The sequence below is a fragment of the Halorussus salilacus genome (assembly GCF_024138125.1).
Classification (GTDB): Archaea; Halobacteriota; Halobacteria; order Halobacteriales; family Haladaptataceae; genus Halorussus; species Halorussus salilacus.
Map to the genome: position 1 here is coordinate 723,655 of NZ_CP099993.1, position 445,414 is coordinate 1,169,068.

The following is a 445,414-nucleotide window of genomic DNA, read 5'->3' on the forward strand; positions in this document are numbered from 1 at the left end:
ACGCCGCCGAGCGCGTCGAACGAGTAGACGTGGCCGCCCTCGTCGTCGACGCCGCCGAGGATGGGGACCACGATGAGGAACGCGCCCGACCGCAGGAGGTTGGCCGTCAGCGTCGAGAGCGCGTCCATGCTCATGTCCTCGCCCCGGCGGGTCTCGTAGAGGTTGCCCTCGACCTTCAGGGTGCGGATGAGCGACTGGGCCGCCGAGACCGACCCGGCGATGGTGAGCGCGCCGTTGGGGTGGACCTGCTCGACCTTCTGGGCGGTCTTGCTGGAGACCATGTTGCCGAGGCTGGCGCGCTTGTCGGTCACCATCACCACGCCGTCGGCGGTCGTCAGGCCGATGGTCGTGGTGCCGGTCTTGAGCTGCTCGACCTCGGACATGTCGACCGACCGCTCGGGAAGCGAGCCGAGTTCGGGCTCGTAGGGGTTCGGGCCGGAAGATTCGAGGTTCGCTGCGTTCTGTGAGAACTGGGAGCCGTCCATTGGGTTACGCATTACCCGTCCCTAGCCCGCCAGCACTGATAAAACCAACCCTTCCGGAGAGTCGACGTACCGGCGGCTCGCCGGTCGGATTCGCCGGAGAACTCCCGGGACTCGCCGTCAGGCCGCGGCGTCGTAGGCCCGGCCGAGTCGGTTCACCACCCGGTGGACGGGGAGCGGAATGCCAGCCTGCTTGGCGGCGACCGCCAGCGGCAACAGGCAGATGCTGATTGCGACGCTCAGCTGGTACAGGGCGAACAGGGTCGCGCGTCGGAGCCGTGTGGGCATTGGACTGCGTACCTCGTTCGGGGGTCAGCCCACCCGGTATAAAAGTGTTTCTGGATTCTAAAATTCATAATTATCTATATTATCGATAGGAGTCGCCGCCCTCTTGCGATTCAAGTCAGGTTGCGTTACGTCCAACGAGCGAGGAGTCGGCGTCCGCGCGGCCGTATGTCCGGACTTGGCGACGCCCGGCGTACGCATAACTTATGAGAATTATCGGACTCACGTCCGGGGCTCGCGCGCGCCGACCGCGCCCGCCGGTCGAAACCATAAAGCACGACATGGCCCGCGACGACTGCTACGTATGAGCAATTACCTCGTTGCGATGGAAGCGGCATGGTTGGTACGCGACGTCGAGGACATCGACGACGCAATCGGCGTCGCGGTCAGCGAAGCCGGAAAGCGGCTGAACGACCAGAGCATGGACTACGTCGAGGTCGAGGTCGGCGCGACGGGCTGTCCCGCCTGCGGCGAACCGTTCGACTCGGCGTTCATCGCGGCCGGGACCGCGCTGGTCGGACTCGTACTGGAGATGAAGGTGTTCAACGCCGAGGGCGAAGAGCACGCCCAGCGCATCGCCAAGAGCGAGATCGGCGGAGCGCTCCGGGACGTTCCCCTCGAAGTCGTCGAGACCATCGAGTACGAGGAGGACGAGGACATCGAGTTCGGCGGCGAGGAGTGACTCCGGCGGGAGTGACGTGACCACCGGGTTCGGAGACGAATCGCCCGTCGAGACCGACCTCGGGAATCGTCCGATGAACCATCCGCCGAGAACCGCCCGGTGACACAGTCCACCGTGAAACGGCCGGTGACACAGTCCACAGGAAAACGGCCGATTGCGCAGTCCACGGGAAAACGACCGGTGACACAGTCCACCATCGGGTGGGACTGAAAGGGGCCGCCCGCTCGCGCTTGCGTGGTCGTCTGGCCGACCCCTATCCGCGCGCGGTTTGCGCGGATATGTCGGCCAGCGACCGCGAGCGGGCGGGGGCTTTCTGGGTGTTAGTCGTGGAGTGTTCGCAGAGGGTTCGTAGCGAGCGGGTGGGGGCTTTCTGGGCGTTCTCGGTTTTGGAAGTGGTAGCTCGTAGCGAGCGGGCGGGGGCTTTCTGACGCTTCACGACTCCGTCCTGCAGATTCCCTCTCGCATCGTACCCGAGTCTCTATCTTGACTTCCAACACCCGAGAAAGGATTAAGTAATTGCGGTGTGTTATCATTAATCATGGAGTTCTCCGAGTCGCTGGAGTTCGACCACGAGGACCGCAAGCGAATCTACGAGTTCGTCGAGCGCCACGGCGAGGTCGAGGCCGACGACGCGCGCGACCGCCTCCGCGTGGACCCCGGTGGGTTCCGCCACCACGTCGCCATCCTCAAGCGCGACGGCTACCTCGAAGAGCTCGACGGCCGCCTCCGGGCGGCGTTCGAGGAGGGCGCGGCCGAGGAGTACGAGACCGACGGCGTCGAGTTCACCATCCGGCCTGCCCGACAGGAGGACCTCTCGGGCATCGTGGGCGCGATTCGCCGGGTCGCCGAGCGGGGCCGATACATCGTCGCCGAGAGCGTCGCCGACGAGGTCGACCACCAGGAGGCCCTGCTCCGGCACAACGAACTCGAATCGCGGATGTTCTTCGTCGCCACCGTCGGGAGCGAGACCCGCCGTAGCTCCGAGGGGCCCGGGACCACGGACCCCGGCGACGAGGTGGTCGGGTGGGTCCACCTCCACGCGCCCGAACTCGACAAACTCGCGCACACCGCCGAGCTGACCGTGGGCGTCCTCGACGAGTACCGGGGCCACGGCATCGGGAGCCACCTCCTCGAACGCGGGCTGGCGTGGGCGGCCGCCAACGGACTGGAGAAGGTCTACCAGAGCGTCCCCTCCACCAACGAGGACGCCATCGCGTTCCTCGACGCCCACGGCTGGGAGACCGAGGCGGTCCGGGAGGACCACTACAAGATCGACGACGAGTACGTCGACGAGGTGATGATGGCGGTGGAGTTGTAGCGCGAAAGAGCGGTCCGTCGCCGACCGACCTCCCGGCCCTCACTCGTCGTGAACCGGGAACGCGATCTCGGCGGTCGCGTGGTACTCCTGTATCTCGCCGTCCTCGACCTTCGCGGTCCAGTCCTCGACTTCGATGCCGCTGATGTCGTCGACGGTCTTACTGGCCTCGCGGAACGCCTCCTCGGCGGCGTCCTGCCACGATTCCTCGGAGGTGCCGAGCACCTTGATGACTTTGACTGCCGTCATGGCACCGGTGGTACGACGAGGTGGGTGTAGCGCTTTGTGGCCGCGAGGAACGACGCTGCGTGGTTCCGGTTACGGGTGAGTCAGGGCGAGAGCGAAGGCCCAGAAAGCCCCTGCGTGCTCGCGGTCGCACAGGCCCTTTCAGTCCGACCGACAGCAGCGCGACCGCGACCGCGACCGCAGGCCTCGAACCTCCCCAGCCTCTTGCGTTTCTCGGTCGCTCACTACGTTCGCTTCCTGCGATACTCATCCCTCGCGCGTGTCGGCGCGGCCGTCGGTCGCTTCGCTCCCGACGACCGCGCCAGCACGCGCCGGGCGGAGTAGTTCACGTTCGAGACGGTCGCTGGACCACTCGGACTTCACATCTCCCCCGAAGTCCACGGAACCGAAAGGCAGTTCCCCCGGACGCCGGTACACTCTCGCATGATCTCCATCGCGCTGGCGGGCAAGCCCAACGCGGGCAAGTCCACCTTCTACAAGGCCGCGACCATGGCCGACGTGGACGTGGCGAACTACCCGTTCACCACCATCGACGCCAACCGCGGGGTCAGCCACGTCCGGACCGAGTGTCCCTGCCTCGAACGCGACGAGCGATGCGGCGACGAGAACTGCCGGGCGGGCAAGCGCTACGTCCCCATCGAACTCCTCGACGTGGCCGGACTCGTCCCCGGTGCCCACGAGGGCAGGGGACTGGGCAATCAGTTCCTCGACGAACTCACCAACGCCGACGCCATCGTCAACGTGGTCGACGCCTCGGGCGGGACGAACGAGGAGGGCGAACCCGTCGAAATCGGCACCTACGACCCGGTCGAGGAGGTCGACTTCATCGAGGAGCAACTGGACCAGTGGCTCGCGAGCATCGTCGACCGCAACTGGGAGACGGTCGAGCGCCAGTCTCGCTCGCCCGATTTCGACATCGACGACGCGCTCGCGGAGATGCTGACCGGGTTCGGCGCGAGCGAGGCCGACGTGGCCGCCAGCCTCCGCGAACTCGACTACCCCGAGGACCCGATCCAGTGGACCGACGACCACCGGGTCGCGCTCGCCCGCGACGTGCGCGCCCGGACCAAACCCATCATCCTCGTGGCGAACAAGGCCGACGTGGCCCCGCCGGAGAACATCGAGCGACTCCAGGAGACCGGCAAGCCCGTCATCCCCGCGACCGCCGAGGGCGAACTCGCGCTCCGACAGGCCGCCGATGCGGGCGTCGTCGGGTACGACCCCGGCGACGAGGACTTCGAGATAGTCGGGGACCTCTCAGACGAGCAGGAGGCGGGCCTCGAAAAGATTCGGGGAGTCATGCGCGAATCCGGCGGCACCGGCGTCCAGACCGCCCTGAACGAGGCGGTCTACGGCCTGCTCGACCGAATCACGGCCTACCCGGTCCAGAACGAGACCCGGTGGACCGACGCGAAGGGCAACGTCCTCCCCGACGCCTTCCTCCTTCCCCGCGGGTCGACCCCGAAGGACCTCGCGTACGCGGTCCACAGCGACATCGGCGACGGGTATCTGCACGCCGTGAACGGAAAGACGAACCGAGAGGTCAGCGAGAGCTACGAGCTGGAGGAGGGCGACGTGATAAAGATCGTGAGCACCGCGAAGTAGGCGCGGCGCTCGGATTCGGCGTCGGTATCGCCGCGAACACGTCCGAATTCTTACGGAGCGCTTTCACGGGTCGGCGTCGCACCCTGTTCGCATGACAAGCGTCGATTCCGACCTCGTCGAGAACCTCGCCCACCACGACGACTACCTCACTGCACGGGAACTCGTCCAGTATCTCGAACGCCACCACCCGGTCGAGGGGCCCGGCGTCCCCCGGGACTTGGTCGAAGCCTACGCCGAGGAGCTCGACTACGACCCCCACCGACTCGCGACTTCGCTCGACGACCGCACGACCGACTCGCCGACGTGGCAACCCGGAGACCGCGTCTACCGAATCGAGGGCAACCTCAGCATCTACCCGGCGTCGTGGCACGAACGGCTCGCCGACACCACCGACCTCTCTCGGTTCGTCGAGGTCATGCTCGAAAGCGTGGCGGCCCCCGATGGGGTCGAAGTCGAGCGCGGGGACCTGGGCGTCAGGCAGGACGACCTGATAACCGCGGTCGAGATAATCGCCGAGATCGGTCGGGGCGAGGCCCACGGACTCCTCCGAGACCAGCGCGTCGCGGGCGACATCGTCCTCTACGCGTTCCAGAACCCCGAGGAGGTCGTCCGACTCCCGGAGGAGGACTCCGAGTAGCTCCCTCCCCGTCACTCCCCGAGTAGCTCCCTCCTCGTCACTCCCCGAAGAACGCCAGCAGTCGCTCGGTCACGTCGTCGGGGCGGTCGTTCTGGACCCAATGGGTCGCCTCGGGCAGGCGCTCGACCCGGAGGTCCGGAACCCACCCGTCGAGTCCTTCGGTCAGCTCCACGACGAGCGCGGGGTCGCGTTCGCCCCAAATCAGGAGGGTCGGCGCGTCGACGACCGCCGACCGCCCGCCGAAGCCCAGCCACTCGCGAATCTCTCGGCGGAGGTTCCCCCGTAACGCCGCCCGGTAGTAGTTCAGCGCCGCGGTCAGCGCGCCCGGCCGAGACGCCGCCTCCCGGTAGCGCCGGAGGTCGTCCTCGTCGAAGGTGCCTGGATTCGCGGTCTCGCGGAGTAGCCGACCCACTCCGGCACAGTCGCGCGCCCCGAGCAGGGCCTCGGGGACCAACGGAAGCTGGAAGGAGACGGCGTACCACGACCGCCGCCACTGGTCGGAGTTCCGGCGGAGTTCCCGCCGGTAGGCGGCCGGGTGGGGCGCGTTCAGCACCGCCAACTGGTCGACCACCTCCGGATACCGGATGGCGGTCTCCCACGCGACGAGGCCGCCCCAGTCGTGGCCCACGATTCGGGCCGACGACGAGTCCCCGAAGCGGTCTATCAGCCCGACCACGTCGCCGACCAGTTCCGCGGTCCGGTAGCTTCCCACTCCAGGAGGCTTCTCCGAGCGGTTGTACCCCCGCATGTCGGGCGCGACCACCCGGTAGCCCGCGTCGGCGAGCGCGGGAAGCTGTTCGCGCCACGAGTACCAGAACTCCGGGAAGCCGTGGAGGAGGACGACCAGCGGGTCGTCCTCCTCGCCCGCGGCGACGTAGTGGAGGCGAACGTCGTTCACGACGGTCTGGCCGTGGGTCCACGCGCCGTCGAGTGCCATACCGAAGATGTGACGGGCTAGCGATTAAGTCTTGAGGGACGCAATCGTCCGGTATGCCCGACCGGTCGCGCTTCGAACTCCCACTCTCGGCGGTCCGACCGAGCCAACTCTACCTCGATGGCCGAAAGCTCGCGCTCGCGACCCGGTGGTTCGACTTCGACGACCCGAACTACGACCCCTTGCCGGTCCGCGAAATCGAGGGTCGCTGGACCCTGACCGACGGCCACACCCGCGCTTTCGTCGCGCATCTGGCGGGCGCGGACTCCCTTCGAGTGGTCGAGGACGCCGACGACCTCCCGATGGACGTCTATCGGCAGTGCGTCGAGTGGTGCGAAGCGGAGGAGGTCACCGAAATCGCCGACCTCGCGGGGCGCGTCGTGAGCGCCGAGGCCTTCGAGGAGCGGTGGGTCGCGCGGTGTCGGGCCGCGGCCGACGAGTAGGGCCCTCCCGCTCGCCGGTCGTCACGAACACCCCGGTCCCGACCGGCGCGGAAGACGACGGACCCGAATCGCGGATTCAGTCGGTCACGGTTCCCGCGGTCGCTCGCCGCCGATTGACCGCTCAGGCCAACGGCCGGAACCACACCGCCACCAGCAACAGCGCGAGGAAGACGTACGACCCCCGGACGAGGAGCATGGTCGCCAGCGTGGGGTCTGCCCGGCGCGCGGCGAGCGCGACCGCCCCGAACCCCGCGACGGCGGCGACACTGCTCGGCGGGAAGACGGCGAGCGCCGCGAACCCGACCACGAGGACGAGCGCGGCCGTCATCAGGGCGTAGGCGGCGGTCCGGGCGCGGCGGGGGCCGAGCGCCACCGCGACGGTTCGTTTGTCGATGGAGCGGTCGTACTCGAAGTCCTGGGCGTCGTCGATCACCTTCACGCCCGAGAGCAGGACGAGGAAGACGGCGGCGAACGCCAGCGGGACCGCCCCGAGCGCGTCGGCCTGCGCGTAGTAGCCGCCCAGAATCGAGAGCGCGATGCCGAGGGGGTAGCCCGTGGTCGCGGTGACGGGGTTGGTGTCGAGCTGGGGCGCGTGGTGGTAGGCGACGAGCCACGTCGGAAGCGTGAGCAGGGCCGCGCCGGGGCTCGCGGCGAGCCACAGGCCCCCGAGACAGGCGAAGAAGAGCGCGGTCGAGGCCGCGAGCGCGCCCTTGCAGCCCCGCTCGGTCAGCGGGTGGTCGTCGTCCTCGCCGCGGACGTGGAAGTCGACGTAGCCGTCCTTGACGTGGGCGGTGTACACCGCCGCGAAGATGGCGGTCGCGTGGAGCGCTCCCGACAGGGGGGCGAACGCGCCCGCCAGCACCCCGCCGAACAGCGAGCAGGCGACCGGCGGGAGCATGAAGACGGGGTGGACCTGCGAGGCGAGCGCGCGGGTCGCGGGCGCGACGCCGGAGCCTCGACGCGAAAGTGGCATAGACTCTCGCACAACGGGCGCACCCATAAATCTCGGGCGGAGTGAGTGTTCGTGATAGGAACGAATCTGCTCTGGAAGGAAGGATGACAGCGAGAAGCTAGCTACTGCCGTCACCGATGAGGACCGCAACCGCACCGCGACCGCAGGCCACGACCCTCCCCAACCGACTGCGCTTCTCGGCTCCTCGTTTCACTCGTTGCCTGCGATGCTCATCCCTCGCGCGGTTGGCGCGGCCACTGACGGGCCGCGCCAGCACGCGCCGGGGTGGAAAAAGTCGCTATCCCGAAATTGCCTACCGAACCGCCTCGGTCGCCTCGCGCATGATTTCGACCGCTTCCTTCAGTTCCTCCGTCCCCGTCGCGTAGGAGATGCGGGCGTAGCCCTCGCCGTGCTCGCCGAACGCCTCGCCGGGGACGACGACGACGCCGCGGTCGATGACCTCCTCGACCCAGCCCTCGGGCACCTTCGGCATCGCGTAGAACGCCCCGCGGGGCGTCGGGGTCTCGAGGCCCATGTCCGAGAGGCCGTCGAGCAGGAGGTCCCGGCGCTCCTCGAAGGCGGCCACCATCTCCTCGACCTGGTCCTGCGGTCCGGAGAGGGCGGCCTCGGCGGCGTACTGGGCGGGGGCCGACGCGCAGGCCTGGGCGTACTGGTGGACCCGGAGCATGCGCTCGATTCGCTCGTCGCTCGCGGCGACCCAGCCGAGTCGCCACCCGGTCATCGAGTAGGTCTTCGAACAGGCGTTGACGACCACGACGTTGTCCGAGTCGGCGAACTCCATCGGCGAGCGGTGCTCGCCGTCGAAGACGATGTGTTCGTACACCTCGTCGGAGATACAGAGCACGTCGTGTTCGTCGGCGATGCGGGCGAACTCCCGCATGTCGTCCTCGCTCTGGACCGCGCCCGTGGGATTGGCGGGGCTGTTGACCACGAACGCGGCGGTGTCGTCGGTGATGGCGTTCTCGACCGCCCCGGGGTCGAGGGTGAGGTCCTCGCGGAGTGCGACCGGCTTGGGCGTCCCGCCCGCGAGGTGGGTCAGCGCCTCGTAGGAGACGAACCCGGGGTCGGGGTAGACGACCTCCTCGCCCGGGTCGACGTGGGCCTCCAGCGCGATGTGGAGCGCCTCGCTCCCGCCCGAGGTGGCGATGAGGTTCTCGGGCGGGACCGAGAAGCCGTTGTCGCGCTCGTGTTTCGCGCTGATGGCCTCCCGGAGTTCGAGCGTCCCCTTGTTGGAGGTGTAGGCGTCGGCCTTCCCGGCCTCGATGGCCTCTATCGCGGCCCGACGGGCGTGCTCGGGCGTCGGGAAGTCGGGTTGGCCGAGTCCGAGGTTGATGGCGTCCTCGCCCGCCGCCTCGAACACTTCGCGGATGCCGCTGATGGAGACCTGCTCTACTCGCTCGGAGAAGTCGGTCATGTGTTCGTCTGTGTCACCACGAACGATAATTGTTGGTGGTTCGAAACCGCCGCTCGTCCCGTCAGGACAACCGCGCCGCGATGTCGGCCTCGGTGATGATTCCGACCGTGTTGCCCCGCTCGGTCACGATGACTGCCTTGTTGTGACCGAGGTCGGTGCTTATCTCGTCGAGGGTGGCGCTGCGGGACTTGGTGGGGAAGCTCTCGCCCATGAACTCGCTGACTGGACGGTCGCGGGCGTCCTCGTCGACGCTCATCAGGTCCTCGAAGCTGATGGACCCGACCGGGACGCCGTCCTTGATGACGGGGAGTTGGGAGTAGCCAGCGTCCTGCATGGCGGAGACCGCCTCGCTGACCGACGCGTCGGGGCCGACGCTGACGACTTCCTCGTGCATCAGGTCGTCTGCACGGACGATGTCGCCCTCCGAGCGTTCGAGCGCGTCGACGATCCGCCGGAGCGTCGAGAGCCGGGGGTCGACGTCGCCGCCCTCGATGCGCGCGATGAGCGGCTGAGAGACGTCGGCCTGCCCAGCCAGTTCGCTCTGGGTCAGCCCGAGTTCGGTCCGTCGCTCCCGGATATCCTGGGGCGTCGGGAGTTCCATGCGACCGGATTACCACGGGTTATAGATAAAGCTTCGGACTATCGGTCGTTGGATAGCGTTTCGAGAACGGATTCCAGACAGAGATGTCCTCGAAAGCCCCCGCCCGCTCGCTACGAGCTACCACTTCCAAAACCGAGAACGCCCAGAAAGCCCCCGCCCGCTCGCTACGAACCCTCTGCGAACACTCCACGACTAACACCCAGAAAGCCCCCGCCCGCTCGCGGTCGCTCCGGCGGATATTCGGCGCTCTCCGCAACGCCCGCGCCGAATGGAGCCGCCGGAGACGACCACGCAAGCGCGAGCGGGCGGCCCCTTTCAGTCCCACCCGATGGTGGACTGTGTCACCGGCCGTTTTTCGGTGGACTGTGTCACCGGCCGTTTTCCCGTGGATTGCGTCACCGGCCGATTCTCGGTGGACCGTGTCACCGAGCGCGACGACCTACGCACGCCGCGCCGGAACGCCGGTCAACAGTTGGGCGGTGTCGGTCAGGTCCCGAGTGTCAACCACCAGTTCGGCGATCTCTCGGAGCGTGAACGCGGCGTCGATGTCGCGGCCGTGACACCGGGCGTAGAGTTCGAGCCAGTCGTTGAGCGCGCGCTCCAGCAGGGCCATCTCCGCGGCGTCGAGCGGGACGAACTCGCCGGTCCGAGCCTCGACGTAGACCGCGACCGCGTCGCCGACGCCCTCCCGGAGGTATCGCAGAGCGCGCTCGTCGTCGGGCGGGTCGTCGGGCGGGTCGAACGCCTCGCGGTCCTCGCGAGCGCGGTCGGCGAGGTCGGCGATTCGCTCGCGAAGCTCGCTCATCCCTGCTTGAACTCGACGCCCTTGCCGCCCCGCGGGTGTTCCCAGTCGGTGTCGGCGACGACCGCGCAGGTGCCACACTCCACGCAGGGCTGGGTGTCGAGGCTGACCAGTTTCTCCTCGTCGCCGTTGGTCTTCACGGTCTCCTCGCGGTAGCACCCGCCGCCGAAGTCCTGGGCGCTGACCGGACACGCCGAGACGGCCGCGCCGCTGGCCTCGACCGAGTCGTCCCGGAGTTCGATGTGGGCGTTGCCCACGTCGGTGTCGTAGGTCAGGTCGCCGATGCGGTCGAGCAGGCTCTTTGGCTCGTAGTCGGCCTCGCCCTCGACCGGGTCGCCCAGTTCCTCGGCGATGACCGTCGGCAACGTGACGTACGGCGTCCGAGTGTCGGGCACGATTTGGGAGAGTCTGGGCGAGGAGTACAGCCCCTCCAGTCGGTCGCCGAGAAGCGAGACCGCCCGCCTGCCCACGCCGGAGGTCAGCACCGCGTCGGCGAGGTCCGTCACGGTCTCGCGCTCGCCGAGGACGCGCGCGGCCCGGTACCCCCGCGGTCTGAGCTTCGCCATCAGCCCCTCGTCGTAGAGCTTCTTCTCGTAGAGGTCGCCCGCCGACTCGGGGTCGTTGCGCAGGGTCGCCTCGACGAACGCCTCGCCCGCGAGCGCCCCGGCGCTCACGGCGTGGTTCATCCCCTTGATGATGGGGCCCTGAGCCTGCATCTGCCCGGCCGCGTCGCCCACGACGAGCAGGCGGCCCTCGTGGGGCGAGGGGTGGGCGGCCTTCTTCGAGTCCGGGACGAGCTTCGCGCTGTACTCGACCTCGTCGTAGTGGCCCTCCAGCCACTGGGCCATCAGGGGATGTGTGAGCAGGCCATCGAGGAGTTCGTGGGGTTCGGCCTCCTCGGCGACGAGGCTGTCGAGGTGGAAGACGGTCCCTATCGACAGCGAGTCCTCGTTGGTGTAGCAGAACCCGCCGCCGCGCACGTCGCCGAACAGGTCGCCCGAGAACAGATGGGCCTCGCCCTCGTCGTCGCCGACGCCGAAGCGGTCGGCGATCACGTCCTCGGGCACGTCCACCACCGCCTTCACGCCCTGGAACCACTCCTCGGGCTCGTCCCAGTCCATCAGGCCCGCGTCGCGGGCGAGTTCGGAGTTGACGCCGTCGGCCGCGATTATCACGTCGGCCCTGATGGGGTCGAGTTCGTCGCAGGTGACCCCGACTATCTCGCCGTTCTCCCGCAGGAGGCCGTCGACCCGGACCTCCGTGAGGAGGCCGCCGCCGGTCTCGCTCGCCAGTTCGTGGACCCTGTCGGCGACCCACGAGTCCATCCTCCGCCGGAGGACCGCGTCCGACCACTCGGTGTCGTGGTCGTGGAGGTCGGTGATGTCGAAGGTCTCGACCTGCTGGCCCGCGACGTTGTGGAGGTAGTAGTCGGTGACCGGCCGCTCGGTCGCCTCCGCGCGGAACTCGGGGAACAGGTCGTCCATGGTGTACGGCGCCGACTCCTCGGCGTAGATGAGTCCGCCCGTCACGTTCTTCGACCCGGCCTCGACGCCGCGTTCGAGGACCAGCGTTTCCACGTCGTTTCGCGCCAGCGTCGCCGCGGCCGCCGCCCCGCCGGGCCCGGCCCCGACGACGACCGCCTCGTAGTGTTCGTATTCGTCAGTCATCGCTCGCCTCCGCTCGCAGGGTCAGTTCGCCCGCCTCGACGGATTCGGTCAGGCGGGGGAGCACCTCGAAGAGGTCGCCCTCGATGAAGTAGTCGCTGAAGTCCCGGATTCGGGCCTCGGGGTCGGTGTTGATGGCGACGATGGTGTCGGATTCGTCCATCCCGACCTTGTGCTGGACCGCGCCCGAGATTCCGGCCGCGATGTAGAGTCGGGGTTCGACCTCTTGGCCGGTCTCGCCGATCTGCCGTTCCTCGGCGACGTAGTCGGCGACGTGGCCGTCGACGCTGTAGGAGGCCGTGACCACGCCCCGCGAGAGGCCGAGCGCGGCGTCCTCGAAGGCCTCGACGAGGTCGATACCGAGTTCGATTCCCTCGGTCGGGTCGTCGCCGATGCCGCGCCCGAGCGCGACCACCACGTCGTGGCCGGTGAGGTCGACGCCGTCGTCGAGGCGGTCCCACTCGGACACCTCCACCCGGAACCAGTCGTCGGGGAGGTCGAGGTCGTGCTCGACGAGTTCGCCCTCTCGGTCGTGGTCGGGGTCGATGGCGTCGAAACTGCCGGGAATCACCGAACACCCCTGCGGGTGGAACTCCCGGCCGGGGTTGTCGAGACACAGAATCGTGGAGTACTCGAACCCCGAGAAGTCGGGGCGCTTCATGTGGAGGACGCGCTCGAACTCCACCTTCTCGCCGGGTTCGCCCGTCTTGACCGGGTTGGAGATGAGTTCCTCCTCGATGGAGAGTCCCGAGCAGTCGCTCGCCAGCCCGGAGTCGAGTTCGCCCTGCACCTGCGCCGAGAGGTCCCGGCCGTTGTTGGTCGCCGGGAACAGGAAGTAGCGGGGCTTGTCGTAGTCGCGCCAGTCGACGGTGGGTTCGGTGCCGGGGTCGCCGGTCGCCCAGTTCGGAGGGTCTGCGCCGCCGCGGGCCATGTCCGAGACGATCTCGGTGTAGGGCTTGTGGCGGAAGCGTTCGAGTCGGTCGTCCTCGTGGTATATCGCCACGTCGGCGCCGTAGGCGACCGCCTCCTCGGCGAGCGGCTCCATCTCGTCGCCGACGAGGACGCCGACGACTCGCTCGTCCCCACCGTCGGACTCATCCGACGAGCCTCCGTTCGCTTCGCTCACGGAGACGCCGTAGTCGTCGTTGTAGCCGTCCATCAGGTCGCGGGCCTTCCCGAGCATCTCCTTCGAGACGTCGAGGAGTTCGCCGCCCTGGGTCTCGCAGTAGACCCACATGTCCCGATACGTGCCGCCCTTCAGCGCGCGGACGTGGTGCTTGTCCCACGTCCGGTTCTCGACCTCGTAGCTCACGTCGGTCTCGTCTGGCGATTCGTCTCCCTGTTCTGCATCGCCTGCCGCCTCGGGAGTGTCGGTGCCTTCTTCGCCCGCGTACTCCTCCTCGTGGTCGGTGTCTGTCGGTTCGCCTTCGGTTTCCACCTCCAACGCGTCGATGCGCTTCCGGATGGCCTCCTTGGCGGTCTTGCGGTCCTTCCCCGACTCCTCGGCCGCCAGCACCGCGTCGAGGTCCGAGGGGTTCGACACCGCGTTCAGCTCCGCTTCGAGTTCGTCGACCGTGTACTCGCTCGGGTCGAGGCCCGCGTCTGTCTCGTCGGCCACGCTCAGTCACCCCCCGCGAGCGGCCGCATCGTTTCGAGCACGTCGGCCATCGCGTCCTCGTCGCCCGGGTCGACCATCGTCGCCTCGCGCTCGGAGGGGGCCTTCGGGATGGGGTCGACACCGGAGACGATGGTCGGCGACCCGTCGAGGCCGATGAAGTCGGGGTCGAGGTCGAGGTCCTCGTGGTCCCACGTCGTGAGGTGGTCCTCGTAGCTCTCGACGCGCTCGTCGGTCTCGGCCTTCAGTTGCTTGTGTCGAAGCCGGTGTTCGGCCCGCCGGTAGGAGGGCTCGAACTCGGGGTCGGTCACCACGAACGCGGGCAGGGGAGCCTCGACGGTCTCTATCTCGTCGGCGTCGCCCTCGACGAGTCGCTTCGCGCGGATGCGGCCCGCGTCCTCGTCGACCTCCAGCGCGATGACGTGGGTCACGATGGGTCGGTCGAGACACCACGCGGTCTGGGGGCCGGTCTGGCCGGTCTCGCCGTCTGCGGTCTTGAACCCCGCGAAGATGAGGTCCGGTTCGCCGATCTTTTCGATGCCCGCCGACAGCGTGATGGCGGTCGCCCATGTGTCGGCCGCGGCCATCTCACGGTCCGACAGCAGGTAGAGGTCGTCGGCGTACACGCCCATCGCCTCTTCGAGGACGCTCTCGTAGCCCGGCGGACCCATGCTCATCACGGAGACCTCCCCGCCGCGTTTCACCTTGGTCTGGAGCGCCGCCCTGAGCGCGAACTCGTCGTTCGGGTTCATCACGGTCGGGGTCTTCCCGCGTTCGAGGTGGCCGTCCTCGTCGAACGACACCTGCCCCTCCCGGAAGTCCGGGACCCCCTTCGTCAGCACTACCGAGTGCATTGGCACCACCTGACACGAATGTCCATCTCTCCCATGCGTGCCCCCGTATTGTACGCCAATGTTTATTACATTAACCCCGTGACTAATCTGTTCGCGGCCGACGGACCTCAATCGTCGGAGGGCGAAAAGGACTGGCGAGACGCGCCGTAACGCCGGTTCTCCCGAACGCCACCGACGGGCGACAGCTACAACGCTTATGGAGGGGAACGTGGTTGGACGGGGTATGTCAGTAGCCGAGCGGCCCCTCTCCGAGTTGGCGTCGGCGGACACGGTCGACAACGTCCTCGTCTTCGTCTCCGACAGCACCCGGTTCGACGCGCTCCCGGACCGGGTGGCCGAGCGAGGGGTGACCGCGGAGGCAATCGCGCCGAGTACGTGGACGGCCTCGAGCCTGCCCTCGCTGACCACCGGTCGGTACCCGACCACACACGGGGTGTGGGGGTTCGACACCCGGCTCGCCCGGACGCCCCGCCTGCTCTCCGAGCCCGAGAACGTCGGGTTCGACGCGGGCACCATCTGGACCCACGTCGAGTCGGCCGAGAAGCCGCCGCTGTGGATGAACCGGCTGACCGACGAGACGACGCTCGACGAACTCGAACCGCCGTTCGTCCACGTCGTCCACGACAAGGGCGGTCACGCGCCCTACGGCCAGTCGTTCGACGACTGGGAGGTCTCCTCGGAGTTCTTCGACGCGTACGCCGACCGCCCGGACGACATCGCCGAGTGGTACGAGCGGGGCGTCTCGGAGTCGGTCGACCGGTTCCTCGCGCTGGTGGACCGACTGGACGAGCGCGGAATCCTGGAGGACACGCTCGCGGTCTTCACCAGTGACCACGGCGAACTCCTCGGCGAACCCTCGCGGGGCGGAATCTACGGACACAGCGCGCCCCTCGTGCCCGAACTCGCCCGGGTGCCCGTCGCGTTCGTGGGCGCGGGCCTCCCGGCTGGCGAGCGGTACGACCACCTCCTGTCGGGCGTCGACCTCGCGCCGACCGCGCTCAGCGCGTACGGAATCGAGCCCGGGCGGGGCTTCGACGGCGTCGACGCGTGGCGGTCGAGTCCGCCGACAGACCGGTGGCCCCGCAGCGAAATCTGGAGCCAGTACACGTTCGAGCCGCTGGACCGCACGATGCCGCTGTACGCCGCGACCTCGGTCTGGAGCGACGAGGGCGGCGTGGTGTTCCACCACGGCTCGACCGCGATTCGGACGGCCTACGGACTCGGGGGCTACCTCCTCTTCGAGGGCACCGCGGCGGCGATTCGCGCCAACATGACGCCTCGAAAGCTTCTCGCGCTCGCGCGGACCTTCGGCCCGAGAACCGTGACCTACGGGAGCGTCTCCCGGCCGATGCTCGACGCGCGGTCGGGCCTCCCGACCGAGTTCGCCCGCTCGCCCGACCGGGAACCGACCGACGACGCGGAGGGACACCTCGACAAGGAACAGTTGCGAAAGCTCGGCTACATCGAGTAGCCTACGTCTCGGGCGGGGCTTCGCCGGACGACTCAGCGACCGAAGCGTCCTCGGACGACTCAGCGACCGAAGCGTCTCCGGACGACCCGGAATCGGGAGCGGCCGCTCCCGATTCCGGGTCGCTCGCGTCGTCGTCGGCCTCCTCGCCGACATCGGCACCGTCGCCGTCGGCCGCGATGCGCTTGGTCCGCCCGGCCTGCATCATCGTCATCTCGCCGCCTGCGCGCATGGTCCCGTCGACGACCGCGCCCTCGTGGAACCGGAGGTCCTCGCAGGAGACGTCGCCGCGAATCTCGACGCCGTCGGCGAGTTCGACCGTCCCGTTCCGGGTGGTCACGTCGCCGTGGATGACGGTGTCCTCGCCGACCGTGATGTCCCCACGGGCGCGGAGACTGCCGAACACCTCGTTGCGCTCGCCGACCGCGATGGACTCCGCACGGAAGTTGCCGTGGAGTCGACAGTCGTCACCGATTCTCGCGGGGGTCGAGACCCGCCACGAGTCGTCGCTGACGTGGCCGTTCCGGGGGACGACCAGCGGGTCGGCCTCGACCTCCTCGTTTTCGAGCAGGTCCGAAACGAGGTCCTCGGCGGCCTCCTCCTCGCCGATTCGGAGGAGTTGAGAGAGGTAGACGAACACGAACACGATGGTCGGCATGGGGTTGCGGATGACGATCCAGCCGTTGGCCTCGAACCCCTCCTCGATGTTCACGTCGTCGCCGATGTCGAGGTCGCCGGAGACCATCAGCCTGCCCGCGACGTGGACGCGCTCGCCGAGGTAGGCGTCCCGACCGACGAGGACGTTGGCTTCGACGTCCGACCACATGTCGAGGCGGCAGTCGGCCTCGGCCTCGATGTGGCCGCCGAACCGGACGCGTTCGCCCGCGATGACGTTGTGGCCGCGCACGCCGAACTCCACGGTACTCTGACCGCCGATTATCACGTCGCCGTCGGTCACGAGGTCGTGCTCCTCGACGGTCGTCCCGTCGGGGATGGCGAGTTCGTCGAGCGGGTCCGAGCGCAGCGACACACCAACACCTGTTCGGTTCCCCCCTAATAAACTTCCGTCAGACGACCCCCTGTCGGCGGCCCGGTTCTGTGGGTTTTTAAACGATGGGGGCGAACGCCGCTACATGACGACACTCGCGTTCGACGAGGACGGGGTCGACGTGGTCTACGAGGGGACGGAGTTCCGCCTCTCGAAGGACCTCATCGAGGGTGCGACTGGCAAGTCGTACTTCGACGTGACCGACCACGAGGTCCTCCGGATAGTCGAGGAGGACCCCGAGCTGACGGGCCAAGCGCGGAGAATCGGCGACATCGTGAGGTAGGCGCACGCGGGGTCGTCGGGGAGGGATTTAAGGTCCGGCGTCGCCTCGCTTCGAGCATGAACGCGCTCGCCGACTTCGACCACCCCTCGTGGTGGACCGCGCTCGGGACGTTCGCCGGATACGGCCTGATTCTGCTCGTGATGACCGTCGTCCTGTTCCTCGTCCCCTACGCCATCTACGCGGGTCTCTGACCACGACGGCCGTGGCTGTTCCGTGAGTCGCGAGAGAGAGTCGAAGAACGACGAGGAGTTGCCCGCAGAACCGCGTTCTACGCGAAGGTCTTCGAGATTTCCTCGTCCTCGTCCTCGGCGTCGATCTTGGACTTGGCGTTCTCGAAGTCGGCCATCGTGATCTCGGTCCGGTCGTCGCGGATGGCGAACATCCCCGCCTCGGTGCAGACCGCCTTGATGTCGGCACCCGAGGCGTCCTCGGAGTCCTTCGCGAGCTTCTCGAAGTCCACGTCGTCGGCGACGTTCATGTCGCGGGTGTGGATGCGGTAGATCTTCTCGCGGCCTTCGAGGTTCGGCTTGGGGACCTCGATGAGGCGGTCGAAGCGGCCGGGCCGGAGGATGGCGCGGTCGAGCATGTCGAAGCGATTCGTGGCGGCGATGATGCGAATCTCCCCGCGGTCCTCGAAGCCGTCCATCTCCGAGAGCAGTTGCATCATCGTCCGCTGGACCTCGGCATCCCCCGAGGTCTTCGAGTCGGTCCGCTTGGCCGCGATGGCGTCTATCTCGTCGATGAACAGCACGGCGGGCTCGTGCTGGCGGGCGACCTCGAAGAGGTCCCGGACCAGCTTCGCGCCCTCACCGATGAACTTGTGGACCAGTTCGGAGCCAGCCATCTTGATGAAGGTGGCGTCGGTCTGGTTCGCGACCGCCTTCGCCAGCATCGTCTTGCCGGTGCCGGGCGGGCCGTAGAGGAGGACGCCGCTGGGCGGGTCGATGCCGACCTCGCCGAACATGTCGGGATTTTCGAGGGGCATCTCGACCGTCTCCCGTACCTCCTGCATCTGCTCTTCGAGACCGCCGATGTCCTCGTAGGTGACCTCGGGGCTCTCCTCGACCTGCATGACTCTAGCGCGCACGTCGGTCTCGTTGTCGAGGGTCTTGACGATAGACAGAGAGTTGTTGACAGCGACCCGGCTGTCGGGTTCGAGCTCCTCACGCATCTCGTCGGTCACTTCCGTGACCGCCTCCTGGTTGTTGCCGTGCTGTTTGATGATGACGCCCTCGTCGGTCATCTCTTGGACGGTGGCGACGAACAGCGGGGACTGCTTGAGCTTCTTGTTCTCGTGAGTGAGCCGTTCGAGCTTCTGCTGGTACTTGTTGTTCTCCGCGTTGGCATCCAGGAGCTTGTCGCGCATCTCCTCGTTCTGGGATTCGAGGACTTCGAGCCGTTCCTGTAACGCCTCGATCTTCTCCTGTTGGGACGCGCTCTCCTCGTCGTACGGGAGATCGACGTCTTCCACGGTGTCGGTCATCACGCCCGTCTAGGTGCCACCCTCATAAGAGGCTTCGGGTGGGGGTGAGGCCCGTCGGTTCGGGCCGAGAGACCGCCGCGAGAGGCGTTCCGGTACGACGGGTAGGATACCCTACAGTAATATATTGAAAGGAGAAATATTATTACCCTGTATCCGGAACGTGGGAGTAGCATGAGCACCTCAGAAACCACGCGAGCCGACGAAAGCCGCCTCACGGGGGAGAACGTGACCGAATCAATCCGGGACCTCCCGCCGAGCGCGAAGCTGGTCGCCAAGGTACTGGAGTACAACGACACCCTGACCCAGAGCCAGATCGCCGAGGAGTCGCTGCTCCCCGACCGGACGGTCCGATACGCGCTGAATCGACTCGACGACGAGGGACTGGTGGACTCGCGGTTCTCGTTCTCGGACGCCCGCAAGCGCCTCTACTCGCTAGATCTGGAGTAGCTGGCTCTGCGAAAGTTCGGTTCTTCTCTACTTCGCTTCGCGTTTTTCGCCGTTCTCGCTTCGCGTTTTTCGCCTTTCCACCTCGGCGCGTGCTGGCGCGACCCGAATGTGGTCGCGCCAACCGCGCGAGGGATGACTGAGCGACTGAACGGAGCGAAGGAATCGGCTGGGGAGGCGTGTGGCCTGCGGTTTTCCTAGGTGACGTGCGAGCAGGACGCTTCGGCCTCGGTTACTTTCTGTAATCGCGCTCGCGTCACTTTCTGGGTCGTATCGTGTCTGCTCGCACGTCACCGATGAGACCGCACAGCACCGCAACCGCAGGCCACGTCCTCCCCAGCCGACTGCGCTTCTCGGGCGTTCGCTTCGCTCGCGCCCTGTGATGCTCGTCCCTCGCGCGCCTTGGCGCGACCCAAACCACGGGTCGCGCCAGCACGCGCCGAGAGGAAGGTGAACATTTACTCGCTTCACACCCGTTCGACCACACACTTATACCCGATAACGGGACCATACCGGGGTATGTCGAACGCGGGGACGAGAATCACGACCGACCCGTTCGCGAGACCGTCGCCATCCACAACGTCGCGGAACGCCTTTAGGCTCCGGATGCGAACGTCGCCCCAATGACACGGGTGATACACACGGGGGACACCCATCTCGGGTACCGCCAGTACCACTCCCCCGAGCGACGGGCCGACTTCCTCCAAGCGTTCGAGCAGGTGATAGACGACGCCATCGCCGAGGATGTGGACGCGGTGGTCCACGCGGGCGACCTGTTCCACGACCGGCGGCCCGACCTGTCGGCCCTCCACGGCACCATCTCGGTCCTCCGAACGCTCCGTGATGCGGACATCCCGTTCCTCGCCATCGTCGGCAACCACGAGGGGACGCGGGGCCGCCAGTGGCTCGACCTCTTCGAGATGCTGGGGCTCGCCACGCGCCTCGGCGACGAACCCGAAGTAATCGGCGAGACCGCCTTCTACGGCCTCGACCACGTCCCCAAGTCGAAGCGCGAGGACCTCGACTACGACTTTTCGGACCACGACCGGGACCACGCCGCGCTGGTGAGCCACGGCCTGTTCGAACCCTTCGACCTCGGCGACTGGGACGCCGAGGAGGTGCTGACCGAGGCCAACCTCGACTTCGACGCGATGCTGTTGGGCGACAACCACAAGCCCGGCCGGAAGGAGGTCGCGGGCGCGTGGGTCACCTACTGCGGGTCGACCGAGCGCTGTAGCACCGACGAGCGCGAGGACCGGGGGTACAACATCGTGGAGTTCGACGGCGAGGTCTCAATCACCCGACGAGGGCTCGACGCTACCCGAGACTTCGCGTTCGTCTCGGTCGACCTCGGCGAGGACGAGGGCATCGACCGCGTCCGCGAGGCGGTCCGTGAGTACGACCTCGACGACGCGGTCGCCGTCATCGAAATCGAGGGCGAGGGCGAGCAGGTCACGCCCGCACGCGTCGAGGAGTTCGCGCTGGAGGAGGGCGCGCTCGTCGCTCGCGTCAAGGACCGCCGGGAGGTCGAGGAGAGCGACGAGGACGTCGAGGTGTCCTTTGCCGACCCCGACGACGCGGTCCGAGAGCGCGTCCGGGACCTCGGACTCAGCGAGGCCGCCCGGGATATCGACGAGACGGTGCGGGCGAGCAAGGTCGCCGACTCGAACGTCCGCGAGTCGGTCCGGAATCGCGTGAGCGCCGTGATGGAGGAAGGCGACCTCACGGCGTTCGAGTCCGCGCCCGACGACGGTGGCCCCGAGGACGAATCGACCGACGCCGAACCGACCGACGCCGAACCGACCGACCCCAGAGGCGAACCCGAACCGGCCGACGCTGAATCCGGACCGGCCGAGTCGAAGCCCGAATCCGACGAACCGGCGGCCGACGCCGAACCGACCGACGCTACCGACGACCAGCGTTCGATGGAGGAGTACCTATGAAGTTCGAGCGCGTCCGCCTGCACAACTTCAAGTGCTACGCCGAGGCCGACCTCCGACTCGACGCCGGAGTGACGGTCATCCACGGGCTCAACGGGAGCGGGAAGTCCTCCCTGCTGGAAGCCTGCTTCTTCGCGCTCTACGGCGCGACGGCGCTCGACAGGACCCTCGACGACGTGGTCACCATCGGGGCCGAGGAGGCCGAAATCGAGCTGTGGTTCACCCACGAGGGCGGCGACTACCACGTTCGCAGGCGGATTCGGGCGACGGGCGAGCGCGCCCAGACCGCCGAGTGCGTGCTCGAAACGCCCGACGACACCGTCGACGGCGCGCGCGACGTGCGCGAGGAGATAACCCGGCTGTTCCGGATGGACTCGGAGGCGTTCGTCAACTGCGCGTACGTCCGGCAGGGCGAGGTCAACAAGCTCATCAACGCCACGCCGGGCCAGCGCCAGGACATGATCGACGACCTCCTCCAGCTCGGGAAGCTGGAGGAGTACCGCGAGCGCGCCAGCGACGCCCGCCTCGGGGTCAAGAGCGTGCTGGACGACAAGCGCGGGAGCCTCTCGGAACTCGACGCTCAAGTCGAGGCCAAAGAGGAAAAGGACCTCCACGCCCGTCTCAACGACCTCGAATCCGACCTCGAGGAGGTCGAGGCCGACATCGAGGACTTCGAGGACAACCGCGAGACCGCCCGGAAGACCCGCGATCAGGCCATAGAGGTGCTCGACTCCTACGAGGAGAAGCGCGAGGAGCTCGAATCGCTCGAAGACGACATCGAGGAACTGGAGTCCGAGATCGGCGAGACCGAACAGGAGCGAGTCGAACACGCCGAGCGCGTGCGAGAGCTCCGCGAGTGCATCGAGGACCGCGAAGCCGAAGTCGAGGACCTGCTCTCGGAGACCGCCCTCGACTCGGCCGACGAGGACGCCATCGAGGCCCGAATCGACGAACTCGACGCCGAGGACGAGGACCTCGCGGCCGACCTCAACGACGCGAAGACGCAGGCCCAGATGTTCGGCAATCAGGCCGACAACCTCGCCGACCGGGCCGAGGAGTTCGAGTCGCGGGCCGAACGGAAGCGCGAGGACGCCGCCGACCTCGACGCCGAGGCCGAGGAGGCCGAGGCCGACCTCGAACGGCGCCGCGAGAAGCGCGGCCAGTTGGACGACGACATCGAGACCGAGATGGCGAAGTTCGAGGACGCACCGGTCGAGTTCGGCGACGCGGAGGCGTACCTCGAAGGCCGACGCGAGGCTCGCGCCGACCTCCGAAGCCGGATTCAGGACGTGAAAGCCGACCTCCAGAGCGCCCGCGACGGCGTGGCGGAGGCCGAGTCGCTCCTCGAAGAAGGCAGGTGTCCCGAGTGCGGCCAGCCCGTCGAGGACTCGCCGCACGTCGATTCGCTCGCCGAGGACCGCGAGCGCGTCGACGACCTCGAATCCGAACTCGCCGACCTCCGCGAGCGAGCCGACGACCTCGCCGACGCGGTCGAACGCGCCGAAGCACTCGCGGAAGCCGAGCGGGAAGTCGACCGGCTCCGCGAGAACCGCGAGCTGGCCGCCCAATCGGTCACGGACCGAGAGGAGACCGTCGCCGAGAAGCGCGAGGAGGCCGAGTCGCTCCGGGAGGAGGCCGACGAACTCGACGCCGAGGCCGAGGAGAAGCGCGAGGACGCCGAAGGCCTCCGCGAGAAGGCCGCGGAGCACCGCGAGACTGTCGAGGACCTCGAAGCCGAGCGCGAGAAACTGGCCGACGAGCGCGAGCGAATCGCCGAGATTCGGGAGCTACGCGCCGACATCGCCGACGCGGAGGACGACATCGAGCGCCACCGCGAGAAGCGTGCGAGTCTCGCAGACCAGAACGACCTCCGCCGCGAGCGGCTCGCCGACAAGCGCGACCGTCGGGCCGACCTCCGGGAGGCCTACGACGAGGAGAAGGTCGAATCGGCCCGCGACGACAGAGAGCGCGCCGAGAACTATCTGGAGCAGGTCGAGGCGAAGTTGGAGGAGCTACGCGACCGGCGCGACGACCTTCAGAGCCGCATCGGCGGCGTGAAGAGCGAGATAGAGGAACTCGAAGGTCTGCGCGAGCGCCGCGAGGAACTGGCCGAGCAGGTCGAGTCACTGGAGTCGCTACGCGACGAGACCGCCGACCTCCAAGAGATGTACGGCGACCTCCGGGCGGAACTCCGCCAGCGCAACGTCGACCACCTCGAAGGGATGCTCAACGAGGTGTTCGACCTGATATACCAGAACGACTCGTACGCGCGCATCGAGCTCGACGGCGAGTACGAACTCACCGTCTACCAGAAGGACGGCGAACCACTCGACCCCGAACAGCTGTCGGGCGGCGAGCGCGCGCTGTTCAATCTCAGCCTCCGGTGTGCCATCTATCGCCTGCTCGCGGAGGGCATCGAGGGCGGCGCGCCGATGCCGCCGCTCATCCTCGACGAGCCGACCGTTTTCCTCGACTCGGGCCACGTCTCACAGCTCGTGGAACTGGTCGAGTCGATGCGCGAGCTGGGCGTCGAGCAGATCGTCGTCGTGAGCCACGACGACGAACTGGTCGCCGCGGCCGACGACGTGGTGTGGGTCGAGAAGGACTCGGTCTCGAACCGCTCGACCGTCGAGCGCCGGGACGCGGTGCTGGAGGCCGCCGACTGACGGATTTCGGTCTCCCTCCCGATTCGTCGGACTGCCGTGGGCTGAACGGACTCCGCTCGGCGACCTCGCCAGGTCCGATACCCAAATTCTTATGGTCTCGGGACGGTCGAGAAGGCGTATGCGACCTATATCGAAGGCGATAACTCTCCTTCTCGTCAGTTCGCTCGCCGTGACGGCGGCGAGCGTCGGCGTCGTCGCAACCGGTGAAGCCGCCGGGGTCGGCACGGCGTCCGAGCACGTCGACGCCGTTACCCCCGCGGAGACCGAACGCAATTCGACGGTCGCCCGGTCGCAGGCCGAATCCGGCGAGTTGGTGGTGGAGACGACCTTCTCACTCGAAGACGTCGATTCCGACGAGATTCGGGTGGTGAGGGAGTACCACTTGGGGAGCGGCGTCGATAGCGTCGAGGAGACGGTCGACCATCCCATCCGGGACGTCTCGACGTCGCACATGTCCGAGAGCGGGGGCGGGTCCGAGACCACGTTCCGCTGGGACGGCACGGGCGACGTCGCCAGAGTCGAGTACGTCGCCGACGCCAATGACCTCGGACGACTGCGAAGCGACCACTCGGGCCCCAAGCACGCCGCGCGCGGCGATGGCTACGCGGTCGTCGGCGCGACCTACGACGGCCTCCGCACGGACGCCGACACCACCGTCGGCGAGGTCGCGGTCGACGGGGAAGGAACCGCGGGTGAGACCTTCGCGGTGCTCGGACCGTACGAGGAGCACGTCGAGGAGGTCGAGGACGGTCAGGTCCGACTCGTCGTTCCCGACCACGCCGCCTTCGAGGCGGAGCCGAACGATGTGCTGGACGGGATTCGGGCGACCGACGAGCAGATAGACGCTGGCGTCTCGCCCGGGGCCAACGCCACCTTCATCGCGGTGAACCACTCACTCGGGGCACCGTCGGGAATCGAGTACGACAGCGGGTTCGGGTCCGAGGACCGGGCCAGCGACGTCGTCGTGGTGGACAACAGTTCCGACACGTTTTCGCCCATCTGGGAGCACGAGACGGTCCACCAGCGAAAGCAGTCCTACCGGACCGCCGACTCGGCGAAGTGGACCACCGAAGGAAACCCCCAGTACTACGGTCGCCTGCTCAGGTGGACCCAGGGTCACACCGAATTCGACCGGTTCAGGACGCATTTCAGTCTAGTCGACGGCCACGCGAACGCCCGGCTATCCGACCCGGACACATGGGCGGGCGAACCCATTCCCGCCTCGAACTACGAGAAGGGTGCGCGGATGACCGCGTGGCTCGACGCCGAAATCCGGAACGAGACCGACGGCGAGCGGAGCTACGAAGACGTGCTCCGGCGGATGAACGACCACTCGGGCCGACTCACCCACGGGGAGTTCCTCGACATCGTCGGCGATGTGGGTGGGTCCGACCTCGAATCAGCGGTCGACCGGTACGTGACGACCGACGCCGTCCCGCCGGAACCGCCGCAAAATCCGTATCTGTACTCCGACGACGACATCGACTCGAACCTCTCGGTCGAACGCACCGACCCGAACGCCACCCCGGAGATGCATCCCGGCGGGCGGGTCATGGTTCCGGTCGAGGTGACCAACCACGGGTCCGAAGCGAGCGTGGCTCTCGGGTTCGAGTTCGCTCGACTCGACAACTGGACGTTCTTCGCTGGCGGGTCGGACACCGACTTCGAACCGGTCCCCGGGGCCGACACGGGGTACTTCCAAGTCCCCGCCGGGGAGACCGAGACGGTCGACCTCTACTTCGTCGTGCCGGACAACGAGTCGGTCGAGTCCCACGACTTCGAGGTCACCGCGCGCGACCTCGCGGGCGAACAGGCCGCCCTCGACGGGAGCATCGAGGTGGTCGAGAAGGGGGCCGACAGTTCCGATGACTCGGAAGAGAGCGACGAGTCGGACGAGTCCGAGTCGGTCCCGCCGCCGTCGGCGGTCGGGATGGAGCTCGATTCCCCCGAACAGGTCGGGACGACGGGCGAGAACGGGAGCGTCCCGGTCTATTCCGAAGGGCAGTCGCTGGACGTGACGCCGACGTTCGAGGCCACGAACTACACCGTGGAGTCCGTCGAGGTCCTCGTCAACGAGTCGAGAATCGTGAACCGAGCGAAAACGAACGTCCGGACCCGAGCGGAAAACGACACCGTAGCTACCGAGCCCAACCGGACGTTCCGGCTGTCGGATTCCGACGCTGGGTCCAAGAACGTGACCGTCAGGATGACCCTCGAGAACGGCGGGGTCGTCGAACGCAACCGGACCGTGTTGTTCAACGACGAGCCCGAGGTGAGTATACACGGGTACAAGCGCGACCAGACGGGAGTTAAGAAGTTCCTCAAGGCGGGAGTGACCGACGACTACGGTGACCTCGAGTATCGATGGATTGTCGACGGCGAGCAAGTCGGGACCGAGGACCACTACGAGTACGAGTACCCGGACGGTCGGGAGAACGTCACGCTGGTTGTCACCGACGAGTACGGGGCGACCGCGAGGGAGTCGCGGACGTTCGAGGGGAGTCCGGGTCCGATGACGGTCTGGCTCGTCGCGATGGAATTCGCTCGGTCGACGCCGACACCCGTGTTGCTCGGAGGCGGTCTGGCGGTGGTCGCGGTCGGCCTGCTCGGGTGGCGGCTACGGTAGCGCTTGGGACACTCGCCCTCCCGCGACGGCGTGCTCACCGGTGTTGGACACCGGTCGTCAGTCGAGCAGATTCGTCAGTCCCTCGTCGGCCAGTTCGGTCGTGGCGTAGCCGCGCTCGCCAGCCACCTCGGCCTCCTCGACGAGGCCCGCGACGCGGAACTCCGTCAGGGCCCCGAGCAGGTCGCTCTCACAGAGGTCTGTGGCGTCGAGCAGGTACCTGACCGAGTGGGGGCCCCGCTCGTGGAGTTCCACGAGGAGGCCGAGCGCGCGCTCGTCGTGAACAGCCGTCAGAATCGTTCGGACGGACTCGGGGACGGCTCGCGCCGCGGTCGAAAGCGGCGACTCTCCCTCGACGGGATCGAGTTCGTCGGCGTCGCGGTAGGTCTCCGCGCCGGTCTCGGGGTCCCGGACCTTCCAGGAGTCGCCCGACGCCGTGACGAGCAGATAGCGGTCCCCCTCGGGGTCTCGGACCGTTCGCATGCCCGGACGTAGGCGGCCTCCGGGGTTAGTCCTTCCGAACTCCGGGGTCAGTCCTTCCGAACTCCGGGGTCAGTCCTTCCGAACTCCGGGGTTAGTCCTCCCGGACGGACCTGTAGCGGAACCACCCGCGGGCGAAGGCGACGACGCCGACCGCGAACAGCGCCCCGCCGACCCGCCACCTCCCCTCGAACCCAACGAGCATCAGCCCGAGGCTCGCGGCGAACAGCGCGACGTTGAACAGCAGGACCAGCGTCCAGAACTGGCGCTTGAGGTCGGGGTCGGCGTCCTGCTCGGAGAGGCCCCCCACCCTCGGAGGGTCTGGCCGGAGGCCCTCTGCGGGGTCGTCGGGGCGAAGGTCTATTTCGGCCTGGTCGGCGTCGTCGAACGGGTCCTCGAACGGGTCGTCGGTCGGCACTCTCGGAGCTTCGAAAAGCAACGGGGAAAGTAGTTCGGTTAGGTCTGCTCGTCGAGCGTCAGCGTGCTCCCCGCTTTCAACCACGCCAGCGGATTCTGGGAGTCGTAGAATACGACGCCGTCGTCCGTATCGTAGGCTTCGACGGTCGCCTCCGTCTGCCCGTCGGCTTCGGGAAGCGCGGCTTCCGCACGGTCCAGCTCGTCGCCGGGGTTGGCGTGGTCGGACATTGGCGTCACCACACCCCATGGTAAGTGTTAGCACATTATATGTCTTTCCATTCGACAAACGATTGCGAGGGTGCAGAAAGGGAGAGTTTTTACCCGGAAGCGCCAAAGCCGGGACACATGAGCAATCCGGGGTCAGACGAGCGACAATCCGACCTCCATCGATTCACCGACGGAGGCGACGGCGGGCGCGATGTCGAGGCGGAAGCGCGGGCCGTCGCCGGGAGTGACACTCAGCGCGCCGATACCGTGGTCGACGCCGACGACTGGCTCCCCGAGCCAACCGGCGAAGTCGAGATGGCGGTGACGCAGGTCGACTACACCATCGAGGGTTCGGGCGACGACGAAGCGCCGGTGATGCATGTGTTCGGGCGCACGTCCGACAACGAACTCGAACACGTCCGCGCGTTCGGCTTCCGACCGTACTTCTACGCGCCGACCGACTCGCTCGACGCCCCGCCCGAGGAGGAGTTCGACCGCCTCACGGGAAGCGAGACCACCGACGAAAACGGCGACCCCTACGAGAGCATCCGCGGCGAGCGGCTGACCAAGATATTCGGTCAGACGCCCCGAGACGTGGGAAACGTCCGCGACCACTTCGACCACTACGAGGCCGACATCCTGTTCCCGAATAGGTTCCTCATCGACAAGGACATAAACAGCGGTATCCGGGTGCCCGAGCGCCGCGGCGAGGACGGCGACCTCTACGTCCCCCACGAGGAGGTCGTCGCCGCCGAGGTGGACGCCGACCCGCGCGTGAACTACTTCGACATCGAGGTCGACGACCGCTCGGGCTTCCCCGAGGATGGCGAGGAGCGAATCGTCTGTCTCACCAGCTTCGACTCCTACGACGACACGTACGTCGCGTGGCTCTACGACGCCCCGGACGGGGACGCGGCGGTTCCCGAGAACCTCTCGGACTACGACCCCATCGAGGACGCCGACATCGACGTGGAGGTGCGGACGTTCGACGACGAGCGCGCGATGCTGGAGGCGTTTCTGGACTACATCGACGAGACCGACCCGGATATCCTGACCGGCTGGAACTGCCTTCCGGCGGACAGCGAAATCCAGATGGCCGATGGGACGGAAAAAGAGATTCAAAACGTCGAAATCGGCGACGAGATCGTCGGTTCCGAGGACCAGAAAACGACGACTGCGAGAGTCACAAATAAATGGCGGAGCGAGAAGGAAGTTCTCGAATTCGGCTTGGCTGACGGGACGACGCTCAGATCATCCGAAGAGCACCGTATCATGGTCGGCGACGACGAGACCGTCGATTGGAAGGAGGGAGGTGAAATCGAACCGGGTGATTACGTACTTAAACCCCGAAAATTCCGGGTCGAAAGTACGACGGTTCCGACCATGGAGGAACTCGTCCCGGCAGAGAAACAGCGGTTCGACGACAAAGAGGCGATTAGCGAGCTCAAAGACGAACTCCCGTACGGGGCAGTTACCGAGCTTTCAAGTGAGTTCGATGTCTCGAAGGAAGTTCTCTATCACCCCGAGACATCCGTTTGGGACGTAGAGCGATATGTCCACGCTTCGAACCAGTACGATGTGCCGGTTCCCGACGGTGGCACCGTCTACAAGCGAACAGGAGCCGATTTAAATCGTGAACTGACCGAACGGGAATTGTATCTCGCGGGATTGGTACTGACTGACGGGACGATGTCGACGGAGTACGGAATCCGGTTCTACAACACGCGAACGGAACTGCACGAGCAATTCCCCGGTGAGAACGCACTTCAACCGGATGGAAAGGGATGCTACAAGCAGAACGTGCTCGACTATGCGACGATGTACGCGTTCCACGGACTCGGGATTCCATTCGGCAACAAGAACGACGGCGAGGTCGACTTCTCGACAGTTTATCAGCTTCCCGAGAAGTATATCGCGCAGTTCCTCGCGGGTGTGATCGACGGTGACGGTTGCATCTCTCACAACATTACAGTAGCGGCTGAAAACCGGAGTATCGGTCGTTGGTACGCGAAGCTGTTCCGACGACTCGGAATCTATGCGAGACAACGCGGACACAAGATCGAAATCCCCGGGTCGAAGCGAGAGGTAGGGCGTCTTCGCGAGACGGTTCTCCCCCATATGTGCCACTCGGAGAAAGTCGAACGGCTCGAAACGTTCGAAGCCGGAAAGAGCCAGCAGTCGGAGAACATTCCGTACGCCCTCTTCGAAGCGGAGACTGGAACCGACGCCAAGCGTATCGGTCGGGACAAGCACCGACGGAATATCAACCTGAAGCGCCACGAGACAGACTGCGAAGAATGGGAGGAGTACGTCTTCGTTCCGGTCGAGCAGGTCGAGCAAACTGAGACCGAGACGACGTACGACATCGAAACGACGACGCACAATTTCGTCGCCGAAGACTGCCTCGTCCACAACTGCGACGACTTCGACGTTCCGTACTTGCTCGACCGTATCGATACCCTCCAAAACGCACACGAGTACGACCTCGACTCCCAGCGCCTCTCGCGCGTCAACGAGGTGTGGCGCTCGGACTGGGGCGGCCCGTCGGTCAAGGGCCGGGTCGTGTTCGACCTGCTGTACGCCTACAAGCGCACCCAGTTCAGCGAACTCGAATCCTACCGGCTCGACGCGGTCGGCGAGACCGAACTCGGGGTCGGCAAGGAGCGCTACCCCGGCGACATCGGCGATCTCTGGGAGGACGACCCCGAGCGCCTGCTGGAGTACAACCTCCGGGACGTCGAGATATGCGTCGAACTCGACCGCAAGCAGGACATCGTCTCCTTCTGGGAGGAGGTCGCCTCCTTCGTCGGCTGTAAGCTGGAGGACGCGACCACGCCCGGCGACGCGGTCGACGTCTACGTCCTCCACAAGGCCCACGGCCGGTTCGCGCTCCCCTCGAAGGGCCAGCAGGAGAGCGAGGACTACGAGGGCGGCGCGGTGTTCGAGCCCATCACGGGCGTCAAGGAGAACGTCACCGTGCTCGACCTGAAGAGCCTCTACCCCATGTCGATGGCGACCATCAACGCCTCGCCCGAGACGAAGGTCGACCCAGACGAGTACGAGAGCCGGGAGGCATTCGAGCGCGCGACGTACCGCGCGCCGAACGGCACCCACTTCCGCAAGGACAAGGACGGCATCATCCGGGAGATCATCGACGAGACGCTCACCGAGCGCGAGGAGAAGAAGTCCCTCCGGAACGAGCGCGACCCCGGCACCGCGGAGTACGAGCGCTTCGACCGCCAGCAGGCCGCGGTGAAGGTCATCATGAACTCGCTGTACGGCGTGCTGGGCTGGGAACGGTTCCGCCTCTACGACAAGGCGATGGGTGCCGCCATCACCGCGACCGGCAGAGAGGTCATCGAGTACACCGACGAGGTGGCGACCGAGTTGGGCTACGAGGTGGCCTACGGGGACACCGACAGCGTAATGTTGGAACTCGGACATGATGTCTCCAAGGACGAGGCCATCGAGCAGTCGTTCGACATCGAGGAGCGCATCAACGCGGCCTACGACGACTTCGCACGCGACGAACTCAACGTCGATATCGACGGCGGCGAGGACCACCGCTTCCAGATCGAGTTCGAGAAGCTCTACCGACGCTTCTTCCAGGCTGGCACCAAGAAGCGCTACGCGGGCCACATCGTCTGGAAGGAGGGCAAAGACGTAGACGACATCGACATCACCGGCTTCGAGTACAAGCGCTCGGACATCGCGCCCATCACCAAGGAGGTCCAGAAGCGCGTCATCGAGATGATCGTCCACGGCGAGGACTTAGACGACGTGAAAGACTACGTCCACGAGGTCATCGAGGACTTCGAAAAAGAAGAAGCCGATTTAGAAAAGATGGGGATCCCAGGTGGCATCGGTCAGCGCCTTAGCGACTACGACACTGCGACAGCCCACATCCGCGGTGCTAAGTACGCAAATGCCATCCTTGGTACGAACTTTACACGAGGGAGCAAGCCGAAGCGGTTGTATCTTGAAAAAGTGGAACCCGAGTTCTTTGAGAGGAAGGAGCGAGAGAATCCTGATCTGCTTAGTGATCCGATGTATCGGGAGTTCAAACGTAATCCTGGCGTGATCTGCTTCGAATTCACTGACCAGATACCCGATGAGTTTAAAATTGATTACGAGAAAATGCTCGAAAAGACCCTCCAAGGGCCAATCGAGCGCATCTTAAAAGCACTCAATATCTCATGGGAGGAGGCAAAGGGTGAAGACCAACAGGCTGGTCTTGACCAGTATATGTGATTAACAACTACTCTTAGGTATCTACAGGAACACCATCCTCGCGTGCGGCTTCAATGACTTCGTAGGCCCATTCTTGAGGAAGTTTATCCTGATGGCGGACAACGAATTGGACCCACTTCTCTCGTTCTTGCTCATTTAGCGTTTCGTGATATCTTGGTTCGACCTTCTCATAATCTGGCGGTTCCTCGTCGGGGAGAAGCGTTTCCGTGATTTCCAGCCCGTAGAGAGCCATAGCTCGTTGCATATAGTCCTTGATTGTGGACTCAGAGGTATCCATGTGTTTGGCCACACCATCGAACGAGTAGCCACGTTCTGTGTATGCGACAGCGGTAGCTTCAGGTTTCCGTAACTCCGTGATCTGAGCCAAGTAGCGTCCCCGCTGTGTTGCGTATCGGTCGTCGTCCATCTTTAGCCTTCTTTGTCTCCTAGATTCCTTAGAACTTGCTTTCTCAGATAATTGGTAATTTAGTCAATCAATGTTTTGATTCTCCCGTGTATCACTACTGATGCATGAGTTCAAACAATTGGATAGTCGGTGCTATCTTAGAAGATGGTTCGTATGATACCTTAACTCAGGCAGGGGGTATCAATCCAGCAATTATAGATGAAATTGTTTTCCCCCTCAGTCTTCCTTGGAACGACGATCCTGTCTTATACGGGAGTTCTCTTAAAAAAGTAGCGACAGATGAGCGAAAGATGGGTACGGAAATCACCCATAGTGCTCGAGTAGAGGATACGGTTCCTAACTCCGATCAAATCTGGCAGATAGAGATTGACATTTGGGAGTATCCTTCAGATGCTTTTAACACGTCAGAACTTCGTCGTAGTAATCAAATTCGAAATGCGCAGTGGGATCCTGATGATTTAATTGACGCAATGAAGAAGAAGTTCTAAGTGATTAAATAAGAGATTATAATTTCTCCAAGGCCCCATCGCGCGCGTCCTCGAAGCCCTCGACATCTCGTGGGACGAGGTCAAATCCGGGCAGGAGCAGACCGGACTCGGTAGTTTCGTCTGAACCCGGCGCGATTCGCTCGCCTCCGACCGCGCCACGGAGTTCGCGATTCCGGAAATATATTTCTCGTTCTGGGAAACCATTTACGTGGGAATGCGAAAGTATTATGGGTCGGACAACCCATTCTCCGAACGACTTAGGTGAACCAATATGGCAACGCTACAACTCAAAAATCTACACGCTGAGGTCGTCGAAGCCGACGAGAAGATCCTCAACGGCGTCGACCTCGAGGTCGAGTCCGGTGAGATTCACGCCCTGATGGGCCCCAACGGGAGCGGGAAGTCCACCACGGCGAAGGTCATCGCGGGCCACCCCGCTTACGAGGTAACCGAGGGCGAGGTCCTCATCCACCTCGACGACGACGAGTTCGGCGACGAAGTCGAGATTCCCGACGACAAGCGCACCTGGAACCTCCTCGAACTGGAGCCGAACGAGCGCGCGGCGCTCGGCGTCTTCCTCGGCTTCCAGTACCCCGCCGAGATCGAGGGCGTCACGATGGTGAACTTCCTGCGACAGGCCCTCAACGCCAAGCTCGGCGAGCGCGAGGAGCTCTTCGAGGACGACGACGAGGAGGAAGAAGAGGAGGAAGAAGCGGGCTACGACACCAGCCCGATGGAAGGCCCCGCCGACGAGGGCGAGGTCGGCGTCGCCGAGTTCCAGCAGATCCTCTCCGAGAAGATGGAACAGCTCGACATGGACGAGAAGTTCGCCCAGCGCTACCTCAACGCTGGCTTCTCCGGCGGCGAGAAGAAGCAGAACGAGGTGCTGCAGGCCGCCATCCTCGAACCCTCCATCGCGGTGCTCGACGAGATCGACTCCGGGCTGGACATCGACCGCCTGCAGGACGTGTCGAACGGCATCAACGCCCTGCGCGACGAGCAGGGCACCGGCATCCTCCAGATCACCCACTACCAGCGCATCCTCGACTACGTGGAGCCCGACCACGTCCACGTCATGCTCGACGGCGAGATCGCCAAGAGCGGCGGCGCGGAGCTCGCCGAGAAGCTCGAGGACAAGGGGTACGACTGGGTCCGCGAGGAAGTCTACGAGGCCGCATAAGGTGATATCATGAGCTCAGAACAAGACCAACTACAAGAGACAAACACGGAGGAGCGCTTCGCGTTCAAGAAAGAAGAGCGCTCGGCGGTCAGGTCCGAGAAGGGGCTGACCGAGGAGGTCGTCCGACTCATCAGCGAGGACAAGGGCGAGCCCGAGTGGATGCTCGACCGGCGTCTGCGCGCGCTCGAACACTACCAGAACATGCCGATGCCGACCGACTGGCCGGGCCAACCCGACCTCTCGGAACTCGACGTCGGGGAGATCGTCCCGTACATCCGGCCCGACGTCGACAAGCGCGCGGGCGCAGACAGCTGGGACGACCTGCCCGAGGACATCCAGGACACCTTCGAGAAACTGGGGATTCCGGAGGCCGAGCGCAAGGCGCTGTCGGGCGTCGGCGCGCAGTACGAGTCGGAGGTCGTCTACCAGAACATGCAGGAGCAGTGGGAACAGAAGGGCGTCGTGTTCATGAACATGGACGAGGCCGTCCAAGAGCATCCCGACCTCGTCAAAGAGCACTTCATGACCTCCTGCGTGCCCCCGTCGGACAACAAGTTCGCCGCACTTCACGGCGCAGTGTGGAGTGGCGGCTCGTTCGTCTACGTCCCCGAGGACGTGACGGTCGAGATGCCCGTGCAGGCGTACTTCCGGATGAACTCCGAGGGGATGGGCCAGTTCGAGCACACCCTCATCATCGCCGAACCCGGGAGCGAAGTCCACTACATCGAGGGGTGTAGCGCGCCCAAATACGGCACGCACAACCTCCACAGCGGTGGCGTCGAGGTGTTCGTCAAGGAGGACGCCCACGTCCAGTACTCGACGGTGCAGAACTGGTCGAAGAACACGTTCAACCTCAACACCAAGCGCGCGCTGGTCGAGGCTGGCGGGCGCATGGAGTGGGTCTCGGGCTCGATGGGCTCGAAAGCCACCATGCTGTACCCCTGCAGTATTCTGAAGGGCCGGGGCGCGAGCGCCAACCACATCTCCATCGCGTTCGCGGGCGAGGGTCAGGACATCGACACCGGCGCCAAGGTCTACCACAACGCCCCCCGCACGAAGTCCACCATCGAGTCGAAGTCGATTTCGAAGGACGGCGGGCGCACGAACTACCGCGGGCTCGTCCACATCAGCGATGGCGCAGAGCATTCGAGTACGAGCGTCGAGTGTGACGCGCTGATGTTCGACAACGAGAGCACGTCGGACACGATGCCGTACATGGAGATCGACGAGAACAAGGTCGACGTCGCCCACGAGGCGACGGTCGGCAAGATTGGCGACGAGGACGTCTTCTACCTCCAGTCGCGGGGACTGGACGACGACGACGCCAAGCAGATGATCGTTTCCGGGTTCATCGAACCGCTGACCGAGGAACTGCCAATCGAGTACGCCGTCGAGATGAACCGACTCATCGAACTCGAAATGGAGGGGAGCCTCGGATGACCGCGACGCAGGTCCACGAGACCATCTCCGAGGAGACGGTCCGCGAGATTTCGGAGGACCTCGGGGAACCCGAGTGGCTCCTCGAAACGCGACTCGACGCGCTCGCGGCGCTCGAAGAACTGGAGATGCCCGACGTGATTCGGACGCCGGGACGCGACTGGACCAACCTCGACGCGCTCGACTACGAGGGCTTCGTCGACCCGCTGAACGCCGCCGAGGAGAAGGACCAGGTCGGCCCCGACGAGGTCGAGGTCCTGCCGTTCGCCGAGGCCGTCGCCGAGCGCGAGGACCTCCTGGCCGAGCACTTCGGGTCGGTAATCGACCCCGAGGAGAACTACCTCACCGCGCTCTCGACCGCGCTGTTCAGCACCGGCACGGTGGTCTACGTCCCGAAGAACGTCGACGCCGAGGACGTGACCATCCGGACGACGCAGAACTCCCGGTCGCTGTTCAACTACACGCTGGTCGTCACCGAGCAGTCCTCGTCGGTCACCATCCTCGAACGGCAGGACACCGGTGACCCGGTCGATGGCGAGCGCTACTACAGCGGCCTCGTCGAAGTCGCCGCGGGCGAGAACAGCCACGTCCAGTACGGCTCCCTGCAGGACCTCGACGACGAGACCTACAACTACACCCTCAAGCGGGGCGTCACCGACGACTACGCGACGGTCAACTGGGTCGAGGGGAACGTCGGTTCGCGCCTGACGAAGTCCTCGGTCGAGACCGAACTCGACGGCGAGGGCTCGGAGACCAAGACGGTCGGGGCGTTCTTCGGCCACGAGGACCAGCACTTCGACATCGCGGCGCGGGTGTGGCACAACGCCGCCCATACGACCGCCGACCTCGTGACCCGCGGCGTCCTCGACGACTCGGCGCGCTCGGTGTACGAGGGCGTCCAAGACGTCGGCACCGAGGCGTGGGACACCAACTCCTACCAGCGCGAGAACACGCTGATGCTCTCCGACGAGAGCGAGGCCGACGCCTCCCCGAAGCTCATCATCAACAACCACGACACCGAGGCGAGCCACTCGGCCACCGTCGGGCAGGTCGACGAGGAGGACCTCTTCTACATGACCTCCCGCGGGGTCGACGACGAGTCGGCGCGGAACATGCTGGTCGAGGGCTTCTTCGTCCCGGTCCTCGAGGAGATCGAGGTCGAGGAGCTCCGCGAGGACCTCGAAGCCAAGGTCCGCGAGCGGCTTCGGTAATCGGTCCCCGACCTCGACTCGCACCGTTCTGCGCGACTCGCACCGTTCTGCGCGACTCGCGCCTTTCTGCGTCGTCCGCTCGGGAGCCCCATTTCAATCACATCTGTTAAGTCCCCTAGCGCCTCAATTGCGCACGATGACCTTCGTATCGCCGTTCGAGCGCGGGTGGTCGGCGTGAGCGTCGGCCACCGCGTCTCGACCGACAACCAGCTCGTTCGCCTGCTCCAGATCGCCGTCGTGCTGGAGGAGGTCGTCGAGGTGCGGGCGGCGCGCCACTACGAGACGCTGTCGCCCGAGGAGCGAGAGGCCGACATCGAGGACCTCCTCTCGGAGGCCCGCGAGGAGTCGGCCGACCACCGCGAGCGCCTCGAAGCCCTCATCGACCGACTCGACGCCGAGGCGGTCCCGCTCGAAGAGGTCGAGCAACTGGTCGAGGCCCAGTACGCCCAGACCGCCCCGGAGGACTTCGACGGCGTCCTCTACGACCAGTTACACGGCGAGGAGACGGCGTACAAATTCTACGACGACCTCATCGAAGCCATCGAAGCCAGCGACGCGACCTTCGGTCTCGACCGCGAGGAACTGCTCGCGACGTTGCGGGAGATACGCGAGGAGGAGGCCGAGGGCGTCGAGGAAGTGACCGCGGTCATGGAGGACAGAGAATGAACACCGCAGATCAGTACCTGAAGGCGATATATCTCGTCCAGAAGATGGAGAACGGTCCGGCCTCGACCGGAGCGCTGGCCGAGCGCCTCGACGTGAGCCCCGCCAGCGTCAACGAGATGATCGGCAAGCTCCAAGAGCGCGGTCTCGCCGACCACGAGAAGTACAAGGGCGTCAGCCTCACCGACGAGGGCATCGAACAGGCCCGCGAGGCGCTCCAGACCTACTGCATCATCGAGCGCTTCCTGAAGAACGTCCTCGAAGTCGAGGAGTTCCCGGCCGAGGCGAAGGCCCTCGAAAGCGTCATCGACGAGACGGTCGCCGAGCGACTCGACACCATCATCGACCGCGAACCCCACTGTCCCGACTGCTTCGACGCCGAGGCCGACATGTGCGCGGAGCTGATGCGAGAAGGCGAGGCCGACTGAGGGTTCGGCGTCTTTCAATTGCGATACGTTCAAGTGGATTGTGCCATTAGAATCGGGTGCAGTCCCGTGGTGTAGTGGCCAATCATAATGGCCTTTGGACGAGGCTGGTATCTTCCAGTTGCGGAAGACAGCCATTGACGGCGGTTCGAATCCGCCCGGGACTACTCATAAACCAAATTACATTTTGGAGTGGTGACACCAACCCTTATCCAACCCCGCGACCTATGGCACGCTAACCCATGGGTCTCTTCCGGAAGCTCGGAAAGCAGGTCGAGCAGTTCAAGCAGGACGCCAAGACCGCCGCCGACGAGGCCGCTGGCTACGAGTGCGCGGCGTGTGGCGCGCGGTTTCACACCTCACAGGACGACTGTCCGGAGTGCGGGTCCGACGAAGTGGCTGCGATAGACCCGGAGACCGCCGAGACCGCGAGTTCGGACGCCGCCGATTCCGGAGAGTAACGTCCGACGCGTTCGGCCAGCGAGTGGCGTTCGGGGTGGGTACCCGCTCGAACGCCGCGCTCTCGTCTCCGCCGTCGTTCTCGCCCTCGGTTCCGTCCTCTCGTCACCGCCATCCGTCACCACGACCTGCTCGCGGTTGGGGTGCCCGTCGCCGTTGGAACCTCCCAGCATGCGAACGCGGCGTCGACGGAACTCTCGGTCAACGCGTCGGCCGCGAGCGCCGCGAACGCGGCGCTCGCGGCCGACCGAAACCGGTCTCGGTGGACCGGGTCTGAGGGGTAGACACCGGTTACCGCCGTCGGTGTGTAGCTTCAGACCTTCTTTGCCCCCGCCGAGACGTTCGGCAAGCGACGCATAACAAAGCCGTTGCCTACGGTCGTTACGCGTGCATGGTCCCCACTCGGAGGGAACGAGACGAACACCGCCGCCGCGAACAGCGATGGACCTGACGCTGGTCGCGGCCTCCTCGGTCCTGTTCGTCGGCGTCGGGTACGCCTTCGTCCGGCGAGCGCGGCGGTCCCGGGTCGTCGTGTGGGCGCTCGTCTGCGCGTCGCTGTTCGCGCTCTCGACCCGCGACCTGTTCCGGTCCCGCGAGCGGAGCCGTCCCGGTCGGACGCCGAGCGACGGCCGGTCCGACCGCTCGGCGGGGCGCGCCGACGCGACCGACGACGGGTCCCGTCCCCCGCTGGTCGCGCGGCTCCGCCGACGCGTCGGCGGCTGGTTCGGATGAGCCGACGGTTGCGGGGGTCTCGGAGTTCCGACGCGCGAACGAGTTACCGCCAGCCCATGGGTTAAGACGCTCGGGGACCACCCACCACCCATGAGCGAACAGCGCTACCTCCCCGACGCCGACGGCGTGACGGAGTTCGAGGCCACGGTCGAAGACGCGACCGACGAGTACGTCGTCCTCGATGGCACCTACTTCTACCCAGAGGGCGGCGGCCAGCCCGCCGACCGGGGCGCGCTGGAGTGGGACGGCGGCCGCGCCGAGGTCCGAGACGTCAGGAAGAACCACGGCGACGTTCGCCACTACGTCGAGGGAATCGAGGGCGAGCGCCCCGAGGCGGGCGACCGCGTCGAGGGGCGGATCGACGCCGAGCGCCGCGAGGCCCACCGCCGGATGCACACCGCCCAGCACGTCGTCTCGCGGGTCGTCCTCGACGAGTACGGCGGCGAGACCGCCGGGAACCAGATTCGGGCCGACCGGTCGCGCATCGACTTCGAGCCGGTGGACTTCTCGGCGGAGGACGTAGAACGCATCGAGCACCTGTCGAACGAGGCGATAGCGCGGGACCCCTCGGTCACGAAGGCCGAGCGCCCGCGCGCGGAGGTCGAGGAAGAGGTCGACGAGGGGCGTTCGCTCCTCGACCTCATCCCCGACCACGTCGACCCGCTCCGGGTGGTCGAGATCGAGGACTTCGACTACTGCCCGTGCGGGGGCACCCACGTCGACAGCCTCGCCGAGATCGGTCGGATTCGAATCACGAACCGCGAGTCGAAGGGAGCCGACACCGAGCGCATGGAGTTCGTACTGGAGGACTCGTGAGCCGTCTGCCTTCGGGGCGGGAACTCGGTGCCGAAATGTCGGGGTCCGAAGGCGAGTCGAGGTCGAATCACGCGAGGGCACTTCGGACGGACGCCGGAGGACTCGCGCGCGCCCTCGAATCTCCTCGTCGTAACTCTAAAGAGTCAATCATTCGTTTATACGAGTAACAATGAGTACGCAGGCCTGTCAATCGGGGTGGTTCCGTGGGCGTTGAAATCAAGGAGTCGCCCGTCGCGGAGTCCGAGTTCGAGGAGATGAAGGAGTTCGTCTACGAGTACCTCTCGGCCAGCGTCGAGAACGAGGACGGCGGCGGCCGGATGCGGTGGTACCCGTGGCACTCCGCGGAGTACCGGTTCAACCACATCCTCAACGTGGTCGACCTCGCCGAGACCATCGCGGAGTCAGAGGGCGCGGACGTGGACGTGGCCCGCGTGGCCGCGCTGTTCCACGACATCGCCAAGCTCGACGCCGACCAGGACGTTCACGCCGAGGAGGGCGCGCGCATCGCGCGCAAGTACCTCGAGACCCACGGCGACTTCCCCGACTCGTTCGTCGAGGAGGTGTGCAAGGCGGTCGAGAACCACTCGTATCAGGGCGAGGTGACCGACCTCCCGCTCGAAACCCAGTGTCTCATCGAGGCCGACCTGCTCGACAAGGTCGGCGCGAACGGGACCGCGCTGATGCTCCTGCGGATGGGCTACGAGGCCCGCACCCACATGGACGCCGCCGAGATGGTCGACCGCGTGATGGAGCGGGGCAAGGACGCCGCCGACCGCGTCCGCAGCGACACCGCCGAGGGCATCGCCCACGAGCGACTCAAGCGCGTCAAGTGGTTCCGCGAGTGGCTCGAAGCCGAGGTGCCCGAGATGGACCGCGAGCACTCCGGGTCGCCGCGGGGTCACGAGCGGCGGCCCTAGCCGAGCACCACAACCGCCTCGCGGAGAAAGGAGAGTCCGGCGAGCGCCAGCACCGCGGCGCTGAGGTAGGCCACGGCGGGCGCGAACGCGTCCACGCGCCGCCCGGCCGCGACCAGCGCGGCCGGAAAGCCGGTTATCCAGACCCCGATGCCCGCGAAGAAGCCGACGACGATGACCGGGCTTCCGGTGGCGACGCTGACGCCGCCGAGCGCATCAAGGGTGAACTGTCCGGGGTCGAGCAGACCGACGCCCGCGGTGAGCCACCAGAGTATCTGGTAGGGGTTGGTGAGCGCGAGCGCGAACGCCTTCCGGAAGCCCCTGCTGTCGGCCGACGAGGCCGCCGGGGCGGCCTCGTCGGCACCGAACGCGGCGCTGGCGTCGCTCGCCGCGCCGTACGCGAAGTACAGCATCAGCAGGCCGCCAGCGCCGAACAGCGCGGCCCGGACGGCCGGAAGTTCGTCCACGACCGCGACCACCCCGAGCAACGCCAGCGCGAAGAAGCAGGCGTCGGCGGTCATCGCGCCGAGTCCCGCGCGGAATCCCGACCCCCAGCCGCGGAGGACGCTCTCCTCGGCGATGATGGCGTTCATCGGCCCCGGCGGCGCGGCGAGCGACAGTCCGAGGGCCACGCCAGCGAGCGCGGAGACGGCTCCGTCGAGCATCGGTTCGGGGTTCGAATCCGGGCGTGAAAAGGCCTGCTACACCGGCGAGGGCTTCGGGGCGGCCCGCGCCCGGGCGCGGGCCGCCCCGGTGGAAAACGGAACGAGGGGGCCAGCGCGCCTCAGAACGCGCCGAGGAGTGCCGACGACACCGCGCCGACGAGGCTCTCCCAGACCGAGAAACCGGTCGCGACCGCCAGAAGGGTGTCGGCCGCGAAGAACGCGAACAGCGCCGCCGCCCCGAAGTGGGCCTTCCGGGGGTCGAACCGGTCGGAGAACCGGTGGAAGAAGTAGGCGTTCGCGAGGCTCACGGGGATGATGGCGGCCATCTCGCCGACCCAGATGGCCGAGGTCGCGCCGTACTGGGCGGCGAGTCCGATGGTGACCAGCTGGGTCTTGTCGCCGAACTCGCCCGCGGCCATCATCACGAAGATGGGGGCGAATCCGCCCCACGACTCCGAGAGGTCCCGGCCCGCGATGGTGGGGAGGTCGACGTTCGGGGTGACCGTCGCGAACCCGCCGTCGGACTCGACCGACGTCCCCGACTCGTCGGCCGGAGGTGCCGACCGCCACAGCAGGACCGCGAACGCCAGGAACAGCGTCGCGGTCAGGAGGTCGAGCGCGAGCGGCGAGAGCGCGGTCTGGAGCGCCCGCCCGAACAGGATTTCGAGCGCGGTCCACCCCGCGAACGCCGCGCCCGCGGCGCTCACGACGACCTTGGGGTCGTACCGGGTCGAGAGGCCAGCGATGATGAACTGGACCTTCTCGCCCGGCAGGACCGCGAGCTGGGCGACGAACGCCACGACCGCGATCTCGGCCCAGCCGGTCACGCACCACCCACCCCGGTTTCGGGGGTCTCGTTGGCGGGGTCGACCGTTCGGACCCGGATGGACCGGGCGACGTTCTCGGGCAGGCTCTGGTCGCGTCGCTCGCTATCGGCGGCGGCCTCGCGGTCGAACGCCACCGTCACCATGCCGAACGGAGCCACGTCGACGACCTCGAGTTCGGTGCCGGGCGTGATGCCCGCGTCGGCGAGGTAGCCCAGTTCCTCCTCGTCGCGGTCGCTCACGCGCGCGACCACGACCGCGTCGCCCGAGTCGTACTCGGTGAGGGGCGTCGTGTCGTCCTCCTCGGGCGGCGTGAGGTCGGCGCTCGGGATGGGGTCGCCGTGCGGGTCGACCTCGGGGTCGCCCAGCGCCTCGGCGACCCGGCGCTCGAACTCCTCGCTGATGTGGTGTTCGAGCCGGTCGGCCTCGTCGTGGACCTCGTTCCACGAGTAGTCGAGGTGCTCGGTCAGGTACGCCTCCAGCAGGCGGTGGTGGCGCAGGACTTCGAGCGCGACCGTCTCTCCCTCCGGGGTGAGTTCGACTCCCTTGTACTTCTCGCGCTCGACCAGCCCCCGGTCTTCGAGCTTCTCGACCATGCTCGTCACCGTCGGCGGCGTCACGTCGAGGTACTCCGCGATTGCCGAGGTGGCGACGGGAGCGCCGTCCTCCGTCTGGAGGGCGTAGATGGCTTTCAGATAGTCCTCCATCACGTCGCTCAACATGGTGTCGTTTAGATTCGTCTAAAGTTTATATTTGTCCCTGTCCGGGAGGGCGGGAGACCGCCTGCGGTCTCCCGCCCTCCGGGAGAGTGTGCGACAGACCGCGCGAAACCGACGTTACCGGGCGTTTACTCGGCGATAGACCGGTCGTGTGCGACCGCCATCGAGCGCGTAGACGGCGTATAACTATGCCCGGGAGCGCCGTGGGTCCGAATCATGTCGAGAGCCGCGACCAGAATCGGGTGCCCGAACTGCGACGACCCCACCGTGGAGGTCGCCCGCGTCGTCGGCGAGCGCGACCCGGAGTTCCACGACGCGGGGCGACTCAAGGGGACGAGCGTCGACTGTAGCAACTGCGGCGACGAGTTCGAAGTATACTTCTACTGACCCCCTGACGCGATTCCGACCGCCGAACGCGAGCCCTTCCCCCCGCTTCGGTGGGCCTGACCCGGATGTAGACGGTCAATAACGATGTGACCGCTGGACGTGGGTGAGAGACATGACCGACTCAGAATCGAGCCGGGGCGTGACCGCCCACCACCACGACGGCAGTCTCGAACTCCGGTCGTCGGCGTCGCCCGACGCGTGGATCATCGCCGACAACCCCGCGACGGTCGAGCGCTAGATTCCCTTGCTCATCAGGTGACTCCGGAGCACGTCGTCGTCCTTGTTGCCCGCGCCGGTGTTGAGCAGGACGACGGTGTCGTCTTCGTCGAACTCCCCGCGTCGGGCGAGTTCCCACGCGCCGCTGGCGGCCGCCGCGCAGGTCGCGCCCATCTCCAGTCCCTCGCGCTGGGCGACCGCGACCGCGCTGTCGAGGATGTCCTCGTCGCTGGTGGCGACCGCGCCCCCGTCGCTCTCGCGCAGGGCGTCGAGGATGAGGGGACTCGCGCCGGGGTCCGGAATCTCGATGCCGCCACAGATGGTGTCGGGGACCTCCCAGACCTCGTGAACGTCCTTGCCCTCCTCGAACGCCTCGACGACGGGCGCGCATCCCGACGACTGGGCCGCGTACATCGACGGGAGTTCGTCGGTGAGGCCCAGCTCGCGGAGTTCCTTGGCCGCCTTGTGCATCCCGACGAGGCCGACGCCGCCGCCGGTCGGGTAGACGACCGCGTCGGGGACCTCCCAGTCGTTCTGCTCGACCACCTCGTAGAGCATGGTCTTCTTGCCCTCGTGGCGGTAGGGCGTCACGAACGTCTTGACCGAGTACCAGTCGTCGTGCTCGGCCATCGCGTCGGCGTAGGCCTCGCCCGCGTCGCCGATGCGCCCCTCGACGACCGTGAGGTCGCCGCCGTGGACGTTGACCATCGCCTTGTTCGTGAACCCCGACCGGGAGGGCAGGAAGACGTGCGAGTCGAGTCCGGCGCGGGCGGCGTAGGCCGCGGCGGCCTGCCCGGCGTTGCCCGCGGAGTTGAGCGCCACGTCGGTCGCGCCGTGCTGGACCGCCGCCGTCACGGCGGCGGTCTGCCCGCGGTCCTTGAACGTGCCCGTGGGGTTGCGGCCCTCGTCCTTGAGCAGGACGCGCCCGACCCCCAACTCCTCGGCGAGGTCGGGACACTCGACGAGCTGGGTCGCGCCCTCGTCCATCGTGACCGCCGATTCCCGCGGGAAGGGGAGAAGTTCCTCGTAGCGCCACATCGAGTCGAACCGCCGCGATTCGAGGGTCTCGCGCATGAGGTCGATGGCGTCATCGGAGTTCGAAGAACTCCGATTGCTCGTCAGGCTCCGCCTGACGGCGTCGTAGTCGTAGTCGGGGTCCAGAATCCCGTCGCAGTCGGGACAGCGGTGGGTCGCGGTCTCGGCGTCGAACGTCTCGCCGCAGTCGACGCAGGTCAGGCCGACGAACGCCTCGGTGGTCTCCATGCGCGGGCGTTGGAAGTCGAGGGACATATCGCTGGCCCTTCGCGGCAAGGGGTCGGGGTTCCGGGCAGAGGGCGGGCCGTCGCCGCGGTCACTCCCACTCGGGCTCGCGGTCGTCGAGGAACGCCCCCATCCCCTCGCGCTGGTCGTGGGTGCCGAACAGGCCGCTCCAGAGGCGGCGCTCGTACCGGAGTCCAGCCTCCTGACTCGTCTCGTGGGCCTGATTCAGCGCCTCCTTGGCGGCCCGCAGGGCGTAGGCGGGCTTTTCGGCGAGGTCGGCGGCGAGTTCCGCGACGTGGTCGTCGAGCTGGTCGCCCGCGACGACCTCGCCGACGAGGCCGTGTTCGTGGGCGTCTTGGGCGTCGATGCGCTCGCCGAAGAAGATCAGGCGGCGCGCTATCTCGTCGCCGACGAGGCGCGGGAGCCGCTGGCTCCCGCCCCAGCCGGGGATGATGCCCAGATCGATCTCGGTCTGACCGATGACCGCGTCCTCGGTCGCGACCCGGAGGTCGCAGGCCAGCGCGAGTTCACAGCCCCCGCCGAAGGCGTAGCCGTTGATGGCGGCGATGACGGGCGCGGGGAAGCGTTCGAGCTTGTCGGCGACCCGGTGGCCCAGTTCGGCGTAGGCCTGGGCCTCGGGCGTCGAGAGGTCCCGCATGTAACTGATGTCGGCGCCCGCGACGAAGGCGTCCTCGCCCGCGCCGGTGAGGACGAGCGCGCGAGCGCCCTCCTCGTCGGCCTCCGCGAGCGCCTCCTCGATGGCCTCCAGCGTCTCGACGTTCAGGGCGTTGAGTCGGTCGGGTCGGTCGACGGTCAGGGTTGCGACCCCGCCGTCGAACGTGAGCCGGATTGTGTCCCACTCGGACATATTCGGACCGACGACCGCGCACGGAATAATCCTTCCGAGAGACGGTCACGTTCCCGAGGGGTCGACTCTCTCGTGTTCGGGCGACCCCTGCATCCGGGTGCGAGACGTTGACCTCTCCGCACCGGCGCGCGCTGGCGCGACCCGCAAGTGGTCGCGCCATCGTTCGCGCGAGGGATGAGTATCGCAGGGTGTGAGCGGAGCGAACACCCGAGAAACGCAGTCGGTTGGGGAGGACGTGGCCCGCGGTCGCGGTGCGGTCTCACAGGTACCGGGAGTAGCTAGCCGCATGCTGACTGCCCCACCGAACCCGAATCGACCTTCTCGACGAGTTAGCACCGCGAAAATCCCCGAATTCTGCCACGATTCTGTCTCGTTCTCCCTTCCGGAAAGCGGAAATATCGCCCGGCCGTACCGTCCGGGCGATGACTCTCTCGGACGAGGCCCGCGACCGACTCGCCGACCTGGTGGAGCTACAGCCGACCAAGAACGCCGAACTGCAGGAGCGGTGGGGGCTCGACAGCGGGAGCGAGGTCCATCAGTACCTCGAAAACGAACTCAAGGACTACTACTACCGGGACGACAACAGCCTCATCCGCGCGACCGCCGAGGCCGCCGACCTCGTGGACGTGGAACCCGGCGTCGAGTCGGGCGAGGGCGGGGGCGTCCCCGAGGTCATCCGGGTGCCCGAACTCCAGCGACAGGTGTTCGCCGTGGTCGCCGGTCCCGACGACGACTCCGAGAGCGTGGTGTCGGTGCTGAACAAACTCCGCGAGGAGTTCGGTATCGACCCCGAGGCCGAGGCGGTCCGGAGCGCGCTCCAGAGCCTCCGGCGCAAGGGCGTCGTCGAGGTCGTCTATCGCGCCGTGCCGACCTTCCGGCTGACCGTGGCGCGCGACGAAGTGGACGTTCGGGTGTCGGACTAATCGGGACGCTCGCGCTCCCGACGCACCTCCAGCAGTCGCCGAATCCCCTTTCCCGGTCCGCCCTCGATGGGCCAGCCCCGCGTGCGCCACTGGGGCGGTTCGGGCGAGAACTCCGGACACGACCCCGAACACTCCGCACCGGTCTGGTGACAGGCCTTCGCGCCGCAGTACGGCAGGAGCGTCCGGCCCTCGCGTCGAAGCCGGAAGTGCCGACAGTCCGGGCGCATCGTCCCGGCGTAGTCGCGCCACCCCGTCTCGTAGGCGCGCTCGGCGATTTCGAGTCGCTTGTGGACCTTCCACTCGGGGTCGGCGTACTCGAAGCGCCCGGCGGTCCCGCCGTACTTGTTGCTCTCGCCGCGTTCAAGGATTCTGGTGCCGGGGGCGTCGGCGTCGAGGGTTCTGGGGTACCACTCCACGCTGGCGTCGCCCGCACCGCCCGCGTGGTCCCCGCCGCCCGCGTCGGCCGAATCGGTGTCGAGCGTCAGGATACCCGCTTCGACGGGCACGCTTTCGAGGAGCGCGGGTTCGACGCGCTCGCCCGTCGCGCGGGTCGCGACCCACACCTCGTCGGCGAGCGCGAGCGCCACGTCGTACTCCAGTTGGGGCCGGAGGGCGCGGGCCGCGCTCGCGTCGAGGTCGGGCTTGTTCTCGACCGCGACGACCCGCCGGACCCAGTCGGGATACGCCCACTTGCGGCGAATCTGGAGCCTGTTCCCTCGCTTGCGGACCTCCAGAATCCCGCGGTCGTCGGCCCGATGAATCGACTCGCGGACGTACCGCCACGGGTACCCCGGGTCCGGGAGGGCCTCGCGGTACCACTCCCAGTCGGCGGGCGCGTGGGGGACCACGTCGAGCAAATCCGAGTCGAGTCGCTCGGGACCGAAGTTCGTCCGCTTGCGGAGACCGTCGGGGTCGACCTCGACCACGATGGTGTCCCATCGCCTGCGCCGGGTGCCGAGCTGTCGGGCGACGATGGCGGGCCGGGTCTCGGACGCCTCGCCCGGCGGCCACTCGCGCTCGGCCCACCGACAGGTCCGCAACTCGAAGACGAACTCGGGGTCGGCCTCGGCGTCGCTCACGGCCGGACGTTGGAGCGAACGGGCGTAAGTCGTTCGGAAGTCGGTGCGGTTCGCGGCGGAGGCATAGCGATACGTCTGTCCGACGGGCGAAACGCGCCGCCAACGAGGGACGCGCTCAGATGTCGCCGTTGCCCTCCTTCTCGTTGAGGAACTCGTGGGCGTCTTCGAGTATCTCTCGCGGGCCGTCCTGCGTGATGGTGTTGATGGCCTGGTCGTAGTCGCGCCACTGGTGGTCGCGGTGTTCGTGGGAGAGCTCGGCGCTCGCCTCATAGGACTTCGCGACGAACAGGTGGACCGTCTTGTGGATGGTGTTGCCGTTCGCCTCGAAGACGTAGTCGTAGTCGTCCCGGAAGCCGTCGAGCAGGCGGAAGTCCTCGATTCCGGCCTCCTCTTTGACCTCGCGGATCGCGGTTTGCTGTAGCTCTTCGTCCCCCTCCACGCCGCCCTTGGGGAACTCCCAGTCGCCCGGGCGCGACTTGAGGAGGAGGTATTCGCGTCGACCGCGGGTGTCCCTGAACAGGATCGCACCCGCGCTCGTGGCTTGAACCGTCATTTGATGGTGTCTATACGGCGGTGCGTTAAGAGAATGTCGGAGGACTGCGCGCGGAGTCGGGCGGGTCCCCGCCAGCCACACCGTCGGAAGAACAGGCGATTTACGTACCTCGACGCTGAAGTGGTCGGACACCCAGCACCCAGCCATGACCTTCGTAACCAGAATCAGCCTCCAGAGCGGGAATCGCCCCGCGCTGGACCGCGTGGTGGACCGGATTCGAACGACCGCAGAGCGAAAGGGCGCGGAGCTCCGCGGGCCCCACTCGGCCCCGCCGACCGACCTCTCGGTGCCCCAGTACAAGACGACCGGCGGCGACGAGTCCCGCCAGTTCCGGTCGTGGGACTACACCGTCTACGCCCGCCAGCTGGAGATCGTGGGCCACAACGACGTGGCGCGGCAGGTCGCGGAGTTCGAGTTCCCCGACGGCGTCCACGTCGAGGTCGAGCTAGAGCAGATCGAACAGATGGCGTAGTCGCGGCTTGGATTCCGTTTCGTTTCTGTCTTCGTGATTCAGGGACTCTCGAATAGCGACGTTCCGTCCTCGAAAGCCCTCGACTCAGTGATACGGACCTCAAATGACCACGTTCCGTCCTCGAAAGCCCTCGACTCAGTGACACGGACCTCAAATGACCACGCTCCGTCCTCGAAAGCCCCCGGCCGCTCGCGGTCGCTGTGCAGGATATTCGGCGCTCTCAGCAACGCCCGCGCCGAATAGGGCCTGCACAGGCGACTGAAGTAAACGCGAGCGGCCGGGCCCTTTCAGTCCGACCCGGCCGCACAGCACCGCGACCGCAGGCCACAGTCCTCCCCAACCGACTGCGGTCCTCGACTGCTCGTTTCACTCGCAGTCTGCGGTCCTCATCCCTCGCACGCCTTGGCGCGACCCAAACCGCGGGTCGCGCCAGCGCGCGCCGGGTGGAAAAGCCAATTCCGGAATAGTCGAAGAAAAGACCGATTCGAAACGCGAACCCGCGACTCAGAACGCCGATTCGCCGACGCGCTCTAGGTAGGTCGCGGTCCCGGTGTGTGCGTCGTCGTCGAACGACTCGACCCGGAGGCGGACCCGCGCGTCCACCGCGTCGGCGGGAGCGTTCTCGACCCGGAGGATCGTGTTACCGACGCGCGCGACCGGCGTGTCGCCGTCGTGGCCCGTCACGAACACGGTGATCTCCTCGCCGGGGTCGAAGCTCGGCGTGTGCGACCGGAAGCCCCAGCCAGCGAGGTACTTGTCGAGGAAGCTCATACGCGGGCCACCTCCTCGGACTCGCGGTCCGAGACGTATTCGAGTCCGAACCCGGTCAGCGCCGAGAGGACGAAGATTCCGAACAGGAACCACCCGTGGAACACGAACGGCCACACTTCCGCGGGATTGACCAGCATCTCGCGGGTGAACCACTCGAAGCCCTCCGCGCCGACCAGCGACTGCATCTCGGCGTAGCCCACGAGGACGCCGCCCGCCCACGGGAAGATGTAGCCCAGCGCCGAGGTGTTGGCGTCGAGGATGTTCGCGCGCCGGTAGCCGTTGATGTTGAACCGCTCGCCGATGCGCGCGATGTAGGGCGCGATGGCGATTTCGGCCGCCGTGTTGATGGTTATCATCGCGTTGACCGACGCGGTCCCGAGCACCATGGTGGTCTCGGCGCGCCGGACGTTGGTGGCGACCCGGTTCAGCAGGAAGTCCTGGATGGCCTCGAAGCCGCCGCCCTTGATCATGATGCGCGCCCCCGCCACGATGAGCAGGGTCAGCACGATGAGCGGGAAGAAGCCCGACGCACCGCTGTAGATGCTGCCGCCGACGCCGACCTGATCGGACCCGGCCGGGACCGTCGTGAGGAACGGCAGGAACGAGAGCGACTCGGCGAACCCCGAACTGTCGGGCGCGCGGAACACGACCATGTCGGCGACCGACGCGAGCCCGAACGCGAGGTTCGCGACGGCCGCGACGATGATGCCCCACGAAATCGCCTCGACGATGTGACGGCCCCGGACCGCGGTGAAGATGACGGCCGCGATGGACGCGAGGTGGACCAGACCGAGCGGCCGAGCGCTCTCGGCGAGCACGTTCGCGCTCTCGGCGACCTCGACGCCGGACATCGACGCGCCCGCCACGAGGTAGCCCGCGAACGCCAGCACCGCCGCGACGATGGCGTACTTGAACCGGGAGGCGACGACGCCCCCGATGTCCGAGTCCTGCGTGACCGCGCTCACGATGGTGGTGTCGCTGACCGGTGCGAGGTTGTCGCCGAACACCGCGCCCGAGAGGATGGCCCCGAACAGCAGGACCGGGTTCGCGCCGACCAGCACGCCCGCCGGGAAGAACAGGCCGGTGAACGCGATGGTGGTCCCGTAGCCCGTGCCGATGCCGGTCGCGAGCAGGCCCGCGAGGATGAACGTGACCGCGGGGAACAGCGCCGCGCCGACCGAGAGGAAGTCGGCGGCCCACACGAGGCCGCCGACGAACCCGCCCGCCTGGATGGTGTCGGCGAACATGCCCGCCCAGAGCCACGCCACGATGGCTGTCGCGGCGACGCGCTGGGTCATCCCCTCGAAGATGGTGTTGGCGTAGGTCTTCCAGTCGCCCTTGGCGAAGAACATCCCCACGATGAGCGCGAGCAGCATTCCTGCCACCAGCCCCGTGGTGTCGCCGATGCGGAACAGTCCGCTCTGGACGATGGCCCACGCGATGAACAGCGCGATGGGGATGGTGCTCGCGATGGGCCCGCCGTAGAACTCGATGCGGCTCTCGCGACGCGCCGCTCGCTCCTCGGCCAGTTCCTGCGCTACTTCGTCGTCCGTCGAATCGTCAGAGTTTTCCATGCACTCGCCTCCGTATCACCACCGATTTGCGCGGAGGGTTATAAATCATCCCGAGAAACTGTCAACTCGAACATCATTGTGCGGTCGAGCCGGTCGTGCGGATTGCCGGGCCTGGAGGACTTATGTCGCCTCCGCACCACCGCACGGGTATGAGCCAACAGGCCGCACCCGACCGACTGGTCGAACTCCGACGCGACCTCCACCGCCACCCCGAACCCGCGTGGCGGGAGTTCTACACCACCGCGCGCATCGTCGAGGAACTCGAACGGGTCGGCGTCGACGACCTGTACGTCGGTCCGGACGCAATCGCCGAGGACGAGCGGATGGCGGTCCCCGACGACGAGGAACTCGACGAGTGGTACGAGCAGGCCCGCGAAGAGGGCGCAGACGAGGGGATACTCGAACAGCTACGGGGCGGGTACACCGGCGCGGTCGCCGTCGTCGAGAAGGGCGAGGGCCCCACGGTCGGACTCCGGGTGGACATCGACGGCCTCCTGCGTGGGGAGTCCGAGGACGACGACCACGTCCCCGCCGCCGAGGGGTTCCGGTCCGAGCACGAGGGGGCGATGCACGCCTGCGGCCACGACGCCCACGCGACCATCGGCATCGGGGTCATCGAGGCGGTCAAGGAGACCGACTTCGAGGGCACCTTCAAGGTGTTCTTCCAGCCCGGCGAGGAGATGATCGCGGGCGGGAAGGCGATGGCCGAGAGCGACCACATCGCCGACGTCGACGACCTGCTGGCGGTCCACATCGGACTCGACCACCCGACCGGCGAGGTCGTCGCGGGACTCGACGGCTTCCTCGCGGTCAGCCACTTCCTCGCGGAGTTCGAAGGCGAGCCCGCCCACGCCGGGGGCCAGCCCAACGAGGGAGAGAACGCCATCCAGGCGGTCGCGACCGCCATCCAGAACCTCTACGCCATCCCGCGCCACGAGGACGGCGCGACCCGGGTCAACGCCGGGAAGATAGGCGGCGGCACCGCGACCAACATCATCGCCGAGCGGGCCCACGTCGAGGGCGAGGTCCGGGGCGAGACCACCGAACTCAAGGACTACATGAAAGAGCGGGCCGAGCGCGCGCTCGAATCCGCCGCCGAGATGCACGGCTGTACGGTCGAGCGCTCGACCAACGGCGAGGCCCCCAGCGCCGAGAGCGACCAGGAACTCGTGGACGCGGTCGGCGCGGTCGCGGGCGAGACCGACGGCGTGGAGAACGTAATCGAGCGCGACGAACTCGGCGGGAGCGAGGACGCGACCTACCTGATGCGCGCCGTCCAGGAGAACGGCGGCCGCGCGGCGTACGTCGGAGTCGGTACCGACCACCCCGGCGGTCACCACACCGCGACGTTCGACGTAGACGAGGACTCCATCCCCATCGCCATCGACGTGCTCGCGGGGGCCGTCGCCGCGCTCGGCGAGCGCCGACCCTGAGCGCACGTCGGTCCGGCCTCCGCGCCGGTCGCCGCATCGGTCGCCGTCCCGTAGTCGCCGTCCCGCGGTCACGTCGGCCGTCTTCGAGAACCGCCGCGCTCGCTATCGTGTCAGATTGAAAATTGACTCGACACAAGGTATTCAAATTGGATTCAAGGAATTTTTATAGATAGACGCGCGACTGTCGAGTAGCACCTCTTCCCGGAGGAGAATGACAGATGAGTGAGAACCTGAGCGAGAACCCGAACGACGCCGGTCTTACCGGTGCGAGTCGACCACAGAACGAGGACGAACCGCTCAGCACGGCGGTCATCGACGCGGTGGCCGCCGCCGCCGACGTGGAACCGGCGGAGCTCGGAACGTCCCTGTACGACCAGATAGACCCCGACGCGCTCGACAACCTCTTCAGTAACCGACACAACGGAATGCCGCGCGGTAGCGGCCACGTCGTCTTTCGCGTGCTCGACTACGAGGTCACGGTTTACAGCGACGGCCACGTCGTCGTCGACGAGTAAGCGACCGCCCCCTCGACGCTTCCCGACACCCGCTTTGCGCGAGGAGCCGTGGGCTCGTTTCGGCGGCAAACGGTCCGAGTCGAAAGCTCTAATCGGGAGGGCTTCGAATCCCGGCGTATGGCCGACGAAAACGAAGACGACGAGGAACCCGCCGTCGAACTCGGCGAGGGCGAACCCGTCGACGGTGCGCCCCTCGCGAGAATCGCGTCGCGACTCCACTGGCCGATCCAGAAGAGCGAGATCGTCCGGAAGGTCGGCGACGAGACCGTCCGGACCCCCGACGGCCCGCGCGACCTGACCGACGTGCTGGCCGACGTCGAGGAGACGTACTTCGACAGCCGACAGGAGTTCACCCGCAACGTCCGCGAGGTGGTCGGGACCGGTCCCGTGCCGACCGCCGACGAGTAACGTGTCGGTCGCGCGGTCGGTCCGCCGGGAACTCGCCCGGCTGAGCTGGGTCCAGCGGTCCCTGCTCGCGGGCGCGGTCCTGACGGCGGCGTGGATGTCGTGGGACGTATCCGGGCTGAACGAGCGGCTCGTCCGGGACGTCGTCGTGTACATCCTCGCGCCGCTGGCGCTGGCGCTCACTCACGGGCGTCACATCGGATTCAGAGTGAATCGACGCGCGCTCCGAAACACAGCGTTGCTCTCGCTTTTCGTCCTCCCGTTCTACGTCGTCGGGTCGTCGCTCCCGACGATTCGGGCCTACTACCCCATGTGGGAGACCGGCGCGGCGCTCGGGGAGTTTCTCCCCCACGCGCTCAAGCAGTTCGTCATCGCCTTCGCGGCCGAGACGTACTACCGGGGACTGCTCTGCGTCGGCGTCCGCGAGGTCGGCTTCAAGAGCGTGTTCATCAGTCCCATCGTCTACGCGTTCCACCACCTCTACAAGCCGCCCATCGAGTTGGCGCTGTCGGGACCGACAGACGTGCTGTTCGGTGCGGTCGACTATCACAGCGAGTCCATCCTGCCGTCCGTGGTCGCACACGGCGTCGGACTGGCTGCGCTCGACTGGCTGGTGCTCCACCCGCCGGTGGTGCCGCCCGAGCTGGTCCTGCGGTGGCTCTCGTGGCTCCCGATTCCGCTGTAGCGCGGTCCGGAGACCGCTCGGGCGCTCGACCCGGAAAAGAGTTTTCAGACGCGCTCTCCGCCGCAACAGCTGGAAGAACGGACTACATCTGTACGAACGAAACAGACTTTCAATCGAGATTACGAGTTAAGTATGTTTAGGTCTTACGGTGCATCTGACCTGTTCCCTCAGTGATTACACCCCGCGGACCAACGGAGAGACACAGATGAGTAGAAGCGACGACGTGCGGGAAACAGTCGAACTCACACGAAACCACGGCGCGGAGACGCCCTGCGGCCGACGGGACGGGCAGGAGTGACCGGGATGGATTCGTCGGTTCATCGGCTACGCCCCGTCGGAGGCGACGCCGCGCGACGAGAGGCTTCCGCTTCGCCCCTCAACGACGCGAGCGGGTTCGAAGCCGACGCCGAAGGAGATGGCGTCCGGTTCGAGTCGCCGACCGGGACGCCGTCCGAGGACGGGTACGCGGCGCTCGACCTCCTGGTCGAGGGCGAGGAGTCGGTCAAGTTCCACCTGCGATTCTCCTCGGCAGACGGGGAGACGCGCGTCCTCGGCTTCCGACTGCTCCCGGCGTGTCAGGCGCGCGTTCGAGTGCCCCTCGCGGCCATCGCGGACGACTCGTTCGTGCTGGAACGGGACGGGGCGGTCCTTCAACGCCGCGTCCAAGGCGACCGATTCGACCCCTCGAAACTCGACCAAATCGAGTTGCGACTCGATCGGGCGGCCTCGACGCCGGTTCGGTGGTGGCAGACGCCGCTCGGGATTCGAGGCGATGAACCGCCGCGTCTCACCGACCCCGACCTCCCCGACGGACCGCTACTCGACGAGTTCGGACAGTCCGCCCGGCGCTCGTGGTCGGGGAAGACGGAATCGCGTTCGGAACTCGAAGGGCGACTCCGACGCCAGCGCGACCGACCGGCCGACCGGTCGCGGAGAGCGGAACGCTCGGAGTGGGGCGGGTGGACGGACGGCCCGAGGTTCGAGGCGACCGGCTACTTCCGAATCGAACGCGACGGCGACCGCTGGTGGCTGGTAGACCCGGACGGCCGCCCGTTCTGGTCGACCGGCATCTGCTGTATCCGGCCCTACCCCGAGACGGCCTACGGCGGACTCGACGACGCGCTGGCGTGGCTTCCCGACTCCAACAGGGAGTTCGCGGCCGCGTTCGACTCGACCGACGCACCGGACGAAGTGTCGACCGTGAACTACCTCGTGGCGAACCTGATTCGGGCGTTCGGACCGAACGAGTGGCGCGACGCGTGGGAGCGAATCGTCGACGGCGAGTTACGGCGGTTAGGAGTCACAACCGTGGGCGCGTGGTCGGACCGAGAGTGGGCGCGCGACGCCGCGTGGCCCTACGTCCGGACGCTCCCGTGGGAGTTCGACGGCGTCGAGTCGGTGGCGTGGGACTTCCCCGACGTGTTCTCGCCCGCGTTCGAGGCGGCCGCCGAGGAAGTGGCCGCGCCGCTCGCCGAGACCGCTGGAGATGCCGCGCTGGTCGGCTACTTCCTCGGGAACGAACCCGACTGGGCGTGGATGGACGAGTTGCCCGCGTGGGAGATGCTCCGCTCGACGGAGGCGTGTGAGACCCGGACCGCGTTCGCCGAGTGGCTCCGAGAGCGCTACGACTCTGCGTCGGCACTCTCGGACTCGTGGGACGCGGACTGTTCGTTCGCGGACGTGGAGTCGGGGCGCTGGACCCAGTCGCGCCCGGACGGAGCGACCGCCGATCTCCGCGCGTTCAGCGAGCGCATGTCCGAGCGGTTCTACGAGACTCTCGTCACCGCGTGTCGCCGCGTCGACTCCGAACACCTGTGTCTCGGCACGCGGTTCCCATGGTCGCCGCCCGAGTGGGCGGTCCCCGGACTGAAGTCGTTCGACGTGCTCTGTCTCAACTGCTTCCGGCCGCGCGTCCCCGAGGAATACGGCGAACTGTGCGAGCGACTGTCGGCTCCCCTCCTCGTCGGGGAGTTCCTGTTCGGCGCGCTCGATGTCGGTCTACCCGCACCGGGCGTCCAGTGGGTTCCCGACCAGCGGGCGCGCGGCGACGCGTATCGGGTGTTCGTCGAAGACGCCGCGAGTCGGCCGTGGTGCGTGGGTGCCCACTGGTACGGCCTGTACGACCAGTCCGCGATGGGGAAGCGCAACGGCGCGAACTTCAACATCGGGATTTACGACGTTTGCAACCGATCGTACGAAGAATTACTCGATTCGATACGGGCGAGCAATCGGCACATCTACGAGGTAGCCGCGGGATGCCGTGTGCCGTACGCCGACGAACCGGAGTACCTCGGCGTCTATTTCTAGCTTTTGAGCGCGGCTTTTTCACCGCTCGGCTCCAATGGAGTCTCGCATGACGCTCCCAATCGACCCCACGGCACTCGACGCCGGGGACATCGGCGAGAAGGAAGCGACGCTGGAGATGGACCACGAGGAGGCCGTCGAGCACGTCCGCGAGGCGTTCACGGACGCCGGGTTCGGCGTCGCGGTCGAGTTCTCGGCTTCCGAGATGCTCAACGAGAAGGTGGACGCGGGCCGCGACCCCTACTACGTGCTCGGAGCGTGCAATCCGAACATGGCCGACCGGGCGCTCGACGAAAGCGACAACCGAATCGGCGCGCTGTTCCCCTGCAATGTGGTCGTCTGGCAGGAGGAACCCGGTCGACAGACGGTCTACCACGTCAGCATCATGCGGGCCGCTCGTCTGCTGGGGATGGCTCCCGACGACGACGAGTGGGCCGACATCGTCTCCGGGACCGGCGAACTGGTCGAGGAGGCGTGGGGCAACCTCGATACCGCGTAGCTACTCCTCGTCGTTCAACCGACGGATCTCCTCGCGGAGCAGTTCGACCTCCCGGCGGAGCTCCGCGATCTCGTCGTCCGGCATCCCCTCCGACTTCGAGCGCGTGTAGAGGAGAAATCCACCGCCGACGAGCGCCAGCGGCAGGCCAAACAGGACTACGACGACCAGGAGGATGACTACCAGCTCGAGGCCACCGGGGACGGGGCCGAAGAGCGGAACCATATCGGGAACTGGTTCGAGGGCGAGAATAAATCTTCTCGTCGTCCTCACGAGAAGTCCGAGAGGTTCGCCTGAAGTCCCGAGAGCATGTCGGACTTGCGCCGGAGGTCGCCGAGCGACACCGGGAGCTGGGGGACGAGCTGGCCGACCGCGCCGTGGAACGTCTCGGCCTCGCCGTATTCGCCGTCGAAGGCGTTCCGGACGCTCTCGCGGATCTGCCAGACGCCGACCGGGGCCCAGTAGTCGTCCGAGACCTCCCGGAGGACGAGACACTTCGCCTGCCGACCGACCGATTCGAGGTGTTCGAGGACCGCCAGCCGCGAGGCGTAGTACGCACCCGCGGTCTCGTCGACGTATCCGGTGCGGCCCTCGAACCCCTCCGAGGCGCTCGCCATCCACGTCTCGCCGTTGGGGTCCTGATTCCAGATACTGCCGGGCGCTTTCATCTCGACCAGTTCGAACTCCCACTGGCCGGGCGTCAGGACGACCCAGTAGCGGTTGCCGACGTACTCGTTGACCCAGACCTGGGTCTCGTCGACGCTCGGATTGGTTCGGATCTGGCCCCGGAGGAACTGCCCAATGGTGTCGTCGACCGCGGTTATCGACCACCGGGTGGGGACGAGCCGCCGGTTCTCGCCCTTGCCGAGCGCGCCCGCCGAGAGGATGTCGTTTATCTCGTAGACGTCGAATCCGCGCCGGTAAAGGTAGGTCATCGCGCCCTGTGCCTGCCAGTCGTCGTCTTCGAGGGTCTTCTTCACCGGGCGCGGGACGTGGGGGTTCTCCGCGAGGTCGGCGGAGGTCGCGCGGGCCGACGGCCCAGTCGGGGTCGCGACGTCGTCGACCTCGAGGTCGAGGTCCAGCGAGTCCGAGAGTCCGATCTCGACGTCGACCGGTCGGTCGGCGATGGCGACCTCGCGCTGGGTGCCGACGAAGCCGTCCCACGCGTCGTCGACGCGGGTCACGTCGGCGGAGTGGTTCGAGTTCAGCAGGCCGGTCCGGTACTGGAGGACGTTGTCGATGTCGAGGCCGCGCTCGTACCATTCGCTACTCGTGGCGAACTCCGAGGCGCGCTCTTCTTCCCCGACGGGCGAGAGGATGCCGGTCGAGACGTTGGGGTAGTCCGACCGGCCGACGAAGACGGAGGGAGAGGTGCTCCCGAACAGCGAATCGCCCTGCGCCACGTCGGCGAACCGGTCTTTCACCTCGTCGACGTAGTCGAGGATCTCGTAGGACTTCTCCTCGGCGAGGCGGCGCTTACGCTGGTCCTCGTCGGGTTCGAGACCCTCGATGTACTCGTCGAGACGCATTCGACCGGAGTTGGCACTCGAAGGGTTTGAACCTTTCTCGCAGTCGGAGAAGGTCCGAGGCTCGGTTGGGCTTGCAGGTGGTCCTCGGGTCTCCCGGAGCGGTCGGGCCACCGTTTCGCGGGCCGTTCCGGGGAGGCGGTCAGGTCACGCCACGGATTGGACGCGTCTCCGTACTTGAACCTACGGACCCGACGGAATCGTAATGCGGGAAATCGTGAACCGGAGAACCGCGATACGAATGCGGGAGGCTCCCCGAGGGGCGCGAGGGACCGCGAGAAGTCAGTAGAAGACGCTTAGCTGTGGATGCCCATCGCTTCGATCTGCTCTTGATACCGGTTCCGGATTGTGACCTCGGTGACCTGCGCGACGTCGGCGACCTCGCGCTGGGTCTTCTTCTCGTTACAGAGCAGTGACGCCGCGTAGATGGCGGCGGCGGCGTAGCCGGTCGGGGACTTGCCCGAGAGCAGACCCTCCTCGGCGGTGGTCTCGATTATCTCGTTGGCCTTCGTCTGGACTTCTTCGCTGAGTTCGAGTTCGGAACAGAACCGCGGGACGTACTTCTTCGGGTCGACCGGCTTCATCTCCAGACCGAGTTCCTGGGAGATGTAGCGATACGTTCGTCCGATCTCCTTGCGTTCGACGCGTGATACCTCCGAGATCTCTTCGAGGCTTCGCGGGATGCCCTCCTTTCGACAGGCGGCGTAGAGCGCGGAGGTGGCGACGCCCTCGATGGAGCGGCCCCGGATGAGGTCCTCCTTGAGCGCGCGCCGGTAGATGACCGACGCGACCTCCCGAACCGACCGCGGGACGCCGAGCGCCGAGGCCATGCGGTCGATCTCGCTGAGCGCGAACTGGAGGTTGCGCTCGCCCGCGTCCTTGGTGCGGATGCGTTCCTGCCACTTGCGCAGGCGGTGCATCTGACTCCGCTTTTTCGACGAGATGGACCGCCCGTAGGCGTCCTTGTCCTTCCAGTCGATGGTAGTCGTCAGCCCCTTGTCGTGCATCGTCTGGGTCGTCGGCGCGCCGACGCGACTCTTCTCCTGACGTTCCTGGTGGTTGAACGCGCGCCACTCAGGACCGGGGTCGATCTGTTCTTCTTCGACGACCAGACCGCAGTCGTCGCAGACGAGTTCCGCCCTGTCGGAACTCTTGACGAGGTTGTCGGAACCACACTCCGGGCACTCCCGTACACCCTCTTCGGCCTCGTCCTGTTGCTCCGCCTCGGCTTGGCGCTCCCGCTGGCGAGTGGACCGTGTCATCGCACTTTTATAGTAGTAGTGCCGACGGACTTAAACCCTTGGTCGCGAATGTGGTGTTTCGAATCCGACAGAACGAGCGTCGAATCGCCTGTGCGCGAAATTCGGGCGGTTCGGTCGAATCGCCCGACGAGACCGCCATCGGAAAGCGTTTATGTCGGTGTCGAGGAGGTGACCCCATGCCCGTCATCGAGTGCGACGTCGGCCTCGCCCGTGAGAGACTCGTCGAGGCCGGGGCGGAAATCTCTTCGGGTAGCTCCGAACACGAGCGCTGGCGCACGGAGTACGGCGACGCGGTCGCGGTCGCCTACGACGGCAAGGTCGTCGTGCAGGGGTCGAACCCGCAGGACATCGAGACGCTACTCCGCGAGGAGGGCGGTCACGCCTACGTCTACTTCGACGGCGCGAGCAGGGGGAACCCCGGCCCCGCGGCGGTCGGCTGGGTCATCGTCACCAGCGACGGCATCGCGGCCGAGGGGAGCGAACGCATCGGGCGCGCGACGAACAACCAGGCCGAGTACGAGGCCCTGATTCGCGCGCTCCGGGCCGCGCGCGACTACGGCTTCGACACGGTCGAAGTGAAGGGCGACTCCCAGCTCGTGGTCAAGCAGGTCACGGGCGCGTGGAACGCCAACGACCCCGAACTCCGCGAGCGCCGGGTCACGGTTCGGGAACTGCTCGCGGCGTTCGACGACTGGGAGCTCAGCCACGTTCCGCGGGAGATAAACGACCGCGCCGACGACCTAGCTAACGAGGCGCTCGACGATGGCTGATGACGACCTTCCCGAGGAGACGGTAGACCGGGCCGAACGGCTCACCCGACTCGCGCGCGAGGCAGTCGACGACGCGGAGGCGGCCGCCTACCGCGAGGAGCGCGCGGAGTTACTGGGCGACCACGGCTACACCGCTCGGGTCCGCGAGGACGACCCTGGCGAGACGCTCGTCCTCCACCCCGACGAATGGGTGGACGACGGCATGATCCACCCCGAGCGAGTCGAGGACACCTCGCGCGCGGTCGAGCGGTCGCTGTCGGGACCGGGCGACCCCGAGGAGTGGGACGCGGTCGACGAACACAACCGCGAGGTCACCGACCGCGTCCGCGAGGCTCACGGCGACGTTCACGGCGACAACGCCGCTGCGTTCGCCGACTTCATGAGCAACCACTACGCGCGACAGGTCGAGTCGGCGACGGCCGAAGAAATCGCGGAGTTCCTGACGGAGTACTACCCCCGGAACGCGTGGCCCTCCGAGGACCAGCGAGCGGTCGTCGAGGAGTCGGTCGAACTGGTGTTCGACGCGGTCGAATAGTGAGTACCCGTCGTCGGGATTACTCGTTGTCGGCGACGAGGTCGCGGACCTGCTCGGCGCGCTCGTCGTCGGTGACGAACTTCGAGAGCTTCCACTGGAGGGCGTCGACGACCACCGCGAGGCCCTCGTCGGTCAGTTCGTACTGGTTCGTCCGCTTGTCGAGTTCGCTCTTCTCGACGTACCCCTTCTCGACGAGGGTATCGAGGTTGGGGTAGAGGCGGCCGTGGTTGACTTCCTCACCGTAGAACTCCTCCAACTCGCGCTTGATGGCGAGACCGTACATCGGTTCCTCGGAGAGGATGGTCAGGATGTTCTGCTGGAAGGCGGTGAGGTTGCGAGCGGTACTCGTCTCTGTGAGTGTCTGTGCCTCTGACATAGACTCTGACACCCTCGGATTTGTCACGATGGTATTTAATCCTTCCCAACTCGGTCGGGGTTTTCAGAATTTATCCGCCGGTTGTACCACTACTCTGTACGGCATTTAAATACTCTTTCGAAAATCGGCTTTAGGTGTCACGCGGATTTCTGGTTCGGCGCGCCGGGTTTCGCGCCGGAAGCCGAAAGGACTTTCCTGACTTCGGACGGAACCTCTCCTGCACATGACGAACCTCTGGGAAGATCTGGAGACCGGACCGAACCCGCCCGAGGAGATCTACGCGGTCGTCGAGTGTCTCAAAGGCGAGCGCAACAAGTACGAGTACGACAAGGACATCCCCGGCGTGATGCTCGACCGCGTCCTCCACAGCAACGTCCACTACCCGAGCGACTACGGATTCATCCCCCAGTCGTACTACGACGACGAGGACCCCTTCGACGTGCTGGTCCTCGTCGAGGACCAGACGTTCCCCGGGTGTGTCATCGAGGCCCGTCCGGTCGCGTTGATGAAGATGGACGACGACGGCGAGCAGGACGACAAGGTCATCGCGGTTCCCTCCGAGGACCCCCGTTACGACCACATTCAGGACCTCGAAGACGTCCCCCAGCAGACCCTCGACGAGATAGACGAGTTCTTCGCGACCTACAAGAACCTCGAAGCTGGCAAGGAGGTCGAGACCCAGGGCTGGGAGGACAAGCAGGCCGCGAAGGACGCCATCGAGCACGCCATGGACCTCTACGAGCAGACGTTCGCGTAGCCGAACGCGTCCCATACCCTTCTCGTCAGTCTCAGCCAGCGGATACCTGCCCGAAACTATTTGAGGTTGGCCCGGACACCCCGAATCGATGGCGTTCGGGTCTCCGCTCGACGGTGCCGAGATGGTCGTCATGGCAGCCACGCTTCTGCTCTCGGGCGGGCTGGTCTTCTACGCCGCCCAGACGTTCAACGACTGGCGGCGCGACGGCGAGCGGGCACCGGTCGACGCGCTCAAGAACACGGTCGCCGGACAGAACCGGGTCGCGCTCGTCGTCCCCGACGGCCCGAGCATCGACGCCCTCGCCGCGGCGGTCGGCCTGCAGGCGCTCTGTCGGGAGTGGGGCGTCACCGCCCGACTGTTCGCCGAGGGCGCGGTGACCGGCGAGGACAGCAAGACGTTCTGCAACATCTTCGACCTCGAACTCACCGAGGTCGGCGAGACCGGCGACGACCTCACCGACTGCGACGCCGCAATCGCGGTCGGCGGCGGGGGCGGCGTCCCCCGGCTCTCGAACAACCCCCCGGTCGTCGCGGTCGTCCGCCACCGGCCCACCGCCGAGGAGAACATCCTCACCGTGACGCCGACCGACGACGGCGCGACCTCGACCACGGTCGCGCGCCTGCTCGACCAGGAGATGGTGATTCCCGACCAGCGAGTCGCCACCGCGCTGCTCTACGGGGTCCGGGCCGGGACTCGGGAGTTCCGCCGGGCGAACGGCCAGCACGACTACGAGGCCGCGGGGTTCCTCCACACCTACGCCGACCTCGGTCGCATCGAGGACCTCCGGTCGCCGGGCATGAGCGGCGACACCTTCGACGTGATCAGCGACGCGATAGCCAACCGCGAGCGGCGCGCGAGCTTCGCGGCGACCAACGTCGGGTCTGTTCCCGCGGTGTCGGCGCTGGAGGAGGCCGCCGACACGATGCTCCGGCTGGAGGGCGTCTCGACCGCCGCCGTCTTCGGCATCCACGAGGAGACCATCGTGGTCTCTTGCCGCGCCGAGGACGTCCGCACCAACGCCCTCGACATCCTCGACACCGCCTTCGAGAACAGCGAGACCACCGGCGGGAACACCGACTCGGCGACCGCGCGCGTCCCGCTCGGCCTGTTCGCGCAGGTGGACGGCGAACACGAGGAGACTCTCGACATGCTCATCGACACGAGCACCCGGAAGTCGCTGTTCGAGGCGTTCGAGAGTTCGTGAGGGCGTGGAAACGTCGGGAAGGTCCCGGTCGAGTTAGGAGGTTTCCGGTCGATGGTTCTGCTCGGTTTTTCGGGATGGGTGAGGGAGTCGTGAATTTCGAAACGGGTGAAGAAATCGTGACGCTAGCTATCGCCGGTACCTATGAAGACCGCACCGCCACCGCACCGCCACCGCACCGCCACCGCACCGCCACCGCACCGCGCCCCGTGCCTCCCCGCGTGCGAACTCGCTCGCGGTGCGAGCGAGTTCGCGGCGCATCCCGTGGTCGGTGGAGGTGCGCGAAACCGGGTTCGGGTTCGCCCCCGGTTCGCTGGCAATCCCTCATAATCGTTCGGGTCGAAGGCCGACCCTGCGAAAAGAAATTTCTTGTATCCGGTCCTCGTAGGGGGGTGCATGGGTCTCTTCGATAGGCTCCGTGGAGACGATAAGCCACGCGTTGCCTTCTTCGGTATCGACGGCGTGCCGTACAGCTTTCTCGAGGACCACTTCGACGAGTTCGAGAACCTCGCTACCCTCGCCGACGAGGGGTCGGCCGGGCCGATAGACAGCATCGTCCCGCCCGAGTCCTCGGCGTGCTGGCCCTCCCTCACCACCGGAGTCAACCCCGGTGAGACCGGCGTCTACGGCTTCCAGGACCGCGAAATCGGGAGCTACGACACCTACGTCCCGATGGGTCGAGACGTGCAGGCGACCCGGGTCTGGGACCGGGTGCAGGAGTCGGGGCGAGACGCCACGGTGATGAACGTCCCCGTCACCTTCCCGCCCCAGCGCAACGTCCAGCGGATGGTCTCGGGGTTCCTCTCGCCGGGCGTGGACAAGGCGGCGTACCCCGACGAGATGCGCGAGCAACTCGAATCGGTCGGATACAGAATCGACGCCAACGCGAAACTCGGCCACGACGAGGACAAATCGGAGTTCATCGAGAACGCCCACGAGACGCTCGACGCCCGCTACGAGGCGTTCAAGCACTACCTGCAGGAGGACGACTGGGACCTCTTTTTCGGCGTGTTCATGACGACCGACCGGGTCAACCACTTCCTGTTCAAGCACTACGAGGACGACGGCGAGTACCGCGAGGAGTTCCTCGACTTCTACCGGAAGCTCGACCGCTACCTCGGCGAGATTCGACAGAACCTTCCCGACGACGTGACGATGCTGGTCGCGTCCGACCACGGATTCACCTCGCTTGACTACGAGTTCTACGCCAACACCTGGCTCGAACGGGAGGGCTGGCTCTCCTTCGAGGACGACGACCACGAGGAACTGGGCGACATCACCGACGACACCGAGGCCTACTCGCTCATCCCCGGCCGGTTCTACATCAACCTCGAAGGCCGCGAACCCCGAGGAAGCGTCCCCGAGAGCGAGTACGAGGACAAACGCGCCCAGCTCAAGGAGGCACTCGAAAACCTCGAAGGCCCCGACGGCCGGAAGGTGGTCGAGCGCGTGGTCGAGAAGGAGGAGGCATTCCACGGCGACCACGACGACATCGCGCCCGACCTCGTCGCCATCCCCAACTACGGCTTCGACCTCAAGGCCGGGTTCAAGGGCCACGACGACGCGTTCGGGCAGGGTCCGCGAAACGGGATGCACAGCTTCGACAACGCCTCGCTGTTCGTCGACGACCCCGAGGCGAACGTCGAGGACGTCGACCTCTTCGACATCGCGCCCACCATCCTCGACCTGCTGGAGGCCGACTACGACGCCGCGGAGTTCGACGGCCGGAGCCTGGTGTAGCGTCGCGTCTTCGACCGCGAGCGCGTTGCACCGCGTCCTCGACCGCGAGCGCGTCGAACGCGAGACCACCGTCCGGATTCGGCCGCGAGACGCGGCCGAATCCGGCGAGAATGCCAAACGCTTAGTTTTTTTAGGAACTACGGTCGGCCGATGGTAGACCCCGACCAGTCTGACCCCGACGCCGAACCGGACGAGCGAGTCCGGGAAGCGGTCGAACGCTCCCGGAGCGGCGCGCCAGCGGCCGGGTCGGTCGTTCGCGACCGGTTCACGACCGACGAGGTGTTCCAGCGCATCCTCGCGGCCGCCGACGAGGAGATCACCTCGGGGAGCCGCGAACTGTTCTTCAGCGCGCTCGCGGGTGGTTTCGCCATCACCATCACGTTCATGCTGTACGTCTCGATGTCGGCCTCGACCGACAGCCACCCGGTGTTGAGCGCGTTGCTGTACCCGTTGGGGTTCATCTACATCATCATCGGCGGCTACCAACTCTACACCGAGAACACGCTCCCGCCGGTCGCGCTCACGCTCGAACGGGTGGCGAGCATCCCCGCGATGTTGCGCAACTGGACGGTCGTGCTCGCGGGGAACTTCGCTGGCGGCGCGGCCGGGGCGGCCGCGCTCGCGTTCGGCGGCGTCCTCTCGCCGGAGGCCGCGACCAAGGCGGCCGAGATCGCCCAGCACGGCGTCGAGACCGGCTGGTGGTCGCTGTTCGCGAAGGCCGCCTTCGCGGGGCTCATCGTCGCGGGCGTCGTCTGGGTGGAGTACGCCGCCCGCGACACCATCTCGCGGGTGGTCGTGGTGTATCTCGCCTTCCTTGCGATTCCGCTCGGCGACCTGTTCCACTCGGTGGTCTCGTTCACCGAGATGCTCTATCTCGTTCTCTTGGGTGACTTCGCCTTCCTGCCCGGGATGACCGAGTTCGTCCTTCCGGTCCTGCTGGGCAACACCGTCGGCGGGGTGGTCCTCGTCACCGTGGTCAACTACTTCCAGACCACCGAACGCCGCCTCGAATCCGCGCGGTTCGAGGGGGCAGACAGACAGCTCTCGCTTCGCGAGTGGGTGTTCGGCGGGCTGGTCGGCCGGGCGTACGTCCCCCTCATCGACACCGGCGAGGCCCACCCGGCTGCGAATCCCGACCGATACAGGGTGGTCGTGCCCATCTCGAACCCCCGGACCGAATCGCGGCTGGTCGATCTCGCCTGTACGGTCGCCAGCCAGCACGAGGACGCGGTCGTCCACGCGGTCCACATCGTCCAGCTTCCGACCCGTGGCACACAGGGGTACGGTGCCGACCAGCGCGAGCGCATCGTCGCCGAGTCCGAGAGGCATCTGGCCGACATCGGCGCGACGGCCGAGAGCTACGGCGTCGACTATGAGACCTCGACGGTGGTCTCGCACCGCTCGTTCGAGGAGCTGTTCGACATCGCCGAGCGCGAGCGCGCCGACCTCGTGGTGATGGGCTGGGACGACAAGCGGCCGTGGACGGGGCGAGCCGAGCGCTCGCTCGGCGAACTCACCAACAGCCTCCCCTGTGACTTCCTCGTGTTCAAGGACCGCGGCCTCGACCCCTCGAAGTTGCTCATCCCGACCGCGGGCGGTCCCCACTGCGACCTGAACGCCGCGGTGGCGCGGGCGTTCCGCGCCACCGCCGACGCGGAGGTGACGGTCCTCCACATCGTCGACGGGCCGGACGAGCGCGAGGCTGGCGAGGCGTTCCTCGAAGAGTGGGCGGCCGACAACGACCTCGGCGACGCGAGGCTCGTCGTCGACGACTCGGGCGACGTGGAAGCCGCCATCGAGCGCGAGGCCGCCGACCACTCGCTGTTGTTCATGGGCGCGACCGAACGAGGGTTGCTCGCGCGGCTCGCGACCGACTCGCTACACTTCGACGTGGTCGACGACACGAGAACGTCGGTCGTACTCGCCGAGCGCGCGACCCGTCGGAGCCTCGTCGAACGGCTGTTCGGCCGGTGACCTCAGATCAGGTCGTCTAGCTCGTCGTTGTGGAACTGCTCGGCCGGGTCGCGCTCGGGTTCGTCGGCCTGCTTGCTGGCCTGTTTCGCGCGCTCCATGAACTCCTCGACTCGGTCGGAGCGTTCGACCCCGCCGAGCAGGATGAGCGACGCGAGCCGACCGCTGTCGAGCGGGAAGTCCCCGCCCCGGACCTGCAGGCTCCCGGTCTCGTCTTCCATCCACTTTCGGGCGCGCTCGACGCCCTTCCGCGGGATGGCCTCGGGCTGGCCCGCCACGACCAGCAGGCCCGAGTCGGCCTCGACCGCGTTCGGCAGGCTGAGGTTGCTGAGGAGCGCCCGCCGGGTCGTCGAAGTCACGGTGTTGATGTTCTCCTCGGCCTCGTCGCTGGCTTCCGCGCTCGCGAATCCGAGCGTGGCGATGCCGCCCGACCGGAGGGTGTTGATGACCTCGCTGGAGTCGACCACGCTCTCGCCGACCCCCTCGACCGCCTCGCCCGAGGCGAACAGCAGACCGACACGCTGGGCGATGTTCTGGTTGATGGACTCGAACGCCTCGCCGACGCTCTCGCCCGAGGAGTGCCACGCGTCGTTGTCGATGAGCAGGGTCGCGTCGGCCTCCCGGACGAGGGTCATCAGCGACCGCCCGGCGTTGGCCTGATACATCGCGCCCTCGCCCCTGCCCGGCAGGATGCCGAGGCCGTAGACCGGAATCTCGTAGACGCGATTGAGTTCGCGCGCGAGGACGGGCGCGCCGCCCGACCCGGTGCCGCCGCCGAGTCCGGCGACGACGAAGATGGCCTCGGCCTCGGCGGTGATGCGGCCGTCGAGAGCGTCCATCACCTCGGTCGCGTCGCTCTGCATGACCTCCGCGCCGAGTTCGTTGTCGCCGCCGACGCCGTGGCCCTTCACGCGGTCCTGACCGATCAGCACCGTGTCGAGGTCGAGCGACTGGAGGTCGGTCCTCGCGGAGTTGACCGCGAGCGCGCCTTTGACCGCGCCGAATCCCATCCGCTGGTCGTACTCGGCTAGCTTCTGAGTCAACTTCCCCCCGGCTTGTCCGACACCAATCAGGACGACTTTCATGGGAGGGAGACTCGAATTCGCGCATAATCAACCTTGCGGCACTCGGTCTGGCGTCCCGGCGAGGCGGTCCCCAGTCCGGGTACGGTTCGGTCGCGACACGGCCGCGAACGTACCCTTAAATACCAGAACGGGACCACACCGGGCCATGTCCGAACCGGACGCACTGGACGAGCGACTCCGCGCCGTCGAGCGCGCGCTCACCGACGGCGACCGCGACCTGACCGACCTCAGAACCGGCGCGGAACTGACCCGCGAGGTCGAGGCGCTCTGCGAGCGCCTCGACGACGCGGAGGACCGACTCGACGAACTCGACGCCGCGACGCAGGCGCTCAGGGGCTACGTCGGGAGCGTCCGGGCGGTCAACGAGTCTGTCGAGCGCCGGGCCGACGCCGCACTCGCGAAGGCCGAGTCGCTCGAAACCGACCGCCAGTCCCGTTCCGGCCGGGATTCGGGGGCCGACTCCGACTTCGCATCCGACTCCGACCCCGGACTCGCCCGCCACCCCGGTCCCACCTGCGACTGCGAGCGTCGCCGGGCCGACCCCTCGGAGTGGCCGGGGACCGAGGCCGAGACTGCGCCAGACGAGTCTCCCGGCCTGCTCGCCAGACTCGCGGAGGCGCTGTCGTGATACGCACCGTCCTCGCCGTGGTGCTCGCCGCGGCGCTCGTGGGTGTCGCGACCCCCGCGCTCGACGCGGCGCGCACGACCCGGTCCGAGCGACTGACCGCGGCCGAACTCGGCCGGGTCGAGACCGCCGCGGAGGGTCTCGTCGCCGAGGAGACCCCCGCAGGACCGGGCGGGCCGGGACCGCGGCGCACCCTCGAAATCGAGCTGCCGGGCGACTCGCCGACGACAGCACCGGTCGCGTACGTCGCGTTCGGCGGTCGGCCCGGGGAGTCGGTGGCCGACACCGGCCGCACCGACGCCGTCGCGTTCAGAGTCGCGGGCGGTCGCCACCACGTCCACCGGGTCGGGGTCGACCTCCGAGTGGCGGGCCGGGACGAAGTGGCGGGCCGGGACCGAGTGACGGTCCGAAACGGCGGCGAGTCGCCCCCGCGGGGGCGACTCGCCGCCGACGCCCGTCCCCTCGTCCTCCGAGGCGGGGCCGCCTATCGGCTGGTCCTCCGGCTCCGCGAGGACGACGGTCGGCCGACCGTCGTCCTCGCCGCCCGAGAACTTAAATCCGAGAACGGGACCACCCCGGCACATGCGAGACCTGCTGGCGCGACTGCGTGAGACCGACGACCCGGCGTGCGCGTGCGAACCGACGTTCGAGTCCGACCGGCTCGTGCTCGACGCGACCGACTGCCCCGGGAGCGGCGACCTCGCGGCGTCCCCGGACTGCCGAGCCACCGCGGTCGCGGCGCTCGCCGACAGGAGCGCCGACGCGGTCCTGACCCGGACGGAGGGCGTCGAGCGCGCCTACGAGGGCGAGGCCGCGACCGTGCTCGTCGCGGCCGGGCGGTTCGCCGAGCGGGTCGCCTTCTACGACGAGCGACTCGCCGACCGCGCCGAGCGCGACCCGCTGGACGCGGCCCGCGCCGCGGTCGGGCGCGCAGGGCCGGTCGGCGACATCGTCGCGGAGACCGGACTGGCCGAGGTCGCTCGCGACGCCGGGAGCGACGACGACGCGCTCCGGGCGTTCGTCGGGCCGCCGATGGCCCGGTCCCGGGTCGCCGCGCGACCCCCTCCCGACGCGGCGCTCGCCGAGTCGCGGTCGCTGTCGAGCGGCGCGACCGTCCGAATCTACGACGGCCCGGACCGCGCGCTGCGGACCTACCACCTCGAACCGGTCGAAGCCACCTTCGACGCCGCCGCGCTGGAGACGCTGGCGCGCGCCCACGACCTGCTCGCGGAGGGGGTCGTCTCGGGCGAGTCCGACCGCGCGCCGGGGCGGGCGGTCCGCCGGGTGGCCGATTCCGACCAGCGGGTCGAGGACCTCGCGGCGGTCCTCGGCAAGCACACCCGCGGGTACGGCGTCCTCGCCGACCTGTTCGCCGACCCCGCGGTGTCGGACGTGTTCGCGACCGCCCCGGTCGGGTCGAACCCGCTCCGGGTCACCGTCGACGGCGAGCGCATGCGGACCAACGTCCGACTCACCGAGGCGGGCGCGGAGACGCTGGCCTCGCGGGTCCGGCGCGCGAGCGGCCGAGCGTTCTCGCGGGCCGCGCCCACCCTCGCCGCGACCGCCGAGACCGGCGCGGGAGCCGTGCGTGTCGCGGGCGTCACCGACCCGGTCTGCGACGGGCCGGGGTTCGCGTTCCGCGCCCGCGAGGCGACGCCGTGGACCCTGCCCGCGCTGGTCGAGAACGGGACCGTCCCCGCCGACGCCGCGGCCCTGCTCTCGCTCGCCGTCGAGCGCGCGGCCGCGGGACTCGTCGCCGGGGCCCGCGGTGCGGGCAAGACCACCGCCCTCGGCGCGCTCCTGTGGGAACTGCCCGCCGCGGTCCGGACCGTGGTCATCGAGGACACCCCCGAACTCCCGGTCGGCCCGCTCCAGTCCCGGGGCCGGGACGTCCAACCGCTGCGGACCGCGACCGACGACGGCACCGGTCTCTCGCCCTCGGACGCGCTCCGGACCGCGCTCCGACTCGGGGAGGGCGCGCTGGTCGTCGGGGAGGTCCGGGGCGAGGAGGCCGCGGTCCTCTACGAGGCGATGCGGGTCGGCGCGAGCGGCGACGCCGTCCTCGGCACCATCCACGGCGACGGCGGCGCGGCGGTCCGCGAGCGCGTGGTCTCGGACCTCGGCGTCCCGGCCTCGTCGTTCGCGGTGACCGACCTCGTCGCGAGCCTCGAAACGACGGCGACCCCGGAGGGCGAGCGCCGCCGGGTCCGGGCGGTCGAGGAGGTCGTCGACGGCGACCGCTTCGAGCCCCTCTTCGAGGTCCGGGACGACGCCCTCCGACCCACCGGCCGGATCGAGCGCGGGGAGAGCCGCCTCGTCGCGTCGCTCGCCGACCCCGACGAGCGCTACGCCGACGTTCGCGAGACGCTCGCCGACCGCGAGACCCTGCTCGACCGACTCGCCCGCGAAGGCCGGACGGACCCGGCCGACGTGACGAGGGCCTACGCCGAACGCGACCGGAGGAGCGCGTGAGTCCCCTCGAACGACTCACTCGGCTCTATCCGTGGGCGGTCTCCCCGGACGACGACCTCGTCCGGGCGCTGGCGTACCTCGACGCCGAGGCCGACGCCGAGACCGCGGTCCGGGCGGGCTACGGGCTCGCACTCCTCGTCGCGCTCCTCGGTGTTCCCGCGCTGGCGGTCGCGCCCACGCGGGCGCGACCGCCAGCGCTCGCGGGACTGCTCGCGGTCGCGCTCGGGGCCGTCCACGCGGCCGAACGCGGGCCCGTCGCGCTGGCGACCGCCCGACGGACCGCGGCGCTTGGTGCCGCCCCCGCGCTGGTCGCCCGGCTGGTCCTCCGGATGCGGATCGAACCCGCCAGCGAGCGCGCCGCGGCGTTCGCCGCCGACGCCGACGGGGAACTCGCCGACAGCCTCCGGGATCACGTCCGGCGAGCGGCCGGGACCCCGCGGTCGGGGCTCGCGGCGTTCGGCGCGACGTGGGCCGACTGGAACCCGCCGTTGCGTCGGTCGGTCCTGCTCGTCGTGGCCGCGGCCGACGCGCCCGCCGGAGAGCGCAATCGGACCCTCGACCGGGCGATGGACGCCGTCCTCGACGGCAACCGCGACCGGATGGCGGCGTTCGCCGACAGCGTTCGGGGACCGACGACGGGGGTGTACGCGTTCGGCGTCCTGCTCCCGCTCGCGCTGGTCGCGGTCCTCCCGGCCGCCCGAATCGCGGGCGTTCCCGTCTCGATACCCGTGCTGGTCGCGGTCTACGACCTGCTCCTGCCCGCCGCGCTGGTCGCGGCGGGCGCGTGGTTGCTCGTGCGCCGCCCCGCCGCGTTCCCGCCGCCGCGGGTGTCCCGGGACCACCCCGACGTGCCCGACCGGAACTGGCCCGCGATTGCGGTGGGCGGCCTCGCGGGACTCCTCGCTCTCGGAGCCACCGTCCCGCTTCCGGCGTGGACGCGCTGGCTCGCGGTTCCGGGAGCCGCGCTCGGCGCGGCGCTGGTCGCGCGCTACCGCCCGGTCAAACTCGTCCGGGACGACGCCCGCCGCGTCGAGGCCAACCTGACCGACGCGCTCTACCTCGTGGGGCGGCGGGTGAGCGACGGCGCCGCGGTCGAGTCGGCGGTCGCCGATTCGGCGCCGGAGGTCGCGGGCCGGACCGGCGAGACGCTCGCGGAGGCCGCGGGCGTCCAGCGGCGGCTTCGAGTGGGCGTGCGCGAGGCGTTCCTCGGCGAGCACGGCGCGCTCGCCGACGTTCCCAGCCCGCAGGCCCGGACCGTGGCCGCCCTGCTCGCGCTGGCCGCCCGCGAGGGGCGGCCAGCGGGTCGGGCCGTGGTGTCGATGGCCGACCACGTCGACGACCTCCGGCGGGTCGAGCGCGAGGCCCGCCGGGAACTCGCCAGCGTGACCGGGACGCTCCGGAACACCGCCGCAATCTTCGGCCCGCTGGTCGGAGGCGCGACGGTCGCGCTCGCCGACGGGATGGCCTCCGGGGCGCTGGGCGAACCCTTCCCGACCGCGCCGCTCGGTCTCGCAGTCGGCGGGTACGTGCTGGTGCTGGCCGCGATTCTGACCGCGCTCGCGACCGGACTGGAGCGCGGGTTCGACCGCTCGCTCGTGGGGTATCGCGTGGGACTGGCGCTGGTCTGTGCGGTCGGGTCGTTCCTCGCGGGGTTCGCGGGGGCCGGACTCGCGGCCTGAGCGCGACCGTCGGCTCCCCCGCTTTCTTCGAAACTGCCGACCGTTCCAAGCGGCGCGCGGTGGTTCGGCGCGCGGTTTGCGCCGAACCATCACTCGCGCGAGGGAGGCGGCCGCCTCGCGCGGTCGCCGAGGCTGGGGAGGCGCGAGGCCCGCGGTCGCGGTGCTGTGCGGTGCGGTCGCGGTCCTTCTAGGTGACGACGATAGCTAGCTTCGTCGTAGCGTTCTCCTCTGGAAGCGAGACCCGAGAGTCAACCGCCAGCACCCCGGAGACCCGGAACCTCGACCGCGACCCACCCCGGCTGAAGGTTTAAATCCGAGGACGGGACCAACCCGTGCCATGTTCGACGCACCAGTCGAGACGTGGTACCTCTGGGTCGGCCTCGCGCTCGCGAGCAGCGCCGCCCTCGGCCTCGCGGTCTCGCTCCCCCGCGCACCCCCGCCGGACGCCGCGGGCGTCGCCGACACCGTGGACTCGGTCGCCGCGAGCGACCGCGCCGCGACCGCGGTCCACCCGGTGTCGGCCGAGGTCAGAATCGGCCCCTACCGCGTGTGGCTCCGCGACGACGGCGCGACCGGCCACGCGACGCTCGCCTACGGTCCCGTCACGCCCGTCCGTCGCGGGACCGCGCTGTGGGACGTGCTCCGCGGGACGCCGCCCGAGTCGGCGTTCGGGTCGCCCGGGGCGTTCCGGGACGCCGCGGCCGACGCGCGCGACCGACCCCCGGCGTGGCGGACCACCGGAGAACTGACCGTCCGGGCGGTCTCGTGGGAGGGCGTGGATGTCACCCTCGTCGGGTAGGGCGCAGGTCGAGCCGCTCGCGGCGCTGGTGGCCGTCTTCGCCGTCGGACTCGCGGTGTCGGCGTACGCTGGGGTCCTCGATTCGGCCCTCCCGACGCCCGACCGGAACCTCGCCGACCCGACCGTCGAGCGCGCCGAGCGCGCGGTGACCGACGCCGGGGTGGTCGCCCCCGACGAACTCGCCGGGGGACTCGACGCCGGTCCCGACGGCTACCGGCTGAACCTCACCCTCGTCGCAGGCGACCGGACGTGGCACGCGGGACCGCGAGCGCCGCCGACCGTCGATTCCGCCGCCGCCAGCGACGCCGCCGAGGTAACCGTCAGCGTCCGAGTCGCACCCGGCCGGGTGCGACCCGGACGCCTCCGCGCGGAGGTGTGGCCGTGACGCGACGCCGAGTCGGTTCGGCGTCGGAGGCCCGGAGATGACGGCGACGCCCCGCGCCATCAGCACGGTCCTCGACGCGTCGGTCTGTCTCCTGCTGGTCAGCGCGAGCGCGCTCACGCTGGTCACGGTTCCGACCGAAGACGGGAGCGACCCGACCGAGGCCGACGAGACGGCCGACCTGCTCGCTTCGAGCACCGCGGCGGTGACCTACGAGGTCGGTGACGAGGACCGGACCGCCCACGACACGCTGGCTGGCCTGCTCGCGACCGCGGCGGTCGCGAGCAGGCCGGACGGCGATTCCGGGGTCGCCCCGACAGGGAGTTTCGAGCGCGCGGTCACCGAACGCGTAAACCGCACCCTCCGGCGGTCGGGCGGCCGCGCGCAGGTGGTCGCTCGCGCGGAACCGGGCGCGAGCGCGTCGGCGGGGTCCCGCGCGGGGACGCCGCCGACGCGCCGACCGCTTCCGTCCCGGGGGATTCCGGCGGCGCGCGAGTCGTCGCCGGAGCGGTCCCGCCGCCGGACGCCGACGTTCACGCCGCCGCGCTCTCGGTTCCGGGAGGCCCCGAAGACCGGGTTCGCGTCCGGCTCACCGTCAGAACGTGGTCGTCGTGAGGCTGGCCGACGACCGCCGCGGGCGGGTGCCGTTCGCGCTCGTCGGGGTGGTGTTGCTCGTCGGGAGCGCCGCCATCGGCGCGACGCTCGCTGGCGATTCGACCCCGCGGACCGACCGGTCGGTCGGGACCGCGATGGACCGCACGACCGCCGCGACCAACACCGCCCTGCGCGGGGCGGTCGCCGACGCCGGACGGGCGGCCGCCCGCGAACCGGTCACGGCCTCGGCCAATACCACCGCGGGAGTCGTGCTGAACGACTCGACGCCGTACCGCGACTACCTCCGGATTCGAATCTACCTCGAAGCGCGGTCGGCCCTCGACGGGGTCGGCGTGCGCGAGGGCGACGTTCGCGGGTCGGTCTCGCTCCCGGCGGTCTCGAACGCCAGTGAGCTCCGAGACGCCAAGCGTCGGGTCCGAATCGCCCCGGCGGGCGAGTCTGAGAACCGGGGGCTGCGGGTCCGAATCGAGAACGTCACCGTCACGGCGACTCGCGGCGGGGAAGCCGTCGAGCGCGAGACCGTCTCCCCGTCGCTCGTCGTGGCGACGCCCGCGCTGGCGCTCCACGAGCGGACCGAGCGGTTCGAGTCGCGGCTGAATCGCGGGCCGCTCGACCCGGGTCTCGGGCGACGCCTGACCGCTCGGCTGTACGCCGTCGCGTGGGCGCGCGGCTACGCCCAGCGCGGCGGCGCACCCATCCAGAACGTGGTGGCGAACCGCCACGTCGAACTCGCGGCGAACGGCGCGCTCCTGGGCGAACAGCGGACCGCGTTCGGCCGCAACGACCCCGCGGGGCGTCGGGCGGCCGCGTGGGCGACCGCGAGGGTCGGTGCGACCGACCTCCTGACGGGAATCGACGACCAGCGCGGGACCCGCCGGACCGAGTCACTACTGGCCGCCGCCGACCGATACCGCGAGGAGAACCCGATGCCCGGAAGCGTCGCCGACCCCGAGGCGTCCCACCGGGACGCCCGGACGGTCGGCGTCAACCGAACCGCAGATCGGGCGTTCGAGGCGTTCGTCGCGGGCGAGAACGAGGCCCGAGCGAACCCGGAGTTCGACGAGACACTGCGCTCGGCCTACGAGGTCGAGACCCGACTCGTCGCGTCGGTCCGGGAGGTCGACGCCGAACCGCGGCCGTCGCTCGACCCGCCGGGCGAGAACTGGACGCTCGCCGACCGCCGGGTCGAGACGACGACCAAGGTCGAGCGCGATGCGAGCGCGCCACCGCCCGAGACGCCGCCGGGATGGCACCTGCTGGATTCCGAGACCCGGCGGGTCGTCCGGACCAAGACGCTGGTGGCCGACTGGACCCGCGGAAACGAGACCAGAACCACGACCCAGCGCTGGACCGAGGCGTCGGTCGCTCGCGTCGGCATCGCCGGGGACCACCGCGTCGGCGACGGCGACCCCGCGCCGACCCGTCCCGTGGCTGGCGTCCACGAGCGCGGCGGGCCGCTCGGCGGGCCGAACCTCCGGGACGTCTCGGCGCGGGCGACCGAGAGGCTGGTCGCCGACAGCGGCGGGTTCGACGCGGCGGCCCGCCGCGCGGTCGAGGGGAACCTCGACACCCGGACCCGGCGCGTGTCGGGGCGACGACCCGCCGACCTCCGCCGGTGGGCGTATCTCGACCTCGTCGACCTCCGCGAGCGAGTCCGGAACGTCTCGGTCGAGGCCTCACCCACTGCGGCGGTCGCCGACGAGGAGCCACCGGCCGCCGCGCTCGCTCGCGAACTCCGCACCCGGCGGGCGGAACTACTCGGCGTCCCCGAACGCTACGACGGCGCGGCCGACCGGGTGCGGGTCGCGGCGCGCGCCGCCTACCTCGACCGCGTCCTCGCGCGACTCGACGCCCGCGCCGACCGTACAACCGAGACCCGCCGGGGACTGGACGGCGCGCTGGGCGACGCCGGGGTGTCGCTCGACCGCGCGCGGAGGATTCTCCGCGAGCGGACGACCCCCGCGACGCCCCCGCCCCGCCCCGTGCCCGCCGACGGCCCGGGCGCGGCCGCGAACCTGAGCGTCTCGGGCGCGCCGCCGTACCTCACGCTCGCGGAACTCGACCGCGAGCAGGTGTCGGCGATTCCGGAGAACGAGACGCGCTATCCCCTCGAAGCCCGGAATCTGAACGTCTTCACGGTGCCGTACGGCGACGCCGCCGACGCGGTGGCGTCGGCGTTCGACCGCGAGACCGACACCGACGGGGGCGGGACCGACCTCCGGACCAGCGGGCTCGCGCTACGGGCGGCCAACCGGACGCTCGACGCCCGCGAGAGCGACGCGCTCACCGAGCGCCGGAACGCCCTCCGGTCGGAGCTGTCGGCGTCGCTGGAGACGGTCGCAGAGGACCTCGTCGCGCAGCTGGCGATGCCCCGCCACGACCTCACGGTCCGAGAGCGCGAGCGGGCGGTCCGGGACGGTCTCAGTCGATGGAACACGACCGCGGGCCGGGCGCTCGCGGTGTCGAACGGCTCGGCGGCCGACGCGATACGCGACGAACTGCTCGACCGGCGACCGGAGCTCCGGCGGGCCGACCGCCGGGACTGGGTCGAGACAAGGACCGAGACCGCACTCGAAGACGCGCGTCGAGACGCCGCGGGACCCGACCGGTCGGCCGTGAACCGGACCGCGAGCAAGGCCCGGGAACTGGCGCGCGACGCCGCGAAGGACGCCGTGAAGTCCGGCATCGAGAACGCGACAGAGCGAGCCAAGGAACGGTGGTTCGGCGAGGTGCTCGCGTCGGTTCCGGCCGGACTGCCGGTCGCGCCCGTTCCGGGCCACTGGTACGCGACCGTCAACGTCTGGGACGTGTCAGTTGCCGGTCAGTACGAGCGGTTCGCGGTCGGCGCACCGGCCGGGACGCCCGACGCGTCCGGGGTCGGCGAGTCGACCGGACCCGAGGGGTCGGCCAGCGTCGGCGGGTCGGCGCGCCGACCCGCCGACGCGGTGACGTACGTCCGCGAGGAGGGGTCGGTCGACCTCGACGTGGACGGCGACGGAGACCCCGAGGAACTCGGCCGGACCGACCGGGTCTCGTTCGAGAGCGAGACGGTCGTCGTGGTGGTCGTCCCGCCGGGGCCCCCGGGCGTCGGTGACACCGACGGGAACGGAGACGAGCGCTCGCCGGGGTGGGACAAGTGAAACCCCTTTCAACTGCCGACCCCTGGGTCCGGGTATGCTCTACGACGACATCGAGGACCCCGAGTCGGTGACGCCCGCGCAACTCCGCGCGGAGTACCTCGCGGAGCTTGCGGCGGTCATCGACGAACTGGGCGTCGACGCGGTGGCCGAGGAGAGCGGCGTGGACCGGGAACTGGTCGCGGCCGTGGCGGCGGGCGAGGAGCCGACAGTCGAGCTGGCCGACGCGGCGGCCGTGCTGGCGGTCGACGACGGGACGCCCCCCGAGGACGCCATCCTGCTGGAGACCCGCGACCACCTCCTGCTGGGGATGACGACCGCGGTCCTCGACGTGGACACCATCGCGGCCGAGATGGACGACATGGACGGCAAGCAGGTCCAGCAGAAGATAGAGGGTCGCGCGCCGATGACGCTGGCGGAGTACGCCCGACTCCACCGGTTCATCGCGGGGCGACAGGACTGACAATGGACGTCGCGATTCTGGGATGCGGCTACGTCGGCCTCGAACTCGGCCGCCGATTGGTCGCGGCGGGCCACCGCGCGGTCGGCGTCCGGCGCTCGGACGCCGGACTCGACGCCGTCGAGGCGGCGGGTCTGGAGGCGGTCCGGGCCGACGTGACCGACCCCGAGGACCTCGCGGCGGTCCCCGACGCCGACGCGGTGGTGTTCGCCGCGAGTTCCGGCGGTCGGGACGCCGCCGCGGCCCGCGAGGTGTACGTCGAGGGGCTACGGACCGCAATCGAGGCGTTCGGCGAGCGAGCGAACCCGCCCGACCGGTTCGTCTACACCTCCAGCACGGGTGTCTACGGCGACCACGGCGGCGACTGGGTCGACGAAGAAACCGCGCTGGACCCCGCGACCGAGAAGGCAGAAGTGCTGGTCGAGGCCGAGCGCGTGGCCCGCGAGGTCCCGCGCGAGTACGGCGTCGACGGCACCGTCGCGCGGCTGGCGGGCATCTACGGGCCGGGCCGGACTCGGCTGGAGCGGTATCTGGAGGGGCCGGTCACGGAGGGGTACCTCAACATGGTCCACCGCGACGACATCGCGGGCGCGATTCGGTTCCTGCTGGAGGAGGGGTTGGCCCGCGACGAAGTGGTGCTGGTCGTCGACGACGAACCCGTCTCGAAGTGGGCGTTCGCCGACTGGCTGGCCGACGGGTGTGGGGTGGCGCGCCCCGAAAAGCGCACCGTCGAGGAGCGACTCGCCGACGCCGACGACGCCTCCGAGCGAGTGCGTCGGCGACTCCTCACGAGCAAGCGGTGTTCGAACGCGAAGCTACGGGGCCTCGGGTATCAGTTCGAATATCCGACGTATCGGGAGGGATACCGGCCGGAAATCGAGGCACTGCAGTCCGACGGCGGGTGAAATCATCCGATATTCGTATCGGGCAAATTTCTTGTCGCTCGGGATAGTCAGGGACTGACATGCAACTGTCGGTCGCTCGGGACCTGCGGATTCGGGAGGTCCTCCGGACCGCCGAGTCCTACTGGCAGACCTCCCCCGAACTCGTGGGGGCGGCCGCGCTCGGCGCTATCGCGCTGGTGGCGACGCTCTGGCTGGTCGTCCGCTGGATTCGGCGACCGATGGGCGCGCGCCTCAAGCGCGCGCTCTCGAAGCGCGAGGCGGTCGCCGTCCTGATGCACCCCAACCCCGACCCGGACGCGATGGCCTGCGCCATCGGCGTCGCCCACGTCGCGTCGGCGGTCGGCACCGACGCGACCCTCCAGTTCGCCGGACAGATACGACACCAGCAGAACCGGGCGTTCCGGACCGTGCTGGACCTCGACCTCGAAAAGATCGACCACGTAGACGACATCGCGGCCGACGACGTGGTGCTGGTCGACCACAACACCCCGCGGGGCTTCGAGGGAGCCGAGCGTGTCGAACCCTACGCCGTGGTCGACCACCACCCCGGCAACGGCACCGGCGAGGTGTTCACAGACCAGCGCACCGACTACGGGGCCTGCGCGACCATCATCGCCGAGTACCTCGAAGAAGTGGGGGGAACCCCGGTCGGCCCCGAGGAGTCCGAGGCCGACGTGGACGGATTCGTGGTCCCTCCGGAGGTCTCGACGGGACTGCTCTACGGGGTGCAGGCCGACACCAAGCACCTGACCAACGGATGCACCGACGCGGAGTTCCACGCCGCGTCGTACCTCTACCGGGGCGTCGACGAGGACCTGCTCGACCGCATCGCCAATCCGCAGGTCAGCGCCGAGGTGCTGGAGGTAAAGTCCCGGGCCATCTCCGAGCGGGACGTCCGCGGGTCGTTCGCGGTCAGCGACGTGGGGCGCATCGACAACGCCGACGCCATCCCGCAGGCGGCCGACGAACTCCTCAAACTGGAGGGCGTGACCGCGGTGGTCGTCTACGGCCGCCGGAACGACACGGTCCACCTCTCGGGGCGCTCGCGCGACGACCGGGTCCACATGGGCAAGGCGCTCGAAACCGTGGTCGAGGACATCCCCGCCGCGAGCGCCGGGGGCCACGCCCGGATGGGCGGCGGGCAGGTACCCGTCGACGGCGCGGCGATAGCCCACGACTCGGAGGTCCAGATGTGGTCCCAGAACGAACTCACGGGCGACATCTTCGCCTCGCTGAACGGCGACGTGTGAGAACGTCCTCGGCTACTTCTCGGCTTGCTCTCGGTGAATCCACCCACCCCACCTATCCCACCTACCCAACCCGGCGCGCGCTGGCGCGACCCGGCTGTGTTGGGTCGCGCCATCAGCGCGCGAGGGATGAGCATCGCAGATTGCGAACGGAGTGAGCAATCGAGAAGCGCAGTCGGTTGGGGAGGACAGTGGCCTGCGGTCGCGGTGCTGTCGGTCGGACTGAAAGGGCCCGGCCGCTCGCGTTTACGTGGTCGTCTGCGCGGGCCACTATTTCGAGGCGCGAGCGAAGCGAGCGCCGATGAAATATCCCGCACAGCGACCGCGAGCGGCCGGGGGCTTTCTGAGCCTGCTTGGCTCAAGAATCCCCAATCCGTAGCGAGCGTCCGGTGGCTTTCTGTGTCTACTTCGCCTCGATTACTCGTCTCGATGTGCACCCTCGACCCCGAATCCCGCGGCCTTATCCCGACTCGACGGATACATCCGAGTATGGCGACCGACGACGGCACGTACGAGTACAAACTCCAGCACGGCGACGAGTTCGGCCGGACCTACTTCCGGCGGTTCGACGGCCTCGCGGTCTCGTCCATCGGCGTCGGTACCTATCTTGGCGACCCGACCGACGAGGTGGATTCGCGGTACCGCGACGCCGTCGCTACGGCGCTCGAATCCGGCGTCAACGTGGTCGACACCGCCGTCAACTACCGGTGCCAGCGCAGCGAGCGCGCGGTCGGCCGAGCCATCGAGGACGCCGACGTATCTCGGGACGCCGTCTTCGTCTCCACGAAGGGGGGATTTCTCCCCTTCGACGGCGAGCGCCCGGAGGACCCAGGCGAGTACGTCAAACGCGAGTTCGTGGACTCGGGGCTCGTCGACCGCGAGGACCTCGCGCGGGGGAGCCACTGCATCGCCCCGGACTTCATCGACGCCCAGTTGGACCGGTCGCTCGACAACCTCGGGGTCGACGAAATCGACTGCTACTACGTCCACAACCCCGAGACACAGCTCCACGCCCGGTCGCGCGAGGAGGTGTACGACCGGCTCGAAGCCACCTTCGCGCGACTCGAAGAGCGCGCCGCCGCGGGCGACATCTCGACCTACGGCGTGGCGACGTGGAACGCCTTCCGAGTCCCCGAGGACGACGACCAGTACCTCTCGCTGTCCGAAATCGTCTCGCGCGCCCGGACGGCCGCGAAGTCGGCGGAGAACACCGCGACCCACTTCCGCGCGATTCAGCTCCCGTTCAACGTCTTCATGGCCGACGCGTTCACCGTCGAGTCCCAGCGAGGCCCCGAGGGACCCCAGAGCGCGCTCTGGTTCGCCCACGAGGCGGGCCTGAACGTCTTCACCAGCGCCAGCATCGCGCAGGGCGACCTCGCAGACCGGATTCCCGAGGACGTGGGCGAGCGACTGGCGGGCGACACCACGGTCCAGCGCGCCATCAACTTCGCCCGGAGCGCGCCGGGCGTGACGAGCTCGCTGGTGGGGATGAGCGACCCCGAGCACGTCGAGGAGAACGTCGAAGCCGGGCGATTCGACCCGCTCGGGGCCGACGCGTTCGACGCGGTGTTCGAGTAGTCGAGCGCTCACGGGGGCCTACGAGTAGTCGGAGGTCTCGGGGTCGCCGGAGGTCTCGGGGCCGTCGGCGGTAGGAGCGTCGGGCAATCGCGAGACGACGCGCTCGGCGTCGTCGTTCCACGGCGTCGTCTCCTCGCAGAGGCGCGCGAGGTACTCCTCGGTGACGTACTCCAGTTCGAACGCGAGCTGGCGCATCGCGTCGATTTGCTCGGGCGAGAGGTCGTCGCTCCAGTAGAGTGTGTTCGCCACTGGCTCGACGGTCGCCGCCGCGTCGTCGAGCAGGCAGTCGAGCGAGTGGGCCGCTGTCTGGCGAGCGACCCGCTCCCAGTCGTCGGCGTCGGTCACGGGTCGGACCCCCTCGTGTCGGCGGATTGGCGGGCGATGCTCTCGGATTTTCGGGTGGAGATGGCGTTCATGGGTGGCGCGGAAGCGGGTGGTCCTGAGCATCGCCACCGGCTTTCATCATCGGACCGAGGTGCTTCCGTATGAGCCGTGTCGAGACTGATACTTAATTGTATCTGTTGAAGTCAACATATCTGGTAGCCGATTTTGCCATATTATGCTGAGAATCGGCGGCGTTATCCGGGTGTTCTGCCGTTTCTTTCCCACGATGTATCGCCGCGTCAGTTGGATGAAAGCCGTCGACCACGCGATACTTACCTTCTTCAGCCAACATCATCTAGAACTGACTCCGAGTAACGTCGCACGGAATATCAACTACAGTCAGGGGTACGTACGAAACAGGTGTAAACTGCTTTCGGACCACGGCCTGCTGAACCGCGACGTGAGTAATTCCGACCCCTTCTACAGTCTCTCGGAGTTGGGCGAGCGATATCTCGCGGGCGACCTTCGCGCGGCGGAACTCGAAGACGAAGAAAATGAATGACGATTCTAACCGTAGTGGTACTTGCGAACTATCGCTGACGAACTCCGTGAACTAATCGACTAAAACAAAAGACTGCTCAGGAAACCGTTACCTTTTCCACTGTGTTGCCCAGTTTCGGACGAGTCGGAGTACTGGTACTCCGACTCGTCCGCGTTCGTGGGCCGTTTTCCCTCTGAGTTCATGGTACGATTTACTTCGAACTCGAAGCATAAAAAGACCGGTGTTAGTCGTTCTGAACCCGAGATTGGATTACTGCGAGCACGACGGTTACGACGAATAGCAATCCGACGATGAGAGTGAGAATCTCTAGAGACTTCAGGGCAAGTAGCGATGCCGCTCCAAGGGAGACGCCGAGAACGAAGAACAACTGGCAGGCTATCAATAGATACCCATTGAATTCGACGATGGTTTGATTGGCGCTTATCCATCCTTCGAATTGGACTAGTAGATCGGCCTCCCACGGGGCACTCATCTCGTTCCGCCTCAATCGACCGAGGTAACTGGCTTTCGGGCCAATCACCTCGTTCGACTCGTTGTACACGATGACGCCGAACGTCAACGAGAGGAGGAACGAAAAGAGACTCAACGCGGCTACGGATTTGTTTATGCCCGAAGTGCCGATAACGCGAACCCCCGTCGCGCCGACACCCAGTAAGAGCGCCGTAATGCGGACCGTTCGGAGTGCCTTATCGTCTATGTCGTCGATGTCGGATTTCTGTGCCTCTAGTACGTGACGACCCTCCTCGTACGTAATCCGCTCTCGATTGTTTCGCCACTCGGGGTCCTCGCTGGCTGTCATCGGTCTTATACCGCCCGTCTCGGGATAGACCCTTGACTTTGTTGAATTTATCACAACAGAGACAATCACTTCGAGCGTTGACTCCGGGATTTTCGAAGACCCCGGTAGGTAGAGCCCGGCGACCGAACCGCGGGCGATTCCACCGACTTTTCAACCCGGCCTCCTAACTCCCCCACGATGGAGTACGGACAGGAGGCCGTCGCGACGCTCCACGACCTGACCGGCCGGGTGCCCGACGCGCCGACCGACCGCGCCGCGGTGGTCGTCCCGATGACCGAGCGCGAGTACGCGGGGCTGGCGGCCGAGCGCGTCCTCTCGGAACTGGAATCGGTCGCGCCCGGCCGGGTGGTCGTCCCCCTGCGCGCGCCCGCCGGGAAGGTCGGGGCGTTCTGCGACTGGCTCGCGGGCTTCGACCTGCCCCTCGACGCGGTCTGGTGCAACGGCCCCGGCGTGACCGACCTGCTGACCGACCGCGGCCTCAACGGCGAGGCGGGCAAGGGCCGGGACGTGTGGCTCGCGCTCGGGGTCGCGGCCGCCAGCCACGACTACGTGGTGGTCCACGACGCCGACGCGAAGACCTACGAGGGTACGGACGTTGCTCGCCTGCTCTTTCCGCTCGCTCGGGGCTACGACTTCTCGAAGGGCTACTACGCCCGCGTCGAGAACAACCGCCTCTACGGGCGGCTGTGTCGGCTGTTCTACGCCCCGCTGGTCCGGGCGCTGGCCGACGCCCACCCCGAGGCCGACGTGCTGGCGTACCTTGGGGCGTTCCGGTACGCGCTCGCCGGGGAGTTCGGCGCGACCGCCGAGTTCGCGCGGTCGGTCCGGGTCGAGCGCGACTGGGGACTGGAGGTCGGCCAGTTGGGTGAGGCGTTCGCCCGCGCCGGATTCGACGGCACCGCGCAGGTCGATTTAGGTCGGTACGAGCACGACCACCGCGCGGTGTCGGGGCCGACCGGCCTCTCGGAGATGAGCGACGGGGTCGGCGCGGCGCTCTTCCGTGCGGTCGAGTCCCACGGCGTCGAGCCGGACTACGACGCGCTCCCCGAGCGCTACCGGGCGGTCGCGGAGGCGTTCGTCGACCAGTACGCCGCCGACGCCGCGTTCAACGGGCTGGACTACGACCCCGCCGACGAGCGCGATCAGGTAGCCCTCTACGCCGAGGCCATCGGGCCCCCCGGCGAGGACAACCGGATGCCGCCGTGGAACGACGCCGACCTCTCGCCCGACGAGGTGGTGGCCGCCTCGCGGGCCGACGTGTCGGGGGTCCGGCGCTGACAGAGACGCCCGCCGTCCGAGCGGCTGCTCGGACGGCGGGGGCCGGTCCGTCGGACCCGACGGGGGTCGGTGGCCGAGTCGCGTTCCCCGTTCCGGTCTCGAATCCCGACTCGTCGACTCCAACCGACGCCGACGACGGGGCCGGGAACCGGGCTCGATTTGAAACCGCTACGTGCCAGTACAGTCCAGTACAGACTAGTATAGCCAGTACAGTCCAGTACAGACTAGTATAGCCAGTACAGTCCAGTACAGACTAGTATAGCCAGTACAGTCCAGTACAGAATAGTACAATCGGTACAGTCCAGTATCTCGGGCCGGAGCTCGATTCGAGAGACCGACGAGTACACAAGTCCCGACTCACTACCCCCCGCTGATGAACGAACTCGACGTGGAGGCTGTCGAACACATCGGCGACGAGGACGTGCCCGCGGGGGTCGACGCCCCGGAGTACGTCCTCTACGGGGGGAAAGGCGGCGTCGGCAAGACCACGATGGCGGCCGCGACGGGCCTCGCGAGCGCCCGCGACGGCACCCCGACGCTGGTGGTCTCGACCGACCCGGCTCACTCGCTGTCGGACACCTTCGAGACCGAGATTCCGGCTGACCCCCACCGCATCCGCGAGGACGTGCCGCTGTACGCCGCCGAGATCGACCCCGACGAGGCGGTAGAGCAGGGCAACGGTCTGTTCGGCGCTGCGGGCGCACAAACCGGTGCGGGCGCGCGGCCGGGCGACTCCGGCCCCGACGCTCCGACCGGGGACGCCGACGGCGAACCGTTCGGCGGGCCGACCGGCGACGGGCAGGCCGGACCGATGGGCGGCCTCGGCGGCCTGCTCGGGGGCGACGACCCGATGGACGCCATGCTCGGCGGGCCGATGCCGGGTGCCGACGAGGCCGCCGCGATGCAGAAACTCCTGGAGTTCATGGACGACGACCGGTTCGACCGCGTGGTCGTCGACACCGCGCCGACCGGCCACACCCTCCGACTGCTCGAACTCCCGGAACTCATGGACACCATGGTCGGCCGGATAATGAAGCTCAAACAGCGGTTCCAGGGGATGATGGAGGGCATGAAGGGGATGTTCGGCGGCGAGGGGGCCGACCCCGAGCGGGGACTGGACGACCTCGAAGAACTCAGCGACCGCATCGCCACCCTGCGAGAGACCCTCCGGGACCCCGCCAAGACCGACTTCCGGGTCGTGCTGGTGCCCGAGGAGATGAGCGTCTTCGAGTCCGAGCGCCTGCTCCGCCGGTTGGCGGAGTTCGGGGTGCCGGTCGGCACCGTGGTCGTCAACAAGGTGATGGAGGACCTCGCGGAGGTGGCCGAGGGCGTCGATTCGGAGGCCTTCGTCGCGCCGAACCTCGACTCCTGCGAGTTCTGTCAGCGCCGATGGCAGGTCCAGCAGGACGCGCTCTCGTCGGCCCAGGAGGTCTTCCGCGGCCACGAGGTCAAGCGCGTCCCCCTGCTCGCCGACGAGGTCAGGGGCGAGCGGATGCTCCGACTCGTCGCGGCGTGTCTGGACTAATCCCTGATTCGCCCTCGGTGGTCGTCTCCGCCCTCGTCGCTGTCGTCCCCGAACGGGTTCCGCGACGCCAGCGACCCGACGACGCCGTAGAATTTGTCTCGGGCAGACGCGGGGATGAACCGCGCGAGCATCGAGACCTTCGCGACCCTCCCGACTGGATACCGGGCCGCGGGGTCGGTGACGTTCGCGGCGTCCAGAATCGTGTCGGCCACCTCGCGGGGCGGTAACGCGCCGGGGCCGCCGCCCCCGATGGCCTGCGTGTCGTCCAGAATCCCGTAGAGTTTCTCGTAGGCGTCCGAGCGCTCGATTCCCTCGATTTCGTCGGACGCGCGCTCGGTGAACGCTGTGTCGACGGGACCGGGTTCGACCAGCACCGCGTCGACGCCGTACTCGGCGACCTCGGCGCGCAGGGCGTCGGTGAGTCCCTCCATCGCGAACTTCGACCCCGAGTAGACGCCCATCCCGGGCACCGAGAGCCGCCCGGCGACGCTGGAGACGTTGATTATCCTGCCGGTCTTGCGCTCGCGCATGTGGGGCAGGACCGCGCGAACGAGCCTGTGGGGCCCGAAGACGTTCACCTCGAACTGGTCGCGAACGCTGTCGACCGGCACGTCCTCGACGGGGCCGAGCTGGGCGTAGCCCGCGTTGTTGACCAGACAGTCGATGCGACCCTGCTCGTCGACCATGCGGTCGACGACGCGCTCGACGTCGTCTCCGTCGGTCACGTCGAGGGTCGCGATGTTGCACCCGCGCTCGCCCAGCACCTCGATGTCGGCGGGGTTGCGGGCGGTCGCGTACACCTCCCAGCCGTCTTCGAGGAACGCCAGCGCGGTCTCGCGTCCGATTCCCGACGAGCAACCGGTGATGAGGACTGTTTCTGTCACACCTACACTGTCGGGGTGCGGACAGTTAACTGTCGTCGCTTCGAGGCCGCTACGCTGACCCGTAACTCGGCACTACTCGCCGACCTCCGCCTTCACCTCGTCGGCGTACGAGTCGGCGAGTCGCGTGGGTTCGGGGAGCTTGTAGTCCGCACAGAGGCGCTCGACGAGGTCGGTCGCGGTCTCGGCGCTCACGCGGTGGCCGGGGCTGACGTACAGCGGATTGACGTGGCGCGTCTCGGGATTCGGGTACTGGCGCGACTGGAACGCGTAGCCGATGACGGTCCCCTCGGGCGCGGTCACCGACTCGTCGGCCTCGACGGCGACCCGCGCGCCCTCGCCGAGCGGGTCGGCGAGCGACTCGCGGGGCCGCCCGCACAGCAGGCTCTTGGCGACCCCTATCGCGGGCACGTCGAGCGTGACGCCGACGTGGGTAGCGATGCCCGCCTGTCGGAAGTGGATGCGGCCGCTCCCGTCGAACACCGCGAGGTCGGGCGCGACCGAGAGCTCCTCGAACGCCGCGAGGATGGCCCCGCCCTCCCGGAACGAGAGCAGGCCCGGGATGTAGGGGATGTCGGTGGGCGCGACCGCGTGGACGCGTTCGACCACCTCGCCGCCGCGCGAGGCGACGACGGCGCTCACCGCGCGCTCGCCGTCGGCGGTGAACGCCTGATCGACCCCGGCGACTATCGGGGGGTCCGACGCCGCTTCTGCGGCGTCGGACCCCTCCGTGGCGGCACCGGAATCCCTTCCGGCGTCGCCGAGTCGGGTCTGGTCGGGGTTCGAACCCCCGCCGCCGACGCTGGCGGGGTCGAAGCCGAGGTCGTCGGCGAAGACGGCCTCGTCGGCTATCGCGCGCTGTAGCCGTTCCATCTCCTCGCGCGACAGCGAGGCGTCCGGGACGAACTCGGGGTGGACGGGAGTCATGGGAGGTACGAGTGGACGGTCAGAACCGACCGCCGGGGCCGCCGGGGCCGCGACCCGGACCGCCCGGGCCGCCGCCGAACTGCAACTGCTGGGGGGCGCGCTCGCCCTCGCGCTTGAGTTTCGCGCCGTAGGCGAGGCCGATGGCGAGGCCCGCGAGGTGGGCGAGGTGGGCGACCCCGCCAGCGCCGAACCCGCCGCCCGCCGAGACGAACACCGAGTAGCCGACGAACAGCATCGTCGCGAGCCACAGCGGCATGGGCAGGATGAAGTAGAGGTAGATGGTGAGGTTGGGGTTCAGCACGGTCAGCACGCCCATGATGGCGGCGATGGCACCGCTCGCGCCGAGGACCGCCGAGAACTCGCCCATCGTCATCGCCGCGAGGACCTGCGCGAGGCCCGCCACCGCGCCAGCGCCGAGGAACAGCGCGGTGAACTTCGTGCTCCCGATGCGGCGCTCTACGACCGGGCCGAAGAAGTACAGCACCAGTCCGTTCACGAACAGGTGGCCGACCCCGCCGTGGGAGAACACCGAGGTCACCCACGGCCAGACGTAGAACACGTTGTCGTTGTTGAGCGTGAATATCTCGTACCACGTCGCCGACCCCACGGGAATCCCCACGACCGGGGGGAGGACGTACTGGACGGGGAACCAGAGGACGATCACCGCGAGGAACACGTAGGTCATGTTCCCACGGAAGTACCCCAGCGGCCCGCCGGGGCCCGTGTTCACGCCGAGTCGGTCCGTGACCCCGCCCGGGGAGCCACCGCGGTCGTTCACGCTGTCGTCGAATCCGCTGTCGAAGACGCCGTCCGGGTCGTTCCACTCGTTCAGCCCCGGACAGTCGTGGCTCTCCGGAAGCCGATGTTCGCCGCAGTAGGTGCCGCCACATCGTCGGCACTTGTACGGCATGTTTTCGTGCTCGCCGCACGCGTCACACTGCGCCATTGGAGTGGTCTTTGGGTCGGGTCTTGAAAGGGATTTGGGTCCTCCGCGTTCGGAGTGCGGAACCGAGTGATGGCGGGGTTCTGCATGGTTCATGATGGTTCTGCGGTCGGTCGAGAGACCCCTGTCGGATTCGAGAGAAGCTAGCTATTCCCGGTACCGAGGAGAACCGCACCGCGACAGCGGGCCACGCCCCTCCCCAACCGACTGCGGTCCTCGACTGCTCGCTCCGCTCGCAGTCTGCGGTCCTCATCCACCGGGAGAGACAAGCTCTCCCGAGCCGTCGGTCGCTCCGCTCCCGACGACCTCGCGCGCTTGGCGCGGCGCACAACAGCCGCGCCGCGCCAGCACGCGCCGAGTAGAACGTCCAGATCGAGACACCGGGTTCTGGTCACGGCACGCGCTGGCGCGACCTCGTGTCGCGCGAGGGATGAGAGAGAGCGGAGCGACCGAGCGAATCGGTTGGGCAGGCGTGTGGCCTGCGGTCGCGGTCCTCCCGGGTGACGAGAGTAGCTACCGAGGCTGACCCAGTACGAGTTCGGGTAGCCGAGGGGACGAATCGACGGAATTCGGTACAGAACCATGTCAAACCCCTTAATTTGGGACCGAGACAACAGGGAGTGTGATGGTGGCGAAGGCGTCTATTCAGAAATACAATAGTAGGGGGACGAGAATCTGCATCGCTGTCTACGTTTCGCTCGTCGTCGGTTCCGTCGTCTTTGCCGTCCTGTTCTCCGGCACGGCTTCGGGCTTCAGAACGCTACTCGCGAAATCGGCACTTCGGGTCGGCTTTTACGTCGCGATTCTGATCGGACTCCACCGAGTCTGGACGCGGTTCGTTGCGGGCGCATTCTAGAGCGCAGACGAGTAACTCGACCACGACCTATTCCGGCTTCCGCCCGCCGTAGACCGCGAAGTTGTAGTACTGCCAGATCGAGGTCACCGCCTCGAATCCGGACTCCCGGAGCCACACCAGTTGGTCGGTCAGCGTCGCGGGGTCGTCGTAGTCGTCGCTGGCCTTCCACACGTCCATGAACTCCGCCTCCTCCCAGCCCTTCGAGCGCACCCAGTTGCGTATCATCCGGTCGGAGAGTTCTTCGAGGTGGTCGGCCTCGAACCGGACAACGTCGCCGTTGAGGAACCACCCGCCGGGCGCGAGCGCCTCCAGAACCGCGTCGAAGAGGTCGCGCTTGGTCGCGTCGTCGAGGTGGTGGACCGCGAGCGACGAGACCACCAGATCGTACTCGCCGGTCGCGTCGGGGTAGTCGTCGGGGAACGCCCCCTGCCGGATGGTCGCGCGGTCGCCGAACGTCGCCAGTTTCCGGTCGGCTTCGGCGAGCATCCCCTCGCTGTGGTCGATGGCGAGGACGGTGCTCTCGGGGAACCGCGTGAGGAGCTTCGCGGTGAGTTCGCCGGTCCCCGCGCCGAGTTCGAGCGCGCGGAGGGGTTCGCCCCGGTCGTGAGGCGGGGCGTTCAGAATGGCGTCGTGGAGTTCGTCGTACCGCGGTACGATGGCCTCGATGCCGGGGTCGTAGACGCTGGCGTCCTCGAAGACTTCGCCGGGCTTCTTCATGTCGCCCGGTAGCCGCCCCACGCACCTATGCTTTTCACGGAGTCATACCGCCGCCGGGCGAGTATTTCCCGAACGCATGCTCCGGCGGAACTCGCCCCGACCTGTGACGAACCGGCCTGTGACGCGACGGGAGCCAACCGGCCCACCCGCTCGACGCGTCCGCAAGGGAACCCCTCCGGCGAACTTTTAGCCCTCCCGACCCGAGGAGGAGGCGTGAAGGGGTACGAGCGAAAGCAACTGCTCGAACGGGTCGAGCGCGAGGGCGCGACCGTGGGTGCCGACATCCCCGAGACCATCGACGTGCAGGGCGAGACCCTCGACCTCCGGGAGTTCGTCTTCGAGATCAAGCGCCGCGAGACGGTTCCGGCGGGCGAGCGCGAGCGCGTCGACCGCGCGAAGCGGAACCTCCGGCGCGAGCGCCTCCAGCGAAAACAGCGCATCGAGGAGGCCGACATCTCCCGCGAGGAGGGCGAGGAGCTGGTCCGGTCAATCGTGGGCATCGACCGGGCGCTCAACGCGCTCGAAAGTCTGGGGCCGACCGACATCGAACGCGAGGCGGCCGCCCAGGAGGCCGCCGACCAGAAGCGCTGGATGTCGTTCCTGAAGCAGGCGCTGGGCCACGAGGACGCGAGCGGCCGCGGTCGGTTCTAAGTCACCACTATAAGCCCGGACCCCGAACTGTCGCGCATGAGACGGAACGCCGAGGTGGCGGCCCTGCTGGAGGAGTACGCCGACCTCCTCGACGCCCGGGACGTCGAGTACAAGCCCACGGCCTACCGGCGCGCGGCCGAGAGCATCCGCGACCACGCCGGGGCGGTGGAGTCGCTGGCCGAGGAGGGGACCGACGCCGTACAGGAGATTCCCGACGTGGGAAGCTCCATCGCCGAGAAGGTCGTCGAGGCGGTCGAGACGGGCACCTTCGAGCAGTTGGACGAGGAACGCGAGACACTCCCGGTCGAGATGGCCGAACTCACCGGCGTCGAGGGGGTCGGCCCGAAGACGGTCGGTGACCTCTACCGCGAACTCGGCGTCCGGAATCTGGACGACCTCGAACGCGTCGCCAGCGAGGGCGAGATACGGGAGGTCTCGGGCTACGGCGAGAAGACCGAGCAGAACATCCTGAACGGCATCGAGTTCGCCCGACAGGCACAGGAGCGCGACCTGCTCGGGGACGCCCGGCCGGTCGGGGAGGCCGCGCTCGACTTCTTCGAGGCCATCCCCGAGGCGGGCCGCTGCGAACTCGCGGGGTCGCTCCGGCGCTGGAGGGAGACCATCGGCGACGTCGACGTGCTGGTCGCGACCGACGACCGCGAGGCGGTCGTCGACGCGTTCGCCGACTGGGACCGGGCCGACGAGGTCATCGAGTCCGGCAGCGACAAGGCCAGCGTCCGGTCGAACGGCCAGCGCGTCGACCTCCGGGTCGTGGTGCCCGAGGAGTTCGGGAGCGCGCTCCAGTACTTCACCGGGAGCAAGGAGCACAACATCCGCCTGCGCAACTACGCCATCGAGCGCGGCTACAAGGTCAACGAGTACGGCCTGTTCGACGTGAGCGACGTGGAGGACCCCGACCAAGACCAGCGCGTCGGCGAACGCGTCGCTGGCGAGACCGAGGAGGGAATGTACGAGGGCCTCGGCCTCCCGTGGATGGCCCCCGAGTTGCGCGAGGACCGCGGGGAAATCGCCGCCGCCGAGTCGGGCGATCTGCCGGACCTCCTCGAAGAAGCGGATATCAGGGGCGACCTCCACCTCCACACCGAGTGGTCCGACGGCGGCTACACCATCCGGGAGATGGCCGAGGCGGCCGCCGAGTTCGGCCACGAGTACGTCTGCGTCTCCGACCACGCGACCGGTCCGGGGATGGTCGGCGGCGTGGGACTCGACGACGCGACGCTCCGCGAGCAGATGGCCGAGGTCCGGGAACTGGCCGACGACCTCCCGGTCGAGGTGTTCGCGGGCGTCGAGGCCAACGTCGGCGCTGGGGGAGAGATCAGCGTCGGCGACGACCTGCTCGCCGACCTCGACTGCGTGGTCGCCTCACCCCACAGCGGGCTGGAGGGCGACGCGACCGACCGCCTCGTCGCGGCGGTCGAACACCCGAGCGTGGACGTGCTGGGCCACCCGAGCGGCCGACTCATCAACAGTCGACCGGGCCTGGAGTTCGACGTGGAAGCCGTGGCCCGGGCCGCGGCCGACCACGACACCGCGCTCGAAGTCAACAGCAACCCCCATCGACTCGACCTGTGGGACACCGCGGTCAAGCAGGCCGTCGAGGCCGGAGCCACCATCGCCATCGACACCGACGCCCACAGCCCGAGCGAGTACGAGTACGTCCGGTACGGCGTCCACACCGCCCGGCGCGGGTGGGCCGAGACCGACGACGTGCTGAACGCCCGCGACGCCGACGGCGTCCGCGAGTTCCTGCACTGAGATGGCCAGCGAATCCGGGGACGAAGGCGGGCGTGCGCCGCGGCGCACGCCCGCCGACACCGCGCTCGTGCTCGACGCGATGCTCGGGAAGCTCTCGACGTACCTCCGGATGTGCGGGTACGACGCGGCGTACGCGCTCGACCCCTCGGCGCGGCGCGCCGAGGGGTCGAGCGCGGAGGCGAGCGACGCGCAGACCGAGTCCGACGACCCGCGAGGACGCGACGCCGACGACCGACTCCTCGAACTCGCTCGCGCCGAGAATCGACTGCTGGTCACGCGGGACGCGGGACTGGCCCGGTGCGCAGGCGACGCCGGACTCCTGCTCGAATCGAAGGACGTGACCGACCAGCTACGGGAACTCTCGGACGAGGGGTTCGAACTCGCGCTGTCGGAGCCGACGCGGTGTTCGAACTGCAACGCCGGGCTAGTCGGGGTCGAACGCGGGGACTCGACGCCCGAGTACGCGCCTCCGAGCGACGAGACGAGAGTGTGGAAGTGCCCCGAGTGCGGACAGCACTTCTGGAAGGGGAGTCACTGGGATTCGGTCGCGGAGACCCTCCCGAATTAGCGGTTCGGCTCCCACTCGTCGCACGCGTCCATGTCGTCCATGACGCGTCCGTAGTAGCCGCAACGAGGCTTCATGCCCTCGTTGGTCCGGACGTAGTCGAAGTGCTGGCAGTTGCCGCAGTAGGCGTCGGTGGTCCCCTGCCGGGGGCGGGCGGGCGCGTCGGCGTCGTCCAGCGGCGAGCGGATGTCGTTCGCGGCGGTGCCTCCGTCGCTGGTGGGACGCGGGCCGCGGGTCGCGGATGCCCCGCCGGGCTGGTTCGTCTGGGTCGGCGTCTCGCCGTCCGGGGTGTCGCCGACGAAGGCGACGCCGCCGAGGCCGGTCTGGGGCGTCTCGGCGCTCCCGTCGGCCGCGTCGGCCAGTTCGGTCCGGAGCGCCTGCACGTCGTCGAGTCCGTCAAAATCCGCCAGCTCCTCCTTCTCGACCTCGACGGTCCGGACCTCGCCCTCGCGGGTGAGTTCGAGGGTGACCGTCCCGCCGGGGTCGTTTCGCGTCTTGAAGTTGGCGACCGCGACGAACAGACACCAGACGGTGACGAGGACTCCGAGGAAGTACACCACGGCGACGTGGGGCGTGAGGTTCGTCCCGTTGCCCGCGCCCGTCCACTTGTAGGGGTAGGCGTGGGTGAACAGCGCGACCCCCAGCACCGCGATTCCAGCGCCGATGGCTGCCGCGGCCCGGACGCGCTGGCTGGCGGGCAGGACGGTGAAGATGCCGACGAACACCGCGGGAACGCCGAGACCGGCGAGCACGCCCGCGATCTCGCGGCCCTGCCAGTATTCGAGGCCGAAGACCGAGTGGACGCTCGTCGTCGAGACGAGGATTCCGGCCACGACGAGAAGCGCCCCGGCGACGAACAGGCCGACGCCGAGGTAGAGCCGCCGGAGGCTCCCGACCTCGCCGACGTTCTCCTCGTAGGCCTCCGCGAGGCTTGTCATGTGCGTGCCATTGCACCGTAGCAAGTAAACGTTGCGTCAGACGCTCGTCGGCTATCCGCGAGTCCGGGGAAGCGTCAGCGCGAGCCCAAGACACTCTCAGACCTCGTCGCGGTCGGTGTAGGTCCACCGCTCGGCGATGTCCCCGTCGTCGTCGAACCGGTGGAAGTCGGCGAAGCCGAACGACACCGCGGTTCCGTTTTGCACCCCCTCGAACCGACCGCGGACGGCCACGGTGTCGCCGTCGACCACGAGGTCGACGACCTCGTGGTCGCCGTCTTCGAGCGGTCGGTCTTCGAGGTAGAACTCGCGGAACTCCGCCATCCCCGAGAGGTCCGACTGGCCGGGACGCTCGTAGGTCACGTCCTCGGCGAACAGCGCGAACAGCGACTCGTAGTCCTCGTCGTCGACGTAGTCGTAGTAGTCCCGAACCACCTGCGGGTCTGCGTTCGTCATGGGTCCCGTTCGACGCCCCGACTGGAATGGGTTTCGGACGTGTCAGAACCTGCATTGCGAAAGAAAGACTTGCACGGCGTGCGAGGATAGTCCCATGGAATACGACACGCCGCTGTTCTTCCATGTGATGCAGTACGCGGCCGAGGCCGACCGGGACGTCGTCGACATGGTGAGCGGCAACCCCGACTGGGGCGCGCCGCCCGCCATCGCCGAGGGCCTCCACGAGTACGCCGACCTCGGCGGCGGTGACTTCCAGTACCCGCCGAGCGAGGGACTGGCCGACCTCCGCGAGGAGATCGCCGACCGCCGGAACGTCGACCCCTCCCAGATCGTCGTGACGAACGGCGGCGGCGAAGCTAACTACCTCGCGATGGCCCGGGCGCTGGAGCGCGACCGCGGGACGGAGTTCGTCCTCACCGATCCCGTCTATCCGTACTACCCCGGCAAGACGACGATGCTCGGTGCGACCGCGCGGTACGTCTCGGCGGCCGAGGACGGCGCACTCGACCCCGCCGACGTGCGCGAGGCCGCGAGCGAGGAGACCGCCGCCATCGTGGTCAACACGCCGAACAACCCCACCGGCGCGGTCTACGACGAGGAGACCATGCGCGAGCTGGTCGCCATCGCCGAGGACAACGACGCCCTGCTCGTCAGCGACGAGGTGTACGACCACTTCGACTTCTCGGGCGAGTTCACGTCGGCGCTGGCGTTCGACTCGGACCATCGCGTCGTCACCAACTCCTACTCGAAGACGTTCGCCATCACGGGCTTCCGGGTGGGGTACGCCGTCTTCCCCGAGGACCTCGTGGGCGTGGCGAAGACCCGCCACATGCTGACCAACGTCGCCACTACCCGACCCGGCCAGTACGCGGTCCTCCACGCCCTCCGGAACACCGACCCGGCGTACTACGAGGCGAACCGCGAGCTACTCGAAGAGCGCGTCGAGACGTTCACCTCCGCGCTGGCCGACGCGGGCGCGGAGTTCTCCAGCCCCGACGGCGCGTTCTACGTGATGGCCCGGTTCCCCGACTTCCCGGGCACGCTGGCGAACGTCGAGCGACTCGTCGACGAGGCGGGCGTGGCGGGCATGCCCGGCGAAGCGTTCGGCGAGTCCCGGACTGACCGGATTCGGTTCGCGCTGGTGAGCCCCAGGGTCGAGGAGGCCGCCGAGCGGCTGGCCGACTACTTCGCGTAGGCGTCGCTATCGAATTGGCTCAGCCCTTTCGGGTTAGTCGGACTGGCGGTCCACGGGGTCATCGACCGTGCTGGCCGAGGTGCCAGCTATCTGCCCGTGACCGCGCGAAGCGTCCGAGCAAGGTTGGCCGCGCTTTCGTACTTAAACTCTCGTTGCGGCAGGTTCGAATCCCACCGATTTTCGGAGACCCGACGTACCACGGGATGCGCCGCGTCTGCGCTCGCAGTGCGAGCGCAGACGCACGCGGGGAGGCACGGGGCGCGGTGGCGGTGGCGGTGGCGGTGCTGTGCGGTCTTCTAGGTGACGGCAGTAGCTACCTCCCATCCGAACCCGATTCCGTTGCCGAGACCGACCCGGACACCAACGTATCGTCGCGCTTCCCGAACAACTAAGCCCCCGCGAGAACCCCACACCGACAACGGATGGCCGACACGACCGACGAACTCGCCGGGGTGGTGGACCTGTTCGGCGCGCTGACCCGCGACGAACTCGAACGCGCGCTGGTGGAACTCGCGTTCAAGCAGGGCCGCGAGGTCGAACGCGAGGCCGTCGCGAGCGAGATCGACCGCGCGGTCGAGGGCTACCACCTCGTCGAGACCGAGTACGCCGACTCGTCGGACGCGGCGACCGCGTCCGACGAGTCGGGCGACGACGGGGGCGGGGCCGAGACCGTGCTGGTCGCGGGTCCCGCCGCCTTCCCGACCGTCCCCGAGAACGGCCCCGACCTGCCCCACATCCTGGACGTGCCCGACCGCGACCTCGACCGCGAGGACCTCGGCGAGGCGGTCGCCGAGCGACTCCGTGAGGAGGCCCGAACGGCCGCCGCGGCGGGCGACGCCGACCGCGCCGAGGAACTGCTGGACGTGAGCTACGACCTCGAAGCGTGGGCCCCGGTGGACGCGAGTGGGGTGCGCGAGACCCTCGATAGCGCGTTCGAGTGACCGACGCGACCGACCGCCGAGCGCGGGGTCGCGCGAACGGATTCGGGCGACCCCGGCCGCGAGTAACGGTCGAATTAAGACGCCGTGGGACGACGTTGGAGTATGGAGTTGGGTCGCGTGGCCGAGTACGCGCCGCGGGAGGTGACCGACGAGGACCGCGACGCGGCGGTGCTGGCTCCGGTGGTGGTTCGGGACGGCGAGTACCACCTCCTGTTCACCAAGCGCGCAGACCACCTCGGCGAGCACGCCGGACAGATGAGCTTCCCCGGCGGGGGTCGCGAGCCGAGCGACGCCGACCTGCGGGACACCGCGCTCCGAGAGGCCGACGAGGAGATCGGGCTGAGGCCCGAGGAGGCCGACGTGGTCGGTCGATTGGACGACATCCGGACCACCAGCAGGTACGCGGTGACGCCGTACGTCGCGACCGTCCCGGACCGCGAGTACGTCCCCGACGAGCGCGAGGTGGCCGAAATCGCGATTCTACCGGTCTCGGGCCTGCTCGACCCCGAGAACTACGAGAGCGAGCGCCGCGAGCACCCCCAGTACGGCGAGGCCGTCGTCCACTTCTTCCGCGTGAACGGCTACACGGTGTGGGGCGCGACGGGCCGGATTCTGGTCCAGTTGCTGGAGTTGACGACCGACTGGCGCGCGCCCGAGAAGATAGACCGGGTCGTCGACCCCGACGCCGACGTGCGCCGGGGGTGAGCGCGACAGAGAGGGAGGTGAGCGCGAGGCGACGAAGGCGCGGTAAGAATCCCCCTCGCCGACACCCTTTTGACCCTCCCGCGGGTACGCTCGCTCACATGGTCGCACAGACGATGGATCGAGTTCCGCACGAATCGTAGACGAGTAGCTGTTACTGACGTTGCTGGAGGTGTACGCGCATGCTGACCACTGGCGAGACTCTCGCCGAGACCGGACTGGACGCCGCGGCGCTCAAGCCCGCGGAGTGCGACGTGAGCCGCGCGACCGACCTGCCCTTCGAGACGGTCGCCATCGACTACGAGGGGCGCGAGCACCTCCCCGACGCCGACCTGCTCGCCGACCTCGCTCGCCACGCGGAGGTCCGCCTGACCACGCCCGTCCGCGCCGAGGGGTTCGACCCCCTCGGCGACGACGCGCTGTACGACGAGATTCCCGAGGGCGTCCGGCGCGTCGCGGTCGCGGGCCACGCCGCCTACCTCACCGACGAGGAGCGCAAGAAGGCGGTCGCTCCCCGCCTCGGCGCGGCGGTCGAGCGCGACCCCGACGCGTGGGTCGGCACCGAGAGCGTCGAGCGCGTGGCGCTCGCGACCGGAGCCACCCAGTTCGAACTCCTCTCGCGGACGACCGAGCGCGACCTCCGGGCGCTCCGGGCCGCGGGGTTCGACGGCGAGGTCGCGGTCTACGCGCCCACCGTCCTCTCGGACGACGAGGACGCGGTGCTGGACGCGGTGGGCGGGTACGTCGCTCGCAGAGGGCCCGTCGCCCGCGCGCTCCCCGAGGGCGCGGCGACCGACGCCGCCGCGACCGGTCGCGCCCGCGAGGTCCTCTCGGCCGCGAGCGGGGACTACGCGCTAGTCGGCACGCCCGCGGAGGTCGGCGAGCGGGTCGCCGACCTCAAGGGGGCTGGCGCAGACACCGTGGTCGGCTACCCCGCCCGCGGTATCGGAGAGTTCCTCGGCTGAGGTCGCGCTCGTTCGCGTCCCGGGCGTTCGACGCGGCCGGACGGCGACGCCCCGCGTCGCCGTCCGGTCGGCGCGCGACGGCGGTCCGAGGTTCGCCCGAGGTCGGTATCCCTTTCCGGAACCGCTTCGAACCGGCGGTATGCGACTCGCACGACTGCTGACCCCCGACGGACCCGTTCGCGGCGAGTACGACGACGGCGTCGTTCACGCCGCCGACGGGCGCTACGAGGTGGGCCGCGACGGCCGACTGCTTCCCCCTTGCGAGCCCTCGGCGCTGTACTGCGTCGGCCGGAACTACGCCGAGACGCTCGAACAGATGGAGTACGAGCGCCCCGAGGAACCCGACTTCTTCGTCAAACCACCGGCGTCGCTTCTGGCCCACGAGCAACCGATTCCGTACCCCGAGTTCACCGACGAACTCACCTACGCGGGCGAACTCGCGGCCGTGGTGGGCGAGCGCTGTCGGAACGTCGCGCCCGAGGACGTTCCGGAGGTGGTCCGGGGCTACACCGTGCTGAACGACATGGACGCGCTCGACCAGCAGGGCAGGACCGCGCGCAAGGCCTTCGACACCTCGGGACCGCTCGGGCCGTGGATAGAGACCGACGTGGACCCGACGAACCTCGACATGCACACCGACGTGGGCGGCGAGCGCCGCCAGGAGGCCAACACCGAACTGATGCTGTTCGACCCCCACGAGGTGGTCTCGTTCCTCTCTGCGCGGTTTACCCTCCGGCCCGGCGACGTGGTGGCGTTCGGGAGTCCGGCCAACCCCGGACTCGTGGAACCGGGCGAGACGGTCGAGATCACCTACGAGGGCGTCGGGACCCTGCGCAACGAGGTGGTCGCGCCGGGGACCCGCTCGGGCGCGTAGCGAGCGGTCCTCGTGCCTGTCAGTAATACTTATTTAATCGAATAATAGGATTCCAATTCGTACTATAGGAAGGCTTAAGCTCGGTAACTCGCTAGGCGAGACCACCTATGAAATGCCCACAGTGCCGCGGTGATCTGGTACGTCACTCGGAGTACGAGTCGTGCACCCGGTGCGGTCACATCCCGCCGCGCGGCGCCGACTGACCGCGACCGAAGCAACGCTCGAATCGAACGATTCGGAGACGCTCACGCTTTTCCGCCGGGCACAACGCTAAGTGCCCGACCGCCCTCCACCCGGGCATGAGTCGAACGTCTCACTCCCGACGCGCGACGACCGCGAACCGCCGGTCCGGACCCGACCGTCCCGGAGGACGCGAATGAAGGTCGCAATCGTCGGCGGCGGCGCGGTCGGCGTCACCGCGGCCTACGACCTCGCCGAGCGGGGCGCGGAGGTCGTCCTCTACGAGAAGGGCGAGATAGCGGGCGGAAGCACGGGCCGCGCCGCGGGCGTCCTCTACGACGCGTTCGCCGCGCCCGAGGACGCCAGGGTCGGCGACCGGGCCATCGAGCGCTTCCGGGAGTTCTCGGGCGAAGGCGACTTCGAGTTCCGCGAGACGCCCTACGTCTGGTTCGCCCGCGAGGGCGACGAGAAGCGCGGCCGGGCCATCCGCGAGCAGGTGCCCCGGATGCAGGACGCGGGTCGTGACGTGTCGTTGACCGACCCCGCGGAACTCCGCGAGCGGTTCCCCGCCGTGAACTGGGACGACGTCGGCGTCGCGGCGGTCGCGGAGAACACCGGCTGTACGATTCCCGCGACCTACGCCGACCTCCTCGCGGCGAAGGCCAGCGACGCGGGCGCGGAGCTTCGGACCGGCGTCGAGGCTCGGGTCGACGCGGAGGACACTCGCGTCGAGACCGACGCCGCGACCGAGTCGTTCGACGCGATACTGGTCGCCGCGGGTGCCCACACCAAGCGCCTGCTCGCCGAGGCCGGGATTCCGGTCCCGCTGAAACCCTACCGGGTGCAGGCCCTGACCGCCGGATTCGACGCCGACAGGCGCGAAGCTCTCCCGATGGCCTACGACGCGACCGCGGGCTACTACCTCCGGCCCCACCCCGACGGCCTGCTCGCGGGCGACGGCACCGAGGAGGTCGAGAGCGACCCCGACGACTGGGAACGCGACGCCGACCGCGACTTCTGCGAGGTCACGCGCGAGCGACTCGGCCACAGGCTCGGGGAGTTCGGCGCGACCCGCGAGGCGTGGGCGGGCCTCTGCGTGGCGACGCCCGACCGCGATCCCCTGCTCGGGCGACTCCGCGAGGGCCTGTTCGTCGCGGCCGGGTGGCAGGGCCACGGCTTCATGCGCGCCCCGGCGCTCGCGGAGGCCGCCGCCGAGTGCGTGGTCGGCGAGAACCCCCTGCCGGAGTTCGACCCGACCCGGTTCGAGGGCGACGAGGAGTTCGACATCGTGGAGGGGATGGCGGTCGAGTAGCGAGAATTAGGCCTCGACCGATTCGGCGTCCTGCGCCTCGACCGATTCGCCCCGCTTCGGAACGCGGACTTCGAGCGACCCGCGCTCGGTCAGGGTCGCGGTCGCGGCCTCGGCGTCCACGACCGCGTCGGCGGGCAGGTCGGCTCGGCCGTCGAGCGAGAGCCCCCGGCCCGGGAACAGCATGTCGAAGCCCTCGTGGTAGTCGCGAAAGCGGTCGATGCGGACGAGCACGGCCCCCTCGGCGTACCGGACCTGCACGTCGCTGCCGGTCGCTCCCGGCGCGTCGAAGACGACGAGGTAGGCGTCGTCGCTCTCCAGCAGGTCCACCGGGATGGGTTTGGACTCTTGGACCTTGCTCGCGGCGCGGCCGACGCGCTGGAGGACGGCGCTCCCGACCGACCGGCCGAGCTTTCGGACGTTCATAGTTCGATGGCTTCGAGCGCGTCGGTTCGTGCGCAGTACGGGCACTGGAAGTCCGAGACGCCGACGTCGTCGGGCATGTCGTAGGTGTAGTGCATCTCGAACATGTCCAGCTCGCAGTCGTCGTTCGTACACTCCACTTCGAGCGTCGCGGGCATATCCGAAACTAACGCCCGAGTGACCATAAACACGCGGGCTTCGGCGAGTTTCCGGTCTCGCCGGTTCGACACTCGAACGCCTCCGAGGCGGCCGAAGCGCCGGGCACTCGAACGCGGTCGGGGGCGTCGCTGACGCCCCCGACCGAGTGTAGTCACCGTTTTACCCGTCGAGCGGGTAGGGGGCCACATGACCGACCTCGCGGCCCTCGACGTGACCCTCGTGGACGGGTACGTCGACGAACCGGCCCACTTCGGCGTGCCGCCGTACATCTCGACGTATCCGCGGTACACCGCCGGGGCCATCGTGGACGCGGGCGTCCCCGAGGCCAACCTCACCTACCACACCATCGACGAACTCCGCGACGACTCCGGCAAGTGGCGCGACGTGGAGGCGGCCGACCTGCTCGTCTACCTCGGCGGGATGACCGTCCCCGGCAAGTACGTCGGCGGGACGCCCGCCGAACCCGACGAGGTGCGCAAACTGGCGTGGACGGCGGGGGGCACCAGCCTGATGGGCGGCCCCGTCAAGTTCGGCGTCGGCGACGAGAACGCCGGGGCCACCGAGACCGAGCGCGACGACCTGGACTTCGACTTCGTGGCGAAAGGCGACGTGGAGGCCGCCGCGTACGACCTCGTGAACAGCGGGCTGGAGGGGTTCAACAATCGAATGCGCGACAACGCCGAGATCGACCGCTGGGCCGAGAAGGGCGCGTTCGTGGTCGAACACCACCCCAACCATCCCGACTACCTCATCGCCGAACTGGAGACCTCCCGGGGGTGTCCCTACCGGTGTTCGTTCTGCACCGAACCCCTCTACGGCAATCCCTCGTTCCGCGAGCCCCGGTCGGTGGTCGAGGAGGTCGACGTGCTCTCGAATCGAGGCGTGGCCCACTTCCGACTGGGTCGACAGGCCGACATCCTCGCGTACGGCGGCGACGGCGAGAAGCCCAACCCCGACGCTCTCCGAGACCTGTACGGGGGAATCCGGGAGGTGGCTCCCGACCTCGGGACGCTCCACCTCGACAACATGAACCCCATCACGGTCGTCGAGTGGCCCGACCTCGCCCGGGAGGGCATCCGGGTCATCGCCGAGCACAACACCCCCGGCGACACCGCCGCGTTCGGCCTCGAATCGGCAGACCCCGTGGTCCAAGAGGAGAACAACCTCAACGTCACCGCCGACGAGTGCTTCGAGGCCGTCAGAATCGTCAACGAGGAAGCGGGATGGCGACCGGGCGAGGACCGCGAGGAGGCCCCGACCCACGGGACGGAGGCCGCGAATCGCCTCCCCAAACTCCTGCCGGGAATCAACCTCCTCCACGGACTGAAGGGCGAGCGCCGCGAGACCTTCGAACACAACAAGGCGTTCCTGAACCGGGTGTACGACGCGGGACTGATGCTTCGGCGGGTCAACATCCGGCAGGTGATGGCGTTCGACGGCACCGAGATGAGCGACGTGGGTGCCGACATCGCCAACGACCACAAGAAGCTGTTCAAGCAGTACAAGACCGAGGTTCGCGAGGAGATAGACAATCGGATGCTCCAGCGCCTCGCCCCGGCGGGGACCGTCCTCCCGGACGTTCACCTCGAATACCATCAGGACGGGAGGACGTTCGGCCGACAGCTCGGGACCTACCCCCTGCTGGTCGGGATTCCGGGCGAGCGCGAACTCGGCCGGACGGTGGACGTCGCGGTCGTGGACCACGGCTATCGCTCGGTCACGGGCGTGCCCTACCCGCTCGACGTGAACAGCGCGACGATGGACGAACTCACCGCGATTCCGGGCCTCGGGAAACAGCGCGCGGGCAACGTCATCGTCAACCGACCCTACGACTCGCCCGCCGAACTGGAGGGCGACGTGGGCGTGGACCTCGCGAGCTTCGCCACTGCGGAGACGCCCGAGGGCGCCGACTGACCTCTCGCCCCGCCCCGAAGGAGCAGGGCAGGGTGCTCGCACACCGACCTGCGACTGAGGGGGTCACGAAGCGTTTTCCGCCGGACCTTCACCGGCGAAGGAATTCGCCGCAGGCGAATTCCTGAGCGCAGTAACGGGTCCTCAGAAGTCCTCGTCGATGATCTCGCCGACCGCGAAGTTCGACTTGACCTCCGTGATCTCGACCTTCACGCGCTCGCCGATCTCGGCGTCGGGGACGATGATGACGTAGCCGCGCTCGACGCGGGCGATGCCGTCGCCCTGCTTGCCGATGTCCTCGACCTCGACGTAGCGAATCTCGCCCTCCTCGACGGGGGGTTGCGGTTCCGACGGTGTGCCACCGCTGCTCGAACTCTTCGACTCCGAGCCCGAATCGGCGGTGCCGGACTCGGCCTCGTTCGAGATGAGCGCGACGCGGTACGTCTCGCCGGGGTCGACCGAGCCGGTCTCGATCTCGCGGCGCGGCACCTCGACGACGTACTTGTCGTCTTCGATAGTCACATCAGCACTGAACAGACACAGCAGCTTATCAGAGATCTCCAAGGTTATATGCCTCCGTTCGGACCAAAGTGGTCAACCCGTAAAGAACTTTACCAAGGGCGACTGGCCGCGTTCGCGGAGCGGCCGCCCCGACCACCCGGATGTTTAAGTGCGAAACCGCGGCCAACTCTCGGCGTGTCGGGACGACCACCCAAGACCCGCCTGCTCGTAGCGGTGCTGTCGCTCGCCGCCGCTCTCGCTATCCCTCGTACTCGGAGCCGTCCGGGCGCTTTGCGCCCTCCGAGTCGTGGACGACGACGCCATCGTCGGGGTAGGCGGGGTCGTACTCGTCGCGGACCGCGATGGCCTCCGCCAGTTCCCGGACCGCGCGCCGCTTGAGCGCGTCGGCGAGGTCCTCCGCGCGGTCGCGAGAGATATCTCGACCCAGCCCCTCGCACTCGTGGGCGCGGACCATTCCCGCCTCGCCGCCGGTTCCACCGGCTCCTCGTTGCCCTTCCAGGGCAACGCTGTCTACCGCCTCGCCCATCGGCTGGCTCGTCCCGCCGAGCGCGACCGAGAAGGGGTAGGTCTCGCAGACGAGCGGCCGGTCGGCGTGGACCGAGCAGGCTCCGGTTCCGTCGTCGTCCTCCTCGTAGAACGCGCAATCCCCGCACGCGTCGGTCTGGAGCGCCCACTCGAAGGTCTCGCCCTCGGCGTCCTCGCCCTCGCCGTCGAGGCCGTAGGGCATCGGTCGGGCCACATCGCGCCAATCGTAGTCGGTCGCGTCCTGCAGTTCCCGCACCTCGTCCGGAAAGACGGTCGCGGTGTGCGGGTCGTCGGCCTCAGCTTTGCAACACGCGCCGCATCTAGTACACTCGAACCCGATTGTCTCGATGGCGTCGGCCAGTTCGTCGGTGTCGAGGTCGCGGGCGCGCTCCAGTTCGGCTTCGAGGCTCTGCACACTACGGGGTTGGTCCTCGCGGGCAAAAGGATGTTTATCGGGGTTCGAGAGCGTACTTCGGGTCCGAAGACGGTACGGAGGAGTTCGGAGCCCAGAACGGGGAGAAAGCCCCCGCCCGCTCGCTTCGAAACGACTGAGACGCAAACGAGAACTCCCAGAAAGCCCCCGCCCGCGGTGGGTTGGTCGGACGGGCGCTAATCTGTATTCACGGGACGCGCACGCTCGCCGTCCCACGCCACCTTCCCCTCGACGGCCAACTTTTCGAGGTGGGCGGCGACCGTGCTCCGGGCGAGGTCCCGGACCCCCGAGAGGTCCTTCTCGTAGGCGGCGTCGAGTATCTCGTCGAGGTCGGTCGCGCCGTCCCGGACCGCCGCCGCGACCGTCTCCTCGCGGTCGAGTCGGTGCCGAAGCAGTCGCTCGGCGGTCGCCCGCGGGTCGTCGATGACGGGGCCGTGGCCCGGATAGAGTCGGTCGGGGTCCCGGGCGTGAAGTCGCCGGAGCGAGGTGAGATAGGCACGCAGGTCGCCCTCGTCCGCGCCGACGACCACGCTTCCCTCCGAGACCACGAGGTCGCCGGTCAGCATCGCTCCGTCGGCGGCGAGCGCGACGTGGTCGGGGGCGTGGCCCGGAGTCTCGACTATCGTCGCGGGGCCGACGGTCGTCCCCTCCCGGAAGGTCCGGTCGGGCGCGGTTCCGGTCGCGCGCTCGAAGCGGTCCTCCCTGCCCGCTCGCGCCCAGACGGTCGCGTCGAGGGCGTCGGCGTAGTGCGCGACCGCGCCGACGTGGTCCGGGTGGGCGTGGGTGGCGAGAACGTGGGCGACGGCCCGGGCGTCGATGGCGGCGTCGAGGTCGTCGGTCCGCGCCGCGGGGTCCACGAGGACGGCGTCCTCGTGGCCGAGAACGTAGGCGTTGGTGGTCCCGCCGGGCGCGAGCGTCTCGGTCGGGACCGGAATCCGTCGAACGTCCATGGAACGGGGTTGACGGCCGGGGGAAAAACGTGTGCGGATGCGTTCGGAAGGACTCGAAAGGCGGTCGGGTCCGGTCAGCGGTCGAGGAAGTAGACCTGCTTTCGCGCGTCCTGGAAGCTGTACCGCGAGTCCACGAGGTCGCACTCTTCGAGGCGGTTCAGCGCGTACCGAACCGTGCGGTCGGGAAGCAGCGACTCCTCCGCGAGCTGGCCTTGCGAGAGCGGAGCCTCGGTCTCCAGCACCTTGGCGACGAGCTTCGCGCTCGGCGGGAGTTCGCGGAGGCGTTCGCGGTACTCGTCTGCGGCCTGCTCGGCGACGGCGGCCTCGTCCGGGGTCGTGCTCATGTCCAATTCACTTCGAGGGGGACTGGTAAATGTTGGCTATATGGATGTCTGTACAGTTTAAATTCCTTAATTGGATATAATCGCCCGTTTTATTCGTTACAGTCGGTTCGGACGCCAATAATTAGGTGTCGGGGTTCGTAGCCGTGACGCATGGAAGCGATTCCGGAGGAGTTCGACGACCTGTTCGAGCGCGAGACGTTCGCGAGCTTCGCCACGCTGATGCCCGACGGGACGCCGCAGGTGACGCCCGTCTGGATAGACGCCGACGAGGAGGGCCACCTGCTGGTCAACACCGCTCGGGGCCGTCAAAAGGAGCGCAACGTCGAGCGCGACCCGAAGGTCGGCGTCTGCGTGATGGACCCCGACGACCCCTATCGGTACGTCTCGGTGCGGGGCGAGGTCGCGGAGGTGACCGAGGACGGCGCGGTCGAGCACATCGACGAACTCGCGCGCCGCTACATGGACGTCGACGAGTATCCCCATCACGGCGAGGAGTCCGGCCCGCGCGTCATCGTTCGGATTCGCCCCGACCGCGTCGTAACGAGCGGCGAGTGAGGTCACTCGCGGCGTCGGTCGGTCTTCGGGTCGTCTCCGTGGCGATTGTACCGGCCGAGCGTGCACTTGCACGTCGGGCAGTGGACGACCACGAAACGCCCCCGCTCGTGGCGGACGAGGTCCTCGGCGGCGAGTTCCCGTCCACACCCCTTGCACGTCGTCATGGCTGTCGTCGGGTGAGCTACGATACCGATACCCAAAGGGCTTGGCCCCGAGGCGCTTCCAGTACCGTTTTAATCCCCTGGTGGATTACGAACAGTTGAGAAGCGTGAAAGGAGAGGAGTGGTATCAGGCCGACGAGGTCGCCAAGGAGTACGAGGACAAGCGGTTCTCCCGGGGCGGACGGCTCATCGACCGCCGGGAAAAGCGGGCGGTCCTCGGCGCCGTGGGGCCGCTGGAGGACAAGAACATCCTCGAGATAGCCTGCGGTACCGGTCGATTCACGGTCATGCTCGCCGAGCGCGGGGCCGACATCGTCGGACTCGACATCTCGGCACCGATGCTCCAGCAGGGTCGCAAGAAGGCCCGCGACGCCGGTGTCGCCGACCACCTGGAGTTCATGCGCGGGGACGCCGCCCGCCTGCCGTTCCCCGACGACCACTTCGACACCGTGTTCGCGATGCGTTTTTTCCACCTCGCCGACACCCCCGCGGCGTTCCTCTCGGAGATGCGCCGGGTCGCCAAGGAACAGGTCGTGTTCGACACGTTCAACGCCGCGAGCACGCGCAGCATCTACAACTGGCTGTTGCCGATGGGGTCGCGGCTGTACTCGCGAAGCGAGGTCGACCGACTCCTCGACGGTGCCGACCTCGAACTGGTCGACGCCGAACACGACTGGATACTGCCCTACGGTTTCTACCGCAAGATTCCGGGCACGGTCGCCGGACCCATCCGAACGCTCGACACGGCGTTCGGCGACTCCCCGCTCGGCGACCCGCTCGCGTCGGTCTCCTACTGGAACACCCGCGTGAAGTGAGGCCGAACTGCTTTTAAGGCTCGGGCGGCAGATTCCGGGGTATGAAGCTATCCGTGGTGGTTCCGACGCTCAACGGGCGCGAGCGGCTGTCGGCGTGTCTCGACGCGCTGTCGGCCCGCGCCCCGGAGGCGGAGGTGGTCATCGTCAACGGCCCCTCCGCCGACGGAACCACCGGGATGGTACGGGAACGCGACGACGTGGACGTGCTGGTCGAGGTCGCCGACAGGAAACTCAACGTCGCCCGGAACGCGGGCATCGCGGAGGCGACCGGCGAGGTCGTCGCGCTGGTCGGTCAGGACACGGTCGTCGAGGAGTCGTGGGCCGACGCGGTCAGGAGCAACCTCGACGACGCCGCGGTGGTCACCGGCCCGGTCCACCGGTCGGTCCGGGCGGGGATGACCACCGAGTCCGAGGAGTCGCTGACCATCGGCGGGCGCGACGTGACCTACTTCGACGGGGGCAACGTCGCGTTCGACCGCGAGGTCCTCACGGTGATGGACGGCTTCGACGAGTACCTGCTGACCGGCGGTGCGCGCGACTGCGCGCACCGCCTCGCCAACGCTGGCCACGAGGTGTCGTGGTCCTCGGACGTGGGCGTGACCCGCAACGACGGCGACGATGACGACGACCGCGACTGGGGATGGAAGTACCGCGCGCTCGCCTACCGACTCGTGAAGAACTACGGGCCCCGTCCGGGCGTGTTCGGCCGGACGGTCCGGGACGCGGTCTGCGACGCAGCCGGGACCGCCGCCGACGTTGCCCGGGGCGAGGGCGTCCCGTCGGAGTGGTTCGGGAACGGCAAGCGCGTCGTGACCAACATGAGCGTCGGGTACAAGGACGGCCTACTCGCCAGAGCGAAGGACAGGACCGAGTCGCGAAACCCCTACGGCCTGTCGGCGCGGGCCGACCGCGCGGTCGAGCGCTACGACTGGCGCGAGTAGTCACCCTTCCCCGTCGTCCGCGGACTCCCCCGGTTCGTCCAGAGAGATGGTCGCGCGGACCAGCGCCTCGGTCGCCCGGCGGAGGCGCTCGGAGACGGCCTGCCGAGAGACCCCCAGGACCGCCGCGAGGTCCTCGAGTTCGGCCTTCCGGGGCACCTCGAAGTAGCCCATCTCGGTCGCGGTGCGGAGGGTCTCGAACTGGCGGTCGGTCAGCCCGAGCGAGTCTCCGGCCTCTCCCCCGGCGGCGTACAACTGCCGGAGGTCGAAGGTCAGCCCCTTCTCCTCGCAGTAGGAGGCGTACCGCCGGAGGCTCTCGCGGTCGGGGAACCGGATTCGGGTGCGCCACCCGTCGCCGACCCGCTCGGCGGAGAGGAACACCGCGCCGAGGTCGGCCCAGCAGTGGTAGGTCATGAGCTCTTCGCCGTCCTCGTCCAGTTCGACCTGGTACAGGCGCTCGTCGTCGAGTTCCGCGAGGAGCCGCGACCCCGAGACGGTGGGGTCGTCGGCCAGCTCCGACTCGAACGTCTCGAAGTCGCCGCCCGACGCCCAGAAGGTCAGCGCGAACGGCTTGGACCCCCGCGAGGTCTGCTGTTCGAGGACCACGTCCATCTCCGGGACCGCGGCGAGCGCCGCCCGGAGGACGGGCGTCTCAAGGCGGAAGTCGGCGATGACGGTCATGACTCTCGATACGGCCCCGGGCGGGTTAATGGACCCGACTGTCGGGCGGCCGACGAGTCGCGGAACGGTCGAAACGAACGGTGATTTTAAGTCCCGGAACGGCCGGGAGCGAAACCCGGGCTTAAGAGAGCGCTCGACCTACGACGACGCGATGGTAGCTGGCAACGACCGACCGGTGGTTCACGAGCGGATCGGCGACTCGTGCGACCTGCTCGCGAGCGCGCATCGACGATGCGCGCTCTACGCCCTCCGAGAGGACGGCCCCGCGACGGTCGACGAACTCGCAGAGGTCATCGTCGCCGCGGGAATCGCCGACGACCGCGACCGCGCGGTCGCGTCGCTCGCCCACACCCACCTCCCCAAGCTCGACGAATACGACGTAGTGAACTACGACCGCGAGGGCGGCGTGGTCGCGCTCGACGACGGCGTCGAACGGTTGCGACCGTTGCTCGAAGCGACCGCGCGTCTAGAGACCGAGTCGAGTCAGTGGTCGCCCGAAGAAGTCGGTAACTGGAGCGTCACGTAATCGCCTACTCTCCGTCGCGCGCGAGGCCGTCGATGACGCGGGACGGGTTCTTGTCGAAGACCTTCCGCATCGCGTCCTCGGGCACGTCGAGGGTGAGTATCTCCATCACCGCGACGTTGGGGTGGGAACTGGGCGCGCCGCTCCCGAACAGCACCCGGTCGGGGTGTTCCATCACCGCCCGTTCCAGCAGGTCTCGGTAGCGGACGTAACTGGTGTCGAGGTAGCACTCGTCGTGGCGCTCCAGCAGGTCGATGGCGTCGGTCATCAACTCGCGGTTCAGCGGGTGGCCCCCGAAGTGGGCGAGGACGACGGGAAACGACCGCGACAGGAGGGTGTCGGCGACCGCCGCGGGCGGGTAGCCCTCGCCGCCGTGGACGAGCACCGGCAGGTCCACGTCCTCCAGTTGGTCGAGGGTCTCCTCGTCGGGAAGCCCGTCCTCGACCGGGTCGAGCTTGAATCCGTGGAAGCGGTCGTCGTAGGCGTACTGTTCGACGTCCTCGGGGGACGTGTGGTGTTCTTGCCTGCGGGCGGTCAGATTCCGGAGCCGTGAGGAGGCTGTCTCGCCCGGGTCGCGCGGCCCGTCGATGCGGGCGAACGCGAGGAACGGGCGGTCGACGCTGCGGCGCGCGACGGCGTTGTTCGCGCTCACGTAGCTCCCCTCGGGACGCGGCCCGGGGAACACGACCGACCGCACGACCCCCGCCTGGTGCATCTCCCGCTCCAGTCGGTCGGGGCTGATGGCCCGACCGCGTGTCTGGACCCCGCCCGCGTCGGCGTTCAGGCGGGCGTGAACGTCCACCACCCGAAACCGGTGCTCCAACTCCAGCATTACCCCCGATTTCGGAACTACCCTATTTTTTAGTGTCGGTTGGGGGTCCGGACTCGGTTCGGGCCGGTCGGATTGAGGAGTGTTACCGACTAGCGATAAAAGCTTATATAGAAGTTCAAACATCTTCTACGTGGGGATAGATATGGCAGACGCAAGTTCCGGACAGCGACGCATGGGAGGACGACCGGTATTCATCCTGAGCGACGACGCCGAGCGAACCACAGGCAGGGACGCCCAGACATCGAACATCGCCGCCGGGAAGGCGGTCAGCGAGGCGGTACGCACCACGCTCGGGCCGCGCGGGATGGACAAGATGCTCGTCTCGGACACGGGCGACGTCACCATCACGAACGACGGCGCGACCATTCTAGAGACGATGGACATCGAGCATCCCGCCGCCCAGATGATCGTCGAGGTCGCCGCCGCACAGGAGGAGGAGGTCGGCGACGGCACCACGACCGCGGCGGTGCTGGCGGGCGAACTCCTCTCGAAGGCCGAGGATCTCCTCGACGACGACGTGCATCCGACGACCATCGTGGAGGGGTACGCCCGGGCCCGCGACATCGCGCTGGAGGCCGTCGACGACGGCGTCCTCGACGAGGAGCTCGACGACGACCTCCTCCGGACGGTCGCCGAGTCCAGCATGACCGGCAAGGGGACCGGCGACGTGACCACCGAGCGACTCGCCGAGGTCGTCGTGGACGCCATCCGCCACGTCGAGGACGACGAGGGCGTGGCCCGCGACGACGTGCGGGTCCACACCCAGACCGGCTCCTCGTCGTCGGCGACCGAGCTCGTGGCGGGCGTCATCAGCGACGCCGAGCCCGCCCACGCCAACATGCCCCGCGAGGTCGCCGAGGCGACCGTCGCGGTCGTCGACGAGAAGCTCGGCGTGCGCGAGACCGAGATCGACGCCGAGTACAGCGTCGAGAGCGTCGACCAGCTCACGGCCGCGATGGACGCCGAGGAGCGCGAGCTCCGCGGGTACGCCGACGCGCTCGCCGACGCGGGCGTCGACGTCGCCTTCGTCACCGAGTCGGTCGAGGACCGCGTGGCCGCCCACCTCGCCGACGCGGGCATCCTCGCGTTCGAGGACGTGGACGACGACGAGGCCCGCGCCATCGCGTCGGCGACCGGCGCGAGCCGGACCGGCGACGTCGACGACCTCGAAGACGCCGACCTCGGCCGGGTCGACGCCGTCCGGGTCCGGAGCTTCGGCGACGAGGACCTCGCGTTCGTGGAGGGCGGCGCGGCCGCCGAGGCGGTCACGGTGCTCGTCCGGGGCGGCACCGAACACGTCGTCGACGAACTCGAACGCGCGCTCGCCGACGCCCTCGACGTCGTGACCGCGGCGCTCGACGAAGGCGGCGTGGTGCCCGGCGCGGGCGCGACCGAGATCACGGTCGCCGACCGGGTCCGCGAGGCGGCCGCGGGCATCGAGGGACGCGAACAGCTCGCGGTCGAGGCGTTCGCCGACGCGGTCGACGTGCTCCCCCGTACCCTCGCGGCGAACACGGGCATGGACCCCATCGACGGCCTCGTCGACCTCCGGTCGGCCAACGAGGAGGACCCGGGCCGCGCGGGCATCATCGCCACCGGCCAGCACGGCGAGGTCGGCGACCCCGTCGAAGCGGGCGTCCTCGACCCCGCGGCGGTCAAGCGCGAGGCGATAGAGAGCGCGACCGAGGCCGCGACGATGATCGCCCGCATCGACGACGTGATCGCCGCGGAGTGAGCCGCGCCGTCGGCGCAGGCTCGGCCGTCAGCAGAGCCCCGCGCCGTCGGCGCAGACCCGCGTTCGGTCGGGCAGTTCGCCCTCCACGCCGACCGCGAAGACGGTCTCGCCGACCATCGCCATGCTGGCGACCCCGCCAGCGTCCTCGGCCCGGGCGACCGTCTCGCGGACCTCGGGGGTCGGCAGGCCGGTCTCGTCGGCGAACCGCCACCCCTCGCGGGTCACGTCGGCCATCTCGGGGTCCTCTGGGAGGGCGTCGAGCGCGGCGACCCCCGCACGCTCGATGCGGGCCATGAGGTCGTCGTCGGCCAGCATCCCCTCGGTCGCGATACCGCCGAATCTGGCGTACTCGACCGGGGTATCGCGCTCGAATCGCCAGCGGTTCTCGCCGTCGCCGACCACGAGGCCGCCCATCTCCTGGACGAACACGTCGCCGAGGCCGGTCCCGGCCTCGACCTCCGCGCAGTGGGCGACCCCGACCAACTCCTCGCGCGAGCGTTCGAGGTCGAATTCCTCGTTCGCGGCGAGCGCGGTGGCGAGCGTGGCCGCGCCGCTCGCGCCGAACCCGCACCCGATGGGCACCTCGGGAGCGAGGTCGACGCGGGCCGAGACGCCGAGGTCGGCCAGCGCGAGTTCGACCGGTTCGAAGTCGGTCGGGTCGCCCTCGACGAGGACGACCGAGTCGTCTGCGGGTCGCTCGTCTGCGGGTCGCTCCTCCGCGGGTCGCTCCTCTGCGGGTGTCACGTCGGCGACCACGCCGTCCTCGACCGCGAAGCTCGCGCCCATCGACTCGCCCGCTCCGGCGGGCGCGAACAGCGCGGTGACGCTTCCGGGGGCGAACGCCTGCATGGCCGTTTCTGGGTCGGGATACGGTTTGAATCCTCGGGACTAGGACGGAGAGGCCGTGAATCGATGGATGGTCCGACACGACCCGGTGAGAGCATCGCTCACCGATTGCACAGTACGCGCCGTGAACAGCCAGAAAGCCCCCGCCCGCTCGCGGTCGCTGACCGACATATCTGCGCCTCACCGCATCGCCCCGCATCGGCGCAGATAGGGGTCGGTCAGGCGACCACGCAAACGCGAGCGGGCGGCCCCTTTCATTCCCGCCCCGTGGATTGTCCCACCGGCCGGTAGGCGGTGGATTCGCGAGGAGCGCGAGAACGTCGGGCAATCGGTCCGTCGGCCACCTCCAAGCGGGGATGGCGGAATTCGACGCTTTTGTATCGCCACCCCCGAAATACCCGCCAATGACCGCGTTCTTCGACCGCCTCGCCGACCGCATCGCCGACATCGACAGCGTCGTCTCGGTCGGCCTCGACCCCGACCCGGACCGACTCCCCGAGGCGGTCCGGGACGCCGACCTGCCGCGCTGGGCGTTCAACCGCCGCATCGTCGACGCGACCCACGAGCACGCCGCGGTCTTCAAGCCCAACGCCGCGTTCTACGAGGACCCGGCGGGGTGGCGAGCGCTGGAGAAGACGGTCGAACACGCCCGCGAGAAGGGCGTCCCGGTCCTGCTCGACGCCAAGCGCGCCGACATCGGCAACACGTCCCGCCAGTACGCGAAGGTGTTGGACTCGGTGGACGCCATCACGCTCAACCCCTTCCTCGGCCGGGACTCGCTCGCGCCCTTCCTCGACCGCGAGGAGGCGGGCTGTTTCCTGCTCTGTCGGACCTCGAACCCCGGCGGGGCGGACGTTCAGGAGCTCGAATTGGCCTCCGGCGACCTCGTCTACGAGCGCGTCGCCGACCTCGCGAGCGAGTGGAACGAGCAGGGCCACGGCAACGTCGGTCTGGTGGTCGGCGCGACCACGCCCGACGAACTCCGCGCGGTTCGCGAGCGCGTCCCCGACCTGCCGTTCCTCGTGCCCGGCGTCGGCGCGCAGGGCGGGGACGTGGCGGCGGCCGCGCGCTGCGCGGCCGCCGCGAACGGCGCGGGACTGGTCAACTCCACCCGAGGCATCATCTTCGCGGGCGAGGACTCGGACCGACCGTTCGACGAGGCCGCCGGAGAGGCGGCCGCCGACCTCAAAGAGCGGCTGAACGAGTACCGATAGCCCTAATCCCCGCGAGCGCCAACCGACGCGCGTGACCGAAGTCTCCGAGATATCGGGCCGCCCCGTCTTCGCAATCGTCGCGATAGCGGTGGTCGCGCTGGCCGGGCTCCTCGGCGCGGTCGTCGGCGCGAGCGGTCAGGAGCGGGGCGTTGCGATGGACCTCGCGGGCGTGGTCTCGTTCGGGATGACGCCGGTCTCGATGGCGGCGTTCGGCGTGCTTGCGACCGGTTCGGTGCTGGCGGTCCTGTTCGGACTCGTGAGCATCGCCTCGAAGTACGACGAAGGGAGTGCCCGATAGCGGTTTTCGGGAACTCAGACGGTCGGGAGCTCCCAGTCGTACCGGATGGCGAGCAGGCGGAGACCGAGCACGAGGCCCGCGCAGACCGCCGCGTTCGTCCCGTCACCGACGCCGACGCTCGCCAGCGCCCAGAAGGCGACCCCGCCGACCAGCGCGCAGGTGGCGTAGAAGTCCTCGACGAGGACCGCGGGGACGTTCCGGAGGAGCACGTCGCTCAGGAGACCGCCGCCGACCCCCGTCACGGTAGCGAGCACGACGACGCCGAACGCCGACAGCCCCGCGTCGGCGGCGACCAGCGCCCCGGTCGCTGCGAACGCCGCGAGGCCGACCGCGTCGGCTAGCAGGACGACCGAGTGGTCGGTCACGTCGCCGACGACGCGACCGACCGCGAGTCCGACACCGACCCCCGCCAGCGCGACGCTCACGTCGGTCGTCGACCGGAGCGCGACCGGCACGCTGTCGACCAGCAGGTCGCGGGTGACCCCGCCGCCGAGCGCGGTCATCACGCCCAGCACGCCAACGCCGAGCAGGTCGAGGTCGGCGTCGATGGCCCGCAGCGACCCCACGACCGCGAACGCCAGCAGGCCGACCACGTTCATCACCGCGAAGGGGTCGGGTGCCGCGATCACCACGTCACGCGCACCCCGTCGCCGACCGAGACGCCGAACGCCTCGTCGCCGCGTCCCCGGTTCACCGCGAGTTCGACGTTGCCGTGGCTCCCGACCGTGACCAGCCGCTCGCTGGGGGCGAGCGCGGCGTAGGCCCGCGCGACCGGCGCGTGCTCGCCGTTCACCCGCACCGCATCGCGACCGGCGAGCAGGTCACCGGGGAGGTTGGTGACCGCGTTTCCGAAGCCGTCGACCACCAGCACCTCGCCGACCGCCGCGCCCGAATCGCGGTCGAGGTCCGGGGCGGGAAACCGGAGGTCGGCGTAGTCGTCGACGGGGGCGATTCGGTCCAGCGACTCGAACGACCCGGTACCAGCCTCGTGAACGTCGGCCGCGGCGGGCGCGAACACGTCCCGGCCGTGGAAGGTACTGCTCTCGGTCTCCGCGTCGTCGTACTCGACCTCGAAGACCTCGATTCCGGCGTCGGGCGCGCTGGCGTCGCCCGCGACCGCGGGCGACGCCAGCGCGCGGGCCGCCGGGAGCAGGACCCCGTTGTCCGGCCCCACGAGCGCGTGGTCGCCCGCCCGGACCGCGAGCGCGGCGCGGTCGGTACCGACCCCGGGGTCGACCACGACGAGGTGGACCGCGGGCGGGAAGTAGGGGAGGACCTCCCGCAGCCAGAACGCCGCCGAACGCACGTCCTGTCGCGGGAAGTCGTGGGCCACGTCGACCAGTCGCGCGTCGGTCCGCCCGAGTATCACGCCCTTCATCGCCGCCGGGTAGGGCGTGCCGAAGTCCGAGGCGAGCGTTATCATGTGTGGGGGTTGGCGCTTGCTCCGTGTAAAAGCTTGAGTTCGAACTCGAACGCGGTCAACGACCTCGCCAAGATAATCCACTCGTTACACTCGATGGAACAGCCCACCCGGCCACTCGATGGAACAACCCACCCGGCGCGTGCTGGCGTCATCGCGCCGACGGCGCGATTGCTCGGAAGACGCGGTTTGTCTTCCGGCGTGACGCCGCTGTTTGGCGTCGCGCGACACGCGCGAGGGGCGAGGACCGCAGGGAGGAGCGTAGCGACGACCGAGGACCGCAGTCGGTTGGGGAGGTGTGAGGCTTCTGCGGTGCGGTTGCGGTCTCTCCTTGGTACCGGAGGTAGCTAGCTTCGACAGTCCGAATTCCGTCTCGAATGTTTCTGAGCTAGCTATTCTCGGTACCGAGGAGAAACCGCACCTCGTCCTCCCCAGCCTCCTCCGTCGCGCCCTCCGGGCGCTCGGTCGTCCCTCGCGCGTTGCTCGCGCGCCGGATGTCGATAGCGTCTCAGTAGAAATGGAGGACGAACCCCGGTCCTCCGAACACCCGACTACACCCCGTTGCTGTCGGAGTCGCTCACCCGCTGGATGCGCTCGATGCCGTCGATCTCCCGGATCACCTCGACCACGGGGTCGGGGACCAGCCTTTCCCAGTCCTCGTCTGCGATCATCCGCTCGCGGACCTCGGTGCCCTCCAGCACGTCGCGGTTGAACATCGGCGACTGGCGGACCTCGACGCCCGCCTCCGTGAACAGCTGGATGACGAGGGGGTTGTTCGAGTAGGCGACGTCGAAGTCGGGGCTCATGCTCTGGACGTGGCTGACCCACACCGAGTTGCGGTCCAAGTCCTCGATGGGGACCGCGTAGGTCACCAAGTCCGAGTCGACCAGCGACTTGGTGATCATCATGATGCGCTCGCCCGCCGTGAAGGGGTCGTGTCGGCTGTGGGAGTCGCCCGCGCTCCCGATGCCGAGGACGAGTTCGTCGACCTCCTCGGCGATGGTCTCGACCACGTTGTGGTGGCCGTTGTGGTAGGGCTGGAACCGCCCGATGTAGAACCCGCGAGCCATACAGTAGCGTTGCGCCGGGGAGTTTTATAAGGGTGGCGAGTCGCCCCGCGCGGGTCGAACGGGGTTTCGGGCGGCTCTACCCGCGAAATCACCGGCGCTATACCGCAACACGGGAGGGAGAAAGTATATCAGTTCGCCGCCCCTCCTTTCGGATACGTACAGGGCAGTTCTATGAGTAAGGATACCGATAACGACGCTCCGCCGCCGGAGCAAACACGCGAGCAGGAAGGCTCGACGACGCGCGAGCGGGAGGGCTCGACGACGCGCGAGCAGGACGGCTCGAAGTTCGAGGACCTCGGGAGCGACGTCGAACCCGACGTCGAAGACGAATCGGTCCTCGAAGACGACCTGCTCGGCGGTCTGGAGATCGACACGACCGAGGAGATCGAGGTCCCCGACCGCCTGGTAGACCAGGTCATCGGTCAGGACCACGCCCGCGATGTGGTCCAGAAAGCGGCCAAACAGCGCCGCCACGTCATGATGATCGGGTCGCCGGGGACGGGGAAGTCGATGCTGGCGAAGGCGATGAGCGAACTCCTCCCGAAGGAGGACCTCCAGGACGTGCTCGTCTACCACAACCCCGACGACGGCAACGAACCCAAGGTTCGGACCGTCCCGGCGGGCAAGGGCGAGCAGATCATCGACGCCCACAAGGAGGAGGCCCGCAAGCGCAACCAGATGCGGTCGTTCCTGATGTGGGTCATCATCGCCATCGTGGTGGGGTACGCGCTTCTCATCGCACAGCGACCGCTTCTCGGAATCCTCGCGGCGGGGGTCATCTATCTCGCGTTCCGGTACGGGTCGCGGGGGAGCGACGCGATGATTCCGAACCTGCTGGTCAACACCGCCGACCAGACCACCGCGCCCTTCGAGGACGCCACCGGCGCTCACGCGGGTGCCCTGCTGGGCGACGTACGCCACGACCCCTTCCAGTCGGGTGGGATGGAGACGCCGAGTCACGACCGCGTCGAACCCGGCGCGATCCACAAGGCCAACAAGGGCGTGCTGTTCGTCGACGAGATCAACACCCTCGACATCCGGTCCCAGCAGAAGCTGATGACCGCGATTCAGGAGGGCGAGTTCTCCATCACGGGCCAGTCCGAGCGCTCCTCGGGCGCGATGGTCCAGACCGAGCCCGTCCCCTGTGATTTCATCATGATCGCCGCAGGGAACATGGACGCGATGGAGAACATGCACCCCGCGCTGCGGTCGCGCATCAAGGGGTACGGCTACGAGGTGTACATGGACGACACCATCGAGGACACCCCCGAGATGCGCCGCAAGTACACCCGGTTCATCGCCCAGGAAGTCGAGAACGACGGGCGGTTGCCCCACTTCACCGAGGAGGCCGTCGAGGAGGTCATCCTCGAAGCCCAGCGCCGGTCGGGTCGCAAGGAGCACCTCACGCTCAAGCTCCGGGACCTCGGCGGGCTGGTCCGGGTGGCGGGCGACATCGCCCGCGCCGAGAACAAGGACCAGACCGACCGCGAGGACGTGCTACAGGCCAAGCGCCGGAGTCGCTCCATCGAGCAACAGGTCGCCGACGACTACATCGAGCGCCGCAAGGACTACGAGCTCACGGTCAACGACGGCGACGTGGTCGGCCGGGTCAACGGCCTCGCCGTGATGGGCGAGGACTCGGGCATCGTCCTGCCCGTGATGGCCGAGGTCACGCCCTCGCAGGGGCCGGGAGACGTCATCGCCACCGGCCAGCTCAAGGAGATGGCCGAGGAGGCGGTCCAGAACGTCTCGGCCATCATCAAGAAGTTCTCCGACGAGGACATCTCCCAGAAGGACGTTCACATCCAGTTCGTTCAAGCCGGACAGCAGGGCGTCGACGGCGACTCGGCCTCGATCACGGTCGCGACCGCCGTCATCTCCGCGCTGGAGGACATCCCCATCCACCAGAACCTCGCGATGACCGGGTCGCTGTCGGTCCGGGGCGACGTGCTCCCGGTCGGCGGCGTCACCCACAAGATCGAGGCCGCCGCCAAGTCGGGTCTCGACACGGTCATCATCCCCGCGGCGAACGAGGACGACGTGATGATCGAAGAGGAGTACGAGGAGCAGATCGAGATCATCCCCGTCTCCCACATCAGCGAGGTGCTCGAAGTCGCGCTCGCTGGCGAGGCCGAGAAGGACAGCCTCGTCGACCGCCTCAAGAACATCACCGGGTCGGCGCTCGACCGGCAGGTCGGCCGGTCGGGCACCGGCAGTCCGAGCCCGCAGTAGCGAATCCGCGTTTTCCGTTCTCGGTTTTCCCGACATCCGCGCGACGGCCCTCGCTCTCGTCGGCCGAAACGCGAACCTATTTGACCTGACCTGTCGTAGTGTGAAACATGGGACTCAAGAAGACCCTCCTGAGCGGTATCGTCGCGTTCGTCGTGGCGACGGTCGTCGTCCGCGCGGTCGCGAGCGAACGAACCGGAACGAAGGTCGGCCTGCTGGCGGGCCTCGCGGTCGCGGTCCGGTCGGCGATGTCCCGCGACGACGGCGAGCCCGTCGAAATCGCGACCGACGAGGTCGCCGCCGAGTAGCGACCGGACCGCCCGCGCCGACTTTTCGACGCCGTCGCTCGCCCGGAGAGCCCCGGCTCTCCGGGCGAGCGACGAGGTCAGAATGGGTCGGTAGTTGGGACCGGGATACCAGCCCGTCGGCGCGGCCCGCGGGGCCGCGCCGTCGAGTCGAGCGTTCTCGTCCGGTCCGAATAAGCCCGGCCATCGAACAGGTCGGACTGTCACCCGAACGGAGCCGAACCGTCGGCCCTTTTCTCCCCGGCGGCCGAACCGCCGAGCATGGACACCATCGGCGACCTCGTCGCCCGCGAGCGGCGCTCGGACGACCCCGCGCTCGTCGCCCCGCGCGAGAACCGGAGCTACGACTATCGGCGGTTCTGCACGACCGCGTGGAAGACCGGCAACTTCTGGCGGCGGCGAGGGGTCCACGACGACTCGACCGTCGCGGTCGCAGACGACCCCGAACCCGAGGCCGTCTTCTCGTTTCTCGGTGCGGCCCTCCTCGGTGCGAGGACGCGGTTCGGCCCCTCGCGGGACCGCGACGCGGGCGACCCCGCCATCGACGCCCGCGTCGTGGTCGCACCGTGCGACGAAATCGAACGCTACGAGGTGTCGCCGGGCACCCAGCGCGTCGCCTACGGCGGCCCGCCCGACGACCCCGCGGTCGCCCACTTCGAGCGCGACGTGTGGAGCGAGAACCCGGCGTTTCCCGAGACGCCCGTCGACCCAGAGGCGGTCGCGCTCGTCGCTCGCGACGAGCGCGACCGCGGGGCTGACGGCGAACTCGCCGACCGCGAGTTCTCCCACGCCGACCTGCTCGCCGGTGCGCGCGAAGCGGCCGACGGGTGGGGCCTCGAACCCGACGACGAGGTGGCGGTTCGCGCGCCGCTCGCCGACCCCGGAACCGTCGTCGCGGGCGTCCTCGCGCCCCTGCTCGCGGGCGCGACGATACTCTTCCCCGACGGCGACGCGGTGGGCGACTTCGCGGTGGCCGAGGGCGACGCCCCCGAGAGCGCGGTCGTCCGGCCCGTCGACGCCCTCGCGTGACCCGGGTTCGGGATTCCCCGGAGTTAAGCGCCCGGCGACGGGAGAGTGCGTATGGACGAGCGTCGGACCGAAGGGGGGACGCCCGGAGCGGCGACGATGGGGCCGGTGGGCCTCGGAACGATGGGCATCGAGGACCCCGACCGGGTCGCGTCGGCGGTCGAGACGGGGTATCGCCACCTCGACACCGCCCAGATATACGACAACGAGGCGGTCGTCGGGGCGGGCATCGAGCGGGCGGCGGCGGCCCGCGAGGACCTGTTCGTGGCGACCAAGGTGTGGGTCGACGAGCTGGCCCCGGCGGACGTGGTCGCGAGCACCGAGGCCAGCCTCGACCGCCTGGGCCTCGACTACGTGGACCTGCTGTACGTCCACCGGCCCATCGGGGAGTACGACCCCGAGGAGACGCTCCCGGCGTTCGACCGGCTCCGCGAGGAGGGGCTGGTCCGGAACGTCGGTGTGAGCAACTTCTCGCCCGAGCAGGTCGCGGAGGCCCGAGAGGTGCTGGACGCCCCCCTGCTCGCGAATCAGGTCGAGATGCACCCGCTGTACCGCCAGCCCGAGCTCCGCGAGGACGCCCAACGGCGCGGCTACCGGCTCGTGGCCTACTCGCCGCTCGCGCAGGGCGAGGTGTTCGAGGTGCCCGAACTCCGGGCGGTCGCCGAGAAGCACGACGCCACGCCCGCGCAGGTCAGCCTCGCGTGGCTCGCGAGCCTGCCGAACGTCGTCCCTATTCCGCGGTCGGCCAGCGACGCCCACCTCCGGGAGAACCTCGCGGCGCTGGCACTGGCGCTCGACGACGGGGACGTGGCGAAGATCGAGTCGATAGAACGGACGGAGAAACTGTTCGAGTAGCTACTCGGCGGCTTCCAACTTCTCCAGCGCCTCGGGGTTCTCGATGCTGGACATGTCTCCGAGGTCCTCGCCGGTGTAGGTCGCCTCGATGGCCCGCCGGATGATCTTCCCGGACTGGGTCTTGGGGAACTCCGAGACGAAAAGCACCTCGCGGGGGCGGAACGGTTTCCCCAGCTCCTCGCCGACCTGCGCGCGGAGTTCCTCGCGGAGGTCGTCGCCCGCGTCGTAGCCGTCTTCGAGGATGACGTAGGCGACCACGGCCTGCCCGGTGGTGTCGTCCGGAACGCCCACGGCGGCGGCCTGATTCACGGCGTCGTGGTCGATGAGCGCGCCCTCCACTTCGGCGGGGCCCACTTTGCGCCCGGCGACGTTGATGGCGTCGTCGGCCCGGCCGTGGAGGAACCAGAATCCGTCCTCGTCCTTCTGGGCCCAGTCGCCGTGGTCCCACAGCGGCGGGTCCTCGAAGGTCGACCAGTACTCTTCGAGGTAGCGCTCGTCGCCCGCCCAGAGGCTCTTGGTCATCGATGGACACGAGTCGCGGGCCACGAGGAAGCCCCGCTCGTGGGTGTCAGCGATGGACTCGCCCGCCGAGTTCACGATGTCGATGTCCATGCCGAGTCCCGGCCCGCCGAGGCTGCAGGGCTTGAGCGACTGGATGGGCATCGGCATCAGGAAACAGCCCATTATCTCGGTGCCGCCCGAGATGTTGATGATGGGCGCTTCACCGCCACCCACGTTCTCGTAGAACCACTGCCAGCTCTCGGGGTCCCACGGTTCGCCGGTCGACCCGAGCAGGCGGAGCGTAGAGAGGTCGTGGTCAGCCAGCCACTCGTCGCCGTACTTGCGCAGGGCGCGGATCGCCGTGGGGGAGATGCCGAACGTGGTGATGGCGTGGCGGTCTATCATCTCCCAGAAGCGGTCGGGTTCGGGGTGGTCGGGCGCGCCCTCGTACATGAAGACGGTGCCGCCGAACGCGTGGTTGCCGATGAGGGTCCACGGCCCCATCATCCACCCGATGTCCGACACCCAGAAGAACCGGTCGCTCGGCTTGTGGTCGAAGCCGAAGTAAATCTCCTTGGCGGCCTGCATCAGGGCACCGGCGTGGGTGTGGACGATGCCCTTGGGCTTGCCGGTGGTGCCCGAGGAGTACAGCAACATCGACTCGTCCGACGAATCGAGCGACGCGGTGTCGTACTCGTCGGACTGGGTCTCGACCGCGTCGTCCCACGACTCGTCGCGGCTCCGCCACGACAGCGACACCTCGTCGCTGGAGATGTGACCGAGGCGCTCGTAGACGATGGTGTGCTCGACGTGCCCGGCCTCGTCGATGGCCTCGTCGGCGGCGTCCTTCAGCGTCACCTCGCTCCCCCGGCGGTAGAAGCCGTCGGCGGTGAACAGCACCGAACACTCGGGGTCGGCGATGCGTGTCGCGGTCGCCTCGACGCCGAACCCCGAGAAGATGGGGACCGCGATGGCTCCGACCTTGAACGCGCCGTAGAGGATGGAGACGACCTCCGGCACCATCGGCATGTACAGCCCCACGGCGTCGCCCTTCCCGACGCCCCGCTCTTCGAGGGCGTTGGCGACCTTGTTCGACTGGCGGGCGAGTTCGTGGAACGTGACCTCGCGGACCTCGCCGTCCTCGCCCTCCCAGATAGTGGCGACCTTGTTGCGGGTCTCGCTGTCGGGGCGAGCGTGTCGGTCGACGACGTTGTGGGCGATGTTGAGTTCGCCGCCCGGGTACCACTCCGAGAACTGCGGGCCCTCGCTGTCGTCTCGGACCGCGTCGTAGTCCTCGTAGAAGTCTATGTCGAGGTAGTCGACCATCTCGTCCCAGAACCACTCGATGCCCGACTCCTCGACGCCCTCGACCTCGTTGCAGGTCCGCTCGATGAGCTCGTCGTAGTCGTCGATGTCGTGGTCCCGCATGAACTGGTAGACGTTCGTCGACTCCACGAACTCCTCGCTGGGTTCGTGAACGACCTCGTCTACGTCCTGTAGCGTATCCATGGTACGTACCCTCCTTGTGGCAAAAATTGTGGGGACACGTCAAGTAATTTGCTCACCTGCCTCGACGGCGGTAGCCGGTTTCGATTCCTGTACCCGCCGCCGGTTTCGGTCCCCGTATCGGCCGCCGATTTCGGTCCGTGCCGGACGCGGTGCCGCGCACCGCGTCCGGCACGGGTCACGCCGGTTCGCCGCGATACGAGGTCACGCCTCCCGACGCGGCAGGAGCTCATCGAGCGCGGCCGCGACCGCCTCCGGGTCCTCGATGTCGGCGGGGTCCCGACGCAGGTCGCGCAGGCCCCACAGTGACCACCCCGCGCGGCGCAGGACGAGCGCGTCGTCGGTCACGTCGTAGCTCTCGTAGGCGGTCCACGGTCGGAACTGCTTGCTAACCGGATTGCCGACCACCAGTCCGGCGTCCGAGACCGTGACCCGCCGGGAGGTGGTCGAGCCGTAGAGAGCTGGCCCGGCCGGAACGAGCACCTGGAACAGCCACCGGAGCGGCGGGAAGTCGAGGACCGCCGACCCGACGACGGCCAGTATCCCGACGGCGAACAGTCCGGCCACCGCCCGGGTCACCATCCGGCGGTCGCGCTCGGGGGCCGGGGCGGTGAAGGTCGCCAATTTCTCCGAGCCCGCCAGTGCCGCCTTGGCCCGTCGGTTCCTGGCGGCCACGACCAGACCGATACCGACGAAGAGTCCAGCGATGGCTCCGACAAGTGCGATTCCGACGACGCCGGGCGGGTCGCCGGAGCGACCATCGGCCACCGCGGGGAGGACGCCGAAGTAGCCGAACGGGACGACCATCACGGCCCAGACCCACCGACTCGCGCCGAGACGAATCGCGAACGACTCCCGACGCGCGACCCAGCCAACCCCGGACGTCACGACCACGGCGGTTCCGAGAATCACGAAGTACAGCACGCCGGGGTCCCCGCTCACCCGGAGCGCGACCCAGATAGCGACAGCCGGGGCGAGGAGCGCCGCCGCGTACAAGCCCGCGAGAAAGCCGAAGAAGCCGTCGGTGTCGCCAGCCGTCGAGTCGTCTTGGTCTCCACCGGTCGAGTCGTCCGTGTCGCTGGCGATGGTCGCGTTCCCGGTCATGTCTGTTCCGTATTCGGAGTTACCTATCTCGTATCAAAAACGTTCGGTCGGCGTTCGTCCGGACGTCTCCGGGGTCAGGCCCACTCGATACCGAGCCCCTCGTGGACCGCGAACTCCAGCGCGTTGACTAGGTAGTGGGCGACCACCACGACCACCAGGCTCCCCGTGAGGACGAACGCGGCCGCGAGCGCGAACCCGAGGACGCCGGTCACGACCACCCCGCCCGGTCCCTGCGCGCCGTGACCGACCGCGAACGCGACCGTCGAGAGTCCGGCGAGCACCCACGGCGAGACGCCGAACCCCGCGGCGAACGCGCCGACCAGCGCGGCCCGAAAGAGGAGTTCCTCGAAGCCCGCGATGACCGGGAGGACGACCCCGAGTAATATCGCCCACCCCCGGGGCGTGTCGGGCGCGAGTTCCTCGCGGAGGCCCTCGGAGTACTCGATACCGGTCGCATCCAGCACTTCGGTGCTGAGTTCGTTTGCGACGTAGAGCGCGACGCCGAGCGCCGCCCCGAGGCCGACCGCGGGGACGCCGGTCCGCCACGGGTCGCCGACCGCCAGCCCGAGGTCGGCGAGCGGAATCGAGCCGAGCCACGCCGCGCCCACCAGAATCGCGCCGAAGAAGCCCTGACTGACCGCGACGTTCGCCAGCAGGGCCCCGGTGGTCAACGACTCGGGGTCCGGACCGCGGCGTTCGCGGCCCCGCCGGGCGTCGGCCTCGGCCTCGTTCTCGCCCCACGGCGTCTCGTCGCCGTCGCGCCACGGCCCCTCGTTCTCCGAGTCGTCGGCCTCGTCCCCGGCCTCGCCGACCGCGACCCCGGGCGGGTCGTTCCACTCCCCGCCCGCGTCGCGGTGGCGCTCGATGCGGGCGGCCCCGGTCGCGGGGACCTCGGAGGTGTGGCCGTCCTCGGGACGCTGGTCGCCGCCGCCCGCCGGAGTCCCGGCCGAGTCGTCGCCGGAGTCGGCGAACATGGCCTGAGAGGCCCGGGCGAGCACGATGAGCAACCCGAGGACCAGCAGGGTGACCGCGGCGAACGATTCGTACATCGGGGCTGGGGCCATCGAATCGGAGTAGGGACCCCGACGGCAAAAATCGGTGGCTTCATTGGTGCCGAAGTAACGCCACATACCATGATTGAATCAAAAATAACATGTACAGTAAAGCACTATATTTGTAATAATGGCGGGAACAAAATTCTACTTTGCCAAGTTCAACATTTCAGGAACTTTACCTCTTGGGGCAGAATATGATTTAAGTCAATCAGAAGATGAGCGAAAACGCACAGCATTGGAACAGTATTTGAATCATAACGATGCTGTAGTACATACTGAAAGTGGTGGGTGGTATTTTGGCAGGGTTGAAGAACACAATGGATTAATATACGGTAAATTTGGGAAGACTTTCTCTGACGAGCCTACTCTTTATGATCAAGAGATAGGTGATTTTGTTGAACTTGATGAGGAGACACCTGACGCAGATTACTCTATGTTTATAATTGACTTCGAGACTAGAGTCATTGCGTTCAGTTCAACCTACCGGGTTAGGAATAATAATTTCGTGGAGAATTTCCAGAAAGGGTTTAAGAATGTGATTAGCGATGCAGTTAATCTTAAATTAGAACTACTACACAATGAGGAGCAACTAGAAAACGTTCTTGAAGAGTATCCTGTATTTAAAATTGAAGCGGAGCTTAGACCAACAAATCCAGGACCTGATCCTGCCTTTGAAGATTTGGATGAGTCCATGCAAGAGATGTTGGTCGAGAAATTAGGTATAAGCGCAGAGCGTTTTGAGGGGGAAGGAATTAACGTGCATGAGGACTTTATCGAACAAGTAACGAGCATGTCTATGTCGGAATATGGTGAATCATGGAGGGTAGAATATGGTGATGATGACGTTCTAAAGGTTGTTTCATCTGAATCAGAGCCAGCTACCACTAGAACTGATGAAGAAATTGAGAATCTTGGAGCACTCCATAATTATTCTAACCAACTCATAAGCACAGCAAAATCGTATTTGGATCAATGGTGACAAGAGGGTCATGGAAACGGTTTAGAAAATATGGGTTAAAAGAATTATTTTTATCACTATATCTTTGGATTCCCGCATTAATTGTAGGGGTAGTATTCTTCGGTACCCCAGGAATTTTCTCACAAAGAGGAATGAGGAATTTTGTGAATGCTGCTACAGGAATTTCACAGTCCCTCATTGCTGTTACACTTACCGGTCTTGCTATTCTTGTATCCTTTTCCGATAAAGATTTTCTAGCTTTCTTTCGAGATGAAGGTGGCTTTGACGAACTTTTAGCTATATTTGAATATACTGTAACGCTATCACTTATAACAACTCTTGCTGGTGCCCTTCTCCAATCTCTTTCATATGACCGATGGGTGTTCTACATCTTTTTTGCTCTATTTTTGCATCTATTGGCCTCTGTAAGCGCTCTAGTCTCGACTATTCTTAGGTTTGGTAAAAGTAAGGCCGACTATGACGCAATTGACAATATTGATGAAGAGGATGTACCAGAAGAGTTGAAAGAAGATTTAGAGAGTGTTTTTGACGAGAATAAGGATTCATAAAACAACATACAGTAGTCTTTGAGTCGCTGTTGCTTCAGAAAAACCAATATTAACCAAAATTAGTTCAGAGACTGTTCCTGATCTTCTCGAAGAAGCCCTGCTCGACATCGACTTCCTCGCCGCCAGCCTCCGCGAACTGTTCGAGGGCCTCGCGCTGTTCGTCGTTGAGGCTCTCGGGGGTGACGACCTGCACCTGCACGTAGAGGTCGCCGTGGCCCCGCCGCCGGAGCCGTGGCATCCCCTTGCCCTGCAGGCGGAATCGCTCGCCGCTCTGGGTTCCGGCGGGCACGTCCATCTCGACCGACCCGTCGAGCGTGGGCACCTCCACGGTGTCGCCGAACGTCGCCTGCGGGAACGAGATGGCGTGCTGGTGGAAGAGGTCGTCGCCCTCGCGCTCGAAGTCGGGGTGCTCGTCGACCTCGACCTCGATGAGGAGGTCGCCGTTGGGCCCGCCGTTCGGGCCGGGCGCGGCCTCCCGCTCCATCTGGAGGGTCTGGCCCGACTGGATGCCCGCCGGGACCTCGACCGAGAGGGTGGCCTCGCGCTGGACCACGCCGTCGCCGCCGCAGTCGCCACAGGTCTCGGCGTATATCTCGCCCTCGCCACCACAGCGTCGGCAGGTCTGGGTCTGCTGGACCCGACCGAGCGGCGTCTCCTGCACCTGTGTGACCTGCCCCCGGCCGTTGCACTCCCGGCAGGTCTGGGAGTCGGTGCCCGGCGGGTGGCCCTCGCCGTCGCAGGTGTCACAGCGCTCCGGTCTGCGGACGGTGACCTGCTTCTGGACGCCCTCGTAGGCCTCTTCGAGGTCGATGGTGAGCTGGGTCCGGAGGTCGTTGCCCTTCTGCGGGCGGTCGGACCGGCGGCCGCGGCCGCCGCCGAAGAACTGCTCGAAGATGTCGCCCATGCCGCCCTGACCGCCCATCCCGCCGAACGGACCCTGACCGCCCATCCCGCCGCCAGCGCCGCCAGCGCCGCCGTCGAAGCCGCCGCGCTTCTCGGCCTGCTCGAACCGCTCGTGGCCCATCCGGTCGTAGGCCTGGCGCTTCTGGTCGTCGGTCAGGACCTCCTTGGCCTTTTTCACCTTCTTGAACTTCTCCTCGGCGTTCGGGTCGTCGCTCACGTCGGGGTGGTACTCGGTCGCCTTCTCGCGGTAGGCGGATTTGATCTCGTCCTCGTCGGCGTCCCTGCTCACGCCGAGTACGTCGTAGAAGTCCTCGCTCATTCGTTGTCAGTCGATAAACTTCGGAGTCACTTCAAGGGTGCGTTGGCGCGCTGTGCTCGAACGCGAGTCGGACCGCGGTCCGACTCGCGCGTCGTCTCCTCGTCACTCCTCGTCGTCGTCCACGTCCTCGAAGTCGGCGTCGACGTACTCGTCGTCGCCAGCGCCGCCTGCGGCCTGCCCGCCCATGCCGCCGGGTCCGGCACCGGCCGCACCCGCGCCGCCGGGACCCGCACCAGCGCCAGCGCCGCCAGCACCCGCCTGCGCCTGTTGCTGGTACATCTGCTTGCCGATCTCCTGGAGCTCGGAGCTCAGAGCCTCGGTGGCGTCCTCTAACTCCTCCTTGTCGGCGTCCTCGTCGGCGAGGACCTCCCGGACGTTGTCGATCTCGTCCTCGATGGACTCGCGGAGGTCGTCGTCGACGTTCTCCTCGTTCTCCTCCAGCAGGGTCTCGGCGCGCTGGACCGCGCTCTCGGCGGCGTTGCGCGCCTCGATGCGCTCGCGGCGTTGCTCGTCCTCCTCGGCGTGCTGTTCGGCCTCCTCCTGCATCTGCTCGATCTGTTCGTCCGAGAGGCCAGCGCCGCCCTCGATGGTGATGGACTCGGCGTTGCCCGAGCCCTGGTCCTCGGCGGTGACGTTGACGATACCGTTCTCGTCGATGTTGAAGCCGACCTCGATCTGGGGCGTTCCGGCGGGCGCGGGCGGGATGCCCGTCAGCTGGAACTCCCCGAGGAGTTCGTTCTCCTCGGCGATTTCGCGCTCGCCCTGGAAGACCCGGACCTGCACCGAGGTCTGGTTGTCGGCCGCGGTGGTGAACACCTTCGACTCCTCGGTTGGGATGGTGGTGTTCTTCTCGATGAGGCGCTCGAACAACCCACCCTTGACCTCGATACCGAGCGAGAGGGGGGTCACGTCGAGCAGGACGATGTCGTCCACGTCGCCCGAGAGGACCCCGCCCTGAATCGCGGCACCGAGCGCGACCGCCTCGTCGGGGTTGACGTTCTTCTTGGGCTCCTGACCGGTCAGCTCCTCGACCTTCTCGGCGACCTGGGGCATCCGGGTCGACCCGCCCACGAGGATGACCTCGTCGATGTCGCTCTCGTCGTAGCCCGCGTCCTCTAAGGCCTGCTCGGTCGGGCCGACCGTCCGGTCGATGAGGTCCGACGTGAGGCTCTCGAACTTCGCGCGGGTGAGGCTCTCTTCGAGGTGGACCGGGCCGTCGTCGGTCGCGGTGATGAACGGGAGGTTGACGTCGGTCTCCTTCCGGGATGAGAGTTCGATCTTGGCCTCCTCGGCCGCGTCCTTCAGGCGCTGGAGGGCTTGGCGGTCCTCGCGGAGGTCGATACCGTGGTCGTTCTCGAACTCCTCGGCGAGGTAGTCGATGATGGCCTCGTCCCAGTCGTCGCCCCCGAGGTCGTTGTCGCCGTTGGTGGCGACGACCTCGTAGACGCCGCCGCCGAGGTCGAGGATGGAGACGTCGAAGGTGCCCCCGCCGAGGTCGTAGACGAGCACGGTCTGGTCGGACTCGTCGTCGAGGCCGTAGGCCATCGACGCCGCGGTCGGTTCGTTGACGATGCGCTCGACCTCGAACCCGGCGATTTCACCGGCGTCCTTGGTCGCTTGGCGCTGTTTGTCGTTGAAGTAGGCGGGGACCGTGATGACCGCCTTCTCGACCTCGTCGCCGAGGTACTCCTCGGCGTCGCGCTTTATTTTCTGGAGGGTCATCGCCGAGATCTGCTCGGGAGTGTACTCCTCGCCGTCGACCTCGACGGTGTAGTCGTCCTCGCCCATGTGGCGCTTGATCGACTGGATCGTGCGCTCGGGGTTCTGGACGGCCTGGTTCTTCGCCGGTTTCCCGACGAGGCGCTCGCCGTCGTCGAACGCGACGACCGAGGGGGTGGTGCGGTCGCCCTCGCTGTTGACGATGATCTCCGGGTCGCCGCCCTCCATCACCGCGAACGCGCTGTTCGTGGTACCGAGGTCGATTCCCAGAATCTTGTTACTCGCCATCTTGTTCGATACGTTGCGCGTTCTGCCGTTTAAGCCTTGCTAGTCTCGGCGTACGTCCCTCCAGAGTCAGGTCGGCCCCCGCTTGCGGTTTTCGAGAATCGATTCGACAGAGGATACCATACTTATATATCCGACCACAATTCTACGTTTCGCTCGGCATGCGGGAGCTTTTGATATCTCAATAATTAGTATCAAAATACATCAATTTCTGTGGGAAACCGAGGCATATTTACTGTACGTCCCAAAGAGTGGTGGTATGACGCTACTCGTTCCATTCGACGGGTCGGACCTGTCGGAAGCAGCACTCGTTCGCGCCGCGGAGTTCCGGTCGGTGTTGGACGACGACTTGCTCGCGGTGACCGTACTCCCGGGTGAGAACGACGAATACGCCAGAGAGAAGGGATGGGTAGGTCCGAACGAGCGCCTCGACATGAAGTCGGTCGTGACGAACCTTCGCAAGAAGGTCGCGAGCGTGTGTCCGGAAGCCGAGTTCCGCTACGAGGTCGTAGACCGGTACGCGCCGTCGGGGACCATCGCAAAGCGCGTCCGGAAAATCGCGAAGGACGAAGACGCCCGGCTGGTGTTCGTCGGGAGCGACAACGCGGGCCACTTCGTCACGTCGATGGCGACCGTCGGCCAGAGTATCGCGACCGACGAGGCCTACGACGTGGTCATCGTTCGAAATCGGAGTCCCGACGAGATTACCCCGCGAGACGACGTAACCTCGCGCAAGCAGGTCGCCGACCCCTGTCAGTCGGAGTAGCGCTACTCGTCGCCCTCGCTGACCGTGACCTGTGCCGCCCGCAGAACTCTGTCGCCCATCTCGTACCCGGGCTGGTAGACGTCGGCGACGGTTCCCTCGGGCTGGTCGCTCTCGACCTGCATCATCACCTCGTGGCGCTGGGGGTCGGTCTCCGCGCCGGGTTCGGGGTCGATGGGCGAGACGTCCTCCTCGTCGAACACGCGGTCGAGTTCCTTGCGGGTCATCTCGACGCCCTCGCGGATGCTCTCGACGTCGTCGTGGTCGGCGTCGAGTGCGCGCACGAGGTTGTCCCGAACGTCGAGCAGGCGCTCGACGAGGTCCTCGGTCGCGCGGGCCTCCATCTGCTCTTGGCGCTTCTTCGCGCGCTTCTTGTAGTTCTGGAAGTCGGCCCTGTTGCGCTTGAGCTTCGATTCGAGGTCCTCGGCGCGCTGTTCGGCCTCCTCGCGCGCGGTTTCGAGGTCGGCGAGGTGGGCTTCGAGGTCGGCGGCGAGCGACTCGTCTTCGAGCGCGACCTTCGCGACGAGCGAGGTGCTCTTGGGGCCGAGAGCGTCGGCGACCTCGTCCCCGGCGTCGGAGTCGGTCGCGTCCGATTCCGCGCTCTCGGCCGCGTCCTCGGCGTCTGCTCGTTCGGCGTCGGCCACCTCGTCCTCGGCGTCCTCCCGAACCTGCTCGGTGACTTCCTCCTCGGTCATGTTCGGTAGAAGTCGTTGGACGCGTTTAAGGATTCAGAAAGCGCGCCGCGACGGGCGATTTCGGAGCGCTACGGGGACCACCGGGCGCGCTGGCGGCGCTCGCGAACTCACGACTCCTCGCGTCCCCGCCGCTCGAACGCCGCCCGCACCTCGTCGCTCACGCCCAGTTCGTCCAACTCCTCCTCGACGTCCACGTCCTCGAACATCTCGGCCCCGGCGGGCGTCCGCTTGAGCGTCTTGACGTGGTAGAGGTACGACAGGCGCAACAGCCAGATGGCCTCCGCCACGTCGTCCTCGTCCTCGACGTAGTGGGTGGTCCACCCCGACTCGGGGACTACGTGGTGCTCGCCGGTCCGGTCCTCCTCGATGAGCCGGTCGCGCAGGCCATCGGTGAACGGCACGTCCACGATTCCCCACCGGTGGACGTGGCCCACCTCGCGCGGGCCGAGCGTGAACTCCCGACCCTCGAAGCGGTGTTCGTTGGTGTTGACGTGGGGCCACGCCGCTACCACCTCGATGACTCGGTCGACGAGTCGCGCCGCCTGCCGCTTGTCCAGTTCCCCCATGGTCTCGTCGGAGACACGCCGCGCGGGAACTTAACGAACGTGCCCGTCTAGGAGTCGAGAAAGTGACCGAGGCGAAGAACGCCCAGAAAGCCCCCGCCCGCTCGCTCTGAATCGCAATTGGTGAGACACTACGTTTTCCTCGAAATCCCCGCCCGCTCGCCACCTGCAGAGCGGAGCTCTGCCGAGCCCTCGTTCGCTCCGCTCACGAGGAGGCCGCTCAGCGACATATCCGCGCCTCACAGCACCGCACCGCATCGGCGCGGATAGAGGTCGCTGAGACGACCAAGCGGTGCGCGAGCGGGCGGCCCCTTTCAGTCCCACCCTTGCGGTTCGCGTCACCGGCCGCTATTCCGTGGTGCGGTTGGCCTGCTGATTCCGGTGGTTCGGTTGGCCTGCTGATTCCGGTGGTTCGGTTGGCCTGCTGATTCCCGTGGTCCGGTTCGTCTGCCGTCACACGGTTTAAGGCGGCGGAGTGCGGAGGGACGACCAACCGTGCCCGACGCGACCCTCGCCTTCGAGGACGGGACCCTGCGGGTCGAGGCCGACCCCGCCCTCGACCTCCCCCACACCGAGGCCGACGCGCGCTCGAAGACCCGGCGAGCGCCCGCCTTCCGGTACGCCGCCCTGCGCGAGCATCTGGACGAGCGGGGGCTCTCGTACGAGGACCGAGTCCTCGACGCCCCCGACCTGCCGGACGTGGCGTCGAGCTACGAACTCCGGGCCTATCAGCGCGACGCCCTCTCGGCGTGGGAAGAGGCGGGTCGCCGAGGGGTGTTAGAACTCCCGACCGGGAGCGGCAAGACCGTCATCGGACTGAAGGCCATCGAGGACCTGCAGGTCGCGACCCTCGTCGTGGTCCCGACCATCGACCTGCTGGAGCAGTGGCGACGCGAACTGGAGGCGGAGTTCGGGATTCCCGTGGGTCAACTGGGCGGCGGCGAGCAGACCGTCGAACCCCTCACCGTTTCGACCTACGACTCGGCGTACCTCCGGGCCGACGAACTCGGCGACCGGTTCGGGCTCGCGGTCTTCGACGAGGTCCACCACCTCGGCGGCGAGGGGTACCGGGACATCGCGCGCCTGCTGGCCGCGCCCGCCAGAATGGGCCTCACGGCGACCTTCGAGCGCCCCGACGGCGCGCACGAGGTGGTCGCCGACCTCGTGGGCGAGAAGGCGTACGCCATCGACCCCGACGACCTCGCGGGCGAGCACCTCGCGCCCTACGACATCAAGCGCCTCGAAGTCGAGCTGACGGCCGAAGAGCGCGAGCGCTACGAGGCGGCCAACGAGGTGTTCACGAACTACCTCGCCAGTTCGAACATCCGGATGCAGAGCGGCAGCGACTACCAGGAACTGGTCAAGCGCTCGGGGTCGGACCCGCGGGCCCGCGAGGCCCTGCTGGCGAAACAGCGCGCACGCGAGGTGATGATGAACAGCGACGCCAAGGTCGACGCGCTCGAAGGAATCCTCGCGGACCACCGCGGCGACCGGGTCATCGTCTTCACCGCGCACAACGACCTCGTCTACCGGCTCTCGGAGCGGTTCCTGCTCCCCGCGATCACCCACCAGACCGGGACCGCCGAGCGCCGCGAGATTCTGGAGCGGTTCCGCGAGGGGACCTACTCACGAGTCGTCACCTCGAACGTCCTCGACGAGGGCGTCGACGTTCCCGACGCCAACGTCGCGGTCGTCCTCTCGGGGAGCGGGAGCGAGCGAGAGTTCACCCAGCGGCTCGGACGCATCCTCCGGCCGACCGACGACGACCGGCCCGCCCTGCTCTACGAGGTCGTCACCGCCGAGACGGCCGAGGAGCGGGTGGCCGAGCGTCGGCGCTGACAGCACCCCGAGGCCTCGCTCGGCGGGTGCTACTCGTCCCGGAGGTCGGTCTCGATGCTTCCGCCCCGGTCGAACGTCTCGTAGTCGAAGGTGAACTCGAGGTCGGCCGTCGCCGTCTCTCCGGGTTCGACCGTCAGCTCCGCGGACTCGCGCGAGATGTCCTCGCCAGCCTCGACGGTGACGTAGAGGTAGCCCGTCCCCTCGGCGTCGCCGTCGTTCCGGACGGTCACCGCGACGACGAGCTTCCCGTCGTCGTTCTCCCGCGGGTCGAACGACTCGACCCCGAGGTCGGCCGACGCCTCGTCTTCGGCCCCGCCGCCGGTACACCCGGCGAGGAATCCGAGGCCGCCGAGCGCCGCGGCCCCGCCACATTTCCGCAGGATGTCACGTCTGCGCATGGTCGTGGCTCCCGTTCCAGCGAAATGAGTCTTGTGTCTTCGGCCTTCCGACGGTTTTTGTACGTACCGTCCCGAGAGTCGGGTATGCTCACCAAGGACCTGTTGCGGGTCGCGCGCGCAGGGGGCGGCTACCGCCCCCAGTTCGGCGGGCGAGAACATCGCCCGCTGGCCGCGCGGGTCCTCGGCACGTATCAGGGCCACGTCGGCGAACCCCGCCGCGAGCTCGACGCCGCCCTGAAGGACCTCGAAACCGAGGCCGACCACTTCAAGCTCGTCCGGGGGTTCGCCAAGCTCCTCGAACGCGAGGCGGTCTTCGAGACGCGCGCCGCGGTCCCGCCCGAGCGCGCCCGCCGGGTCGCCTTCGAGGAGGCCGAGGCGGTCGGGGACGAAACGGACGGTGACGGGGACGCTGGCGGAGTGGTCGCGGCGGGCGAGCGCGCCAGCGCGCTCGCCCGTGCGAGCGACCGCCTCGGAGTCGGTCCCGAGGCGGTCGCCGATTCGCTCTACGCCGACCTCGACGAGCGACAGGTCCTCGCCGAGTTCGACGCGCGGTGGGACCCCGACGACCTCCTCGCCCAATACAATCTCTCGCTGGCTCAGACCGCCTTATTCGGCGCGACCGAGGTCCGCGTCCGAACCGCAGACCCCAAGGCGCTGGTCTCGGCGGTCAAGCGCCTCCGGCTGATGTACGAAATTCGCAAGACGGACGACCGAAGCGGGCGGTCCGAGACGCGCTCGCGCGTCTCGGACCGCGAGGTCGTCGTGACCGGCCCCGACGCCCTCTTCCGGTCGACCCGGCGGTACGGCACCCGGTTCGCCCGCCTCCTCCGAACCGTCGCCACGGCCGACGCGTGGACCCTCGACGCGACCGTCGACGACTACGGCACCGAGCGCACCCTCTCGCTGTCGCACGAGGACCCCGTGGGCGTGCCCGGCACCGAACCGGTCGCCGACGTGACCTTCGACAGCGGGGTCGAGGCCGACTTCGCCGCCCGGTTCGGGTCGCTCGACCTCGACTGGGACCTCGTGCGCGAGCCCGAACCCCTCGAAACCGGCGCGCGGGTGATGATTCCGGACTTCGCGTTCGACTACCGACACGCCGACTTCCGGGTCTTCTTCGAGGTGATGGGGTTCTGGACGCCCGAGTACGTCGAGAAGAAGCTCTCGCAGCTCGAAGGCGTCGAGGACGTGGAGATGGTGGTCGCGGTCGACGAGAGCCTCGGCGTCGGCGAGGAGATAGCCGCCCGCGACCACCGCGCGATTCCCTACTCGGGGACCATCCGACTCAAGGACGTTCGCGACGCCCTCCGGCGCTACGAGGACGAACTGGTCGCCGAGAGCGCGGCCGACCTCCCGGACGAACTGGTCCCCGACGCGGACGTGATCTCGCTCGAAGGGCTCGCCGACGACCGCGGGGTGAGCGAGGACGCAATCGAGGGCAAGGCGTTTCCCGACCACGAGCGCGTGGGGCGGACGCTGATTCGACCCGCGGTGCTGGGGAACGTGGCCGAGGAGATAGAGGACGGGATGTCGTTCGCGGAGGCTGAGGAAGTGTTCGCCGAATACGGAATCGAGGACGCGAGCGCCGTGCTCTCGGAGTTGGGGTTCGCGGTCGAGTGGGAGGGGTTGGGTGGTGGGACGGTTCGTCGGAAAGACAGCCCACGAGACAACTAGATAAAGTTGTCTTTCCGAAGACAACCTTATGCAGTTGTATATCGGTGAGCAACCGATGTATGCCGGAACCCTCGTGAGCTTCACCTACTCCATCGTCGTCGGCGTTCTCGTCCGCGTTTTCGCCGACACGTCAGCGTTAGGGCTATAGCTCCCGCTGACGCCCCTTCGGCACCGGACTCTGCAACTCACCGTGGATGTACAGCCCCACGCCGAGGGGTTCCGGCTCCCCGGCGAATTCGTGGGCCGCGACCAGATACCCCCAGTCGCCGTCCCACTCCAACTCTTGGGTCTCGCCCCGGGCGAACCGGCGAGCCTGCTCGCGGGTGAGTTCGATGACGTTCCGGGTCGCCCCCCGGCCGAACCGCTGGACCGCGTTCATCGTCGGCTTCCAGTGTTCCTGACGGGTGCGCAGGAACTTCATCCCGAGCGCCTCGACGCCGACCGGCGATTCGAGGTCCCCGCGGAGAATCCAGATTTTGCCCTTGCCCTTCTCCCAGAAGCTGTACCCCTCGAAGGTCTCGGGCGGGATTCCGAACCGCTGGTCCCACCAGTCGAGGACCTCCTCGCGGGTCGCCCGGCCCTCGACCTCGCGGTCGGCGGCCGTCTCGGGCAGGCGGTCGAACCGCTGGCCGTCGTTGGTGGCTTCGGGGTCGCTCACGGTCCCACCTCCAGTTTCGCGCAGAAGAACCCGCCGGTGTCGTTGAGGTGGGGGTAGAACCGCTGGGCCTTCCGAACGCTCTCGTCGTAGGTCTCGCCGTCCCACTCGGTGATTCCCGGCCGGGAGTCGAGGCCCACGTCGAACTCGACGAGGCGGCAGTCCTCCTCGCGGAGGACGTGGTCGAGGACCGCCTCGTTCTCCTCGGGCGCGAAGGTGCAGGTCGAGTAGACCACGGTTCCCCTCTCGCGCGTGGCTTGGACCGCGCGCCGGAGGATGCCCTTCTGGACGCCCGCGACGCTCCGGACGTGGTCCATCGACCAGTCGTCGAGCGCGGTGGGGTTCTTCCGAATCGTGCCCTCACACGAGCAGGGCACGTCCACGAGCGCCTTGTCGAAGGCCTCGAAATCGAAGGGCTTGAGCGAGAAGTTCCGGGCGTCCCGATTCGTGACCGCGGCGTTCGTCACGCCGAGTCGCTCGGTGTTGAACCGCAGGGCCGAGAGGCGACCGAGGTTGTTGTCGTTGGCGACGACCAGTCCTTCGTCGTCCATCAGGGCGGCGAGCTGGGTGGTCTTGCTCCCCGGCGCGGCGCAGGCGTCCCAGACGCGCTCGCCGGGTTCGGGGTCGAGCACCTCGGCGGGAATCGCCGAGACCTCCTCCTGGCCGTGAATCCAGCCGTGGAACGAGGCCCACGTACTCCCGGGGTTTGTCGTGTCGAGTTCCAGCACCGTGTCCGACCACTCGCGGTCGTCCCAGCCGACGCCCTCCTCGTCCAGCGCGGCCTTCGCGCGCTCGGGGGTCGCCTCGATGGTGTTGACCCGGACGACCGACGGGAGCGCGCGCTCGCAGGCCTCGCGGAAGGCTTCGAACTCCCCGACGAGGGGTTCGTACCGCTCCAGTTGCTCCATCACCGGGAGGTTCGGGCGAACCGCGTTTGTGGGTTTCGGAAATATACGGAAGGGTATATAGTGAGTGATGTAGTAAAATTAATAATATGGGAGACAGAGAGGAATATAATAGTCCATCAACTGATTTTGACCTCGCTCAGTTTATTTCTGATTGGTCGGATCTTTTTGTTGTTATGGGTGTATTCGCTGCACTTGCTGTTTACATTTCAGATATAAGTTCTGAGGGTATAACAAATGCTCCAGAAGTAATCCAAGGTGGGTTTGTTGGGTCATTAGTTCTGACTTCACTCATAGGCCTCTTAATATTTAAGAAGATATATGGGAAATTCGATAGCTTTGATGAATTTGTGCGAGGAATTTTTCATCTGAAAAACATCGAGTTGATAATATTTTTCCTTGCATTTAGTTTAATACTACAATCTCTTTTTAGTCGAGCAAGCGCAAATCACAATATTGTTTTGCAATTAATATCTGTAATCTCGTTTATAACTGGTCTCGGAGTCTTTCTCCACGTCTTCCATTATATATCTACCAAACTCCTCTCTCAATTGTCAGACCACATGTACCTCGTTGTAGTTCTATCTATCGGCTATATCTCCTTTGAGGTTATTGACAAATTAATTGATATTTATCGATCTCTATTTAGTCAGCCATATGTTAACACATTCACTTCTATAAATCTGATATCCATTAGCCACCTATCTACATGGCATTTCATTCTTTCTTTAGAGTTAGCTACTCTTCTTATTCTCTCAATCCACGCACTTCTACTGATCCTAGAAATATCGGGCATATTGTTTAGAACGGTGTCTAGCTGAATGAGTTGGCCGTAGCTGTTACCCGTCTCTCTCCCGTCGGGTGGGCCATGGCAGACGACGCCGAACCCGCCGACATCGACTGGGACGAGGCCGTGCGCATGGAACTCGACCCGGACACGATGCACGAGACCAAGAGCGGCTACTACTTCGACTGCCCGGAGTGCGGTTCCCCGGCCACGATAGAGAACATCGTCCAGCACGGCCGGTGCAACGGCTACCTCGACGAGCAGGTCGAAGGCATCGACTTCGAGGTCGAGAATATCTCCTGCTCGGCGGTATTGCGGCTCGAACTGGCCTACACCGCCGAATCCGAGAGCGAGCGCTGACTCCGCGACCGGACAGCGGGTCGGGCGGTCGCCGAGCGTCGCTCGGCGACCGCGGCCCCGGACTTTATGCGCTCGCTGATACAAGTGTCCCACATGGCAAGCGTCACCGTACACGCCGAGGGGTTGGAGCTGGACGACCCGACGCTGGTCGAGGGACTGCCGGGCGTCGGACTGGTCGGCAAGCTGGCGACCGACCACCTAATCGAGGCGTTCGACATGACCTACTACGCCAGCCTCGCCTGCGAGGGTCTGCCCCGGATATCGGTCTACGAGGAGGGGAGCCCGGAGCTCCGGCCGCCGGTCCGGATTTACGCCGACCCCGGGCGCGACCTGCTGGCGCTCCAGAGCGACGTGCCGGTCTCGGCCGCCGCGGCGTCGGAGTTCGCCAGTTGCGTCACCGAGTGGCTCGCCGACAACGACGCGACGCCGATCTACATGAGCGGGCTTCCCCACCAGAAGGAGGCGAGCGAGATTCCGTCGCTGTACGGCGTCGCCACCGGCTCGGGAGGCGAGCGACTCGACGACCACGGCATCGACAGCCCGGTCGAGCGCGGCGCGGTCAGCGGTCCCACCGGGGCGCTCCTCCACGAGGCGAGCGCCACCGGTCTCGACGCGGTGGGCCTCATCGTCGAGAGCGACCCGCAGTTCCCCGACCCCGAGGCCGCGCGCATCCTCGTCGAGCACGGCATCGCGCCGCTGGCGGGCGTCGAGGTCGCCACCGGCGATCTCGTCGAGCGTGCCGAGGAGATCAGCGAGCAGAAAGAGCAGCTCGCCCAGCGCATGGGTGAGGCCGACCCCGAGGAGAGTTCGCAGGCTCAACCGCTTCGCATGTTCCAGTGAAACGTTTGCCAGGGAGAGCGCGCCGTCGGCGCGCTCTCCCTGGTCCTCGGTGGAAGGCGAAAGATGCGAGTGACGCAGTAGAACGCCGGACGAGCACAACTTCATTAGACCTTTCTCCCCGACGCGCGTACGGCGAACCATGACCGACGCTGAAGACGCAGTCGAGCAGTTCCTGCAGGAGGCCGAGAAGGTGTACAGCGAGTACGACAAGGGGTACATGAACGCCGACGTGGCGCTGGACCGACTGGAGAATCAGGTCGAGACCCTGCGCGAGCGAGTCGAGTAAGCCGCCCGAGAACCACGTACGGATTTTTCCGAGGAGGGTGGGCAAGCAGAGCGGACCGCTCCGCGGTCCGCTCTGCCCGCACTCGACGGAGAAACGGTGGACGCGTGGTTTTCAGTACTTCGGGTCGGCCCCGGTGGTCGCGTAGATGTCGTCCATGATGGCGTCCCGGCGGGCCTGCCACGCCGGGAGGCGGTCGGGGGAGTCGGGGTACGCCCCGTAGTGGTCGATGAGGTCGTCGGCGTGCGACTTCGTCTTGTAGAGGTCGTAGATGAGGTCCCAGTGACCGATGGACTTGATGGCGGTCTGGACCTTGAGCCACCACCCGACGTTGGCGCTGCCCGAGTAGAGCGCCTCCGCGAGCTTGTTCGCGGGGAGCGCGCCGAGCAGGCCCATCAGGTCGTCCACGTCGACCGCGGTCGAGAAGATGTTGTACACGTCGAGTCCGGCGTAGCGCGCGCCGAAGTGGTCCATCACGCGCTCGTTGTACTCCCAGAGGTTCGCCTCGGTGACCTCGCCGTCCTCGATGGCGTCGACGGCGGCCTCGGCGGCGTACTTGCCCGCGTAGGCCGCTCCGGCGATGCCCCCGCCCGTGGTGGGGTTGACGTGGCCCGCGGCGTCGCCGACCGCGACGAAGCCGGGCGCGACCGCCGAGTCGTAGGGGCGTCGGGTGGGGAGGGCCGCGCCGAGCTTGTCCTCGACGGTGGCTCCCCGGAATTCGGGGCGGTTGCGGAGGTCGCGCCTGAGGTCGTCGACGAGCTGCATCGGCTCCTCGTTCATCTGGAATCCGAGTCCGGCGTTGATCTCCGTCTCGGTCCGCGGGAAGTACCAGAGGTAGCCCGCCGCGCGCTCGGTCGGCTTGAACACGAGCGCGTCGTCCCACGGCACCGGTTCCTCGACCTCGACGATCTCGCGGTAGGCCGAGCAGAACTGCGAGTAGGTCACGTTGGTGTCGAAGGTCGCGTCGCCGAGGTCGGCCTTGTCCTGCAGGATGGAGAGCGACCCCGCGGCGTCGACGACCACGTCGGCGTTGTACCGCTGGACGCTCCCGTTGCGCTTGCCCCGGACGCCCGTGACCCGTCCGTCCTCGCGCTGGGTCACGTCCTTGACCACGGTGTCGTAGTGGAACTCCACGCCCGCGCTCTCCGCGCCCTCGATGATGCGGCGACCGTACTCCCAGCGGTCGATGACCGCGAGTTCGCCCGGCACCGGGATTTCGAGGACGGTGTCCTCTTGGGGAATCTCGAACCGGCCGTGGTCGACGCCCGTGTTGGTGAACGACGGCTCCAGCTGGGACTTCGGGATGGCCTCGGGGAAAGCGTCCGCGCCCTTCAGAGCGTCGCCGCAGGCGATGTGGCCCGCTTCCTCCTCGTCCTTTCGCTCGACCACGACCACGTCGTAGCCCGCGCGGCTGGCGGTGGCGGCGGCGTAACAGCCCGCCGTCCCCGCGCCGACGACGACGATGTCGCACTCGTGTGTAGCCATGCGTTCGGCTACGAGACGGAGAGGGCAAAACTCTTTATACGCGATTCGAGGATTCGTCGCCCTCGAAGCGACGGATAGCGGGCGAGGGAACGACGCGCTCGGTGACACAGGCCACGAGAATCGGCCGACCGACCAATCCACGGGAATCGGCAGACCGACCAATCCACCGCGGGCGGGACTGAAAGGGGCCGCCCGGTCGCGTACAGTTTAGTCGTCTCCGCGGGCAACTATTCTCGCGCGGGCTGTGTCCTCGCGAGCGAAGCGAGTGAGGGCTCGTCGAACCGCAGGTCCGACGGTGCGGAGAGCGCGAGAATATCCCGCGGAGCGACCGCGAGCGGGCGGGGGCTTTCGAGGAAGAAGCGGTGTCGTTCGAGACGACTCATAGCGACCGGGCGGGAGCGTTCGAGCGAGACACCGCGGGGACTCCCGTGATAAAGAGTAAAGTGACGGACTTTCGTACCTCGGGGTATGACCGAGTACACCGTCGAGTTCGCCGGGACGGGCGAGACCATCGAGGTCTCGGACACCGAGACCATCCTGAGCAAGTGCATCGAGGAGGGAATCGCACAGGAGTACTCCTGTCGCGTCGGGATGTGTCTGGCCTGTTCGGCCGAGATACTCGACGGCGAGGTCACCCAGCCAGCCGCCCGCGGCCTCACCGACGAGGAGGCCGAGGAGTACGCCCTGACCTGCATGGCCCGGCCCCAGAGCGACCTCGTGCTCGACCGCGGGAAGTACCCGCCGAGCATCGAGGAGGAGGCCGCCGAGATGAACGAACCCGCGGCCGCCGACGACGACTGAGCTACGCCCGATTCTCGCCGAACCACCCGACCGCGTAGTCGACCAGCGCGCGCTGGGACAGCACGACCGCCTCGGCGTTCCCGACGCGACCGCGCGCGGTCGCGTCGGGCCGGTCGCGCTCGAACGCCGCGCCCGCCCGCTCGAAGTCGCCGTCGTCGTAGTCGAGTTCCTCGAACGATATCCACTCGCGCTCGTCGGGCGCGACCGGCGCGCCGGTGGCGCGCCGGTCGCGGTCCGTTCTGGCGTCCCCCTCTCCCCGCTCCTCGTCGCGTCCCTCTCTCCGCTCTTCCTCGCGACCCTCTTCCCGCCCCTCCTCGCGCCTGTCGCTCGCGAGAACGGGCGCGCCCTGCGTCACGACCGTCTTCTCGAAGTCGGCCCGGTGTTCCGCGAGGTGCAACGAGGTGTTGGTATCGTGACCGACCCCCAGCAGGAGGACCGACCCGTCGAGGTCGTACACCCGCGCGAGCGGCGACCTCTCGCCGAGGCCGTCGTCGTAGGCGTGGTCGCCGACCACGAACCCGGCGTCCGCGCCCCACGCCGCGAAGGAGGTGGTGGGGTGGCGACTCCGCACCACGCCGGGGTAGGTCCGGAAGCACTCGGGAATCGCGCCCATCCCGCGGGTGGGGGTGACCTCGGGACGGAACGGCGGAATCGTCGCGCGAACGTCGGCGGTCCAGTCGTCGGGTACCGGCGGGTCCTCCCACCGGTCGGGATCGGAGTAGTGGCCCGTGTGGGTCGGCATCACCAGCGTCCCGGCGTCGGTGACGGTCTCCATCAGGGCGTCGACGACCGCGGCCGCGCCGCCCGCGACCCACCCGAGCGCCGACAGCGACGAGTGGACCAGCAGGGTGTCGCCGGGTTCGACGCCGAGTTGCGAGCAGTCGTCGGCGATTCGCCCCGCGCTGATCGGACCGTCGCCGCGCTCGATGACGTTGCGCTCGGACATGGTCACGGGGGGCGCTCCATGGCGAATCGCTCGGCGGTGGTCGCGTAGCTGCTCCCCGAGAGCCGACCGACGGCGTCGAGCTTCCGGGTGTCGAGCTTTCCGGCGGTCGTGACCGCGTCGTCGACGTGGACCCACTCGACCTCGCCCAGCACCATCGTCGACCCGCCGACCGGTAGCATCTCGTACAGCGAGCACTCGAAGGCGACCGGCGTCCCGGCGACGCGGGGCGGCGCGACGGTCCGGGACTCGGCGCGTTCGAGGTCGGCGCGGTCGAACTCGCTCTCGCCCGCGGGCAGGGTCGCGCTCGTCTCGTTCATCGGCTCCGCGAGCGATTCGGTCACGACGTTGACCACGAACTCCCCGGTCTCGGCGACGTTCCGGGGCGTGTCCTTGAGGCCCTCGGGCGATTGGTCGTCGTTCACCGGCGCGAACATCACGACCGGCGGGTCGACCGCCACGACGTTGAAGAAGCTGTAGGGCGCGAGGTTGTCCACGCCGTCGGGGCCGGTCGTGCTGACCCACGCGATGGGTCGGGGGACGACCGCGCCCGCGAGGGTCCGGTACAGCGAGGGCACCTCGTCGGGGTCGAGTTCCATGGGAGCGGTACGGGCCGCGGCGACGAAGGGGTTGTGGTCGCGGAGGGCCCGGGAGCCAGCAGGCCGAAGGCCGCTACCGATCAGCAGTTCGTACTCGTCACGAACGACAACCACGCCAGTACAGTCCAGTATAATTCAGTACTATCAGTATATTCTAGTACAATTCAGTACTGCCAGTACAGTCCAGTACAATTCAGTACACCACCGAGAAGTGACGGTGCGGTCGGCTCAGTCGTCGGCCGCCACCGCGCAGTTGTTCGGCCCGAGTTCGAGTTCGAACGCCTCGTCGTCGTCGACCTCTTCCGTCCCGAGGTTCGCCGGAATTATCTCCTCGTAGTTGGCGGGCCGGGGCGGGAGCGAGTCGAGCACCCGCGAGACGAACGCCCCGCGGTCGTCGGGCAGGGAGATGCGCTCGCGGACGGTCCCGAGGGGCGCGACGAAGGTCCCGTCCTCGCGCGGCGTCGCGGCGGGTTCGCGGTGTCCGGGCGCGACCAGCGTCACGTCGGGGAGCGCGAGCAGGCGGTCGCCGAGGGTGTCGTAGAGGGTCTCGGCGAGGGCGGCCGCGCCGCCCTCGCCGCGTTCGAGGTCCGGTCTGCCGTAGCCGTCGAGGAACAGCGCGTCACCAGAGAACAGCACCTCTCCAAGGACGAGCGCGGTGAGTTCAGTGGTGTGGCCCGGCGCGTGGAGCGCGGTCAGGGTCACCGACCCGACTTCGAGGTCGTCGCCGTCTCCGAGCAGGCGGGCGTCGAAGTCGAGCCCTCGGTCGCGCGCGCCCTCGGGCACGACCGCCTGCGCGTCGGTCTCCGCAGCGAGTCGCCGGACGCCCGAGAAGTGGTCGGCGTGGACGTGGGTGTCGACGGCGTACGCGAGGTCGGCACCCCGGGACTCGGCGTCGGCGACGTACCGGTCGGCGAACGCCCGCAGGGGGTCGACGACGGCGGCCTGCCCCTCCGAGACCACGAGGTACGACAGACACCCGCTCGCGGGTCGGTCGTACTGGACGACGGTCGCGGTCGCGCCCGAGGGCGCGACCGCGAGTTCGCTGGCGACGTAGACCCGCGCCCAGCCGCCCATTCCGCCAGCGAGATTTCGCGCGTCGACGCCCTCCTCGCGCAACGACTCGGCCACGGTGGCGCTGACCTCGCCGCGGGGGCAGACCGCGACGACCGGTCCCGAGAGGTCGAGGTCGGCCGCCAGTTCGCCGAGGTCTCCGCGCGCCTTCGCGGCCGCGAACTCGGCGTACGGGACCTGCGTCGCCTCTGCGCCCTCGATGCGCCACGCCTCGAACTCCTCGCGGTTTCGCACGTCGAGCAGGCGCACGCGCTCGCCGCGTGCGAGTCGCTCGTGGAGGTCCTCGGGCGACACCGAAGGGGCATCGGCGTTCTCGTCGGTCATGGCCGGGAGTACGTTCCGCGAGGGGAAAACGGTGTGGCAGAAGCGTCGCGCATTCCCGACAGACCGCTAGGGGCGGGGATTTCGAGGACGAAATGACTCCGGTGGACGTTCTCCCCTTCGAACGTCCTCCCTCCGCGAACTTTCAAGCGCCTCAACGACCTACCTGAAGCCATGGACGCCGACAGTTTCGTAACCGAGGTAGAGGAGGCGAAGGCGACCGAACTCGACAGACTCGGCTCCCAGCAGTCGCTCGTGGCGCTCACCGATGCCGACCTCGACGCCGAGTCGGTCCTCCGGGCGGCCGCCCGGAGCGAGCGCGTCGCTCGCGAGACGTTCGCCGAGTGGGCCGAGACCGAGGCGAACGCCGACGCCAGCGAGGCGTTCGCCGGGCTCGCCCGCCAAGAGACCGACCACTACGAGCGCGTGGTCGCCGAACTGGGCGACGAAGCCGAGGACTTCGGCCCCGAGGGCCCCGACCCGATGCACGAGTACCTCCGCGGGCTCGATTCGACCGTCGAGCGCGCGGCGGGCCTCGTCGGCCGGTCGCTCGCGAGCGAACGCACCCAGTTACAGGTCGTCAATTTCTTCGTCAACGACGCCGACGAGCGCCGGGCCGACTGCTTCCGGGAGTTGCGAGCCGAGACACAGGACGGAATCTCGGCGGGCGCGGAGTTGCTGGAGGAGACTTGCGACGGGGAAGACGACTGGGAGCGCGCAAGGAAAACCGCCGAGGAGACGGTACGGGTGGCCTACGACGACTACGCCGAGACGCTGGAGGGGATGGGGTTGGACCCGCGGCCGATCTGTTGACCGGGCGGTCCCGGCGACCTCGTCTTGGCACCCGCCGAGATCGGTGACGGCGAACGCCGAGCGAACGCTAGGCAGTCTTTCGAGAATTGCACCAGACTACCTTTCATGGGCGGGTCCCAAGCGAGCGTATGGACCGCCGTGAGTATCTACGGACCGCGACTGCTGTCGGGTTCGCGGGGAGCGTCGCTGGCTGTGCGGGCCTCCTCGACTCGAACCCGAACGTCACGCTCGACGAACCCGACCGGGAGTTCGACAGCGAAGACCTGCCGTACCCCGCGTGGGGCGAACAGGTCCCCGACGTCTCACTGGCCGACCCGCTGACGGGGGAGACGTTTCACGTTCGGGACGCCGACGACCCGAGCGTGTTGACCTTCTTCTACAGCCACTGCAATTCGGTGTGCCCGGTTCTCATCTCGACGGTACGGGACGTGCACACCCACGCGCTGAACGAGGGATACGCCGACGAGGTGGTCTTCCTCCCGGTGACGTTCGACCCCGAGCGCGACGACGAGGAGAGACTCCGGGCGTACGCCGACGAGATGAACGTCGACGCCGACGCCGACAACTGGCACTTCCTCCGACCCGACTCCGAAGCTGAGGCCGAGCAAGTCGTCGAGGAACAGTTCGGCGTGATGTTCGAACGGACCGAACCCGAAGACATGGACATGTACATGTTCAATCACGCGTCCCTGACGTTCCTCGTGAATGCCGACGGATACGTCGAGCGGGCATACCGGACCGAATCGCCAGACGAGACCGAGATAATCTCGGACCTCGAAACTGTACGCGAATGAACCGCCGCCGCTTACTGCTCGCGGCCGGTGGGATCGGCCTGACCGGCGCGAGCGCGTGGACGCTCCGGAACGACTTCGACGACGACGGGCTCCCGATGCAGGTCGAGGCGCTCGACGCGCCCGGTTCGGCGGCGGGGGAGGTCCGGGTCCCCGCGGCGGACACGGTGACCGTCGTGGACCTCTTCGCGACGTGGTGTGCCCCCTGCAAGAGACAGATGGACGAACTCGCCACCGTTCACCAGCGATACGGCGAGGACGTGGCGATGATCTCGGTCACCAACGAGCGCATCGGCGGGTCGCTCTCGCGGGACGACGTCCGCGAGTGGTGGCGACGACACGACGGCGCGTGGACCGTCGGCCTCGACCAAGACAGCGACCTGATGGCCGCGCTCGGCGCGTCCGAACTGCCGTTCCTCGCGGTCGTCGAGGCCGACGGCGAGGTCCGCTGGAAGGACGGCAACGTCACCGATGCGGCGAGGCTCGAACGGGAGATCGACCGGGCTCTCGGAGGGACATGACCGCCTCGGGGTTCGTCGGCGCGCTCGCGTTCGCGGCCAGTACGGGCGTGGCGACGTTCTTCGCGCCGTGTGCGTTTCCGCTCCTCCCCGGGTACGTGGGGTACTACGTCACGGGAGCCGACCGGACCACCGGCGTCACGGCCGCGGCCGCGGCCGCCACCGGTGCACTGGTCGCGCTCGGGGCAGTCGCGGGTCTCGTGTTCGCGCTGGGCCGAACCGTCACGTCGATACTGCCGCTGTTCGAACCGCTCGTCGGCGTCGGACTGGTCGCCTTCGGCGTCCTCGTTCTGACCGGACGGGCCCCCGACGTGCGGGTGGCGCTCCCCGAGCGTCCGGAGTCGCTACTCGGCTTCGGCGCGTTCGGCGCGGTGTACGCCGTCGCGGCCGCCGGATGCGTCGCACCGCTGTTTCTCGGCGTCGTGACCCAGGCGCTCGCGTTCCCGCCCGGTCGCGGGGCCGCCGTGCTCGGGGTGTACGCAGGTGCGGTCTCCGCACCGCTGGTCGGGGTCACGCTACTGGCGAATGCGGGCGTCTACGTCTGGCGCGGCCTCGGGCGACACGCCGGACGACTGGAGCAGGCGGCCGCCGTCGTGATGATACTCGCCGGGCTGGGGCAACTGTATCTCTCGGTCGTAGTCCTCGACGTGGTATGACCGCTCGCGTCGACGGCGGGGGTGTCGGTCCGGCCGCTTCCCGCAAACATAACCGTCCTCGGTTCCTACACCCAATCATGACCGAAACCGAACGCGCCACCCTCGCTGGCGGGTGCTTCTGGTGTACCGAAGCGGCGTTCAAGGAACTCGACGGCGTGGTCGAGGTCACCTCGGGCTACGCGGGCGGCCACGTCGAGGACCCGACCTACGAGGCGGTCTGCACCGGCGAGACGGGCCACGCGGAGGTCGTGCAGGTCGAGTACGACCCCGCGAAGCTGAGCTACGAGGACCTCCTGCAGGTGTTCTTCACGGTCCACGACCCGACCCAACTCAATCGTCAGGGACCCGACGTGGGCACTCAGTACCGGTCGGCGGTGTTCTACCACGACGACGACCAGAAAGAGACGGTCGAGCGGTTCGTCGCGGAACTGGAGGCCGAGGGCGCGTACGACGAGGGCGACATCGTCACCGAGATCGAGCCCCTCGAAGCGTTCTACGAGGCCGAGGAATATCATCAGGACTACTACGAGAAGAACCCCAACGACCAGTACTGCTCGATACAGGCCGAACCCAAGGTCAAGAAGGTCCGAGAGAAGTTCGGCGAGAAGGTCGCACAGTAGTCAATTTCTTTCCCCTCGCGGTCCGCACCTTCAAGTACGAGAACGCGACCAATCCGTTCTATGACCTGACGGGCTACCGCGGGGCGGCGAGCGAAACGGTGGTGTGACCGCCTCGCGAGGGACAGCGCTACCCGTTAGCCACGACGGAAGGAACGCCGGGACCGGAGGAGGCGTCGCCCGTTGAAGCTACGCCTCGTCGAACAGTTCCTCGCCCGCCACCATCTTGTCTTCGACCACGTCCATATCGAGCGTCACGCCCAGCCCCGGCTCCTCGGGAATCTCGATGTAGCCGTCCTCGATGACGTCCTCCTCGACGAGGTCTTCCCACCAGCCGAGCTGGTAGCTGTGGTACTCGACCGCCAGCGAGTTCGGGATGGCGGTGCCGACGTGGGCGGAGGCCATCGTCGCCACGGGCGAGGAGACGTTGTGCATGGCGACCGGAACGTAGTACTGGTTCGCCACGTCGGCTATCTTCCGGGTCTCGCGCATCCCGCCGACCTTGGGCATGTCGGGCGCGACGATGTCGACCGCCTGGTTCTCGATGAGCCGACGGAGTTCGGTGACTCGATAGCGGTTCTCGCCGACCGTGATGGGGGTGAGCGTGGACTTCGTGACCTCCTCCTGCACGTCGAGGTTCTCCGGCGGGACGGGGTCTTCGAGCCACCAGACGTCGTAGTCCTCCAGCGCGCTGGCGAGTCGCTTCGCGCTCCCGCCCGAGAAGGTCCAGTGGCAGTCGAAGGCGACGTCGGCGCGGTCCTTGACGCGCTCGGTGACGGCCTCGACGATGTCGGTCTTGTGACGGACCTCGCCCGGCCGGAGGTGGCGGTTCGCGCGGTCCTTCTCGTGACCGGAGGGCACGTCGAGGTCGAACTTGAGCGCGTCGTAGCCCAGTTCCTCGACCACGCGCTCGGCCTCGTCTGCGCAGGCCTCGGGGTCGGCCTCGTCGGCGGTGTGACAGTCGCAGTACACCCGGACCTCGTCGCGGTACTTCCCGCCGAGGAGTTGGTAGGCGGGCACGTCCAGCACCTTGCCCGCGAGGTCGTGGAGCGCGATTTCGATGCCCGAGATGGCGGTGACGGTGACGCCCTCGACGGAGCCTTCGCCCGACATCTTCTGGACGAGGTGCTCGTAGAGCCTGTCGATGTCGAGGGGGTTCTCGCCCACGAGGAAGGGTTTCATCCGCTGGACGAGTTCGGGGACGCCCGCGCCCCAGTAGGCCTCGCCGGTGCCGACGACTCCGGCGTCGGTGTACACCCGGACGAGCGTCCACGGGAAGTTGCCGTCGACCATCGTGGTCTGGACGTCGGTGATTTCGAGGTCCCGCGGTCCCGGACCGCGCTCGCGGTCGAGCCCCATCGACTCCGAGGAGAGGTCTCGCATCGTGTACTCGGCGTTCGGGTCGTGGAGCTCGGCGTAGTTCCGTACCATGTTCAGGAATTACTCCGGCGGGAGTAAAAGTTTAGAGGGTGTCGGAGCGCCGGAACGCACCCGTCGGTCGCCGCGAGGAGGTACACACCCACCGAAGCCATCAGGAGAGCGAACGCGGCGCTTTCGGACGATAGCGCGCTCAGTACGCCGATGGTCAGAAACTGACTCCCCAGAATCGTGCGCTTGGTGACGCGGTATGTGAGTGGGGTCATGGCTCTTTGTGTGGCCGACCAGCGCGGGGTCGACACCGTCGTCCACCCCTTCATTGCTAGTTAATGTCTCCCATGGCAATAAATGTTCCGACAGTTTCGAATCGTTTGAACCGGTTATGCGTCGGGAATTACCTCACAGCAGGTCGAGTTCCGACAGGTCGGCCCGAAGAGCCGCCCGGTCGTCGTCGTCCATCTTCCGGAGCGGGCTCCGGAGCGGTCCGGGGTCGAATCCGACCTCCCGGAGGTCGAGAGCGGTCTTGACCCCGGCCATGTAGGGCCCGCGCTTGAGGGCGTCCCGGACCTCGTAGACGTCGCTCTGGAGTCGCCGGGCGCGCTCCTCGTCGCCGTCGTCGTAGGCCTCGTAGAGGTCGACGACCAGTTCGGGGAAGGCGTTGGCGACCGCGCTGACCATCCCCGCACAGCCGAGGTCGAGGCCGGGGACCAGCAGGGAGTCCGACCCCGCGAGGAAGGTCAGTTCGGGGTGGGCGTCGATGGCCTGCCCGAGCCACGGCACGTCCTTGCTCGAATCCTTGAGACCGACGAGGTTGTCGATGTCGGCGAGCGAATCCAGCGTGTCGAGCGACAGCGAGTTGCCGGTCTTGCTCGGGATGTGGTAGACGTACACCGGGAGGTCGACCGCCGCCGCGACCCGGCGGTAGTGGTCGAGCGCGCCCTCGTGGTCCAGCGGGTAGTAGTACGGCGTCACGACGACCACGCCGTCGGCACCGACCATCTCGGCGCGCTCGGCGTGGGCGACGGTCTGGCGGGTGCTGGGCGCGCCGACGCCCGCGATGACCGGCGCGTCGTCGCCGACCGTCTCGACGACCGCCTCGACCACGTCGTCGCGCTCCTCGGGCGCGAGCAACGGGAACTCGCCGTTGGTGCCCAGCGGGAAGACCCCGTGTGCCCCGCGGTCCACGACGAACCGCGCGTGGGCCGCGGTCGCCTCGTAGTCGACCGATTCGTCCTCGTCGAACGCCGTTATGGTCGGCGGGACGACCCCGTGGATGTCGAGGGGGTCGCCCGAGCCGGGTGCTGGTGCGTTTCCCATACCCGTCGGGTCGGTGGCCGCCTCCTAAGTGGTTGCGTCTTCCGAGTACTTTTTCGATATTGAGTAAACCTTTTGTTGCAGGACGCTAGAGAGGGCAGTATGAACGTGACAGTCAAGCTGACGGGAACGCTGGTCGCCCGCACCGGCACCCGCGAGGCCCGCGTGGCGGTCGAGGAGGACGCGACGCTCGGCGACGTGGTCGAGGAACTCGCCGACTCGTACGGCCCGCAGGTCCGCGCGGGCGTGCTCGACGGCGAGCGCCTGCGCTCGGACACCGTCGTCGTTCGCGAGTCGGTCGACTCGACCGAGACGCTCTCGACCGCGAGCCCGCTGGAGAACGGCGACACGGTGCGATTCCGGCTGAACGTCTGAGACCGCGTTTCCGGACCTCTTTCTCGGTGTTTCTCGTTTCTGCCCGCGTTCGGACTCGCGCTTCTCCCGCGTTCGGACTCGCGCTCGCGGCGCTCGCGCTCGGGCTCCCCAGGCCTCGGACGACGGCCGTTCCGTTCGTTTCCGGCGCGCGCTGGCGTCATCGCGCCGACGGCGCGATTGCTCGGAAGACGCGGTTTGTCTTCCGGCGCGGCCTCGCGGAGGCCGCGCCGACCGCGCGAGGGAGTCGGCCGGGCTTCGCGGTCGGTGCGGTCGACGAAGCGCGGTCGACGAGGCTGGGGAGGCGTGAGGCCCGCGGTGGGTCGCCGTGCGGAACTCCTCGGCCCGGCCGGTAGCTACGGACCGGACCGATTACTCGCCGAGATGGGAGACCGGGAGCGAGACGCTCAATCGAGCGTCGCCAGCCGATTCAGCGCGTAGATGGTCCGCAACACGTCCCCGGCCTTTCCGCGGTCGAAGACGAGTTCGTCGGTCCGGATGACGTGGTCCAGCACGTCCCGGGAGGCGTGTTCGGGCGCGGCCGCGATTCCGGCGTCCTCGTCTGCGACCCACTCCATCACCCGGAGGTCGCTCTTGCTGTCGCCCAGCACCGCCGCGAACGGGTCGTCGATGCCCAGCACCTCGAAGGCGGCCTCGACGCCGACGACCTTGTTGAGTTCGAGGCTCCCGATTTCGGCGGCGTCGGCCTCGTAGTAGGCGACGTCGATGCGCTCGAACGCCTCCCGAATCCCCTCGGGCACGTCGTCGGGCGCGAGGTCGACGGTCTCGCCCTCGCGTTCGAGGACGCCGCGGATTTCGGGGTCCTGATCGGCGTAGTAGGCGCTGGCCCAGTCGCCGGGGTCGGCGCTCGCGTCCTCGGCGTCGGCTCCCTCCGCGTCTCCCGCCCCGACGCGCTCGGCCACCGCGTCGCCGAGCAGGCCGAGTTCGTAGACCAGCGCGCGGTCGATGACCTCGCGGGCCCGGTCGCTCCCGGTCTCGAAGTTGGGCTTGAGCGTGACGTTGAACTCGTTTCCCTGAAGGTGACACCCCCGCCGGAGTTCGTCGGGCGCGTCCGAGAGAATCCGCGAGCGGACCGCGTCGAAGACCGCCCGGATGTCCTCGCCGAGGTCCTCGTAGAGCAGTCGCTTGGTGTCTGCGCCGTGGCCGGGCGTGAACACGCCGGTCCCGGCCTCGTAGACCACGCTCACGTCGCCCGAGTGGACGAGTTCGTTGCCGAGCCCCTGGATGAGAAAGCCCTTGACGTTCTCCAGCGTCTGGCCGGTGCAGACCACGATGGGCGTCCCCTCCTCGTGGAACTCGGTCAGCAGGTGGAGCGTCTCGCGGGGAATCTCGTTGTCGGTCCCGCCCGCCGAGCGCAGGGTCTCGTCCACGTCGAGGACGAGGACGTTCACCCCCCGGCCGTACTTGGCGTGGAGGTCGAGCGCGGCGAACGCCTGGTCCCGGGTCGCGCGCGCGGCGAGCTCGCAGAACGTCTCGCCGGTCTCGGAGAACGCCGACCGGACCTCGTCCTTGCGCGCGGCGAGTTCGTCGCTGGCGTCCTGCCAGTGTTCGAGCGCGACCCGCGAGTCCACCGGCGGGAACACGTCCACGAAGTCCTGGTAGGCGCGGAGGGTCGCGGCGTCGAACTCCTCGTAGAGGCGATAGAGTTGGTCGTAGCGCTCCATGCCGGGAGTGGGTCGCTTTCGGGGATAAAGGTCGGGGTGGTTCTAGGTGATTCTGGTCCGGTTCGAGGTGGCGGAGCTGGCGGTTCTAGTTCGTTGATTTTCGTTGCGTGACAATTCGGGCAGAAGCTAGCTACTCCCGGTACCTATGAGACCGCACCGCCACCGCAGGCCACATTCCTCCCCAACCGACTGCGTTTCTCGGGCGCTCACTTCGTTCGCGCCCTGCGATACTCATCCCTCGCGCGCTTGGCGCGGCCCAAACCACGGGCCGCGCCAGCACGCGCCGGGTGGATTAGTCTACCGAACGAGAGCAGGAGGAACGACTATATCCGAGTCACCGAACGCGGTCGAACACGGTGCAGTCGCAGTTCCCGCACGTCCGGCGGTTGAACCGATACGTCTTCCCGCAGTCGTGACATTGCCACGTCGGCCGAATCACGTCCAGTTTCGACTTGAGCGACTCGTAGAGTTTCATACCGGCCCTACGGACCGGACCCAAAAGACCGTGACGCCCGCTCCGCGGAAACTTAGGTGCTGGACCGTCCACGGGCTACCATGGTCGGCAAACTCGACTCCGACGATCTGGCGAACTTCGTCCTCTCGCGGACCGGCGCGCCCGACGAGGACGTGCTGATGGGACCGAAGTACGGGGAGGACGCCGCGGCGATCCGGTTCGGCGACCGCATCCTGATCGCCAGTTCCGACCCCCTCTCGCTGGCGCGTGAGCGACTCGGCACCCTCGCGGTCCACGTCGCGTGCAACGACGTCGCGGCCTGCGGCGGCGACCCCCGGTGGCTGACGAACGTCGTCTTCCTGCCGAACGACGACCCCGAGACGCTCGACGTGCTGACGGGCCAGATAGACGCCGAGGCCGACTCGCTGGGGGTCGCCATCGTCGGCGGCCACTCCGAGTACGCCCCCGCACTGGAGCGCCCGATGGTGTCGATGACCGCGCTCGGGGTCGCCGACGAGTACGTCCCCACCGCCGGTGCCGACCCCGGCGACCGCGTCCTGCTGACCAAGGGCGCGGGCGTCGAGGGGACCGCGATTCTGGCGACCGACTTCCGCGAGGACCTCGACCTCCCGGCCGCCGCGCTCGAACGCGCCGAGGGCTTCTTCGGCGATATCAGCGTCGTCCCCGAGTCGGCCGTCCTCCGCGAGCGCGCCACCGCGATGCACGACCCCACGGAGGGCGGCGTCCTCAACGGCCTCGTGGAGCTGGCGGTCGCCTCCGGGGTCCGAATCGACGTGGAGCGGTCGTCGGTCCCCGTCCGCGAGGAGACCGCCGCGGCCTGCGAGGCGATGGGCGTCGACCCGCTGCGCATCTTCGGGTCCGGGGCGCTCCTCGCCGCGGTCCCGGGGGGAGAAATCGACGACGCGCTCGGCGACCTCCGCGACGCGGGAATCGAAGCGAGCGAGATAGGCGTCGTGACCGAGACCGACGACCCTGGAGTCGACCTCGACGGCGAGGTCGTTCGAGAGGGCGTCCGGGACGACCTCTACGCGCTGTGGGAGTGAGTCGGTCGACCGGTGAAGCAGGCTCTGACGACTGCTCGTACCGAGGGTGGAGACCGCGAGACCGCCGCGACGCGGCGGTCTCGCGGTCTTCCATTCGACGAACCGGCGTTTACTCGATATAGAATAAATCTTTTGTGTCCCGGGCCGAAAGGTCGACCATGGAAGCAGTCGTCATCCGTCGCGGCGCGTCCTCGCCCGCGGTCGAAGAGCTACCCCGCCCGGACCCGGACGCGGGGGAGGTACTGGTCCGGACCCTCCGGGTCGGCGTCGACGGCACCGACCACGAGGTCATCGAGGGGTCCCACGGCGGGTACCCCGAGGGCGACGACTACCTCGTCCTCGGTCACGAGGCCGTCGGCGTCGTCGCCGACGCGAACGGGACCGCCTTCGAGGCGGGCGACGTGGTCGCACCGACCGTGCGCCGACCGCCCGCCGACGGCCCGAACGAGTACTTCGAGCGCGGCGAACCCGACATGGCCCCGCCGGAGGCCTGCGTCGAGCGCGGCATCGACGGCGCGCACGGCTTCATGGCCGAGTACTTCACGAGTCCCGCCGAGTACCTCGTCCATGTGCCCGAGGAACTCGCCGAGTGGGGCTTTCTGGTCGAACCCGCCAGCATCACCGAGAAGGCCCTCGAACACGCCGCGGCCTCGCGGTCGGCGTTCGACTGGACGCCCGAGTCGGCCCTCGTCCTCGGCAACGGGAGCCTCGGCCTGCTCACGCTCGCGATGCTCGTCGCGCGAGGGTACGACCGCACCTACTGTCTGGGTCGGCGCGACCGACCGGACCCGACCATCGACGTTATCGAGAAGTTAGGCGCGACCTATATCGATTCGCGCGTGACGCCCGTGCCCGAGGTCCCCGCGGCCCACGAACCGATGGACCTCGTCTACGAGGCGACCGGATACGCCAGACACGCCTTCGAGTCCATCGAGGCGCTCGCGCCCGGCGGGGTCGCCGCCCTCCTCGGCGTGCCCGACCCGTGGCGGTTCGAGGTCGACGGCGGCCGCCTCCACGAGGAGCTGGTGATGACGAACAAGGCGCTCGTCGGGAGCGTCAACTCCAACACCTCGCACTTCGCGGCCGCGGTCGAGACGCTGGCCGACCTCCCGGCGTGGTTCCTCGACGACCTCGTGACGGGCGTCCACGGACTCGACGACTGCGAGGCGGCGTTTGCTGACGGCGACGAAACGACAATAAAGACCGCAGTCCAATTTGCCCAGATATGAAGAACGTAGACGACCTCATCGAAAGCGCAGCCGAGTTGGCGAACCAGGGCCTCTCGAAGGGCGAGATAGCCGACGAACTCAACGTCTCCCGGGAGACCGCGAGCTGGCTGGTCGAGCGAAGCGGGAGCGGCACCGACGCCGCCGCGACCCCCGACCCCGAGCCGTCGGGCGACGGCGGCCCTCACGACATCCACGTCGACTGGTCGGCGCTGGGCCGCGACAGCGCCCGCCTCTACCACGCCGGGGCCGCGATGGCCGACCTCCTCGAAAAGCAGGGCGAGGAGGTCGACCTGACCATCGGCATCGAGAAGGCGGGCGTGCCCCTCGCGACCTCGGTCGCGCGCGAACTCGACACCGACCTCGGTGCCTACGCGCCAGCCAAACACCAGTGGGAGGAGGGTGACATCGAGGAACTCGGCGGCACCTTCTCGCGCAACTTCGCTCAGATTCGAGGTCGGGAGTGCTACGTGGTCGACGACACCATCACCAGCGGGACCACCATGACCGAGACCGTCAAGGCCATCCGCAACGAGGGCGGCAAGCCGGTCGCCTGCTGTGTCCTCGTGGACAAGCAGGGCGTCGAGGCGGTCGAGGGCGTGCCGGTCCACTCGCTCATCAACGTCGTGCGGGTGGGCGACGAGGAGTAGCTCGCGAGTCCGATGCGATTCCTGCGCGGAACGTCGGAACTTCTTTGCGCGCGGGGTGTGTATCGTGCGGTATGACGTTCCAACCCGAGAGCGACCTGACCGAGGCGGAGGTCCGCGAGCGCGTGGACGCCGCCATCGAGGACAACGACGTGGTCCTGTTCATGAAGGGCAACGAGCTGATGCCCCAGTGCGGGTACTCCCAGAAGGCGCTCGAACTCATCGGTCGACACCGCGAGGACTACGAGACGGTGGACGTGCTGGAGGCCCTCCCCGAGTACCGGGCGGCGCTCGAATCCCACAGCGGGTGGGAGACCATCCCCCAGACGTTCGTCGACGGCGAGTTCGTGGGCGGGAGCGACGTGCTGGCCGAACTCGACGAGCGAGGCGAACTCGGTGAGACGCTATCGGCCTGAAGTGTTTTTTCGGTATCCGTAACCGGGACCAAAAGAGTAGCTCATATATGTTCGGACCGCCTACATCACCGTGTACCGCGTTGCCAGCCGGGAACCTTCAGTAGATTACAAATGACGGGGCAAGTATATCGACTTCACTCGACGCTCGAACTGCCGCTGGAAACCGTATACGACTACTTCGAAGACGACCCCGACCTGCCGCCCGAGATCGCCAGCGTCGACATCACCCGGCGCAAGAACACGCTCATCATCAGTGCCGTCGCCGACGACGAGACCATCAGCAAGTACACGCCGACCGCGCAACTGAAAGCGAGCATCTCGGAGACCCGCGTCTACACCGAAGAGGAACAGGAACGACGCAACGGGCCGCGATGGGGGGAGGAACCCGAAGAGGAGGAAGACGAGGAACCGCTGGGCGAACTCATCGAGGTCGCGGCGTTCAAGGGCGACCGCGAGACCGTCCTCCAGAACACCGCGGTCCAGTACCCGATGTTCCTCGTCCTGTGTGACCTCGCGCGAGAGGCCGAGAAGGGGACGCTGACCGCCATCACCGAGAAGGACGGCGAACTCCAGGCCACGCGCATCGTGGACGGCGAGGACCGACCCGCGTCCATCGAGGTCGTCGAGGGTCCCAACGCGAACTCGTCGGGCGACAGCGGGGTCAACTGGCGGGACAACGAGTTCATATAGGCGACCGTTCTGTTGCGAGCGAGGAGGTCGCCGTCGGCGACCTCCTCGCTCGATAAAACGCTCGACCGAAAAGCCAGCGTCACCCCCTCCATCGCAGGGCGGTGCGCTCTGCGCACCGCCCGCGCGGTCGGGAGTTACTCGGCCCGCCCGCGCGGTCGGGGGTTCCTCGGCCCGCTCGCTTCGCTTGCGGTGGGTACGCGAGTTCGCCACCGCACCGCACGGCCACAACGTTGCACAGCGACCGCACTGGGACTGCACCGCCATCGCAGAGCGCGCTTCGGCGAGTCGCGTGGGATGGTCTCCCGTGATACCTACCCTCAACACCGACTGCCTGAATCCCCAGTAAACGCCACCTGCGCGCAGGATTGGGCCGCCTGAAATCGTGAAGAGCCGAAAGGCACTTTACGGAGGTAATGAGATATAATTACGAACGATGCCCGAAGACTTCCCTGACTACGTCGACGTCGACTACACCGACGGCGAAGGCGAGAGCCCCGACGACTACGCCTCGATGGAGCACAAGATCGAGAAGGCAATCGAGGTGACCCGGCAGGGTCTCGAAGAGTACGAGAACCCCGCGGTGATGTGGACCGGCGGGAAGGACTCGACCCTGACGCTGTACTTCATCAAGGAGGTCGCCGAGAAGTACGGCTACGAGAACCCGACCGCGGTCTTCATCGACCACTTCCAGCACTTCGACGAGATCCACGACTTCGTCGAGAAGTGGGCCGACGAGTGGGACCTCGACGTGGTCTACGCCCGCAACGAGGACGTGGGCGAGTACGTCGAGGAGAACGACCTCACGCCCGGCGACGACATCGACATCTCGGAGCTCAGCGACCACAACCAACACCACGTCCGCGAGATTCTGGAGTACGAGGACGAGACCTTCCCGTTCCTGCTCGACACCTACGTGGGCAACCACCTGCTCAAGACCGTCGCGCTCAACGACGCCATCGAGGACCTCGACATCGACGGCATCATCTCGGGCGTCCGGTGGGACGAACAGGAGGCCCGCGCCGACGAGACGTTCTTCAGCCCGCGCCACGACCCCGACATCTACCCGCCCCACGACCGCGTCCAGCCCATCCTCCACTTCGACGAGCGCGCGGTCTGGGACACCTTCTGGCACTACGTCGTCCCGGACACCGTCGAGGAGTTCCCGGACGACGGCCACGTCCCCCAGAGCGACGACGACCTGCCCAACGGCCTCACGCAGGACGACATCCCGGTCAGCCCGAAGTACTTCGCCGGGTTCCGGTCGCTCGGGAGCGAGGTCAGCACCGAGAAGTCCGACGAGGAGCCCGCGTGGTTGCAGGACCTCGAAGACACGACCGAGCGCGCTGGCCGCGCCCAGGACAAGGAGGACCTGATGGAGCGCCTGCGCGATCTGGGCTACATGTGAAACTTTTGCCGCGGTCGAGCGCGCCGTAGGCGCGCTCTCCCTGGCAAAACTTTCATGAAAAACACGGCGTCACCCCCTCCGTCGCAGGGCGGTGCGCTCTGCGCACCGCCCGCTCCGTCGAGGGTTGCTTGGTCCGCTCGCTTCGCTCGCGGTAGAATAACTGGTGCGCGACCGCAACCGCGACAGCACCGCGGCCGCGCGTGGAAGGCGGCGGACCGCGATTTTCGGTTATACCAGTCGGTTCGAGAAGCGACGCCTATCGAGTCCGCGTCGCCCGGTACTCGCCGTGCTTGACGCCGAGGAACAGCGCGATGGCACCGAACACCAGCATCGAGGGGGTCACCATCATCAGCACGGTGCTGGTCGCCATCGCGCCCATGCCGATGAGCGCGGCGGTACCGAGCGCGACGAGCGCGAGCAGTGCACCGACCGTCACCGTCGTGTCGAACTCCATACGAGAGTCTGAGGACGAGAGGACGAAAATAGTTGCGCTACGAGCGGGCCGCGCTCGCGCGACTCACTCGCGCTTGGGCCGGACCACGTCGGCCAGCGTGACCAGCAGGCCCAGCAACCACCCCGCGGGGACCGAGAGCGCGAACCACATCGCGACGTAGTTGAACCCTTCGAGGGTCCACCGGTCGCGGATGATGGTGTTGACGTCCCCCACGTAGAGGAGGTTGTCGAGAATCCAGACCGCGAGCGCGTAGCTGTTCGGGAACACGACCTCCGAGAGGGTGGGCGAGTAGAACGCCGCGACAACGGGCGGCAGGAATACCGCAGTCATCGCGAACGGGTAGGCGAACAGGACGGTGCTGGCGCGCCCGCCCCGCGTCCCGAAGAGGTACGCCAGCGCGGCCGAGACGGTGGCGACCCCGCCCGCGGCCCCGACCGCGAGGAAGCCCGTGGTCGAGAACCGAAGCCGGGCGAGCGCGGTCAGCCCGCCCCACGCCAGAAGCGAGAGGAGAACGACCCCGACCACCCCGAGCCGGGTCGCGGTCCCGTCTATCTTCCGGGTGTAGTACCGGGCCGCGAACCCGAACAGTGCGAGCGGATAGAGGACCCCGACCACGGGCGCGCCGACCGCGCTCCACGCCCGGTAGGCCACCTTGCCCGTCGTGGACGAGGGCGTCCACTTGCCGAGGACCGTGTTCTCGGCCCCGCGCTGGCGCGGGAAGAACAGTTCCATCCAACTCTCGTGCAGTCGCTTGAGGTCGTACTGTATCGCCCCCACGAAGCCGGTGCTGGTTCCGCCGTGCATCTTCACTTTTTCATACGTTACGGCGGATATGAAGTTTCGGGGTCGACGGCGCGAGCGCGCGAGAGAAGATGTATGCGGGCTTTCAGCTCCACGGCGCGAAGTCGGGGTCGACCTCCCGATTGCGCTCGTCGATACCGTCTATCTTCGCCACGTCCTCGTCGTCGAGTTCCACGTCGAGCGCGCCGTAGTTGTCTCGGATGTGATCGCCACCGGTCGCCTTCGGAATCGCGGCGACGCCGTCGCGCTGGAACAGCCACGCCAGACTCACTTGCGCGGGGCTGGCGTCGTGCTTCTCGGCGACCTCCCGAATCTCGGGCACGTCGAACACCGCGCCGCGGGCCAGCGGCGAGTACGCGACGAGGTCGACGTCGTGGTCGCGGCCGTACGCGACCAGTTCGTCCTGCGGGAGCAGGGGGTGGCACTCGACCTGATTGGCGACGATGGGCGAATCGAGTATCTCGCGGGCCTCGTCGAGGTGTTCGGGTTCGAAGTTCGAGACGCCCACGTTCCGGACCAGCCCCCGCTCGCGGAGTTCGTCGAACGCGGGGAGGGTGTCCTCGGGGTCGTACTCCCGGGCGGGCCAGTGGACGTACAGCAGGTCGACGTAGTCGACGCCCAGCCGGTCGAGGCTCTCCTCGGCGGTCGAGAGCACGTCGTCGCCCGAGAGGTTCGAGAGCCAGATTTTGGTGGCGAGGAACACGTCCTCGCGGTCCACGTCGCTGCGGGCGATGCCCTCGCCGACGTGCTCCTCGTTGTCGTACGCCTGCGCGGTGTCGATGTGCCGATAGCCGGTTTCGAGGGCGGTCCGGACGCTCTCGGCGCACTCGTCGGGGTCGGTGTTCTGCCACGTACCGAGACCGAGCCGGGGGATACCGTTCGGTGTCGCCTCGTCGTCGTGTTCCGTCGTAGTCATAGCGTCCGAACGTTGGGCGAGACGCCGGAAAGCCGTTACGCTGACGGAAAGCCGGACCGCGACCCCGACCCGCAGTATTCGCGGGAACCGAAGGAAATCCTTTTATCCTGCCTCCCGTATGGGGTCCAATAGCAAGGTCAGAGCGATGATAGACATCACGATGGACATGGAGCAGTACGACTGTCCCTTCATCGCCACCACCGACGACCACGGGGTCGAGTTCTCGGCCATCCAGTGGGACTTCGACCGGGTCAACGACCAGCTGGAGACCCGGATGGTCGTGGAGGCCGACGACCGCGAGACGCTCACCTCGGGGCTCTCGATGCTGCGCGGGCACGAGAACATGCACGACTACGGCCTGCTCACGCGCCGGGACAACGTCGCCCACATCCGGACCGTCATCGCCGAGACCGAGGCGATGGCGACCATCCGCGACAACGGCGGGTACATCACCGGACCGTTCCACATCGAGGGCGGCAGCGAGGTCTGGCACGTCGGCTTCGACGGCATCGAGGAGGCAGACACCACCCTGTCGGAGTTAGAGCGGGGCAACGAGTACGACGTGCTCGACCGCGAGAACACCGAACTCCCCGAGATGCAGGACTTCGTCCAGAACGCGGGCGCGGCGATGACCCTCATCGAGGGGTGTCGGGACCTCTCGGAGGTCGAACGGCAGACCCTCGAAACCGCGGTGTCGGACGGCTACTTCGAGAGCCCCCGCGGGGCCACGCTGGGCCACCTCGCCGACGAGTTCGACGTCTCGAAGCCCGCGGTGTCGAAGAACCTCCGGCGGGGCCAGCAGAAGATGATCCAGCGCGTCATCGAGGCGCTGGACGAACTGGAGTAGCCGCGCCGATGCGGAGCGCATCGGCGCGGCCGGTCGCGGCGGGTCACGTCGGCGCGGCCGGACGTGGCGGCTACTCGTAGGTCAGGGTCATCCCGTCGTCGAACCGCAGGTCTCCGCCGTTGAGGTGGTCGGCGTGCTTCGAGAAGCCGAACGCGAAGAGGTTCGCGACCTCGGTTGGCGTCATCATCTCGGTAGTCCGGGACTGACCGAGCATCACGTCCTCGACGACCTCCCGCACGGAGATGCCCCGCTGTTCGGCGGTGTCCGGAATCTGGTCGGTCACGAGCGGCGTCTTCACGTAGCCCGTGCTGACCGAGAAGGCCCGCACCTCCCCCTCACCCTCGGCGGCGATGGACTGGGTGAGCCCGCGCAGGCCGAACTTCGCGACGTTGTACGCCACCTTGTCGCTGGTGACGTAGTGGCCGTGGACCGACGCCATGTTGGCGACGCATCCGAATCCCGTCTCGCGCATGTGCGGGAGGCAGTGCTTCGAGAGTTCGACCGGCGCGCGCACCATCACCTCCTGCATCCGGTCGTAGGCCGCCATCGGGAAGTCCTCGATGGAGTCGATGTGCTGCATCCCCGCGATGTTCGCGAGGTACGCGATGTCGCCGTACTCGGCGGCCTCCTCGACGATGTCGGGCACGTCCTCGCGGAGGTCGCCGACGACCGTCTCGACGCTCCCCTCGACGCCGAGTTCCGCGGCGGTCTCGGCGGTCTCGTCGAGGCCCTCCTCGTCCACGTCGGTGCCGACGACTGTCAGGCCGTTGTCGGCCATGACGAGCGCGGTCGCTCGTCCGATGCCCGACGCCGCGCCCGTGACCAGACAGACGCGTTCGGGCGCGAATCGGTCGTCGTCGACGACGAGGAAGTCGTCAGTGGTCGGTTCCGGCGGGGAAATCTGGTCGGACATACCTCCCGATGGCGCCGGGACCCGTGAAAAACCGGGGGTTAACGTGTGAAGGTGGGCCGTAGCGTCTGAAGGGAAACCGTGACGTGGGTCCGGGCGAGAGGACTGTTCACATGTTAACCCTGCAGTATTTGCCGGATAGGAGACATCACTTCGACCTGTTATGGTGGACGAGAACGTTTCGCGACGTCGATGGCTCAGCGCGCTCGGCGCGACCGGCGCGGTGGGACTCGCCGGGTGCATGGGCGGCGACGGCGGCGACCAAGAGACGACCGCGACGGAAACGACCGAAGGCGACACGACCGAAGAGACCGAAATGACGGACACGACGACCGAGCAGTCGAACACGTCGGGAACGGTGAAGATAGGCGTGATGCAACCGACCTCGGGCGACCTCGCGTACTACGGCGAGCAGGCGCTCTGGGGGTTCTACTCCGGGCTGGCGTACAAGGGCGACACCGACCCGCTCACCGACGCCACGTCGGGGACCCACACCGTGACGGTCGGCGACGTCGACTACGAGCTCGTGGTCCGGGACACCCAGTTCTCGGCCGACACGGCCCAGTCGATAGCGACCGACCTCGTCCAGAGCGAGGACGTGGACATGCTGTTCGGCTGTGCGTCGTCGGGCGCGGCCGACCGCGTGGTCCAGACGGTCGCCAATCAGGCCGACGTCCCGTACATGGTCGGCCCCGCGGCCTCGGCCAACACCACCGCCAGCAGTGAGACCTGCTCTCCGAACGTGTTCCGCGCGAGCGAGAACACCGCGATGGACGCCCGGTCTGGCGGCAAGTACGTCGCCGACGAGACCGACGTGAACTCCGTGTTCCTGTTCGGTGCGGACTACTCGTTCGGCGAGGCGGTCGTGAACAACTATCGGCGGGTCCTCGAAGACGAGGGCGTCGAGATCGTCGGCGAGCGGTTCGTCCCGCAGGGCCACGACGAGTGGGAGGGCCTGCTCGACAACGCCGCCGAGGAGGGCGCGGAGGGCATCGTCGGCGGATTCACGGTCGCGACGCTCCCGAACCTGTTCACGACCTTCCTCAACGGCGACTACGACTTCCGGGTGTTCGGCGGACTCGCGACCCAGATCACCAACGACGTCGTGGGTCAGACCCTCCAGAACGCGCTCGGCGAGGACATGACCGCCGAGGACATCCGGGACACCAAGCTCGGACCGTTCACGACCCGGTACCACTGGAACCAGTACGACAACGACATCAACAGCGAGTTCGTCGAGATGTACACCGACGCCTACGGCGTCGTGCCCGACCTGTTCACGTCGGGGTCGTTCACCAGCGCCTCCGCCATCGTGCAGGCGGTCGAGTCGAGCGGGTCGACCGAGGGCGCAGACATCGCCGAGGCGCTGCGCGGGATGACCGTCGCCGACACGCCGAAGGGCGAGGACGGCTACACCTTCCAGGAGTACAACAATCAGGCCCGGTCGGCGATGACGGTCGCCGACGTCGTTCCGACCAGCGACGAGTGGGCCGACAACTGGGACGCCGCCATCATGCCCGGCGAACCGCTGTCGACCATCTCCGGCGACCAGACCACGATTCCGGAGGACAGCGACCAGATGGGTTGCTCGCTGTAGGCATGCTCCGGACCGCTGGATTGACGAAGGAGTTCGGCGGCCTCACCGCCGTCGACAGCGTCGACTTCGCGCTCGAAGAGAACGAACTCTGCTCGCTCATCGGACCGAACGGCGCGGGCAAGACCACGTTCTTCGACCTGCTGACCGGAGTACTGGAACCGACCCGGGGGACCGTGGAGGTCCGCGACGGGGACGGGTGGCGCGACGTGACCGGTGCCACCCCCTACGAGACCGCCGACATCGGTCTCCACCGGTCGTACCAGATCACGAATATCTTCCCGACGAACACGGTGCTGGAGAACGTCCGCATCGCCGCGCAGGCCGCGAGTAGCGACGGCACCACGTTCTGGCGCAACGTCGGCGCGTTCGACGAGCACTTCGAGGAGGCCCGCGCCATCCTCGACCGCGTCGGACTCGCCGAGCAGGCCGACGTGGTCGCCGAGAACCTCAGCCACGGCGCGAAGCGCCAGCTGGAGGTCGCCATCGCGCTCGCTGGCGACCCGGACGTCCTCCTGCTGGACGAACCCAACGCCGGGGTCTCCTCAGAGAGCGTCGGCCGCATTATCGACCTCATCGAGGACGTGGCGACCGACCACGCCGTCCTGCTGGTCGAGCACAACATGGACATCGTGATGAACGTCTCGGACCGCATCGTGGTCCTGAATCAGGGGTCGGTCATCGCCGACGGCACGCCCGAGGACGTTCGGGGCGACCCCGCAGTGCAGGAGGCGTACCTCGGCGGGTACGAACCCGGAAGTCTCGGGGGCGATACAGACGCCGAATCCGACGCCTCGAACGCCGAGGCGTCGGATTCGGAGGAGGGCGCGGCGTGACCGCCGCGACCCGCCACCGACCGCGCTCGACGACGCAAACCGCCGAGTCTCGGCCGGTGATACAATCCACCGGGAAGCGCCCCGTAGAACCGTCCACCGTGGGTGGGACTGGAAGGGGCCGCCCGGTCGCGGGCCGCAGGCCCGTGGTCGTCTCTGCGGGCCACTATTTCCGCGCCGGTGCTGTGCGTTGCGGGGAGGCGCGGAAATATCCCGCAGAGCGACCGCGAGCGGGCGGGGGCTTCCGAGGCCTTCACCGCTCCGACCGCGCTCGCGGTTCCGATGCAGAGCGAGTTGGTGAGAGCTTCCGAGACCCGAGTCACCCCCGCGATTCCGCTCGTCCTCCCTCCACGGTTCACAAATTCTCTCCAAAGGTGATGAAATGACACTCTTAGAAGTCGAAGACGCCCACACGTACTACGGCGAGAGCCACATCCTCGAAGGCGTCTCGCTCGACGTCGAGGAGGGCGAGGTGGTCGCGCTCGTCGGCCGCAACGGCGTCGGCAAGACCACCACCCTCCGGACCATCCTCCAGTTGACCCCGCCCCGGAGCGGGACCGTCCGGTACCGCGGCGACGAGGTGACCGGGCTGGAGACCCACGAGGTCGCCGACCTCGGGGTCGGCTGGATTCCCGAGGAACGGCGCATCTTCTCGCAGCTCTCGGTCGAGGAGAACGTCCGGGTCGCGGTGCCCGACGGCGAAGACGTAGCGGCGGCGGTCGCGACCGCCTTCGAGACGTTCCCCGACCTCGAACGGTTCGCCGACAAGGACGCCGGAGACCTCTCGGGCGGCCAGCAACAGATGCTCGCGCTGGCCCGGGGACTGGTCGGCGACAACGACCTCCTGCTGGTCGACGAACCCAGCGAGGGACTCGCGCCCCAGATCGTCGCGCGGGTCGCCGAGGCGCTCGCCGAGGCCGCCGAGGACACGACGTTGCTGGTGGTCGAGCAGAACCTGCCGCTGGCGCTCGACCTCGCCGACCGCTTCTACGTCCTCGACAACGGGCGGGTGGTCGAGGAGGGCGACGCCGACGAGACCTCCGCCGACGACGAGCGACTCAGGAGGTATCTCAGCGCATGACGGGACTCGAAGCGCTCGCCGGGGACCTCGTCGTCCTCGCGTTCGTCGACGCGCTCGGGGAGTTCCTCCGGCCCGAGACCCTCGTCGGCGTCCTCGTCGACGGCCTCTCGAAGGCCGCGCTGTACGTGATGATAGCGGGCGGGCTCACGCTCATCTTCGGACTGATGGGCGTGCTCAACTTCGCCCACGGCTCGATGACGATGATCGGCGCGTATCTGGGCGGCCTGCTGATGGTGCTCGCGGTCGGCGAGGCCACCGGCGCGGGGATGCGGCTGGTCGCGTTCTTCGTCGCGATGGCGGCGGCGTTCGCGGTGCTGGCCGGACTGGGCGGCGCGATAGAGGTCGGGCTCATCAGGCGACTCTACGACCGGCCGCCCATCTACCAGATACTGCTGACGTTCGGGGTGACGCTCGTCCTCGACGAACTGGCGCGCATCGTGGTGCTGTTCTACGGGATACAGCCCAGCAGCGAGTGGCAGGCCGCGTTCGGGACGAAGCCGTACTTCCTCGACCAGCAGGTCGACCTCGGCATCATCTCGGTGCCGGGTCTCGACCTGTTCGAGATCGGATTCGGCGTCCTCACGGTCGCCGGACTCTGGGCGTTCCTCACCCGGACCCGGTACGGACTGATCGTCCGGGCCGGGAGCGAGGACTCCGAGATGACCGAGGCGCTGGGCATCGACGTTCGCCGGGTGTTCACCGTCGTGTTCGCGCTCGGCGCGGGGGTCGCGGGCGCGGCCGGGACCCTGCTGATGTGGGACGCCTCGTGGGGCGCGAGCGTCCCGCTCGCGGCCGACACCCTGCTCCCGGCGTTCGTGGTCGTCATCATCGGCGGCCTCGGCACCTTCCGGGGCACCGTGGTCGCGGCGGTCATCGTCGGGATGGCCGACGCCGTCACGACGTGGTGGTTCGTCAACGAGATCGAGTTCGCTAGCCTGCCCGAGATGACCGTCTTCCTCATCCTCGTGGTGATGCTGATACTCAAGCCACAGGGACTGTTCGGCGTCGAGGAGGTGGGCGGCCATTAGCACCGAAACCGCCGACGCCGCGGCCCCCGACGCAGAGGGACCCGACGAGGGGACCGACGCCGAGGCCGCGGCCGACGAGACGGCGGCGTCGTGGCCGGTCCGGTACGCCCGCGAACACGTCGCCCACCTCGCGGTGATACTCCTGCTCGCGGCCTACCCCGGCGTCTACTCGGTCCTGCTGAACTCGCCGCTCGGGACGGAGTTCCAGACCGTCCTCCCGCGGGTCGAGACCATGGTGGTCGTGCTCTACTTCGGGCTGTTCGCCATGTCGTTCGACTTCATCAGCGGCTACACGGGCTATCTCTCGTTCGGTCACGCCGCCTTCTACGGCACGGGGGCGTACTTCGTCATCATGGCGGCCAACGGGAAGATTCCCCTGCTCGGGCCCGACACGCCGTTCGTCTACCTGCTGGCGCTCGCGGGCCTGTTCGCGGCCGTGCTCGCGGTCCTCATCGGCGCGGTGTCGTTCCGGCTGACCGGCGTCTACTTCGCGATGATAACGCTGGGCTTCGCGCAGGTGATGTACGTCTTCATCCGCGGGTGGGACTACGCAGCCAACAACCCCCGCGACGGTCCGGCGGTGCTCGAACGCACCGAACCGTTCAACGTCGGGGTCCCGGGCGTCGACTCGCTCACCCTCGCCATCGGAGAGTTGGGCGGCGACACCGTCGAGGGCCTGCTCGGCGTTATCGACCTCGGCACCGCGGAGGTGTCCTACTACATGGTCGGGCTGGTCGTGCTGGTCTCGTATTTCGCGATGCAACGCATCATCCACTCGCCGTTCGGCCGGGTGATGATCGCCATCCGCGAGAACGAGGAGCGCGCGAAGGCCATCGGGTACAACACCTTCTGGTACAAGCTCGGAGCGTTCGCCATCAGCGGCTTCTTCGCCGCGGTGGCTGGCGGCCTGCTCGCGGGCTTCAAGCGGTCTGTGTCGCCCGACAACACCTTCTACTTCCTCGTGACCGGCGACGCCCTGCTGGCGTCCATCATCGGCGGATTCGGCACGCTGGCCGGACCGCTGTACGGCTGGCTGTTCGACGAGGGGGTCACCGAGTTCCTCTCGAAGCGCGGGGAGGGCGGCGGTCTGCTCCCGTACCTCCGGGAGAACCTCGGCGAGGGCCTGCTCTCGACCGAGGTGTTCAACGGCCTCACGGTTCAGGAGGGCATCGACACGTTCCTGAACGGTCACGCCGAACTCTACATCGGCGTGCTGTTCGTCCTCTTCGTCCTCTTCGTACCGAACGGCCTGCTCGGGACGGTCCGGGACCGAATCGGCGGCCCGGTCGCGGAGGTCGTCGCCGAGCGACTCCGGGGTGACGAGCGGTGAGCGACCGCGTGCGAACCGACCGAGGCGACGCTCGGCCGGGTTCGGAGACGCGACGCCCGGGGATACGGACCACCGCGAAGCGACGGGGCGAGCGGTCCACATCGGGCGGGGGCTTTCGAGGCCTTCGCGGAACTGCTCACCAACCCACATTCTCGAAGACGCCGAACCGCCGAAACCCGCAACTGCGTTCCGAACGGAGGGCTCGGCGATGACCGACACCGACGAAATCTCGGTCGGCCTCACCGGCTACGGGGTCTACACTCCCGACCAAATCGTCACCGGCGAGGAGATCGCCGAAGAGAGCGGGATTCCCGAGGAGGTCGTGGTCGAGAAGATGGGCGTCCGCGAGAAGCGGGTCTGTCCTCCCGACGCCGACCACGTCACCGACATGTGCGTGAAGGCCGCCGACGAGGCGCTCGCCGACGCCGACCGCGACCCCGAGGACGTGGATGCGGTGCTCTACCACGGCTCGGAGTACAAGGACTTCGTGGTCTGGAGCGCCGCGGCGAACGTCGCCGAGCGCATCGGCGCGAGCGAGGCCTTCGCGGTCGAAAGCTACGCGCTCTGTGCGGGCGCGCCGCTGGCGCTGCGGCAGGCCCGCTCGCAGTTGCTCGCCGACGCGCCCGAGACGGTCCTGCTCGTGGCCGCGAGCCGCGAGGAGGACCTCGTCGACTACTCGAATCAGGACTCGTCGTTCATGTTCAACTTCGGGAGCGGGGCCTGTGCGGCGGTGTTGGAGGCCGACCCCGCCGACGGTCGCGCTCGCGCGACCGTCGGCGAGAGCGCCGCGATGACCGACGGCAGTTTCTCGGAGGACGTGGTGATGCCCGCGGGCGGGTCGCGCAACCCCCCGAGTCGCGCCACGGTCGAGGCGGGTCTGCACACCCTCGGCGTTCCCGACCCCGACGGGATGAAAGAGCGACTCGCCGACGTGAGCCTCCCGAACTTCCTCGACGTGGCCGACGACGCGCTGGAGCGGTCGGGCTACGACCGCGACGACCTGGACTTCGTGGCGCTGACCCACATGAAGCGGTCGTTCCACGACATCCTGACCGACGAACTCGGTGCGGCGAACTACTACCTCGACGAGTACGGCCACGTCCAGAGCGTCGACCAACTGCTCGCGCTCGACGAGGGTCTCGACCGCGGGCTGGTCGAGTCGGGCGACGTGGTGCTGTTCCTCGCGGCGGGGACCGGCTATACGTGGGCCGCGACGGTGCTGGAGTGGCACGGATAGGCCGCCCGCGACCGCGCCGGAGTGACACGGGGTAGGTCGCCCGCGCGGTCGTCCGGTTCCGAAACGGCTTTTTTGTCGCCGGAACCCCTTTCGGTGTGAACGAAGAGAGATTTCAGTTCTACGCGCTGTATCTCACGCGGTTCGCCAGCGGCTTCGGGTTCATCACGCTCGTGACCCTGTTGCCGACCTACGTCAATCTCTTCGAGGCGTCGGACTTCATGGTCGGACTGTTCACCACCGCGTTCACGCTCGCCCAGACCGCGGCGGTCGTCCCGCTGGCCTGGGCTGGCGACCGCGGAGACAAACGGCTCGTGCTGGCGGTCTGTCTCGCCCTCGGCGTCGGAGTCTACGTCGCGTTCACGCTGGTCGGGTCGAGTCTCCAGTTCGTGTTGGTCCGCGGGATTCAGGGGGTTGTGGTCGCCGGGACCAGCCTGCTGTCGCTCGCGCTGGTCGGCGAACTCGCGCCCGACGACGCCCGGGCGAACTACATCGGGAAGGCAAACGCCGCCCGGTTCGCGGCGGGCGTCCTCGGGAGCCTGGGCGCGGGGAGCCTCTACGAACTCTACGGGTTCGAGGCGGTGTACACCGTCCTGATCGGTCTCCTCCTGCCCGCGCTGGTGGGGGTGTGGTGGTTCGTGGACGCCGACGAGGTCCGCGTCCGGGGCAACCCCTTCTCGGGACTCGCGTTCAACCGTCGGCTCCTCACGCTCACCAGCTTTCGCGCCCAGTACGCGGTTGCGGTCACGCTGGTCCGGACGTGGGTCCCGATATACGCGGGCATCACCGCCGCCAGAGGGGGACTGGCGTACGCGCCGTTCGTCGTGAGCCTCCTCATCACCGCCGAGAAGCTCACGAACATGCTGTGTCAACCGTACACCGGCACCCTCTCGGACCGCGCCGGGCGCTCGCTGTTCGTGTTCGTCGGCGGCGGGTGTTACGGTCTCGTGGCGCTCGCAGTGCCGTTCACGCCCGATATCGGCCGCCTCGTCGGCGCGCCCGCGACGTTCCCCGTGGTGGGCACGCTCTCGGCCGCCTTCCTGCCGCTTCTGGCGTGCAACGCCTTGCTCGGGGTCGCCGACAGCCTCCGCGAACCCGCGAGCATGGCGCTGTTCGCCGACGAGGGGACCGACGACGGGAGCGTCGCCTCCAGTTTCGGCATCCGCGAACTCGTCTGGAAGCCCGGGGCCGTCCTCGCGCCGATGCTCGGGGGCGCGCTCATGGGAATCGGCATGGAGTGGGTGTTCTTCGTCGGCGCGGCCGCCGCGTTCGGCGGCGTCCTCACGTTCCTCGGCATCCTCGCGAACGACCACGGGGCTCGCGCGCTCACACAGTGGTGAGCATCGTGGCGTCGATATTAGCGTACCCGAGAATCTAAGGTTCATTATTCGTGGTTAGTTCATCCTTAATGATTCAGGGGTAGGCTCTTAACCCGGAGCGACGACGCCCCGGACATGAGCCAGCAACGACGCGGAACCGACACCGGAGACCGGCGACTCCTCGCCGACCCCGACGACCACCGCGCGAACTGCGGCGTGGGGGTCGTCGCCGACCTCGGCGGCGACGGGAGCCACGACGTACTCGCCGACGGACTCGAACTGCTCGAAAACCTCGAACACCGCGGCACGACCGGCGCGGAGGAGAACACGGGCGACGGCGCGGGCGTCCTCCTCGCCAAACCCCACGACTTCTTCGCCACCGAGGTTCCCGACCTCCCCGCCCGCGAGGAGTACGCCGTCGGGAGCGTCTTCCTGCCGACCGACGCCGACGCCCGAACAGACCTCCAGGAGTTCGCCGACGAGGTACTCGCCGACGCCGACCTCGACCTGTTTCACGCCCGGGAGGTGCCGACCGGCGACGCCGACCTCGGGACGACCGCGCTCGACTCCGAACCCGCGGTCGAGCAGTGGTTCGTCCGGCCCGCCGACAGCGGGGACGAAGGCGAGCGCGAAGGCGAAGGCGAGCGCGAGCTATCGGCGGAGGCCTTCGACCGCAGGCTCTACGTCGCCCGGCGCGAACTGGAGCGGGCCGTGGCCGAGCGGTTCCCGGACGCCGACCGGTTCTACGTCTGCTCGCTCGACCGCCGAACCCTCGTCTACAAGGGCCTGCTGACGGGCGACCAGCTCGGCGACTACTACCCCGACCTGACCGACGACCGAGTCGAAACGACGTTCGCGATGGTCCACGCCCGCTTCTCGACCAACACGCTCGGGGCGTGGCACCTCGCTCACCCCTACCGGCGGGTGGTCCACAACGGCGAGTTCAACACCATCCGGGGGAACGTCAACTGGATGCGCGCCCGCGAGACCGACCTCAGTACGGAGAGATTCGACGCCGACCGGGTGACGCCGGTCGTCGCCGACCCCGAGGGGAGCGACACCGCCGCGGTCGACGACACGCTCGACCTCCTCTTGCAGGCCGGTCGGGACCTTCCCCACGCGCTCCGGATGCTCGTCCCCGAGGCGTGGCGCAAGGACGACCTGCCCGACGACCGCCGGGCCTTCTACGACTTCCACGCCTCCCTGCTCGAACCGTGGGACGGCCCGGCGCTCGTCGCCGCGACCGACGGCGAGCGCGTCGGGGCGGTGCTCGACCGCAACGGTTTGCGACCCTGCCGGTACGACGTGACCGCCGACGACCGCCTCGTGATGGCGAGCGAGGCCGGAGCGCTCGACACGCCCGAGTCCGACATCGTCGAGCGCGGCCGCCTCGAACCCGGCCAGCTCTTCCTCGCCGACGTCGAGGAGGGCCGAATCGTCCCCGACGCCGAGGTGTTCGACGACCTCGCCGACGAGAAGTACGGCGAGTGGGTCGAGCGCGAGCAGGTCGAACTCGACGCGCCCGAGGACCCGACGCCCCGCCGGACCGGCGGGGCGTCGGGTCCGGAGGGGGAGGCAGAGAAAAACGGTGAGGCGGAGGGGAACGAGGAGACCTCGCTCCGGGCGCGCCAGACCGCGTTCGGCTACACCCACGACGAACTCGACCAGTTGCTCGCACCGATGGCCGAGGCGGGCAAGGACCCGGTGGGGTCGATGGGCGACGACACGCCCCTGTCGGTCCTCTCGGGGTTCAACCGCCCGCTGTTCTCGTACTTCAAGCAACTGTTCGCGCAGGTGTCGAACCCGCCAATCGACTACCTCCGGGAGGACTGCGTGACCAGTCTGGAGTGTCGTCTCGGCCGCCAGCGCAACCTCCTCGGCGAGTCGCCCGACCACGCCCGCCAGCTGGTGCTCGACTCGCCCGTGGTGACCGACGCCGAGCTGGCCGCGGTCCGCGAGCAGGACGAGCTCCCGAGCGCCACCGTCGACGCCACCTATCCCGCCGACAGCGAGCTCGAAGCCGCGGTCGAGCGGCTTCGGCGCGACGCCCGCGAGGCGGTCGAGGCCGGTGCCGAGATCGTGATCCTCTCGGACCGCGAGGTGGGTCCGAGTCGGCTCGCGATTCCGAGCCTGCTCGCGACCGGGGCGGTCCACCACCACCTCGTCCGGGCGGGCCTGCGTACCCACGCCGGACTCGTCGTGGAGTCGGGCGACCCCCGGACGGTCCACCACCTCGCGTGTCTCGTGGGGTACGGTGCGGGCGCGGTCGACCCCACCCTCGCGTTCGAGTCGGTCGCCGACCTCGTGGCCGGACCCGACGGCGCGGACGCCGAGGAGGCGATAGCGTCCTACGTGGGTGCGCTCGAAGACGGCCTGCGCAAGACGATGTCGAAGATGGGCATCTCGACGGTCGAAAGCTACCGCGGTGCCCAGATATTCGAGGCCGTGGGGCTCGACTCGGACTTCGTGGCCGAGTACTTCGAGGGCACCGAGAACCGGACCGAGGGAATCGGCATCGCGGAAATCGAGGCCGACTGCCGCGAACGCCACGAGTCGGCGTTCGGGGCCGACGCCGACCCCGAACTCGACCGACAGGGCGAGTTCGAGAACCGTTCGGGCGGCCGCCACCACCAGTGGAACCCCGAGACGGTCGGGGCGCTCCAGCGGGCGGTCCGGGCCGACGACCCCGAGGAGTACCGGGCGTTCGCGGCCCGGATAAACGACCAGAACGAGCGACTCCAGACCCTCCGGGGCCTGCTCGACTTCGACGCGGCGGGCCGCGAGTCGATTCCCGTCGAGGAAGTCGAACCCGTCTCGGACATCGTGACGCGGTTCTCGACCGCGGCGATGAGCCTCGGGTCGCTGAGCCCCGAGGCCCACGAGAACAACGCCGTCGCGATGAACCGCATCGGCGCGAAGGCCAACACCGGCGAGGGCGGCGAACCGCCCGAGCGGTTCGACACCGAACGGGAGTGTTCGGTCAAGCAGGTCGCCTCCGGCCGGTTCGGCGTCACGAGCGCCTACCTCGCCAGCGCCGACGAGATACAGATCAAGATGGCTCAGGGCTCCAAGCCCGGCGAGGGCGGCCACCTCCCGGGGCGGAAGGTCAACGAGATGATAGCCCGCGTGCGGTACGCCACGCCGGGCGTGGGCCTCATCTCGCCGCCGCCCCAGCACGACATCTACTCCATCGAGGACCTCAAACAGCTCGTCTACGACCTCAAGGCGGCCAACGAGGACGCCGACATCAACGTCAAGCTGGTCTCGGAGGCCGGAATCGGCACCATCGCCGCCGGGGTCGCGAAGGCCAACGCCGACGTTGTCCACGTCTCGGGCCACTCGGGCGGGACCGGCGCGAGCCCCCGGACCTCCATCAAGCACGCGGGCCTGCCGTGGGAGCTCGGACTCGCGGAGGCGAATCAGATGCTCCGGGAGACCGGCCTGCGCTCGCGCATCCGCGTGAGCGTCGACGGCGGGCTCAAGACCGGCCGCGACGTGGCCATCGCGGCACTGCTCGGCGCGGAGGAGTTCTCGTTCGGCACCGCGAGCCTCGTCACCTCGGGCTGTGTGATGGCCCGCCAGTGCCACGAGAACACCTGTCCCGTCGGCGTCGCCACCCAGCGCGAGGACCTCCGAGCGCGGTTCCCCGGCGAACCCGACCACGTCGTCAACTACATGAGCTTCATCGCCGCGGAACTCCGCGAGCTCATGGCCGAGTTGGGATTCCGGACCGTCGAGGAGATGGTCGGCCGCGTCGAGTGTCTCGAACAGCGCGACACCGACCATCCGAAGGCCCGCGGGCTCGACCTCGCTTCGGTCCTCGCGGAGCCGACCGACCACGACCCCGCGGCCCCCCAGGCGACCAAGACCCGCGAGCAGACCCACGAGCTCGACGACCACCTCGACCGCGACCTGCTCGCGGCGGCCGAACCCGCGATTCGAGAGGGCGCGCGCGTCGAACTCGACGCCCCCATCACCAACCGCGACCGCGCGGTCGGCGCGATGCTGTCGGGGCGGGTCTCGGAGGAACACGGCGAGGCCGGGCTTCCGGAAGGCACCCTCGCCTGCTCGTTTCGGGGGACCGCGGGCCAGAGCTTCGGTGCCTTCCTCCAGTCGGGCGTGGACTTCCGCCTCACTGGGGCCGCCAACGACTACCTCGGCAAGGGGCTGTCGGGCGGCCGCATCGCGGTCGCTACCCCGAACTCGGCGGGGTACGACCCCGCCGAGAACGTCGTGGTCGGCAACGTCGCGCTCTACGGCGCGACCGGCGGCGAGGCCTACGTCAACGGCGTCGCTGGCGAGCGGTTCGCGGTCCGCAACTCCGGCGCGACCGCGGTCGTGGAGGGACTGGGCGACCACGGCTGTGAGTACATGACCGGCGGCATCGTCGCGGTGCTGGGCGGGACCGGCAAGAACTTCGCCGCGGGGATGTCGGGCGGCGTGGCCTACGTCCTCGACGAGAGCGGGGAGTTCGACGAGCAGGTCAACACCGGGATGGTGCGTCTCGAATCGTCGCTCTCGGAGCGCGACGAGGTGGTCCTCCGGCGGCTGGTCGAGAACCACGCGGTCTACACCGACAGCGAGCGCGCCGCGGAACTGCTGGCGAACTGGGAGAAGTCGCTGGCCGGGTTCGTGAAGGTGATGCCCGAAGCCTACGAGCGCGCCGTGACCGAGGAGGGTCGCGAGGACGTGCGCAACTCCCCGCCGCCGAAGGCGAGCGCCCCCGGGGAGACCCCGCCGGTTCGGGGGAGCGCCGACTGACTCACAGGTACGCCGCGTCCCACCTGACCGGCTTCTTCTGGTTGCCACACGCGTTGCACTCCAGTCGCTCCATCGAGTCCATCGCGTTGTCGAAGCTACCGCAGTTCGCGCAGAACCAGCCGAACAGGTCCTCGCCCGCCTCGTCGCTGTAGGCGGCGTAGAAGGGGGCCTCCGACCCGCGCTCGCTCTCGGCCCAGTTGACGTGGAGGGTCCGACCCTCGAACTCGCGGTTCTCGAACTGCATTCCGCCCTGCTGGACGTAGAGGTTCTCGACGAAGGTCTCGCCGCCGATGTCGCGCTCGCGGTCGCTGGCCTTCTCGAAGCCGTTTTCCTCGTAGAAGCTGCATCCGCGCTCGTTGTCGGCGAGGACCTCCGCGGCCATGCGCTCGACGCCGCGCTCCGAGAGGGTCGCCTGCGTGTGGTTCAAGAGGGTCGTCCCCACGCCCTGGTCGCGGCTGTCGGGATGGACGTGGAGCCAGAGGATGGTGCCGGTCTCGTCGTCGGCGAGGAGGCTCTGTGAGAAGCCGACCACCTCGTCGCCCGCGACCGCGAGGAGGTAGACCATTCCGTCCTCTTCGAGTTCGGCCGCCAGCGCGTCGTCGCCGTACCACTCGTCGGCGGCGCGGTCGATGACCCCCTCGTCGAGGATGTCGTCGTAGGAGGCGTGCAACGACTGGCGCGCGACGCTCCGGATGCCCTCCGCGTCGCTCGATTCGGCTTCGCGGATTTCGATACCGGTATCCTCGCCGTCGGAGTCGGCCTCTCTCTGTCCCATGAGTTTCCTTCGACGTTGTGAGTGATAAGCGTTGTACCCGGGGGACCCGACGGCGCGGAGATGGCGACGCGGAGGCGACGACGCCGACGTGGCGACGCGCGAGCGTCCTCGAACGAAGTCGTCCCGCGGGCTACTCGGTGGTCGGGTGCGCCTCGCTGGCGTCGCCGTGGTTCGCCAGATGGTCGGCGACCGCCCTCCCGATTTGCTCGGCGAGTTTCACCGGAACGGCGTCGCCGACCATCTGCTGGCGGTCGCTGATTCGGCTCGCCACGAACCGGTAGTCGTCGGGGAACGACTGCAACCGGGCGGCTTCCCGAATCGAGAGCAGGCGGTCCTGTGTCGGATGGACCATCATCGACTTCCGGAAGTTCGCCACGGTGAGCGCGGGTTCGTCCTCTTCGAGTCGGTAGTAGATGTGGCCGTGGGTCCGCGACCGGTCGGTGTAGTCGTCCATCAGTTCGGCCGGGATGTCCTCCCAGTTGCCGCCCTGTGGGATGTGCTCGAACCGCTTTCGCGTCTTCTCGCGGTTGACCGTGGTCTTGTGGTTGTAGAGGGTGTCGTCGCGCACGTCGGCCCGCATCTCGGCCGCGTAGTCGCTGTGGGGGTCGGCGTCGTACTCCATCACCGGGTCTCCGCCGCCGCCCGCGGGGAGTTCGGGCAGGTCGAGCAACGCCTCTCCCACGGTCACGACGGGGTCGAGGTCGTCGGCCGAGTTCGTCAGCGTCTTCTGTCGGCCCCCTTCCGCGTGGGTCGGGGCCGGGAACGGCGGCGTCCCCTCTTTCACCCCGACGAAGAAGACTCGACTCCGGGCCTGCGGGACGCCGTACCGTTCGGCGTGCAGAATCCTGTGCTGGACCGTGTAGCCGAACTCGCGGAGTTCGGATTGAACGATGTCCTTGACATCTCCGTCCTCGCGGCCCATCGAGAGCAGTCCGGGGACGTTCTCCATGACCACGACCGCCGGGTCGAGGTCACGGACCACCCGGAGGAAGTGCATGAAGAGGTCGTTCTTGGGGTTGTCGGGCGACCGCGTCTGCATGTTCGCCATCGAGAACCCCTTGCACGGCGGCCCGCCAGCGACGACGTCCACCGCGTCGGGGTCCCCGCCCCCGTCTGCGACGTGGTCGCGTATCGCCGCGGCGTCGAGCTCCCGGATGTCGGCGTGAAGCGGGTCGTGGTCGTGGTTGTGGTCGTACGTCTCCACGGCTGGCTCGCTGTAATCGACCGCCCCGACGATGGTGTGGCCAGCGTTGGCGAACCCGGTGCTCAGTCCGCCCGGTCCGCTGAACAGGTCGACCACGGTCGGTGAACGCTCCTGACTCATCGTCGCTCAGTCGAATCGGTGTTGCGAAGCCATCCTATTTAGTAGCTCGTGATTCGCCCGGCAAAGTTCGTCTTCCGGTACTGATTTCAACGCGTGAGGGGACGTTCTGGTATGGACACCGCGCTCGTCATCGGCGGCACCCGGTTCATCGGCCGCCACCTCGTCTCGGAACTGCTCGACCACGGCTACGACGTGACAACCTTCAATCGAGGGAACCACGACGACCCCTTCGCCGAGGACGATTCGGTCGCCCGCGTCGAGGGCGACCGGACCAACGACTCGGCGCTGGAGGCCGCGAGGGCGGAGGTCGACCCCGACGCGGTCTTCGACTGCGTGGCGTACGAGCCCCGCGAGGTCCGGGCCGCGACCGAGATATTCTCGGACGCCGACGCCTACGTCTACATCTCCAGCGGCGACGCCTACGGCTCCGAGGAGATTCCCAAGCGCGAGGGCGAGACCGACCTCCGACCCTGCACCCGCGAGCAGGCCACCGACGACTCGGGCGAGACCTACGGCAACCGGAAGGCCGAGGGCGACCGCGCGATATTCGAGGCCGCCGAGCGCGGCGTGAGCGCCTACAGCGTCCGGCCCTGCATCGTCTACGGTCCCCACGACTACACCGAGCGACTCGACTACTGGATAGACAGGGTGAACGAGTACGACCGAATCGTCGTGCCGGGCGACGGCGACAACCTCTGGCACCGCGCGTACGTCGAGGATGTGGCGGCCGCGCTCCGGGTCGTCGCCGAGGAGGGGACGCCCGGCGAGTCGTACAACGTCGGCGACCGTCGGCTCGTCACCATCGACGAGATGCTCGAACTGATTGCGGGCGCGCTCGACACCGATATCGAACTCGTCCACGCGGGCGAGCGCGAACTCGCCGCGGCAGACCTCGACTACGACGATTTCGTCCTCTACCGCGAGTACCCCCACGTCCTCGACACCGACAAGCTCGCAGACCTCGGGTGGGAGTCGACCCCGCTGGAGGAGGCGATGACGAGGACCGTCGAGGAACACCTCGACAGCGACCGCGACGGGAGCGAGTACGACCCCGGTAGAGACGCCGAGGAGCGCGTGCTTGGCGTTCTCGACACGCTCTGAGGGTCGTTGATTTCTCGCCGATTAGTAACACACCGATTACCGCTCTCTCGTTCTGAGGCCACGAGAGCACTCGAAACGTCGTTAATCACCACTTTCGACCGTTCGAAGGACCGCGCTATCCGCTTCAGGAGGCTGATAACAAACACCCTCCGCGTCCATCCCGGAGGTATGCCACCGCAGCGCAGTCGTCGGACGACCCCGAACCGGAGCCGACGATGATACGCTACGCGCTCCGGGCGGCCGTGAGGGGCGTCGGCGTCGTCGGCCTGACCGCGGTCGAGGCCACCGCGCTGTCGGTCTGGCTGGGGTTGGCCCTCGACGCGCCGTCGGTCTCGGTCGCGGCCGGAATCGGCGTCGCCGCGCTGGTCGCGGGTCTCCTCGTGGAGGGGCTACTCCGCCACCTCACGGTCAACGGCTGGCGACACGAGATTCCCGCCCCGTCGGTCGCGGGGGTCGCGCTGGTCGAGACCGGACTGTGGCTCGGGTGGTTCTCGACCGTGCGGGGGACCGACGACCCCGCCAGCGCCGCGGTCGTCGGACTCGCGCTCGCGGTCGGTCTGGTGCCCGTCCACGCCGCGACCGACGACCTCCTCCAAGGTCGCAACCCCGTGGCGTCGCTGGTCGGGCGCACCCCCGTCGGCCTCGCGGTCCTCGAAGCCGCGGGTGCGACCGCGTGGTTCCTGCTGGTCACCGGGTCGGTGGCGGTCCCCGAGTGGGTCGGGGCGCTCCCGTTCGAAGGGTTCACGCCGGGCGCGGCGGTCGGCGGCGCGGTGCTGGTCGCGGCGCTGTTCGTCCAGCACGTCCTCGCGATTCGGTACGCCCTGCGGGCGACTCGGGCGACCGCGACTCCCGCGTGGCGGTCGTCGCGGGGCGTCGGGCCCGAGTGAGGCGGCGCGCCGCCTCACTCGGGCCGCGCGAGAGGGCAAACGGTTTCCCCGCCCGCGAGAGAGTAGCCACCATGTTCGAGAAGTCGACGTGGATTCGGCTCCCCCGGAACGTGGTGGTCGGCCACGGCGTCCTCGACCGGACGGTCGAGGCCGTCTCGGAGCTCCACCTCCACGGGCGTCCGCTCGTCGTGACGAGCCCGACCCCCCGGGAGGTCGCGGCCGAGCGCATCGTGGCCGACTTCGCCGACGCGGGCGACGACCCCGCGGTGGTCGAGGTCGAGGAGGCCAGCTTCGACGCGGTCCAGCGGGTCATCTCGGTCGCCCGCGACGCCGAGGCGGGCTACCTCGTCGGCGTCGGCGGCGGCAAGGCCATCGACATCGCGAAGATGGCCAGCGACGACATCGGCACCGGCTTCGTCTCGGTGCCGACCGCCGCGAGCCACGACGGCATCGTCTCCGGACGCGGGTCGGTCCCCGAGGGCGACACCCGCCACAGCGTCGCCGCCGCGCCGCCGCTGGCGGTGGTCGCCGACACCGAGATACTCGCCGACGCGCCGTGGGAGCTCACCACCGCGGGGTGTGCCGACATCATCAGCAACTACACCGCGGTCAAGGACTGGCGGCTGGCCAACCGGCTCCAGAACGTCGAATACTCCCACTACTCGGCGGCGCTCGCCGAGATGACCGCCGAGATGCTGGTCGGCAACGCCGACACCATCAAGGAGGGACTGGAGGAGTCGGCGTGGGCGGTCGTGAAGGCGCTGGTCTCGTCGGGCGTGGCGATGTCCATCGCCGACTCCTCGCGGCCCGCCAGCGGGTCCGAACACCTGTTCAGCCACCAGCTCGACCGGATGGTGCCCGACGCCGCGCTCCACGGCCATCAGGTCGGGGTCGGGACCGTCGTCGCCGAGTACCTCCACGGCGGCGACTGGCGGGGCGTCCGGGACGCGCTGGCGACCATCGGCGCGCCCACGACCGCCGCGGAACTCGGCATCGACGACGAGACGGTGGTCGAGGCGCTCACCTCGGCCCACGAGATACGCGACCGCTACACCATCCTCGGCAACGGCATGAGCGAGGCGGCCGCCTACGAGGCGGTCGAGACGACTGGCGTCATCTGAGATTCCGAACCTCAGTTCGTCTTCCGGTCGTCGTGGGCCACCCGGAGGAACGCCAGCGTCCCGCCGAGCAGGGCGGCGTTCTTCAGGAAGTGGACCAGCTGCTGTTCCTTCTCGTCTTCGTCCTCGACGTTCCAGAAGTCGTGCATGAGCGGCGTGACGCTCACGAGGAAGCCCGCGGCCGCCACCGCCGCGAGTCGGGGGAGCTTCCACGTCGCGATTCCCAGACCGCCGAACAGCAGGCCGCCGCTGACGAGCGGCACCGTGGTCCCGGCCGCGGGAGCGCCCTTGCTCTCTGCGTACTCGACGTTCCCCTCGATGTCCCGGAGGTTGTCGAACGCCGTGAACGCCAGCACGCCACCGAACAGCGCGCGGGCGAACCGGAACGTGGTCGAGTGGGTCTTCGGCGGGACCGCCCCGGAGTCGGTGTCTCCGCCCGATTCGGTCTCCGGCCGCGGGTCGGTCGCCGCGGGCCGCTCTATCGAAACGCCGCCGAGTATCGACATGGACGCAGGTACGCCGGTGAGCGACGTACGTCCGTTCGCCGTCGGGACGCCGACCGTTCAATCCCACACGATGGGAACGTCGCTGTCGGCGATCACGCCGTCTTTGGTCAAGATAGCGTCCGTCCCGCGGCGCTCGTGACTGGCGACGATCATCGCGTCGTGAATCGAGAACTCGTCCATCCTCCCGGCGAGACGCCGGAGTTCCCCGTAGTCGGTCCGGACGAGTTCGATTGGCGATTCGCGTTCGATGGCGTCGAGGACCGAGCGAACGTCCTCCGGTTCGGCGACTTCCTCGACGCTTATTCCCCGTATCTCCTCGCGCTTGCGGAGGATGTAGCTCGTTTCGGCGAGGACGATGGACGGGAGTTCGAGGTTCGCATCCCCGGACTCGGCGTCTTCGACCGCCGCCCGTGCCCGTTCGGGGAGGATGTCGAGCAGGTAGTGGATGAGTGCGACCGAATCGACCGTGTAGGACTTCATTCGACGCTCCAGTCGTCCTCGCGTTTCGCTCGAATTTCGTCCCCGAGTTCCGCCGCGAGTCCCTCGCGTTCGTCCTCACTCATGTCGCCAGCGAGAAGGCCGCGAGCGCCGGTCCGTTCCTCCTTGCGGACGACGATGCCGTCGTCCGTCTCCTCCCAGACGACGGTGTCTCCCGGTTCGAGGCCGTGCTTCTCGCGAAGCTCCTGTGGAATCGTCGTCTGGCCCTTCCTCGTGATTCGGGTCGTCTCGCTCATATCGGGTAGTACTTCTCGTAGTACCAAAAAGCCTCGCCACTACTCCGCGGCCGGAATCGGGAACGCCGCCAGTTCCTCGTACAGCAGGTCGTCGGGGCGTTCGTCCCACCACCGGGCCTCGGCGATCTCGCCCTCCCGCGGGCGGACCTCGCCCGAAACGTACTCGCCGTCGAAGACGACGATGAGGCGGGCGAGCGCCGGGCGCTCGCCCGCCTCCGCGCGCATCTCGACTCGGTGGACCTGCCGAATGTCGCGGAGTTCGACCTCGACGCCGGTCTCCTCGCGGGTCTCGCGCCGGGCGGTGGCTTCGAGCGACTCGTCGGGTTCCTGCTTGCCGCCGGGGTCCGACCACGCGGTCTCGCCCTCGTGGCGGACCAGCAGGACCCGGCCGTCGGCGTCGGTGGTCCAGACGCCCGCACCGCCGAGCGTGCCGGACTCGAACCGCTCGACCACGTCCTCGTGGTCCTCGGGCGGGAGCGTCCAGGTCTTCTCGACCGTCTCGAACGCGCCCCAGTCGGCTTCGAGGCGGTCGAGGGCGGCGTCGGCGCGTCTGCGCGAGCGCTCGGTGAGGGTCATGTCGTGAATTCGCACACGAGCCGACAAAAGCAACCCGAATCCCGCACGCTCGACTCCGTCGCCGAGAGGGGACGACAGGCCGAACTTAATCCGGGAGCCCGAACCGAAAGGAGTCGTTACGGTAAATCGAGGAGAAAGCCCCGTGCTTTAGCGCGGGGATGAATCCGACAAACCCTCAACAACCGACATTATCAAGTAGCCCGGCGTCGTACCGTGCGGTAAGACAACTCGCGTAAACTCTCAATCGGAAGAACCGGGGCCACTTCCCGCTGATACGGACGGTTCCACGCCCACCACCGGCAAACCCGGTGGGGAGTACGTGGTTGGGACTCGTTCGCCGTCCTCACAGTATCCCTACCCGTCACTGGAGACGGTCGGTAACGACCGCGCACACGAGGGGGTGACAGCATATCAAAACACGCCCCGTTCGCGGTTGCACTCCGCCTTCGTCGGCGGAGTACGGTCGATGGCACGACCCGTGTCCACCCACGTTCCAACCGTGGGTGGTTGCCCGGTATTCGGACGCTTCGGTCAAGCGGTATCAGGTACGGCACAAGCGGATACCGCGTCCATCTTGGACGTTGAATACGCCATACCCTCGTTTCGAGGGCCGACGTGTAGCGCGCACGAACCCGGTACTCACCACGCGGGGTGAGGAAGTTGCCTTCGGGGGCTGACGGAACGGCCCGACGCCCCACGAAGGAATCCTCGCGCTTTAGCGCGGGGAGGATGTCAACGGCGATAGGCCGCACCCGACTCGGCTCAGACGTGCTCGTCGAGGAAGTCGGCGACGGTGGTGTAGGCCTCGATGCGATTTTCCAGCTTGCTGAAGCCGTGGCCCTCGTCGTCGAAGATGAGCTTCTCGACCGGGACGCCCTGTTCGGCCGCCTCGTCGGCGATCTGCTCGGCCTCGCCGACCGGCACGCGGGGGTCGTTCGCGCCGTGGAGGACGAGCAGGGGCGCTCGGATGTTCTCGACGTTGTTGATGGGGCTGATGGATTCGAGGAACTCGCGGTCGTCGTCGAGCGACCCGTACTCGGCCTCGCGGTGTTCGCGCCGCCAGTCGCCGGTGTTTTCGAGGAACGTCACGAAGTTGGCGATGCCCACGACGTCGACGCCCGCGGCCCAGAGGTCCGGATACTCGGTGAGCGCGGCCAGCACCATGAAGCCGCCGTACGACCCGCCCATGGCGACGATGCGGTCGGGGTCGACCGCCGGGTGGTCGCCGAGCCACTCCACCCCGGCCTCGATGTCGGCCACCGAGTCCATCCGCTTTCTCACGTCGTCGAGGTGGGTGTAGGCCTTTCCGTAGCCCGACGACCCCCGGACGTTCGGCTCGAAGTAGGCGTATCCGCGATTCAGGAAGTACTGCTTGACCGGGTTGAACGACGGCCTGCGCTGGCTCTCGGGGCCGCCGTGGATGCTCACGATGACGGGGGTCTCGCCCTCCGTCGCGTCCTCGGGAACCGAGAAGAACGCGGGAATCTCCCGTTCGTCGAAGGACTCGTACCGGACGAGGTCCGGGCTGACGAACGACTCCTTCGGGAGGCCCGCGGTCGCGGCGTCGGTCCAGCGCTCGGCCTCGCCGGTCTCGGCGTCGACGACGTGGACGTTGGTGTTCTCGTCGCTCCCGGCGACCGGGACCGCGAACCGCCCGGCGTCGTCGTCGAACGCCGCGCCCCCGGTGACCCCGCGCGGGAGGTCCGGCGTCGAGAGCTCCCGGTAGGCGGTCTCGCCGGTGAGTTCGGCGACGGTGAGTTCGGTGTAGCCGTCGACGTTCCGGCCGAAGACGAACCGGCCGGTGTCCTCGTCGAGCGAGACGTTCTCGACGTTCCAGTCGCCCCCCTCCTCGACGACCGCGAGGTCGCGGTCGTCGAGGTCGAGGCGCGCGAGGTACCGGGTGTCGGCGTCCCGGTCGGTGCTGAGGTAGAGGGCCTCGCCGTCCGGGCTCCAGTTGACGTCGTGGTACCGCGCCTCCCCCTCGTGGGGCGTGACGTGGTCGAAGTCCCGGGTTTCGAGGTCGAGGACGTACACGTCCTGATCGAAGCTGGAGCGGGACTCGACCACCGCGAGCCGGGAGTCGTCGGGGCTCCACCCCGCGACCGAGAGCCAGCCGTCGCCCTCGTGGACCAGCTCGGCGTCGTCGCCACGCTCGTCGCGGCCCTGGACGTACACGTCGAACACCGACTCGTCGCGGCGGTTCGCGGCGAACGCGAACGCCGACCCGTCGGAGTTCCACCCGCCCCAGTAGTGGATGGCCTCGGGGGTGTCGGTCAGGGGCGTGACGGTTTCGCCGTCCCCATCGAGCAGGAACAGCTGGGTCCGCTCGTTCCCGCCGTGGTCCATCCCGAAGGCGAGTTCGTCGCGCTCGGGCGACCACGACGCGAAGGTGATTCGCTCGTCCTCGAAGGTGAGCTGCCGGGGCCACGCGCCGGGTTCGTCGAGTCGCCACACCTGCGGGACGCCGGTCGTGTCCATCAGGAACGAGAGCCGGTCTCCCGCCGGTCCGAACGACGGTGCGGTCGCGTTCCGAACGTTGAGATACCGCTGGAAGTCGTACGTAGTCACGGGACGTGTTTCCGAGTCGACCGATAAAGCGCTTTGGACTGCGGAAGTCGGGACCTTCGGCCGCGGAAGTCGGGACCTTCGGCCGCGGAAGTCGGGACCTTCGGCCGCGGAAGTCGGGACCGCGCGGTCCCGACTTCCGCGGAGACGACCCGGGAACGGCGGGTAATCCGACGCGAGACGCTGGCTCGCCCGAGAAACCGACGATGGAACTCGGGTAACAGTCGGTTCCGCTTGCCGCCGGACTCGGCGGCCGAGCAGACCGGTCAGCCGGTCGCGCCGCGGGGGCGACGGCGAATCGGCGGGGCGACGAGACGTGTTTCTTCGCGCGGTTCCGGCCGCGAATCGATGCCGAAGCGGGCGAGCCGGAAGCGGCTGTTTCCACCCACCCGACACGACGCAATTGGCTGTTGAGAAATTGAACGGTCGGCACGGTCCGTAAACGTTCGAACCGGTTTATCACCGCCTCTATTGTCCGTTTCCTTCGAGTACGAATTATGGCCTCCGAAACCGGACACCCGTCTCAGAACCCGAGAGCGTCACAGAACGTCACCCGTCCCTCACGCGCCGAGGTCTTCGACGCGGTGAAGAACCTCCGTCGTCGCTACGTGCTCTACTACCTCCAGCGACACGACGGGCCGGTCGAACTCGGCGAGCTCGCCGAGCAGGTCGCGGCGTGGGAGAACGACGCCACGGTCGCGGAGGTGTCGCCCAGCGAGCGCAAGTCGGTCTACAGCGCGCTCCACCAGACCCACCTCCCGAAGCTGCAGGCCGCCGGGGTAGTCGAGTACGACGCCGACCGGAGTCTGGTCGCGACCTCCGATCAGGCCACGAGACTCGACCTCCGGTTGGCGAGCGACCCACACACGTCGGTCCCGTGGCACCGGCTCTACCTCTCGCTCGCGGGGGTGAGCCTCGTCGTCCTAGTGTCGCTCTGGCAGGGAGTCCACCCGTTCGCGCTCATCTCGGGCGTCGAGTTCGCCCTGCTGGTCATCGCCTCGTTCGGTCTGGCAGCGCTCGGACACACCTACGACCTGCGGCGGTGGCGGCGACGCGCCGAACACGCCGCCCCCGACTTCATCCTCGAACTCGACGACTGACTCCCCGAACTCGACGGCTGACGCCGACGCCGCCGGAGTTCGGAGGCCCGGCGAGCCGGAAAGGCTGGGTTTTTAGTGGGCCGCTCCGTGGCGGTTCGTATGCGCGTCGCGTTCGTCTCGGAGACGGTGGCCCAACACCGGGAGACGGGGGCCACGGAACGCACTCGACGCACCGCCGAGGCGCTCGCCGGGCGCGGTCACGACGCGGTCGTCTGTTGCGCCCAGTGGTGGGACGGCGACCACGAGACCTTCGAGCAGGGGGGCGTGACCTACCGCGCGGTCACCGACGAGTCGCCCGGCGACGCCCGCGGATTCGCGCTGGGACTCGCGGGCGCGCTCCGGGCCGCCGACCCGGACGTGATTCAGGTCTCGCCCGCGACGCCCTCCCACGTCGTCGCCGCGAAACTCGCCAGCATCGCGCTTCGCGCGCCCCTCGTCGTCGACTGGTACGACGCGCCCGAACCGGGCGACGCCGACGACCCGCGGTGGCGGCTCGCCGCCGCCGCACCCGAACTCGTCCTGACGCCCTCCGAGACGGTCAGGACCCGGGTCCGGGAACTCGGACCCGACGCCGACGCGGTTCGGGTGGTCCCGAACGCAATCGATATCGACGCGATTCGGGCGGCCCAGCCCCGCGAGGTCGCCGACGTCGTCTACTCGCGGCGGCTCGACGAGGACGCCAACCTCGAAAGCCTCCTGCTCGCGCTCGCGGAGCTCCGGGACCGCGACTGGTCGGCGCTCGTCATCGGCGACGGCCCCGAACGCGACGTCTACGAGCGACAGGTCCGCGACCTCCGCATCGAGGACCGGGTGTCGTTCGCGGGCCACCAGCCCCTCGAAAACCGGCTCGCGGCGTTCAAGGGCGCGCACGTCTACGCCCAGACCGCCCGCCGAGAGTCGTTCCCGACCGACCTCCTCCGGGCGCTGGCGTGTGGCTGTGCGGGCGTGGTCGAGTACCACGTCGATTCGAGCGCCCACGAACTGGTCGAGCAGGAGGACCGGGCGTTCCGCACGACCAGCGAGCAGGAACTGACCGACGCGCTCGTCGCGGCCTCGGAGATGGAGCGGCTGGACTTCGACGAGAACTTCGCGGAGTACGACGACGAGGCGGTGCTGGACCGATATCTCACCGCGTACGACGAGGCCGAAGAACGGCTGAGCTGGGTGGAACCGGCGGCTGTGGCGGGCGGGGTGCTGGCGGTCGTGGCGCTCGCGGTGCTGTTGGTCGCGTTCCTCTGAACTCGGTTTCGTCGGCGTGAGAATCGGTTTCGTCGGCGTCGAGGGCTCTACTCCTCGAACCACTCCGGGTCGTCGGCCGCCTCGACCGCCCGGACCGCCGCGGCGTTCTCGGCCACGTCGTGGACCCTCACGATGTCGGCCCCGCGCTCGGCGGCGATGGTCGTCCCCGCGACCGTCGCCGCGGTCCGGTCGCCGTCCTCGCCGATGAGTCCGAACATCGACTTGTGGGAGTGGCCCACGAGGACCGGACACTCCAGCGCGTGGAACTCGTCGGTCCGGCCGAGGAGTTCGAAGCTCTCGGCGCTCGACTTGCCGAAGCCGAGTCCGGGGTCGACGATGATTTGCTCGCGGTCGAGGCCCGCCTTCTCGGCGAGCAGGACCGTCTCCTCCAGCTGGTCGATGGCGTCCTCGACCACGTCGTCGTAGCGGACCTCCCTGCCGGGCACCACCGGCGCGTCGATGCTGTGCATCACCACGATGGGGGCGTCGTACTCGGCGGCGACGAACCGCATCTCGGGGTCCTCCAGCCCCGACACGTCGTTGAGGAGGTCGGCCCCGGCGTCGAGGGCGGCCCGCGCGACCTCGGCCTTCCGGGTGTCGACGGATATCATGGCGTCGAGGTCGGCGACGCGCTCGATTACGGGCACCACCCGGTCGATCTCCTCCTCGACCGGAGTCTCGTCGGCTCCGGGCCGGGTGGACTCGCCGCCCACGTCGACGATGTCAGCGCCCGCCTCGACCATCTCCTCGGCGCGCGCGACCGCGTCCTCGATTCGCTCGTACTCCCCGCCGTCGTGGAAGCTGTCGGGCGTGACGTTCAGGACGCCCATCACGGCGGTCCGGTCCTCCCACGGGTAGCCCCGCCGGTCGGGGCTGGTGCGGATGCCCAGCGCCTCCCGGAGTTCGTCGGCGAACACCGACAGGCCGTAGGGCTGGCCGTCGAGCTTCCCGGCGAGGCGCTTGAACTGCGCCAGCGTCCCCATCAACACCACGTCGACGTTCTCGTCGTCCTGCTCGTTGACTCCCGAGAGCGCACACTCCCCGCCGAGGCTCAGCATCTCCTCCTTGAGGTAGCGCGCCTGCCGGGTCCGAACTCGGCTCTTGAGGACGCGGTGGACAGCCTTGCCGCGCATCCGCCACACGCCGGGGTCGGTGACGTGGCTATCTTCGAGCGCCTCGCGGGCGTCGTCGAGGTTCCGGATGCGCTTGGGTATCTCGGCGCGGGTCCACCGCGAGCGGGCCTCCGCGACGCCGTACAGCGACCCGGTCACGAGCACGAAGTCGTCGGCGTTCGCGGCGTTCAGGGCGTTCTCCAGCGCGCCCTCGACCGAGTTCCGGGTGAGGACCTCGCCCGCGCCCGACTCCTCGAACACCCGGGCCAGCACCGCCTCGTCCTCCGCGCGGTCGATGTCGGGCTGGCACGCCACCACCCTGTCGGGGGTCGGGAGGGCCTCGGCCATCCCGCGGAGGTCCTTGTCGTGCATCGCGCCGACCACGAGGTGGAGGTCGTCGTAGTCGCCGTCGAACTCCCCGACGGTCGCCGCGAGCGCCGCGCACGCGCCGGGGTTGTGTGCGCCGTCGAGGACCACGAAGGGCGACTCGCCCATCACCTCGAACCGGCCGGGCCAGTCGGCCTTCCGGAGGCCGCGGGCGAGTTCGTCCTCGCTCACGTCGGCGACCTGCCGGGCGAGCGCCGCGGCGACCCCGGCGTTGCGGGCCTGATACTCACCCAGCAGGGGAATCCGGGTCTCGACCGACCAGTCGGGACCGGTCAGCGAAATCGCGGCCTCGGTGTGGTTGGTCCGGCCGCCGTACTCGACCCGAACGTCGGCCTCGACGTCTTCGCCCACCCGAACGACCTCCCCCGCCTGCTCCCCGACCGCGGCGAGCGCGTCGCCGGTCGTCGCGGTCACCAGCGGCGCGTCGGCGGGCGCGACGTGGGCCTTGTCGCGGGCGATCTCCTCGACGGTCTCGCCGATGATGCCGGTGTGTTCGAGCGTGACGCTCGTGACCGCGCTCGCGACCGGGTCCACCACGCTGGTGGCGTCGTACTTGCCGCCGATGCCGACCTCCAGAATTGCCACGTCCACTCCCTCGCGCCCGAAGTGCCAGATCGCGAGACCGGTCATCACCTCGAAGAAGGTCGGGGCGTCGCCGTCGGCGGCGCGGTCGTTGACGTACTCCCGGACCGACTCGACGTACTCGACGACCGCGGCCTCGGGAATCTTGCGGCCGTCCACCCGGACGCGCTCGCGCACGTCGTCGAAGTGCGGGGAGGTGTACAGTCCGACTTCGAGGCCCGCCTCCCGGAGAGCGCGCTCGGTCATCCGGGCGGTCGAGCCCTTCCCGTTCGACCCCGCGACCTGCACGAAATCGACCGCCTCGTGGGGGTCGCCGAGGTGGGCCAGCAGGTCGGCCGTCGACTCCGTCCCCGGCTTGGGCCGGAAGCGACGCAGGTCGAACAGGAAGTTCGCCGCCTCGTGGTAGTCCATGTCTGGCTGAACAGACGCGGCCCGCTTTAGCGTGTCGGAACCGACCGTTTCCCCTACCCGGGACCGACCGTTTCCCCTACCCGGAACCGACAGTTTCCCGCGCCCGGGACCGCGCCGTCGGCGCGGTCCCGGGCGGTCGCGCTCGAATCGACGTGGCGAACGCCCGACCCGGCCCGAGCGAGCGCCCGGTCATCGCTCGAACTCGCGGTCGAAGTTCCGCGACTCGCGGCCGCGTTTCCGCGACTCGCGGCCGCGTTTCGGCGACGAGCGCCTCCGGCGCTCGTCGCCGACGCCTCGCTCGTCGGGGTCGCCCTCCTCGACCAACAGCGTCTCCAGTCGGCGCTCGTACTCCCACTCGGTCATCTCGCCCTCGACGTACGCCCGCTTGAGGTCGGCGAGTCGCTCCTTGTGGGTGGGTTCGAACCGCTCGGCGAGGCCGAACTCCCGGGCGTCCTCGGAAACGCGCTCGACCAGTCGGGCGACTCGGGCGAGTCGCTGGCTCCGGGGCATCGACGCCCGGCGAACCGCCGCGACGGTCGTCGCGACGAACAGCGCGACCGAGAGGACGCCGACGAGCATCAGGCCCGCGACGAACGGCGCGGCGGCCTCGACGGCGACGAACAGCGGGGACGCCCCGCTGGCCGCGCTCGCGAGCGCGGCCGCCACCGCGAGGAGGCCGAACGCCGTGAGTCCGACGATGACGACGAGCGAGGTCAGGAATCCCGCGAGGAGGAGCGTGACCGTCCGGTCGCGTAGCGGTCCCATCGACCGATAGTAGGGCCCGACCGTACTTGATTCGTTCTCCCCTCGGCGCGCTGTCGTGTCCGGTCGTCGGGGCCCGTGGCGTCTTCCGAGCTTCAGCCACTCCTTCGCTTCGCTCAGTCGTGCCGGAAGCACCGCGTTCCGGTGAACACCATCGCCATGTCGCGTTCGTTCGCGGCCTCGATGACGTCGTCGTCGTTGACCGACCCGCCGGGCTGGACGACGGCCTCGATGCCCGCCTCGGCGGCGGCCTCGATGGCGTCGGGGAAGGGGAAGAACGCGTCGCTGGCCATCACCGCTCCCTCGGCGGTCTTGCCCTCGGCGTCCTTCTCGGCCTTCATCTTCGCGATTTCGACGGCGTCGACCCTGGAGACCTGCCCCGCGCCCACGCCGACCGTCTCGGTCCCCGTCGCGAAGAGGATGGCGTTGGACTTGACGTGCTTGATGGTTTGCCACGCGAACAGCAGGCTCTCGTACTGGTCGTCGGTCGGCTCGCGGTCGGTGACGACTTCGAGGTCCTCGCGGGTCGGAGCCTGCAGGTCGCGCTCCTGCACGAGAGTCCCGCCCACGAGGTCCTTCTCGGTGGTCGCCTCGGTCCGGTCGTCCAGCGCGCCGGTTTCGAGGACTCGAAGATTGTCCTTCTCGAACAGCGCGTCGAGCGCCTCGTCGGTGTAGCCGGGCGCGACCACGACCTCCTTGAACGAGTCGATTATCTGCTCGGCGGTCGCGCGGTCGCACTCCCGATTCAGGGCGACGATGCCGCCGAACGCGCTCTTGGCATCGGTCGCGAGCGCGCGGTCGTAGGCATCCGCGAGCGTCTCGGCGGTCGCGCACCCCGCGGGGTTGGTGTGCTTGATGACCGCCGCGGCGGGCCGGTCGAACTCCTTGACCAGATTCAGCGCGGCGTCGGCGTCGTTGTAGTTGTTGTACCCCATCCCCTTCGCGCCGTCGTTGCGTTGGGGCGCGTCGACCACGCTGGCCTCCTCGCACGTCGCGTCGGCGTACAGCGCGGCGTCCTGATGGGGATTCTCGCCGTACCGCAGGTCGGCCGCGCGGTCTCCGGTCTCGACCCGCCGGACGGGGAAGGTCCCGTCCTCGTCGCCCTCGATTCGGACCGCTCCGGCGTCGAGGTCGACCTCGGCGCGACCCTCGGCGAACCACTTGACAGCGCGGGGGTAGGCTTTGAACTCGCCCTCGTAGAGCACCCGCTGTTTGAGCGAGTCGCGGTCGTCGCCCTCGTAGACCGGCACGGGCTCTTGGGTGACGACGGGGCCCGCGTCGACCTCCGACTCGACCACCTCGCCCGCGTCGTCGGTGGCGTCGGTGACGACGTGGACCGTGCAGCCGGTGACCGAGACCCCGGCGTCCAGCGCGTCGCCCCACGCGTCGGTCCCGGGGAACGACGGGAGGAGCGAGGGGTGGACGTTGAGCGTCGTCGGAGCCGAATCGAGGAAGGCGTCCGAGAGGATGCGCATGTAGCCGTCGAGGCAGACGAGGTCGAAGTCGTAGTCGTCGAGCGCGTCGAGGACCCGGCGCTCGTGGTCGGCGCGGTTCTCGTCGCCGCCCAGTTCCACGACCTCGGTCGGAATCCCGCGCTCTTCGGCCGCGTCGAGCGCGGGCGCGTCGGCGTCGGTGGTCAACACCACAGCGAGTTCGGCACCGCCGGGCGCGAGGTCGGCGATGTGCAGGAGGTTCCGGCCGCGGTTGCCAGCCAGTCCGGCGATTCGAGTCATACTTCGACGAGCGCCCGCGCCGACAAAAGTCCTTGCGATTGCGAACCGAGATATATCCACGTACTTGCATAGCATCGGGGAAGTACGGCGGTCAGAGGGCGGGCTATATGCACGGGTGTGCGTCTTCCGACCGACACGCTTTTGCCCCGCGGCCGGGCACTCACACGCATGAACCCCCTCTACGCTGTCTCGCCGCTCGACGGCCGGTACGCCGGACGGACCGAACCCCTCCGCGAGTTCGCCAGCGAGGCCGCGCTCGTGCGCGCTCGCGTGCGAGTCGAAGTCGAGTACCTGATCGCGCTGGCCGACCTCGACGCCACGCCGCTCGAAATCGGCGAGCGAAACCGCGAGTACCTCCGGACGCTCTACGAGGAGTTCGACGAGGACGACGCCGAACTCGTCAAGCAGATCGAGACCGAGGGCTACGGCGACTACTCGGCGACCAACCACGACGTGAAGGCGGTCGAGTACTTCGTCCGCGAGCGCATCGCCGACCCGAAACTGTCACACGCCGTCCCGTGGATTCACTTCGCGCTCACCAGCGAGGACGTGAACAACCTCGCCTACCGCCTGCTCGTTCGGGGCGCGGTCGAGGAGGTCCTCCTACCCGAACTCCGCGAGGTCGGCGAGTTCCTCGCCGACCTCGCGCGCGAGCACCGCGACGTCCCGATGCTCGCGCGCACCCACGGCCAGCCCGCGACCCCCACCACCTTCGGCAAGGAGATGGCCGTCTTCGCCTCCCGGCTCGGTCGGGCCATCGGCCGCGTGAAGTCGGCCCGCGACGGCCTTCAGGGCAAGCTCGCCGGGGCGTCGGGCACCTACGCCGCCCACGTCGCGGCCTACCCCGACGTGGACTGGCCGGAGTTCGCCCGCGAGTTCGTCGAGGGGCTGGGCTTCGAGCAGGCCCCGGTCACCACGCAGGTCAACCCCTGCGACGACCTCGCGGAGCTGTTCGACGCCCTGCGGGGCGCGAACAACGTCCTGCTCGATTTGGACCGCGACGCGTGGCGCTACGTCAGCGACCGCTACCTCGGTCAGGAGGCCGCCGCGGGCGAGACCGGCTCCTCGACGATGCCCCACAAGGTCAACCCCATCGACTTCGAGAACTCCGAGGGGAACCTCTCGAAGGCCAACGCCGACCTCGTGTTCCTGGGCGACTACGTCACCTCCTCGCGGCTCCAGCGCGACCTCTCGGACTCGACCGTGAAGCGCAACATCGGGGCCGCCTTCGCCTACTGCCTGCTCGGCTACGCGAAACTGCAGGACGGCCTCGGCAAAGTCGCCCCCAACGAGCAGGTCATGCGCGAGGACCTCGATTCGACCCCCGAGGTCATCGGCGAGGCGGTCCAGACCATCCTCCGACGCGAGGGCCACGACGACGCCTACGAGCGCGTCAAGGACCTGACTCGGGGCCAGCGCGTGACCTTGGCCGACTTCCGGGACCTGTTCGCGGAGTTGGACGTGGACGAGGACACCCGCGAGGAACTGATGGCGCTGACGCCCGCGGGGTACACGGGCGTGGCGGCCGGGATGATAGATTCGGTCGCCGAAAGAGATATGTGAACTCGAAATCACGTCGAACGTATGGACGAGTTGGGCCACCTGGCGCTGTTTCTCGTCGGATTCCTCCTGATCGTCGGCGGCTTCGTGGTCGGCATCGGCGCGTTCGAGTACGAGGTGGTCGCGCTCGAAGAGGTCGAGGGGTCGCCCGACGGCATCCGGTTCGTCGAGAACGAGTCTCACACCTTCTCGGCGACCGACACCACCATCGTCCGCGTGGAGTACGAATCGCTCTCCGAGCGCGACCGGGAGATGCTCGACCGAGTCCTCGCGGGCGAGCGCGTCGTCCTGCGGACGCGCGGGCAACTCCCCGGCAAGTACGGAACGAAGGGGCGGTTCGCGGTCGAGCGCGACGGGACGACCCACCTCGTCGACCGGCGGCTGTTCTTCAACTGGCGGACCCCGTTCGGGGCGGCGTCACTCGCGATGGGTGCGGTCGGCCTCGCGGCGATGTCCGAGGCCATCCGGCGCAGACACTTCCCCCATCGGTCGGTGTTCTGGACCCGCCGGTGACCCCCGCCGACCCGGAGAAAGACTTACCTAAACGAGACGATAACTCCGGAGCGTGACCGAGACTGCGAACTACCTGCTGTTCTTCGCGGGCGTCTTCCTGCTGACCGCCGCCACCGTGGTCGGCGTCGGCGCGTTCGAGTACGAGGTGACCTCGCTGGGCGTCGTCGAGGAGATTCCCGACGACACCGAGACCCTCGTGGCGTACGACCGCCTCCCCGAGCGCGACAGGGCCGTCGTCTCGCGGGCCATCGACGGCGAGCGATTGGTCTTCCGGGACCCGAGCGCCCTGCCGGGCGAACCCGAGCGCAGGGGAAAGCTCGCGGTCACCCGCGACGGCGAGACCCACCTCCTGACGCGGCGGGTCTTCTTCAATCCCAGAACCTCGTTCGGAACCGCGTCGCTCGCGATGGCGGCCGCCGGACTCGCGGCGCTGTCGGAGTCGGTCCGCCGCCAGCACTTCCCCCACCGCACGGCGTACTGGGCGCGTCGCTGAGCCGGTCGGTTCGGCGTCCCGCGCTCGGCGTCAGTGCCCCCAGAAGCCGACCAGAAAGAGCGCCGCGACGAGTCCGGAGATGCCGAGGAGGTACGGCCCGACGGTCGACAGCGTCCCGACCGTCGCGGCCCCGACGAACGCCGCCGCGACGAGGAGCGCGGCGGCGGCGAAACCGGCCGTCGGAGCGCGCGTCCCCGGGGCCGCGTCCGGCGTCATGTCCGGAGAGTGAAGCCCACGGGTGATAAATCCGCCCGTTCGCGTTCGGCCCCCGGGCGAGAGCGCCCGGGGCCGAACGCGCTCACCCCAGCAGGGCGTCCAGCGCGGCCTCGACCGCCTCGGCCGCCCGCTCGACCGCCGAAATCCGGACGTACTCGCGGGGCGCGTGGGCGACCGCGCCCTCGTCGTCGGCCAGCCCGCCCGGCCCGAACACGACCGTCGGCGCGACCGCCGCGAAGTAGGCGGCCTCGGTCGCCGCGGTGAACGGCCGGACCGCGCCCCCGCTGGCGTCGGCGAGCGCCCGGACGACCTCGGCGTCGGCGGGCGTCTCCCACGCCTCCAGGAACGGCGTGTCGCGCTCGGCGAGCGAGACCGAGACGCCCGCGTCCTCGGGCGCGCGACCCCGGAGGTGGGCTTCGAGCGACGACCGGAACCCCTTGGCGGTCTCTGGCGGGACGCTCCGGCGGTCGACGACGACCGAGCACGTCGCTGGCACCTGGTTCGTCGCGTCGCCGCCCGCGACGGTCGTCGGGGTCAGCGTCGGTGCCCCCAGCGCGTCGTGGACGCCCGGGGAATCGTCGCGGTCGTCAAATGTGTCGAACGCCGCGAGCAGGTCGCCCGCCGCGCGAATCGCGTTGACGCCCTCGTGGGGTTCGGCGGCGTGGGCGTTCTCGCCCTCGACCGTGACGGTCGCCTGGAACCGACCCTTCGCGGCGTTGCAGACGTCGAGTTCGGTGGGTTCGCCCACGACGACGGCGTCGGGCACCGGGTCGAACGAGAGCGCGTGGGCCCCGGTCGACCCGGTCTCCTCGTCGGGCGTTACCGCCAGCGAGACACGCCCGCGCTCGACGGCGGCCCCGAAGAAGGCCGCGAGGAGGGCCGCGAGCGGGCCCTTGGCGTCGCAGGCCCCGCGACCGCGAATCACGTCCCCGTCGCGCGAGAAGGGGACGTGGGGCGGCACGGTGTCGATGTGGGTGTTGAGGACGACGTGGGGGCCCTCGCGGCCCGAGTCCCGGACCGCGAGGGTGTTCCCGGCCTCGTCGACGCGGGCCTCAATGCCCCGGGATTCGAGGGTCTCGACCAGCAACTCGCGCATCTCGGCGGGGTCCTCGTGGGAGGGTGTCGCCACCGCGGCTTCGAGGAAGGTGACGGGGTCGAAGCGCTCGCTCGCGGTCACGCTCACGCCTCCCCGACCCGGCGCGGCTCCGGGGTCGAGGCCACCTCGCCCTCGAACTCCCGGACGGTCGGGCCGGTCAGGGTCGCTCGGCCGTTCCGAAACGCCACGTCGAGACGGCCGCCCGGCGGGTGGACCGCGACCGAGCTCCCCCGGAGTCTGCCGAGTCGGCGTGCGACCGCCGCGATGGCGACCGCGCCGGTGCCACACGAGCGCGTCTCGCCCTCCACCCCGCGCTCGTAGGTCCGCTGGTCGAACCCGCCGTCGGGCCGGGGCGCGGCGAGATTGACGTTCGCGCCCTCGGGGAAGACCTCGGCGTGGCGAATCGCGGGCGCGACCGATTCGAGGTCGACCGCGTCCACGTCCTCGACGAAGGCGACGGCGTGGGGGACGCCGGTGTTCACCGCCGTCACTTCGAGGCCCCCGACCGCCTCGGAGACGAGGGGGGCGTCGCCGACGCCCCCCTCGTCGGCGGCGACCGGAATTGCTCGGGGCGCGAAGGTCGGTTCGCCCATCTCGATGGTGACTCGCTCGCCGTCGACCTCGGCCCGGCGGGTGCCCGCCTGCGTGTCGAGCATTATCTCGTTCGCGCCGGTCCGCTCGGCGGCCCACCGCGCCGCGCACCGCGCGCCGTTGCCGCACATCGCGGCCGTCGAGCCGTCGGGCTGGACCAGCGTCATCACCGCCCGCGGGGGCGAGAACTGGGGTTCGAGCGCGAGGAAGAGGACGCCGTCTGCGCCCACCCCCTCGCTCGCGCGGGGGTCGCAGACCGCCCGCGCGAACGCGCTCCTGTCGGGGACGTACTCGTCTGCGTCTACGATTACGAAGTCGTTGCTGGTGCCGTGGTACTTCTGGTACGCGATGCTCATTCTGAATCCTCCACTGCCGTCACGTCAGCCATCGTCTCGCGCCGCCGCGCCACGCGCGCCGAGTCGCCGTCGAGGACGACCGACGCCGGGCGGGGACGGGAGTTGTACTGGCTCGCCATCTCGTAGCCGTAGGCCCCGGCGTTGCCGACCGCGAGTAAGTCGGCGCGCTCGGGAGCCGAGAGCCGGTGTTCGCCGAAGGTGTCGGAGGACTCGCAGACGGGTCCCGCGACCGTCACCTCCCGACTCGGGCGGCCCTCGCGTTCGCCGGTGAGGTTGCGAATCTCGTGGTGGGCGTCGTAGATGGCGGGTCGCGCGAGGTCGGTCATCCCCGCGCCGACCCCGACGACCGTCGCGCCGGGGGCCTCCTTGACCGTGTTGACCCGGGTCAGCAGGACCCCCGCGTCGGCCACGAGGTACCGGCCGGGTTCGACGAAGAGGGTCGCGTCGACCTCCCCCAGCGCCTCGCGGGTCGCCGCCGCGACCGCGTCGAGGTCGAGGGGGTCCTCGTCGGGGCGGTAGGGGACGCCGAAGCCGCCGCCGATGTCCACGAATTCGAGGTCTACGGCGCGGGAACCGAGGTCGCGCGCGAGGTCGCCCATCCGCGAGACCAGCTCGCGGTGGGCCGAGAGGTCCTCGCCCGAGATGCCGCTTCCGGCGTGGGCGTGGATTCCGACGACCTCGAAGTCCTCGCGGGCGGATTCGACGAGGGAGGCCGCGTCGTCGTACGGGACCCCGAACTTCGCGTCGGCACCGGTCGCGACCTTCTCGTGGTGGCCCGCGCCGACGCCCGGATTGACTCGGACGCACAGGCGGCCGTCGTAGCCGCGCTCGCGGAGGCGCTCGACGGTGTCGGCCGCGCCCGCCGTAACCGTGACGCGAGGGTGGTCGCCCGCGACCTCGACCGCGCGGTCGAGGTCGCGGGCGGGCGGATTCACCGCGGTGTACTGGACGCGCTCGCCCGGCACTCCGGCGTCGATAGCTCGCCGGAGTTCGCCCGCCGAGGCGCACTCGACGCCCGCGCCCTCGTCGGCGAGGGCGCGGAGGACGGGCCGGGCGGTGTTGGCCTTCGCGGCGTAGTGGACCTCGGCGTCGGGGAACGCCCGGGCCATCCGGCGGTAGTTCTCGCGGGCGCGGTCGAGGTCGAGGACGTACAGCGGCGTGTCGTGGTCGTCGGCGAGGTCTGCGAGTCGGTCGGCCGACCAGTCTCCGAGCCGCCGAATCGATGGATTGTCCCCGGTCATGCTCACTCCCGGAGGGCGTCTTCGCGCTCGACGCCCTCCATCGTGGTCGCTTCGAGGTCCAGTGCGACGACCGCGGGCTTGAACGCACCGCCGTCGAAGAGGTCGTGGTCGCCGACCGACGACTCGACGAACCGGGCGAACGCCCGGCGCTCGGGCGGCAGGCGGCCGTAGACGACCTCGTCCTCCACGAGGTCGTAGACCGGAATCCGGGGCGTGAGCAGGGTGTTCTCCGCGACCACGGAGTTCTCGCCCACGACGAACCCGGAGGTCACGCGACACCCCGCGCCGAGCGAGACGCCGTCCTCGACCACGACCGGGGCGCTCTCGACGGGTTCGAGCACGCCGCCGATGAGGGTGTTGCCGCCGAGCTTCACGTCGGCACCGATCTGGGCGCACGAGCCGACCGTGTCGCAGGAGTCCACGAGCGTCCCGTCGCCGACGTGCGCGCCGATATTCACGAAGCTCGGGCTCATCACGATGCAGTCCTCGCCGAGGTACGACCCCCGGCGGAGGACGGTGCCGTCGGGGGTGTTGCGAGTGGCCCGTTCCGCGAGGTCGTCGGTCCGGCGGAGCGGGAGGACGTCGTTGTAGGTCACGCCGCCGTACTCGCGGCCCGCGGTCTCGCGCAGGCCGAAGTTGAGCAGGATTCCCCGCTTGACCCACTCGTTTGCCTCCCACTCGCCGTCGCGCTTCTCGGCGGCCCGGACCGCGCCGGATTCGAGCGCGTCGAGGAAGGCGTCGAGAGCGTCGTACTCCTCGCTACTCGCGGTGGTCGCGGTCAGGTCGCCGTCGTCGTATCGTCGCCAGAGGTCCTCGATGTCGGTTTGCAGACTCATGCTTCGTCCTCCACTACGTCGGCGAACTCGTATCGGCCCGGTCCCCGCCCGGCCACCCAGACCGCGGCGTCGAGCGCGCCCTCGGCGAACACTCGCCGGTCCCCCGCCCGGTGGGTGAGCCGAACTTCCTCGCCGTTGCCGGCGAGCAGGACCTCGTGTTCGCCCGTGACGGTCCCCGCGCGCCGGGCGTGGACGCCGATTTCGCCGGGGTCGCGTGGCGCGTCGCCCTCGCGGCCGTGGACGCGCCGGGCGTTCGCGTCGCCCGGGTCCGGCCCGTCCTCGGCGCGAGCGGCGTCGCGCGGCGACGCCGCTCGCGCGCCCTCTATTCGCTCCAGAATCGTGTTCGCGGTCCCGCTCGGCGCGTCGCGCTTGCGGTTGTGGTGGGTCTCGGTCACCTCCACGTCGTAGCCCGGCACCGCCGAGACCGCGGCTTCGACCGCCGCGAGCAGGGCCTGCACCCCCGGCCGAAGTTGGCGGCCCGCAGGACGGGCGCGCGCTCGGCGGCCTCGCCGAGCGCGCGCTCGCCCGCCTCGTCGAATCCCGTGGTACCGACCACGCTGGCGACGCCCGCCTCGGCGGCCGCCGAGACGTATTCCGGACTGCTCTCCGGGGCGGTGAAGTCCACGAGCGCGTCGGGTTCGCGCTCGTCGAGCAGTCGGTCGAGGTCGTCGGCGGGCGCGACCGGCGCGCCCGCGCCGGTCGCGCCCGCGGCCTCGTCGGGAGTTCGAGAGACCGCGAAGGCGACCGCCACGTCCTCGCGGGCGCTCGCGGCGTCGAGGACCGCCCGGCCCATCCGGCCGGTCGCGCCCGTGACGGCGACTGCGACAGTCATTGTCGTCCCTCACTCGTCCCATCCGATAACTCTCCGAGGATACCCGCAAGTTCTGCCCGATGTTCGGGCGAGAGTCGGGTCAGCGGCGACCGCAGGTTCGCGGGGCCGTAACCCCGTATCTCCATCGCCTCCTTGACCGGGATGGGGTTGGTCTCGGCGAACAGCGCGCGGAAGAGGGGCGCGAGTCGCTCGTGGAGCTCGCGGGCGCGCTCGAAGTCGCCCGACACCGCCGACTCGACCATCGCCGAGGTCCGCTCGGGTTCGACGTTGGCCGCGACGCTGATGGCCCCGGTCGCGCCCAGCGCGAGCATCGGGAGCGTGAGGAAGTCGTCGCCCGAGAGGACCGCGAAGTCCTCCTCGCGGGTGCGCTCTACGACCTCGCCGATGCGCGCGAGGTCGCCGCTCGCGGCCTTGTAGCCCGCGATATTCTCGTGGTCGGCCAGCGAGACCGCGGTCTCGACCTCGACGTTCCGGCCCGTTCGCGAGGGGACGTTGTAGAGAATCTGGGGCAGGTCGACCGCGTCGGCGACCGCCCGGTAGTGGTCCTCCATCCCCTCGGGTTCGGGCTTGTTGTAGTACGGCGAGATGAGGAGCAGGGCGTCGGCCCCCGCCTCGGCGGAGCGGCGGGCCAGCTCGACGGCCTCGCGAGTGGAGTTGCTCCCCGCCCCCGCGACCACGGGCACGTCGGCGGTCTCGGCGACCGCCTCGACCACCGCGACGTGCTCGTCGTGGGTCAGGGTCGCGCTCTCGCCGGTCGAACCCACCGGGACGAGGCCGTCCACTCCGGCGTCTTCGAGACGCCGGGCGTCGGCTCTGAGCTGGTCGAAGTCGATGCTGTCGTCGGAGTCGAAGGGGGTCGTCATGGCGGGGTACACCCCGCCGAACGGGTCGTTGGGTCGTGTCATGTGTCGTCGTCGGGAGCCGGTTTGCACGCGGTGCAGAACGAGGGATGGCCCGCGACGGGTCGCCACGCCGCCGTGGACCGGTCAGTAACCGCGTTTTGTGGCTTTCAGCCCCGCGACGACGACGGCCCCACCGCTGGCTGGCGTACCGCGGCCAACTGCAGTGGAGCCGAGCTTCATACGACATCGACCCTCGCGCGAGGACTTAGGTCTTGCGTCCTCCCCGGGACGGACGAGGGGGTTTTATCTTCCGGCCCGCCCAACCCGGTATCGATGCTCGTTCTGGGAGACGCCCACGCCGACGACCCCGACAATCGGCGCGCGCTCTTTGCGGCCTACCGGGACGCCGACGCCGACGTCGCGCTACAGCTCGGCGACCTCATCTACTACGACCTCCCGATTCCGACCTACTTCATCGCGGGCAACAACGAGGACTTCGACACCATCGAGGCCCTCCGGAACGGCCGCGTCGAGAGTTCGGGAGTGACAAACGCCTTCCTGCTCGCGGGCACCGCGGTCGAACTCGACGGGCTCCGAATCGCGGGGCTGTCGGGGAACTACGCCCCGACCCAGTACGACCGACCGCGGCCGAACCTCCAGGGCGACCGGCGCAGGCACTTCGTGCGCGACGACATCGCGCAGATCAAGCGACTGGAGGGCGTGGACGTGTTGCTCGTCCACGAGGCACCCCACGGCCTGCCCGTCGCCGAGGACTACGAGGTGGGGTGCGACCACATCGACGGAATCGTCGACGCGCTCGACCCCGACCTGTGTCTCGTCGGCCACCACCACCAGCACGCCGAGACGACGGTCGGCGACACCCGCGTCGTGGGGCTCGCGCCGGTCTGGGAGCGGTACTACACCCTCGACCCCGACACCCTCGAACTCACCGGCCACGACACGCCCTCGTCGTGAGTGGGGGACGACCGGTCCGTCATCGGCGCGGATTCGGGCCTCGAATCGAGCGACTGGTCGGTATCGGAATTCAGTCTCGAAAATCGCACGTCTCGGGGTGACGCCGGGACTGCGTTCGCCGAGCCAGCGTCTCACGGACCGTCCTGTGCCACCCCGAGCAGCGCCGAAATCCGCACGTACCAGAGTTACCGAGCGACTCCGTGCCAACCTCGAATCGGAGTCTCGTCGACGTCGGACCGCGACGACGGTAGCGGTGGACGAGGCGACCGTGACGTCGTCATCGCGGTCGATGAGTTCGGTTCGCGTGTGTCAGGCGTGTGGACGTCACCTCCGTAGGTACCACTCCGGACTGCCCACTACAAATCTTTTTCTTAGAATAACGTTGTATTCCGGTGATGTCCTAGTACTATATCCAGACCTCAATCGGATTCCAGCATGGTTGTCCAGAATATTCGGAGATAGGTGAGCATGCGACACTTCCGTAGTGCATCGATACGTCCCGAGAGACTCGGAGAGAGCCGTTCGCGGGACGAAATCGTCGGCCGACTCGTCGAGGTGGTATCGGAACGTAGCAAGTGAGCGTCACGCGACGTCGGCGAGGGGTGCCAACTTCTTTAATCTCGGAGGTTCGAACCAAACTCATGACGGAAATCCACCCGCACCAGCGGGTCGCAGTCCTCGCCGACGCCCAAAACCTCTATCACACGGCCCAGAGCGTCTACAGCCGCAACATCGACTACTCTGCGCTTCTCGAAAAGTCGGTGCAGGACCGGGAACTCACTCGCGCCATCGCCTACGTGATTCAGGCCGACAGCCCCGACGAAGAGCGGTTCTTCGAGGCGCTGGCCGACATCGGATTCGAGACCAAGATAAAGGAACTCAAGACGTTCGGCGACGGGTCGAAGAAGGCCGACTGGGACGTCGGGATGAGCCTCGACGCGGTGACGCTCGCCACCCACGTCGACACGGTCATCCTCTGTACGGGCGACGGCGACTTCTCGCGACTCTGCTCGCACCTCCGCCACGAGGGCGTCCGGACCGAGGTGACGAGCTTCGAGGAGTCGACCTCCGACGAACTCATCGAGGCCGCCGACGCGTTCGTCGACATGTCCGAGCGACCCGAGACGTTCCTGCTGTAGACCGAGCGACGGTCCCCGCTACACCGGGCGGCCTTCCTCGCCCGCGGTGCCGAGCAGGAGGGCACCCGCCGCGAGGGCGAGGACGCCGACCGCCGAGACGAGGTACGTGGTGAACGTCTGCTGGGCCGCGACCGCGAAGATGGCAAGTCCCGCCACGACCAGCAGGACGGCTCCGAGTTTCGATTTCATTGTATCCGCTCGTAGTCGCTCCAAGGATATAAATCGCACCGTAAGCCCCGGCTAAATTAATGATTAAACATTAAATTGTCCCGGGGTACCGTGTCTAGTGACAGCGAATACCAAGCCCGAGAACGAAGCCTTTTCGCCGGGCGACCCGAATCGGGAGCCGATGACCGCGAGCGAGACCGACGAGGGCGAGAGTCCGCCGGAGGGCGCGAGAGGGACGGGACCGCGGGCCGACGACGACCTCCCCGCGCTCCGGACGACCGCCGACTACCAGTTCGGGGCGGGCGCGGGGGGCGCGCTGTTCCCCGAGGGCGACGACCTGCGGGTCGAACGCTCCTCGTCGGGGCGACCACAGCAGGTCATCGCCGAGGACGGCCGCCTCGTCACCTACGGCACCGACGGCCGATTCACCCTCGGTCTGGCGGGCGGGCGGCGACTCCTCGACGCCCTCGACGCGCCCGCTGGCCGGGTCGTGGTCGGCGACGAGAGCGAACCGTTCGTCCGCGAGGGCAAGAACGTCTTCGCCAAGTTCGTCGCCGCGGTCGGACCCGAGGTCCGACCCGGCGACGAACTCGCGGTGGTCCACGAGGACGGCCGCCTGCTGGCGGTCGGCCGGGCGGAGCTGTCGGCCGACGCCATGCGCGACTTCGACACCGGGATGGCCGTGATGGTCCGCGAGGGCGCGGGCGACGCCGAGTAGGGTTTGCGCCGACTGAACAATCCACGGGAAACGGCAGACTGACTTTTCGTCACGGGCGGGGGCTTTCAAGAATTGATTCGCGGTATCGCGGTCGGTCGTTCACCCCGAGCAGACACACCGACTCCCCACGCTCGTCCAACACGCTTATCCGCTCTGGTTCCGACGCTTCGAGTATGTTCGGAGGAGGCGGCGGGGGTCTCGACCCTCGTAAGATGAAGCAGATGATGAAGCAGATGGGCATCGACGTGGACGAACTCGACGCCGAGGAGGTCATCATCCGCAAGAGCGACGGCGAGGAACTGGTGTTCGACGACCCCGACATCACCGTGATGGACGCCCGGGGCCAGGAGACCTATCAGGTCGTCGGCGAACCCGAGACCCGCGACTCGACCGCTGGCGCGGTCGAGTCGGGCGACGCCGAGGGCGGCGACGCCGGGGCCGACATCCCCGACTCGGACGTCGAGATCGTGGCGGGCCGGACCGGCGCGAGTGAGGACGAAGCCCGCGAGGCGCTCGAAGCGACCGACGGCGACCTCGCAGCCGCGGTCGAGCGTCTAGAGTGACGGTCCTGCTGGTCCACGGCGACCGGGAGTACCTGCGCGAACCCGGCGAGGAGCTCCAGACCGACCTCGGGGTGCTGGAGGTCCCCGAGGACGTGGAACCCGGGACCACGCTGGAGACCCATCTGGGCGAGCCGTTCGAGGTGCGCGCGCTCCGCGGGCCCGACCTGTTCAACCACTTCGAGCGCACCGGCGCGCCGATGATGCCCCGCGACGTGGGCCTCATCGCGGGCCACACCGGGGTCGCGGGCGGCGACCGAGTGCTCGACGCCGGGACCGGAACCGGCGTGCTGTCGGCGTACCTCGGTCGGATGGGCGCGGCGGTGACGACGTTCGAGCGCGACCCCGAGTTCGCCGAGGTGGCCCGCTCGAACATGGAACTGGCCGAGGTGGCCGACCGAGTCGACGTGCGAGTCGGCGACGTGACCGGGCAAGTGGACGACCTCGGCCGGTTCGACGTGGTGACCCTCGACACCGAGGACGCGCCCGAGGTCGTCGCGCGCGCCCCCGACCTGCTGGTCCGGGGCGGCTTCGTCGCGGTGTACTCGCCGTTCGTCGAGGCCACCCGCGAGGTGGTCGAGTCGGCCCGCGAGGCGGGGCTCGCCGGAATCGAGACGCTCGAAACCATCCAGCGCGAGATGGACTTCGACGAGCGGGGGTCGCGGCCCTCGACCGCGGGCGTGGGTCACACCGGCTACCTGACCTTCGCGCGGCGGCCGTAGGACCGCCGCGCGAATCCCGGCCCGGTCCCGCGCTCAATCGTGGCCCGGTCCCGCGCTCAATCGCGGCTTGTTCTCGCGTAGGCATCGACCCACCCTCGCCGACCCGCCTCGCCCCCTGAATAAGCCGGACCATAACAAAGGGTCGCTCGCGCGTCCGAGCGACCACGATGACGACGACACGAATGCGGGTCGCGCTACTGGTACGTGGGTCCGACGTTCCGGCGTGGCAGGCCCGGGCGGTCGAGCGGATGCTGGCCCGGACCGACGCGGAGGTGAGCCACGTCGTGATGAACGACGACGGGCGCGGTATCGGCCACCGTGGCGCGGACGACTTCCTCGACCGGATTCGCGAGAACCCTCTCTGGACGCCCGTCGGCGCGGCCCTCCGGCTGGCGGGGCTCCCGGAGTACTTCCAGCCCCGACCGGTCGGGTCCATCGAGGGACTGGGCGACCCCGAGGTGGTCCGGTGTAGGCCCGAACCCGCCCCCGACTTCGGCAACGTCCTGCCCGAGGAGGGCGTGGCGGCGCTCGAAGCGGCCGACGTCGCGGTCCGGTTCGCGTTCGGCGTCCTCAAGGGCGAGGCCCTCGACGCGCCCGACCACGGCGTCCTCAGCTTCCACCACGGCGACCTCCGGGAGTACCGCGGCCAGCCCTGCGGGTTCTGGGAGTTCCTCGACGGCGAGGACACCGCGGGCGTGACCCTCCAGCGCCTCTCGGAGACCCTCGACGGCGGCGAGATCGTGGCCTACGAACCGGTGGACATCGCCGACGCCCGGACGTGGCCGACCGTCAGGCGGCGGCTGTTCGCCGCTTCGGAGGACCTGCTCGCGCGCGGAGTCGAGAACGTCGCCCGCGGGGTCGACCCCTGCTCGCCCGACGAACTCGGCGACCTCTACTCGATTCCGGAGGGCGAGGACGTGCTGAAGTACGTCCTGAAGGAGGGGAAGGGGCGGGTGCGGAAGGTGGTGGGGTGAGCAGACGGTGTCGTTGGGTTGGGGTCGCGGTGCTGTGCTGATGCGGTCGCGCACCAGCAATCGCTACGTGGCCGCGCCGCGAACTCGCGACTGCGAGTTCGCGGCGCGAGCATCCCCTTTCTAGTCGGGGATTCTTTCGAACCGCACGTAGAGAGACTGCGCCAGCAGAGCAGACCGCTCCGCGGTCTGCTCTGCGCGCACCCGAAGAAGAAAAAAGGTGGACCCTAGTTGTCGTCTTCGCGCCACTTGTGCTCGCACTCGGTACAGATGAAGAATCGCGTCTCGCTCTCGTCGGCCGCCCGAATCTGTTGCATGTACCACCGGGCGCGGTCGTTGCCACACTCCGGACAGCGAGCGTCGGTCGTCGGGAGCGCGCTGTTCTCCTCGTCGCCGGTCTCGATGACCTCGCTGACCTCCTGGTCTTCGGTCACGACGTAGTCGGCGTCGGGGTCCTTCGGGGTCTTGTGGCCGCAACTGCCACAGACCCAGAGTTCGTCCTCGGCTTTCATCATCGAACCGCACTCGTCACAGAACTCCATCGTTGGCACGTCGTAGCCGACCCGGCAATTTAAGTCGCGTGCTTCATCCCTCGCCCTCCGACTGGTACGGTTCGCCCACCGCTTCCCGGGGCAAGACGTTGTTTATCTCGTCCTGAAGGTCCTGGTCGGAGTCGAACTCGTCGGCCGACGTCTCGGAGATGAGTTCGCCCAGATTCAGCTCGCCGTCGGCGAGCAGGAGGGTCGTGTCCTCGAACTCGGTCGCGGCGTCGTCCCGGGTGACCGGGTAGGACAGTTCCTCAAGCGTCGATTCGAGTCTGCTGAGTTTCACCTCTCGGGCCATGGTAGCACTCCTACGACGAGCGCCACCTTAGGCGTTGTCGCAGACGGGGAAAGCGGGGCGCGTCTCGGAGACGGTCTCGTCGGCTCCGGGGACCGCTGTCGCAGCGATTTCGAGCGGACGGCCGACGGACCCCGATTCCCCTCGGAACGGAGAGACTTTGTGGCGCGCCGCCCAAACCCCGGCCATGACCGAAGTCGTCGTCGCGGGCGGCGGACTCGCGGGACTGGTCGCGGCCCGCCGACTCGCGGAGGCGGGCGCGGAGGTTCGGCTGTTCGAACGCCACGGCGAGGTCGGCGGCCGGGTCCGGTCGCTCCACCGTGACGGGTTCGTCTTCGACCGGGGGTTTCAGGTGCTCTTCACGGCGTATCCCGCGGCGCGTCGCGAACTCGACTACGGCGCGCTCGACCTCCGGCGGTTCGCCCCCGGCGCGGTGGTGGCCCGGCCCGGCCACCGCGCGGTGCTCTCGGACCCGCTCGGTGACCCCTCCGGCGCGGTCGAGACGCTGTTCAACCGCGACGTGACGACCCTCGACAAGCTCCGGGTCCTGAGACTCAGGCGCGAACTCGCCGGGAAGTCCCCGGCCGAAATCTTCGGCGGCCCGGACGCCACCATCCGGGAGTACCTCGACGAGAGGGGCTTTTCCTCCCGGTTCCTGTCGAACTTCGCGGAACCGTTCTACGGCGGCATCACCCTCGACCGGAGCCTCTCGACCTCGCGCAAGGCGTTCGAGTTCACGTTCAAGATGCTCGCGACCGGCGACATCGCGGTCCCAGCCGAGGGGATGGGCGCGATAAGCCAGCAGTTGGCCCTCCGCGCCCGCGAGGCCGGGGTCGAGATACACACCGACGAGACGGTGACCGGCGTCGAGGCCGGGGGCGGGGATGCGGGGGACGGCGAGGTCACCGTCGAACTCGGCAGGGAGACGACGACCGCCGACGCCGCGGTGGTCGCGACCGACCCCAAGCAGGCCCGCGACCTCACCGGGGTCGGGTCGATTCCGACCGAGGCCAACGGCTGTGTCACCCAGTACTACGCCTTCGACGGCCCGGAACTCGACGCCGGGAGGCGCATCCTGCTCAACGCCGGGGAGGCCGGACCGAATCAGGTCGTCCAGCTATCCTCGGTCGCGCCCGAGTACGCGCCCGACGACCGCACCCTCCTGAGCGCGACCTTCCTCGGGGTCGCCGACGACCCCGACGAGGAGTTCGCGGCCCGGACCGCCCGGACCCTCGACTCGTGGTATCCCGAGCGCCGACTCGACCTCGAACCCCTCCACACCGCCAGAATCGAGTTCGCGCAGTTCGCCCAGCCGCCGGGGGTCTGGAGCGACCTGCCGGACGTCGGGGACCCCGAGGGCCCGGTCTACCTCGCGGGCGAGTACACGGAGGCGTCGTCGCTGAACGCCGCCATGGAGAGCGGCCGGAAGGCGGCTCGCGCGGTCGCCGCCGACCACCTAAATTAGAGCAGTCGCCGCAGCTCCCCGAGCGGCGGGAACGAGAGCGATTCCTCGGCCTCGTCGTCCCAGACGACCGGCCGGAGCGCGTCGGCGTCGGTCACGACCGGCGACATGAAATCCCGGGTCCGCATGCCGTTGACGACCGTCCCCGGCGCGAGGCGATTGAACGCCGGGAGCATCAGCACGTCGGCCCCGCGGAAGGCCCCGGGGCCGTAGAGCAGACACGGGCGTCGAGTCCCCTCGATTTCGATGGCCGGGTGGTCGTGGCCGACCACGTAGCGCCCTGCGGCGGGCGAGGACTCGCCCGCCGCAGGGCGCTCGTGGCCGTGGTGGACCACGGTGTCACCCACGCGGTAGGAGTCGCGGGCCGACACGCCCACCGCGTCGAGCATCCCGTCGTGGTTGCCCCGCACCGCGACCAGTTCGGCTCCCGCGTCGGCGACCGTCGAGCGGAGGCGCTCGACGGTCGCCTCGACGCCCTCGGGCACCCGGCCGAAGGCGTGGAGCAGGTCGCCAGCGAAGACGACCTCGGCGGGCGAGAAGCGCGCGAGCAGGTCGGCGAGTCGGTCGGTCAGGTCGGCGCGCTCGCCAAGCGGGAGTTCGACCGCGCTCGCGGCGTCCCGGCCTACGTGGAGGTCGGCGACCACGAGCGCGTCGTCGCCGGGGAGGTAGACCGCCCGGTCGCGGAACTGCGCGTCCATCGAACGGGGAGAGGGGTGGGCCACCCTTCGGGGTTGCGATGCGTTCGCCCGCCGCGCCACCCGGCGCGGCGGGCGAGAAACGTCTCGCGCGTCACGACCTCGATCCCCGCGAAGCCACTCGGGTCGCGCAGGTGGTAATCGTCAGAGACGACGGTGGTGGGCGTCCCCGGTCCAACCCCTTCTACATCGGGTCGAGACGGCCGAGAGTTCTCGTTTTCGCCCGTTCGACGACGTTGGACGCCAAGATTTATATTCTGGAAGGTTCTAGCTCGGAACAGATACTCCGATGGCCGTCTACGATACTTCGACAACGTCGGACGAGCGAGAGGCGTATCGGAAGTACGAAGACGGCGAGATTACCGAGGAGGAAGCCCGCCAAGTCATCGGCGACGACTGGGAGGCGACGGTGACGGGGGTACTGATGGAGGAGAGCCTCGAAGGGACGGATTGGGACGAAGCGTACGAAGACGACCCGATATTCTAACCTCGCAGTTCGATTGGTCGCCGGGTTCCCCTTCGGTAGATGTTTATATCCCGAGAGGAATCGTTTCGAACGATGGGTCCGTCGCGGGTCTTTCGACGATCAGGGGTGGGAAGCGTCGAAAAACGTCGACGTCTTCTGGAGATTCCCGGTCGATTGCCATCGTTTCGAATGACTGGTCGAACGGAGTGACGACGCGTTCGTCGCGAACCGACTCCGAATCCCGACGGAGCGACCGCCGGGGATTTATTGCCTCCGTGGTGAAATCGATACATATGGCCGACGTTCTGGAGAACAAACGCGCCGCCACCCGGTTTCGCATCCTCGCGGAGATCGCCGAGCGCCAGCCAGCGGTGAGTCAGGGCGAGATCGCCGACGCGGTCGGCGTGACGAGCCAGGCCGTCAGCGAGTACATCCGCGCACTGGTCGAGGACGGACTGGTCGAGAAGGAGGGTCGCTCCCGATACAGCGTCACGAAGGAGGGCGTCGACTGGCTCTTACAGGAGGCGGGCGACGTGCGCCGGTACGCCGACCACGTCACCGAGGACGTGCTGGGCAGCGTCCAGGAGGACGCCGCGGTCGCCACCGACGACATCTCGGAGGGCGAGGCCGTGACCCTCTCGCTGTCGGACGGCCTCCTCCACGCCACCCCCGGCGAGGAGGGCCCCGCGACCGGGGTGGCGACGACCGACGCCGCGGCTGGCGGGGACGTTGGCGTCACCGGGTTCGAGGGAATCATCGACTTCGACCCCGGAACCGTCACGGTCTATCAGGTGCCGCCGGTCCGGTCGGGTGGCGCAGAGGCCGTCGACGCCGACGCGCTCGCGTCGGCGTGCGCGGCCGCCGACCTCGTGACCGCGACGGGGGTCGAGGCGGTGGTGGCGCTCGACCGAATCGACCGCGAACCCGCGACGAAATTCGCGGCGGGCGAGGTGGCGGCCGCGGCAGCGGGTCGCGGTCTCGACGTGGTCGTGGTCGCCACCGCCGACATCGTCGGGCGGGTCACCGACGCGCTGCGAGAGGGCGACGTTTCCTACGAGGTCAGCGGCCTCAGTTAGCCCGCTTGCGGACGGTGGTGTAGGCCTCCCGGACCTGCTGGAACCGCTCGCGGTCGCCGCCTTGGTCGGGGTGGACCTCCTTTATCCTCTCGCGGTAGGCCCGCTTGACCTCCGACAGCGTCGCGTTCTCGGGCACGCCGAGGACGGCGAACGCCGCCTCGACGGGGTCGACGCGGTCCTCGCCGTCGTCGAGTTCGGGCGTCTCGAACGGGAGTCGGTCGCCCAGATGGACGCCGGGCATCTCGTGTTCGACCAGGACCGCGTAGGTGGGCGAGCGCTCGATGCGGAAGTACGCCCGGGCGTCGAAGGTGATGGCGACGTCGCGCTCGGGGAGGTAGAACGCGACGTGCTGGCCCTCCACGAAGTGGTCCTCTGCGAACTCCTCGCCGATGGTCGAGAGGTACTGGCGTATCTCCATCCGCCGCCGACCCTCCCCCGACGCGCGCGTGGTCTCGACCGTTCGGGTCGGGTACAGCCGCGAGCCGACGGCGAAGATGGCACCGATGAGAACCCCGACCGCGGCCGACAGCCAGAGCCCGACGACCAACCATTCGGGCAGCACGGCTCGGGCTACGGGCCGTACGCTAAAGAAACTCTCGCCGATTGATTCCCGACTATCATAAATTGAAATTATAGTAACATTAATGGTCATCGGCCGAAATAAACTGAACGGTACATGTCAGGTCTGTATCGTCGCTCCGAACAATGACAGTGCAGGACCAAGACGCCGACCGCGAGCGGGAACTCGAACCCAGCGAAATCCACAACGTCCTGCGCAACGACCGCCGACGGCGGGCCATAGAGCACCTCAGGGACGTCGACGGCACCCTCTCAGTGGATACGCTGGCCGAGCACATCGCCGCGGTCGAGACCGGCGAGTCGCCGCCCCGAGACGTGCGCAAGAGCGTGTACGTGTCACTTCATCAGACGCATCTGCCGAAGCTTAACGAGCTCGACATAATCGACTACGACCAGCGCGAGCAGGAACTCGAACTCCGCGACCGGGCCGAGGAGGTCGAGGTGTACATGGAGATCGTCCCGGAGGGCGACATCTCGTGGGCGACCTACTACCTCGGAGTGAGCGTCCTCGCCATCCTCACCCTGTTCGCGGTCAACCTCGAGTTCGCGTTCGTGTCGGCGTTCGGGGTGGAGTTCTGGACGTGGTACTTCCTCTTCTTGTTCGCGCTGTCGGCTGCGTATCACGCCTACAGCGAGCGCAAACAGCGCGTCTTCGAGTCGTAGACCGCGAGAAGAGGGAGGGGAGACGAACCGCGCTATCCGATGTACCGCAGGTCCTCGTCGGTCGCCATTCCGGCCTGCTGGCTCTCCATCTCTTGGATCTTGTTCGCGACGTCCTCCATCTCCTCGGCGCGCTCCTCCAGCGACTCGAAGTCGACCTCGAACCCGAGGGCGTCTTCGAGCACTTCGAGGACGGCCTGAGCGCTCTTGGGGTCGACGAGGTAGCCGCTGGTCTCGCCCATCAGGCACGCCGCCCGAACCCCGCGGCGCTCGCCCAGTCCGAGCAGGAGGCCGCTGGTGCCGACGATGCCGCCCGCGGGTTCGTCCTCGCGGAACTCGACGCCCACGTCTTCGAGTTCCGCGACGAACTCGGCGTCGGTGGCCGCGCCCAGCACGGAGTACTCGTCGATGAGTTCGCCGGTCGGGACGCCGCCGAGCGCGTAGACCGACTCGACACCGAACTCCTCGGCCACGTCGAGGAAGGCGTCGGTCAGTCGGTAGTGGCCCGCGTTGTCGCCCGCCTGATGGTCGCCGGTCAGCACCAGCAGGTCGCGGTCGTCGAGTTCGACCGCGTGGATCTCGGCGCAGACCAGTTCGGTGGTGCCGTCCTCGCCCACGCCGACCTGCGGGGGGAAGTGCTCGGAGTAGACCCGACGCACCACTTCGCTGTCCTTCTCTTCGAGGAGGTGTTCGGCCGCGAGTTTGCCGACGTGGCCGACGCCCGGCAGTCCTTCGACCAAGACGGGGTCGTCGAGGTCGGGGTCGGCGACGGCCTCGATGTCGAGTTCGTCCATGTGGCTTACTCGCGGGCGCGCCGCTTAAGTGCCCGTCGGTACTCGCCGTACGGGTCCTCGGGGTTGAACGGCGCGGGCGCGCTGTTTACGGCGTCGGCGCCGCACTCGGGACACGTCTCCGAGAGGGTGTAGACGGGGCGGTCGTGTTCGGTCTTCCACGCCGAACACACCAGAATGTCGGATTTCATCCGGCTACTCGTCGTCGGTCTGGCGCTCGCGGTGGAACGACGCGCTACCGCCGACCGACTCGATGGCCGACTCCGCGCGGGCCGCGCTCTCCTGAAGCTGGGCCTCGGCGGTCTTGTAGTTGGGCGCTCGGACCCGGATGCGGTACTCGGGCGCGCCCACGTAGGTCACTTCGAGTTCGATCTCGTCGGGGATGTCGCCGTTGCCCTCGGCGGCCTGCAGGGCCTCCTTCACGTCGTCGACGCCGTCGGCGGCCGGGCTCTCGATGTCGACGTAGCCCGTCACCGTGACGTACGGCACCGAGACGTTCTCGCGGGCCGTCTCGACGATGCGCTCTACCTCGTCGTCGGTGAGGTCGGTGTCCGAGAGCGTCTCGGGGCCGTGGATGGCGGCCTGCTCGAAGCCGTCGTAGAGGCTACCGAACGCCGCGATGAGCTCGTTGGCGACCGAGGCGTACTTCTCGTCGGTCACGTCCTCGCCGAACGCCAGCGTCATCCAGTTGTCGGCCTTCTGCTCGTTCTTCCACTCCTGAATCTTGTCAGAGCGCTGGTGGTCGTTGACGTCCTTGTACGAGAGGTCGATCTGCTGGGCGCTCTCGTCCACGTCGAGGACCTTGCAGACGACGGTCTGGCCCTCGTTGACGTGGTCGCGGACGTTCTTGATCCAGCCGCTGGCGACCTCGCTGACGTGGATGAGACCGCGCTTGTCCTCGTACTCCTCGAGGTCGACGAAGACCCCGAAGTCCTCGATCTCGTCCACCTTGCCGACGACCAGTTCGCCGGATTCGGGCCAGCCGCTGTACTTCATCGGGCTTGAACCGTTTCGGTGACCTCGCCTTCGATGTCGGCCTTGCCGCCGGTGGGGCGGGCGAGCGTCGCGCCACAGACCGCACACGCGACCTCGGTCGCGGCCTTGTCGAAGACGGTCTGTTCGTTGTCGCAGTCGGGACACTGAACGGTGTAGAAGTTACCTGCCATGGTCTCAGTCCTCGAGTTCGAGTCGGCCAGCGCGCCATCCCTCGCGGAGGTGGGCCTTGCCGCACTCACTGCACAGGTACTTGAGGTCGGTCTTCTTGGTCGGCTTGTCACCGCCGGGCACCTTCGAGAACCGACCGCGGTTACCGATACCCTTGCTCCCCTCGCGCTGCTTGCGCTGGTCCCACTTCATGCCGGTCGAGCGACCGGTCCGGACCTTCTGGACCTCGTGTTCCTCGTGAGCCTTGCAGTGAGGGCAGTACGTGTTGAAGCGTCGTGGCATCTGCATAGATATCTACCTTGCCGTGAGATTACGGCGCGGGGCTTAAAACCCGTTTGGTTCGCGGTCGGCGTTCGTCTCCGTCGGCGGGCGAGTCGACCGGACGAAGTCGGGAGTTCGGCCTCGTCGTCACGCGAGTTCATCCTCACGACGCCGGGGAACCCCGTTCTCTCCCGCGTCCCGACGCGTTTCGGCCTCGCAGTTTTACTTTCGCTTCGCGTGGAGTGATTTTAAGTCGCTACCCGCGGAACCGTCCGGTACCGACTGTCGGACGGCGAGCGCGTGTGGTGGTGTCCGGGCGTTTCGCCCGCCGTCGGCGGTCCCGGAGGAGACCATGCAAACGGAACGTACGACCGAACCGACGGACCACGAGACGACCGAGGCCGCGTGCGGACCTCAGGCGACGACCGAGGCCGCGTGCGGACCTCAGGCGACGACCGAGGCCGCGTGCGACCTCCAGGCGACGACCGACCGGGCGAGTCGGGCCACGACCCCGCGGGTCGTGGCCCGACTCGCTGGTGAGCGACCCGCCCGGAGTGTGGCGGTCGGGGGGCGTTGCGAGTCGGCATAGATGCCGGTCCAGCATCGCTTCGAGTGCGTCACCTGCGGCCACCGCATCCGCACGACCGGCGAGGACAGCGAGACCGCCCGCCAGCACGCTCGGGAACGGGGGGCCGCCCACGTCAACGACGCCCACGCCGACCGCCTCGCCGACTCGACCCGGTGGCCCGACGAACTCGCGTCCGACGACCTGCTCGTCGGCGAGGCGGCCTACGGGGGACTCCACGGGTGGCTCGCTCCCGTCGACGACCTGCTGGTGTGTGCCGACTGCGGCTACTACTTCGGCCGCCCCGAGTCGCCCGACGACCGGCGGCCGGTCGGCGAGGCCGGACTGGTCTGTCTGGCCTGTCACGACCGCCGCGTCGACGACCGTTCGGACTCGATTGAGCGCGCCACCGACGCGTTCTTCAGATAATTAATTTCTAATCTTAGTCAAAAATATTTAAACTATCTCGATAGTAATAGTATCCCATGTCGTTCGACCGACGGCAGTTCCTGAAGCACAGCGCAACGACCATCGCGGGTTCGGTCGCGTTCGCCGGAGCGACCGGAACCGCGGCGGCGTCCGACGTTCCGACCATCTCGACCCGCGACCACTTCGACGACGACGCCGACTTGGTCACGGGCGAGACAGCCACCAGCTACGACACGAGCGGTGACGTGCCCGGCGTCGACACCGGCTGCACCGACGACGTGACCGTGTTCGTCCACGGGTGGGACAAGAAGAGCGACAGCGACGACGCCGAGCAGGCGGCCCACGACAAGATATCCCACGCCGACAGCCAGCTCCGGGCCAACGGCTACGACGGCACCGTGGTCGGCTACACATGGGACTCCGACAAGGGCGGCGGCGTGGACTACGGCTGGTACGAGGCCGAGGACATCGCCCAGCAGAACGGGGCGAAGCTCGCGCAGTTCGCGGTGGACTTCGCGTACGCCTGCCCGAACGCCCGACTCCGGTTCGCGAGCCACTCGCTGGGCGCGCAGGTCGTGTTGAGCGCCCTCCGGTCGCTGAACGGGTCGTGGTTCACCGACAACGGCCACGAGGTGTACTCGATCCACCTGCTCGGGGCCGCACAGGACAACGAAGCGCCGACGACCGAGTGGATGGACACCTACGACGCCATCACCGAGGTCGTCACGGGCGCGTTCAACTACCACAGCCACGAGGACGACACGCTCCAGTGGATATACAACGTCGTCGAGTTCGACCAGGCGCTCGGCGAGACGGGCTACGAGTCGGGCAACACGCCCGCCCCGAACTACACCGAGTACGACGGCACCTCGCAGGTCGGCGACGACCACTCGGGCTACCTCGACCACCTCTCGGACGAGGTCGTCTACCACATGGAACACGTCGGCGACTACGTCTGACCGCCGCGCCGACGCTCCACGACCGAGACCGTTCCCGAAGCGCTTTTACCCGGTCCTTCCGAATCCCCGCGCATGAAGCGGCTCATCATCCACGGCCACCCGGGTATCCGGAAGAACGCCGTCATCGAGTACGACGGCGGCGAGCGGACCGTCTTCTCCATCAGCAAGCAGGGCGAGTGGCACGGCCCCGACGAGCCCCAGCTCTGGTGTGTCATCGGCACCGAGGACGAGCGCGAGGACTTCGAGAAGCGCAACTACGTCCCCCACTGGCTCGACACCGAGTCGGTCGACGCCGAGGCCGTCGAAATCATCAAGCGCGCCGACGAGATCGCGGTGTCGTAATCGGCGTCCCCGCGTTCGACTTCTACCGTCTCACGCGATTCGAGCGCTCGCCGAGCATCCGCGAACAGAGCATCCGCGAACAGAGCATCCGCGAACAGAGCATCCGCGAACAGAGCATCCGCGAACAGAGCATCCGCGAACAGAGCATCCGCGAACAGAGCATCCGCGAACAGAGCATCCGCGAACAGAGCATCCGCGAACAGAGCATCCGCGAACAGAGCATCCGCGAACAGAGCATCCGCGAACAGAGCGTCGAGCGCGACCTCCGGTCGCGCTCGACGCTCACGCTCAGTCCCCCGCGACCGCGTCTGCGCCCTCGGGCGCGGCCTCGACCGAGAATATCCACGCGAACACCGCGGTCGAGACCACGATGAAGCCCGCGGCGGTCCAGAACGCCACCAGCACCGAGGTGGCGTCCCAGATGGCTCCGACGAACACCGGCCCGCCGACCTGCCCGACCTTCCACGCGATGGAGCGAAGCGAGAGACTGCTTCCCACCGCGTCGAAGTACTCGCCCTCCTCGACGAACAGCGACATGCTCGCCGGAAGCCGGAGGCTGTCGCCAATGCCGAGGACGCCGTAGGCCGCGAACAGCACGAAGAAGGCCCCGGGAAGGGCCATCTCGCGGCCCGCCGCCGCGAGCGTGACGCTCGGGACGACCCCCTCGGCGAACCCCGCCAGCGGGATGAGCGCGGTCCCGAGCGCGTAGACCAGCGCGCCCGCAAGGATGAACCGCGACTTGTTGCCGACCCGGTCGGTCAGGTCGCCAACCCACCCCTGCGTGAGCGCCTTGGTGAGCTTTCCCCCGGCCATGATGCCGCCGATGAGGAAGGCGTTGATTCCGAATCCGGTCCGGGCGTAGATGGGCAGGAAGGTGATGACCGCCATCTTGCCCACGCTGAACGACCCGCGGAAGAACACGAGCGCCTGAATCGCGCGCCGCCCGAGCAGTTCCCTGAGCGTCTCCCGGCCCGTCGCCTCCTCGGGGTCGGCGGTCCCGCCGGGGTTGTCCCGGAGGAAGACGGACACCGAGACGAACGCACAGACGGTGAAGAAGCTGAGGACGGCGTACGTCTCGTGGAAGCCGTAGAGGAACAGCAGCGCGCCGCCGAACACGTCGCCGAACAGGCTGGAGAACGCACCGACCTGATTGTACGACCCGATCCACAGCCCCCGCGACTCCTCGGGGCTTATCTCGCCGACGACCGTGGTGCCGGTCAGCCAGAGCATGCTCGCGCCCAGCCCCTGGACCGCGCGGAGCAGGATGACGTGTTCGACCGCGCTGACGAACGCGAACCCGACGAACACCCCGACGTTGAGCGCGAGTCCCGCGAGCAGGAACGTCTTGGCGTCCTTGAGGTCGATGTACCGACCGAGCGGCAGGACGATGACCAGCTGGACCGCCGCGAACGCGGTGCCGAACAGCCCCTCCACGGTGCTGGAGGTCCCGAACATGTCGGCGTACAGCGCCAGCGCGATGAGGATGGTCGAGTAGGCCTGGCTCCGGGCGAACGCGGTGCTGGCGAGCGCCACGAACTCGCGGTTCCCGAAGAGTCGGAGCGTGCCACCCGAGTCGGACACTATTACGATTCGAAATGGAGAGACTGACGATAATAAATCCACTCGTCGCGGAAGTCGCGTCGCTCTCCGCTCGGGACCGGGCGTCGCCGCGAAAAACGAGACCGGCTACAGACCGCGCGAGGCGCTCAGTCTTCGAGCGCGTCGGCGATGCGCTGGAGCTGTCGGGTCGCGTCCCGGACCTCGTCCCGAAGCTGTCGGACCTCCCGGACCAGTTCCTCGTTGCCGCCGGACTCGCTCTCGCCGGGTCGGCCGCCCGGGCCCGCGCTGGGTCCGGCACCCGCGCCGGGGCCGCCGCCCATCATGCCGCTCATCATCTGCGCGAAGGGGTTGCCCCCGCCCATGCCGCCGGGGCCGCCTCCGCCCATCATCTCCTCCATCTTCTCGCGGCGCTCGTCGTCGCCCTCGCCCTCCTCGGCGCGCTTCTCGCGGATCTCCTCGACGCGCTCGCGGAAGGACTTCTCCTCGTCGCTTCCCTCGGATTCGGCGTTCTCGGACTCGTCGGTGGATTCGTCGTCTGCCATGCCTTCGGGTTGGGGGTCGGGGTGGAAAAGCGTGGTGTCTCGGCCGCGATTCTGAACCGTGGTTCCAGTAGCCGCCACGATTTCGTCCTCGAAAGCCCCCGCCCGCTCGCGGTCGCTCCGCGGGATATTCTCGCGCTCTCCGCACAGCCCGCGCGAGAATAGTTGCCCGCGGAGACGACTAAAGTGTACGCGAGCGGGCGGCCCCTTTCAGTCCCGCCCTGTCGGATGGTTCACCGGCGCGATTCCGGTGGATGGTTCACCGGCGCGCTACGGTTCCGAACCCGGTCCCGCGACCCACCCCCAGATTCATCCGGTCGGGGTGCGTCGGGTCGGACATGCGCGAGTACGCCGACGACCCGCCAGTCGAGGAGCGACTCGGAGACGCCCTGCGAGAGTCCGACGCGACTCTCGCGGTCGCCGAATCCTGCACCGGGGGACTGGTGGGGTCGCTTCTGACCGACGTCCCCGGGTCGAGCGACTACTTCGACCGGGGGCTGGTGACCTACTCCTACGACGCCAAGCTCCGGGAGCTTGGGGTCTCGCGCGAGGCCCTCGACGAACACGGCGCGGTCAGCGAACCCGTGGCCCGCGAGATGGCCCGCGGGGTCCGCGACGCCGCCGGGACGACGTGGGGCGTGTCCACCACCGGCATCGCGGGGCCGACCGGCGGGAGCGACGACAAGCCCGTCGGGACCGTGTTCGTCGGGGTCGCCTACGCCGGAGCGTGGGGCACGGGCGAGTCGTACGCGACCGTCTCCCGCCACGAGTTCGACGGCGACCGCCGGGAGATAAAAGAGCAGATTGCCCGGAAGGCGCTCGAAGACCTCCTGTCAGAGGTGTAGAAAATCCTTTGTCGGAGGCGGAGGGAAACCCTTGAGTCCCCTCCGGGTAAGGACCCTGATATGACGGAGGTCCAGCGATGAACAAGGAGGGACACGTCCTGAACGCGGTCCTGCTGAGCATCGGTCTCGGGTACATCATCCACCCGTCGGGGGACGTCCCGACGTTCCGGATGATAGCCGAAGTGTCGGTTCCGGTCGTCCTCGGCGCGCTCTTTCCGGACGTGGACACCGCCTTCGGCAAGCACCGCAAGACCCTCCACAACCTCCCCGTGCTGGCGGTCGTCTACGCCTACCCGGTGGTCTTCGGCAACCTCAACTACGTCTGGATCGGCGTGGCGACCCACTACGTGCTCGACGTGGTCGGGAGCAAGCGCGGCATCGCGCTGTTCTACCCCTACAGCAAGGAGTACGGCCTCCCGGTCGGCGTGGCGGTCTCCAGCAAGTGGGCGACCGGCGTGACGGTCGCGGTGACCGGCCTCGAACTCGCGGTCATCGCCGCCGTGGTCCACCTCGACCTCCCGTTCCGGGTCCAGGACCTCACGACGGTCGTGGGGTCGCTCGCCTAGTACACGCACTCGAACCGGCCGTCGTAGGCGACGTGGTCCGGGTGGGTCGGTTCCGTCCCCGAGAGCAGGATGCGGTCTACCTTCTCGTAGGAGTTCTCCCACCCGAGGTGGGCGAACTCCGCGCCACAGCGGAGTCGGTGGCTCCACCCCGACCGGCGGACCACCCGGCGCTCGACCCCCGACCTGAGCGCCGCGGCGAGGTCGGCCGCCGAGTCGAACGACCCCTCGAACTCGGTCCAGGCCTCGCCGACCGTCCCGCGGAGGTGGGCGTACGACGAGGTGAACGCCGGGAGGTCGAGGTCGCTGGCGAGTTCGCGCGCCCGGCGGTCGTGGTGGGGCCAGTGCTTGGGGTTGTACGTCTCGACAGCGTCGATTTCGTCGCGATAGCGCCGGAGGTCCTCGCCCCCGAGACCGACGTTGAGGAACTCGGGATGGGGGACCAGCACCGCGGCGTCCTGTCGGGCGAACTCCGCCAGCGCGTCGTCGAGCGAGACGAAGTCGGGAACCGGGTCGTCGAGGCCGACCGCGAGGACGTGCTTGCGATTGCGCCACGTTCCGGTGAACACCTCGCGACCGGGCACCACGAGCAGGTCGTCGTCGGAGAACCGGGCCGCGCGCTCGCGAATCTCCGGCAGGCGGGTGAAGTGGGGTGCATAGACCAGCGCGTCGAGTCCGCGGGCCTTCGCCCGCGCGACCACGCTCTCGTCGAGCACCTTCACATGGAGGTCCGCGCGAAACGACTCGCCGTCCATTCGGTTCGACGTTCCCGCAGGTCGGTGTTAACGATTCTGATTCGAAAAGTCGTCGCCGGACGCGGTCGCGCGACCGCGTCCGGCGACGCCGACCCATCACCGAACCCGACATTTTTCACGGCCCCCCGCGAATCGGTCACACATGCGAGCAGTGTTCTTCGACCTCGACGGCACGCTGGTCGAGCTCCCCGACGACTTCGAGGCCGTCTTCGAGGCGGCGCTGTCGGACGCGGGCGTGAGTCCCGACCCCGAGTACCACGACCACTTCGTCGAGATTCTCTTCGAGCACCTCGACGACTGTCACCCCGAGCCGTACCGCGCCGCGATGGCCGACCTCTGCGCCGAGTTCGACATCGTTCCCGACTTCGAGGAACTGGCGGCGGCCTACGTCGACCGCGAGGTCGGCGCGACCGAACTCGCGGCCGGAGCACGCGAGGCGCTCGACGCGCTCGACTGCCAACTCGGCGTGGTGACCAACGGCGCGACCGGTGTCCAACGCCCGAAGCTGGCCCACCACGACCTCGAGGAGTACTTCGACGCGGTGGTCGTCTCGGGCGACGTGGGCGCGAGCAAGCCCGACCCCGAGATATTCGCGGCCGCGAGGGAGTCGATTCCGGCCGACGAGTACGCCTTCGTCGCCGACGACTTGGAGCGCGACGTGGTGCCCGCGCAGGGGGCCGGGTTCACGGGCGTCCACCTCGTCGACGGTGACGCCTCGGCCGACCGCGACGGTCGCGCCGACGCGACCGTCGCGTCGCTGGGCGAGGTCCCCGACGTTCTGGAGTGAGGTCTGAGACGCCCTCGGGAGGGCTCCGATTCACCCGAACGAGAGCCCCGAGCGCGAGGGCGTCTCACCGGCTGAAACCGTTATGTACTGGAATGTACTGATTTGTACTGGGTGTACTGGAGTACACTGATCCGTACTGAACTGTACTGGGCGCGGTTCGCCGCGGGGGCCGCCCGAAAGGTCCTTATCGCGGGACTTCGACCACCCGTCCATGACCGACTGGGAGTGCGCCATCGACGGTTGCGGCGAGCAGTTCGACGACGTGGAGGAGGCCATCGTCCACCAGACGACCGACCACAAGCGCCGCGAGTGCAAGGTCTGCGGGTCGGTGGTCCCCGACGGCTACTTCGCCATCCGCCACGCGTTCGACGAGCACTCGCGCGCGGAGTACGTCCGGGCCTACGGCGCGAGCGCCGCGGAGGTCCGCCACCGCGAGCGCGTCCGGGACTCGATAGAGGACAGCGCCGACCTCCAGAAGGTGGTGAACCGACTGGACGAGGTGACCGGCGGGCTGTGAGGCTCGTCGGGCGCGTCGGCGAACCGGGGGTCGCCGACCCCCGGTTCGCCGAAACCGCCCTGTTCCGCGTTCCCGAGCGCCACAGCTTTTTACCCTCTGACAGCTAACGCACACCCATGTACGTCCGGGACGCGAAGAACAGAGAGGAGGTGTGGCTGTTGGACCACATCGAGGCGATGGAACTCGACGACACCGCGTTCCGCTCGCGCGACTACGTGGTCGCCATCGACGAGCAGTCGGGCGAGAAGGCCGGGTTCGGCCGCATCCGCATCCACAAGACCGACGACGGCGAGTACTGCGAGCTCACCAGCATCGGCGTGCTGGAGGAGTGGCGACGCCAGGGCGTCGGCGCGCACGTAGTCGAGCGACTCGTCGAACACGCCCGCGACCAGGGGTTCGAGTCGGTGTACTCGCTGACGAGCGCGACCGACTACCTCGCGCAGTTCGGCTTCGAGGGCGTCGAGACCGCCGACCTGCCCGAGCGACTCCGCGACCGACTCGAAACCAAGCGCGAGCGACTCGACCCCGACGCGGTCGGGATGGCCATCGACGTCGAGTCGTTCGAGATGCCCGACCGCCTCCGCGAGCGGTTCAAGGGCGCTCGCCCCTCCGAGGAGGAGACCGAACCCGAGGAGTCGGCCGAGGACTTCGGCATCGACCCCGACAGCGCGACCTACAAGTACGATACTGGTGGGTGAGAACCGGTTTACTAACAGAGGGAGTTCGACCGCGGATTCGAGGAGTAGAAACCAACGTGATGAACGCCCAGAAAGCCCCCGCCCGCTCGCGGTCGCTCAGCGACATATCCGCGGCTCTCCGCACAGCCCGCCGCGGATAGGGGTCGCTGAGGCGACTGAACTGCACGCGAGCGGGCGGCCCCTTTCAGTCCCACCCGACCAAAGTGTCATCGGCGCGATTCGCGGTGGAACGCGTCGCCGGGCGACACTCCGAATCCCTCCGACCCAATCCGCCAATCGTTAAGAGCGCCCCGCCCGACGACCTAGATAATGTTCGACGCCGACGACCTCGAAGAGATACGCGAGGCGCGCGAGGAGTGGGACGAGGAGACGGTCGGGCCCACGGTCGAGCGGTTCGGCGAGCGCAAGGAGCAGTTCACCACCGACACCGGCGGTCAGGAGGTCGAGCGCCTCTACACGCCCGAGGACGTGGCCGACCTCGACTACGAGGAGGACCTCGGGTTCCCCGGCGAGGAGCCCTACACCCGCGGGCCCTACTCGACGATGCACCGCGGGCGGCTCTGGACCATGCGCCAGTACGCCGGGTTCGGCACGCCCGAGGAGACCAACGAGCGCTTCGAGTACCTCATCGAGAACGGGTCGTCGGGGCTCTCGATGGCGTTCGACCTGCCGACCCAGATGGGCTACGACTCCGACGCCGGGATGGCCGCGGGCGAGGTGGGGAAATCGGGGGTCGCCATCGACTCGCTACACGACATGGAGACCGTCTTCGACGGCATTCCGTTGGACGAGGTCAGCACCTCGATGACCATCAACGCGCCCGCCTCGGTCCTGCTGGCGATGTACATCGCGGTCGGCGACAAGCAGGGCGTCGACCGCGAGCAGCTCCGAGGCACCATCCAGAACGACCTCCTCAAGGAGTACATCGCGCGCAACACCTACATCTACCCGCCCGAGCCCTCGATGCGGGTCATCACCGACATCTTCGAGTTCTGCGCTGCCGAGACCCCGAAGTTCAACACCATCTCCATCTCGGGCTACCACGTCCGCGAGGCGGGCGCGACCGCCGCCCAGGAGCTCGCGTTCACGCTCGGCAACGGCATCGAGTACGTCGAGGCCGCGACCGACGCGGGCCTCGACGTGGACGAGTTCGCCCCCCAGCTCTCGTTCTTCTTCAACGCGCACAACAACATCCTCGAAGAGGTCGCGAAGTTCCGCGCGGCCCGCCGGATGTGGGCGAAGATCATGGACGAGCGCTTCGGCGCGGAGAATCCCAAGAGCAAACAGCTCAAGTTCCACACCCAGACCGCTGGCTCCACGCTCACGGCCCAGCAGGTCGACAACAACATCGTCCGGGTGGCCTACCAGGCGCTCGCGGCGGTGCTGGGCGGCACCCAGAGCCTCCACACCAACGGCAAGGACGAGGCGCTGGCGCTCCCCACCGAGGAGAGCGTCCGGACCGCCCTCCGGACCCAGCAGATACTCGCCCACGAGTCGGGCGCGGCAGACACCATCGACCCCCTCGCCGGGAGCTACTACGTCGAGAGCCTCACCGACGACCTCGAAGCCGAGGCGTTCGACATCCTCGACACCGTCGACGAGAAGGGCGGGATGCGCCGGGCCATCGAGGACCAGTGGGTCCAGCGCCAGATTCAGGACGTCGCCTACGAGCGCCAGCGCGAGGTCGAGGAGGGCGAGCGCGTCATCGTCGGCGTCAACGAGTTCGAGGTCGACGAGGAACCGGAGGTCGACATCCAGGAGGTCACCGCGGAGGAAGAGCAGAAGCAGATCGACCGCCTGAACGCCGTGAAGGACGACCGCGACGACGAGGAAGTCGAGGCCAGACTCGCGGCGCTCCGGGAGGCCGCCGAGGGCGAGGAGAACGTGATGCCCTACATCGTGTCGGCGGTGAAAGCGTACGCGACTGTCGGTGAGATTTGTAACGTGCTTCGGGAAACGTTCGGGGAATATCAGCCCGGAACGGCGGTGTAGCGAATCGGAGTGGCGCGAATAAAAAAACCGACGCGCGGTAAAAATACTAATATAGTCAAATAGTAATTTATATTCTTGGAGAATACAGAAAAGGCGGAGGTGAGAGAATGTTCGTATTCAATCCGCTCATTGTCTGCGACAAGTGGAACGACGGCTGCTAGACGCCCGTCCGATTACTGAGTACTGGAGACGTATCGCCCGCGAACCGATTTTCCCGCGTGAATGCTCCGCCTGACGCGTCAAAGTCGATCAACGAGTTCGTCCACGTCACCCTCCGTATTAAACACATGAATAGAAGCCCGAACCACACCATCAGGATACGGAAGGTCCCGAATCCGAACGCCCTCCTCGGCCAGTCGCTCGACGGTCGCCTCGGGGTCGTCAACCACGAAACTCACCAGTCCGGATTCGTACTCGCGGGGGCTCAGCAGGTGGGCCTCGTCCGATTCCACGATACCCTGCTTGAGTCGGTCGGTCAATCGCTCGATTCGCCCCTCGATGGTATCGTAGCCGATTTCCTCGATGAGGTGAATCGCCTCCCGGAGTCCGGCGTAGGGAACGGGCGAGACCGTCCCCACCTCCAGTCGGTGCGCGCCGGGCTCGTAGGCGTACTCCTCGGCGTTGGGGTCCTCGACGCTCCGGTAGCCGATGTGGGCGGGTTCGAGGCGGGCCTCCGCGCCCGGGCTCACATGCAGAAAGCCCGCGCCGAAGGGGCCCAGCAACCACTTGTGGCCCGCGCCAGCGAAGAAGTCCGCGCCCCACTCGTGAACGTCCACCGGCATCTGTCCGGGGCACTGGACCGCGTCCACGAGAACTAACGCGCCCGCGTCGTGGGCGATCTCGGTCAGTTCCCGGACCGGGAGGAGGGTGCCATGGGTCCACGTCAGCGCGCTGAGACAGACCAGCTTCGCGCCCTCGACCGCCTCGGCGAAGGCGTCGGCGTCGATGCGCCCGGCCTCGCTCTCGACGACTTCGGTCTCGACGCCGTGGCGCGCGAGGCGCTTCCACGGCAGGATGCCCGAGGAGTGTTCGAGGTCTGTCCTGACGACCCTGTCGCCGGGCTCCCAGTCGAGCCCGGCCGCGATTCGGTTGATGCCGTCGGTCGTGCTCTGGGTGAGCGCGACCTCCTCGGGGGTCGCGCCGAGGTGGTCGGCCACCGCCTCGCGCGTCCGGTCGAAGGTCTCGAACGCGGCGGGGTACATCCCCTCCTCGACGGGCGCGTCGTACTCGTGGCGTTCGAGACAGTCCTCGCCCGCCTCGACGACGCGGGTCGGGCTCGGTCCCGCGGCTCCGGTGTTCATGTAGGCGGTCCGGTCGAGAACAGGGATGTCGGCGCGGAGGTCCTCCGGGTTCATGCTCCGTGCCACGGCGACGAGCGTCATAAACGCTGGCGAAGCGGTAGTGTCCGTAGCGGGCGAGCGTCGGCGGGCGACGAGTCGCCCGCCGACGGCGCTCGCCACATCCGGAGCGCTACCGCGGGAACTATACGCCATCGAGGGGACCCCTCGAACATGCACATCGACCACGTCGGAATCGCCACCGACGACGCCGAGACGCTCGCCGACCTGTACGCAGACCTGTTCGAGGCGCCGGTCGCCCACAGCGAGGAGTTCGACGGCCTGCGAGTCGTCTTCCTCGAACTCGGCGAGAGCTACTTCGAACTGCTCGAACCCATCGAAGACGGCACCATCTCGCGATATCTCGACGCGAACGGTCCGGGTATCCACCACGTCGCGCTCGCGACCGAGGACATCGAGGCGGCGCTCGACGCCGCGCGCGAGCGCGGCGTCGAGCTCGTCGACGAGGAACCCCGGCCCGGCGCGTGGGGCCACGAGGTCGCGTTCCTCCACCCGAAATCGACGGGCGGCGCGCTGGTGGAGTTCGTCGAGCACTGAGAACGAGTGACGTGAAGTCGGTTCCTACGGCGCGGGCCCGAAGTTCTCGGTCTTGGCGTCGCCCGCCGAGAGGTTCGCGGCGTCGAGCGCGGCGGTCGCCTCGTCGAGGAAGTCGGCGAAACCGTAGACGAACACCTGTCCCACGCTGTTCGCGAGGAGGTCGACGACCTCCTCGCTCGACACGTCGGTCGTGATGGCGACCGTCGCGCCCTCCGCGGCGAGGTCGGCGAGGCGGTCCTCGTGGGCCGGGTCGTCGTCGCGGTACACGACGGTCACGTCGCCGCCCTCGGCGACCGCGCGCTCGCCGATGCCCACCGCGGGACCGATGCCCGGCCCGCCCGCGAGGACGACCACGCTGTCCTCGCCCTCGTAGTAGGCGTCGCCGAACGGTCCCGCGACCTCGACGGTCGCGCCGGGTTCGAGGTCTGCGAGGTGGGGACTGAGCGACCCCTCGGGGTCGACCTCGACGGTCACCTCGAACGTCTCGGTGCTGTCGGGCGACGAGAGGGTGTAGTGGCGGGTGACCTCCTCGCCCCCCACGGTCGCGGCGAGCTGTACGAACTGCCCGGGGTGGGCGTCGAACCCCTCGGGCGTCTCCAGTTCGAGCGCGACCGTGTCGGAACCGACCGTCCTGACAGAGCGAACCGCGACTTCCGTGCCGTCCATGGGCCGTCTTGCGCCGGGACGACCAAAGAGTCTGCGACTCCGACCGGCGACCCCGAATCCGCATGCCGGAAGTCCTTGCCGGGAAGGGCGCTTCAGAAGGCTTTTGATTTGGGGTGGGTTACGCCTTAGCTAGGAATGCCAGACGACCTGAACTGGGCCATCGGCGGCGAAGCCGGCGATGGGATCGACTCGACGGGGAAGATCTTCGCGCAAGCGCTCTCGCGCGCGGGACGACACGTATTCACTTCCAAGGACTTCGCGTCCCGCATCCGCGGGGGGTACACCGCGTACAAAATCCGTAGCTCGACCGACCGCGTCCAGAGCGTCGTGGACCGACTCGACATTCTCGTCGCGCTGACCGAGCGCACCATCGACGAGAACATGGACGAACTCCACGAGGGGAGCGTCATCATCTACGACGGCGAGCGCACCGAGATGCAGGACGTCGAGGTGCCCGAGGGGATGATCGGCCTCGACGTTCCGCTCCAAGGCCTCGCCGAGGAGGCTGGGGGAGCCATCATGCAGAACGTCGTCGCGCTCGGCGCGGCGTGCGAGGTGACGAACTTCCCCATCGAGAACCTCGACTCCGCGCTGGAGAAGAAGTTCGGTAGCAAGGGTGAGTCGCTCGTCGAGAACAACAAGCAGGCCGCCCGGAAGGGCCAGGAGTACGTGGCCGAGGAGTACGACCACGAGTTCGACTACGACCTCGACACGACCGACAACGACTACGTCCTGCTCAACGGCGACGAGGCAATCGGGATGGGGGCCATCGCGGCTGGCTGTCGGTTCTACGCCGGATACCCGATCACCCCCGCGACCGACGTGATGGAGTACCTCACCGGCCGCATCGAGCGGTTCGGCGGCGAGGTCGTTCAGGCCGAAGACGAGCTCTCGGCCATCAACATGGCGCTGGGCGCGGCCCGCGCCGGAGCGCGCTCGATGACCGCGACCTCCGGGCCGGGCATCGACCTGATGACCGAGACGTTCGGGCTGGTCGCCCAGAGCGAGACGCCGCTGGTCATCTGCGACGTGATGCGCTCGGGTCCCTCGACCGGGATGCCGACCAAGCAGGAGCAGGGCGACCTCAACATGACCCTCTACGGCGGTCACGGCGAGATTCCGCGGTTCGTGGTCGCGCCGACCAACATCGCCGAGTGCTTCCACAAGACCGTCGAGGCGTTCAACTTCGCCGAGAAGTACCAGACGCCGGTCTTCCTGGTCTCGGACCTCGCGATGGCGGTCACCGAGCAGACGTTCGAACCCGAGGAGTTCGACATGGACGAGGTCGAGATCGACCGCGGGAAGGTCGTCGACGAGGACGAGGTCGAGGCCTGGACCGACGAGAAGGGCCGGTTCCAGCCCCACTTCCCGACCGCCGACGGCATCAGCCCCCGGGCGTTCCCCGGCACCGACGGCGCGGCCCACATGTCGACCGGCCTCGAACACAACTCGCTCGGTCGCCGGACCGAGGACACCGAGGTTCGCGTCGAGCAGGTCGACAAGCGCAACCGGAAGGTCGAGACCGCCCGCGAGGAGGAGGACTGGGAGGTCCGGGAGTTCGGAAATCCCGACGCCGACAACCTCGTCATCTCGTGGGGGTCGAACGAGGGCGCGATGCGCGAGGCCCTCGGGTTCCTCGAAGACGACGGCATCGACGTTCGGTTCCTCTCGGTACCGTACATCTTCCCGCGGCCCGACCTCAGCGACGACATCGAGGCCGCCGACGAGGTCATCGTGGTCGAGTGCAACGAGACCGGGCAGTTCGCCAACCTGCTCGAACGTGACGCGCTCACCCGTCTGAAGCGCGTCAACAAGTACAACGGCGTGCGGTTCAAGGCCGACGAGCTGGCAGACGACATCAAAGAGCGACTCGAAGCCGAGGAGGTTAGAGCATGAGTTCCGAGGTACGATTCACCGACTTCAAATCCGACAAGCAGCCGACGTGGTGCCCCGGATGCGGGGACTTCGGTACGATGAACGGCATGATGAAGGCGCTGGCCGAGACCGGCAACAGCCCCGACGACACGTTCGTGGTCGCGGGTATCGGCTGTTCCGGCAAGATCGGCACCTTCATGCACAGCTACGCGCTCCACGGCGTCCACGGCCGGGCGCTCCCGGTGGGCACGGGTGTCAAACTCGCCAACCCCGACCTCGAAGTGATGGTCGCGGGCGGCGACGGCGACGGCTACTCCATCGGCGCGGGCCACTTCGTCCACGCGGTCCGCCGGAACGTCGACATGACCTACGTGGTGATGGACAACCGCATCTACGGCCTGACCAAGGGGCAGGCCTCCCCGACCTCGCGGGAGGACTTCGAGACCAGCACGACCCCCGAGGGACCGAAACAGCCGCCGGTCAACCCCCTCGCGCTCGCCCTCTCGGCGGGCGGGAGCTTCATCGCCCAGTCGTTCTCCACGGACGCCCAGCGACACACCGAAATCGTCAAGCAGGCCATCGAGCACGACGGCTTCGGCTTCGTCAACGTCTTCAGCCCCTGCGTGACGTTCAACGACGTGGACACCTACGACTACTTCCGGGACTCCATCGTGGACCTCGAAGACGAGGACCACGACCCGACCGACCGCGACGCCGCGAAGGACAAAATCCTCGACGCCGACAAGGAGTATCAGGGCATCCTCTACCAGAACGAGGAGAGCGTCCCCTACTCGGAACTCCACGGCCTCGATAGCAACATGGCCGACATCCCGGACGGCGCGCCCGAGGGCGCGATGGACCTCGTTCGGGAGTTCTACTGATACCGTAGTTCTTTTAGTGAATTTTCAGTCGTTCTCGGCTTCGAAACAAAGTACAGTCTTCGTTCATTTAGAGCAATAGTCTGCGTAGTATTGAGTAAACAGTTGGTTTCAATCAGTAGCCGAATTACAAGACGTAAACCACCGAAAATATTTATAGACTGAACAACACTATGTAATATGAACGTGCGAGACAATCGTACCTTCTTCATCGGAGTCGATACGGAGATGACGAAAATGTGGGGTCTCGGTGCAGTTGCGCTTCTCGTCGCTTCTATCAGCTATTTCGCGGCGATAAAAACGCTCGACTTTCCGGAGTTCCATTCGGTACTCTGGTGGGAAGGGTTCGCCGCACTGTTGGTGTCCGTAATTGCTGTCCAAGCGTACTCAAACGAAGGCCTGTTGGTGAGTTGGACGATTGCGGCGGCAGCGTTGATAGGAGTAACCGCGAACTACGGTGGAATCGGAATCACTGAGTCGCCACCAGAGTTAGTAGAACTAGCTGGATTGATTGCTGTTGGAAGTCTTGTAGGTGGTCTTATATTTGGGACGCTTGGCTTCGCTATTGGGTGGATGTTTCGAGTGACCCTGTCGGAAGCTACCAACCGTTAATAAACCATACCTTTCAGTGGCTGTTTTATAAATAGACCCCACAATAACTATATGACAGACCACCAACTTATGTCCTCGGCGAAATAGCGTACGTTCGTTACATAGTACAAAAATAGATGTGAAGCGTTTAAACGTAGGTATATCCGTGGTTATCCTCAATCCACCATGCCGATGCGCCGAACACACGTCCGTTTGCAGCAGGGTCACGGCCGTTGCACGTTCCGGCTACCCCGACCTGATCATGTCCTACTTGTTGGTACGCAATTGAACCGCTGTCACCGTCGTCGAAGTCTCCGCTTTTACCCCACTTCAATCGGTGATTTCGATCACTACACCCATCTTGAATGTATCCGATGTATCCATTTGCAGACCGGATCTTCCCCGACGTTTCGCATGTTGTGATTCCTCGCTTGGTCAGATTCTCGTCGTTGGCGATCTTGTCTTGCAACGCGTCTTTCGTAAACTGCTTCACGATGGTCAGGTCAGTCGTGGTGCCATTGGAGTCGGCGAGCGAATACGTCGGTTCGTGACCGTTTATTGGTTCGGCAGCGACAAAGTCGTCTCTGCAATGTTGGTCCACCACGTCACCGATAGCTTCGTCCTCATCTTGATTGTACAACTTTCTCGTCAGCGGATCGTCTTTATAAAATATGTGTTGGCAAGTAGAGAAATACATTTTGCCGTCCTTGTGCAACGGTGCGCCCATGGTACAATGCGTGTCATTGTAGCCAGCTTCCATTTCGGCACCTGTAGGAACATACTCGCCGTAGTCAGTCTCGTAACAACCAAGTTCGAAACTACCGGTTTCGTGAACATCTACCGGTACCCCGTCTATCTCAGCAGGGATTTCCTCGCGCGCTTTTTGACTGGATGGAAGTTCAGGACCGGCCGTCTTTTCGGTATTCTGGAGTATTCCGACTTCGATTTTTGGGCCGGACCCACCGTGTTTTGGCGGTATCAGATCAACTTCGGTGACGTAACTTCTTGATTCGAAGTTGGTCTGTTCCCGAATCTGTTCTGCTTTCCTAAGTGATTGATACCAGTCTTTTGATACCTCTTTGGTCTCCATAGTAAGTGGCGAAGACGTATCGCCGAGTTTCTCACGTCGAAGTGCGTAATCAATCTCAGCGAACTTTCCGCTGAGGGGATCGCTCTGTGCGGTACCGATGGTGGACAAACCAATTGTACCGACGCCAGCCGCCCCGACGGCACTCAGTATCTCACGCCGATCCATGTTTTCGCAACCAAAACCACTTCCTTCGGTCTTTCTTGACATCGCAATTATAATCCAAATGTATATAAATATATAATTTTCTACAGTGAACTGAAATAATAGCTCGTTGTTGGGGCGGCGGAAGCCGCTCGCTTCCCCTTCCACTCCTTCGAACGCGGCCTTCGGTACCAACCCGGGCCGCACAACCGAGGGCGCGATGGACCTCGTTCGGGAGTTCTACTGAGCGATTCGGTCTCCGACCGACCGCGTTTCTCCGCACCCGCGAAAGATCGACGGAACGGCGGGACCCATCTTCTGGCGTGCAACCGTCGGGCTCTCCGGACCCCGTCTGGATGGCGGTCGTGGCCGCCGCCGTCGTCGCGCTCGTGGGCCTCGCTCGACTCCTCGTGACGAGAGCGAAGTGACCGCCGCCGAAAGTGACCGCCACCGAGACGGGACTCGCGCGCCGCGCGGCGCGCGAGTCCCGTCGCCGGGTCCGCGCCGGACCGTCTTACTCGCCCGTCCCCGACGTGTTATGTCACGGTCCTTTTGCCCGCGTTGTGCCAACAGAATGCCGATTTGAGCGCGTTTGCGTCCGTTTTTTATGGGAGTGGCGTCAACCCGCAGTAGAGATGACTGCGGACGAATATGACACTCTCGTCGGGGCCGGGACGGGGACCGCGTTCGGCCGGGACGCTCCCGCGCGGAGCGCCCGACTCCGACGGACTCTGCGGAACTATCGGCGGGGTCGGCGACTGACGGGACCGACCGGCCGGGAGCGCCGACGAACGAACCGGAACCGAGGGAGTCGGCCATGACCGACCGCTTCGACGTTATCGTCGCGGGTGCGGGTCCCGCGGGCGCGCAGTGCGCTCGGGACCTCGCCACGCGGGGCTACGACGTGGTCGTCCTCGAGACCGAACCCGAAGACGAGTTCCCGCGCCAGAGCAACAAGTCGACCGCGGGGACCTTCCCCTCCATGATGTCGGCGTTCGGCGTGCCCGACGACGTGGTGATGCAGTACACCGACAGCGTGGTGCTCGAATCGCCCACCGACCACTTCGTCCAGCACCAACCCGGCGCGGTGCTGGAGTTCGCCGACTTCAAGCGCTGGCTGGTGGCCGACGGCCGCGAGGAGGGCGCGGAGTACTGGTTCGACGCTAGGGTCTCCAAGCCCGTGACCGAGGACGGCGAGATAATCGGCGTCGAGTACGGCGGCGGCCAGGAGGTGTACGCCGACATCGTCGTTGACGCGACCGGTCCCGCCGCGCCGCTGGCGAAGAAACTCGACGTGGTCGACCTCGAACGCAAGCATCAGGCCATCGGCATCGAGTACGAACTGGAGGGCATCGACATCGACGCCGAGGGGTACGCCGACCTCCACGACGCGATGATGTTGCGGCTCGACCACGACATCGCGCCGGGGGGCTACTCGTGGATATTCCACACCGGCGAGGACACCGCGAAGGTCGGCCTCTGCTACATCCAGAACGACGCCCACCGCGACTACGCCAAAGACGGGATGGGTATCGACGACTACCTCCAGTACTGGCTCGACACCGACCCGCGGTTCGCCGACGCCGAACGCATCGCGGGGAAGGTCCACCGCGGGTCGGCCCACATCCAGATGCCCGACGGCCTCAGCACGGACAACTTCATGGCGGTCGGCGACACCGTCCCGACCATCGACCCGCTCTGGGGCGAGGGCATCCACAAGGGGATGAAGTCGGGGCGGGCCGCCGCCATGACCGCAGACCGGTGTTTCATGCCCGACGACCCCGACACCTCCGCGGAGGCGATGTCCATCTACGACGAACTCTGGCACTCGGAGGTCGCGCCCAAGATGCGGACCCGCCTGCTGATGACCCAACTCCTGTATCTGGCGCGCAACGAGCGCTACGACACCCTGATGGCCGACCTCAAGCGGATGGACTACGACTCGCTGAGCGACGCCAACAGCGGGAGCCTCCGCGACATCGCGAAGTTGCTCCACGCCGGGGACCTCCCGCTTCTCGCGCGGTTCGCGAGGGAACGGCTGGCGGAGTAACGGTTCGTCCCGGCGAGCCTCGGTCGCGAGCGCGCTCCCGCGGGAGCGCGCTCGCGACCCCGTTTCGGGCTACTCCTCGCCGAACTCGTCCTCGACCGCCTGCCGGTCTATCTTCGAGGGGCCCGACATCGGCATCTCCTCGACGAACGCGAGGTGGCGCGGCCGTTTGAACCGCGCGAGCCTGTCCTTCAGGAAGTCGGTGAGTTCGTCGAGAGTCAGCGACTGCTCGCCCTGCACGACCGCCTTGCCGACCTGTCCCCACTGCTCGTCGGGCACGGGGACCACCACGACCTCCTCGACCTTCGGGTGGTCGGCGATGCGGTCCTCGACCGCGGCGGGATAGACGTTCTCGCCGCCCGAGACGTACATGTGCTTCTTGCGCCCCTCGATGTAGTAGTAGCCCGACTCGTCCCTGCGCGCGAGGTCGCCGGTCGAGACCCAGCCATCGCCGAAGGTCTCCGCGCTTTCGTCCTCGTTGCGCCAGTAGCGGTCGGCGGCGTGGGGGCTCGCGAGTTCGAGTTCGCCGATCTCGCCGTCGGGCAGTTCCTCGCCGTCGTCTGCGACCACGCGGGCGTCGACGTGCATCGCGGGCACCCCGACGCTGTCGGCCAACTCCCTCGGCCACCCGTCGGGCATGGTGAAGTTGTTCGGGCCGCACTCGGTCAGGCCGTACCCCTGCGAGAGGTCGACCCCTCGGTCCCACCACGCCTCCATCACCGATTCGCGGCAGGGGCCGCCGCCCGACTTGGCGAATCGCAGGGTCGAGAGGTCGGTGTCGGCCCAGTCGTCGTGGTCGGCCATCATCCGGAGGACCGCCGGGACCGCCACGAGGACGGTCGCGCCCTCCGACTCGACGAGGTCGAGGACCTCGCTCGGTTCGAACTCGCGGGCGAGCACGACGGTCGCCCCGAGGTGGAAGAGGGGCACCGTGAGGACGTTCCACCCGCCGGTGTGGAACATCGGGAACACCATCGGCGTCACGTCCTCGGGCCGGAGTCCCCACGCCGTGATGGTGTTGAAGGAGTTCCAGAGGATCGAACCGTGGGTCAGCACCGTCTCCTTCGGGACGCCCGTCGACCCCCCGGTGTGGAGGAACAGGTGGGGGTCGTCCATCGAGACGTCGGCGGTCTCGACCGGCGAGTCGTCGTCGGGGAGTCGGTCGGGCCACGCGACCCGGTCGAGACCGACCGATTCCTCGGAGTCCGAGGAATCGGTCGGAAGCGTCACCACCGAACAGTCGAACGCCCGCTCCTCGCGGGCGAGCACGTCGCCCGCGAGGTCGGCGAACGGCTCCTCGACCACGAGAAGTGACGGTTCCACGTTGTTCAGCATCTCGACCAGCTCGGCCGCCGCGAGGCGGTGCGAAAGCGGCGCGAGGACGCTTCCGGTCTTGGCGGTGGCGAAGAACAGGTCCACGAGTTCGGGGCGGTTCCGCGAGAGGACCGCGACCCGGTCGCCCCGGTCGAGTCCCGACTCCCGGAGGAACCGAGCGACCCGATTCGCCCGGCGGTCCAGTTCGGCGTAGGTGTATCGGTCGCCGGTCGTCGCGTCCACCAGCCCCACCGCGTCGGGCGACAGCCGGGCGCGCTTCTCGCTCCACGCGCCCACCCAGTCGTAGGGGCGCTGGTCGTGACTACGCATCGTTCAGGAACTCCGCGAGGCAGTCGTTCACGTCGTCGGCGCGCTCGATGAAGAAGAGATGCGAGCCCCCCTCGAAGAGCGCGAGGCGGCTGTTCGGCAGGTCGCGGTGGAGCAGGTCGGCGTTCCCGACCGGCAACACCCGGTCGGCCGTCCCGTGGGCTACGAGCGTCGGAACCCGAATCTCGTCGAGGCGGTCGCTCGCGTCGAACGCCGCGACCCCGGCGGCCTGCGCCTGCCGGGCCTCGTCGGGCGCGTCGGTCTCCAGTCGCCACTCGACGATGTCCGAAATCAGGTCGTCGTTCTCCGCCCAGAAGCCGTCGGTCATCGCGGGCTTCATCTTGTACCGAATCGCCTCGCGCTCGTCGGCATCGGCTGGAACGTCGAACATCCGCCGCTGGGTCTCGGGCGGCGTCTCGACGGCCTCCTCGCCCCCAGGCGAGGTGCAGAGCAGGGCGAGGCTCTCGGCGCGGTCGTAGTCGAGGGCGTACCGCTGGGCGATCATCCCGCCCATGCTCGCACCGATTACGTGGGCGCGCTCGACCCCGACCGAATCGAGGACCGCGTCGAGGTCGCTCGCCATCTCCGCGACGGTGTAGGGCCCCTCGGGTGCGTCCGAGTCGCCGGTGCCGCGGTTGTCCCACACCACGACCCGGTAGCCCTCGTCTCGGAGTCGGTCGCGCTGCCAGCGCCACATCCACCGGCCGTAGCCGAGCCCCTCCACGAGGACGACCGTCTCGGCGTCCCCGTCGGCGGCATCGACCGGTTCGGCGGTCTCGTAGGAGAGCGAGACGCCGTCGTTGTCGGCATAAGGCATGGGTGAACCCACGGACGACCCCGCCTTCAAAACCCCGTTTCACATGTTAACCCCCGGATTGATTCGCCGCGCGGCCCGACGTTCGACCATGCCAGTCGCAACTGTCGAGGACACCGCTGAGGCGACCCTGACGGTCACCGAGGGACTCATCGACGACTACGCCGACCTCACCGGCGACGACAACCCCATCCACCGCGACGCCGAGTACGCCAGCGAGACCCTCTTCGGCGGCCGGGTCGCCCACGGGATGCTGTCGGCGGGCGTCGTCAGCGCCGCCCTCGCCGACCTGCCGGGCGATATCGTCTACCTCTCTCAGGACCTCGACTTCGAGAACCCGGTCCGACCCGGCCAGACCGTGACCGCGACCGCCACCGTGGTCGAGGACCTCGGGGACGACCGGATTCGGGTCGAGACGGTCGCGGAGACCGACGAGGAACGCGTGCTGTCGGGCGAGGCCGTCGTGCTGTCGCTCCCCCACGAGGGCGAGTGAGGCGGAAGATACTTCTCAGATTGGTTAGAATGCAGATATATGTCGTCCGCCCTCCACCGACGACTACTCGTCTGTATCGTAGCGATTACGTCGATGACCGCCGGACTCCCCGCACCGACCGGCGCGACGCTCGCGACCGCTGACGACCCGCGCGTCGAGTTCGCGGAACCGACCATTCACCACGAACAGCGCGGCGACGCGGTCGAAGTCGGTGTCCGTCTCTCCGAAACCGACACCGCGACGCTCAGAATCGGTTCCCCGGCCGAGCGGCACTTGGCGACCGTCACCGCGCGAGACGCCGACGGTGACGGCAGAGTGACGGTACGGTTCAACACGTACGACGGGACGTTCGAGGCGACCGGTGAGGACGCCGTGGCGGTCCGCGAGCGGTCGAACGCCTCGACGCCGGTCGCGACCGGCACGTACGACCTCGAACTCTGGTCCGGAAACGCGACCGACGGCGAGGTCACGACCGCCAGTCGGCTCACCGTGAACAAACGAACCACCGACGAACTGCGGACGTGGGTCGCGTCCGAGTCCGCGAATCTCTCGAACCGGACCGAGCTTCACGCGGCGATGGTGGCGGGGACCCTGACCCGAAGCGACGCGGTCACTCGGAACGGCACGCTCGTCCTCGAACTCCAAGCGTCCGGGCTCGAAGGCGCGCTGGCCGCGCGAAACGAGTCGAACGTCACCGCCGAGTTCTTCGGACTGCTCGAAGACGGGGCCGCGAATCTCGAGGTCCGTCATATAAACCCCGGTCCCTCCGTCCCGCCGAAAGAGATTCGCCTCGCAGAACACGACTCGACCCACCTCGTCCCCGACGCCCGCAACGACACCTACTACCTCGTCACCGACCTCTCCGACGCGAACGTCACCGACAGCTACGGCGGGGCCGAACTCAGCGTACGCGACGAGTACGAGGCGAACCTCTCGGTCGCCGGGTCGTCGGCGCTCGCGTCGAGCGGAACCGAGTCGGTCACCGCGGAGTTCGGTATGGCCGAGTCCCGCGAGGAGGTCGCCGACGCGACGACCGCGACTTCGACCACCGAAGACACGACGACGGACTCGGCCACCGAGCCCACGACGACGACGGACTCGACCACCGACGCACCGATGTCGGACGCGACGACCGAGTCGCCGACCGCGACCTCGGTCGGGACGGAGACGACCGCCCCCGAAACGGAGGGCGAGATTCCCGGATTCGGCCTCGGCGCGGCGCTGGTCGCGCTGGTCGCGCTGGTCGCGGGCGCGACCAGCGCGCCCGCGACCTTCGGGCGGAGACGGCGAAAATAACGGAGACGGGCGCTCAGTACGACTTCGCGAAGTAGGCGGTCTCGCAGGCCTCGTCGCCACAGACGCCGCACTCCTCGCCGATGGGTTCGGCGTCGCGGTCCATCGGAACCATCACGATTTCAGCGGCGATCTCCTCCTTGATGACCTGCTCGCAGGCCTCGTCGCCACACCACGGCGTCTTGACGTAGCCGCCGTACCGGCCGATGGTGCCCAGTATCTCGGAGGTCTCGTAGGCCTCGCGGACGTTCTCTTCGAGGTTCTCCTCGGCGGCCGCGTAGAGCTTGTCGTAGACCGCCTCGAAGTGGTCCTCGATGGTCTCGGCGACGTACTCGCGGTCCTCGACGCTGTCCTCGCCGTCGGGACGGTGGACGACGGTGAGTTCGTCGTCCTCGACCTCGTTGGGTCCGATCTCGATGCGGACGGGCACGCCCTTCAGCTCCCACTCGTTGAACTTGAAGCCGGGGTTGCGCTCGTCGCGGTCGTCGAGTTCGACCCGGACGCCCGCGGCTTCGAGGTCGTCGGCCACGCCCTCGGCGTAGTCGAGGACCTCCTCGCGGGTGTCCTCGCTCCAGATGGGGACGATGACGACCTGCTCGGGCGCGATGGTCGGGGGGACGACGAGCCCCTGGTCGTCGCTGTGGGTCATGATGAGCGCGCCCAGCGCGCGCCACGACAGGCCCCACGAGGTGGTGTGGGCGACCTGCTCTTCCTCGTCCTCGTCGGTGAAGGTGAGGTCGTAGGCCTCCGCGAACCCCTGTCCGAGGTAGTGGGAGGTCCCGCCCTGCACCGACTTGCCGTCGGGCATCAGCGCCTCGACCGTGGTGGTGGTGTGCGCGCCGGGGAACTTGTCGTGCTCGGGCTTGCGACCCCGGAGGACCGGAATAGCGAGCACGTCCTCGTACAGGCGCTCGTACTGGCCGAGGCGGGTCATCGTCTCATCCCACGCTTCGTCTTCGGTCTCGTGGGCGGTGTGGCCCTCCTGCCAGAGGAACTCTTTGGTCCGGAAGAACGGCTTGGTCTCGGTGGCCTCCCACCGGATGACGCTACACCACTGGTTCAGCCGGAGGGGGAGGTCGCGGTGGCTCCGGACCCAGTTGCTCATGAACGGCGTGATGATGGACTCGCTGGTGGGCCGGAACGCGAGTCGCTCTTCGAGTTCGTCGTGGCCGCCGTGGGTCACCCACGCCACCTCGGGGTCGAACCCCTCGACGATGTCGCTCTCGCGTTCGAGGTAGCTCTCGGGGATGAGCGCGGGGAAGTAGGCGTTCTGCGAGCCGGTCTGCTTGAACCACGAGTCGAGGTGGTCCTGGACGCCCTCCCAGAGGGCGTACCCGCGGGGTCGGGTGACGATGAACCCGCCCATGGGCGCGTAGTCGGCGAGTTCGGCCTTCTGGACGACCTCGGCGTACCAGTCGCCGGGCGAGTACTCCTTCTGCTCGGTGATACCGAGTTCCTGCTCGTTGTCGCTCATTGGGTAGTGATTTCACTGAGGCGGTCTTAAATGCGATGAAGCTTTGGTAACGGGTCGAGGTCGTGGTATTTGGTGGGAGGAAATCGCATGGGAGGTAACGAGAGCAACGACTGGAGGGCGAGTGAAGCTAGCTACTGCCGTCACCTATGAAGACCGCAACCGCACCGCGACCGCGGGCCACACGCCTCCCCAGCCGATTCGCTCACTCGCTCCTTCCAGTCGCTCGTTCGCTCATCCCTCGCGCGCTGATGGCGCGGCCTCGAACGGCGAGGCCGCGCCAGCGCGCGCCGTGACTTTCGATTGAATTCGTGAATCGTCAGTTCCAGCGTGGCGCGCGGCTGTCGCGCCCTCGTGGCGCGACACACTCGTGCGAGGGACGAGTATCGCAGGAAGCGAACGTAGTGAGCGACCGAGAAACGCAGTCGGTTGGGGAGGGCGTGGCCTGCGGTCGCGGTGCGGTCTCATTTGTACCGTGCGAGTAGCGGTCGCTGTAATGGCTCTCCTCGAATGGCTTCTCACATCTTCAAAACCCCACGCCCGTCTCCACGTCCCACTCCCGAAGCTCCTCACCGTCCGAATCGAACACAAATCGTCCTTCGAACGTCTCGCCGTCGAACAGGTGGGGCATCCAGTGGCGGTCGTCCTCCCACATATCGTCGTAGGGCACTTCCTCGTAGCCGAACCACTCGGGGTCGGCCTCCTCGCTCTCCTCGGGCTCGCCCGCAAAGTCCTCCGCGCGGAAGACGTGGACGAACATCTCGGGCGTCTCTCCGAACACGAACTCGAACTCCCCGACCTTCTCGGGGTCGCGCGGGGTCACGCCGATCTCCTCCTCGACCTCGCGGACCACGCACTCGCGGGGCGTCTCGCCGTCCTCGACCTTGCCGCCGGGGCCGACGTACAGCCCCTCGCCGAGGCCGCGCTTCTTCTCGATGAGTAGCACCTCCTCGTCACCGGGTCGCAGGAGGTAACAGAGGGTCGCGGGTTGCATACCGACTCGTCGGTCCAGCGGGGCCAAAAAACCGATGTTTAGTCGATGCAGACGAAAACGAGCCGTAGATGGACCAGATCGCACCCGGACTGTTCGTCGGGAGCATCGAGGCGGCCGCCGACGCAGACAGACAGGAGGCGGCCGGAATCACCACGGTCTGCAAGCTCACCCACGCCCTGCCGACCGGCGGCTATCCCGACGACGTGTCGCTCGTCGACGCGCCGATGATGGACGGGCCGAGGAACGACCCGGCCGCATTCCGGCGGGCCGTCGAGGCGGTCGTCGCCGCGCTGGACGCCCGCGAGACCGTGCTGGTCCACTGCTCTCGCGGGAGTTCCCGGAGTCCGGCGGTCGCGGCGGCCGCGCTCGCGGTCCGGCGGGACTGTTCGGTCGAGACCGCGCTCGCGGAGGTTCAGAAGTCGAGGGCCCAAGCAGACCCCCACCCGGCGCTCGTTCGACGGGCCGAGGACGCACTCGACGCCCTCGGGTGAGCGAGTCGGGGGAACGCGTCACTCCCGAGTCTCGACCGCGAAGGGACTCGCCCCCTCCGTCCAGTCCCACCCCGGCAGGCGGGTCTGGAATCCGGCCGCGAGCGCGGCGTCGAGGTCGTCCAGTCCCGCGGTGTCGTCGTCCGAGTGGGTCAGCAGGTCGGCGTAGTGGAACGTCGCCTCCCCGAGCAGGCCGAGGGGCTGGGCCCCCGCTATCGTCCCTGCGAGCCGTCTGCCCAGAAACTCGTCCACCACGAACCCCGGGTAGTCGCCCGCCACGTCCAGCTCCCGGAGGAGCCCCACGAGCGCGGCGACGTTGACCGCGAGGTCGCCGTCGGCGAAGACCGCGTCGGCTTCGCGCTCGTACTGCTCGACCGTGACCTCGTCCACGTCGGCGTCGAAGCGGTCGCCGAGGTCGGCCCGGACCTCGTTTATCAGCGGGACGGTCACGTCTGCTCGCTCGCGGACCCACCGGTACTCGTCGGCAACGGCGTCGCGCGTGAGTCGCATACCGGCCGGACGCGCCCGGCGACCTTGGATGTGTTCGTTTTGAGAAGGCTTTTATAACATCGGGGACTAGTGGCGACTAAGCGGGTTTTCCTGCGTCCCCGAATGAGCGTCCGGTCTGCGGCAGTCCCGCCGGGGACGCGGACTGCTCGCGCGTCGGCGCGAGTTACCATCCCGCGGAGAAGCGAAATCTATGCTGTGCTGTACTCTGCATCGTAGTCGTGACGGCATTACAACCGTATCGACAGCCGAACCGGTAGTTCACTCAGGCCCGACGAGCGTCGGACGCTGGGACCGTAGCTACCGGACTCGGCGACGACCCGGAAGACGGCGTCTTCCGGGTCGCGACGGCTACGAGCGGTCAGGACGGCACATCACAGACGAAGCCGACTTTTTCCCACTATGAGTAACGTAGATCAGCAACTCGAGGAACTGCGAGCAGAGATCAAAAGCGAGCTACCGAGCGACATCTCGGTGTCGGACGTCAAGTACGAGGGCCCGGAACTGGTCGTCTACACGCGCGACCCCAAGAAGTTCGCGCGCAACGGCGACCTCATCCGCCAGCTGGCGAGCCAGCTCCGCAAGCGCATCACGGTCCGTCCCGACCCCGACGTGCTATCGCGGCCCAAGGACGCCCGCGAGGACGTACTGGCGGTCATTCCCGACGAGGCGGGCGTCACCGACCTCGACTTCCACGCCGACACCGGCGAGGTCGTCATCGAGGCCGAGAAGCCCGGGATGGTCATCGGCAAGCACGGCTCGACCCTCCGGGAGATAACACAGGAGGTCGGGTGGACGCCCGAGGTGGTCCGCACGCCGCCCATCGAGTCCTCGACCGTCTCGAACGTCCGGAACTTCCTGAAACAGGAGCGCGACGAGCGACGGGACATCCTGGAGAAGGTGGGCCGACAGATCCACCGCGAGGAGATGTCCGACGACGAGTACGTCCGGGTGACCACGCTGGGGTGCTGTCGGGAGGTCGGTCGGGCCTCGTTCATCCTCTCGACGCCCGAGACCCGCATCCTCATCGACTGCGGCGACAAGCCGGGCGCGGAGGGCGAGGTTCCCTACCTCCAGGTCGCGGAGGCGCTGGGCGCGGGCGCGAACACCATCGACGCGGTGGTGCTCACCCACGCCCACCTCGACCACTCCGCGCTCATCCCCCTGCTGTTCAAGTACGGCTACGACGGCCCCATCTACACCACCGAACCCACCCGCGACCTGATGGGACTGCTCCAGCTCGACTACCTCGACGTCGCGGCCAAGGAGGGCCGCGCGCCGCCCTACGAGTCCGAGATGGTCCGGGAGGCCATCAAGCACACTATCCCGCTGGAGTACGGCGACGTGACCGACATCGCGCCCGACGTGAAGCTCACGCTCCACAACGCGGGCCACATCCTCGGGTCGGCCATCAGCCACTTCCACATCGGCGACGGCCTCTACAACGTCGCGTTCTCGGGCGACATCCACTACACCGACACCCGGCTGTTCAACGGCGCGGTCAACGACTTCCCGCGGGTCGAGACGCTCATCCTCGAATCCACCTACGGGGGTCGAAACGACTACCAGACCGACCAGGAGGACTCCGAGCGCAAGCTCAAGGAGGTCATCAACGAGACCTACGATCAGGGCGGGAAGGTCCTCATCCCCGCGTTCGCGGTCGGGCGCTCTCAGGAGATGATGCTCGTCATCGAGGAGGCGATGCGCAACGGCGACATCCCCGAGATGCCGGTCCACCTCGACGGCATGATCTGGGAGGCGACCGCCATCCACACCACCTACCCCGAGTACCTCCGCGACGACCTCCGGGACCGCATCTTCCACGAGGACGAGAATCCCTTCCTCGCCGACCAGTTCAACCACATCGACGGCGGCCAGGAGGAACGGCGCGAGGTCGCCGACGGCGGCCCCTGCATCATCCTCTCGACCTCCGGGATGGTCACCGGCGGCCCCATCATGTCGTGGCTCGACCACGTCGGCGGCGACCCCGACTCCCGCCTCGTCTTCGTCGGCTATCAGGCACAGGGAACCCTCGGTCGGCGCATCCAGAACGGCTGGGACGAGATTCCGATGAACCGCGGCGGCCGAAGCGGTCGGAACGGCACCCTGAAGCTGAAGGTCGACGTCGAGACTGTCGACGGCTTCTCCGGGCACGCCGACCGGCAGGGCCTGATGAACTTCGTGAAGACGATGAGTCCCCGCCCCGAGAAGGTGCTGTGCGTCCACGGCGACGAGTCCTCGACGCAGGACCTCTCGTCGGCGCTCTACCACGAGTTCAACATGCGGACCTTCGCGCCCAAGAACCTCGAAACGTTCCGGTTCAAGTAGCGCGGCGGTCGTCAGCCCTCGCTTCTCCGCGATTCCGAGTCGCGTAGCAGTGGCTTCGTCCAGCGGGGACTGAATTTTTCACCCGAGACGCGACACGACACAGACCACGGGAACCGGCCGATGGCACAGTCCACCGGGAATCGGCCGGTGACACAGTCCACCGGGAATCGGCCGATGGCACAGTCCACCGGGTGGGAATGAAAGGGGCCGCCCGCTCGCGTTCATGTAGTCGTCTCAGCGACCCCTATCCGAGTGAGCGAAGCGAGCGAGGATATGTCGCTGAGCGACCGCGAGCGGGCGGGGGCTTTCTGAACGTTCGCGTTCATATCTCCGTCGGTTCGAGGCGAGCGGGCGGGGGCTTTCGAAGACCGATTCGCAGTCTCTTCTTCGATAGGCACGAAACGAGGAAGTCGGTAGCGGAGTCGGGAAGCGTCGAAATCAGAGCTACTGGAACGAAACGCTACGAATAGACGTACCGAACACCGACGAACGAGAATTCCTAGGGGTCGAACGAGATGAAGCCGTCGGCCTGCGCCGCGAACGTCGCGGCATTTTCGCCGAACGAGTCGGCGTACCGGACGAGCAGGGTGATGACGGTCTCCGGGCGGCGGACCGCGTAGCCGTCCTCGCGGTCGAGCAGGCCCGCCTCGTCGAGGCTCGCGGCGTACTTGCTCACCGTGGGCCGGGACACGCCGAGCGCGTCGGCGAGGTCGCTACCGGTGGCGTCCGGGTTCCGGAGGAGTTCGATGAGCATCCCGCGGGGGGTCGCCCGCCGGAGGTAGCCCAGCGCGACCTGCTCGAACCCCGAGAACTGGTCGGCGGGGTAGAACCGCCGGTAGTCGCCGTCGCGGCGGCTTTCGAGCGCGTTCGATTCGAGGAGCTGGCGGAGGTGGTGCTGGGCCTCGCCGGTGCCGAGTTTGAGGTCGTCGCGTATCTTCGAGAAGTGAGCGCCCGGCGTGGTGGCGACGTAGCCCGCGATGGCGTCGCGGGCCTCGCTCTCGCCGCCGTCCTCGCCGCGGAACTTCGTGAGGGGGGTCGCGGCACCCAGTACCGCGAACCGCCGGAGCGTCGCCCGCTTATTTTCATCCACGTCGGAGCGCTCAACCATCTACACGAGAAATCGACGTGGAGGATTAAAACACCTTCGCTTGCGGGAGCGTCACACGGGCGAGAGGTCGGGGTCGGTCTGGAGGAGGCTCCTCCCGGCGCTCACCTCCCGGTGAGCGCCGGGTCGTCTCGGTGGTCCGTCACGATTCGCATCACGGTACCGCCACACTTCGGGCAGTCGTCGAACCACCCGTCGGCGACCGCGCCGCAGTGGGTGCACTCGTAGTGGCTGTCGGCGTCGGGGCCGTCAAGCGCCGCCGCCAGCGCGTCGGCGAGTTCACCCATCGGTCGAAATCCCCGGCGTCGGTCGGTCGTCGGCGGTCGAGACCGCGACGGCCCACCCCTCGCGCTCGACCAGCGCGAACTCCTCGTAGACGCGTATCGAAACCGACCCGCCGCAGTGGGGGCAGGTCCGGTCGTTCGCGCGTCCGAGTTCCCAGCGTCGCTCGCAGGTCGGACACGGTACCTCGATACTACTCGGTTCTCGGTCGCTGTCGCGTGCCATGCGTACGGAGCGGCGACCGGTCGGGTCGCCGCGTTGGGACACGCCACTCACCGACGCGAGTAATATCTTTTCTAAAAATTCGAGATATGTCGAGAGACAGTCGTCTCAGGAGGGATTTGAGCTTACTTTTCGAGTTCGGCGTCCATCTCGGCTTCGACTTCGTCCATGTCGGGAGCCTCCTCGTCCATCTCCTCGATGACCTCGTCGGGGCTCTTTATGTCGGCGGGGTCTTCGCCCTCCTTGATGGCCTGGGCTTCCTGCTCCATCGCTTCCACGTCCATCTCGGCCTCCTTGTCTATCTGGCCGAGAATCTCCTCGATGTCGTCGAGGCCGAGGAGTTCGCGGGTCTCGGCGTCGAAGTCGAGGCTGTCGAGCTGCTCGCCGTCCTCCTTCACGTCGCTACCGGTGAGGTGCTTGCCGTACCGGCCGACCAGCGACGACAGCTCCTGGGGCAGGACGAACGTCGTCGACTCGCCCTGACCGATGGATTCGAGGGTCTCCATGCCCTTCTCGATGACCGCGCGCTCGCCCATCGACTCGGCCGACTTGGCGCGCAGGACGGTCGAGACCGCGTCACCCTGCGCTTCCAGAATCTGGCTCTGCTTCTCACCCTGTGCGCGGATGATGTTCGACTGCTTGTCACCTTCGGCCTTCTCGATGGCGCTGCGGCGCTCACCTTGGGCCTCCAGAATCATGGCGCGGCGCTTGCGCTCGGCGGAGGTCTGTTGCTCCATGGCCTGCTGGACGTCCTTGCTGGGGTTGACCTCCCGGACCTCGACGCTCTCGACCCGGATGCCCCACTCGTCGGTGGGTTCGTCGAGTTCCTTGCGAATCTTGGCGTTGATCTGCTGGCGCTTGTTGAGGGTGTCGTCGAGTTCCATGTCGCCCAGCACCGCGCGCAGGGTGGTCTGGGCGAGGTTCGACACCGCGCGCTTGTAGTCCTCGACCTCCAGATACGCCTTCTTGGCGTCCATCACCTTGATGTAGACCACGGCGTCGGCGGTCACGGGCGAGTTGTCCCGGGTGATGGCCTCCTGTCGGGGCACGTCGAGCGTCTGGGTCCGCATGTCGAATTTGTGGGTCGCGCTCACGAACGGCGGCACGAAGTTGATACCGGGTTCGAGGAGCTTTCGGTACTCACCGAACACGGTCAGTGCTCGCTTCTCGGTCGCGTCCACGATCTCGACCGACTGCCACACCGTGATGACCACGAGTGCGAGGAACAGCAGGGCGACGATGGTGAAGCCACCGGTGGCCTGTAGTGGAATCAGCATACGTCTTGGTGTTAGAATGAAGATGTGTTAAACATTCTGCTCACCGTCACCCGTTCGGCCGCGAAATCATCCGGGTCGCGCTCGCGGCTCGGCCGCGAGCGCGACCCTCACGTCCCCTCGGATACCAAGCTCATACTCCCTCGGATACCAAGCTCACCCCTCCAAAACCGGACTCACGCCTCTTCGGTGTCGGTCTCGCGTTCGCGCTCGCGGGCCTCCTCGGCCCGGCGGAGTTCCCGGTCGATGGGGTCCTCGATGGCGTCGAGGGGTTCGACCGTGACGACGTTGCCGCCGCCGGGGTCGACCACCATCACCTCGGTGCCCTCGGGAATCTCGCCGTCCATGCTCCGTGCGGCGTAGAAGGGGTTGAATCCCCCCTCGTGCAACTTTATCTGGCCGTCGCGGGGCGTGACGCGCTCGGTCACCCGGCCGGTCTGGCCCTTGAGCGAGTCGGAGTCCTTGGTTCGCGCGACGCCCTTGCCGCCGTAGAGGTCGAATTCGCGGTAGGCGTAGAGCGCGATACCGCCGAAGCCCAGCACCAGCGCGCCCAGCACGAGCGGTCCGGCGAGCGGCGGGACCAGCAGACCCACCAGCCCCGCGAGGATGAGCGCGACCCCGAGGACGATGAAGTGCGCGCCCGGTATCAGCGCCTCGGCAATCGCCAGCGCGACGCCAGCGACGAACAACAACATCGGGAGCGAGTCCAACAGCGGTGCCATATCCGTGTGTTAGAATTCCGGGTGGTTAACGTTTTGCAGTGGGCCGGGGGACGGCCATCGGGAACCGGCCGATGACGGACCCGGCAGGAAGCGACCGGTGAACTGTCCTCCCGGGCGGGACTGAAAGGGGCCGGGCGCTCGCGTTCACTTCAGTCGCCTCCGCGGGCAACTATTTCCGTGCGGGTGGTGCGGAGAGCACGGAAATATCCCGCGGAGCGACCGCGAGCGTCCGGGGGCTTTCTGGGCCTTTAGGACGACGGCTTCCACAACTATGGAGTCAGAACGCTACCTACCAGTAAAACCAAACTGACGACACCATCAGGCCGCCAGAAAGAGGAGACGGACGAACACCGCGAGCGTCGTGAGCACGCCCAGCGCGACGAAGAAGGCGTTCTCGGCCGACGGCGACCCGGGGTAGAGTTCGGGGTCTGGGTCGTCCTCGGCGTCCTCACCCACCTCGTCGAGGTCGTAGGTCCACTCCGAATCGGAATCTGACATGTCCGTCGCTAAGCGGGCAACCGACAAAAGCCTTGGCGGGTCACCGCCGATGGGTCGCCCCTGACAATCACGGGCGGTGGGCGTAGTTGATGTCGCCCTCGTAGACCACCCCGCGCTCGGCGTCGAGGGTCACCTCGTCGCCGTCGCGGATTCGGGGTTCGAGCGGCGCGCCGCTGATCATCGGCACGTCGAGTTCGCGGGCCACCATCGCGGGGTAGCCCGTCATCCCCGGCCGGGCGTCGACGATGCCGACCAGCGTTCCGGGGTCGCCCGCGAACTCGCCGTCGAAGCCGGGGCCGACTGCGAGTATCGACCCCTCGGGAACGTCGGTGAGGTCGCCGTCCTCGGTACGGTAGACGGGCGCGGCGACCCGACCGCTGACCACGCTCCGACCGGTCGCGATGGTCTCGGCCGCGACGTGGACCTTCAGCATGTTGGTCGAACTCGTCCCCTCCAGTTCGGACATCATCCCCGAGAGCACGACCACGGTGTCGCCGCTGTCGGCGACGCCCGCGTCGAGGGCCGACTGGACCGCGTCCTCGATGATGGTGTCCACGCCCGCCGACATCGGCGTGTATCGGGGGTCGACGCCCCACGAGAGCGCGAGCTTTCGGCGCACCTCGTCGTTGGGCGTGGTCGCCACCACGGGGACCTGCGGGCGGAACTTCGCGACTTTGAGCGCGGTGTATCCGGACTCGCTGGCCGCCACGATGGCCGACGCGCCGATGTCCCGCGCCAGAAAGCGGGCCGACCGCGCCAGCGCGTCGGTCCGGGCGTCGTCGGCCGGGGGGACGCGCTGTTCGCGGCTCTCGTCGTACTCCCCGCTCGACTCGACCTGCCGGACGATTCGGTCCATGGTCTCGACGACCCGGACGGGGTCGTCGCCGATGGCGGTCTCGCCCGACAGCATGACGGCGTCGGTGCCGTCGAGGACGGCGTTCGCAACGTCGGAGGCCTCCGCGCGGGTGGGCCTGCGGGCGTGGACCATCGAGTCGAGCATCTCGGTCGCGGTGATGACCGGCACGCCCGCGCGCTGGCACTTCCGGATGATGCGCTTCTGTATCATCGGCACGTCTTCGAGCGGGCACTCGACGCCGAGGTCGCCGCGCGCGACCATCACGCCGTAGGCGGCCTCGATGATCTCGTCGAGGTTCTCGACCGCTCCCCGGCGCTCGATCTTCGCGATGACGGGGACGTCGGCGCCGCTGTCCTCCAGAAACTCGCTGACCTCGTAGACGTCCTCGGCGCTCCGGACGAAGCTCGCGGCCACGAAGTCCACGTCCTTCTCGGCGGCGAGTTCGAGGTCCCCCCGGTCCTTATCGGTGACCACGTCGAGGTCGAGTTCCACGCCGGGGACGTTGACCCCCTTGCGAGAGCTCAGGTCGCCGCCGCTGTCGACGCTGGCGACCACGGTCTCGCCCTCGACTTCCTCGACGGTCGTCTCGATGCGGCCGTCGTCGAGCAGGACCTTGTCGCCGGGTTCGGCGCTCGCGATGGCGTGGCTCAGCCCGACCTCCTCGGAGGTGGCGGTGTCGCCCTCGACGAACCGCACCGTCGAGCCGTCTTCGAGGTGGATGGGTTCGTCGACCTCCGCGGTCCGAATTTCGGGCCCCTGCAGGTCGAGCATGACCGCGAGCGGGTCGTCGGTGGTCTCGTCGACCGCGCGGACGTCGTCGACGAGGGCGGCGCGGTCCTCGCGGGTGCCGTGGCTCGCGTTGAGCCGCGCCACCGTCATTCCGGCGTCGGCGAGTTCCCGGATGGTACGCTGGGAGTCCGAGGCCGGACCCAGCGTACACACGATCTTCGCGTTTCTCATGGCCGGGCGTACGCCGCTTTCGCTCAAAAACCCCCGGTGATTAACTCGGAGTCGGATTCGGTTTCCACGGCCACAACTAATTTGTTGTACTGCCGACGAGACCACAGCTATGGCGACGTACGCTTCGCTTTTGAAGGTTCGGAAGGACTTCCAGAACCCCCAGGACATGGTCTCCAGTTGGGGAGACATCCGGACGGACGTAGAGGAGTTCGACGTGGACCTCCAACACACCTACGCCATCCTCGGCGAGTACGACTTCCTCGTCATCATGGAGGCCCCCGACCGCGACGGGGCGTATCAGGCTGGCGTCGCGCTCGAACGCCACGGGTTCGACTCCCAGACGATGGAGATACTCCCGACCGAGGAGCTCGCGCAGGTCGTCGACGACGTGTAAACACTGTAGATATTCAAGAATAGCTCGTTTGCAAGGCAGATTTTCTAACTTCCTCTACTTCGTCAATTACATCAGCCAGTTCTTCAAGGTCCGCCGTTAGCTCGTCATATACAATACAATTGGTGAAAAGATAAAGGACTAATTCATTAACATCCTCAAAGTCATCAGGGTCGCATTCAATCCTTGATTCTGTTTCTAATGCTTCCTCAAAGATATTCGTAAGAATGGTGTTCAAAAGAGTCTCGACTTCGCTAATTAGTCCTGGTTGCAATTGCTCCATTAATTCCTTTTGTTCTTTGTCCAGTCCCGCTATTATAAACTTCAGACGACCAAGACCGTCTAGAACCTTGTCTAACTGACAGAACTTTTCCTCATCGTAATAGTCTTGACCACCTTCAATTGTCAAAGATATAAATGCTAAATTGCCGGACGGCCTATACTCCTCCAGAACTTCGTTAGTGCTAACTATCTCTTTTCTGTTCTCTCCCTCCCATGTGTAGACTGAGACCTCAATTACAGGTGCTTCTTCAGAAGCGTGGTTGTATGATATAATTTCTTTCCCAAAGCCTACCAACTCTTTTTGCAAACCTCTCCTCTCTAAAGGGGCTGATAAAGACAGATGAAGTTTTTCGAGATGGTCAACGAACTCCGCTAGAACCTCCGCAATCTCTCTCAGGTCTTCCTTTTGCTCTAACCGTTTTTCGAACTTTTTCTGCTTATACTGGGAGTAGAGCCCTATTAGAAGACCACCCGCACCAAAAAATACACCAAGTAGTCCTATAACATCCATAAGGGAATCAAGAAATCTACGCCTTAAAAAGATGTGAGTTCTTTGGCAGTCTTTCAGTTATAAAGAGAACAGACTCTATTCTACCGCACCTTCGTGCCCGGAACGCTGTCGCCGTGCGTGGTGAGGAGGTCGGCCTGCTCGCCCGCGGCCAGCACCATCCCGTTGCTCTCGACGCCGAACAGTTCGGCCTTCTCCAGGTTCGCCACGATGACGACCTTCTCGCCCGGTAGCTCGTCGAGGTCGTGGAGCTGTTTGATGCCCGCGACGATCTGGCGGGTCTCGACGCCGATGTCGACTTCGAGGCGCGCGAGGTCGTCGGCACCCTCGATGCCCTCGGCCGATTCGATGCGCCCGACCCGGAGGTCGAGGTCCTGGAAGTCGTCGAAGCTGATGCGGTCGTCGGCGATGGGTTCGATGTCGGTTTCGTCGGTCATGGATTCGTCTTCGGTTTCCTCGGCGTCGGCGGCGCTCTCGGCCGCCGCGTCGATGCGTTCCTGAAGCTTCTCGTTGAGTTCCTCGACGCGCTCGTCCTCGATCTTCTCGAACAGTTCGTCGGGTTCGTCGAACGCGCCGGGCGGCGATTCGAGCGCGGCCGCGAGCGGCGCGTCGTGGACCGACCCGTCCTCGCCGAGCTGCTCCCAGAGGGTCTGGGCCTTCTCGGGGAGGATGGGCGCGGCGAGGACCGCGACCGCCTTCGCGAGCTGGACGCAGTCGTAGATGACCTGCGCGGCGGCCTCGGGGTCGTCGTCGGTGAGGTTCCACGGCTCGTTGCGCTGGATGTACTCGTTGCCGAAGCCCGCCAGCGCGACCGCGGCGTCGCCCGCCGCCTTGAGCGAGTAGTCGTTGATGGCGTCCTCGAAGTCGGCGGTGGCCTCGCGGATGCGCTCGGCCACCTCCTCGGACGTTTCGGCGTCGGGCGCGCCGCCGTAGTTCCGGGCAGCGAACAGCAGGCTCCGGTAGGCGAAGTTGCCGAGCGTGCCGACCAGCTCGCCGTTGACGCGCTCCTGGAACTTCTCCCACGAGAAGTCCACGTCCTGCTGGAACCCGCCGGTGGTGGTGAGGTAGTAGCGCACGAGGTCGGGGGCGAAGCCCTCGTCGAGGTAGTCGTCGGCCCACACCGCGCGGTTACGGCTGGTCGAGAACGCCGCCCCGTCGAGGTTGACGAAGCCGCTGGCCATGACCGCGCGGGGCTCGTTGTAGCCCGCCCCGCGGAGCATCGACGGCCAGAAGACGGTGTGGTGCTGGATGATGTCCCGGCCGATGACGTGGACGATTTCGCCCGTCTCGGACTGGGCCCACGCGTCGGGGTCGGCCTCGTCGGGCGCTCCGGCCTCGGGCGCGCCCGCCTTCCAGACCGTCTCCCAGTCGTACTCATCCGCACCGACGCGCTCGGTGTACTGCTTGGTCGAGGCGACGTACTCGATGGGCGCGTCGACCCAGACGTAGAGGACGAGGTCCTCCTCGCCTTCGCCCGGATAATCTATCCCCCAGTCCATGTCGCGGGTGATACAGAGGTCCTGTAGCTCGCCCTCTATCCACTCGCGGGGCTGATTGCGGGCGTTGCTGGTCCCTTCGAGGCGCTCGATGAACCCCTTGAGGTACTCCTGGAAGTCGGCGAGCCGCAGGAACTCGTGTTCGCGGGTCCGGTACTCCGCGGGGTTGCCCGTCAGGGTCGAGCGCGGGTCCTCGATCTCGCCGGGTTCGAGGTGGCGCTGACACCCCTCGTCGCACTCGTCGCCGCGGGCCTTCGCGCCGCAGTAGGGGCAGGTCCCCTCAACGTAGCGGTCGGGCAGAGGCTGGTCGGCCTGGGGGTCCCACGCGACCTGAATCTCCTTCTCGAAGACGTACTCGCCGTCGATCCACGACCGGACGAACTCCTGGGTCAACTCGGTGTTGGTCTCGTCGTGGGTGTGGCCGTAGTTGTCGAACTCGACGTTGAACTGCGGGAACGTCTCGGCGTACTTCTCGTGGTGTTTCAGGGCGAACTCCTCGGGCGAGACGCCCTCCTTCTCGGCGTTGACCGCCACGGGGGTGCCGTGCATGTCCGACCCCGAGACGAAGGCGGTCTCCTGTCCGAGCGTCTCCAGCGCGCGGGCGTAGGCGTCGCCGCTGACGTACGTCCGGAGGTGGCCGATGTGCAACTCGCCGTTGGCGTACGGCAGGCCGCACGTCACCACCGCCGGGTTGTCGGTGGGGAAGTCGTCGTGGCTCATACTATCCAATCCTCCGTCGCGGGTGTAAAACCCGCCGATTTCCGCGTTCGTGCATGTGAGTCAGTTGTGGGGTTCGGTGGTCGCGACTCGGTGCGTGGATTCGACCGGTCGGGTTTCACCGCCCCGCGTGAGGGTCGAGAGAAAGGGGTCGCGGTCCGGCGGGTCCCCCCGACGCTACGCGTCGCTGTGCATACGCATAGAGCGGGCGTGCGCCGGTCGGGGGGTGCGGACCGCGGGTAGCACGTTCCCGGATAGCGTGTTCGGATATTTAAATGTTCGTCCGGAGGCGAGTCCCGTTTCGAACTCGTATCGCGAGGGAAGCTCTCCACCGTGAATCGCCCGGTGGATCAAACCACAGGGTGGGAATGAAAGGGGCCGGGCGCTCGCGTGAAGTTTAGTCGCCTCTGCGGGCGACTATTTCCGCGCCGATGCGTTGCGCTGCGGTGAGGCGCGGAAATATCCCGCAGAGCGACCGCGAGCGCCCGGGGGCTTTCTCGCGCTTCGTTGCAGTTCCCGATTCGATACCCGACTACTGTTCGGGGACTTTCTGGGCAGTCACCACGACCCTCGTTCAGTTCTCAAATGAATCTCCGAGAACCCCACCCGGCGAACAGACTCATACCCATTCGACCCCTAATCGCGGTCCATGCTCGACCGCGAATACACGCTCGTGGCCCACCCGCGACTCCGGGCGCGGCTCTCGTACAGGACCGCCGACGGCGACCTCACAGCCGCGACCCTCCAGTTCGACTACCGGCCCGAGGGCGAGTGGACCGAGACGGGACCCGCGGTGGACCTGCCCGAACACCCCGAGGACGCCGGAGTCGAGTGGCAGGGGTTCGACATCGCGCTCTATCGCGACGGCGAGGCGGTGTTCGCCCGCGAGACCTCCTCGTCGTTGCTCTCGGACCTCGCAGACGCGGTGGACGCGGTCGAACGATACGCGCCGGGGGTCGCCCGCCGGGGGAGGGCCGCGGTCAGGGGAGCGCTCGACCGGCTCGCGCGCGGCCGGGTCGAGATGGCCCAGTCGGACGGAACCACACTCGAAGCCCTCGCACCCGCGAAGGCAGCCTTCGAGGTGTACGAGGGCAGGGACGGCAAGTGGCGCTGGCGGCTGGTCCACGACAACGGCAACGTGGTCGCCGACTCCGGGCAGGGCTACGCCTCGAAGCAGTCGGCGCGGAAGGGCATCCGGAGCGTCAAGCGCAACGCGCTGGGCGCGCCGGTCGAACCCGTGGGCGGCGACCCCGAGCGCGACGTGCGCTCGGGGTCGGACGCCGAGAACGAGGGCCCTGAGGAGGGGGCCGCGGAGTCGTAGTCGGACCGCGTCGAGGTCGGCGACGAACTCAGACCGCGTCGAGGTCGGCGACGAACGATTCGAGCATCTCCCGGGTGACGTGGGGCATGCAGACCACTCGAAGCTCTCCGGACCCGGTGGGCGAGACCCGCCAGCCCTCCTCGCGGAGCGCGTCGACGGTCTCGCGGGGCACGTCGGCCGCCACGAGGGGCAGGACGGGGTCGACGACCTCGTAGCCCCGCGAGGCGAGCGCGTCGGCAAGCCACTCGGCGTTGGCCTGCCCGCGCTCGTAGTTCTCGCGGTAGCCATCGGGCCAGAGCGCCGCGAGCGCGGCGTGCGCGCCCGCGACCCCCGCGCCGCTTCTGGTCCCCGTGAGCGAGGCCTGCGAGGTGGATTCGAGGTACGGGGTGTCGACCGCGAGCGCGTCGAGGACCCTCTCGTCGCGCGCGAGAAAGCCCCCGGCGGGGACCGGCGCGCGCCCCATCTTGTGGGGGTCGATGGTCATGATGTCGACCGGCGCGTCCTCGAAGTTCCACGCCCGGTCGGTGAAGGGGAGGACGAACCCGCCCCACGCCGCGTCGACGTGCATCAGCGCGCCGACCTCGCGGGCCACGCCCGCGAGGTCGGCGACGGGGTCGACCCGACCGTACTCGGTGGTCCCGGCGACGCCAACCACGAGCGCGGTCTCGGCGTCGGCGAGTCGCCGGACCGCCGCGGGGTCGGCGCGCCTGTCGTCGCCCGTGGCCGCGAGCCGTAGCTCCACGTCGAGCACGTCGGCGGCCTTCCGGAAGCTGAAGTGGGCGCTCTCTGGCGCGACCACGTTCGGGTCGGGCGAGTCGGCGAGGTTCCGGGCCGCCCGGACCGCCTGCAGATTCGCCTCGGTGCCGCCGCTGGCGACGTAGCCGCGGGGGTCCGAGAGCCCCGTCATCTCGCCGAGGCGCTCGACGACCTCGCGCTCCAACTCCGCGACCGCGGGGTAGGTCGTCGGGTCGCCGGGGTTGCTCGCGAGGAACCGCCGGGCGGCCTCGCGGGCGTCGGGGTGTGGCTCCGTGCACATCGACGAGAGGACGCGCCCGAAGTCCTGTGGCTCGCGCTCCATGCGCGTAAAATTTGCCGGGCGGCGTTTATCGATTCCGTTCTCGGTGCACGTTTTAGAAAGAACTTACAGGTGAACTACCACACCTAACGTACTGAAGTTGCTACGTTATGAGGAGGAACCAACCCAGGGTCTCATAAAGTATAATACTAGATATAATTTTCAATCTATACAAGACTAGCTATGAGTATTTTCTTTCCAAATATTTTTTTAAATATTTGGTGCGAGAATTAGCGCTTCCCTCATGTATAGGATTTGGGCCAAGAGGTACTTGTTGCTCTTCATGGAAGACGCCCTCTAGCATTTTTTCTTCTGCTGTTTCTCCATGGGAATAGACACTGTAAAAGGAAAGAATAGAATGTCCATTTTTCGCTTTAGTAAGTTCAACTACATACTCTTCTTCTTTGAGTATCTTCGAAAGAATACGTATATCTACTGGGTCGCTCAGCTTTATCGTAATAGAATCGTCTTCTTTCCGTTTTCCAAAACCCTTAATCCCTATAGGATATTGTTCGTAGTTAGTCTTAAACCATCTTTTAGCCTGCATCTTCTGCTCGTCTTTAAATAAATCAAACAACATTTTTAGGGTCCCTGTGGTTCATCGTCGTGTTGGTCCAAGTCCTGAAACCTATTACTACCACAACCCTTATTTATCTTGCGGCCCAATAAAGAAGCCCCACAAAACACTTATATAGAGTGCCATGATTAGTTAACAAGGGGAGGGGAGAGAGATGGGGACAAAAGCAGTTGCAAATTACGCAGATAGCACATCATATATTGACCTCTTAGACATAACTGGTAGTAAGGGAATGCTTAAGGCAATAGGAGTTAGCGGGGGTGAAAATAACCACTGCTATAAAATTACGGCAGATGGCGATGATGTAATCCATAGCCCCCATGGGGTTATACCACACTTCAGTATTGCTAATAATCCAAGTGGAAAAAACAGCGGTATGGTTATAGGAAGAGCGTTTGACGATTCTCTCACAATTAAAATCAAAGATGATGCCCGAACCGTCGCACCTCGTTTTTGGGCAGTGTACAGGATAGATTCTCCAATAACAGAGGAAGTAGAGCAAACTAGAGAAGAAACAGAAAGGAACTTTGCATACATAAAGAATGAAAAGGGGAATGTAACGGAACGTGTTCTTCAAGGCCGGAAAAATGAGGTGTATATCTCTTTAGAGAGAGACATATTTACAGATGAGGATCAGTCGATAAAGGGCGAAATTACCCCAGTAGACTGGAAAGGGAATATGTTAAAAGAATTTCCGTCAGACGAACTTGAGCTTATAGTTTCTGTTCCCGGACGGACGCATTCACTTGCGAAAGAAACCTTTTGGGTGGAGGAGTATAATTATGATAACAACTCAAGCTTCAGGTTTGAGTCCGAGCTTCTTCTCCCCGATTACACAGGAAGTTACTTGCTAACTACTAATTTCAAGACAGGGGGGAATCACCCTGCCAAATTTACAAAACTCTCATGAAAACCAGCAATTTAGTTACATTCCTCACAATTATCACGGCGGTTTTTGTTTTACTTTCATCTGTAATCAGTAATTGTTCACATACATGGAAAACTAGCTTGGCAAAAATGAGTGGTCATAGGGTAGAGTGGTGGGGAAGTAAAATTTCAATAATATACTGGATATTTGTGATAGCGGCTCTTGTGTCTTCAACATTTGCTATTTATTACATGGTACTGCTTCTTAATGGTGTATTGCGAGTTAGTCCATTAAGTTAGATTTCCAAGTCTAGTCCCGCCTCCGCCAGCGCCTCGTCCGCGGCGTATCCGTCGTGGACCACCAGCGAGACCGCCCGCGCGATGGCCTCTGGGTCGTCGTGCTGGAACACCGACCGGCCCATCGAGACCCCCGCGGCCCCGGCGTCCATCGCGCCCCGGACCGCGTCGAGGGTCGCCCGGTCCCCCTCGGGTTCGCCGCCCGCGATGACCACGGGCAGGCGGGTCGATTCGACCACGCGCTCGAAGCTCTCGGCGTCGCCGCTGTAGGCGGTCTTGACCACGTCGGACCCCACCTCCTCGGCGAGTCGGACCGCGTGGCCGAGGCTCTCGGCGTCGTGTTCGTCCACGCCCGGCCCGCGGGCGTAGGCCATCGCCAGCACGGGCATGCCGTAGTCGTCGGCCTCGTCCGTGATTTCGGCGAGGTCCTCGATCTGCTCGCGCTCGTAGTCGCTGCCGACGTTGATGTGGAACGAGACGGCGTCGGCTCCCGCCCGGACCGCCTCCTTGACGGTGCCCGTCACGCGCTTGTCGTTGCTGTCCGGCCCGATGGTGGTCGAGGCGTTGAGGTGGACCACGTAGCCCGCGCCGTTCTTGTTCGGGTGGACCCGGGGCGCGATGCCCTTCTGGGTCAGGACCGAGTCGGCCCCGCCCCGCGTCACCGCGTCGATGGTCGATTCGATGTCCACGAGCCCCTCGACCGCTCCAAGCGTGATGCCGTGGTCCATCGGGACGATCACGTACTTCCCGTCTGTGCCGATGCGTTCGAGTCGCGCGTCGATTCCCGCAGTCATATTGTGTGAAACTCTGGCAATGTGCGGTTAAGTTCGTTCTGGTTCCGGTACTTCGCTCGCGCCGTCGAGCGCGCCCGCCTTGAGTTCGCGGGCCTTGGCTTCGAGTCGGTCGGCGGCATCTCGGCCGTCGGCCACGATGTCCACGAACGCGCTCCCGACGATGACGCCGTCCGCGCCGCCCGCGACGATCTCGCGGGCGTGGTCGCGCTCGCTGATGCCGAACCCGACCGCCTTCGGCAGGTCGGTCCGGTCGAGTCGGCCGAGGCTCCCGTGGGTCCGGTCGCTCACGTCCGAGCGCGCCCCGGTGGTGCCGAGTCGGCCCTGCACGTAGACGAACCCGCTCGCCCGAGAGAGCATCCGGTCGAGTCGGTCGTCGGTGGTGGTCGGCGCGACCATGAACACGAGGTCGAGGCCGTGGGCCTCGCAGGCCTCCTTGAGCGGGCCGCTCTCGTCGACCGGGAGGTCGGGGACGATGAACCCCGAGATGCCCGCCTCCGCGGCGGCCGCGACGAAGGGCTCCGGGCCTTCGCTCGCGGTTTCACCGCTCGCATCCGAGGCGCTCCGCGCCTCGCCCGCTCCGTACTGGTAGATGGGGTTGAAGTAGGTCATGCAGACGAGGGGCACGTCCACGTCCTCCCGGAGGTCGGCCACGAGGTCGAGGTAGCGCTCGGGGGTCATCCCCGCGTCGAGCGCGCGCCGGACGGCCCGCTGGATGGTCGGTCCCTCCGCGATGGGCTCGGAGAAGGGCAGCCCGAGTTCGACCACGTCGGCCCCGCCCCGGACCAGCGCCCGGACGTGCTCCTTCGTCGACTCGACATCCGGGTCGCCCGCCACGACGTACGACACCAGCGCGGGTCCGTCGGCGAAGGCGGCTTCGAGGTCGCTCTCACTCACTCTGGAACACCTCCATGCTCGGCGCGGCGTCGATGTCGCGCGAATCGCTCTCCTCGATGACCGTGTCGAGGTCCTTGTCGCCCCGGCCCGAGACGTTGACGACGACGACCTCGCCGAGGTCGTCGTCGGCGTCGCCCAGCGCCGCGCGTTCCAAGTACGCCAGCGCGTGGCTCGATTCGAGCGCGGGGATGATACCTTCGAGCTTCGAGAGCCGGTGGAACGCTTCGAGCGCGGCGTCGTCGCCCACGTTGACGGGGCGAACACGTCCCTCGTCGACGAGGTGCGCGAGTTCGGGGCCGACGCCCGAGTAGTCGAGGCCCGCGCTCACGCTGTGGGATTCGAGAATCTGGCCGTCGGGGTTCTGGAGGAGTTTGGTCCGCGCGCCGTGGAGGACGCCCTCCTCGCCCGCCGAGAGCGACGCCGAGTGGGGCGCGAGCCCCGCCTCCTCGTCGATGGTCAGGCCCGACCCGCCCGCTTCGACCGCGAGGAGGTCCACGTCCTCGTCGCCGACGAACTCGTGGAACGCGCCCATCGTGTTCGACCCGCCGCCCGCGCAGGCGACCACGCTGTCGGGGAGCCGTCCCGCCTTCTCGCGAATCTGCTCGCGGGCCTCCTCGGAGATGACCGACTGAAAGTCCCGGACCATCTTCGGGAACGGGTGGGGCCCCACGACGGAGCCGATGACGTAGTGGGTGTCCTCGACGTTGGTCGCCCAGTCGCGCATCGTCGCGTTGATGGCCTCCTTGAGCGTCCCCGACCCCGCGGTCACCGGGTTCACCTCGGCGTCGTGGATGCGCATCCGGAAGACGTTCGGGCGCTGGCGGTTGATGTCGGTCCGACCCATGTATATCTCGCAGTCGATGTCGAGGTGGGCCGCCGCCATCGCGGTCGCGGTGCCGTGCTGGCCCGCGCCGGTCTCGGCGATGATGCGCTCTTTGCCCATGTACTTCGCGAGCAGGACCTGCCCGAGCGCGTTGTTGAGCTTGTGCGCGCCGCCGTGGACGAGGTCCTCGCGCTTGAGGTAGACCTCGCGGTCGTAGCGCTCGCTCAGGCGGTCGGCCCGCTGAAGCGGCGTGGGGCGGCCGCCGAAGTCGGCCAGTCGCTCGCGGAACTCGTCGACGAAGCCGTCCTCGTTGTTCAGTACGTATCGCTCGTAGGCGTCGGTCAGTTCCTCGATGGCGGGCATCAGCGCCTCGGGGACGTACTGACCGCCGTACTCGCCGAACTTGGATTCGCTACTCATGCGTGTGTCAGCCTCCGCGTGTTCTCGGTCACGTCTCCCGCCATTATCGCCGACCCGACGAGCAGACCGTCGGCCCCCGCCTCCCGCATCCGCCGGGCGTCCTCGGGCGAGGAGATTCCGCTCTCGGCGACGAGGGTGACCTCGTCCGGAGCGTGGGGAGCCACCGCCTCGAAGGTTTCGAGGTCGACCTCCAGTCTGGCGAGGTCGCGGTTGTTCACGCCGAGTATCTCGGCCCCGGCGTCGAGCGCCTCGCGGAGTTCCGAGCGGTCGTGGACCTCCACGAGGGGCTGGAACCCCCGCCGTTCGGCGGCTTCGACCAGCTCCGGCAGGTCGTCGCCGACGAACCGCGCGATGAGCAGGACGGCGTCGGCCGCCACCGCGTCGAGCTGCGATTCGTCCAGCACGAAGTCCTTCCGGAGGACCGGCACGTCCACCGCCTCGCGGACCCGCCGGAGGTTCTCGGGCGACCCGCCGAAGTGGTCGGGTTCGGTCAGCACCGAGAGGGCGGCCGCGCCGCCCTCGACCATCCGTTCGGCCAGTTCGACGGGGTCGGCCTCGCGGGTGCCGTCGGTCGTCGGACTCGTCGGTTTGACCTCCGCGATCACGGGCACGCGCCCCTCGGATTCGGCCCGGGCGAGCGCGTCGGGGAGCGACCGAGCCTCGACCGACAGGTCCCCCTCTCGGGGGTCGCCGCGCGCCTCGGCGGCCCGCAGGATGGACCGAACCGCTGGCGCGAGTTCCTCGCTTTCGTTCATCATTGTGCATCAACGGACGGAATTGTACATAAGGCTTGCGCTGGTGGGTCGCCCCTCGCGGAATCTTCAAGTCCCGACCGGCCCAACCCCGAGGTATGGACGACACGGGCGACGTTGCCGGAATCTTCGCGCGCGAATCACCGTATCTGGGCCGCCACGTCCAGATCGGAGTCGCGAGCGGACGCGTGGTCAGCGTCTCGTTCCCCGACTCGCCCGACGACGAGGCCGCCGATGACCACGACCTGCTCGACCGCATCTTCGACTATCTGGGCGGCGTGGAGGACGACTTCAGCGACGTGGCGGTCGCGCTCACGGTGCCGACCGTCCACCGCCGGGTGCTGGAGCGCGTCCGCGAGATTCCGTACGGCGAGCAGATAAACGTCGAGACGCTGGCCCGGATGACCAGCGGCGTCGACCACACCGACGAGGACGACCTGAACGACGTGCGAACCGCGCTCGACGAGAACCCCGCGCCCCTCCTGATTCCCGACCACCGGGTGCGCGACGGGCCGAGCGCCGCGCCCCCGAGCGTCGAGCAAAAGCTTCGGTCGCTGGAGGAACTGTAGGGACGAATCCGTCGTTTCGAAAATCGTCACTTTCTACCCCGCACGACCCCCCACTTTCCACCCCGCACGAATTCCCACTTTCCACCCCACACGAATTCCCACTTTCCACTCCGGCGCGTGCTGGCGTGGGCCGCGGTTTGGCCCACGCCGACACGCGCGAGGGACGAGCATCGGAGCGAGGAGTGAAACGACGAGCGAGAAGCGCAGTCGGTTGGGGAGGACGTGGCCTGCGGTCGCGGTGCAGTTGCGGTGCGGTTGCGGTACTCCTAGGTGACGGCAGTAGCGAGCGCAGACTTGGCGGACACTGAAACGTCGGTCAGCACGAAGCTAGCTACTCCCGGCATCTAGTCGCGGTACTCCTAGGTGACGGCAGTAGCGAGCGCAGACTCGGCGGACACTGAAACGTCGGTCAGCACGAAGCTAGCTACTCCCGGCATCTAGTCGCGGTGCGGTTGCAGTACTCCTAGGTGACGGCAGTAGCGAGCGCAGACTCGGCGGACACTGAAACGTCGGTCAGCACGAAGCTAGCTACTCCCGGCATCTAGTCGCGGTGCAGTTGCAGTACTCCTAGGTGACGGCAGTAGCGAGCGCAGATTCGACGGACACTGAAACGTCGGTCAGCACGAAGCTAGCTACTCCCGGCACCTATGAAGACCGCACCTCGTCCTCCCCAGCCTCCTCACTCCCTCACTTCGTTCGGTCGTGAGTCCCTCGCGCGTTCCTCGCGCGCCGAGTAGAAGGACAGCTATCGAAACACGCCATCGAACGACGACTACCGAGAAACGTACTCCCCCTTACCGCTCTTCGGAGTCCAGCACCCGAATCTGGTCGCCCCGGACCGTCACCGGAATCGGGACCGTCGCCTCGTACAGCTCGACCGTCACCTGGTCTTTGCCCTCGTCGATGCGCTGGACCTGCGCCTTCTCGCCCTTGAACGGTCCGGCGATGAGTTCCACGATGTCGCCCTCCGCGATGCCCTCCACGTCGGGGGTCGGCGACAGGAAGTGCTCGACCTCAGAGATACTGCTCTCGCCCGGAACGATGTTGCGGGCGTGGGGAATCTCTTCGAGGACGCGGCTGATGACGGCGTTGTTGTCGGCCTCGACCATCACGTAGCTCGTCAGCGAGTCGGGCGCGAGCGCGGCGTGAATCTCGGGCTCCTCGCGGTTGATTATCATGTCCGCGACGGTGCGCTCCTGACTCGCGGTCGTCTTGACTGCGTACATTGGCATTCCGATCACCTATGCCGGGATGAAGCTCATGACGGCGTAGATCATGAAGCCGAGCAGTCCCACGAGGACGATTCCCGCACCGGCGATCTTCGAGATCTTCGAGAACTCCTCCCACGAGGGCGTGCTGGCGAGCTTCAGCACCCGCACGTACGACGTGAGGTCTAGCTTGACGTCCATTGTTGTCGGGAGTTAGGGAGCGACCTTTTTCTATCTATTGCTCTGTTACGGCGGCCAGACCGGCGAGCGTCGCGACTGTTCGGGGGTCGAACGAGGGAAACGCGGGGGACCGACCGCGACGGGCGGCGGTGGCGAGCCCCGATGGCAGACGCCACCGAAGCGCGGACCCGGAGTCGGGGGCTACTCGACGTAGTCGATGTCCTGGAGCTTCTGGTTGGCCTTGGCCTGCTGGGCCTCGTTGCGGCCGTAGATTTGGGGGGACTCGACGCCCGTGACGACTATCATGGTGCGCATCTCGCCGTCGAGTTCCTCGTCGATGGAGGTGCCCCAGATGATGCGGGCGTCGGGGTCGATGCGGTCGTATATCTCCTCGACCACGCCCTCGGCCTCCTCGATGGACATGTCGTTGCCGCCGGTCACGTTCACGAGCGCGGAGTTCGCGCCCGAGATGTCCACGTCGAGCAGGGGCGACCGGAGCGCCGACTTCACCGAGTCCTGTGCCTTGGCGTCCGAGTCGCTCTCGCCAAGCCCGATCATCGCCACGCCGCCCTTCTCCATCACGGTGCGCACGTCGGCGAAGTCGAGGTTGACGAGGCCGGGCTTGGTGATGAGTTCGGTGATGCCCTTGACCGAGCGCATCAGCACCTCGTCGGCGACCTTGAACGCCTGCCGAACCGGGAGCTTGCCCACCGAGTCGAGCAGGCGGTCGTTGGGCACCACGATGACGGTGTCGCTCACGTCACGCAGACGCTCCAGTCCGGCCTCGGCGTTGGTCCGGCGGACCTCGCCCTCCGCGGTGAACGGCGTGGTGACGATGGAGATGGTGAGCGCGCCCGACTCGCGGGCGGCCTTCGCGACCACGGGCGCGGAGCCGGTACCGGTCCCGCCGCCGAGCCCGGCGGTCACGAACACCATGTCCGACCCCTGAATCGCGTCGTAAATCTCTTCCTGACTTTCGAGGGCGGCCTCCTCGCCGACCTGCGGCAGCGAGCCAGCGCCCCGGCCCTGGGTCTTCTGCTCGCCCATCAGAATCTTGGTGTCGGCCTCGATCTCCACGAGGTGCTGTACGTCGGTGTTGGCGGCCACGAGCTTCGCGCCGTGGATGCCCTCCTCGGCCATCCGGTTGACCGTGTTGCCACCGGCTCCGCCACAGCCCACGACCGTGATGTCGGTCTGGAGGTCCTGGAGAACGTCTTTCAGCTCCTCGTCGGTCATCGTCCCCGAGGGGTTCACGTCCTGGGCCCCAGCCCCCGAAGCGGGCTGCCGGGAGGAGGTGTCCTCCTCGGCTTCCTCGATGGCGTCTTCGACTAGCGAGTCCATGCTGAAGTTGCCTTGAGAACGGAGCGTAATTATCTTTCCCCTCTCTGTCGGACGAATGTCTGACATCTGGTGACAGTTCGGCGCGAGAACGGGTGTCGCGCGGGGAATCCCCGGACTCAGACCGGGAACCGCCGAACCCGCTCGCTTCTGACCGCCTCGGGGGAAATCTGCGCGCCCTCGACCTCGACCGCCTCGCCCGCCGACAGTCTGCCGAACGCCGGACCCTCCTCGACCCCCAGTTCGCGCGCCTTCTCGGGGTCGAAGGCGACCTCGCGCGCGACGACCGCGTCGGCCTCGCGCGCGACCGACTCGTACTTCGATTCGAGCACCCCGGCCAGCGCCCCGACGAGCGATTCGCGGTCCCTCGGACCGCGAATCGCGGCCCGACCGACCGCGCGGGTGCCGCTCTGCTCGGTCTCGAACGCGAGCGCGTGGGCCGCGACCGCCTCGCGTGCCGCGTCGGGGTCGATTCCCTGTGCCTCCGCGAGCAGGTCGTCGGGGAGCGCGACGAGTTCGTAGTCGTCCGTGCCGCGACCGTCGTCGGCGACCCCGCCCGCGGCGGGGTCGCCGAACCGCAGGCCCTCGCCGACCGTCGAGAGGTCGGCCTCCAGTCGCTCGACGAGGCCGAGCGGGACGCCGGTCGTCTCGCGGACCCACGTCTCGCTCACGACCCGGTAGCCCAGTTCCTCGATAACGGCTTCGAGGTCGGGACGGTCGCCGTCGAGGACGGCGACCTCGGCGCGACTCCGCTCGAACGCGCGCCGGATCACCTCGCGGTTCTCGGCGGGCGCGCCCAACGCCGCGAGTCCCCAGTCGGCCGCGACGTGGCCGACCGCCCAGTCGGTCTCGCGGGCGATGCGCGAAAATCGCGGCGCGTAGTGGTTGCCGCCGAACCCGACCAACTGTCTCGGGCGGTGGGCCGCGACTCCCTCCAGATCGAGGACCGCGCGGGCGACCGCCCGCGCGGCCGCGGGGTCGTCCCACTGGGGGTCGTCGCTCCCGAGTTCCGCGAACATCGAGGGGACGCCGACCGCCGAGGGACCGTGGTGGGTGCACTCCATCCCGACCTCGTAGCCCTCGGGCGCGCGGTCGGCGAAGGCAGAGAGCAGGCGGGCGTGGGCGTTCGGACACGCTTCGGCGAGTCGGCCCTCGCGACCGCCGAACTCCGCGGGACCGAAGTTGCCCGTGAAGTGGGCGGTCAGGAGGGGGCCGGTGTCCCCCGAGTGCCGGGAGACGAACACGAGGAGGTCGGGGTCGGCGAAGGGTTCGGCCGCGTCCTCGATGTCGAGGTGGAGGTCCTCGAACTCCCGGAGTTCGAACCCCTCGCGTCGGTAGTATCGGCCGCCGCCCTCGGCGTCGGGGCGGGCGTCGTCCTCGCGACGCTCCCAGTCGGCGAGGTCGAGCAGGTGGTCGCCGATGTGAACCGAGGCCGAGTCGGCCCTGCTGACGACGATGGCTATCACGGTCGGGTGTAGGTCGGGCGAGCGCGAAAAGCGCGTCGGAACCGCGACGGTCCCGAACCGCGACCGCTCGGGCGACTTCCCAGCGCCGACGACTTCCCAGCGCCGACGACTGCCCAGCGCCGACGACTGACCCGCGTCGGTGCCGACGCGGGTCAGTCGTCGGCGTGGTCCACCGACTCGCTGCCGCCGGGGAGGGCGTCGCGGGCGTTCGAGACCGTGCGGCCGAATATCCACCGGAGTTCGTCGCGCCGGGCCACGAACAGCACCGAGCCCAGAAGGAGGTAGACGGCGGTGTAGCCGTAGAGGAGAAGGATGGACAGCTCGGTCGCCGCGGGTTCGGCGACCGTCCGAATCACCCAGAACTCCACGGCGACCTGGGAGGCGAACAGCGCGAGCAGGACGAGCGCCTCCCGGACGCTGATGCTGAAGTTGGCGAGCACGCCGATGGCGAAGAAGCTCTGGGCCGCGGTGATCCATATCTCGACGGCCTGCTTCTCGTCGAACGGGAGGCTCCCGACTCGTCCGAGCGCGATGCTGTAGACCACCGCGAGCGTCCCGATGAGCAGAGTCCACTGATTGAGCTTCGAGGAGATGAGCGCGTTGAACCCGGCGGTCGAGCGCGCCTTGTTCACGAGGTACGCGACCACGATGAGCTCGGGCGATTCGGACGCCAGCGGCGCTATCCACTGAATCATGAAGAACGGCGGGATGCCAGCCGACAGCCCGATCTCCTCCAATCCGTGGGCGAACGGGTGGACAGCGACGTAGATCATCGCGCCGGAGTACGCAAAGAGGAACAGGACCGTCGCGATTCGCGGGGCCTTCGAGAACCGCTGGAGGTACCGCGGGACCCCGACCTGCTCGTCGTGGGCGTCGACGTCGCCGCGGATGATGATGGCGATGTAGGCGACGTAGATGCTGACCAGCACGAGGGTGTCGACGACGCCGATACCCGCTCCCAGCGGGACGAAGAACGCGAACGCGGTCGCGGCGAGCAGGAAGGCGATTTCGAGCGCGAGGTCGCGGTCGAGTTCGACCCGGTTTCGCAGGAACCCCGGTCGCTCGACCACCGCGGGGTCGTCGCCGCTGCGCGACCGATACACCGTGAACAGCGCGATTCCCGACCACCCGAGACCGATGAGGATGCGGTTCGCGCCGGTCATGTTCGCCACCGCGAGGTTCCCGGCCTCGATGCCGCGCTCGGTGCCCGCGTTCGCGCCCGCGGTCCACGCGTACAGCGCGTCGACGGCGTACTCGGGCGCGACCGCCAGCACCGCGAGGACGGCTATCGCGAACGCCCGCGGCACGTCCTTCTCGGCGGTCTCGGCACCCCAGGCGAGCAGGAACGACGCGCCGAGGACCGAGAGGCCGGTGATAGCCACCACGCCGACGACGCCGACCGAGTCGGCCGAACCGGTCAGGTAGGTCGCGAGCCACGGGGCGGTGAGGGCCAGCGCGAGCGCGACCGCGAGTAGCGGGTGGCGTACTGGGCTGTACATCTGGCTCGGTGTTCGTAGACGCCCCGCGAAAGTAGGCCTTGCGCTGCAGTTCCGGGAATACGCGCAGTTCCGGGAATACGAGCCCTCGCGCTACAGTTCAGGGAAGAGGAAGTAGATGAACGCGGCGTACCCCGCCAACAGCAACACCCCGTTGGCGCGCGAGATGCGCCTGCTCGCGGCCATCAGCGCGATGGCGGCGACCGTGAACCCCAGCAGGACCGGGAAGTGGAACGACTGGACGCTGGTCTTGACGGTGAGCGGATTCACTATCGCGAGCAGGCCGATGACCGCCAGCACGTTGTAGATGTTGCTCCCGATGACGTTGCCGATGCTGAACTCGGCCTCGCCCCGGAACGCGCTCACGACCGAGGTCGCGAGTTCGGGCAACGACGTGCCGAACGCGATGACGGTCAGCGCGATGAAGAGGTTGCTGAACCCGTACGCCCGCAGGAGGTTGGTACTGCCTTCGAGCAGACCCATCGACCCGCCGAGGAGGAACGCGCCCGCACCGAGCAGTATCACCGCGTCTCGAAGCGAACTCGACTCGTCGCGGTCTACGTCCACGTCCTCGGTGATGGCCGCGGCGGCGTCGCCCTTGCGCGAATCGTAGAGCAGGTAGCCCGTGAACCCCGCGAGCAGGGCGAGCATCATGGCACCGTCGAGCGCGCTCAACGACCCGTCCAGCCCGAGGACGACGAGCAGAACGGCCGCGACGAACATGAACGGGCCGTGCTTTTTCAGTACGTCCTTGTCGACCGACATCGGCCGAACCAGCGCGGAAGCCCCGAGCACGAGGCCGATGTTGGCGATGTTCGACCCGAGGATGTTCCCGAGTCCGATGTCGTCGCCGATGCCGATGCCGCCGACCATGCTGACGAACAGTTCCGGAGCGGTCGTGGCGAACGCGATGACCGTGACTCCGACCGTCGCGGGGTTGACACCGAACCCGACCGCGAGCTTCGACGCGCTCTTGACGAGGAGTTCCGCGCCGAGATACAGGAACAAGATGCCACCGACGAGATACGCGACGTCGAGGACCGACCACGCGTGGTCGGTCGCGAGCACGAGAGTTGACATTGGGGGTTCCTTTCCGCTGTGGGACTTAAACTTCACTGAAACGGACTCCGAGAAGTAATCACAGACGTTATCGGGTGTCACGCGCTCTCTGGTGGTATGGACGTGTACGGACTCCTCGGAAATCCGGTGGGTCACTCGCTGTCGCCGCCGATGCACGAGGCCGCCTACGACGCCCTCGGGACCGACGCCCGGTACGTCACCTTCGAACCCGCCCCCGACGACCTCGGGGCCGCCATCGAGGGCGCACAGGCGCTCGGTATCGCGGGGCTGAACGTCACCATCCCGTTCAAGGAGAACGCGCTCGCTCACGTCGAACCCGACGACCTGGCGGCCCGAATCGGCGCGGTCAACACCGTCGACTTCGCCGGAGACGGACGCCCACGCGGCTACAACACCGACGCCACGGGCGTGCGCCGAGCGTTCGCGCACCACGACGTGACCCTCGCCGGACGCGACGCCGTGGTGGTCGGCGCGGGCGGTGCCGCCCGCGCCGCGGCGTTCGCGCTCGCCGACGCGAGCGCGTCGGTCCACGTCGCGAACCGCACGGTCTCGCGGGCCGAGGCGCTCGCAGACGACATCGAGGGCGCGACCGGCGAATCCGAGAGGGCGACCGCCGGAGGGCTGGAGACGCTCGAAACCCGGGTTCCCGACGCCGACCTGCTGGTCAACGCCACCAGCGTGGGCATGGAGGAGGACCGCTCGCCGGTCCCCGCCGACGCGCTCCACGGCGACCTCGCGGTCCTCGACGCGGTGTACCGGCCACTGGAGACCCGACTGCTCCGGGAGGCCCGCGAGCGCGGCGCGACCACGGTCGACGGCGCGTGGATGTTGCTGTATCAGGGCGTCGAGGCCTTCGAGCGCTGGACCGGTCGGGACGCCCCCGTGGACGCGATGAACGAGGCGCTTCGGGCACGCCTTTAAGTGGGACGCCCGTCTACTGTCACGCAAATGGGACTGCTCACCAAGCTGAAGTCGTTGCTCGGACTCGACGAGGACCGCTCGCAGGTGCGCCGGACCGACTCGGGCGTCACCATCGAGCGGGAACCCGAAGAGTCGGCCGAACCGGACGCGGAGACCGAGAGCGCCGTCAAAGGCGTCGATACCGGCGCGAAAACCGAGGAGTCCTTCGAGACCGACGAGTCCGCGGAGTCCGACGAGACCGACGCCGACGCCGAGACCGGCGTCTCGACCGAGGACGTCACGGACGTGCCCGACGAGGACAAGGGCGACGGCGAGGAGGAGACCCGAGTCCAGGACGCGACCGAACCCGCGGAGGCGGCCCAGCCGTCGACCGAGACGGGCCAACCCGGCCAGACCGAGGACACCGAACCCGAGCCGAGCCCCGAACCGACCGAGGAGGAGTCGAGCGCAGACGTGGGCGAGGCCGCTGGCGAAGACGAGGTCATCGACGAAGACGCGACCGCCGAGGTCGACGCGGCCGCCGACGAGCCCGTCGGCGAGGGCGAACCGCTCGACGAGATCAAGGGAATCGGTCCGGCCTACGCCGAACGGCTCCGCGGGGCGGGCGTTCCCGACGTCGCGGCGCTGGCGAAGGCCGACGCCGAACAGCTCGCGCTGGAGACCGACCTCTCCGAGAAGCGCATCTCGGGCTGGATCGAGCGCGCGCAGAACCGCTGACCGGCGCGAATCGCAAAGCCGTTAGCCGCCCCCTCCCACCTCTCGTCCGATGAGCGACCCGACCGTCGTGACCGACCGCGAGACGTTCCGCGAGACGTGCCGTGACGCCCCGCGAGGCGCGCGCGTCCCCGTCGAGGTCCGAGTGCGCGTCCCCGACCCGTTCGAGGCCTACCGGCGGGCGCGCGACGGCCCCGGCGGCTTCTATCTCGCCACCACCGGCGGCCGGTCGGGGTGGGGCTACTTCGGCGTCGAACCCATCGAGCGACTGCAGGTCCGCGAGAGGGCGGTCGCGCTCTCGGAAGACGGGAGTCCGAGTCTCGAATCCCTCACCGCCGCACTGGACGGCGAACGGCTCGTCCGCGGCGACTGCGACGTGCCGTACCCCTGCGGACTGTTCGGCTGGCTCTCCTACGACCTCGCCCGCGAACTGGAGGACCTGCCCGACGACGCCGAGGACGACCGCGACCTCCCGCGACTCCAGTTCGGGCTGTACGACCGCGTCGCGGCGTGGGAGGAACCCCGAGACGCGAGCGAGGAAACGACCCTGCGCGTCACCGCCTGCCCGCGACTCGGCGACTCCGGGGGCGACGACTCCGGGAGCGACGGCTCTGAGAGCGACGACTCCGGGAGCGTCGAGCGCGCGTTCGAGTCCGGCCGCGAGCGCGCCCTCGAACTCGCTCGCGCGGCGACCGACGGCGAGACCGCCGTCGGTCGCCCGCCGGTCGACGGCGAGACCGCCGCGTTCGAGAGCGACTGCGGTCGGAGCGACTACGCCGACCGAGTTCGCCGGGCCAAGGAGTACGTCCGTGACGGCGACACGTTCCAAGCGAACGTCTCCCAGCGGCTGGTCGCGCGGGCCGCGGTCCACCCGGTCGAGGCGTTCGACGCGCTTCGGCGGGTGAACCCCGCGCCGTACTCCTGCCTGCTGGAGTTCCCGGGCGTGGACCTCGTGAGCGCCAGCCCCGAACTCCTGCTCGACGTGGACGGCGACCGCGTCGTCACCGAACCCATCGCGGGCACCCGACCGCGCGGCGAGACGCCCGAGGCCGACGCCGACCTCGAAGCCGACCTGCTCGGCGACGAGAAAGAGCGGGCCGAACACGCCATGCTGGTGGACCTCGAACGCAACGACCTCGGGAAGGTGTGTGCGTACGGCTCCGTCGAGGTGTCTGACTACCGCCGCGTGGACCGCTACTCGGAGGTGATGCACCTCGTCTCGGAGGTCGAGGGGCGATTGCGCGAGGACGCCGACCTCGCCGACGCGATAGCGGCCGTCTTCCCCGGCGGTACCATCACGGGCGCGCCCAAGCCCCGGACCATGGAGATAATCGACGAACTCGAATCGACTCGCCGCGGTCCCTACACCGGGAGCGTCGGCGTCCTCGGGTTCGACGACCGGGCGACGCTCGACATCGTCATCCGGACGCTGGTTCGCCACGGCGAGGAGTACCACCTGCGCGTGGGTGCCGGAATCGTCCACGACTCGGTGCCCGAGACCGAGTACGAGGAGACGCTGGCGAAGGCGCGGGCGCTCCTGAACGCGGTCGACGAGGCGCTCGGCGAGGAGCGACGGGTAGCCGTGGAGTGACGGACCGACCGAAGCCGGGCGGTTCCGCCGCGAAGGCCGGGTACGTCTCCCTCGGAAAACCGGGAGCGTTAACCCCCTCGGTTGCGACTCATCGACCGAAACACGGCTCTCCGACCATGACCGTCCTCGTGATAGACAACTACGACTCGTTCGTGTACAACCTCGTCCAGTACGTGGGCGAGTTCGCAGACGAGGTCGTGGTCCGACGCAACGACGCCGTCACGCTCGACGACGTTCGGGACCTCGACCCCGACGGCGTAGTCGTGTCGCCGGGGCCGGGAACCCCCGCGGAGGCGGGCGTCTCGGTCCCCGTCTTCGCCGAGACCGACCTCCCCGCACTCGGGGTCTGTCTCGGCCACCAAGCGCTCTGTGCGGCCAACGGCGCGGTGGTGGGCCACGCGCCCGAGGTGGTCCACGGCAAGCCCTCCCAGATTCGCCACGACGGCGCGGGCGTGTTCTCCGGCCTCCCCGAGCGCTTCGAGGTGGGCCGATACCACTCGCTGTCGGTCGCCGACGACACCCTCCCCGACGCGCTGGTCCCGACGGCGTGGACCGACGACGGCGTGTTGATGGCGGTGCGCCACGAGTCGAAACCCCACGTCGGCGTGCAGTTTCACCCCGAGAGCATCCTGACCGACGCCGGTAAGTACCTGATACGCAACTTCTGGGAACGATGCCACCGACCTACCACGTAAACGGCGACCTCGTCCCGGCCGACGAGGCGACGGTGAGCGTCCGCGACCGCGGGTTCACGTACGGCGACGCCGCGTTCGAGACGATGCGCGCCTACGGCGGCGAGGTGTTCGAGTGGGAGGCTCACGCCGACCGCCTCCGGCGGACCTGCGAGACGCTCGCAATCGACCACGGACTCTCGGACGCCGACCTGCGCGGGCGAATCCGCGAGACGCTCACAGCGAACGACCTCGAGGACGCCTACGTGAAGCTCTCGATAACCCGGGGCGTCCAGCCCGGAAAGCTGTCGCCCGGCCCGACCGAGGACCCGACGGTCGTCGTCTACGTCGCCGACCTCCCGCGGGGCGGAACGGGGGCCGACGGCGAGGGGAGCGAGTCGGTGTGGGACGCCCCCGCGACCGCCGAGTCGGTCGAGACGCGCCGGATTCCCGGCGACGCCCTCCCCGCGAGCGCGAAGACCCACAACTACCTGAACGGCGTCCTCGCGCGCCTCGAACTCGGCGAGGACGCCGACGAAGCCATTTTGTGCGACGGCGACGGCAATCTCACGGAGGGCGCGACCAGCAACTGCTTTTTCGTCCGGGACGGCACCCTCCACACGCCGAGCCTCGACGGCCCGGTCCTGCCGGGAATCACGCGCCGCGTCGTCCTCGAACTCGCCGACGAGCGTGGGATTCCGACCGAGGAGGGGAGCTACGACCTCGCCGCGCTTCGGGAGGCCGACGAGGCGTTCCTGACCAACTCGACGTGGGAGATTCGGCCGCTCGCGTCGCTCGACGGCGCGAACCTCGGCGCGGGACCGATTACCGACGAACTCGCCGCGGCGTTCGACGCTCGCGTCGAACGCGAGTGCTACGGGTAGTCGAGCGCGACTGCTACAGGTAGTCGAACTCCCGGTCGGGCGTCTCGGTCGGGGAACGTCGGTCGGACGGGACGCCTCGGCCGGGCAACTGTCTCCCATCCTCGAACGGAAGCGTTCAAAGGCGGCGACCGACTACCCACGCCCAGATGGACGAGGACAGCCGAATCGCCGACCTCGACGACGTGCCGACCGACTCGACCCTCCTCTTCACGGTCCGGGACGGCTTCGACGAGCGCGAAGCGGTCCTGACGAGGACGGAAGACGGCGAGGTGCGTGCGTACGAAAACTACTGCCAGCACTGGACCGACGTGCGCTTGGACAAGGGAAGCGGAGCGGAGAAGCGCGACGGCGAACTCGTCTGCGGCACGCACGGCGCGCTGTTCGCGGCCGATACCGGGGCCTGCACCTACGGCCCCTGCGAGGGCGCGGTCCTCCAGCGCGTCGAGGTCGCGGTCGCCGACGGCGGGGTGTACCTCGCCGACGACGGCTACGAGTTCGTGGAGGTCGGGTCGTCGATGGAGTACGACCTCTCGTCGGACCGGTCGCTGGGCTTCTGACTACTCGATCCTGAACGCGGGTTCCTCGACCGACTCGCTCTTGCACTCGGGACAGCGCGACGGCCGGTTCGCCGGGTCGTCGAAGCCGTCGAACCCGCAGTCGCGACACTCCGGCGGGGCCACCAGCAGTTGCTCGTCGCTCTCGGACAGCGACCGAGCGACGTGACGGACGTGTTCGACCGCGAGGCTCGCGGTGAGGTCGAACTCCGTCGCGAGGGCGCTCGGCGAGGCGGGGGTCTCGCGGAGGTGGGCGGCGATTCGCTCGCGGGTCGTCTCGTCGGCCTCTCGCATACCCGTCGGTCGCTACCGAGCGAACATAACCCTTCCGCCGGGGGAGTTTTAGGGGACTATGATATAAGTTATCAATATAGTGGCGACTGATAATTTCGACGGCGACTCAGACGGCCTGCGCCAGCGGGTCCAGCAACTGGAGGCCATCATCGAGAGCACCACCGACCCCATCACGGTGAAAGACCGCGAGGGCCGGTATCAGTTCGTCAACGGGGCCACAGCGAGGTATCTGGACCGCGAACCGGAGACCGTGATCGGCGCGACCGACGAGGAACTGTTCGGCGAGGAGCGCGGGGCCGCCATCCGACGGAAGGAGCGGGCGGTCCGCGAGACCGAGCGGACCCAGACGTTCGAAGAGGTCCTGCCGGTCGGAGACGGCGAGCGGGTGTTCGAGTCGACCCGCGCGCCCTACTACGGACCCGACGGCGACCTCGCGGGCACCGTCACCGTCTACCGGGACGTGACCGAACGGAAGGTCCGCGAGCGGGCACTGGAGAGCCAGCGCGACCAACTGGCGACCCTGAACCGCATCAACGAGGTCGCCCGCGGGGTCGTCCGGGCGCTCATCGGCGAGCCCACCCGCGAGGAGATAGCGCGGACGGTCTGCGACCGCCTCGTGGAGTCGGAGCTGTACCGGGTGGCGTGGGTCGGCCAACCCGACCCCACGGGGTCGACGATAACCGACTTCGTGGGGTCGGGGGTCGACGACTCGGCGCGCGACCTCGTCGAGACCATCGACGCGAGTCAGGACAGCGACGAACCCGTCCCGACCGCGTACTACTCGGGGGAACCACAGGTGGTCCAGAGCGTCTCGGCCGACGAGACCCTCCGCGAATCACACCGGACGAACCTCCTCGACAGCGGCGTCGAGTCGGGCATCGTGGTCCCTATCCGGTACGGCGACGCGACCTACGGCGTCCTCGCGGTCGGGACCGACCGAGTTTCGGCGTTCAGCGGGCGCGAGACCGACGCCTTCGAGGTGCTGGGGGAGGTCATCGGCTTCGCCATCGGCGCGGTCAAGCACCGTCAGTTGGCGCTGTCGGACGCGGTCGCCGAACTCGAATTCCGGCTGACCGACCCCGACTCCTTCTACATCGCGGCCACCGACCGACTCGATTGCACCCTCGAACTCGAAGGCATGGCCGCGGGCCCGGACGGGACACTCCTGTTCTACGACACGGTCAGAGGGGCCGACTCGGACGACGTCCTCGAACTCGCCGACGACTGGGACGCGGTCGAGGACGCGCGCCTCGTCGGCGAGCGCGGCGAGGGGGCGCTGTTGGAGTTCGTCCTCTCGGGGTCGTCGATGGTGTTGACCCTCGCGGAGTACGGCGCGAACACGACCGAGGCGGTGACGAGCGACGGCGAGGCCCGGATCGTCGCCGAGGTCCCGGCCGAGGCCGACGTGCGCGAGGTCGTCGAGCGAGTGCGGTCGTCGTTCCCGAGCGTCGAACTCGTCGCCAAGCGCGAGCGCGAACGCGACGTTCGGACCGCCCGGGAGTTCCGCCGGGACCTCGCCGACCGACTGACCGACGCCCAGCGGACCGCGCTCCGGGCGTCGTACTTCGCGGGCTACTACGAGTGGCCCCGCGACAGCACCGCCGAGGACGTCGCCGCCTCGCTGGGCGTCTCGTCGCCGACGTTCCACCAGCACATCCGCAAGGCCCAGCGGGAGTTGCTCGCCACGTTCTTCGACGCCGAGTACGACCGACCCTAGGTGTTTAGGCTCACCGTTCTTTGTCGTTCCGTCGAAACTGTGTAGCAACGAGGGGTCACCATGAGCGAAGACCGAACAGCGCCAGACGGACGTGGGGGAACGACAGAGGGGGACGAAACAGGGCTGGACGTGCCATCGCCGGTTCCGGCCGAGCGGTCGCTGTCGGCGAGCGAACTCGACGTGCTCTTCGAACTGCTCGCCGACTCCCAGCGGCGGGAACTGCTCGCGTACCTCGTGGACGCCGACGACGGCGTCGCGTCGTTCTCGGACCTCATCGACCGCGTCGCCGACGCCGAGGACGCCGCCGACCGCGAGGTGGCGATATCGATCCGCCACGCCCACCTGCCCAAACTCGCCGACGCCGGGGTCGTCGAGTACGACGAGCGCAGCGAGACGGTCCGGTATCGCGGGGACCCCGCCCTCGCCGACTGGCTCGACGCCGTCCGGGAGTGAGGAGTCGCGGGCGGAAATCCGGCCGGGAACCTCGGAAATGAAAAAGGACTTACCGGGCCGGGTCGACCCTCGTGTTATGAAAGCCGTCGTTCTTGCTGGCGGGTACGCGACGCGGCTGTGGCCCATCACGAAACACCGACCGAAGATGTTCCTCCCGGTCGGGGATTCGACCGTCATCGACCAGATATTCGCCGAACTGGAGGCCGACGACCGCATAGACGAGGTGTTCGTCTCGACCAACGAGCGGTTCGCCGACGACTTCCGGGACCACCTCGCCGACAGCGAGTTCGACAAGCCCACCCTCACCATCGAGGACACCTCCGAAGAGGACGAGAAGTTCGGCGTGGTGGGGGCGCTGGCCCAGCTGTTCGACCGCGAGGGAATCGACGACGACACCCTCGTCATCGCTGGCGACAACCTCATCAGCTTCGCGGTCAGCGACTTCCTCGACTTCTTCGAGGCCAACGACTCGCCGACGCTCGCGGCCTACGACGTCGGCTCCCGGGAGCGCGCGAAGTCCTACGGGCTGGTCGAACTCGACGGCGAGCAGGTCGTCGACTTCCAAGAGAAGCCAGCGGACCCCAAGAGCACGCTGGTCTCCATCGCGTGCTACGTGTTCACCGCCGACACCATCCCGCGGTTCGACGAGTACCTCGAATCGGGCAACAACCCCGACGAACCAGGGTGGTTCGTCCAGTGGCTCCAGTCGAAGGAGTCGGTGTACGCCTACACGTTCGACGAGGCGTGGTTCGACATCGGCACGCCCGAGAGCTACCTCGAAGCCGTGGGGTGGAAGCTCGACGGCGAGAGCAAGATCGCCGACTCGGCCACCGTCGAGAACACCACGGTCGGCGACAACGTCCACGTCATGCCGAACGCAGAGGTGGTAAACTCCAGCGTCAACAACGCCATCGTCTTCCCGAACGCCACCATCCGGGACTGCGACATCCGCGACTCCATCATCGACGAGAAGACCCGCGTCGAGAACATGGACCTCGCCGGTGCGCTCATCGGTGCGCACACCCAGATTCTGAACGGGGACTGACGGTCGCGTCCCGGGTCGCGAGCGCGGCTTCGCCGCGCTCGCGACCCCGGACGGGCCCGACCGCACCCGAACGCTACGACCCCAACCGAGCGTCCTCGACTCGAATCGTTCCGCGCGTCCCGTCCCACTCGGTGTCGTACTCCAGTTCGATGGGTCGGTCCATGTGGGGCCCGTCTGTGACCAGCGTCTCGAACTCCCCGCCCTCGCCGAGGATGTGGACGCCGTGGCTCTCGTTGAGTCCTTCGAGTTCCTCGAAGGCCTCGGCGTCGAGGGTCCGGCCGAGCCACGACTCGTCGAGGCCGTAGGCCGCGACCCGGACGACGGTTATCTCGAAGCCCGCCTCCAGCATCGCGTCGGCGAGTTCTCGGGGGTCCTCCCGCCAGAGGGGCGCGAACAGGTCGGCGTCGAGCCGGTCGCACAGCCCCTCGATGCGGGAGGTCTGGTACTCGCTCTCGACCGCCCCGGCCGTGAGGCCCGCGATGCCGCCGGAGAGGTCGGCGTCGAGGTCCCGGAGGGCGGCTTCGAGGGGCCGGAGTTCGGCGTCGCCCTGCGCGCCCGACTCCTCAGCGTCGTCGGCCCCGAAGTCGTCGGGTTCGACCTCCACGAGCGGGATGCCGATGCTCTCGGCCGCGAGGGCCGCGAGTTCGGTCGCCGGAACGTGGTACATGTAGGAGTCGCCCTCCGGATGGACCGTGAGGAGTCGCGTCACGTCCAGTCCCGATTCGAGGGCGCGGTACAGCGCCCACGAGGAGTCCTTGCCGCCCGAGAAGAGACTGACCCACTGGCCCTGCTGGTCGCTCATGGCCGCGAATCGGAGTGCCGCGGCTAAATGTCTCGCGGTCTCACTCCGGAATCTCCTCCAGCGTCGTGCCGGTGACGTACGAGGAGAGCTGTACCCCGAGGAGGCTCACCACGACGCCAGCGGTCACGAACAGCGCGAGTCGGGTGCCGGGCGCGAGCGAGAGGCTCCGGAGCGTGAGGTTGCCGACCTCGACGTGGGGGACCTCCACCGGGGCGAGGTAGTCCTCGCGCTGGAGGAAGTACGCCGAGAACCCCCGGACCACCAGTCCGACCGCCAGCACGCCGAACGGGAGGTTGAGGTAGGAGTTTCGCACCCGGTCGTTCCGGATGGCCTCGTCGAGGAGCCGCCCGGTCGAGGCCGCCATCGCGGCCCCGGCCAGCCACGGCACGCTGGCGAACGCGAACGCCATCGCGGGCATCAACACCCCCTCGACCGGAATCGACATCTCCGAGACTTCGAGCGCTCCGGCGAACACGCCCACGAGCGCCAGTCCCGCGGCGACCACGTAGGTGACGATGGAGACCCGCCCGGAGTAGAGCGCGTCTTTGGCCTGCCCCGGGAGGTCGGCGACGTAGTCGTCGACGCCGAGGCCCTTGTAGAGGACGAACACGCCGATGACCGCGGTGATGGTCGAGACCGCGATGGCCTGCCCGAACGCCATCAGCAGGATGGGGAACGCGAGCAGGGCGACCCCGACCGGGACGAGGACGGTCTGGCGTAGCTCCTCGTCGGCGAGGAACTGCTTGAGCAGGTAGTAGGTCGACTCGATGTCGCGGGCCTGCCGGACGACCACGCGGTCGACCGCGTCGACCTGTACCCGGCTCTCGATGATGGGGACGAGCCGTTCGTCCTGCGCGCTGTCGATGACGACCACCGCCGAGTCGGGGTCGTACTTCTCGACGAGTCGGTCGGTCTGCTCGGCGACCGCACGGTCCCGGCCGACCATGGTGTCGGCCGCCCCGGAGATGACCGCCACGGTGACCTCCTCGTCGCCGTCCCGGAGGTCCCGAGCCACCCGCAGGGATTCGAGCAGACAGTTGACGCTGGCGTCCTCGGGGTCGGCGAGTCCGACCTCGGTGACCAGCGACCGGACCGCCTCCCACCCGGCGACGGGCGTGTCGAGTCCGGTCTTGGTTCCGATGTCGTCGTCGCGGTCGACGCACACCACCAGCGTGCTCATGTCGCGTGCCTGAATCCAGACGTGCGGGGGATAAAAACCCTCGTGCTAGCCGGTCGCCGACCCGTTTCGGTCGGATGCGGAACGCATATGCCACCCGACAGTATCGGTGAGCGTATGCCCGGCGCACGCATCACGCGCGGCCAGCGAGTCACGCTCCGGACGGTCGAGAGCGAGGACGTTCCGTTCGTCCAGCGCGCGAGCGCCGACCCCGACATCCGGTACCCGCTCGGAACGCCCCTCCGGAACCGAGCGCAACTCGACGGTCTGGTCGAGGACGAGAGCGCCGACCGATTCCTCGTCTGCATCGAGGACGACGGCGGTCCGGGCCGACCCGACGACGAGGACCTCCGGCGGGTCGGCGTCGTCACGGTGAAAGACGCCGACTACAAGCGCCCCGAACTCGGCTACTGGCTCGTCCCGGAGGTCCACGGCGAGGGCTACGGCACGGAATCGGTCGGCCTCGTCGTCGACTACGTCTTCCGGGAGTACGACACCCCCGCCATCGGCGCGCACGTCTTCGCGTTCAACGACGCCTCGCGCGCCCTGCTGGAGTCGCTCGGATTCGACGAGGAGGGGCGCAAGCGGAAGTTCATGTTCGTGGACGGCGAGCATCGGGACATGATCCAGTACGGGCTTCTGCGGAGCGAGTGGCGGGGACAGGAGTGAGTGCGACGGGGGACCCGACGAGTCAGGCGGATTTTGCCTCCGCGGGGTCCACGAGGTTGGCGACATGTCCGAAGCCGTCGAACCTCCTTCGGTCACCATCAATGCTACACTTCGGGCCGGGAACCCCCCTTCCCCACGTTCGACGGGACAAGAGACCGCCCCTTACCACAGAAAATACCAATATTATTAGAGGATAAATTCAGTTGCGAGGTGAGAAACTTTCTGTGAGCGAAGGGGCTTATGCGAGCGAGGCGTGATTTATCTATTTTAAAAACCTGTCGCGTCGAAGCCGCTGAACAGCGACGACGCAACGCTATCAGCTTTGGCTCTCGTTGTCAGTAGAATTTCCAAACGAGAGCCACCACGCCAGCCAGAACCCCCATACCAAGTGTTCCCACTATGGCTGACCTCACCATCTTGTACACATTAACTGCCATGTCTTCTGGCAAGCCAGCGTCGTACAGGAATCCTGCAATTCCTGAAGCCACACCATTGGCTACCCCAAACACGAAACCAGCTGTGAGTAGTCCAACGATGGCTACTCCAAGGAACATTAGCAATATTTTTTCATCTTGGTCTCTTGAAGCCATCATGTCATCGAACGACATGGTATCTAATAAGCTTTGGGGCAACTCCACATTCTCTATTCCAAGATTATAAGCAGATAGACGGCTCAATACACGCGAATACTGCAACGATTGCATCCCATTTTTACATATAAAAGGCGGCATTTATTTCCACCCTCTTTCCCCTGCTTAGATTCCCATCAATAGCCGCTAATGAGACGATTATCATGGGTTTGAACATCTATGGGTTCGGAGAATCTCGCCCAGAATTTTGCAACGGAGTTTTGCAACGAACAAGGGGGATTTGCAACGATTTCAGGATTTGAGTGCATTCAAGATTGAGTGAATAAGTGTCACTCAACTGTCTCCGCTGGGTCAACAACTTCTCCAGTTTCTGGGTTGACTCCTACACGGTCACAAAGGTCATACAGCGGGCAAGCTTCTGGTCCCTCAAGGCAGACAGGCTTACGGGCCGTACAGTATTCCCGGCCGAATTGAATTGTAGCTGTATGACCGAATCCGCATTTCTCTGGGGGTACACCGCCGTGAGCAAAGGTAATTTCCTCCCCGTCAATGAGGTAAGTCCCCCCGTTGTGGAACTCATCGCCATCTGATTGACTGGCCTCTTTATAGCGTTTTGCTATCGTCTGCGGTCCGAACCCACATTTCTCGGCCGGAACGTCGCGTTCCAGGGCCGCCCGGACTTCCTCGTGGTCGGCGTCAGGGGCCGCGATCCCGAGTCGTCGGTAGACGCGGTGGACGTGGGTGTCGACCGGGAAGACGCCGCCGCGACCGCCCGCGAACAGCAGGACGCAGTCGGCCGTCTTGGGACCGACGCCGCTCAGGTCGAGCAGGGCCGACCGGACCTCCGCGGGGTCGCCGTCCCTGACGAACTCGTCGAACGCCGCCGCGCTCCCGTGGTCGTCGAGGACGCGCTCGGCCACGGCGGTCAGCACGTCGGCCTTCCGGTTGTAGAGTCCTGCGGGCCGGATGGTGTCGGCGAGCGCCTCGGGGTCGGCGTCGGCGAGCGCGGCCGCGAGGTCGCGGCCGCCCTCGCCGTATCGGTCCATCAGCGCGTCGTGGGCGGGCTGGCTCGCCACGTCGCTGGTGTTCTGGCTCAGGATGGTGCGGACCAGACACTCGAAGGCGTCCCGGCCGCCGTAGGTCTTCGTCCAGTACAGGTCGCCGAGGCGGTCGACGACCGCCTCGGCTCGGGTGGCGGGGTCCCCGGACGCGAACTCGGCGAACGAGCTCCCCGCGGGGTCGCCCCCGCTGATGTTCTCGGCGGGTTCGGGGTCGTCCATGGCCGACGTTCGGAGCGCCAGCGGATTAAACGCTACTCACCGGCGAGCGCGTGGAGGCGGAGCGCGCCGCCCACGGCCAAATGCACGCCGCCGAGCGCGGTCAGGAAGAAGCCCGCGCCCGGCACGAACACGCCGAGGTAGTCGAGGCCGTAGACGACGAGGTAGACCGCGGTGGTCCCGGCGACCACCCCGCCGCCCGCCATCGCGACCGCGGCGAACCGAACCGTCCGGAATCGCGCGGCGGGGAGGACGCCGACCAGCGCGACCCCGGTCGCGGCGAGCGCGACCCAGTCCAGCCCCTCGATTCCGGCGGTCATTCCGGGGAGGTGTATCGCGGGGACCGGGCCGTCGTATCCGGGCCGGACGACCAGCCACGGGAGCCACGTCCCGACCGCGACGCCCGCGGCTCCGAGGCTGGTGACGACCGTTGCGAGCGCCGAGCGCGTTCCCCGGGTCATTCCTCGACCGACAGCATGACGGTCAGTTCGGCGCCCTCGGCGAGCGCCGCCACCAGCTCGCGGTCGAAGCCCTCGGCCGCGAACGCCGCGCCGAGCAGTATCGTCCGGTCGTCGACGTAGTCGCTGGTCCGGCCGACCGCGCTCCGGTCGCTCTCGAAGGTGAGGTCGGGGTCGCCCCGGCCGGTGACGGTCTCGCGGTGGCCGTCGGCCTCGAAGGTGGCGGTGATGGTCGCGTCGCGGTTCCGACACGCGGAGACGAACTCGGGGTCGAAGTCGGCCGGGGCACGGTCGGCCTCGACGGCGAGGATGCAGTCGCCCGCGGGGGTGAGGTAGTCGTCGGTCGTGACCTCGAAGGTGCTGGCGTGGGCGGCCGAGACGTTCTCGTGGCCGCGCGCGCGGATGACTTCTCGCATGTGGGTGGTTCGGAGCGGGGGCCACTTCAGGGTCGCTATCCCGGCGCGGCCGACGCTCCTATCGGACGACGGTCACCGTGACCGCGCCGCAGGCGCACTCGTAGGCGCGGCGCTCGCCCGCGTCGGTCTCCATCCGGAGCATCAACTGGGTCTCGCCGAGCGTTCGCTCGCAACCGGGAGCGTCGCAGGCGCACCGAAGGTCTTCGAGCATGCCCGAAGGTGGGCGCGCCATCCCCCTTAAATCGAGCCATGGCCGGAGTGAAAGTGAAAGTGGTCGCCCGCCGGACGTAAAACCTATCTGGTAGGGGTCTCGTCCCCTCAGTATGTCTCTGACCGACTGGACGGCCGCCGCGGTCGACCCGTCCCCGGGCGACCCCCCGGACCCCGAGGAGTGGCATCCGGTCGAGGTGCCCGGACGGCCCGAGCGGTTCGCCGACGCCGACGCGGTCGCCTACCGGACCCGGTTTGCCGACCCCCGCGAGGGCGACGAGCGCGCAACCCTCGAACTCCGGGGGCTGTTCGCACGCGCCCGAATCTGGCTCAACGGCGAGCAGTTGGGCGAACACGACGCCTACTTCGTCCCCGCGCGGTACGAACTCGACCTCGAAGCCGAAAACGAACTCCTCGTGGAGTGTCGCGCCCCCGACCGCTTCGGCGGCGTGTACGCGACCGACCGCGTGCCCGACGAGCGCGCGGTGCCGGGCATCTGGTGGGGAGCGGAACTCGAAACGCATCCGACGACGTTCCTCGATTCGCTCTCGCTGACTCCGCGAGCGACCGACGACGGCGCTGTCATCGACGCCGCAATCGCGGTCGAGGCGGGCGAGGACCTCGACGACCGCATCTCCATCTCGGTCCGACCGCAGGGGTTCCGCGGCGGCGGCGTGATGGAGCGCGCCCGCGTCTCGGCCGACGCCGGGGAGCGCGCGGTCGTCGAGAAGACCCTCGAACTCCGCGAGCCAGCCTACTGGTGGCCTGCGGGGTTCGGTCCCCAGCACCAGTACGCGGTCCGGGCGAAACTCGGCGACTCCGAGCGGGTCGTCGAGACCGGCCTCGCCGAGGTCGAACGCGGCGAGGAGGGGCTCGTCGTCAACGGCCAGCGCGTCCCGACCCGCGGATTCTCCCTGCTTCCCACGGGCGACCCCACCTGGGACGTAGAGCGCGCGGCCAACGCGAACGCGAACCTCGTCCGGGCGTACGGTCACGCTCCGGCCGCCGAGTTCTACGAGGCGGCCGCCGACGCCGGACTGCTCGTCTGGCAGGACCTCCCGCTGGTCGGGCCGGGCGCGTACGACGCCGAGCGCGCGACCGGCCTCGCCGGGGCGCTCGCGGGCGGGTCGAGCGCCACCCCTGCGTGGCCGCCTTCGGCGTCCACGCCGACCCGACCAACCACCTCGCTGGCGTCGGCCCCTCGCGGTTCGCGCGGCACAGGATTCGCTGGCGGGCGTGGCGCGCGAGCTACGACGAGAGCGACGACCGGGCGGTCGCCGAGTCGCTCGCCGACGACGCTCCCGCGTTCGCGGTCTCGGGCGCGCCCGGCATCGGGGCCGACGCCGCCCACCTCTACCCCGGCTGGGAGTACGGCACGCCCGAGGACGCCGAGTGGCTGGTGGAGAAGTACGACGCCGACGACGTGGTCGGCGGCTTCGGCGCGGGGTCGCTGGCGACGAACCTCGAATCCGGCGACGCCGCGGGCGTCGCCGGATTCGACGCAGACGCCCACGCGGCCTACGTCCCGGCCGGAGCGGGCGAGGGAGCCGCGGGCGACGACCGGGACCCGGTCGAGGCCTCTCAGGCGTATCAGGCCCGCGTCCTCAAGACCGTGACCGAGACGCTCCGGCGGCGCGAGACCGGCGTGTTGGCGGCCGACGCGCTCCGGGACGCCGACGCGGGCGCGGGCATGGGCGTGCTGGCGGCCGACGGCACCGAGAAGGCGGGGTACGCCGCCATTGCGGCGTCACTCGAACCCGTGCAGGTCGTCCTCGACGGCTACCCCTCTGGCGGGGACGACCGGAAGCTGACCGTCTGCAACGACACGCCCGAGTCGGTGTCGGGGACCGTCTCGTGGACCGCGGGCGACCGCAGCGGCGGCGCCGAGGTCGAGGTCGCCGCCTACGGTCGCGAGACCGCCGGGAAGCTCCGGGTTCCCGGCGACGCCCGAGCGGTCGAACTGTCGCTGTCGTGGGACGACGGCGAGGTCTCGAACGAGTATCGTTTATAACCCCCCGAGAAGTGTGGGAGGGCTTTACACGGGCGATAGCGGGCGTGTGAACCCGTTCCACGCATCTAGTGACCACAACAGTTATATATCCGCGGCGAATATTTGCAGGTACCAGAACGCCACAGGCGTTCGGCGGGCATCGTGCGACAAATGACAAGGACTATTGTCACAGAACGATTGCGAGTCGCCGACAGCGAGCGCTGTCGGCGACTCGCCTCACCGGACGCCGTGGCGGGCATGGAATCGAGGTTTAACTACGCATGGTAAGTGTAACAGAAGAGGAACTCCAGAACAAGTCGAAAGGCGAACTAATCAAGCTCGCGGGTCAGCTCCGAGACCGACGCAACGAACTCAACCAGAAGGCGAGCACCCGCGCGTCCAAGCGCGACGACCTGAACGCCAAGACCCGAGAGAAGGTCGACGAGGCCCAGGAACACCGCGAGAAGCGCGACGAGCTCAACGAGCAGGTCCAGGAACACAAGGAGAAGCGCAACGAGCTCAACGCGAAGGCAAACGAGCTGTTCGACGAGGTCGAGCAGAAGAAGTCCGACCTCGAACTCGGCGAGGGCAAGGACCTCGAAGAGCTCGAGAGCGAGATCGAGGACCTCGAATTCAAACAGCAGACCGAGGTCCTCTCGACCGAGGAGGAGCGCGAACTCATCGAGAAGATCGAGGGCAAGCGCGAGGAGTACCAGCAGCGCAAGGAGAAGCTCGAGGGCACCGAGGACCTCGACGAGCTCGTCGAGGAGGCAGAAGAGGTCCGCGCCGAGGCCTCGCGCCACCACGAGAAGGTGACCGAGCTCGCCGACAAGGCCCAGGAACACCACAACCAGATGATCGAGGCCTACCGGGAGGCCGACGACATCCGCGACGAGGCCGACGAGATGCACGAGAGCTTCGTCGAGGCCCAGGAGGCGGCCGACCAGCACCACGAGGACTTCGTCCGCGTCCAGAAGCGCCTGCGCGAACTCGACAAGAAGGAGGAGAAAGAGCGCAAGTCCGAGAAGGAGAAGGAGCGCGAAGAGGCCAAGGAGGAGGCCGAGGAGATCTACCAGCAGTTCAAGGAGGGCGAGACCCTCGACACCGAGGACCTCATGAAGCTCCAGAAGACGGGCCTGCTGTAATCGGTCTGCGACACTGCGGCTGACTGCAATCTACCGACGTATTCTTCGGGAGTTCACGAGTAGCGCGTAGCCCGGCGTCCCCGGGCCGTCACGCCCCGGGTCGCTGGCGACGCCGAGCCAAGGCTTAACCCCCACGCGGCCACAGTCGCTGGTATGCAGGTCATCGAGGTGAGACGCGGTGGCGGATAGCTCGGCGGCGAAACGCGCGGTCGTCGTCCTCGTCGGCGTCGCGGTCGCGCTCGGGGTCGCTTGGCCCCTCTTCGTGGAGGTGCCGGGCGGGAACCTCGCGACCCTGCTCGGCATCGTGCTGGCGCTTCTCGCGGCGGTCGCGGGGGCGCGAATCGCGAGTCGAGTCGCGGCGAGTCGGTTCGCCGACTACGACGTCGCCGAGGTGGCCGTCGAGGGGCCGATCACCCGCGACGGCGGGGGCGGTCGGCTCCCGACGACGCCCGGCGGCGCGTCGGCCGACGACATCGTCGAGCAGATCGACCGCGCCGACGAGGACCCCGCCGCCGAGGCCCTCCTGCTGAAGCTCAACACGCCGGGCGGACAGGTCGTTCCGAGCGACGACATCCGGGTCGCGGCCGAGCGCTTCGACGGCCCGACCGTCGCCTACGCGACCGACGTGTGCGCAAGCGGCGGCTACTGGATCGCCAGCGGCTGTGACGCTATCTTCGCCCGCGACGGGAGCATCGTCGGGTCCATCGGCGTCATCGGTTCGCGGGTCAACGCCGCCGAACTCGCCGACAAGGTCGGTCTGGAGTACGAGCGGCTGGCGGCTGGCGAGTACAAGGACGCTGGCGCGCCGTTCAAGGAGATGTCCGAGAGCGAGCGCGAGTACCTCCAGGGCATCATCGACGGCTACTACGAGGAGTTCGTCGAGCGCGTGACCGACGGCCGGGAACTCGACGACGAACAGGTCCGGGACACCGAGGCCAGGGTCTACCTCGGCGGGGACGCGCTGAGCATCGGACTGGTGGACGAACTGGGGACCCGGCGGGACGTGAAAGAGCGCCTCGCCGCGGAACTCGGTGAAGACGAGGTTGAGGTCCGGGAGTTCGAACCCGAGCGCGCGCTGATGGAGCGATTCCGGCGCGGGTCGGCGACGCTGGCCTACTCGTTCGGCGCGGGCGTCGCCAGCGCGTTCGCGGGCGACGACGGCGGCGTCGAGGGCGTCGAGTTCGAACTGCGGTGACCCCGAGCGGTACCCCCCACTCCGGGCACGGACCGGCGGTCGGCCGCGGCGGTCGCGGGGGTCGAACGCGGCGCGTTCGACCCTCGCGGGGCCTCAGACCGTGACCTTCCACGTCGTCGAAGAGGAGTAGCCCCACTTCTCGACGTCGACGTCGAAGTTCCCCTCGGCGATGGCGGTCATGTTCGCGCCGACCTCCTTGGCGGTCAGGCCGAGTTCGTCGCCGATGAGCCGGGACTTGAAGTAGGTCTTCATCCGGCCGTTCTCGCGGAGGTACTGGAGGATGCGCTGTTGTTTGTCGGTGAGGGTGGTCGTGCCAGCGGCGGTCGTGCTCATGACTACTTCGGCCTACGACGGAAGCCGCCTTAGGGGATTTGGTACGCGTAGTTAACGCTCCGCCCTCTTGCGTTTTCGAGCGTATTTGGGTTGAACTAAACCACCCCGTGAGGGGGTGTTGGTACGGCTGGTTAACTCCGGATTTCGGTCGGCGGAACGGACGGGACCGGGCCGACCGTCGGGGCGAACCGACCGGGGGGACCACCGACCGGAACCGACCGGGCCGACGGTAACGACTCGTCGACAGCCGGTAACGACTCGTGGACGGTCGGTAACGGGTGGTCGGCAGTCGGCGTCCGAACCGCCGGGGTACCGTAACGCGGGCGTACGTCGAACGACGCGGCCGAACCGCTCGCTATCGGTCGAATTTCCCGTAGACGGCGGAACAGGCCGGGCCTAGCCCGTCGACTCGTCCGGAACGGAGCAGAAGGTACTTACCCGGCCGGACTGTCCGGTTCGATAATGAGCGGTCGCGCAGTCGAGGTGAGCGTCGTCCTCCCGGCCTACAACGAGGAGGCGACCATCGAGCACACGGTCGAGACGACGCTCGCCACATTAGAGACGTTCCTCCCCGCAGACGCCTTCGAGGTCATCGTCGCCGAGGACGGGTGCGACGACCGCACGCCCGAGATCGCCGACCAGATGGCCGAGGCTGACCCGCGGGTCCGGCACTTCCACAGCGACGAGCGACTCGGTCGCGGCGGCGCGCTGAACCGCGCGTTCGAGGCGGCCGACGGCGAGACCCTGGTGTACTTCGACACCGACCTCGCCACCGACATGGGCCACCTCGAAGAACTGGTCGAGAGCGTCCGGTCGGGCGAGTACGACTTCGCCACCGGATCGCGCTGGATGCCCGGCGAGAAGGCAGACCGCCCGGCCAAGCGGGACCTCGCGAGCAGGGGGTTCAACGGCCTGACCCGGACTTTCCTCCGGTCTGACCTCCGGGACCACCAGTGCGGATTCAAGGCGTTCGACCGGGCCGCGCTGTTCGACGTGCTCGACGACGTGGAGGACGAACACTGGTTCTGGGACACCGAGGTCCTCGTGCGCGCCCAGCGGCGGGGGTACGACGTGAAGGAGTTCGCGGTCGACTGGGAGCCGAAGGGCGACACCAAGGTCGACCTCGTCCGTGACGTGTTCGGGATGGGGAGCCAGATATTCCGTTGCTGGTGGGAGTTCTCGGTCCAGCCCCGCATCACCCGCCGGGTGTCCATCACCGCGGGCGTCCTCATGACGCTGGTCGCGATACTGCTGATGGGCCAGTACCTCCCGCTCGAACGGGTGCTCGAACACATGCGGGCGGCCGACCCCGCGCTGGTCGCGCTCTCGGCGCTGGTGTACGCCGTCTCGTGGCCCCTCCGGGGTCGTCGGTACAAGGACATCCTCGAAGAACTCGACTACACCGAGACCACGGGCTTCCTGACCGGGGCCATCTTCATCAGCCAGACGGGGAATCTCGTGTTCCCGGCGCGGGCGGGCGACGCGGTCCGGGCGTACGTCGTGAAGGCCCGCCGGTCGATTCCCTACCCCACGGGCTTCGCGTCGCTGGCGGTCGAGCGCGTGTTCGACCTGCTGACCATCACCGTGCTCGCGGGCGCGGTCCTCATCGGCCTCGCGCTCACGGGCGTCACCTCGGTCGAGGGCCTCCAGTCGACCGTGCTCGGGGCGGGCGGCCCCGACAGCGAGGTCGGCGACAGCGGCCAGACCGCCATCTACGTCGCTTTCGGGGTCGGTCTCGCGGCCATCCTCGCGGTCGCGGTCATCGTCGCCAGCGCCCGCTCGGACCGCAACCTCGTCCGGACGGTCGTCTCGCGCGCCAGCAACGACTCCTACGCCGACTACGTCGCGGGCGTCGTCGAGCGGTTCACCGGCGACGTCCAGACGGTCGCGGGCGACCGGCGCGCGTTCGCCACGGTCGGGGTCTCCAGCCTCGCCATCTGGACGCTCGACGTGATAACCGCACTGCTCGTGCTGGCGGCGTTCGACGTGTCGCTCCCGCTCGCCACCCTCGTCGCAGTCGGCTTCTTCGCGGTCAGCGTCGGCAACCTCGCGAAGGTCCTGCCGCTGTCGCCCGGTGGCATCGGCCTCTACGAGGGCGCGTTCACCCTGCTGGTCGCGGGGCTGACCCCCATCGGCGCGAGCGTGGCCTTCGCGGCCTCCATCGTCGACCACGCGGTCAAGAACGTCGTCACCCTCGTCGGCGGCGTGGTCTCGATGCTCGTGCTGAACGTCTCGCTGACCGAGGCGGTCGAGCAGAGCAAGGACGTGCAGGTCGAGGCCGACCCCGCGGAACCGACCGACGACTGAGGACGAGAACCGGATTTCTCGGCGTCTTCGAGGGACGTTTCGGTGTCGTCGAGGAACGAGCAGTTACGCGAGTCTTCACCGGGTTACGCGAGTCTTCACCGACCACGCGGCGCGTGCTGGCGCGACCTTGCTGTTTGAGGTCGCGCCAAGCGCGCGAGGGATGAGCATCGGAGGGAGCGAAGCGACCGAGAAGCGCAGTCGGTTGGGGAGGACCGTGGCTCGCGGTGGCGGTGCGGTCCTCATCGGTACCGGGAGTAGCTAGCTTCGCACGGAATTACCGTGACTCGCCGACCACGGTCGCCTCCACGGCGGGTACCGGGAGTAGCTAGCTTCGCACGGAATTACCGTGACTCGCCGACCACGGTCGCCTCCACGGCGGGTACCGGGAGTAGCTAGCTTCGCACGGAATTACCGTGACTCGCCGACCGCGGTCGCCTCCACGGCGGGTACCGGGAGTAGCTAGCTTCGCACGAGAGTAGTTACCTCCGCACGAGAGTATCTGGCCCGAACGTCACACGGAACCCGCTAACTCGAAGTCGCAGAACGGCAGAACAGCGTCACTCGTACAACTCGGTCACGAACGGCCCGAGCGCACCCGCGAGCGCCGATTCCAGCGCCCCCTCGCGGTCGATGACGCCCGCGGTCAGCGCGCCCGCCGCGCCCTGCTTTTTCGCCACGTCGTCCATGTCCAGCACGTCGTCCATCACCGGCCCGAGTTCCTCGCCCTCCCGAATCCTCTCGGCGACGGATTCCGGAAGTCGCAGTTGGGGACCGCCCCCGAGACCCGTTCGCTCGCCGTCGGCCACCGCGGCCCACATCACGAGGAACAGCCCATCTGCGCCCTCGACCTCGGCGACGCCGCCCTCCAGACCGACGCCGAGGTCGTACTCGCCCGCGTCGAGGACGTTCTCGGCGCGGTTCCGTGCGCCCGTGACCGTCTCGCGCTCGCCGAACGGCTGTTCGCTCACGCCCGACTCGACCGCGATGGATTCGACCGCGACCGACTCGACCGCGACCGACTCGACCGCGACCGAGTCGGCGGCGCTCGCGGGGACGCCCGCGAGCGCCGCCTCGGTCGCGTCCCGTTTGACCGGGTTCGTGCTACCGACGCCGATTCGCATGGGCGTAGAGTGGTCTCGGGGTGACTTGGGGATTGCGTTCCCCGAGTCGTTCCGTGTCACTTATCACATCGAGCTGATAGCCACTGGTATGGAAGCGGGGACCGCGTTCGCGCTTGCTCTCACCGGCGCGACGGGACTCGGTTTCGTCGTCGTCGCCGCGCTGTCGCTACGCCCCGAGAGCCGGTTCCGCCGGTGGTACGGCATCGACCCCGGAGACGACGCTGGGGCAAGAACGAACGCGCTCGTCGTCGGGGCGAGCGGGGTCGGGCTCTGGGCGCTCGCCGCCGCAGTCGTTCTCGGAGTCTCCGAGCGCGTCGTCGGGGCCGGTTCGGTCCTCGTCGGTGGCGCACTCTGCGTCGCTCTCGGCTGGCTCATCCGGTATCGCGACCGCCGTGAGTTGCTCACGACGCCCGACGTTGACCGCGAGACGGCCGAGCAGTTAGGCGCGTCGGTCATCGTCTGCGGGCTCCTCGTGTTCCCGTTGGCTCCCGCGGTCTGGTTCGGGGTCGGCGAAGCCGTCGTCGCTGGCCTCGGACTCGGTGGAGCCCTCCTCAGCGTGTTGGTCATCGCGTGGGGCTACCGGTAGGTCGCGGGGGATCAGCCCGGTTCGGCCAACTCCGTCGCTCAGGAGGAGACGGCGTCGGGGTGGAGTTCCGCCGCCAGCGTCTCGATGCCCTCGACGAGTCGCGGGCTGGGCTGGTTCAGAAGCGAGTCGTCCACGACGTGGACGTTGCCGCGCTCGACCGCCGGGAGGTCCCAGCCTCGCTCGGCGACCGCGCCGGGGTCGGCGCGGTCGCCGTGGCCGCAGACGTGGAGGACGACGTGGTCGGGTCCGGCGGTCTCGACCCGACCCCGCGAGACCTCCCGCGAGCGCTCGCCGGGTGAGACGAAGGGGTAGCGCCCGCCCGCGGTCTCGACCGCCTCGGGCACCCAGTTGCCCGCGGCCATCGGCGGGTCGGACCACTCCTCGCAGTAGACCACCGGCCTGTCGCGGTCGGCGACGAGCGAGCGAACTCGGTCGAGTCGGCTCCGGGCGCGCCACGCGAGGTCGTGGCCCGCCTTCGGGAGTCCGACCGCCGCGCCGAGTTCGGCGAACGACTCGACCACCTCGCCGAGGGTCGAGGGCGCGACGTGGAACACCTCGTGGCCGCGCTCGCGGAGGTCGGCGGCGAGGTCGGCCTGAAGGTCGTCGGCGGTCAGGACGAGGTCGGGGTCGCGGTCGGCGACCGCGTCGTAGTCGGGGTTCAGCCATCCCCCGACCGCCGGGGCGTCGGTCTCGCAGTGGTGGGTCGCGCCGACGAGGCGGTCGAGACCGCCCAGTTCGCGGAGGGTCTCGGTCGCGCTCGGGGCCAGCGAGACGATTCGCTCGGGGTCGGTCGCCGACCGACCCTCCCGTCCGTGGGGGTTCGCGTCCATCGGCCGCCACTCGGCGGGCGAGGGGGTTAAATCGCCCGGCTCCCGGGCTCACCCATCGAAACGGGGCTTAAAATTTTCCCTCACCCGAAGTGCGACGCCGGTTCTGACGGGTGTGGTAGCCGTTCACGAGAACCAGCAACGTAGATTCCGAAAATACTAAATACCTTTCGGAAGAAGCCAAGTGTAAGAACTGAGGTCCGGGTTTTTCAGGTTCTGCCCCTGCCCGGTAGCCCACGGCCTCTCACGCCATAGAGGAGTCAGCACATGACAGACACCCGAATCCAAACCAGAAGCACGTCCGAGACGGAAGTAGAGCAAGAGACCGAAGACGAGACCGCCTGCCCCGAGTGCGGCGGCAACGTCATCAGCGACACCGAGCACGGCGAGACCGTCTGCGCGGAGTGCGGTCTCGTGGTCGACGAGGACCAGGTCGACCGCGGGCCCGAGTGGCGCGCGTTCGACTCGAAGGAGAAGAACGAGAAGTCCCGCGTCGGCGCGCCGACCACCAACACGATGCACGACAAGGGACTGTCGACCAACATCGACTGGCGCAACAAGGACGCCTACGGCAACTCGCTGGGGTCGCGCCAGCGCGAGAAGATGCAGCGCCTGCGCAAGTGGAACGAGCGGTTCCGGACCCGCGACTCGAAGGAACGCAACCTCAAGCAGGCGCTCGGCGAGATCGACCGCATGGCGAGCGCGCTCGGCCTGCCGAACAACGTCCGGGAGACCGCCAGCGTCATCTACCGGCGCGCGCTCGACGAGGACCTCCTGCCCGGCCGCTCCATCGAAGGAGTCTCGACCGCCTGCGTCTACGCCGCCGCGCGACAGGCGGGCGTCCCGCGCAGTCTCGACGAGATCGCCGACGTGAGCAGGGTCGAGAAGAGCGAGGTCGCTCGCACGTATCGGTACGTGGTCCGCGAACTGAATCTGGAGGTCAAGCCCGCCGACCCCGAGAGCTACGTCCCCCGGTTCGCCTCGGGACTCGACCTCTCGGACGAGGCCGAACACCGCGCCCGCGAACTCCTCAGGACCGCCAAAGAGCAGGGCGTCCACAGCGGCAAGTCGCCGGTCGGACTCGCGGCCGCGGCCGTCTACGCCGCCGCGTTGCTCACCAACGAGAAGACCACGCAGGCCGAAGTCAGCGAGGTCGCCGACATCAGCGAGGTCACCATCCGGAACCGCTACCACGAACTCCTCGAAGCCGAGGAAGCGCCCGCGGCGCTGTAGAACCGGCCCTTCTCCGGCCTCGTCGCCCGACCGCATCCGAGAGTCGCACATCTCCGAGAGTCGCACATCTCCGAGAGTGGGATGTCGAGCGCATCGAACCGGCGTCGGAGGGCGAGGCGGTCGCGTGGCGTCCGAGAGGGAGGGCGAGGCGGTCGCGTGGCATCCGAGAGGCAGAGCGAGGCGGCCGCGGGGTCTCCGACCCCGCGGCCGCCAGCGCAAGATTGACGCCCTCGCGTGCGCCACGTCCGAGCATGGAGTTCGAGGAGTTCGTCCTCACGGCCAGCCTGACCGACCTCGACGCCGAACCCCGAGCGCGCGAGCACGCCGACGCGGTCGAGTTCCGGATGGACCTCGCAGACGACCCGCTGGCGGCGCTCGACGACTACGACGGCGACCTGCCGGTGCTGGCAACCAACCGGGCCGAGTGGGAGGGCGGGGAGGCGGGCGAGGACCCCGCCAGACTCGACGCGCTCGCGGAGGCCGCGGAACTCGCCTGCGTCGGCGCGGTCGACGTGGAACTGGAGAGCCTCCTCGCGGGCGAGGGCGACCGGGTGGCCGAGCGCGCCCGCCGCGCGGGGACCGCGGTGGTCGCGTCGGTCCACGACTTCGAGGGCACGCCCGCCGAGCCCGACCTCCGGGGGAAGCTGGCGTCTGCGACCGAACATGGCGACGTGGGGAAGGTCGCGGTCACCGCCGAGTCTCGGGGCGACGTACTCGACCTGCTCGCGCTCACCCACGAGTTCGCGAGCGCGGGCGAGGGGGTGGCGACGATGGCGATGGGCGAACCCGGCCGACACTCTCGGGCGGTCGCGCCGCTGTACGGGTCGAAGATCGGGTACGCGCCCGTCGACCCCGCCGACGCGACCGCGCCCGGCCAGTACGACCTCGAAACGCTCGCGGGGCTGATCCGCCAGCTAGAGTAGGCGAGCGCCACCGACGGCGGCGCTCGCCGACGACGAGCGGAACGACCGCGACCCGCCCCGCAAGTTTAAACATCCCTCGTCGGTTACCCTCGGATAGTGACCAATACGAAATCCGAGAAGCGCCCGTGGCTGGGCGCTCTGCTTGCGTTCTTCCTGCCCGGACTCGGGCACGTCTACCTGCGCGAGTGGCTGCGCTCGCTGATGTGGTTCTCCTTCGTCGTCAGCGCGGTGTTGCTGTTCGTGCCCATCCCCGACGCCGCGATGGAGACCGCCCAGTCGGGCGGCCCGCAGGCCGCGTGGACCGCGGCGACCGAGGCGACCCAAGACGTGCCGTTCGAGGCGCTCCTGCCGGTCTGGGTGGTCCGGATATTCAGCGCCATCGACGCCTACTGGCTCGCGCTCCAGACCCGAAACCGGCCCGAGGAGTCGGGCGAGCAGTGCCCGGCCTGCGGCCGAACGGTCGACGAGGACCTCGACTTCTGTCAGTGGTGCACGACGCCCCTCGACGGCCCGGACGGCGAGAACGCAGACGGTCCCTCCGAGAGCAACCCGATAACGCGGTAGCTACTTCTCGATAATGGACTCCTCGACGGCCTCCCCGAAGTGGCGGGCCCCCTCCTCGCGGTAGACGGCGATCTCGTCGCCCGCTTCGAGGTCGGTGACCGCGGTCCGCCCCTCTGGGGTCGGGACCTTGATGGTCTCGGCGTTCTGGAGGAGGGTCTCGACGCGGTCGTCTCGCGACTCGCCGCCCTCGAACTCGACCTCGACCCGGAACATCGGGCGCTTCTCTATCTTGACCCGGCCCACGGTCGCCTCGCGGGTGTTGCCGTCGAGGTCGACGACCTGCACCTCGTCTCCCGACTTGAGTTCCGCGAGGTACTTCGTGGCGCCGTCGGGGGTGCGGACGTAGGCGTGGACCGCGCCCGCGTTGACCCGGAACGGCCGGGACGCGACGTACGGCGACTCGGCGGTCTCGGCGTGGACGAAGAACAGCCCGCGGGACATCGACCCGACGAGCATGCCCTCGTCGTGGTCCATCAGGCTCCCGGTGTCGACGCAGACGCGGTCGGCGCTGCCCGCGCGCTCGACAGCGGTGACGGTCGCCCAGTCGAGGTCGAGTTTCTCGCGGTCGGCCTCGTCGCGGACCGCGACCGTCTCGCGTATCTCGTCGGGGTCGCCGGAGTCGAGCAGGACCGCGTCGCTCCCGAGTTCGAGCGTCTCGAACGCGGTCTTGGCCTCCTCGGCGCTGGTGACGCCAGCGACGAGGTCGGTCTCCTCGCCGATGCGCGCGATGAGGTTTTCGAGCGGGATGATGGTCCAGTCCTCGCCCACGACGATGGTGTAGTCGGCCTCCTCGGCGGCCGCCTCGGCGAACGCCTCGTAGTCCTCGCTGAAGATGCGGACGTACGCGCCCTCCGCGCGCTCGTCGTCGCGCCGCAGCGTCGAGAGGTCGGCCGACCCCGAGAAGTCCGAGGGGAGGTCGACCGTGCCGTCGCCCTCGCCGTCCTTGCCGACCACGAATGCGTCGGGGTCGGCCCCGGACTCTGCCTCGTCTATCACCTGCGCGTCGCCGTCGGTGAAGGCCGCGACGTTCACGTCGCCGAGTTCCCGGACGCGCTCGACGTCGTCGGCGTCGACCAGCACCCAGTCGACGCCCGCTTCGAGTCCCGCCGTGATTCGCCTGCGACGGTCGTCCCAGTCGCCGACCGCGTCGTCGGCCTTGAGCCACACGGAGCGTGTCATACTCCCACGCTTGGGTGCGGAGGGCTTGAACGTGGCGGATGCGGCGACGGACGAGTCGGCCCGCCGGGTCGCGCCCTCGGCGCGACCCGGCGGCCCGCGGCCGGTGACCCAGTCTCCCGAATCGCGACCGGTGAAGCGGTCGGCCGGAATCGCCCCGAGAGTCTCTCCCCGAGTGGAATCGAGAATCTCCGCCGAGCGAAGCCGAGAACCGCCCTTGGACGGAGAGAGCCCCCGCCGGGTCGCGCTTGCGCGACCGGGCGGGGGCCGTCTACCGGCGTCGTTCGAATAGCGTCGTTCGAATCGTTCGCCAACCGGGAAACGGCGACGGACGGAGCGCCGTCCCTACGCGTCCTCTTCGATCTGCTGGACGGCCTGCTGGAGCTGACTCATCGCCTGCTCGGGGTTCCCGCCCTCGCTGTACGCGGAGTTGACCTGCTGGGCGATGCGCTGGGACTGCTGGGGCCAGACGACCGTGACCGGCCGCGGAAGCCCGGCGTTGGCCGCGACGCGCAACTGGTCGACGTACCGACCCATGACCTCGACCTCCTGAGCGCGGTCGTCTTCGAGCAGGTCGGTGTTGGGCGGAACCCACCCCAACAGCTCGAACAGCCGGAACATGAAGTCCTCGTTCATCATGGTCGTGATGACTTCGAGCGCGGCCTCCTGGTTCTGGGAGTTCGGGTTGACGGACGTGAGCCACCCGCCGAGCGCGGAGGTCGGCCCGCCCGTCCCGGGGTACTCCGCGTCGTCCTCGGTGACGGCGTACGGGATGGGCATCACGCCCAAGTCCTCGCCGAACTGGTCCTCTGCGCCGTTGGTGGCGATGGAGTACGTCCAGTTGCGGTGGGCCACGGCGTTCCCGCTGGTGAACGGCTGGCGGGAGGGCTCTTCGGACCACTGGAGCACCGTCTGTGGCGAGATCTGCTGGTAGTCGTCGAGGGTCCCCTCGGCGTCCGAGCCGTGGATGAACGTCCGGACCATCCGGACCGAGTCCACGACCGGCTGTTCGCCCAGCGTGACGGGTCGGTCGCCGATGGGTCCGAAGAGGTTCTCCTGTGGATTCCCGAAGTACGCCCCGCCCCAGCTCGTCATGAACTCGTTGAAGTCACAGCACGCCAGCCCCTCGTAGGCCTGCGCCTGGAACGTGAACCCCATGTCGGCGTCGGTCTGCTCCTGAACGTCGCTGACTATCTCGGAGAACTCCTGCCACGTCACCGAGTCGGTGGCCCACGAGTCCTGGGGACTGTGGCCCGCCTCCTCGAAGAGGTCCCGCCGGTACTGTATCGTGGCGATGTCCGGGAAGAAGGGCACCCCGTAGATGTCGCCGTTGTCGGCCTGTCCGGTCAGCGCGAGGTTCTGGAGGTACTCGTCGTTTATCTGGCTCAGCCGCTCCTCGGGCAACTCCTGGCTCAGATTCAACAGCTGGTCGCGGACGATGAACGGGATGGTCCACCCGCTGTCCATCATCAGCAGGTCGGGCCGTTCGCGGCCCGCCGACAGCCACTGCTGGTACTGGGCCTGTCGGTCGTCGGTGACGTTCGACCCGGCGAGCACGTCGATCTCGACGTCGTTCGATAGCCCGTTGTCGTACAGCGCCTGCTGAATCTCCTCGGAGACTCCGTCGACGTTCGAGTCGGCCGCCCACCGAACCGTGGTCGTTCCGCCGTCGTCCTGCACGTTGCCGATGCCCGTATCGTCGACGTAGCCGGTGAGCCCGACCGCGGCTCCCGACGCACCGACCGCCTTGACGAACTGCCGACGAGACGTTCCGCTGTCGCGTGTCATGTTCTGTCACTCCCCCGTCCGATGCACGACGACCTCCCGGAAAACCCCACCGGCCGAAGATGTCAAATGTTCTATCTCACGGGCGGTCGGCCAGCGAATCAGTCGCCGCTCGGGGTCGCGGTGGCTCGGCTCGGAACGGGGGTCCCTCCGCCCGGGGTCGCGGTCGTCTCGTTGGCCTCCCCCGGCGGTTCGGCCTCGGCGACCCACGCCGGGCGCTCGACGGAGACCCCGCCGACCTCGGTGAGTTCGAACTCGTATCGCACCTCGGTGGTCGGCTCCTCGCCCTCGTAGGCCGCGGTCAGCGAGAGTTCGCGGACTCGGCCCTCCTCGTCGACGACGACGGTCGAGTCGAGGTCGGTGAGGTTGGCGGCCGCCGCGGCCTCGGTCGCGCGCAGGACCGCGACGCGCTCGCCGTCGCGGTCGTCGACCCGTTCGAGGTCGTACTCGCCCGCGGCCAGTGCGAGTTCGATGAGCCACGCGTTGGTGACCTGCGACTTCAGGTCGGCGCGGGGCAGGTGGGCCCACGTCTCGTCGGGGACGCCGAACTCCCCACCCGACCGATTGTACCGCCGAAGCTGGTCCCGACCCTCGCGGTCGTACTGGACGGCGACCGTCGTCTCGTTGGCCCAGAGGTCGGTCCCGACTGCGGTGGGCCCGTCGCCGAGGTCGCGCTCGCTCGCCGACTCGACGACCAGCGGCGACAGACCCGACTCGACGCGACCCGACACGGCGGTGAACTGCCTCGCGGGGCCGACCGTGACGTTCGCCTCGAACCCGAACGCGAAGCCGGTCTCGACGAGCGCGGCCTCGTGGGCCTCGACCAGCTCCGAGGCGTCCTCGATTCCCGTCTCGTTGACCCCGGGCGGCAGTTCCTCGGCCGAGTCGCCGGTCGTGGTCGCCGCGGGCAGTGGGGGCGCGCCGCTCGCGGTGGTCGATTGAGACGAGAGCGGTGTGGCCCCCGACCATCCGGCGAGCAGCGCCGCCGCGACGAGAACGAGTACCGCTGCTCGGAGTCCCATTCGTCGGAGGTTCGGTCGCGCGACGCATAAACCGGCGACATCGTACCGGGCCGTTCAATCGAGTAGCCCGAGCTTTGCGGTCGATAAGCCGGGATTATCCGGATCGCTCGGCGGTCGGCACCCCGGTCGGGTCGCCGACTCCGTCACCGGACCGAGTCGAGCACCAGCTTCTGCTCGACTCGCTTGACCTCGTGCTGGACGTCCCGGACCGCGTCGATGTTCGCGGAGATGGAGCTGACCCCCTCGTTGACGAGGTGCTGGACCATCCGGGGCTTCGACCCGGCCTGCCCGCAGATGCTCGTCGCCACGTCGTGTTCGCGGCAGGTCTCGATGGTCTCGGAGATGAGCTGGAGGACGGCGGGATGGAGTTCGTCGAACCGGTCGGCGACGTTCTCGTTGTTGCGGTCGACCGCGAGGGTGTACTGGGTGAGGTCGTTGGTGCCGAACGACGCGAAGTCGATGCCCTGCTCGGCCATGGCCTCGATGCCGAGCGCCGAGGCGGGCGTCTCGACCATCACGCCCCACGTCCGCTTGTCGGGGTCGATGCCAGACTCGGCCATGAGGTTGCGCGCGCGAATCACGTCCTCGGCGTCGTTGACCAGCGGGAACATGATCTCGACGTTGTCGTAGCCCATCTCGTAGAGGCGCGCGAACGCCTCCAGTTCGTGGGCGAACACGTCGGGGCGGTCGAGGCTCCGCCGGATGCCCCGGTAGCCCAGCATCGGGTTGTGCTCGTCGGGTTCGTCCTCGCCGCCCTGTAGCTGGCGGAACTCGTCGGTCGGCGCGTCGAGCGTCCGCACCCGAACCGGCCGGGGGTAGAACTCCTCGGCGACCGTCTGGACCCCCTCGACGATCTCGGTGACGTACGCGTCCTCGCCGTGGTCTTCGAGGTATCGGGCGGGGGTCTTGTTCGTCGAGAGAATCATGTGCTCCATCCGGAGCAGTCCGACGCCGTCGGCACCGGTCGCGGCCGCGCGCTCGGCGGCCTCCGGGATGGAGACGTTGACCTTGACCTCGGTCGCGGTCATCGGCTTGACCGGGGTCTTCGGCCGGGCCTCCTCGATGGGTTCGCGCTCCTCGTCGGCGTCGGTGTGGCCCTCCCGGATGGTCCCCTTGTCGCCGTCGAGGGTGACCAGCTGGTCGTCGGCGAGCGACGAGGTGGCGTTCCCGCAACCGACGACCGCCGGACAACCCAGTTCGCGCGAAACGATGGCGGCGTGGCTGGTCATGCCGCCCTCGTCGGTCACGATGCCCGCCGCGCGCTTCATCGCGGGCACCATGTCGGGCGTGGTCATCTCGGTCGCGATGATGTCGCCCTCGCCCACCTTGTCGAGCTGGTCGAGCTTGTCGACGATTCGGACCGCGCCCGACGCGATGCCGGGGCTCGCGCCGAGCCCGGAGACGATGACCTCGCCCTCGGTCTCGCCCGCGTTCGACCCGTTCGAGCCGCCCGCGGCCTCGACCGCACCGCTACCGTCGGCGATGCCCTCGGTCTCTGTCCCGGCGTCTGTGTCGGTCTGAATCTCGCCGTCGCCGTCGTCGATTGTCGTGATGGGCCGCGACTGGAGCATGAAGACCTCACCGTCGACGATTGCCCACTCCACGTCCTGAGGGGTGCCGTAGTGGTCCTCGACGCGCTCGCCGAGTTCCACGAGCCGCTCGACGTCGCGCTCGTCGAGGACCCGGGCCTCCCGGCGGTCGTCGGGGACCGCGCGCTCGACGGTCTCGCCGGTCTCCTCGTCTTTCTCCATCATGGTCTTCTTGTCCGAGACCGTGACCTCCACGACCTCGCCGGTCTCGCGGTCCACGACGTAGTTGTCGGGCGAGACCGACCCCGAGACGACCGCCTCGCCGAGCCCCCACGCCGCCTCGATGATGAGCTTCGGCTCGCCGGTCGAGGGGTGGCTGGTGAACATGACCCCGCTCTTGTCGGCGTCGACCATGCGCTGGACGACGACCGCGATGTCGACCTTCGAGTGGTCGAACCCCTTCTCCTGTCGGTAGTAGATGGCGCGCTGGGTGAAAAGCGACGCCCAGCACTCCTTGACTCGCTGGACGAGGTCCTCGCGGGTGACGTTGAGGAACGTCTCCTGCTGGCCCGCGAACGAGGCGTCGGGGAGGTCCTCGGCCGTCGCCGAGGACCGGACCGCGACGAACGGCTCGTCGCCCAGTTCGTCGTAGGCGTCGAGCATCTCCTCGCGCATCCCCCCGGGGAACTCGGTGTCGAGGATGAGCTCCGCGGCGCGTTCCTGGGCCTCCGCGAGCGCCGCGGAGTCGTCGGCGTCGACGTCGACGGCATCGAACAGCTCCTCGGCGATGCCGGTCTCCTCGATGAACGAGCGATAGGTACTCGCGCCGACGACGAACCCCGACGGGACCGGCAGGCCCGCGCCGGTGAGTTCCCCCAGCGACGCGCCCTTCCCGCCGACCGATTCGAGGTCGTCCGCAGTGACTTCGTCCAGCCAGAGTACAGCCATTGTGTCCATATGGGGGAACGAGAATACCGATAAAGAATGTTCCGACCGTCGCGCACCGGTAATATTTACTCGCTACCGGATTGTTCTACGGAGCTTAACGCGGGGCTCGGCGGACCGATGGTCTGCCAGTCTGGCGGTTCGCAGACGCGCCCCGGGAAATGAAATCCCGATAACACGAACGCCGAAACGCGTGGGTTTTATGTGCCAGCGTTCGTGTCCACCCCCATGGACGCGAGTAGTTCGATACGATGGGCGCTCTACTACGTCGCGCTCTCGGCGGTCGCCGCGCTGGTCGGCGGCGGACTGGTCGCCGGGGGCGTCGTTCTCGGGCTGGGAACCGCCTACGCTCAGCTGACCGGCGGCGCGGCCGTCGGGTCGGTCCTCGGGACCGCCGCGCCCGGTCTCGCGGTCGCCGCCCTCGGCGCGCTGGTCTGGGTCGTCGGAACCGTCGCGGCGGCCGTCAAGGTACTCACCGAGGCCGTCGACGAGCAGATGCGCGAGCGCTTCGACAGCGAGAAAGTAAAGAGCGAGATACTGAGCGTGCTCGACGACCGGCTCTCGGAGGTCGAACACGACGCGAGCGAGACCCGCCGGAAGGTCTCGGAACTCAAGCGCGAGGACGTGGCCAACGAGTTCGAGTTCGGCGAGAACTGACCGAAGGTCGACACAAATGCGAAAATAGTAGGCGTATTGTCACGATAGCGAAGGTCGTGTCGGTCGGTGGCTTCGTCGGTATCGGCTACCTCTATCTTCGCTCGTACTGGATCGACGACGGCTGGCTCAACAGCGAACTGTTCCGGTGAACGCTGGCGAGAGAAATCCGCCTACACCTCGATGATGTCGTCGCCGTCGTCTCGTTGCGGAACGCGCAGTTCCCCGTCGAACGCGGTCGCCGCCCGACCGCCGACCCGGACCTCGTCGCCGACCCGGACCCGCACGTACCCGGGGCGGTCCACGAAGTGGCCCTGCTCGAAGCGCATCTCCTCGGGAAGTTCCCCATCAAAGGCGCGGAATTCCCGGAGGTACGCCCCGCACGCGCCGCTGGCGGTCCCCGTCACGGGGTCCTCGGGCACGCCCGCGGCGGGCGCGAACATCCGGGCGTGGAGGGCCGAGTCGGCTTCGAGCGCGTCGAAGGTGAACGCGTAGATTCCCGCGGCGTCGAGTTCCTCGCTGATGGCCTCGATCTCACCGAGGTCCGGGTCCATCCCGCTGACGTGTTCGAGGAAGTTCACCGGAACCACGAGGAACGGGAGGCCGGTCGAGGAGACCGCGAGCGGCAGGTCGGCACCCACGTCCCGGAGCGCGGCGTGGTCGATGCCGAGCGCGCCAGCCACGCGCTCGTAATCGAGGTCGACCTCGCGGATTTCGGGGTCGTCCTGAGTCATCCAGACCGTCCCGTCCTCCCGGACCTCGATGTCGAGAACGCCGACGTTGGTTTCGAGGGTGTGGGTTCCCGGGTCGACGACGCCCTCGTCGAGGAGGTGGGCGTGGGAGGCGATAGTCGCGTGACCGCAGAGGTCGACCTCCGTGGTCGGGGTGAAGTACCGGATTCGGCGGTCGGCGTCGTCGCTCTCGCTGAAGAACGCGGTCTCGCTGACCGCGAGTTCGTTGGCGACCGCCTGCATCTGGGCGTCGCTCAGGTCCTCGGCGTCCGGGACGACCCCCGCGGCGTTCCCGGCGAACGGTTCGTCGGTGAATGCGTCGACCAGCAGGGCGCGTCGGGTTTCCATGCGCGGGACCACGGACGCCGCCCTCATATCAGTTGGCACCTTCGAATCGCGCGAAACCGCGGGAGACCCACCTGTAAACCGTTAAGTGTGCAGGGACACGAATCCCGAGTTGGTATGAGCGAACTCCCCGACGAGTTCAAATGCACGATTACGAACTGGGAGTACATCTACGGACTCTGTCGCGGCGTCAGCGACCAGGTCAAGCGCGACTCCTTCGAACCGGACGTGGTGGTCGCGCTGGCGCGCGGGGGCTGGTTCGCGGGCCGCTGTATCTGTGACTTCCTCGGACTCGACGACCTCACGAGCCTCAAGATGGAACACTACGTGGGCACCGCCCAGAAGAGCGGCGAACCCGAGGTCCGGTATCCGATGCCCGAAGGCAGCGTCGAGGACAAGGACGTCCTCATCATCGACGACATCGCCGACACCGGCGGCTCCATCCAGCGCGCCTACGAGTACGTCACCGACCGCGACGCCGGAGAGGTGCGGACCGCGACCCTCCAGCTCCTCCAGACCAGCGAGTTCGACCCCGACTACGTCGGCGAGCGACTCGACGAGTGGGCGTGGATCGTCTACCCGTGGAACTTCATCGAGGACATGATAGACATCACCTCGGGCGTGATGGAGAAAGGCGACGGCGAGGCGTTCACGACCGAGGAGATTCGCCACCTCCTCAGCGACTACCACGACATCGAGCGCATCGAGATGGAGATCGCCCAGCCCGACCGGATGGACGAGGTGCTCGACGAGATGGCGCGTCGGGGCGTGCTGGAGCGGGACGGGGAGGAGTGGCGGTTGGCCGAGGCCTGATCACTGCTACGGGCGGAGCAGGTCGAGCGTCTCGGTGCCTGATACCACGCTACTCTTGCACACCCCCGGGTTCGTCTACCTGACCAGCGTCCCGAGGTTCAAGTACGAAGACGGGACGAATTCGGGACGAGTGAGTTCATGCGAGAGCGAACGCCCGAATGGCTGACGCAGATAAGACGAGGGTTACGTGACGGGAAGAACTGGTTCGTACAGGAACTGCGGTCGCTACCGCCGCTCGTCCGGTTGGGCGGATGGGCAGTCTTTCAGGCGGTTCTGTTCAAGATTCAGCCACAGCTGTGGCACGGACTGACCACGATAGCTCGCTTCGTCGGGGGACTGACTACGCTACACGTACGGACTCGTCTTCTGAGTATCGTTTTGCTGTTTCTCGCCGGACAGACCGCATTGGTCGTGTCCAAGCTTAATAAGCTCCGGATGATAGTCAAAAATATGGAGGGCTCGATCCGCGAGGAGACCGGACCGGTGACCGACGGCGGTTCACGAACCGAACTAGTGCGCGAAGAGGAATCCGGACCGTCCGGAGTCGGTGCGGTCTGCGGAGCGGTCGCTGGCGGGGCCTTGGGCATCGCCTGGGGACCCGCCGGGGTAATCGGTCTCGCGATCTTGGGTGCGATGGTCGGCGACGAGTGGGAACAGCGCGTTCTGGAGGTCTGAAACGTCGCGCCGAATACGCCCGAAAGGGTAGCCGTTTAGTACCCGCCGACGCGACTGTACTGCATGACAATCGGCTTCATCGGTGGAAGCGGAATCTACGACGCACTGCCCCTCGAAGACACCCGCGAAGAGGAGATATCGACGCCGTTCGGCGACCCGAGCGCGCCCGTCACTATCGGCGAACTCGCCGGGGAGGAGGTCGCGTTCCTGCCGCGACACGGGTCGGACCACCAGCACACGCCGACCAACGCGCCGTACAAGGCCAACATCTACGCGCTGAAGCAGGTCGGCGTCGAGCGCGTCCTGTCGAGCAACGCGGTCGGGAGCCTCCGGGAGGACCTCCCGCCACAGACGCTCGTGGTCCCCGACCAGATATTCGACCGGACCAAGCACCGCGACGCGACGTTCTTCGGCGACGGCATCGTGGTCCACATGCCGTTCGCCGACCCCTACTGTCCGCACATGGTCGACCACCTCGCGGAGACCTGCGAGACCGCGACCGACGCGGAATCGGAGAAGGGCGGCACCTACGTCTGCATCGAGGGGCCCCAGTACTCGACCCGCGCCGAGAGCGAGTTCTACCGCGAGCAGGGCTGGGACGTCATCGGCATGACCACGATTCCGGAGGCCAAGTTGGCCCGGGAGGCCGAGATGTGCTACGCGACGGTCACGGGCGTCACCGACTACGACGTCTGGAAGGAGGACAGCGAGGTCACCCTGCAGGAGGTGCTGGACAACGCCGCCGAGAACGAGGAGGCCATCAAGCAGGTCGTCGAGAGCGCCATCCGGAACATGCCCGACGAGCGCGAGTGCGACTGCGGATCGGCGCTTTCGGGCACTATCAACACGCCGACCGACGCGATTCCCGACGAGACCCGCGACCGCGTCGACGCGTTCGTCGGCGAGTATCTCGACTGACCACCCGCGACCGCGGTCGCTACCGACCGCGGACGTATTCGAGCGCCTCGGCGACCGCCTCGGGGTCCACCCGCCCCTCGGTCTCTTCGAGGCGCTCGCGGAACCTCGTCGGTGTCATGTGTTACCATACGTGGGCCACAGTGATAAGCGTATTGTTGACATACGACACACGTCGGCGGTTCTCGACTTCCCGCGTCGAATCTCGCTGAGAAGCGCGCGAGAGAAAGGGGAGCGCGGAGAAGTCAGTCGGCGACGGCCTCGACCTCCGAGTCTGGGTCGGCCTCGCGGTCGTCGGCGTCGCCGACCGCGTCGGCGTCCCGGACCCAGAGGTCGCCGAACAGGTCGTCCTGTTCGAGGACGACCACCTCCCGATGGGAGAGGAACAGCACCGCGAGGAACGTCTCGATGCGAGAGCCGCCCGCGGTCTCTATCTCGGCGTACAGCACCTCCTCGCGGCCCGACTCGTAGTGGGCGTCGAGTTCCGCGCGCACGTCGTCGATGACCGCCTCGATGTCCTCGCCGTGGGCGGTCCCGAGCGCGTCCTCCTCGGAGGGTTCGTCGTCCATCCGCATCCCGTCGTCCATCCGGTAGTCGAGGGTCTGGGTACCCCGCTCGAACCCGCCGGGCGACTCGGAGGTGTCGTAGCTCCGCGAGTCCTTCCACCACGACCCGCGCTCGCGCTCGCGGAGCTCCCGAACGAGTTCGTCGAGGGTCTCGGGCGTCCCGCGAGCGGTCTTGCGGTCGAGTCGGCGCTCCATCTCGGCTTCGAGCTGGTTCACGGGGTCGTGGGCCGGGAAGTCGCCGTCGCCGTCCATCGGCGCGTCCATCCCCGGGCCCCACTCGGCCCACGGGTCCTCGGGTTCCTCCTCTTCGTCGTCGTCGGCCAGCATGGCGTCGCTCTTCATCCGGAGCAGGACGCTCGCGTAGAACAGCGCCCGGCCCGAGGTCCGGAGGTCCACCTCGTCGAGCCGGTCGAGGAACTTGTCGGTGACCGTGACGATGTCGATGTCCCACGGCTCGATCTCGCCCTCCTCGGCCAACTGGACGAGGAGTTCGACGGGTTCGGCCTCGTCGTCGGCGGCGTCGGGGGCCTCCGCCGCGACCTCGTCGAGGATGGTCGCGTCCTCGCCGGACGCTGATTCGCCCGACTCGGACTCGCTCGGCGAGTCCGAGTCGGGGCCGCCGAACGGGTTCTCCGTCCCCTCGCGCTCGCGCTTCTCCTCCTCGTGGCCCGCGATGTTCAGCGGAATCTCGTCGGCATCGGCTCGCGGGTCGTCGCTACGCTCCTCCCCGCTCGCGTTTCGAGATTCCCCCGGAAAATCGCTGTTCGCGGCTTTGCCGCTCACGTTCTCCGAGGAGCGTGGCTCCTCGCTAGTCATCGGCAGGCACCTCTTCGTCGCCGTCTCCCAGCTGGATGCCCGTCACGGTGCTGACGTTGTCGCCCTGCATCGTGACGCCGATGGCGCGTTCCGAGCGCTCCATCATCGCCGACCGGTGGGAGACGACCACGAACTGGGCGTCGCCAGCGAGTTCGTCGACCATCTCGCCGACGCGCTCGGCGTTGGCGGCGTCGAGGAAGGCGTCGACCTCGTCCAAGGCGTAGAACGGCGCGGGGTTGTACCGCTGGATGGCGAAGATGAAGGCCAGCGCGGTCAGGCTCTTCTCGCCGCCAGACATCGCGTCGAGGCGCTGGATGGGCTTGTCGCCCGGCTGGGCCTTCATCGTCAGCCCGCCCTCGAAGGGGTCGGCTTCGTCTTCGAGGTGGAGGTCGCCGGTCCCGTTCGAGAGGCGCTCGAAGATGTGCTGGAACTGGTCGTCGATGGCCTCGTAGGCCTCCATGAAGGTGGCCTTCTTCTGGGACTCGTAGGAGTCGATGCGCTCGCGTATCCCGTCGCGCTCCTCGACCAGCACCGACTTGCGCTCTTCGAGGTCGTCGAGGTCGGCCTCGACCTCGTCGTACTCGTCGATGGCGAGCATGTTGACGGGTTCGAGCGCCTCCATCTGGCGTTCGAGCCGCGCGATGTTGTCCTCGACCTCGTCGAGGTCGGGAATCTCGTCGGCGTCGTAGTCGCCGACCCGCTCTTCGAGTTCCGCCACGTCGGCTTCGAGGCGCTGTTCGCTCCGGCGCAGACTTTCGAGGCGGTTCTCGACCGACTCGACCTCCGATTTCTTCTCGTCGCGGTCCTGCTGGGCCGCCCGGAGGTCGTCCTTGAGGTCGGTCCGCTCGTCTTTGAGCTCGGTGAGCTCCTCTTCGAGCTCCTCGACCGCCGCGCGCTTCTCGTCGAGGAGGTCCTCGTTGTCCTCGATTTCTGCCTCCAGCTCCGAAATCTTCTCCTCCTGTTCGGCCTTGCGGTTCTGGGCGCGCTCGATGTCGTCGTGGAGGTCCTCGATGGCGTCCTCGGCGTACTGCTTCTCCAACTGGAGCTCGTTGAGTTCGCCGTCGAGGTCGTCGATCTTCTCCTCTAGCACCTCGATGTCGGCCTCGATGTCCTCGGCCTCCGCGGTGAGTTCCGGAATCCGGGAGTCGGCGAGTTCGGCTTCGAGTTCCGCAATCGAGTCCTCCACGTCGGCGATGACTGCCTCGCGCTCGTCGATCTCGTCCTCTATCTCCTGCATCTGCTCGTCGACCGCCTCGCGTTCGGCCTCCATCGCGACGAGTTCGTCTTCGAGGTCGTCGATGCGCTCGCGGACCTCCTCTAACTCCGAGTCGGTCCGCTCGATGTCGGACTCGATGGACCGGACTTGGTCGGTGGCGTCGCTCTTGCGGTCGCGAGCGTCGTCGAGGCGGCCCTCCACGTCGCGGACGTCCTCGCGGATGGACCGGCGCTCGTCCTCCAGTTCGTTGATGCGCTTGGCGACCCGTTCGAGTTGGCCCTTCCCCGACTTCGAGAACGAGTAGCGCGACCCCGACTTCGACCCGCCGGTCATCGCGCCGCTCTTCTCGACCAGCTCGCCCGAGAGGGTCACCAGCCGGTAGTCGCCCATGAAGTCGCGGGCGGTGTCGAGGTTCTCGACGACCAGCGTGTCGCCGAGGACGTACGAGAAGATGCCCGAGTACTGCGAGTCGAAGTCCACGAGGTTGTACGCGAAGTCCACCACGCCCGGCGCGTTGGGGGCCGACGGGAGGTTCCGGTCGTGCATCTCCGTCATCGGCAGGAAGGTCGCGCGCCCGGCGTTCCGGGACTTGAGGTACTCGATGCAGTCCTGACCGACGCCGTCGTCGTCGACGACCACGTTCGCCATCCGGCCGCCCGCCGCGGTCTCGCAGGCGGTGGCGTACTTCTCGGAGACGCTCCCGAGCTGGGCGACCGCGCCGTGGACGCCGTCGAGTCCCGCGTTCAGGACCGTCGAGACCGCGCGGCCGAACGACGAGTCGCCGTTCTCGTCGGCCTTCGCCTCCAGTCTGGCGTACTCGCTCTGTTTGGCCTGTAGCTCGTCCTCGACCGAGTCGAGGTCGCTCTGGAGTTCGCGCTTCTCCTGCTTGAGGTCCTCGACCACGTCGTCTATCTGGGCCCGATTCCGCTCGGCCTTGGCGAGCTCGTCTTCGAGGTCGTCGAGCTTGGTCTCCAGCTCGGGAATCCGCTCGCGGGCCTCGTCCAGCTCGGTCTCCTTCTCGCTCTCGGCGTTCGAGCGCCGCCGGGCCTCGTCGAGCAGGCGGTCCTTCTCGCGCTGGAGGTCGTTCTTCTCGCCCTTCTCCGCTTCGAGGCGCTCCTTGCGCTCGGCGAGTTCGGCCTTGACCTCGTCGTACTCGGTGTCGATGGCGTCTATCTCGGCCTCGACCTCCTCCAGTTCGGCCTCCTTCCCCTGGAGGTCGGCCTTCACCGACGACTTCTCTATCTTGATGTCGCGGATGTCGCTTTCGAGCTCGTCGACGGTCTCCTGCTTGCGGTCTATCTCGACGAAGGCCTGTCGGCGGGTGTTCTCGGCGTCCTGAATCTTCTCCTCAGCCGACTCGATTTTGTCTTCGAGCCGCGATATCTCGCCCTTGACCTCCTCGATTTCGCTCTTGATTTCGAGCTGTTCGTCCTCGCCCTTTCGTTCAATCTCGGCGTTCAGCTCCTCCAGTTCGTCTTCGAGTCGGACGACCTTCCCCTGCTTCGCGTCCAGTTCTGCCTGCAACTCGGCGAGTTCGTCCTCGCGCTCGTCGATGTCCTCGCGGGTGTGACGGAGGTCCTCGCGCTTCTCTTCGAGCTCCGCGGCGCGGACGAACCCCTCGTACTCCTCTTTCTCCTCGCGCAGTCCCTGGTATTCGAGGGCGGTCTCGCGCTCGTCTTCGAGCTGGTCGAGGCGTTCGCGCTTCTCCTCGATGCGGAGTTCGGCCTCGTCGATGCGCTCTTTGACGACGTCGAGCTCTTCGAGGGCGTCTTCCTTCTTGGCGTCGAACTCAGCGACCCCCGCTATCTCGTCGATGATCTGGCGACGCTCGTAGGGGGTCATGTTGATGATCTCGGTCACGTCGCCCTGCATGACGACGTTGTACCCCTCGGGCGTGACTCCGGCCTGCGCGAGCAGGTCCTGAATGTCCGAGAGGTTGACCGACCGACCGTTGAGGTAGTAGTAGGAGTAGTAGTTGTCGTCGGTCTCCTTGACCCGGCGCTTGATGGTGATCTCCTCGACGTCGCCGACGTTCTCCGATCCGGCGGCGTTGACGACCTGCGCCCGGTCTACGGTGCCGTCGCCGTTGTCCAGCACCACCTCGACGCTGGCCTCGCGGGGGCCGCTCGACGCGTCGCCCTCGCCAGCGTGACCAGGATTGTAGATGAGGTCGGTGAGTTTCTCGGCGCGGATGCCGCGGGTCCGAGCGAGGCCGAGCGCGAACAGGATGCTGTCGATGATGTTGCTCTTTCCGGAGCCGTTCGGCCCGCTGACGGTCGTGAAATCCTCGTAGAACGGGATCTCGGTCTTGCGTCCGAAGCTCTTGAAGTTGTCCAAGACGAGCTTTTTGATGTGCATGATTGCTCGTACGGGGCCGCGTTACGCGACGATGATGTCGTCGCCCAAGCCGGAATCGTCCCCCGTCTCGTCTTCTTCCTTGGACTGGTCGCTTTTAGACTCGTCGTTATCATCGTTCGCTCGCGGGGAACTCGGTCCTCCCGCCGCGTCGGCCGACCTGCCGTCGGTCGCGGCACCCTCCGACTCCAGCGTTTCGAGGCGCTCGTTGACTTCGACGAGTTCCTCGGTCAGTCCCTGCACCGTCGCTTCGAGCCGGTCTATCTTCGCTTCGAGTTCCTCGACTCGCTCGTCGGCGTCACTCATTATGCGTGAGGGGTCACGGGAGGACCATAAACGTACGTCAGACGAATATCAATGAATTTATAGTTCGGATTGGCGGTGACCGAGGCGTGACAGTTCGACCGCCAAGCACCGCCAGAAAGCGCTCGGCGACCCCGTCCACCGTGAATCGGGCGGTGACATGGACCACCGGAAACGCCCGGTGAACCGTCCGACCGGAATCGGCCGACTGGACAATCCACGGGGTGGGGACTTCCGAAAGACTGCGCTTCGTCGTCGCGCCGTCGGCGCGACTGCTCGGAAGAGCGAAGCCCTTCCGGCGCTTGTCTTTCGACTTCCCACTTGCTCCGCTCGCGGGAATGAAAGGGGCCGCCCGCTCGCGGTCACGCGAGCGAAGCGAGTGTGACCTCGGGAGACGCAAGTTGTCTCCCGGCGCTTGCATGGTCGTCTCAGCGACCCCTATCCGGAGCGAACGAAGTGAGCGGAGGATATGTCGCTGAGCGACCGCGAGCGGGCGGAGGCTTTCTGGACGTTCACGACGTCACCGTGTCCAATTCCTAACGAACGGGAACTCTTCCAGACCATTCCCCGAAATCGCTCCGGAAATTCGTCTCCGCGCAGTCCCGTAGCCTTTTAACGCTCACGCCCCGAACGGGCGGGTAATGACCCCTCAGGCTGTCCAGCAGGAGGACCTCGCGGTCGTCATCGGACTGGAGGTCCACGTCCAGCTGGAGACGGACACGAAGATCTTCTGCGGCTGTTCGACCGACGTGGCCGACGACGAACCGAACACCCACACCTGTCCGGTGTGTCTCGGCCTTCCGGGCGCGCTCCCGGTGCTGAACGAGGCGGCGGTCGAGTCGGCCGTGAAGGTTGGGAAGGCCATCGACGCCGACGTCCCCGAGGAGACCACGTTCCACCGGAAGAACTACTTCTACCCCGACCTGCCGAAGGGGTTCCAGATAACCCAGTACGACGCGCCTATCTGTCAGGACGGCGAGCTCGCCGTCGAGGTCGACGGCGAGCGCCGGACCGTGGGCATCCAGCGCGCCCATCTCGAAGAGGACCCCGGGAGCCTCCAGCACCAGGGCGGCAACATCGACAGCGCCGACTACACGCTGGTCGACTACAACCGCGCGGGCGTCCCGCTGATGGAGATCGTGACGGAGCCCGACTTCCGTGGTGCCGAGGAGGTCCGGGCCTTCCTTGCCAAGCTCGAGGAGGTCCTCGAATATCTGGGCGTCTTCGACAGCGGGCGCGACGGGAGCCTCCGAATCGACGCCAACCTCAGCGTCGTCCCCGCCGACGAGGTCGGCGACGACGGCGAGATTAGCGAGGAGACCCTCGAAGAAGCCAACCGGACCGAGGTCAAGAACATCTCCAGCCACAAGGGCGCACAGAAGGCGCTCTCCTACGAGGCGACCCGCCAGAAGAACTCCATCAAGCGCGGTCGCGAGATAGCACAGGAGACCCGCCACTGGGACGAGGCCCGCGGCGTCACCGTCTCGATGCGCTCGAAGGAGGAGGAGAAGGACTACCGCTACTTCCGCGAGGCCGACCTGCCGCCCCTGCAGGTCAGCGACTGGAAGCAGAAGTTAGAGATTCCCGAGCTTCCGGACGCGCGCCGCGAGCGCTTCCGCGAGGAGTACGGCCTGAGCGAGGAGGCGGCCTCGAAGCTCACCTCCACCAAGCAGGTCGCCGACTTCTACGAGGACGTGGCGAGCGAGTTCGACCCCGACCTCGCGGCGACGTGGGTCGCCGACAATCTGCTCGGCGAACTCAACTACCGCGATATGGCGATTACGGACGTTGCAGACCGCCTCGACGAGTTCAAGCGACTCGTCGAACTCGTCGCCGACGAGGAGATCACCACCAAGAACGCCGAGGAGGTCGTCCTCCGCGAGATGCTCGACGAGGGCGAGGACCCCGAGACCGTCATCGACCGCGAGGACCTCGGCAAGGCCGACGAGGGCGCGGTCGAGGGCGCGGTCGCGGAGGCCATCGAGGAGAACCCCGACGCGGTCGAGGATTACCACGCGGGCGAGGACGGCGCGCTCAACTTCCTCGTCGGGCAGGTGATGCAGAAGACCGGCGGGAGCGCCGACCCCGGTTCGGTGAACGGACTGCTCCGCGAGCGACTCGACGAGTAAGCGTGATTGCGAGCAGGCGGCGCGTGGATCGGTTCGGATGTCCATCGGTCACGAGGGGCGCGCCGCGCTCCCGCTTCGACCCCTCGCGGCAGTTCTCAGGTCACGGGGAGGGTTGGCCGCGGCTTCGGATTTAAAGTTCAGTCCCCGGGCGTCACCGACTCGTCTTTCTCGATGACGCCCTCCTTCCAGCGGCCGAGACCGAACCAGAGGACCCCGACCGCGAACGACCCGAGCGCCGACGCAGACCACGCCCACCAGAGGCCGTCGGTACCCCACGCGAATCCGGCGACGGAGACCCCGCCGAGGGTGACGGTCCCCTGATACGCGAACAGGAGCGCGAGCGGGATGCGGAACACCCACCGCGAGAGGAACGAGAGCGCCATCGCGACCGTCGTGTCGCCAGCACCCCGGAACCCGCCCTGCACGACCATCAGCCCGCCGAAGAAAGCGAGGAAGGGCGCGATGATTCGGAGGAAATCGACGCCCTCCGCGACCACCGCGGGCTCGCGGATGAACACCCGCATCGCCTCGGCGGGGAACGCGAACATGAGCGCTCCGGCCCCGAACAGGACCGCCATCGTTCCCGCGGTCGCCTTCCACGTAACCTCGGCGGCACGGTCGGGCGTGTCGGCTCCGAGGTTCTGGCCGACGCCGGTCGCGGCCGCCTGCCCGACCGCGCCCGAGACGGTCCACGACACCGACATCAGTCGGACGCCGACGCCGTAGGCCGCGGTCGGAATCGGGCCGAACCGCGCGACCAGCGCGGCCATCGCGACCGCCGCGAAGCTGCGGGCAGCGCCGTCGACGGTCGCGGGCGAGCCCACGGTCACGAGCTTCTTCATCACCGGCCTGTCGGGCCGGAGGTCCTCCAGTCGGAGTCGGACGCCCCAGTCCCCGCGAACGAGGATGTAGATGCCGACGAGGGCCACGAGGACCCGCGAGATGAGCGTCGCGACCGCCGCTCCCCGGGTGCCCCACTCGGGGAACGGGCCCCAGCCGAGGATGAAGAAGGGGTCCAGCACCACGTTCAATCCCGCGGAGATGACCATCAGCCACATCGCGGTCTTGGTGTCGCCCGCGCCCCGGAGGACCGCCCGGAAGACGAAAAAGAGGAACGTGAAGGGGATGGCGACGAACAGGACCTCGATGTACGCCAGCGCGTCGGTGTACACCTGCCCCTCCGCGCCGACCAGCGAGACGAGGGGTTCGCGGACGGCGAACCCGACCGTCGCGAGCGTCAGCCCGACCGCGACCGCGAGCAGGACGGTCTGGGCGACCACGTTGTCTGCCCGGCGGTCGTTGCCCGCGCCGACGTGCTGGGAGACCAGCGCGACCGACGCCGCGGTCAGCCCCATCGCGACCGAGACGAACATCCACGAGGTCGGGAACATCAGCGAGACCGCCGCGACCGCCTCGGGACTGACGCGACCCACCCAGAACATATCCGCGAGGTTGTAGAACGTCTGGAGGAGGTTGCCCGCGACGAGGGGCCACGACAGACTCATCAGTTTCGGCGTGATGGCCCCGGTCGTCATGTCGACTCGGCTGTCGGCTTGCTTCGACACGGCTCTCGGTGGTCAATCGGGCAAGACGTTCTTAAACGCATCCGTTCCCGTTCGGTTCTGCCGGGTTCCGACCGGACAGCGCGGTCGCCGACCGCGCTGTCCGGTCCCTCGACACGACTCCTATTCCACGACACGACTCCTATTATTTGACTTCCCGCCCGCGCACCCGGACACACCCGCGCGTGAGCGCGCTTGCCCCGTCGCCTTCGTGCGATTTTTCGCGGCGAAAGCTTTACCCACCCTGTTGTCCTACCGGGAACACGATGACCGACCAGCGACCCCCGGAGCGACACCTGAACTCGGGGCGACGTTCGGAGCGACCCCCGAGTCCCGGACGACCCCCGACGGGAGGTGAGGCATGGAGCTGATAATCACCGAGAAGGACAACGCCGCGCGGCGCATCGCCGACATCCTGAGCGGCGAGTCGGCCGAAGCCGACCGCCGAAACGGCGTCAACGTCTACGAGTGGGGCGGCAAGCGGTGCATCGGCCTCTCGGGCCACGTCGTCGGCGTGGACTTCCCCGACGAGTACAACGACTGGCGCGACGTCGAGCCGGTCGAGCTCATCGACGCGCCCATCGAGAAGAAGCCCACGAAGGAGAACATCGTCCGGACGCTGCGCCTGCTCGCGCGCAAGGCCGATCTGGTCACCATCGCGACCGACTACGACCGGGAGGGCGAACTCATCGGTAAGGAGGCGTGGGAGCTCGTCCGCGAGGTCAACGACGAGGTCCCCATCCGGCGGGTCCGGTTCTCCTCTATCACCGACAACGAGGTGGTCGACGCCTTCGAGGACCCCGACGAACTCGACTTCGATCTGGCCGCCGCGGGCGAGGCCAGACAGGAGATAGACCTCATCTGGGGCGCGGCGCTGACGCGATTCCTCTCGCTGTCGGCCCGCCAGCTCGGCGACGACTTCATCTCGGTCGGGCGGGTGCAGTCGCCCACCCTCAAGCTCATCGTGGACCGCGAGCGCGAGATCGAGGCGTTCGACCCCGAGGACTACTGGGAGCTGTTCGCCGACCTCCTGAAGGAGGACGCCGACGAGGACGCCGCGTTCGAGTCCCAGTACTTCTACCTCGACGACGAGGACAATGAGGCCGAGCGCGTCTGGGACGAGGAGACCGCAGAATCCGTGTTCGAGGCGCTCGACGCCGCGACCGAGGCGGTCGTCGAGCGCGTCTCCCGGCGCACCCGGACCGACGACCCGCCAGCGCCGTTCAACACCACCCAGTTCATCCGCGCGGCGGGGAGTCTGGGTTACTCGGCCCAGCGCGCGATGAGCATCGCCGAGGACCTCTACACCGCGGGCTACATCACCTACCCGCGGACCGACAACACGGTCTATCCCGACGATTTGGACCCCGAGGAACTGCTCGACGCCTTCTCGGGCGACTACCACTTCGGCGACGACGCCGACGACCTGCTGGAGGCCGACGACATCGAACCCACCGAGGGCGACGAGGAGACCACCGACCACCCGCCCATCCACCCGACCGAGGACCTGCCGACGAAGGGCGACCTGAGCGACGACGAGTGGGAGGTCTACGAACTCGTCGTCCGGCGCTTTTTCGCCACCGTCGCCGATTCGGCGAAGTGGGAGCACCTCAAGGTCGTGGCGGGCGTCGAGGCCGACGGCGACACCCACCGGCTCAAGTCCAACGGCAAGCGCCTCGTCGAGGAGGGCTACCACGCGGTCTACCCCTACTTCAACACCTCCGAGAACTACGTCCCCGACGTGACCGAGGGCGAGCAGCTCGCGGTGACCGACGCTCGCATCGAGGACAAGCAGACCCAGCCCCCTCGCCGGTACGGCCAGTCGCGGCTCATCGAGACCATGGAGAAGATGGGGGTGGGGACCAAGAGCACGAGACACAACACCGTAGAGAAGCTCTACGACCGCGGCTACGTCGAGGGCGACCCGCCCAGACCCACCCAGCTCGCGAAGGCGGTCGTCGAGGCCGCAGAGGAGTTCGCCGACCTCGTGGTCAGCGAGGAGATGACCCGCGAACTGGAGGAGGACATGACCGCCATCGCGGAGGGCGAGGCCGACATCGAGGACGTGGCCGACGAGTCCCGGGAGTACCTCCAGCAGGTCTTCGAGGAGCTCCGGGAATCCCGCGAGGAGGTCGGCGACCTGCTCCAGAAGTCGCTGAAGGCCGACAAGACCCTCGGGCCGTGTCCCGAGTCGGACCACGAACTCCTCGTCCGCCAGAGCAGGCGGGGGTCGTACTTCGTCGGCTGTGACGGCTACCCCGACTGCGAGTACACCCTCCCGCTCCCGAACACGGGCAAGCCGCTCATCCTCGACGAGGAGTGCGAGGAACACGGCCTGCGCCACGTCAAGATGCTCGCGGGCCGCCAGACGTTCGTCCACGGCTGTCCCCTCTGCAAGGCCGAGGAGGCCGACGAGGAGGACGACGAGGTCATCGGGGTCTGCCCGGAATGTGGAGAGGGCGTTGCTCCGGAGGAGCAACGAAGCGAAGGCGGTGAAACCGCCGAAGCCGACGGCGGGGAGTTGGCCATCAAGCACCTCCAGAACGGGTCGCGGCTCGTGGGCTGTACGCGGTACCCCGACTGCGACTACTCCCTGCCGCTCCCGCGTCGGGGGGACATCGAAATCACCGACGAGCGCTGCGAGGAACACGACCTGCCCGAACTCGTGGTCCACAACGGCGACGAGCCGTGGGAACTGGGGTGTCCCATCTGCAACTACCGCGAGTATCAGGCCCGCGAGAGCGAGTCGGGGAGCGACCTCGAATCCGTGGACGGAATCGGCTCGAAGACGGCCGAGAAGCTCGCGGCGGCGGGCGTCGAGAGCATCGAGGACCTCAAGGAGGCCGAAGTCGAGACGGTGGCCTCGGAGGTCAGCGGGGTCAGCGAGGACCGACTCCGGAGCTGGCAGGCGAAGGCGGACTAGTCGTTCCAGCGAATCTCGTCCCACCCCTCGAAGTATTATAGGACTCGAAGATTTTGTGGTCCGTATGAGTAGCGAACCCAATCACGTCAGCGACCGGAGTATGCGAGAAAAGCGACTCGCGTATCCGAGTGGCTGGCTCTACCTCTGTCAGCACGAGAGCGTTCACTTCATTATCGACGCGCTCCTGCAGGTCGACCCGAAGAAGGAGTTCAACAAGACCGAACTCGCCGAGTTCGCGGGCATCAGTGCCCAGAGCGTCCGCCGTCACATCGACAAGCTCGTGGAACTCGGCGTCGTGGCCGAGACGGCGGGCGGCAAGCGATATCACTACAATCTGGAGAGCGAGGTCGGCCAGCTCATCGCCGAACTCAACGGGGAAATAAACGCAATCGGGGCGGGCCGTGCCGACCCGACGAGCGACGAGTAGAGGTGTCACCCCTCCACCGCGTTCTCTGCGATTTCTATCTCCTCGTCTGTCAGTCCGCACAGTTCGTAGACCATCTGGTCGATTAGCTCGCGGGTCGTCTCGATCTTCTCGTCCAGTTCCTCGGCCCGCGCTTTCGTTTCGAAGTGCAGGGCGTCAGCGAGGACCGACTCCGGAGCTGGCAGGCGAAGGCCGACTGAGGAGATTCGCGTCGGCGTCCGTTTTTCTCGGTCCCCCTCCGTTGGAGCGGTCGCGGTCTGCAGTCGCGGTGCGGGTGCGGTCGCGGTGCGGATGCGGGTGCGGGTGCGGTCGCGGTTTCTCATCGCCGTCGGCAGTAGCTAGCGCCGCCGAAGAAGCGGTCCGGCAAAGCAAGCGTAACGCTCCGGCACGGCCGAACCGACAGTCTGGCACACCGGAACCGACAGTCTGACACGGCCGAAAAGCGGTCGGCGGCGGGCTATCGCGGCCGTTTCCGCAGGATGTGGTTCACCTACAAATCAGAATCGAGTCACTCGACTAGTCCCGAACCGGAAATCCCGAAACCCGCACTTTCGCCTAAATTCCCTAATTTTAAGACACGTCAGATGCAACGACAAACCACGACACTCGGCTCGTCACTGCAAAAGTGACAGGGTGTGACCGCACCCTGCCGGGTGTCGTGGAGCCACCACGACAATGTCAGATAATAATTCGGACCAAGATAGTAGTGTCGAATCCGAAAACGACGACTCGCACGTCTCGCCGGAGGTCCTCGCCGAATCCATCAGGCGCAAGACCGACGCGCTCCACGCGCAGGGCCTCGCCCTCGCCGACCGACTGGAGCGCATGGCCGAGGCCGACGACGGGGACGGGGAGGTGGACACCGCGGCCATGATGACCGAGCTGTTGGAGACCGCCAGCGACCTCGTGGAGGTGGCCCACGCGATAGAGACCGCGCGGTTGCACGACGACTCGGAGTAGTTCGGGGCTACTCTCCGACCGCGTTCTCGACGATTTCTATCTCCTCGTCGGTCAGGCCGTACAGTTCGTAGACGATCTGGTCGATGAGGTCGTCGGTCCGCTCGATTTTCGCGTCCAGTTCCTCGGCGCGGGCTTTGGTCTCGATGTAGCTTTTCAGTCCGGACTCAACGTCCTCGACTTTCGGAAGCGTGAGTTTCTTGAGTCGGTCCATGAGCGAGTTCGTCTTGGTGGCGTTGTCGCGGAAGTCGGCGAAGCCTCCGGCCTCCTCGACGGCGACCGGGACGAACGCCTCCACGAGGTCTGCCTCGGTCTCGGTCAGGTCGGTGATTCGGAGCGCGGGCAGGAACTCCGTCTCGGTGTAGCCGTACTGGTCGAGGTCGTGGCCGTCCTCCTCGTCGGGCTTGTAGCGCGCCGTGAGGTGGACGGTGACGCTGGTGGGGCCTTCGCGTTCGACCTTCGCGCGCTCTATCTGGAGTTTGGTTCTGGTCTCGGTGGTCTCGTTCAGGATGGAATTCGCAGAGCCTGCTGGGGGTTGGGTGAAGCCGATTTCGGTGATGGTCTGGCCGTCGGAGTAGTTTCCGAGGTAGTCCTGAAGTTGAAGGTTCAGTTGAAGATGAGACTGATTAAGTTCCATAATTTCTTCGCCGATATTTGATAGAAGTCTATAGACCTCAGTATCTCTATCTTCTGAGAGAATTTCAGAAGCAGAGTCCACGACATTTTCTATGCTCTGGGAACCATTTATTGCTCTGATCGCTTTCTCAGTAAGGCCGTTCTCAGACTCTTTTTTGTGACTCTTTGCTGGTCCCTCAATCTCTGCAATGGGGAGTTTATTGATGTGGTTCGGCACCACACTAAGATTGTCCGATAAGTTCGTCTTGTAGAACCACTGCATTAGTGACGAGTTCACTAATGTGAGCGGATAATAAATATTAGTGTATTTACTGGATTCTGGAGTCGCTTCTGGTATTCCGGGTCGGTTAACATCCTGAACATCTTGGATATTCACACACGGAATAAGTGTCGAGAAGCAGTAGTATCCGGTTTTATCTGCGACAGCCATCAAGCCCCGTCCACTAATTTTTCGGAAAACAATTTTATCACTTTCAAAGAGTTCCGCAAACATCGGATTATAGAGGTCTGATTTCTCGTAGATGATTCTCTCTGAAGGAGGGTTAAGTCGATATCGGCCAACAATATTTTGCCCACGAATCATTGGATATGAATTTGGTGCATCCGAATCCTTTACCACGTATTTCTCAGTTTTCTCTTTTGTTCCAGTTCGTAGTCCCCAGTTAACATAGAAGATTCTGTCAAATCGAAGAGATTGGTTTTTGATTTTTTGACTTAGCTCAACATCCTTGGCAGTTCTGGAAAGCCTGAAAGAGCTGTCATCTCTAGATACCGTTGTCTCGCGTGTTAATGAACCAGCCACCTGATGCGTATCGTCCTTCCATAACCGCAACTCAAACGATTTTTCGGATGAGTTACTATTTCTGAGAACGGGAATGAGGTTTGAAACAGTAACTCCCTTAAATACGCTCTTTTCTCTTAAATCAAGAATAGATTGAATCGACGTTTGTCTAAGTATAAATTCCCTAATCGGTTCTCCATAGGGCGCATTCGCAAATTTGTCTGGAATTATATATGAGAATGTGCCGTTTTCCCGAGTCAACTCAATTCCTTTCTGGGTGAAAATAACATAGAGATCGAATTTCATATGGGCGGTCTCATAGGTCGTTCTTAGGAATTCAACAAAGTCGTCATTTAAGGTATCTCCATAGATTCGAACGTACGGCGGATTCCCGACCACAGCATCGAACCCTGCATCCTCAGACACACCACCGTCCTCCCCGAAGAACACCTCGGGGAACTCCAGTTCCCAGTGGAAGAACTGTTCCTCACCAGCCATCGCCTGCGCGCTCCGGAACCAATCGGTCTCGGCCACGTCGGCCCACGAATCGTCGCGGAGCGCCTTCGCCATTCGCTCGTCGGCGTTGTCTGGCACGTCGAGGCCGAACTGTCCGGCGGTGTGGACCGACGCCATTTCGAGGAGGCGCTCGAACAGGGGGTCCTCGCGAATCTCCTCGTAGGTGCGTTCCATCTCCTTGATATCCGCGAGGGTGTCGTTCTCGATTGCCAGCAGGTCCTGCATGCGGTCCATCACCTGCTGGAGGGCCTGCTGGCGGGTCTGTTCCAGAAAGTCCTGCAGTTTCGCCTGTCCCGACGGGCCGTCCTCGTCGCTCGTGGACAGAATCTCGGTGATGTCGCTCCCGACCAGCGAGTTCCCGGCCTTGAGGTGGTGGTCGAGGAACGCCAGCGGCTGGTCGGCCGAGAGGGTTTCGAGCCACATCGAGAGCTTCGCGAGTTCGACCGCCATCCCGTTGAGGTCCACGCCGTAGATGCACTCCTTCGAGACCTCGCGGCGGATTTGCTCCTCGTCGAACAGCGTCGCGGTTTCGAGTTCCCGGACCTCGGCCATCACCTGCTCGGCGAGGTAGCCCGTCGCCTTCGTGAGGAAGTGACCGCTTCCCATCGCCGGGTCGAGTATCTTGAGTTCCTTGACTCGCTTCCAGAACTCCGTGACGTACTCGACGGTTCCGGGTTCGAGGTCCGTCTCCGCGAGGTCTTCGTCGATTTCCTCGATGAGGGGGTCGACCGTCTCCTCGACGATGTACGTCACCACGTAGTCGGGCGTGTAGTACGCGCCCGTCGCCTTGCGCTCGCCCTCGTCGTTGACGACGTACAGGCTCCCCTCCGGGACGGTCTCGACGGCGTCGGCGACCGACACCTCGGTCGCGGGCTTCCACACCTGCCCGCCGTCTTCCGAGACCGCGGCGTACTGCTCGGGCGCGATGCGGAATTCGTGTTCGAGCAGGCCCTCGTAGATGGACCCGAGATGTCGCGTATCGAGGTCGGCGTAGTCGGCGGGGACGAACTCGCCCTCGTCGGTCTCGGTGGTCGAGAGGCGGTAGATGACCTCCGCGATGTACTCGTCTGCGACCCGGTTTTCCGCCAGGAACTCGTGTTCGTCGGCGTCGAACAGTCCGCCGTTGTACGGCGGGATTCCGAGGTCGTCCTCGCCCTGGTCGATGAGGCGAAAGAGGTCCTGCAGTCGTTGCCATATCGACATCGAGTACTCGCTGTACGCCGAATCGAAGGACTCGCCCGAATCGATGGTGTCGAGGATGTCGAGGCGCTTGCGGTCGAGGCTGAAGTTCTCGTCGTACTTCTGCTTCGCCGTCGAGTCGTCGGGGTCGATGAGATTCCGGGATTCCGCGTAGAGGACGAACATCAGCCGATACAGCAACACCAGCGACTGCTCTTTGAGTTCGTCTAACGCCGCCTCGTCGTCGGGGTCGATGTGCAGGTCGTTCGTCTCGACGAACCCCTTCCCGAGGACCCGCAGCGCCGTGAAGACGTTGTCCTGAAGGTCTTCGCCGAGTTCCTGTGCCGCGGTCTCGCTTTCGTTCCAGACGGTATCGAGGAACGTGCTTCCCGAAACCTCGCGGAACGCTTCCGGACGGAAGAAGAGGTAGAAGTACTTGAAATCCTCCACGTCGCCGAATTCGAGCAGTTCCGGCAGGTCGATCTCGTAGAACGTCTGGGTCTCGTAGTCGTTCGTCCCGTAGAGTCGCCACTTCCGACCGTTGGTCAGGATGCCCCACTGGACCGACTCGGGCGTCCGTTCGAGATAGAACTTGACCTGATGGGAGGCGTCCCGATACTGGCGTTCCTCGCTGAATCGTTGCGTAAAGCTGGCGTTCCACTGCTTGGCTTCCAGTAGCCCGGAAGCCTTCTTGAACAGCACCTCCTCGTCGGCCTCCATGGCCTCCATCTCGGCTTCTCTGCGGGCCTCCTCGGAGTCGAACAGCAGTCGGTCGATGTACCCGCCTCCGTCGGGAAGCGTCACCTCCGGCCGTGAGCCGTACCCCAGAATTTCGAGAACGGGGTCTATCCACGCGTCAATCAGTGCGTCCTCTTTCTGCCCCTCGACCACCTTCTGCTCTCGCTCGTAGAGCGCCTGCAGTCGCTCGAAGGCCCCCTCGACACCCTCGGCGTCCTCCCATTCGTCCAGTTCGGCGATTCGCTCGTCGAGATAGTAGCCGGAGAAGAGATTGGAATTACGGTAGGGTTCCGAGGAGAGCGTCGGTTGGCTCATGGTAGCTATTCCTGAGTCATGTAGAACGAGGATAAGAAACTATTGAACTACTCGTCCCTTCTGCAACCACGAGCATTGGTGTTCCGAAGGGGTTTTAGCACGCCCGGAGGTTTACACGAACAATGACCGCCGCGTGGGACGACTGGGACCACATCGTCAAACTGGACCCGGACAAGACGCTCGTCGAGGGCGAGACCTTCGAGGACGTTTGCGAGACCGGTACCGACGCCCTCGAAATCGGGGGCACGACCGGCATGACCGAGGAGAAGATGGAGCGGGTCATCGCGGCCTGTGGCAAGTACGACGTACCCATCTATCAGGAGCCGAGCAACCCGGCCGTCGTGGTCGAGCGCGAGGAACTCGACGGCTACCTCGTGCCGACCGTGCTGAACGCGGGCGACGTGTTCTGGGTCACGGGCGCGCACGCCGAGTGGGCGCGCATCGACGACATCGACTGGTCGCGGACCTACTCGGAGGGGTACATCGTGCTCAACCCCGATTCGAGCGTCGCCGAGTACACCGACGCCGACTGCGGCCTCTCGCCCGAGGAGGTGGGGGCCTACGCCGAGGTCGCCGAACACCAGTTCGGCCAGCCCATCGTCTACGTCGAATACTCGGGGACGTTCGGCGACCCCGAGATCGTGGGGGCCGCCCGGGACGCCCTCGACGACGCCACCCTCTTCTACGGCGGGGGCATCCACGACTACGATTCGGCGTACGCCATGGCCGAGCGCGCCGACACCGTCGTGGTCGGCGACCTCGTCCACGACGAGGGCGTCGACGCGGTACGGGAGACCGTCGAGGGCGCGAAGGACGCCGCGTGCGCGACCACCGGGTCGGTCTGAGCCCGGGGTAGCGGCCGCTTTCGGACTCCGTTTTCTCCCTCGCGCGACCTGCGATAGCTGTGCTTCCCGCGCTCGTCGCGTTCTCGTCGCCCCGGCCCCGGCGAGCGCCGGGACCGGGGCGACGAGGACAGCTGACCGGGGCGCATCGTGAACGTCTGACCGATTCATTCATCTATTCAGAGATTCAAGGGGACGCATGAGCGCCATCGAGACGGCCGGGCTGACCAAGTACTACGGCGACACCCGGGGCATCGAGGACCTCTCGCTGTCGGTACGGGAGGGCGAGGTGTTCGGGTTCCTCGGGCCGAACGGCGCGGGCAAGACCACGGCCATCCGGACCCTGCTCGGACTCATCTCGCCGACCGCGGGGTCGGCGACCGTGCTGGGCCGGGACGTGACCGACGAGCGCGAACTCATCGAGGCCAAGCGCGACATCGGCTACCTCCCGAGCGACCCCGGCTTCGACGAGGGTGCGACCGGGCGGCGACTCGTCCGGTACCACGCCGACCTCAAGGGCGACGAGCGCAGCGACGAGCTACTGGAGCGATTCGACCCGCCGGTCGAGCGGGAGGTCGGCGAGTACTCCCGCGGGAACGTCCAGAAGCTCGCACTCGTGCTGACGTTCATGCACGACCCCGACCTCGTGGTGATGGACGAACCCACCTCGGGGCTGGACCCCCTGATGCAGGAACGGCTCTACGAGTTCATCGAGGAAGAGCAGGCGCGGGGCACGACCTTCTTCTTCTCCAGTCACGTCCTGAGCGAGGTCCGGAAGGTCTGTGACCGCGTGGGCATCATCCGAGAGGGCCGACTCGCGGCGCTGGAGGGCGTCGAGGAACTCCTCGACCGGAGCGGCAAGCGCGTGGCGGTCAGCGTCGAGGGCAGCCTCGACCCCGCCGACTTCGACATCGAGGGCGTCCACGACCTGAGCGTCGGCGACGCCGACGCCTCGTTCATGTACACGGGCGAGTACGACGCCCTGCTCGACCACCTCCGGAACTACCGGATTCGGGACATCGAGATCGAGGAGGCTCCCCTCGAAGCCGTGTTCATGAAGTTCTACGGCGACGCGCCCGACGGGGACGGGGGGGAGACGGTTCCGCAAGCCAACGCCACCGCGGGAGGCGAGACCGATGCTTGAGATCGCCGGGTACGAGGCCGAGCGGAAGGTCAGGGGCGTCCTCGTGCTGTCGGCCCTGCTCGCGGCGATGTCGCTGCTGTTCGTCGCACTGTTTCCCTCCATCGCGGAGTCGGGCGCGGATTTGGACGCCTACATGGAGAGCCTCCCGCCCGCGATGCAGGCGGCGTTCGGCGCGACCGGCGCGTTCTCCATCGCGACCATCGAGGGCTTTCTGGCGGTCGAACTCTACCAGTTCTTCTGGTTGCTGATGCTGGGCATCTACCTCGCGTATCAGGCGGGCGGACTCATCGCGGGCGACGTCGAGCGCGACCGCATGGACGTTCTGCTCGCCGCGCCCGTCTCCCGTCGGCGGGTCGTGGTCGAGAAGTTCGCCTCGCTGGTGCCGGGCGTCCTCGCGCTCAACCTCGTGGTCGGCGCGGCGGTGTACGCGACCGTCCTCGCCATCGGCGAGTCCATCGCGGTCGCCGACCTCGCGATGGTCCACCTGCTGTCGATACCCTACCTGCTCGCGTGCGGGGCCATCGGTCTCGTGCTGTCGGTCGCGTTCGACGACGCCGACGTCGCCAAGCGGGGCGGTCTCGGGGCCATCTTCGGCCTGTTCCTGCTCGATACGGTGAGCGAGTCGGCCGACCTCGCACTGCTCGGCGCGGTGAGTCCCACCAGATACTACGACCCGACCGCGGTCCTCGTGTCGGGCGAGTACGACCTCGCGGGCGCGGTCGTGTTGCTCGCGGCGACCGCGGCGCTGGTCGCCGCGAGCGCGTGGTGGTTCCGGAGGAAGGATATCGCATGAGCCGAAACGAGGGGACCACCGACGGATGAGGGGGTTCGGAGACGCCGAGCGCGAACGCATCCGCGAGCAACTCCGCGAGACCGGTCGGGACCTGTTCGCGCGATACGGCCTCGACAAGACCACCGTCGCCGACCTGACCGACCCCGCGGGCATCGCCACCGGGACCTTCTACCGGTTCTACGACTCGAAGGCCGAACTCTACTACGATGTCCTCCGGGAGGAGGGCGAGCGACTCGCCGAGGACATCGTCGCCGAGTCGTTCGAGGCCCACGACGACCCCGAGGAGGCCATCGTCGCGTTCCTCACCCTGCTGTGCGACGAGATGGAGACGAACCCGCTGGTCCGTCGCCTCGTCGCCGACGACGACATGCGGCGGCTGACCGAGCAGTTCGGCGACGGGGAGATGGCGGCCGAGCGCGACGAGTCGCTTTCGTACCTCCGGCCCTTCATCGAGGAGTGGCAGGAGGAGGGGCGACTCAGAGACGGCGACCCGGACGCCCTCGCGGGCGTCCTCGGGGTCGCGAAGTTCGTCCCCTACCACCGCGAGGACTTCCGCGACGAGGAGTACTACCGGGAGGTCCGCGACGCGTTCATCGAGACGCTCGCGGCCGGGTTGGTCCGAATGGAGTAGGCTTCCGGCGACCGTCTCGTGCGGCCTCGTATGGCGATGCGCGACCGTCGGCGGCCGAGTCCGTAGACCGACTACTCGCGTTTCGCCGCATCTTCGACCAGTTCGTACGCTTTTTCCCGGAGTTCGCCGGTCATGTGTAGGCCGTGGCTATCGACTCGGCGGACTAGCTTCTTGCCCTCTTCGGCGGTCATGTCTCGCACCTCGACTGCACGGACGATGACGCCGATAGTTCCCGTAACCGTCGCACCGAGGCCGCGGGCGACGGTTCGGACTCGCCTGTCGTCGGAGACGACGCCGACGTTCCTCCCGGAACCGATTCCGTGGAGAACGTCGGATATCACCGCCACGTCGCCGTTTACTTCGCGCTCGTCGAGCACGTCCTTCGCCTCCTCGTAGCGCGACGGAGTGTCGGGAGTCCCAACGTACTGAAGGAAATCCGGAGGCTCGTCGCTGTGAAGGTGTCGGTGGAGATTCGTCTTCGCCGGTTCGGTCGTCACCTCCGCCTCGACTCGTGGAAGGGGTCGGAGATTCCCATCGAGACAGGCGAGTAGATCGAGCTCTCCGAGCTGACCGAGGGCGATGAGTGTCGTCGCATCGACTAAAATCCGCCGCGTCATAGCTCGCGCGCCGATTCGGCATCGGCCTCCAAGTCCTCGGGCGACAACTGCGAGGTCAGATTGCGCTCGCGGGCGATTTCGAACCACTCGCCCAGAGAGACTCCGGCGATTCGGGCCGCCTCGTTGACCGAGACCTCGCCCGATTGGTACCGTTCGACTGCGATTCGGACCCGGATATCACGGAGTCCCTCTTGGAGTGCTTTCCTGATGGTCGTGCTCTTGTCCTCTTCGAGCAGTTCCGCGACCTCTTCCAACGTTGCGTCTTCGTCGTCCGGAATCCGGGCGCTTATCGAGGGCATGTATACGCTGTAATACAGCGTAATCACGCATAAAGCTACGCACGTTCTCCGTCGGCAGATATTACAACCGTTAAAAACCCCGAACGCCCATCAGGGACCGATGACCGAGAATTCGGCCCGGGCGTTCGTGCCGGGCCACGTCACCGGCTTCTTCAGCGTCCACGAGGCCGACGACCCCGAACAGGCGGGGTCGCGCGGCGCGGGGCTGACCCTCTCGGAGGGCGTGACCGTCGAGGTCGAACCCGCCCACGAGACGGCGATGCAGTTGAACGACGAACCGGCCGCCGTCGAGGCGGTCACGCGGGTGCTCGACGCGCTCGACGCGGAGGCCCGCGTGACCGCCCGCACCGACCTGCCGGTCGGTGCGGGCTTCGGGGTCTCGGGCGGAGCCGCGCTCGGGACCGCGCTGGCGGCCAACCGGGTCTTCGAGTGCGGGCGGTCGGAGAACGAACTGGTCGCCATCGCCCACCGGGCGGAGGTCGAGGCCGGGACCGGACTCGGCGACGTGGTCGCGCAGGCCCGCGGCGGCGTCCCGATTCGGCTGGACCCCGGCGCGCCCGAGTACAACCGGATGGACGGCGTGCCCGCTCGGGCGCGCGTGGAGTACCTCACGCTCGGCGAGCGCTCGACCGCCGAGGTGCTGTCGGGCGATACCCGGCGACTCTCGGAGGTCGGCGTGGACATGCTCGTCCGCCTCGTCGAGCGGCCCACCCTGCCGACGCTGATGGACGCCTCCCGGGAGTTCGCGGCCGCGACCGACCTGCTCACGCCCGAAGTGCGCGAGGTGCTGGACGACGTGCGGGACGCCGACGGCGAGGCCGCGATGGCGATGCTCGGCGAGACGGTGTTCGCCTTGGGGACCGGCATCTCCGACGCGGGCTACGACCCCGAGGTCTGCGAGACCCACCCCGCGGGCGCGACGCTGCGGACCGAGTGACGCGCATCGCAACAGATATGGTGGCTTGGTGATAGTATCGACGGACCCACGACGATGACTCAGCCGACCATCACGACCGACGCCACCGCCCGACGCGACGCACCGCCAGACCGAGCCGTGATCGCGGTGACGGCCATCGGCGAGGGGGACTCGGCCGCGGTCGCCCGCGAGAGCGCCCGCGACCGGGCGGCGACCGTGCGGGAGTCGCTGGCCGAGGACGCTCGGTCGCCCGACCGCATCGACACCGTCGAACTCCGGGTCGAGGACGCCGCCCAAGCGTTCGACCCCGACACCGACGCGCCATACCGAGCGGTAGAACGGCTTCGCATCGAGTGTCACCCGGAAGCCGCCTCGGAGGTCGTCGTGCGCGCGACCGACGCGGGCGCGACGGTTCGGAACGTCAGCTTCGACCTGCGCGAAGACGAGCGCAGGCGACTGCAGGACGAGGCGCTCGCCGGGGCGATGGAACGGGCCAGAGAGAAGGCCGAGCGGGTCGCGGCCAGCGAGGGTCTCGCGGTCGGCGGGGTGCTGGACGTGTCGACGACCGACGACGACGCGGGGATGTCGAGCATCGTCGACGACGCGCTCGCCGGGAACGGGGGCGACGACCTCGGTCCGACCCCCGTCGTCGCCTCGGAGACCGTGGAAGTCGTCTACGAACTCGTCGACCCGGACGACGGATAGGTCGATTTTTCCGGCTCCCGCCCGGAGCCTCGCCCATGACCGACATCCCCGAGGACCACCCGCGGTACCAGTCGCTGCTCACTCGCCACCGAATCGAGGAGGGCGTGGAGTCGGGCATCACCAGCAAGCAGGGCCTCATCGCGGAGGGCCGCGGCGAGGCCTTCGACTACCTGCTCGGCGAGGAGACGATTCCGAGCGCCGAGGCGGCCGCGCGCGCCGCGGCCGCCCGGCTCCTGCTGGCCGACCACCCGGTCGTCTCGGTCAACGGCAACGTCGCGGCGCTCGTGCCCGGGGAGACGGTCGAACTCGCCGAGGCCGTCGGCGCGGACCTCGAAGTCAATCTGTTCAATCGCACCCCCGAGCGGATGGAGGCCATCGCCGACCACCTCCGCGAGCACGGCGCGGAGGACGTGAAGGGACTCGAAGCCGACGCCCGGATTCCGGGGCTGGACCACGAGCGCGCGAAGGTCGACGCCGAGGGCATCCACGCCGCCGACGCGGTGGTCGTCCCGCTCGAAGACGGCGACCGCGCCGAGGCGCTGGCCGAGATGGGCAAGACCGAGGTCGTGATCGACCTGAATCCGCTGTCGCGGTCGGCTCAGACCGCCGCGATTCCCATCGTGGACAACATCCTCCGGGCGGTGCCGAATATTACGGAACACGCCCGCGAACTGGAGGATGCAAGCCGGGAGGAACTGGAAGCCATCGTCGCCGAGTTCGACCGCGAGGCGGCGCTAGAGGAAGCGGAGAGGGCGATTCGGCGGGGCGACCTCGACTGAGGAGCGGAACGCCTCGGCTCGCCGGGTCGGTCCTCGCCGCAAAAATCGCAGTACCGCGCGTCGCCCGGTGCGACGTGTCTTCCGATTCAGAGCCGCTGGACGTTGGTCGCTCGCGGGCCCTTGTCGGCCTGTTCGATGTCGAATTCGATCTCCTCGCCCTCTTCGAGGTCGGGTCCGCCGACGTCCTCCATGTGGAAGAACACGTCGTCGTCCGCGTCGTCGGTCGAGATGAAACCGTAGCCGCCTGTGTCGTTGAAGAAATCAACGTTTCCTTTCGCCATACCAGAGGGAGGCGACGACCGCGGATAACACTTCCGAGGGTCGCGGTATCACGGGTCTCTGGCGTTTCTGGGGCTATTGGTGTGGTGGGAATTCGTTTTGAGACTGTTTGCGCGAAGGAGCTAGCTACTCCCGTCACCGATGAGAGACCGCACCGCCCAGCACCGACCGTAACCGCGGCCACACGCCTCCCCAACCGACTGCGGTCCTCGACTGCTCGTTTCACTCACAGTCTGCGGTCCTCATCCCTCGCGCGAATGATGGCGCGGCCACGAGGGCCGCGCCAGCGCGCGCCGACTGTGGAAGGTCTCACCGGCTACGGGATTGGCTGAAAACGGTCTCGCGTCCCCGAAATCCCATTCCGGAACCTCTTTCAACCACCCCGTGTTACCACAGAGTTGTATGACCGAGTTCGAAAAGTTCAGCGAGGTCGGCGAGGCCGACGTGACCCGTGCCATCGGACAGGAGTGGACCGAGGAGTTCATGGACTTCTCCGACAGCGACGTCATCATCATCGGGGGCGGTCCCTCGGGCCTGATGGCCGCCAAGGAGCTCTCGGAACGCGGCGTCAAGACGATGGTCGTCGAGAAGAACAACTACCTCGGGGGCGGCTTCTGGCTCGGTGGCTTCCTGATGAACAAGGTGACCGTCCGGGACCCCGCCCAGCACGTACTCGACGAGCTGGACGTGGACTTCAAGCGCTCGCAGGACAGCGAGGGCCTCTACGTCGCCAACGGCCCGCACGCCTGCTCGGCGCTCATCAAGGCGGCCTGCGACGCGGGCGCGAAGATGCAGAACATGACCGAGTTCACCGACATCGTCATCCGCGAGGACCACCGCGTCGGCGGCATCGTGATGAACTGGACGCCGGTCCACGCCCTCCCCCGAGAGATCACCTGCGTCGACCCCATCGCGGTCGAGGCCGACCTCGTCATCGACGCGACGGGCCACGACGCGATGGCCATCAGCAAGCTCGACGAGCGGGGCGTCCTCGACGCGCCCGGCATCGGCGACGCGAGGGAGAACGCCACCGGGATGGACAAGACCGGCGACGATTCGTACGGCGCGCCCGGCCACGACTCGCCCGGCCACGACTCGATGTGGGTCGGCAAGTCCGAGGACGCCGTTGTCGAGCACACCGGCCTCGTCCACGACGGCCTCGTCGCCACCGGCATGGCGGTCGCGACGACCTACGGCCTGCCCCGGATGGGCCCGACCTTCGGCGCGATGCTGCTGTCGGGTAAGCGCGCCGCCCAGTGCGCGCTCGACGAACTCGGCGTCGACGCCGAACCGGTCGAGATGACCACCCGGGCCGCGTCGGCCGACGACTGAGGACCCGAATCCGGCATGTCGACGGTCGTCCTGTACCGCGCGCCGACCACGGTCGCCGACGCCGACGAGATAGCCGACTGGCTGCGCGACCGCGTGGGTTCGGCCGTCGAGGTCCGCGACCGCTTTCTGGACGTGCACCGCGAGGGCCCAGACGACACCGAGGGGCTCGCCGAAGCGTTCGCCGATTCGCGCGTGCTCTCGCCCTACGAGCGCGAGACGGGCAACACCATGCTCGGAATCGTTCGCTACGAGGAGCGCGCGCTCGACCGACCCGAGCGCGAGGGCGGGGTCCTCTACGACGGCGCGGCGGTCCAGCGCGCGCTCAACGCCGCCCTCCCCGAAGACGAGAGCGCCCCCGACCGCCTCCACGTCGCCCTGCTCGACCGCGCTATCGGTACGTGGGGCGACCACGACGGCCGGTGGCACAAGCGCGTGAACGTCCTCGGCCAGCCAGCGCTCGTCTCCGTGCCGGGCCTCTACGAAGCGCCCGCCAAGCCCGAGGAGTACTACAGGGAACAGCAGAAGACGGCGTTGCTGTCGGGCGACGCGCCGCCACGCGAGGTCCTCGAAGAGCAGGTCGAGGGCGAGTTCCTCGTGGCCGACGACCCCCGGACCACCGAGGCGCTGAAGGGCTACGTCCTGCAGGCGGTCCACTGCTGGCGCACCGGCGAGGGGTTCTGCGACGAGGAGAGCTGTCGGCTCTCGAACCCCCACCGACAACCGGGCGTGGTGGACGCACAGCTTCGGGACCCGGAGTTCTGCGAGGACCACGCCGAACTGTACGACTGAGACGGGTCGCGGGTGACGTTAGTCCCGAGCCTCGGCGGTCATTCCGAAACCCCCACGGTCACGTTCGCGTTCGACCCCGACGCGCTCGCCGACTCCACGAAGGAGGGATTCCCGAACAGCAGGACGACCGTCTCGTCGTCGACGCGTTCGACCCGGAACGCGGCGTCGCTTCCGGCCTCTCGCTCCTCGGCGAAGGTCGTCGCCGCAGATTCGAGTTCGTCGGCCTCGTCCGGGGAGTCCATGCGGAGCGTCCACGCGAAGCCGGGGTCCTCGTCGCCCTTGGTGAACCCGTAGAGGACGTCGTTGCCCCAGCCGGTGGCGGCCCCGCGGGCCGTCTCGGCGTCGAGTTCGCTCTGGAGGGTGGTGCGTGCGAACAGTTCGCCCATCGTGTCGTTCTCGGTCGTCGACCAAGTCCCGGATTCGTTCACCGAGACCGAGAGGTCGGCGGGTGGCTCTTCGTCCGGCGCGTAGCCGTGCAGGAGTTGCTCGGTCGTGTTCGGGCCGTCCTCGTAGACGCTGGCGAGGTTCGTCGGTGAGTCGATCTCGTCGTCGACGTACCGATACCCGAAGTGGTAGCGGGCGTAGAAGTACTTCGCTCCCGCCGACCCGTCCTCGTAGCGGTCGGCGATCCGCTCGGCGGGGTCCTGGTCGTCGAGGTACTGCTCGGCGTAGGCGTCGGTCACGAACACCGCGCCGCCCTCCATCAGCGTGAGTCGGGTCTGGAGCCGGTCGTGGGTGAGCCGAGGCTGGTCGATGGCGCTCATCCACGGGAGCATGCTGGCTCGATACTGGATCAGGTGCACGAACTCGTGGGCCAGCACGCGTTCGACCTCGGCCGACGACCCGTCACCGGGATGGACGTAGACCTTGCCGTCAGGGGTCGCAAGTCCGCCGGGCTCGTCGGGGTCGAGCGTGACGTTCTCGACGCCGAGGTACCGAAGGACCGGCAGTCGCCCGGGTGCGTACTCCTTCCGTTCGGTGAGGTTGCGGACCTCGACCGGTCGCGGGCGGACGTCGGTGTCCAGCAGTTCCTGGACACGCCAGAACACCTCCGTCTGGTCGACCGAGAGGTTCCCGCCCGTGACCTCGACCGACTCGCGGCCGGACCGTTCCGTCGTCGTCTCGGTCGTCACGTCGGTGGACGTTTCGTTCGTCTGCTCGGTCGCGTCGGTGGAGTGGGTGGTCGGTTCCGTCGTCTCCGTCGCGTCCGTCGCGGGGCCGCCAGCGCCACCACACCCCGCGAGGACGACCAAGAGGGCGAGTGCCATCGTCGTTACCTGTCGTCTTCCGTCCATACTGGAGGGTGACAGGGAGGTTGTCAAAAGCATAATGGTTCGGTTCGGGCTTCCCGGAGAGGTCCGCCGACTCAGTCGACAGTTCCGCCGGTAAGCCGGACGATTCCCAGCGCGTGCTCGCCGTGAGTCACCTCCTCGGCGCGGGTCGAGAGCGCCCGGCGGGCGCTCTCGACCCGGTCGTCCAGCACGGTCCACGGCGCGCGCTCGTAGCCGTCCATCCCGGTCGGCGACGAGGCGACCACCAGTCCCCGGAACGCCTGATTGACCGGCCACCCGAACCGGCGGGTGGTCTGGGCGGCGTCCAGCAGGGCGAGGTGGCCGCCCGGCGCGAGCATGTCGGCCCACCGCTCGACGGCCCCCGCGGGGTCGCCGAGCATCCCGACCACGAAGGTCGCCAGAATCGCGTCGGGCGGTTCCCGGAACTCGATTCGGGTCGCGTCGGCCTGCACGACGTGGACGTTCCCCCAGCCCTCGCGTTCGATTCGGTCCCGGGCGCGCTGCAGCATCCCGCGGGTGAAATCGATCCCGACCACCCGGCCGGTCGGTCCGACCCGCTCGCGGAGGTGCGGGAAGTTCGCGCCGGTGCCACATCCCATCTCGACGACCGTGTCGCCCGGTTCGAGCCCCAGCGCGTCGGCCGCGCGGTCGCGCAACCGTCCGAGTCCGGGCGTCGCGCGCGCGAGAATGTCGTACAGGTCGGCCCACCGACCGTAGAACCGCTGGGCCGCGGTCACTCCCCCCGACATGGACGGGGCTACGACCCACGGCGGCAAAAATCCGCCGAGAAAAATCCCCCACCGTCCGGTCCGATATTTGAAACAACGTACATGTGGTGGGGAGTTGATGAATGACTGGGGGACGAGGGTATGAAAGACGACACGACAGAACGACGGGGAGGCGTGCGTACCGACTCCGGCGTGTCTCGACGCCGATTCATCGAGGCCGCCGGAGCGTCCGGCATCGCCGCGGGACTGACCGGCTACGTCGGCGAGGGCGGCGTCTCCGGGAGCGTCCAGTCGCAGGGCACCACCATCCAGTGGGCCTCGGACCAACTGGCCGCCGACAACGAGGACGAGATAGTCCAGTCGCTGTACGACAACGGGCTCTCGGAGGACATCGAGATAGACATCCTCGCGGGCGCGTGGGGCGGCGGCCGACAGTCCCAGTACCAGCAGTGGCTGTCGTCGGGCCGAGAGAAGCCCGACGTGTTCATGATGGACACCGGGTGGACCATCCCGTTCATCGTCCGCGAGCAGGTCGTGGACCTGAGCCAGGAGCTACCGGAGGACGCGATCTCGACCATCGAGGACGACTACTTCCAGGCCCACGTCGACACCGCGCGAGGACCGGAGGGGAACCTCCACGGCGTGCCGCTGTTCATCGACCTGCCGACGATGCAGTACCGCAGGGACCTCGTCGAGGACGCCGGGTACGACCCCGAGGGCGAGAACTGGGCGACCGAGTCGATGACGTGGCAGGAGTTCTCCGAGATGGTGAGCGACGTACGGAGCCAGAACGAAGACGACATCGACTACGGATTCACCTTCCAGGCGCAGTCCTACGAGGGGCTGGCGTGCTGTACGTTCAACGAGTTCATGACGAGCTGGGGCGGGGCGTACTTCGGGAACCCTCGGGAGAACCTCTTCGGACCAATCGGCGACCGACCCGTCACCGTGGGCGAAGAGCAGGTGGTCGACTCGGTCCGGATGATTCGGTCGTTCATCCACGGCTCGGACGCCGAGGAGACCCTCGACGACTACCAGCAGATCTCACCGGCCGCGGTGCTCCAGTGGGACGAGGAGCCCTCCCGCCAGCCGTTCACCAGCGGGAACGCCGTGGCCCACCGCAACTGGCCCTACGCCATCAACGAGAGCGGGGCCGAGGACGCGCTCGGCGAGGACCTGGGCGTGATGCCCATTCCGTACGCGGCGACCGCCGAGGAGGCCGAGTACCCGGGAACCGGCGGGCCGGTCGCCGCGCTCGGCGGCTGGCACATGACGGTCAACCCGAACTCCCAGAACCGGGAGGAGGCGATGGAACTGCTTCAGGTGATGATGGAACCCGACTTCCGGCTCTTGCTGTTCGAGGTCATCGGCTGGACGCCGCCCCAGCCCGAACTGCTGGAGACCGACCGCGCTGCGGAGGTGCCGGTCATGGGTCGGTACCTCGACCAGCTGCGAGTGGCTGGCGAGAACGCCATCTCGCGGCCCGTGACCGCCATCTGGCCCCAGCAGTCCCAGCGCATCGCCCAGCAGGTCAACGAGGCCTACAGCGAGGGCGGGAACCCCGAGGAACTGATGAGCCAGCTCCAGGGACAGTTAGAGCAACTGGAACAGCAGCAGGGATAGCGACGGAAGCCGACCGGTCGAGTCCGACGACCGTCGGACTCGACCGGTCGCTGGTCGCGTCGCTCGGCCACCGCCACCTCGCTCGGCCACCGCCGTAATGAGTCACGGGGTCGTCCCCACGACCATGGCAGTCGAACTCACCGAGGGCGAGACGGACAAGGCGGTCGTGGACGGCGACGGCACGCGAGTCGGCACCGTCTCGGAGGTCGACCACGGCACCGCCCACGTCACGGCCGACGACCACGTCGTCGCGGAGATGAAGACGAAACTCGACGCCGGAAGCGTCGGCGAGGACACCGACGCAGTCCAGAACCACCACGTCGCCGAGGTGACCGACGACGAGATACGCCTGACCGAGGACCGCTGAGTCGGCGCGGGAATCTCCGGCGGATGTCGGCGGGTGACGCAGTCAGCGAGAGACGGCCGGTGGACCGCCCACAGGAAACGCCCGGCGGACCGTCCAGCGAGGCCGGGGACTTTCGGAAACGTCACTCACGCGGTACCGATGGCGATGCCGAGCGGCCCCTTACTTCACTCCCAAAATTCGAAGAGGCCACAGCCGTCTTGTCCGCGCCCGTCGAACCACTGCCATGCAGTTCACGAACGACGACGAGGGCAAGTCGGTGTTCGACGCCGACCGCGAGAAAATCGGCGTGGTCGCCGCGGTCCGGGACGGCACCGCCTACGTCGAACCCGAACCCAGCCTGACCCAGGAGTTCGAGGCGAAACTCGACCGGGGCGACCTCGAACCCGACGACGAGGCCTACCCCATCCGGGACGAGTGGGTCGAGGCGGTCGACGACAAGGAGGTTCTGCTTCGGACGAGTCCCTGAAGGGAACGCGGTTTACAGACCCTCAGAGAAGGCTCCGAGCCATCTCTGCCACCTGCTCGGCGTCCTCGCCGAGCAGGTAGGTGATGGGCTCGATGCCGTAGCCGCCGGTGTGGTAGAGGACGGCCGCGTCGGGGGTCTCGCGCAGGGCCGCGCCGACCACCGCGTCGAGGTCGTCGTACTCGGCGTCGAACTCCGCGCTCTCGTGGCCGAGGGCTTCGAGCGCCGCGACGATGTCGGGGTCGTACCGGACGTTCATCGCGGCCCGGAGGTCCTCGCGGCCGTTCCGTCTGGCCGCGAGCAACAGCGAGGCGACGTGTTCGCTCACGCCGAACTCGGGGTCGGCGGGGATGGTGGCCTGTCCCTTCACGTCGAAGATTCGGCCCGGCACGCCCGCCACGTCGTCGATGCCGTCGGCGTCGGGCGTGCACTCACAGAGGTTCGACCCCACCGCGGGGATGAGCGACGCGAACCCGCTGGCGCTCTCGACGATGGTCAGCCCCCGGCGCAGCGACGACCGGACGCGCTCGGTCACGCGGAGTTGCCCCTCGGGGTCGTGGACGTTGAAATCCCCGCCGTGGCCCGCGAGTTCGGGGAACGCCGCCTCGTGGAGTTCCGCGACGAGGTCCCGGTCCTCCAGTCGCCGAATCAGGACCTCGATCTCGACCAGCGCCTCGACCCGACTCGTGGTTCCCTCGGCGAGTCCGGCCCCGACTCGCGAGACGAGTTCCCGGACGCGCTCGTCGCCCAGCACGCGGTCGTTGCGCTCGACCTCGCCGTTTGCGTACTTCGAGACCGCGCTCTGGCTGATTCCCAGCAGGTCGGCGACCTCGCTCTGGGTCAGGCCGCGCTCGCGGAGGTCCTCGGCGAGCATCGACCGGACCGTCGGGAGGAACTCCTCGACGACGATCTCCTCGGCGAACTTCATCTCGGGTCGCCCCCCTCGTTCGATTCGCGGTCGGCCGCAGCGCCCGACTTCTGGTCGCCGCCGAACTCGTGGTCGCTCTGGATGCGCGAGGCCTGCGGGCCCGACTGGCCCTGGTACTTCGACCCGCGCTCGGCCCCGTAGGGCCGGTCGGCGGGGCTCTTGAGTTCGGTGAAGGTGAGCTGAGAGACGCGCATCCCGGGTTCGAGCGCGACCGGCGCGGTGCCGAGGTTCGAGAGTTCGAGGGTTATCTGGCCCCGATACCCGGGGTCACAGAGCCCGGCGGTCGCGTGGACCACGACCGCGAGCCGACCCAGCGACGACCGGCCCTCGACGTGGGCGATGAGGTCGTCGGGAATCTCGACGCGCTCTTTCGTCGTCCCGAGCACGAAGTCGCCGGGGTGGAGGATGAAGTCGTCGCCGTCCTCGACGACGGTCTCGGTGACGTACTCCGAGACCTCCTGCTCGCTCGTGGGGTGGATGCAGGGGATGTTGGTGCGCTGGAATTCGAGGAACTCCCGGCCGAGGCGGAGGTCGACGCTCGCGGGCTGTATCTGGAGGTCGGGGTCGTCGAGGGGGTCGACCACGAGGTCTCCCTCCGCCATCCGGGCCAGGATGTCGGCGTCCGAGAGTATCATATGCGGGGCTTGGCGCGGAGGTGCCTAAATGGCCCGGTCTCCCGGGCGAGCGGGCGGGCGGGCCGAGCAATCGCGGGTCGCCCGAGAGGCGACGGTATCGAGACGGCGGCCGAACTCGCGTGAGGGCCGCGGGGCCCTCACGCGAGCGCGAACAGGAGGCCGAGGAACGCGACCCCGCCCCCGGCGAACGCGGCCGCCCCGGTCGGGAGTTTTCGAGCGTGCTTCAGCCCGAACGTCCAGACGTACCCCTGCCAGCACGCGACGGCCAGCGACAGCAGCGCGCTCTCGCCCTGCGCGCGCCGACTCAGCGACTCGATCCGGGAGGCCAGCAGTTCGGGGTCGCTCGCGGAGAGGTCGATGCCGTTCAGCGAGACCAGCAGGAGCGCGAGGCCCGCGAGGACCTGGAACGCGGTCGGGAGCATGCCCCACGCCGCGACCGCGAGGGTGTCGGCGAACGACCCCTCGCCGCCGAAGACGGCCGAGGCGACGTGGAGGCCGACCGCGACCAGCGGCCAGCCGACGAGGACGCCCACGAACACCGTCGGGAGGTGGTCGACGAACGCGTCCCAGAGCAGGTCGCCGACCGCGACGGTACGGTGTTCGGGCTGGTCGCAGTCCTCGTGCATCCGCTCTTCGGCCTCGGTCTCGGGTTCGTCGTCGCACACCCAGTCGGGGGGTCGATTCTCGTTCGGGACCTCGGTCGTCGCGGTGAGCCGTTCGCTGAGCACCCACCCGAACGCGCCGAGCGCGGCGGTCGTGACAACCGCGACGGCGAGGACGACGAGGGCGGCGCTGGCGAGGCTCAGCCCCGGCGCGCGCTCGCCGAAGAACTCGTCCGGGCGGAGGAGGGCGTCGAGGACCATACGGTTATTCGCCCGACAGGTCGGGATAATCCTGTCGGTTCCGCGCGGAACCGGGCGACGGTATCGAGCGAATCCCCCGGCGCGGGGCGACCCCGCGGGGTCGCCCCGCGCCGAGTAGCCACCGATTTAACCGCCCGGGACGTTCGCGGGGACATGAAGCAGGCCATCGTCGCCCGGACCGACATCGGGATGGGCCAGGGAAAGCTGGCGGCGCAGGTCGCCCACGCCTCGCTGTCGGCCTACGAGGAGACCGGAACCAAGGCGCGAAAGAAGTGGAAGGGAGGGGGACAGAAGAAGGTCGTCCTGAAGGGCGACGGCGAGAGCCAGCTGTTCGAGCTCGCCGAGAAGGCCCGCGCGGAGGGGCTTCCCCACGCCATCGTCCGCGACGCGGGCCACACCCAGTTGGAACCGGGAACCGTGACCGCGCTGGCGGTCGGCCCGGCCGACGACGACCTCGTGGACAGGGTGACCGGCGACCTCTCGCTGTACTGACCGTCCCTCGGAGAGCGCGAGCTGTGTCCCAGCCGCCGGTAGCGCGCGGGTGAATCGACCCACGGTCCGGGTGGACTGAAAGGGGCCGCCCGCTCGCGTTCAGCTTGCTCGTCTCGGCGTGGCCACTATTTCGCGCCCGCAGAACTGCGGGCGCGAAATATCCCGCCGAGCGAGCGCGAGCGGGCGGGGGCTTTCTACGCGTTCGTCTCGGTCGTTGTGGCTGTCGCTTCGCCCACTCGACGTTCGTGCATGGTTCCGACTCCGACTCGTCGCGGGAAGTCAGATACAAGCCGCCCGACCGCCAAGACCCGACGAATGCGCGAGGCCTATCCAGTCGAGCGGGCGGTCGGCATCGAACGCTTCGTGACCGACGCCGAGGGAATCGGGGGCCGACTCCGCGCCGAGAACGCCGACTTCCGGGTCCGGGAGGTCGAGCGCTTCGACGCCGAACCGGCCGACGCCGACCCCGGGGCGTACCCCCACCTCGTGGTCCGGGCCACGCTTCGCGGGTGGGACACCAACGACTTCGCGAGGCGGCTCTCGGACGCGCTGGGAATCTCCCGCGAGCGCGTCTCGTGGGCCGGAACCAAGGACAAGCACGCGGTGACGACCCAGCTGTTCAGCCTCCGGAAGGTGGACCCGGCCGACCTCTCGGACGTGGAAATCCGGGACGCCGACGTCGACATCGTCGGCCGGTCGGGCCGGGGACTGGAGTTCGGCGACCTCGCGGGCAACGCGTTCGAAATCGCGGTCAGAGACGCAGACCGACCCGAGAACGCCGACGAGATTCGCGAGCAACTGGCCGAGTTCGGCGGCGCGCCCGACGACGAACCGACCGCGGTCGGCGTCCCCGACTTCTTCGGCCAGCAGCGGTTCGGGAGTCGCAGGCCGGTCACCCACGAGGTCGGCCTCCGGGTCGTCCGCGAGGACTGGGAGGGAGCGGTCCGGGCCTACGTCGCCGACGCCTACGAGACCGAACCCGAAGGGACCCGCGAGGCGCGCCGGGAGGCCGCCGACGCCTTCGAGCAGCGCGATTGGCAGGGCGTGCTCGACGCGCTCCCGCGGCGACTCGGCTTCGAGCGCGCGATGGCCAACAGACTGGTCGAGAATGGCGGCGACGGCCCCGAGGACTTCCGCGCGGCGCTCGAAGCCGTCCCCTCGAACCTCCAGCGCCTGTTCGTCAACGCCGCCCAGTCGTACGCCTTCAACCGCATCCTGAGCGAGCGACTCGCGCGGGGTCTCCCGTTCGACCGGCCCGTCGAGGGCGACGTGGTCTGTTTCTCCGAGCGGGTCGACGGGCTGACCGTGCCCGACACCGACCGCCTGCAGGAGGTGACCCAGAATCGGGTCGAGACGGTCGCGCGCCACTGCGAGCGCGGCCGGGCGTTCGTGACCGCGCCGCTGGTGGGCACCGAGACCGAGTTGGGCGACGGCGAACCGGGCGAAATCGAGCGAGAGGTGCTGGACGAACTGGACCTCGAACCCGCCGACTTCGACCTGCCGGGGGAGTTCGGCTCGACCGGGACCCGGCGGGCGGTGCTGGTGCGGACCGACCTCGACGTGGCCGTCGAAGACGACGCGGTGACCTTCGCGTTCGCGCTCCCGAAGGGGTCGTACGCGACCGTAGTTCTGCGGGAGTTCATGAAGACCGACCCGGCAAAGGTGTGAGTCTCGATAGGCGCTGAGACCCATTGATATTCCGAGTGGAAGTGGTACGCGAAAGCCAACGCGAGACTACCCATCTAGTAGCATACAATTATATTTTTATATAATTCTACGAAAGTTTTATATTCCCGTATAGAAGATCATGGATTGGTTGTTACGAATGAAGTGGAGCCAGTACCTGAGTGCGACCATCGTCGCAACGTTTCTCGTAACTGCACTTGCTGGTAGTTTCGTTGGTGGTGCAGCCGTCTCGCCCGCGTACGACGTTAAGGATACCGATACCGATGCCTCGGTGTCCAGTTCGACCAACGCACATACCGTGGTCGGTGCTGCAATCGGTTACGCCGACACGGGTACTATGAAAGGCGCGGCCAAGAGTGGACTCATCAGTGCTGCAACTACGGCCCCGGTCTCCGCCGCTGCCTGTGGTGCCGGTCCCGGCGGTTGCACATTCGGTGCAGGCTACCTAGCGTAGTCGACTGGTGGGTCGCAACCGAAGCGTCTCCATCCTCGCTATTTTATGAGCAAGCTACCATCCCGAATCGTAGAGGCGATCAGACGCAACCATCTTTTTATCCTCGCGTCTTCTGTCGTCTACTTCTCGGGCGTCATCGTCGGGATTCTCGCGGTCTCGACTATCGAACTTGAGAGTGTCCCGACGTTCGTCGAATCGTATCGCGTGCGAGTAGACGGAACGATGACCATTTTCGAGACGAACGCTACGGTCCTCACCACGGTTCTGGCTGGCGCGCTGACGTTCTCCGGAACCAGCCTCGTCGGATTGTTCACGAGCGGGTTCGTACACGCTGCCGTACTCGTCTCGCTTCCCGTTTCCGTCTTCGAATTCGGGAAATTCTTCGTTCCGCACGCGCTCGTCGAACTGCCTGCGGTCTGGATCGGTGGTTCCGTGGGATTGCGCATCCCCTACGAGCTGGTTCAGTTCTTGCGTGGCGTACGAACCGAATCCGTATCGAAGCGAGAAGTGATAGATATGTTACTTCTTACGATAGTCGCGTACGTCGGCATCGCATTGGCGGCAGTGATAGAGGGTGCGCTGTTACGCTACGTGACTTGAGTGCACGACGGGATTCGCTACTCGGGCGAACTCAGGAGTCACTCACGTCGCGTTTCGCTCACGAATCCAGATACCCACGCCGAGGAGCGCGAAGAACGTGAGAAGGCCCGTGACACCGACCGCGAATCCCAGTAGCTCCGGCGGTCCTTGAAGACCACGGTCGAATACCGGGAGTACACCGAAGAAAATGGTGACTACGACCAAGGCCGAGACGAACATCGCGACCATCGATTCTCCCGGATACGTCCGAACTGTCGTATTTATCCTGCTGAACATCGTCGGGTGACCGGTCCGAAGTTTGTTCCCGATGAAAATAATCGTTTCTGTGGTCGGAGGGGAGGCGGTCTTCCGCACGCGTTCATACCACTTCTTAAACTGGCCTCAGCGGTAGATATAAATCCTATACGCTCGATATTGTACGTATGGCCGACGCACACCCCTCGATATTCGCCACCGACTGGGACGAATGGGAGCATCCAAAGCGGGCGATTGCCGCGATTTGGACCTCGGTCGCCGTCGCAATCCTCCTGTTTTTCATCTCGTTACCGACGATATTCGATTCTGGCATTCACCCAGCCATCACCATCGGCATCGCGGTTATTCTCATGTTCGCTATTCCAGTCATCACTGTAGCGATCGTAGCTCGATTCGACTAGATCGGCGGGACGCCCTCAGAACCCCCTGAAGACCCAGTAGACGAATATGGCGAGGGTCGGAATTGTGGCCGCCAGTGTGGATTTTCGGAACGACAGCTCGTGTGCGTTCTTGACCGCAAACGTCCAGATGAACGCCATCCACACCAGCCCTATCGTACTGATAATCCGCGTCAGGGTCATCAACGGATGGTTCGCCAGTACGGCGCTCAGATACTGTGGCGTGACCGACTCGGACCCGATGGCTGCGAGCGCCTCGGTGAGTATGTTGAATACGAAGACGGAGTTGACGACGTTCGCGAATACCATCGGCATAAATCCCCAGCCAGCCAAGAAGATGGTTTCACGCAGGGAGCCCTCCCCACCGATGAAAAACGCGACGAAGTGGAGCAGTATCGACGAGACGATCCACATGCCGAAGATGGCTAACATCCCTCCGACCACGCTCAAACTACCGAAGATAGCCATATACGAGGTCACTTGGTCTGGCAAGGAAGAAGTGAGATAATAGAGAATCAGCATCGGAATAAGTGCAGTCGAGATAGCCGCGAAGACGACGACGAAAATCGGTTCGAGCGACGACAGCGTTTCCGCCTCACGGCGGAAGAATTCGTCCGGATCCAGAATCAACTTCACACTCATATCTCGTTCAGACATATATTGTTTCCGGTATTTAAACTCGGCGTAAAATCAGGTGGCGAACGAGACGCTCGGACTCGCTCTCACGTCTCTCGCCCGTAGCCTCAAACGATATACCCGCCGCCGACGTAGACCGTCGCCAGACCGATAGGAAGGGAATCTCAAGAATGAGCTACACCCGCTCCGCCATAACCACCAGAAGCGAGCGCCTCCAGCGCGAGATCGACGACGCCATCGCCGAGGGGTGGAAGATAGAGACCGAGACGCCCGAGCGGGTCGTCCTAATCAAGCGGACCGTGGGGGACCTCGGGGTCCACGTCGTTCTCGCGGTCCTGACCGCGTGGTGGTCGTTCGGCCTCGTCAACGTGGTCTACGGCGCGTACAAGTACCTCAACGACTCCCAGCGCCGGGTCCTTCGAGACGACCGCGCGTGCCCGGAGTGTGGCGCGTCGGTCGCCGCCGACGCCGAGTACTGCTCGAACTGCGGGACCGAGATGCCCTCGCTCTCTGGCAGGTCCGGTACCTGCCCGGAGTGTGGAAGTCCGGTCCCCGCGGGCGCGAACTACTGCGGGACGTGCGGGGCCGACCTCGCGGGGACGACGAGCGCGTGAGTCGGCCGCGTCCTCGCCCGACGGGCGAGGACGCGTCGACCCCGGACCCCGGCCGAAAGCACCGGGGTTAAGCCGTCGCCTCGGCTAGACCGGACCATGGAGTGTCGGCAGTGTGCGTCCCCGCTGGAGCGACCGGGCGACTACTGTCTGGTCTGTCGGACGCCCAACGCCGACGCGGTGGTGCTCGACCTCGAACGCGACCGCGCGACGCTGACGATGCTCGACGACGAAACGGTCGTCGGTGAGACCGTGGTGACGACCACGCCCGAGGACGGCGACGAGTCGGGCGTGGTCGAACTCCGGAACTTCGCGGGCCGAATCGCAGACGAGGTCCGGCGCAAGCGCCCCGAGGAGGTGTACGCCGGGGGCGACCGGGAGGTGCTCCGGGCGACGCGGGGCCAGCTCCGGTACTCGTTCTACCGGGTCACCGACGACGACCCGGTCGCGGCCGTCCAGTCCCGGCGGGGCGACCGCGCGCTGGAGGTCGTCGACGCCCCGGTCGCCGAGAAGCTCGGCGGGAGCCACTCGACGCTCATCGGCGGACGGTCGGGCCGGAACGTGATCCAGACGGTCGCGGGCCACCCCCACGTCAAGAAGATCATCCCCGGCCCCATCGACGCGGGCGGGTCCGGGAGCCGGACCGGGGTGCGCGCGAAGGCCACCCGGGCCGACGAGAACGGCAACGTCCGGCTGCTCCTGCGGGACGGCTCCAGCGTGCAGGAGAACCGGGTGGTCACGACCGCGATGGACCGTGAGATGGGCGAGCGCGTCCGGTCGGACCTCAACGAGGTGCTGGCCGAGGCGGAGTTGCAGTGACGGAAGCTCGGACTATCCCGCCGAAGACCACGCGTAACCGCGAGTACGCGCCGCGTAGCTCCGACCGTCGAGCCCCGAGTCGGAACGCGGTCGGCGTCGCCGCCCCAAGCCTCTTGAACCTGCTAATTATATCTCATTACTCGATGGTGGGGTACTACGACGCGGTCCTCGCGGCGATACCGTTGCTCTCGGGGGGCGGGTATCTGGTCGGCCAGCTGACTGGACTGCCGGGCGCGATGGGCGGGCTGGTGGCCTCCTTGCTGGTCATCGGTCACGAGCTGTTCGACCCGCCGGTCGAGGGCGGGTGAGCCGTCGCGCGACCACCCGGCGGCCGTCCCGACTCAAAGGCTTTATCAGCGCGCCGGAGTAAATTCGCAGTACTATGGCCGAAGACACTCAGAGCCGAACCGGGAGCGCCGGTCGGTTCGGTGCGCGATACGGGCGGGTCGCCCGCAAGCGCGTCGCCGAGATCGAGAGCGACATGCACGACGACCACGCCTGCCCCGAGTGCGGGTCGACGGCAGTCGACCGACAGGGCACCGGCATCTGGCAGTGTGGCAAGTGCGACTACAAGTTCGCGGGCGGCACCTACCGCCCCGAGACGCCCGCGGGGAAGGCCGTCACCCGCTCCATCCGCGCGGCGCTCGGCGACGACGACACCGACGAAGAATGAGCTACAAGTGCTCGCGCTGCAAGCGCGACGTGGAGCTCGACGAGTACGGCGGCGTCCGGTGTCCGTACTGCGGCCACCGCGTCCTCCTGAAGGAGCGGAGCCGCGACGTGAAGGAAGTCGACGTGAACTGACGCAGTCACCCACGTTTCTGCCGACCGCTTTAGCCGACAGCATGACGACCGACCGACCTCACGACGCCGTTCTCCGGTTCGAGTACGAGTCGCCAGCGCGCGCTCGCGTCGTGACCCGCGCCGTTTCGCAGGAGGTCGGCGAAATCGAGGGCGACCGCTCGACCGCGACCGTCGACCGCGAGGGGTCGACGGTCGCGGTCCGGGTGACCGCCGACGACCTCGTGGCGCTCCGCGCCGGGATGAACACCTGGGGGTCGCTGGTGGAGGTCGCCGAACGGACCGTGGACGCCGCGTAGCTGTCGCTGTGCGATTTTAATGGAGTTTAGTTATCACGTTCAGTAACCACGCTCACCCGAGGCTTGACTTCGGAATAACTCATTCAGTGGCGGTGATACCGAGATTGCAGAATCTGAAGTAACAGCTAATTGTAATCATTTTCTTCACGGTAGTTAGTAGAGATAGTTATACTACCGATTATAGTTTCTATCTTAATATTAATTCGATTACTTCTCTCAGCCAGAAACCATACGGCGGGCAACACAACGAGCAAATTAGCTAGAATAAACGCAAATACGAGTGCAAGTGCCCATATCATCGTTGCTCAAAAAATGTGATGCATACACCCAAAAGCTTCCGAACACCGGAGTTCAATTCTAATTGGTGAAATATTGAATATTATTCCCGATTTTCAAGTTCGAAAATATGAGAAAGGTATTCAAATTTAGAATAATTGCCTACAAATATGGTAGAGTTCAAAACGCCCATGGTCGATCATCCACCAAGCGAAATCGAAGGAATTGAAGAAGGGAAATGGACGTTGATAACAGTCTCAGAAGATTGTGAACTGACGGATAAGCAATGGAATCAACTCACTCATGGGACAATAAGACAACATAATAGAGATACTGGCCAAGGTGAAAATCTTAGGCCTATCAAATCAACAGAACCCAGCCCCGAGGGCGATCATATAGGCTGGATAAAACTTAATATATCGGACCTTTATAAGGTCCTCTACGAGCATAAGCGTTATTCATCCGCCAAAGGTTTCTCCAATAGTGAAATGGATGTTCTCAGGGCGATTGAGGAAACGCGCGAAAATCGAGTGATGTTGCAGGATTTCAAACATGATTTTAGAGTGGAAGATTATGCAGAGTCGACAATTTATAATGCATTGAATGGTCTTGTTGAGAAAGAGTTGCTTGAGCGAGTCGGACGGGGAGTGTATAGATATACAGGACCGTGACTTTTGTTACAGTCACCAGAGGCTCATACGCAGAATATCAGATTTTATCAGAGAAGGCATAGCGGCTGAGCTAACAGAGTTATTTCTACTATAAATAAGCCGATATTTTCTCCATCACCCCCACTCGTCTTCCCCACCCTCCAGATTCACCTCCGGCCACTCCGATAGCGACTCCCACCCGAGTTTGTCGCCGAGTCGCTCTAACGCTTCGCCGACGCTCTCGCCCCAAGGGAAGGTGATTCGATTCGATTTGACCATCAGAGACATCGACACGACCGACTCAACTCCAGAACAGTCCCAGAGAGCCCCCGGCCGGTCACGCGAGTGAAACGAGCGTGACGTTGTCGGAGCGTGCCTCCGACAGAACTCGCGGTCGCTGACGCGGGATATTCAGGCCTCTCCGCAACACCCGGCCTGAATAGTGGCCCGCGCAGGCGACCAAGACGAGCGCGAGCGGCCGGACCCTTTCAATCCGACCCGACAGCACCGCACCGCGACCGCAGGCCACATACCTCCCCAACCGACTGCGTTTCTCGGGCGCTCACTGCGTTCGCGCCCTGCGATACTCATCCACCGGGAGAGACGGGCTCTCCCGAGCCGTCGGTCGTTTACTCCCGACGACCTCGCACGCCTTGGCGCGGCGCAACACAGCTACGCCGCGCCAGCGCGCGCCGCCCCAATCGCGAACCCTGCGTTCGAGCGTTCGCCCAACCCCGAACCCGAAAGCGGGGGTTTTTCAGTCCGGGTCGCGTCGCTCTAGCCATGCAGGGTAATCTGCCACCGGAAGCACAAGAGAAACTCGAGGACTTGCAGGACCTCCAGGAGACGGCCCAGCAGGTCGCGGCTCAGAAGAATCAGGCCGAGACCCAGCTCACCGAGGCCAAGACCTCCCTCGACGAGCTCGACGACATCGACGAGGACACCACGATGTACCGCGAGGTCGGCGAACTCCTCGTCAAGACCGACTACGAGTCGGCTCAGGACGACCTCGACGAGAAGGTAGACAGCCTCGAAATCCGCGTCGAGACGCTCGAAAAGCAGGAAGAGCGCGTTCAGGAGCAGTTCGAGAGCCTCCAGCAGGAGCTCCAGCAGATGCTCGGCGGCGGTGGCGGACCCGGCGGCCCGCAGGGCCCCGGCATGGGCGGCGGCGCTGGCGGCGCGTAGATGCCCAGCGACGACGAGGTCGTTCGGACGGCCGCCGAGGCCGCGGAAGGCGTCATCTTCTCGCGGTTCAAGCAGTCGGACGTGAAGGACTTCGACGTGACCGTCACCTTCGAGGACGGCGTCCTCGACGTGGACGTGTACCTCAACGTCCCCGGCGAGCGCTCGACGGAGGAGACGGTCGCCGAGGACGCCGCGCTGGCGGCGCGCTCGGCCGTCGACGACCTGTTCGCAGACGCCGAGGAATGACTCGGTCCCGAGCGAACACCACAAAGCATTTCCCCGCCCCACGAATTGCGTTCAAACACCGCGGGTAGGGGTACGCGCGGTATGCGGCATTCTTTCGGCGCTACATCGGCTAGCCGTGCGTGTCGTCGGTGTCGAGACCGAGCAGTCTCACGCCAAGAAGAAGACGACCACGCTTATCGCCATCGCCGCGAGCACGACCGCGCCCGCCAGCGCCCCGCCCATCGAGATGACGGCGTTCGCGTGGCTCGCGAGCGTCTCGGTCCGGTCGTTGCCGAAGACGGTCACCTCGGCGCGCTCGCTCGCCATCCCGCCCTCGACGGGTTCGAGGTCCGCGCTGGCCTCGATCACGAGGTCCTCGACGAGAGCCACGAGATCGCCCTGCGAGATGGCCGCCCCGACCTGATTCTCGGACTTGGTCTTGTTGACGACGTGGTTGTCGGTGGTCAGCACCTCGACCGCGTCGACCGGTTCGGCGGCGTCGGCTCCGACCGCCGCCACGATGCGGTCCCGGAGGCCGGGTTCCATGTTGTTGCCGTCGACGAGGACGTAGGCCGAGCGGTGGTCGCCGACCTCGAAGACCGCGACCCGGACCCCGAGCGGGCCGATTCCCTCGCGGGGCGTCCAGTCGGTCGGGTCCCACGCGGTCCCGAGGCGGAGGCCCTCCTGCGGGGTATCGGCCAGTTCGGACGCCGCGTCACGGGCCGCCTCCATCAGGTCGAACGACCGCTCGCTACCGGGGTAGACGTGGCCGAGGTCCTCCACGTCGCTGAGGCCGTCGTTGCAGTTGTGGGCGTCGGCCAGCATGACCTCGTCGAACCCGCTTGACCGGGCCTCGGCGGCGGCCGAGAGGCCGACCGCGTACATCACGTCGTCGGCGAAGTTCGGGGCGTAGGTCGACGCGAGCAGGAGGTCGTCGCCGAACGCCTGCCCGATGACCTTCGCGTCGCCCGACCGGGTGCGGACGCTCGGAGTGGCGGTCTCGGCGTACTCGATGTCGTCGGCGACCGACTCGGCGGTCTCGATGACGGTTTCGAGTTCGCGCTGGGTCACGAGGTTGAAGTCGTGGCCCGCGGTCGCGTGGGGCGGGAAGGCCAGTCCCTCGGCGGTCGCGGCCACGCGCTGGGGGAGGTTGCCGCCGCCTATCTCGCCCATCGGACCCGGGTGGATCATCGGCAGGACGAACCGGGCCTTCTCGGAGCCGTCTCCCCGGCGAAACGCGAGGACGGTCACGGGAACGACGGCCTCCTCGCCGATCTGCTCGAAGAAGTCCTCGAGTTCGTCGGTGCCCTCTGCGATGTGGCCCACGAATCCGCGGAGGAAGTCGAGCATGCTCACCCCGAGGCTCCGCTCCCACGGCCGGTCGATGAACCGGACGAACGCCCACACCCCCGCGCCGTAGACCAGACACAAAATGCCGAGCAGGGCGAAGTCGACCGCGGCGATGGCACCGAGCGCCGGAGGTGCCTCGGCGGCCCGACGCATCGAGATGGCGACGAACGTCTCGACCAGCGGGCCGCCCCCGAGGTGGAGGTACTGCATGGTCCCGCTGTAGACGAACACGAGGACCGCGGCCGTGACGGTCTGGAGGCTGGCGGGGATGGCGGCGACCACCACAGACCTGCCCGAGATGGCCAGCACGACCAGTAGACGGAGCGCGAACACCGACGCCAGTCCCACGATGAGCGCGTCGAAGACGAACCCCTGAGCGAGTCGCTCGGACAGCACCGCGGCCGCGCCCGCGACGGCCATGACCGCGACCAGCACTCCCTCGCAGGTCAGCGCGAGCAGCGACGAGCGATTGTAGGTGAGCTGGCCGCCGAACCGGCGGTCGACCGGCGTGGTGAGCAGGCTGGCGACGACGGTAGGGACGCCGATGAAGAACACGCCCTGCCACGCGTCCTCCAGCACGAATCCGGCGTCGAACGCGCCGACGCCCGCGACAGCGGCGATGAGGAGCGCGAACGCGAGGCTGGTGTGCCACCGGGGCGCGCGGAAGATGAACCGCGACAGGCTGGCGAGGTCGCCCTGCGTCGCTGTCATTGTCGGGGGATACGAGAGGCGACGGTTAAAAGATGCCACTCGCGGCGAGAATTATAAACAAGACTACACGAATGCGAGGGGTCGATTGGCGACGGGGACCACCGGAAACGGCTGGCGCGACAAAACGCCGGGAAGCGCCGCCGACCTGACCGCCAGGGAAGGGACTGGGAGGGGCCGCCCGCTCGCGGGCCACCGGCCCGCGAGCGGGCGGGACGTTCGAGGAGTCCGTCGCCGACGAAAGACGGACGCAGATCGAACAGGGGGTTTCGAGAAGGGGACTACAGAAGAACCGGCCGACGTCAGGCCGACGACTCGGCCCGTTCCCGTTCGCCAGCGCGCTGCTCGCAGACCGCGACGAAGTTCTCGAAGAGCTGCTCGCCCTCGGCGGTGTGGGCGACCTCGGGGTGCCACTGGACGCCGTAGAGGTCCCGGTCGGTGTCGCTCATCGCCTCGACGCCGCAGACGTCGCTGGTGGCGGTCCGGGCGAACCCCTCGGGGACCGCCTTGACCTCGTCGGCGTGGCTGGCCCACACCCTGGTCTCGGGCGCGAGCGAACCCACCACGGGGTCGGAGTCGTCCAGAATCTCGACGGTCACGTCGGCGTACCCGCCGTAGTCGCCCTCGCCGACCTCGCCGTCGAGGAGGTGGGCGATGGCCTGCATGCCGAGACAGATGCCCAGCACGGGTACGTCGAGGTCGAGGTAGTCGGCGCAGTTGCCGATGTCGTCGATGTCGGGACCGCCCGAGAGGACGAGGCCGTCGGCGTCGATGTCTTCGGGGGGCGTGTCGTTGTCGAGTATCTCGGTGTCGACCCCCATGTCGCGGAGCGTGCGGTGTTCGAGGTGGGTGAACTGCCCATGGTTGTCGACCACGACGATGCGCGTCATTGGGGAGTGATAGCCGGTTGGGCTACAAAAGGAGTTCGGAGACGCGCGAAATCCGCGCGGTCAGTCCCCGCGCTCGCGGTCGTAGCGCTCCGCGGCCGACTCGAAGGCGGCCTCGCGCTGTTCGCGGCTCCGACGCCCCTCCTTCTCCGCGATGGCCTCGGGGTCGGGGTTGGCGTCGTCGTCGATTCGCGCCCACGACTTGTGGACCTTGGCGTGACACCACCGACAGAGGTAGACCGTGATTTCGTGGCTCAGGGTCTCTCCCGCCCCCGCATACGAGAGGTGGTGCTCTTCGAGCAGGGGCCGCTCGTCGGAGTGGGCCATCCGGCGCTCCTCCAGTCCACAGCGGATGCACTCCCGGTCGCGGTTCCGACACCGGAAGTGCGGGCACGACTCCCAGCTCCAGCCCTCGTCCGGGTCGGCCGCCGGGCACCGCAACTCATCCTCGCGGCGCTCGCGGGCGAACTCGGGGTCCTGCTCGGGGTGTTCGAAGGCGTACCGACACTTGCCCTCGTCGGTGAGGTGGTCGCAGACCCCCGCGTGGTCGTAGGGGTCGTCGACCCCGACGGGGGTCCCGGAGGGCGTCTCCTTCATCGTCTGGTGGTGGGTGGGGCGTTCTGGAATAAAAACGTGTGGCTAGAAAACGGTGTTCGGAAAACGGTCGTCCGCGGACGAATTACTGACGACGTATCGGACAACAGCTAGGAGGCCTCCGCCCGGTCGCGACGAACTCCGAGTTTCAAAACCGAGAACAGCCAGAAAGCCCCCGCCCGGTCGCGGTCGTTGCTCGACATATCTCGGCCTCTCCGCACAACCCGGCCGAGATAGTGGCCGAGCAAGCGACCAAGTAAACGCGACCGGGCGGCCCCTTTCAGTCCCACCCAAGGCGGTTGGTCGGGGCTGTTTTGCGGTTGAATGTGTGACCGGCCGTTTCTCGTGGTTCGGGTCACCGAGCGCCGCCCGCCGGACCCCGGCCGCCGCGGGCCAACGCAACGCTTTTTTCGCCGCCGCGACCACCTCCCGTCGTGCGACTGATACGAGAGTCCGAGGGCGGCCGCGAGACGCTGGCCACCGAGGTCGAGACCGCCGACTCGTTCCTCTCGCGGGCGAGGGGCCTGATGTTCCGGCGGTCGATTCCGGACGACTACGCGCTGGTCTTCGAGTTCGACGGGGTGGCGAGCCGGGACGTTCACATGGTATTCGTCCCCTTCCCGCTCGACGTGCTGTGGCTCCGGGACGGCGAGGTCCAGAAGAAAGAGCGCCTCTCGGCGTGGACCGGGCTGGCGAAGGCCGAGGCCGACCGACTGGTCGAGCTTCCGGCGGGGGCCGCAGACGGCGTCTCGGTCGGCGACGAGGTGCGCCTCGTCGGGTAGTCACGCTCGCGGCTCCGAGTCGTCGTATTACGATTCGTCCGGTTCGGTCATAACAAAACATTTCAAGTCTGGAATCGCTCGTCTCGTGTGATGGCACGCCACGAGCGGCCCGGGCGCGTTCCCGACGCCGTCGTCCTGAAGTACTACGCCTACAAGGCGACGAAAGCCGTCGAGTTCTACCGACCCGTGATGTACCTCTACTTCCTCTCGCAGGGGCTGTCGTTCACCCAAATCGCCGTCCTCGAAGCAGTCTACAACGTCACGACGGTCCTCGGCGAGGTGCCGACGGGGTACGTCGGCGACCGGGTCGGGCGTCGAAACAGCCTGCTCATCGGGACCGGTCTCATCACGGTCACGCTCGTCGGCATCGGCCTCTCGGGGTCGTTTGTCGGACTCCTCGGCCTGTACGTCTGCTGGTCGATGGGCTACAATTTCCGGTCGGGGAGCGAAGACGCGTGGCTCTACGACACCCTCACCGACGACCTCTCGGAAGGGCAGTTCTCGCGGGTTCGCGGGCGTGGCGAGTCGGTCTCGCTACTTACCGGCGTCGTCGCGGCCGTCGTCGGCGGCTACCTCGGAAGTCAGGACCTCTCGTACCCCTTCTTCGTCGCCGCGGGCGTCACCGCGCTCGGGCTTCCGGCCCTCCTCTCGCTGTCGGAACCCGACACGTACGAGGCGACCGACCGAGACGACCTGTCGCTCCGCCGAACCCTCGGCATCGTCCGCGACGTGGTGACGAACCACCGAATTCGCGCGTTCATCGTCTATTACTACGTCCTGCTCGCGGCCGTCCTCTACCTCGTGTTCATGTTCGTCCAGCCGATCTTCGAGACGGTCGTCGTGGACCTCGGAGCGCCACCGGCCCGCGTGGAATCGCTTCTGGGCTGGTACTACGCGGCGATCAGCCTCGTCGGGGCGGGAATCAGTTACTACACCGGAGCCATCAAATCGCGAATCGGTCTCCGGCGATGGTTCCTCGTCCTTCCGTTCGCGGTCGGCGCGGCGCTGGTCGGGATGTACGTGGCTCCGGTACTCGCGCTCCCCGTCCTCCTGCTCGCTCGTGGGGTCGCAGACACGACCAAGGCACTCGCCAGCCAGTACATCAACGACCGCATCGAGTCGGTCGGGCGGGCGACCGTGCTGAGCGCGATGGCGATGGTGAGCGGAGTGACCGTGATTCCGTTCCAACTCGGAAGCGGCGTGGCCTCGGACGTCTCCTCGCCACTGCTGGCGCTGGCGGTCGCTGGCGTCGTCCTCATCGCTGGCTCGCTCGCCGTCGTCGCGTGGGAGGTCCCCGTGGCGTCGGACGGGCCAGCGAGCGAACTCGGCTGAGAACTGCCGGTCCGACAGACCCGCCTGTCACAAGGGGCCCTTTAGGCCCGTCGCAGAGAGAGGGTGCGGTGTGGTTTCGCATGACCCGTGACCGATTTATTCGGGGATTCCCCGAATAGCACACCTCTCTCAGACCGCGACGTACAGCTTCTGGACACCACGCTCCGCGACGGCGAGCAAGCACCGGGGGTCTCGCTGTCGCCCGACGAAAAGGCAGAGATAGCCGCCGCGCTCGACCGCGCGGGCGTCGACGTCGTCGAGGCCGGGAGCGCCTGCACCGGCGACGGCGAGCGCGACGCCATCCGGCGGGTGACCGACCTCGACCTCGACGCCCGGGTCACAAGCTTCGCCCGCGGGGTCCGGGCCGACGTGGACCTCGCGCTCGACTGCGACGTCGACGGCGTGAACCTCGTCGTACCCGCCAGCGACCGCCACGTTGAGGGAAAGGTCGGCACCACTCGGTCGGCGGTGGTCGAGACGACCGCCGACCTCGTGGCCCACGCCCGCGACCACGGCCTCTGGGTCGAGGTCGTCGGCGAGGACGGCTCGCGGGCCGACCTCGACTTCCTCGAACGCCTCGCGGAGGCCGCCCACGACGCGGGCGCAGACCGCTTCTGTGTCGCCGACACGGTGGGCCACGCCGGACCCGAGCGAGTCGGCGAGGCGGTCTCGCGGCTCGCCGACCTCGGGCCGACCAGCGTCCACACCCACGACGACCTCGGCCTCGCGGTGACGAACGCCCTCGCCGGTGTCTCTGCGGGCGCGAACCTCGTCCACGCCACCGTCAACGGCGTCGGCGAGCGCGCGGGCAACGTCGCGCTCGAAGAGGTCGCCATCGCGCTCGACCACTGCTACGGCGTCGAGACCGCCGAGACGACCGAACTCTACGACCTCGCGCGCACGGTCGCAGACGCGACCGGCGTCCCCCTCGCGCCGAACAAGGCGGTCGTCGGCGAGAACGCCTTCGCCCACGAATCGGGCATCCACACCGACGGCACCCTCAAGGACGAGGCGATGTACGAGCCCTACCCGCCCGAGAAGGTGGGCCGCGAGCGCCGCCTCGTCCTCGGCAAGCACACCGGCCGGGCAGGAGCGAAGGCGGCGCTCGCCGAGCACGGCGTCGAGGTCGGCGACGACGAACTCCGCGAGGTGGTCGCCCGCGTCCAGCGACTCGCCGAGCGCGGCAAGCGCGTGACCGACGCCGACCTGCTCGCGGTCGCCGACGACGTGCGGGGGATGGAACGCGACCGCCGTATCGAGCTCCGGGAGCTCACCGCGACCAGCGGCGGGCCCCTCCCCACCGCGAGCGTCCGCCTCGATATCGACGGCGAGGAGCGAGTCGCCTCCGGCACCGGCGACGGACCGGTCGACGCCGCGGTCGCGGCGGTCCGCGAGGCCGCGGGGTCGGCCGCAGACGCCGCGCTCGAATCCTACCGCGTCGACGCCATCACCGGCGGCACCGACGCCGTGGTCACCGTCGAGGTCGAGATGACCCGGGGCGACCGGGCCGTCACCGTGCGAGCCAGCGACGGCGACATCACCCGGGCGAGCGTCACCGCGATGGTCGACGCCCTCGACCGCCTGCTCGCGCTCGGAGACGACTCGGAGGCCGACTCCGAGACCGCGGTCGCCGACGACTGAGTCGCCGACTGCCGCGACCCAGACTCCCGCGACCGGCGGCGGCCGAGCGCGCCGCGCTCGGCGACGCGAACCACGGGTGTCGGCCGGTGACACGTTCTACCGGAAAACGGCCGGTGAATCATCCGCCGAGTATCGGCCGGTGGACCATCCACCAGAAAACGGCCGATGACACAGCCGACCGGCGGGACTGAAAGGGGCCGCCCGCTCGCGGGTCGGAGACCCGTGGTCGCCTGACCGACCCCTATCTGCGCCGATGCGGTGCGTTGCGGTGAGGCGCAGATATGTCGGTCAGCGACCGCGAGCGGGCGGGGGCTTTCTGGGCGTTCTTGGTTTTGGAAGTCGTCGTGGGTAGCGACCGCGAGCGGGGGCTTTCTGGGCGTTCTCGGCTTTGGAAGTCGTCGTTGGTAGCGAGCGGGCGGGGGCTTTCTGGGCGTTCTTGGTTTTGGAAGTCGTCGTTGGTAGCGAGCGGGCGGGGGCTTTCGGAAGCGTTTGCGGTCCAGAATTCCCCGGTTCGTACCGCACGTATCGAGACGTTCCGCCCGATCACGACTCGAATCCATCCGGTCCCTCGACTCCGAATTTATACCTCCGAGGACCGTAGTACAGCACCATGAGCGTTATCGACGCGGCACGCCGGAACGCCGTCGACTGGCCCGCACTCCTCGCGAGCGTCCTCGTCTGCGAGCTCGCGGGAATCGTCCCCTCGATACTGACCGCGGGCGACGTTGCGACGTGGTACCCGACCCTCGCCAAGCCGTGGTTCACGCCGCCGAGCTGGGTGTTCGGCCCGGTCTGGACCACCCTCTACCTCCTGATGGGCGTGGCGCTGTACCTCGTCTGGAAGCGCGCGACCGGCCGCCTCCGGCGGGTCGCGCTCGGCGTCTTCGCGGTCCAGTTGGTCCTCAACGCGGGGTGGACGCTCACCTTCTTCGGGGCGCGCGAGATACTCGGCGGGCTGGTCGTCATCGTCGCCCTGCTCGCGACCATCCTCGCGACGATTGGGGCGTTCGCCCGCGTCGACCGTCGGGCGGCCGCGCTCCTCGTTCCCTACCTGCTGTGGGTCGGGTTCGCCACCGCGCTCAACTACGACCTCTGGCGGCTCAACGGCTGAGTGCCGCTGGCGGCTCAACGGCTGAGTGCCGCTGGCGGCTCGACGGCTGAACGCCTCCGGCGACTCGACGACCGAGCGTCGGCGAGGCGTCCCCGGCGAGTATCCGGACGTTACGCGCCCGAACGCCCGCCCAACGACCGCCTGAACCCGGTTTGCCTGCCGTTACCGCCGGTTTTCCCGCCGTATAACAAAGTCGGGACGGGGCGTCGCGTGGGACGTGTCGAATCGCTCCGTCAGCCGGTCGTCCGTCGGGGGAAGCGGTCGCTACGCGGTCGGCGCGAACCGCTACGCGCTGTTCGCGGTCCTGTTCGCGGGCAAGGCGCTCGACGCCGTCAGCACCGTGACCGTCCTCTCGCTGCGGGACGACGTCTACGAGTCGATGTGGCTCACCCGAACCCTGATGGCCGAACTGGGGATGGTCACGGGCGTGTCGGTGACCGTCGTCATCGCGGTCGGCGGCGTGATGATGTTCGCCGAGAGCGGCGAGGTCGTCGCCAGAGCCGCGCCCGAGGAGTGGGCACCCGACGACTACCCCCCAGCGTTCCGGGTGATCACGTACTGCTCGGCCGGGGCGTGGTACGGGTTTCTGGGACTTCACAACTTCTCGTTGCTGTTCTGAGCGGCACGCTCGCCGTCTCATCGAGACGACCGTTCGACGAAACGGTCGCAAGCGTAGCTGGCAATCGTGAAATCCGGAGAAGCGCCGAGGGAGCGATTTGAACGCTCGAGTCCGTGAGGACAGTTGCTCTCGAAGCAACCGCCTTGGCCGGGCTAGGCTACCTCGGCTCACCACAACGTACCGCCCTCTCCGACTTAGTGGTTTCGATTCAGGCCGGGCGTACGGTGAGGACAGGCGTCGCCTGTCGGCGGTTTTCGGACCGACCAATCAGCCGACCGCCACCTTCAAGCGGTCACCGGCCCGGGAGTAGGGTATGGACGTAACCGAGGCGAGCGAGCGGTGTGATTCGGTCCTCGACGCGGTCGGGAGCGCGGTCGTCGCCGACCGCGAGTTCCTGAAGACGGTGTTGCTGGGCGTGCTGGCCGACGGCCACGTCCTGCTGGAGGACGTGCCCGGCACGGGCAAGACCCTCACGGCCCGGGGGTTCGCCGACGCGCTCGGCCTCTCGTTCTCGCGCGTGCAGTTCACCCCCGACCTCCTCCCGGCCGACGTGACCGGGACCCACGTATTCAACGAGGGGACCCGGGAGTTCGAGTTCAGCGAGGGGCCCATCTTCGCCAACGTGGTGCTGGCCGACGAGATAAATCGAGCGCCCCCGAAAACCCAGGCCGCGCTGCTCGAAGCCATGGAGGAGGCACAGGTCACCGTCGACGGCGAGACCCACGACCTCCCACGGCCGTTCTTCGTCATCGCGACTCAGAACCCGGTCGAACAGGAGGGCACCTTCCCCCTCCCCGAGGCGCAGGTCGACCGCTTCGCTGTCAAGTCGTCCATCGGCTACCCCGAGGCCGACGGCGAGTACGAACTCCTCCGACGGCGGGCCGGACGCTCGGCCCAGAGCCCCTCGGTCGAGACGGTGCTCGACGAGGACCTCGTGACCGACCTCCGGGAGGTGCCCGAGACGGTCCGGGTCGACGACGACCTGCTGGAGTACGTCGCGAACGTCGCGCGCGCGACCCGCCGGGACCGGCGGGTCGCGGTCGGGGTCTCCCCGCGCGGGACCCAGCGGCTGTTCGAGGCCGCCAGGGCCTACGCCGCGATGGAGGGCAGGGAGTTCGTGACCCCCGACGACGTAAAGCGCGTGGCCCACCCCGTGCTGGCCCACCGAATCGTGCTGACGCCGGACGCGCAGGTCGACGACGTCGAGAAGTCGGCGATAGTCGGGCGCGTCCTCGACGAGGTCGAAGTGCCGACCGTGGAGTAGGTCGCCGACCGTGGCGCGAGTTTCACTTTCGCCCCGGTTGGCTCGATTTTATATCACCTCCTCGACCATCCCGGAACATGGACGCAGAGGACGACGACCGGGAGGGGTCGGACGGCGACGCCGACGCGACCGATGCTGGCTCCGCCGAGGACGAACCCCGCGAACTGTCGGACCTCGACCCGAACGCCGAGGAGGCGGCTCGGAAGGTCGACCGGCAGTTGCGGCGACTCCGACTCGGGGAGTGAGGGCCGCCAGCGGAAGTGAGGGCCGCCAGCGGAAGTGAGGGCCGCCAGCGGAAGTGAGGGCCGTCAACGGGTACGCTCCGCGTCGGCGAGTCGGCGACTCGCCGACGCGGATGCGGCCCGCAGACGTTCGAAAATGGTGGAACCGGAGGCGAACCGCGACCGTCGGCTCACGTCCGGAGCGCCGAGGTCAGCGCGAGCGCCGCCAGCAGGAGGAACACCAGCGCGGTCACGGGCTGGCCGCCAGACGCACCGAGGTAGATGGCGTATCCGAGTCCGCCAGCGCCGACCCCGACCACCGTGCTCGCGGCGGCGTGCGTCGCTTCGAGGTTGGTCGTGTCGGTCTCGCGGCCCAACTGCTCGCCGACGTTGATGGCCTGCTCGCCGAAGTCGTAGGCCAGTATCGCGCCGATGACCCCCGGCAGGAGGAGGTGGGCGAGCGGCGCGACCACGCCGCCGAACAGCGCCCCGACCAGCAGGGTCGCCGACCCGAGGGTGACCGCCCGGCGCGACCCCCGGACGACGCCGAGGAGGACTGCGAGGAGCCCCGCGGCCCCGACCGCGGCCGCAGCCGACGCCGCGAGCGCGCTCGCGCCGACCGACACCGTGGCGGCCGAGAGCGCGAGCCCCGCCGAGAACCGGGCGGGCGAGCGGTCGATCTCGCGGGTCACGCCCGCCACCTCCGGGCGGTCCGCTCCAGCGCGGCCCCGAGCGCGTCGTCGGTGTCCCAGTCGACGACCCGGAGGCCGCTCGCCCGGAGGTCCGAGACCCGCCGGGCGCGCAGGGTCCGCGCGAGTCGCTGGCCCGGCGTCCCGACCGCGGTGGGGTCGGGAGCGAGGACGGTCACGAGGTGGCCCTCGGCGTCGAGCCTGCGGGCGGCCGTCGCGGCGAAGTCGTCGCACAGCGGCGAGACGAACAGGACCTGCGAGGAGGCGGGCAGGCGCTTGCGGAGCCACGCGAGCCGGGTGGTCGGGTAGAAGGCCCCCTCGGACGGCGCGGGCGAGAACGCCGGATGGGTCGCGAGCAGGTCGCGGACCCTCGCGCGGTGGTCGTTGCCCGACCCCGGCGCGAGCCAGCAGGTCACCGGCCCGAACGCCGCGATTCCGACCCGGTCGCCCGCGTCGAGGAGCCTCGTCACCGCCTTGCCCGCGGCGTCGACGCCGTGCTGGACCGCGTTGCGCTCGCCCTCGCCGGGCGCGAGGTAGGCCTCCTCGCGGGTGTCGACGACGACGACCACGCTCGCGGCCCGCTCCTCGCGGAACTCCACGGTGGTGAGGTCGCCCGTGCGCGCGAGTCGATTCCAGTCGACCCGCGAGAGGGGGTCGCCCCGGCGGTACTCCCGGGTGCCGTAGAACTCCACGCCCGACCCGCCGGTGTCGGTGGTGACCCGGCCGGTGTACCGCGTCGTCTGGGCGCGCAGGGGCACGTCGACGGTGGTCCCGAGCTTCGGGACGCAGGTCAGGGTCGTCTCGCACTCGACCTCGGTCTCGACCTCGGTCGCGCCGCTGAAGTCGCGGGCGACGACCTGCACCGGGTCGAACGCGTGGTCGCCGCGCTCGGCCTCGACGGCGTAGGTGAGGTGGGCGGTCTTGCCCGGTCGGAGCGCGGTCCCGAGCCGGGCCGACCCGTCGGTCACGGGGAGGGCGTCGGGGACGCCGTCGACGACCCGGAGGTCGGCGAGCGTGGCGTCGCCGACGTTCTCGACCGCCAGCTGCACCGCGACCTCGTCGCCGGGGAGGGGTTCGTCGTCGCTCACGGTCCGGGTCGCGTCGAGCGCGACCGCTGGGGTCCCCGCGGTCCGGGTGTAGGCCGCGAACGCCACCCCGACCACGCCCGACAGGAGGACCAGCGGATTGTTGAACACGATGCCGAGCCCGCCAGCGAGCAACGCGACCGCGCTGACGCCGCGCCAGCGGTTGGTCTCCCTGACCACCGTCACGGTTCGGCCTCCCGCCGGGTGGGCGTGTCTTCTCCCGACTCCGCGGAGGTTCCGCCGGGCGCGCGGGCGGCGGGCGCGCCGACGCCCGCCGCCCGCGCGACCGCGTCGGCGGTCCGGCGTATCCGGACCTGATGGCCCGACCGGGGACTGGCGACGAGTCGCAGTCTGGCCGAGAGCGGCGGTTTCGGCGCGTCCGAGTCGCCGAGGAACGACGCCGCGAAGGCGTCGTCGGTCCACGTCCCGGCCTCGATTCGCTCGCGTGCCTCCTCGCGCGAGACGTGGTCGCGGTCGGCGACCGCCGGGATGGCGGCCTCGCGCAGTCGGTCGCGGAGGTCGTTGCGCTCGCGGAGGGTGCTCCGGCGCGGCCCCGCCCGGAGCGTCGCCACCCGGTCGTCGAACTCCTCGCCGGGCACGGGCATCGACTCGACCGTCTCCACGTCGGGGGTCTCCGCGCCGCGCAACTCGGTCGCCCGCCGGGTGCGCGCGATCCGGACGCCTTGGACCAGCGCGAGCACGCCGATCAGGACGACCGCGGTGTAGTCGGCGGCTATCGCGGCCGCCAGACCGGGTTCGAGCACCATCAGCACCCCCAGCGCGACCGCCGCGACGCCGACCGCGGTGAGGACGGGATGGTCGCTCACGGGCGACCCTCCCCGCGGTTCTCGCCGCGACCCTCACCGCGGGCACCCTCGCCACCCTCGCCGTCGGCGTACTGGTCCTCGATGCGCCGGAGGGCGTCGAGCGCCCGGCGCTCGCGGTCGTCGGTCGGGGCCTCGCCGCCGTACCGGACCTCCTCGAACAGCGCGGTGAGTTCCCCGACGTCGTCGGGGTCCATCCCGGCCTCGACCGCGGCGGCCGCGAACTCCGCGGGGGTGCTCGACCGGGGGTTGGCCACGGCGAGGTGGTCGGTCATCTCGCGCCACGCGCGGTACACCTCGTTGGTCACGTCGGTTGCGTCCTCGATGCGGTCGGCGGCCGCGCCCGCGGCGCGGCCGACCGCGGCCACGTCGCTGCTGTCGGGGTCGGGCGAGTCCTCGACGGGGTCGGGGTCGTTGCCGCCCGAGGAGACGAACAGCAGGGCGACCGCCGCGGCGAGCGCGACGCCGAGTCCGACCAACAGCAGGACCGAGGGGTCGGTCAGGGTGGTGCCGGTCCCGGTCCCGGGCGCGCCGCTGCCGCCCGACGGGAGCGACGTGTCGTTCGCCCCGAACATCCCGACGTTCATCTCCTCGGGCGTCGAGGTCGTGCAGGTGGTGAGCAGGGCGTGAGCGAACAACAGCGGGAACCCGACCGGGCCGACGTACGCCATCGCGCCCAGCGGGCCCGCCCGCCGGTAGGCGAGGGCCGCGCCCCCGAGGAATCCGCCGACGAGCCCCGCGATGGCCCACCACTCGGTGAGGACGGGGTAGCAGGGGAAGTCCAGCGGCGCGCCGAACTCGCCCGACTCCCCGCCGAGGCTGGCGTCGGGGTCCTCCTGGTCGGGCACGCCAGGGTCGGGCGCTGGCTGGCCGACGCCGAAGCCGCCGCCGGAGTCGGTCTCGACCGCCGAGTCGAGGGTGGCGGCGGCCACGCCGATGGCGAGCACGCACAGGAGCGCGAGGACGATGGGGCGTACGGTATCGCTGTCCACACTGGTGGGTAGCGCGATTGATAACTTAGGGTTTCGGTCTCGGCGGGCGACCGGCGGTACGTGGCGGGCGGGTCGGCCGCCGCGCGGCCGACCCGCCCGCCGAACCCGGCTCGGATCGCCTCCGGCGAGGGCGGGAAACGGCGTATGCCCCGATTGGTCGCGTCCAACGACCCCTTTCCAGCGGTCGGTCGCGGCGTCCCTCGAACCGGGCCCCGGTTACCGAGACCGGTTCCGGCGACACCGGCCGATTCCCGACCATAGCCAGACAGTAACTAATAGGTGAGGAGTTGACACATCCGCAGGAATATCAGACATGAGAACGCTCGTCATCGGTATCGACGCCGCGTGCCGGGAGGTACTGCAACCGCTCTTCGAAGCGGGCGTGACGCCCCGTCTCCGGAGCGTCTTCGGGGGAGGTGCGAGCGGCCCGTTGAAATCGGGGATTCCGCCGTGGACCGCGAGCGCGTGGCCGACCATCTACACCGGCAAGAACCCCGGGAAACACGGGGTGTTCGACATGCTCGCGTACGACGGCTACGACTGGGACGTGGTGAACGCGACCCACGTCCGGGCGCGGCCGGTCTGGGAACTCCTCGACCGATTCGGATTCTCCAGCGTCGCGGTCAACGTCCCGGTGACACATCCGCCGGGGTCGTTCGACGGCGCGCTCGTCCCCGGGTTCCTCGCGCCGAACGCGCCGCGGTGTCACCCCGAGGGGCTCCTCGGCGAGGTGCGGGCGGAAATCGGAGATTACCGCGTTTACCCCGACGACCGCGCACTCCGCGCGGGGAACACGGAGTCGGCGCTGAGAGTTCTCCGGATGCGCGGGGCGGCGTTCCGGTATCTCGCCGACCGGTTCGACCCCGACTTCGGGTTCGTGGAGTTCCAGCAGACCGACGCGGTGTTCCACAAGCGACCCGGCGACCGCGAGGCGGTCGAGGCCGTCTACCGGACGGTCGACGAGCAGGTCGGCGCGATTCTCGACGAGCTGGACCCCGACAACGTCCTCGTGGTCAGCGACCACGGCATGGGTCCCTACGACGACTACGAGTTCCGAATCAACGAGTTCCTCCGGGAGCGGGGGTTCGTCACCGCCAAGAGGGGCGGGCAGGGGATGCCCGCGTGGACCACCATCAAGGAGGAGCGACTCGCTCTCGACAGCCCCGGTCCCCGCGGTCGGCGACCGCTCGAATCCCGCGGGCGACGCCTGCTCGAAGCGGGCGTTGCGGCCGCCGCTCGGGTCGGCGTGACGACCCAGCGCGTCGCCGACCTGCTCGATTCGCTGGGGCTCGCCGAGGCGGTCGGCAGGCGGGTCCCCCACGGCCTGCTACAGGCCGGGAGCGAGCAGGTCGACTTCCCCGCCTCGCGGGCCTACGCCCGGTCGCGGAGCGAACTCGGCGTCAGGCTCAATCTCGAAGGCAGGGAACCCGACGGGACGGTCCCCCGGTCGGCCTACGAGGCGGTCAGGGCGGAGCTCGTCGAGGCGCTCGAATCGGTCCGGACGCCCGACGGCGACCCCGTGTTCGAGGCGGTCGGACCCCGAGAGGCGTTCTTCGAGGGCCCCCACGTCGAGGACGCGCCGGACGTCGTCACCGTCCCGAACGGATTCGAGCAGTTGCTCAGCGTCCAGTTGGCCGGAGACGTTTTCGGGGAGCCGACCGAACCGTACAACCACAAGCGACACGGCATCGTGGCCGCGACGGGCGAGGACATCGACGCCGAGGCCGGAGTCGAGGGCGCGCACATCCTCGACGTGACGCCGACGGTGCTCGCGACGTTCGACGTGCCGAGGGGGACGGAGATGGACGGCAGACCGCTCCCCGTCGTGGCCGACCCCGGCGAGCGCGAGTACCCCGATTACGACGCGACCCGAACCGAGCGGACGGACAGCCGACGAATCGAGGCGCGACTCTCCGAGCTAGGATACATCGAATAGTGACCGTCGACATCAGACCCCTGCGACCGAGTCGAAGCGACCGCTGGGACGGCCTCGTGGAGCGTTCGGAGCGCGCGAACACCTTCTACCTGTTCGATGCGCTCGAACTCCAGGCCGAGGACACCGGGACCGAACTCCACCCGCTGGTGGGCTACGACGGGGAGACGCCGGTCGGCGTCTTCCCCGTCTTCGAGGTCCGCAAGGGGCCGATGACGGGGGCGTTCTCGCCGCCGCCCAAGTCGTGGAGCACGCCGCTCGGTCCCGCGCTGGTCGGAGACGACGCGGCCGGAGACGACCACGCGGTCGGAGACGACGCGACCGGAGACCACGAACACCACGCGACGGTCCGGCGCTCGCGCCGGACCGTCGCGTTCGTCGAGGCGTGTCTGGACTGGCTCGACGACCGTCTCGGCCCCCACTACCAGCAGTTCCTCCTCGCGGGAATCGACGACGTGCGACCCTTCCAGTGGAACGGCTTCGAGGTGTCCCCGCGGTTCACCTACGTCGTGGAACTGGGCGACGAGGAGGCCCTGCTCGCGGAGTTCAGCCGCGACGCGCGACAGAACGTCCGGAACGCCGACGCCGAGCGCTACCGCATCGAGCGCGGCGGGCCGGACGCAGTCAGATACGTCGTCGAGCGCGTCCGCGAGCGCCACCGCGAGCAGGACATCCCCTTCCAGCTCGACGCCGCGTTCGCTGTCGCGCTCTACCGACGCCTCCCCGAGGGGACCGTCCGGCCGTACGTCTGCCGGGTCGACGGCGAGCGAGTCGGCGGCCTGCTCGTCCTCGAACACGGCGGGACGGTCTACCGGTGGCTGGGCGGGGTGAAGCCCGACGGCGACCCCGATCTCCCCGTCAACGACCTGCTCGACTGGCACGTCATGCGAGAGGCGACCCGGCGGGGCCTCGACGAGTACGACCTCGTCGGGGCGGGCGACCCGTCCATCAACCGCTACAAGGCGAAGTTCAACCCCGACCTCCGAGCGAACTACGTCGCGCGAAACGGGACCGCGGGGGTTCGGGGACTCGTGGACCTCTACAGTCAGGCCCACTTCCTCGGGTCGAAGCTACGGGGCGTGCTGTAGGATTTTTAATATACCTACGTGAGTAATCTACTGAATGAAATATATTATAAGTCAGTTTCAAATGACTCTTCGCGAACTTGTCTATTGATCTGCTCAACGTACTCTGTGGAGCTACCTTCAAAATTGAGTTCTACATCCCCACCGCTATTAACTGTCATTCCAGATACGGTTGTGTCATCATTCCAAACGGATTGGTACGTAGCCTGAATCTTTCGTGGAGTATCTTCAGTTTCGCGTTTTGCACGAACTCCGACAGCAAACGACGCCCCATCGCATCCATAACCACATGCATCCCAATCACTATACGACCACATTGCCCCGTTGAAAGACGACTGCACTAGGTGAACATTAGTAGCATCTTCGGTGAAAGTGCCATCTTCTGGCAGATCGTAATCCTCTGACTTCCAAGAGAGGGTTACAACATCATTGTTCTTCTCGCCAGTTCCATAGCCACCATCCAGCTCTATATGGTAGTCGGAGACAGTATGTGTGTAGTCTCCACCCATGGTGAGTGTTGCAGTCAGATTTGATGACTCAACTTTTTCGCTGGAAACATCCTCTGACTGTTTGGTGTAGTGTGGTTTTTGTACCTCATCCGTATAGGATTCAACCCCAACACAATGTGCCCGTAGATATTCAACAAACCTCTCTTGACTTCCCGTTTCGTCGCGTATTTTGCGAGCTTGCCAGTAGATATCTTCAAGGTCTCTTTCTTCGCGAGTTGCGGCTCCGACCGCCGAAAGTCCACTGATACTGAGACCAGTGCCGACTACTTTTAGTGCTTTTCCCCGGCCAACCCAATTATTACTACCATTTATATTTTATAACTCTATTATTTACATATAAATCTAATTATTAATGTTCCTTTTGTTTATATACACAAATACACCACCACCTAAACCGGAAGTGAACAGGAGATAGATGGACTTCTCAACAAGAGGATGAACTAATTGCCACCAGTTTCGAACTTCATCTGACGCAGTCCCATCTACCAATCTTATGATTGAGACAACACTAATAACCCCAAGACCAACAATCGTTCCGTATTTTGCGCCCGATTCAATAGAATCTCCTTCTAAATAACCAACTATTCCACCGGCAATAAAAGCGCCACCAGAAGTGGTTGGGAGAATAAGAGCGGTCACTATTCCGACTAGAACGGTAGACCATCTTTTTTGCATACGCCAGATATTTTGAACACTATATTGGATTAATTACTCGATTTTGTTCTATCCGTATATGGTAGTGAATATTGTTATGGGACTTCAAACAGGAGCGCCAAAATCGTGACCCGGCTCTTAGAGACCCACGAGCATCACGGCGTGGTTTTCGACCCGGGATCGTCCAGCCGTACGTCTATGGGTAGACGGCGACCATGATTTCTGGGCGAACTACGTCGCGAGGGACGCCAGCACGAGGATTCGGGGACTCGTGGACCTCTACAGTCGGGCCCACTTCCTCGGGTCCAAGTTGCGGGGCGTGCTGTAGGCGATGGGCGGCCGGAGGACCGCCTCCATCGCCACACCGCACCGGCCACAGCGTGCGATTCAGAGGGCGCTGACGAGCTTTCCGAACACGTTGCCCGACCCGTACTTCATGCTGTTGAAGAATCCGTTTCCGCTGACGGATATCTGCCCGGAATCGTAAGCGTCGGCCGCCTTCGACATCGGGTCGTCGGCGCCGCGGATGTCCGCGAGCGTGGACTCGTCGACGACGATATCCGCGTCCGAGGAGCCCTGTTCGACGACCTCGTAGGCCGTGATCGCCCCCGAGGAGTCCGTGTCGAACCATCGCACGGTCAGTTCCGCGCCGCCGGACGCCTCGGTCCGCAGGTGGAAACTGTCCCCCGCGATGCGGTCGAACAGCACGTTCGGCACGCTGTCGCGGACCTCCGAGACGCGTTCGTTGTAGATGGCGACGGCGGCCGGGAAGTCGAGGATTACTCCGTCGGTGACCGCGGCGTGGTGTTCCTCGACGACGCTCTCGATGGCCTCCGCCACGTCGAGAACGGACTGGGCGTTTTGCTTCACCCGTTCGGCGGCCTGCTTCGCGTTCGGATGTATCCCGCTGTACGCCGACGGGGCGATGTCCGCCCAGCGTTCGACCCACTCGAACTCGCCGAGGACCGCCGAGAGGTCGGCCAGCGCATCTCCCAGCGCCTCGACGTTCGAGTCCGAGGGGTCGCTCGCGCACGCGTCGGCCCGGTCGGTGACGGTTTCGCACGCCTCGACCGCGCCGTCGAGTTCGTCGCGGGCGTCGGCCATTCCGTCCCCGTTCGCTCCCCGGAAATCGTCCGTGGGCGACTCCGTCACACCGCGGTCGGCGACCATCGCGAACCCGCTCTCGTCGCCGACCGCCCGGTACCACGACAGTTTCTCGGCGAGTTCGACGGCATCGCCGACGAGTCCCGGCACGAACGATGCGACCGTCGGGGTGTAACTCTCCTCGAACCGGTGTGCGAGGTCCTCGTTGCTCGGCGGGTCGAACAGGGGAGTCAGTTCGTCGAACGCCCAGCCCATCTCGGACGAGACCTTCGCGACGTATCGCGCCTGCTCGCGTCGCAACGTCTCGTCATCGATGTCCACCTGAGATGCGCCACGGACGCTACCAGTGACCCCGAGGGTTCCGGCGGCCACGACCGCTCCGCAGGTCCGAACGAAGGCACGTCTGGTTTGGTCAGTCATTTTCTGTAGTAATTATACCTGCAGTTCGACTTAGTAGTTTTGTCACGTTGCGGAAACTGCAGGCGAGAGGGGTAGAGTCCCGCACTTCGACGGAATCGGCGATGGACACCCCCACCGACGACCGTCGCTCACCGCGAGCGCGAACTCCCGGAGACGGTCCCCCGACCCGTCGAGGAGGCGGTACCACCCTCCCCCGAGAATCCCGGGACCGACGAGCGCGACGACCGCCTGCAGGAGGACCGCCCCCGCGGTGAGGACGGAGATTCCACAGAAGCCGAGAATGCACGCCTCCGCGCCGCCGAGGTGGAAGAATGCGACGCGACCGACTCCGCCGGGGGCGACGAAGAGACCGAAGACGGCGAGCATCGCGACCGGCCAGCCGTACGTCGCGTAGCGCAGGGCGGTCTCCGAGTCGAGGCCCCCGGCGCGCCGGAGGAGCCAGCGACCGACCAACAGCGGGAGCGCCGCGAGCAGGAGGCCCGAGAGCGCGCCGACGACGAGGAGGGTGACGGTCCGCGAGACGCCCGCGCCGACCGACCAGAGGACGAAGACGCCGAGGAGGTACAACAGCGTGGTCTGGAGGGCGGCCACCCACAACGCTCGCGCGAACGGTCGCGCACCGCTTCGATGGGAGCGGTGTGCGGTGAGTGCTACCGGTACCGAGACGCCGACGGTGAGGACGAAGGCGAGGGCGGGGAGCAGTCCAGACCACTCGGTCATGTTGAATATGTGAATATTTCGGCCAGAAATACGTTTGCCCTACTCGGAACTATCCAGCACGGAGAAAACGACGCTGATGAGCTATGACGGTCAGAGGCTACTAATAGATACCCTGATTCCAAAGAGTTTTGCATGAAATAGTACCCCTTTCAGAATCAGACGACCGACATCGAGACGACCTATCGTCGAAAAACTACAGCACGACCTTTATGACTGCTGTCAAGAAACCGATTACCGTAGCGATGGGATTTTTATTCTCTTGAGCTACTGACCAGACGTTCCTGACCGGTTCTCGCCACGGAGCTTCGTACTGCTTGCGATGACGTTCACGAACCTCCTCCATACTAATTCCGTGTAATTCAGATTTCCGTAGCTTAGTGAGCAAAGCCAAGCTTTCCTGTTCTTCCGGCGGAACGCCCCAAATGAACCGCTTGATGCGCTTGATTATTGACCGCATACCGACTGATGGCTCGTCGCCACATAAAAGAGTCCGTATGGATAAACGACAGAGAACTCAGTGTCAGCTACATTTTCATCGTACTTCATACATCTCCTCGTCAGTCGGTTTACTCGGATACCCAGCCGGTAGATATTGACTATCCGGAGAATACATCTCTGTCGCGTTCTCGTCCCGGTGTACCGACAGGAACTCTGTGCGGAAAGAATGGTTCGTGACTGAACGAACCTACGTATTCACTGTCTGGTTAGGAGTCCGAACCCTCGGCGTCTTCTGCAGCGATGTCATCGAGGTCTGCGAACGTTTGTTCGATCAGACCAAGTGCCCGAGTGAGTGCGTACTCGTCTCCGGGAGAATCGATGTGCTCGTTCGCGGTCTCGATGATTGCCTGTACGTGTGCGAGCCGTCGGCGGACAACCGTTAGGTCTGACATAGTACCTCGATAAATGTCTCTAGCGACACCCCCCCCATGAATCTTTTTGTTGGCAACACACATGCCGGAATAAGCGGGTTAATGTCGCTGGCGACAAGCAACTCGCCGCTTCCTGAACTTGGAATGGAGAAATGTGCGTAGCGACATGTAATGAGTGGCAGGAAACCGAGAATCACCACCGACGACGTACTCGAATGCTTCGAGGAAAACGACGACCGATGTGAACCGTTTACCGCACCGGAGATTTCCGAGATGTTGAATTGCCACCGCAACACTGCGAGAAACAAATTGGATGATTTAGTGTTTACTGGCGACCTCGACACGAAAAAGGCGAGTGCAAGCGGCAGAGTGTACTGGCGGCCCTGCTCAGAAGAACCGTAGGTCGCTCTTTCTCGACAGAAGACACATTTCTCACAACGTCAGTAACGCCTTCGGTATCGCGGGATAGGTGCGGATTCGACATCCACGATCAAGCCCACCTCTCAAAACCCGATTAGTTCCAAAAGACTAGATTTAAATTTAATTGGGAAGGAACCCACCCCATGAGCGAGGTATCGAGTGACGGACCATCCGGAGACGAAACACCGTCGCCGGAGGTCCCACCCCCCATCCCGCCCGATGACCCCGAGGCGTGGTACGCCCCGGACGTGCGCGCCCAGTACGAACTCCACCCCGGCGTGGTCGCGACCATCCGTGATACCGACGACGGCTTCGACTATCTGGTCCGGGAGCCGTCGCTGTCGCCCGCGGGCGAGGACGCCCTCGCCCGCGTCGCCGACCACTTCTCGACCGCGAACCTCGAGCGGCCGCTGACCCGCGAGGGCGCGACCGAGCGCATGGCCGCCGGGTTCGACCCGAAGTACCGCCGGATAATCGACCGGCTGACCGACCTGCCGCCCGACGCCCGCAGGCGGGTCGAGTACCGCGCGCTCCGGGACCTGCGGTGTCTGGGCGACCTCACGCCGCTGGCGCTCGACGACGGCATCGAGGTCGCCGACACCGCGGGCGAGAACCTCGTGGTCCACACCGACGACTACGCGCCCGCCGACACCCGCCTCCCGTCCGACGCCGACTTCCTGGAGCGGTTCGCCAGCGAGCGCGTCGAGACCCACACCGTCGACTTCCGGAGCTTCCGGGTCCCGGTAGTCGTCTATCGCGAGCACTTGCTCGCGAACGACGCCTTCACGACCAAGTACGCCGTGCTCGAACCCGACCTCCTGCCGGGCGACGAGGAACTGATACGGGAGTGCAAGGACCGCATCTGGGAGACCAACGTCGACGGCGTGGTCGAGGACCGCGCGGCGTTCGTCCGCGAGCGCGCCCGGACCTTCCTCTCGCGGCGGTTGACCGCGCGCAACACCCGGGCGTGGCTCGACGCCGCCGCCTACCGGGCCCGGACCGCGCTCGCGGAGTACGACCTAGCGGTCCCGCCCGTCAACCACCGGTTCTCGACCGACCGGCTCTCGGACCTCGTCTACTACGTGATGCGCGACTTCGTGGGCCACGGCAAGCTCACGATTCCGATTCGCGACGACCTCTTAGAGGACATCGAGGCCAACCGGGTCGACGAGCGCATCAAGGTGGTGCCCCGCGGCCGGGAGATCGGTCACGGCGAGCGCATCCCGACGAACCTCCGGTTCGAGGACGAGTCGGCGTTCGTCAACGTCGTGACCCAGATGGCCGCGAGCGACGGCACCGAACTCAACGCCTCGAACCCCAGCGCGAAGGTCAACCTCGACCCGGCGGGCGTTCCGGACGGGACCACCATCCGGTGTGCGGTCGCGCTGGGCGTCATCAGCGAGGACGGCCCCCACATCTCCATCCGCAAGCAGGCCCCCGAGGCGATGACGCCCGTGGACCTGCTCGAATCCGACAGCCTCTCGACCGAGATGGTGACCCTGCTCTGGCAGGCCTACGAGCACCACGGCGTCGTGCTGTTCTCGGGGCCGACCGGCGCGGGCAAGACCACGCTGATGAACGCTCACATGCCGTTCGTGCCCTACCGCGACCGACCCATCTCCATCGACGAGGGGTCCCGAGAGGTGCGCCTGCCCCACGAGACGGGCGTCTCGCTCACCACCCGCGACCACGAGAGCGACTACAAGCGGGTCACGATGGCCGACCTCATGACCGAGTGCAACTACCTGAATCCCGACGTGGAGGTCATCGCGGAGATAAACACGCCCGCGAGCTTCGAGACGTTCGCCGAGACGCTCAACACCGGCCACGGCGTCATCGGGACGACCCACGCCGAGGACGTCGAGAAGCTGGTCAACCGCGTCATCGAGCAGGGCCTGCCCTCGTACCTCCTGCAGGAACTCGACCTCGTGGTCTTCCCCCAGCGCGTCGACGGCGAGCGCTACGTCGGCGAGGTTGTCGAACTCCTCACCGAGTCGGAGTTCGCGGACCTCGACTCGGCGCGCGCCCGCTGTGGGACCGTCCGAAAGGACGACGTGACCGTCTACTGGAACACTGTCGCGTGGCGCGATACGGAAGGAGAGTTCCACCTCGCGTACGACCACCCGCGACTCGACGGCGGAGGCGACGAGCGCGCTCGTCGCCTCCGCTTTTTCGACAGGCTCGCGAATCGGACCGACCGGACGGTCGAGGAGGTGGAAGCGGAGTTCCACCGCAAGCACGGCTACGTCCAGTATCTGGAGCGGGAGGGCATGGACGACTTCGACGAACTGTTCGGGTTCCTCTCGGACCTCCAGACCAACGAGGCCGCGACCGTCGAGCGGGCGGGGCGAGGAACTGTCTAAGCCTCTTTGACGACGCATTTCATCTCCAAATCTAATTTATGTATTGGTTATAATTAGTCCCAAAACTTATGTTGTTCTCCTCCGTCAGTATGTTTTGCAATGTCACACGACATTCCCACTTCGCTCGAATCGGAGTACGAGCCCGCCCACAACGAGACCGACAAGCAAGTCGTCGTCGGAAGTTCGAGCTGTTACATCAGCGACGACCCGGTGTGTAACAGTCCGGGCGACGACTACGAAAAGCGCTTCTGAACTGTCGGTCGACGGCCGGTCGACTCCGTTTTCACGACCACGCTACAGAGACCAGCCCCCGAGTGTCACTCCAGTCGCATCACGTTCGGCAGGGCGATGTCCCTGTCGCGAACCGTCAGCTGTAGCGCGACGTAGCCGACGCCCGCCAACCCGGTGAACAGACCGAACCGGGGAAGCATCGGCAGGTGATTTCCGATTCGGAACCGTCCTTCCGCCTCGGCGCGTTCGAGCGTCTTTTCGAACAGTGTCTCGCCCTTCGACGTGAGTTCGGGGTCCCCAAGGGTCTCGCCCGCGTCGACCATGACCAGCGCCCGTCCCATGGACCCACAACACAGCGAATCTTCCAGACTGGGTTCGGTTCGGAGATTCTCGCGGGGAATCGAGATGTCCGTCGGCACCTCGCGTCCGGCCGTCTCTGCGACTACGACGTGCCCGAGTGTGACTCCGACCGCACCGTTACACCAACCCCAGATGGTTCCGCTCTCGTCGTCGTACAGATTCTCGCATTCCGGGTCGGTCTCGCGTCGCCACCGTTCGGCGTCGCACCGGAGGGCATTCTCGCCGACGCGGGCGTACGTCTCCTCACCGGTCGCCGCGCTCAGTTTCACGAGCGCGGCCCCGATTCCGCCAGCGCCGTGTGCGAAGGCAAAACGCGGGTCGTTCCCCTCACTCGTGGGGATTCGATACCCGTCCCCAGTTTCGGCCGTCGCTTCCAGCAGGTGGTCACCACACCAGCGCGCGCGTTCGAGCGCGCCCCCGTCGCCCGTCCGCTCGTGTACAGCCAGTTGCGCGAGCAGTTCGCCAGCTGTGCCGCCGACGACGTCGAGTTCTGTGTCCGACTCGATCTCCTCGCGGGTAGTCCGACCGGCGACGCTCCGCCCGGCTTCGAGCAGTTCCGAGTCGTCGAGCAGTTCACCGGCTGTCACCAGCCCGTAAGCGACTGACCCCTTGCCGGTCGCCCCGCCGATTCGGAGGTGGTCTGCGTTTCCGTCCTCGAACGCGGTCTGAATCGGTTGCAGAACGCGGCGACTCCGGGCGGCGAGTCGGTCGTCGTCGCGGACGGCCGCCGCCGCTGCGAGGAACACCCCCACGCCAGCGTATCCTTCGTAGAGGTTCAGCTGCGGTTCTTGCAGGAGGAACGCGTCGTCGGGCGACGACCGCGCTAGCTCCGCCCACCGGTCGCTCCCATCTGGATATTCGGTTGTCACGTTCTCCAAGTGGGCCACGACGTTCGAGACGACCTCCGGAGTCGCGTCGGCGTCCGAGACCGACGCCCCCGAACTCGGTCCATTCTCGGACGGGGCGGCTACAGGGTCCGGGACCGTCGAACTCGTGAACGCGAGGTCGAGCAGTCGGAGTTGCGTCTCTATCCAGTGTTCGTCGAGGTCTTCGACGCGCTCGCAGGCGTGGTCGAGCGGCGACTGGTCCACGAACGCGCCTTGCGGTTCGCCGTGGCCGTCCCGAAGTTCGTGGCCGGTCGCATCGACGGTGAACCGCGGGATGGCGAACCGCCGGAGCGTCGCTTTCTCGGCTTCGACGCAGTTGATGAGGCCGTCTTCGCTCTCGGGAAGGAAAATCCGGTAGAGCGATTCGAGCGCGAACGACCGCTGGATTCCGGACCGAAGTTGCGAGGAGTACGCGCTCTCGATGAGTTTCGAACTGTAGTGGCCCGTCGGTCGGACCAGATACCGAATCTCACACCCCTCGAACGACCGGAGCGGCCCGTCTCGGAACCCCTCTCGGTCGGCCGAGATCGCGTCCACAGCGTCCCTGAATCCGCGTTTCAGTTCGTCGACATACTCCGAGGTCCCCCGAATCTCGCCGTCGAGTCGGGGGAGGTTCGTTCCGTCGAGGCGGCGTTCGTCTCGGAACGACATCTCCATGCCGTCGGTGTTCGGATCGGAGAAGGCGGGTGACTTCCGTTCGTACTCCACGTCGTCCAACTTCGTCAGCCCACTGTTCGTGACCGTCTGGGAGTCGCCCTCGGTGACCGCAGTCGTGAACGGCACGAGCACGGTTTCGAGAATCGACCGCTCGACGAGCGACGACAGCGCGGGCGACGACGGCGAAATTGGTGCGTCGAACCGCGGCGAGAGCACGGTTTCGTGGTCCACGATGATCGGTTGGTCGCCCGCGGCGACGATGTTCTCCTGGTGGAGGTCGGTCGAGCCGAGGACAAACGCCAGCGCGCTCAGCGCGCCCATCCGCTCGAAGTATCGCTCGACTCCCTCGGCCGAGTCGCACTCCGCGTGAGTGACGACCTCCATCCATCCGTAGTCGTCGCGGTCGAGGACGCGCGGCGCGTAGAGGTCCGGCACGTCGGTATGTTCGTTCGTCCAATCGAGTACGTCGGCGAACGCTTGCTCGCCGCCGACCGACCGAGGCTTGTAGACGACCGAGCAGTCGGCTTCGAAGTCGATCCGCCAGACGATTTCGCCGTCGCCGTGTGGGTCGTCGGAGAGGGCGGCCACGTCGGCCACGCGACCGAGTTCCTCACCGTCGTTGAACTGCTCGGCCAGCACCCCGCCGTCTGCCGCCAGTCGTTCGTCCAGTCGACTCACGGCGGTGTGCCACTGTTCGACGATCCTACCGAGCAACTCGAAAAGCACGGGATACGTCTCGAAGATGGCGTCGTAGTCTCCGTATCGCCGAACGAACTCGTCGTACACCGTCGTCGAGTCAGTCGTCTCCTCGAAGTCTGCGTCCGGGTACTCCCGTCGCTGGTACGCCTTGAACAGGATGAACAGCGGGTGCTGAAACGCGGTCGTCAGGCGTTCAAACAGCCAGTCGGTCAGCGAGTCGAGCGCGACCGACGAGAACTCGCTTTCAAGGTCGGTTCCCGCGGTTCCAGCGTCCGCGAGCGGTGCCACGAGGTCCACGAATGGCGACGTCTCGTATCTCGACGCGAGGGGTCGCGGTCGCTCCAGTTCGACCGCGCGCGCCACGACTTCACCGGCGGTTTCGAGCGCCGACGGGACGACATCGGAATCGCCCCGCTGGAGGGCCTCGAATCGCTCGCGCAGCCCCTCGACGGTGTACCCCGAGAGCGCGAGGCGTTCGGCGAACGCCCCTTCCGAATCGAACACGTCTCGCCAGTCGGCGAGGAACTCCTCGAAGTCGAACGCCGACGGGAGCGGCGGGTTCGCCTCAGAGTCGAGGTACGAATCGAGTGGCGTCGTCCGGGCGGCCGATTCCGAGAGGAGCGACTGTCGCATGTGTGTTTCGACAGAGAAAGTATCGTAAGTTAAGAATTTTTGTCGGGCATTCGGACATAAGTGAAACCTCCGACAGATAAGCAAACTATATTTCACATCGTGTCTTCAGTGAGATACCGTTCGCGCGTCCCGTCTGTCTCCCCCTGATTATAATTTAATTTTAAATACTGGAAGGGGTAAAGTGGGCCATGAGCCCACCGAGGAGGACCGCGCGGTGAACGCCACTGGCGACGGATCGAGGACGCGCTCGCTCTCTGTCCTCGACCGCGCGGTCTACGCCCTGTTCTCCAGACATGCCGACAGGTCGCGCCACGATGCCGACCGCAAGCGCTACCGCGCGACCGACGTGACCGCCAGCTTCGACGTGTCCCTTCCAGCGGCGTCCTGCTAGCCGGTACTTCTCTTTCGTTCGGTCGGAGTTGTACTTCTCAAAGAGATACTCGGTCAGGAACGTCTCGTAGGTGTTATCGCCCTCGTACTGATCGTGGAATTGTTCAAGACGTCGCTTGGGAGAAACGTCGTTTAACTGTTTATACACGCCCATCCGGTCCAACGGGTCTGGAGATTGCGTTCGAGTCATGGTTCACGGGCCACTTGTTTGCGGCCGTCACCCGTTGACGGCCGCGAACGACGAGGCCGCGACTGTGGAGCGCGTGAAGCGGGAGACGTGACTGAACTCTTCGCTCGAAAAATGGGGGACAGTCGATGCTACCCTGCGCACCGACAACCGTCGTAGCAGTCGTACGGACAGTCACTGCAGTCGTACACGCAACAGTCCGGGTTCTCCTCGCAGAACCCGTCGTCCGGTTCGACTTCTTCGAGTCCGTTCTCCGTCACGCGATACTTGAACTCGACGTCGTCGAGATTCTTCGGTTCGGAATCCGATGCGCCTGCGGCACCCACCAGCGCGAAGGTCGACCCTGCACCGGCGGCGAGTCGCTTGAGTGCGGTACGTCGTTTCATGAACGACCACATCAGCATTTCTCGTCATAAATAATTAATTTTCTGCCTAACTATATTGTGTTAACATCTAATCCGATTTCGAACTGCTCTTCCGATTCGTTCACCATCCATATCGCTAAACCTTAAGTACCAGAGCGAAGAGAGGAACGGCCATGAACGCGACTGGAGGAGGACGACGGAGTGAACACGTCTGCTAACGCTAATCACGGCGCATCGACCCTCTCGGTCCTCGACCGCGCGCTCTACGCCCTGTTCTCCAGACACGCCGACAGTTCGCGCCACGACGCCGACCGCAAGCGCTACCGCGCGACCGACGTGACCGCCAGCTTCGACGTTTACCTCGCCAGAACGTACGGCCTGTCGTGGCTCGCGTTCGCGCTCGTGGCGTTCTGGGCGTTCGCCGTCGCGGTTGCGCTCCCCGACGCGACCGTCGCGGCGGCCACCGCCTTCGTCCGCCGAGGAGTGCCCGGCCTCGAAGCCGTCCGGACCCCCGACCTCACGCGGACCACCGCGGCAGTCCTGACGGGCGTCGCGGCGGGGTTCGCGGGGAAACGCGCCACGGTCGCGCTCGGCGGGCTCTACCTCAAGTGGACCGCGAGCGCCCGCGAGTCGAGCATCGAGCGGACCCTCCCCGGCGCGGTCCGGTACCTCCACGCGCTGTCGTCGGGGAGCGACGACGGCGCGGCGATGCTCCGGAAGGTCGCCGACCGCCAGCAGGCGTACGGCGAGACCGCGGTCGCCTTCCGGAAGGTGCTCAACAAGGCCATCCTGACCGGGAGCCTCGACGAGGGGCTTCGAATCGTCGCCCGCGACACCCCCTCCCGGGACGCGCTGGCTCCGTTCCTCGTGAAGTTCCGCGAGCACTCCGAGCAGGGGCCCGACGCGCTGGCCCAGTACCTCCGGATGGAGGGTCGGATGCTCAGCCACCGCCAGTCCCGGACCCGCGAGCAGGCCGGGGACTTCCTCGAACTCCTCGCGGAGATGTTCATCGTCCTGCTGGTGATGCCCGCGCTGCTGGTCATCGTGATAACCGTGATGAGCGTCCTCGCGCCCGGCCTCAACGAACCGACGCCGACGCCGTTCGGTTCCGTCTCCGCCCGGGCGGTGCTGGTGTACGGAAGCGCGGCGTTCATCCTCGTGGTCGGTGCGGGCGCGGCCGCGCTCGTGGGAGCGCTCCGCCCGGCCGACCAGTCGGGCCCCACCTACGACCGGCCCGCGAGCGCGCTGGCGACCGTCGCCAGCGCGCTCGCCAACCCCGCGAGTTCGGTGGTCGCGTTCGCACCCCTCGCGGTCGCCGTCGCCGGGTTGCTCCGGTCGGTCGGCTACGGACCGGTCGACGTGGTCCTGCTTGGCTACGTGTCGTTCGCGCTCCCGGTGGGACTGGTCGCGCTCCGGCGCGCCAGAATCGACGACGCGAAGGACCGAGAGATAAAGGACTTCGTCCACGCCGTCTCGGGCCACGTCAGCCTCGGGCGACCCTTCTCGGAGGCGGTCGAGCGCGTCGCCGGGAACGTCGACCTCGGCGCGCTGAACCCCGACGTCGCCGACCTCGCGTTCAACGCCAACCTCACGACACGCGAGGGCGACCTGCGGGCGTCGGCGCTCTCGCGGTTCGTCGACCGGGTCGGCACCCCGCTCGCCGACCAGACCATCGGACTGGTGACGGGCGCGCTGGACGCGGGCGGAGACGCCGAGGCCGTCTTCGAGACCCTTCAGGTCGAGATCGGGCGGCTCTACCACGAGCGAAAGGCGCTTCGCGCGAACATGCTGGTGTACGTCGCGGTGGGGTGGACCACCGCCCTGCTCGTCGTCGGCATCATGGTCGCGGTCAACGGCTACGTCCTCGACAGCTTCGCCCAGCTGTCGTCGCTGTCGACCGCCGACGCGGGCATGGCCCTCGACCCCGACGCGGTCCAGCCCGCCCGCGACCGCCACCGCTTCTACGTGGTGACTCAGGCCACCATGCTCGCCTGCGGGTGGTTCGCCGGATACGCGAGCAGGGGTCGCTACGAGGCGATGCTCCACTCGGCCGCGCTGGTCGGAATCGCCCACTTCGTGTTCGCGGGAGTGGGGATGATCTGATGGACAGAGCCCAGTCGAACGTCGTCGGCGTCGCGCTCCTCCTCGGCGTGGTCGTCGTCTCGCTCGGGGCGCTGACCGCGGGCGTCGGGACCGTGGTCGAGGAGAACGCCGCCACCGCCGACGCGACCCGGGTCGCCGCCGACCTCGACGCGGCGCTCGACCCGGTCGAGGCGACCGGCGTCCACCGCGGCCGGGTCTCCTTCTCGGAGGGCCAGCTACGGACGGTCGAGCGCGACCTCCGGGTGCTGAACGACTCGGGGGTCGTCCGGACCGTTCCGGTCGACGCGCTGGTGTTCACCGGGGGCGACCGCCGGGTCGCGTTCCTCGCGGGCGCGGTCGTCCGCGGCCCGGAGGGGAACGCGCGGGTCCGGACCCCGCCGCCGATTACCTCCTCGCGGTCGGGCGGTCCCGAGGGCGTGCTCGTCGTCGGCGCGCCCGAGCTCAACGGGTCGGCGTCGGTCTCGGCGACCGGCGGCGGGTCGGCCCTCGTCCGGACCGAGGTCACTCACCACCGCGAGCGCCTCGGCAACGAGACCTTCCGGGTCGCGGTCGAGACCTCGACGCCCGGCGCGTGGGAGCGCCACTTCCGGGACGAGAACGCGACCGTGACGACCCGGGACTTCGACGGCGACGGCGTCGACAGCGTGGTCGCGGAGTTCCCCGGCGAGCGCGTGGCCTACCTCGTGGTCCACGACATGCGGCTGGAGGTGCGGAATGGCTGAGGGCCGACGGGTCGGTCGCGGTCGGAACGACCGCGACCGACTCGAGAATCCGGACCGGCCCGGGAATTCGAACCGACCCGAGAATTCGAAGCGAACCCGGTTCCGGCGCTCGAACGAGCGCCGGAACCGCGAGGAGGACCGCGCGGTCGCCCCGGTGGTCGGCAAGGCGCTGGAGGCGGGCATCGTCGTCCTCTACATCTCGCTGCTCGGGGCGGTCCTGTACGGCGGGCTGGTCCCGGACTACCGGACCGCCGCGGGCGCGGAGGTCGGCGAGCGCGTCCTCTCCCAGTCGGCCCAGCGCGTCCAGCAGGCCGTGCCCGCCGCGACCGGGCGAGTCGCGGCCCGAACCGAGGTGTCGCTCCCCGCGACCATCCGCGGTCGGGGGTACGAGGTGCGGGTCGAGGGTCGAACCCTCGTCCTCGACCATCCCCGTGACGGCGTTGGCGGTCGGACCCGCCTCGCGCTACCCGAGACCGTCGACTCGGTGGAGGGGGAGTGGTCGAGCCGGGACCCGGCGTTCGTCGCGGTCCGAGGCGACGCCGAGGGACTCGCGGTCGTCCTCGAATCGGGTGAGCCGACGTGAACCGCGCCCAGATGAACCTCCCTGCGCTGGCGGTCGCACTGCTCGTCGTGACCGCGGTCGCGGTCGTGAGCTTCGGGATGGCCGACCGGGCGTTCGTCTCTGCGGACCGCGACGCCGACGAGCGCCGGGTCGCGGTCGCGCTCTCGGAGCGACTGGTCGGGGCCGAGACGCCGCTGACCGCGCGACCGAACGTCCTCGACGCCGACGAACTCGACGGGATGGACGCCGAACGCCTCCGGTCGCTGTTCCCGGTCGTCGACGAGCGCGACGTTCGGGTCCGACTCGGGAACCGGACGCTCGCCGAGTCGGGCGACCCGACCGGCGGGACCGCGGTACGGCGAATCGTGCTGGTCGAGGACCGCGAGGAGGTGTCGCTGACCCCCGACCTGTCGGCCGACGAACCGACGGTCACGCTCCCGCGGCGGTCGCCGCGCGCTCGTCTCGCAATCGACCCGCCCGAGGAGACGACGGTGACGGTCGTCCGCGCGAACGACCGGGTCGTCCTCCGGAACGCCTCGGGATTGTCGGGAGCGTTCGAGGTTCGGCTCTCGGAGTTCGAGACGACCGCCCTGACCTTCGAGTCCGAGGGCGACCTCTCGGCCGAGAGCGTCGAGGTGACCTACTACCCCGCCGAGACCCGCAAGGAACTGCTGGCGGTGACCGTCGATGCGTAGCCCGCGAGCGCCGAGCGCGCGGCCAGCGAGCGACCGCGCGCAACTCTCGCTGTCGGTCGTGGAGGCCGGAGTCGGCGTGGTGCTGATTCTGGCGGTCGCGATGGGGTTCGCGCTCGGGGTGGCCCCGCCCGACGACCGGAGCGCGCAGTTGGAACTGTACGCCGAGGACGGCGCGACCGTGCTGGCTGGCGAACAGCCCCGCCACCGGGGGACGACCCGGCTGGCGGAGGTCGTCGCCTCGCCCGAGGCGTTCGACCGCGAGCGCGACGCGCTCGAACGCCGGGTCGCGCGCATCCTGCCCGACAACCTCCTCTTCCGCGTGCAGACGCCCCACGGGTCGGTCGGCTACCGGCGGCCCGCGGGCGTGGCGGTCGGCTCGGCGACCGTCACGACCGGTGGCGGCGACGTGACCATCTGGGTGTGGTACGCGTGACCGAGAGCGAGCCGTCCCGACGCGAACGCGCCCAGCTCGTGCTCGCCGCCGCGGCGGTCGTCGCGGTCGCGCTCGCGCCGGTCGTGGTGGCGTACGTCCAGTTGGGCTACCACGCCGACGTAGACGCCAGCGAGGACTACGACGCGCCCGCCGAGAACGCCGACCGGGTACTCACCCGTGCCGTCCACGGGGCGGCCGCCGACACCTCCGGCGAACACGCGTGGCCGGACCGCGGCGACGCCGTCGCCGCGGTCCGGTCGTCGCTCGAATCCGACCTCGACGCGCTCCGATCCTCCAGAGTCGAGTCCGGGACCGTCTATCGCGTCGAATACAATCGGACCGCGGCCGAGTCGTGGCGGGAGTCGAACTGCCCCAGCGGTCCGAATCGGCAGTTCGGCGACTGCGAGGCGCAAGATGGCGTCGTCGTGCAGGAGCGCGCGGGCGAGACCCACGTTCTGGCGGTGGCGTTCGACGTGCGAGTCACGAGCGAGCGCAACGAGTTCGACCTGACCATCGTCGTCGAGCGGTAGTCGGTCCGCAAGTGCCGAGTGAACGGTTCCGGGTCGCGGCCCGAACCGAGGTGTCGAGACTCCAACTGCTACCCTGACATTCTTAGTGCCCCGGTATCACAAATGCGATATGAACCCGAATCGAGAGGTGGACACGTCGGCGGACGCCGACGGTGACGCGGTGGACGCGAACGAGTTACGGGGCTTGGGGCTGGTAGGCCTCTACGCCTCGGAGCAGGAGTTCGACGTCGGTGAGTCCACGGAGGTCAGGGTCGATATCGCGGGGCCCGAGGAGTACGACGGCGAAATCGCGGCGGACGTAGAGATCACCGTCCCCTCGGGCGTCCGACTCGACGCCGACGACGGGGATTCGGCGACGGACACCGTCGTGAGCCGACACGTCGTGCTCGAACCGGGGGGTGAGGAAACGACGGTATCGGTTCCGGTAAGAGGGCAGCGAGACGGAGAGCACACCGTCGCGGCGGACGTGACGTACTACCCGGTGGGACACGAAGAGCGCTCCCGGTCCATCAGCGGGTTGGAATTTTGGCTGACCGTCGGCGACGCCGAAAGCGACGCCGACCCCGCCGTTCCGCGGGAGGATTCCGACGGGAAGGCGGATTTCGACGAGGAAGCGGATTTCGACTGGGATGGCTACGACTCGGAGACCGAGTGGACCACCGAGAGCGACTGGTCGTCGACCGACGACCACGGGTCCGGGTTCGGTCGCGTTCAGGGCGTGGCGGTGGACCTCGGTAGATGGGCGCAGGCCCGTCGAATCACCGTTCTCAAGGTCGTGTTCGCGTGGTTCATGGTCCCGCAGGCGAGCGTGGAGGTCGAGGACGCCATACCGGTGTCGAGCCACTTCGCCGAGGTCGGACTCCGCGCGGTCGGGACGCTCGCCGGGGTCCTCGCGGGCGGGGCCGCGATACTGAGCCGTCCCGGGTCGTTTCTGACACACCCGCTGACGGGGTCCCCGCCAGCTGGCGACGCGAGCGTACTCGTCGCCTCGGCGGCCATCGCGAGCCTCGGCGTTCTCCTGGTGGCGTTCCAGTTCGTCTCGTTCGTCAGCCCGGGGCTGTTCGACGAGGAGCGCGACGGCGTGTTCACGGCGACGCTCGCGCTCCAGATTCCGGCGTTGGTGGGCCTACCGGCCGTGTGGGCGCTCGGGACCGCGCTCTCGGTCGGCACGAATCTGTGTACGGCCGTCGTGATGCGCGGATTGAGATGATGGCCGAGCAACGTCGAGCGGCCCACCGCTACTTCGGTCCGACCGGCCGGATTTCCCGAGGGAACGGCAGTACGAATTCGACAAGACTCATATGTCCCCCATCCTCATAAGCCCCCAATGACACGTCTACTCGAATTACTATCGGTACTGGTAATTCTCGTCGGGGCGGTCGCGTTCGTCCCGGCCCCGGCGAGCGCCCACTGCGAGGAGATAGGGGTCGACCACTCGTTCAAGGACGGAAGCGAGGGCCGAGCTGGCGCCAAGACCATCGACAGCGGCGACTTCGTCGGTCTCGAATCGAACACCGGTTCGGGCCGGTGGTTCAAGCTGTACGTCGAGGAGCCGGGGAGCGCGATAGTGCCGACCGACTGGTGCATAGAGACCGACGAGGACTACACGTTCTCGCTGTACCGCGAGACCGGGGACGACGCCGAGGAGATCGGCGAGTGGGGATGGGACGAGTTCAGCGAGGAGTACACTCCCCAGAGCTATCCGACGCTGAACGAGTCGGGGTGGTACTACATCCACATCGACTTCTACGAGTCGTTCACCAACGAGGAGAACCACGTCCAGTTCGAGGTCCAAGAGTCGAGTTCCGAGAAGTTCGCCGTGACCGAGTTCGAGCAGTACCCCTCGACCCTGGCGGCTGGCGAGAACGTCACGACGCGGCTCCGGGTCGAGAACACGAACGCTGGCCTCGACTACGACCGGGAGAAGGCGGGCGACTTCGTCGACGAGGCGAACGTGACGCTCCGGGTCGGCTCGCGGGTCGTCGGTAGCAAGGCGGTGTCGCTCGCGGAGGACGAGTCGACCGACGTGGAGTTCACGTACGGCCTGTCGACCGAGGACGAGGGCCAGACGACGCTCACGGCGGAGGTCGTCCCGAACTGGGCCGAGTCGGGAACGACCGAGACGCGGCAGGTCGAGGTGGAGGTCAACGACCTCGACGACGACGGCCTCATCGACAGCCGCGAGGAGGAACTCGGGACCGACCCGCGGAACGCGGACACCGACGGCGACGGCCTCGACGACGGCGAGGAGGTCGAGAAAGGGACCGACCCGACCGAGGCCGACACCGACGACGACGGCCTCGACGACGGTGCGGAAATCGAGGAAGGGACCGACCCCCTCGTGGCGGACTCCGACGACGACGGCGTCGAGGACGGGACCGAGGTGGAGCTCGGTTCGGACCCGCTCGAAGCCGACACCGACGACGACGGGCTCGACGATGCGACGGAAGTCGAGGAGGGGACCGACCCCACGAAGGTCGACACCGACGACGACGGGCTGAACGACTCCGAGGAACTGTCGTTCGGTAGCGACCCCACGAAGGCCGATACCGACGACGACGGGCTCCCGGACGGGAAGGAGTACGAACTCGGCACCGACCCGACCGACCCGGACACCGACGACGACGGGCGCGAGGACGGCGCGGAGGTCGAGAAGGGCCTCGACCCCCTGGAGAACGAGTCGCGCGAGACCGAAGCCAGCGCCAGCGACGACAGCGACGACAGCGACGCGGTCGAAGAGGAGTCGCTCAACGTCGAAAGCGACCGCGTCAACCTCCTGCTACGCGGCGAGAAGACCATCGTCGGCCCGGACGAGCGCGCGATTCTCTCGTTCAGCGGGTCGAACCTCATCTCCAACGACGACGTGATGCACGTCCAGTTGATCATCGAGACGCCCAGCGGCGTCTCGGTCGAGGGGACCGGATTCGCCGACAGCGGGAGCGGCCAGTACGTGCGGACGATAGACCTCGACCCGGGCGGTACGAAGGGGATGGAGATCGAACTGTCAGCCAACGAACCGGGCCGGTTCGGCATCACGGGCCACGCCGTCTACTACCTCGGCGAGGACAAGGAGAACGCGACCAGCAGGTCGGTCACTATCCCGTTGCAGGTCCTCACCGAAGAACAGGCGAGCGACGGGGACGACGGTGACGACGGGAACGGTAGCGTCGTCAACTCCGGCGAGATACCGGGCTTCGGCGTCTTGGCGGCAGTCCTCGCGCTCGCGGCCGCCCTGGGACTCCTCGCGCGGAATCGAACGTACGGACGTTGAGACGTTCCGGTAACGGAAATTAATCCGACACGTATCCGCTCGGCGTCTCGGGCGGTCGGCGAACGAGTCGGTCGCCGCCGGTTCACCGGCCTCGGAAGGTTCGGGCGGTTCGAGGCCGCTACGACCGTTTCGTTCGTTTCGATCCGAGGTCGAATCCCGGTCGTTTTCTCGTAACACTATACGAATAACTTTACTCGTAAAATATATATGGGTAGCGTATAATTACCGAATGTGGAGAAAAGATGACTGACACGAACTTCCGCTCGGCGCTCGTCGTCGGCATGGTGTTTCTGCTCGCGTTGGGAACGGGAATCGCTGCGCCCGCGTCGGCGCAGTTGGACGGACCGTACTCCCAGGACTCCGCGAACTCGACGCAGACCACCACCGACACGGGCGACGAGTCGAGCGACGAGGCGACGTGCGATCCCGGCTCTGACGAACCGAACATGGAGCAGGCGCGGCTGTACGCGCCCGAGAAGACCATCGACGAGGGGTCGCCCGGTGAGGTCGCGGGCGGCTTCCAGGTCGACCCGACCGCCGAGTGTCCCGCCGTGGTCCACATCACGATGAGCGTCCCGAGCGGGATGACCATCGAGGGTGCGTCCGACATCTTCTCCAGCGGCGCGGGAATGGTCACCGCGACGTTCGAGGTCCCGCCGCAGGGCGGCGTCAAGGACATCGCCGCGTCGGTGTTCAGCACGAACACCGGCGACCGCACGGTGACCGCCGACATCACCTACTGGCCCAAGGGCCACGAGGACATGAGCAAGGAGATCGACGGCATGTCGTTCACGTTCGACGTGGTCGAGCCGGTCGAAGCCGGGGACGTCGAAGAGACCAACGGGTCGAACCAGACGACCGACGAGGCTGGCGGCGACGGCGGCGACACGGAAGACAACGGCCTCCCCGTCTCGACCAACGTGATGGTCATCCTCGGACTGATGAGCGTCCTCGCGCTCGCGGTGCTGGCGATGACGCGGATGAGCCCGCGGGACATCAATATCGGGGTCAAGAAGTAACCACCCGCGGCGCTCGCGCGCCGCCGGGCAACGAGGTGAACTCAAAGCTATGTTCGACCGATTTTTCGGCGGAAGCGACGACTCCGAGGAGTCAGATAGTGCGCAGAACGAACAGCAGGGCATCGAGGTTCACACGAACGCGGGCGCGTGGGGAACCGACGTGAACGTCACGACCGGCGACCCGTCGGGGATACTCGACGACGACTCGTGGTTCGAGACCCACACCTTCGAGGTGGATTTCGACGACGAATCGAGCACGAGCGCGGGACCGTCGCGTTCGACCGCCACCCCGCCGACCGGAACCGGCAGGACGGTCCGGCCCGAGACCCCGCCGGAGGACTCGCCGCTCGACCCCTCGGCCCCGCGCGGGACGTTCTCGTTCCCGGCCTCGAAGCCGTTCATGCAGGCGCTGGAGACCCGCGGGAAGAACGGGGCTCACGAGCGGGTCGAGACTGTCTACGTGCTGACCGGCCAGTCGTACACGACCCCGACCGAACTGTTCGGACTCGACGACCCCGAGTACTACGCGTCGGCGACCAGACGTAGCGTGACGACCAAAGAGGGGAAGATCGCCCGACGCGTCGCCGCCTCGTATCCCGCCGGGGAGACCCCGAACGTGGTCGCGCGGTTCCACACCCATCCCGGCGGGTCGACGGTGCCGAGCGACACCGACGTTCAGAGCGCCGAGAAGATAGAGCGGTGCTACGAGCAGGCGTTCGGGACGGACGACTTCGAGTTCTTCCACGGGATACACGCCTACGTCGACCAGTCGGGGACGCCGTCGGTCGAGGACCGCCACGACCCGACCGCGCTGAACGGCGGGGTGTCGTGGCGGGGCGAGCAGTACCGCCACGAACTCGCGCTGTTCGGGCCGCGGTTCAGGAACTCGCGGAGCGTGGTGATCGCCGATGGGTCGTGACCCGTCGGCCGTGCTGGCGGAACTCGACGACGACCTCCGGGAGGCGCTCGCGTCGCTCGCCGAGAACGACCCGGCGCTGTTGCGCGAGACGCTGGTCGACCTCGGGTACCTCGACGCCGACGACGGCCAAGAGATCGTCGAGAACCGCGAGGCCGTCGAGCTCACACCCGCCCAGTCCCGGCTTTCGGAGCTCCTCTCGTCGATGGGCAACCCCCGGAGCACCACCGACATCATCGACCTGCTCGGCGAGCAACACGCCGAGTTCTTCGACACGTACAAGTCGGCGCGACACCGGTCGTGGATGTCGAACCAGCTGAACGCGCTGGTCAACGCCGGGGAACTCGGTCGGTACCGGGACGGCCGGAGCGTGTTGTACACCCCCGATATCACCGGCGCGGTCCGGTACTGGGGACTCAAGAACGACTACTTCGTCGAGGACCTGACGACGAGACACGTCGGTCGGATCGCCTCCGACACCGGGATGCCCCGGTGGGTCGTCCAGCGCGCCATCGCCCGGTTGTCCGAGGACTGACCGCCGAGAGCCAGCCATCCCGTCCCGAACCTCCAAAAATATAGTATTCCTGTCCTATCCGGAATCGGGCTTCATCCGACAGAGAACCCGTCGCTCGGCAATCAACGGGTTTATCAGTATCTGATATGTCCGTAGGAATATGACAGTCGGGGGTCTGGGTCACGGACGGTCGGTCTCCCCGTCCGGGAGTCAGACGCCTAGCGGCCGGAGTTCCGCGACCGACGCCGTCCGGCGTCGGTCGCGGAACTCCGGCCGCTCGACCTCGAACGCCACGCGAACCGCACATCCGAATCACGCATGAGGAAACACGACGATGACCGGACGTAGTCTTCGAACGGGCTTCACCGCGATGATCGCGCTCCTGCTCGTGACGACGCCCGTCGCGGGTGTGGCGTCGGTCAGCGATGCGGGAGGGATGTCCGAGGCTCGACAGTCCCTCGACCGAACCCCCGCCGCGACCGACGGGGACGCCGCGTCGCGACCGGAGACGGGCGCTCGCATCCTGAACACTCAGCAGGAAACGGGCGCTCGCATCCTGAACACTCAGCACGCCACGGGGTCGTTCGAGGAGGGAGAGGAGGTCACGACGGAGGTGGAGGTCGAGAACACCGGCTACAGCACGCACACGTTCTTCGTCGGGTACGGCGTCAAGGGGCCCGACGGCGAGCGGTACAACAACGACGAGGAGACCGGCAAGACGGTGACTCTCGAACCGGACGAGCGCGAGTGGGTCACGGTCAGCTGGCGCGTCGAGGACGACGCACCGACCGGGACCTACGACTCGGAGGTGGCGGTCTGGAAGGAGAGCGACCGGGACGACCTCAACACGCGACTCGCCGGTAGCCTCCTGTCGGACGCCTTCGAGGTGGTCGAGCCGCCGAACCAGCCGCCGTCGGCCGACATCCAGTGCACCGACTCCGAGGTCGAGGTCGGGGAGGACATCACCTGCGCGGCCGACCGCTCGACCGACGACGACGGGACCATCACGTCCTACGAGTGGGACTTCGGCGGTCGCGCGTCCGAAAGCGGGGAGGTCGCGTCCCACAGCTTCAGCGAGAGCGGGGACTACACGGTCGAAGTGACGGTGACCGACGACGAGGGCGCGACCGACACCGCGTGGATGACGATTCACGTCGAAGACGTCGAGGAACCGCCGTCGGCCGATATCAGCTGTACGCCCACCGAGGCGACGACCGACGACACCGTCGAGTGTTCGGCCGCCGATTCCACCGACCCCGACGGCACGCTCGACTCGTTCGAGTGGGACTTCGGCGACGGCCACTCCGACGACGGCGAGTGGACCGCCCACCGGTTCGACGACCCCGGTTCGTACACCGTCGAACTCGAGGTCACCGACGACGACGGCCTGAGCGACACCGCCACCGAGACGGTCGACATCGAGGAAGTCAACGAACCGCCGTCGGCCGACATCAGCTGTACGCCCACCGAGGCGACCACCGACGACACCGTCGAGTGTTCGGCCGCCGATTCCACCGACCCCGACGGCACGCTCGACTCGTTCGAGTGGGACTTCGGCGACGGCCACTCCGGCGACGGCGAGTGGACCACCCACCGGTTCGACGACCCCGGTTCGTACACCGTCGAACTCGAGGTCACCGACGACGACGGCCTGACCGACACCGTCACCGAGACGGTCGACGTCGAGGAAGTCAACGAACCGCCGTCGGCCGACATCAGCTGTACGCCCACCGAGGCGACCACCGACGACACCGTCGAGTGTTCGGCTGCCGGGTCCATCGACGAGGACGGCACCCTCTCAGCGTTCGACTGGCAACTGGGCGACGGGACCACCGACGACGGCGAGTACGTGACCCACACGTTCGAGGAGTCCGGAACGTACACCGTCGAACTCGCCGTCACCGACGACGACGGCATGACCGACACCGTCACCGAGACGGTCGACGTCGAGGAGGTCGAGGAGCCGCCGACCGCCGCCGTCAGTTGCACCCCCTCGGAGGTGACGGTCGGCGAGTCAGTCGAGTGCTCGGCCGCGGACGCGACCGACCCGGACGGTCGCATCGAGACGTTCGACTGGGCCTTCGAGGACGGCTCCTCGGGGTACGGCGAGCGGGTCGACCACACGTTCGACGAGCCGGGGACCTACACCGTCGAACTCGCCGTCATCGACGACGACGGGCTGAGCGCCAGCGCGACCGAGGAGGTCACGGTGATCGAGGACAACGAGGGGCCGACGGCCGACATCTCCTACTCCCCGTCGGACCTCGAACGCGGCGACACGGTCCGACTCGACGCGAGCGATTCCACCGACCCCGACGGCGAGGTCGACGGGTACGAGTGGCGGCTCGGCGACGACGTGAAGTACGGCGAGACCGTCGAGTACGCCCTCGACGACACCGGCAGCCACACCGTCGAACTCGTCGTGACCGACGACGACGGCGCGACCGACACCGCGACCCAGTCGCTGTCGGTCCAGCGTCGGCCGACGGCCGCCTTCGACGTCTCGCCCGAGCAACCCAACTCCGGACACGGCGTCTCGTTCGAGGCCGAGCAGGACTCGCGGATCGAGCGCTACGAGTGGGACTTCGACGGCGACGGCGAGTACGAGGCCACCGGCCGGAAGGCGACCCACCGGTTCGACTCGTCCGGGAAGTCCCCGGTGGAGCTCCACGTCGTCGGCAAGGACGGCATCGAGAACACCGCGACCGAGATCGTCACCGTCCAGCAGAACGCCTACTTCCAGTTGACCGCCGACCGCGCGACGGTCGAGGGGGACTCGGGGACGACCGTGGTGCAGTTCAGCGCGTCGAACCACGTCAACGACGAGCGCCTCCAAGTCAAACTCGAACTCGACCTGCCAGACGAGAGCGTCTCGATAGAGAGCGTGGCGGGCGAGTCGCCCGCGAGCAGGAAATCCACCGGCTTCTTCGATGTCGGTCCCGGCGAGGACAAGAGCTTTCGCGTCCGCCTGCAGGTCAACGAACCCGGCACGTACGACGTCGGCGGCAGGGCGGTCTACTACTACGGCGACCAGGAGGACCGCCGGGACCGCGACGTCGGCCCCATCACCGTCGGTACGGAGGCCGATGGGGCGGACGCCGAAGCGCAGGACGAGGACGAAAACGAGGACGAAGACGAGGGAGACAGGGATTCCTCCGAGACCCGGACCGACGACGTGACCACCGACGACGTGCCAGGGTTCGGTCCCATCGTCACCGCCGCCGGGGTGATCCTCGCGGTCTGGATCGGAAGAAGGCGGCGCTGAGATGCTCGATTCACCGCTATCGGTCTCGCTCCCGCCCGAGGAACTCTCGGTCGCCCGACGAGTCCCCGGGGGCGTCGAACTCAAGTTCAGTTGGCGACACCGCGACCTCCTCGTCGGCGAGCGCGACCTCGACGCCCTCCTCGACGACGCGGGCGTGGACGCCGAGCGGATCGCGACCGTCCACCTCCCGCCCGGGACCGAGACCCGCGGCGGGAACGTCGGGATGGCGCTCACACGCGCCAACCGCGGAGCAATCGCAACGTTCGTCCACTCGCAGTTATCGTGTCTCCCGGCGGCCGACCTGGTCGCCCACCCGCCCAAGCGGGCGGGCTACGGCGAGTCGATACCCGTCCTCGCGAGCCTGCTCGATATCACCGACAGGACCATCGCGGTCGAGAACACCTCGGCCGAGTCGGCGTGGTACGCGCCCGAGGACCTCGGGTTCGTCGCGGTCCTCGCCGAGCGGTACGAGCCGCTCTCGGACCTCCGGCTCACGGTCGACAGCGCCCATCTCCCGCGCGACGGCCGACCCGGGGTGACCCCCGAGCGCGTCGACGCGATTCGTGAGCGACTCGGTCCGGACGTGCCCGCGGTCGCGCTCGACTTCGAGCGGGAACTCCGCGACCGCCTGCCGGACGAGTGGGACCCGAGCGTGGTCGAGAGCCCGTACTTCCCCCTGCTCGCGAGCGTCCACCTAGCCGGGCAGGCCGTCCGGTCGGTCCACCTGAACGACCCTCGGGACGACGGCGTGCCCCGGCTCGACCCCCACGCCGACGACCCGGCGCTCGACCGGGCGCTGGCGGCGCTCGCCGACCGGGGTGCAGACGTCGTGGTCGAACCCGACGCCGGACTGCGCGAGCAACCCGAGGAGCTCCGAGCGCGCGTGACCGCCCTCCGTGACCGGATGGCGGCCGTTCGGTGACCGTCGCTCGGCCCCTCGGCGACGCCGAGACCTACCGAAACCCCGATACGTTTAAATCGCTCGCGCGAGCACCACGACGGGACCGCCATGCGACTCCTGTTGCTCCACGACCTCCACTTGGGTCCGAGCGGGGACCCGCCGTCGTACGCCCGGCCCGCCATCAACGAGGCCAAGTTCGACGCCATCGTCACCGCGGGTGACGTCATCGACGAGAACCGCGACCACGCCAAGTCGGCCGCGGCTGGCGAGCGCTACGAGGGACTCGGCCGGGCGTTCTACGAGTTCCTCCACGAGGAGTACGACCTCCCGATACTCGCGGTGCCCGGCAACCACGACCCGCTCGGGTGCGCCGAGCGCCTGACCGAGGGGCTCGACCGCGCGGTCGTCGCCCACGACCGGGTCGTCGACGAGCGGGCGTTCCCGGGCGTCGACGCCGACTTCGACGGCTTCGCCTTCGCCGCCTGGGGCTGTGAGGGGTTCGACCAGGGGCCCGAGGTCCGGTACACCGAGTTCCCGGCGACCGACCCGCTCGCGGACGCGACCAGCGACACCATCGACCACGTCGCGGCCGAGCGCGCAGACGCCGTCGAGTCGGCCGCCGAGCGGTTCCTGACCGGCGACCTCGACGCTGGCGGGGTCGCCGACGAACTCGGCGTCTCGGCGAACCGACGCCGCGAGCTGTTCGACCAGCTGGACGAACTCGAAGCGACCTATCGGTCGCTGTGCTCGCTGTTGACCGAGACGGACCGGCGGACCCTCCTTTTCAGCCACGTCTCGCCGTTCAAGGTCTCGTTCGACCACCACCACTCCGAGCGCGGTCCCGAGGGGCGCGTCCACCGCGGCTCGGTCGCGCTGAAGGTCGCGATCCGCCGGAACGGCCCCCACGCGGTGTTCAGCGGCCACACCCACGAGTACGGCATCGACACGGTGGCGACCGAACGGGGCGACCGCTACGCGTTCAACGCGGGCGCGCCGGGCGTGGCCGTCGTCGAGGTCGAGGACGACCCCCGGGCGCTACACGTCGAGACGGCGTAAACGGCCCCGAGTGGGACGATGTGAGTCGGATCGGGGCGACGTGAGTCGAATCGGGTCGGACCCACTCGCCGGTCCGACGTGTTCGTCACTCCAGTTCGTCGCCCAGTCCCCACTGCTCGGCCCGGTCTCTGGCCTCCTCGCGGGCGCGGTCCCGGATGGCTTCGATCTTCGCCTCGTCGTCGAGGAACGCCTCGACCGCGTCGAGCGAGGAGTCGCCGCCCGCCCCGGCCTCGCGGCGCTCGGCCGGGGCGGCTTCGCGCGTCCGGTCGGCCAGTTCCGGGTCGCCAGCGAGGCGGTCGGCGGGCAGTCCCGGCGACACCTCGAACGCGGGGGCCTCGTACGTCGCGAGCGCCTCCTCGGGAATTGCGCGGAGTTCGACGCTGTACGGTCCGGGGACCGCGAGATCGGCGAGCGCGTCGGTCCCGCCCCGTCCCGTGCCGGTGTGGTGGACCCACGTCGGCACGCCCTCGGCGAACCCGATCACGCCCGCGCCGTCGGCGTCGAGCAGGAGGGCGTCCCGAGGTTCGAGGACGGCGTAGCCCGTGAGTTCGCGGTCGAGCGCGTCGGCGAGCGCGACGCTGGGATTGCTATCGACCCGCGAGCGGACGAGGGTCCCCGGCGGCAGGTTCATGGCGAGTCGGGGAGGACCGCGCTGCGGAAGCGCTCGGCCACGTCGTCCGATTCGCCCGCCCGCACGTCGAGGGTCGCGGCCGCTTCGCGGTAGGCGCGGGCGGCGTCGCTGTCGGGGGCGTGCGCGAGCAGGGGAACGCCCGCCCGGCGGGCCTCCCGGGCGGTGTCGCTGTCGGGGACCGTCGTCAGCGTCGGCCCGTCGAAGTAGCGCTCGGCCCGCTCGGTGACCCCCTCCGCGGCGTCGGGGTCGTGGACCTTGTTGAACACGACGCCCGCGGTGTCGGTGGCGTACGAGTGGGCGTACTCCTGGACCTTCAGGCCGTCGCTGAGCGCGGGAATCGTCGGCTGGACCACGACCACCACGCGGTCGGCCAGCACGACGGGCAGGACCGCGCTCTTGGACCCGAGCGCGGCGGGCGAGTCGAGCAGGAGGACGTCGGCGTCGGCCGCGAGTTCGGCGACCACCTCGCGCAGGCGGTCGGGGTCGGCCGCCTCGAAGGCGTCGAGGCTGGTGCCGCAGGGCACGATCCGCATGCCGAACCGCTCGTAGACGGCGTCCTCGACTGCCACGTCGCTCGCGGGGTCGTCCCCGCCGCTGGCGACCAGCAGGTCGTGGAGGGTCGCGTCGGCGTCGGTCAGTCCGGTGTGAAAGAGGAGGTTCGCCATCCCCGTGTCGGCGTCCACGATGGTCACGTCGTACTCGTCGGCCAGCGCCATCCCGAGCGCGACCGTGGTCGTGGTCTTTCCGGTCCCGCCCTTCCCGCTCGCCACCGCGAACGCCTCGACCATTGGGTCGGAGTTGGGCGCGATGTGTTAAAAACCCACGCTTCCGAAATTAATCCGCTCGGGAGGGGAGTCCGACGCCGAGCGGCCCGAAATCGATGTGCTCGTCGAGCAGGTCGGCCGCGGCGTCGTAGGGGTCCCGGGCGTCCGAGGCGGCCGCCGGGCGCTCGCGCCCGGCGGCCGCGAAGGCGCGCTCGACGAACGCCTCGCGGGCGACCTCGTTCTCGAAGAGGCCGTGGAGGTAGGTCCCGAGGGCGCGGTCGGTCGCGGCCCCGAGCCGTCGAACGGCCGGGCGACCGGCGCGGTCGGGGTCGTCTCGCCCATGTGGATCTCGTAGCCCGAGACCGGGCCGCTCGCGCCCGCGAGCGGCCCGGTCCCGGTCAGGCGGCGCTCGACGCGCTCGACGCGCTTGTCGGGCGAGAAGCGGGTCTCGACCGGGAGCAGGCCGAACCCCGCGACCGTTTCGCGGTCGCCGGTCCCCTCGACTCCGGCGTTCGTGATTCGCTCGCCGAGCATCTGGTAGCCCCCGCAGAGGCCGACCACTGGACCGTCGAAGCCCGCGAGTTCGTCGCCGAACCCCGCCTCGCGAAGCGCGAGCAGGTCGTCCACCGTGTTCTTGGTCCCCGGGAGGACGAGCGCGTCGGCGTCGGCGTAGTCGGCGTCGAGGGGCCTGTAGGACACCCGGACGCCGGGTTCGCGCGCCAGCGGTTCGAGGTCGGTGAAGTTCGAGATGCGGGGCAGACGCGGGACCGCGACGGTGACGGCCTCCGAGTCGGGGACGCCGTCCTCCCCGCCGCGGACCGCCGATTCGCCCTCGGTCGGGAGCGAGACGCTGTCCTCCGCGGGGAGTCCGGGGTCGTCGTGGGGGAGGACGCCGAGGACCGGGACCCCCGTGCGGGCTTCGAGTTCGTCGAGGCCCGGCGCGAGCACGTCACGGTCGCCCCGGAACTTGTTTATGACGACGCCAGCGACCTTCTCGCGGAGGTCCTCGGGCATGAGTTCGAGCGTGCCGTAGACGCTGGCGAAGACGCCGCCGCGCTCGATGTCGGCGACCAGCACAATTTCGGCGTCCGAAAACCGGGCGGTCTCGACGTTGGCGAGGTCGCGGTCGAGCAGATTGAGCTCCGCGACCGACCCCGCGCCCTCGGCGACCACGACCTCGTGGTCGGCCGCGAGCCGTTCGAACGACTCGACCGCGGCCTCGCGGGCGGTCTCCCAGTGGTCGTCGTAGTAGCTTCCCGCCGAGAAGTGACCGACCGCCTCGCCGCCCACGACCAGCTGGCTCTCGCCGTCGCCGCGGGGCTTGAGGAGGACCGGGTTGTGGTCGGTCGTCGCGGGGACTCGGGCGGCCCGCGCCTGAACGTACTGCGAGACGCCGATCTCGCCCCAGTCGCCCCCGGGGTCCACGACCGCCCGGGCGTTGTTGCTCATGTTCTGGGCCTTGAAGGGCGCGACCGACACCCCTCGGCGGGCGAGCAGGCGACACAGGCCCGCGACCACCGTGCTCTTGCCGACGTGGCTCGCGGTCCCGGCGACCAGAATCGTGCGGGTCATGGTGTTCGAATCGTCTCAGTACTCGGTGCCCTTCCGCGCGCCCTGCCCGGCCTCGATGGGGTGGACCTCCTTGCGAACGTTGGTCACGAGGTCGGCGCGGTCGGTGACGTACTCGGGTCGGTCGTGGCCCCCGGTCAACACGAGTTCGAGGTCGTCGGGCTTCGACTCGACGAGGTCGACCACGTCCTCGGGGTCGACGAGGCCGCGGTTCGCGGCGTACAGCACCTCGTCGAGGACGAGCATGTCGTACCCCTCGTCGAACGCCTCGCGGGCGCGGGCCAGCGCCGCCCGCGCCTTCGCGGCGTGGTCGTCGTCGTCGCTCCCGTCCGAGAAACCGTGCCAGCCGTACTCGCCGGTCCGCTCGTAGGTGAACGTCGGGAGCGCCTCGATTGCGGCGTACTCGCCCCGGGCATCCTCGACGGTGCCCGCGCCGCCCTTCATGAACTGGAGGAGGTGGACCCGGTAGCCGTGGCCCGCCGCCCGGAAGCCCATCCCGAGCGCCGCGGTGGTCTTGCCCTTGCCGTCGCCCCACCAGACCTGCACGAGGCCGAACTCCTCGGGGGTCGCGGGTCGGATGTCGGTGCCGCTGTCGTCCGATTTCGTATCGTGAGTCATGGTTTAAACACCTCTGCGCGCCGCGCCGTGACGACGCCGTGTTCCGCGTCGGCGACCGACGCCGGAATCTCCGTGTCGGTCGTCTCGTACCGCGATTCGAGGCTGGCCGAAACCGCCTCGCGGACGCAGGCCCGCGCGGCCGCCCCGACCGCTGTCGCGCTCCCGGTGAACGCCGCCCGCTCGCCCGCCGGGTCGCAGGCCGCGACCACCGCGTCGGTGGTGGTGCCGGGAAAGCCGGTCTCTGCGAGCAGGGTCGCGGTCTTGGCCTCGACCGCGACCGCGAGCAGGTTCGCCAGCGCGCCGTCCGCGAGGTCGCGGTCGGTCCCGACGAGGACGTTGACCGTCCCGACCGGCGAGTCGGGCGAATCGCTCGAATCGACCGGACCGGGCGAGCGCGGCGATTCGGACGAATCGCCGCGCTCGCCGTCGAGACCTGACCCCTCCCCCTCGGGGTCCATCGGGAGCGCGGCCGGGTTCGAGACGCCCGCGGTCGCCACCGCCTCGACCGACCCCGAGCGCGCCCCGCGGGCGTGGCGGAGGTCGACCCCCGTCAGGAGCGTCGGGCCGGATTCGGAGAATCCGGCCCGCTCGCGGCGCTCGGCGAGGTAGGCGTCGAGGTCGGTCCGGTCGAACCCCGTCGGCACCGAGACGTTGTACGCCGCGTCTCCGCGGGACGGGCCGCCACGCCACCCCGAGGAGAGCCACCGCGCGCCCGCCCGGCGCAGTCGGAGAACGCCCTCCCGGACCTCGATATCAAACATCGGCCACCGCCTCCAGCGCCGCCAGCAGTCGGTCGTTGTCGTCCGGGTCGCGGACCGCGACCCGGACGTGCGAGTCCAGCCCCCGGAAGGTGGTCGCGTCCCGAATCGCGACGCCGCGCTCGCGGGCGGCCGCCACGAGGAATCGGGGGTCGCGCTCGCCGGTGTCGAGCAGGAGGAACGGGGCCTCCGAGGGGTGGACGCCGAAGCGCTCGGCGAGTCGCTCGGCCATCCGGGCGCGCTCGCGGGCGACGCGTTCGCGGGTCTCGGCGACGAACTCCCGGTCCCCGAGACAGTGCGCCCCGACCCGCGCCGCCGGGGTTCCGAGGTTCCACGTCCGGCGGGCGGTGGCGAGGTCGTCGCCGACCTCGCCGGTCGCGACCGCGAACCCGGCGCGCAGTCCCGGCAGGCCAAACAGTTTGGTGAGCGAGCGCGCGACGACGACGCCTGCCTCGCCCGCGAGCGAGGGGTAGTCGGTGAACCCGAGGAACGCCTCGTCGGCGACCAGCAGGCAGTCGGCGTCCCGGCATCGCGTTGCGAACTCCCGGAGCGCGTCGGGGTCGTATGCGTCGCCGGTCGGATTGTTGGGGTTGCAGACGACCGCGGCCGCGTGGTCCGCGGGGTCGGCGTCCAGCAGTTCGTCGTGGGGGACGAACTCCGGGGTCCCGCCCTGCAGGCGGATTTCGCGGGCGTACTCGCCGAAGCTCGGGTAGGGGACGAGGACGGAGTCGCCCGGTTCGAGGGTCGCGGCGAACGCGAGTCGGAGCGCCGCGAGGCCGCCGGGGGTCGGGACGACCGAATCGGGGTCGCAGTCGACGAAGGCGGCCGCCGCATTCCGGAAGTCGGGGTAGCGGTCGTCCGGGTACGACCGCGCGGATTCGAGCGCGTCGGCGTACACGTTCTCGACGCCCTCGGGCGTCCGGGGGTTGGTGTTCGCGCTGAAGTCGAGCAGGTCGGGGTCGTCGCTCCCGCCGTGGGGGACCCGGCCCTCGGCCCGGACGCTACCGGGGTCCATCCGCCACCTCCCGGGCGTCGAGCAGGTCGTCGTACGTCTCCCGAATCTCCTCGCGGACGCGGGCCATCCCGATTTCCTCGCGCTCGGCGAGCGCTAACGCCCCGCCCATCCCGACGCCCTCCTTGGCCTCGCCCTCGGCGTACCGGCGCATGGCGACGTGGTCGGACTCCCCGAACCCGGGGTCGGTGACCGTGAGGTCGAGGTCGAAGTCGGCGGCCGCTCCGCGCAGGTCCACGGCAGGGTCCTCTGCGACGAAGGAGGTCGTGGCGAGCGAGAGGGGTTCGTCCCGGTCGGCGTGGCGGGCGAGCGCGGCCACCGCGACCAGCTGGGTGCCGCCCGCGAGCGTGACCGCGGTGTCGGATTCGAGCGCCCCGACGACGAACCCCGCGGCGCTCGCCAGCACGGGGTCGCCCGCCCGCCGGACCGCGCGCCGGGGGTCGCCCGCCGCGTCGCCGGGGTCGAGGCCGCTGGCCGCGAGCGCGTCGGCGACCACCTCGCGCTTGCGCTCGACGGGGTTGTCCGGGAGCGACGACGAGACGCCCCGTTCCTCGCCGAGCGCGGTCAGGACGCCGAGCGCGGTGGTCGTCCCGCCGGGAATCGTCTCGGCCACGAAGACCTCGTCGTCGGGGAGGTCGCGTCCGAACTCGCGGGCGGCCGCGAACGCGCCCGGCGCGGTCGGCACGGGGTCGGCGCGCCGCACGTCCCCGCCGGGTCGCGCGCCCACGGTGACGGTGGGCGCGGCGGTCGGTTCGGCGAGTCCGGCGTCCACGACAGTGGTCTCGAAGCCCGCGCGCTCCCGGACCGCCCGGGTGACGACCGCGGGGGTCGGACACCCCGATGGGCTGACCGGCACCACGGGGGCGCGGACCGGGCGGCCGTATTCGAGTATCTCGGCGTCGGCGCTCGGCGTGTGGGCCATGACGTCGGGGTCGGCCCCCGCCGCGCTCAGGCCCGGAATCTCGGCGGTCCGGGTCGTCCCGGCGAACACCACGAGCCTCACAGCAGGGCCTCCGCGAGGTCGGCGTCCGACTGGCGGTTCACGTTGACTGCGAATCGTGCGTCGTAGGTCGTGTGCATGGTGTCTTCCTCGGTCTCGGCGACGACGTTGATTCCGGCGGGCGCGAGCTCGCGGCCGTCGTCGCGTTCGAAGGTGGTGTCAGTGCTCGCGCCCAGCGCGCGCTTGAGGTCGGCGGGCACGCAGACGGTCAGCGAGCGACCGTCGAAGGCGTCCAGCACCGCGTTCACGGCGTCGGCCTCCAGCAGAGGCAGGTCGGCCGCGACCGTGAGGACCGGCGGGTCGACGGTTTCGAGCGCGGTCTGCAGGTCGGCGACGTAGCCCTCGCCGGGGGTCTCGACGGTGGGAAGCGAGACGCCGCCACCGGCGGCGTCTCCGACCCGCGGGCGCGTCTCGGGCGAGACGCGCCCGCGGGTCTCGGGCGCGCGGGGCGAGACCGCGGCGTAGGTCGTCTCGACCCGACTCCCCGCGAGCGCGTCGGCCACGCGCTCGACCATCGGCGTCCCCCCGACCTCGAACAGGGGTTTCTCGGTCTCGGCGTCGAGGCGGGTCCCGCGGCCGCCGCACATCAGGAGAGCGTCCACGCGACCACCCCCGCGTGGAGGCCCGCGAGGCGGGCGAGTTCGTTCGTCGCGCCGAAGGCGTCGCCGCTGACCCCGCCGAGTTCGGCGTCGAACCACCGCAGGACCGCGAGCGCGACCGCGGGTCCGGCGAGCAGGGCGGCCCCCGCGGGCACTCCCAGACCGAGCGCGGGCGCGGCGACCCCGGCGGGCGCGGCCAGCGCGGCCGGGTCGTTGTCGGTGAACGCCGACCCCAGCCCCTCGTGGGCGGGCGTCCCGAGGCAGGCCAGCGCGGCCATCCCGAACTTCGCGCCGACCTCGGCGGCGACGACCACGGCGACCGCCCGAATCGGGGGAGGCGCGCGAGCGCCAGCGCGGCGAGCGCGAGACCGACGAGGACGAGGCCGAGCGCGAGCACCGCGCCGACGCCGACCTCGGTGTCCTTGAGCACCGCCCGGCGGTCGTCGGCGTCGCCGTGGACGACCGCGGCGTCGCCGAGGTCGGCGACGCCGTCGGCGTGGTTGACGCCGGTGAGCGCGTAGACGGCGAGCAGGTAGCCGAACGCCGCGGTCGGCGCGGGCACCGGCGCGAGCAGGGGGAGGGCGGCGACCGCGCCGACGACCCACCCGACCGCGGGAAAGGCCGCGGGGGTCGCGCGGAAGGCGTCCCACGCCCGCTCGTCGTGACCGGTCGGCAGGCGGGTGAGGAAGCCGAGCGCGCCCCGCACGGCGGTCAGGACCACGCGACCACCCCCGGACCCGCCCACGCCGCGACCCCCGCGCCGACGCCCGCGAGGAGGTACGCGAGCGCGCCCGCGAGGCCGACGATTCGGACCCCCTCGCGCGAGGTCGCGACCGAGGGGAGCGCGGCGTCGGGGTTGAGGACGTAGACGCCCGGCTTTTCGAGGCGGGCGTCCAGAACCGCCGCGAGGGTCGCCATCGGCCACCCGGAGTTGGGCGAGGGCGGCTCGGCGGCCCACTCGCTGGCGGCCCGGAGCGCCGCCAGCGGGCCACGAAATCGGGTCGTCAAGTCGCGAGGGGCCGCGCTCGCGTCGCGCGACGCGAGCGCGGCCGCCGGTGCGGCCACGGCCACGAGTCCCGCGCTCGCACGCGCGGGAATCCACATAACTACGTCGTCGAGTCGCGCGCTGGCCCCGCCGTGGGGCTTGTGGGGTAGCCCAGCATCGAGTCGAGGGTGTTGACCGCCTTCACCCACGCGGCCGCCCCCGCCGCGAGCGGGAGCGAGGCGGGCGCGAGCGCGGCGAACGCCAGCAGGGGCGCGACCAGTCCGTCGGCGAGGTTCTCGGCGGCGCTCTCGACCGCGGCGCTCCGGACCTCGCCAGCCGAGAGGTCGGCGGCGTCCCGGCCCGCCAGCCACCGCAGTCGCTCGCGGGCGGCCGGGAGGTCGCTCGCGGTCAGCCCGACCACCTCGGCGGCCGCCCCGACGAGTCGCCGGAGGCTGGTGGTGACGAACAGCGCGAGTCCGGCGAGGGCGACCCCCGCCCACGGCGAGAGCCGATTCGCGCCCGCGACGAGGAGCGCGACCGCCGCGGCCGCGAGGAGGGGGAGCGCGAGCGCGACCCCCCAACCGACGAATCGGGGCCGGGACCACTCGCGGTCGAAGCGGCCGACCAGCGAGCCGAACCACGCGACCGGGTGAAGTCGGGTAGGGGGTTCCGCGAGAGCGGCGTCGAGGACGAGCGCGACTGCGACCGCGACGGCCGGGGTCGCCCCCGCCCCGATGGCCGCCCCGTCGGGACTCACCGCCGACCCTCCAGCCAGTCGGGGAACGCACCGAGGGGCGTCTCCGAGACGAGGACCGCCGTCCCTCCGGCGTCCTCGATTCCGGCGTCGGTCAGGGAGTCGTCGCCGACGTGGACCAGTTCGGAGACCGGGACGCCGAGCCGGTCGGCGCAGGTCTCGAACGCCCGCGAGTCGGGCTTTCGCCACCCGGAGGCGACGCTCGTCACTATCGCGTCGAAGGTCTCGCGGTCGAGGTCCGAGCGAATCAGCGCCTTGCGGGCGAGCTGGGGCACCGCGCAGTTCGAGAGGACCGCGACGGGCTCGCGCTCGCTGGCGGCCGCGACCGCCTCGACCGCGCCGTCTCGGGTCCGGACCTCGGGGTCGAACGCCGCGACGACCGCCCGGCGCGCGGCGTTTCCGGGCGCGTCGACGCCCCTGCTCGCGAGGGCGGCGCTGACGTGGGCCGGGAGCGGGACCTCCGCACCGTCGGGCGCGTCGATGTGCCGCTCGCGGTAGGCCCGGTCCCAGTCGTCGGGGACCGGCACGCTCCGGGCGTCGAGTTCGGCGGCGACGGCGCTCGCGGGGTCGGCAGGCCGGTCGGCGTCCACGAGGGTCCCGAAGAGGTCGAACGATACTGCCACTACGTCGTGATTAGTGCAATCGGACTTGAATCAGTCGGACTACGCCAGCCCGGACTCGACCTTCTCGTTGAGCGATTCGAGTTCGTCGGCGGTCCCGCCCGAGAAGTCCTCGCCCGGCGGCCGGAGACCGGGCTGGTCGTCGGGGTCTGGGTCGGGGTCGCCGACCACCACGGTGCCGACCATCGCCAGCGTCTCGTGGGGCGTGCAGTAGTAGTCGTAGACCCCCGGCTCCTCGAAGGTGTGCTCGAAGGTGGCGTCCCGGTCCACGAGGACACTGCTGTCCCACGGCTCGGCGTCCTCGGGGATGCGGAGCGTGCGGTCGTTGTCGGGGTGGTAGGCGGTCGCGGAGTGGTTGCCCGACTCGTTGACCCACGTCACCGTGCCGCCGACCTCGACGCGGACGATCTTCGGGTCGAAGACGTTTCGGCCGCCCATCCCGACCTCGACCTCGGGTTCGGCGGACGGAAGCGAGAAGTCGGCCTCGGCGTCCGGGTCGTCGTTCTCGGACAGCACTCCGCCACAGCCTGCGAGCGCCGCGACGCTCGCGGCGCTCGCCACCCCGAGGAACCGCCGTCGCGTTCGACGAGACATGGTTCCCGGTCGTCACGACGCGAGTATCGTTCTTTCGTTCTCACTCGACCTCGATTGTATTCGAGTCGAGGTCCCGCGGGAAGTGAGTCAGCATCTCGGTCCCCTCGTCGGTAATCGCCACGGTGTCGGAGTGGCGGTAGCCGTACTCGTCGGTGTAGATGCCGGGTTCGATGGTGTAGATGTGGCCGGGTTCCATCTCGGCGTCGCCGGGGTCCCGTCCCTCCCGGGCCTCGCAGTGGTCGGTCCACCCGCGGTCGATGTACGGCGGTTCGTGGGCACCCAGCCCGATGTTGTGGCCGACGTGGTGGCGCGCGAGGTCGGTCACGCCCTGCTCCTCGAAGTAGTTCCACACCTTCTCGTCCACGCGCGCGAGCGGGACCCCCGGCCCGAGCGCGTCGATGGCGATGGTCTGGGCCTCCAGCATGAGTTCGAAGTAGTGGGCCTGCTCGTCGTCGGGGTCGCCGAGGAACGCGGTCCGCTCCAGTTCCGAGCGATAGCCGTCGACGTTCGCGCTCGCGCCCGTGACCACCACGTCGCCCTCCCGCAGGCGGCGGTTGGCGGTGTGGCCGTGGGGCAGGGCGGTCTGCTCGCCCGTGATGAACCCCGCCATCGCGGGGCCGTCGCCGCGCGTGCGCGGGACGTACTCCTCGCCCAGCGCGTCGAGCATCGCGCGGGAGGCCTCTATCGACGCGCGCTGGCTCACGGTCGCGGGGTGGGCCCCGACCTCGGTGTGGTCGTAGAGGTAGCGGTGGGCGAGGTTGCCCCACCGCGCGGATTCGCGGACCAGTTCGACCTCGGCGTCGGACTTCGCCCACCGCATCCGACTCACCCAGTCCTGGGACTCAACGTCGACGAACTCCGAGAGCGTCGGCCCCTCGTAGCCCATCACGCCGGGCGCGCCGTCGGCGTCGGCCGCGACCGACTCCGCGCCGAGTCCGGACAGCATCCCCGCGGCGGTCTCGACCGGCTTGCCGCCGGGGTAGTCGAAGTAGTGGTGGACCGCGTCGATGCGGGGATTGGCCTCGACGCGCTCGACTTCGAGCCGGGGGACCGTGACCTCGACGCGGTCGTCGGTCACCGCGAGGACGACCGGCCGCTCGGTCTGGATGTGGTCGAAGCCGGTGAGGTACTCGATGCTGGTCGCGCCGAACCAGACGCCCGCGTCGACGCGGGCGTCTTCGATGCGCTCGCGGACCGCCGCGAGCCGGTCGGCGAACTCCGAGTCGGGAACGCGCGTTGTCATTGCGGATACGGATGGAATCCCGACAGTTAAACGTTGACCTGCGGGCAAGCCGGTCGGGCGAGCGAGGCCCGGCGGAGGCACAGGCGAAAACGAGGACAGGCCCGGCGGAGGCACAGGCGAAAACGAGGACAGGCCCGGCGGAGCGTCAGGGGAGGCTCAGCCCGACCCGGAGCGCGAGCGCGTACACCGCGATACCGACCCGGAAGAACAGGCCGAACGCGACCGCGAACACTGCACTCAGGCCGACCGCGGTCGCCGCGACCGCGAGGAGTTCGGGTCCGGCCCGCGAGGCCTCGACCGCGACCACCGCCAGCGCCAGCAACGCGGCGACGCCGCCCGCGACGTACGGGCCGAGCGAGAACCCGATTCCGAGTCGCGGATCGAGGAACTCCGCGGTCGGGCCGAGGTCCCGCGAGAGGCCGCCGTAGAACCCGACCAGCGCGACGACGACCAGCGCGTCGGCGAGGAGTCCCGAAACCATGGGCGCGACCTACATGTCGGGTCGGTAAAAAACGGTCGGAAGAACGTCTGACGAACCTTTAAACCGACGCCGGGAGATATCCGGAACGATGGGTGCTGTCCGCGATGTGGAGGTCGGTTCGACGGCCCCGGCGTTCACCGCGCCGCTGGTGACGCCCGACGGCGAGGTTTCGGAGGTGTCGCTGTCGTCGCTGTGCGAGGAGACCGCGGTACTGCTGGTGTTCCAGCCGACCGACTTCGACCTCGACACCTTCGCCGAGCGCGCGGCGCTGGGCGAGTACGACTGGTTCACGGCCGACGACCGACTTCGGGTGGTCGGCGTCAACCGGGCGCGGCCGGTCACCAACCGGGAGTTCGCCGACTACCTCGACGTGACCTACCCGTTCTGCTCTGACCGCGACCTCTCGATAGCGAAGGCCTACGGCGTGACCTACCGCGCGCTCGGAGTCGCGCCGCGAGCGCGCCGGGCCTGCTTCTTCGTCGACCGCGACCGGGTCGTCCGATACCAGTGGGTCGGCGACCGGACGACCTGCGGCCGCGCGCGACCGCAGGCCCGGGACCTCTACGAGGCGGTCGTCGACGCGCTGGGCCGCCCCGAACCCGAGACGTTCGGGATGGCCTGAACGCTCGCGAGGACGCCAACGGTGACGCGAGCGCGGAGCGACGCGAGTAGTGGCAGTTATCCGAACCAGCCAGCATCACGGAACCGCCGCCGAGGCGACCGGCCATCCAAAGTATCATTAAACTAGAAGCAGGAGATGGACGTGATGGAAACCGAGCACCGCGTCGTCGCGGGCGACTCGCGGCGGCTCGAACGGGTCGAGGACGACTCGGTCGAACTCGTGGTCACGTCGCCCCCGTATCCGATGATCGAGATGTGGGACGACCTCTTCGCCGAACTCGACCCCGCGGTCGGCGACCGCCTCGACGACGGCGACGGCCGGGCGGCGTTCGAGCTGATGCACGAGGCGCTCGGGGAGGTCTGGGACGAGGTCGAACGCGTCCTCGTCGAGGGCGGCATCGCGGCCGTCAACGTCGGCGACGCCACCCGCAAGGTCGACGACAGCTTTCGAGTCTACCAGAACCACTCCCGAATCGTCGACGCGTTCGAGGACCGGGGGTTCGAGCCCCTGCCCGAACTCCTCTGGCGCAAGCCCGTCAACTCCGCGACGAAGTTCATGGGCTCGGGAATGATTCCGCCCAACGCCTACGTCACGCTCGAACACGAGTACGTCCTCGTGTTCCGCAACGGCCGCGACTCCCGGGCGTTCGAACCCGAGGCCGAACGGCGGTACAACGCCGCGTACTTCTGGGAGGAGCGAAACCGGTGGTTCTCGGACCTCTGGACCGACGTGACCGGCGAGTTCCAGTCGCTCGACCACGGCGACCTGCGCGAGCGCTCGGCGGCCTACCCCTTCGAGGTCCCCTACCGACTCGTCAACATGTACAGCGTCTACGGCGACACCGTCCTCGACCCCTTCTGGGGCACCGGCACCACCAGCCTCGCCGCGATGACCGCGGGGCGCAACTCCGTGGGCTACGAGATGGACGAGGAGTTCGTCGAGGTGTTCGACGACCGGGTCGCCGACGTTCCCCGCGTTTCCCGGGAGGTCATTGGGAAACGGCTGGACAATCACCGCGAGTTCGTCGCCGAGCGCCGCGAGGACGGCGAGAGCTTCAAGTACGATGCCGAGAACTACGACTTCCCGGTCACGACGAAGCAGGAGAAGCCGATTCGATTCTACGAGGTGGAGAATGTCGAGGCGACGGAGGAGGGGTATCGGGCGGTTCACGAGTCGGTTGACGGGGCGTAAACGCTGTTTCTCGGGGGTGTGTGATGTCCGAGAAGATGTTCAGAGTCTACTATCTGAATAGGCATAATAAGGTGTGAGTTTGTTTTCAAACCATTAGCTCAGAGAAAAGACGTTCGTTATACTAGTAAAGTCGCATATATGAAACCAGTGATAATACTTGCTAATTCAGCCTTAGTAGATAACTCAGTTTCAAGCGGATTAAGTCCGTATCGAGAGTAGAGAAAATTAATGGGTGTTCTAAGAATAATCGCACCAAACAAAACCACTCCAGTAGCAATATTTTGACTCAATAGTAGACTCACAGTTCCCCATAATCCAATAAAGAATGCCACTACCAAACCCATTGATATGTAATATATCCATTTTGAGGCAATGGTCGTATTATTCTCGAAATTAGCGTAACGGAGCCAATTCAAACTAGGTGGTATTTTCTCTGCTTGAGAGAGTTTGAGGGATAGTCTCCCAAATCTCTCAAATCGTTTTTGATAGCTCCTAATATCGCTATTCTGGTAGTTATTATACGAAAGTAAAGCCGTATAGAGTAGCAAATCTTTAAACACTAATTCTTGAATAGCGATGAACACAAGTAAGAACATTACTACGCTCATTCCAAGATAGAATACAGAAGGTAGCTCTAACGGTAGTGTTACAGTTATCCAGTTAGCAAGTACGGAAAATAGGTAGAGGATCGAAACATAAGTCACAGATAGGATGTAATGAGTTGTTCGGTTAAGAACAAGAACGGAATTAGCATACTGACCGAAAACCGCCATCCATCTTGTAAGTGTTACAACCAGAAGTCCAATCACAATGAGTTTCAAACCACTATATGCAAGTCCACTGCTGGGAAAGCCGAGGACTGCTGTCGCGATAAGTGCGCTAAATGCAATTTCAAAAGCTACAGACGATTCCTCATCTATCTCAAAGACCGTCGAGGGAGGAATCTCCTCCATATACCAATCAAAAGTAAAGTCGTAGTATAAATCCACACTATTAGAGACAATAATCAAAGCAATGTCGGGGGATGCTGATCTCTCGGCGCGGCTCGGTCGCTTCGCTCCCTCGCGTTGCGCCGAGAGAAATCAGTCCGCCCTCCCCGATTTGAACGTTGTGAGACGTTCCGGGCATGCGGCGCTTCGCGCCGGTCCGGGCCTGCGACTCACAGGCTCAAATCGGCTCGGAGTATGATTCTCGGCGTTCACGGCGCTCGCTCCGCTCGCGCGTTGTGAACGCCGAAGAAGTCCGCCCTCCCCGATTTGAACGGGGGACAAGTCGATCTACAGTCGACTGCTCTACCAGTCTGAGCTAAGGGCGGATGCATTTCCACGTAGGTGCCCTACCGGACTTAAGGGTTATTATTCGGTGGCCGCTCGCGGGTGAACCGCACGACCGGACCGCGATGCCCGAGTCGCGCCCGCCGCGTCACCCGCACGTCAGACGCTCGGGAAGATTCAAGTACCGAGGGGTACGACTCTGAAACGAACGGCAGATGAGCAAGATAACCTTCCGCGCCGACGAGGACCTCATCGAGCGCATCGAGGCGCTCGACGCCTCCAAGAGCGAGGTCATGCGCGACGCCCTCCGGGCGTACCTCGACCGTGAGGCCGAGTCGGCGTCGGAGTCCTCCGACGCCGACGAGAGCCTCGACGCCGCGCTCGCCGAGCGCGTGGACGAACTCGTCGCCGAGCGACTCGCCGCGCGGGAGGCGGCGCGGCCGCGCACCCGTGAGGCGCGCGCGGCCCGCGCAGATCGCGCGCAGGACGTAAACGTCACCGTCACGCTCGAAACCGACGCGCCGGTCCGTGCGAGCGACGCCGACGCGGAGCCGCGGCGCGCAGACGACCGTCAGCGGTCGTCGAACGCGCGCAGGTCGGACGGCCACGGCGAGCGCAACGACGCCGAGAGCGCGTGCGGTCAGTGCGGTGAGTCGCTGTCCGACGACCACGTATACTGTCCCAACTGCGGGGAGAAGACCGCCCGTCGGGTGTTCTGCGAGTGCGGCGACGAAGTGCGCTCCGACTGGGGGTTCTGCCCGAGCTGTGGCAGGCGAACCCCCGCGGCCGACGTGCTGGACCGCTCGTAAGACAGTGTATTACTACGGCCGTTAGCTATTTAACTTTTGACTATGTGGGTAAGCCTACGTAAGACGGTTGTCTTACACGTCGGGCCGAAAGCAAGAAAAGTCGCGCTGACGGCCCGCACGGCGTAAGACGGGTTGCGTGAGCATCCGCGTGCCGTCTTACCTCAAAGGGGAATACGAAACATGGAGCGTGTGACACTACGCATACCGAAGCAGCAGATCGAGGAGGTCGAACAGATGGTCGAGACCGGGGAGTTCCCGAACCGTAGCGAGGCGATTCGGGCCGCGGTTCGAGACATGTTGAACGAGCAAGAGGACACGACCGACCAGACGACGAGCAAGCGGTCGTGGGCGAAGGTGTAATCATGCAGGACATCGTTCAGGACGCGTTGGAGAACGCCGAGCAGGAGAGCCGCGAGATGGACGTATCGACCGAGGGCGACGAGTTCGGAGACCCCCGAATCGTCATCGTCGGTTGTGGCGGGGCGGGCAACAACACCGTCAACCGGCTCTACAACATCGGCGTCGAGGGTGCAGACACCGTCGCCATCAACACCGACAAGCAACACCTCAAGATGATCGAAGCCGACACGAAGATACTGGTCGGCAAGTCCCTGACCAACGGACTCGGCGCGGGCGGCGACCCCTCGATGGGCGAGCGCGCGACCGAGATGGCCCAGGGCACCATCAAGGAGGTGCTGGGCGACGCCGACCTCGTGTTCGTCACCGCGGGCATGGGCGGCGGCACGGGCACGGGCGCGGCACCCGTCGTCTCGAAGATCGCCAAAGAGCAGGGCGCTATCGTCGTCGGGATGGTCTCGACCCCGTTCAACGTCGAGCGCGCGCGCACGGTGAAGGCCGAGGAGGGGCTCGAAAAGCTCCGCAACGAGGCCGACTCCATCATCGTGCTCGACAACAACCGCCTGCTCGACTACGTCCCGAACCTGCCCATCGGCAAGGCGTTCAGCGTGATGGACCAGATCATCGCCGAGACGGTCAAGGGTATCTCCGAGACCATCACCCAGCCGAGCCTCATCAACCTCGACTACGCCGACATGACCTCCATCATGAATCAGGGCGGGGTCGCCGTAATGTTGGTCGGCGAGACTCAGGACAAGAACAAGACCGAGGAGGTCGTCCGCGACGCGATGAACCACCCGCTACTCGACGTGGACTACCGCGGGGCCTCGGGCGGACTCGTCCACATCACGGGCGGTCCGGACCTCACGCTCAAGGAGGCCGAGTCAATCGCCAGCAACATCACCGAGCGCCTCGAAGCCAGCGCCAACGTCATCTGGGGCGCGCGCATCCAGGACAACTACAAGGGGAAGGTCCGCGTGATGGCCATCATGACCGGCGTCCAGAGCGCGCAGGTCCTCGGCCCGGGAACCCAACAGCAGGCCGACAGGTCTCGCGCGCAGATGACCGAGGTCGACGACTCGTCGTTCGACGCCAGCCAGCACATCGAGGACGGCGGCCTCGGCGGCTCCGGCGGCACGCGCGACGCGGGCGGTTCGACCGGCGGGTCGAACGGTTCCTCGTGGGGTGCCAAGAGCGACGGCGGCACCGACGAGGTCGAGAAGAACAACGGTCTCGACGTCATCCGCTGAGAACGTTTTGGGGCTTTTTCCGATTCAGGCGGCGTGGAGCGCATCGAGCAACGAGCACTTCCGACAGAGGTCCCGCGTGGTGGAGGCTCCACAGCGTTCGCACTCCCGGAGGTCGGCCCGCCCCTCCTCGCGCGCGCCGAATTCCTGGGCCGCCAGCGCCGCGAGTTCCTCGTAGCCCGACATGATGGAGTGGCGCGTTCCGGGGTGGTTCTCCTCTAGCTCGTAGAGTAGCTCCTGTATCTCGCCGCGGTAGGCCTCGCTCGAATGAGGACACTCCGTGATGTGGGCCGGGAGGTCCCGGAGGTGGGCGTACAGCGCGACCTCCTTCTCGGGCACGTCCCGGAGGGGTTTCGCGCGGGGGATGAAGTGCTCCTGTGCTTCCCGCGTGGGCAGTTCGTCGGCCGCTTCTGCGGCCGACGAACTGCCGACGGTTTCGCGCTCGTCGAAGCCCCCGAGGCTGGCGTCGAAGTGCTTCGCGATCTGGGCCACGTCGCCTTCGAGGAAGTTCATCACCGCGGTCTGGGCCTCGTCGTCTAAGTTGTGGCCGGTCAGGAGCTTGTCGGCCCCCAGTTCGTCGGCGTACCGCGAGAGCACGTCCCGGCGGAACACCCCGCAGTACGCGCAGGCGGCCATGTTCTCGGGGTCGTCCTCGACCACGTCGTCCATCCGGACCCCGAACTCCTCGTCGTAGGAGACGACCTCGTGGTGGATGTCCAAGTCCCGGGTCAGCTCCTCGCAGGCCGCCACGCTCTCGTCGCGGTAGCCCTCGATGCCCTCGTGGACGGTCAGCGCGACCAGTTCGATGCGGGGGTCCTGCTCGAACGTCCGATGGAGGATGTCGGTGAGGACGACGCTGTCTTTGCCCCCCGAGAGGCCGACGACCCACGTCTCGGGGTCGTCGGGCGTGGCGTCGCTCGGCACGAGGTTGTCCTCGCGCACCCGCCTGCGGACCCGCTTGTCGACCGACGAGACGAAGTGGTCCTCGCAGAGGTGCAACCCCGAGTAGGCGGCGTGCATGACCGCCTCGCGGTCGCATTTGTCGCAGTCCATCGCGCGAGTCTTTCGGTTCCGGGCGTTTGACGGTTTCGCCTCGGGACTCGTAAACCGGTTACTGCGATAGCAAATCTGTTTCCGCGGGGCTTCGCGGGCGGTCGATTCGAAGTGCGAGCGCTCGCGGGCGATTCGGCCGTACCGCGGCCGAATCGCCCGAAAATAGCCGGTTCGGACCTATCGAACGGTGATTCCGAACGACTGTCGGGTCGGTCCGGCTCACTCCTCGCCGCCGTCGGCTTCGAGCGCGGGGTCGGACCGGTCCGACCGCTTCGCGGGTCCCAGCCACTCGAAGTCGGGGACCGCTCCGAGCGCGAGCGTCACGACGTACACGCCGATGGCGGCCAGCACGATGGACCCGCCCGCCGCCAGCCCGTAGTGGTACGAGACGGTGACGCCGACGACGCCCGCGAACTCCGCGGCCAGCACCGCGAGCAGAAGCGACTGCTTGAACGTCCGGGCGACCCGCGCGGCCGCGGCGACCGGGACGACGAGCATCGCGGCGACGAGGATGACCCCCAGAATCTGCATCGCGCTCACGACCACGGCCGCGGTCAGCACGACCATCAGCCGATTGTAGAACGACACGTCGATGCGGGCGGCGCGGGCGGCGGTCTCGTCGAAGGTGACGTACAGCAGGGGCCGATAGGTCGCGCCGACGACGCCGACGACGAGGCCGGTCATCGCGAGCAGGAGGCCGACGTTTCCCTTCGAGACGGTCGCGAGGCTGCCGAACAGGTAGGCGTCGATGCCGACCGAAATGCCGCCGTCGGTGGCGGTGATGAGCACGCTCCCGACCGCGAACCCGCCCGTCAGCACGATGGCGAGCGAGGTATCGCTCGGCGTCCCAGCGTACTCGATCAGCAGTTCGACGAGGAGGGCCGTCCCGACCGCGACGACCAGCGCGGTCGCCAGCGGCGGCAGCGACAGCGAGAACGTGGCGTTGGCGAACAGGCCGACCGCGACCCCCGCGAACGCGGTGTGCGCGAGCGTGTCGCCGATCATCGCCATCTCGCGGTGGACGAGGAAGGTGCCGACCAGCGGGCCGACGACGCCGATGCAGACCACCGCGAGGTAGGCCCGTTGCATGTAGGGATACCCGAGCATCCGAATCCCGGTCAGGTCGGCGAGCAGGTCCATTCCGAGGCCGTACGCGTCGGTCAGGAACCACTCCAGCAGGCCAGAGAGCGTCGAGACGAGCGCAACGTAGTCGATTGGCGGTGTCATGAGTGGTCGTGGTGGAGGACGTGGTGGTTCGCGCCGTAGGCCTCGCCGAGCGCGTCGGTCTCGACGAACTCCGCGGGGTCGCCGTGGAAGTAGAGCTCGCGGTTGAGGCACGCGACCTCGGTCGCGTGGGTCGTCACGACGCCGATGTCGTGTTCGACGAGCACGACGGTCAGCCCCTCGGCGTTCAGGTCGGCGAGCATGTCGTAGAACCCCTCGCGCGACCGGGCGTCGACCCCGACGGCGGGTTCGTCGAGCGCCAGCAGGTCGGCCTCGGCGGCGAGCGCCCGGGCGATGAACACGCGCTGGCGCTGGCCGCCCGAGAGCCGTCCCACGCGCCGGTCGGCGACGTCGGCGATGCCCACGCGGTCGAGCGCGCGCTCGACCGCGCGGCGGTCGGCCCGCGAGAACCGCCCGACGAGTCGGCGGGGGTACCGACCCATCCGGACCGCCTCCCGGACCGTGACGGGCATCTCGCGTGCCGCGCCCGCGACGTTCTGGGCGACGTAGCCGATTCGCTCGCCGTCGTCGAACGACGACGCCGGTTCGCCGAACAGTTCGACGCTGCCCGCGTCGGGGGTGCGGAGGCCGAGCACGAGTTCGAGCAGGGTGGACTTGCCCGACCCGTTCGGCCCGACGATTCCGAGGAACGCCCCGGGTTCGACGTCGAGCGACACGTCTTCGAGGACGGGTCGGTCGCCGTAGCCGAACGTGACGCCCTCGACGCTGACGACCGGCGGGGAGCGGTCGGTCGGGTTTCCGTCCGTGGATTCGGCCGACACGGCTCTCACTCCGCTCCGAGCGCGCGCTTCAGGGTCGGGAGGTTGACCTCCTCCATGACCTCGACGTACCCCCAGTCGTTCTCGACCCACTCCTCGGTCCGACCCGGAATCGAGGTCAGCGGGAGCACCTCCTCGGCGTCGGTCTCCTCGACGAGCTGGTCGGCGGCCGTCTGGGACTCCAGCGGGTCGGCGACCACGTAGTCGAGGTCGTGCTCCTCGACGACGTGCTGGGCGCGTTCGATGTCCTTCGGCGTCGGCGTGTCGTCGGGCGAGACGCCGGTCAGGGTCACGACCTCGAAGCCGTACCGGTCGGCGAGGTAGCCGAACGCGTCGTGGCCCGCGACAAGCACCACGTCGTTCGACGCCGAACCGAGCGCCGACTCGAACGACTCGTGGAGGTCGTCGAGGCGTGAAGCGTACTCCTCGGCGTTCTCCTCGTACGCGTCGGCGTTCGCGCCGTCCGCGCTCACGAACCCCTCCCGGACGGTTTCGACCGCGCGCTTCGCGCGTATCGGGTCGAGCCAGAAGTGGGGGTCCTCGCCCGCGTGGTCGTGTTCCTCCTCGTCCTCGTCGTGGTCTTCTTCGTGTTCCTCCTCGTCGTGGTCTTCTTCGTGTTCCTCCTCGTCGTGGTCTCCCTCGTGGTCCGTCTCCGTCCCATCGTGTTCGTCCTCGTCGTGGTCTCCCTCGTGTTCGTCCTCGTCGTGATGCTCGTCTTCCTCGTGGTCGCCGCCGTCCATCTCCAGCAGGTCCACGTTCTCACCGACTCTGAGGAGTTCGGTGTCGCCACCGTCGTCCCGGACGTTCGCCGCGACGTCGTCGGCCCACGGCTGGAACCCCTCGACGCCGTGGACGAACAGGTCGGCGTCGAGGACCTCACCCTGAATCTTCGGCCCGGGTTCCCAGCCGTGGCCGTGTTGCCCGACCGGAACCAGCGTCTCGGCGGTCGCGGTCTCGCCCGCGACCGCCGAGGCGAACTTCCCGAACACGAAGAACGACGCCTCCGCGGTCGCGTCCTTCTCGTCGCCTTCGGCGGTCAGCGGACCCCCGATACACCCCGCGAGGGAGCCGAGAGCCATCGAACTCGCGGTCACACCGAGTAGACGGCGTCGCGTGAATTTCGCCATATTGCTAATTATCTCCCTCTAGTTAATAAGAGCTATGATTATGAGATTTTAGATTGTTAATCCGGGCGCTCGGGGCGAGACACCGGTCCCCCGAACCGCCGAAGCGAGTCGGCCGCCGAGGAAACCGTCCAGATTCCTCACGTCGTCCAGACGCCCTCGCGGCGGTCCATCCACGTAACCACGAGGGTATGCGGGAGCGTGAGCACCGCAAGCAGGACGAGGTACACGCCGAGGAGAGATTCGAGTCCCGCGCCCGCGGGCGAGAGGCCCGCCAGCGCCCCGAGGACGACGAGCGCCCCGACCGTGTTTGGGAGGGCGTCCCGGCCGAACCGTGCCAGCGCGGCCGGGACGCCGCCGGAGAACGCCGAGTCGCCGTCTTCGAGGACGGCCAGTCGGACGACGTGTCGCACCGAGTGCCACAGGCAGAAGTAGAGACCCACCGCCAACACGGGCGGAACGACGAGGAAGTACGCCCACAGGAGACCGGTCTCGGCGGCGTCGATCCGCCACCCGGAATCGGCCCGGGCGGCACCGAGCGCGAGCCCGAGGACCGAGAGCGCGGCCAGCCCGCCGCCCAGCGCGAACCGGAACCCCGGCTGGAAGGCCGGTTCGAAGGCGTCGGCGACCGCCGGGTCGAACAGCGAGACGGTCGCTCGGGCGACCGCTCGGTAGGCGTCGGGAAACGCCACCAAGGGCGCGACCATCGGAATCCCGCCGCGGACCGCGAGTGCGAGGACCCGCTGGGCCCGGGTTCGGAGGTGCTCGCCGTCGACCGCCAGCAGGAAGTAGAGGTCCCCCTGCCCCCAGTGGTACCACGTCAGCAGGATGAAGCCAGCGAACGCCGCGTCGGGTGCGACCAGCCACGCCACGAGGTAGGCCCCGCCGCCGACGAGGTAGGCCGCCCCGACCGCGAGGTAGGGGCGACGACCCCCGAGACGGGCGATGGCGAGGTGGTCGGCTGCGCCGTGGGGGAGCCCGAAGACGACGAGACTGGCGAGAAACGGGAGGTAGCGCACGGTCGGCGACACCTCGATGCCGACCGCGAACGGAGCGACGACGACGGCAAGCGCGACCCACGCCGGGCGACCCGCGACGCGGAGAACCGCCGGGGTCCGCCGGGTCCCCTCGGTCAGCGCCATCGTCGACCCATCCTCCCTGCGTCCAGTATCAGTCGTCTCACACCCGGTAGCAGTCCGTCGAGCGCGTGGCTCGGTCCCCGGTCGTCCGCACGGGCGAGCGTCCAGTCGAACAGCAAGAGGCCGTGTACGATAAGCACGTTCGTCAGCAGGAAGAAGACCGCCTCCTCGACGGGGAGGCCGAGGAGATGAACGCCGCTGCTGTGAGCCGCGGAGATCGTCCAGAGTCCCGACCCGATGGCGAAGCGGTCGATGACCCAGAGGTAGATCGACGGGGCGGCGACCGCGGCCGCGACGAGTCGCCGGTAGCGCCAGACGACCGGCCCGCCGACCGCCCACAGGAACGCCGCGACCGGGGCCCCCCAGAGCAGGATCACCCCGAGGTAGTAGGTCCCAGACGATGCAGACGCGAGCGCGACGCCGAGCGCCGCCAGCACGGTCCAGCCGACCAGTCCGTGGCGACGAGCGTTCGGGTGTTCGGGGACGCCGGGTTCTGGATGGACAGCGAGACGGTGGGCGAGCGCGTAGTACCACAGGCCGGTCAGCGCGGTCTGGAGCCCGAAGAACAGCCACTCGCCGAGCGGGATGCGGGCGAACCGAACCGCGACGACCCCCTCGCCGTAGGACCAGACGCCGCGTCCGATGAGGTAGCTGTCCCACGGAGCCGTGTAGGAGACCGCGATGCAGACCAGCAACGCGACGCCAGCGAAGACGCGCCGCGGTCGTCGCGTTCGGCGAGCCACGACCGCGGCCAGTGCCCCGGCCGGTAGCGCGACGAAGACCGACAGGAATTCGAGATAGGTAAGCAAACGTTGCCTCCGGTGGGAATTTCTCCGTCCACTGCGTTGGAAACGGGAACGTAAAATCGGTTCGGAATCGGCGAGCCTGTCAGGAGCGGGAGTGGTCGCGTCAGGCCGAACACCGGTTCGGTCCCATCTCCAGTTCGGTGGCCTCGTCGGCCTCGACGCTCTCGATGCCGAGATTGATGGCGATGACCTCCTCGTAGTTGGGCGGCTTCTCGTGGTCGGCGTCGGTCAGGCGCTCGACGAACTCGTCTCCGCTCAGTCCGAGCAGGTCGAGGCCGGTCCGGAGGTCACCCACCGTGGAGGCGACCGGCTCGCCCGGCCTGCCCTCGGAGAACTCCCCCTCGCTGTTCACGTCGACGTGGCCCGGCAGGACCGCCACGGTATCGGGTTCGGCGAGCAGTGTGCGATGGAGCGACTCGTACTGCATCCGCGCGCCCTCGGCGGCCGCGTCGTCGCCGAACTCCAGTTCGGTCCGGCCGACCGAGTCCACGAACAGGGTGTCGCCCGTCAGGAGCGCCTCGTCGCCCACGAGGTAGTTGACCATCTCGGTGGTGTGGCCCGGCGCGCCGACTGCCTTTATCTGCACGTCCCCGACCTCGACCACTTCGTTGCGGTCGAGGGGCTCGAACTCGTATTCGACCCCGCGCTCGCGCGCGGCCGCGCCGAGGTGGTACGGGACGCCGAGTTCCTCCGCGAGTTTCCGCCCGCCCGAGACGTGGTCGGCGTGGACGTGGGTGTCGAACACGCGCGTTATCTCCCAGTCGCGCTCGGCGGCGGGCGCGCGGAACTCCGCGGCGTGGCGGGTCGGGTCGACGACCGCCGCCTCGCCCGCCACCGGGTCGGCGACGACGTAGCCGAGACACCCCTTCGCGCGCCGCTGGACCTGCAGAATCTGGGCTCGCCCCTCGGTCGGGACGGGGACGGTCTCGTACACCTGACTCCACGCCTCCATCCCGCCGGTGACGACCGCCACGTCGTCGTAGCCCGCGTCGCCGAGTTCGTCGGCGAAGTGGTCCGACGAGATGCCCTTCGCACAGATGGTGACGATTCGGTCGTGCCCGTCGAGGAGGGCGTCGATGTCGTCCGTTCGTCCGTCGCTCAGCGACTCCTCGGCGTCGAACGGGAAGTGCTCCGCGCCGGGGACGTGCCACGCTTCGTAGCTCTCCTCGGGTCTGGTGTCGAGCAGAACGAACTCCTCGCCGGTGTCGAGCATGTCTGCCAGCCGCTCCGGGGTGACTTTCGCAGGCATCGTATCGGCGGAAGTAGGGGGTCGAGGGACTTAATGCTGGTTGCCAATGTGGAAACAGCACAAGACCGTTCGACGCAGCGGGCGAAGAAGACCGACGGGACGGGAGATCAGCGCGGCTGTCGGGCGTCGTCCCCGTTCGTATCGTCGAGCGAGGCGACCGCACCAAGGTCGGTCGCCATCGCGTTCGTGAACGCGGCAGGTACGCCGATATCGAAAGCACCCTTGGTGGCGGCTGGCCATCCTCCTCGGACGGTCGCTCACGTCGGTTCACGGCTGAATCGCTCGCCCTCGACAGTGTTGTACGCACTATGCAAAGCATTTTACGTGCGTGTGACCTAGGCGCGGATAGATAGCAATGTCCGATTCGATGGCCGAATACCTCCAGAGGGACATGGAGTGTGAGGGATTGCTGGAGTGCATCCACGGACTGAAGGAACTCGACCGAGAGTGCTTCCGGGTCCTCGTCGAGACCAGCGAGCCCCTGACCATAGACGAGCTTGCCGACCGGGTGGACCGCGAGCGCTCGACCGCCTACCGGTCCATCCAGCGCCTCCTGCAGGCGGGGTTCGTCCAGAAGGAGCAGGTCAACTACGAGCAGGGCGGTTACTACCACGTCTACCGGCCGACCGATCCTGACGAGGTCGCCGACGACATGCAACGGATGCTCAACGACTGGTACGCCAAGATGGGCCAACTGCTCCAGGAGTTCCGCGAGAAGTACGACCAGCAACCGGTGACCGTCGAGAACTGAGACGCGGCGGTCAGTCGAGCACGCTCGAAAGCTCTCCGAGTACGTCCGCCTCGTCGACAGGCTTCGTCACGTAGCCGTCGGCACCCGCCCGGACCGCCTCTTTCATCTTCTCTTTCTGGTCGACGCTCGTGCACATGACGACCTTCGTCTCCGTGCCGGTCGCTTTGATGTCGGCGGTCGCCTCGATACCGTTCTTCTCGGGCATCATCACGTCCATGGTGACGACATCGGGGGACTTCGCTTCGAACTGCTGGACCGCTTCGACGCCGGTCGATGCCGTCCCGACGACTTCGTACTCCGCTTCGAGGATGTCAGTGAGCATCTGCCGCATGAACCCCGAATCGTCGACGACGAGAACCGTCGCTGTCATATCCGACTATCTATCGGAACACGATATAAATAGACACCTGTTCCGCCCGATACGCGACGCTACGCGTCATCGTTTTGCCCCGCGAACCCGAACCCTGAGTCGATGAACCGAGACGAGGCCATCCAGCGCATCGAGGAGATACTATCCACCGTCGAAGACGAGACCATGCCGGTGCCGGTCCGGGAGGTGTGGGTGTACGGCGACGTCGCGCTGGGTCTCGACCCGATAGAGCGCCTCGACGTGTACGTCACCAAGGACATCCTGCTGGGCGGTGACGCCGACCGCGAGGCGGAGTTCCGGAAGTCCCACGGCGTCGAGGGCGTCGGCAAGACGGTTCGCGCGGAGTGGGCCGAGGCGTTCCCCGAACACATCCGCGTCAACGACAGCGGCCACGCCGCGCCGGAGAAGTGTCTGGCCGCACACCTCCTGCCCGAGGACGACCCCGTCCACCTCGAAGTCTGCAACTCCAGTTTCGAGGACAACGTCACCCAGCGACTCGAAGGAGCCATCGCTCGCGAGACGTACGAGCAGATATTGGACCCTCGCGGCGTCTGCCTGTGGGTAGATGGCCAGCGCAGCGACGAGGCGCTCCGCAAGCTACGGGAGAGCGAACTCGCGTTCCCGACGCTCCCCGACGCGCTGGAGATGCTCGGGATGGACCCCGAGGAGACCGACGAGGCCGCAGACGCGGTCGAGTCCTACCGGAAGCGCCAAGAGGGCGCGACCGTCCGGGGCGACGTGGTGTAGTCGGGACTCGGCGTGGAATGGCGAATGGCGAACAGGCCGTGCTTCGTCCGCGCGAGGGCGCACAGCGCTCCCGCCTCGACCGCTCGCGCGGCGGTGTTTCAGGTCACGACGGGTATGGCCGCGCTCTCGTACGTAAAGTCTCGGGTCGCTTCGAACCGCGAGAGCAGTCGTCGTGATGGCTCCGAAAGCCCCCGCCCGCTACGAACCACCTCAGAAGCCACTGCCGTGATGGCTCCGAAAGCCCCCGCCCGGTCGCGGTCGCTCCGCGGGATATCCGCGCCTTCCAACACCGCGCGGCGCGGATACTGGCCCGCGGAGACGACCCCGCCCTTCGGGCGCGACCGGGCGGCCCCTTTCAGTCCCGCCCTCGTGGATAGTGTCACCGACTGATTCCAGGTGGGAGGTCTCACCTGCAGATTCCAGGTGGGAGGTCTCACCTGCAGATTCCCGGTGGATGGTTCGCTCCCGGTGGATGGTCCGCTGGCTGACTCGGGCGGTTGCGTCATCGACCGAAACGGGTTCGGAGACTGGCGGCGCGCGTCGATTCGACGCGCGCCGCCAGTCTCGAAATGATTACTCAGCCCTCGAAGCCGTCCTCGAACCGGAACCGTCCGTTTCGCTGGACCACTTCGCCGTCGACCTCGATGTACGAGTCCTCGCTCATGTCCACGATCATGTCCACATGAGTCGCGCTCTGATTGTACGGTCGGCCCTCCGGAACCGACTCGCGGATGGCGCGGCCGACCGCGAGGTGGACGGTGTCGCCCATCTTCTCGTCGAACAGCATGTTGTAGGTGAATCGGTCGATGTCCCGATTCATCCCGATGCCGAGTTCGCCCAGACGGCGCGCCCCCTCGTCGGTGTCGAGCACGGAGGTGAGCAGGTCGGCGTTCTTGGCGGCGTCGTGGTCGACGACCTCGCCGCTCTCGAACCGGAGGTAGGCGTCCTCTATCTCGCGGCCGTGCCGGACCAGCGGCTTGTCGAACAGGACCTCGCCCTCGACCGAGTCGGGGACGGGCGCGGTGAACACCTCGCCGCCGGGGAGGTTCTTCTCGCCGTAGTCGTTGACCGTCTTCATCCCCTCGACGCTCATGGTGAGGTCGGTCGTCTCGCCCGAGACGATGCGGACCTCGTCGGCCGGGTCGAGAATCTCGACCATCTGCTGTTGGTGTTCGCGCTGGGCGTCCCAGTCCTTGTTGACCGCGTCGTAGACGAACTCCTCGTACTCCTCGGTGGACATCTCGGCCTTCTGGGCGTCGCCCGGCGCGGGGAACTGGGTGCCGACCCACCGCTTGCCCATCCTGGCGTCCTGAAGCGGTTGCCTGACGCGTTGGTACGCCGAGAGCGTCTCGGTGGGCACGTCGCTCATCTCCGCGGTGTTTCGCGACCCCTTGACGAGGACGAACGCGTCGGTCTCCTCCATCATGGCGAGGAGGTGGTCGGGCGTGTCGAAGTCCTCGGGGTCGCTCGACCGGAGATACGCCCGGTTGGCCCGCGCGCTCCTGAGCGAGACCGAGGCGCTCGCGCCGATTTCGCCGATGCGCTCGGCGACGGCGACCGCGAGGTCCTCGGCGACCGGCGGGGCGCGAACCATCACGTCGTCGTCCGGTTCTATCTTCGTGGAGTGCTCGACGATGGTCCGGGCGTGCTCGCGTACTCGGGGGTCCATACGGGAACCGACAGGACCGATTCTGATAGGTCTTTAGGTGTCAGACCGACCCGACCGTCACGTAGAACGGGACGACCTCGGCCCGCCGGTACTCCTCCTCGCGCATCTGGTCGATAACGTCCCGACCCATCTCGCGCCAGTCGGTCCGGAGGTCGTCGTACTCCTCGACCGAGAGGTCCCCGCGGAGCAAAGTCGGCCGGTCGTCGGCCAGTCCCTCGCCGCTGGCCTTCCGGCGGGCGGCCCGGAGGTCGCGCTCGGCGTAGGGCGGGTCGACGGTCCGGGTGTGGTGGTACCGCCGGGTCGCGATGTCCGAGAGGTCGGCCTCCGCAAACGCCTCTCGGACGCCCTCGCCTCCGAGGGTCACGTCGGTCTCGACGCCGTCGAGGTACGCCCGGCGGGCGCGGGCCGCGAGGTCGCTCTCGGCGTCGACGGTCGACTCGACCGACACCGCGGAGTTGTCGGGTTCGACCGCCGCCACGAGGTCGGCGGAGACCCGCCGGAACTCCGCGACCGCGGCGACGGGGTCGGGGAGATTGATGAGCAGGGCCTGACAGACCACGAGGTCGAAGGCGTCGTCCTCGAACGGAAGCCGGAGCGCGTCGCCCGCGACCACGGGGAGGGCGCGACGGTCCGGTGGACCGTCGCGCCCGCTCGCGACCCGGAGGAGGTCGCGGTCGGCGTCGCAGCCGACCACCTCGCCGGGGCACTCCTCGGCGAGGACGCGGGCGAGTTCGCCCGTGCCGCATCCCACGTCGAGGACCCGCTCGCGGGAGGCGAGTTCGAGGTCGGCGAGCGCCTCGCGGTCGTCCCACATCCCCCGGCGGGTGTCCCGGAGGTAGTCGGCGGAGAACTGTCGCACGGTGTTCGGTCGGGCTACGGACCGGGGGTGGAAAAGTGGGACGATTCGGGCGAGCGTTCTCGTCCCGGCCGAACGACGACAGAGATTAGGCGATGGCCCCGAGAGGCCCATTCGTGAACCGAACGGACGCGACGCAGTACGCCCTCAGAGCGGTAGGAGTGGCCGTGGTCGCGGGGGTGGTCCTGTTCCACACCGGACTGCTCCCGGTCGGCGGGGCGGTCGACCCCGACCGCGGGCTCGGAGTCACCGACTGCGACGACACCGAGAAAGGGAGCCTCACCGTCGGCGTCGCCGAGACGTTCACCGAGCGGTACGTCGGCCTGAGCCGGACCGACTCCCTCGGGACCGGCGAGGGACTGGTGCTGGCGTACGACGAGCCGGGGTCGAAGGGCATCGCGATGCGGAACATGGACTTCGCCCTCGACGTGCTGTTCGTCTCCGAGGACGGCGAGATAACGAGAATCGAGACGCTCGACGCCCCCGACTCGGCCGTCGAGTACTACCTGACGTACGAGTCGGCGTCCGGTCCCGGCCGGTTCGTGGTCGAGACGAACGCGGGGTGGGCCGACGAGCGGGGAATCTCGCCCGGCGACTGCGTTCGCGGCCTTCCGGCGTAGGTAGGAGTCGAGGTCGCGGGTGGGTCGCGCGCGGAAACGAGCACATCCGTCCACCCCTCAGGACATCCGTCCACTCCTCCGGACACTCCTCCACTCCTCCGGACACTCCTCCACTCCTCCGGACACTCCTCCACTCCTCCGGGCGGGCGCTCTGAGAGCGCCCGCCCGGAGTTCGCCGCGAAGCCAAGGTTGATACCGCCTCGCGGGCCTACGGTTCGGTAGTGTCGTCACCACGCACGGACTTCCTCTCGGGCGTTCGAGTCTCTGTGCCCATCCTGCTCGGCATCGTCCCGTTCGGCATGGTCGCGGGCGTCGCCGCGGTCGGCGCGGGCATCCCGGCGGTCGAGGCGCTCGCGATGTCGGTCGTCATCTTCGCGGGGGCCTCCCAGCTCGCGGCCGCCGAGCTCGTCGGTCGGAACGCGCCCGCGGTCGTGGTCGTGTTCACGGTGCTGGTCATCAACCTCCGGATGGTGATGTACAGCGCGTCCATCGCGCCGTACTTCGCGCGCCAGTCGGCGAGGTGGAAGGCCGGGCTGTCGTACCTGCTGACCGACCAGGCCTACGCCGTCTCGCTGTTGCAGTTCGAGCGCGACGAGGAGACCTCCCGGCGGTGGTACTACCTCGGGGTGGCGGTTCCCCTCTGGGTGGTGTGGCAGATGGCCACCGTCGCGGGCATCGCGCTCGGGTCCGGGGTCCCCGACGGCTGGCAGCTCGACTTCGCGGTCCCGCTGGTCTTCCTCGCCGTGCTCGTCCCGGCGGTGACCGACCGCGCGACCGCCGCCGCGGCGCTCGTCGGCGGCGGGGTCGCCGTCGTTGCCAACGGTCTCCCGTACAATCTCGGGCTGATAACCGCCGCGGTCGTCGGCATCGTCACCGGCCTGCTGGTCGAGGAGGTGGCGTAGATGGCCGGGACCGACTACGGTTCCCTCGCGCTCTGGGCGGTCATCCTCGCGGCCGGTGTCGGAACGTTCGCGTTCCGGTTCTCGTTCATCGCGCTGTTCGGCCGTCTCGACGACGTTCCCGAGGGCGTCGAGCGCGCGCTCCGGTTCGTCCCCGCGGCGGTACTGGCGGCGCTCGTCGCGCCGGACCTGGTCTACGCCGACGGGGCGGTCGCGTTCACGCCCGCGAACCCGCGCCTGCTCGCGGGCGCGGTCGCGGCCGCGGTCGCGTGGCGCACGGAGGACATCGCGGCGACGCTGGTCGCCGGGATGGCGACGCTGTGGATGCTGGCGTTCGCGGTTCCCTGATTCGGCGTCACCGATTTCGAAGGGTCGTCGCGAGTGCGAGCGCATACCGGTGGCTCGGGCCGAATCCGAAAGAATGTGGGCCGTCAGTTCTCGCCGCGCAGTTCCCGCACCTTCTCGATGTTCCACGCGAAGCCCCGGCCGTCCTCGTGGGGCGTCTCCAGCGCGAGCGGCACGTCCTCGATGGCGGGGTGGTTGACGAACGCCCGCATGCCCTCCTCGCCGATGAGGCCCTCGCCGATGTGAGCGTGTTCGTCCTTGTTGGTGCCACACTCGTGCTTGGAGTCGTTGAGGTGGACGTACTTCAGGTGGTCGAGGCCGACCACGTCGTCGAACTCCGCGACGGTCTCCTCGACGGCCGCCTCGCTGGAGAGGTCGTAGCCCGCCGCGAACGCGTGGGCGGTGTCGAGACACACGTCGAGGTCCTGCTCGGAGCGGTCGAGCACCTCCGCGAGGTGTTCGAAGTCCCCGCCCAGCTTGGTGCCGCTCCCAGCGTCGCTCTCGACGAGGACTGTCACGCCGTCGGGGATGTCGAGCTCGTCGAGCGCGCTGGCGGCGTTGTCGAGGCCGTTCTCGACCCCCGCGCCGGTGTGCGCGCCGAGGTGGACGTTGACGTACGGGATGTCGAGTCTGTCGGCGGCGTCGACCTCCTTCTGCATGCTGTCGATGGACTTCTCGCGGAGGCCCTCCTTGGGAGTGCAGAGGTTCACGAGGTACGACGAGTGGATGACCCACGGGCCGAGGTCCTCGGTGGCCGAGCCGTCGCGGAAGGCGTCGGCCTCACCCTCGCCGATGTTCGGGTCCTGCCACACCTGCGGGGAGTGGGTGAATATCTGACCGCAGTTGCCCCCGACCTCGATCTGGTTTGCTATCGCGTTGTCCAGGCCGCCAGCGATGGAGACGTGCGCTCCGACGTTCATGTGTGCTGGCAGGGATTCTGGGGGTATAGTGGCTTCGAAGGCGGCCGGAGCGAATTCTTAAGTCGGTTCGGTGACACCCCATCGCCATGAGCGATTCCCGCGGGTTGGCGGTCGGCGAGCGGGTTCCGGACGTGACCGAGACGCTGGTCCGTCCCGACGGCGACAGAGCAGAGGCGACGCTGTCGGAGCTCTACGACGAGAAACCGGTGCTGCTCTCGTTCTACACCAACGACTTCAGCCCCGACTGCATCGAGGAGTGGTGTTCGTTCCGCGACTACGACTGGTTCGCCAGCGGCGACGACGTGCGCGTGGTCGGGGTCAGCAAGTCCCGACCCTACACCCACCGGAAGTTCATCGACTACCTCGACCTGAACTTCCCGCTGTACGCCGACACCGACCTCGCCATCTCCGACGCGTTCGGCGTGACCTACCGCGTGTTCAAGGTCGCCGCGCGGTCGCGCCGGTCGTGCTTCCTCGTGGACACCGACGGCGTGGTCCGGTACAAGTGGGTGGGCGAACACCCGCTGGACCCGACCCGCGACACCCCGCCGGTCGCCGACGTTCACGAGGCCATCGTCGAGGAGTTCGGCGACGACCCCGAGACGTTCGGGTTCTGATCGGAGCCTTTCGGAGTGCCGCATCCACCCACATATCAATAGCTACAAATATGCGGGTTCGAATGCACCAAACACCGAATGTCGAAAGAGGAACAGAAGACGAACACACGAGCTCCGGAGACGGCGGAGAGAGACGTATTAGCGTCAGCTTGTGAGGAATCTCGTGAGGTTCTCGACCACCAGTTATCCGTCCAAGAGGATATGGACGACAAAGCACTGTGGTCGGTTCGGAGTGCAGTTATCGTCCTCGGGTTATTACTTTCCGCAGGGTCACTAGGCAATCTCCCCCAATTCCTCACCCTTCCGTGGTACATTCACGGGGTCGTCGGTCTCGGAGTGGTTTCACTGCTTTTCTCAGTGCTTTTCGGTATCGGGACGTATACGATGACGCGAACGTATCCTGGTATCGGACATCAACGCCGGATTGAGTCACACCAGGGAGAATACGACCGTCACGAATGGTATTCGCGCTTACTTTACGACTATCAGTTGTGGATTACCGGCCAAGAAGCGTGGAATGAGCAGAACGGTTTCTACCTCTTCGTCACTCACTCATTGTTGCTCTCGGGAACGGCGGCAATCGTACTCGCAGGCGTAATCAGTCTCTATACGATGTACAGTTCGGCCTCTCGAATCGCACTCGTGGTCGGCTCATCAGTTCCAGTATTGGCAGTGGTTTTATTGCTCCGGCGACGATAGAGCGAATCGAATACTAATGGCTGACGTTCAGGACAACGATCCGAACGGTCATCGGTCACACAAAGCCCCGGCGTCCGTTCGGAAGTTGCTTGCACGACTCGGGTTCAAGCCGCCCCGAGAGCCGTCGGACCATTCTCACAGCGAAGAGTAGCGCTATTCCGTCGGGTCCTCGCGCTCCCGGACCCACGCGTCGCTCTCGAACTTCTCCGCCGCTCGCTCGCGCGCCCGCGACAGCTCGTCGTCGGTCCACGACCCCTCCTCGGCGTCGGCCCACTCTCGGAGGGCCTCCTCGACGGCCTCGACCGCTTCCTCGCGGCTCGGTCCCCCTCGCTCGCGAGCAGGGTCGCGCGCGGCGCGACCCTGCTCGCGCATCGTGGTCACGCGCTCGCGGAACTCCTCGGGAGTGGTGTCGGGGGCCGAGAAGACCCCGAGGTGGCGCTCGGCGTCGAGGTCGAACTTCAGCGAGCCGTGCTGGATGACCGCGTCCTTCCGGCGGTACTGGGCGTTTCCGGATATCTTGCGCGCGTGCCCACCGCCACGGTCGGACGAGGCGGCTCCGGCCGCCGAGCCTCCGGCCACCACGTCGTGGGCCGGGTGGAGTTCCCGGAGGTAGCACGCTGGCTGGTGGATGGCCGGAAGCTTCTCGTCGGTGAACCGGGCGTCGATTCCGAGTCGGTCGAACGCGTCGAAGACGGGTTCGCAGAGCAGTTCGTAGGTGTCCATCAGGTCGCCCGGGAGTTCGTCGGCGGGCGCGACGATGGAGTAGGAGATGTCACCGCGGCGGTCGTGGTAGATGCCGCCGCCGCCGGTGGGTCGCCGGGTGACGGTGATTCCCTCGCGGTCGCAGTACTCCCACGCCACGGTCTCGGGCTCCTGCCGGTAGCCCAGCGAGAGAGTGCTGGGGTCCCACTGGTAGACCCGAACGGTCCGCGGACCGCCCTCGGCGGCCGTCTCCGCGGCGATCTCGTCGAGCGCCATGTTCATCGGTCCGCGGCGGGACTCCTCGCGAATCAGCCGCCACTCGCGGTCGGACAGCGCCATGCCCGGGGGTTCGCGCGAGGCGACCAAGTGGGTTGCGAAGACCCGCCCCGCGAACGCGACGGCAAGAGTTAAGTGTTTTAGGTACGCCTAAAAAGGTATGGGGACGAAGCGACTCGGCAACAAGCGGGCGAAGCGGAGCCGGACGTGGGCGTACGTGTGCGCGACCCTGTTCGGCACGAGCGAAGGGTCGACCGCCGACGCCGCCGACGACCGATAGGCCGCCACGGCTATCAGGGCCGACGGCGAGTGGGAACGTTGGAGGGCCACCCATGTCCGAACTCTCCTTTCGCACCCCGGCGTTCACACACGGCGAATCGATTCCGGCCAAGTACACCTGCGAGGGCGAAGACGTCTCCCCCGAGTTGACCGTCGGGAACGTCCCCGGCGACGCCGCGGCGCTCGCGGTGGTGGTCGACGACCCCGACGCGCCCGCGGGAACCTTCACCCACTGGTTGCTCTGGAACGTCCCCGCCGACACCGTCGAGCTCCCGGAGGGCGTGGCGGCCCGCGAGCAAGTCCCGGACCTCGGCGGGGCCAAGCAGGGCGAGAACGACTTCGGCGACGTGGGATACCGGGGACCGTGCCCGCCGGAGGGCGAGACCCACGAGTACCGGTTCACGCTGTACGTGCTCCACGAGGAACTCGACGTGGACGCGGGCGCGGTCCGCACGGAAGTGCAGGACGCGCTCGACGGCGCGACCGACGACTCCGCGCAGTTCACCGCCATCTTCGGACGCTGACCGAGCGGGCCGGAACCGTCGGGGGAAGGGTCCGAGAAACGACCCGTTGAACCGCCCCGACGTTCGACACCTTTCGACCGGCGAATCGCGAGACGCCGGTTTTTCCGCACCTGCACCGCTTCTTCCGCGGGGTCGAGCGAGCGTCCCCGTCCCCCGGACGCGCGACATTTGGTATATCGGATAGTAGTTTATGGCATGCGGGCGGCGGTCGCGTGACGCGGTCGGCGAGCCGCCGACGCGCGGGGCTTTTACCCGGCGGGCGTGTAGGCGGAGGTGATGGTCCAGAACGTCGCGGGCATGCTGCGGGAGCTGGAGCCCGAGGACTTCCACCTGCTGTCGGGCGTCGAGCAGGGCATGCGGTTCTCGGAGTGGGTCGCTCGCGAGAAGATTCCGGAGTTCGCGCGGCTCACCCCCGAGGAGGTCGACTACCGGCTCGACAGGTGTCTCGACCGCGACCTCGTAGAGCGCAAGACGATACAGTACGAGGGCTATCGGCTCAAGTTCGAGGGGTACGACGCGCTCGCGCTCCACACCTTCGCCGAGCGCGAGTCCATCGAGGGGTTCGGCGCCCCCCTCGGGGTGGGCAAGGAGAGCGACGTCTACGAGGTCCAGTCGTACAAACCGTTAGCGCTCAAGTACCACCGCGAGGGGTTCACCAACTTCCGGGAAGTGATGAAAGAGCGCGACTACACCTCCGACCGCGAGCACGTCTCGTGGCTCTACACCGCCCGGAAGGCGGCCGAGCGCGAGTACGACGCGCTCGAAACCCTCTATCCCGACGTTGCGGTCCCTCGACCCGTCGACCACAACCGCCACGCCATCGTGATGGAGAAGATAGACGGCGTCGAGCTCTCGCGGACGAGACTCGAAGACGAGCAGGTGGTCCCGGTCCTCGACCTGATACTCTCGGAGATGGCCGCCGCCTACGAGGAGGGGTACGTCCACGCCGACATGAGCGAGTACAACGTCTTCGTCAACAGCGAGGGCATCACCATCTTCGACTGGCCCCAGGCCACCCCGACCGACCACGAGAACGCCGAGGAGTTCCTCGAACGCGACGTGAAGAACGTGGTCGGATACTTCCGGCGGAAGTACCCCCGTCTGATGGTCGAGAACGTGGACTCGGCGGCGCTGGCGGCCGACATCGCCGAGAGCGCGTTCGAGACGGTCGGCGACTACGGGTCACAGGACTAGCGACACGACCGCCAGCACGAGGAACGCGATCACCAGCCACTTGGCGATGTCCATCGAGAGCCCCGCGACGCCGCCAGCCCCCAGCGCCCCCGCGATGAGCGCGAGCACGAAGAACGCGATGGCGAGTTCGAGAATCGCCATGCTATCGACCCCCCGCTGGCCGCGTCGGTCGGTCGGCGATGCACTCGCGACGCGATTGGGTGAGCGTCATGGAGACGAGTAGGGCGGGAGCGTCCTTAGTTACCGGCCAGCTATACGGTCGAAATCCGGGATTGGCGAGCGCAAGCGACGGGAACGTCTGCAACGGAAGACGAAGGCCTTAAACCCGAACGACGAGAAATATCGGGTGACTCGCTGGGGAACGGGCACCAGCGGGCACCTGTGGGCCGCGGGCGCGCAGAACTGCGCGCCCGCGGCCGCAGGACGGGATGTGGCCCTCGAAACGTCGGCGTTTCGGGCGCTGAACCACCCAACGCCCGTGGTGATACACATGGCAAAGAGCTTCTATTCCCACATCAAGGAAGCGTGGAAGGACCCGGACGACGGCGATCTCGCCGAACTCCAGTGGCAGCGAAAGCAGGAGTGGCGCAAGCAGGGCGCTATCGAGCGCATCGAACGCCCCACCCGCCTCGACAAGGCCCGCGAACTGGGCTACAAGGCAAAGCAGGGCGTCGTGGTGGCGCGCGTCAGCGTCCGCAAGGGCTCGGCCCGCAAGAAGCGGTTCACGGCCGGTCGGCGCTCGAAGCGCCAAGGCGTCAACCGCATCTACCGGCGCAAGAACCTCCAGCGCATCGCCGAGGAGCGTTCGAGCCGGAAGTACCGAAACCTCCGCGTCCTCAACTCCTACTGGGTCGGCGAGGACGGCAGTCAGAAGTGGTTCGAGGTCATCCTGCTCGACCCCGAGCATCCGGCCATCGAGAACGACGACGACCTCAACTGGATCTGCGACGACGCCCACAAGGGTCGGGCCTACCGCGGCCTGACCAGCGCGGGACAGAGCAACCGCGGCCTCCAGCAGAAGGGCACGGGCACCGAGCACACCCGCCCGAGCAACAACAGCGGTCAGGGCCGCGCGAAGTAACCGACCGAAACTGCACGCTTTGCGCCCATTTTCGTTCTTTTTCGCCCCGCGAGCGGTGCGATTCTGCGGAGGGCTTTGCAGTCGTCGTTGCTGTTAGCGCTTTCAGTGGCTCGACGAGAGACGTGGTCGGCGGTTCGGATGCGGCGTCGAAGGAGTACAATTGCGACTCGCACGAGAGCCAGTAACTCCGACCGAAACCACAACCGCAACTGCATCCGCGACCACGACAGCGACCGCGGATTTATACCCGAAACCGCCCAACCATCAAGCATGAGCCTCTCGCTCGACCCGACCCAACTCGACCGCTACTCCCGGCACATCATCATGGACGAGGTGGGCCCGGAGGGCCAGCAGGCCCTCCTCGACGCCGCGGTGCTGGTCGTCGGCGCGGGCGGCCTCGGCGCGCCCGTCATCCAGTACCTCGCGGCCGCGGGCGTGGGTACGCTCGGGGTCGCCGACGACGACGTGGTGGAACTCAGCAACCTCCAGCGCCAGATAATCCACGGTGACGACGACGTTGGGCGTCCGAAGGTCGAGTCGGCGGCCGACTTCGTCGCCGACCTCAACCCCGACGTGGACGTGCGGACCCACGACACTCGCGTCGAACCCGACAACGTGGAGGGCCTGATTTCGGACTACGACTTCGTGGTCGACGCGACCGACAACTTCCGGACGCGCTACCTCGTCAACGACGCCTGCACGCTCTCGGGCACCCCCTTCTCCCACGGTGCCATCTACAAGTTCGAGGGGCAGGTCACGACCTTCACGACCGAGGGGCCGTGTTACCGGTGTCTGTTCCCCGAAGCGCCGCCCGAGGGGATGATCGCCGACTGCGCGAGTACGGGAGTTCTGGGCGTCCTGCCGGGCACCGTCGGGTGCATTCAGGCGACCGAGACCGTGAAGTGTCTACTCGGGGCGGGCGACCTCCTCGACGGCCGGATGGTGTTCTACGACGCCATGGCGATGAGCTTCGAGGAGGTCGAGTTCCGGCGGAATCCCGAGTGTCCGGTGTGCGGCGACGACCCCATCGAGTCGGTGGCGCAGGTCGAGTACGCCGAGGAGTCGTGTCCCGTGAACGCCGACTGACACTCGGAGGACCTCGCCAGCTTCATCGCCTCCGTCTACCGATTCCAGGGTTCTGGGAATCGCTCTCCCCTTATATGTTCTCCCGAATCCTTGCTTCACATGTGAGGTGACCGACGATGGCAACCAAACAGATCGGCGGGGCGAATCAGTTCGAGAGCACTATCGGCGGGGTGACCGTCCGAGGGAAGGCCCACAGCCTGAGCGCGTGGTTCGTGCTCGCGCTACGGCTCATGATGGGGTACGCGTTCCTCTACTCGGGCTGGGACAAGATCATGGCCGCCGAGCCGTTCAGCGCGGCTGGCTACCTGACCGGCGCGGTCCCTGACGCCAGCCCGATGGCGGGCGTGTTCGCCGCGATGGGCAACACCCCGTGGTTCGTCGAGTTCGTGAACGTCGCGGTCCCGTGGGGAGAGCTCCTCATCGGACTCGCCCTCATCGTCGGCGCGGTCGTCCGACTCGCCGCGTTCTGGGGCGCGTTCATGATGCTCATGTTCTACTTCGGCAACTGGGACGTGAGCCACGGAATCATCAACGGCGACTTCGCGTACATGCTCGTGTTCCTCGCGGTCGCGGCGTTCGGCGCAGGCCGCATCGTGGGACTCGACGCGCTCATCGAGAAGATCGACGTGGGCGGCCAGACGCTGGTCGAGCGCTACCCCAAGCTCCGGTACGTGCTGGGTTGAACCGAATAAATCTCTTTTCGATATATCGAATTTCCCAGACGGTCGCGTGACGGCGCGCTATCGAGCGGTCACACCTCCACCACTGACCCCTCCTCGGCGCTCTCGTAGACGGCCTCGATGGCCTCCACGTCCACCAGCCCGTGGCGACCGTCCGGGAGAATCTCGCCGCCGGTCCGGAGCTGGTGGGCGAAGTAGTCGAACTCCTCTAACATCTGGTCTCTCCGCTCGTATTCCACGTCGGCGCTCGTCTCGCCGACTTCGAGCGCGAACCCCCGGAACGCGCCGCCCATGAACGCGGGTTCGACGGTCAGTTCGCCCTCGGTGCCGACGACCTTGAGGTGGCCGCCCTCGTGGGCGTGCTGGCTCGCCGAGCAGGCCGCGAGCGTGCCGTCGTCGAACCGGACCTGGAAGGTCGCGCGCTCGTCGGGAACGTCGTCGAACGCCTCGTCCTCGGAGCGCGCGAACGCCGAGACCGCCTCGGGGTCGGCGTCGAGGACGAACCGCGCGGTGTTGAGGGGGTAGATGCCGAGGTCGGTGACCGACGCGCCGGGCCCGGCGAGGTCGGGGTCGAGCCGCCACTGGTCGGGGTCCGGAATCATCTCCAGCAACCGCTGGGACATGTGGCCGTGGACGAGGACTGGGTCGCCGAGAGCCCCGTCGGCGACGAGTTCGCGGGCGCGGCGTATCGCGGGTTCGGTCTGCATCCGGTAGGCCACCATCAGGGGCACCTCGTCCTCGCAGGCCTCGACCATCCGACGGGCGCGCTCGGCGGTGGCCTCCATCGGCTTCTCGCAGAGGACTGCCTTGCCGAACTCGGCCGCGGACTCGGCGAATTCGAGGTGGGTGGCGTTGGGCGTGCAGACGTAGACCGCGTCGTAGTCGTCGGTCGCCTCGCCGTCGTGGAAGTCGTCGTAGGTGAGCGCGCGGGCGTCGGCGTCGGTCTCGTCGGCGACCCCCTCGGCCTTCTCGGCGTCGCTACTGACGAGGACGCTCGTCTCGCAGAGTTCGGAGTCGGCGACCGCCGGAATGGCCTCCTCGCGGGTCCACCACCCCAACCCGACCATGGCGAACCGGACGGGGTCGAGGTCGGTCTCAGTCTGCCAGTCGCGCCGGTCGAAGTCGGCGAGCGCGTCGTGGATATCCATACCCGAACGTACACGCCCACCGGGACGTGCCTTTCGGGCGCATTCGGGGTCGCGGGGCGCGCCGCGTCGGCGCGCCCCGCGACCGGCCCGCAGGAGGCCTTGCTCGGATGATTCAACGGATACATACCCCTCTGCCACCGAAGCCTTGGCATGAACGGGACGAGCGAGAACGGGATGGCCGAACCCTCCGACCCGGCCCGCCGGACCGGCGGTCCGGCGGGCCGGGTCGTCGGGCTACTCGCGGTACTGGGAGCGGTTCCGGTCGCGTCGGCCCACGGCGGCTCTCACGGCCCGCCGATTCCGGAGTGGTCGGCGCTGGCGACGCTCGCGCTCGGAGTCGCGCTCGTCGACGCGGGCGTCTACGCGAAGCGGTCGGTCTCGCCCACGCTGGCGTTGGTCGGCGTCTTCGACGGCGTCGTGTTCGTGACGGTCGGGACCGTCGGACTCGTCCAGCTCTCGGGAATCGAGGCGATAGCCGCGAGCCAGCCCCCCGTCGAGAGCGCGTGGTACGGTGCGCCGACCCTCGGCGTCGGACTCGTCGCGGTGGTCGGCAGTCTCGTCGTCGGGCGGATGCGGTGGCCCGAGCGACCCAGATACGCCGCCCTCGGGATGGCGCTCGGAACGTGGGTCGCCTACCCCGTCTTCGTGCCCGGGGCGCTGACGAACCCCCTCGGATACCTGCTCGCGGTCGCGACCCCCGCGGTCGTCGGGTACGTCCTCTGGACCGACGCCAGAGAGTCGCTCGCGCGGGCGCTCGCCGACCGCGCCGCGCGGTGGTTCGGTGTCGGAATCGGTATCGCGACCGCGCTGGTGCTGGCGTTCTCGATGCGACTGGTCTCGCTCGTCGCCGAGTCGGGGACCGAGGGGGACCTGACCGACTTCGTCACGACGACCCGCATCGCCAAACCGCTCGTCTACTGGCCCGCGGTGGAGTTCCACGTCCACGAGTTCGTCGGGTTCGTCCCGGTCAGCGGCGTGGTCTCGGTCGGTCTGGTCGTGGTCGTGGGACTGGTGGCGACGCTGGTCGGACTCGCTGCGGCCGCGCTGGCCGCTCGGTGGCGCGCGAGCGACGCCGAGAGGTCGCCAGCGCTCCCCCTCGCGCTGGCCGTCGCGTTCTTCGCGCCGGTCCTCGCGGTCGTCGCGGCCGTTGCGGTCGGCCGGCCGGCCGCGCCGCTGTACTGGGTGTTCGTGGACCTCGCGTCGCCGCTCGGGGCGCTGTTCTTCGCCGCGAGCGTGGCGCTTCTGACGGGGACGCTGGTTCGTGCGAACGAGGAGTGAGACGGAAACGCGGAATCGACTGTTCGCGGATTCCTACTCCGGTCCTTGCATCCCGGCGCAGAACCTCGTCCTCGAATCCCGGCGCGCGCTGGCGCGACCCGGCTGTGTTGGGTCGCGCCATCAGCGCGCGAGGGAGGACTGAGCGACTGAAAGGAGCGAAGGAGTCGGCTGGGGAGGCCTGTGGTTGCGGTCTCATAGGTACCGGAGGTAGCTAGCTTCTTCTCACAGTTACCGGTTCGAACGGCGAGAAGCCAGCCACTTCCGGCACCTAGAAAGCCTACTCGCTCCGTTCACTCGCCCCTCGTCGAAGGCGAAAACACACGAAACCCGCTCTCACGCCCCGTCCACGAGTCGCCGGAACTGCTCGGGCGGAATCGCGCCGCGCGCGGCGTGCCCCTCGTAGACGAACGTCGGGATGCCCGACACGCCCGCCTGCTGGGCCGTCTCGAACCTCTCGCGGAGGTCGGCTTCGAGGTCGTCGTCCTCGGTCGCGGCCCGAACCGCGTCCGGGTCGACGCCCGCGTCGTCGGCGATGTCGGCCAGCACGTCCGGGTCGCCGATGTCCCGGCCCTCTCGCCAGAGCGCCTCGAAGACGGCCTCGTGGAATTCGAGGAAGGTCTCGCGGTCGTACTCGCGCCGGACGTGGAGGGCGGCCTGCTGGGCGTCCCACGAGTCCACGTCGAGCGAGAAGTCAAGCGTCATCTCCGCGTCGTATCGCTCTTTCAGGCGCTCGACGTTCTCGCGGACCTGCGCGAAGTAGTCGTCGTCCTTGCCGTCCTCGACGTCGTGGTCGATGGTGCCGTCGGGTCGGCGCTTGTACCCCCGGAGGTCGTAGAAGCGCCACTCCACCCTCGGCGGGTCGTCGGCCGATTCGAGGTACTCCTCCATCGCGGCCTTGCCGAGGTAGCAGAACGGGCAGACGTAGTCGGAGTAGACTTCGAGCGCGTCGTCGGCGGATGGCTGGCTCATGACCCGCAGTAGGGACCCGACACGGAAAAGTCGACCACCGGCGACCGGAATCGCCGGTTTCGGCTCACGATTCCCCCGGGTCGGTCGCGGGGCGATGGGTCTCGAACGCCGCGTGAACGTCGGCCCAGTCGAGCGGGGGTTCGAGGTCGGCGGTCTCGTCCTCGAACGCCCCAAGGTGTCCACCGAAGCGTTCTTCCCACTCGGGTCGAGCGAGGTCGTCGAGCCGGTCACCGACCTCCGACGTTCGCGTGTCGAGGTCGTCGAGCCGGTCGTCGAGTTCGACCAGTCGGTCGCCGCCGGGGTCCTCGCGGTCGGCCCACGTCCGGAGGTCGGCGAGTTCGGCCCGGGAATCGTCGAGCAGGAGCCCCACCACGCGGTGGCGGAGTCGCGCGTCGGCCCACGCGGCGCCGACGCCGTCGCCGTCGCCGTCGGACCCCTCGGCCGGTCGCCCGGCCGCCACCGCCTCGACCGTCGCCGTCAGGTCGGCGAGCGACTCCTCGACCGCGTCGATGTCGGCTTCGAGTTCGCTGTAGCGGGTCTCCGGGTCGGTGAGCCACCGCTCGAACGATTCGAGATCGGTCGAGAGTTCGTCGGCTGCCCCGTGGACCGCCGCGGCGTCGGCGGCGAGTCGCCGCCGGTCGGTCACCGCCTCGTCACCGGCGTCGCTGACCCGCTCGCACTCGACCAGCGCCCCGAGGTCGTCAGCGAGTTCGTCCCGCCTGTCGGTTATCGACGCCAGCCGCGACTCGTAGGCGTCGAGTCGCGTCGCGACGGCGTCGAGGTCGGGGACCGATTCGGCGGCCTCCCGGGCGTCCGACAGCGCCATGCTCGCCATCTCGGTGCGCGTCTCGGCGGTGGCGACAGCCATCGACGCGTCCCCGAGCGATTCGGCGGTGGCGTCCCCGAGCAGTCCGGTGGTGGCGTCGGCCGAACCCGGTTCGGCCGAATCGCCGTTCTCGCGGGTCATGTACCGGTGGTTGCGCCGACCGGCCGATATAGCTTCCGTCAGCTCCCTATATAGCGGTACGTGTCACAGGGGATCGGAAATAGCCGGGTTCGTACCGGTCTGTCGAATCAGAGCCGAATATATCGAGATTGAGACACCCGTACCACCCGATTCGGGTATTATAAACCGCTTTAGTAGTCTCTCCCGGCCATTCACCCGATGACGCAAGACACGGAGCGTCTGACCGACGTGGTATCGCGGCGGAAGTTCATCGCGGCGTCCGGTGCGGTCGGCGCGACCGCTCTGGCGGGGTGTTCGGGAAGCTCGGGAGGTCAAGACACGACCGAGGGGAGCGACGACGCTGGGAGCGACGAGGAATCCACCGAAGAGCCCACCGAGCAAGAGGACCAAGAGGAGGACTCCGAGTCCGGTAGCGAGGAGCCGCTGACCGCCGACGGGTCCTCGACGGTGTATCCAATCACGAGTCAGGCGGGGTCGCTCTGGAACGGCAACGCGCCCGCCGACGACGGGGAATACTGGGGCTCGAACGGCGAGGCGTCCGTCCCGGGCTGGGACCAGATCGAGACCGACAAGAACATGGCCGACTACTGGGCGGGCCTCTACGGCTTCGAGCCCAGCGGTGAGGAGGGCACGCCGCCGTTCTTCACGAGCATCGGTCTGAACCACACTGGGGTCGGCCTCGAAAAACTCGAGAAGGGGCAGGTGGACATCGGCGACGCGAGCGCCCCGGTCAGCGCGGAGTTCCCCGACCGCAGCGAGGAGGAACTCGAACCGTTCACCGACCACGTAGTCGGCGTCGACGCCCAGCCCATCGTCGTCAGTCAGGAGGTCTACGACGAGGGCGTGACCGAGCTCACGCTCGAAGACGTCCAAGCCATCTACCGCGACGAGATCACCAACTGGTCGGAGCTCGGCGGTCCGGACCGCGACATCCAGGCCATCGGCCGCGCGGAGGGGTCGGGAACCGACACCTCGTTCCGCAACAACGTTCTGGGCGACCCCGACGCCGAGATGCCCGGCGTCGACAGCCGCCACGGCCAGAACCAGCAAGTCAAGACGGTGGTCCAAGAGGCCGACAACGCGCTCGCGTACATCGCGCTCGCTTTCGTCGACGACACGACTCCCGCAATCGATCTCGAAATCGACGGTGAACGGTTCGAGTTCCCCGACGACTTCGGGTCGCTCGACTACCCGCTCTCGCGCGCGCTCCACACCTATACGTGGGACGGGACCTCCGAGAAGGAGGCGTCGTTCATCCGGATGCTCCTGCACGACTTCGGTCAGGAGATGTTCGTCGAGTCGGCCGACTATCTCGGAATCACGGACGACCGTCGCGAGGAGGAACTCGACAAGCTCCCCGAGCCGACGAACTGAGTCGGACGACCGAACATCGCGGTATTTGTTACAAACGGACACAATAAATGACCGATTCATCGATTCTCGGGGGCGACGTGCGGATTCGACGGCTGTTGGAGGCTCGGGGGGAGGCCGCCGGACTGCTCGCTGTCGGAGGGGTCTGCCTGCTCGCGGCCTTCGGGCTGTTCGTGCTGAACTCGACCGCCGCCGTGTTCCCGCTCGCCGGGTTCCTGGCCGCGACCGGCTACGGGTGGTACGCCCATCAGGCCGAGACCGCCCGCGCGCTCGCGTTCCTCGGGACGGTCTCGACCATCGTCGTCCTCGGACTCATCACGGTGTTCGTGTTCCTCGAAGCGCTTCCGGTGTTCCAGCGCATGGGCCTCGGGCTGTTCGGGTACACGGACCCCATCGAGGTGTTCGGCGTCACGCTGTTGCCCGGCGTCGAGTCGTACTGGAGCACGAGCGAACACGTCTACTCGCTGGTACCGATGGTCTGGGGGACGCTCGTCACGACGCTCATCGCGACGCTCATCGCGGGTCCGCTGGGCATCGCGGCGGCGGTGTTCCTCGCGGAGATCGCGCCGTCGCTCGTCCGGGAGACCGTCAAGCCCGGCGTCGAGATACTCGCGGGCATTCCCTCCATCGTGTACGGCTACCTCGGGTTCGTGACGCTCAACTCGTTCCTGTACGAACACCTCGAGATGGCCAACCTCGGGAGCCTGTTCCTCGTCGGGCTCGTCATCGGGCTGATGGCGCTCCCGACGGTCGTCTCGGTCGCCGACGACGCGCTCACGAGCGTGCCAGCGAGCATGCGAGACGGCTCGATAGCCATGGGCGCGACCGACTGGCAGACGATACGGAGCATCACGCTCCCCACGGCGCTGTCGGGGGTGTCGGCGGCCGTCCTGCTCGGCGTCGGCCGGGCCATCGGCGAGACGATGGCGGCGACCGTCATCCTCGGTCACAGCCAGCGCCTCCCCGAACCGCTTCAGGACGTGTTCGACAACACCGAGACGCTGACCAGCCTCATCGCCAGCCAGTACGGCAACGCCGACGGCCTGCACATGAACGCGCTGTTCACGGCGGGGGTCGTGTTGTTCCTGACGGTCCTCGGTCTCAGCGTGGTCGCCAGACGCATCGAGATACGGATGCAACGCAAGCTGGGAGGGAACGAATGAGCGTCGAACACGACTCCCCCCTCGTCTCCGACCGGACCGGCGTCGGCGAGAAGCTCGCCGCGAGCGTCGTGGGGGTCGGTCTCGGGGTGCTCGCGTTCGCGCTCTTGAGCGTCGTGCGCGTCCTGACCGAGGAGACATCGGTTCTCGGAATCGGACTGTACGACTTCCTCGCGTTCGGCGTGTTGGCGATGGGGCTCGGGGTCGCCGGGCTCGGAATCGCCTCCAAGGTCGACCTGCTCGAAACGACGCCCGACGAGACCGCGGGACTGGTCACCGCGGCGCTGTTCGGCGGCGGGGCGTTCGCGGTCGCCGGACTGGTCGCGTCCCAGACGCTCGGTCTCGGCACCGTCGGGTGGCTCGCGAGTTCGACCCTCGCGGGCGGTCTCACCCTCTTCGGGGTCGCGCTCGTGCCCGAGGACCTCGGCTCGACGCTTCCCGCCGGGATGGCCGCCGTCGGGACGGCGGCGCTCGTCCTCGCCGACGTGGTCGCGCCGGGGTTCTCGTGGCAACCAAACGGGTTCTCCGCGACGTTCACGGGCGCGATGATCGCGCCGATACTCCTCGCCGTGGCCGCGCTCGTGGCCGCGTGGGCGGCGGCGAAGGCCTACGAGGGCTACGGAAGCCGAGGCCGCCAGACCGCGGCGTATCTGCTCGTCGGGGTCAACGCGGTCGGAATCATCGCGGTCCTCGCCGCGCTCCTCGCGTTCGTCGCGTCGAAGGGCGTCGGTCCGGCGTTCGAGGGCTTCTCGCTCGTTCCGTTCGAGTGGCCGTTCGTCACGAACGGCTACTCGTACCGGCCCGACGTCGTCAACGGCGTGTTCCCGGCCATCGTCGGCACCGTCTGGCTCGTCGTCGGGGCGGTCCTCACGGGCGTTCCGGCCGCGGTCGCGGCGGCGGTGTTCCTCACGGAGTACGCCGAACAGGGCCGGTTCGTCGGCGCGGTCGAGATCGCCACGAACGGGCTCTGGAGCACTCCGAGCGTCGTCTTCGGGCTGTTCGGGTACGCCTTTCTCGTCCCGCGACTCGGCGGCAACACGTCGCTGCTCTCGGGGATGCTCGTCCTCGGGTTCATGCTGATGCCGCTCTGTCTCATCACCGCTCGCGAGGCCATCAAGGCGGTCCCCGACGAGTACCGCGACGCGAGCGCCGCCCTCGGCGTGAGCAAGTGGGAGACGATTCGGAGCGTGGTCCTCCCCGCGGCGGTGCCGGGGATACTCACGGGCGTCATCCTCGGGGTCGGCCGCATCGCCGGGGAGACCGCACCCATCCTGCTCGTGATGGCGGGCGGGCTCCGCGACGACGCGCCCGCGGTGCTCGGGTCGTTCGAGTTCACCGCGACGCCGCCGTTCGTCGCGAACGAGGCGCTGTTGCAGAGCGCGCCGGCGCTCCCCTACCAGCTGTACGCGACCATCACCGCGGGCGTCTCCGCCGAGAACGCCGAGGCGTTCGGATGGGGGACCGCGTTCGTCCTCCTAGTCGTGGTGCTGTCGTTCTACGCGCTCGGAATCGCCTCGCGAATCTACTTCAGACGGAGGCTGAACGCATGAGTGAAACCAGATCAGTGACCCAGACGACGGACGAACCGCAGACGACGACCGGCGAGAGTCGAGAGGAGAGCCGCCCGGAGTGGACCGCCTACGAGTTCGAGGGCGACGCGAAGCTCTCGGTGACCGACCTCGACGTTCACTACGGGGACGAACGGGCGATAGACGGCATCTCGATGGACATTCCCGAGCGCAGCGTGACGGCGCTCATCGGGCCCTCTGGATGCGGGAAGTCGACGTTCCTCAGGTGTCTCAACCGAATGAACGACCGAATCCGTTCGGCGAGCGTCGACGGCGAGGTTCGGTTCGACGGGCAGGACATCTACGAGGACGGCGTCGACCTCGTCGAACTCCGCAAGCGCGTCGGGATGGTGTTCCAAGCGCCGAACCCGTTCCCGAAGTCGATCCGCGACAACGTCGCCTACGGGCCGCGAAAGCACGGGACGGTTCGGACCGACCTCCTCGCGAAGCTCACCGGGCGCGCCGACACCGAGCGGGAACGCGAGATAGTCGAGCAGTCCCTGCGGAAGGCCGCCCTCTGGGACGAGGTGAGAGACCGGCTCGACGACAACGCGCTCGGGCTCTCGGGCGGCCAACAGCAACGGCTCTGCATCGCGCGGTGTCTCGCGACCGACCCCGAGGTCATCCTGATGGACGAACCCGCGTCGGCGCTCGACCCCATCGCGACCGCGAAGATAGAGGACCTCATCGACGACCTCGCACGAGAGTACACCGTGGTCATCGTGACCCACAACATGCAACAGGCCGCCCGCATCTCCGACCAGACCGCGGTCTTCCTCACCGGCGGCCGACTCGTCGAGTACGGCGACACCGACCAGGTGTTCGAGAATCCCCGCAGTCGGCGGGTCGAGGAGTACATCACCGGGAAGTTCGGGTGATTCGGGTGAGCGACGCCGAGATGCAGACCCGGAAGCTCCAGAAGGTCGGCGGGTCGACCTACACCGTCTCGATTCCGAAGCGATGGGCCGAGAACCACGGACTCGAAGCGGGGTGCGACGTCCACCTCTACACCCACGCCGACGGCTCGCTCGTCGTGCGCGGGTCCCGGACCGACGGCGGCGACCTCGACGCCACCCGAGTCGAAATCGACGGCCCGGGCGTGAACGCGGTCGAGCGCGTGCTCAAGGCCACCTACGCCGTCGGCTTCGACGAAGTGACGCTGGCCGCGACCCGGGCGTTCACCGACGACCAGCGCCGGACCGCCCGCGCGCTGGCCCGGACCCTCATCGGCACCGAAATCGCCGAAGAGGACGACGCTCGCATCGTCGTCCGGAACCTCCTCGACCCGGCCGACGTGTCGGTCCGCCAGTCGGTGAGCCAACTGACGTTCGTGGCGCTGTCGATGCACCGGACCGCGACCGACGCTGCGCTGGGCGAGGGGACGGGAGCCGACTCGGTCGCCGGTCGAGACGACGAGGCCGACAGACTGTTCGAGATGCTCGCGCGCCACTTCTCACGGTCGCTGACCGACTTCGCGGAGGTCGACCACCTCGGCGTGGACCGGCCGGAACTGTTCGACCACTACCTCACCGCGCGCCAACTCGAACGCGTCGCCGACCACGCGGTCAGAATCGCACGGATCGCGGCCGCCAGCGACGGCGAGGTCGGTGCCGGAATCGACCGAGAGCTCGTAGACCGCGCCCGCGAGTCCGGAGCGGCCGCCAGACGGGTGGTCGAGGACGCGGTCGAGGTCGTCACGGGGGACGCCCGAACCGAGACCGCCCACGGCGTTCTCGACCGGCGCGACGAGGTCGTCGCCGAACTCGAAGCCATCGAGCGCGACGCCTTCGAGCGCGGAACCGCCGACGCGTACCACCTGACGCGCGTCCTCGACGGCCTCGTCCGGACGGCGGAGTACGGCGGGAACGTCGCCGAGGTGGCCGTCGAGTCGGCGCTCCGCGAACGCGACTGAGCCGCGACGCGGCTCAGTCGCGCTGGTGTGCCGTCACGAACTCGACCACCGCCTCGGTCCCCCGGAATCCCTCGGCCATCCTGTCGACGAGTTCGCCGTCGACGAACAGCAGGAGGGTGGGGACGCTCCGAACGTCGTACTCCTCGACGAGCGGCGGGTCGTCCCGGGGGTTCAGCGTGGCGACGGCGGCGTCGGTCGCGCGGGCGACGTTGCCCACGACCGGTTCGATGGCCTGACACAGGCTACATCCCTCGGTGTAGAGGTCCACCAGCGCGAGGTCGTGGGCGGCGACGAACGCGTCGAGGTCGTCGCCGTCGTCGAGGTCGACAGGGCTGTCGGGGGCAGACGGAGCGGACCGATTTCGAGTCACGCCCGACGGTAGGCGACCCGGCCGTTAGCGCCTTTCGGCGCGGTCGCCCGGGGCGACCGCGCGCGGGGATACACTCTTTAAGGCCGCCCGAGAAGGCCGAAAACGTCGATGTCCACGCTTCGGAGGGCGGTCGTCCCGGTCGTCTCGGTCCTGCTGGTCGCTGGCCTGCTCGCGGTCGGGCCTCCAGGGGACTCCCTCGACGGGGGCCTGCCGTGGTCGGACTCGTCGAGCGCGGCCGCGTCGAGCGCGACAGCGCCCGACGACGAGACGCTGGTCCAACCGAGCGAGAACGGTAGCCTGCTGTGGCCGTACACGAGCTCCTCGCGGTCGCCCGAGGACCGGACGCTGGCGATAAACGTCGTGATACACGGCGAGCGCGACGAGGTTCGGCGGGCGCTGACCGACCGGTCGAACCTCGACTGGAACCGCACGACGGGCAACGAGACCGAGGCCGACGCCGAGACCTACTCGGTCGAGCTCACCGACGACGGCATCGAGTGGAACGACGCCCGCGGGTCGACCCGGTACACCTACCTCGACGCGGGACCGCGGGGCGGAACCGGGCGGTGGGTCGACGAGAGCTACCAGCTCCACGCCGGGGACTACCTCGGGGCCAGACAGCACGTCAGGGCCTACGAGTCGCCGCGCGCCGACGACGAGTGGACCGCAGTTCAGGCCCACGCCGAGTACTGGGACTGGTTCCGGCTCCGCCACACCGTGACGAACGTTCAGGGTGCCGCCAGAACCGTCGAGGCCGATTTCATGGACGAACCGTACGTCTCGGAGGTCCGCCGGGAGTACCACGGCAACCGCGGCGGCCGCCACGACGGCTGGATATCCGCCATCGAACTCGCGCTCGCCGCGGGGGTGGTGGGCGTGAGCCTGACCGGGTCTCGGTCGGTCCGAGAGGTCGGCGAGCGCGCGGGCCGCGCGCTCGCCGACAACGGCCACCGGATACTGCTGGTCGTCGCCCTGCTGGGGCTGTATCTGGGCGTCCGGACGACCGGACTCGCGCTTGAACGGGCGTTCCCGGGTGTCTCGCCCAAACTGTTCGCCGGACTGCTGTACCCGGTCGTCGCGTTCGGGATTCCGACGGTCGCCGCCCTGACCGCCCGGCCGCTCGACCGGGCGGTGGCGTTCGGGCTGACGGTGGTCGCGCTCGGCGCGGCGTTCGTCCTCG

458 protein-coding genes, 3 tRNA genes and 5 pseudogenes (2 of these 466 running past the window's edge) are annotated in these 445,414 nt (G+C 67.6%); 251 read left to right on the plus strand and 215 right to left on the minus strand.

Going from position 1 to position 445,414, the window contains the following annotated elements; translation table 11 throughout:
- Together psmB and NGM10_RS03680 are read right to left on the minus strand one after the other, a co-directional pair.
- Positions 1–485, minus strand: the 5' portion of a protein-coding gene (psmB, locus tag NGM10_RS03675) for an archaeal proteasome endopeptidase complex subunit beta (RefSeq protein WP_368408653.1). The gene continues 232 nt to the left of window position 1, outside the view; only the first 485 of its 717 coding nucleotides appear in the window; its start codon is at positions 483–485; the stop codon falls past the left edge of the window.
- A 117-nt stretch (positions 486–602) separates the two neighbouring features.
- On the minus strand, positions 603–770 hold the full coding sequence (locus NGM10_RS03680) for a hypothetical protein (RefSeq protein WP_253481918.1): 168 nt from the start codon (positions 768–770) through the stop codon (positions 603–605).
- 301 nt (positions 771–1,071) lie between these two features.
- Between NGM10_RS03680 and NGM10_RS03685 the strand changes: the two genes are divergently transcribed.
- Both NGM10_RS03685 and NGM10_RS03690 read left to right on the plus strand, forming a co-directional pair.
- Positions 1,072–1,449 (plus strand): DUF555 domain-containing protein, encoded by a 378-nt coding sequence (locus tag NGM10_RS03685; protein ID WP_253481920.1) that lies wholly within the window; start codon positions 1,072–1,074, stop codon positions 1,447–1,449.
- Positions 1,450–1,987: 538 nt separating this feature from the next.
- Positions 1,988–2,767, plus strand: a complete 780-nt coding sequence (locus NGM10_RS03690) for a GNAT family N-acetyltransferase (protein WP_253481921.1) — start codon at positions 1,988–1,990, stop codon at positions 2,765–2,767.
- A gap of 39 nt (positions 2,768–2,806) precedes the next feature.
- Here NGM10_RS03690 and NGM10_RS03695 read toward each other — a convergent pair whose 3' ends face one another.
- Positions 2,807–3,013 carry a dodecin family protein gene (locus NGM10_RS03695; protein ID WP_253481923.1) on the minus strand — a complete coding sequence of 69 codons (207 nt, stop codon included), beginning with the start codon at positions 3,011–3,013 and terminating at the stop codon, positions 2,807–2,809.
- Positions 3,014–3,433: 420 nt separating this feature from the next.
- Here NGM10_RS03695 and NGM10_RS03700 point away from each other — a divergent pair, with 420 nt between their 5' ends.
- Positions 3,434–4,615 (plus strand): redox-regulated ATPase YchF, encoded by a 1,182-nt coding sequence (locus NGM10_RS03700; RefSeq protein ID WP_253481925.1) that lies wholly within the window; start codon positions 3,434–3,436, stop codon positions 4,613–4,615.
- Between the two features lie 91 nt (positions 4,616–4,706).
- Positions 4,707–5,252: a hypothetical protein gene (locus NGM10_RS03705; RefSeq protein ID WP_253481927.1), complete on the plus strand. Its 546-nt coding sequence runs from the start codon at positions 4,707–4,709 to the stop codon at positions 5,250–5,252.
- 37 nt (positions 5,253–5,289) lie between these two features.
- On the opposite strand, the gene NGM10_RS03710 is transcribed toward NGM10_RS03705, so the two are convergent.
- A complete protein-coding gene (locus NGM10_RS03710; protein ID WP_253481929.1) occupies positions 5,290–6,189 on the minus strand; it encodes an alpha/beta fold hydrolase in 900 nt (299 codons plus the stop codon).
- 53 nt (positions 6,190–6,242) lie between these two features.
- Here NGM10_RS03710 and NGM10_RS03715 point away from each other — a divergent pair, with 53 nt between their 5' ends.
- Positions 6,243–6,629, plus strand: coding sequence for a hypothetical protein (locus tag NGM10_RS03715; protein WP_253481931.1), 387 nt, complete (start codon positions 6,243–6,245; stop codon positions 6,627–6,629).
- A gap of 121 nt (positions 6,630–6,750) precedes the next feature.
- Here the strand turns inward: NGM10_RS03715 and NGM10_RS03720 are convergent, their stop codons facing one another.
- The 7 genes from NGM10_RS03720 to NGM10_RS03750 form a co-directional block, all read right to left on the minus strand.
- Positions 6,751–7,602, minus strand: a complete 852-nt coding sequence (locus tag NGM10_RS03720; protein ID WP_253481933.1) for a UbiA family prenyltransferase — start codon at positions 7,600–7,602, stop codon at positions 6,751–6,753.
- Between the two features lie 292 nt (positions 7,603–7,894).
- Positions 7,895–9,016, minus strand: a complete 1,122-nt coding sequence (locus NGM10_RS03725) for a pyridoxal phosphate-dependent aminotransferase (RefSeq protein ID WP_253481935.1) — start codon at positions 9,014–9,016, stop codon at positions 7,895–7,897.
- A 61-nt stretch (positions 9,017–9,077) separates the two neighbouring features.
- Positions 9,078–9,617: a CBS domain-containing protein gene (locus tag NGM10_RS03730; protein WP_253481937.1), complete on the minus strand. Its 540-nt coding sequence runs from the start codon at positions 9,615–9,617 to the stop codon at positions 9,078–9,080.
- Between the two features lie 439 nt (positions 9,618–10,056).
- Positions 10,057–10,422 (minus strand): DUF8055 family protein, encoded by a 366-nt coding sequence (locus NGM10_RS03735; RefSeq protein WP_253481938.1) that lies wholly within the window; start codon positions 10,420–10,422, stop codon positions 10,057–10,059.
- Positions 10,419–12,086 carry an FAD-dependent monooxygenase gene (locus tag NGM10_RS03740; RefSeq protein WP_253481940.1) on the minus strand — a complete coding sequence of 556 codons (1,668 nt, stop codon included), beginning with the start codon at positions 12,084–12,086 and terminating at the stop codon, positions 10,419–10,421. The genes NGM10_RS03735 and NGM10_RS03740 overlap by 4 nt, the downstream gene beginning before the upstream one ends.
- Positions 12,079–13,701, minus strand: coding sequence for an electron transfer flavoprotein subunit alpha/FixB family protein (locus NGM10_RS03745; RefSeq protein WP_253481943.1), 1,623 nt, complete (start codon positions 13,699–13,701; stop codon positions 12,079–12,081). The genes NGM10_RS03740 and NGM10_RS03745 overlap by 8 nt, the downstream gene beginning before the upstream one ends.
- A gap of 2 nt (positions 13,702–13,703) precedes the next feature.
- Positions 13,704–14,552, minus strand: a complete 849-nt coding sequence (locus NGM10_RS03750; protein WP_253481945.1) for an electron transfer flavoprotein subunit beta/FixA family protein — start codon at positions 14,550–14,552, stop codon at positions 13,704–13,706.
- A 223-nt stretch (positions 14,553–14,775) separates the two neighbouring features.
- Between NGM10_RS03750 and NGM10_RS03755 the strand changes: the two genes are divergently transcribed.
- Positions 14,776–16,023, plus strand: a complete 1,248-nt coding sequence (locus tag NGM10_RS03755; RefSeq protein ID WP_253481947.1) for a sulfatase-like hydrolase/transferase — start codon at positions 14,776–14,778, stop codon at positions 16,021–16,023.
- A gap of 1 nt (position 16,024) precedes the next feature.
- Here NGM10_RS03755 and NGM10_RS03760 read toward each other — a convergent pair whose 3' ends face one another.
- The gene (locus NGM10_RS03760; RefSeq protein WP_253481949.1) at positions 16,025–17,050 is read right to left on the minus strand and encodes a polymer-forming cytoskeletal protein; all 1,026 of its coding nucleotides are present in this window, start codon (positions 17,048–17,050) and stop codon (positions 16,025–16,027) included.
- A gap of 103 nt (positions 17,051–17,153) precedes the next feature.
- Between NGM10_RS03760 and NGM10_RS03765 the strand changes: the two genes are divergently transcribed.
- Together NGM10_RS03765 and NGM10_RS18160 are read left to right on the plus strand one after the other, a co-directional pair.
- The gene (locus NGM10_RS03765) at positions 17,154–17,351 is read left to right on the plus strand and encodes a DUF5800 family protein (protein WP_253481951.1); all 198 of its coding nucleotides are present in this window, start codon (positions 17,154–17,156) and stop codon (positions 17,349–17,351) included.
- Positions 17,352–17,407: 56 nt separating this feature from the next.
- Positions 17,408–17,542, plus strand: a complete 135-nt coding sequence (locus tag NGM10_RS18160; protein WP_256504372.1) for a hypothetical protein — start codon at positions 17,408–17,410, stop codon at positions 17,540–17,542.
- 77 nt (positions 17,543–17,619) lie between these two features.
- On the opposite strand, the gene pan1 is transcribed toward NGM10_RS18160, so the two are convergent.
- Positions 17,620–18,834, minus strand: coding sequence for a proteasome-activating nucleotidase Pan1 (gene pan1 / locus NGM10_RS03770; protein WP_253481953.1), 1,215 nt, complete (start codon positions 18,832–18,834; stop codon positions 17,620–17,622).
- 171 nt (positions 18,835–19,005) lie between these two features.
- Here pan1 and NGM10_RS03775 point away from each other — a divergent pair, with 171 nt between their 5' ends.
- From NGM10_RS03775 to NGM10_RS03790, 4 genes are all read left to right on the plus strand, one after another.
- Positions 19,006–19,281, plus strand: coding sequence for a MarR family transcriptional regulator (locus NGM10_RS03775; protein ID WP_253481955.1), 276 nt, complete (start codon positions 19,006–19,008; stop codon positions 19,279–19,281).
- Positions 19,282–19,901: 620 nt separating this feature from the next.
- The gene (mre11, locus tag NGM10_RS03780) at positions 19,902–21,221 is read left to right on the plus strand and encodes a DNA double-strand break repair protein Mre11 (protein WP_253481957.1); all 1,320 of its coding nucleotides are present in this window, start codon (positions 19,902–19,904) and stop codon (positions 21,219–21,221) included.
- A complete protein-coding gene (gene rad50, locus NGM10_RS03785) occupies positions 21,218–23,884 on the plus strand; it encodes a DNA double-strand break repair ATPase Rad50 (RefSeq protein WP_253481958.1) in 2,667 nt (888 codons plus the stop codon). Before mre11 ends, rad50 begins: the two co-directional genes overlap by 4 nt.
- A gap of 118 nt (positions 23,885–24,002) precedes the next feature.
- Positions 24,003–26,510, plus strand: a complete 2,508-nt coding sequence (locus NGM10_RS03790; RefSeq protein WP_253481961.1) for a hypothetical protein — start codon at positions 24,003–24,005, stop codon at positions 26,508–26,510.
- A 57-nt stretch (positions 26,511–26,567) separates the two neighbouring features.
- Here the strand turns inward: NGM10_RS03790 and NGM10_RS03795 are convergent, their stop codons facing one another.
- From NGM10_RS03795 to NGM10_RS03805, 3 genes are all read right to left on the minus strand, one after another.
- Entirely contained in the window at positions 26,568–26,990 is a 423-nt protein-coding gene (locus NGM10_RS03795) for a DUF7346 family protein (RefSeq protein ID WP_253481962.1), read from the minus strand.
- Between the two features lie 91 nt (positions 26,991–27,081).
- Positions 27,082–27,405, minus strand: a complete 324-nt coding sequence (locus NGM10_RS03800) for a DUF7322 domain-containing protein (RefSeq protein WP_253481965.1) — start codon at positions 27,403–27,405, stop codon at positions 27,082–27,084.
- Between the two features lie 38 nt (positions 27,406–27,443).
- Entirely contained in the window at positions 27,444–27,632 is a 189-nt protein-coding gene (locus tag NGM10_RS03805) for a DUF7331 family protein (protein WP_253483750.1), read from the minus strand.
- Between the two features lie 117 nt (positions 27,633–27,749).
- Between NGM10_RS03805 and NGM10_RS03810 the strand changes: the two genes are divergently transcribed.
- Positions 27,750–31,862 carry a DNA polymerase domain-containing protein gene (locus NGM10_RS03810; RefSeq protein WP_253481968.1) on the plus strand — a complete coding sequence of 1,371 codons (4,113 nt, stop codon included), beginning with the start codon at positions 27,750–27,752 and terminating at the stop codon, positions 31,860–31,862.
- Between the two features lie 13 nt (positions 31,863–31,875).
- On the opposite strand, the gene NGM10_RS03815 is transcribed toward NGM10_RS03810, so the two are convergent.
- A complete protein-coding gene (locus tag NGM10_RS03815) occupies positions 31,876–32,268 on the minus strand; it encodes a hypothetical protein (protein WP_253481970.1) in 393 nt (130 codons plus the stop codon).
- A gap of 104 nt (positions 32,269–32,372) precedes the next feature.
- On the opposite strand from NGM10_RS03815, the gene NGM10_RS03820 reads away from it, so the two are divergent.
- From NGM10_RS03820 to NGM10_RS03870, 11 genes are all read left to right on the plus strand, one after another.
- Positions 32,373–32,756: a hypothetical protein gene (locus NGM10_RS03820; RefSeq protein WP_253481973.1), complete on the plus strand. Its 384-nt coding sequence runs from the start codon at positions 32,373–32,375 to the stop codon at positions 32,754–32,756.
- Positions 32,757–33,027: 271 nt separating this feature from the next.
- The gene (locus tag NGM10_RS03825; RefSeq protein WP_253481976.1) at positions 33,028–33,936 is read left to right on the plus strand and encodes an ABC transporter ATP-binding protein; all 909 of its coding nucleotides are present in this window, start codon (positions 33,028–33,030) and stop codon (positions 33,934–33,936) included.
- Positions 33,937–33,945: 9 nt separating this feature from the next.
- Positions 33,946–35,376: a Fe-S cluster assembly protein SufB gene (gene sufB, locus NGM10_RS03830; protein ID WP_253481978.1), complete on the plus strand. Its 1,431-nt coding sequence runs from the start codon at positions 33,946–33,948 to the stop codon at positions 35,374–35,376.
- Positions 35,373–36,584 (plus strand): Fe-S cluster assembly protein SufD, encoded by a 1,212-nt coding sequence (sufD, locus tag NGM10_RS03835; RefSeq protein ID WP_253481981.1) that lies wholly within the window; start codon positions 35,373–35,375, stop codon positions 36,582–36,584. Before sufB ends, sufD begins: the two co-directional genes overlap by 4 nt.
- Before the next feature lie 174 nt (positions 36,585–36,758).
- Positions 36,759–37,250, plus strand: coding sequence for a ferritin-like domain-containing protein (locus tag NGM10_RS03840; RefSeq protein WP_253481984.1), 492 nt, complete (start codon positions 36,759–36,761; stop codon positions 37,248–37,250).
- Positions 37,247–37,675 carry a metal-dependent transcriptional regulator gene (locus NGM10_RS03845; protein ID WP_253481987.1) on the plus strand — a complete coding sequence of 143 codons (429 nt, stop codon included), beginning with the start codon at positions 37,247–37,249 and terminating at the stop codon, positions 37,673–37,675. Before NGM10_RS03840 ends, NGM10_RS03845 begins: the two co-directional genes overlap by 4 nt.
- Before the next feature lie 60 nt (positions 37,676–37,735).
- Positions 37,736–37,839: transfer RNA gene (locus NGM10_RS03850), tRNA-Gln, on the plus strand.
- 75 nt (positions 37,840–37,914) lie between these two features.
- Entirely contained in the window at positions 37,915–38,133 is a 219-nt protein-coding gene (locus NGM10_RS03855; RefSeq protein ID WP_253481989.1) for a PhlB family protein, read from the plus strand.
- Positions 38,134–38,572: 439 nt separating this feature from the next.
- Entirely contained in the window at positions 38,573–38,863 is a 291-nt protein-coding gene (locus NGM10_RS03860) for a hypothetical protein (RefSeq protein ID WP_253481990.1), read from the plus strand.
- A 90-nt stretch (positions 38,864–38,953) separates the two neighbouring features.
- The gene (locus NGM10_RS03865; protein ID WP_253481992.1) at positions 38,954–39,679 is read left to right on the plus strand and encodes an alanyl-tRNA editing protein; all 726 of its coding nucleotides are present in this window, start codon (positions 38,954–38,956) and stop codon (positions 39,677–39,679) included.
- A gap of 203 nt (positions 39,680–39,882) precedes the next feature.
- Positions 39,883–40,596, plus strand: a complete 714-nt coding sequence (locus NGM10_RS03870; RefSeq protein ID WP_253481994.1) for an HD domain-containing protein — start codon at positions 39,883–39,885, stop codon at positions 40,594–40,596.
- Here NGM10_RS03870 and NGM10_RS03875 read toward each other — a convergent pair.
- From NGM10_RS03875 to NGM10_RS03885, 3 genes are all read right to left on the minus strand, one after another.
- Positions 40,593–41,258: a LysE family translocator gene (locus NGM10_RS03875; protein ID WP_253481996.1), complete on the minus strand. Its 666-nt coding sequence runs from the start codon at positions 41,256–41,258 to the stop codon at positions 40,593–40,595. The genes NGM10_RS03870 and NGM10_RS03875 overlap by 4 nt on opposite strands.
- A gap of 119 nt (positions 41,259–41,377) precedes the next feature.
- On the minus strand, positions 41,378–42,085 hold the full coding sequence (locus tag NGM10_RS03880; RefSeq protein WP_253481998.1) for a TMEM165/GDT1 family protein: 708 nt from the start codon (positions 42,083–42,085) through the stop codon (positions 41,378–41,380).
- Positions 42,082–42,804, minus strand: coding sequence for a metal-dependent transcriptional regulator (locus NGM10_RS03885; RefSeq protein ID WP_253482000.1), 723 nt, complete (start codon positions 42,802–42,804; stop codon positions 42,082–42,084). Before NGM10_RS03885 ends, NGM10_RS03880 begins: the two co-directional genes overlap by 4 nt.
- A 213-nt stretch (positions 42,805–43,017) precedes the next feature.
- Between NGM10_RS03885 and NGM10_RS03890 the strand changes: the two genes are divergently transcribed.
- Positions 43,018–43,188: a hypothetical protein gene (locus NGM10_RS03890; RefSeq protein WP_253482002.1), complete on the plus strand. Its 171-nt coding sequence runs from the start codon at positions 43,018–43,020 to the stop codon at positions 43,186–43,188.
- Positions 43,189–43,300: 112 nt separating this feature from the next.
- Positions 43,301–43,426, plus strand: coding sequence for a hypothetical protein (locus NGM10_RS18165; protein WP_256504373.1), 126 nt, complete (start codon positions 43,301–43,303; stop codon positions 43,424–43,426).
- Here the strand turns inward: NGM10_RS18165 and NGM10_RS03895 are convergent.
- Entirely contained in the window at positions 43,423–44,667 is a 1,245-nt protein-coding gene (locus NGM10_RS03895) for a threonine synthase (RefSeq protein ID WP_253482005.1), read from the minus strand. The two genes, NGM10_RS18165 and NGM10_RS03895, sit on opposite strands and share 4 nt — an antisense overlap.
- Before the next feature lie 88 nt (positions 44,668–44,755).
- Positions 44,756–45,532, minus strand: a complete 777-nt coding sequence (locus tag NGM10_RS03900; protein WP_253482007.1) for an enoyl-CoA hydratase/isomerase family protein — start codon at positions 45,530–45,532, stop codon at positions 44,756–44,758.
- A gap of 422 nt (positions 45,533–45,954) precedes the next feature.
- Here NGM10_RS03900 and NGM10_RS03905 point away from each other — a divergent pair, with 422 nt between their 5' ends.
- Positions 45,955–46,455 carry a DUF5797 family protein gene (locus NGM10_RS03905; RefSeq protein WP_253482009.1) on the plus strand — a complete coding sequence of 167 codons (501 nt, stop codon included), beginning with the start codon at positions 45,955–45,957 and terminating at the stop codon, positions 46,453–46,455.
- Here NGM10_RS03905 and NGM10_RS03910 read toward each other — a convergent pair.
- Positions 46,452–47,534 carry a DUF5787 family protein gene (locus NGM10_RS03910; protein WP_253482011.1) on the minus strand — a complete coding sequence of 361 codons (1,083 nt, stop codon included), beginning with the start codon at positions 47,532–47,534 and terminating at the stop codon, positions 46,452–46,454. The genes NGM10_RS03905 and NGM10_RS03910 overlap by 4 nt on opposite strands.
- A 115-nt stretch (positions 47,535–47,649) precedes the next feature.
- On the minus strand, positions 47,650–48,087 hold the full coding sequence (locus NGM10_RS03915; RefSeq protein WP_253482014.1) for a bis(5'-nucleosyl)-tetraphosphatase: 438 nt from the start codon (positions 48,085–48,087) through the stop codon (positions 47,650–47,652).
- Positions 48,088–48,232: 145 nt separating this feature from the next.
- On the opposite strand from NGM10_RS03915, the gene NGM10_RS03920 reads away from it, so the two are divergent.
- Positions 48,233–48,559, plus strand: coding sequence for an uS10/mL48 family ribosomal protein (locus tag NGM10_RS03920; RefSeq protein WP_253482016.1), 327 nt, complete (start codon positions 48,233–48,235; stop codon positions 48,557–48,559).
- A gap of 504 nt (positions 48,560–49,063) precedes the next feature.
- On the opposite strand, the gene NGM10_RS03925 is transcribed toward NGM10_RS03920, so the two are convergent.
- Positions 49,064–49,330 carry a DUF7513 family protein gene (locus NGM10_RS03925; protein WP_253482017.1) on the minus strand — a complete coding sequence of 89 codons (267 nt, stop codon included), beginning with the start codon at positions 49,328–49,330 and terminating at the stop codon, positions 49,064–49,066.
- Positions 49,327–50,904, minus strand: coding sequence for a Na+/H+ antiporter NhaC family protein (locus tag NGM10_RS03930; RefSeq protein WP_253482019.1), 1,578 nt, complete (start codon positions 50,902–50,904; stop codon positions 49,327–49,329). The genes NGM10_RS03925 and NGM10_RS03930 overlap by 4 nt, the downstream gene beginning before the upstream one ends.
- 149 nt (positions 50,905–51,053) lie before the next feature.
- Here NGM10_RS03930 and NGM10_RS03935 point away from each other — a divergent pair, with 149 nt between their 5' ends.
- The 6 genes from NGM10_RS03935 (at position 51,054) to NGM10_RS03960 (ending at position 56,745) form a co-directional block, all read left to right on the plus strand.
- Positions 51,054–52,337 (plus strand): amidohydrolase, encoded by a 1,284-nt coding sequence (locus NGM10_RS03935; RefSeq protein WP_253482021.1) that lies wholly within the window; start codon positions 51,054–51,056, stop codon positions 52,335–52,337.
- Positions 52,338–52,555: 218 nt separating this feature from the next.
- Entirely contained in the window at positions 52,556–52,852 is a 297-nt protein-coding gene (gene ddfA / locus NGM10_RS03940; protein WP_253482023.1) for a DdfA family disk-determining factor, read from the plus strand.
- A 117-nt stretch (positions 52,853–52,969) separates the two neighbouring features.
- The gene (locus NGM10_RS03945) at positions 52,970–53,260 is read left to right on the plus strand and encodes a DUF5789 family protein (RefSeq protein ID WP_253482025.1); all 291 of its coding nucleotides are present in this window, start codon (positions 52,970–52,972) and stop codon (positions 53,258–53,260) included.
- 1 nt (position 53,261) lies between these two features.
- Positions 53,262–53,942, plus strand: a complete 681-nt coding sequence (locus NGM10_RS03950; RefSeq protein WP_253482027.1) for a CPBP family intramembrane glutamic endopeptidase — start codon at positions 53,262–53,264, stop codon at positions 53,940–53,942.
- Positions 53,943–54,245: 303 nt separating this feature from the next.
- The gene (locus tag NGM10_RS03955) at positions 54,246–56,249 is read left to right on the plus strand and encodes a hypothetical protein (protein ID WP_253482029.1); all 2,004 of its coding nucleotides are present in this window, start codon (positions 54,246–54,248) and stop codon (positions 56,247–56,249) included.
- A 46-nt stretch (positions 56,250–56,295) separates the two neighbouring features.
- Positions 56,296–56,745 (plus strand): DUF302 domain-containing protein, encoded by a 450-nt coding sequence (locus tag NGM10_RS03960; protein ID WP_253482031.1) that lies wholly within the window; start codon positions 56,296–56,298, stop codon positions 56,743–56,745.
- Here NGM10_RS03960 and NGM10_RS03965 read toward each other — a convergent pair whose 3' ends face one another.
- The 3 genes from NGM10_RS03965 to NGM10_RS03975 all read right to left on the minus strand — a co-directional run bounded on the left by NGM10_RS03965 (position 56,746) and on the right by NGM10_RS03975 (position 59,530).
- A complete protein-coding gene (locus NGM10_RS03965) occupies positions 56,746–56,967 on the minus strand; it encodes a hypothetical protein (protein ID WP_253482034.1) in 222 nt (73 codons plus the stop codon). It abuts the gene before it with no gap.
- Between the two features lie 44 nt (positions 56,968–57,011).
- Entirely contained in the window at positions 57,012–58,271 is a 1,260-nt protein-coding gene (nreA, locus tag NGM10_RS03970) for a DNA repair protein NreA (protein ID WP_253482036.1), read from the minus strand.
- Between the two features lie 293 nt (positions 58,272–58,564).
- On the minus strand, positions 58,565–59,530 hold the full coding sequence (locus NGM10_RS03975; protein ID WP_253482039.1) for a transcription initiation factor IIB: 966 nt from the start codon (positions 59,528–59,530) through the stop codon (positions 58,565–58,567).
- Positions 59,531–59,706: 176 nt separating this feature from the next.
- Between NGM10_RS03975 and rnhA the strand changes: the two genes are divergently transcribed.
- Together rnhA and NGM10_RS03985 are read left to right on the plus strand one after the other, a co-directional pair.
- Positions 59,707–60,300 (plus strand): ribonuclease HI, encoded by a 594-nt coding sequence (rnhA, locus tag NGM10_RS03980; protein WP_253482041.1) that lies wholly within the window; start codon positions 59,707–59,709, stop codon positions 60,298–60,300.
- Positions 60,293–60,835, plus strand: a complete 543-nt coding sequence (locus tag NGM10_RS03985) for a DUF7108 family protein (RefSeq protein ID WP_368408643.1) — start codon at positions 60,293–60,295, stop codon at positions 60,833–60,835. The genes rnhA and NGM10_RS03985 overlap by 8 nt, the downstream gene beginning before the upstream one ends.
- Positions 60,836–60,854: 19 nt before the next feature.
- On the opposite strand, the gene NGM10_RS03990 is transcribed toward NGM10_RS03985, so the two are convergent.
- Positions 60,855–61,211: a PadR family transcriptional regulator gene (locus NGM10_RS03990; protein WP_253482044.1), complete on the minus strand. Its 357-nt coding sequence runs from the start codon at positions 61,209–61,211 to the stop codon at positions 60,855–60,857.
- A 223-nt stretch (positions 61,212–61,434) separates the two neighbouring features.
- Here NGM10_RS03990 and NGM10_RS03995 point away from each other — a divergent pair, with 223 nt between their 5' ends.
- The 4 genes from NGM10_RS03995 to NGM10_RS04010 all read left to right on the plus strand — a co-directional run bounded on the left by NGM10_RS03995 (position 61,435) and on the right by NGM10_RS04010 (position 66,883).
- Complete coding sequence (locus NGM10_RS03995) at positions 61,435–61,968, plus strand: inorganic diphosphatase (RefSeq protein ID WP_253482047.1); 534 nt, start codon at positions 61,435–61,437, stop codon at positions 61,966–61,968.
- An 88-nt stretch (positions 61,969–62,056) separates the two neighbouring features.
- Positions 62,057–63,172, plus strand: coding sequence for a DHH family phosphoesterase (locus NGM10_RS04000; protein ID WP_253482049.1), 1,116 nt, complete (start codon positions 62,057–62,059; stop codon positions 63,170–63,172).
- A 393-nt stretch (positions 63,173–63,565) separates the two neighbouring features.
- On the plus strand, positions 63,566–64,909 hold the full coding sequence (locus NGM10_RS04005; RefSeq protein ID WP_253482051.1) for an alkaline phosphatase family protein: 1,344 nt from the start codon (positions 63,566–63,568) through the stop codon (positions 64,907–64,909).
- Between the two features lie 150 nt (positions 64,910–65,059).
- Positions 65,060–66,883 (plus strand): formate/nitrite transporter family protein, encoded by a 1,824-nt coding sequence (locus tag NGM10_RS04010; RefSeq protein ID WP_253482053.1) that lies wholly within the window; start codon positions 65,060–65,062, stop codon positions 66,881–66,883.
- A gap of 2 nt (positions 66,884–66,885) precedes the next feature.
- Here the strand turns inward: NGM10_RS04010 and NGM10_RS04015 are convergent, their stop codons facing one another.
- Positions 66,886–67,965 carry a tubulin/FtsZ family protein gene (locus tag NGM10_RS04015; protein ID WP_253482055.1) on the minus strand — a complete coding sequence of 360 codons (1,080 nt, stop codon included), beginning with the start codon at positions 67,963–67,965 and terminating at the stop codon, positions 66,886–66,888.
- A gap of 145 nt (positions 67,966–68,110) precedes the next feature.
- Here NGM10_RS04015 and NGM10_RS04020 point away from each other — a divergent pair, with 145 nt between their 5' ends.
- From NGM10_RS04020 to NGM10_RS04075, 12 genes and pseudogenes are all read left to right on the plus strand, one after another.
- Complete coding sequence (locus NGM10_RS04020; RefSeq protein ID WP_253482057.1) at positions 68,111–68,593, plus strand: DUF7310 family coiled-coil domain-containing protein; 483 nt, start codon at positions 68,111–68,113, stop codon at positions 68,591–68,593.
- A complete protein-coding gene (locus tag NGM10_RS04025; RefSeq protein WP_253482059.1) occupies positions 68,590–69,201 on the plus strand; it encodes a DUF7311 family protein in 612 nt (203 codons plus the stop codon). The genes NGM10_RS04020 and NGM10_RS04025 overlap by 4 nt, the downstream gene beginning before the upstream one ends.
- Positions 69,173–71,062, plus strand: a complete 1,890-nt coding sequence (locus NGM10_RS04030; protein WP_253482061.1) for an ATPase, T2SS/T4P/T4SS family — start codon at positions 69,173–69,175, stop codon at positions 71,060–71,062. Before NGM10_RS04025 ends, NGM10_RS04030 begins: the two co-directional genes overlap by 29 nt.
- The gene (locus tag NGM10_RS04035; RefSeq protein ID WP_253482064.1) at positions 71,059–72,741 is read left to right on the plus strand and encodes a type II secretion system protein; all 1,683 of its coding nucleotides are present in this window, start codon (positions 71,059–71,061) and stop codon (positions 72,739–72,741) included. Before NGM10_RS04030 ends, NGM10_RS04035 begins: the two co-directional genes overlap by 4 nt.
- 337 nt (positions 72,742–73,078) lie before the next feature.
- Positions 73,079–73,540, plus strand: coding sequence for a DUF7283 family protein (locus tag NGM10_RS04040; RefSeq protein ID WP_253482067.1), 462 nt, complete (start codon positions 73,079–73,081; stop codon positions 73,538–73,540).
- Positions 73,521–73,925, plus strand: a complete 405-nt coding sequence (locus tag NGM10_RS04045) for a DUF7285 family protein (protein ID WP_253482070.1) — start codon at positions 73,521–73,523, stop codon at positions 73,923–73,925. Before NGM10_RS04040 ends, NGM10_RS04045 begins: the two co-directional genes overlap by 20 nt.
- Before the next feature lie 37 nt (positions 73,926–73,962).
- Positions 73,963–74,313, plus strand: a pseudogene (locus NGM10_RS18340) (DUF7284 family protein); the annotation flags it as partial.
- A gap of 211 nt (positions 74,314–74,524) precedes the next feature.
- On the plus strand, positions 74,525–77,677 hold the full coding sequence (locus NGM10_RS04055; protein ID WP_253482075.1) for a DUF7286 family protein: 3,153 nt from the start codon (positions 74,525–74,527) through the stop codon (positions 77,675–77,677).
- A gap of 34 nt (positions 77,678–77,711) precedes the next feature.
- Entirely contained in the window at positions 77,712–78,137 is a 426-nt protein-coding gene (locus tag NGM10_RS04060) for a DUF5791 family protein (protein ID WP_253482078.1), read from the plus strand.
- 2 nt (positions 78,138–78,139) lie between these two features.
- The gene (locus tag NGM10_RS04065; RefSeq protein WP_253482080.1) at positions 78,140–79,039 is read left to right on the plus strand and encodes an SDR family oxidoreductase; all 900 of its coding nucleotides are present in this window, start codon (positions 78,140–78,142) and stop codon (positions 79,037–79,039) included.
- Between the two features lie 59 nt (positions 79,040–79,098).
- Complete coding sequence (locus tag NGM10_RS04070; RefSeq protein ID WP_253482082.1) at positions 79,099–80,289, plus strand: DHH family phosphoesterase; 1,191 nt, start codon at positions 79,099–79,101, stop codon at positions 80,287–80,289.
- 486 nt (positions 80,290–80,775) lie between these two features.
- Entirely contained in the window at positions 80,776–81,864 is a 1,089-nt protein-coding gene (locus tag NGM10_RS04075) for an aldo/keto reductase (RefSeq protein WP_253482084.1), read from the plus strand.
- A gap of 18 nt (positions 81,865–81,882) precedes the next feature.
- Here the strand turns inward: NGM10_RS04075 and NGM10_RS04080 are convergent, their stop codons facing one another.
- The gene (locus NGM10_RS04080) at positions 81,883–82,209 is read right to left on the minus strand and encodes a hypothetical protein (RefSeq protein WP_253482085.1); all 327 of its coding nucleotides are present in this window, start codon (positions 82,207–82,209) and stop codon (positions 81,883–81,885) included.
- A 265-nt stretch (positions 82,210–82,474) separates the two neighbouring features.
- On the opposite strand from NGM10_RS04080, the gene NGM10_RS18400 reads away from it, so the two are divergent.
- Positions 82,475–82,750, plus strand: coding sequence for a winged helix-turn-helix domain-containing protein (locus tag NGM10_RS18400; protein ID WP_497007320.1), 276 nt, complete (start codon positions 82,475–82,477; stop codon positions 82,748–82,750).
- Positions 82,751–82,973: 223 nt separating this feature from the next.
- Here NGM10_RS18400 and NGM10_RS04085 read toward each other — a convergent pair whose 3' ends face one another.
- On the minus strand, positions 82,974–83,549 hold the full coding sequence (locus NGM10_RS04085) for a hypothetical protein (RefSeq protein ID WP_253482087.1): 576 nt from the start codon (positions 83,547–83,549) through the stop codon (positions 82,974–82,976).
- Between the two features lie 177 nt (positions 83,550–83,726).
- Here NGM10_RS04085 and NGM10_RS04090 point away from each other — a divergent pair, with 177 nt between their 5' ends.
- Together NGM10_RS04090 and NGM10_RS04095 are read left to right on the plus strand one after the other, a co-directional pair.
- Positions 83,727–84,827 carry a glycosyltransferase family protein gene (locus NGM10_RS04090; protein ID WP_253482089.1) on the plus strand — a complete coding sequence of 367 codons (1,101 nt, stop codon included), beginning with the start codon at positions 83,727–83,729 and terminating at the stop codon, positions 84,825–84,827.
- 373 nt (positions 84,828–85,200) lie between these two features.
- A complete protein-coding gene (locus NGM10_RS04095; protein ID WP_253482091.1) occupies positions 85,201–86,352 on the plus strand; it encodes an ArsA family ATPase in 1,152 nt (383 codons plus the stop codon).
- On the opposite strand, the gene NGM10_RS04100 is transcribed toward NGM10_RS04095, so the two are convergent.
- From NGM10_RS04100 to NGM10_RS04110, 3 genes are all read right to left on the minus strand, one after another.
- A complete protein-coding gene (locus NGM10_RS04100; protein WP_253482093.1) occupies positions 86,349–87,236 on the minus strand; it encodes an SDR family oxidoreductase in 888 nt (295 codons plus the stop codon). The two genes, NGM10_RS04095 and NGM10_RS04100, sit on opposite strands and share 4 nt — an antisense overlap.
- Positions 87,237–87,308: 72 nt before the next feature.
- Positions 87,309–88,160: an endonuclease V gene (locus NGM10_RS04105; RefSeq protein WP_253482095.1), complete on the minus strand. Its 852-nt coding sequence runs from the start codon at positions 88,158–88,160 to the stop codon at positions 87,309–87,311.
- 19 nt (positions 88,161–88,179) lie between these two features.
- Positions 88,180–89,106: a rhomboid family intramembrane serine protease gene (locus NGM10_RS04110; protein ID WP_253482097.1), complete on the minus strand. Its 927-nt coding sequence runs from the start codon at positions 89,104–89,106 to the stop codon at positions 88,180–88,182.
- Between the two features lie 619 nt (positions 89,107–89,725).
- On the opposite strand from NGM10_RS04110, the gene NGM10_RS04115 reads away from it, so the two are divergent.
- Positions 89,726–89,959 carry a hypothetical protein gene (locus tag NGM10_RS04115; protein WP_253482099.1) on the plus strand — a complete coding sequence of 78 codons (234 nt, stop codon included), beginning with the start codon at positions 89,726–89,728 and terminating at the stop codon, positions 89,957–89,959.
- A gap of 27 nt (positions 89,960–89,986) precedes the next feature.
- Here the strand turns inward: NGM10_RS04115 and NGM10_RS04120 are convergent, their stop codons facing one another.
- A complete protein-coding gene (locus NGM10_RS04120; protein WP_253482102.1) occupies positions 89,987–90,676 on the minus strand; it encodes a class I SAM-dependent methyltransferase in 690 nt (229 codons plus the stop codon).
- A gap of 213 nt (positions 90,677–90,889) precedes the next feature.
- Between NGM10_RS04120 and NGM10_RS04125 the strand changes: the two genes are divergently transcribed.
- Genes NGM10_RS04125 through NGM10_RS04135 form a run of 3 tightly spaced genes read left to right on the plus strand, consistent with a single transcriptional unit; the run spans position 90,890 to position 93,671 of the window.
- Positions 90,890–91,327: a DUF5788 family protein gene (locus tag NGM10_RS04125; protein ID WP_253482105.1), complete on the plus strand. Its 438-nt coding sequence runs from the start codon at positions 90,890–90,892 to the stop codon at positions 91,325–91,327.
- Positions 91,328–91,363: 36 nt separating this feature from the next.
- Positions 91,364–93,103 (plus strand): DNA polymerase/3'-5' exonuclease PolX, encoded by a 1,740-nt coding sequence (polX, locus tag NGM10_RS04130; RefSeq protein WP_253482107.1) that lies wholly within the window; start codon positions 91,364–91,366, stop codon positions 93,101–93,103.
- A 1-nt stretch (position 93,104) separates the two neighbouring features.
- Positions 93,105–93,671 (plus strand): Mut7-C RNAse domain-containing protein, encoded by a 567-nt coding sequence (locus NGM10_RS04135; RefSeq protein WP_253482109.1) that lies wholly within the window; start codon positions 93,105–93,107, stop codon positions 93,669–93,671.
- Here the strand turns inward: NGM10_RS04135 and NGM10_RS04140 are convergent.
- Together NGM10_RS04140 and NGM10_RS04145 are read right to left on the minus strand one after the other, a co-directional pair.
- Positions 93,668–94,606, minus strand: a complete 939-nt coding sequence (locus tag NGM10_RS04140) for a cell division protein CdpA domain-containing protein (protein WP_253482111.1) — start codon at positions 94,604–94,606, stop codon at positions 93,668–93,670. The two genes, NGM10_RS04135 and NGM10_RS04140, sit on opposite strands and share 4 nt — an antisense overlap.
- A 96-nt stretch (positions 94,607–94,702) precedes the next feature.
- Complete coding sequence (locus NGM10_RS04145) at positions 94,703–95,059, minus strand: ester cyclase (protein WP_253482113.1); 357 nt, start codon at positions 95,057–95,059, stop codon at positions 94,703–94,705.
- A 94-nt stretch (positions 95,060–95,153) separates the two neighbouring features.
- On the opposite strand from NGM10_RS04145, the gene NGM10_RS04150 reads away from it, so the two are divergent.
- From NGM10_RS04150 to NGM10_RS04175, 6 genes are all read left to right on the plus strand, one after another.
- Complete coding sequence (locus NGM10_RS04150; protein ID WP_253482115.1) at positions 95,154–96,254, plus strand: pyridoxal phosphate-dependent aminotransferase; 1,101 nt, start codon at positions 95,154–95,156, stop codon at positions 96,252–96,254.
- Between the two features lie 422 nt (positions 96,255–96,676).
- Positions 96,677–97,195, plus strand: a complete 519-nt coding sequence (locus NGM10_RS04155; RefSeq protein WP_253482117.1) for a DUF7109 family protein — start codon at positions 96,677–96,679, stop codon at positions 97,193–97,195.
- Positions 97,196–97,297: 102 nt separating this feature from the next.
- Complete coding sequence (locus tag NGM10_RS04160; RefSeq protein WP_253482118.1) at positions 97,298–97,900, plus strand: NUDIX hydrolase; 603 nt, start codon at positions 97,298–97,300, stop codon at positions 97,898–97,900.
- A 179-nt stretch (positions 97,901–98,079) separates the two neighbouring features.
- Positions 98,080–98,862 (plus strand): DUF7388 family protein, encoded by a 783-nt coding sequence (locus tag NGM10_RS04165; RefSeq protein ID WP_253482120.1) that lies wholly within the window; start codon positions 98,080–98,082, stop codon positions 98,860–98,862.
- A gap of 139 nt (positions 98,863–99,001) precedes the next feature.
- Complete coding sequence (locus NGM10_RS04170) at positions 99,002–99,736, plus strand: fumarylacetoacetate hydrolase family protein (RefSeq protein ID WP_253482122.1); 735 nt, start codon at positions 99,002–99,004, stop codon at positions 99,734–99,736.
- Between the two features lie 376 nt (positions 99,737–100,112).
- Positions 100,113–101,228: an NAD(P)/FAD-dependent oxidoreductase gene (locus NGM10_RS04175; RefSeq protein WP_253482124.1), complete on the plus strand. Its 1,116-nt coding sequence runs from the start codon at positions 100,113–100,115 to the stop codon at positions 101,226–101,228.
- Positions 101,229–101,234: 6 nt separating this feature from the next.
- Here NGM10_RS04175 and NGM10_RS04180 read toward each other — a convergent pair whose 3' ends face one another.
- Both NGM10_RS04180 and NGM10_RS04185 read right to left on the minus strand, forming a co-directional pair.
- Positions 101,235–101,651, minus strand: a complete 417-nt coding sequence (locus NGM10_RS04180; protein ID WP_253482126.1) for an Hsp20 family protein — start codon at positions 101,649–101,651, stop codon at positions 101,235–101,237.
- Positions 101,648–101,806, minus strand: a complete 159-nt coding sequence (locus NGM10_RS04185) for a DUF7559 family protein (protein ID WP_253482127.1) — start codon at positions 101,804–101,806, stop codon at positions 101,648–101,650. The genes NGM10_RS04180 and NGM10_RS04185 overlap by 4 nt, the downstream gene beginning before the upstream one ends.
- Positions 101,807–101,993: 187 nt before the next feature.
- On the opposite strand from NGM10_RS04185, the gene NGM10_RS04190 reads away from it, so the two are divergent.
- Positions 101,994–103,721 carry a radical SAM protein gene (locus NGM10_RS04190; protein WP_253482128.1) on the plus strand — a complete coding sequence of 576 codons (1,728 nt, stop codon included), beginning with the start codon at positions 101,994–101,996 and terminating at the stop codon, positions 103,719–103,721.
- A 141-nt stretch (positions 103,722–103,862) separates the two neighbouring features.
- Here NGM10_RS04190 and NGM10_RS04195 read toward each other — a convergent pair whose 3' ends face one another.
- The 4 genes from NGM10_RS04195 to NGM10_RS04210 form a co-directional block, all read right to left on the minus strand.
- Positions 103,863–104,282: a TRAM domain-containing protein gene (locus NGM10_RS04195; RefSeq protein ID WP_253482130.1), complete on the minus strand. Its 420-nt coding sequence runs from the start codon at positions 104,280–104,282 to the stop codon at positions 103,863–103,865.
- A 196-nt stretch (positions 104,283–104,478) separates the two neighbouring features.
- Positions 104,479–105,180 carry a YkgJ family cysteine cluster protein gene (locus NGM10_RS04200; protein ID WP_253482131.1) on the minus strand — a complete coding sequence of 234 codons (702 nt, stop codon included), beginning with the start codon at positions 105,178–105,180 and terminating at the stop codon, positions 104,479–104,481.
- Positions 105,181–105,374: 194 nt separating this feature from the next.
- Positions 105,375–106,148: an MBL fold metallo-hydrolase gene (locus tag NGM10_RS04205; RefSeq protein WP_253482133.1), complete on the minus strand. Its 774-nt coding sequence runs from the start codon at positions 106,146–106,148 to the stop codon at positions 105,375–105,377.
- Between the two features lie 74 nt (positions 106,149–106,222).
- Positions 106,223–106,492, minus strand: a complete 270-nt coding sequence (locus tag NGM10_RS04210; protein ID WP_253482135.1) for a MarR family transcriptional regulator — start codon at positions 106,490–106,492, stop codon at positions 106,223–106,225.
- A gap of 150 nt (positions 106,493–106,642) precedes the next feature.
- Between NGM10_RS04210 and NGM10_RS04215 the strand changes: the two genes are divergently transcribed.
- Positions 106,643–107,047, plus strand: a complete 405-nt coding sequence (locus NGM10_RS04215; protein ID WP_253482136.1) for a PPOX class F420-dependent oxidoreductase — start codon at positions 106,643–106,645, stop codon at positions 107,045–107,047.
- 2 nt (positions 107,048–107,049) lie between these two features.
- Here NGM10_RS04215 and NGM10_RS04220 read toward each other — a convergent pair whose 3' ends face one another.
- On the minus strand, positions 107,050–107,247 hold the full coding sequence (locus NGM10_RS04220; protein WP_256504374.1) for a DUF6510 family protein: 198 nt from the start codon (positions 107,245–107,247) through the stop codon (positions 107,050–107,052).
- A gap of 68 nt (positions 107,248–107,315) precedes the next feature.
- Here NGM10_RS04220 and NGM10_RS04225 point away from each other — a divergent pair, with 68 nt between their 5' ends.
- Positions 107,316–108,023, plus strand: a complete 708-nt coding sequence (locus NGM10_RS04225) for a class I SAM-dependent methyltransferase (RefSeq protein ID WP_253482139.1) — start codon at positions 107,316–107,318, stop codon at positions 108,021–108,023.
- A 41-nt stretch (positions 108,024–108,064) separates the two neighbouring features.
- Positions 108,065–108,964 carry a glycosyltransferase family 2 protein gene (locus NGM10_RS04230; protein ID WP_253482141.1) on the plus strand — a complete coding sequence of 300 codons (900 nt, stop codon included), beginning with the start codon at positions 108,065–108,067 and terminating at the stop codon, positions 108,962–108,964.
- On the opposite strand, the gene NGM10_RS04235 is transcribed toward NGM10_RS04230, so the two are convergent.
- Positions 108,965–109,642, minus strand: coding sequence for a helix-turn-helix domain-containing protein (locus NGM10_RS04235; protein WP_253482143.1), 678 nt, complete (start codon positions 109,640–109,642; stop codon positions 108,965–108,967). It lies immediately after the preceding gene.
- 28 nt (positions 109,643–109,670) lie between these two features.
- Here NGM10_RS04235 and NGM10_RS04240 point away from each other — a divergent pair, with 28 nt between their 5' ends.
- Positions 109,671–110,168: a DUF7344 domain-containing protein gene (locus tag NGM10_RS04240; RefSeq protein WP_253482145.1), complete on the plus strand. Its 498-nt coding sequence runs from the start codon at positions 109,671–109,673 to the stop codon at positions 110,166–110,168.
- Between the two features lie 4 nt (positions 110,169–110,172).
- Here the strand turns inward: NGM10_RS04240 and NGM10_RS04245 are convergent, their stop codons facing one another.
- Entirely contained in the window at positions 110,173–110,997 is an 825-nt protein-coding gene (locus tag NGM10_RS04245) for an amidohydrolase family protein (protein WP_253482147.1), read from the minus strand.
- Between the two features lie 172 nt (positions 110,998–111,169).
- Between NGM10_RS04245 and thsA the strand changes: the two genes are divergently transcribed.
- Positions 111,170–112,732, plus strand: coding sequence for a thermosome subunit alpha (gene thsA, locus NGM10_RS04250; RefSeq protein ID WP_253482148.1), 1,563 nt, complete (start codon positions 111,170–111,172; stop codon positions 112,730–112,732).
- Between the two features lie 27 nt (positions 112,733–112,759).
- Here thsA and NGM10_RS04255 read toward each other — a convergent pair whose 3' ends face one another.
- A complete protein-coding gene (locus NGM10_RS04255) occupies positions 112,760–113,581 on the minus strand; it encodes a GHMP family kinase ATP-binding protein (protein WP_253482150.1) in 822 nt (273 codons plus the stop codon).
- Positions 113,582–113,982: 401 nt separating this feature from the next.
- Here NGM10_RS04255 and pyrF point away from each other — a divergent pair, with 401 nt between their 5' ends.
- Entirely contained in the window at positions 113,983–114,792 is an 810-nt protein-coding gene (gene pyrF / locus NGM10_RS04260) for an orotidine-5'-phosphate decarboxylase (protein ID WP_253482152.1), read from the plus strand.
- 31 nt (positions 114,793–114,823) lie between these two features.
- Positions 114,824–115,090 (plus strand): DUF7520 family protein, encoded by a 267-nt coding sequence (locus NGM10_RS04265; RefSeq protein ID WP_253482153.1) that lies wholly within the window; start codon positions 114,824–114,826, stop codon positions 115,088–115,090.
- 14 nt (positions 115,091–115,104) lie between these two features.
- Here NGM10_RS04265 and NGM10_RS04270 read toward each other — a convergent pair whose 3' ends face one another.
- The 3 genes from NGM10_RS04270 to NGM10_RS04280 all read right to left on the minus strand — a co-directional run bounded on the left by NGM10_RS04270 (position 115,105) and on the right by NGM10_RS04280 (position 117,580).
- On the minus strand, positions 115,105–115,722 hold the full coding sequence (locus NGM10_RS04270; RefSeq protein ID WP_368408644.1) for a trimeric intracellular cation channel family protein: 618 nt from the start codon (positions 115,720–115,722) through the stop codon (positions 115,105–115,107).
- Positions 115,716–116,513 (minus strand): SAM hydrolase/SAM-dependent halogenase family protein, encoded by a 798-nt coding sequence (locus NGM10_RS04275; RefSeq protein ID WP_253482155.1) that lies wholly within the window; start codon positions 116,511–116,513, stop codon positions 115,716–115,718. Before NGM10_RS04275 ends, NGM10_RS04270 begins: the two co-directional genes overlap by 7 nt.
- 548 nt (positions 116,514–117,061) lie before the next feature.
- A complete protein-coding gene (locus NGM10_RS04280; RefSeq protein ID WP_253482157.1) occupies positions 117,062–117,580 on the minus strand; it encodes a nicotinamide-nucleotide adenylyltransferase in 519 nt (172 codons plus the stop codon).
- A gap of 171 nt (positions 117,581–117,751) precedes the next feature.
- Here NGM10_RS04280 and lonB point away from each other — a divergent pair, with 171 nt between their 5' ends.
- The 4 genes from lonB to NGM10_RS04300 all read left to right on the plus strand — a co-directional run bounded on the left by lonB (position 117,752) and on the right by NGM10_RS04300 (position 121,995).
- Positions 117,752–119,812: an ATP-dependent protease LonB gene (lonB, locus tag NGM10_RS04285; RefSeq protein WP_253482160.1), complete on the plus strand. Its 2,061-nt coding sequence runs from the start codon at positions 117,752–117,754 to the stop codon at positions 119,810–119,812.
- Positions 119,813–119,919: 107 nt separating this feature from the next.
- Positions 119,920–120,117: a hypothetical protein gene (locus NGM10_RS04290; RefSeq protein WP_253482163.1), complete on the plus strand. Its 198-nt coding sequence runs from the start codon at positions 119,920–119,922 to the stop codon at positions 120,115–120,117.
- Between the two features lie 258 nt (positions 120,118–120,375).
- Positions 120,376–121,143, plus strand: a complete 768-nt coding sequence (locus NGM10_RS04295) for an acyl-CoA synthetase family protein (protein ID WP_253482166.1) — start codon at positions 120,376–120,378, stop codon at positions 121,141–121,143.
- 51 nt (positions 121,144–121,194) lie between these two features.
- Complete coding sequence (locus NGM10_RS04300; protein ID WP_253482169.1) at positions 121,195–121,995, plus strand: aldo/keto reductase; 801 nt, start codon at positions 121,195–121,197, stop codon at positions 121,993–121,995.
- Here the strand turns inward: NGM10_RS04300 and NGM10_RS04305 are convergent, their stop codons facing one another.
- The 3 genes from NGM10_RS04305 to NGM10_RS04315 all read right to left on the minus strand — a co-directional run bounded on the left by NGM10_RS04305 (position 121,996) and on the right by NGM10_RS04315 (position 126,170).
- Positions 121,996–124,005 (minus strand): AMP-binding protein, encoded by a 2,010-nt coding sequence (locus tag NGM10_RS04305; protein ID WP_253482172.1) that lies wholly within the window; start codon positions 124,003–124,005, stop codon positions 121,996–121,998.
- 201 nt (positions 124,006–124,206) lie between these two features.
- Entirely contained in the window at positions 124,207–125,106 is a 900-nt protein-coding gene (locus NGM10_RS04310; RefSeq protein ID WP_253482175.1) for a hypothetical protein, read from the minus strand.
- Positions 125,107–125,180: 74 nt separating this feature from the next.
- Positions 125,181–126,170 (minus strand): CPBP family intramembrane glutamic endopeptidase, encoded by a 990-nt coding sequence (locus tag NGM10_RS04315; protein ID WP_253482178.1) that lies wholly within the window; start codon positions 126,168–126,170, stop codon positions 125,181–125,183.
- Positions 126,171–126,288: 118 nt separating this feature from the next.
- Here NGM10_RS04315 and NGM10_RS04320 point away from each other — a divergent pair, with 118 nt between their 5' ends.
- Together NGM10_RS04320 and NGM10_RS04325 are read left to right on the plus strand one after the other, a co-directional pair.
- Positions 126,289–127,140, plus strand: coding sequence for a DUF4747 family protein (locus NGM10_RS04320; RefSeq protein WP_253482181.1), 852 nt, complete (start codon positions 126,289–126,291; stop codon positions 127,138–127,140).
- A complete protein-coding gene (locus NGM10_RS04325; protein WP_253482184.1) occupies positions 127,134–127,688 on the plus strand; it encodes a hypothetical protein in 555 nt (184 codons plus the stop codon). The genes NGM10_RS04320 and NGM10_RS04325 overlap by 7 nt, the downstream gene beginning before the upstream one ends.
- A gap of 64 nt (positions 127,689–127,752) precedes the next feature.
- On the opposite strand, the gene dnaJ is transcribed toward NGM10_RS04325, so the two are convergent.
- Together dnaJ and dnaK are read right to left on the minus strand one after the other, a co-directional pair.
- Positions 127,753–128,910, minus strand: coding sequence for a molecular chaperone DnaJ (gene dnaJ, locus NGM10_RS04330; RefSeq protein WP_253482187.1), 1,158 nt, complete (start codon positions 128,908–128,910; stop codon positions 127,753–127,755).
- Positions 128,911–129,012: 102 nt separating this feature from the next.
- Entirely contained in the window at positions 129,013–130,917 is a 1,905-nt protein-coding gene (dnaK, locus tag NGM10_RS04335; protein ID WP_253482190.1) for a molecular chaperone DnaK, read from the minus strand.
- Between the two features lie 256 nt (positions 130,918–131,173).
- Here dnaK and NGM10_RS04340 point away from each other — a divergent pair, with 256 nt between their 5' ends.
- Positions 131,174–131,680: a universal stress protein gene (locus tag NGM10_RS04340; RefSeq protein ID WP_253482193.1), complete on the plus strand. Its 507-nt coding sequence runs from the start codon at positions 131,174–131,176 to the stop codon at positions 131,678–131,680.
- A 2-nt stretch (positions 131,681–131,682) separates the two neighbouring features.
- Here NGM10_RS04340 and NGM10_RS04345 read toward each other — a convergent pair whose 3' ends face one another.
- Complete coding sequence (locus tag NGM10_RS04345; RefSeq protein WP_253482196.1) at positions 131,683–132,372, minus strand: nucleotide exchange factor GrpE; 690 nt, start codon at positions 132,370–132,372, stop codon at positions 131,683–131,685.
- A 107-nt stretch (positions 132,373–132,479) separates the two neighbouring features.
- Positions 132,480–132,938 (minus strand): luciferase domain-containing protein, encoded by a 459-nt coding sequence (locus NGM10_RS04350; RefSeq protein ID WP_253482199.1) that lies wholly within the window; start codon positions 132,936–132,938, stop codon positions 132,480–132,482.
- Between the two features lie 492 nt (positions 132,939–133,430).
- Between NGM10_RS04350 and NGM10_RS04355 the strand changes: the two genes are divergently transcribed.
- A complete protein-coding gene (locus NGM10_RS04355) occupies positions 133,431–134,774 on the plus strand; it encodes a DEAD/DEAH box helicase (protein WP_253482202.1) in 1,344 nt (447 codons plus the stop codon).
- A gap of 29 nt (positions 134,775–134,803) precedes the next feature.
- On the opposite strand, the gene NGM10_RS04360 is transcribed toward NGM10_RS04355, so the two are convergent.
- Positions 134,804–135,172, minus strand: a complete 369-nt coding sequence (locus NGM10_RS04360) for a hypothetical protein (RefSeq protein ID WP_253482205.1) — start codon at positions 135,170–135,172, stop codon at positions 134,804–134,806.
- A gap of 84 nt (positions 135,173–135,256) precedes the next feature.
- On the opposite strand from NGM10_RS04360, the gene NGM10_RS04365 reads away from it, so the two are divergent.
- On the plus strand, positions 135,257–136,846 hold the full coding sequence (locus NGM10_RS04365; RefSeq protein WP_253482208.1) for a DUF790 family protein: 1,590 nt from the start codon (positions 135,257–135,259) through the stop codon (positions 136,844–136,846).
- Positions 136,847–136,988: 142 nt separating this feature from the next.
- On the opposite strand, the gene NGM10_RS04370 is transcribed toward NGM10_RS04365, so the two are convergent.
- Together NGM10_RS04370 and NGM10_RS04375 are read right to left on the minus strand one after the other, a co-directional pair.
- Positions 136,989–137,504, minus strand: coding sequence for a DUF7122 family protein (locus tag NGM10_RS04370; RefSeq protein ID WP_253482210.1), 516 nt, complete (start codon positions 137,502–137,504; stop codon positions 136,989–136,991).
- Positions 137,501–138,409, minus strand: coding sequence for an RsmB/NOP family class I SAM-dependent RNA methyltransferase (locus NGM10_RS04375; RefSeq protein WP_253482212.1), 909 nt, complete (start codon positions 138,407–138,409; stop codon positions 137,501–137,503). Before NGM10_RS04375 ends, NGM10_RS04370 begins: the two co-directional genes overlap by 4 nt.
- A gap of 86 nt (positions 138,410–138,495) precedes the next feature.
- On the opposite strand from NGM10_RS04375, the gene NGM10_RS04380 reads away from it, so the two are divergent.
- From NGM10_RS04380 to NGM10_RS04395, 4 genes are all read left to right on the plus strand, one after another.
- Entirely contained in the window at positions 138,496–139,227 is a 732-nt protein-coding gene (locus NGM10_RS04380) for a hypothetical protein (protein ID WP_253482214.1), read from the plus strand.
- A gap of 47 nt (positions 139,228–139,274) precedes the next feature.
- The gene (locus tag NGM10_RS04385; RefSeq protein ID WP_253482216.1) at positions 139,275–139,553 is read left to right on the plus strand and encodes a hypothetical protein; all 279 of its coding nucleotides are present in this window, start codon (positions 139,275–139,277) and stop codon (positions 139,551–139,553) included.
- Positions 139,554–139,646: 93 nt separating this feature from the next.
- Positions 139,647–140,393, plus strand: a complete 747-nt coding sequence (locus NGM10_RS04390) for a proteasome assembly chaperone family protein (protein ID WP_253482218.1) — start codon at positions 139,647–139,649, stop codon at positions 140,391–140,393.
- A 139-nt stretch (positions 140,394–140,532) separates the two neighbouring features.
- Positions 140,533–140,679, plus strand: coding sequence for a hypothetical protein (locus tag NGM10_RS04395; protein ID WP_253482220.1), 147 nt, complete (start codon positions 140,533–140,535; stop codon positions 140,677–140,679).
- A gap of 111 nt (positions 140,680–140,790) precedes the next feature.
- Here the strand turns inward: NGM10_RS04395 and NGM10_RS04400 are convergent, their stop codons facing one another.
- Positions 140,791–142,161, minus strand: coding sequence for a geranylgeranyl reductase family protein (locus NGM10_RS04400; protein ID WP_253482222.1), 1,371 nt, complete (start codon positions 142,159–142,161; stop codon positions 140,791–140,793).
- A 468-nt stretch (positions 142,162–142,629) separates the two neighbouring features.
- Between NGM10_RS04400 and NGM10_RS04405 the strand changes: the two genes are divergently transcribed.
- On the plus strand, positions 142,630–142,962 hold the full coding sequence (locus NGM10_RS04405) for a 2Fe-2S iron-sulfur cluster-binding protein (RefSeq protein ID WP_253482223.1): 333 nt from the start codon (positions 142,630–142,632) through the stop codon (positions 142,960–142,962).
- A gap of 1 nt (position 142,963) precedes the next feature.
- Here the strand turns inward: NGM10_RS04405 and NGM10_RS04410 are convergent, their stop codons facing one another.
- The 3 genes from NGM10_RS04410 to NGM10_RS04420 all read right to left on the minus strand — a co-directional run bounded on the left by NGM10_RS04410 (position 142,964) and on the right by NGM10_RS04420 (position 145,899).
- On the minus strand, positions 142,964–143,908 hold the full coding sequence (locus NGM10_RS04410; protein WP_253482225.1) for an AAC(3) family N-acetyltransferase: 945 nt from the start codon (positions 143,906–143,908) through the stop codon (positions 142,964–142,966).
- A 2-nt stretch (positions 143,909–143,910) separates the two neighbouring features.
- On the minus strand, positions 143,911–144,504 hold the full coding sequence (locus NGM10_RS04415) for a flavin reductase family protein (protein WP_253483756.1): 594 nt from the start codon (positions 144,502–144,504) through the stop codon (positions 143,911–143,913).
- 228 nt (positions 144,505–144,732) lie between these two features.
- Entirely contained in the window at positions 144,733–145,899 is a 1,167-nt protein-coding gene (locus tag NGM10_RS04420) for an MBL fold metallo-hydrolase (RefSeq protein ID WP_253482227.1), read from the minus strand.
- 171 nt (positions 145,900–146,070) lie between these two features.
- Between NGM10_RS04420 and NGM10_RS04425 the strand changes: the two genes are divergently transcribed.
- The 5 genes from NGM10_RS04425 to msrA all read left to right on the plus strand — a co-directional run bounded on the left by NGM10_RS04425 (position 146,071) and on the right by msrA (position 149,294).
- Positions 146,071–146,709 carry a rubrerythrin family protein gene (locus NGM10_RS04425; RefSeq protein ID WP_253482228.1) on the plus strand — a complete coding sequence of 213 codons (639 nt, stop codon included), beginning with the start codon at positions 146,071–146,073 and terminating at the stop codon, positions 146,707–146,709.
- 128 nt (positions 146,710–146,837) lie between these two features.
- On the plus strand, positions 146,838–147,503 hold the full coding sequence (locus tag NGM10_RS04430) for an SCO family protein (protein ID WP_253482230.1): 666 nt from the start codon (positions 146,838–146,840) through the stop codon (positions 147,501–147,503).
- On the plus strand, positions 147,500–148,021 hold the full coding sequence (locus NGM10_RS04435; protein ID WP_253482231.1) for a TlpA family protein disulfide reductase: 522 nt from the start codon (positions 147,500–147,502) through the stop codon (positions 148,019–148,021). Before NGM10_RS04430 ends, NGM10_RS04435 begins: the two co-directional genes overlap by 4 nt.
- Positions 148,018–148,674 carry a cytochrome c biogenesis protein CcdA gene (locus tag NGM10_RS04440; RefSeq protein ID WP_253482232.1) on the plus strand — a complete coding sequence of 219 codons (657 nt, stop codon included), beginning with the start codon at positions 148,018–148,020 and terminating at the stop codon, positions 148,672–148,674. The genes NGM10_RS04435 and NGM10_RS04440 overlap by 4 nt, the downstream gene beginning before the upstream one ends.
- 77 nt (positions 148,675–148,751) lie before the next feature.
- Positions 148,752–149,294: a peptide-methionine (S)-S-oxide reductase MsrA gene (msrA, locus tag NGM10_RS04445; protein WP_253482233.1), complete on the plus strand. Its 543-nt coding sequence runs from the start codon at positions 148,752–148,754 to the stop codon at positions 149,292–149,294.
- A 186-nt stretch (positions 149,295–149,480) separates the two neighbouring features.
- Here msrA and NGM10_RS04450 read toward each other — a convergent pair whose 3' ends face one another.
- Entirely contained in the window at positions 149,481–150,722 is a 1,242-nt protein-coding gene (locus NGM10_RS04450) for a mandelate racemase/muconate lactonizing enzyme family protein (protein ID WP_253482235.1), read from the minus strand.
- Positions 150,723–151,067: 345 nt separating this feature from the next.
- Positions 151,068–151,985 (minus strand): dihydrodipicolinate synthase family protein, encoded by a 918-nt coding sequence (locus NGM10_RS04455; RefSeq protein WP_253482237.1) that lies wholly within the window; start codon positions 151,983–151,985, stop codon positions 151,068–151,070.
- Between the two features lie 99 nt (positions 151,986–152,084).
- On the opposite strand from NGM10_RS04455, the gene NGM10_RS04460 reads away from it, so the two are divergent.
- Positions 152,085–152,357 carry a ubiquitin family protein gene (locus NGM10_RS04460; RefSeq protein ID WP_253482239.1) on the plus strand — a complete coding sequence of 91 codons (273 nt, stop codon included), beginning with the start codon at positions 152,085–152,087 and terminating at the stop codon, positions 152,355–152,357.
- Between the two features lie 404 nt (positions 152,358–152,761).
- Here the strand turns inward: NGM10_RS04460 and NGM10_RS04465 are convergent, their stop codons facing one another.
- Complete coding sequence (locus NGM10_RS04465; protein WP_253482242.1) at positions 152,762–154,039, minus strand: HAD family hydrolase; 1,278 nt, start codon at positions 154,037–154,039, stop codon at positions 152,762–152,764.
- A 334-nt stretch (positions 154,040–154,373) separates the two neighbouring features.
- Positions 154,374–154,514: a hypothetical protein gene (locus NGM10_RS04470; RefSeq protein ID WP_253482244.1), complete on the minus strand. Its 141-nt coding sequence runs from the start codon at positions 154,512–154,514 to the stop codon at positions 154,374–154,376.
- An 80-nt stretch (positions 154,515–154,594) separates the two neighbouring features.
- On the opposite strand from NGM10_RS04470, the gene NGM10_RS04475 reads away from it, so the two are divergent.
- The 6 genes from NGM10_RS04475 (at position 154,595) to NGM10_RS04500 (ending at position 159,941) form a co-directional block, all read left to right on the plus strand.
- Positions 154,595–155,557: an AIR synthase family protein gene (locus tag NGM10_RS04475; protein ID WP_253482246.1), complete on the plus strand. Its 963-nt coding sequence runs from the start codon at positions 154,595–154,597 to the stop codon at positions 155,555–155,557.
- Between the two features lie 158 nt (positions 155,558–155,715).
- The gene (locus NGM10_RS04480; protein WP_253482247.1) at positions 155,716–156,786 is read left to right on the plus strand and encodes a glucose 1-dehydrogenase; all 1,071 of its coding nucleotides are present in this window, start codon (positions 155,716–155,718) and stop codon (positions 156,784–156,786) included.
- A complete protein-coding gene (gene gfcR / locus NGM10_RS04485) occupies positions 156,783–157,433 on the plus strand; it encodes a transcriptional regulator GfcR (protein ID WP_253482249.1) in 651 nt (216 codons plus the stop codon). Before NGM10_RS04480 ends, gfcR begins: the two co-directional genes overlap by 4 nt.
- A gap of 71 nt (positions 157,434–157,504) precedes the next feature.
- A complete protein-coding gene (locus NGM10_RS04490; protein ID WP_253482251.1) occupies positions 157,505–157,846 on the plus strand; it encodes a glutaredoxin family protein in 342 nt (113 codons plus the stop codon).
- A 111-nt stretch (positions 157,847–157,957) separates the two neighbouring features.
- The gene (locus NGM10_RS04495; protein WP_253482253.1) at positions 157,958–158,536 is read left to right on the plus strand and encodes a DUF7110 family protein; all 579 of its coding nucleotides are present in this window, start codon (positions 157,958–157,960) and stop codon (positions 158,534–158,536) included.
- A 433-nt stretch (positions 158,537–158,969) separates the two neighbouring features.
- Positions 158,970–159,941: a phosphoadenosine phosphosulfate reductase family protein gene (locus NGM10_RS04500; protein WP_253482256.1), complete on the plus strand. Its 972-nt coding sequence runs from the start codon at positions 158,970–158,972 to the stop codon at positions 159,939–159,941.
- 256 nt (positions 159,942–160,197) lie between these two features.
- Here the strand turns inward: NGM10_RS04500 and NGM10_RS04505 are convergent, their stop codons facing one another.
- The 3 genes from NGM10_RS04505 to NGM10_RS04515 all read right to left on the minus strand — a co-directional run bounded on the left by NGM10_RS04505 (position 160,198) and on the right by NGM10_RS04515 (position 162,112).
- Positions 160,198–160,395, minus strand: coding sequence for a DUF7333 family protein (locus NGM10_RS04505; protein ID WP_253482258.1), 198 nt, complete (start codon positions 160,393–160,395; stop codon positions 160,198–160,200).
- A gap of 63 nt (positions 160,396–160,458) precedes the next feature.
- Positions 160,459–161,199: a hypothetical protein gene (locus NGM10_RS04510; protein WP_253482260.1), complete on the minus strand. Its 741-nt coding sequence runs from the start codon at positions 161,197–161,199 to the stop codon at positions 160,459–160,461.
- A gap of 82 nt (positions 161,200–161,281) precedes the next feature.
- Positions 161,282–162,112 (minus strand): aldo/keto reductase, encoded by an 831-nt coding sequence (locus tag NGM10_RS04515; protein ID WP_253482263.1) that lies wholly within the window; start codon positions 162,110–162,112, stop codon positions 161,282–161,284.
- A gap of 145 nt (positions 162,113–162,257) precedes the next feature.
- Here NGM10_RS04515 and NGM10_RS04520 point away from each other — a divergent pair, with 145 nt between their 5' ends.
- Positions 162,258–162,959 (plus strand): helix-turn-helix domain-containing protein, encoded by a 702-nt coding sequence (locus NGM10_RS04520; protein ID WP_253483759.1) that lies wholly within the window; start codon positions 162,258–162,260, stop codon positions 162,957–162,959.
- A gap of 70 nt (positions 162,960–163,029) precedes the next feature.
- Here NGM10_RS04520 and NGM10_RS04525 read toward each other — a convergent pair whose 3' ends face one another.
- Positions 163,030–163,872, minus strand: a complete 843-nt coding sequence (locus tag NGM10_RS04525; RefSeq protein ID WP_253482266.1) for an SDR family oxidoreductase — start codon at positions 163,870–163,872, stop codon at positions 163,030–163,032.
- Positions 163,873–164,185: 313 nt separating this feature from the next.
- Here NGM10_RS04525 and NGM10_RS04530 point away from each other — a divergent pair, with 313 nt between their 5' ends.
- The 8 genes from NGM10_RS04530 to gltB all read left to right on the plus strand — a co-directional run bounded on the left by NGM10_RS04530 (position 164,186) and on the right by gltB (position 177,049).
- On the plus strand, positions 164,186–165,466 hold the full coding sequence (locus tag NGM10_RS04530) for an ABC transporter substrate-binding protein (protein WP_438267167.1): 1,281 nt from the start codon (positions 164,186–164,188) through the stop codon (positions 165,464–165,466).
- Positions 165,467–165,468: 2 nt separating this feature from the next.
- Positions 165,469–166,299 (plus strand): ABC transporter ATP-binding protein, encoded by an 831-nt coding sequence (locus NGM10_RS04535; RefSeq protein ID WP_253482272.1) that lies wholly within the window; start codon positions 165,469–165,471, stop codon positions 166,297–166,299.
- Positions 166,300–166,678: 379 nt separating this feature from the next.
- Complete coding sequence (locus tag NGM10_RS04540; RefSeq protein WP_253482275.1) at positions 166,679–167,377, plus strand: ABC transporter ATP-binding protein; 699 nt, start codon at positions 166,679–166,681, stop codon at positions 167,375–167,377.
- Positions 167,374–168,405 (plus strand): branched-chain amino acid ABC transporter permease, encoded by a 1,032-nt coding sequence (locus NGM10_RS04545; RefSeq protein WP_253482277.1) that lies wholly within the window; start codon positions 167,374–167,376, stop codon positions 168,403–168,405. Before NGM10_RS04540 ends, NGM10_RS04545 begins: the two co-directional genes overlap by 4 nt.
- 133 nt (positions 168,406–168,538) lie before the next feature.
- Entirely contained in the window at positions 168,539–169,735 is a 1,197-nt protein-coding gene (locus NGM10_RS04550) for a branched-chain amino acid ABC transporter permease (RefSeq protein WP_253482280.1), read from the plus strand.
- Positions 169,736–169,961: 226 nt separating this feature from the next.
- Positions 169,962–170,972, plus strand: coding sequence for a 3-oxoacyl-ACP synthase (locus NGM10_RS04555; RefSeq protein ID WP_368408654.1), 1,011 nt, complete (start codon positions 169,962–169,964; stop codon positions 170,970–170,972).
- Between the two features lie 95 nt (positions 170,973–171,067).
- Complete coding sequence (locus NGM10_RS04560; protein ID WP_253482285.1) at positions 171,068–172,309, plus strand: MFS transporter; 1,242 nt, start codon at positions 171,068–171,070, stop codon at positions 172,307–172,309.
- Positions 172,310–172,423: 114 nt separating this feature from the next.
- Positions 172,424–177,049 carry a glutamate synthase large subunit gene (gene gltB / locus NGM10_RS04565; protein WP_253482287.1) on the plus strand — a complete coding sequence of 1,542 codons (4,626 nt, stop codon included), beginning with the start codon at positions 172,424–172,426 and terminating at the stop codon, positions 177,047–177,049.
- Between the two features lies 1 nt (position 177,050).
- Here the strand turns inward: gltB and NGM10_RS04570 are convergent, their stop codons facing one another.
- Together NGM10_RS04570 and NGM10_RS04575 are read right to left on the minus strand one after the other, a co-directional pair.
- The gene (locus NGM10_RS04570) at positions 177,051–177,824 is read right to left on the minus strand and encodes a GNAT family N-acetyltransferase (RefSeq protein WP_253482289.1); all 774 of its coding nucleotides are present in this window, start codon (positions 177,822–177,824) and stop codon (positions 177,051–177,053) included.
- A gap of 130 nt (positions 177,825–177,954) precedes the next feature.
- Positions 177,955–179,148, minus strand: coding sequence for a DNA cytosine methyltransferase (locus tag NGM10_RS04575; RefSeq protein WP_253482291.1), 1,194 nt, complete (start codon positions 179,146–179,148; stop codon positions 177,955–177,957).
- A 111-nt stretch (positions 179,149–179,259) separates the two neighbouring features.
- Here NGM10_RS04575 and NGM10_RS04580 point away from each other — a divergent pair, with 111 nt between their 5' ends.
- The 3 genes from NGM10_RS04580 to NGM10_RS04590 all read left to right on the plus strand — a co-directional run bounded on the left by NGM10_RS04580 (position 179,260) and on the right by NGM10_RS04590 (position 182,257).
- On the plus strand, positions 179,260–180,249 hold the full coding sequence (locus NGM10_RS04580) for an NAD-dependent epimerase/dehydratase family protein (RefSeq protein WP_253482292.1): 990 nt from the start codon (positions 179,260–179,262) through the stop codon (positions 180,247–180,249).
- A gap of 215 nt (positions 180,250–180,464) precedes the next feature.
- The gene (locus NGM10_RS04585; RefSeq protein ID WP_253482294.1) at positions 180,465–181,136 is read left to right on the plus strand and encodes a hypothetical protein; all 672 of its coding nucleotides are present in this window, start codon (positions 180,465–180,467) and stop codon (positions 181,134–181,136) included.
- Between the two features lie 71 nt (positions 181,137–181,207).
- Positions 181,208–182,257: an NAD(P)-dependent glycerol-1-phosphate dehydrogenase gene (locus NGM10_RS04590; protein ID WP_253482295.1), complete on the plus strand. Its 1,050-nt coding sequence runs from the start codon at positions 181,208–181,210 to the stop codon at positions 182,255–182,257.
- Between the two features lie 11 nt (positions 182,258–182,268).
- On the opposite strand, the gene NGM10_RS04595 is transcribed toward NGM10_RS04590, so the two are convergent.
- The 5 genes from NGM10_RS04595 to NGM10_RS04615 form a co-directional block, all read right to left on the minus strand.
- Positions 182,269–182,760, minus strand: coding sequence for a DoxX family protein (locus NGM10_RS04595; protein ID WP_368408645.1), 492 nt, complete (start codon positions 182,758–182,760; stop codon positions 182,269–182,271).
- Positions 182,761–182,817: 57 nt separating this feature from the next.
- On the minus strand, positions 182,818–183,240 hold the full coding sequence (locus tag NGM10_RS04600) for a type II toxin-antitoxin system VapC family toxin (protein WP_253482297.1): 423 nt from the start codon (positions 183,238–183,240) through the stop codon (positions 182,818–182,820).
- Entirely contained in the window at positions 183,237–183,494 is a 258-nt protein-coding gene (locus NGM10_RS04605; protein ID WP_253482299.1) for an AbrB/MazE/SpoVT family DNA-binding domain-containing protein, read from the minus strand. The genes NGM10_RS04600 and NGM10_RS04605 overlap by 4 nt, the downstream gene beginning before the upstream one ends.
- A 39-nt stretch (positions 183,495–183,533) precedes the next feature.
- Complete coding sequence (locus NGM10_RS04610) at positions 183,534–184,070, minus strand: NUDIX domain-containing protein (RefSeq protein ID WP_253482302.1); 537 nt, start codon at positions 184,068–184,070, stop codon at positions 183,534–183,536.
- Between the two features lie 762 nt (positions 184,071–184,832).
- On the minus strand, positions 184,833–186,638 hold the full coding sequence (locus tag NGM10_RS04615; RefSeq protein WP_253482305.1) for a S9 family peptidase: 1,806 nt from the start codon (positions 186,636–186,638) through the stop codon (positions 184,833–184,835).
- 494 nt (positions 186,639–187,132) lie between these two features.
- Here NGM10_RS04615 and NGM10_RS04620 point away from each other — a divergent pair, with 494 nt between their 5' ends.
- Both NGM10_RS04620 and NGM10_RS04625 read left to right on the plus strand, forming a co-directional pair.
- Positions 187,133–187,735 carry a DUF7344 domain-containing protein gene (locus tag NGM10_RS04620; RefSeq protein ID WP_253482307.1) on the plus strand — a complete coding sequence of 201 codons (603 nt, stop codon included), beginning with the start codon at positions 187,133–187,135 and terminating at the stop codon, positions 187,733–187,735.
- A 99-nt stretch (positions 187,736–187,834) separates the two neighbouring features.
- Positions 187,835–188,974 (plus strand): glycosyltransferase family 4 protein, encoded by a 1,140-nt coding sequence (locus NGM10_RS04625; protein WP_253482310.1) that lies wholly within the window; start codon positions 187,835–187,837, stop codon positions 188,972–188,974.
- A 47-nt stretch (positions 188,975–189,021) separates the two neighbouring features.
- Here NGM10_RS04625 and folP read toward each other — a convergent pair whose 3' ends face one another.
- From folP to purH, 3 genes are all read right to left on the minus strand, one after another.
- Positions 189,022–191,466, minus strand: a complete 2,445-nt coding sequence (folP, locus tag NGM10_RS04630) for a dihydropteroate synthase (RefSeq protein WP_253482312.1) — start codon at positions 191,464–191,466, stop codon at positions 189,022–189,024.
- Positions 191,467–191,655: 189 nt separating this feature from the next.
- Complete coding sequence (locus NGM10_RS04635) at positions 191,656–192,231, minus strand: SHOCT domain-containing protein (RefSeq protein WP_253482315.1); 576 nt, start codon at positions 192,229–192,231, stop codon at positions 191,656–191,658.
- 113 nt (positions 192,232–192,344) lie between these two features.
- Entirely contained in the window at positions 192,345–193,961 is a 1,617-nt protein-coding gene (gene purH, locus NGM10_RS04640) for a bifunctional phosphoribosylaminoimidazolecarboxamide formyltransferase/IMP cyclohydrolase (protein ID WP_253482317.1), read from the minus strand.
- Positions 193,962–194,129: 168 nt separating this feature from the next.
- On the opposite strand from purH, the gene purB reads away from it, so the two are divergent.
- Genes purB through NGM10_RS04655 form a run of 3 tightly spaced genes read left to right on the plus strand, consistent with a single transcriptional unit; the run spans position 194,130 to position 196,527 of the window.
- Positions 194,130–195,524 (plus strand): adenylosuccinate lyase, encoded by a 1,395-nt coding sequence (gene purB, locus NGM10_RS04645; protein WP_253482319.1) that lies wholly within the window; start codon positions 194,130–194,132, stop codon positions 195,522–195,524.
- 21 nt (positions 195,525–195,545) lie between these two features.
- Positions 195,546–196,034, plus strand: a complete 489-nt coding sequence (locus NGM10_RS04650) for a hypothetical protein (protein ID WP_253482321.1) — start codon at positions 195,546–195,548, stop codon at positions 196,032–196,034.
- 52 nt (positions 196,035–196,086) lie between these two features.
- Complete coding sequence (locus tag NGM10_RS04655) at positions 196,087–196,527, plus strand: DUF7979 domain-containing protein (protein WP_253482323.1); 441 nt, start codon at positions 196,087–196,089, stop codon at positions 196,525–196,527.
- Between the two features lie 30 nt (positions 196,528–196,557).
- Here NGM10_RS04655 and NGM10_RS04660 read toward each other — a convergent pair whose 3' ends face one another.
- The 7 genes and pseudogenes from NGM10_RS04660 to dapA form a co-directional block, all read right to left on the minus strand.
- Positions 196,558–196,743 carry a hypothetical protein gene (locus NGM10_RS04660; protein WP_253482325.1) on the minus strand — a complete coding sequence of 62 codons (186 nt, stop codon included), beginning with the start codon at positions 196,741–196,743 and terminating at the stop codon, positions 196,558–196,560.
- Between the two features lie 82 nt (positions 196,744–196,825).
- Positions 196,826–197,920: a M20/M25/M40 family metallo-hydrolase gene (locus NGM10_RS04665; RefSeq protein WP_253482327.1), complete on the minus strand. Its 1,095-nt coding sequence runs from the start codon at positions 197,918–197,920 to the stop codon at positions 196,826–196,828.
- Between the two features lie 2 nt (positions 197,921–197,922).
- Positions 197,923–198,786 carry a diaminopimelate epimerase gene (gene dapF / locus NGM10_RS04670; RefSeq protein ID WP_253482328.1) on the minus strand — a complete coding sequence of 288 codons (864 nt, stop codon included), beginning with the start codon at positions 198,784–198,786 and terminating at the stop codon, positions 197,923–197,925.
- Complete coding sequence (gene lysA / locus NGM10_RS04675) at positions 198,783–200,027, minus strand: diaminopimelate decarboxylase (protein ID WP_253482330.1); 1,245 nt, start codon at positions 200,025–200,027, stop codon at positions 198,783–198,785. The genes dapF and lysA overlap by 4 nt, the downstream gene beginning before the upstream one ends.
- A gap of 2 nt (positions 200,028–200,029) precedes the next feature.
- Complete coding sequence (locus NGM10_RS04680) at positions 200,030–200,863, minus strand: 2,3,4,5-tetrahydropyridine-2,6-dicarboxylate N-succinyltransferase (RefSeq protein ID WP_253482332.1); 834 nt, start codon at positions 200,861–200,863, stop codon at positions 200,030–200,032.
- Positions 200,860–201,695 (minus strand): annotated as a pseudogene (gene dapB / locus NGM10_RS04685) (4-hydroxy-tetrahydrodipicolinate reductase). Before dapB ends, NGM10_RS04680 begins: the two are co-directional and overlap by 4 nt.
- A complete protein-coding gene (gene dapA, locus NGM10_RS04690; protein WP_253482333.1) occupies positions 201,692–202,600 on the minus strand; it encodes a 4-hydroxy-tetrahydrodipicolinate synthase in 909 nt (302 codons plus the stop codon). The pseudogene dapB and the gene dapA overlap by 4 nt, the downstream one beginning before the upstream one ends.
- Positions 202,601–202,870: 270 nt before the next feature.
- On the opposite strand from dapA, the gene NGM10_RS04695 reads away from it, so the two are divergent.
- The gene (locus NGM10_RS04695; protein WP_253482334.1) at positions 202,871–203,512 is read left to right on the plus strand and encodes a metallophosphoesterase family protein; all 642 of its coding nucleotides are present in this window, start codon (positions 202,871–202,873) and stop codon (positions 203,510–203,512) included.
- A 641-nt stretch (positions 203,513–204,153) separates the two neighbouring features.
- Positions 204,154–204,651 (plus strand): LabA-like NYN domain-containing protein, encoded by a 498-nt coding sequence (locus NGM10_RS04700; RefSeq protein WP_253482335.1) that lies wholly within the window; start codon positions 204,154–204,156, stop codon positions 204,649–204,651.
- An 18-nt stretch (positions 204,652–204,669) separates the two neighbouring features.
- On the opposite strand, the gene NGM10_RS04705 is transcribed toward NGM10_RS04700, so the two are convergent.
- Entirely contained in the window at positions 204,670–204,840 is a 171-nt protein-coding gene (locus NGM10_RS04705) for a hypothetical protein (protein ID WP_253482337.1), read from the minus strand.
- Positions 204,841–205,000: 160 nt separating this feature from the next.
- On the opposite strand from NGM10_RS04705, the gene NGM10_RS04710 reads away from it, so the two are divergent.
- The 4 genes from NGM10_RS04710 to NGM10_RS04725 all read left to right on the plus strand — a co-directional run bounded on the left by NGM10_RS04710 (position 205,001) and on the right by NGM10_RS04725 (position 207,793).
- Entirely contained in the window at positions 205,001–205,537 is a 537-nt protein-coding gene (locus NGM10_RS04710; RefSeq protein ID WP_253482339.1) for a PUA domain-containing protein, read from the plus strand.
- 173 nt (positions 205,538–205,710) lie between these two features.
- Positions 205,711–206,100, plus strand: a complete 390-nt coding sequence (locus NGM10_RS04715) for a nascent polypeptide-associated complex protein (protein ID WP_253482341.1) — start codon at positions 205,711–205,713, stop codon at positions 206,098–206,100.
- Positions 206,097–206,819, plus strand: coding sequence for a tRNA (adenine-N1)-methyltransferase (locus tag NGM10_RS04720; protein ID WP_253482344.1), 723 nt, complete (start codon positions 206,097–206,099; stop codon positions 206,817–206,819). The genes NGM10_RS04715 and NGM10_RS04720 overlap by 4 nt, the downstream gene beginning before the upstream one ends.
- A gap of 167 nt (positions 206,820–206,986) precedes the next feature.
- Positions 206,987–207,793, plus strand: a complete 807-nt coding sequence (locus NGM10_RS04725; RefSeq protein WP_253482346.1) for a formyltransferase family protein — start codon at positions 206,987–206,989, stop codon at positions 207,791–207,793.
- A gap of 224 nt (positions 207,794–208,017) precedes the next feature.
- Here the strand turns inward: NGM10_RS04725 and NGM10_RS04730 are convergent, their stop codons facing one another.
- Positions 208,018–208,332: a transcription factor S gene (locus NGM10_RS04730; protein ID WP_253482347.1), complete on the minus strand. Its 315-nt coding sequence runs from the start codon at positions 208,330–208,332 to the stop codon at positions 208,018–208,020.
- A gap of 43 nt (positions 208,333–208,375) precedes the next feature.
- A complete protein-coding gene (locus NGM10_RS04735; RefSeq protein ID WP_253482349.1) occupies positions 208,376–208,633 on the minus strand; it encodes a DUF5789 family protein in 258 nt (85 codons plus the stop codon).
- A 184-nt stretch (positions 208,634–208,817) separates the two neighbouring features.
- Between NGM10_RS04735 and NGM10_RS04740 the strand changes: the two genes are divergently transcribed.
- Positions 208,818–210,095: an NAD(P)/FAD-dependent oxidoreductase gene (locus tag NGM10_RS04740; RefSeq protein WP_253482351.1), complete on the plus strand. Its 1,278-nt coding sequence runs from the start codon at positions 208,818–208,820 to the stop codon at positions 210,093–210,095.
- Here the strand turns inward: NGM10_RS04740 and NGM10_RS04745 are convergent.
- Positions 210,092–210,790, minus strand: a complete 699-nt coding sequence (locus NGM10_RS04745; protein ID WP_253482353.1) for a metallophosphoesterase — start codon at positions 210,788–210,790, stop codon at positions 210,092–210,094. The two genes, NGM10_RS04740 and NGM10_RS04745, sit on opposite strands and share 4 nt — an antisense overlap.
- Positions 210,791–211,076: 286 nt before the next feature.
- Here NGM10_RS04745 and NGM10_RS04750 point away from each other — a divergent pair, with 286 nt between their 5' ends.
- Positions 211,077–211,274, plus strand: a complete 198-nt coding sequence (locus tag NGM10_RS04750; RefSeq protein WP_253482355.1) for a hypothetical protein — start codon at positions 211,077–211,079, stop codon at positions 211,272–211,274.
- A gap of 272 nt (positions 211,275–211,546) precedes the next feature.
- A complete protein-coding gene (locus tag NGM10_RS04755) occupies positions 211,547–212,329 on the plus strand; it encodes a DUF7839 domain-containing protein (RefSeq protein ID WP_253482358.1) in 783 nt (260 codons plus the stop codon).
- Here the strand turns inward: NGM10_RS04755 and NGM10_RS04760 are convergent.
- Positions 212,322–212,888 (minus strand): J domain-containing protein, encoded by a 567-nt coding sequence (locus NGM10_RS04760; protein WP_253483764.1) that lies wholly within the window; start codon positions 212,886–212,888, stop codon positions 212,322–212,324. The two genes, NGM10_RS04755 and NGM10_RS04760, sit on opposite strands and share 8 nt — an antisense overlap.
- Positions 212,889–213,034: 146 nt before the next feature.
- Here NGM10_RS04760 and NGM10_RS04765 point away from each other — a divergent pair, with 146 nt between their 5' ends.
- Positions 213,035–213,571 carry a DUF7344 domain-containing protein gene (locus NGM10_RS04765; protein ID WP_253482360.1) on the plus strand — a complete coding sequence of 179 codons (537 nt, stop codon included), beginning with the start codon at positions 213,035–213,037 and terminating at the stop codon, positions 213,569–213,571.
- A gap of 32 nt (positions 213,572–213,603) precedes the next feature.
- Here the strand turns inward: NGM10_RS04765 and NGM10_RS04770 are convergent, their stop codons facing one another.
- From NGM10_RS04770 to NGM10_RS04790, 5 genes are read right to left on the minus strand one after another with little or no spacing between them, the layout of a single operon-like run.
- The gene (locus NGM10_RS04770) at positions 213,604–214,362 is read right to left on the minus strand and encodes a proteasome assembly chaperone family protein (protein WP_253482362.1); all 759 of its coding nucleotides are present in this window, start codon (positions 214,360–214,362) and stop codon (positions 213,604–213,606) included.
- 5 nt (positions 214,363–214,367) lie between these two features.
- A complete protein-coding gene (locus NGM10_RS04775; protein ID WP_253482363.1) occupies positions 214,368–214,550 on the minus strand; it encodes an RNA-protein complex protein Nop10 in 183 nt (60 codons plus the stop codon).
- 4 nt (positions 214,551–214,554) lie between these two features.
- Positions 214,555–215,355 (minus strand): translation initiation factor IF-2 subunit alpha, encoded by an 801-nt coding sequence (locus NGM10_RS04780; protein ID WP_253482364.1) that lies wholly within the window; start codon positions 215,353–215,355, stop codon positions 214,555–214,557.
- Positions 215,352–215,525, minus strand: coding sequence for a 30S ribosomal protein S27e (locus tag NGM10_RS04785; protein WP_253482365.1), 174 nt, complete (start codon positions 215,523–215,525; stop codon positions 215,352–215,354). Before NGM10_RS04785 ends, NGM10_RS04780 begins: the two co-directional genes overlap by 4 nt.
- A 4-nt stretch (positions 215,526–215,529) precedes the next feature.
- Positions 215,530–215,811 carry a 50S ribosomal protein L44e gene (locus NGM10_RS04790; RefSeq protein WP_128477830.1) on the minus strand — a complete coding sequence of 94 codons (282 nt, stop codon included), beginning with the start codon at positions 215,809–215,811 and terminating at the stop codon, positions 215,530–215,532.
- Between the two features lie 325 nt (positions 215,812–216,136).
- Here NGM10_RS04790 and NGM10_RS04795 point away from each other — a divergent pair, with 325 nt between their 5' ends.
- The 4 genes from NGM10_RS04795 to NGM10_RS04810 all read left to right on the plus strand — a co-directional run bounded on the left by NGM10_RS04795 (position 216,137) and on the right by NGM10_RS04810 (position 218,079).
- Entirely contained in the window at positions 216,137–216,373 is a 237-nt protein-coding gene (locus NGM10_RS04795; protein WP_253482366.1) for a hypothetical protein, read from the plus strand.
- Complete coding sequence (locus tag NGM10_RS04800) at positions 216,374–216,778, plus strand: hypothetical protein (RefSeq protein ID WP_253482367.1); 405 nt, start codon at positions 216,374–216,376, stop codon at positions 216,776–216,778. It begins immediately after the preceding gene.
- A 56-nt stretch (positions 216,779–216,834) separates the two neighbouring features.
- On the plus strand, positions 216,835–217,737 hold the full coding sequence (locus NGM10_RS04805; RefSeq protein ID WP_253482368.1) for an alpha/beta hydrolase: 903 nt from the start codon (positions 216,835–216,837) through the stop codon (positions 217,735–217,737).
- Positions 217,738–217,809: 72 nt separating this feature from the next.
- A complete protein-coding gene (locus NGM10_RS04810; RefSeq protein WP_253482369.1) occupies positions 217,810–218,079 on the plus strand; it encodes an HAH_0734 family protein in 270 nt (89 codons plus the stop codon).
- Between the two features lie 22 nt (positions 218,080–218,101).
- Here the strand turns inward: NGM10_RS04810 and NGM10_RS18345 are convergent, their stop codons facing one another.
- The 3 genes from NGM10_RS18345 to NGM10_RS04825 all read right to left on the minus strand — a co-directional run bounded on the left by NGM10_RS18345 (position 218,102) and on the right by NGM10_RS04825 (position 220,181).
- Positions 218,102–218,365, minus strand: a complete 264-nt coding sequence (locus NGM10_RS18345; RefSeq protein ID WP_253482371.1) for a hypothetical protein — start codon at positions 218,363–218,365, stop codon at positions 218,102–218,104.
- Positions 218,366–218,367: 2 nt separating this feature from the next.
- Complete coding sequence (locus NGM10_RS04820; RefSeq protein WP_368408655.1) at positions 218,368–219,663, minus strand: MFS transporter; 1,296 nt, start codon at positions 219,661–219,663, stop codon at positions 218,368–218,370.
- 122 nt (positions 219,664–219,785) lie between these two features.
- Complete coding sequence (locus tag NGM10_RS04825; protein ID WP_253482374.1) at positions 219,786–220,181, minus strand: hypothetical protein; 396 nt, start codon at positions 220,179–220,181, stop codon at positions 219,786–219,788.
- A gap of 335 nt (positions 220,182–220,516) precedes the next feature.
- On the opposite strand from NGM10_RS04825, the gene NGM10_RS04830 reads away from it, so the two are divergent.
- Positions 220,517–221,023 (plus strand): CinA family protein, encoded by a 507-nt coding sequence (locus NGM10_RS04830; RefSeq protein WP_253482376.1) that lies wholly within the window; start codon positions 220,517–220,519, stop codon positions 221,021–221,023.
- 77 nt (positions 221,024–221,100) lie between these two features.
- Complete coding sequence (locus NGM10_RS04835) at positions 221,101–221,589, plus strand: metal-dependent hydrolase (RefSeq protein WP_253482379.1); 489 nt, start codon at positions 221,101–221,103, stop codon at positions 221,587–221,589.
- Here the strand turns inward: NGM10_RS04835 and NGM10_RS04840 are convergent.
- Positions 221,586–222,341: a PHP domain-containing protein gene (locus NGM10_RS04840; protein WP_253482381.1), complete on the minus strand. Its 756-nt coding sequence runs from the start codon at positions 222,339–222,341 to the stop codon at positions 221,586–221,588. The genes NGM10_RS04835 and NGM10_RS04840 overlap by 4 nt on opposite strands.
- Positions 222,342–222,483: 142 nt before the next feature.
- On the opposite strand from NGM10_RS04840, the gene NGM10_RS04845 reads away from it, so the two are divergent.
- The 4 genes from NGM10_RS04845 to NGM10_RS04860 all read left to right on the plus strand — a co-directional run bounded on the left by NGM10_RS04845 (position 222,484) and on the right by NGM10_RS04860 (position 226,335).
- Positions 222,484–223,128, plus strand: a complete 645-nt coding sequence (locus NGM10_RS04845; RefSeq protein WP_253482383.1) for an HAD family hydrolase — start codon at positions 222,484–222,486, stop codon at positions 223,126–223,128.
- Positions 223,129–223,339: 211 nt separating this feature from the next.
- Positions 223,340–223,645, plus strand: a complete 306-nt coding sequence (locus tag NGM10_RS04850; protein WP_253482385.1) for a DUF7565 family protein — start codon at positions 223,340–223,342, stop codon at positions 223,643–223,645.
- Between the two features lie 116 nt (positions 223,646–223,761).
- Complete coding sequence (locus NGM10_RS04855) at positions 223,762–224,343, plus strand: GNAT family N-acetyltransferase (protein WP_253482387.1); 582 nt, start codon at positions 223,762–223,764, stop codon at positions 224,341–224,343.
- A gap of 309 nt (positions 224,344–224,652) precedes the next feature.
- The gene (locus tag NGM10_RS04860) at positions 224,653–226,335 is read left to right on the plus strand and encodes an acyl-CoA mutase large subunit family protein (protein ID WP_253482388.1); all 1,683 of its coding nucleotides are present in this window, start codon (positions 224,653–224,655) and stop codon (positions 226,333–226,335) included.
- A 239-nt stretch (positions 226,336–226,574) separates the two neighbouring features.
- On the opposite strand, the gene NGM10_RS04865 is transcribed toward NGM10_RS04860, so the two are convergent.
- Positions 226,575–227,690 carry an aminotransferase class V-fold PLP-dependent enzyme gene (locus NGM10_RS04865; protein ID WP_253482389.1) on the minus strand — a complete coding sequence of 372 codons (1,116 nt, stop codon included), beginning with the start codon at positions 227,688–227,690 and terminating at the stop codon, positions 226,575–226,577.
- Between the two features lie 156 nt (positions 227,691–227,846).
- Here NGM10_RS04865 and mce point away from each other — a divergent pair, with 156 nt between their 5' ends.
- Positions 227,847–228,230, plus strand: coding sequence for a methylmalonyl-CoA epimerase (mce, locus tag NGM10_RS04870; protein WP_253482390.1), 384 nt, complete (start codon positions 227,847–227,849; stop codon positions 228,228–228,230).
- 24 nt (positions 228,231–228,254) lie between these two features.
- Here mce and NGM10_RS04875 read toward each other — a convergent pair whose 3' ends face one another.
- Positions 228,255–228,896, minus strand: a complete 642-nt coding sequence (locus NGM10_RS04875; RefSeq protein WP_253482391.1) for a ferredoxin--NADP reductase — start codon at positions 228,894–228,896, stop codon at positions 228,255–228,257.
- 135 nt (positions 228,897–229,031) lie between these two features.
- Here NGM10_RS04875 and NGM10_RS04880 point away from each other — a divergent pair, with 135 nt between their 5' ends.
- The 3 genes from NGM10_RS04880 (at position 229,032) to NGM10_RS04890 (ending at position 232,261) form a co-directional block, all read left to right on the plus strand.
- Positions 229,032–230,792, plus strand: a complete 1,761-nt coding sequence (locus NGM10_RS04880) for a 2-oxoacid:acceptor oxidoreductase subunit alpha (RefSeq protein WP_253482392.1) — start codon at positions 229,032–229,034, stop codon at positions 230,790–230,792.
- Positions 230,789–231,652 (plus strand): 2-oxoacid:ferredoxin oxidoreductase subunit beta, encoded by an 864-nt coding sequence (locus NGM10_RS04885; protein WP_253482393.1) that lies wholly within the window; start codon positions 230,789–230,791, stop codon positions 231,650–231,652. Before NGM10_RS04880 ends, NGM10_RS04885 begins: the two co-directional genes overlap by 4 nt.
- 177 nt (positions 231,653–231,829) lie before the next feature.
- Positions 231,830–232,261 carry a hypothetical protein gene (locus NGM10_RS04890; RefSeq protein ID WP_253482394.1) on the plus strand — a complete coding sequence of 144 codons (432 nt, stop codon included), beginning with the start codon at positions 231,830–231,832 and terminating at the stop codon, positions 232,259–232,261.
- A 127-nt stretch (positions 232,262–232,388) separates the two neighbouring features.
- Here the strand turns inward: NGM10_RS04890 and NGM10_RS04895 are convergent, their stop codons facing one another.
- Positions 232,389–233,537, minus strand: a complete 1,149-nt coding sequence (locus NGM10_RS04895) for a hypothetical protein (protein WP_253482396.1) — start codon at positions 233,535–233,537, stop codon at positions 232,389–232,391.
- 751 nt (positions 233,538–234,288) lie between these two features.
- On the opposite strand from NGM10_RS04895, the gene NGM10_RS04900 reads away from it, so the two are divergent.
- Entirely contained in the window at positions 234,289–235,521 is a 1,233-nt protein-coding gene (locus NGM10_RS04900; RefSeq protein ID WP_253482398.1) for a digeranylgeranylglycerophospholipid reductase, read from the plus strand.
- A gap of 69 nt (positions 235,522–235,590) precedes the next feature.
- On the opposite strand, the gene NGM10_RS04905 is transcribed toward NGM10_RS04900, so the two are convergent.
- The gene (locus NGM10_RS04905) at positions 235,591–237,162 is read right to left on the minus strand and encodes an AMP-binding protein (protein ID WP_253482400.1); all 1,572 of its coding nucleotides are present in this window, start codon (positions 237,160–237,162) and stop codon (positions 235,591–235,593) included.
- Complete coding sequence (locus NGM10_RS04910) at positions 237,155–237,976, minus strand: alpha/beta fold hydrolase (RefSeq protein ID WP_253482403.1); 822 nt, start codon at positions 237,974–237,976, stop codon at positions 237,155–237,157. Before NGM10_RS04910 ends, NGM10_RS04905 begins: the two co-directional genes overlap by 8 nt.
- A gap of 88 nt (positions 237,977–238,064) precedes the next feature.
- Between NGM10_RS04910 and NGM10_RS04915 the strand changes: the two genes are divergently transcribed.
- Positions 238,065–238,466: a MaoC family dehydratase gene (locus NGM10_RS04915; RefSeq protein ID WP_253482406.1), complete on the plus strand. Its 402-nt coding sequence runs from the start codon at positions 238,065–238,067 to the stop codon at positions 238,464–238,466.
- A 39-nt stretch (positions 238,467–238,505) separates the two neighbouring features.
- Positions 238,506–239,762: a DUF7827 domain-containing protein gene (locus NGM10_RS04920; protein WP_253482409.1), complete on the plus strand. Its 1,257-nt coding sequence runs from the start codon at positions 238,506–238,508 to the stop codon at positions 239,760–239,762.
- A 13-nt stretch (positions 239,763–239,775) separates the two neighbouring features.
- On the opposite strand, the gene proS is transcribed toward NGM10_RS04920, so the two are convergent.
- Positions 239,776–241,233, minus strand: coding sequence for a proline--tRNA ligase (gene proS, locus NGM10_RS04925; RefSeq protein ID WP_253482411.1), 1,458 nt, complete (start codon positions 241,231–241,233; stop codon positions 239,776–239,778).
- Between the two features lie 523 nt (positions 241,234–241,756).
- Positions 241,757–242,224, minus strand: a complete 468-nt coding sequence (locus NGM10_RS04930) for an 8-oxo-dGTP diphosphatase (protein WP_253482413.1) — start codon at positions 242,222–242,224, stop codon at positions 241,757–241,759.
- A 68-nt stretch (positions 242,225–242,292) separates the two neighbouring features.
- Here NGM10_RS04930 and NGM10_RS04935 point away from each other — a divergent pair, with 68 nt between their 5' ends.
- Complete coding sequence (locus tag NGM10_RS04935; protein ID WP_253482416.1) at positions 242,293–242,715, plus strand: dual specificity protein phosphatase family protein; 423 nt, start codon at positions 242,293–242,295, stop codon at positions 242,713–242,715.
- 18 nt (positions 242,716–242,733) lie between these two features.
- Here NGM10_RS04935 and NGM10_RS04940 read toward each other — a convergent pair whose 3' ends face one another.
- Positions 242,734–243,222 (minus strand): DUF7984 family protein, encoded by a 489-nt coding sequence (locus tag NGM10_RS04940; RefSeq protein ID WP_253482419.1) that lies wholly within the window; start codon positions 243,220–243,222, stop codon positions 242,734–242,736.
- 399 nt (positions 243,223–243,621) lie between these two features.
- Here NGM10_RS04940 and NGM10_RS04945 point away from each other — a divergent pair, with 399 nt between their 5' ends.
- Complete coding sequence (locus NGM10_RS04945) at positions 243,622–245,547, plus strand: beta-CASP ribonuclease aCPSF1 (RefSeq protein ID WP_253482422.1); 1,926 nt, start codon at positions 243,622–243,624, stop codon at positions 245,545–245,547.
- A 499-nt stretch (positions 245,548–246,046) separates the two neighbouring features.
- On the opposite strand, the gene NGM10_RS04950 is transcribed toward NGM10_RS04945, so the two are convergent.
- The 7 genes from NGM10_RS04950 to pyk all read right to left on the minus strand — a co-directional run bounded on the left by NGM10_RS04950 (position 246,047) and on the right by pyk (position 251,466).
- Entirely contained in the window at positions 246,047–246,655 is a 609-nt protein-coding gene (locus NGM10_RS04950; RefSeq protein ID WP_253482424.1) for a winged helix-turn-helix transcriptional regulator, read from the minus strand.
- A 101-nt stretch (positions 246,656–246,756) separates the two neighbouring features.
- Positions 246,757–246,939, minus strand: coding sequence for a hypothetical protein (locus tag NGM10_RS04955; protein ID WP_253482426.1), 183 nt, complete (start codon positions 246,937–246,939; stop codon positions 246,757–246,759).
- Positions 246,932–247,159: a hypothetical protein gene (locus NGM10_RS04960; RefSeq protein WP_253482429.1), complete on the minus strand. Its 228-nt coding sequence runs from the start codon at positions 247,157–247,159 to the stop codon at positions 246,932–246,934. Before NGM10_RS04960 ends, NGM10_RS04955 begins: the two co-directional genes overlap by 8 nt.
- Before the next feature lie 122 nt (positions 247,160–247,281).
- A complete protein-coding gene (locus tag NGM10_RS04965) occupies positions 247,282–248,433 on the minus strand; it encodes an SPFH domain-containing protein (protein ID WP_253482431.1) in 1,152 nt (383 codons plus the stop codon).
- Between the two features lie 173 nt (positions 248,434–248,606).
- Entirely contained in the window at positions 248,607–249,152 is a 546-nt protein-coding gene (locus tag NGM10_RS04970) for an NfeD family protein (RefSeq protein ID WP_253482434.1), read from the minus strand.
- Between the two features lie 318 nt (positions 249,153–249,470).
- Positions 249,471–249,650 (minus strand): DUF7312 domain-containing protein, encoded by a 180-nt coding sequence (locus tag NGM10_RS04975; protein WP_253482437.1) that lies wholly within the window; start codon positions 249,648–249,650, stop codon positions 249,471–249,473.
- Positions 249,651–249,717: 67 nt separating this feature from the next.
- Positions 249,718–251,466, minus strand: coding sequence for a pyruvate kinase (pyk, locus tag NGM10_RS04980; protein ID WP_253482441.1), 1,749 nt, complete (start codon positions 251,464–251,466; stop codon positions 249,718–249,720).
- 109 nt (positions 251,467–251,575) lie between these two features.
- On the opposite strand from pyk, the gene NGM10_RS04985 reads away from it, so the two are divergent.
- Positions 251,576–251,860, plus strand: coding sequence for a GYD domain-containing protein (locus tag NGM10_RS04985; RefSeq protein WP_253482444.1), 285 nt, complete (start codon positions 251,576–251,578; stop codon positions 251,858–251,860).
- Positions 251,861–251,873: 13 nt separating this feature from the next.
- On the opposite strand, the gene NGM10_RS04990 is transcribed toward NGM10_RS04985, so the two are convergent.
- Entirely contained in the window at positions 251,874–252,650 is a 777-nt protein-coding gene (locus NGM10_RS04990; RefSeq protein WP_253482448.1) for a hypothetical protein, read from the minus strand.
- Between the two features lie 80 nt (positions 252,651–252,730).
- Positions 252,731–254,863, minus strand: a complete 2,133-nt coding sequence (gene metG, locus NGM10_RS04995) for a methionine--tRNA ligase (protein ID WP_253482451.1) — start codon at positions 254,861–254,863, stop codon at positions 252,731–252,733.
- A gap of 646 nt (positions 254,864–255,509) precedes the next feature.
- Here metG and NGM10_RS05000 point away from each other — a divergent pair.
- Positions 255,510–256,181 (plus strand): HVO_2922 family protein, encoded by a 672-nt coding sequence (locus NGM10_RS05000; protein ID WP_253482454.1) that lies wholly within the window; start codon positions 255,510–255,512, stop codon positions 256,179–256,181.
- A 28-nt stretch (positions 256,182–256,209) separates the two neighbouring features.
- Here NGM10_RS05000 and mfnA read toward each other — a convergent pair whose 3' ends face one another.
- Positions 256,210–257,259 carry a tyrosine decarboxylase MfnA gene (gene mfnA, locus NGM10_RS05005; protein WP_253482457.1) on the minus strand — a complete coding sequence of 350 codons (1,050 nt, stop codon included), beginning with the start codon at positions 257,257–257,259 and terminating at the stop codon, positions 256,210–256,212.
- A 178-nt stretch (positions 257,260–257,437) separates the two neighbouring features.
- On the minus strand, positions 257,438–257,803 hold the full coding sequence (locus NGM10_RS05010) for a hypothetical protein (protein WP_253482460.1): 366 nt from the start codon (positions 257,801–257,803) through the stop codon (positions 257,438–257,440).
- 184 nt (positions 257,804–257,987) lie between these two features.
- Between NGM10_RS05010 and NGM10_RS05015 the strand changes: the two genes are divergently transcribed.
- Positions 257,988–258,743 carry a hypothetical protein gene (locus NGM10_RS05015; protein WP_253482463.1) on the plus strand — a complete coding sequence of 252 codons (756 nt, stop codon included), beginning with the start codon at positions 257,988–257,990 and terminating at the stop codon, positions 258,741–258,743.
- Positions 258,744–258,996: 253 nt separating this feature from the next.
- Here NGM10_RS05015 and NGM10_RS05020 read toward each other — a convergent pair whose 3' ends face one another.
- The 4 genes from NGM10_RS05020 to trpC are packed head-to-tail and all read right to left on the minus strand — an operon-like array spanning position 258,997 to position 262,683.
- Positions 258,997–259,791 carry a 2-amino-3,7-dideoxy-D-threo-hept-6-ulosonate synthase gene (locus NGM10_RS05020; RefSeq protein WP_253482465.1) on the minus strand — a complete coding sequence of 265 codons (795 nt, stop codon included), beginning with the start codon at positions 259,789–259,791 and terminating at the stop codon, positions 258,997–258,999.
- Between the two features lie 27 nt (positions 259,792–259,818).
- Positions 259,819–260,685 carry a tryptophan synthase subunit alpha gene (trpA, locus tag NGM10_RS05025; protein WP_253482468.1) on the minus strand — a complete coding sequence of 289 codons (867 nt, stop codon included), beginning with the start codon at positions 260,683–260,685 and terminating at the stop codon, positions 259,819–259,821.
- Positions 260,678–261,928, minus strand: coding sequence for a tryptophan synthase subunit beta (trpB, locus tag NGM10_RS05030; RefSeq protein WP_253482471.1), 1,251 nt, complete (start codon positions 261,926–261,928; stop codon positions 260,678–260,680). Before trpB ends, trpA begins: the two co-directional genes overlap by 8 nt.
- Positions 261,925–262,683: an indole-3-glycerol phosphate synthase gene (gene trpC / locus NGM10_RS05035; protein ID WP_253483766.1), complete on the minus strand. Its 759-nt coding sequence runs from the start codon at positions 262,681–262,683 to the stop codon at positions 261,925–261,927. The genes trpB and trpC overlap by 4 nt, the downstream gene beginning before the upstream one ends.
- 95 nt (positions 262,684–262,778) lie before the next feature.
- Between trpC and NGM10_RS05040 the strand changes: the two genes are divergently transcribed.
- A complete protein-coding gene (locus tag NGM10_RS05040) occupies positions 262,779–263,249 on the plus strand; it encodes an MGMT family protein (RefSeq protein WP_253482474.1) in 471 nt (156 codons plus the stop codon).
- Positions 263,250–264,043: 794 nt separating this feature from the next.
- Here NGM10_RS05040 and NGM10_RS05045 read toward each other — a convergent pair.
- From NGM10_RS05045 to NGM10_RS05060, 4 genes are all read right to left on the minus strand, one after another.
- A complete protein-coding gene (locus NGM10_RS05045; RefSeq protein WP_253482477.1) occupies positions 264,044–264,481 on the minus strand; it encodes a transcription elongation factor Spt5 in 438 nt (145 codons plus the stop codon).
- 9 nt (positions 264,482–264,490) lie between these two features.
- Positions 264,491–264,658 (minus strand): protein translocase SEC61 complex subunit gamma, encoded by a 168-nt coding sequence (locus NGM10_RS05050; protein ID WP_253482479.1) that lies wholly within the window; start codon positions 264,656–264,658, stop codon positions 264,491–264,493.
- Between the two features lie 180 nt (positions 264,659–264,838).
- Positions 264,839–265,978 (minus strand): cell division protein FtsZ, encoded by a 1,140-nt coding sequence (ftsZ, locus tag NGM10_RS05055; protein WP_253482482.1) that lies wholly within the window; start codon positions 265,976–265,978, stop codon positions 264,839–264,841.
- A 116-nt stretch (positions 265,979–266,094) separates the two neighbouring features.
- Entirely contained in the window at positions 266,095–267,441 is a 1,347-nt protein-coding gene (locus NGM10_RS05060; RefSeq protein WP_253482485.1) for a D-aminoacyl-tRNA deacylase, read from the minus strand.
- Here NGM10_RS05060 and NGM10_RS05065 point away from each other — a divergent pair.
- Complete coding sequence (locus NGM10_RS05065) at positions 267,431–267,571, plus strand: hypothetical protein (protein ID WP_253482487.1); 141 nt, start codon at positions 267,431–267,433, stop codon at positions 267,569–267,571. The genes NGM10_RS05060 and NGM10_RS05065 overlap by 11 nt on opposite strands.
- Positions 267,572–267,593: 22 nt before the next feature.
- On the opposite strand, the gene NGM10_RS05070 is transcribed toward NGM10_RS05065, so the two are convergent.
- Both NGM10_RS05070 and NGM10_RS05075 read right to left on the minus strand, forming a co-directional pair.
- The gene (locus NGM10_RS05070) at positions 267,594–268,940 is read right to left on the minus strand and encodes a sodium/calcium exchanger protein (RefSeq protein ID WP_253482490.1); all 1,347 of its coding nucleotides are present in this window, start codon (positions 268,938–268,940) and stop codon (positions 267,594–267,596) included.
- Positions 268,941–269,030: 90 nt separating this feature from the next.
- On the minus strand, positions 269,031–270,017 hold the full coding sequence (locus NGM10_RS05075) for a calcium/sodium antiporter (RefSeq protein ID WP_253482493.1): 987 nt from the start codon (positions 270,015–270,017) through the stop codon (positions 269,031–269,033).
- Positions 270,018–270,113: 96 nt separating this feature from the next.
- Here NGM10_RS05075 and NGM10_RS05080 point away from each other — a divergent pair, with 96 nt between their 5' ends.
- The 6 genes from NGM10_RS05080 (at position 270,114) to NGM10_RS05105 (ending at position 275,355) form a co-directional block, all read left to right on the plus strand.
- Positions 270,114–270,938, plus strand: coding sequence for a shikimate dehydrogenase (locus tag NGM10_RS05080; protein WP_253482496.1), 825 nt, complete (start codon positions 270,114–270,116; stop codon positions 270,936–270,938).
- Positions 270,939–270,965: 27 nt separating this feature from the next.
- A complete protein-coding gene (locus NGM10_RS05085; RefSeq protein WP_253482499.1) occupies positions 270,966–271,655 on the plus strand; it encodes a helix-hairpin-helix domain-containing protein in 690 nt (229 codons plus the stop codon).
- A gap of 49 nt (positions 271,656–271,704) precedes the next feature.
- A complete protein-coding gene (locus tag NGM10_RS05090; RefSeq protein ID WP_253482502.1) occupies positions 271,705–273,243 on the plus strand; it encodes an anthranilate synthase component I family protein in 1,539 nt (512 codons plus the stop codon).
- A gap of 116 nt (positions 273,244–273,359) precedes the next feature.
- A complete protein-coding gene (locus NGM10_RS05095; protein ID WP_253482505.1) occupies positions 273,360–273,938 on the plus strand; it encodes an anthranilate synthase component II in 579 nt (192 codons plus the stop codon).
- Positions 273,917–274,798, plus strand: coding sequence for an aminotransferase class IV (locus NGM10_RS05100; protein WP_253482508.1), 882 nt, complete (start codon positions 273,917–273,919; stop codon positions 274,796–274,798). The genes NGM10_RS05095 and NGM10_RS05100 overlap by 22 nt, the downstream gene beginning before the upstream one ends.
- 146 nt (positions 274,799–274,944) lie before the next feature.
- Positions 274,945–275,355, plus strand: a complete 411-nt coding sequence (locus NGM10_RS05105; protein ID WP_253482511.1) for a Rieske (2Fe-2S) protein — start codon at positions 274,945–274,947, stop codon at positions 275,353–275,355.
- Here the strand turns inward: NGM10_RS05105 and NGM10_RS05110 are convergent, their stop codons facing one another.
- A complete protein-coding gene (locus NGM10_RS05110) occupies positions 275,356–275,646 on the minus strand; it encodes a transcriptional regulator (protein ID WP_253482513.1) in 291 nt (96 codons plus the stop codon). It lies immediately after the preceding gene.
- Between the two features lie 79 nt (positions 275,647–275,725).
- Between NGM10_RS05110 and NGM10_RS05115 the strand changes: the two genes are divergently transcribed.
- The 3 genes from NGM10_RS05115 to NGM10_RS05125 all read left to right on the plus strand — a co-directional run bounded on the left by NGM10_RS05115 (position 275,726) and on the right by NGM10_RS05125 (position 278,861).
- A complete protein-coding gene (locus NGM10_RS05115) occupies positions 275,726–277,363 on the plus strand; it encodes a bacterio-opsin activator domain-containing protein (RefSeq protein ID WP_253482515.1) in 1,638 nt (545 codons plus the stop codon).
- Positions 277,364–277,423: 60 nt separating this feature from the next.
- The gene (locus NGM10_RS05120; RefSeq protein WP_253482517.1) at positions 277,424–277,816 is read left to right on the plus strand and encodes a winged helix-turn-helix domain-containing protein; all 393 of its coding nucleotides are present in this window, start codon (positions 277,424–277,426) and stop codon (positions 277,814–277,816) included.
- Positions 277,817–277,892: 76 nt separating this feature from the next.
- Positions 277,893–278,861, plus strand: a complete 969-nt coding sequence (locus NGM10_RS05125) for a nucleotidyltransferase family protein (RefSeq protein ID WP_253482519.1) — start codon at positions 277,893–277,895, stop codon at positions 278,859–278,861.
- Between the two features lie 73 nt (positions 278,862–278,934).
- On the opposite strand, the gene NGM10_RS05130 is transcribed toward NGM10_RS05125, so the two are convergent.
- The gene (locus NGM10_RS05130; RefSeq protein ID WP_253482521.1) at positions 278,935–279,663 is read right to left on the minus strand and encodes a diphthine--ammonia ligase; all 729 of its coding nucleotides are present in this window, start codon (positions 279,661–279,663) and stop codon (positions 278,935–278,937) included.
- A gap of 40 nt (positions 279,664–279,703) precedes the next feature.
- Entirely contained in the window at positions 279,704–280,843 is a 1,140-nt protein-coding gene (locus NGM10_RS05135; RefSeq protein WP_253482523.1) for a DUF373 family protein, read from the minus strand.
- 114 nt (positions 280,844–280,957) lie between these two features.
- Here NGM10_RS05135 and NGM10_RS05140 point away from each other — a divergent pair, with 114 nt between their 5' ends.
- The gene (locus NGM10_RS05140; RefSeq protein ID WP_253482525.1) at positions 280,958–281,509 is read left to right on the plus strand and encodes a GNAT family N-acetyltransferase; all 552 of its coding nucleotides are present in this window, start codon (positions 280,958–280,960) and stop codon (positions 281,507–281,509) included.
- A gap of 335 nt (positions 281,510–281,844) precedes the next feature.
- On the opposite strand, the gene NGM10_RS05145 is transcribed toward NGM10_RS05140, so the two are convergent.
- From NGM10_RS05145 to NGM10_RS05165, 5 genes are all read right to left on the minus strand, one after another.
- Positions 281,845–282,117: a hypothetical protein gene (locus NGM10_RS05145; RefSeq protein WP_253482528.1), complete on the minus strand. Its 273-nt coding sequence runs from the start codon at positions 282,115–282,117 to the stop codon at positions 281,845–281,847.
- A 311-nt stretch (positions 282,118–282,428) separates the two neighbouring features.
- The gene (locus tag NGM10_RS05150) at positions 282,429–283,379 is read right to left on the minus strand and encodes an endonuclease III domain-containing protein (RefSeq protein ID WP_253482531.1); all 951 of its coding nucleotides are present in this window, start codon (positions 283,377–283,379) and stop codon (positions 282,429–282,431) included.
- A gap of 32 nt (positions 283,380–283,411) precedes the next feature.
- A complete protein-coding gene (locus tag NGM10_RS05155; RefSeq protein ID WP_253482534.1) occupies positions 283,412–283,837 on the minus strand; it encodes a hypothetical protein in 426 nt (141 codons plus the stop codon).
- The gene (locus tag NGM10_RS05160; RefSeq protein ID WP_253482537.1) at positions 283,834–284,250 is read right to left on the minus strand and encodes a DUF371 domain-containing protein; all 417 of its coding nucleotides are present in this window, start codon (positions 284,248–284,250) and stop codon (positions 283,834–283,836) included. The genes NGM10_RS05155 and NGM10_RS05160 overlap by 4 nt, the downstream gene beginning before the upstream one ends.
- Before the next feature lie 58 nt (positions 284,251–284,308).
- Positions 284,309–284,461, minus strand: a complete 153-nt coding sequence (locus tag NGM10_RS05165) for a hypothetical protein (protein WP_253482540.1) — start codon at positions 284,459–284,461, stop codon at positions 284,309–284,311.
- A 112-nt stretch (positions 284,462–284,573) separates the two neighbouring features.
- Here NGM10_RS05165 and NGM10_RS05170 point away from each other — a divergent pair, with 112 nt between their 5' ends.
- From NGM10_RS05170 to sppA, 3 genes are all read left to right on the plus strand, one after another.
- Positions 284,574–286,076, plus strand: coding sequence for a glycoside hydrolase family 2 protein (locus NGM10_RS05170; RefSeq protein ID WP_368408646.1), 1,503 nt, complete (start codon positions 284,574–284,576; stop codon positions 286,074–286,076).
- A gap of 655 nt (positions 286,077–286,731) precedes the next feature.
- Positions 286,732–287,595, plus strand: coding sequence for a coiled-coil protein (locus NGM10_RS05175; RefSeq protein WP_253482543.1), 864 nt, complete (start codon positions 286,732–286,734; stop codon positions 287,593–287,595).
- A 178-nt stretch (positions 287,596–287,773) separates the two neighbouring features.
- A complete protein-coding gene (gene sppA, locus NGM10_RS05180; protein ID WP_253482546.1) occupies positions 287,774–288,790 on the plus strand; it encodes a signal peptide peptidase SppA in 1,017 nt (338 codons plus the stop codon).
- Positions 288,791–288,883: 93 nt separating this feature from the next.
- On the opposite strand, the gene NGM10_RS05185 is transcribed toward sppA, so the two are convergent.
- The gene (locus NGM10_RS05185; RefSeq protein WP_253482549.1) at positions 288,884–289,123 is read right to left on the minus strand and encodes a DUF7123 family protein; all 240 of its coding nucleotides are present in this window, start codon (positions 289,121–289,123) and stop codon (positions 288,884–288,886) included.
- A 462-nt stretch (positions 289,124–289,585) separates the two neighbouring features.
- Between NGM10_RS05185 and NGM10_RS05190 the strand changes: the two genes are divergently transcribed.
- Positions 289,586–291,430 carry a flippase-like domain-containing protein gene (locus NGM10_RS05190; protein WP_253482552.1) on the plus strand — a complete coding sequence of 615 codons (1,845 nt, stop codon included), beginning with the start codon at positions 289,586–289,588 and terminating at the stop codon, positions 291,428–291,430.
- A 557-nt stretch (positions 291,431–291,987) separates the two neighbouring features.
- Here the strand turns inward: NGM10_RS05190 and yjjX are convergent.
- A complete protein-coding gene (gene yjjX / locus NGM10_RS05195) occupies positions 291,988–292,551 on the minus strand; it encodes an inosine/xanthosine triphosphatase (protein WP_253482554.1) in 564 nt (187 codons plus the stop codon).
- 88 nt (positions 292,552–292,639) lie between these two features.
- On the opposite strand from yjjX, the gene NGM10_RS05200 reads away from it, so the two are divergent.
- Complete coding sequence (locus tag NGM10_RS05200) at positions 292,640–293,137, plus strand: hypothetical protein (RefSeq protein WP_253482557.1); 498 nt, start codon at positions 292,640–292,642, stop codon at positions 293,135–293,137.
- Positions 293,138–293,175: 38 nt separating this feature from the next.
- On the opposite strand, the gene NGM10_RS05205 is transcribed toward NGM10_RS05200, so the two are convergent.
- The gene (locus NGM10_RS05205; RefSeq protein ID WP_253482560.1) at positions 293,176–293,967 is read right to left on the minus strand and encodes a cobalamin-binding protein; all 792 of its coding nucleotides are present in this window, start codon (positions 293,965–293,967) and stop codon (positions 293,176–293,178) included.
- Between the two features lie 264 nt (positions 293,968–294,231).
- Between NGM10_RS05205 and NGM10_RS05210 the strand changes: the two genes are divergently transcribed.
- From NGM10_RS05210 to NGM10_RS05220, 3 genes are all read left to right on the plus strand, one after another.
- Positions 294,232–295,197 (plus strand): transcription initiation factor IIB, encoded by a 966-nt coding sequence (locus NGM10_RS05210; protein ID WP_253482562.1) that lies wholly within the window; start codon positions 294,232–294,234, stop codon positions 295,195–295,197.
- A gap of 251 nt (positions 295,198–295,448) precedes the next feature.
- Entirely contained in the window at positions 295,449–296,120 is a 672-nt protein-coding gene (locus tag NGM10_RS05215) for a type I 3-dehydroquinate dehydratase (RefSeq protein WP_253482565.1), read from the plus strand.
- Between the two features lie 96 nt (positions 296,121–296,216).
- Entirely contained in the window at positions 296,217–296,684 is a 468-nt protein-coding gene (locus NGM10_RS05220; protein ID WP_253482567.1) for a zinc ribbon domain-containing protein, read from the plus strand.
- Here the strand turns inward: NGM10_RS05220 and NGM10_RS05225 are convergent, their stop codons facing one another.
- The 4 genes from NGM10_RS05225 to ppsA form a co-directional block, all read right to left on the minus strand.
- Positions 296,685–297,863 (minus strand): 3-dehydroquinate synthase II, encoded by a 1,179-nt coding sequence (locus tag NGM10_RS05225; protein ID WP_253482571.1) that lies wholly within the window; start codon positions 297,861–297,863, stop codon positions 296,685–296,687.
- 342 nt (positions 297,864–298,205) lie between these two features.
- Positions 298,206–299,648, minus strand: a complete 1,443-nt coding sequence (locus NGM10_RS05230; protein WP_253482574.1) for a substrate-binding domain-containing protein — start codon at positions 299,646–299,648, stop codon at positions 298,206–298,208.
- Positions 299,649–299,746: 98 nt separating this feature from the next.
- Positions 299,747–300,667: a DUF7537 family lipoprotein gene (locus NGM10_RS05235; protein ID WP_253482577.1), complete on the minus strand. Its 921-nt coding sequence runs from the start codon at positions 300,665–300,667 to the stop codon at positions 299,747–299,749.
- Positions 300,668–300,810: 143 nt separating this feature from the next.
- Positions 300,811–303,144 (minus strand): pyruvate, water dikinase, encoded by a 2,334-nt coding sequence (ppsA, locus tag NGM10_RS05240; RefSeq protein ID WP_253482579.1) that lies wholly within the window; start codon positions 303,142–303,144, stop codon positions 300,811–300,813.
- Between the two features lie 225 nt (positions 303,145–303,369).
- Between ppsA and NGM10_RS05245 the strand changes: the two genes are divergently transcribed.
- The gene (locus tag NGM10_RS05245) at positions 303,370–303,798 is read left to right on the plus strand and encodes a hypothetical protein (protein WP_253482581.1); all 429 of its coding nucleotides are present in this window, start codon (positions 303,370–303,372) and stop codon (positions 303,796–303,798) included.
- 170 nt (positions 303,799–303,968) lie between these two features.
- On the opposite strand, the gene NGM10_RS05250 is transcribed toward NGM10_RS05245, so the two are convergent.
- Complete coding sequence (locus tag NGM10_RS05250) at positions 303,969–304,874, minus strand: PhzF family phenazine biosynthesis protein (protein ID WP_253482583.1); 906 nt, start codon at positions 304,872–304,874, stop codon at positions 303,969–303,971.
- 114 nt (positions 304,875–304,988) lie between these two features.
- Here NGM10_RS05250 and NGM10_RS05255 point away from each other — a divergent pair, with 114 nt between their 5' ends.
- The 3 genes from NGM10_RS05255 to mtnP all read left to right on the plus strand — a co-directional run bounded on the left by NGM10_RS05255 (position 304,989) and on the right by mtnP (position 307,277).
- On the plus strand, positions 304,989–305,684 hold the full coding sequence (locus NGM10_RS05255) for a phosphoribosyltransferase (protein ID WP_253482585.1): 696 nt from the start codon (positions 304,989–304,991) through the stop codon (positions 305,682–305,684).
- 138 nt (positions 305,685–305,822) lie between these two features.
- A complete protein-coding gene (locus NGM10_RS05260; protein WP_253482587.1) occupies positions 305,823–306,359 on the plus strand; it encodes a hypothetical protein in 537 nt (178 codons plus the stop codon).
- Between the two features lie 63 nt (positions 306,360–306,422).
- Positions 306,423–307,277, plus strand: a complete 855-nt coding sequence (gene mtnP / locus NGM10_RS05265; protein ID WP_253482588.1) for an S-methyl-5'-thioadenosine phosphorylase — start codon at positions 306,423–306,425, stop codon at positions 307,275–307,277.
- Positions 307,278–307,519: 242 nt separating this feature from the next.
- Here mtnP and NGM10_RS05270 read toward each other — a convergent pair whose 3' ends face one another.
- Genes NGM10_RS05270 through NGM10_RS05280 form a run of 3 tightly spaced genes read right to left on the minus strand, consistent with a single transcriptional unit; the run spans position 307,520 to position 312,533 of the window.
- Entirely contained in the window at positions 307,520–308,656 is a 1,137-nt protein-coding gene (locus NGM10_RS05270; protein WP_368408647.1) for a segregation/condensation protein A, read from the minus strand.
- Positions 308,649–312,230 (minus strand): chromosome segregation protein SMC, encoded by a 3,582-nt coding sequence (gene smc, locus NGM10_RS05275; RefSeq protein WP_253482592.1) that lies wholly within the window; start codon positions 312,228–312,230, stop codon positions 308,649–308,651. Before smc ends, NGM10_RS05270 begins: the two co-directional genes overlap by 8 nt.
- Before the next feature lie 21 nt (positions 312,231–312,251).
- Complete coding sequence (locus NGM10_RS05280; RefSeq protein WP_253482595.1) at positions 312,252–312,533, minus strand: DUF7518 family protein; 282 nt, start codon at positions 312,531–312,533, stop codon at positions 312,252–312,254.
- Positions 312,534–313,171: 638 nt separating this feature from the next.
- Between NGM10_RS05280 and gatB the strand changes: the two genes are divergently transcribed.
- Positions 313,172–314,659: an Asp-tRNA(Asn)/Glu-tRNA(Gln) amidotransferase subunit GatB gene (gene gatB / locus NGM10_RS05285; protein ID WP_253482597.1), complete on the plus strand. Its 1,488-nt coding sequence runs from the start codon at positions 313,172–313,174 to the stop codon at positions 314,657–314,659.
- A 137-nt stretch (positions 314,660–314,796) separates the two neighbouring features.
- On the opposite strand, the gene NGM10_RS05290 is transcribed toward gatB, so the two are convergent.
- Positions 314,797–316,194: an MATE family efflux transporter gene (locus tag NGM10_RS05290; RefSeq protein WP_368408656.1), complete on the minus strand. Its 1,398-nt coding sequence runs from the start codon at positions 316,192–316,194 to the stop codon at positions 314,797–314,799.
- Between the two features lie 388 nt (positions 316,195–316,582).
- Here NGM10_RS05290 and NGM10_RS05295 point away from each other — a divergent pair, with 388 nt between their 5' ends.
- Together NGM10_RS05295 and NGM10_RS05300 are read left to right on the plus strand one after the other, a co-directional pair.
- Positions 316,583–319,144: a DNA topoisomerase I gene (locus NGM10_RS05295; protein ID WP_253482603.1), complete on the plus strand. Its 2,562-nt coding sequence runs from the start codon at positions 316,583–316,585 to the stop codon at positions 319,142–319,144.
- Positions 319,145–319,208: 64 nt separating this feature from the next.
- Positions 319,209–319,571 (plus strand): winged helix-turn-helix domain-containing protein, encoded by a 363-nt coding sequence (locus NGM10_RS05300; RefSeq protein ID WP_253482606.1) that lies wholly within the window; start codon positions 319,209–319,211, stop codon positions 319,569–319,571.
- 5 nt (positions 319,572–319,576) lie between these two features.
- On the opposite strand, the gene NGM10_RS05305 is transcribed toward NGM10_RS05300, so the two are convergent.
- Positions 319,577–319,891, minus strand: coding sequence for a hypothetical protein (locus NGM10_RS05305; protein ID WP_253482609.1), 315 nt, complete (start codon positions 319,889–319,891; stop codon positions 319,577–319,579).
- Positions 319,892–320,243: 352 nt separating this feature from the next.
- Between NGM10_RS05305 and NGM10_RS05310 the strand changes: the two genes are divergently transcribed.
- Positions 320,244–320,528, plus strand: a complete 285-nt coding sequence (locus tag NGM10_RS05310; protein ID WP_253482612.1) for a hypothetical protein — start codon at positions 320,244–320,246, stop codon at positions 320,526–320,528.
- A gap of 7 nt (positions 320,529–320,535) precedes the next feature.
- Here NGM10_RS05310 and NGM10_RS05315 read toward each other — a convergent pair whose 3' ends face one another.
- Positions 320,536–324,690, minus strand: a complete 4,155-nt coding sequence (locus NGM10_RS05315) for an Eco57I restriction-modification methylase domain-containing protein (protein WP_253482615.1) — start codon at positions 324,688–324,690, stop codon at positions 320,536–320,538.
- Between the two features lie 122 nt (positions 324,691–324,812).
- Here NGM10_RS05315 and NGM10_RS05320 point away from each other — a divergent pair, with 122 nt between their 5' ends.
- From NGM10_RS05320 to NGM10_RS05335, 4 genes are all read left to right on the plus strand, one after another.
- Positions 324,813–325,535: a phosphoglycerol geranylgeranyltransferase gene (locus NGM10_RS05320; protein WP_253482617.1), complete on the plus strand. Its 723-nt coding sequence runs from the start codon at positions 324,813–324,815 to the stop codon at positions 325,533–325,535.
- 196 nt (positions 325,536–325,731) lie between these two features.
- Complete coding sequence (locus tag NGM10_RS05325; protein WP_253482619.1) at positions 325,732–326,676, plus strand: ABC transporter ATP-binding protein; 945 nt, start codon at positions 325,732–325,734, stop codon at positions 326,674–326,676.
- On the plus strand, positions 326,669–327,469 hold the full coding sequence (locus tag NGM10_RS05330; protein WP_253482621.1) for an ABC transporter permease subunit: 801 nt from the start codon (positions 326,669–326,671) through the stop codon (positions 327,467–327,469). Before NGM10_RS05325 ends, NGM10_RS05330 begins: the two co-directional genes overlap by 8 nt.
- Positions 327,470–327,494: 25 nt before the next feature.
- Positions 327,495–328,100, plus strand: a complete 606-nt coding sequence (locus NGM10_RS05335; RefSeq protein WP_253482624.1) for a TetR/AcrR family transcriptional regulator — start codon at positions 327,495–327,497, stop codon at positions 328,098–328,100.
- 71 nt (positions 328,101–328,171) lie between these two features.
- On the opposite strand, the gene NGM10_RS05340 is transcribed toward NGM10_RS05335, so the two are convergent.
- Together NGM10_RS05340 and NGM10_RS05345 are read right to left on the minus strand one after the other, a co-directional pair.
- Positions 328,172–328,717, minus strand: a complete 546-nt coding sequence (locus NGM10_RS05340) for a PIN domain-containing protein (protein WP_497007317.1) — start codon at positions 328,715–328,717, stop codon at positions 328,172–328,174.
- Positions 328,714–329,016: a UPF0175 family protein gene (locus NGM10_RS05345; protein WP_253482630.1), complete on the minus strand. Its 303-nt coding sequence runs from the start codon at positions 329,014–329,016 to the stop codon at positions 328,714–328,716. The genes NGM10_RS05340 and NGM10_RS05345 overlap by 4 nt, the downstream gene beginning before the upstream one ends.
- 100 nt (positions 329,017–329,116) lie before the next feature.
- Between NGM10_RS05345 and NGM10_RS05350 the strand changes: the two genes are divergently transcribed.
- From NGM10_RS05350 to NGM10_RS05360, 3 genes are read left to right on the plus strand one after another with little or no spacing between them, the layout of a single operon-like run.
- Entirely contained in the window at positions 329,117–329,953 is an 837-nt protein-coding gene (locus tag NGM10_RS05350; RefSeq protein ID WP_253482631.1) for a pantoate kinase, read from the plus strand.
- Between the two features lie 54 nt (positions 329,954–330,007).
- Positions 330,008–330,637, plus strand: a complete 630-nt coding sequence (locus NGM10_RS05355) for an SIMPL domain-containing protein (protein ID WP_253482633.1) — start codon at positions 330,008–330,010, stop codon at positions 330,635–330,637.
- Positions 330,638–330,672: 35 nt separating this feature from the next.
- On the plus strand, positions 330,673–331,416 hold the full coding sequence (locus NGM10_RS05360) for a 4-phosphopantoate--beta-alanine ligase (protein WP_253482635.1): 744 nt from the start codon (positions 330,673–330,675) through the stop codon (positions 331,414–331,416).
- Positions 331,417–331,502: 86 nt separating this feature from the next.
- Here the strand turns inward: NGM10_RS05360 and NGM10_RS05365 are convergent, their stop codons facing one another.
- Positions 331,503–331,697 (minus strand): cold-shock protein, encoded by a 195-nt coding sequence (locus NGM10_RS05365; RefSeq protein ID WP_253482637.1) that lies wholly within the window; start codon positions 331,695–331,697, stop codon positions 331,503–331,505.
- Positions 331,698–332,097: 400 nt separating this feature from the next.
- On the opposite strand from NGM10_RS05365, the gene NGM10_RS05370 reads away from it, so the two are divergent.
- Together NGM10_RS05370 and NGM10_RS05375 are read left to right on the plus strand one after the other, a co-directional pair.
- Positions 332,098–333,027: a sulfide-dependent adenosine diphosphate thiazole synthase gene (locus NGM10_RS05370; RefSeq protein WP_253482639.1), complete on the plus strand. Its 930-nt coding sequence runs from the start codon at positions 332,098–332,100 to the stop codon at positions 333,025–333,027.
- 15 nt (positions 333,028–333,042) lie between these two features.
- Positions 333,043–333,816 (plus strand): DUF7001 family protein, encoded by a 774-nt coding sequence (locus NGM10_RS05375; RefSeq protein WP_253482641.1) that lies wholly within the window; start codon positions 333,043–333,045, stop codon positions 333,814–333,816.
- 38 nt (positions 333,817–333,854) lie between these two features.
- Here the strand turns inward: NGM10_RS05375 and NGM10_RS05380 are convergent, their stop codons facing one another.
- Positions 333,855–335,111 (minus strand): hypothetical protein, encoded by a 1,257-nt coding sequence (locus NGM10_RS05380; protein WP_253482644.1) that lies wholly within the window; start codon positions 335,109–335,111, stop codon positions 333,855–333,857.
- Positions 335,112–335,182: 71 nt separating this feature from the next.
- Positions 335,183–335,857 (minus strand): class I SAM-dependent methyltransferase, encoded by a 675-nt coding sequence (locus tag NGM10_RS05385; protein WP_253482647.1) that lies wholly within the window; start codon positions 335,855–335,857, stop codon positions 335,183–335,185.
- A 189-nt stretch (positions 335,858–336,046) separates the two neighbouring features.
- Between NGM10_RS05385 and NGM10_RS05390 the strand changes: the two genes are divergently transcribed.
- From NGM10_RS05390 to NGM10_RS05400, 3 genes are all read left to right on the plus strand, one after another.
- Positions 336,047–337,459: an extracellular solute-binding protein gene (locus tag NGM10_RS05390; RefSeq protein ID WP_368408657.1), complete on the plus strand. Its 1,413-nt coding sequence runs from the start codon at positions 336,047–336,049 to the stop codon at positions 337,457–337,459.
- A gap of 124 nt (positions 337,460–337,583) precedes the next feature.
- Positions 337,584–337,826 (plus strand): DUF8593 domain-containing protein, encoded by a 243-nt coding sequence (locus NGM10_RS05395; RefSeq protein ID WP_253482652.1) that lies wholly within the window; start codon positions 337,584–337,586, stop codon positions 337,824–337,826.
- A 223-nt stretch (positions 337,827–338,049) separates the two neighbouring features.
- A complete protein-coding gene (locus NGM10_RS05400; RefSeq protein ID WP_253482655.1) occupies positions 338,050–338,292 on the plus strand; it encodes a DUF8593 domain-containing protein in 243 nt (80 codons plus the stop codon).
- Between the two features lie 22 nt (positions 338,293–338,314).
- On the opposite strand, the gene NGM10_RS05405 is transcribed toward NGM10_RS05400, so the two are convergent.
- The 3 genes from NGM10_RS05405 to NGM10_RS05415 all read right to left on the minus strand — a co-directional run bounded on the left by NGM10_RS05405 (position 338,315) and on the right by NGM10_RS05415 (position 340,715).
- Positions 338,315–339,217 (minus strand): thiamine-phosphate synthase family protein, encoded by a 903-nt coding sequence (locus NGM10_RS05405; protein WP_253482657.1) that lies wholly within the window; start codon positions 339,215–339,217, stop codon positions 338,315–338,317.
- Entirely contained in the window at positions 339,214–339,852 is a 639-nt protein-coding gene (gene dcd, locus NGM10_RS05410; protein WP_253482659.1) for a dCTP deaminase, read from the minus strand. Before dcd ends, NGM10_RS05405 begins: the two co-directional genes overlap by 4 nt.
- A gap of 137 nt (positions 339,853–339,989) precedes the next feature.
- Positions 339,990–340,715 carry a Yip1 family protein gene (locus NGM10_RS05415; protein WP_253482662.1) on the minus strand — a complete coding sequence of 242 codons (726 nt, stop codon included), beginning with the start codon at positions 340,713–340,715 and terminating at the stop codon, positions 339,990–339,992.
- A 153-nt stretch (positions 340,716–340,868) separates the two neighbouring features.
- On the opposite strand from NGM10_RS05415, the gene pth2 reads away from it, so the two are divergent.
- The 3 genes from pth2 (at position 340,869) to NGM10_RS05430 (ending at position 343,947) form a co-directional block, all read left to right on the plus strand.
- Positions 340,869–341,207 carry a peptidyl-tRNA hydrolase Pth2 gene (gene pth2, locus NGM10_RS05420; protein ID WP_253482664.1) on the plus strand — a complete coding sequence of 113 codons (339 nt, stop codon included), beginning with the start codon at positions 340,869–340,871 and terminating at the stop codon, positions 341,205–341,207.
- A gap of 315 nt (positions 341,208–341,522) precedes the next feature.
- Entirely contained in the window at positions 341,523–342,875 is a 1,353-nt protein-coding gene (gene truD / locus NGM10_RS05425; RefSeq protein WP_253482667.1) for a tRNA pseudouridine(13) synthase TruD, read from the plus strand.
- Positions 342,876–343,392: 517 nt separating this feature from the next.
- Complete coding sequence (locus NGM10_RS05430; RefSeq protein ID WP_253482670.1) at positions 343,393–343,947, plus strand: stage II sporulation protein M; 555 nt, start codon at positions 343,393–343,395, stop codon at positions 343,945–343,947.
- A 42-nt stretch (positions 343,948–343,989) separates the two neighbouring features.
- Here the strand turns inward: NGM10_RS05430 and NGM10_RS05435 are convergent, their stop codons facing one another.
- Positions 343,990–344,175, minus strand: coding sequence for a hypothetical protein (locus tag NGM10_RS05435; RefSeq protein ID WP_253482673.1), 186 nt, complete (start codon positions 344,173–344,175; stop codon positions 343,990–343,992).
- A gap of 194 nt (positions 344,176–344,369) precedes the next feature.
- Between NGM10_RS05435 and NGM10_RS05440 the strand changes: the two genes are divergently transcribed.
- Positions 344,370–344,603 (plus strand): hypothetical protein, encoded by a 234-nt coding sequence (locus NGM10_RS05440; RefSeq protein ID WP_253482676.1) that lies wholly within the window; start codon positions 344,370–344,372, stop codon positions 344,601–344,603.
- Positions 344,604–344,618: 15 nt separating this feature from the next.
- Here NGM10_RS05440 and NGM10_RS05445 read toward each other — a convergent pair whose 3' ends face one another.
- Positions 344,619–345,236: a YIP1 family protein gene (locus NGM10_RS05445; RefSeq protein ID WP_253482679.1), complete on the minus strand. Its 618-nt coding sequence runs from the start codon at positions 345,234–345,236 to the stop codon at positions 344,619–344,621.
- A 170-nt stretch (positions 345,237–345,406) separates the two neighbouring features.
- Here NGM10_RS05445 and NGM10_RS05450 point away from each other — a divergent pair, with 170 nt between their 5' ends.
- The 7 genes from NGM10_RS05450 to NGM10_RS05480 all read left to right on the plus strand — a co-directional run bounded on the left by NGM10_RS05450 (position 345,407) and on the right by NGM10_RS05480 (position 348,713).
- Positions 345,407–345,850 carry a zinc ribbon domain-containing protein gene (locus tag NGM10_RS05450; protein ID WP_253482682.1) on the plus strand — a complete coding sequence of 148 codons (444 nt, stop codon included), beginning with the start codon at positions 345,407–345,409 and terminating at the stop codon, positions 345,848–345,850.
- Positions 345,851–345,946: 96 nt separating this feature from the next.
- Positions 345,947–346,666, plus strand: coding sequence for a DUF2103 domain-containing protein (locus NGM10_RS05455; RefSeq protein WP_253482685.1), 720 nt, complete (start codon positions 345,947–345,949; stop codon positions 346,664–346,666).
- 143 nt (positions 346,667–346,809) lie between these two features.
- Positions 346,810–346,974: a DUF8015 family protein gene (locus NGM10_RS05460; RefSeq protein ID WP_253482688.1), complete on the plus strand. Its 165-nt coding sequence runs from the start codon at positions 346,810–346,812 to the stop codon at positions 346,972–346,974.
- A 74-nt stretch (positions 346,975–347,048) separates the two neighbouring features.
- Complete coding sequence (locus tag NGM10_RS05465; RefSeq protein ID WP_253482691.1) at positions 347,049–347,339, plus strand: 50S ribosomal protein L37ae; 291 nt, start codon at positions 347,049–347,051, stop codon at positions 347,337–347,339.
- Positions 347,336–347,470, plus strand: coding sequence for a DNA-directed RNA polymerase subunit P (locus NGM10_RS05470; RefSeq protein ID WP_077205698.1), 135 nt, complete (start codon positions 347,336–347,338; stop codon positions 347,468–347,470). The genes NGM10_RS05465 and NGM10_RS05470 overlap by 4 nt, the downstream gene beginning before the upstream one ends.
- 41 nt (positions 347,471–347,511) lie before the next feature.
- Positions 347,512–347,766 (plus strand): KEOPS complex subunit Pcc1, encoded by a 255-nt coding sequence (locus NGM10_RS05475; RefSeq protein ID WP_253482694.1) that lies wholly within the window; start codon positions 347,512–347,514, stop codon positions 347,764–347,766.
- 446 nt (positions 347,767–348,212) lie between these two features.
- The gene (locus NGM10_RS05480) at positions 348,213–348,713 is read left to right on the plus strand and encodes a type IV toxin-antitoxin system AbiEi family antitoxin domain-containing protein (protein ID WP_253482697.1); all 501 of its coding nucleotides are present in this window, start codon (positions 348,213–348,215) and stop codon (positions 348,711–348,713) included.
- Between the two features lie 114 nt (positions 348,714–348,827).
- On the opposite strand, the gene NGM10_RS05485 is transcribed toward NGM10_RS05480, so the two are convergent.
- Positions 348,828–348,971 (minus strand): hypothetical protein, encoded by a 144-nt coding sequence (locus tag NGM10_RS05485; RefSeq protein WP_253482699.1) that lies wholly within the window; start codon positions 348,969–348,971, stop codon positions 348,828–348,830.
- A 504-nt stretch (positions 348,972–349,475) separates the two neighbouring features.
- Between NGM10_RS05485 and NGM10_RS05490 the strand changes: the two genes are divergently transcribed.
- Together NGM10_RS05490 and NGM10_RS05495 are read left to right on the plus strand one after the other, a co-directional pair.
- The gene (locus NGM10_RS05490; RefSeq protein WP_253482702.1) at positions 349,476–349,877 is read left to right on the plus strand and encodes a prefoldin subunit beta; all 402 of its coding nucleotides are present in this window, start codon (positions 349,476–349,478) and stop codon (positions 349,875–349,877) included.
- Positions 349,878–350,123, plus strand: a complete 246-nt coding sequence (locus NGM10_RS05495; RefSeq protein WP_253482704.1) for a DUF3194 domain-containing protein — start codon at positions 349,878–349,880, stop codon at positions 350,121–350,123.
- A gap of 147 nt (positions 350,124–350,270) precedes the next feature.
- Here the strand turns inward: NGM10_RS05495 and NGM10_RS05500 are convergent, their stop codons facing one another.
- The 3 genes from NGM10_RS05500 to NGM10_RS05510 all read right to left on the minus strand — a co-directional run bounded on the left by NGM10_RS05500 (position 350,271) and on the right by NGM10_RS05510 (position 353,644).
- A complete protein-coding gene (locus NGM10_RS05500) occupies positions 350,271–352,163 on the minus strand; it encodes a DUF2070 family protein (protein WP_253482707.1) in 1,893 nt (630 codons plus the stop codon).
- A 299-nt stretch (positions 352,164–352,462) separates the two neighbouring features.
- Entirely contained in the window at positions 352,463–353,050 is a 588-nt protein-coding gene (locus NGM10_RS05505) for a GMP synthase subunit A (RefSeq protein ID WP_253482710.1), read from the minus strand.
- 60 nt (positions 353,051–353,110) lie between these two features.
- Positions 353,111–353,644, minus strand: a complete 534-nt coding sequence (locus NGM10_RS05510; RefSeq protein ID WP_253482712.1) for a DUF7097 family protein — start codon at positions 353,642–353,644, stop codon at positions 353,111–353,113.
- A 431-nt stretch (positions 353,645–354,075) separates the two neighbouring features.
- On the opposite strand from NGM10_RS05510, the gene NGM10_RS05515 reads away from it, so the two are divergent.
- The 5 genes from NGM10_RS05515 to NGM10_RS05535 all read left to right on the plus strand — a co-directional run bounded on the left by NGM10_RS05515 (position 354,076) and on the right by NGM10_RS05535 (position 359,126).
- Entirely contained in the window at positions 354,076–354,423 is a 348-nt protein-coding gene (locus tag NGM10_RS05515) for a DUF192 domain-containing protein (protein ID WP_253482715.1), read from the plus strand.
- A 90-nt stretch (positions 354,424–354,513) separates the two neighbouring features.
- The gene (locus NGM10_RS05520) at positions 354,514–355,755 is read left to right on the plus strand and encodes an MFS transporter (protein WP_253482718.1); all 1,242 of its coding nucleotides are present in this window, start codon (positions 354,514–354,516) and stop codon (positions 355,753–355,755) included.
- An 87-nt stretch (positions 355,756–355,842) separates the two neighbouring features.
- Positions 355,843–357,396, plus strand: a complete 1,554-nt coding sequence (locus tag NGM10_RS05525; RefSeq protein WP_253482721.1) for a 2-isopropylmalate synthase — start codon at positions 355,843–355,845, stop codon at positions 357,394–357,396.
- 610 nt (positions 357,397–358,006) lie between these two features.
- Positions 358,007–358,507, plus strand: a complete 501-nt coding sequence (locus tag NGM10_RS05530; protein ID WP_253482724.1) for a TspO/MBR family protein — start codon at positions 358,007–358,009, stop codon at positions 358,505–358,507.
- 217 nt (positions 358,508–358,724) lie between these two features.
- Positions 358,725–359,126: a hypothetical protein gene (locus NGM10_RS05535; RefSeq protein WP_253482727.1), complete on the plus strand. Its 402-nt coding sequence runs from the start codon at positions 358,725–358,727 to the stop codon at positions 359,124–359,126.
- 82 nt (positions 359,127–359,208) lie between these two features.
- Here the strand turns inward: NGM10_RS05535 and NGM10_RS05540 are convergent.
- Positions 359,209–359,293 (minus strand) — tRNA-Ser (locus NGM10_RS05540).
- 146 nt (positions 359,294–359,439) lie between these two features.
- On the opposite strand from NGM10_RS05540, the gene NGM10_RS05545 reads away from it, so the two are divergent.
- The gene (locus tag NGM10_RS05545; protein WP_253482730.1) at positions 359,440–360,390 is read left to right on the plus strand and encodes an AAA family ATPase; all 951 of its coding nucleotides are present in this window, start codon (positions 359,440–359,442) and stop codon (positions 360,388–360,390) included.
- A gap of 77 nt (positions 360,391–360,467) precedes the next feature.
- Entirely contained in the window at positions 360,468–360,635 is a 168-nt protein-coding gene (locus tag NGM10_RS05550; protein WP_253482731.1) for a hypothetical protein, read from the plus strand.
- A 167-nt stretch (positions 360,636–360,802) separates the two neighbouring features.
- On the opposite strand, the gene NGM10_RS05555 is transcribed toward NGM10_RS05550, so the two are convergent.
- Genes NGM10_RS05555 through NGM10_RS05570 form a run of 4 tightly spaced genes read right to left on the minus strand, consistent with a single transcriptional unit; the run spans position 360,803 to position 364,201 of the window.
- Complete coding sequence (locus NGM10_RS05555; protein WP_253482734.1) at positions 360,803–361,303, minus strand: DUF7519 family protein; 501 nt, start codon at positions 361,301–361,303, stop codon at positions 360,803–360,805.
- Positions 361,300–362,571: a DUF58 domain-containing protein gene (locus tag NGM10_RS05560; RefSeq protein WP_253482737.1), complete on the minus strand. Its 1,272-nt coding sequence runs from the start codon at positions 362,569–362,571 to the stop codon at positions 361,300–361,302. Before NGM10_RS05560 ends, NGM10_RS05555 begins: the two co-directional genes overlap by 4 nt.
- The gene (locus NGM10_RS05565) at positions 362,568–363,212 is read right to left on the minus strand and encodes a DUF7269 family protein (RefSeq protein ID WP_253482740.1); all 645 of its coding nucleotides are present in this window, start codon (positions 363,210–363,212) and stop codon (positions 362,568–362,570) included. Before NGM10_RS05565 ends, NGM10_RS05560 begins: the two co-directional genes overlap by 4 nt.
- Positions 363,209–364,201 (minus strand): DUF4129 domain-containing protein, encoded by a 993-nt coding sequence (locus tag NGM10_RS05570; RefSeq protein WP_253482743.1) that lies wholly within the window; start codon positions 364,199–364,201, stop codon positions 363,209–363,211. The genes NGM10_RS05565 and NGM10_RS05570 overlap by 4 nt, the downstream gene beginning before the upstream one ends.
- Before the next feature lie 313 nt (positions 364,202–364,514).
- Between NGM10_RS05570 and NGM10_RS05575 the strand changes: the two genes are divergently transcribed.
- The gene (locus tag NGM10_RS05575) at positions 364,515–366,137 is read left to right on the plus strand and encodes an alkaline phosphatase family protein (protein WP_253482746.1); all 1,623 of its coding nucleotides are present in this window, start codon (positions 364,515–364,517) and stop codon (positions 366,135–366,137) included.
- The gene (locus NGM10_RS05580) at positions 366,137–367,222 is read left to right on the plus strand and encodes a lipid II:glycine glycyltransferase FemX (protein WP_253482749.1); all 1,086 of its coding nucleotides are present in this window, start codon (positions 366,137–366,139) and stop codon (positions 367,220–367,222) included. The genes NGM10_RS05575 and NGM10_RS05580 overlap by 1 nt, the downstream gene beginning before the upstream one ends.
- A gap of 44 nt (positions 367,223–367,266) precedes the next feature.
- Here the strand turns inward: NGM10_RS05580 and NGM10_RS05585 are convergent, their stop codons facing one another.
- The 5 genes from NGM10_RS05585 to NGM10_RS05605 form a co-directional block, all read right to left on the minus strand.
- Entirely contained in the window at positions 367,267–367,728 is a 462-nt protein-coding gene (locus tag NGM10_RS05585) for a hypothetical protein (RefSeq protein ID WP_253482752.1), read from the minus strand.
- A gap of 342 nt (positions 367,729–368,070) precedes the next feature.
- Positions 368,071–368,403: a DUF5518 domain-containing protein gene (locus NGM10_RS05590; protein WP_253482755.1), complete on the minus strand. Its 333-nt coding sequence runs from the start codon at positions 368,401–368,403 to the stop codon at positions 368,071–368,073.
- A gap of 366 nt (positions 368,404–368,769) precedes the next feature.
- On the minus strand, positions 368,770–369,906 hold the full coding sequence (locus NGM10_RS05595; RefSeq protein ID WP_253482757.1) for a hypothetical protein: 1,137 nt from the start codon (positions 369,904–369,906) through the stop codon (positions 368,770–368,772).
- A gap of 42 nt (positions 369,907–369,948) precedes the next feature.
- Entirely contained in the window at positions 369,949–370,626 is a 678-nt protein-coding gene (locus NGM10_RS05600) for a hypothetical protein (RefSeq protein WP_253482759.1), read from the minus strand.
- A 704-nt stretch (positions 370,627–371,330) separates the two neighbouring features.
- A complete protein-coding gene (locus tag NGM10_RS05605) occupies positions 371,331–371,516 on the minus strand; it encodes a hypothetical protein (protein WP_253482761.1) in 186 nt (61 codons plus the stop codon).
- Positions 371,517–372,058: 542 nt separating this feature from the next.
- Between NGM10_RS05605 and NGM10_RS05610 the strand changes: the two genes are divergently transcribed.
- Both NGM10_RS05610 and NGM10_RS05615 read left to right on the plus strand, forming a co-directional pair.
- Positions 372,059–374,278, plus strand: a complete 2,220-nt coding sequence (locus NGM10_RS05610) for a type II/IV secretion system ATPase subunit (protein WP_253482762.1) — start codon at positions 372,059–372,061, stop codon at positions 374,276–374,278.
- A gap of 99 nt (positions 374,279–374,377) precedes the next feature.
- Positions 374,378–374,530 carry a hypothetical protein gene (locus NGM10_RS05615; protein ID WP_253482764.1) on the plus strand — a complete coding sequence of 51 codons (153 nt, stop codon included), beginning with the start codon at positions 374,378–374,380 and terminating at the stop codon, positions 374,528–374,530.
- A 65-nt stretch (positions 374,531–374,595) separates the two neighbouring features.
- Here NGM10_RS05615 and NGM10_RS05620 read toward each other — a convergent pair whose 3' ends face one another.
- Positions 374,596–377,745 (minus strand): type 2 lanthipeptide synthetase LanM family protein, encoded by a 3,150-nt coding sequence (locus NGM10_RS05620; protein WP_253482766.1) that lies wholly within the window; start codon positions 377,743–377,745, stop codon positions 374,596–374,598.
- 214 nt (positions 377,746–377,959) lie between these two features.
- Here NGM10_RS05620 and NGM10_RS05625 point away from each other — a divergent pair, with 214 nt between their 5' ends.
- Positions 377,960–378,136, plus strand: a complete 177-nt coding sequence (locus tag NGM10_RS05625; RefSeq protein WP_253482768.1) for a hypothetical protein — start codon at positions 377,960–377,962, stop codon at positions 378,134–378,136.
- 317 nt (positions 378,137–378,453) lie between these two features.
- Here NGM10_RS05625 and NGM10_RS05630 read toward each other — a convergent pair whose 3' ends face one another.
- Positions 378,454–378,708 (minus strand): hypothetical protein, encoded by a 255-nt coding sequence (locus NGM10_RS05630; protein WP_253482771.1) that lies wholly within the window; start codon positions 378,706–378,708, stop codon positions 378,454–378,456.
- Positions 378,709–378,888: 180 nt separating this feature from the next.
- On the opposite strand from NGM10_RS05630, the gene NGM10_RS05635 reads away from it, so the two are divergent.
- From NGM10_RS05635 to NGM10_RS05700, 14 genes are all read left to right on the plus strand, one after another.
- The gene (locus NGM10_RS05635) at positions 378,889–380,790 is read left to right on the plus strand and encodes a type II secretion system F family protein (RefSeq protein WP_253482773.1); all 1,902 of its coding nucleotides are present in this window, start codon (positions 378,889–378,891) and stop codon (positions 380,788–380,790) included.
- Entirely contained in the window at positions 380,790–381,512 is a 723-nt protein-coding gene (locus NGM10_RS05640; RefSeq protein ID WP_253482775.1) for a DUF7289 family protein, read from the plus strand. The genes NGM10_RS05635 and NGM10_RS05640 overlap by 1 nt, the downstream gene beginning before the upstream one ends.
- Complete coding sequence (locus NGM10_RS05645; protein WP_253482778.1) at positions 381,505–382,095, plus strand: DUF7266 family protein; 591 nt, start codon at positions 381,505–381,507, stop codon at positions 382,093–382,095. The genes NGM10_RS05640 and NGM10_RS05645 overlap by 8 nt, the downstream gene beginning before the upstream one ends.
- Positions 382,092–382,769: a DUF7263 family protein gene (locus NGM10_RS05650; protein ID WP_253482781.1), complete on the plus strand. Its 678-nt coding sequence runs from the start codon at positions 382,092–382,094 to the stop codon at positions 382,767–382,769. Before NGM10_RS05645 ends, NGM10_RS05650 begins: the two co-directional genes overlap by 4 nt.
- On the plus strand, positions 382,762–383,202 hold the full coding sequence (locus tag NGM10_RS05655) for a DUF7262 family protein (protein ID WP_253482783.1): 441 nt from the start codon (positions 382,762–382,764) through the stop codon (positions 383,200–383,202). Before NGM10_RS05650 ends, NGM10_RS05655 begins: the two co-directional genes overlap by 8 nt.
- Complete coding sequence (locus NGM10_RS05660; protein WP_253482786.1) at positions 383,190–383,732, plus strand: DUF7261 family protein; 543 nt, start codon at positions 383,190–383,192, stop codon at positions 383,730–383,732. The genes NGM10_RS05655 and NGM10_RS05660 overlap by 13 nt, the downstream gene beginning before the upstream one ends.
- Positions 383,733–383,841: 109 nt before the next feature.
- Complete coding sequence (locus tag NGM10_RS05665) at positions 383,842–384,942, plus strand: hypothetical protein (RefSeq protein ID WP_253482789.1); 1,101 nt, start codon at positions 383,842–383,844, stop codon at positions 384,940–384,942.
- A 117-nt stretch (positions 384,943–385,059) separates the two neighbouring features.
- Positions 385,060–387,003, plus strand: coding sequence for a hypothetical protein (locus NGM10_RS05670; RefSeq protein ID WP_253482792.1), 1,944 nt, complete (start codon positions 385,060–385,062; stop codon positions 387,001–387,003).
- A 242-nt stretch (positions 387,004–387,245) separates the two neighbouring features.
- Positions 387,246–388,022, plus strand: coding sequence for a hypothetical protein (locus NGM10_RS05675; RefSeq protein WP_253482795.1), 777 nt, complete (start codon positions 387,246–387,248; stop codon positions 388,020–388,022).
- 49 nt (positions 388,023–388,071) lie between these two features.
- Positions 388,072–388,941, plus strand: a complete 870-nt coding sequence (locus tag NGM10_RS05680) for a Mov34/MPN/PAD-1 family protein (protein ID WP_253482798.1) — start codon at positions 388,072–388,074, stop codon at positions 388,939–388,941.
- Positions 388,931–389,473 carry a hypothetical protein gene (locus NGM10_RS05685; protein WP_253482801.1) on the plus strand — a complete coding sequence of 181 codons (543 nt, stop codon included), beginning with the start codon at positions 388,931–388,933 and terminating at the stop codon, positions 389,471–389,473. The genes NGM10_RS05680 and NGM10_RS05685 overlap by 11 nt, the downstream gene beginning before the upstream one ends.
- Positions 389,474–389,786: 313 nt before the next feature.
- Positions 389,787–392,717, plus strand: a complete 2,931-nt coding sequence (locus tag NGM10_RS05690; RefSeq protein ID WP_253482803.1) for a PKD domain-containing protein — start codon at positions 389,787–389,789, stop codon at positions 392,715–392,717.
- Between the two features lies 1 nt (position 392,718).
- On the plus strand, positions 392,719–393,639 hold the full coding sequence (locus NGM10_RS05695) for a hypothetical protein (protein WP_253482804.1): 921 nt from the start codon (positions 392,719–392,721) through the stop codon (positions 393,637–393,639).
- Positions 393,640–393,726: 87 nt separating this feature from the next.
- A complete protein-coding gene (locus NGM10_RS05700) occupies positions 393,727–394,674 on the plus strand; it encodes a metallophosphoesterase family protein (RefSeq protein ID WP_253482806.1) in 948 nt (315 codons plus the stop codon).
- A gap of 85 nt (positions 394,675–394,759) precedes the next feature.
- On the opposite strand, the gene NGM10_RS05705 is transcribed toward NGM10_RS05700, so the two are convergent.
- The 14 genes and pseudogenes from NGM10_RS05705 to NGM10_RS05770 all read right to left on the minus strand — a co-directional run bounded on the left by NGM10_RS05705 (position 394,760) and on the right by NGM10_RS05770 (position 406,302).
- Positions 394,760–395,305, minus strand: a complete 546-nt coding sequence (locus NGM10_RS05705) for a DUF8054 family protein (RefSeq protein ID WP_253482808.1) — start codon at positions 395,303–395,305, stop codon at positions 394,760–394,762.
- Positions 395,302–396,093 carry a nucleotide-binding protein gene (locus NGM10_RS05710; protein WP_253482810.1) on the minus strand — a complete coding sequence of 264 codons (792 nt, stop codon included), beginning with the start codon at positions 396,091–396,093 and terminating at the stop codon, positions 395,302–395,304. The genes NGM10_RS05705 and NGM10_RS05710 overlap by 4 nt, the downstream gene beginning before the upstream one ends.
- Positions 396,094–396,139: 46 nt before the next feature.
- Positions 396,140–397,641: pseudogene (locus tag NGM10_RS05715) on the minus strand (cobyric acid synthase).
- Between the two features lie 15 nt (positions 397,642–397,656).
- Complete coding sequence (locus tag NGM10_RS05720; RefSeq protein WP_253482812.1) at positions 397,657–398,256, minus strand: cob(I)yrinic acid a,c-diamide adenosyltransferase; 600 nt, start codon at positions 398,254–398,256, stop codon at positions 397,657–397,659.
- Positions 398,253–399,017 carry an adenosylcobinamide amidohydrolase gene (locus NGM10_RS05725; protein WP_253482813.1) on the minus strand — a complete coding sequence of 255 codons (765 nt, stop codon included), beginning with the start codon at positions 399,015–399,017 and terminating at the stop codon, positions 398,253–398,255. Before NGM10_RS05725 ends, NGM10_RS05720 begins: the two co-directional genes overlap by 4 nt.
- A complete protein-coding gene (gene cobD / locus NGM10_RS05730) occupies positions 399,010–400,029 on the minus strand; it encodes a threonine-phosphate decarboxylase CobD (RefSeq protein ID WP_253482816.1) in 1,020 nt (339 codons plus the stop codon). The genes NGM10_RS05725 and cobD overlap by 8 nt, the downstream gene beginning before the upstream one ends.
- Positions 400,016–401,029: a nicotinate-nucleotide--dimethylbenzimidazole phosphoribosyltransferase gene (locus tag NGM10_RS05735; protein WP_253482818.1), complete on the minus strand. Its 1,014-nt coding sequence runs from the start codon at positions 401,027–401,029 to the stop codon at positions 400,016–400,018. Before NGM10_RS05735 ends, cobD begins: the two co-directional genes overlap by 14 nt.
- Positions 401,026–401,628: an NTP transferase domain-containing protein gene (locus NGM10_RS05740; protein ID WP_368408648.1), complete on the minus strand. Its 603-nt coding sequence runs from the start codon at positions 401,626–401,628 to the stop codon at positions 401,026–401,028. The genes NGM10_RS05735 and NGM10_RS05740 overlap by 4 nt, the downstream gene beginning before the upstream one ends.
- Positions 401,613–402,346, minus strand: a pseudogene (gene cobS / locus NGM10_RS05745) (adenosylcobinamide-GDP ribazoletransferase). The gene NGM10_RS05740 and the pseudogene cobS overlap by 16 nt, the downstream one beginning before the upstream one ends.
- Positions 402,337–403,346 (minus strand): annotated as a pseudogene (cbiB, locus tag NGM10_RS05750) (adenosylcobinamide-phosphate synthase CbiB). Before cbiB ends, cobS begins: the two co-directional pseudogenes overlap by 10 nt.
- Positions 403,347–403,363: 17 nt before the next feature.
- A complete protein-coding gene (locus NGM10_RS05755) occupies positions 403,364–403,987 on the minus strand; it encodes an HAD family hydrolase (RefSeq protein ID WP_253482820.1) in 624 nt (207 codons plus the stop codon).
- A gap of 39 nt (positions 403,988–404,026) precedes the next feature.
- Entirely contained in the window at positions 404,027–404,578 is a 552-nt protein-coding gene (locus NGM10_RS05760; RefSeq protein WP_253482822.1) for a plastocyanin/azurin family copper-binding protein, read from the minus strand.
- 40 nt (positions 404,579–404,618) lie between these two features.
- Positions 404,619–405,821 carry a M24 family metallopeptidase gene (locus NGM10_RS05765; RefSeq protein ID WP_253482824.1) on the minus strand — a complete coding sequence of 401 codons (1,203 nt, stop codon included), beginning with the start codon at positions 405,819–405,821 and terminating at the stop codon, positions 404,619–404,621.
- A 145-nt stretch (positions 405,822–405,966) separates the two neighbouring features.
- Positions 405,967–406,302 (minus strand): hypothetical protein, encoded by a 336-nt coding sequence (locus tag NGM10_RS05770; protein WP_253482826.1) that lies wholly within the window; start codon positions 406,300–406,302, stop codon positions 405,967–405,969.
- An 88-nt stretch (positions 406,303–406,390) separates the two neighbouring features.
- Between NGM10_RS05770 and NGM10_RS05775 the strand changes: the two genes are divergently transcribed.
- Together NGM10_RS05775 and NGM10_RS05780 are read left to right on the plus strand one after the other, a co-directional pair.
- Entirely contained in the window at positions 406,391–406,924 is a 534-nt protein-coding gene (locus NGM10_RS05775) for a redoxin domain-containing protein (protein WP_253482828.1), read from the plus strand.
- A 144-nt stretch (positions 406,925–407,068) separates the two neighbouring features.
- Complete coding sequence (locus NGM10_RS05780; protein ID WP_253482831.1) at positions 407,069–408,115, plus strand: DNA-methyltransferase; 1,047 nt, start codon at positions 407,069–407,071, stop codon at positions 408,113–408,115.
- A 116-nt stretch (positions 408,116–408,231) separates the two neighbouring features.
- Here NGM10_RS05780 and NGM10_RS05785 read toward each other — a convergent pair whose 3' ends face one another.
- Both NGM10_RS05785 and NGM10_RS05790 read right to left on the minus strand, forming a co-directional pair.
- Positions 408,232–409,068, minus strand: a complete 837-nt coding sequence (locus tag NGM10_RS05785) for a hypothetical protein (RefSeq protein ID WP_253482833.1) — start codon at positions 409,066–409,068, stop codon at positions 408,232–408,234.
- Between the two features lie 288 nt (positions 409,069–409,356).
- Positions 409,357–409,430, minus strand: a tRNA-Tyr gene (locus NGM10_RS05790).
- Positions 409,431–409,604: 174 nt separating this feature from the next.
- Here NGM10_RS05790 and NGM10_RS05795 point away from each other — a divergent pair.
- The 3 genes from NGM10_RS05795 (at position 409,605) to ftsZ (NGM10_RS05805) (ending at position 411,805) form a co-directional block, all read left to right on the plus strand.
- Positions 409,605–410,198 carry a double zinc ribbon domain-containing protein gene (locus NGM10_RS05795; protein ID WP_253482836.1) on the plus strand — a complete coding sequence of 198 codons (594 nt, stop codon included), beginning with the start codon at positions 409,605–409,607 and terminating at the stop codon, positions 410,196–410,198.
- A gap of 180 nt (positions 410,199–410,378) precedes the next feature.
- A complete protein-coding gene (cdrS, locus tag NGM10_RS05800) occupies positions 410,379–410,558 on the plus strand; it encodes a transcriptional regulator CdrS (protein WP_253482838.1) in 180 nt (59 codons plus the stop codon).
- 2 nt (positions 410,559–410,560) lie between these two features.
- On the plus strand, positions 410,561–411,805 hold the full coding sequence (gene ftsZ, locus NGM10_RS05805; RefSeq protein WP_253483770.1) for a cell division protein FtsZ: 1,245 nt from the start codon (positions 410,561–410,563) through the stop codon (positions 411,803–411,805).
- 24 nt (positions 411,806–411,829) lie between these two features.
- Here the strand turns inward: ftsZ (NGM10_RS05805) and ncsA are convergent, their stop codons facing one another.
- The 7 genes from ncsA to NGM10_RS05840 all read right to left on the minus strand — a co-directional run bounded on the left by ncsA (position 411,830) and on the right by NGM10_RS05840 (position 419,176).
- The gene (gene ncsA, locus NGM10_RS05810) at positions 411,830–412,855 is read right to left on the minus strand and encodes a tRNA 2-thiolation protein NcsA (RefSeq protein WP_253482839.1); all 1,026 of its coding nucleotides are present in this window, start codon (positions 412,853–412,855) and stop codon (positions 411,830–411,832) included.
- A gap of 219 nt (positions 412,856–413,074) precedes the next feature.
- Positions 413,075–414,082, minus strand: a complete 1,008-nt coding sequence (locus NGM10_RS05815) for a metal ABC transporter permease (protein ID WP_253482841.1) — start codon at positions 414,080–414,082, stop codon at positions 413,075–413,077.
- Entirely contained in the window at positions 414,079–414,861 is a 783-nt protein-coding gene (locus tag NGM10_RS05820) for a metal ABC transporter ATP-binding protein (protein WP_253482843.1), read from the minus strand. Before NGM10_RS05820 ends, NGM10_RS05815 begins: the two co-directional genes overlap by 4 nt.
- A gap of 5 nt (positions 414,862–414,866) precedes the next feature.
- Positions 414,867–415,985: a metal ABC transporter substrate-binding protein gene (locus NGM10_RS05825; RefSeq protein ID WP_253482845.1), complete on the minus strand. Its 1,119-nt coding sequence runs from the start codon at positions 415,983–415,985 to the stop codon at positions 414,867–414,869.
- Positions 415,986–416,122: 137 nt separating this feature from the next.
- Positions 416,123–417,124 carry a Brp/Blh family beta-carotene 15,15'-dioxygenase gene (locus NGM10_RS05830; protein WP_253482847.1) on the minus strand — a complete coding sequence of 334 codons (1,002 nt, stop codon included), beginning with the start codon at positions 417,122–417,124 and terminating at the stop codon, positions 416,123–416,125.
- Positions 417,115–417,930, minus strand: a complete 816-nt coding sequence (locus tag NGM10_RS05835; RefSeq protein WP_253482849.1) for a lycopene cyclase domain-containing protein — start codon at positions 417,928–417,930, stop codon at positions 417,115–417,117. The genes NGM10_RS05830 and NGM10_RS05835 overlap by 10 nt, the downstream gene beginning before the upstream one ends.
- 100 nt (positions 417,931–418,030) lie before the next feature.
- Positions 418,031–419,176, minus strand: a complete 1,146-nt coding sequence (locus tag NGM10_RS05840; protein WP_253482851.1) for an MBL fold metallo-hydrolase — start codon at positions 419,174–419,176, stop codon at positions 418,031–418,033.
- Positions 419,177–419,531: 355 nt separating this feature from the next.
- Here NGM10_RS05840 and NGM10_RS05845 point away from each other — a divergent pair, with 355 nt between their 5' ends.
- Positions 419,532–419,927: a helix-turn-helix domain-containing protein gene (locus NGM10_RS05845; protein WP_253482853.1), complete on the plus strand. Its 396-nt coding sequence runs from the start codon at positions 419,532–419,534 to the stop codon at positions 419,925–419,927.
- Between the two features lie 10 nt (positions 419,928–419,937).
- Here NGM10_RS05845 and NGM10_RS05850 read toward each other — a convergent pair whose 3' ends face one another.
- On the minus strand, positions 419,938–420,297 hold the full coding sequence (locus tag NGM10_RS05850; RefSeq protein ID WP_253482856.1) for a response regulator: 360 nt from the start codon (positions 420,295–420,297) through the stop codon (positions 419,938–419,940).
- Between the two features lie 102 nt (positions 420,298–420,399).
- Between NGM10_RS05850 and NGM10_RS05855 the strand changes: the two genes are divergently transcribed.
- Positions 420,400–421,044 (plus strand): DUF7095 family protein, encoded by a 645-nt coding sequence (locus NGM10_RS05855; RefSeq protein ID WP_253482859.1) that lies wholly within the window; start codon positions 420,400–420,402, stop codon positions 421,042–421,044.
- A 577-nt stretch (positions 421,045–421,621) separates the two neighbouring features.
- Here NGM10_RS05855 and NGM10_RS05860 read toward each other — a convergent pair.
- Positions 421,622–422,713, minus strand: coding sequence for an aminopeptidase (locus NGM10_RS05860; protein ID WP_253482862.1), 1,092 nt, complete (start codon positions 422,711–422,713; stop codon positions 421,622–421,624).
- A gap of 40 nt (positions 422,714–422,753) precedes the next feature.
- The gene (locus NGM10_RS05865; RefSeq protein WP_253482865.1) at positions 422,754–423,572 is read right to left on the minus strand and encodes a class I SAM-dependent methyltransferase; all 819 of its coding nucleotides are present in this window, start codon (positions 423,570–423,572) and stop codon (positions 422,754–422,756) included.
- A 113-nt stretch (positions 423,573–423,685) separates the two neighbouring features.
- Between NGM10_RS05865 and NGM10_RS05870 the strand changes: the two genes are divergently transcribed.
- From NGM10_RS05870 to NGM10_RS05880, 3 genes are all read left to right on the plus strand, one after another.
- Entirely contained in the window at positions 423,686–424,189 is a 504-nt protein-coding gene (locus NGM10_RS05870) for a DUF192 domain-containing protein (protein WP_253482867.1), read from the plus strand.
- Between the two features lie 221 nt (positions 424,190–424,410).
- Positions 424,411–425,091, plus strand: coding sequence for an AzlC family ABC transporter permease (locus NGM10_RS05875; protein ID WP_253482869.1), 681 nt, complete (start codon positions 424,411–424,413; stop codon positions 425,089–425,091).
- Positions 425,092–425,436, plus strand: a complete 345-nt coding sequence (locus tag NGM10_RS05880; protein WP_253482871.1) for an AzlD domain-containing protein — start codon at positions 425,092–425,094, stop codon at positions 425,434–425,436.
- Between the two features lie 83 nt (positions 425,437–425,519).
- Here NGM10_RS05880 and NGM10_RS05885 read toward each other — a convergent pair whose 3' ends face one another.
- Positions 425,520–426,353, minus strand: coding sequence for a deoxyribonuclease IV (locus tag NGM10_RS05885; RefSeq protein ID WP_253482873.1), 834 nt, complete (start codon positions 426,351–426,353; stop codon positions 425,520–425,522).
- Positions 426,354–426,439: 86 nt separating this feature from the next.
- Between NGM10_RS05885 and NGM10_RS05890 the strand changes: the two genes are divergently transcribed.
- Together NGM10_RS05890 and NGM10_RS05895 are read left to right on the plus strand one after the other, a co-directional pair.
- Positions 426,440–426,970 (plus strand): redoxin domain-containing protein, encoded by a 531-nt coding sequence (locus NGM10_RS05890; RefSeq protein ID WP_253482875.1) that lies wholly within the window; start codon positions 426,440–426,442, stop codon positions 426,968–426,970.
- 78 nt (positions 426,971–427,048) lie between these two features.
- Entirely contained in the window at positions 427,049–427,669 is a 621-nt protein-coding gene (locus NGM10_RS05895) for a hypothetical protein (protein WP_253482878.1), read from the plus strand.
- Between the two features lie 153 nt (positions 427,670–427,822).
- On the opposite strand, the gene NGM10_RS05900 is transcribed toward NGM10_RS05895, so the two are convergent.
- Entirely contained in the window at positions 427,823–428,710 is an 888-nt protein-coding gene (locus NGM10_RS05900; protein WP_253482881.1) for a lipoate--protein ligase family protein, read from the minus strand.
- Positions 428,711–428,979: 269 nt separating this feature from the next.
- Here NGM10_RS05900 and NGM10_RS05905 point away from each other — a divergent pair, with 269 nt between their 5' ends.
- Both NGM10_RS05905 and NGM10_RS05910 read left to right on the plus strand, forming a co-directional pair.
- Positions 428,980–429,450, plus strand: a complete 471-nt coding sequence (locus NGM10_RS05905; protein WP_253482884.1) for a YbhB/YbcL family Raf kinase inhibitor-like protein — start codon at positions 428,980–428,982, stop codon at positions 429,448–429,450.
- A 276-nt stretch (positions 429,451–429,726) separates the two neighbouring features.
- On the plus strand, positions 429,727–430,644 hold the full coding sequence (locus NGM10_RS05910; protein WP_253482887.1) for a serine/threonine-protein kinase RIO2: 918 nt from the start codon (positions 429,727–429,729) through the stop codon (positions 430,642–430,644).
- Here NGM10_RS05910 and NGM10_RS05915 read toward each other — a convergent pair.
- Entirely contained in the window at positions 430,633–430,779 is a 147-nt protein-coding gene (locus tag NGM10_RS05915; RefSeq protein ID WP_368408658.1) for a DUF1328 family protein, read from the minus strand. The two genes, NGM10_RS05910 and NGM10_RS05915, sit on opposite strands and share 12 nt — an antisense overlap.
- A 355-nt stretch (positions 430,780–431,134) precedes the next feature.
- On the opposite strand from NGM10_RS05915, the gene NGM10_RS05920 reads away from it, so the two are divergent.
- From NGM10_RS05920 to NGM10_RS05930, 3 genes are all read left to right on the plus strand, one after another.
- On the plus strand, positions 431,135–431,725 hold the full coding sequence (locus NGM10_RS05920) for a 50S ribosomal protein L15e (RefSeq protein ID WP_253483772.1): 591 nt from the start codon (positions 431,135–431,137) through the stop codon (positions 431,723–431,725).
- Positions 431,726–431,995: 270 nt separating this feature from the next.
- On the plus strand, positions 431,996–432,811 hold the full coding sequence (gene ubaA / locus NGM10_RS05925; RefSeq protein WP_253482892.1) for an SAMP-activating enzyme E1: 816 nt from the start codon (positions 431,996–431,998) through the stop codon (positions 432,809–432,811).
- Positions 432,812–432,927: 116 nt separating this feature from the next.
- A complete protein-coding gene (locus tag NGM10_RS05930) occupies positions 432,928–433,494 on the plus strand; it encodes a DoxX family protein (RefSeq protein ID WP_253482895.1) in 567 nt (188 codons plus the stop codon).
- A gap of 68 nt (positions 433,495–433,562) precedes the next feature.
- Here NGM10_RS05930 and gfo6 read toward each other — a convergent pair whose 3' ends face one another.
- On the minus strand, positions 433,563–434,639 hold the full coding sequence (gene gfo6 / locus NGM10_RS05935; protein WP_253482897.1) for a D-xylose 1-dehydrogenase Gfo6: 1,077 nt from the start codon (positions 434,637–434,639) through the stop codon (positions 433,563–433,565).
- 150 nt (positions 434,640–434,789) lie between these two features.
- Here gfo6 and NGM10_RS05940 point away from each other — a divergent pair, with 150 nt between their 5' ends.
- Entirely contained in the window at positions 434,790–435,917 is a 1,128-nt protein-coding gene (locus NGM10_RS05940; RefSeq protein WP_253482900.1) for a hypothetical protein, read from the plus strand.
- A gap of 333 nt (positions 435,918–436,250) precedes the next feature.
- On the opposite strand, the gene NGM10_RS05945 is transcribed toward NGM10_RS05940, so the two are convergent.
- Together NGM10_RS05945 and NGM10_RS05950 are read right to left on the minus strand one after the other, a co-directional pair.
- Positions 436,251–436,886: a DsbA family oxidoreductase gene (locus NGM10_RS05945; protein WP_253482903.1), complete on the minus strand. Its 636-nt coding sequence runs from the start codon at positions 436,884–436,886 to the stop codon at positions 436,251–436,253.
- Positions 436,887–436,950: 64 nt separating this feature from the next.
- On the minus strand, positions 436,951–437,853 hold the full coding sequence (locus NGM10_RS05950) for a hypothetical protein (protein WP_253482906.1): 903 nt from the start codon (positions 437,851–437,853) through the stop codon (positions 436,951–436,953).
- Positions 437,854–438,051: 198 nt separating this feature from the next.
- On the opposite strand from NGM10_RS05950, the gene NGM10_RS05955 reads away from it, so the two are divergent.
- Genes NGM10_RS05955 through NGM10_RS05975 form a run of 5 tightly spaced genes read left to right on the plus strand, consistent with a single transcriptional unit; the run spans position 438,052 to position 443,864 of the window.
- A complete protein-coding gene (locus tag NGM10_RS05955) occupies positions 438,052–439,227 on the plus strand; it encodes a substrate-binding domain-containing protein (protein ID WP_253482908.1) in 1,176 nt (391 codons plus the stop codon).
- 47 nt (positions 439,228–439,274) lie between these two features.
- Positions 439,275–440,387, plus strand: coding sequence for a phosphate ABC transporter permease subunit PstC (gene pstC / locus NGM10_RS05960; RefSeq protein WP_253482910.1), 1,113 nt, complete (start codon positions 439,275–439,277; stop codon positions 440,385–440,387).
- Complete coding sequence (gene pstA, locus NGM10_RS05965) at positions 440,384–441,934, plus strand: phosphate ABC transporter permease PstA (RefSeq protein ID WP_253482912.1); 1,551 nt, start codon at positions 440,384–440,386, stop codon at positions 441,932–441,934. Before pstC ends, pstA begins: the two co-directional genes overlap by 4 nt.
- Entirely contained in the window at positions 441,931–442,830 is a 900-nt protein-coding gene (gene pstB, locus NGM10_RS05970; RefSeq protein ID WP_253482913.1) for a phosphate ABC transporter ATP-binding protein PstB, read from the plus strand. Before pstA ends, pstB begins: the two co-directional genes overlap by 4 nt.
- 5 nt (positions 442,831–442,835) lie before the next feature.
- Entirely contained in the window at positions 442,836–443,864 is a 1,029-nt protein-coding gene (locus NGM10_RS05975) for a phosphate signaling complex PhoU family protein (RefSeq protein ID WP_253482915.1), read from the plus strand.
- 13 nt (positions 443,865–443,877) lie between these two features.
- On the opposite strand, the gene NGM10_RS05980 is transcribed toward NGM10_RS05975, so the two are convergent.
- Positions 443,878–444,234, minus strand: a complete 357-nt coding sequence (locus NGM10_RS05980; protein WP_253482917.1) for a thioredoxin family protein — start codon at positions 444,232–444,234, stop codon at positions 443,878–443,880.
- Between the two features lie 108 nt (positions 444,235–444,342).
- On the opposite strand from NGM10_RS05980, the gene NGM10_RS05985 reads away from it, so the two are divergent.
- A protein-coding gene (locus NGM10_RS05985) for a hypothetical protein (RefSeq protein ID WP_253482920.1) crosses the window boundary here: on the plus strand, positions 444,343–445,414 show its 5' portion. 191 nt of this gene lie beyond the right edge of the window; 1,072 of the gene's 1,263 nt are visible here — the first part of the coding sequence; its start codon is at positions 444,343–444,345; the stop codon falls past the right edge of the window.

Bases quoted from the DNA above. Each gene is read 5' to 3' on its own strand.
- NGM10_RS04465 (WP_253482242.1), bottom strand. From the start codon at position 154,039: ATGGAGCGCTACGACCAACTCTATCGCCTCTACGAGGAGTTCGACGCC.
- NGM10_RS05400 (WP_253482655.1), top strand. From the start codon at position 338,050: ATGCAGTTCACGAACGACGACGAGGGCAAGTCGGTGTTCGACGCCGAC.
- NGM10_RS05160 (WP_253482537.1), bottom strand. From the start codon at position 284,250: ATGCGAGAAGTCATCCGCGCGCGCGGCCACGAGAACGTCTCGGCCGCC.
- pan1 (WP_253481953.1), bottom strand. From the start codon at position 18,834: ATGACCGACACCGTGGAAGACGTCGATCTCCCGTACGACGAGGAGAGC.
- NGM10_RS04145 (WP_253482113.1), bottom strand. From the start codon at position 95,059: ATGACGAACGCAGACCCGCAGGTGGTTCGGGACTACTACGACTACGTC.
- NGM10_RS04955 (WP_253482426.1), bottom strand. From the start codon at position 246,939: ATGGGTGAACTCGCCGACGCGCTGGCGGCGGCGCTTGACGGCCCCGAC.
- NGM10_RS04725 (WP_253482346.1), top strand. From the start codon at position 206,987: ATGACGACGACACGAATGCGGGTCGCGCTACTGGTACGTGGGTCCGAC.
- NGM10_RS04385 (WP_253482216.1), top strand. From the start codon at position 139,275: ATGGCAGACGACGCCGAACCCGCCGACATCGACTGGGACGAGGCCGTG.
- NGM10_RS05470 (WP_077205698.1), top strand. From the start codon at position 347,336: ATGAGCTACAAGTGCTCGCGCTGCAAGCGCGACGTGGAGCTCGACGAG.
- NGM10_RS05015 (WP_253482463.1), top strand. From the start codon at position 257,988: ATGGGGACAAAAGCAGTTGCAAATTACGCAGATAGCACATCATATATT.
- mfnA (WP_253482457.1), bottom strand. From the start codon at position 257,259: ATGGAGCGCGAGCCACAGGACTTCGGGCGCGTCCTCTCGTCGATGTGC.
- NGM10_RS03920 (WP_253482016.1), top strand. From the start codon at position 48,233: ATGACCTTCGTAACCAGAATCAGCCTCCAGAGCGGGAATCGCCCCGCG.
- NGM10_RS04785 (WP_253482365.1), bottom strand. From the start codon at position 215,525: ATGGCAGGTAACTTCTACACCGTTCAGTGTCCCGACTGCGACAACGAA.
- ddfA (WP_253482023.1), top strand. From the start codon at position 52,556: ATGAGTGAGAACCTGAGCGAGAACCCGAACGACGCCGGTCTTACCGGT.
- NGM10_RS04255 (WP_253482150.1), bottom strand. From the start codon at position 113,581: ATGCAGGCGTTCGCCCCCGGAAGCGTCACCGCGCTGTTCGCGCCCGCC.
- NGM10_RS04405 (WP_253482223.1), top strand. From the start codon at position 142,630: ATGACCGAGTACACCGTCGAGTTCGCCGGGACGGGCGAGACCATCGAG.
- NGM10_RS04085 (WP_253482087.1), bottom strand. From the start codon at position 83,549: ATGACAGCCAGCGAGGACCCCGAGTGGCGAAACAATCGAGAGCGGATT.
- NGM10_RS05765 (WP_253482824.1), bottom strand. From the start codon at position 405,821: ATGACAACGCGCGTTCCCGACTCGGAGTTCGCCGACCGGCTCGCGGCG.
- NGM10_RS05710 (WP_253482810.1), bottom strand. From the start codon at position 396,093: ATGGTCGAGGCGTTCGCGGTGGCGAGCGGGAAGGGCGGGACCGGAAAG.
- NGM10_RS05230 (WP_253482574.1), bottom strand. From the start codon at position 299,648: ATGACACGCGACAGCGGAACGTCTCGTCGGCAGTTCGTCAAGGCGGTC.
- NGM10_RS05725 (WP_253482813.1), bottom strand. From the start codon at position 399,017: ATGTTTGATATCGAGGTCCGGGAGGGCGTTCTCCGACTGCGCCGGGCG.
- NGM10_RS04375 (WP_253482212.1), bottom strand. From the start codon at position 138,409: ATGGAGCAACTGGAGCGGTACGAACCCCTCGTCGGGGAGTTCGAAGCC.
- NGM10_RS03735 (WP_253481938.1), bottom strand. From the start codon at position 10,422: ATGAGCGAGCTTCGCGAGCGAATCGCCGACCTCGCCGACCGCGCTCGC.
- NGM10_RS04325 (WP_253482184.1), top strand. From the start codon at position 127,134: ATGGTGACAAGAGGGTCATGGAAACGGTTTAGAAAATATGGGTTAAAA.
- NGM10_RS04345 (WP_253482196.1), bottom strand. From the start codon at position 132,372: ATGACCGAGGAGGAAGTCACCGAGCAGGTTCGGGAGGACGCCGAGGAC.
- NGM10_RS05775 (WP_253482828.1), top strand. From the start codon at position 406,391: ATGGGTGCTGTCCGCGATGTGGAGGTCGGTTCGACGGCCCCGGCGTTC.
- NGM10_RS05335 (WP_253482624.1), top strand. From the start codon at position 327,495: ATGAGGGGGTTCGGAGACGCCGAGCGCGAACGCATCCGCGAGCAACTC.
- NGM10_RS05665 (WP_253482789.1), top strand. From the start codon at position 383,842: ATGAACCCGAATCGAGAGGTGGACACGTCGGCGGACGCCGACGGTGAC.
- NGM10_RS03775 (WP_253481955.1), top strand. From the start codon at position 19,006: ATGAGCACCTCAGAAACCACGCGAGCCGACGAAAGCCGCCTCACGGGG.
- NGM10_RS04810 (WP_253482369.1), top strand. From the start codon at position 217,810: ATGAAGCGGCTCATCATCCACGGCCACCCGGGTATCCGGAAGAACGCC.
- NGM10_RS05490 (WP_253482702.1), top strand. From the start codon at position 349,476: ATGCAGGGTAATCTGCCACCGGAAGCACAAGAGAAACTCGAGGACTTG.
- NGM10_RS05705 (WP_253482808.1), bottom strand. From the start codon at position 395,305: ATGAACCTGCCGCCGGGGACCCTCGTCCGCTCGCGGGTCGATAGCAAT.
- mre11 (WP_253481957.1), top strand. From the start codon at position 19,902: ATGACACGGGTGATACACACGGGGGACACCCATCTCGGGTACCGCCAG.
- NGM10_RS04540 (WP_253482275.1), top strand. From the start codon at position 166,679: ATGACACTCTTAGAAGTCGAAGACGCCCACACGTACTACGGCGAGAGC.
- NGM10_RS05175 (WP_253482543.1), top strand. From the start codon at position 286,732: ATGGTAAGTGTAACAGAAGAGGAACTCCAGAACAAGTCGAAAGGCGAA.
- NGM10_RS04745 (WP_253482353.1), bottom strand. From the start codon at position 210,790: ATGGACGCGCAGTTCCGCGACCGGGCGGTCTACCTCCCCGGCGACGAC.
- NGM10_RS04610 (WP_253482302.1), bottom strand. From the start codon at position 184,070: ATGACCCTCACCGAGCGCTCGCGCAGACGCGCCGACGCCGCCCTCGAC.
- NGM10_RS05815 (WP_253482841.1), bottom strand. From the start codon at position 414,082: ATGACACCGCCAATCGACTACGTTGCGCTCGTCTCGACGCTCTCTGGC.
- NGM10_RS03690 (WP_253481921.1), top strand. From the start codon at position 1,988: ATGGAGTTCTCCGAGTCGCTGGAGTTCGACCACGAGGACCGCAAGCGA.
- NGM10_RS03845 (WP_253481987.1), top strand. From the start codon at position 37,247: ATGAACACCGCAGATCAGTACCTGAAGGCGATATATCTCGTCCAGAAG.
- NGM10_RS03935 (WP_253482021.1), top strand. From the start codon at position 51,054: ATGAGCCAACAGGCCGCACCCGACCGACTGGTCGAACTCCGACGCGAC.
- NGM10_RS05095 (WP_253482505.1), top strand. From the start codon at position 273,360: ATGACCGTCCTCGTGATAGACAACTACGACTCGTTCGTGTACAACCTC.
- dcd (WP_253482659.1), bottom strand. From the start codon at position 339,852: ATGATACTCTCGGACGCCGACATCCTGGCCCGGATGGCGGAGGGAGAC.
- purH (WP_253482317.1), bottom strand. From the start codon at position 193,961: ATGACTCGAATCGCCGGACTGGCTGGCAACCGCGGCCGGAACCTCCTG.
- NGM10_RS04390 (WP_253482218.1), top strand. From the start codon at position 139,647: ATGGCAAGCGTCACCGTACACGCCGAGGGGTTGGAGCTGGACGACCCG.
- NGM10_RS04305 (WP_253482172.1), bottom strand. From the start codon at position 124,005: ATGGATACGCTACAGGACGTAGACGAGGTCGTTCACGAACCCAGCGAG.
- NGM10_RS04495 (WP_253482253.1), top strand. From the start codon at position 157,958: ATGACGGGGCAAGTATATCGACTTCACTCGACGCTCGAACTGCCGCTG.
- NGM10_RS03825 (WP_253481976.1), top strand. From the start codon at position 33,028: ATGGCAACGCTACAACTCAAAAATCTACACGCTGAGGTCGTCGAAGCC.
- NGM10_RS03725 (WP_253481935.1), bottom strand. From the start codon at position 9,016: ATGACCGACTTCTCCGAGCGAGTAGAGCAGGTCTCCATCAGCGGCATC.
- NGM10_RS04845 (WP_253482383.1), top strand. From the start codon at position 222,484: ATGCGAGCAGTGTTCTTCGACCTCGACGGCACGCTGGTCGAGCTCCCC.
- NGM10_RS05930 (WP_253482895.1), top strand. From the start codon at position 432,928: ATGGCAACCAAACAGATCGGCGGGGCGAATCAGTTCGAGAGCACTATC.
- NGM10_RS04075 (WP_253482084.1), top strand. From the start codon at position 80,776: ATGGCGACCGACGACGGCACGTACGAGTACAAACTCCAGCACGGCGAC.
- pyrF (WP_253482152.1), top strand. From the start codon at position 113,983: ATGACCGCGTTCTTCGACCGCCTCGCCGACCGCATCGCCGACATCGAC.
- NGM10_RS05440 (WP_253482676.1), top strand. From the start codon at position 344,370: ATGGCCGACGCACACCCCTCGATATTCGCCACCGACTGGGACGAATGG.
- NGM10_RS04030 (WP_253482061.1), top strand. From the start codon at position 69,173: ATGCGAGACCTGCTGGCGCGACTGCGTGAGACCGACGACCCGGCGTGC.
- NGM10_RS03985 (WP_368408643.1), top strand. From the start codon at position 60,293: ATGGCTGATGACGACCTTCCCGAGGAGACGGTAGACCGGGCCGAACGG.
- NGM10_RS04530 (WP_438267167.1), top strand. From the start codon at position 164,186: ATGACGGACACGACGACCGAGCAGTCGAACACGTCGGGAACGGTGAAG.
- NGM10_RS05840 (WP_253482851.1), bottom strand. From the start codon at position 419,176: ATGCCTGCGAAAGTCACCCCGGAGCGGCTGGCAGACATGCTCGACACC.
- NGM10_RS04680 (WP_253482332.1), bottom strand. From the start codon at position 200,863: ATGAGTCTGCAAACCGACATCGAGGACCTCTGGCGACGATACGACGAC.
- NGM10_RS03865 (WP_253481992.1), top strand. From the start codon at position 38,954: ATGAGCGAACAGCGCTACCTCCCCGACGCCGACGGCGTGACGGAGTTC.
- NGM10_RS05845 (WP_253482853.1), top strand. From the start codon at position 419,532: ATGTCCGATTCGATGGCCGAATACCTCCAGAGGGACATGGAGTGTGAG.
- NGM10_RS05140 (WP_253482525.1), top strand. From the start codon at position 280,958: ATGCCCGGCGCACGCATCACGCGCGGCCAGCGAGTCACGCTCCGGACG.
- NGM10_RS05900 (WP_253482881.1), bottom strand. From the start codon at position 428,710: ATGGCGCTGTCCGACCGCGAGTGGCGGCTGATTCGCGAGGAGTCCCGC.
- cobD (WP_253482816.1), bottom strand. From the start codon at position 400,029: ATGGACCCCGGTAGCGTCCGGGCCGAGGGCCGGGTCCCCCACGGCGGG.
- NGM10_RS05295 (WP_253482603.1), top strand. From the start codon at position 316,583: ATGGAGCTGATAATCACCGAGAAGGACAACGCCGCGCGGCGCATCGCC.
- NGM10_RS05520 (WP_253482718.1), top strand. From the start codon at position 354,514: ATGGCACGCCACGAGCGGCCCGGGCGCGTTCCCGACGCCGTCGTCCTG.
- NGM10_RS03995 (WP_253482047.1), top strand. From the start codon at position 61,435: ATGACGAACCTCTGGGAAGATCTGGAGACCGGACCGAACCCGCCCGAG.
- NGM10_RS04620 (WP_253482307.1), top strand. From the start codon at position 187,133: ATGGCCTCCGAAACCGGACACCCGTCTCAGAACCCGAGAGCGTCACAG.
- NGM10_RS05890 (WP_253482875.1), top strand. From the start codon at position 426,440: ATGAGCGATTCCCGCGGGTTGGCGGTCGGCGAGCGGGTTCCGGACGTG.
- NGM10_RS04545 (WP_253482277.1), top strand. From the start codon at position 167,374: ATGACGGGACTCGAAGCGCTCGCCGGGGACCTCGTCGTCCTCGCGTTC.
- NGM10_RS04310 (WP_253482175.1), bottom strand. From the start codon at position 125,106: ATGACCGGGAACGCGACCATCGCCAGCGACACGGACGACTCGACCGGT.
- NGM10_RS04435 (WP_253482231.1), top strand. From the start codon at position 147,500: ATGAACCGCCGCCGCTTACTGCTCGCGGCCGGTGGGATCGGCCTGACC.
- NGM10_RS05380 (WP_253482644.1), bottom strand. From the start codon at position 335,111: ATGGACGGAAGACGACAGGTAACGACGATGGCACTCGCCCTCTTGGTC.
- NGM10_RS04185 (WP_253482127.1), bottom strand. From the start codon at position 101,806: ATGCCCGCGACGCTCGAAGTGGAGTGTACGAACGACGACTGCGAGCTG.
- NGM10_RS05080 (WP_253482496.1), top strand. From the start codon at position 270,114: ATGGACGTGTACGGACTCCTCGGAAATCCGGTGGGTCACTCGCTGTCG.
- NGM10_RS03960 (WP_253482031.1), top strand. From the start codon at position 56,296: ATGACGCTCCCAATCGACCCCACGGCACTCGACGCCGGGGACATCGGC.
- NGM10_RS03895 (WP_253482005.1), bottom strand. From the start codon at position 44,667: ATGGAGACCACCGAGGCGTTCGTCGGCCTGACCTGCGTCGACTGCGGC.
- NGM10_RS04170 (WP_253482122.1), top strand. From the start codon at position 99,002: ATGCGACTCGCACGACTGCTGACCCCCGACGGACCCGTTCGCGGCGAG.
- NGM10_RS03990 (WP_253482044.1), bottom strand. From the start codon at position 61,211: ATGTCAGAGGCACAGACACTCACAGAGACGAGTACCGCTCGCAACCTC.
- NGM10_RS05360 (WP_253482635.1), top strand. From the start codon at position 330,673: ATGACCGACATCCCCGAGGACCACCCGCGGTACCAGTCGCTGCTCACT.
- NGM10_RS04450 (WP_253482235.1), bottom strand. From the start codon at position 150,722: ATGGTACGGAACTACGCCGAGCTCCACGACCCGAACGCCGAGTACACG.
- NGM10_RS05280 (WP_253482595.1), bottom strand. From the start codon at position 312,533: ATGAGTGACGCCGACGAGCGAGTCGAGGAACTCGAAGCGAAGATAGAC.
- NGM10_RS03930 (WP_253482019.1), bottom strand. From the start codon at position 50,904: ATGGAAAACTCTGACGATTCGACGGACGACGAAGTAGCGCAGGAACTG.
- NGM10_RS04865 (WP_253482389.1), bottom strand. From the start codon at position 227,690: ATGAACCCGGAGGACCTCCGCGCCGACATCCCTGTTCTCGACCGGACC.
- NGM10_RS05010 (WP_253482460.1), bottom strand. From the start codon at position 257,803: ATGCAGGCTAAAAGATGGTTTAAGACTAACTACGAACAATATCCTATA.
- NGM10_RS05895 (WP_253482878.1), top strand. From the start codon at position 427,049: ATGTCGAAAGAGGAACAGAAGACGAACACACGAGCTCCGGAGACGGCG.
- NGM10_RS03860 (WP_253481990.1), top strand. From the start codon at position 38,573: ATGGACCTGACGCTGGTCGCGGCCTCCTCGGTCCTGTTCGTCGGCGTC.
- NGM10_RS04575 (WP_253482291.1), bottom strand. From the start codon at position 179,148: ATGAGTCAGGAGCGTTCACCGACCGTGGTCGACCTGTTCAGCGGACCG.
- NGM10_RS05610 (WP_253482762.1), top strand. From the start codon at position 372,059: ATGAGCGAGGTATCGAGTGACGGACCATCCGGAGACGAAACACCGTCG.
- NGM10_RS05770 (WP_253482826.1), bottom strand. From the start codon at position 406,302: ATGGTTTCGGGACTCCTCGCCGACGCGCTGGTCGTCGTCGCGCTGGTC.
- NGM10_RS05530 (WP_253482724.1), top strand. From the start codon at position 358,007: ATGAGCGTTATCGACGCGGCACGCCGGAACGCCGTCGACTGGCCCGCA.
- NGM10_RS04230 (WP_253482141.1), top strand. From the start codon at position 108,065: ATGAAGCTATCCGTGGTGGTTCCGACGCTCAACGGGCGCGAGCGGCTG.
- NGM10_RS05600 (WP_253482759.1), bottom strand. From the start codon at position 370,626: ATGACCGAGTGGTCTGGACTGCTCCCCGCCCTCGCCTTCGTCCTCACC.
- NGM10_RS03875 (WP_253481996.1), bottom strand. From the start codon at position 41,258: ATGCTCGACGGAGCCGTCTCCGCGCTCGCTGGCGTGGCCCTCGGACTG.
- sufB (WP_253481978.1), top strand. From the start codon at position 33,946: ATGAGCTCAGAACAAGACCAACTACAAGAGACAAACACGGAGGAGCGC.
- NGM10_RS18400 (WP_497007320.1), top strand. From the start codon at position 82,475: ATGTATCGCCGCGTCAGTTGGATGAAAGCCGTCGACCACGCGATACTT.
- NGM10_RS04660 (WP_253482325.1), bottom strand. From the start codon at position 196,743: ATGACGCCGGACGCGGCCCCGGGGACGCGCGCTCCGACGGCCGGTTTC.
- NGM10_RS05700 (WP_253482806.1), top strand. From the start codon at position 393,727: ATGCGACTCCTGTTGCTCCACGACCTCCACTTGGGTCCGAGCGGGGAC.
- folP (WP_253482312.1), bottom strand. From the start codon at position 191,466: ATGGACTACCACGAGGCGGCGAACTTCCTGTTCGACCTGCGTCGCTTC.
- NGM10_RS05270 (WP_368408647.1), bottom strand. From the start codon at position 308,656: ATGACTAGCGAGGAGCCACGCTCCTCGGAGAACGTGAGCGGCAAAGCC.
- NGM10_RS05760 (WP_253482822.1), bottom strand. From the start codon at position 404,578: ATGTCTCGTCGAACGCGACGGCGGTTCCTCGGGGTGGCGAGCGCCGCG.
- NGM10_RS05185 (WP_253482549.1), bottom strand. From the start codon at position 289,123: ATGAGCACGACCGCCGCTGGCACGACCACCCTCACCGACAAACAACAG.
- NGM10_RS04165 (WP_253482120.1), top strand. From the start codon at position 98,080: ATGCTGACCACTGGCGAGACTCTCGCCGAGACCGGACTGGACGCCGCG.
- NGM10_RS05075 (WP_253482493.1), bottom strand. From the start codon at position 270,017: ATGTCAACTCTCGTGCTCGCGACCGACCACGCGTGGTCGGTCCTCGAC.
- lonB (WP_253482160.1), top strand. From the start codon at position 117,752: ATGAGTAAGGATACCGATAACGACGCTCCGCCGCCGGAGCAAACACGC.
- thsA (WP_253482148.1), top strand. From the start codon at position 111,170: ATGGGAGGACGACCGGTATTCATCCTGAGCGACGACGCCGAGCGAACC.
- NGM10_RS05780 (WP_253482831.1), top strand. From the start codon at position 407,069: ATGGAAACCGAGCACCGCGTCGTCGCGGGCGACTCGCGGCGGCTCGAA.
- NGM10_RS05585 (WP_253482752.1), bottom strand. From the start codon at position 367,728: ATGGGTGGAGACTACACACATACTGTCTCCGACTACCATATAGAGCTG.
- NGM10_RS04440 (WP_253482232.1), top strand. From the start codon at position 148,018: ATGACCGCCTCGGGGTTCGTCGGCGCGCTCGCGTTCGCGGCCAGTACG.
- NGM10_RS03700 (WP_253481925.1), top strand. From the start codon at position 3,434: ATGATCTCCATCGCGCTGGCGGGCAAGCCCAACGCGGGCAAGTCCACC.
- NGM10_RS05620 (WP_253482766.1), bottom strand. From the start codon at position 377,745: ATGCGACAGTCGCTCCTCTCGGAATCGGCCGCCCGGACGACGCCACTC.
- NGM10_RS04800 (WP_253482367.1), top strand. From the start codon at position 216,374: ATGCCGGTCCAGCATCGCTTCGAGTGCGTCACCTGCGGCCACCGCATC.
- NGM10_RS04005 (WP_253482051.1), top strand. From the start codon at position 63,566: ATGGGTCTCTTCGATAGGCTCCGTGGAGACGATAAGCCACGCGTTGCC.
- NGM10_RS04415 (WP_253483756.1), bottom strand. From the start codon at position 144,504: ATGGAACTCGACCCCGACGAGGTGCCCTCGCTGTACCGGACCCTCGCG.
- NGM10_RS04750 (WP_253482355.1), top strand. From the start codon at position 211,077: ATGGCCGTCTACGATACTTCGACAACGTCGGACGAGCGAGAGGCGTAT.
- NGM10_RS04595 (WP_368408645.1), bottom strand. From the start codon at position 182,760: ATGTCGATACTCGGCGGCGTTTCGATAGAGCGGCCCGCGGCGACCGAC.
- NGM10_RS04295 (WP_253482166.1), top strand. From the start codon at position 120,376: ATGGACACCATCGGCGACCTCGTCGCCCGCGAGCGGCGCTCGGACGAC.
- nreA (WP_253482036.1), bottom strand. From the start codon at position 58,271: ATGCGTCTCGACGAGTACATCGAGGGTCTCGAACCCGACGAGGACCAG.
- NGM10_RS04705 (WP_253482337.1), bottom strand. From the start codon at position 204,840: ATGAAATCGAAACTCGGAGCCGTCCTGCTGGTCGTGGCGGGACTTGCC.
- NGM10_RS04875 (WP_253482391.1), bottom strand. From the start codon at position 228,896: ATGGACGGCACGGAAGTCGCGGTTCGCTCTGTCAGGACGGTCGGTTCC.
- NGM10_RS04420 (WP_253482227.1), bottom strand. From the start codon at position 145,899: ATGACCGACGAGAACGCCGATGCCCCTTCGGTGTCGCCCGAGGACCTC.
- NGM10_RS04515 (WP_253482263.1), bottom strand. From the start codon at position 162,112: ATGACTACGACGGAACACGACGACGAGGCGACACCGAACGGTATCCCC.
- NGM10_RS04480 (WP_253482247.1), top strand. From the start codon at position 155,716: ATGGAAGCAGTCGTCATCCGTCGCGGCGCGTCCTCGCCCGCGGTCGAA.
- NGM10_RS04710 (WP_253482339.1), top strand. From the start codon at position 205,001: ATGACCGCGAGCGAGACCGACGAGGGCGAGAGTCCGCCGGAGGGCGCG.
- NGM10_RS04945 (WP_253482422.1), top strand. From the start codon at position 243,622: ATGAGTAACGTAGATCAGCAACTCGAGGAACTGCGAGCAGAGATCAAA.
- NGM10_RS03900 (WP_253482007.1), bottom strand. From the start codon at position 45,532: ATGTCCGAGTGGGACACAATCCGGCTCACGTTCGACGGCGGGGTCGCA.
- dapF (WP_253482328.1), bottom strand. From the start codon at position 198,786: ATGAGCATCGCGTACCAGAAGTACCACGGCACCAGCAACGACTTCGTA.
- NGM10_RS05645 (WP_253482778.1), top strand. From the start codon at position 381,505: ATGGCTGAGGGCCGACGGGTCGGTCGCGGTCGGAACGACCGCGACCGA.
- NGM10_RS04175 (WP_253482124.1), top strand. From the start codon at position 100,113: ATGAAGGTCGCAATCGTCGGCGGCGGCGCGGTCGGCGTCACCGCGGCC.
- metG (WP_253482451.1), bottom strand. From the start codon at position 254,863: ATGAGCCACGACGACTTCCCCACCGACAACCCGGCGGTGGTGACGTGC.
- NGM10_RS04400 (WP_253482222.1), bottom strand. From the start codon at position 142,161: ATGGCTACACACGAGTGCGACATCGTCGTCGTCGGCGCGGGGACGGCG.
- ftsZ (WP_253482482.1), bottom strand. From the start codon at position 265,978: ATGGACTCGCTAGTCGAAGACGCCATCGAGGAAGCCGAGGAGGACACC.
- NGM10_RS05640 (WP_253482775.1), top strand. From the start codon at position 380,790: ATGGACAGAGCCCAGTCGAACGTCGTCGGCGTCGCGCTCCTCCTCGGC.
- NGM10_RS04935 (WP_253482416.1), top strand. From the start codon at position 242,293: ATGGACCAGATCGCACCCGGACTGTTCGTCGGGAGCATCGAGGCGGCC.
- NGM10_RS04915 (WP_253482406.1), top strand. From the start codon at position 238,065: ATGCCAGTCGCAACTGTCGAGGACACCGCTGAGGCGACCCTGACGGTC.
- NGM10_RS05135 (WP_253482523.1), bottom strand. From the start codon at position 280,843: ATGAGCACGCTGGTGGTGTGCGTCGACCGCGACGACGACATCGGAACC.
- NGM10_RS04990 (WP_253482448.1), bottom strand. From the start codon at position 252,650: ATGGATGTTATAGGACTACTTGGTGTATTTTTTGGTGCGGGTGGTCTT.
- NGM10_RS05785 (WP_253482833.1), bottom strand. From the start codon at position 409,068: ATGGAGGAGATTCCTCCCTCGACGGTCTTTGAGATAGATGAGGAATCG.
- NGM10_RS04210 (WP_253482135.1), bottom strand. From the start codon at position 106,492: ATGAGCACGACCCCGGACGAGGCCGCCGTCGCCGAGCAGGCCGCAGAC.
- NGM10_RS05150 (WP_253482531.1), bottom strand. From the start codon at position 283,379: ATGGACGACCCCGAACCCGCCGAGAACATCAGCGGGGGCGACCCCGCG.
- NGM10_RS05455 (WP_253482685.1), top strand. From the start codon at position 345,947: ATGGAGTGTCGGCAGTGTGCGTCCCCGCTGGAGCGACCGGGCGACTAC.
- NGM10_RS05145 (WP_253482528.1), bottom strand. From the start codon at position 282,117: ATGTCGTTCGATGACATGATGGCTTCAAGAGACCAAGATGAAAAAATA.
- pstA (WP_253482912.1), top strand. From the start codon at position 440,384: ATGAGCGTCGAACACGACTCCCCCCTCGTCTCCGACCGGACCGGCGTC.
- NGM10_RS05040 (WP_253482474.1), top strand. From the start codon at position 262,779: ATGGACGACACGGGCGACGTTGCCGGAATCTTCGCGCGCGAATCACCG.
- cdrS (WP_253482838.1), top strand. From the start codon at position 410,379: ATGGAGCGTGTGACACTACGCATACCGAAGCAGCAGATCGAGGAGGTC.
- NGM10_RS05605 (WP_253482761.1), bottom strand. From the start codon at position 371,516: ATGTCAGACCTAACGGTTGTCCGCCGACGGCTCGCACACGTACAGGCA.
- NGM10_RS05450 (WP_253482682.1), top strand. From the start codon at position 345,407: ATGAGCTACACCCGCTCCGCCATAACCACCAGAAGCGAGCGCCTCCAG.
- NGM10_RS05050 (WP_253482479.1), bottom strand. From the start codon at position 264,658: ATGGACGTCAAGCTAGACCTCACGTCGTACGTGCGGGTGCTGAAGCTC.
- NGM10_RS05330 (WP_253482621.1), top strand. From the start codon at position 326,669: ATGCTTGAGATCGCCGGGTACGAGGCCGAGCGGAAGGTCAGGGGCGTC.
- NGM10_RS04730 (WP_253482347.1), bottom strand. From the start codon at position 208,332: ATGGAGTTCTGTGACGAGTGCGGTTCGATGATGAAAGCCGAGGACGAA.
- NGM10_RS05945 (WP_253482903.1), bottom strand. From the start codon at position 436,886: ATGAGCCAGCCATCCGCCGACGACGCGCTCGAAGTCTACTCCGACTAC.
- gltB (WP_253482287.1), top strand. From the start codon at position 172,424: ATGAGCCAGCAACGACGCGGAACCGACACCGGAGACCGGCGACTCCTC.
- NGM10_RS05920 (WP_253483772.1), top strand. From the start codon at position 431,135: ATGGCAAAGAGCTTCTATTCCCACATCAAGGAAGCGTGGAAGGACCCG.
- NGM10_RS05300 (WP_253482606.1), top strand. From the start codon at position 319,209: ATGAGTAGCGAACCCAATCACGTCAGCGACCGGAGTATGCGAGAAAAG.
- NGM10_RS05460 (WP_253482688.1), top strand. From the start codon at position 346,810: ATGGTGGGGTACTACGACGCGGTCCTCGCGGCGATACCGTTGCTCTCG.
- NGM10_RS05830 (WP_253482847.1), bottom strand. From the start codon at position 417,124: ATGGCGCTGACCGAGGGGACCCGGCGGACCCCGGCGGTTCTCCGCGTC.
- NGM10_RS05495 (WP_253482704.1), top strand. From the start codon at position 349,878: ATGCCCAGCGACGACGAGGTCGTTCGGACGGCCGCCGAGGCCGCGGAA.
- NGM10_RS04795 (WP_253482366.1), top strand. From the start codon at position 216,137: ATGCAAACGGAACGTACGACCGAACCGACGGACCACGAGACGACCGAG.
- NGM10_RS05250 (WP_253482583.1), bottom strand. From the start codon at position 304,874: ATGGAAACCCGACGCGCCCTGCTGGTCGACGCATTCACCGACGAACCG.
- NGM10_RS04105 (WP_253482095.1), bottom strand. From the start codon at position 88,160: ATGACTCCCGTCCACCCCGAGTTCGTCCCGGACGCCTCGCTGTCGCGC.
- NGM10_RS05850 (WP_253482856.1), bottom strand. From the start codon at position 420,297: ATGACAGCGACGGTTCTCGTCGTCGACGATTCGGGGTTCATGCGGCAG.
- NGM10_RS04525 (WP_253482266.1), bottom strand. From the start codon at position 163,872: ATGTCCGACCAGATTTCCCCGCCGGAACCGACCACTGACGACTTCCTC.
- NGM10_RS03685 (WP_253481920.1), top strand. From the start codon at position 1,072: ATGAGCAATTACCTCGTTGCGATGGAAGCGGCATGGTTGGTACGCGAC.
- NGM10_RS18160 (WP_256504372.1), top strand. From the start codon at position 17,408: ATGAACGCGCTCGCCGACTTCGACCACCCCTCGTGGTGGACCGCGCTC.
- NGM10_RS04765 (WP_253482360.1), top strand. From the start codon at position 213,035: ATGACAGTGCAGGACCAAGACGCCGACCGCGAGCGGGAACTCGAACCC.
- mtnP (WP_253482588.1), top strand. From the start codon at position 306,423: ATGACAATCGGCTTCATCGGTGGAAGCGGAATCTACGACGCACTGCCC.
- NGM10_RS04205 (WP_253482133.1), bottom strand. From the start codon at position 106,148: ATGGACGTTCGACGGATTCCGGTCCCGACCGAGACGCTCGCGCCCGGC.
- NGM10_RS04150 (WP_253482115.1), top strand. From the start codon at position 95,154: ATGGAATACGACACGCCGCTGTTCTTCCATGTGATGCAGTACGCGGCC.
- NGM10_RS03810 (WP_253481968.1), top strand. From the start codon at position 27,750: ATGAGCAATCCGGGGTCAGACGAGCGACAATCCGACCTCCATCGATTC.
- NGM10_RS04535 (WP_253482272.1), top strand. From the start codon at position 165,469: ATGCTCCGGACCGCTGGATTGACGAAGGAGTTCGGCGGCCTCACCGCC.
- NGM10_RS05880 (WP_253482871.1), top strand. From the start codon at position 425,092: ATGGCCGGGACCGACTACGGTTCCCTCGCGCTCTGGGCGGTCATCCTC.
- NGM10_RS04040 (WP_253482067.1), top strand. From the start codon at position 73,079: ATGTTCGACGCACCAGTCGAGACGTGGTACCTCTGGGTCGGCCTCGCG.
- NGM10_RS03680 (WP_253481918.1), bottom strand. From the start codon at position 770: ATGCCCACACGGCTCCGACGCGCGACCCTGTTCGCCCTGTACCAGCTG.
- NGM10_RS05680 (WP_253482798.1), top strand. From the start codon at position 388,072: ATGTTCGACCGATTTTTCGGCGGAAGCGACGACTCCGAGGAGTCAGAT.
- yjjX (WP_253482554.1), bottom strand. From the start codon at position 292,551: ATGCGAATCGGCGTCGGTAGCACGAACCCGGTCAAACGGGACGCGACC.
- NGM10_RS04380 (WP_253482214.1), top strand. From the start codon at position 138,496: ATGGGAGACAGAGAGGAATATAATAGTCCATCAACTGATTTTGACCTC.
- ncsA (WP_253482839.1), bottom strand. From the start codon at position 412,855: ATGGACTGCGACAAATGCGACCGCGAGGCGGTCATGCACGCCGCCTAC.
- NGM10_RS04470 (WP_253482244.1), bottom strand. From the start codon at position 154,514: ATGAAACTCTACGAGTCGCTCAAGTCGAAACTGGACGTGATTCGGCCG.
- NGM10_RS05325 (WP_253482619.1), top strand. From the start codon at position 325,732: ATGAGCGCCATCGAGACGGCCGGGCTGACCAAGTACTACGGCGACACC.
- rnhA (WP_253482041.1), top strand. From the start codon at position 59,707: ATGCCCGTCATCGAGTGCGACGTCGGCCTCGCCCGTGAGAGACTCGTC.
- NGM10_RS05950 (WP_253482906.1), bottom strand. From the start codon at position 437,853: ATGACCCGCGAGAACGGCGATTCGGCCGAACCGGGTTCGGCCGACGCC.
- dapA (WP_253482333.1), bottom strand. From the start codon at position 202,600: ATGACACGACCCAACGACCCGTTCGGCGGGGTGTACCCCGCCATGACG.
- ubaA (WP_253482892.1), top strand. From the start codon at position 431,996: ATGAGCCTCTCGCTCGACCCGACCCAACTCGACCGCTACTCCCGGCAC.
- NGM10_RS04910 (WP_253482403.1), bottom strand. From the start codon at position 237,976: ATGCCTTATGCCGACAACGACGGCGTCTCGCTCTCCTACGAGACCGCC.
- NGM10_RS04320 (WP_253482181.1), top strand. From the start codon at position 126,289: ATGGCGGGAACAAAATTCTACTTTGCCAAGTTCAACATTTCAGGAACT.
- NGM10_RS05170 (WP_368408646.1), top strand. From the start codon at position 284,574: ATGTCTCTGACCGACTGGACGGCCGCCGCGGTCGACCCGTCCCCGGGC.
- NGM10_RS05320 (WP_253482617.1), top strand. From the start codon at position 324,813: ATGACCGCCGCGTGGGACGACTGGGACCACATCGTCAAACTGGACCCG.
- NGM10_RS05245 (WP_253482581.1), top strand. From the start codon at position 303,370: ATGGACGCGAGTAGTTCGATACGATGGGCGCTCTACTACGTCGCGCTC.
- NGM10_RS04770 (WP_253482362.1), bottom strand. From the start codon at position 214,362: ATGGACGAACTCGACATCGAGGCCGTCGCCGACCCCGACCTCGACGAC.
- NGM10_RS03795 (WP_253481962.1), bottom strand. From the start codon at position 26,990: ATGCGAACGGTCCGAGACCCCGAGGGGGACCGCTATCTGCTCGTCACG.
- NGM10_RS04120 (WP_253482102.1), bottom strand. From the start codon at position 90,676: ATGAAGAAGCCCGGCGAAGTCTTCGAGGACGCCAGCGTCTACGACCCC.
- NGM10_RS04900 (WP_253482398.1), top strand. From the start codon at position 234,289: ATGACCGACCGCTTCGACGTTATCGTCGCGGGTGCGGGTCCCGCGGGC.
- NGM10_RS05905 (WP_253482884.1), top strand. From the start codon at position 428,980: ATGTCCGAACTCTCCTTTCGCACCCCGGCGTTCACACACGGCGAATCG.
- NGM10_RS05695 (WP_253482804.1), top strand. From the start codon at position 392,719: ATGCTCGATTCACCGCTATCGGTCTCGCTCCCGCCCGAGGAACTCTCG.
- NGM10_RS04490 (WP_253482251.1), top strand. From the start codon at position 157,505: ATGACGTTCCAACCCGAGAGCGACCTGACCGAGGCGGAGGTCCGCGAG.
- lysA (WP_253482330.1), bottom strand. From the start codon at position 200,027: ATGACCGGGGACAATCCATCGATTCGGCGGCTCGGAGACTGGTCGGCC.
- NGM10_RS03885 (WP_253482000.1), bottom strand. From the start codon at position 42,804: ATGTTGAGCGACGTGATGGAGGACTATCTGAAAGCCATCTACGCCCTC.
- NGM10_RS03715 (WP_253481931.1), top strand. From the start codon at position 6,243: ATGCCCGACCGGTCGCGCTTCGAACTCCCACTCTCGGCGGTCCGACCG.
- NGM10_RS05120 (WP_253482517.1), top strand. From the start codon at position 277,424: ATGAGCGAAGACCGAACAGCGCCAGACGGACGTGGGGGAACGACAGAG.
- NGM10_RS05070 (WP_253482490.1), bottom strand. From the start codon at position 268,940: ATGTACAGCCCAGTACGCCACCCGCTACTCGCGGTCGCGCTCGCGCTG.
- NGM10_RS03710 (WP_253481929.1), bottom strand. From the start codon at position 6,189: ATGGCACTCGACGGCGCGTGGACCCACGGCCAGACCGTCGTGAACGAC.
- NGM10_RS04290 (WP_253482163.1), top strand. From the start codon at position 119,920: ATGGGACTCAAGAAGACCCTCCTGAGCGGTATCGTCGCGTTCGTCGTG.
- msrA (WP_253482233.1), top strand. From the start codon at position 148,752: ATGACCGAAACCGAACGCGCCACCCTCGCTGGCGGGTGCTTCTGGTGT.
- NGM10_RS04275 (WP_253482155.1), bottom strand. From the start codon at position 116,513: ATGATAACGCTCGCCTCGGACTTCGGCACGCCCTACCCGGCGGCGATG.
- NGM10_RS04840 (WP_253482381.1), bottom strand. From the start codon at position 222,341: ATGGACGGCGAGTCGTTTCGCGCGGACCTCCATGTGAAGGTGCTCGAC.
- NGM10_RS05305 (WP_253482609.1), bottom strand. From the start codon at position 319,891: ATGAGAAACCGCGACCGCACCCGCACCCGCATCCGCACCGCGACCGCA.
- NGM10_RS04890 (WP_253482394.1), top strand. From the start codon at position 231,830: ATGAACGTGCGAGACAATCGTACCTTCTTCATCGGAGTCGATACGGAG.
- trpB (WP_253482471.1), bottom strand. From the start codon at position 261,928: ATGAGTAGCGAATCCAAGTTCGGCGAGTACGGCGGTCAGTACGTCCCC.
- smc (WP_253482592.1), bottom strand. From the start codon at position 312,230: ATGCACATCAAAAAGCTCGTCTTGGACAACTTCAAGAGCTTCGGACGC.
- NGM10_RS04695 (WP_253482334.1), top strand. From the start codon at position 202,871: ATGCTCGTTCTGGGAGACGCCCACGCCGACGACCCCGACAATCGGCGC.
- NGM10_RS05200 (WP_253482557.1), top strand. From the start codon at position 292,640: ATGGAAGCGGGGACCGCGTTCGCGCTTGCTCTCACCGGCGCGACGGGA.
- NGM10_RS05315 (WP_253482615.1), bottom strand. From the start codon at position 324,690: ATGAGCCAACCGACGCTCTCCTCGGAACCCTACCGTAATTCCAATCTC.
- NGM10_RS05545 (WP_253482730.1), top strand. From the start codon at position 359,440: ATGGACGTAACCGAGGCGAGCGAGCGGTGTGATTCGGTCCTCGACGCG.
- NGM10_RS04885 (WP_253482393.1), top strand. From the start codon at position 230,789: ATGAGTTCCGAGGTACGATTCACCGACTTCAAATCCGACAAGCAGCCG.
- dnaJ (WP_253482187.1), bottom strand. From the start codon at position 128,910: ATGAGCGAGGACTTCTACGACGTACTCGGCGTGAGCAGGGACGCCGAC.
- proS (WP_253482411.1), bottom strand. From the start codon at position 241,233: ATGAGCGACAACGAGCAGGAACTCGGTATCACCGAGCAGAAGGAGTAC.
- truD (WP_253482667.1), top strand. From the start codon at position 341,523: ATGCGCGAGGCCTATCCAGTCGAGCGGGCGGTCGGCATCGAACGCTTC.
- NGM10_RS04895 (WP_253482396.1), bottom strand. From the start codon at position 233,537: ATGTCAAGAAAGACCGAAGGAAGTGGTTTTGGTTGCGAAAACATGGAT.
- NGM10_RS04960 (WP_253482429.1), bottom strand. From the start codon at position 247,159: ATGGCACGCGACAGCGACCGAGAACCGAGTAGTATCGAGGTACCGTGT.
- NGM10_RS04015 (WP_253482055.1), bottom strand. From the start codon at position 67,965: ATGAAAGTCGTCCTGATTGGTGTCGGACAAGCCGGGGGGAAGTTGACT.
- NGM10_RS04140 (WP_253482111.1), bottom strand. From the start codon at position 94,606: ATGACAAGCCTCGCGGAGGCCTACGAGGAGAACGTCGGCGAGGTCGGG.
- NGM10_RS04835 (WP_253482379.1), top strand. From the start codon at position 221,101: ATGAACAAGGAGGGACACGTCCTGAACGCGGTCCTGCTGAGCATCGGT.
- NGM10_RS05255 (WP_253482585.1), top strand. From the start codon at position 304,989: ATGAGCGAACTCCCCGACGAGTTCAAATGCACGATTACGAACTGGGAG.
- NGM10_RS05215 (WP_253482565.1), top strand. From the start codon at position 295,449: ATGGAGTTCGAGGAGTTCGTCCTCACGGCCAGCCTGACCGACCTCGAC.
- NGM10_RS04715 (WP_253482341.1), top strand. From the start codon at position 205,711: ATGTTCGGAGGAGGCGGCGGGGGTCTCGACCCTCGTAAGATGAAGCAG.
- NGM10_RS05475 (WP_253482694.1), top strand. From the start codon at position 347,512: ATGACGACCGACCGACCTCACGACGCCGTTCTCCGGTTCGAGTACGAG.
- NGM10_RS04940 (WP_253482419.1), bottom strand. From the start codon at position 243,222: ATGCGACTCACGCGCGACGCCGTTGCCGACGAGTACCGGTGGGTCCGC.
- NGM10_RS05235 (WP_253482577.1), bottom strand. From the start codon at position 300,667: ATGGGACTCCGAGCAGCGGTACTCGTTCTCGTCGCGGCGGCGCTGCTC.
- NGM10_RS03905 (WP_253482009.1), top strand. From the start codon at position 45,955: ATGACTCTCTCGGACGAGGCCCGCGACCGACTCGCCGACCTGGTGGAG.
- NGM10_RS05000 (WP_253482454.1), top strand. From the start codon at position 255,510: ATGCTCGACCGCGAATACACGCTCGTGGCCCACCCGCGACTCCGGGCG.
- NGM10_RS05375 (WP_253482641.1), top strand. From the start codon at position 333,043: ATGTCGACGGTCGTCCTGTACCGCGCGCCGACCACGGTCGCCGACGCC.
- NGM10_RS05100 (WP_253482508.1), top strand. From the start codon at position 273,917: ATGCCACCGACCTACCACGTAAACGGCGACCTCGTCCCGGCCGACGAG.
- NGM10_RS05675 (WP_253482795.1), top strand. From the start codon at position 387,246: ATGACTGACACGAACTTCCGCTCGGCGCTCGTCGTCGGCATGGTGTTT.
- NGM10_RS04590 (WP_253482295.1), top strand. From the start codon at position 181,208: ATGTTCGAGAAGTCGACGTGGATTCGGCTCCCCCGGAACGTGGTGGTC.
- dnaK (WP_253482190.1), bottom strand. From the start codon at position 130,917: ATGGCGAGTAACAAGATTCTGGGAATCGACCTCGGTACCACGAACAGC.
- NGM10_RS04975 (WP_253482437.1), bottom strand. From the start codon at position 249,650: ATGTCAGATTCCGATTCGGAGTGGACCTACGACCTCGACGAGGTGGGT.
- NGM10_RS05355 (WP_253482633.1), top strand. From the start codon at position 330,008: ATGACTCAGCCGACCATCACGACCGACGCCACCGCCCGACGCGACGCA.
- gatB (WP_253482597.1), top strand. From the start codon at position 313,172: ATGACCCCTCAGGCTGTCCAGCAGGAGGACCTCGCGGTCGTCATCGGA.
- NGM10_RS03925 (WP_253482017.1), bottom strand. From the start codon at position 49,330: ATGAGCTTCCTCGACAAGTACCTCGCTGGCTGGGGCTTCCGGTCGCAC.
- NGM10_RS04570 (WP_253482289.1), bottom strand. From the start codon at position 177,824: ATGGGACAGAGAGAGGCCGACTCCGACGGCGAGGATACCGGTATCGAA.
- NGM10_RS03755 (WP_253481947.1), top strand. From the start codon at position 14,776: ATGTCAGTAGCCGAGCGGCCCCTCTCCGAGTTGGCGTCGGCGGACACG.
- NGM10_RS04585 (WP_253482294.1), top strand. From the start codon at position 180,465: ATGATACGCTACGCGCTCCGGGCGGCCGTGAGGGGCGTCGGCGTCGTC.
- NGM10_RS03705 (WP_253481927.1), top strand. From the start codon at position 4,707: ATGACAAGCGTCGATTCCGACCTCGTCGAGAACCTCGCCCACCACGAC.
- NGM10_RS05065 (WP_253482487.1), top strand. From the start codon at position 267,431: ATGGCTATCACGGTCGGGTGTAGGTCGGGCGAGCGCGAAAAGCGCGTC.
- NGM10_RS05125 (WP_253482519.1), top strand. From the start codon at position 277,893: ATGAAAGCCGTCGTTCTTGCTGGCGGGTACGCGACGCGGCTGTGGCCC.
- NGM10_RS04510 (WP_253482260.1), bottom strand. From the start codon at position 161,199: ATGCACGGCGGAACCAGCACCGGCTTCGTGGGGGCGATACAGTACGAC.
- NGM10_RS05110 (WP_253482513.1), bottom strand. From the start codon at position 275,646: ATGCGAGAGGCCGACGAGACGACCCGCGAGCGAATCGCCGCCCACCTC.
- NGM10_RS04735 (WP_253482349.1), bottom strand. From the start codon at position 208,633: ATGGCCCGAGAGGTGAAACTCAGCAGACTCGAATCGACGCTTGAGGAA.
- NGM10_RS04855 (WP_253482387.1), top strand. From the start codon at position 223,762: ATGTACGTCCGGGACGCGAAGAACAGAGAGGAGGTGTGGCTGTTGGAC.
- NGM10_RS03695 (WP_253481923.1), bottom strand. From the start codon at position 3,013: ATGACGGCAGTCAAAGTCATCAAGGTGCTCGGCACCTCCGAGGAATCG.
- pth2 (WP_253482664.1), top strand. From the start codon at position 340,869: ATGAAGCAGGCCATCGTCGCCCGGACCGACATCGGGATGGGCCAGGGA.
- NGM10_RS04780 (WP_253482364.1), bottom strand. From the start codon at position 215,355: ATGAAGTACAGCGGCTGGCCCGAATCCGGCGAACTGGTCGTCGGCAAG.
- NGM10_RS04060 (WP_253482078.1), top strand. From the start codon at position 77,712: ATGCTCTACGACGACATCGAGGACCCCGAGTCGGTGACGCCCGCGCAA.
- polX (WP_253482107.1), top strand. From the start codon at position 91,364: ATGAGACGGAACGCCGAGGTGGCGGCCCTGCTGGAGGAGTACGCCGAC.
- NGM10_RS04160 (WP_253482118.1), top strand. From the start codon at position 97,298: ATGGAGTTGGGTCGCGTGGCCGAGTACGCGCCGCGGGAGGTGACCGAC.
- NGM10_RS04850 (WP_253482385.1), top strand. From the start codon at position 223,340: ATGACCGACTGGGAGTGCGCCATCGACGGTTGCGGCGAGCAGTTCGAC.
- NGM10_RS03790 (WP_253481961.1), top strand. From the start codon at position 24,003: ATGCGACCTATATCGAAGGCGATAACTCTCCTTCTCGTCAGTTCGCTC.
- NGM10_RS04045 (WP_253482070.1), top strand. From the start codon at position 73,521: ATGTCACCCTCGTCGGGTAGGGCGCAGGTCGAGCCGCTCGCGGCGCTG.
- NGM10_RS05365 (WP_253482637.1), bottom strand. From the start codon at position 331,697: ATGGCGAAAGGAAACGTTGATTTCTTCAACGACACAGGCGGCTACGGT.
- NGM10_RS04410 (WP_253482225.1), bottom strand. From the start codon at position 143,908: ATGTCCGAGCGCAACGTCATCGAGCGCGGCGACGGTCCGATCAGCGCG.
- NGM10_RS05260 (WP_253482587.1), top strand. From the start codon at position 305,823: ATGCGAGAGCGAACGCCCGAATGGCTGACGCAGATAAGACGAGGGTTA.
- purB (WP_253482319.1), top strand. From the start codon at position 194,130: ATGAACCCCCTCTACGCTGTCTCGCCGCTCGACGGCCGGTACGCCGGA.
- NGM10_RS04460 (WP_253482239.1), top strand. From the start codon at position 152,085: ATGAACGTGACAGTCAAGCTGACGGGAACGCTGGTCGCCCGCACCGGC.
- NGM10_RS04240 (WP_253482145.1), top strand. From the start codon at position 109,671: ATGGACCCGACTGTCGGGCGGCCGACGAGTCGCGGAACGGTCGAAACG.
- NGM10_RS05575 (WP_253482746.1), top strand. From the start codon at position 364,515: ATGAGAACGCTCGTCATCGGTATCGACGCCGCGTGCCGGGAGGTACTG.
- NGM10_RS03765 (WP_253481951.1), top strand. From the start codon at position 17,154: ATGACGACACTCGCGTTCGACGAGGACGGGGTCGACGTGGTCTACGAG.
- NGM10_RS03730 (WP_253481937.1), bottom strand. From the start codon at position 9,617: ATGGAACTCCCGACGCCCCAGGATATCCGGGAGCGACGGACCGAACTC.
- NGM10_RS05690 (WP_253482803.1), top strand. From the start codon at position 389,787: ATGACCGGACGTAGTCTTCGAACGGGCTTCACCGCGATGATCGCGCTC.
- NGM10_RS04500 (WP_253482256.1), top strand. From the start codon at position 158,970: ATGCCCGAAGACTTCCCTGACTACGTCGACGTCGACTACACCGACGGC.
- NGM10_RS04365 (WP_253482208.1), top strand. From the start codon at position 135,257: ATGCTCACCAAGGACCTGTTGCGGGTCGCGCGCGCAGGGGGCGGCTAC.
- NGM10_RS04135 (WP_253482109.1), top strand. From the start codon at position 93,105: ATGGCCAGCGAATCCGGGGACGAAGGCGGGCGTGCGCCGCGGCGCACG.
- NGM10_RS05190 (WP_253482552.1), top strand. From the start codon at position 289,586: ATGAGCGGTCGCGCAGTCGAGGTGAGCGTCGTCCTCCCGGCCTACAAC.
- NGM10_RS03740 (WP_253481940.1), bottom strand. From the start codon at position 12,086: ATGACTGACGAATACGAACACTACGAGGCGGTCGTCGTCGGGGCCGGG.
- NGM10_RS04880 (WP_253482392.1), top strand. From the start codon at position 229,032: ATGCCAGACGACCTGAACTGGGCCATCGGCGGCGAAGCCGGCGATGGG.
- NGM10_RS05940 (WP_253482900.1), top strand. From the start codon at position 434,790: ATGAACGGGACGAGCGAGAACGGGATGGCCGAACCCTCCGACCCGGCC.
- NGM10_RS05480 (WP_253482697.1), top strand. From the start codon at position 348,213: ATGGTAGAGTTCAAAACGCCCATGGTCGATCATCCACCAAGCGAAATC.
- NGM10_RS05350 (WP_253482631.1), top strand. From the start codon at position 329,117: ATGACCGAGAATTCGGCCCGGGCGTTCGTGCCGGGCCACGTCACCGGC.
- mce (WP_253482390.1), top strand. From the start codon at position 227,847: ATGCACATCGACCACGTCGGAATCGCCACCGACGACGCCGAGACGCTC.
- NGM10_RS03720 (WP_253481933.1), bottom strand. From the start codon at position 7,602: ATGCCACTTTCGCGTCGAGGCTCCGGCGTCGCGCCCGCGACCCGCGCG.
- NGM10_RS04360 (WP_253482205.1), bottom strand. From the start codon at position 135,172: ATGCGCAGACGTGACATCCTGCGGAAATGTGGCGGGGCCGCGGCGCTC.
- NGM10_RS04930 (WP_253482413.1), bottom strand. From the start codon at position 242,224: ATGCAACCCGCGACCCTCTGTTACCTCCTGCGACCCGGTGACGAGGAG.
- pyk (WP_253482441.1), bottom strand. From the start codon at position 251,466: ATGAGAAACGCGAAGATCGTGTGTACGCTGGGTCCGGCCTCGGACTCC.
- NGM10_RS04350 (WP_253482199.1), bottom strand. From the start codon at position 132,938: ATGGGGGAACTGGACAAGCGGCAGGCGGCGCGACTCGTCGACCGAGTC.
- NGM10_RS04700 (WP_253482335.1), top strand. From the start codon at position 204,154: ATGACGGAAATCCACCCGCACCAGCGGGTCGCAGTCCTCGCCGACGCC.
- NGM10_RS04985 (WP_253482444.1), top strand. From the start codon at position 251,576: ATGGCGACGTACGCTTCGCTTTTGAAGGTTCGGAAGGACTTCCAGAAC.
- NGM10_RS04300 (WP_253482169.1), top strand. From the start codon at position 121,195: ATGGACGAGCGTCGGACCGAAGGGGGGACGCCCGGAGCGGCGACGATG.
- NGM10_RS03975 (WP_253482039.1), bottom strand. From the start codon at position 59,530: ATGACACGGTCCACTCGCCAGCGGGAGCGCCAAGCCGAGGCGGAGCAA.
- NGM10_RS04315 (WP_253482178.1), bottom strand. From the start codon at position 126,170: ATGGCCCCAGCCCCGATGTACGAATCGTTCGCCGCGGTCACCCTGCTG.
- NGM10_RS03890 (WP_253482002.1), top strand. From the start codon at position 43,018: ATGTCGAGAGCCGCGACCAGAATCGGGTGCCCGAACTGCGACGACCCC.
- NGM10_RS05130 (WP_253482521.1), bottom strand. From the start codon at position 279,663: ATGAGCGACCAGCAGGGCCAGTGGGTCAGTCTCTTCTCGGGCGGCAAG.
- NGM10_RS04340 (WP_253482193.1), top strand. From the start codon at position 131,174: ATGACGCTACTCGTTCCATTCGACGGGTCGGACCTGTCGGAAGCAGCA.
- NGM10_RS05405 (WP_253482657.1), bottom strand. From the start codon at position 339,217: ATGAAGTTCGCCGAGGAGATCGTCGTCGAGGAGTTCCTCCCGACGGTC.
- NGM10_RS03855 (WP_253481989.1), top strand. From the start codon at position 37,915: ATGGGTCTCTTCCGGAAGCTCGGAAAGCAGGTCGAGCAGTTCAAGCAG.
- NGM10_RS05045 (WP_253482477.1), bottom strand. From the start codon at position 264,481: ATGCCAATGTACGCAGTCAAGACGACCGCGAGTCAGGAGCGCACCGTC.
- sufD (WP_253481981.1), top strand. From the start codon at position 35,373: ATGACCGCGACGCAGGTCCACGAGACCATCTCCGAGGAGACGGTCCGC.
- NGM10_RS05225 (WP_253482571.1), bottom strand. From the start codon at position 297,863: ATGACACGCTCCGTGTGGCTCAAGGCCGACGACGCGGTCGGCGACTGG.
- NGM10_RS04505 (WP_253482258.1), bottom strand. From the start codon at position 160,395: ATGGAGTTCGACACGACGGTGACGGTCGGTGCACTGCTCGCGCTCGTC.
- NGM10_RS04215 (WP_253482136.1), top strand. From the start codon at position 106,643: ATGGAAGCGATTCCGGAGGAGTTCGACGACCTGTTCGAGCGCGAGACG.
- NGM10_RS04805 (WP_253482368.1), top strand. From the start codon at position 216,835: ATGTCGTTCGACCGACGGCAGTTCCTGAAGCACAGCGCAACGACCATC.
- NGM10_RS04395 (WP_253482220.1), top strand. From the start codon at position 140,533: ATGACCGACGCTGAAGACGCAGTCGAGCAGTTCCTGCAGGAGGCCGAG.
- NGM10_RS05165 (WP_253482540.1), bottom strand. From the start codon at position 284,461: ATGCTCGAAGACCTTCGGTGCGCCTGCGACGCTCCCGGTTGCGAGCGA.
- NGM10_RS04600 (WP_253482297.1), bottom strand. From the start codon at position 183,240: ATGAAGTCCTACACGGTCGATTCGGTCGCACTCATCCACTACCTGCTC.
- NGM10_RS04965 (WP_253482431.1), bottom strand. From the start codon at position 248,433: ATGCTGATTCCACTACAGGCCACCGGTGGCTTCACCATCGTCGCCCTG.
- NGM10_RS05825 (WP_253482845.1), bottom strand. From the start codon at position 415,985: ATGGCGAAATTCACGCGACGCCGTCTACTCGGTGTGACCGCGAGTTCG.
- NGM10_RS05615 (WP_253482764.1), top strand. From the start codon at position 374,378: ATGTCACACGACATTCCCACTTCGCTCGAATCGGAGTACGAGCCCGCC.
- NGM10_RS04775 (WP_253482363.1), bottom strand. From the start codon at position 214,550: ATGAAATCCGACATTCTGGTGTGTTCGGCGTGGAAGACCGAACACGAC.
- gfcR (WP_253482249.1), top strand. From the start codon at position 156,783: ATGAAGAACGTAGACGACCTCATCGAAAGCGCAGCCGAGTTGGCGAAC.
- NGM10_RS05955 (WP_253482908.1), top strand. From the start codon at position 438,052: ATGACGCAAGACACGGAGCGTCTGACCGACGTGGTATCGCGGCGGAAG.
- NGM10_RS05590 (WP_253482755.1), bottom strand. From the start codon at position 368,403: ATGCAAAAAAGATGGTCTACCGTTCTAGTCGGAATAGTGACCGCTCTT.
- pstB (WP_253482913.1), top strand. From the start codon at position 441,931: ATGAGTGAAACCAGATCAGTGACCCAGACGACGGACGAACCGCAGACG.
- NGM10_RS04860 (WP_253482388.1), top strand. From the start codon at position 224,653: ATGTTCGACGCCGACGACCTCGAAGAGATACGCGAGGCGCGCGAGGAG.
- NGM10_RS04755 (WP_253482358.1), top strand. From the start codon at position 211,547: ATGGCCGACGTTCTGGAGAACAAACGCGCCGCCACCCGGTTTCGCATC.
- NGM10_RS04580 (WP_253482292.1), top strand. From the start codon at position 179,260: ATGGACACCGCGCTCGTCATCGGCGGCACCCGGTTCATCGGCCGCCAC.
- NGM10_RS04430 (WP_253482230.1), top strand. From the start codon at position 146,838: ATGGACCGCCGTGAGTATCTACGGACCGCGACTGCTGTCGGGTTCGCG.
- NGM10_RS05505 (WP_253482710.1), bottom strand. From the start codon at position 353,050: ATGACGCGCATCGTCGTGGTCGACAACCATGGGCAGTTCACCCACCTC.
- NGM10_RS05155 (WP_253482534.1), bottom strand. From the start codon at position 283,837: ATGACCCGGGGAACGCGCTCGGCGCTCGCAACGGTCGTCACCAGCCTC.
- NGM10_RS03915 (WP_253482014.1), bottom strand. From the start codon at position 48,087: ATGACGGTTCAAGCCACGAGCGCGGGTGCGATCCTGTTCAGGGACACC.
- NGM10_RS05795 (WP_253482836.1), top strand. From the start codon at position 409,605: ATGAGCAAGATAACCTTCCGCGCCGACGAGGACCTCATCGAGCGCATC.
- NGM10_RS04280 (WP_253482157.1), bottom strand. From the start codon at position 117,580: ATGGCTCGCGGGTTCTACATCGGGCGGTTCCAGCCCTACCACAACGGC.
- NGM10_RS04425 (WP_253482228.1), top strand. From the start codon at position 146,071: ATGGACGCCGACAGTTTCGTAACCGAGGTAGAGGAGGCGAAGGCGACC.
- NGM10_RS03945 (WP_253482025.1), top strand. From the start codon at position 52,970: ATGGCCGACGAAAACGAAGACGACGAGGAACCCGCCGTCGAACTCGGC.
- NGM10_RS03965 (WP_253482034.1), bottom strand. From the start codon at position 56,967: ATGGTTCCGCTCTTCGGCCCCGTCCCCGGTGGCCTCGAGCTGGTAGTC.
- NGM10_RS04110 (WP_253482097.1), bottom strand. From the start codon at position 89,106: ATGGCGCAGTGTGACGCGTGCGGCGAGCACGAAAACATGCCGTACAAG.
- NGM10_RS05435 (WP_253482673.1), bottom strand. From the start codon at position 344,175: ATGGTCGCGATGTTCGTCTCGGCCTTGGTCGTAGTCACCATTTTCTTC.
- gfo6 (WP_253482897.1), bottom strand. From the start codon at position 434,639: ATGGATATCCACGACGCGCTCGCCGACTTCGACCGGCGCGACTGGCAG.
- trpC (WP_253483766.1), bottom strand. From the start codon at position 262,683: ATGAACGAAAGCGAGGAACTCGCGCCAGCGGTTCGGTCCATCCTGCGG.
- ppsA (WP_253482579.1), bottom strand. From the start codon at position 303,144: ATGGCTGTACTCTGGCTGGACGAAGTCACTGCGGACGACCTCGAATCG.
- NGM10_RS03750 (WP_253481945.1), bottom strand. From the start codon at position 14,552: ATGCACTCGGTAGTGCTGACGAAGGGGGTCCCGGACTTCCGGGAGGGG.
- NGM10_RS04180 (WP_253482126.1), bottom strand. From the start codon at position 101,651: ATGAACGTCCGAAAGCTCGGCCGGTCGGTCGGGAGCGCCGTCCTCCAG.
- NGM10_RS05595 (WP_253482757.1), bottom strand. From the start codon at position 369,906: ATGACTGACCAAACCAGACGTGCCTTCGTTCGGACCTGCGGAGCGGTC.
- NGM10_RS05430 (WP_253482670.1), top strand. From the start codon at position 343,393: ATGAGCAAGCTACCATCCCGAATCGTAGAGGCGATCAGACGCAACCAT.
- rad50 (WP_253481958.1), top strand. From the start codon at position 21,218: ATGAAGTTCGAGCGCGTCCGCCTGCACAACTTCAAGTGCTACGCCGAG.
- NGM10_RS04020 (WP_253482057.1), top strand. From the start codon at position 68,111: ATGTCCGAACCGGACGCACTGGACGAGCGACTCCGCGCCGTCGAGCGC.
- NGM10_RS05105 (WP_253482511.1), top strand. From the start codon at position 274,945: ATGGACGAGGACAGCCGAATCGCCGACCTCGACGACGTGCCGACCGAC.
- NGM10_RS03955 (WP_253482029.1), top strand. From the start codon at position 54,246: ATGGATTCGTCGGTTCATCGGCTACGCCCCGTCGGAGGCGACGCCGCG.
- NGM10_RS05485 (WP_253482699.1), bottom strand. From the start codon at position 348,971: ATGGTCAAATCGAATCGAATCACCTTCCCTTGGGGCGAGAGCGTCGGC.
- NGM10_RS05550 (WP_253482731.1), top strand. From the start codon at position 360,468: ATGGACGCAGAGGACGACGACCGGGAGGGGTCGGACGGCGACGCCGAC.
- NGM10_RS04245 (WP_253482147.1), bottom strand. From the start codon at position 110,997: ATGCTGGAGTTGGAGCACCGGTTTCGGGTGGTGGACGTTCACGCCCGC.
- NGM10_RS05205 (WP_253482560.1), bottom strand. From the start codon at position 293,967: ATGGACGCGAACCCCCACGGACGGGAGGGTCGGTCGGCGACCGACCCC.
- NGM10_RS05085 (WP_253482499.1), top strand. From the start codon at position 270,966: ATGGGACTGCTCACCAAGCTGAAGTCGTTGCTCGGACTCGACGAGGAC.
- ftsZ (WP_253483770.1), top strand. From the start codon at position 410,561: ATGCAGGACATCGTTCAGGACGCGTTGGAGAACGCCGAGCAGGAGAGC.
- NGM10_RS04605 (WP_253482299.1), bottom strand. From the start codon at position 183,494: ATGAGCGAGACGACCCGAATCACGAGGAAGGGCCAGACGACGATTCCA.
- NGM10_RS05885 (WP_253482873.1), bottom strand. From the start codon at position 426,353: ATGAACGTCGGAGCGCACGTCTCCATCGCTGGCGGCCTGGACAACGCG.
- NGM10_RS05500 (WP_253482707.1), bottom strand. From the start codon at position 352,163: ATGACAGCGACGCAGGGCGACCTCGCCAGCCTGTCGCGGTTCATCTTC.
- NGM10_RS05855 (WP_253482859.1), top strand. From the start codon at position 420,400: ATGAACCGAGACGAGGCCATCCAGCGCATCGAGGAGATACTATCCACC.
- NGM10_RS05345 (WP_253482630.1), bottom strand. From the start codon at position 329,016: ATGCCCTCGATAAGCGCCCGGATTCCGGACGACGAAGACGCAACGTTG.
- NGM10_RS05630 (WP_253482771.1), bottom strand. From the start codon at position 378,708: ATGAAACGACGTACCGCACTCAAGCGACTCGCCGCCGGTGCAGGGTCG.
- NGM10_RS05340 (WP_497007317.1), bottom strand. From the start codon at position 328,717: ATGACGCGGCGGATTTTAGTCGATGCGACGACACTCATCGCCCTCGGT.
- NGM10_RS04070 (WP_253482082.1), top strand. From the start codon at position 79,099: ATGCAACTGTCGGTCGCTCGGGACCTGCGGATTCGGGAGGTCCTCCGG.
- NGM10_RS04095 (WP_253482091.1), top strand. From the start codon at position 85,201: ATGAACGAACTCGACGTGGAGGCTGTCGAACACATCGGCGACGAGGAC.
- NGM10_RS05720 (WP_253482812.1), bottom strand. From the start codon at position 398,256: ATGACTCACGATACGAAATCGGACGACAGCGGCACCGACATCCGACCC.
- NGM10_RS04830 (WP_253482376.1), top strand. From the start codon at position 220,517: ATGCGCGAGTACGCCGACGACCCGCCAGTCGAGGAGCGACTCGGAGAC.
- NGM10_RS05465 (WP_253482691.1), top strand. From the start codon at position 347,049: ATGGCCGAAGACACTCAGAGCCGAACCGGGAGCGCCGGTCGGTTCGGT.
- NGM10_RS04155 (WP_253482117.1), top strand. From the start codon at position 96,677: ATGGCCGACACGACCGACGAACTCGCCGGGGTGGTGGACCTGTTCGGC.
- NGM10_RS04740 (WP_253482351.1), top strand. From the start codon at position 208,818: ATGACCGAAGTCGTCGTCGCGGGCGGCGGACTCGCGGGACTGGTCGCG.
- pstC (WP_253482910.1), top strand. From the start codon at position 439,275: ATGACCGATTCATCGATTCTCGGGGGCGACGTGCGGATTCGACGGCTG.
- NGM10_RS04635 (WP_253482315.1), bottom strand. From the start codon at position 192,231: ATGGGACCGCTACGCGACCGGACGGTCACGCTCCTCCTCGCGGGATTC.
- NGM10_RS05310 (WP_253482612.1), top strand. From the start codon at position 320,244: ATGTCAGATAATAATTCGGACCAAGATAGTAGTGTCGAATCCGAAAAC.
- NGM10_RS04190 (WP_253482128.1), top strand. From the start codon at position 101,994: ATGACCGACCTCGCGGCCCTCGACGTGACCCTCGTGGACGGGTACGTC.
- NGM10_RS05510 (WP_253482712.1), bottom strand. From the start codon at position 353,644: ATGAAGGAGACGCCCTCCGGGACCCCCGTCGGGGTCGACGACCCCTAC.
- NGM10_RS05910 (WP_253482887.1), top strand. From the start codon at position 429,727: ATGGTCCAGAACGTCGCGGGCATGCTGCGGGAGCTGGAGCCCGAGGAC.
- NGM10_RS05020 (WP_253482465.1), bottom strand. From the start codon at position 259,791: ATGACTGCGGGAATCGACGCGCGACTCGAACGCATCGGCACAGACGGG.
- NGM10_RS05685 (WP_253482801.1), top strand. From the start codon at position 388,931: ATGGGTCGTGACCCGTCGGCCGTGCTGGCGGAACTCGACGACGACCTC.
- NGM10_RS04625 (WP_253482310.1), top strand. From the start codon at position 187,835: ATGCGCGTCGCGTTCGTCTCGGAGACGGTGGCCCAACACCGGGAGACG.
- NGM10_RS04090 (WP_253482089.1), top strand. From the start codon at position 83,727: ATGGAGTACGGACAGGAGGCCGTCGCGACGCTCCACGACCTGACCGGC.
- NGM10_RS05395 (WP_253482652.1), top strand. From the start codon at position 337,584: ATGGCAGTCGAACTCACCGAGGGCGAGACGGACAAGGCGGTCGTGGAC.
- NGM10_RS05415 (WP_253482662.1), bottom strand. From the start codon at position 340,715: ATGGTCCTCGACGCCCTCCTCCGCCCGGACGAGTTCTTCGGCGAGCGC.
- NGM10_RS05860 (WP_253482862.1), bottom strand. From the start codon at position 422,713: ATGGACCCCCGAGTACGCGAGCACGCCCGGACCATCGTCGAGCACTCC.
- NGM10_RS04235 (WP_253482143.1), bottom strand. From the start codon at position 109,642: ATGACCGTCATCGCCGACTTCCGCCTTGAGACGCCCGTCCTCCGGGCG.
- NGM10_RS04790 (WP_128477830.1), bottom strand. From the start codon at position 215,811: ATGCAGATGCCACGACGCTTCAACACGTACTGCCCTCACTGCAAGGCT.
- NGM10_RS04650 (WP_253482321.1), top strand. From the start codon at position 195,546: ATGGACGAGTTGGGCCACCTGGCGCTGTTTCTCGTCGGATTCCTCCTG.
- NGM10_RS04000 (WP_253482049.1), top strand. From the start codon at position 62,057: ATGGCGTTCGGGTCTCCGCTCGACGGTGCCGAGATGGTCGTCATGGCA.
- NGM10_RS05370 (WP_253482639.1), top strand. From the start codon at position 332,098: ATGACCGAGTTCGAAAAGTTCAGCGAGGTCGGCGAGGCCGACGTGACC.
- NGM10_RS04455 (WP_253482237.1), bottom strand. From the start codon at position 151,985: ATGGGAAACGCACCAGCACCCGGCTCGGGCGACCCCCTCGACATCCAC.
- NGM10_RS05655 (WP_253482783.1), top strand. From the start codon at position 382,762: ATGCGTAGCCCGCGAGCGCCGAGCGCGCGGCCAGCGAGCGACCGCGCG.
- NGM10_RS04920 (WP_253482409.1), top strand. From the start codon at position 238,506: ATGTCGTCCGCCCTCCACCGACGACTACTCGTCTGTATCGTAGCGATT.
- NGM10_RS04905 (WP_253482400.1), bottom strand. From the start codon at position 237,162: ATGCGTAGTCACGACCAGCGCCCCTACGACTGGGTGGGCGCGTGGAGC.
- NGM10_RS03805 (WP_253483750.1), bottom strand. From the start codon at position 27,632: ATGTCCGACCACGCCAACCCCGGCGACGAGCTGGACCGTGCGGAAGCC.
- NGM10_RS18165 (WP_256504373.1), top strand. From the start codon at position 43,301: ATGACCGACTCAGAATCGAGCCGGGGCGTGACCGCCCACCACCACGAC.
- NGM10_RS04010 (WP_253482053.1), top strand. From the start codon at position 65,060: ATGGTAGACCCCGACCAGTCTGACCCCGACGCCGAACCGGACGAGCGA.
- NGM10_RS04825 (WP_253482374.1), bottom strand. From the start codon at position 220,181: ATGGCAGACGACGAATCCACCGACGAGTCCGAGAACGCCGAATCCGAG.
- NGM10_RS04950 (WP_253482424.1), bottom strand. From the start codon at position 246,655: ATGGTTGAGCGCTCCGACGTGGATGAAAATAAGCGGGCGACGCTCCGG.
- NGM10_RS05090 (WP_253482502.1), top strand. From the start codon at position 271,705: ATGAGCGACCCGACCGTCGTGACCGACCGCGAGACGTTCCGCGAGACG.
- NGM10_RS05385 (WP_253482647.1), bottom strand. From the start codon at position 335,857: ATGTCGGGGGGAGTGACCGCGGCCCAGCGGTTCTACGGTCGGTGGGCC.
- NGM10_RS04970 (WP_253482434.1), bottom strand. From the start codon at position 249,152: ATGGCACCGCTGTTGGACTCGCTCCCGATGTTGTTGTTCGTCGCTGGC.
- NGM10_RS05290 (WP_368408656.1), bottom strand. From the start codon at position 316,194: ATGACGACCGGGGCCATCACGCCGAAACTGATGAGTCTGTCGTGGCCC.
- NGM10_RS05210 (WP_253482562.1), top strand. From the start codon at position 294,232: ATGACAGACACCCGAATCCAAACCAGAAGCACGTCCGAGACGGAAGTA.
- NGM10_RS04520 (WP_253483759.1), top strand. From the start codon at position 162,258: ATGATAGACATCACGATGGACATGGAGCAGTACGACTGTCCCTTCATC.
- NGM10_RS03815 (WP_253481970.1), bottom strand. From the start codon at position 32,268: ATGGACGACGACCGATACGCAACACAGCGGGGACGCTACTTGGCTCAG.
- NGM10_RS05670 (WP_253482792.1), top strand. From the start codon at position 385,060: ATGACACGTCTACTCGAATTACTATCGGTACTGGTAATTCTCGTCGGG.
- NGM10_RS04475 (WP_253482246.1), top strand. From the start codon at position 154,595: ATGGTCGGCAAACTCGACTCCGACGATCTGGCGAACTTCGTCCTCTCG.
- NGM10_RS03820 (WP_253481973.1), top strand. From the start codon at position 32,373: ATGAGTTCAAACAATTGGATAGTCGGTGCTATCTTAGAAGATGGTTCG.
- NGM10_RS04065 (WP_253482080.1), top strand. From the start codon at position 78,140: ATGGACGTCGCGATTCTGGGATGCGGCTACGTCGGCCTCGAACTCGGC.